Source organism: Chelatococcus sp. KU-N122 (assembly GCF_055391085.1).
This window is the reverse complement of record NZ_AP043981.1, coordinates 4,657,764-5,109,925: the sequence shown is the minus strand read 5'-3', so window position 1 is coordinate 5,109,925 and position 452,162 is coordinate 4,657,764. Positions and strand designations below refer to the sequence as shown.

Annotated in this window: 399 protein-coding genes, 2 tRNA genes, 10 pseudogenes and 1 riboswitch (1 of these 412 only partly in view); of the genes and pseudogenes, 210 read left to right on the top strand and 201 right to left on the bottom strand. The window is 67.8% G+C overall.

The annotated features are described in order from the left end of the window. Positions 1 to 1,882: 1,882 nt before the first annotated feature. The 4 genes from ACZ5PO_RS23040 to ACZ5PO_RS23025 all read left to right on the top strand — a co-directional run bounded on the left by ACZ5PO_RS23040 (position 1,883) and on the right by ACZ5PO_RS23025 (position 6,649). A complete protein-coding gene (locus ACZ5PO_RS23040) occupies positions 1,883 to 2,482 on the top strand; it encodes a DUF1643 domain-containing protein (RefSeq protein ID WP_464184182.1) in 600 nt (199 codons plus the stop codon). Positions 2,483 to 2,811: 329 nt separating this feature from the next. Further along, positions 2,812 to 3,819 (top strand): glycosyltransferase family 61 protein, encoded by a 1,008-nt coding sequence (locus ACZ5PO_RS23035; RefSeq protein ID WP_464184181.1) that lies wholly within the window; start codon positions 2,812 to 2,814, stop codon positions 3,817 to 3,819. 59 nt (positions 3,820 to 3,878) lie between these two features. Then, positions 3,879 to 4,712: a class I SAM-dependent methyltransferase gene (locus tag ACZ5PO_RS23030; protein WP_464184180.1), complete on the top strand. Its 834-nt coding sequence runs from the start codon at positions 3,879 to 3,881 to the stop codon at positions 4,710 to 4,712. 449 nt (positions 4,713 to 5,161) lie between these two features. Next, positions 5,162 to 6,649, top strand: a complete 1,488-nt coding sequence (locus tag ACZ5PO_RS23025) for a hypothetical protein (RefSeq protein ID WP_464184179.1) — start codon at positions 5,162 to 5,164, stop codon at positions 6,647 to 6,649. A gap of 97 nt (positions 6,650 to 6,746) precedes the next feature. On the opposite strand, the gene ACZ5PO_RS23020 is transcribed toward ACZ5PO_RS23025, so the two are convergent. From ACZ5PO_RS23020 to ACZ5PO_RS22980, 9 genes are all read right to left on the bottom strand, one after another. After that, positions 6,747 to 7,397, bottom strand: coding sequence for a class I SAM-dependent methyltransferase (locus tag ACZ5PO_RS23020; protein WP_464184178.1), 651 nt, complete (start codon positions 7,395 to 7,397; stop codon positions 6,747 to 6,749). 462 nt (positions 7,398 to 7,859) lie between these two features. Beyond that, positions 7,860 to 12,389: a glycosyltransferase family protein gene (locus ACZ5PO_RS23015; protein WP_464184177.1), complete on the bottom strand. Its 4,530-nt coding sequence runs from the start codon at positions 12,387 to 12,389 to the stop codon at positions 7,860 to 7,862. Between the two features lie 647 nt (positions 12,390 to 13,036). Continuing rightward, positions 13,037 to 13,774 carry a class I SAM-dependent methyltransferase gene (locus ACZ5PO_RS23010; protein ID WP_464184176.1) on the bottom strand — a complete coding sequence of 246 codons (738 nt, stop codon included), beginning with the start codon at positions 13,772 to 13,774 and terminating at the stop codon, positions 13,037 to 13,039. A gap of 130 nt (positions 13,775 to 13,904) precedes the next feature. After that, on the bottom strand, positions 13,905 to 14,837 hold the full coding sequence (gene rfbA, locus ACZ5PO_RS23005) for a glucose-1-phosphate thymidylyltransferase RfbA (RefSeq protein WP_464184175.1): 933 nt from the start codon (positions 14,835 to 14,837) through the stop codon (positions 13,905 to 13,907). 43 nt (positions 14,838 to 14,880) lie between these two features. Next, positions 14,881 to 15,774, bottom strand: coding sequence for a dTDP-4-dehydrorhamnose reductase (gene rfbD, locus ACZ5PO_RS23000; protein ID WP_464184174.1), 894 nt, complete (start codon positions 15,772 to 15,774; stop codon positions 14,881 to 14,883). A gap of 17 nt (positions 15,775 to 15,791) precedes the next feature. Then, on the bottom strand, positions 15,792 to 16,349 hold the full coding sequence (rfbC, locus tag ACZ5PO_RS22995) for a dTDP-4-dehydrorhamnose 3,5-epimerase (protein ID WP_464184172.1): 558 nt from the start codon (positions 16,347 to 16,349) through the stop codon (positions 15,792 to 15,794). A gap of 76 nt (positions 16,350 to 16,425) precedes the next feature. Continuing rightward, a complete protein-coding gene (gene rfbB / locus ACZ5PO_RS22990; protein ID WP_464184171.1) occupies positions 16,426 to 17,487 on the bottom strand; it encodes a dTDP-glucose 4,6-dehydratase in 1,062 nt (353 codons plus the stop codon). A gap of 549 nt (positions 17,488 to 18,036) precedes the next feature. Then, the gene (locus tag ACZ5PO_RS22985) at positions 18,037 to 18,399 is read right to left on the bottom strand and encodes a hypothetical protein (RefSeq protein WP_464184170.1); all 363 of its coding nucleotides are present in this window, start codon (positions 18,397 to 18,399) and stop codon (positions 18,037 to 18,039) included. Positions 18,400 to 18,871: 472 nt separating this feature from the next. After that, a complete protein-coding gene (locus tag ACZ5PO_RS22980; protein ID WP_464184168.1) occupies positions 18,872 to 19,831 on the bottom strand; it encodes a helix-turn-helix transcriptional regulator in 960 nt (319 codons plus the stop codon). Between the two features lie 249 nt (positions 19,832 to 20,080). Between ACZ5PO_RS22980 and ACZ5PO_RS22975 the strand changes: the two genes are divergently transcribed. From ACZ5PO_RS22975 to ACZ5PO_RS22965, 3 genes are read left to right on the top strand one after another with little or no spacing between them, the layout of a single operon-like run. Further along, positions 20,081 to 22,003, top strand: a complete 1,923-nt coding sequence (locus tag ACZ5PO_RS22975) for a TonB-dependent receptor (protein WP_464184167.1) — start codon at positions 20,081 to 20,083, stop codon at positions 22,001 to 22,003. After that, positions 22,003 to 23,250 (top strand): MFS transporter, encoded by a 1,248-nt coding sequence (locus ACZ5PO_RS22970; protein ID WP_464184166.1) that lies wholly within the window; start codon positions 22,003 to 22,005, stop codon positions 23,248 to 23,250. Before ACZ5PO_RS22975 ends, ACZ5PO_RS22970 begins: the two co-directional genes overlap by 1 nt. Next, positions 23,247 to 24,419 carry an FAD-dependent monooxygenase gene (locus ACZ5PO_RS22965; protein WP_464184163.1) on the top strand — a complete coding sequence of 391 codons (1,173 nt, stop codon included), beginning with the start codon at positions 23,247 to 23,249 and terminating at the stop codon, positions 24,417 to 24,419. The genes ACZ5PO_RS22970 and ACZ5PO_RS22965 overlap by 4 nt, the downstream gene beginning before the upstream one ends. Positions 24,420 to 24,438: 19 nt before the next feature. Here the strand turns inward: ACZ5PO_RS22965 and ACZ5PO_RS22960 are convergent, their stop codons facing one another. Further along, positions 24,439 to 25,530 carry a citrate synthase gene (locus ACZ5PO_RS22960; RefSeq protein WP_464184161.1) on the bottom strand — a complete coding sequence of 364 codons (1,092 nt, stop codon included), beginning with the start codon at positions 25,528 to 25,530 and terminating at the stop codon, positions 24,439 to 24,441. 82 nt (positions 25,531 to 25,612) lie between these two features. Here ACZ5PO_RS22960 and ACZ5PO_RS22955 point away from each other — a divergent pair, with 82 nt between their 5' ends. Both ACZ5PO_RS22955 and ACZ5PO_RS22950 read left to right on the top strand, forming a co-directional pair. Beyond that, positions 25,613 to 26,803: a citrate/2-methylcitrate synthase gene (locus tag ACZ5PO_RS22955; protein WP_464184160.1), complete on the top strand. Its 1,191-nt coding sequence runs from the start codon at positions 25,613 to 25,615 to the stop codon at positions 26,801 to 26,803. A gap of 672 nt (positions 26,804 to 27,475) precedes the next feature. Next, positions 27,476 to 28,903, top strand: coding sequence for a flavin-containing monooxygenase (locus ACZ5PO_RS22950; protein ID WP_464184159.1), 1,428 nt, complete (start codon positions 27,476 to 27,478; stop codon positions 28,901 to 28,903). On the opposite strand, the gene ACZ5PO_RS22945 is transcribed toward ACZ5PO_RS22950, so the two are convergent. Genes ACZ5PO_RS22945 through ACZ5PO_RS22935 form a run of 3 tightly spaced genes read right to left on the bottom strand, consistent with a single transcriptional unit; the run spans position 28,889 to position 32,024 of the window. Continuing rightward, positions 28,889 to 29,401 (bottom strand): hypothetical protein, encoded by a 513-nt coding sequence (locus tag ACZ5PO_RS22945; protein ID WP_464184157.1) that lies wholly within the window; start codon positions 29,399 to 29,401, stop codon positions 28,889 to 28,891. The two genes, ACZ5PO_RS22950 and ACZ5PO_RS22945, sit on opposite strands and share 15 nt — an antisense overlap. Next, on the bottom strand, positions 29,398 to 30,462 hold the full coding sequence (locus ACZ5PO_RS22940) for a phosphotransferase family protein (RefSeq protein WP_464184156.1): 1,065 nt from the start codon (positions 30,460 to 30,462) through the stop codon (positions 29,398 to 29,400). The genes ACZ5PO_RS22945 and ACZ5PO_RS22940 overlap by 4 nt, the downstream gene beginning before the upstream one ends. Before the next feature lie 8 nt (positions 30,463 to 30,470). Next, entirely contained in the window at positions 30,471 to 32,024 is a 1,554-nt protein-coding gene (locus ACZ5PO_RS22935; protein WP_464184155.1) for an acyl-CoA synthetase, read from the bottom strand. A gap of 204 nt (positions 32,025 to 32,228) precedes the next feature. Between ACZ5PO_RS22935 and ACZ5PO_RS22930 the strand changes: the two genes are divergently transcribed. Both ACZ5PO_RS22930 and ACZ5PO_RS22925 read left to right on the top strand, forming a co-directional pair. Continuing rightward, the gene (locus ACZ5PO_RS22930) at positions 32,229 to 33,437 is read left to right on the top strand and encodes an ABC transporter substrate-binding protein (RefSeq protein WP_464184154.1); all 1,209 of its coding nucleotides are present in this window, start codon (positions 32,229 to 32,231) and stop codon (positions 33,435 to 33,437) included. Between the two features lie 224 nt (positions 33,438 to 33,661). Further along, a complete protein-coding gene (locus tag ACZ5PO_RS22925) occupies positions 33,662 to 34,777 on the top strand; it encodes an Rv3169 family protein (RefSeq protein ID WP_464184153.1) in 1,116 nt (371 codons plus the stop codon). A gap of 49 nt (positions 34,778 to 34,826) precedes the next feature. Here ACZ5PO_RS22925 and ACZ5PO_RS22920 read toward each other — a convergent pair whose 3' ends face one another. Beyond that, complete coding sequence (locus ACZ5PO_RS22920) at positions 34,827 to 35,486, bottom strand: TetR/AcrR family transcriptional regulator (protein WP_464184152.1); 660 nt, start codon at positions 35,484 to 35,486, stop codon at positions 34,827 to 34,829. Between the two features lie 566 nt (positions 35,487 to 36,052). On the opposite strand from ACZ5PO_RS22920, the gene ACZ5PO_RS22915 reads away from it, so the two are divergent. The 15 genes from ACZ5PO_RS22915 to ACZ5PO_RS22845 all read left to right on the top strand — a co-directional run bounded on the left by ACZ5PO_RS22915 (position 36,053) and on the right by ACZ5PO_RS22845 (position 51,284). Continuing rightward, the gene (locus ACZ5PO_RS22915; protein WP_464184151.1) at positions 36,053 to 37,375 is read left to right on the top strand and encodes a phytoene desaturase family protein; all 1,323 of its coding nucleotides are present in this window, start codon (positions 36,053 to 36,055) and stop codon (positions 37,373 to 37,375) included. Between the two features lie 5 nt (positions 37,376 to 37,380). After that, positions 37,381 to 38,241, top strand: a complete 861-nt coding sequence (locus ACZ5PO_RS22910; protein WP_464184150.1) for an ABC transporter ATP-binding protein — start codon at positions 37,381 to 37,383, stop codon at positions 38,239 to 38,241. Then, positions 38,229 to 39,053 (top strand): ABC transporter ATP-binding protein, encoded by an 825-nt coding sequence (locus ACZ5PO_RS22905; protein WP_464184149.1) that lies wholly within the window; start codon positions 38,229 to 38,231, stop codon positions 39,051 to 39,053. Before ACZ5PO_RS22910 ends, ACZ5PO_RS22905 begins: the two co-directional genes overlap by 13 nt. Beyond that, positions 39,046 to 40,980 carry an AMP-dependent synthetase/ligase gene (locus ACZ5PO_RS22900; RefSeq protein ID WP_464184146.1) on the top strand — a complete coding sequence of 645 codons (1,935 nt, stop codon included), beginning with the start codon at positions 39,046 to 39,048 and terminating at the stop codon, positions 40,978 to 40,980. Before ACZ5PO_RS22905 ends, ACZ5PO_RS22900 begins: the two co-directional genes overlap by 8 nt. Next, on the top strand, positions 40,977 to 41,849 hold the full coding sequence (locus ACZ5PO_RS22895; RefSeq protein ID WP_464184145.1) for a branched-chain amino acid ABC transporter permease: 873 nt from the start codon (positions 40,977 to 40,979) through the stop codon (positions 41,847 to 41,849). The genes ACZ5PO_RS22900 and ACZ5PO_RS22895 overlap by 4 nt, the downstream gene beginning before the upstream one ends. After that, positions 41,849 to 42,895, top strand: a complete 1,047-nt coding sequence (locus ACZ5PO_RS22890) for a branched-chain amino acid ABC transporter permease (protein ID WP_464184143.1) — start codon at positions 41,849 to 41,851, stop codon at positions 42,893 to 42,895. The genes ACZ5PO_RS22895 and ACZ5PO_RS22890 overlap by 1 nt, the downstream gene beginning before the upstream one ends. Positions 42,896 to 43,165: 270 nt before the next feature. Further along, positions 43,166 to 44,323, top strand: coding sequence for an ABC transporter substrate-binding protein (locus ACZ5PO_RS22885; RefSeq protein ID WP_464184141.1), 1,158 nt, complete (start codon positions 43,166 to 43,168; stop codon positions 44,321 to 44,323). Positions 44,324 to 44,465: 142 nt separating this feature from the next. After that, positions 44,466 to 45,203, top strand: a complete 738-nt coding sequence (locus ACZ5PO_RS22880) for an NAD(P)H-dependent oxidoreductase (protein ID WP_464184140.1) — start codon at positions 44,466 to 44,468, stop codon at positions 45,201 to 45,203. A 157-nt stretch (positions 45,204 to 45,360) separates the two neighbouring features. Further along, entirely contained in the window at positions 45,361 to 46,620 is a 1,260-nt protein-coding gene (locus ACZ5PO_RS22875; protein ID WP_464184139.1) for an aromatic ring-hydroxylating oxygenase subunit alpha, read from the top strand. Beyond that, positions 46,620 to 47,111, top strand: coding sequence for an aromatic-ring-hydroxylating dioxygenase subunit beta (locus tag ACZ5PO_RS22870; protein WP_464184138.1), 492 nt, complete (start codon positions 46,620 to 46,622; stop codon positions 47,109 to 47,111). The genes ACZ5PO_RS22875 and ACZ5PO_RS22870 overlap by 1 nt, the downstream gene beginning before the upstream one ends. 28 nt (positions 47,112 to 47,139) lie before the next feature. Beyond that, positions 47,140 to 47,931, top strand: a complete 792-nt coding sequence (locus tag ACZ5PO_RS22865) for an enoyl-CoA hydratase/isomerase family protein (protein WP_464184137.1) — start codon at positions 47,140 to 47,142, stop codon at positions 47,929 to 47,931. A gap of 1 nt (position 47,932) precedes the next feature. Next, positions 47,933 to 48,667: an SDR family NAD(P)-dependent oxidoreductase gene (locus ACZ5PO_RS22860; RefSeq protein WP_464184136.1), complete on the top strand. Its 735-nt coding sequence runs from the start codon at positions 47,933 to 47,935 to the stop codon at positions 48,665 to 48,667. Positions 48,668 to 48,672: 5 nt separating this feature from the next. Further along, a complete protein-coding gene (locus ACZ5PO_RS22855) occupies positions 48,673 to 49,563 on the top strand; it encodes an alpha/beta hydrolase (protein ID WP_464184134.1) in 891 nt (296 codons plus the stop codon). A gap of 87 nt (positions 49,564 to 49,650) precedes the next feature. Continuing rightward, positions 49,651 to 50,847 (top strand): acyl-CoA dehydrogenase family protein, encoded by a 1,197-nt coding sequence (locus ACZ5PO_RS22850; protein WP_464184132.1) that lies wholly within the window; start codon positions 49,651 to 49,653, stop codon positions 50,845 to 50,847. 89 nt (positions 50,848 to 50,936) lie between these two features. Continuing rightward, the gene (locus ACZ5PO_RS22845) at positions 50,937 to 51,284 is read left to right on the top strand and encodes a DUF3088 domain-containing protein (protein ID WP_464184130.1); all 348 of its coding nucleotides are present in this window, start codon (positions 50,937 to 50,939) and stop codon (positions 51,282 to 51,284) included. Positions 51,285 to 51,521: 237 nt separating this feature from the next. Here the strand turns inward: ACZ5PO_RS22845 and ACZ5PO_RS22840 are convergent, their stop codons facing one another. Together ACZ5PO_RS22840 and ACZ5PO_RS22835 are read right to left on the bottom strand one after the other, a co-directional pair. Next, positions 51,522 to 52,388 carry a cupin domain-containing protein gene (locus tag ACZ5PO_RS22840; RefSeq protein ID WP_464184128.1) on the bottom strand — a complete coding sequence of 289 codons (867 nt, stop codon included), beginning with the start codon at positions 52,386 to 52,388 and terminating at the stop codon, positions 51,522 to 51,524. Between the two features lie 196 nt (positions 52,389 to 52,584). After that, positions 52,585 to 53,094, bottom strand: coding sequence for an antibiotic biosynthesis monooxygenase (locus ACZ5PO_RS22835; RefSeq protein ID WP_464184127.1), 510 nt, complete (start codon positions 53,092 to 53,094; stop codon positions 52,585 to 52,587). A 191-nt stretch (positions 53,095 to 53,285) separates the two neighbouring features. On the opposite strand from ACZ5PO_RS22835, the gene pdxR reads away from it, so the two are divergent. Further along, entirely contained in the window at positions 53,286 to 54,773 is a 1,488-nt protein-coding gene (gene pdxR / locus ACZ5PO_RS22830; RefSeq protein ID WP_464184126.1) for a MocR-like pyridoxine biosynthesis transcription factor PdxR, read from the top strand. Positions 54,774 to 55,024: 251 nt separating this feature from the next. Here the strand turns inward: pdxR and ACZ5PO_RS22825 are convergent, their stop codons facing one another. Then, positions 55,025 to 55,333, bottom strand: a complete 309-nt coding sequence (locus tag ACZ5PO_RS22825; protein ID WP_464184125.1) for a 2Fe-2S iron-sulfur cluster-binding protein — start codon at positions 55,331 to 55,333, stop codon at positions 55,025 to 55,027. Beyond that, positions 55,330 to 56,589: an NAD(P)/FAD-dependent oxidoreductase gene (locus tag ACZ5PO_RS22820; protein ID WP_464184124.1), complete on the bottom strand. Its 1,260-nt coding sequence runs from the start codon at positions 56,587 to 56,589 to the stop codon at positions 55,330 to 55,332. The genes ACZ5PO_RS22825 and ACZ5PO_RS22820 overlap by 4 nt, the downstream gene beginning before the upstream one ends. A 149-nt stretch (positions 56,590 to 56,738) precedes the next feature. Between ACZ5PO_RS22820 and ACZ5PO_RS22815 the strand changes: the two genes are divergently transcribed. Beyond that, positions 56,739 to 57,080: an ArsR/SmtB family transcription factor gene (locus ACZ5PO_RS22815; protein ID WP_464184123.1), complete on the top strand. Its 342-nt coding sequence runs from the start codon at positions 56,739 to 56,741 to the stop codon at positions 57,078 to 57,080. Continuing rightward, positions 57,067 to 57,540 carry an SRPBCC family protein gene (locus ACZ5PO_RS22810; protein ID WP_464184121.1) on the top strand — a complete coding sequence of 158 codons (474 nt, stop codon included), beginning with the start codon at positions 57,067 to 57,069 and terminating at the stop codon, positions 57,538 to 57,540. Before ACZ5PO_RS22815 ends, ACZ5PO_RS22810 begins: the two co-directional genes overlap by 14 nt. A 362-nt stretch (positions 57,541 to 57,902) precedes the next feature. On the opposite strand, the gene ACZ5PO_RS22805 is transcribed toward ACZ5PO_RS22810, so the two are convergent. After that, positions 57,903 to 58,673, bottom strand: coding sequence for a PspA/IM30 family protein (locus ACZ5PO_RS22805; protein ID WP_464184120.1), 771 nt, complete (start codon positions 58,671 to 58,673; stop codon positions 57,903 to 57,905). A 7-nt stretch (positions 58,674 to 58,680) separates the two neighbouring features. Beyond that, entirely contained in the window at positions 58,681 to 59,124 is a 444-nt protein-coding gene (locus ACZ5PO_RS22800; protein ID WP_464184118.1) for a YjfI family protein, read from the bottom strand. Between the two features lie 392 nt (positions 59,125 to 59,516). On the opposite strand from ACZ5PO_RS22800, the gene ACZ5PO_RS22795 reads away from it, so the two are divergent. Genes ACZ5PO_RS22795 through ACZ5PO_RS22780 form a run of 4 tightly spaced genes read left to right on the top strand, consistent with a single transcriptional unit; the run spans position 59,517 to position 62,412 of the window. Further along, positions 59,517 to 60,173 carry a DUF2491 family protein gene (locus tag ACZ5PO_RS22795; protein ID WP_464184117.1) on the top strand — a complete coding sequence of 219 codons (657 nt, stop codon included), beginning with the start codon at positions 59,517 to 59,519 and terminating at the stop codon, positions 60,171 to 60,173. 15 nt (positions 60,174 to 60,188) lie between these two features. Beyond that, positions 60,189 to 60,593, top strand: a complete 405-nt coding sequence (locus ACZ5PO_RS22790) for a DUF350 domain-containing protein (RefSeq protein ID WP_464184116.1) — start codon at positions 60,189 to 60,191, stop codon at positions 60,591 to 60,593. Positions 60,594 to 60,643: 50 nt separating this feature from the next. Beyond that, the gene (locus ACZ5PO_RS22785; protein ID WP_464184115.1) at positions 60,644 to 61,240 is read left to right on the top strand and encodes a DUF1190 domain-containing protein; all 597 of its coding nucleotides are present in this window, start codon (positions 60,644 to 60,646) and stop codon (positions 61,238 to 61,240) included. Then, positions 61,240 to 62,412 (top strand): glutathionylspermidine synthase family protein, encoded by a 1,173-nt coding sequence (locus tag ACZ5PO_RS22780; RefSeq protein ID WP_464184113.1) that lies wholly within the window; start codon positions 61,240 to 61,242, stop codon positions 62,410 to 62,412. The genes ACZ5PO_RS22785 and ACZ5PO_RS22780 overlap by 1 nt, the downstream gene beginning before the upstream one ends. A 23-nt stretch (positions 62,413 to 62,435) precedes the next feature. Here the strand turns inward: ACZ5PO_RS22780 and ACZ5PO_RS22775 are convergent, their stop codons facing one another. Further along, positions 62,436 to 62,816 (bottom strand): DUF930 domain-containing protein, encoded by a 381-nt coding sequence (locus ACZ5PO_RS22775; protein ID WP_464184112.1) that lies wholly within the window; start codon positions 62,814 to 62,816, stop codon positions 62,436 to 62,438. A gap of 317 nt (positions 62,817 to 63,133) precedes the next feature. On the opposite strand from ACZ5PO_RS22775, the gene ACZ5PO_RS22770 reads away from it, so the two are divergent. The 3 genes from ACZ5PO_RS22770 to ACZ5PO_RS22760 all read left to right on the top strand — a co-directional run bounded on the left by ACZ5PO_RS22770 (position 63,134) and on the right by ACZ5PO_RS22760 (position 64,846). After that, the gene (locus ACZ5PO_RS22770) at positions 63,134 to 63,364 is read left to right on the top strand and encodes a hypothetical protein (RefSeq protein WP_464184111.1); all 231 of its coding nucleotides are present in this window, start codon (positions 63,134 to 63,136) and stop codon (positions 63,362 to 63,364) included. A gap of 160 nt (positions 63,365 to 63,524) precedes the next feature. After that, positions 63,525 to 64,145, top strand: a complete 621-nt coding sequence (locus tag ACZ5PO_RS22765) for a helix-turn-helix domain-containing protein (protein WP_464184110.1) — start codon at positions 63,525 to 63,527, stop codon at positions 64,143 to 64,145. Positions 64,146 to 64,231: 86 nt separating this feature from the next. Further along, entirely contained in the window at positions 64,232 to 64,846 is a 615-nt protein-coding gene (locus tag ACZ5PO_RS22760) for a hypothetical protein (protein WP_464184109.1), read from the top strand. Here ACZ5PO_RS22760 and ACZ5PO_RS22755 read toward each other — a convergent pair. After that, on the bottom strand, positions 64,795 to 65,385 hold the full coding sequence (locus ACZ5PO_RS22755) for a TetR/AcrR family transcriptional regulator (RefSeq protein ID WP_464184107.1): 591 nt from the start codon (positions 65,383 to 65,385) through the stop codon (positions 64,795 to 64,797). The two genes, ACZ5PO_RS22760 and ACZ5PO_RS22755, sit on opposite strands and share 52 nt — an antisense overlap. A gap of 173 nt (positions 65,386 to 65,558) precedes the next feature. Between ACZ5PO_RS22755 and ACZ5PO_RS22750 the strand changes: the two genes are divergently transcribed. Next, positions 65,559 to 65,924, top strand: coding sequence for a nuclear transport factor 2 family protein (locus ACZ5PO_RS22750; protein WP_464184106.1), 366 nt, complete (start codon positions 65,559 to 65,561; stop codon positions 65,922 to 65,924). Positions 65,925 to 65,963: 39 nt separating this feature from the next. On the opposite strand, the gene ACZ5PO_RS22745 is transcribed toward ACZ5PO_RS22750, so the two are convergent. From ACZ5PO_RS22745 to ACZ5PO_RS22705, 9 genes are all read right to left on the bottom strand, one after another. Then, positions 65,964 to 66,305 carry a carboxymuconolactone decarboxylase family protein gene (locus ACZ5PO_RS22745; RefSeq protein WP_464184105.1) on the bottom strand — a complete coding sequence of 114 codons (342 nt, stop codon included), beginning with the start codon at positions 66,303 to 66,305 and terminating at the stop codon, positions 65,964 to 65,966. 114 nt (positions 66,306 to 66,419) lie between these two features. Next, positions 66,420 to 67,502: a 2,3-butanediol dehydrogenase gene (locus tag ACZ5PO_RS22740; RefSeq protein WP_464184104.1), complete on the bottom strand. Its 1,083-nt coding sequence runs from the start codon at positions 67,500 to 67,502 to the stop codon at positions 66,420 to 66,422. Positions 67,503 to 67,586: 84 nt separating this feature from the next. Continuing rightward, positions 67,587 to 68,648 (bottom strand): hypothetical protein, encoded by a 1,062-nt coding sequence (locus ACZ5PO_RS22735; RefSeq protein ID WP_464184102.1) that lies wholly within the window; start codon positions 68,646 to 68,648, stop codon positions 67,587 to 67,589. Positions 68,649 to 68,717: 69 nt separating this feature from the next. After that, complete coding sequence (locus ACZ5PO_RS22730) at positions 68,718 to 69,500, bottom strand: SDR family NAD(P)-dependent oxidoreductase (RefSeq protein WP_464184100.1); 783 nt, start codon at positions 69,498 to 69,500, stop codon at positions 68,718 to 68,720. A gap of 82 nt (positions 69,501 to 69,582) precedes the next feature. Beyond that, positions 69,583 to 70,698, bottom strand: a complete 1,116-nt coding sequence (locus ACZ5PO_RS22725; RefSeq protein WP_464184098.1) for an acetoin dehydrogenase dihydrolipoyllysine-residue acetyltransferase subunit — start codon at positions 70,696 to 70,698, stop codon at positions 69,583 to 69,585. A 14-nt stretch (positions 70,699 to 70,712) separates the two neighbouring features. Further along, positions 70,713 to 71,732 carry an alpha-ketoacid dehydrogenase subunit beta gene (locus tag ACZ5PO_RS22720; RefSeq protein WP_464184096.1) on the bottom strand — a complete coding sequence of 340 codons (1,020 nt, stop codon included), beginning with the start codon at positions 71,730 to 71,732 and terminating at the stop codon, positions 70,713 to 70,715. A 32-nt stretch (positions 71,733 to 71,764) separates the two neighbouring features. After that, the gene (locus ACZ5PO_RS22715; protein ID WP_464184095.1) at positions 71,765 to 72,748 is read right to left on the bottom strand and encodes a thiamine pyrophosphate-dependent dehydrogenase E1 component subunit alpha; all 984 of its coding nucleotides are present in this window, start codon (positions 72,746 to 72,748) and stop codon (positions 71,765 to 71,767) included. A 17-nt stretch (positions 72,749 to 72,765) separates the two neighbouring features. Beyond that, on the bottom strand, positions 72,766 to 73,809 hold the full coding sequence (locus ACZ5PO_RS22710) for an ATP-NAD kinase family protein (protein WP_464184093.1): 1,044 nt from the start codon (positions 73,807 to 73,809) through the stop codon (positions 72,766 to 72,768). A gap of 191 nt (positions 73,810 to 74,000) precedes the next feature. Further along, the gene (locus ACZ5PO_RS22705; protein WP_464184091.1) at positions 74,001 to 75,980 is read right to left on the bottom strand and encodes a sigma-54-dependent Fis family transcriptional regulator; all 1,980 of its coding nucleotides are present in this window, start codon (positions 75,978 to 75,980) and stop codon (positions 74,001 to 74,003) included. 116 nt (positions 75,981 to 76,096) lie between these two features. On the opposite strand from ACZ5PO_RS22705, the gene ACZ5PO_RS22700 reads away from it, so the two are divergent. From ACZ5PO_RS22700 to ACZ5PO_RS22690, 3 genes are all read left to right on the top strand, one after another. Beyond that, positions 76,097 to 77,770, top strand: a complete 1,674-nt coding sequence (locus ACZ5PO_RS22700; protein WP_464184089.1) for an FAD-dependent oxidoreductase — start codon at positions 76,097 to 76,099, stop codon at positions 77,768 to 77,770. A 7-nt stretch (positions 77,771 to 77,777) separates the two neighbouring features. Beyond that, positions 77,778 to 78,086 carry a UBP-type zinc finger domain-containing protein gene (locus ACZ5PO_RS22695; RefSeq protein ID WP_464184087.1) on the top strand — a complete coding sequence of 103 codons (309 nt, stop codon included), beginning with the start codon at positions 77,778 to 77,780 and terminating at the stop codon, positions 78,084 to 78,086. 147 nt (positions 78,087 to 78,233) lie between these two features. Next, positions 78,234 to 78,935: a hypothetical protein gene (locus ACZ5PO_RS22690; protein WP_464184086.1), complete on the top strand. Its 702-nt coding sequence runs from the start codon at positions 78,234 to 78,236 to the stop codon at positions 78,933 to 78,935. A gap of 78 nt (positions 78,936 to 79,013) precedes the next feature. Here the strand turns inward: ACZ5PO_RS22690 and ACZ5PO_RS22685 are convergent, their stop codons facing one another. After that, positions 79,014 to 79,472, bottom strand: coding sequence for a hypothetical protein (locus ACZ5PO_RS22685; RefSeq protein WP_464184084.1), 459 nt, complete (start codon positions 79,470 to 79,472; stop codon positions 79,014 to 79,016). Between the two features lie 300 nt (positions 79,473 to 79,772). Next, positions 79,773 to 80,357 (bottom strand): ester cyclase, encoded by a 585-nt coding sequence (locus tag ACZ5PO_RS22680; RefSeq protein ID WP_464184083.1) that lies wholly within the window; start codon positions 80,355 to 80,357, stop codon positions 79,773 to 79,775. 230 nt (positions 80,358 to 80,587) lie between these two features. Here ACZ5PO_RS22680 and ACZ5PO_RS22675 point away from each other — a divergent pair, with 230 nt between their 5' ends. From ACZ5PO_RS22675 to ACZ5PO_RS22660, 4 genes are all read left to right on the top strand, one after another. Next, positions 80,588 to 81,820, top strand: a complete 1,233-nt coding sequence (locus tag ACZ5PO_RS22675) for an acyl-CoA dehydrogenase family protein (RefSeq protein WP_464184081.1) — start codon at positions 80,588 to 80,590, stop codon at positions 81,818 to 81,820. 127 nt (positions 81,821 to 81,947) lie between these two features. Further along, positions 81,948 to 82,736 carry a GntR family transcriptional regulator gene (locus ACZ5PO_RS22670; RefSeq protein WP_464184079.1) on the top strand — a complete coding sequence of 263 codons (789 nt, stop codon included), beginning with the start codon at positions 81,948 to 81,950 and terminating at the stop codon, positions 82,734 to 82,736. Between the two features lie 54 nt (positions 82,737 to 82,790). Next, the gene (locus ACZ5PO_RS22665; protein WP_464196994.1) at positions 82,791 to 83,882 is read left to right on the top strand and encodes a phosphotransferase family protein; all 1,092 of its coding nucleotides are present in this window, start codon (positions 82,791 to 82,793) and stop codon (positions 83,880 to 83,882) included. A 188-nt stretch (positions 83,883 to 84,070) separates the two neighbouring features. After that, positions 84,071 to 84,673 carry a TetR/AcrR family transcriptional regulator gene (locus ACZ5PO_RS22660; RefSeq protein ID WP_464184078.1) on the top strand — a complete coding sequence of 201 codons (603 nt, stop codon included), beginning with the start codon at positions 84,071 to 84,073 and terminating at the stop codon, positions 84,671 to 84,673. Positions 84,674 to 84,706: 33 nt separating this feature from the next. On the opposite strand, the gene ACZ5PO_RS22655 is transcribed toward ACZ5PO_RS22660, so the two are convergent. Together ACZ5PO_RS22655 and ACZ5PO_RS22650 are read right to left on the bottom strand one after the other, a co-directional pair. Beyond that, the gene (locus tag ACZ5PO_RS22655) at positions 84,707 to 85,942 is read right to left on the bottom strand and encodes an MFS transporter (protein ID WP_464184077.1); all 1,236 of its coding nucleotides are present in this window, start codon (positions 85,940 to 85,942) and stop codon (positions 84,707 to 84,709) included. Positions 85,943 to 86,399: 457 nt separating this feature from the next. Further along, positions 86,400 to 87,092 (bottom strand): winged helix-turn-helix transcriptional regulator, encoded by a 693-nt coding sequence (locus ACZ5PO_RS22650; RefSeq protein WP_464184075.1) that lies wholly within the window; start codon positions 87,090 to 87,092, stop codon positions 86,400 to 86,402. A 421-nt stretch (positions 87,093 to 87,513) separates the two neighbouring features. On the opposite strand from ACZ5PO_RS22650, the gene ACZ5PO_RS22645 reads away from it, so the two are divergent. Continuing rightward, positions 87,514 to 88,680, top strand: coding sequence for an acyl-CoA dehydrogenase family protein (locus ACZ5PO_RS22645; RefSeq protein WP_464184073.1), 1,167 nt, complete (start codon positions 87,514 to 87,516; stop codon positions 88,678 to 88,680). Between the two features lie 62 nt (positions 88,681 to 88,742). Here ACZ5PO_RS22645 and ACZ5PO_RS22640 read toward each other — a convergent pair whose 3' ends face one another. After that, on the bottom strand, positions 88,743 to 90,356 hold the full coding sequence (locus tag ACZ5PO_RS22640; RefSeq protein ID WP_464184071.1) for an MDR family MFS transporter: 1,614 nt from the start codon (positions 90,354 to 90,356) through the stop codon (positions 88,743 to 88,745). 267 nt (positions 90,357 to 90,623) lie between these two features. Between ACZ5PO_RS22640 and ftsH the strand changes: the two genes are divergently transcribed. Continuing rightward, positions 90,624 to 92,447 (top strand): ATP-dependent zinc metalloprotease FtsH, encoded by a 1,824-nt coding sequence (gene ftsH, locus ACZ5PO_RS22635; RefSeq protein WP_464184070.1) that lies wholly within the window; start codon positions 90,624 to 90,626, stop codon positions 92,445 to 92,447. 30 nt (positions 92,448 to 92,477) lie between these two features. Here the strand turns inward: ftsH and ACZ5PO_RS22630 are convergent, their stop codons facing one another. Further along, positions 92,478 to 93,062: a 2'-5' RNA ligase family protein gene (locus ACZ5PO_RS22630; RefSeq protein ID WP_464184069.1), complete on the bottom strand. Its 585-nt coding sequence runs from the start codon at positions 93,060 to 93,062 to the stop codon at positions 92,478 to 92,480. 166 nt (positions 93,063 to 93,228) lie between these two features. Here ACZ5PO_RS22630 and ACZ5PO_RS22625 point away from each other — a divergent pair, with 166 nt between their 5' ends. Next, positions 93,229 to 93,729 carry a peptide deformylase gene (locus ACZ5PO_RS22625; RefSeq protein ID WP_464184067.1) on the top strand — a complete coding sequence of 167 codons (501 nt, stop codon included), beginning with the start codon at positions 93,229 to 93,231 and terminating at the stop codon, positions 93,727 to 93,729. Positions 93,730 to 94,302: 573 nt separating this feature from the next. Here the strand turns inward: ACZ5PO_RS22625 and ACZ5PO_RS22620 are convergent. Then, positions 94,303 to 95,079 (bottom strand): NYN domain-containing protein, encoded by a 777-nt coding sequence (locus ACZ5PO_RS22620; protein ID WP_464184065.1) that lies wholly within the window; start codon positions 95,077 to 95,079, stop codon positions 94,303 to 94,305. 272 nt (positions 95,080 to 95,351) lie between these two features. Between ACZ5PO_RS22620 and ACZ5PO_RS22615 the strand changes: the two genes are divergently transcribed. Beyond that, entirely contained in the window at positions 95,352 to 95,810 is a 459-nt protein-coding gene (locus ACZ5PO_RS22615; protein ID WP_464184064.1) for a PPC domain-containing DNA-binding protein, read from the top strand. A 30-nt stretch (positions 95,811 to 95,840) separates the two neighbouring features. Here the strand turns inward: ACZ5PO_RS22615 and ACZ5PO_RS22610 are convergent, their stop codons facing one another. Further along, positions 95,841 to 96,614: an SDR family oxidoreductase gene (locus tag ACZ5PO_RS22610; protein WP_464184062.1), complete on the bottom strand. Its 774-nt coding sequence runs from the start codon at positions 96,612 to 96,614 to the stop codon at positions 95,841 to 95,843. 253 nt (positions 96,615 to 96,867) lie between these two features. On the opposite strand from ACZ5PO_RS22610, the gene ACZ5PO_RS22605 reads away from it, so the two are divergent. From ACZ5PO_RS22605 to ACZ5PO_RS22595, 3 genes are all read left to right on the top strand, one after another. Next, positions 96,868 to 98,184, top strand: a complete 1,317-nt coding sequence (locus ACZ5PO_RS22605) for an AmpG family muropeptide MFS transporter (protein ID WP_464184060.1) — start codon at positions 96,868 to 96,870, stop codon at positions 98,182 to 98,184. A 110-nt stretch (positions 98,185 to 98,294) separates the two neighbouring features. Further along, on the top strand, positions 98,295 to 99,515 hold the full coding sequence (locus ACZ5PO_RS22600; protein ID WP_464184059.1) for an adenylate/guanylate cyclase domain-containing protein: 1,221 nt from the start codon (positions 98,295 to 98,297) through the stop codon (positions 99,513 to 99,515). 25 nt (positions 99,516 to 99,540) lie between these two features. Beyond that, positions 99,541 to 100,167, top strand: coding sequence for a uracil-DNA glycosylase family protein (locus ACZ5PO_RS22595; RefSeq protein WP_464184057.1), 627 nt, complete (start codon positions 99,541 to 99,543; stop codon positions 100,165 to 100,167). Between the two features lie 228 nt (positions 100,168 to 100,395). Here ACZ5PO_RS22595 and ACZ5PO_RS22590 read toward each other — a convergent pair whose 3' ends face one another. The 9 genes from ACZ5PO_RS22590 to ACZ5PO_RS22550 form a co-directional block, all read right to left on the bottom strand. Further along, positions 100,396 to 101,535, bottom strand: coding sequence for an aminomethyltransferase family protein (locus ACZ5PO_RS22590; RefSeq protein ID WP_464184056.1), 1,140 nt, complete (start codon positions 101,533 to 101,535; stop codon positions 100,396 to 100,398). Positions 101,536 to 101,726: 191 nt separating this feature from the next. Beyond that, a complete protein-coding gene (locus ACZ5PO_RS22585) occupies positions 101,727 to 102,137 on the bottom strand; it encodes a hypothetical protein (RefSeq protein ID WP_464184055.1) in 411 nt (136 codons plus the stop codon). A gap of 56 nt (positions 102,138 to 102,193) precedes the next feature. Continuing rightward, entirely contained in the window at positions 102,194 to 104,566 is a 2,373-nt protein-coding gene (locus tag ACZ5PO_RS22580; RefSeq protein WP_464184052.1) for a N,N-dimethylformamidase beta subunit family domain-containing protein, read from the bottom strand. Positions 104,567 to 104,605: 39 nt separating this feature from the next. Next, positions 104,606 to 105,022, bottom strand: coding sequence for a hypothetical protein (locus tag ACZ5PO_RS22575; protein WP_464184050.1), 417 nt, complete (start codon positions 105,020 to 105,022; stop codon positions 104,606 to 104,608). 45 nt (positions 105,023 to 105,067) lie between these two features. Next, positions 105,068 to 106,111, bottom strand: coding sequence for an ABC transporter ATP-binding protein (locus ACZ5PO_RS22570; protein ID WP_464184049.1), 1,044 nt, complete (start codon positions 106,109 to 106,111; stop codon positions 105,068 to 105,070). Further along, on the bottom strand, positions 106,108 to 107,208 hold the full coding sequence (locus tag ACZ5PO_RS22565; protein WP_464184048.1) for an ABC transporter ATP-binding protein: 1,101 nt from the start codon (positions 107,206 to 107,208) through the stop codon (positions 106,108 to 106,110). Before ACZ5PO_RS22565 ends, ACZ5PO_RS22570 begins: the two co-directional genes overlap by 4 nt. Before the next feature lie 5 nt (positions 107,209 to 107,213). Further along, a complete protein-coding gene (locus tag ACZ5PO_RS22560) occupies positions 107,214 to 108,221 on the bottom strand; it encodes an ABC transporter permease (protein ID WP_464184047.1) in 1,008 nt (335 codons plus the stop codon). Between the two features lie 11 nt (positions 108,222 to 108,232). Next, positions 108,233 to 109,270, bottom strand: a complete 1,038-nt coding sequence (locus ACZ5PO_RS22555; protein ID WP_464184046.1) for an ABC transporter permease — start codon at positions 109,268 to 109,270, stop codon at positions 108,233 to 108,235. Between the two features lie 39 nt (positions 109,271 to 109,309). Continuing rightward, positions 109,310 to 110,980, bottom strand: coding sequence for an ABC transporter substrate-binding protein (locus tag ACZ5PO_RS22550; protein ID WP_464184045.1), 1,671 nt, complete (start codon positions 110,978 to 110,980; stop codon positions 109,310 to 109,312). A 692-nt stretch (positions 110,981 to 111,672) separates the two neighbouring features. Here ACZ5PO_RS22550 and ACZ5PO_RS22545 point away from each other — a divergent pair. Genes ACZ5PO_RS22545 through ACZ5PO_RS22535 form a run of 3 tightly spaced genes read left to right on the top strand, consistent with a single transcriptional unit; the run spans position 111,673 to position 115,472 of the window. After that, positions 111,673 to 112,341 carry a response regulator gene (locus ACZ5PO_RS22545; RefSeq protein ID WP_464196992.1) on the top strand — a complete coding sequence of 223 codons (669 nt, stop codon included), beginning with the start codon at positions 111,673 to 111,675 and terminating at the stop codon, positions 112,339 to 112,341. Continuing rightward, complete coding sequence (locus tag ACZ5PO_RS22540; protein WP_464184044.1) at positions 112,338 to 114,239, top strand: PAS domain-containing hybrid sensor histidine kinase/response regulator; 1,902 nt, start codon at positions 112,338 to 112,340, stop codon at positions 114,237 to 114,239. Before ACZ5PO_RS22545 ends, ACZ5PO_RS22540 begins: the two co-directional genes overlap by 4 nt. A gap of 18 nt (positions 114,240 to 114,257) precedes the next feature. Next, entirely contained in the window at positions 114,258 to 115,472 is a 1,215-nt protein-coding gene (locus tag ACZ5PO_RS22535; protein ID WP_464184042.1) for an ABC transporter substrate-binding protein, read from the top strand. Between the two features lie 324 nt (positions 115,473 to 115,796). Here ACZ5PO_RS22535 and ACZ5PO_RS22530 read toward each other — a convergent pair whose 3' ends face one another. From ACZ5PO_RS22530 to ACZ5PO_RS22495, 8 genes are all read right to left on the bottom strand, one after another. Then, entirely contained in the window at positions 115,797 to 116,471 is a 675-nt protein-coding gene (locus ACZ5PO_RS22530) for a hypothetical protein (RefSeq protein WP_464184040.1), read from the bottom strand. A 95-nt stretch (positions 116,472 to 116,566) separates the two neighbouring features. Continuing rightward, positions 116,567 to 117,043, bottom strand: a complete 477-nt coding sequence (locus tag ACZ5PO_RS22525) for a hypothetical protein (protein WP_464184038.1) — start codon at positions 117,041 to 117,043, stop codon at positions 116,567 to 116,569. Between the two features lie 56 nt (positions 117,044 to 117,099). Beyond that, positions 117,100 to 117,597, bottom strand: coding sequence for a hypothetical protein (locus ACZ5PO_RS22520; RefSeq protein ID WP_464184036.1), 498 nt, complete (start codon positions 117,595 to 117,597; stop codon positions 117,100 to 117,102). Between the two features lie 140 nt (positions 117,598 to 117,737). After that, entirely contained in the window at positions 117,738 to 118,397 is a 660-nt protein-coding gene (locus tag ACZ5PO_RS22515; RefSeq protein ID WP_464184035.1) for a hypothetical protein, read from the bottom strand. A gap of 357 nt (positions 118,398 to 118,754) precedes the next feature. After that, complete coding sequence (locus ACZ5PO_RS22510; RefSeq protein WP_464184034.1) at positions 118,755 to 119,960, bottom strand: ABC transporter substrate-binding protein; 1,206 nt, start codon at positions 119,958 to 119,960, stop codon at positions 118,755 to 118,757. A 48-nt stretch (positions 119,961 to 120,008) separates the two neighbouring features. Continuing rightward, positions 120,009 to 121,679 (bottom strand): hydantoinase B/oxoprolinase family protein, encoded by a 1,671-nt coding sequence (locus ACZ5PO_RS22505; protein ID WP_464184033.1) that lies wholly within the window; start codon positions 121,677 to 121,679, stop codon positions 120,009 to 120,011. After that, entirely contained in the window at positions 121,676 to 123,700 is a 2,025-nt protein-coding gene (locus tag ACZ5PO_RS22500) for a hydantoinase/oxoprolinase family protein (RefSeq protein WP_464184032.1), read from the bottom strand. Before ACZ5PO_RS22500 ends, ACZ5PO_RS22505 begins: the two co-directional genes overlap by 4 nt. Next, positions 123,697 to 124,383, bottom strand: coding sequence for a TetR/AcrR family transcriptional regulator (locus ACZ5PO_RS22495; protein ID WP_464184031.1), 687 nt, complete (start codon positions 124,381 to 124,383; stop codon positions 123,697 to 123,699). Before ACZ5PO_RS22495 ends, ACZ5PO_RS22500 begins: the two co-directional genes overlap by 4 nt. Before the next feature lie 142 nt (positions 124,384 to 124,525). On the opposite strand from ACZ5PO_RS22495, the gene ACZ5PO_RS22490 reads away from it, so the two are divergent. Together ACZ5PO_RS22490 and ACZ5PO_RS22485 are read left to right on the top strand one after the other, a co-directional pair. Then, the gene (locus ACZ5PO_RS22490; RefSeq protein WP_464184030.1) at positions 124,526 to 126,001 is read left to right on the top strand and encodes an aldehyde dehydrogenase family protein; all 1,476 of its coding nucleotides are present in this window, start codon (positions 124,526 to 124,528) and stop codon (positions 125,999 to 126,001) included. A 36-nt stretch (positions 126,002 to 126,037) separates the two neighbouring features. Beyond that, positions 126,038 to 127,240, top strand: coding sequence for a saccharopine dehydrogenase family protein (locus ACZ5PO_RS22485; protein ID WP_464184029.1), 1,203 nt, complete (start codon positions 126,038 to 126,040; stop codon positions 127,238 to 127,240). A 32-nt stretch (positions 127,241 to 127,272) separates the two neighbouring features. Here the strand turns inward: ACZ5PO_RS22485 and ACZ5PO_RS22480 are convergent, their stop codons facing one another. Then, the gene (locus tag ACZ5PO_RS22480; protein ID WP_464184028.1) at positions 127,273 to 130,122 is read right to left on the bottom strand and encodes an ATP-binding protein; all 2,850 of its coding nucleotides are present in this window, start codon (positions 130,120 to 130,122) and stop codon (positions 127,273 to 127,275) included. A 284-nt stretch (positions 130,123 to 130,406) separates the two neighbouring features. Here ACZ5PO_RS22480 and ACZ5PO_RS22475 point away from each other — a divergent pair. The 3 genes and pseudogenes from ACZ5PO_RS22475 (at position 130,407) to ACZ5PO_RS22465 (ending at position 133,440) form a co-directional block, all read left to right on the top strand. Beyond that, positions 130,407 to 131,720 (top strand): annotated as a pseudogene (locus ACZ5PO_RS22475) (epoxide hydrolase family protein). Between the two features lie 30 nt (positions 131,721 to 131,750). Beyond that, entirely contained in the window at positions 131,751 to 132,170 is a 420-nt protein-coding gene (locus ACZ5PO_RS22470) for an Ohr family peroxiredoxin (RefSeq protein WP_464184027.1), read from the top strand. Positions 132,171 to 132,375: 205 nt separating this feature from the next. After that, the gene (locus ACZ5PO_RS22465) at positions 132,376 to 133,440 is read left to right on the top strand and encodes an alpha/beta fold hydrolase (protein ID WP_464184025.1); all 1,065 of its coding nucleotides are present in this window, start codon (positions 132,376 to 132,378) and stop codon (positions 133,438 to 133,440) included. Positions 133,441 to 133,707: 267 nt separating this feature from the next. On the opposite strand, the gene ACZ5PO_RS22460 is transcribed toward ACZ5PO_RS22465, so the two are convergent. Beyond that, entirely contained in the window at positions 133,708 to 134,532 is an 825-nt protein-coding gene (locus ACZ5PO_RS22460; RefSeq protein WP_464184024.1) for an NmrA family NAD(P)-binding protein, read from the bottom strand. Between the two features lie 97 nt (positions 134,533 to 134,629). On the opposite strand from ACZ5PO_RS22460, the gene ACZ5PO_RS22455 reads away from it, so the two are divergent. Continuing rightward, on the top strand, positions 134,630 to 135,280 hold the full coding sequence (locus tag ACZ5PO_RS22455; RefSeq protein ID WP_464184023.1) for a TetR/AcrR family transcriptional regulator: 651 nt from the start codon (positions 134,630 to 134,632) through the stop codon (positions 135,278 to 135,280). On the opposite strand, the gene ACZ5PO_RS22450 is transcribed toward ACZ5PO_RS22455, so the two are convergent. From ACZ5PO_RS22450 to selD, 5 genes are all read right to left on the bottom strand, one after another. Then, complete coding sequence (locus ACZ5PO_RS22450; protein ID WP_464184021.1) at positions 135,240 to 135,761, bottom strand: GFA family protein; 522 nt, start codon at positions 135,759 to 135,761, stop codon at positions 135,240 to 135,242. The two genes, ACZ5PO_RS22455 and ACZ5PO_RS22450, sit on opposite strands and share 41 nt — an antisense overlap. Positions 135,762 to 135,833: 72 nt before the next feature. Next, entirely contained in the window at positions 135,834 to 137,078 is a 1,245-nt protein-coding gene (locus ACZ5PO_RS22445) for an RNA polymerase sigma factor (protein WP_464184020.1), read from the bottom strand. Further along, the gene (locus ACZ5PO_RS22440) at positions 137,075 to 137,443 is read right to left on the bottom strand and encodes a YciI family protein (protein ID WP_464184019.1); all 369 of its coding nucleotides are present in this window, start codon (positions 137,441 to 137,443) and stop codon (positions 137,075 to 137,077) included. The genes ACZ5PO_RS22445 and ACZ5PO_RS22440 overlap by 4 nt, the downstream gene beginning before the upstream one ends. An 87-nt stretch (positions 137,444 to 137,530) precedes the next feature. After that, positions 137,531 to 139,048 carry an FAD-binding oxidoreductase gene (locus tag ACZ5PO_RS22435; protein WP_464184018.1) on the bottom strand — a complete coding sequence of 506 codons (1,518 nt, stop codon included), beginning with the start codon at positions 139,046 to 139,048 and terminating at the stop codon, positions 137,531 to 137,533. A gap of 294 nt (positions 139,049 to 139,342) precedes the next feature. Continuing rightward, positions 139,343 to 140,422, bottom strand: coding sequence for a selenide, water dikinase SelD (gene selD, locus ACZ5PO_RS22430; protein ID WP_464184017.1), 1,080 nt, complete (start codon positions 140,420 to 140,422; stop codon positions 139,343 to 139,345). Positions 140,423 to 140,689: 267 nt separating this feature from the next. Here selD and fdnG point away from each other — a divergent pair, with 267 nt between their 5' ends. The 8 genes and pseudogenes from fdnG (at position 140,690) to ACZ5PO_RS22390 (ending at position 150,706) form a co-directional block, all read left to right on the top strand. Beyond that, positions 140,690 to 143,779: a formate dehydrogenase-N subunit alpha gene (fdnG, locus tag ACZ5PO_RS22425; protein WP_464184015.1), complete on the top strand. Its 3,090-nt coding sequence runs from the start codon at positions 140,690 to 140,692 to the stop codon at positions 143,777 to 143,779. Positions 143,780 to 143,793: 14 nt separating this feature from the next. Further along, a complete protein-coding gene (fdxH, locus tag ACZ5PO_RS22420) occupies positions 143,794 to 144,735 on the top strand; it encodes a formate dehydrogenase subunit beta (protein ID WP_464184013.1) in 942 nt (313 codons plus the stop codon). After that, complete coding sequence (locus tag ACZ5PO_RS22415) at positions 144,732 to 145,439, top strand: formate dehydrogenase subunit gamma (protein ID WP_464184011.1); 708 nt, start codon at positions 144,732 to 144,734, stop codon at positions 145,437 to 145,439. The genes fdxH and ACZ5PO_RS22415 overlap by 4 nt, the downstream gene beginning before the upstream one ends. A 52-nt stretch (positions 145,440 to 145,491) precedes the next feature. Continuing rightward, positions 145,492 to 146,406: a formate dehydrogenase accessory protein FdhE gene (fdhE, locus tag ACZ5PO_RS22410; protein ID WP_464184010.1), complete on the top strand. Its 915-nt coding sequence runs from the start codon at positions 145,492 to 145,494 to the stop codon at positions 146,404 to 146,406. Between the two features lies 1 nt (position 146,407). Then, positions 146,408 to 147,847 (top strand): L-seryl-tRNA(Sec) selenium transferase, encoded by a 1,440-nt coding sequence (gene selA / locus ACZ5PO_RS22405; protein ID WP_464184008.1) that lies wholly within the window; start codon positions 146,408 to 146,410, stop codon positions 147,845 to 147,847. Beyond that, positions 147,834 to 148,661 carry a tetratricopeptide repeat protein gene (locus tag ACZ5PO_RS22400; protein ID WP_464184006.1) on the top strand — a complete coding sequence of 276 codons (828 nt, stop codon included), beginning with the start codon at positions 147,834 to 147,836 and terminating at the stop codon, positions 148,659 to 148,661. Before selA ends, ACZ5PO_RS22400 begins: the two co-directional genes overlap by 14 nt. Continuing rightward, positions 148,658 to 150,490 (top strand): annotated as a pseudogene (gene selB, locus ACZ5PO_RS22395) (selenocysteine-specific translation elongation factor); the annotation flags it as partial. The gene ACZ5PO_RS22400 and the pseudogene selB, both read left to right, overlap by 4 nt. A 120-nt stretch (positions 150,491 to 150,610) precedes the next feature. Then, positions 150,611 to 150,706: transfer RNA gene (locus ACZ5PO_RS22390), tRNA-Sec, on the top strand. A 173-nt stretch (positions 150,707 to 150,879) separates the two neighbouring features. Here ACZ5PO_RS22390 and ACZ5PO_RS22385 read toward each other — a convergent pair. Together ACZ5PO_RS22385 and ACZ5PO_RS22380 are read right to left on the bottom strand one after the other, a co-directional pair. Further along, a complete protein-coding gene (locus ACZ5PO_RS22385) occupies positions 150,880 to 152,238 on the bottom strand; it encodes a sensor histidine kinase (protein ID WP_464184005.1) in 1,359 nt (452 codons plus the stop codon). Then, positions 152,235 to 152,915: a response regulator transcription factor gene (locus tag ACZ5PO_RS22380; RefSeq protein ID WP_464184004.1), complete on the bottom strand. Its 681-nt coding sequence runs from the start codon at positions 152,913 to 152,915 to the stop codon at positions 152,235 to 152,237. Before ACZ5PO_RS22380 ends, ACZ5PO_RS22385 begins: the two co-directional genes overlap by 4 nt. A 313-nt stretch (positions 152,916 to 153,228) precedes the next feature. On the opposite strand from ACZ5PO_RS22380, the gene ACZ5PO_RS22375 reads away from it, so the two are divergent. Continuing rightward, positions 153,229 to 153,819, top strand: a complete 591-nt coding sequence (locus ACZ5PO_RS22375; protein ID WP_464184002.1) for a class I SAM-dependent methyltransferase — start codon at positions 153,229 to 153,231, stop codon at positions 153,817 to 153,819. A gap of 6 nt (positions 153,820 to 153,825) precedes the next feature. After that, positions 153,826 to 154,470, top strand: coding sequence for a DedA family protein (locus ACZ5PO_RS22370; RefSeq protein WP_464184001.1), 645 nt, complete (start codon positions 153,826 to 153,828; stop codon positions 154,468 to 154,470). A gap of 163 nt (positions 154,471 to 154,633) precedes the next feature. Here the strand turns inward: ACZ5PO_RS22370 and ACZ5PO_RS22365 are convergent, their stop codons facing one another. The 5 genes from ACZ5PO_RS22365 to ACZ5PO_RS22345 form a co-directional block, all read right to left on the bottom strand. Then, positions 154,634 to 155,260 (bottom strand): hypothetical protein, encoded by a 627-nt coding sequence (locus ACZ5PO_RS22365; protein WP_464183999.1) that lies wholly within the window; start codon positions 155,258 to 155,260, stop codon positions 154,634 to 154,636. A 77-nt stretch (positions 155,261 to 155,337) separates the two neighbouring features. Continuing rightward, a complete protein-coding gene (locus ACZ5PO_RS22360; RefSeq protein WP_464183997.1) occupies positions 155,338 to 155,985 on the bottom strand; it encodes a hypothetical protein in 648 nt (215 codons plus the stop codon). A 35-nt stretch (positions 155,986 to 156,020) separates the two neighbouring features. Next, positions 156,021 to 156,272 carry a hypothetical protein gene (locus tag ACZ5PO_RS22355; protein ID WP_464183996.1) on the bottom strand — a complete coding sequence of 84 codons (252 nt, stop codon included), beginning with the start codon at positions 156,270 to 156,272 and terminating at the stop codon, positions 156,021 to 156,023. Positions 156,273 to 156,570: 298 nt separating this feature from the next. Further along, positions 156,571 to 157,419, bottom strand: a complete 849-nt coding sequence (locus ACZ5PO_RS22350) for an SDR family NAD(P)-dependent oxidoreductase (RefSeq protein WP_464183995.1) — start codon at positions 157,417 to 157,419, stop codon at positions 156,571 to 156,573. Positions 157,420 to 157,520: 101 nt separating this feature from the next. Next, positions 157,521 to 157,937, bottom strand: coding sequence for an organic hydroperoxide resistance protein (locus tag ACZ5PO_RS22345; protein WP_464183994.1), 417 nt, complete (start codon positions 157,935 to 157,937; stop codon positions 157,521 to 157,523). Between the two features lie 140 nt (positions 157,938 to 158,077). On the opposite strand from ACZ5PO_RS22345, the gene ACZ5PO_RS22340 reads away from it, so the two are divergent. After that, complete coding sequence (locus tag ACZ5PO_RS22340) at positions 158,078 to 158,578, top strand: MarR family winged helix-turn-helix transcriptional regulator (protein ID WP_464183992.1); 501 nt, start codon at positions 158,078 to 158,080, stop codon at positions 158,576 to 158,578. 150 nt (positions 158,579 to 158,728) lie between these two features. Here the strand turns inward: ACZ5PO_RS22340 and ACZ5PO_RS22335 are convergent, their stop codons facing one another. From ACZ5PO_RS22335 to ACZ5PO_RS22325, 3 genes and pseudogenes are all read right to left on the bottom strand, one after another. Beyond that, a complete protein-coding gene (locus ACZ5PO_RS22335) occupies positions 158,729 to 159,622 on the bottom strand; it encodes a VOC family protein (RefSeq protein WP_464183991.1) in 894 nt (297 codons plus the stop codon). 149 nt (positions 159,623 to 159,771) lie between these two features. Next, positions 159,772 to 160,941, bottom strand: coding sequence for an acyl-CoA desaturase (locus ACZ5PO_RS22330; protein ID WP_464183989.1), 1,170 nt, complete (start codon positions 160,939 to 160,941; stop codon positions 159,772 to 159,774). Between the two features lie 9 nt (positions 160,942 to 160,950). Further along, positions 160,951 to 161,082: pseudogene (locus tag ACZ5PO_RS22325) on the bottom strand (cold-shock protein); the annotation flags it as partial. A gap of 679 nt (positions 161,083 to 161,761) precedes the next feature. Between ACZ5PO_RS22325 and ACZ5PO_RS22320 the strand changes: the two are divergent. Genes ACZ5PO_RS22320 through ACZ5PO_RS22300 form a run of 5 tightly spaced genes read left to right on the top strand, consistent with a single transcriptional unit; the run spans position 161,762 to position 166,767 of the window. Beyond that, positions 161,762 to 163,018, top strand: coding sequence for a branched-chain amino acid ABC transporter substrate-binding protein (locus tag ACZ5PO_RS22320; RefSeq protein WP_464183987.1), 1,257 nt, complete (start codon positions 161,762 to 161,764; stop codon positions 163,016 to 163,018). 35 nt (positions 163,019 to 163,053) lie between these two features. Then, positions 163,054 to 164,001, top strand: a complete 948-nt coding sequence (locus ACZ5PO_RS22315; protein WP_464183986.1) for a branched-chain amino acid ABC transporter permease — start codon at positions 163,054 to 163,056, stop codon at positions 163,999 to 164,001. Beyond that, complete coding sequence (locus tag ACZ5PO_RS22310; RefSeq protein WP_464183984.1) at positions 163,998 to 165,323, top strand: branched-chain amino acid ABC transporter permease; 1,326 nt, start codon at positions 163,998 to 164,000, stop codon at positions 165,321 to 165,323. The genes ACZ5PO_RS22315 and ACZ5PO_RS22310 overlap by 4 nt, the downstream gene beginning before the upstream one ends. Beyond that, positions 165,320 to 166,072, top strand: a complete 753-nt coding sequence (locus tag ACZ5PO_RS22305) for an ABC transporter ATP-binding protein (RefSeq protein ID WP_464183983.1) — start codon at positions 165,320 to 165,322, stop codon at positions 166,070 to 166,072. The genes ACZ5PO_RS22310 and ACZ5PO_RS22305 overlap by 4 nt, the downstream gene beginning before the upstream one ends. Continuing rightward, a complete protein-coding gene (locus tag ACZ5PO_RS22300) occupies positions 166,072 to 166,767 on the top strand; it encodes an ABC transporter ATP-binding protein (RefSeq protein ID WP_464183982.1) in 696 nt (231 codons plus the stop codon). Before ACZ5PO_RS22305 ends, ACZ5PO_RS22300 begins: the two co-directional genes overlap by 1 nt. Before the next feature lie 34 nt (positions 166,768 to 166,801). Here the strand turns inward: ACZ5PO_RS22300 and ACZ5PO_RS22295 are convergent, their stop codons facing one another. The 4 genes from ACZ5PO_RS22295 to ACZ5PO_RS22280 are packed head-to-tail and all read right to left on the bottom strand — an operon-like array spanning position 166,802 to position 173,604. After that, on the bottom strand, positions 166,802 to 168,007 hold the full coding sequence (locus ACZ5PO_RS22295) for a Wadjet anti-phage system protein JetD domain-containing protein (protein WP_464183981.1): 1,206 nt from the start codon (positions 168,005 to 168,007) through the stop codon (positions 166,802 to 166,804). Beyond that, positions 168,004 to 171,450: an SbcC/MukB-like Walker B domain-containing protein gene (locus tag ACZ5PO_RS22290; protein ID WP_464183980.1), complete on the bottom strand. Its 3,447-nt coding sequence runs from the start codon at positions 171,448 to 171,450 to the stop codon at positions 168,004 to 168,006. Before ACZ5PO_RS22290 ends, ACZ5PO_RS22295 begins: the two co-directional genes overlap by 4 nt. After that, positions 171,447 to 172,091, bottom strand: coding sequence for a DUF4194 domain-containing protein (locus tag ACZ5PO_RS22285; protein WP_464183978.1), 645 nt, complete (start codon positions 172,089 to 172,091; stop codon positions 171,447 to 171,449). Before ACZ5PO_RS22285 ends, ACZ5PO_RS22290 begins: the two co-directional genes overlap by 4 nt. After that, positions 172,081 to 173,604: a Wadjet anti-phage system protein JetA family protein gene (locus ACZ5PO_RS22280; RefSeq protein WP_464183977.1), complete on the bottom strand. Its 1,524-nt coding sequence runs from the start codon at positions 173,602 to 173,604 to the stop codon at positions 172,081 to 172,083. The genes ACZ5PO_RS22285 and ACZ5PO_RS22280 overlap by 11 nt, the downstream gene beginning before the upstream one ends. Before the next feature lie 396 nt (positions 173,605 to 174,000). On the opposite strand from ACZ5PO_RS22280, the gene ACZ5PO_RS22275 reads away from it, so the two are divergent. The 9 genes from ACZ5PO_RS22275 (at position 174,001) to ACZ5PO_RS22235 (ending at position 184,959) form a co-directional block, all read left to right on the top strand. Next, a complete protein-coding gene (locus ACZ5PO_RS22275) occupies positions 174,001 to 174,849 on the top strand; it encodes a nucleotidyltransferase domain-containing protein (protein ID WP_464183975.1) in 849 nt (282 codons plus the stop codon). Between the two features lie 217 nt (positions 174,850 to 175,066). After that, the gene (locus ACZ5PO_RS22270) at positions 175,067 to 175,447 is read left to right on the top strand and encodes a tautomerase family protein (RefSeq protein WP_464183973.1); all 381 of its coding nucleotides are present in this window, start codon (positions 175,067 to 175,069) and stop codon (positions 175,445 to 175,447) included. Positions 175,448 to 175,819: 372 nt separating this feature from the next. Beyond that, positions 175,820 to 177,175, top strand: a complete 1,356-nt coding sequence (locus ACZ5PO_RS22265) for an LLM class flavin-dependent oxidoreductase (protein WP_464183972.1) — start codon at positions 175,820 to 175,822, stop codon at positions 177,173 to 177,175. 50 nt (positions 177,176 to 177,225) lie between these two features. After that, positions 177,226 to 178,443 carry an acyl-CoA dehydrogenase family protein gene (locus tag ACZ5PO_RS22260; RefSeq protein WP_464183971.1) on the top strand — a complete coding sequence of 406 codons (1,218 nt, stop codon included), beginning with the start codon at positions 177,226 to 177,228 and terminating at the stop codon, positions 178,441 to 178,443. Positions 178,444 to 178,480: 37 nt separating this feature from the next. Next, a complete protein-coding gene (locus ACZ5PO_RS22255) occupies positions 178,481 to 180,130 on the top strand; it encodes an ABC transporter substrate-binding protein (protein WP_464183970.1) in 1,650 nt (549 codons plus the stop codon). Beyond that, positions 180,127 to 181,059 carry an ABC transporter permease gene (locus ACZ5PO_RS22250; RefSeq protein ID WP_464183969.1) on the top strand — a complete coding sequence of 311 codons (933 nt, stop codon included), beginning with the start codon at positions 180,127 to 180,129 and terminating at the stop codon, positions 181,057 to 181,059. Before ACZ5PO_RS22255 ends, ACZ5PO_RS22250 begins: the two co-directional genes overlap by 4 nt. Continuing rightward, the gene (locus ACZ5PO_RS22245; protein WP_464183968.1) at positions 181,056 to 181,931 is read left to right on the top strand and encodes an ABC transporter permease; all 876 of its coding nucleotides are present in this window, start codon (positions 181,056 to 181,058) and stop codon (positions 181,929 to 181,931) included. Before ACZ5PO_RS22250 ends, ACZ5PO_RS22245 begins: the two co-directional genes overlap by 4 nt. Further along, positions 181,928 to 183,628 carry an ATP-binding cassette domain-containing protein gene (locus ACZ5PO_RS22240; RefSeq protein WP_464183967.1) on the top strand — a complete coding sequence of 567 codons (1,701 nt, stop codon included), beginning with the start codon at positions 181,928 to 181,930 and terminating at the stop codon, positions 183,626 to 183,628. Before ACZ5PO_RS22245 ends, ACZ5PO_RS22240 begins: the two co-directional genes overlap by 4 nt. Next, positions 183,625 to 184,959 (top strand): LLM class flavin-dependent oxidoreductase, encoded by a 1,335-nt coding sequence (locus tag ACZ5PO_RS22235; RefSeq protein WP_464183966.1) that lies wholly within the window; start codon positions 183,625 to 183,627, stop codon positions 184,957 to 184,959. Before ACZ5PO_RS22240 ends, ACZ5PO_RS22235 begins: the two co-directional genes overlap by 4 nt. A 166-nt stretch (positions 184,960 to 185,125) precedes the next feature. On the opposite strand, the gene ACZ5PO_RS22230 is transcribed toward ACZ5PO_RS22235, so the two are convergent. Then, positions 185,126 to 186,199: an MFS transporter gene (locus ACZ5PO_RS22230; RefSeq protein WP_464183965.1), complete on the bottom strand. Its 1,074-nt coding sequence runs from the start codon at positions 186,197 to 186,199 to the stop codon at positions 185,126 to 185,128. 119 nt (positions 186,200 to 186,318) lie between these two features. Between ACZ5PO_RS22230 and ACZ5PO_RS22225 the strand changes: the two genes are divergently transcribed. Next, complete coding sequence (locus ACZ5PO_RS22225) at positions 186,319 to 186,834, top strand: winged helix-turn-helix transcriptional regulator (protein ID WP_464196990.1); 516 nt, start codon at positions 186,319 to 186,321, stop codon at positions 186,832 to 186,834. 10 nt (positions 186,835 to 186,844) lie between these two features. Here ACZ5PO_RS22225 and ACZ5PO_RS22220 read toward each other — a convergent pair whose 3' ends face one another. Continuing rightward, positions 186,845 to 187,966: a hypothetical protein gene (locus ACZ5PO_RS22220; RefSeq protein WP_464183964.1), complete on the bottom strand. Its 1,122-nt coding sequence runs from the start codon at positions 187,964 to 187,966 to the stop codon at positions 186,845 to 186,847. Between the two features lie 230 nt (positions 187,967 to 188,196). Then, entirely contained in the window at positions 188,197 to 188,988 is a 792-nt protein-coding gene (locus tag ACZ5PO_RS22215; protein ID WP_464183962.1) for an NAD(P)H-dependent oxidoreductase, read from the bottom strand. Between the two features lie 96 nt (positions 188,989 to 189,084). Here ACZ5PO_RS22215 and ACZ5PO_RS22210 point away from each other — a divergent pair, with 96 nt between their 5' ends. From ACZ5PO_RS22210 to ACZ5PO_RS22200, 3 genes are all read left to right on the top strand, one after another. Further along, positions 189,085 to 190,017, top strand: a complete 933-nt coding sequence (locus ACZ5PO_RS22210) for a LysR family transcriptional regulator (RefSeq protein WP_464183960.1) — start codon at positions 189,085 to 189,087, stop codon at positions 190,015 to 190,017. Between the two features lie 263 nt (positions 190,018 to 190,280). Then, the gene (locus tag ACZ5PO_RS22205) at positions 190,281 to 190,691 is read left to right on the top strand and encodes a PadR family transcriptional regulator (RefSeq protein WP_464183959.1); all 411 of its coding nucleotides are present in this window, start codon (positions 190,281 to 190,283) and stop codon (positions 190,689 to 190,691) included. Further along, positions 190,691 to 191,017 (top strand): DUF2218 domain-containing protein, encoded by a 327-nt coding sequence (locus tag ACZ5PO_RS22200; protein WP_464183958.1) that lies wholly within the window; start codon positions 190,691 to 190,693, stop codon positions 191,015 to 191,017. The genes ACZ5PO_RS22205 and ACZ5PO_RS22200 overlap by 1 nt, the downstream gene beginning before the upstream one ends. A 140-nt stretch (positions 191,018 to 191,157) precedes the next feature. Here ACZ5PO_RS22200 and ACZ5PO_RS22195 read toward each other — a convergent pair whose 3' ends face one another. Next, on the bottom strand, positions 191,158 to 192,216 hold the full coding sequence (locus ACZ5PO_RS22195; protein WP_464183956.1) for an adenylate/guanylate cyclase domain-containing protein: 1,059 nt from the start codon (positions 192,214 to 192,216) through the stop codon (positions 191,158 to 191,160). A 102-nt stretch (positions 192,217 to 192,318) separates the two neighbouring features. Continuing rightward, positions 192,319 to 192,774 carry an SRPBCC family protein gene (locus ACZ5PO_RS22190; protein WP_464183955.1) on the bottom strand — a complete coding sequence of 152 codons (456 nt, stop codon included), beginning with the start codon at positions 192,772 to 192,774 and terminating at the stop codon, positions 192,319 to 192,321. A 105-nt stretch (positions 192,775 to 192,879) separates the two neighbouring features. Here ACZ5PO_RS22190 and ACZ5PO_RS22185 point away from each other — a divergent pair, with 105 nt between their 5' ends. Then, positions 192,880 to 194,100, top strand: a complete 1,221-nt coding sequence (locus ACZ5PO_RS22185) for a helix-turn-helix domain-containing protein (protein ID WP_464183954.1) — start codon at positions 192,880 to 192,882, stop codon at positions 194,098 to 194,100. 9 nt (positions 194,101 to 194,109) lie between these two features. Next, a complete protein-coding gene (locus tag ACZ5PO_RS22180) occupies positions 194,110 to 194,760 on the top strand; it encodes a Vgb family protein (RefSeq protein WP_464183952.1) in 651 nt (216 codons plus the stop codon). A 48-nt stretch (positions 194,761 to 194,808) separates the two neighbouring features. Here ACZ5PO_RS22180 and ACZ5PO_RS22175 read toward each other — a convergent pair whose 3' ends face one another. Further along, positions 194,809 to 195,387 carry a TetR/AcrR family transcriptional regulator gene (locus ACZ5PO_RS22175; protein ID WP_464183951.1) on the bottom strand — a complete coding sequence of 193 codons (579 nt, stop codon included), beginning with the start codon at positions 195,385 to 195,387 and terminating at the stop codon, positions 194,809 to 194,811. A gap of 154 nt (positions 195,388 to 195,541) precedes the next feature. Here ACZ5PO_RS22175 and ACZ5PO_RS22170 point away from each other — a divergent pair, with 154 nt between their 5' ends. Both ACZ5PO_RS22170 and ACZ5PO_RS22165 read left to right on the top strand, forming a co-directional pair. After that, positions 195,542 to 196,558 (top strand): zinc-binding dehydrogenase, encoded by a 1,017-nt coding sequence (locus ACZ5PO_RS22170; protein WP_464183950.1) that lies wholly within the window; start codon positions 195,542 to 195,544, stop codon positions 196,556 to 196,558. A 54-nt stretch (positions 196,559 to 196,612) separates the two neighbouring features. Next, positions 196,613 to 196,999 carry a DUF4267 domain-containing protein gene (locus tag ACZ5PO_RS22165; protein WP_464183948.1) on the top strand — a complete coding sequence of 129 codons (387 nt, stop codon included), beginning with the start codon at positions 196,613 to 196,615 and terminating at the stop codon, positions 196,997 to 196,999. A gap of 109 nt (positions 197,000 to 197,108) precedes the next feature. Here the strand turns inward: ACZ5PO_RS22165 and ACZ5PO_RS22160 are convergent, their stop codons facing one another. Beyond that, the gene (locus tag ACZ5PO_RS22160) at positions 197,109 to 197,690 is read right to left on the bottom strand and encodes a TetR/AcrR family transcriptional regulator (RefSeq protein WP_464183946.1); all 582 of its coding nucleotides are present in this window, start codon (positions 197,688 to 197,690) and stop codon (positions 197,109 to 197,111) included. 87 nt (positions 197,691 to 197,777) lie between these two features. Between ACZ5PO_RS22160 and ACZ5PO_RS22155 the strand changes: the two genes are divergently transcribed. Both ACZ5PO_RS22155 and ACZ5PO_RS22150 read left to right on the top strand, forming a co-directional pair. Next, positions 197,778 to 198,023 (top strand): tautomerase family protein, encoded by a 246-nt coding sequence (locus tag ACZ5PO_RS22155; RefSeq protein WP_464183944.1) that lies wholly within the window; start codon positions 197,778 to 197,780, stop codon positions 198,021 to 198,023. Between the two features lie 63 nt (positions 198,024 to 198,086). After that, positions 198,087 to 198,530: a PaaI family thioesterase gene (locus tag ACZ5PO_RS22150; RefSeq protein ID WP_464183943.1), complete on the top strand. Its 444-nt coding sequence runs from the start codon at positions 198,087 to 198,089 to the stop codon at positions 198,528 to 198,530. 155 nt (positions 198,531 to 198,685) lie between these two features. Here ACZ5PO_RS22150 and ACZ5PO_RS22145 read toward each other — a convergent pair whose 3' ends face one another. Beyond that, a complete protein-coding gene (locus tag ACZ5PO_RS22145) occupies positions 198,686 to 199,144 on the bottom strand; it encodes a carboxymuconolactone decarboxylase family protein (RefSeq protein ID WP_464183942.1) in 459 nt (152 codons plus the stop codon). Between the two features lie 225 nt (positions 199,145 to 199,369). On the opposite strand from ACZ5PO_RS22145, the gene ACZ5PO_RS22140 reads away from it, so the two are divergent. From ACZ5PO_RS22140 to ACZ5PO_RS22115, 6 genes are all read left to right on the top strand, one after another. Continuing rightward, positions 199,370 to 199,810, top strand: a complete 441-nt coding sequence (locus ACZ5PO_RS22140) for a DoxX family protein (RefSeq protein WP_464183941.1) — start codon at positions 199,370 to 199,372, stop codon at positions 199,808 to 199,810. A 10-nt stretch (positions 199,811 to 199,820) separates the two neighbouring features. Beyond that, a complete protein-coding gene (locus ACZ5PO_RS22135; RefSeq protein ID WP_464183939.1) occupies positions 199,821 to 200,717 on the top strand; it encodes a VOC family protein in 897 nt (298 codons plus the stop codon). 2 nt (positions 200,718 to 200,719) lie between these two features. Next, entirely contained in the window at positions 200,720 to 201,685 is a 966-nt protein-coding gene (locus tag ACZ5PO_RS22130; RefSeq protein ID WP_464183936.1) for a glutathione S-transferase family protein, read from the top strand. A 166-nt stretch (positions 201,686 to 201,851) separates the two neighbouring features. Then, on the top strand, positions 201,852 to 202,766 hold the full coding sequence (locus ACZ5PO_RS22125; RefSeq protein ID WP_464183935.1) for a LysR family transcriptional regulator: 915 nt from the start codon (positions 201,852 to 201,854) through the stop codon (positions 202,764 to 202,766). Positions 202,767 to 203,077: 311 nt separating this feature from the next. After that, positions 203,078 to 203,935 carry a DUF4118 domain-containing protein gene (locus tag ACZ5PO_RS22120; protein ID WP_464183934.1) on the top strand — a complete coding sequence of 286 codons (858 nt, stop codon included), beginning with the start codon at positions 203,078 to 203,080 and terminating at the stop codon, positions 203,933 to 203,935. A 364-nt stretch (positions 203,936 to 204,299) separates the two neighbouring features. Beyond that, positions 204,300 to 205,067 carry an alpha/beta fold hydrolase gene (locus ACZ5PO_RS22115; protein ID WP_464183932.1) on the top strand — a complete coding sequence of 256 codons (768 nt, stop codon included), beginning with the start codon at positions 204,300 to 204,302 and terminating at the stop codon, positions 205,065 to 205,067. A gap of 14 nt (positions 205,068 to 205,081) precedes the next feature. Here ACZ5PO_RS22115 and ACZ5PO_RS22110 read toward each other — a convergent pair whose 3' ends face one another. Together ACZ5PO_RS22110 and ACZ5PO_RS22105 are read right to left on the bottom strand one after the other, a co-directional pair. Further along, positions 205,082 to 205,984 (bottom strand): SDR family oxidoreductase, encoded by a 903-nt coding sequence (locus ACZ5PO_RS22110; protein ID WP_464183930.1) that lies wholly within the window; start codon positions 205,982 to 205,984, stop codon positions 205,082 to 205,084. Between the two features lie 66 nt (positions 205,985 to 206,050). Then, entirely contained in the window at positions 206,051 to 206,791 is a 741-nt protein-coding gene (locus ACZ5PO_RS22105; RefSeq protein ID WP_464183929.1) for an SDR family oxidoreductase, read from the bottom strand. Between the two features lie 125 nt (positions 206,792 to 206,916). On the opposite strand from ACZ5PO_RS22105, the gene ACZ5PO_RS22100 reads away from it, so the two are divergent. The 5 genes from ACZ5PO_RS22100 to ACZ5PO_RS22080 all read left to right on the top strand — a co-directional run bounded on the left by ACZ5PO_RS22100 (position 206,917) and on the right by ACZ5PO_RS22080 (position 211,619). Continuing rightward, a complete protein-coding gene (locus ACZ5PO_RS22100; RefSeq protein WP_464183928.1) occupies positions 206,917 to 207,840 on the top strand; it encodes a LysR family transcriptional regulator in 924 nt (307 codons plus the stop codon). Between the two features lie 76 nt (positions 207,841 to 207,916). Further along, positions 207,917 to 208,906: a D-erythronate dehydrogenase gene (gene denD, locus ACZ5PO_RS22095; RefSeq protein ID WP_464183927.1), complete on the top strand. Its 990-nt coding sequence runs from the start codon at positions 207,917 to 207,919 to the stop codon at positions 208,904 to 208,906. A 3-nt stretch (positions 208,907 to 208,909) separates the two neighbouring features. Further along, the gene (gene otnK / locus ACZ5PO_RS22090; protein ID WP_464183926.1) at positions 208,910 to 210,184 is read left to right on the top strand and encodes a 3-oxo-tetronate kinase; all 1,275 of its coding nucleotides are present in this window, start codon (positions 208,910 to 208,912) and stop codon (positions 210,182 to 210,184) included. After that, on the top strand, positions 210,184 to 210,843 hold the full coding sequence (otnC, locus tag ACZ5PO_RS22085; protein ID WP_464183924.1) for a 3-oxo-tetronate 4-phosphate decarboxylase: 660 nt from the start codon (positions 210,184 to 210,186) through the stop codon (positions 210,841 to 210,843). Before otnK ends, otnC begins: the two co-directional genes overlap by 1 nt. Then, on the top strand, positions 210,840 to 211,619 hold the full coding sequence (locus ACZ5PO_RS22080) for a hydroxypyruvate isomerase family protein (RefSeq protein ID WP_464183922.1): 780 nt from the start codon (positions 210,840 to 210,842) through the stop codon (positions 211,617 to 211,619). The genes otnC and ACZ5PO_RS22080 overlap by 4 nt, the downstream gene beginning before the upstream one ends. Positions 211,620 to 211,680: 61 nt before the next feature. On the opposite strand, the gene ACZ5PO_RS22075 is transcribed toward ACZ5PO_RS22080, so the two are convergent. Beyond that, on the bottom strand, positions 211,681 to 212,088 hold the full coding sequence (locus tag ACZ5PO_RS22075) for a VOC family protein (protein ID WP_464183920.1): 408 nt from the start codon (positions 212,086 to 212,088) through the stop codon (positions 211,681 to 211,683). Positions 212,089 to 212,296: 208 nt separating this feature from the next. Here ACZ5PO_RS22075 and ACZ5PO_RS22070 point away from each other — a divergent pair, with 208 nt between their 5' ends. After that, positions 212,297 to 212,746: an ester cyclase gene (locus ACZ5PO_RS22070; protein WP_464183919.1), complete on the top strand. Its 450-nt coding sequence runs from the start codon at positions 212,297 to 212,299 to the stop codon at positions 212,744 to 212,746. A gap of 159 nt (positions 212,747 to 212,905) precedes the next feature. Then, entirely contained in the window at positions 212,906 to 213,424 is a 519-nt protein-coding gene (locus ACZ5PO_RS22065) for a methylated-DNA--[protein]-cysteine S-methyltransferase (protein ID WP_464183918.1), read from the top strand. A 99-nt stretch (positions 213,425 to 213,523) separates the two neighbouring features. Here the strand turns inward: ACZ5PO_RS22065 and ACZ5PO_RS22060 are convergent, their stop codons facing one another. Continuing rightward, entirely contained in the window at positions 213,524 to 214,315 is a 792-nt protein-coding gene (locus ACZ5PO_RS22060; protein ID WP_464183916.1) for a glutathione S-transferase family protein, read from the bottom strand. Here ACZ5PO_RS22060 and ACZ5PO_RS22055 point away from each other — a divergent pair. Both ACZ5PO_RS22055 and ACZ5PO_RS22050 read left to right on the top strand, forming a co-directional pair. Then, a complete protein-coding gene (locus tag ACZ5PO_RS22055; RefSeq protein ID WP_464183915.1) occupies positions 214,314 to 215,192 on the top strand; it encodes a sigma-70 family RNA polymerase sigma factor in 879 nt (292 codons plus the stop codon). The genes ACZ5PO_RS22060 and ACZ5PO_RS22055 overlap by 2 nt on opposite strands. A 236-nt stretch (positions 215,193 to 215,428) precedes the next feature. Continuing rightward, positions 215,429 to 216,811, top strand: coding sequence for an epoxide hydrolase family protein (locus ACZ5PO_RS22050; RefSeq protein ID WP_464183914.1), 1,383 nt, complete (start codon positions 215,429 to 215,431; stop codon positions 216,809 to 216,811). Between the two features lie 125 nt (positions 216,812 to 216,936). On the opposite strand, the gene ACZ5PO_RS22045 is transcribed toward ACZ5PO_RS22050, so the two are convergent. The 4 genes from ACZ5PO_RS22045 to ACZ5PO_RS22030 form a co-directional block, all read right to left on the bottom strand. Then, entirely contained in the window at positions 216,937 to 217,383 is a 447-nt protein-coding gene (locus ACZ5PO_RS22045) for a DUF1801 domain-containing protein (protein WP_464183912.1), read from the bottom strand. Positions 217,384 to 217,473: 90 nt separating this feature from the next. Beyond that, positions 217,474 to 217,890 (bottom strand): VOC family protein, encoded by a 417-nt coding sequence (locus tag ACZ5PO_RS22040; RefSeq protein WP_464183911.1) that lies wholly within the window; start codon positions 217,888 to 217,890, stop codon positions 217,474 to 217,476. Then, complete coding sequence (locus tag ACZ5PO_RS22035) at positions 217,887 to 218,414, bottom strand: helix-turn-helix transcriptional regulator (RefSeq protein ID WP_464183909.1); 528 nt, start codon at positions 218,412 to 218,414, stop codon at positions 217,887 to 217,889. Before ACZ5PO_RS22035 ends, ACZ5PO_RS22040 begins: the two co-directional genes overlap by 4 nt. A 53-nt stretch (positions 218,415 to 218,467) precedes the next feature. Beyond that, positions 218,468 to 219,001 (bottom strand): DUF1801 domain-containing protein, encoded by a 534-nt coding sequence (locus ACZ5PO_RS22030; protein ID WP_464183908.1) that lies wholly within the window; start codon positions 218,999 to 219,001, stop codon positions 218,468 to 218,470. 30 nt (positions 219,002 to 219,031) lie between these two features. Here ACZ5PO_RS22030 and ACZ5PO_RS22025 point away from each other — a divergent pair, with 30 nt between their 5' ends. Continuing rightward, positions 219,032 to 219,514, top strand: coding sequence for a hypothetical protein (locus ACZ5PO_RS22025; protein WP_464183906.1), 483 nt, complete (start codon positions 219,032 to 219,034; stop codon positions 219,512 to 219,514). Between the two features lie 62 nt (positions 219,515 to 219,576). On the opposite strand, the gene ACZ5PO_RS22020 is transcribed toward ACZ5PO_RS22025, so the two are convergent. Then, positions 219,577 to 220,005, bottom strand: a complete 429-nt coding sequence (locus ACZ5PO_RS22020) for a hypothetical protein (protein WP_464183905.1) — start codon at positions 220,003 to 220,005, stop codon at positions 219,577 to 219,579. Positions 220,006 to 220,414: 409 nt separating this feature from the next. On the opposite strand from ACZ5PO_RS22020, the gene ACZ5PO_RS22015 reads away from it, so the two are divergent. Beyond that, positions 220,415 to 220,954: a flavin reductase family protein gene (locus tag ACZ5PO_RS22015; RefSeq protein WP_464183904.1), complete on the top strand. Its 540-nt coding sequence runs from the start codon at positions 220,415 to 220,417 to the stop codon at positions 220,952 to 220,954. Positions 220,955 to 221,205: 251 nt separating this feature from the next. Next, positions 221,206 to 223,038, top strand: coding sequence for a sigma-54-dependent Fis family transcriptional regulator (locus ACZ5PO_RS22010; protein ID WP_464183903.1), 1,833 nt, complete (start codon positions 221,206 to 221,208; stop codon positions 223,036 to 223,038). An 84-nt stretch (positions 223,039 to 223,122) separates the two neighbouring features. On the opposite strand, the gene ACZ5PO_RS22005 is transcribed toward ACZ5PO_RS22010, so the two are convergent. Both ACZ5PO_RS22005 and ACZ5PO_RS22000 read right to left on the bottom strand, forming a co-directional pair. After that, positions 223,123 to 224,112 carry an ABC transporter permease gene (locus ACZ5PO_RS22005; protein ID WP_464183902.1) on the bottom strand — a complete coding sequence of 330 codons (990 nt, stop codon included), beginning with the start codon at positions 224,110 to 224,112 and terminating at the stop codon, positions 223,123 to 223,125. A gap of 295 nt (positions 224,113 to 224,407) precedes the next feature. After that, positions 224,408 to 225,619 (bottom strand): annotated as a pseudogene (locus tag ACZ5PO_RS22000) (sugar ABC transporter ATP-binding protein); the annotation flags it as partial. 390 nt (positions 225,620 to 226,009) lie between these two features. On the opposite strand from ACZ5PO_RS22000, the gene ACZ5PO_RS21995 reads away from it, so the two are divergent. The 20 genes from ACZ5PO_RS21995 (at position 226,010) to ACZ5PO_RS21900 (ending at position 247,608) form a co-directional block, all read left to right on the top strand. Further along, a complete protein-coding gene (locus ACZ5PO_RS21995; protein ID WP_464183900.1) occupies positions 226,010 to 227,101 on the top strand; it encodes an LLM class flavin-dependent oxidoreductase in 1,092 nt (363 codons plus the stop codon). Between the two features lie 38 nt (positions 227,102 to 227,139). Continuing rightward, the gene (locus tag ACZ5PO_RS21990) at positions 227,140 to 228,165 is read left to right on the top strand and encodes an aldo/keto reductase (protein WP_464183898.1); all 1,026 of its coding nucleotides are present in this window, start codon (positions 227,140 to 227,142) and stop codon (positions 228,163 to 228,165) included. A 126-nt stretch (positions 228,166 to 228,291) separates the two neighbouring features. Beyond that, positions 228,292 to 229,251: a substrate-binding domain-containing protein gene (locus tag ACZ5PO_RS21985; protein ID WP_464183896.1), complete on the top strand. Its 960-nt coding sequence runs from the start codon at positions 228,292 to 228,294 to the stop codon at positions 229,249 to 229,251. A gap of 251 nt (positions 229,252 to 229,502) precedes the next feature. Continuing rightward, a complete protein-coding gene (locus tag ACZ5PO_RS21980; RefSeq protein ID WP_464183895.1) occupies positions 229,503 to 230,417 on the top strand; it encodes an aldo/keto reductase in 915 nt (304 codons plus the stop codon). Continuing rightward, on the top strand, positions 230,418 to 231,140 hold the full coding sequence (locus tag ACZ5PO_RS21975) for a DUF6064 family protein (protein WP_464183893.1): 723 nt from the start codon (positions 230,418 to 230,420) through the stop codon (positions 231,138 to 231,140). A gap of 292 nt (positions 231,141 to 231,432) precedes the next feature. After that, positions 231,433 to 233,133: an Hsp70 family protein gene (locus ACZ5PO_RS21970; protein ID WP_464183892.1), complete on the top strand. Its 1,701-nt coding sequence runs from the start codon at positions 231,433 to 231,435 to the stop codon at positions 233,131 to 233,133. Positions 233,134 to 233,157: 24 nt separating this feature from the next. Beyond that, positions 233,158 to 234,138 (top strand): hypothetical protein, encoded by a 981-nt coding sequence (locus ACZ5PO_RS21965; RefSeq protein ID WP_464183889.1) that lies wholly within the window; start codon positions 233,158 to 233,160, stop codon positions 234,136 to 234,138. Positions 234,139 to 234,140: 2 nt separating this feature from the next. Beyond that, positions 234,141 to 234,551, top strand: coding sequence for a DUF805 domain-containing protein (locus tag ACZ5PO_RS21960; RefSeq protein WP_464183888.1), 411 nt, complete (start codon positions 234,141 to 234,143; stop codon positions 234,549 to 234,551). A 144-nt stretch (positions 234,552 to 234,695) separates the two neighbouring features. Continuing rightward, positions 234,696 to 235,367: a helix-turn-helix domain-containing protein gene (locus tag ACZ5PO_RS21955; RefSeq protein ID WP_464183887.1), complete on the top strand. Its 672-nt coding sequence runs from the start codon at positions 234,696 to 234,698 to the stop codon at positions 235,365 to 235,367. 47 nt (positions 235,368 to 235,414) lie between these two features. Beyond that, positions 235,415 to 237,481 (top strand): prolyl oligopeptidase family serine peptidase, encoded by a 2,067-nt coding sequence (locus ACZ5PO_RS21950; protein ID WP_464183885.1) that lies wholly within the window; start codon positions 235,415 to 235,417, stop codon positions 237,479 to 237,481. Positions 237,482 to 237,519: 38 nt separating this feature from the next. Further along, positions 237,520 to 237,951, top strand: coding sequence for a MarR family winged helix-turn-helix transcriptional regulator (locus ACZ5PO_RS21945; RefSeq protein WP_464183883.1), 432 nt, complete (start codon positions 237,520 to 237,522; stop codon positions 237,949 to 237,951). Between the two features lie 72 nt (positions 237,952 to 238,023). Further along, positions 238,024 to 238,530, top strand: coding sequence for a 2Fe-2S iron-sulfur cluster-binding protein (locus tag ACZ5PO_RS21940; protein WP_464183881.1), 507 nt, complete (start codon positions 238,024 to 238,026; stop codon positions 238,528 to 238,530). Continuing rightward, entirely contained in the window at positions 238,527 to 239,513 is a 987-nt protein-coding gene (locus ACZ5PO_RS21935) for an FAD binding domain-containing protein (protein WP_464183880.1), read from the top strand. The genes ACZ5PO_RS21940 and ACZ5PO_RS21935 overlap by 4 nt, the downstream gene beginning before the upstream one ends. Further along, positions 239,510 to 241,822: a xanthine dehydrogenase family protein molybdopterin-binding subunit gene (locus ACZ5PO_RS21930; protein ID WP_464183879.1), complete on the top strand. Its 2,313-nt coding sequence runs from the start codon at positions 239,510 to 239,512 to the stop codon at positions 241,820 to 241,822. Before ACZ5PO_RS21935 ends, ACZ5PO_RS21930 begins: the two co-directional genes overlap by 4 nt. 143 nt (positions 241,823 to 241,965) lie before the next feature. After that, positions 241,966 to 243,729: an MOSC domain-containing protein gene (locus ACZ5PO_RS21925; protein ID WP_464183878.1), complete on the top strand. Its 1,764-nt coding sequence runs from the start codon at positions 241,966 to 241,968 to the stop codon at positions 243,727 to 243,729. Positions 243,730 to 243,791: 62 nt separating this feature from the next. Next, the gene (locus tag ACZ5PO_RS21920) at positions 243,792 to 244,172 is read left to right on the top strand and encodes a nuclear transport factor 2 family protein (RefSeq protein ID WP_464183877.1); all 381 of its coding nucleotides are present in this window, start codon (positions 243,792 to 243,794) and stop codon (positions 244,170 to 244,172) included. Between the two features lie 18 nt (positions 244,173 to 244,190). Further along, the gene (locus ACZ5PO_RS21915) at positions 244,191 to 244,790 is read left to right on the top strand and encodes a DNA-3-methyladenine glycosylase (RefSeq protein ID WP_464183876.1); all 600 of its coding nucleotides are present in this window, start codon (positions 244,191 to 244,193) and stop codon (positions 244,788 to 244,790) included. 64 nt (positions 244,791 to 244,854) lie between these two features. Beyond that, positions 244,855 to 245,442, top strand: a complete 588-nt coding sequence (locus ACZ5PO_RS21910; protein WP_464183874.1) for a TetR/AcrR family transcriptional regulator — start codon at positions 244,855 to 244,857, stop codon at positions 245,440 to 245,442. Positions 245,443 to 245,556: 114 nt separating this feature from the next. Next, positions 245,557 to 246,150 carry a DUF308 domain-containing protein gene (locus tag ACZ5PO_RS21905; RefSeq protein WP_464183873.1) on the top strand — a complete coding sequence of 198 codons (594 nt, stop codon included), beginning with the start codon at positions 245,557 to 245,559 and terminating at the stop codon, positions 246,148 to 246,150. Between the two features lie 288 nt (positions 246,151 to 246,438). Next, positions 246,439 to 247,608, top strand: coding sequence for an MFS transporter (locus ACZ5PO_RS21900; RefSeq protein ID WP_464183872.1), 1,170 nt, complete (start codon positions 246,439 to 246,441; stop codon positions 247,606 to 247,608). A 22-nt stretch (positions 247,609 to 247,630) separates the two neighbouring features. On the opposite strand, the gene ACZ5PO_RS21895 is transcribed toward ACZ5PO_RS21900, so the two are convergent. After that, positions 247,631 to 248,320: a helix-turn-helix transcriptional regulator gene (locus ACZ5PO_RS21895; RefSeq protein WP_464183871.1), complete on the bottom strand. Its 690-nt coding sequence runs from the start codon at positions 248,318 to 248,320 to the stop codon at positions 247,631 to 247,633. A 94-nt stretch (positions 248,321 to 248,414) separates the two neighbouring features. Between ACZ5PO_RS21895 and ACZ5PO_RS21890 the strand changes: the two genes are divergently transcribed. After that, positions 248,415 to 249,026 carry a glutathione S-transferase family protein gene (locus ACZ5PO_RS21890; RefSeq protein ID WP_464183869.1) on the top strand — a complete coding sequence of 204 codons (612 nt, stop codon included), beginning with the start codon at positions 248,415 to 248,417 and terminating at the stop codon, positions 249,024 to 249,026. 174 nt (positions 249,027 to 249,200) lie between these two features. Here the strand turns inward: ACZ5PO_RS21890 and ACZ5PO_RS21885 are convergent, their stop codons facing one another. Further along, positions 249,201 to 249,974 carry an enoyl-CoA hydratase-related protein gene (locus ACZ5PO_RS21885; protein WP_464183867.1) on the bottom strand — a complete coding sequence of 258 codons (774 nt, stop codon included), beginning with the start codon at positions 249,972 to 249,974 and terminating at the stop codon, positions 249,201 to 249,203. Between the two features lie 654 nt (positions 249,975 to 250,628). Here ACZ5PO_RS21885 and ACZ5PO_RS21880 point away from each other — a divergent pair. Both ACZ5PO_RS21880 and ACZ5PO_RS21875 read left to right on the top strand, forming a co-directional pair. Next, positions 250,629 to 251,555, top strand: coding sequence for a methyltransferase, TIGR04325 family (locus tag ACZ5PO_RS21880; RefSeq protein WP_464183866.1), 927 nt, complete (start codon positions 250,629 to 250,631; stop codon positions 251,553 to 251,555). Positions 251,556 to 251,912: 357 nt separating this feature from the next. Next, positions 251,913 to 252,797 (top strand): methyltransferase, TIGR04325 family, encoded by an 885-nt coding sequence (locus ACZ5PO_RS21875; protein WP_464183865.1) that lies wholly within the window; start codon positions 251,913 to 251,915, stop codon positions 252,795 to 252,797. 105 nt (positions 252,798 to 252,902) lie between these two features. On the opposite strand, the gene ACZ5PO_RS21870 is transcribed toward ACZ5PO_RS21875, so the two are convergent. Both ACZ5PO_RS21870 and ACZ5PO_RS21865 read right to left on the bottom strand, forming a co-directional pair. After that, positions 252,903 to 253,841, bottom strand: coding sequence for a pirin family protein (locus tag ACZ5PO_RS21870; RefSeq protein ID WP_464196988.1), 939 nt, complete (start codon positions 253,839 to 253,841; stop codon positions 252,903 to 252,905). A gap of 93 nt (positions 253,842 to 253,934) precedes the next feature. Next, the gene (locus ACZ5PO_RS21865; protein ID WP_464183864.1) at positions 253,935 to 254,582 is read right to left on the bottom strand and encodes a hydrolase; all 648 of its coding nucleotides are present in this window, start codon (positions 254,580 to 254,582) and stop codon (positions 253,935 to 253,937) included. 269 nt (positions 254,583 to 254,851) lie between these two features. Between ACZ5PO_RS21865 and ACZ5PO_RS21860 the strand changes: the two genes are divergently transcribed. Further along, positions 254,852 to 255,748, top strand: coding sequence for a LysR family transcriptional regulator (locus ACZ5PO_RS21860; RefSeq protein ID WP_464196986.1), 897 nt, complete (start codon positions 254,852 to 254,854; stop codon positions 255,746 to 255,748). A gap of 136 nt (positions 255,749 to 255,884) precedes the next feature. Continuing rightward, positions 255,885 to 256,235, top strand: coding sequence for a DUF2200 domain-containing protein (locus ACZ5PO_RS21855; protein ID WP_464183862.1), 351 nt, complete (start codon positions 255,885 to 255,887; stop codon positions 256,233 to 256,235). Positions 256,236 to 256,281: 46 nt separating this feature from the next. On the opposite strand, the gene ACZ5PO_RS21850 is transcribed toward ACZ5PO_RS21855, so the two are convergent. Further along, positions 256,282 to 257,031, bottom strand: a complete 750-nt coding sequence (locus ACZ5PO_RS21850) for an SDR family oxidoreductase (protein ID WP_464183860.1) — start codon at positions 257,029 to 257,031, stop codon at positions 256,282 to 256,284. Between the two features lie 95 nt (positions 257,032 to 257,126). Here ACZ5PO_RS21850 and ACZ5PO_RS21845 point away from each other — a divergent pair, with 95 nt between their 5' ends. Beyond that, positions 257,127 to 258,041: an AraC family transcriptional regulator gene (locus ACZ5PO_RS21845; protein ID WP_464183859.1), complete on the top strand. Its 915-nt coding sequence runs from the start codon at positions 257,127 to 257,129 to the stop codon at positions 258,039 to 258,041. Positions 258,042 to 258,167: 126 nt separating this feature from the next. On the opposite strand, the gene ACZ5PO_RS21840 is transcribed toward ACZ5PO_RS21845, so the two are convergent. Further along, positions 258,168 to 258,902: an SDR family NAD(P)-dependent oxidoreductase gene (locus tag ACZ5PO_RS21840; RefSeq protein WP_464183857.1), complete on the bottom strand. Its 735-nt coding sequence runs from the start codon at positions 258,900 to 258,902 to the stop codon at positions 258,168 to 258,170. Between the two features lie 84 nt (positions 258,903 to 258,986). On the opposite strand from ACZ5PO_RS21840, the gene ACZ5PO_RS21835 reads away from it, so the two are divergent. Beyond that, positions 258,987 to 259,364, top strand: coding sequence for a winged helix-turn-helix transcriptional regulator (locus ACZ5PO_RS21835; RefSeq protein ID WP_464183856.1), 378 nt, complete (start codon positions 258,987 to 258,989; stop codon positions 259,362 to 259,364). Between the two features lie 644 nt (positions 259,365 to 260,008). Here the strand turns inward: ACZ5PO_RS21835 and ACZ5PO_RS21830 are convergent. After that, a complete protein-coding gene (locus tag ACZ5PO_RS21830) occupies positions 260,009 to 261,052 on the bottom strand; it encodes an IS110 family RNA-guided transposase (protein WP_464183855.1) in 1,044 nt (347 codons plus the stop codon). Here ACZ5PO_RS21830 and ACZ5PO_RS21825 point away from each other — a divergent pair. Next, positions 260,936 to 261,325: pseudogene (locus ACZ5PO_RS21825) on the top strand (hypothetical protein); the annotation flags it as partial. The gene ACZ5PO_RS21830 and the pseudogene ACZ5PO_RS21825 overlap by 117 nt on opposite strands. 15 nt (positions 261,326 to 261,340) lie before the next feature. On the opposite strand, the gene ACZ5PO_RS21820 reads toward ACZ5PO_RS21825, so the two are convergent. After that, on the bottom strand, positions 261,341 to 261,535 hold the full coding sequence (locus tag ACZ5PO_RS21820; RefSeq protein ID WP_464197252.1) for a hypothetical protein: 195 nt from the start codon (positions 261,533 to 261,535) through the stop codon (positions 261,341 to 261,343). Between the two features lie 193 nt (positions 261,536 to 261,728). On the opposite strand from ACZ5PO_RS21820, the gene ACZ5PO_RS21815 reads away from it, so the two are divergent. The 4 genes from ACZ5PO_RS21815 to ACZ5PO_RS21800 are packed head-to-tail and all read left to right on the top strand — an operon-like array spanning position 261,729 to position 267,074. Further along, positions 261,729 to 263,039, top strand: a complete 1,311-nt coding sequence (locus tag ACZ5PO_RS21815) for a hypothetical protein (protein ID WP_464183852.1) — start codon at positions 261,729 to 261,731, stop codon at positions 263,037 to 263,039. After that, positions 263,036 to 264,241 (top strand): metallophosphoesterase family protein, encoded by a 1,206-nt coding sequence (locus ACZ5PO_RS21810; RefSeq protein WP_464183851.1) that lies wholly within the window; start codon positions 263,036 to 263,038, stop codon positions 264,239 to 264,241. The genes ACZ5PO_RS21815 and ACZ5PO_RS21810 overlap by 4 nt, the downstream gene beginning before the upstream one ends. After that, on the top strand, positions 264,238 to 266,124 hold the full coding sequence (locus tag ACZ5PO_RS21805; RefSeq protein WP_464183850.1) for an ORC-CDC6 family AAA ATPase: 1,887 nt from the start codon (positions 264,238 to 264,240) through the stop codon (positions 266,122 to 266,124). Before ACZ5PO_RS21810 ends, ACZ5PO_RS21805 begins: the two co-directional genes overlap by 4 nt. Further along, the gene (locus ACZ5PO_RS21800; protein WP_464183849.1) at positions 266,121 to 267,074 is read left to right on the top strand and encodes a hypothetical protein; all 954 of its coding nucleotides are present in this window, start codon (positions 266,121 to 266,123) and stop codon (positions 267,072 to 267,074) included. The genes ACZ5PO_RS21805 and ACZ5PO_RS21800 overlap by 4 nt, the downstream gene beginning before the upstream one ends. 474 nt (positions 267,075 to 267,548) lie before the next feature. Here the strand turns inward: ACZ5PO_RS21800 and ACZ5PO_RS21795 are convergent. Continuing rightward, positions 267,549 to 268,006 (bottom strand): annotated as a pseudogene (locus ACZ5PO_RS21795) (IS630 transposase-related protein); the annotation flags it as partial. Positions 268,007 to 268,258: 252 nt separating this feature from the next. On the opposite strand from ACZ5PO_RS21795, the gene ACZ5PO_RS21790 reads away from it, so the two are divergent. Genes ACZ5PO_RS21790 through ACZ5PO_RS21780 form a run of 3 tightly spaced genes read left to right on the top strand, consistent with a single transcriptional unit; the run spans position 268,259 to position 270,386 of the window. Further along, positions 268,259 to 269,032 (top strand): dCTP deaminase domain-containing protein, encoded by a 774-nt coding sequence (locus ACZ5PO_RS21790; protein ID WP_464183847.1) that lies wholly within the window; start codon positions 268,259 to 268,261, stop codon positions 269,030 to 269,032. Positions 269,033 to 269,035: 3 nt separating this feature from the next. After that, on the top strand, positions 269,036 to 269,389 hold the full coding sequence (locus tag ACZ5PO_RS21785) for a hypothetical protein (RefSeq protein ID WP_464183845.1): 354 nt from the start codon (positions 269,036 to 269,038) through the stop codon (positions 269,387 to 269,389). Beyond that, positions 269,358 to 270,386, top strand: coding sequence for an oxidoreductase (locus ACZ5PO_RS21780; RefSeq protein WP_464183844.1), 1,029 nt, complete (start codon positions 269,358 to 269,360; stop codon positions 270,384 to 270,386). The genes ACZ5PO_RS21785 and ACZ5PO_RS21780 overlap by 32 nt, the downstream gene beginning before the upstream one ends. 38 nt (positions 270,387 to 270,424) lie before the next feature. On the opposite strand, the pseudogene ACZ5PO_RS21775 reads toward ACZ5PO_RS21780, so the two are convergent. The 6 genes and pseudogenes from ACZ5PO_RS21775 to guaB all read right to left on the bottom strand — a co-directional run. Then, a pseudogene (locus ACZ5PO_RS21775) lies at positions 270,425 to 270,534 on the bottom strand (GMP synthase (glutamine-hydrolyzing)); the annotation flags it as partial. 140 nt (positions 270,535 to 270,674) lie between these two features. Further along, positions 270,675 to 273,464, bottom strand: a complete 2,790-nt coding sequence (locus ACZ5PO_RS21770) for a bifunctional aconitate hydratase 2/2-methylisocitrate dehydratase (RefSeq protein ID WP_464183842.1) — start codon at positions 273,462 to 273,464, stop codon at positions 270,675 to 270,677. 211 nt (positions 273,465 to 273,675) lie between these two features. Next, on the bottom strand, positions 273,676 to 275,304 hold the full coding sequence (gene guaA / locus ACZ5PO_RS21765) for a glutamine-hydrolyzing GMP synthase (protein WP_464196984.1): 1,629 nt from the start codon (positions 275,302 to 275,304) through the stop codon (positions 273,676 to 273,678). Between the two features lie 89 nt (positions 275,305 to 275,393). Further along, entirely contained in the window at positions 275,394 to 276,683 is a 1,290-nt protein-coding gene (locus ACZ5PO_RS21760) for an RsmB/NOP family class I SAM-dependent RNA methyltransferase (RefSeq protein ID WP_464183840.1), read from the bottom strand. 120 nt (positions 276,684 to 276,803) lie between these two features. Beyond that, complete coding sequence (locus ACZ5PO_RS21755) at positions 276,804 to 277,232, bottom strand: MAPEG family protein (RefSeq protein WP_464183839.1); 429 nt, start codon at positions 277,230 to 277,232, stop codon at positions 276,804 to 276,806. A gap of 337 nt (positions 277,233 to 277,569) precedes the next feature. Then, complete coding sequence (guaB, locus tag ACZ5PO_RS21750) at positions 277,570 to 279,066, bottom strand: IMP dehydrogenase (protein ID WP_464183838.1); 1,497 nt, start codon at positions 279,064 to 279,066, stop codon at positions 277,570 to 277,572. Positions 279,067 to 279,344: 278 nt separating this feature from the next. Between guaB and ACZ5PO_RS21745 the strand changes: the two genes are divergently transcribed. Beyond that, positions 279,345 to 280,850 carry a DHA2 family efflux MFS transporter permease subunit gene (locus ACZ5PO_RS21745; RefSeq protein WP_464183835.1) on the top strand — a complete coding sequence of 502 codons (1,506 nt, stop codon included), beginning with the start codon at positions 279,345 to 279,347 and terminating at the stop codon, positions 280,848 to 280,850. Between the two features lie 112 nt (positions 280,851 to 280,962). On the opposite strand, the gene ACZ5PO_RS21740 is transcribed toward ACZ5PO_RS21745, so the two are convergent. The 6 genes from ACZ5PO_RS21740 to ACZ5PO_RS21715 all read right to left on the bottom strand — a co-directional run bounded on the left by ACZ5PO_RS21740 (position 280,963) and on the right by ACZ5PO_RS21715 (position 289,089). Beyond that, positions 280,963 to 281,670 (bottom strand): RlmE family RNA methyltransferase, encoded by a 708-nt coding sequence (locus ACZ5PO_RS21740; RefSeq protein ID WP_464183834.1) that lies wholly within the window; start codon positions 281,668 to 281,670, stop codon positions 280,963 to 280,965. Next, on the bottom strand, positions 281,667 to 282,650 hold the full coding sequence (locus ACZ5PO_RS21735) for a Ppx/GppA phosphatase family protein (protein WP_464196982.1): 984 nt from the start codon (positions 282,648 to 282,650) through the stop codon (positions 281,667 to 281,669). The genes ACZ5PO_RS21740 and ACZ5PO_RS21735 overlap by 4 nt, the downstream gene beginning before the upstream one ends. 309 nt (positions 282,651 to 282,959) lie before the next feature. Further along, positions 282,960 to 284,555: an adenylate/guanylate cyclase domain-containing protein gene (locus ACZ5PO_RS21730; RefSeq protein WP_464183832.1), complete on the bottom strand. Its 1,596-nt coding sequence runs from the start codon at positions 284,553 to 284,555 to the stop codon at positions 282,960 to 282,962. Continuing rightward, positions 284,552 to 284,929, bottom strand: coding sequence for a response regulator (locus ACZ5PO_RS21725; RefSeq protein WP_464183830.1), 378 nt, complete (start codon positions 284,927 to 284,929; stop codon positions 284,552 to 284,554). The genes ACZ5PO_RS21730 and ACZ5PO_RS21725 overlap by 4 nt, the downstream gene beginning before the upstream one ends. Before the next feature lie 150 nt (positions 284,930 to 285,079). Then, positions 285,080 to 287,902, bottom strand: a complete 2,823-nt coding sequence (locus ACZ5PO_RS21720) for a response regulator (protein WP_464183828.1) — start codon at positions 287,900 to 287,902, stop codon at positions 285,080 to 285,082. Further along, positions 287,899 to 289,089 carry an ABC transporter substrate-binding protein gene (locus ACZ5PO_RS21715; RefSeq protein ID WP_464183827.1) on the bottom strand — a complete coding sequence of 397 codons (1,191 nt, stop codon included), beginning with the start codon at positions 289,087 to 289,089 and terminating at the stop codon, positions 287,899 to 287,901. The genes ACZ5PO_RS21720 and ACZ5PO_RS21715 overlap by 4 nt, the downstream gene beginning before the upstream one ends. A gap of 199 nt (positions 289,090 to 289,288) precedes the next feature. On the opposite strand from ACZ5PO_RS21715, the gene ACZ5PO_RS21710 reads away from it, so the two are divergent. The 11 genes from ACZ5PO_RS21710 to ACZ5PO_RS21660 all read left to right on the top strand — a co-directional run bounded on the left by ACZ5PO_RS21710 (position 289,289) and on the right by ACZ5PO_RS21660 (position 300,963). After that, on the top strand, positions 289,289 to 290,056 hold the full coding sequence (locus ACZ5PO_RS21710) for an alpha/beta fold hydrolase (protein ID WP_464183826.1): 768 nt from the start codon (positions 289,289 to 289,291) through the stop codon (positions 290,054 to 290,056). A gap of 349 nt (positions 290,057 to 290,405) precedes the next feature. After that, on the top strand, positions 290,406 to 291,305 hold the full coding sequence (locus ACZ5PO_RS21705) for a LysR family transcriptional regulator (protein ID WP_464183825.1): 900 nt from the start codon (positions 290,406 to 290,408) through the stop codon (positions 291,303 to 291,305). Positions 291,306 to 291,407: 102 nt separating this feature from the next. Further along, complete coding sequence (locus tag ACZ5PO_RS21700; RefSeq protein WP_464183824.1) at positions 291,408 to 292,169, top strand: SDR family NAD(P)-dependent oxidoreductase; 762 nt, start codon at positions 291,408 to 291,410, stop codon at positions 292,167 to 292,169. Between the two features lie 175 nt (positions 292,170 to 292,344). Continuing rightward, positions 292,345 to 294,012, top strand: coding sequence for an alpha-amylase family protein (locus ACZ5PO_RS21695; RefSeq protein WP_464183823.1), 1,668 nt, complete (start codon positions 292,345 to 292,347; stop codon positions 294,010 to 294,012). A gap of 24 nt (positions 294,013 to 294,036) precedes the next feature. Beyond that, on the top strand, positions 294,037 to 295,617 hold the full coding sequence (locus tag ACZ5PO_RS21690; protein ID WP_464196980.1) for an alpha-amylase family glycosyl hydrolase: 1,581 nt from the start codon (positions 294,037 to 294,039) through the stop codon (positions 295,615 to 295,617). Positions 295,618 to 296,149: 532 nt separating this feature from the next. Next, on the top strand, positions 296,150 to 296,419 hold the full coding sequence (locus ACZ5PO_RS21685) for a hypothetical protein (RefSeq protein ID WP_464183821.1): 270 nt from the start codon (positions 296,150 to 296,152) through the stop codon (positions 296,417 to 296,419). Next, positions 296,416 to 296,982 (top strand): FMN reductase, encoded by a 567-nt coding sequence (gene msuE, locus ACZ5PO_RS21680; protein WP_464183819.1) that lies wholly within the window; start codon positions 296,416 to 296,418, stop codon positions 296,980 to 296,982. Before ACZ5PO_RS21685 ends, msuE begins: the two co-directional genes overlap by 4 nt. Positions 296,983 to 296,996: 14 nt before the next feature. Further along, on the top strand, positions 296,997 to 297,956 hold the full coding sequence (locus ACZ5PO_RS21675; protein ID WP_464183818.1) for an aliphatic sulfonate ABC transporter substrate-binding protein: 960 nt from the start codon (positions 296,997 to 296,999) through the stop codon (positions 297,954 to 297,956). A 65-nt stretch (positions 297,957 to 298,021) separates the two neighbouring features. Continuing rightward, positions 298,022 to 299,191 (top strand): FMNH2-dependent alkanesulfonate monooxygenase, encoded by a 1,170-nt coding sequence (ssuD, locus tag ACZ5PO_RS21670; RefSeq protein WP_464183817.1) that lies wholly within the window; start codon positions 298,022 to 298,024, stop codon positions 299,189 to 299,191. Then, entirely contained in the window at positions 299,188 to 300,018 is an 831-nt protein-coding gene (locus tag ACZ5PO_RS21665) for an ABC transporter permease subunit (RefSeq protein WP_464183816.1), read from the top strand. Before ssuD ends, ACZ5PO_RS21665 begins: the two co-directional genes overlap by 4 nt. A 126-nt stretch (positions 300,019 to 300,144) precedes the next feature. Next, positions 300,145 to 300,963 (top strand): ATP-binding cassette domain-containing protein, encoded by an 819-nt coding sequence (locus tag ACZ5PO_RS21660; protein ID WP_464183815.1) that lies wholly within the window; start codon positions 300,145 to 300,147, stop codon positions 300,961 to 300,963. A gap of 9 nt (positions 300,964 to 300,972) precedes the next feature. On the opposite strand, the gene ACZ5PO_RS21655 is transcribed toward ACZ5PO_RS21660, so the two are convergent. After that, positions 300,973 to 302,343: an aminotransferase-like domain-containing protein gene (locus ACZ5PO_RS21655; protein WP_464196978.1), complete on the bottom strand. Its 1,371-nt coding sequence runs from the start codon at positions 302,341 to 302,343 to the stop codon at positions 300,973 to 300,975. A 161-nt stretch (positions 302,344 to 302,504) separates the two neighbouring features. On the opposite strand from ACZ5PO_RS21655, the gene ACZ5PO_RS21650 reads away from it, so the two are divergent. Both ACZ5PO_RS21650 and ACZ5PO_RS21645 read left to right on the top strand, forming a co-directional pair. Further along, positions 302,505 to 303,365: a DMT family transporter gene (locus ACZ5PO_RS21650; RefSeq protein WP_464183814.1), complete on the top strand. Its 861-nt coding sequence runs from the start codon at positions 302,505 to 302,507 to the stop codon at positions 303,363 to 303,365. Between the two features lie 44 nt (positions 303,366 to 303,409). Next, complete coding sequence (locus tag ACZ5PO_RS21645) at positions 303,410 to 304,012, top strand: DUF1643 domain-containing protein (RefSeq protein WP_464183813.1); 603 nt, start codon at positions 303,410 to 303,412, stop codon at positions 304,010 to 304,012. Positions 304,013 to 304,057: 45 nt separating this feature from the next. On the opposite strand, the gene ACZ5PO_RS21640 is transcribed toward ACZ5PO_RS21645, so the two are convergent. From ACZ5PO_RS21640 to ACZ5PO_RS21625, 4 genes are all read right to left on the bottom strand, one after another. Next, positions 304,058 to 304,804 (bottom strand): FAD-binding oxidoreductase, encoded by a 747-nt coding sequence (locus ACZ5PO_RS21640; protein ID WP_464183812.1) that lies wholly within the window; start codon positions 304,802 to 304,804, stop codon positions 304,058 to 304,060. Then, positions 304,797 to 305,402, bottom strand: coding sequence for a sulfite oxidase-like oxidoreductase (locus tag ACZ5PO_RS21635; RefSeq protein WP_464183811.1), 606 nt, complete (start codon positions 305,400 to 305,402; stop codon positions 304,797 to 304,799). The genes ACZ5PO_RS21640 and ACZ5PO_RS21635 overlap by 8 nt, the downstream gene beginning before the upstream one ends. Before the next feature lie 96 nt (positions 305,403 to 305,498). Next, positions 305,499 to 306,038, bottom strand: coding sequence for a peptide-methionine (S)-S-oxide reductase MsrA (gene msrA / locus ACZ5PO_RS21630; protein WP_464183809.1), 540 nt, complete (start codon positions 306,036 to 306,038; stop codon positions 305,499 to 305,501). A gap of 582 nt (positions 306,039 to 306,620) precedes the next feature. Next, positions 306,621 to 307,715 carry a helix-turn-helix transcriptional regulator gene (locus ACZ5PO_RS21625; RefSeq protein WP_464183807.1) on the bottom strand — a complete coding sequence of 365 codons (1,095 nt, stop codon included), beginning with the start codon at positions 307,713 to 307,715 and terminating at the stop codon, positions 306,621 to 306,623. 372 nt (positions 307,716 to 308,087) lie between these two features. Between ACZ5PO_RS21625 and ACZ5PO_RS21620 the strand changes: the two genes are divergently transcribed. Both ACZ5PO_RS21620 and ACZ5PO_RS21615 read left to right on the top strand, forming a co-directional pair. Then, positions 308,088 to 308,513 (top strand): hypothetical protein, encoded by a 426-nt coding sequence (locus ACZ5PO_RS21620; protein ID WP_464183806.1) that lies wholly within the window; start codon positions 308,088 to 308,090, stop codon positions 308,511 to 308,513. A gap of 328 nt (positions 308,514 to 308,841) precedes the next feature. Then, positions 308,842 to 310,194, top strand: a complete 1,353-nt coding sequence (locus tag ACZ5PO_RS21615) for an HlyD family type I secretion periplasmic adaptor subunit (protein WP_464183805.1) — start codon at positions 308,842 to 308,844, stop codon at positions 310,192 to 310,194. Positions 310,195 to 311,238: 1,044 nt separating this feature from the next. Here ACZ5PO_RS21615 and ACZ5PO_RS21610 read toward each other — a convergent pair. Together ACZ5PO_RS21610 and ACZ5PO_RS21605 are read right to left on the bottom strand one after the other, a co-directional pair. Continuing rightward, positions 311,239 to 311,808 carry a DUF2147 domain-containing protein gene (locus ACZ5PO_RS21610; protein ID WP_464183803.1) on the bottom strand — a complete coding sequence of 190 codons (570 nt, stop codon included), beginning with the start codon at positions 311,806 to 311,808 and terminating at the stop codon, positions 311,239 to 311,241. Positions 311,809 to 312,472: 664 nt separating this feature from the next. Continuing rightward, positions 312,473 to 312,546, bottom strand: a tRNA-Gln gene (locus tag ACZ5PO_RS21605). 895 nt (positions 312,547 to 313,441) lie between these two features. Between ACZ5PO_RS21605 and ACZ5PO_RS21600 the strand changes: the two genes are divergently transcribed. Beyond that, positions 313,442 to 313,774 carry a hypothetical protein gene (locus ACZ5PO_RS21600; RefSeq protein ID WP_464183802.1) on the top strand — a complete coding sequence of 111 codons (333 nt, stop codon included), beginning with the start codon at positions 313,442 to 313,444 and terminating at the stop codon, positions 313,772 to 313,774. Between the two features lie 255 nt (positions 313,775 to 314,029). After that, complete coding sequence (locus ACZ5PO_RS21595) at positions 314,030 to 314,650, top strand: BRCT domain-containing protein (RefSeq protein ID WP_464183801.1); 621 nt, start codon at positions 314,030 to 314,032, stop codon at positions 314,648 to 314,650. Between the two features lie 135 nt (positions 314,651 to 314,785). Here the strand turns inward: ACZ5PO_RS21595 and ACZ5PO_RS21590 are convergent, their stop codons facing one another. The 5 genes from ACZ5PO_RS21590 to ACZ5PO_RS21570 form a co-directional block, all read right to left on the bottom strand. Further along, on the bottom strand, positions 314,786 to 315,991 hold the full coding sequence (locus ACZ5PO_RS21590) for an ABC transporter substrate-binding protein (protein WP_464183800.1): 1,206 nt from the start codon (positions 315,989 to 315,991) through the stop codon (positions 314,786 to 314,788). A 206-nt stretch (positions 315,992 to 316,197) separates the two neighbouring features. Further along, positions 316,198 to 317,109: an acyl-CoA dehydrogenase family protein gene (locus tag ACZ5PO_RS21585; protein ID WP_464183799.1), complete on the bottom strand. Its 912-nt coding sequence runs from the start codon at positions 317,107 to 317,109 to the stop codon at positions 316,198 to 316,200. 6 nt (positions 317,110 to 317,115) lie between these two features. Further along, complete coding sequence (locus ACZ5PO_RS21580) at positions 317,116 to 318,258, bottom strand: acyl-CoA dehydrogenase family protein (protein WP_464183798.1); 1,143 nt, start codon at positions 318,256 to 318,258, stop codon at positions 317,116 to 317,118. 8 nt (positions 318,259 to 318,266) lie between these two features. Continuing rightward, entirely contained in the window at positions 318,267 to 320,429 is a 2,163-nt protein-coding gene (locus ACZ5PO_RS21575) for an acetate--CoA ligase family protein (protein ID WP_464183797.1), read from the bottom strand. Next, positions 320,426 to 321,253: an SDR family NAD(P)-dependent oxidoreductase gene (locus ACZ5PO_RS21570; RefSeq protein ID WP_464183795.1), complete on the bottom strand. Its 828-nt coding sequence runs from the start codon at positions 321,251 to 321,253 to the stop codon at positions 320,426 to 320,428. Before ACZ5PO_RS21570 ends, ACZ5PO_RS21575 begins: the two co-directional genes overlap by 4 nt. Positions 321,254 to 321,438: 185 nt before the next feature. Here ACZ5PO_RS21570 and ACZ5PO_RS21565 point away from each other — a divergent pair, with 185 nt between their 5' ends. Continuing rightward, positions 321,439 to 322,146, top strand: coding sequence for a TetR/AcrR family transcriptional regulator (locus ACZ5PO_RS21565; protein ID WP_464183794.1), 708 nt, complete (start codon positions 321,439 to 321,441; stop codon positions 322,144 to 322,146). A 72-nt stretch (positions 322,147 to 322,218) separates the two neighbouring features. Here ACZ5PO_RS21565 and ACZ5PO_RS21560 read toward each other — a convergent pair whose 3' ends face one another. Next, on the bottom strand, positions 322,219 to 322,395 hold the full coding sequence (locus tag ACZ5PO_RS21560; RefSeq protein ID WP_464183793.1) for a hypothetical protein: 177 nt from the start codon (positions 322,393 to 322,395) through the stop codon (positions 322,219 to 322,221). A 190-nt stretch (positions 322,396 to 322,585) separates the two neighbouring features. On the opposite strand from ACZ5PO_RS21560, the gene ACZ5PO_RS21555 reads away from it, so the two are divergent. Beyond that, positions 322,586 to 323,185, top strand: coding sequence for a YceI family protein (locus ACZ5PO_RS21555; RefSeq protein WP_464196976.1), 600 nt, complete (start codon positions 322,586 to 322,588; stop codon positions 323,183 to 323,185). Positions 323,186 to 323,320: 135 nt separating this feature from the next. On the opposite strand, the gene ACZ5PO_RS21550 is transcribed toward ACZ5PO_RS21555, so the two are convergent. The 10 genes from ACZ5PO_RS21550 to ACZ5PO_RS21505 form a co-directional block, all read right to left on the bottom strand. Beyond that, a complete protein-coding gene (locus ACZ5PO_RS21550) occupies positions 323,321 to 324,241 on the bottom strand; it encodes a ribokinase (protein ID WP_464183792.1) in 921 nt (306 codons plus the stop codon). An 82-nt stretch (positions 324,242 to 324,323) separates the two neighbouring features. Further along, positions 324,324 to 325,751 carry an aldehyde dehydrogenase family protein gene (locus ACZ5PO_RS21545; RefSeq protein WP_464183791.1) on the bottom strand — a complete coding sequence of 476 codons (1,428 nt, stop codon included), beginning with the start codon at positions 325,749 to 325,751 and terminating at the stop codon, positions 324,324 to 324,326. A 240-nt stretch (positions 325,752 to 325,991) separates the two neighbouring features. Next, positions 325,992 to 326,798, bottom strand: coding sequence for a nuclear transport factor 2 family protein (locus tag ACZ5PO_RS21540; protein WP_464183789.1), 807 nt, complete (start codon positions 326,796 to 326,798; stop codon positions 325,992 to 325,994). 31 nt (positions 326,799 to 326,829) lie between these two features. Further along, the gene (locus tag ACZ5PO_RS21535) at positions 326,830 to 327,456 is read right to left on the bottom strand and encodes an HAD family hydrolase (protein WP_464183788.1); all 627 of its coding nucleotides are present in this window, start codon (positions 327,454 to 327,456) and stop codon (positions 326,830 to 326,832) included. An 85-nt stretch (positions 327,457 to 327,541) separates the two neighbouring features. Then, positions 327,542 to 328,612 (bottom strand): LacI family DNA-binding transcriptional regulator, encoded by a 1,071-nt coding sequence (locus ACZ5PO_RS21530; RefSeq protein WP_464183785.1) that lies wholly within the window; start codon positions 328,610 to 328,612, stop codon positions 327,542 to 327,544. Positions 328,613 to 328,747: 135 nt separating this feature from the next. Further along, positions 328,748 to 329,680 (bottom strand): ribose-phosphate pyrophosphokinase, encoded by a 933-nt coding sequence (locus ACZ5PO_RS21525; protein WP_464183784.1) that lies wholly within the window; start codon positions 329,678 to 329,680, stop codon positions 328,748 to 328,750. Between the two features lie 26 nt (positions 329,681 to 329,706). Beyond that, complete coding sequence (locus ACZ5PO_RS21520) at positions 329,707 to 330,477, bottom strand: glutamine amidotransferase (RefSeq protein WP_464183782.1); 771 nt, start codon at positions 330,475 to 330,477, stop codon at positions 329,707 to 329,709. Between the two features lie 32 nt (positions 330,478 to 330,509). Next, positions 330,510 to 331,046 carry a pyridoxamine 5'-phosphate oxidase family protein gene (locus ACZ5PO_RS21515; protein ID WP_464183781.1) on the bottom strand — a complete coding sequence of 179 codons (537 nt, stop codon included), beginning with the start codon at positions 331,044 to 331,046 and terminating at the stop codon, positions 330,510 to 330,512. Continuing rightward, positions 331,039 to 331,509: a hypothetical protein gene (locus ACZ5PO_RS21510; protein ID WP_464183780.1), complete on the bottom strand. Its 471-nt coding sequence runs from the start codon at positions 331,507 to 331,509 to the stop codon at positions 331,039 to 331,041. The genes ACZ5PO_RS21515 and ACZ5PO_RS21510 overlap by 8 nt, the downstream gene beginning before the upstream one ends. An 83-nt stretch (positions 331,510 to 331,592) precedes the next feature. Then, positions 331,593 to 333,032, bottom strand: coding sequence for a nicotinate phosphoribosyltransferase (locus ACZ5PO_RS21505; RefSeq protein ID WP_464196974.1), 1,440 nt, complete (start codon positions 333,030 to 333,032; stop codon positions 331,593 to 331,595). A 146-nt stretch (positions 333,033 to 333,178) separates the two neighbouring features. Here ACZ5PO_RS21505 and fgd point away from each other — a divergent pair, with 146 nt between their 5' ends. Then, on the top strand, positions 333,179 to 334,525 hold the full coding sequence (gene fgd, locus ACZ5PO_RS21500) for a glucose-6-phosphate dehydrogenase (coenzyme-F420) (protein WP_464183779.1): 1,347 nt from the start codon (positions 333,179 to 333,181) through the stop codon (positions 334,523 to 334,525). Positions 334,526 to 334,588: 63 nt separating this feature from the next. On the opposite strand, the gene ACZ5PO_RS21495 is transcribed toward fgd, so the two are convergent. From ACZ5PO_RS21495 to ACZ5PO_RS21465, 7 genes are all read right to left on the bottom strand, one after another. Beyond that, entirely contained in the window at positions 334,589 to 336,241 is a 1,653-nt protein-coding gene (locus tag ACZ5PO_RS21495; RefSeq protein WP_464196972.1) for an ABC transporter permease, read from the bottom strand. A 95-nt stretch (positions 336,242 to 336,336) separates the two neighbouring features. Then, positions 336,337 to 337,362, bottom strand: coding sequence for a Fe(3+) ABC transporter substrate-binding protein (locus tag ACZ5PO_RS21490; RefSeq protein ID WP_464183778.1), 1,026 nt, complete (start codon positions 337,360 to 337,362; stop codon positions 336,337 to 336,339). 40 nt (positions 337,363 to 337,402) lie between these two features. Then, on the bottom strand, positions 337,403 to 338,494 hold the full coding sequence (locus ACZ5PO_RS21485; protein ID WP_464183776.1) for an ABC transporter ATP-binding protein: 1,092 nt from the start codon (positions 338,492 to 338,494) through the stop codon (positions 337,403 to 337,405). Between the two features lie 134 nt (positions 338,495 to 338,628). Continuing rightward, a complete protein-coding gene (locus tag ACZ5PO_RS21480) occupies positions 338,629 to 339,405 on the bottom strand; it encodes a M15 family metallopeptidase (RefSeq protein ID WP_464183775.1) in 777 nt (258 codons plus the stop codon). A 111-nt stretch (positions 339,406 to 339,516) separates the two neighbouring features. Next, on the bottom strand, positions 339,517 to 339,939 hold the full coding sequence (locus ACZ5PO_RS21475) for a glutamine amidotransferase-related protein (protein WP_464183774.1): 423 nt from the start codon (positions 339,937 to 339,939) through the stop codon (positions 339,517 to 339,519). Next, a complete protein-coding gene (locus ACZ5PO_RS21470; protein WP_464183772.1) occupies positions 339,882 to 340,361 on the bottom strand; it encodes a gamma-glutamyl-gamma-aminobutyrate hydrolase family protein in 480 nt (159 codons plus the stop codon). The genes ACZ5PO_RS21475 and ACZ5PO_RS21470 overlap by 58 nt, the downstream gene beginning before the upstream one ends. A 104-nt stretch (positions 340,362 to 340,465) precedes the next feature. Further along, entirely contained in the window at positions 340,466 to 341,809 is a 1,344-nt protein-coding gene (locus ACZ5PO_RS21465) for an aspartate aminotransferase family protein (protein ID WP_464183771.1), read from the bottom strand. 357 nt (positions 341,810 to 342,166) lie between these two features. On the opposite strand from ACZ5PO_RS21465, the gene ACZ5PO_RS21460 reads away from it, so the two are divergent. From ACZ5PO_RS21460 to ACZ5PO_RS21450, 3 genes are all read left to right on the top strand, one after another. Then, positions 342,167 to 343,006 carry a DeoR/GlpR family DNA-binding transcription regulator gene (locus ACZ5PO_RS21460; RefSeq protein ID WP_464183770.1) on the top strand — a complete coding sequence of 280 codons (840 nt, stop codon included), beginning with the start codon at positions 342,167 to 342,169 and terminating at the stop codon, positions 343,004 to 343,006. A 14-nt stretch (positions 343,007 to 343,020) separates the two neighbouring features. Further along, complete coding sequence (locus tag ACZ5PO_RS21455; RefSeq protein ID WP_464183769.1) at positions 343,021 to 344,034, top strand: helix-turn-helix domain-containing protein; 1,014 nt, start codon at positions 343,021 to 343,023, stop codon at positions 344,032 to 344,034. A gap of 155 nt (positions 344,035 to 344,189) precedes the next feature. Continuing rightward, positions 344,190 to 344,978, top strand: coding sequence for an inositol monophosphatase family protein (locus ACZ5PO_RS21450; protein WP_464183768.1), 789 nt, complete (start codon positions 344,190 to 344,192; stop codon positions 344,976 to 344,978). Positions 344,979 to 345,409: 431 nt separating this feature from the next. On the opposite strand, the gene ACZ5PO_RS21445 is transcribed toward ACZ5PO_RS21450, so the two are convergent. The 3 genes from ACZ5PO_RS21445 to ACZ5PO_RS21435 form a co-directional block, all read right to left on the bottom strand. After that, entirely contained in the window at positions 345,410 to 346,633 is a 1,224-nt protein-coding gene (locus ACZ5PO_RS21445) for a D-amino acid dehydrogenase (RefSeq protein WP_464183767.1), read from the bottom strand. A gap of 122 nt (positions 346,634 to 346,755) precedes the next feature. Further along, positions 346,756 to 346,848: riboswitch (glycine riboswitch) on the bottom strand. 122 nt (positions 346,849 to 346,970) lie between these two features. Beyond that, positions 346,971 to 347,921, bottom strand: a complete 951-nt coding sequence (locus tag ACZ5PO_RS21440; RefSeq protein ID WP_464183766.1) for a phosphotransferase — start codon at positions 347,919 to 347,921, stop codon at positions 346,971 to 346,973. Beyond that, positions 347,918 to 348,874 (bottom strand): phosphotransferase, encoded by a 957-nt coding sequence (locus tag ACZ5PO_RS21435; RefSeq protein WP_464183765.1) that lies wholly within the window; start codon positions 348,872 to 348,874, stop codon positions 347,918 to 347,920. Before ACZ5PO_RS21435 ends, ACZ5PO_RS21440 begins: the two co-directional genes overlap by 4 nt. Before the next feature lie 210 nt (positions 348,875 to 349,084). Here ACZ5PO_RS21435 and ACZ5PO_RS21430 point away from each other — a divergent pair, with 210 nt between their 5' ends. Next, entirely contained in the window at positions 349,085 to 350,485 is a 1,401-nt protein-coding gene (locus ACZ5PO_RS21430) for an amidase (protein WP_464183764.1), read from the top strand. A gap of 22 nt (positions 350,486 to 350,507) precedes the next feature. Here the strand turns inward: ACZ5PO_RS21430 and ACZ5PO_RS21425 are convergent, their stop codons facing one another. From ACZ5PO_RS21425 to ACZ5PO_RS21385, 9 genes are all read right to left on the bottom strand, one after another. Next, positions 350,508 to 352,325 (bottom strand): ABC transporter ATP-binding protein, encoded by a 1,818-nt coding sequence (locus tag ACZ5PO_RS21425; protein ID WP_464183763.1) that lies wholly within the window; start codon positions 352,323 to 352,325, stop codon positions 350,508 to 350,510. A 495-nt stretch (positions 352,326 to 352,820) separates the two neighbouring features. Continuing rightward, a complete protein-coding gene (locus ACZ5PO_RS21420; protein WP_464183762.1) occupies positions 352,821 to 353,732 on the bottom strand; it encodes a phosphotransferase in 912 nt (303 codons plus the stop codon). A 29-nt stretch (positions 353,733 to 353,761) separates the two neighbouring features. Further along, a complete protein-coding gene (locus tag ACZ5PO_RS21415; RefSeq protein ID WP_464183761.1) occupies positions 353,762 to 354,745 on the bottom strand; it encodes a phosphotransferase family protein in 984 nt (327 codons plus the stop codon). Positions 354,746 to 354,830: 85 nt separating this feature from the next. Then, positions 354,831 to 356,201, bottom strand: a complete 1,371-nt coding sequence (locus ACZ5PO_RS21410; RefSeq protein WP_464183760.1) for an amidase — start codon at positions 356,199 to 356,201, stop codon at positions 354,831 to 354,833. A gap of 45 nt (positions 356,202 to 356,246) precedes the next feature. Beyond that, positions 356,247 to 357,527 carry an allantoate amidohydrolase gene (locus ACZ5PO_RS21405; protein WP_464183759.1) on the bottom strand — a complete coding sequence of 427 codons (1,281 nt, stop codon included), beginning with the start codon at positions 357,525 to 357,527 and terminating at the stop codon, positions 356,247 to 356,249. Positions 357,528 to 357,694: 167 nt separating this feature from the next. Further along, on the bottom strand, positions 357,695 to 359,518 hold the full coding sequence (locus tag ACZ5PO_RS21400) for a dipeptide ABC transporter ATP-binding protein (RefSeq protein ID WP_464183757.1): 1,824 nt from the start codon (positions 359,516 to 359,518) through the stop codon (positions 357,695 to 357,697). Beyond that, the gene (locus tag ACZ5PO_RS21395) at positions 359,518 to 360,444 is read right to left on the bottom strand and encodes an ABC transporter permease (RefSeq protein WP_464183755.1); all 927 of its coding nucleotides are present in this window, start codon (positions 360,442 to 360,444) and stop codon (positions 359,518 to 359,520) included. The genes ACZ5PO_RS21400 and ACZ5PO_RS21395 overlap by 1 nt, the downstream gene beginning before the upstream one ends. Further along, positions 360,444 to 361,424, bottom strand: coding sequence for an ABC transporter permease (locus tag ACZ5PO_RS21390; RefSeq protein WP_464183753.1), 981 nt, complete (start codon positions 361,422 to 361,424; stop codon positions 360,444 to 360,446). Before ACZ5PO_RS21390 ends, ACZ5PO_RS21395 begins: the two co-directional genes overlap by 1 nt. Before the next feature lie 144 nt (positions 361,425 to 361,568). Beyond that, a complete protein-coding gene (locus ACZ5PO_RS21385; protein ID WP_464183751.1) occupies positions 361,569 to 363,152 on the bottom strand; it encodes an ABC transporter substrate-binding protein in 1,584 nt (527 codons plus the stop codon). 336 nt (positions 363,153 to 363,488) lie between these two features. Between ACZ5PO_RS21385 and ACZ5PO_RS21380 the strand changes: the two genes are divergently transcribed. Further along, complete coding sequence (locus ACZ5PO_RS21380) at positions 363,489 to 364,277, top strand: HAD-IIA family hydrolase (RefSeq protein WP_464183750.1); 789 nt, start codon at positions 363,489 to 363,491, stop codon at positions 364,275 to 364,277. Positions 364,278 to 364,304: 27 nt separating this feature from the next. Here ACZ5PO_RS21380 and ACZ5PO_RS21375 read toward each other — a convergent pair whose 3' ends face one another. Then, positions 364,305 to 365,552 carry a M20 family metallo-hydrolase gene (locus tag ACZ5PO_RS21375; protein WP_464183749.1) on the bottom strand — a complete coding sequence of 416 codons (1,248 nt, stop codon included), beginning with the start codon at positions 365,550 to 365,552 and terminating at the stop codon, positions 364,305 to 364,307. 312 nt (positions 365,553 to 365,864) lie between these two features. Here ACZ5PO_RS21375 and ACZ5PO_RS21370 point away from each other — a divergent pair, with 312 nt between their 5' ends. Beyond that, the gene (locus tag ACZ5PO_RS21370) at positions 365,865 to 367,775 is read left to right on the top strand and encodes an acyl-CoA synthetase (protein WP_464196970.1); all 1,911 of its coding nucleotides are present in this window, start codon (positions 365,865 to 365,867) and stop codon (positions 367,773 to 367,775) included. A 138-nt stretch (positions 367,776 to 367,913) separates the two neighbouring features. Here ACZ5PO_RS21370 and ACZ5PO_RS21365 read toward each other — a convergent pair whose 3' ends face one another. The 10 genes from ACZ5PO_RS21365 to ACZ5PO_RS21320 all read right to left on the bottom strand — a co-directional run bounded on the left by ACZ5PO_RS21365 (position 367,914) and on the right by ACZ5PO_RS21320 (position 380,791). Then, entirely contained in the window at positions 367,914 to 368,819 is a 906-nt protein-coding gene (locus tag ACZ5PO_RS21365) for a LysR substrate-binding domain-containing protein (RefSeq protein WP_464183747.1), read from the bottom strand. Between the two features lie 34 nt (positions 368,820 to 368,853). After that, the gene (locus ACZ5PO_RS21360; RefSeq protein ID WP_464183745.1) at positions 368,854 to 370,311 is read right to left on the bottom strand and encodes an amidase; all 1,458 of its coding nucleotides are present in this window, start codon (positions 370,309 to 370,311) and stop codon (positions 368,854 to 368,856) included. Positions 370,312 to 370,433: 122 nt separating this feature from the next. Next, positions 370,434 to 371,246: an FAD binding domain-containing protein gene (locus tag ACZ5PO_RS21355; RefSeq protein WP_464183744.1), complete on the bottom strand. Its 813-nt coding sequence runs from the start codon at positions 371,244 to 371,246 to the stop codon at positions 370,434 to 370,436. A gap of 12 nt (positions 371,247 to 371,258) precedes the next feature. Continuing rightward, a complete protein-coding gene (locus tag ACZ5PO_RS21350; RefSeq protein WP_464183743.1) occupies positions 371,259 to 373,646 on the bottom strand; it encodes a xanthine dehydrogenase family protein molybdopterin-binding subunit in 2,388 nt (795 codons plus the stop codon). Between the two features lie 19 nt (positions 373,647 to 373,665). After that, a complete protein-coding gene (locus tag ACZ5PO_RS21345) occupies positions 373,666 to 374,148 on the bottom strand; it encodes a (2Fe-2S)-binding protein (protein ID WP_464183742.1) in 483 nt (160 codons plus the stop codon). Positions 374,149 to 374,272: 124 nt separating this feature from the next. Next, a complete protein-coding gene (locus ACZ5PO_RS21340) occupies positions 374,273 to 375,373 on the bottom strand; it encodes an ABC transporter ATP-binding protein (RefSeq protein ID WP_464183741.1) in 1,101 nt (366 codons plus the stop codon). Beyond that, complete coding sequence (locus ACZ5PO_RS21335; protein ID WP_464196968.1) at positions 375,373 to 376,233, bottom strand: ABC transporter permease; 861 nt, start codon at positions 376,231 to 376,233, stop codon at positions 375,373 to 375,375. The genes ACZ5PO_RS21340 and ACZ5PO_RS21335 overlap by 1 nt, the downstream gene beginning before the upstream one ends. 23 nt (positions 376,234 to 376,256) lie before the next feature. Continuing rightward, positions 376,257 to 377,132: an ABC transporter permease gene (locus ACZ5PO_RS21330; RefSeq protein ID WP_464183740.1), complete on the bottom strand. Its 876-nt coding sequence runs from the start codon at positions 377,130 to 377,132 to the stop codon at positions 376,257 to 376,259. Between the two features lie 267 nt (positions 377,133 to 377,399). Next, positions 377,400 to 378,746 carry an ABC transporter substrate-binding protein gene (locus tag ACZ5PO_RS21325; RefSeq protein WP_464183739.1) on the bottom strand — a complete coding sequence of 449 codons (1,347 nt, stop codon included), beginning with the start codon at positions 378,744 to 378,746 and terminating at the stop codon, positions 377,400 to 377,402. Positions 378,747 to 379,108: 362 nt separating this feature from the next. Further along, entirely contained in the window at positions 379,109 to 380,791 is a 1,683-nt protein-coding gene (locus tag ACZ5PO_RS21320) for a class I adenylate-forming enzyme family protein (RefSeq protein ID WP_464183738.1), read from the bottom strand. A 415-nt stretch (positions 380,792 to 381,206) separates the two neighbouring features. On the opposite strand from ACZ5PO_RS21320, the gene ACZ5PO_RS21315 reads away from it, so the two are divergent. Continuing rightward, on the top strand, positions 381,207 to 381,851 hold the full coding sequence (locus tag ACZ5PO_RS21315; RefSeq protein ID WP_464183737.1) for a hypothetical protein: 645 nt from the start codon (positions 381,207 to 381,209) through the stop codon (positions 381,849 to 381,851). 115 nt (positions 381,852 to 381,966) lie between these two features. On the opposite strand, the gene ACZ5PO_RS21310 is transcribed toward ACZ5PO_RS21315, so the two are convergent. Next, positions 381,967 to 382,590, bottom strand: coding sequence for an FMN-binding negative transcriptional regulator (locus ACZ5PO_RS21310; RefSeq protein ID WP_464183736.1), 624 nt, complete (start codon positions 382,588 to 382,590; stop codon positions 381,967 to 381,969). Between the two features lie 242 nt (positions 382,591 to 382,832). Here ACZ5PO_RS21310 and ACZ5PO_RS21305 point away from each other — a divergent pair, with 242 nt between their 5' ends. From ACZ5PO_RS21305 to ACZ5PO_RS21290, 4 genes are all read left to right on the top strand, one after another. Further along, on the top strand, positions 382,833 to 383,858 hold the full coding sequence (locus ACZ5PO_RS21305) for a DUF2855 family protein (RefSeq protein ID WP_464183735.1): 1,026 nt from the start codon (positions 382,833 to 382,835) through the stop codon (positions 383,856 to 383,858). Between the two features lie 52 nt (positions 383,859 to 383,910). After that, the gene (locus ACZ5PO_RS21300) at positions 383,911 to 384,648 is read left to right on the top strand and encodes a phosphatase PAP2 family protein (RefSeq protein ID WP_464183734.1); all 738 of its coding nucleotides are present in this window, start codon (positions 383,911 to 383,913) and stop codon (positions 384,646 to 384,648) included. 112 nt (positions 384,649 to 384,760) lie between these two features. Further along, entirely contained in the window at positions 384,761 to 385,009 is a 249-nt protein-coding gene (locus tag ACZ5PO_RS21295) for a zinc-finger domain-containing protein (RefSeq protein ID WP_464183733.1), read from the top strand. A 104-nt stretch (positions 385,010 to 385,113) separates the two neighbouring features. Beyond that, positions 385,114 to 386,352, top strand: a complete 1,239-nt coding sequence (locus ACZ5PO_RS21290; RefSeq protein ID WP_464183732.1) for an FAD-dependent monooxygenase — start codon at positions 385,114 to 385,116, stop codon at positions 386,350 to 386,352. A 410-nt stretch (positions 386,353 to 386,762) separates the two neighbouring features. Here the strand turns inward: ACZ5PO_RS21290 and ACZ5PO_RS21285 are convergent, their stop codons facing one another. Further along, positions 386,763 to 387,500 carry an SDR family oxidoreductase gene (locus ACZ5PO_RS21285; protein ID WP_464183731.1) on the bottom strand — a complete coding sequence of 246 codons (738 nt, stop codon included), beginning with the start codon at positions 387,498 to 387,500 and terminating at the stop codon, positions 386,763 to 386,765. 102 nt (positions 387,501 to 387,602) lie between these two features. Here ACZ5PO_RS21285 and ACZ5PO_RS21280 point away from each other — a divergent pair, with 102 nt between their 5' ends. The 3 genes from ACZ5PO_RS21280 (at position 387,603) to ACZ5PO_RS21270 (ending at position 390,699) form a co-directional block, all read left to right on the top strand. After that, complete coding sequence (locus ACZ5PO_RS21280; protein WP_464183729.1) at positions 387,603 to 388,550, top strand: AraC family transcriptional regulator; 948 nt, start codon at positions 387,603 to 387,605, stop codon at positions 388,548 to 388,550. 68 nt (positions 388,551 to 388,618) lie between these two features. Then, positions 388,619 to 389,338, top strand: a complete 720-nt coding sequence (locus ACZ5PO_RS21275; protein WP_464183728.1) for a glutathione S-transferase — start codon at positions 388,619 to 388,621, stop codon at positions 389,336 to 389,338. A gap of 143 nt (positions 389,339 to 389,481) precedes the next feature. Then, entirely contained in the window at positions 389,482 to 390,699 is a 1,218-nt protein-coding gene (locus ACZ5PO_RS21270) for a CaiB/BaiF CoA transferase family protein (protein WP_464183727.1), read from the top strand. Between the two features lie 34 nt (positions 390,700 to 390,733). Here ACZ5PO_RS21270 and ACZ5PO_RS21265 read toward each other — a convergent pair whose 3' ends face one another. Beyond that, positions 390,734 to 391,486 (bottom strand): competence/damage-inducible protein A, encoded by a 753-nt coding sequence (locus ACZ5PO_RS21265; protein WP_464183725.1) that lies wholly within the window; start codon positions 391,484 to 391,486, stop codon positions 390,734 to 390,736. Between the two features lie 87 nt (positions 391,487 to 391,573). On the opposite strand from ACZ5PO_RS21265, the gene sfsA reads away from it, so the two are divergent. Further along, positions 391,574 to 392,293 (top strand): DNA/RNA nuclease SfsA, encoded by a 720-nt coding sequence (sfsA, locus tag ACZ5PO_RS21260; protein ID WP_464183724.1) that lies wholly within the window; start codon positions 391,574 to 391,576, stop codon positions 392,291 to 392,293. Positions 392,294 to 392,446: 153 nt separating this feature from the next. Here the strand turns inward: sfsA and ACZ5PO_RS21255 are convergent, their stop codons facing one another. The 12 genes and pseudogenes from ACZ5PO_RS21255 to ACZ5PO_RS21200 all read right to left on the bottom strand — a co-directional run bounded on the left by ACZ5PO_RS21255 (position 392,447) and on the right by ACZ5PO_RS21200 (position 405,297). Continuing rightward, positions 392,447 to 393,085 carry a nucleotidyltransferase family protein gene (locus ACZ5PO_RS21255; RefSeq protein WP_464183723.1) on the bottom strand — a complete coding sequence of 213 codons (639 nt, stop codon included), beginning with the start codon at positions 393,083 to 393,085 and terminating at the stop codon, positions 392,447 to 392,449. Beyond that, positions 393,082 to 394,128, bottom strand: coding sequence for a molybdopterin-binding protein (locus ACZ5PO_RS21250; protein WP_464183722.1), 1,047 nt, complete (start codon positions 394,126 to 394,128; stop codon positions 393,082 to 393,084). Before ACZ5PO_RS21250 ends, ACZ5PO_RS21255 begins: the two co-directional genes overlap by 4 nt. Next, positions 394,125 to 394,826: an XdhC family protein gene (locus ACZ5PO_RS21245; RefSeq protein ID WP_464183721.1), complete on the bottom strand. Its 702-nt coding sequence runs from the start codon at positions 394,824 to 394,826 to the stop codon at positions 394,125 to 394,127. Before ACZ5PO_RS21245 ends, ACZ5PO_RS21250 begins: the two co-directional genes overlap by 4 nt. A gap of 22 nt (positions 394,827 to 394,848) precedes the next feature. After that, on the bottom strand, positions 394,849 to 395,172 hold the full coding sequence (locus ACZ5PO_RS21240) for an XdhC family protein (protein ID WP_464183720.1): 324 nt from the start codon (positions 395,170 to 395,172) through the stop codon (positions 394,849 to 394,851). A gap of 72 nt (positions 395,173 to 395,244) precedes the next feature. Continuing rightward, the gene (locus ACZ5PO_RS21235) at positions 395,245 to 396,450 is read right to left on the bottom strand and encodes a vWA domain-containing protein (RefSeq protein ID WP_464183719.1); all 1,206 of its coding nucleotides are present in this window, start codon (positions 396,448 to 396,450) and stop codon (positions 395,245 to 395,247) included. 139 nt (positions 396,451 to 396,589) lie between these two features. Then, the gene (locus tag ACZ5PO_RS21230) at positions 396,590 to 397,507 is read right to left on the bottom strand and encodes an AAA family ATPase (RefSeq protein ID WP_464183718.1); all 918 of its coding nucleotides are present in this window, start codon (positions 397,505 to 397,507) and stop codon (positions 396,590 to 396,592) included. A gap of 149 nt (positions 397,508 to 397,656) precedes the next feature. Next, entirely contained in the window at positions 397,657 to 398,457 is an 801-nt protein-coding gene (locus tag ACZ5PO_RS21225; protein ID WP_464183717.1) for an FAD binding domain-containing protein, read from the bottom strand. Between the two features lie 180 nt (positions 398,458 to 398,637). Continuing rightward, positions 398,638 to 401,000, bottom strand: a pseudogene (locus ACZ5PO_RS21220) (xanthine dehydrogenase family protein molybdopterin-binding subunit). Positions 401,001 to 401,104: 104 nt separating this feature from the next. Next, a complete protein-coding gene (locus ACZ5PO_RS21215) occupies positions 401,105 to 401,602 on the bottom strand; it encodes a (2Fe-2S)-binding protein (RefSeq protein WP_464183716.1) in 498 nt (165 codons plus the stop codon). A gap of 242 nt (positions 401,603 to 401,844) precedes the next feature. Then, the gene (locus tag ACZ5PO_RS21210; RefSeq protein ID WP_464183714.1) at positions 401,845 to 403,041 is read right to left on the bottom strand and encodes a diguanylate cyclase domain-containing protein; all 1,197 of its coding nucleotides are present in this window, start codon (positions 403,039 to 403,041) and stop codon (positions 401,845 to 401,847) included. 160 nt (positions 403,042 to 403,201) lie between these two features. After that, positions 403,202 to 404,221 (bottom strand): GGDEF domain-containing protein, encoded by a 1,020-nt coding sequence (locus ACZ5PO_RS21205; RefSeq protein WP_464183712.1) that lies wholly within the window; start codon positions 404,219 to 404,221, stop codon positions 403,202 to 403,204. Positions 404,222 to 404,841: 620 nt separating this feature from the next. Then, on the bottom strand, positions 404,842 to 405,297 hold the full coding sequence (locus ACZ5PO_RS21200) for a CoxG family protein (RefSeq protein WP_464183710.1): 456 nt from the start codon (positions 405,295 to 405,297) through the stop codon (positions 404,842 to 404,844). Between the two features lie 125 nt (positions 405,298 to 405,422). On the opposite strand from ACZ5PO_RS21200, the gene pcaD reads away from it, so the two are divergent. After that, a complete protein-coding gene (gene pcaD, locus ACZ5PO_RS21195; protein ID WP_464183709.1) occupies positions 405,423 to 406,217 on the top strand; it encodes a 3-oxoadipate enol-lactonase in 795 nt (264 codons plus the stop codon). 8 nt (positions 406,218 to 406,225) lie between these two features. Here the strand turns inward: pcaD and ACZ5PO_RS21190 are convergent, their stop codons facing one another. Further along, positions 406,226 to 406,969, bottom strand: a complete 744-nt coding sequence (locus ACZ5PO_RS21190) for an ATP-binding protein (RefSeq protein ID WP_464183708.1) — start codon at positions 406,967 to 406,969, stop codon at positions 406,226 to 406,228. After that, positions 406,948 to 408,231 carry a PAS domain-containing protein gene (locus ACZ5PO_RS21185; protein WP_464183706.1) on the bottom strand — a complete coding sequence of 428 codons (1,284 nt, stop codon included), beginning with the start codon at positions 408,229 to 408,231 and terminating at the stop codon, positions 406,948 to 406,950. Before ACZ5PO_RS21185 ends, ACZ5PO_RS21190 begins: the two co-directional genes overlap by 22 nt. A gap of 382 nt (positions 408,232 to 408,613) precedes the next feature. Here ACZ5PO_RS21185 and ACZ5PO_RS21180 point away from each other — a divergent pair, with 382 nt between their 5' ends. The 10 genes and pseudogenes from ACZ5PO_RS21180 to ACZ5PO_RS21135 all read left to right on the top strand — a co-directional run bounded on the left by ACZ5PO_RS21180 (position 408,614) and on the right by ACZ5PO_RS21135 (position 419,554). Then, positions 408,614 to 409,531: a branched-chain amino acid ABC transporter permease gene (locus ACZ5PO_RS21180; protein WP_464183705.1), complete on the top strand. Its 918-nt coding sequence runs from the start codon at positions 408,614 to 408,616 to the stop codon at positions 409,529 to 409,531. Positions 409,532 to 409,541: 10 nt separating this feature from the next. Next, positions 409,542 to 411,002, top strand: coding sequence for a high-affinity branched-chain amino acid ABC transporter permease LivM (livM, locus tag ACZ5PO_RS21175; RefSeq protein ID WP_464183704.1), 1,461 nt, complete (start codon positions 409,542 to 409,544; stop codon positions 411,000 to 411,002). Continuing rightward, positions 411,002 to 411,838, top strand: coding sequence for an ABC transporter ATP-binding protein (locus tag ACZ5PO_RS21170; RefSeq protein WP_464183701.1), 837 nt, complete (start codon positions 411,002 to 411,004; stop codon positions 411,836 to 411,838). Before livM ends, ACZ5PO_RS21170 begins: the two co-directional genes overlap by 1 nt. After that, positions 411,835 to 412,563, top strand: coding sequence for an ABC transporter ATP-binding protein (locus ACZ5PO_RS21165; protein WP_464183700.1), 729 nt, complete (start codon positions 411,835 to 411,837; stop codon positions 412,561 to 412,563). Before ACZ5PO_RS21170 ends, ACZ5PO_RS21165 begins: the two co-directional genes overlap by 4 nt. 157 nt (positions 412,564 to 412,720) lie before the next feature. Next, on the top strand, positions 412,721 to 413,851 hold the full coding sequence (locus ACZ5PO_RS21160; protein WP_464183699.1) for a branched-chain amino acid ABC transporter substrate-binding protein: 1,131 nt from the start codon (positions 412,721 to 412,723) through the stop codon (positions 413,849 to 413,851). 138 nt (positions 413,852 to 413,989) lie between these two features. Further along, on the top strand, positions 413,990 to 414,079 hold the full coding sequence (gene pqqA / locus ACZ5PO_RS21155; protein ID WP_464183698.1) for a pyrroloquinoline quinone precursor peptide PqqA: 90 nt from the start codon (positions 413,990 to 413,992) through the stop codon (positions 414,077 to 414,079). Between the two features lie 31 nt (positions 414,080 to 414,110). Next, the gene (gene pqqB, locus ACZ5PO_RS21150) at positions 414,111 to 415,007 is read left to right on the top strand and encodes a pyrroloquinoline quinone biosynthesis protein PqqB (RefSeq protein ID WP_464196966.1); all 897 of its coding nucleotides are present in this window, start codon (positions 414,111 to 414,113) and stop codon (positions 415,005 to 415,007) included. Next, positions 414,968 to 416,019: pseudogene (gene pqqC / locus ACZ5PO_RS21145) on the top strand (pyrroloquinoline-quinone synthase PqqC). The gene pqqB and the pseudogene pqqC overlap by 40 nt, the downstream one beginning before the upstream one ends. Further along, a complete protein-coding gene (pqqE, locus tag ACZ5PO_RS21140) occupies positions 416,016 to 417,128 on the top strand; it encodes a pyrroloquinoline quinone biosynthesis protein PqqE (RefSeq protein WP_464183697.1) in 1,113 nt (370 codons plus the stop codon). Before pqqC ends, pqqE begins: the two are co-directional and overlap by 4 nt. 224 nt (positions 417,129 to 417,352) lie before the next feature. Continuing rightward, a complete protein-coding gene (locus tag ACZ5PO_RS21135) occupies positions 417,353 to 419,554 on the top strand; it encodes a PQQ-dependent dehydrogenase, methanol/ethanol family (RefSeq protein ID WP_464183696.1) in 2,202 nt (733 codons plus the stop codon). Between the two features lie 158 nt (positions 419,555 to 419,712). Here the strand turns inward: ACZ5PO_RS21135 and ACZ5PO_RS21130 are convergent, their stop codons facing one another. The 4 genes from ACZ5PO_RS21130 to ACZ5PO_RS21115 form a co-directional block, all read right to left on the bottom strand. Further along, positions 419,713 to 420,360, bottom strand: coding sequence for a TetR/AcrR family transcriptional regulator (locus ACZ5PO_RS21130; RefSeq protein WP_464183695.1), 648 nt, complete (start codon positions 420,358 to 420,360; stop codon positions 419,713 to 419,715). Positions 420,361 to 420,422: 62 nt separating this feature from the next. Beyond that, the gene (locus ACZ5PO_RS21125; RefSeq protein ID WP_464183693.1) at positions 420,423 to 420,908 is read right to left on the bottom strand and encodes a MaoC/PaaZ C-terminal domain-containing protein; all 486 of its coding nucleotides are present in this window, start codon (positions 420,906 to 420,908) and stop codon (positions 420,423 to 420,425) included. Continuing rightward, a complete protein-coding gene (locus ACZ5PO_RS21120; protein WP_464183692.1) occupies positions 420,908 to 421,741 on the bottom strand; it encodes an enoyl-CoA hydratase/isomerase family protein in 834 nt (277 codons plus the stop codon). Before ACZ5PO_RS21120 ends, ACZ5PO_RS21125 begins: the two co-directional genes overlap by 1 nt. Next, on the bottom strand, positions 421,738 to 423,366 hold the full coding sequence (locus tag ACZ5PO_RS21115) for an acyl-CoA synthetase (RefSeq protein WP_464183689.1): 1,629 nt from the start codon (positions 423,364 to 423,366) through the stop codon (positions 421,738 to 421,740). Before ACZ5PO_RS21115 ends, ACZ5PO_RS21120 begins: the two co-directional genes overlap by 4 nt. A gap of 89 nt (positions 423,367 to 423,455) precedes the next feature. Between ACZ5PO_RS21115 and ACZ5PO_RS21110 the strand changes: the two genes are divergently transcribed. The 7 genes from ACZ5PO_RS21110 (at position 423,456) to ACZ5PO_RS21080 (ending at position 431,268) form a co-directional block, all read left to right on the top strand. Beyond that, entirely contained in the window at positions 423,456 to 424,676 is a 1,221-nt protein-coding gene (locus ACZ5PO_RS21110; RefSeq protein ID WP_464183687.1) for an ABC transporter substrate-binding protein, read from the top strand. Between the two features lie 156 nt (positions 424,677 to 424,832). After that, positions 424,833 to 426,431, top strand: a complete 1,599-nt coding sequence (locus tag ACZ5PO_RS21105; RefSeq protein WP_464183686.1) for an acyl-CoA carboxylase subunit beta — start codon at positions 424,833 to 424,835, stop codon at positions 426,429 to 426,431. A gap of 4 nt (positions 426,432 to 426,435) precedes the next feature. Next, positions 426,436 to 428,424 (top strand): acetyl/propionyl/methylcrotonyl-CoA carboxylase subunit alpha, encoded by a 1,989-nt coding sequence (locus ACZ5PO_RS21100; protein ID WP_464183684.1) that lies wholly within the window; start codon positions 426,436 to 426,438, stop codon positions 428,422 to 428,424. Beyond that, positions 428,421 to 429,182, top strand: coding sequence for an SDR family NAD(P)-dependent oxidoreductase (locus ACZ5PO_RS21095; RefSeq protein WP_464183683.1), 762 nt, complete (start codon positions 428,421 to 428,423; stop codon positions 429,180 to 429,182). The genes ACZ5PO_RS21100 and ACZ5PO_RS21095 overlap by 4 nt, the downstream gene beginning before the upstream one ends. A 71-nt stretch (positions 429,183 to 429,253) precedes the next feature. Beyond that, positions 429,254 to 430,438 (top strand): acyl-CoA dehydrogenase family protein, encoded by a 1,185-nt coding sequence (locus ACZ5PO_RS21090; protein ID WP_464183680.1) that lies wholly within the window; start codon positions 429,254 to 429,256, stop codon positions 430,436 to 430,438. Between the two features lie 48 nt (positions 430,439 to 430,486). Further along, positions 430,487 to 430,708, top strand: a complete 222-nt coding sequence (locus ACZ5PO_RS21085) for a hypothetical protein (protein ID WP_464183679.1) — start codon at positions 430,487 to 430,489, stop codon at positions 430,706 to 430,708. After that, on the top strand, positions 430,705 to 431,268 hold the full coding sequence (locus ACZ5PO_RS21080; protein ID WP_464183678.1) for a Fic/DOC family protein: 564 nt from the start codon (positions 430,705 to 430,707) through the stop codon (positions 431,266 to 431,268). Before ACZ5PO_RS21085 ends, ACZ5PO_RS21080 begins: the two co-directional genes overlap by 4 nt. A 41-nt stretch (positions 431,269 to 431,309) precedes the next feature. On the opposite strand, the gene ACZ5PO_RS21075 is transcribed toward ACZ5PO_RS21080, so the two are convergent. Continuing rightward, positions 431,310 to 432,038 (bottom strand): cytochrome c biogenesis CcdA family protein, encoded by a 729-nt coding sequence (locus ACZ5PO_RS21075; RefSeq protein ID WP_464183677.1) that lies wholly within the window; start codon positions 432,036 to 432,038, stop codon positions 431,310 to 431,312. Between the two features lie 276 nt (positions 432,039 to 432,314). Here ACZ5PO_RS21075 and ACZ5PO_RS21070 point away from each other — a divergent pair, with 276 nt between their 5' ends. Further along, positions 432,315 to 433,310 (top strand): P1 family peptidase, encoded by a 996-nt coding sequence (locus tag ACZ5PO_RS21070; RefSeq protein ID WP_464183675.1) that lies wholly within the window; start codon positions 432,315 to 432,317, stop codon positions 433,308 to 433,310. A gap of 4 nt (positions 433,311 to 433,314) precedes the next feature. On the opposite strand, the gene ACZ5PO_RS21065 is transcribed toward ACZ5PO_RS21070, so the two are convergent. Next, the gene (locus tag ACZ5PO_RS21065; protein ID WP_464196964.1) at positions 433,315 to 434,556 is read right to left on the bottom strand and encodes an NAD(P)/FAD-dependent oxidoreductase; all 1,242 of its coding nucleotides are present in this window, start codon (positions 434,554 to 434,556) and stop codon (positions 433,315 to 433,317) included. Positions 434,557 to 434,704: 148 nt separating this feature from the next. Between ACZ5PO_RS21065 and ACZ5PO_RS21060 the strand changes: the two genes are divergently transcribed. The 5 genes from ACZ5PO_RS21060 to ACZ5PO_RS21040 all read left to right on the top strand — a co-directional run bounded on the left by ACZ5PO_RS21060 (position 434,705) and on the right by ACZ5PO_RS21040 (position 439,843). Beyond that, positions 434,705 to 435,703, top strand: coding sequence for a hypothetical protein (locus ACZ5PO_RS21060; protein WP_464183673.1), 999 nt, complete (start codon positions 434,705 to 434,707; stop codon positions 435,701 to 435,703). 144 nt (positions 435,704 to 435,847) lie between these two features. Further along, positions 435,848 to 436,531, top strand: a complete 684-nt coding sequence (rpe, locus tag ACZ5PO_RS21055; protein ID WP_464183672.1) for a ribulose-phosphate 3-epimerase — start codon at positions 435,848 to 435,850, stop codon at positions 436,529 to 436,531. A 63-nt stretch (positions 436,532 to 436,594) separates the two neighbouring features. After that, positions 436,595 to 437,908, top strand: coding sequence for an adenylosuccinate lyase (gene purB / locus ACZ5PO_RS21050; RefSeq protein WP_464183671.1), 1,314 nt, complete (start codon positions 436,595 to 436,597; stop codon positions 437,906 to 437,908). 256 nt (positions 437,909 to 438,164) lie between these two features. Continuing rightward, positions 438,165 to 438,713: an RBBP9/YdeN family alpha/beta hydrolase gene (locus ACZ5PO_RS21045; protein WP_464183670.1), complete on the top strand. Its 549-nt coding sequence runs from the start codon at positions 438,165 to 438,167 to the stop codon at positions 438,711 to 438,713. 137 nt (positions 438,714 to 438,850) lie between these two features. Continuing rightward, positions 438,851 to 439,843: a bile acid:sodium symporter family protein gene (locus ACZ5PO_RS21040; protein ID WP_464183669.1), complete on the top strand. Its 993-nt coding sequence runs from the start codon at positions 438,851 to 438,853 to the stop codon at positions 439,841 to 439,843. A gap of 66 nt (positions 439,844 to 439,909) precedes the next feature. On the opposite strand, the gene rpsD is transcribed toward ACZ5PO_RS21040, so the two are convergent. The 7 genes and pseudogenes from rpsD to ACZ5PO_RS21005 form a co-directional block, all read right to left on the bottom strand. Further along, on the bottom strand, positions 439,910 to 440,527 hold the full coding sequence (rpsD, locus tag ACZ5PO_RS21035; RefSeq protein ID WP_464183667.1) for a 30S ribosomal protein S4: 618 nt from the start codon (positions 440,525 to 440,527) through the stop codon (positions 439,910 to 439,912). A gap of 271 nt (positions 440,528 to 440,798) precedes the next feature. After that, positions 440,799 to 441,649 (bottom strand): annotated as a pseudogene (gene murI / locus ACZ5PO_RS21030) (glutamate racemase). A gap of 48 nt (positions 441,650 to 441,697) precedes the next feature. Next, positions 441,698 to 443,017: a flavin monoamine oxidase family protein gene (locus ACZ5PO_RS21025; RefSeq protein ID WP_464183666.1), complete on the bottom strand. Its 1,320-nt coding sequence runs from the start codon at positions 443,015 to 443,017 to the stop codon at positions 441,698 to 441,700. A 215-nt stretch (positions 443,018 to 443,232) separates the two neighbouring features. Then, a complete protein-coding gene (locus ACZ5PO_RS21020) occupies positions 443,233 to 444,462 on the bottom strand; it encodes an alpha/beta hydrolase family protein (RefSeq protein WP_464183664.1) in 1,230 nt (409 codons plus the stop codon). 79 nt (positions 444,463 to 444,541) lie between these two features. Continuing rightward, on the bottom strand, positions 444,542 to 445,366 hold the full coding sequence (locus ACZ5PO_RS21015; protein ID WP_464183663.1) for an RNA methyltransferase: 825 nt from the start codon (positions 445,364 to 445,366) through the stop codon (positions 444,542 to 444,544). A 24-nt stretch (positions 445,367 to 445,390) separates the two neighbouring features. Beyond that, positions 445,391 to 446,407, bottom strand: coding sequence for a glucokinase (gene glk, locus ACZ5PO_RS21010; RefSeq protein WP_464183662.1), 1,017 nt, complete (start codon positions 446,405 to 446,407; stop codon positions 445,391 to 445,393). 90 nt (positions 446,408 to 446,497) lie between these two features. After that, positions 446,498 to 447,994, bottom strand: coding sequence for an amidase family protein (locus ACZ5PO_RS21005; protein ID WP_464196962.1), 1,497 nt, complete (start codon positions 447,992 to 447,994; stop codon positions 446,498 to 446,500). A gap of 131 nt (positions 447,995 to 448,125) precedes the next feature. On the opposite strand from ACZ5PO_RS21005, the gene ACZ5PO_RS21000 reads away from it, so the two are divergent. Both ACZ5PO_RS21000 and ACZ5PO_RS20995 read left to right on the top strand, forming a co-directional pair. Further along, complete coding sequence (locus ACZ5PO_RS21000) at positions 448,126 to 449,337, top strand: NADP-dependent isocitrate dehydrogenase (protein ID WP_464183660.1); 1,212 nt, start codon at positions 448,126 to 448,128, stop codon at positions 449,335 to 449,337. Between the two features lie 389 nt (positions 449,338 to 449,726). Further along, entirely contained in the window at positions 449,727 to 450,116 is a 390-nt protein-coding gene (locus ACZ5PO_RS20995) for a response regulator (protein ID WP_464183659.1), read from the top strand. Between the two features lie 33 nt (positions 450,117 to 450,149). Here ACZ5PO_RS20995 and alaS read toward each other — a convergent pair whose 3' ends face one another. Next, positions 450,150 to 452,162: the 3' portion of an alanine--tRNA ligase gene (gene alaS, locus ACZ5PO_RS20990; protein WP_464183657.1), read on the bottom strand. Its footprint extends 636 nt past the window's final position; 2,013 of the gene's 2,649 nt are visible here — the last part of the coding sequence; its start codon lies off the right edge, out of view; the stop codon is at positions 450,150 to 450,152.

Genomic DNA, 452,162 nt, shown 5'->3' with positions numbered 1-452,162 from the left:
CTATAATTATTCAGATATCCATGGAAAATCGCCCATGGATTTGGATCGAACGGCGATACGAAGGGACGTTTCCCACCTCAAGGGCCACCCCTCAATCACGAAAATGTGAATGACAATCCGTCGATTTGCCAGCGTTATACAACCCCAGCCTGTAGCCAGATCCACCCAACTTGACCAAGTGTTGCGCCTGAAGGGGAACACAGGCCAACGACGCTAGGCACCCGACCGAGCAACAATATTTGTAGCTTGAGCAACAAATATTGTTGCTGTTCTTAAACTACGTGATCGGATAAGGCTAACGCGAAGGTGCCGCCGAAAAAACAACCAGCGCTGTTCCGTTATCTAGGAGGAACGATGCGAAAACTTGGTCTCTCCCCGCATCAAATGAAGCTGATCGAGCGGTTTATCGCCAAGCCCAATTCCAGTTCGAGCTTGGAAGCGCTTCGCCCCATCGTGCGAGAGTGGTTCTTTTCTCGGGGAATGATCGACCCCCGATCGGCCTCCGAAACATCCCAGCAACGCCCATCCTGCAAGCCCGCTGCTAGGCCGCCGTCCGACACCTCGCTTCCTCAGCGCCGGGCGAAGCACCTCCCCGCGGCACCGGTCTCAAGACGGGCTACGGCCCTCGCCGGCCATGACCGGTCGTCGAACGGCTTGGTGACGAACGGCTTGGCGACCAACGGCTTGGCGACGGCATCCGACGGTGCCCCGACCGCCGTGACGACGCGCGGCGGAACCGGAGCAGCGGACCGGCAGCGCGGCCGGGACAGTTTGCCCGGACAAGCATTTGGCACCGTGGGATGCGGAGGCCCCGCAACCGAAACGACGGCGGCCTCCCGTGCCCCCGAACCCGATACCGGCCACCTCGCTGCGGACGCCGCCGCAACACAGGCGCTGCGCCCCCGCCACGGCCGCATCCGGCTTTCGCGCTAGTGTGGTGGATTGAAAGTCCTGCCGCCTCACGGCAATGCAGCTTTCGGGACCTTCAAATCCATCCGGCACCACGAGAACGACGGCGTAGGTCGCATCAATCGAAAACCCGGCGCTCACTGCCCCGGGGCGATATAGGTCGCGGATTCGTCGCACGCCCCCCCTGCAACGCAACGAGCTGCCTCGGGCACCTCGACCTGCCCTGACCCGCCTCGGGACGGGGCCGCCTGTCGCCCCGGCCCGACGACGATTGCTACCTCGGCATGGATATCCTGGATTCCATGCACCAGGCCGCACGGGGCTCCAGCCGCTCGACGAGCCGACAGGAGAGATCCGGCAGCCCATGCCTCACCCCGCTTCCGATGCCGTTGACGCCCGAGGTTCACTATGTCAGCACGACGACATATTGCGTCGCCAGGATGACAAGAAGGACCGCTGATCGAGGGGCAAGAAGCAGCAGGAAGGAGCAATCGACGATGCGGATGTGAGCAATAGATCCATGCCAACCGCTCATGCTTTTTCTGAACCTTCCGCAGCTTCCCGATGAACCACAAACTATTCGTCGTGAAGAAACTAGATCTTCCCACCGGTTCTGATGTGGAACGTTGGGCATCAACTCTGCTTTTGGCGCGGCTTACGCTGCGGCCCGTGCCAGCCCATCGACGTCGCGATTGACGGGCACTCGACGCAAGAGCGTCGCCAACCCGATCGTCCGGCGCCGGCTCGCCCTCTCGCAAGTGCGAACTGCGTTGACGGCTCTGGCCTCATATGTCAATAAGAGGACATATAGAGGCGTTGCACGCTGTCACCAATCGACAGCGCGGAAGGGCTAGGGGGATCCGGAGTGGCGCTCTGCTATCAACATGGATCGACGTCGTGCACGAAACGGCCCGCTCGAGGCGGTCGGCGCCCGCTGAACAAGGCGGCAAGCGGCCTCCAGGAGTAACCGGCGATGATGCAGAGGGCCAGGAGCGCGGCGACCGCAGCTCCGCACATCTCTCGATCCGGGCAGCGTGCTTGGCGCGCCGATTGCTCGCCATGCGGCAACTATCGCTGGACGCTGACCCGCATGTGGGACATCGGCGACCATGTTTGCTTTTGTGGCCTCCACCCCTCCTTTGCCGACGGCGACGACGACCGCTTGATCTCGCAGTTCGCCCGCCTGGCTCGGGCATGGGGCTATTCCGGTTTCACCGCCGTAAACCTCTACCCGCTCCGCTCCCTCACCAGCGCGCAATGCCGCGCCTGGGTGGCCCGGCAGGCGCGCGCGCCAATGGCGTTCGGGCGCGATCCAATCCAGGCCAACCTCGCCGTCATCACCCGCGAAGCACGAGCTGCCGCGCTGTTCGTCGCGTGCTGGGGTGAGCAAGCCTGGCACGACGCTTGGATGAACCAAGTCCTCGACCAGGTCCAAGCGACCGGCCCAACGGCCCAGGACGTATACTGCTTCGGACTAACCACGAGCAATGCCCCCGCTGACCTTCCGAGCACAGGCTTGCCGGTGGACGGCGACGACACCAAGCCACTGCTGTGGCGCGCGGCCTATCGTTAGCGACACCGCGCGGCCGCTTGCCGCAAGCCCCTCGCCGCACGGTGCAAATAGCCATCATCGCGAGCGACGGAGGAAGCTGAGGAGCTCCAGGGTGACACAGACCGACATAGCGGCAGCATCGAACTCCGGCCGGCTGTCGCCGTCGGCCCGGTGCGCCATCAGCGTCCGTCGCCGCCGCAACGGCGGCTCGGCCGTGCTCCATATGGGGGACACGGACCAACTTGTGAGACGTGGCTGATCATGCCTGCTTTCGACAGCGTGATGAGCCTCCGTTCGGGCCGCCCGCACCAGCTCAAGCAGGGACTATTCTGATTTCCCGGAGGGCAATCTTGAGCAGTCCGACATACGAGCCCAGCATCACCGTGCTCAAGGATGCGTTCTATCCCGGCTTCACCTTATTCAAGCCAGGCGACGTATGCTCGCTGGAACATCCCCGCCGCCAAGAGGAGCACGTGCGCCTCTTCACTGGCGCCATCTACGACTCGGCTGGAGTGCTGTGCGCGGCGTCTGATCGGGTCGGCGGCGTGTCGGGCGATCGGCTCCTCTCGATCAGCCCGCAGTTCGAGTTTCCGGCGCCGAACGCAGCGAGGATGAGCGGCAGAACCGCCTTCCTCGGCCATTTCATGGCCCACTACGGCCACTTCATCACAGAAAACCTCTCGCGGTGCTGGGCGCTCGAGGAAATCGGCGCCTGCCGCAACTTTGTCGCGTTTCCGTCCGTATTTTCAGATCGACTGCTTGAAACACATCTGTATCTCTACCGCGCGGTCCTGGGTTTTACTCCGGACGTTCAGGTACTCCGCAGCCCGACCGTCTTCGACGAAATACTCGTTCCGTCGCAGGCTTGGCGCATCAACCAGGCGGCGATGGGCTCGACCCAAAAGGTCTACGAGCGCGTGCGCAACAGCATGACCGCCGGCCGCCCTCACCGCCGGATCTTTCTGTCGCGGTCGGGCGGCTTGCAGCAAAGATTTCAGGATCCGTCCGTCGTCGAAGCGGCGTTTCGAGCGGAGGGCTTCGACATCGTATACCCCGAATCCTTGCCGATCGAGGTCCAGCTGCGCATGTACAAGGAAACCTGCTTCATGGCCGGCTTTTCTGGATCGGCGCTGCACAATATCGTTTTTTGCGAACCGGGCACGCGTTTGCTCGAGGTGGGCGATGAGCGGACCCCCGTCAACTTCCCGCCGATGCAAGCTGCCGCGAATGCGCTCGCGTCCGCCGTGTGCGCGCGAGTCACACTCGCACAAGTCGCCTCGTCAAGCCTTTCTAGGGAGGACATCTTCAGAAATATATCGATCGCAATAAAGGCGCTGGCCTCAGACACCACCCAATAGGGCCGCGTGGCGGCAGAACGTGTTCGGCGGGCAAAACGTCCTCGAGCAAGGAGAAGCACATGCCTGTGAATTCGAAGCCGACCTTCCCCGAATACAAGAAGCTCCGAGAGCATGCGGGGGAGCCCTACGAAGGGGTGCTGAAACGAATCCATGCGCTCGTCGCACCGCAACGATACCTTGAAGTCGGCGTGAACGAGGGGCGGTCGCTGGCATTAGCCACGTGCGCGTCGGTCGGCGTGGATCCGGCGTTTCGTCTGACGACAGACGTCGTCGGCAACAAGCCGATGCTCGCCCTCGTTCAAGCAACAAGCGATGATTTCTTTCTGAACTCCGACGTCCAAGCGCTGTTAAAAGGCCCGCCCGACCTCATCTTTCTGGATGGGCTGCACCACGCCGAAGTCCTGCTACGCGACTTCGTCAACTCCGAGGCGGTCGCTGCCGCCGGCAGTCTGATCGTCATGCACGATTGCCTGCCGACGGACGTCTTCATGGCCCGCCGGGATCAGTTCGACGCTGATTTGAGAAGCAAAACGCCCACGCCCGCCGCTTGGAGCGGCGACGTCTGGAAGACCGCGGAGGCCATACGGCGGTACAGGCCCGACCTGACAATGATAAGCCTGGATGCTCCACCCACCGGCTTGCTCATCATTACCAACCTGAATCCGGTATCCGATGTGCTCTCCAGCCGTTATGACGAAATCATCCGCTCGTTCGAGAGCCGCAAGACGACGAACGATTCCCTGATCGAATTTCTGAACACAATGAACATCGCCTCCACCGATCAGCTGGACTCCCTGGTGTCGCGGGCTAAGAAAGTCGGGGAGCGCAGCCACAGCCGGGTGAAACTCGATCCGGCCAGTTCATCCGCGAGCGCCTTGCGTTCCCACATGTAGCCGTCGTCATGCCGGGGGCGCCACTCTGGCCCGCCGCGTGTTGCTGGCCATATGAAAGGCCTCCGGGCCGTCGATGCCGACGTCACAGCCGGCACGACGCAGGAACCGACGCCGCAAGCCCGGGCCGCCGGGCTTGCGGCTGATGCCCGATATCGAGACCGCGGCCGAACGCTTGCTTCGGCCGGGGGCGGTTCATGGCTCGGGCCTCGATCTTCCGTCTGGCGCAATGGCACCGGGCCGCGAGCGGGCCAGACGGATGAAGCCATCGGTGTGCATGGACGAGCAGACCAGGCCTCCGCGGGTAGCACAAAGCGCGGACCGCCGCGCCGCATCGGTGTCGTCAGCGCGGGACCGGCTCACGGATGTGCCGCAAGTCGAACGCCAAACGCCTTACCTGGCGTGTCGGAGATCGGGCAGCTGAATGGCGCCGGCGGACGGGAGCGGTATGAATGTCAAGACAAGCGAAGCGCTTCATTGGGCCTCCATTCGCCGCCGCGCTGGCGCTCATGCTGGCCGTGACCGTCTCTCTCTCAGGCAAGTCTGCTGCCCTGGCCAAGCCCTCCGGGCAAGGCCTGAATGGTTCCTATACGACGAGCCCGACGAGCCCGCGGGTCCTTTTCGCTGAAGCGGATCTATCCGACATAGCAAGTCGAACACGCAATGCAGGCAGCTTCTCCGGCCTTCAATTTGCGCGCCTTTCAGATCAAGTGAAAAGGGACCTCGCTGCGTCCCCGCGCTGGCTCAGCACCTACGCAGGATGCGATATCAGGGTCTATCTGCTCGCATTCTCATACGAGGCGAACACCGACGTTATGACGCCGCTGCAACTCAACGCGGCGGTCGGCCTCAAGGACAACGATGCACCACCGCGCGGCGCGGCCCACGTCGCGGCGAGAGCTGCATTGTATGCGGCGTTGACGAAGGCGGGCGCGCCGCTCCCGCCCGGGGCACCCGACCCCCGTGCCGCGGCTGAACTTGCAAGACGTATTCTCCTGGCCTGGGCGAAGAACGGCTTCAAGGATACATCCGGGCGCCGGCTCACTCATGCGTCCCAGTTCTGCATAGACGGGCAGGTTTCCGCCGTCAGCAAGAGCCAGGTTGGACTTCAGATTTCGCGGGGCGTCGTCTATTCCGCCATGGCGCAAGACCTGATTTCGTACTTTGGCGGGTTGAGCGACGCAGACGCAAACGAGCTTAATACCTTCCATCGCGCAATGTACGAACTAATTCGAAACGCGATGAACTACCGATTCACCACACATAGAGACTATGACTGCAACTACTACAGCAATCACGTCGCCAGTCAGTTGGCCGGCCTTCTAGCCGTCGCGCGCCTTCTCGACGACAAGGCTCTGTTCGATGGAGCTCTTTTCGGCGGCCCCGGTTCAAATGTCACCCTTCCCTGGATGCGATACTTTGATCGCGCCATATATGGCGCGCAGGAACAGCTCAACAGTTGCTATCCGAACACAGGTCAGGACGGATCGAGCAGCCGGCCCTTCTTCCAATTGAATTCAGTCATTCCAGGGGAAATCGACGACCGCTATCGAAATTCGACGCCAGCACAAGCCATTGGCTATGCGATGGAAACGCTGATCTGGCTTTACAGGATGGCGGAAATCATGCGACTTTCCGGCTATGACGCCTATCGGTATCAAGGCCACTTTGGCCAGTCCATCGCGTTGGCGACCAATTTCTACCTTTGCTTCGCAAGAACGGCTGGCTTTGGCGCCGACGTGACCGCCGCATTATCGGGAAGCTGCCCAGGCTTTGCGCAGTATGACGGCAAAATAGTGAACGGCGTCGAGGACGTGGTGCCGATCTGGCTCTACAGAGTTGCAGACGATAACGTCCGAGACGAGCTCGAGGTGCGAGCCAAGGCGGTTTTGGCCAAACGCACACCTGATCCTCTGCTTTTCGGCCGCTGGCTCGACTAGAGTGGGATGGTTTATCTGCGAACCATCATCCCGCTCCAAGTCTTTGTGTTGAGCATGATCTTGCCCAAAGCCGGCGGTCACTTTCTTGGATCACCCGCTAATGACCGCTGCGGACATGGCGCGTAAACTCGCGCTCCGCGGCCTCAGAGAACTCGCCATTGGGACGAGATGTCGCGCTCTTCGTGCCCTCGACGATCCAGGTGGAGGGAATTCCTTTTGTCACCTTGTACCCGCCGTGCTCCTCGAGCCCACGGAACACCTGCGTCTCGCTCTGACCGTAGTCAAAAAAGGTGACATCGTCGAACCCGGCCGACGACAAGGCCCACTCGAGCGTCGGCGCTGACCAGATAAACTTATGGCCCCAGCCATGGAAGGCGCGGTTGACCGCGAAACTCTGCGCGATCATGCTTATCTTATCTTTCTCTGATGGGTTAAAATGCGTCGCCATCACCCATTCGAGCGCGGGCGTTGAAAGACGTATCTTTCCGCCCGTGACAAGCGCCGAATGCGCATGCGTTAGAAATGCAACCGCCTGTTGAGCATCGAGATGTTCTATGAAATGCTCACCATAAACATACCGGACATCTGAAAGATCTGTCCATGGCTCCGTTATATCGCAAACATGGTCAACCCCGGGAAAGGGCCTTATATCAACATTATACCAATCCGGCTTTAATGTATGCGGGCCGCAGCCCACGTGGACCCTCTTCTTTAGCTCGGCCACCGGCGGCCTGACGAGACTGCTCATCACCCCATCCTTCCCTCGTGCCGCTCCCATCGTCCTGGGGGCAGCGACGCTGCTTTAGCCTCAGCCGCAGACGATGCTTCGGCGGTAGACCTCATCGACCCGCCGCAGGCCTCAACCGGCCCTGAGCCGCCCGCCAACCGATGGTCTCATCTGATTGGCGGAGGCGTTTCAAGCCTTTGGATCGAGACCGCCCCCCGCCGATCGGATCGTTCCACCCGATCGGCCTGCGCTCCGGGTCCGCTCGCTCATCACGAGCGATCGAAGCCGCGCGCCAGCAATCGTGGCAGTTGTTCCCCTCGCACCGGAATACGCGGTCCGGGCCGTGCAGGAGTTCGCCGCCCCGCCCACGACGCGTTGCTCACTCCGGCTTTGCCAATCCCCCCTCGGCCACCGAGCGCCCTCCCCCCGACGGTCACTGGCACGCGTCGCGCAGCGGAAGGACGCTCGTACCTGCCGCTCGCCTTAAGCCGCGGCCCTTGCCTTGCGGCTTTCCCACTCCTTGAACCAGCCGACGATGACCTGTGCGCGTCGATCGAACGTGTGCTCCCTGAGCACATTTTCGGCGGCATCTCTCAAAACACCGCGCCTCGCCCGCACATCCGCAGCCTTCTGCGCCGCCGCGGAGAACGAGCCGAAATCGTCGAACGTCACGACAGCCTCCCCAAACAGCTCGTCCATCCCATCGACGCGATCCGACAGCAGCGGTGTCCCACACGCCACGACGTCGAACGCTCGGTTGGATATGAACCCCCACGACCTCATACTTGCCCAATGATCGTTAACGACGAACTCAGCCGCGCGATAATAGTCGCCGACCTCGGCGTTATCGATGTAGTCTGTGAGAACATATGACGCCGGTATAAAGTCTCTCCAGCCGGCACCAACCACGTTGAGGTCGACGCCGGCGCGGATTGAAAATTTGACGCCGCTGCGATAGATGTTTCGCGTGTTGCCGACGAACAAAGGCTTGGTCGGACGGTTCTTCAGATCCCGCTCGGCTATATTGAACCTCGACGAGTCCGTACACTGCAGCAGCGTTCGAGCAGGAATGCCCAATAGGTTGAGGTGCTCCCTGTGCTTCTCGGATGCCGTCGCAACGACGTCGTAGGTTTCGCACTCCGCCCCCGACACCATATCCGGATGGCTAATGATCCAGAGGATGTTGAAATGGTAGGGTTTGGTCTTATAGGCAGACAGCCCTCGCAGCACGATCACGCAGTCGTCGCCGTAGGCATCATCCGAGTCCCATTTGTCGAGGCAGTCGATGCGCACCGTATGACCGAGCCGAGCAAGCGACTTCTTGAGTGACAGCGCAAAGTGAAAGTCGCCCCACTCATGGGCGACGGACTGGTTAGGGGCGCCTATCTTGATGGCAAAGCGCCGCTGAGCGCCCACCTCGTCCCTGATAACGTCCATCAACTGCCGCGCTCGCACGTCGTACGTATGGTGCGATAAAATCTCCCGCCGGAGCTCGGCCGTCTTCCGCCTCAGAACGTCCGCGTTGCCGAGGTATGTATTCAGGAGGTCGTGGAGCTCGTGAGAACTGCGGTAGACCGGCAGCCGGCCTCCGAACTCGTCCTCAGAGCCCTTCTCTCCATTCGTCAGCACCAGACACCCGGCCGCCAATGCATCGTATACACGGCTGTTAACCGATCCCCATGCCTTGGTCACCGCATTGGCATCGTCCAATACGATTTTACTGCTGTTGTAGACACTGGGCATTTCCGCATAGGAACGTAGACCCTGCGTATAGCCCTTCCAGTTTTCGACCTGCTCCCAACCAGCACCGAATACGCGAAAGCTCCCAGAAAAAGCATCCGGGTGAAACATGTAAGATATATCTCGCGGATGTCCCCAGAAATTCCCGGTGAACACGACATCATATAACTTTCCAGCGTTGTCGCGAGGAAAAAATCTGTGTGGGTTGGTCGCTATATTCAACTTGAAGACGGGCTTATCGAGCTTCTCGCGGAGATAGTTCACCGCTTCGGACCCTGACGCGACGAGCAGGCTATAGTCTTTAGTACAATCTCCCTCGGCCCATTTGTCGAACCAGTTTCTCGCCCAGCCGATCGTGATGAGCGACGCCTTCCTATTCGTAAGCTTGTCGAGATTATACTCGTGCCGCATAGCGATAAGAACGTCTACGTTGAGCACGTCATACCAATTCTTCTTCTCTTCGAGAAATATGACCTTCGCGCCCCAGAGCCGCTGGATGGCATCGCCGAGCTCCGCAGCTGTAAAGAAATCGCCAGCGGCGGTATTGTTGCTGGCCTCGGTCACAGCGAACGCGACCACGATGGGCCGGCCCATCCAGAACTTTCCGCGCTCCAGAACATCAGTCAATAAATCGCGCCGGACCCGATAGGCAAAATTGGTCTCCAGCCGCGCCCGGTTCCGGCGCATATTGGAGCCGGCCCATTTTCCCGATTTCTTGCGGCTATAGCCACGATAGTGAAAAGCGCGCGACCCATTGGCGCAGACCACGCGCTTCTTCAAATCGAGGATAACCTTCAGGCAAAGGTCGACGTCCTCGTAGCCGTAGTTATACTCCTCATCAAACCCGTCTACAGCTTTAAAGTCACCGCGCCTCATCGCCAGGAATGCGCCTGTTACGCTTGGGACATCCGCATCGCCAAAGTATGAGCGCAGCACGGAGGAGTCGAATCGTGTCTCGACTGGATGAATCGCGCGGTCCTTCAGGGAGAAATTGAAGTGGATCCCCAACGTTTGCACGGTCGGTGGAATCAACTCGCAGTCGTCGGCGGGACTATCCAGGAGCTGGATTCCGACACATCCGACGGCTTCGTCGCCGAGCGCCCTCTCGACGGAATCCAGGACCGGCTGGCACCAGAAGATATCATTGTTGAGGAAAACCAGTATGCGTCCCTTAGCTTGCAGGGCTGCATAGTTATTCGATTCAGAGAACGAAAAATTCCGCTTCCTGTCGATAAATCGAACGTTTAGAAATTCGTACTTTTGGCAGATTTCATAGCTATCGTCCGACGATCCGTGATCGACAATAATAATCTCGAACTTCCTGTTCTGCTCGTGCGCGTGCAGCGTCTCAAAGAATTGGACGAGGACCTTCGCGCCGTTGAGATTTAGCACGATGAGCGAGAAGATGACATCCTCTGCCATCTTGACGGCCGGCACACGGCCCGAGCTCACCAACCCACGATCAAGGCCCAGAGCAACGTGCTCGGGGAGCATTTGGATCGCCTTGGCTCCTCCGCTCAGAATGTCGCCGCGTCGAACCGCTACGCAGATCTTGCGCCAGGCCGTCAATCCAAACTGCGGAAGAACTTCAAAGCTGAAGGCGTGGTAACCTGTCGTTCCAAATTTCTTGGCGAGGTCGGCGCGGAACCGATCCGTCCTGGCGGTCGCTACGAGCTGGTTGTCGATCAGAAGGTCCAGAATGACCGGTTCCTCGGGATTATCGGGGTCATAAGCCCAGCCACGAACCTCCGAAGAGGTTATCATGTCGATATGTCCGTGCGCCCGGGAGACCGCGCCAGCGAGGATTTCGAAGGCGTCGGGCGCAGAGGCCTCGCTCGGACGTATTTCGCCTTCCGCGGGGAGCAGGATACATGCGGACGGCGCGAACATCGATAGTTTCGATCGGTCGAGCGGGATTATTGTCCCCGCGATGCGAATCTCCAGCTTTTCAATTCCGAAGCCGCCGCGAACCGGGCTTGGAAGGACGGTGTCAAAGCTGTGGTTTCCCATGCCGACGCGGGCCTGCTTCAGGTCGGGCCTGCTCTTGTTCGCCAGCACGCTCGACGTCAGCATCCCGTCATAGAAGATATCGATCTTGACAGGCGTGAACTCACGCATCCGGTCGTGAACCCACCCTGCCACACGCAGCTTGTCTTCAGCGAACTCATATCTCTCAAACAGTCCACGGAAGCGCGCGCGATAGTCGACCACGACCTGGCACGTTGCGGCGCCGCATTTAAGCTGAAGCTTTCGCGTAAAGGAATCCCCTGGCGGTTCAGGCAACTGAAAGAAAAATCCGGACTGGATTCGCCCCGACTTCTTCAGCTCGGCGGGCACGGGCTTGTCCACGGCTGTCCGCGAGGCAATCGATCCGTCCACCAGCAGCGTCACGTTCTTTCTGTCACTGTCGCTGCAGCCCTCGATGGCGCCGACGAGGGTAAATTGCGGCGTTATCATAAGCTGAATCTCTCCGCCAGATGCATTGCTGCTGACCTGGAGAGGATAATACGTACCGGGCTCGCCGCGCTGGACGCGATCCATCTTCTTCTTCTCACCGACAATGCTTGCGGGTTGCTCGGGAACAACGTACTCACGACGACCGACGGTGGCCGCGGGGGGCAGGACGTCGGCGGCGCTGGCTTCGCCGGACATGCCATTTGAGGTATCGACCGGCGCGGCGAGGTCCCCCAGGGTCGCGGCGAGACCATTGCTCTCACCGTTCGGGCGACGGGCCGGGTCCTTCGCGCTTCCGTCCCGCTTGGCCACGAGTATGGACGTTGCGTCGTCTCGCTGGGACGAGGAGAGCTCACGACCGCCTGGCAAGCCCTCCGACGTGAGCCGTGGGCCGCGCTCCTTTGCGGCCAAGGTTGAAACATACTCCTCACGGGCCGCCATGAATTGAGTGAAATTGCGGTGACTAGCGCCGCGCGCCTGAAGTAACGATATAAATTCGTCGTCCTGGATGAGATTTGTCAGAAGTGCACGCCATGAGGTCAAGCTTCCGGTATCGGACGAGAATCCATTAGATACCGGAGAGCTGATCCTGATCCAGTTGGCTATGTCATCTGTTATCTTCAGCGACTGCGTTTCGTGGGGGAGAGGCGTTCGCTCCTTCAGGGGCCCCAACACCTTCTTGATAAACTCGTCCGCGAGCACGATCCCCACCAGGGCGTCCTCGGTCGTTTTCAGGGAGAGATCGGAAGACGCCTTGGCGGATGGCTGCCGGCCAAGCAGTACGTTAACGAGAATGCGCGCTTCATCAGATTTAAGCATGCCTAAGAGGCCCCACTCTCAGTTGCTAGGAGCATAGGTTGCGCTTTGGCAGTCTCTCTATTAGATCTGCGGCCGTCGAGCAGGGCGGATGTTGCGAAGTCTCGAGTTGTGCCTGCTCGTGAGACCGGTCGATCGTTATGCCCGTGCCAACCTCACAGTCCCTGCGGCGACAGCGCGTGCGATGACCGATTTGACCGGCCTCGTCGCTTAACCGTCCTTATGTCCTCCTATTGACATATCTGGTATCGACGGTCAATCGGCGAGTCACGATCGACGCAACCAATAAGTGCCGGCGGCTGCGCTTACAACGCCACAGTCCACGGGCTGCCGACAGGAGAGCGGCGACGTCCGGCACAGGCGACGCGGAACCGCGCGCCATGGGCGCGTGAGGGGCGCGAAGCTGAGCTCGCGCAGGATGTTACAGGTTGCTGGCTTGCGATTGGCGCGGGCCGGGCGCTCGCGGCCGCTGGCCAAGTCATGGGCAACTGGAGGCGGCGCATGGAGGCGCTGGTCAGGGCGTCGGTGCGGGTCAGCGAGAGACGTAGCCCGACGCAGGTCGTCCGGGCGTGCGTCCGCGCAGCTCGCGCGACGGCCCGGCGCTGCGAGCTCCTTACTGTTGCGGGCGCCGGCGGCCTAGACACGTAAACTCAAGCAAATTTCTTGATGAAGAGCGTGTCCTGGTACGATCGTCCGGAGCGTCCGCACCACACGCCGTAGTTGATTTCGGCAGTGAACAGGCCGAGCTGTGCGAGTTGGTCGGCCAGCCACGGCTCATCGTAGGAAATTGCATGCAGGGGTTGATTGGCGTCGTACGTGCTGCAATGATCGGACAGCTTGACGCCCATCGGATATTTCGAAACCCCGCGACGCTCGCACTCGCTCTGTGCGGAATTCAGCAGGAAGAACGTCGCGTACAACAAGGACTGCCCGTCCATCACCCTTGCGATCTCGCGCAGGTATGCGAGCAGATCGGCCTCGTACATGTGCGTAAAGACGCTCAAGACGAGGATCAGGCTTGGCGGCCGGTCGATGTCGAGCTTGAAGGCGCTGGCATCTCCCGATGCCGATGCGTTGTACCGATCGTTCTTGATGTCCAGGCTTTTAAAGTTGAAACGTTGCGCTCGAGGCGTGAAGTTATCGGATAACCAACGTATGTGCGCCGGCAGAATATCCAGACCGAGGTAGTGACCGGTGAAGCCGCGGCTCAGGAGCGCATATGCAAGCCGCCCATAGCCGCAGCCGATATCAAGGACGGCGCCCGATTTATCCCATTTTCCGTCGGCGATCTTGAGGAGAGATTCTCCATTCTGGATGGCGCTGGCCTGGTCTTCACCCATGAAGTTCGAGAGATTGGACGGTGGCCACGGGGGCAATTGTGCGTTCATGATCGGGCCTTTCGCGGAGCAGGCGACGGCTGGAGCGCGATGATTTATCTTCGGATCATCATCCCGCTCTAAATCTTTGCTTCGAGTATGATCTTACCCAGAAGCCGGTGTCCGCTTTTGGGATCATGCTCTAGAGGGCGGCGAGCCTCGCTTCAAGCATCGGGGACGTCGGTCTGTCGCCTCTCAGGGACGTGTTCGCCGGTGGGGCTGCGATGCCGAGCAGATACTGGCCGTAGGTGCTCTTGCCGAGGGCGGTGCCGAGGGCGATGAGCTCCTCGCGCGAGATCCAGCCGGCATCGTAGGCCACCTCCTCGGGACAGGCGACGCGGAAGCCCTGGCGCTTCTCCAGCGCCCGCACGAACTCGCCGGCCTCCAGCAGGCTGTCGGGCGTGCCGGTGTCGAGCCAGGCGAAGCCCCGGCCGAGCAGCTCGACGTCGACCGCGCCGCGCTCCAGATAGACGCGGTTGACGTCGGTGATCTCCAGCTCGCCGCGCGCCGACGGCTTCAGCCGGGCGGCGATGTCCACCACCTGCGCGTCGTAGAAGTACAGCCCCGTCACCGCCCAGCTCGAGCGCGGCTTGGCCGGCTTCTCCTCCAGCGAGATCGCCTTGCCGTCGGCGAACTCCACCACCCCGTAGCGCTCGGGGTCGTTGACCCGGTAGGCGAACAGCGTCGCCCCGCCGCTGCGCGTCGCCGCGCTCTTGAGCACGTCCGTCAGGCCGTGGCCGTAGAACAGGTTGTCGCCCAGGATCAGCGCCGAGGGCTCGCCGTTCACGAAGTCGGCGCCGATGAGGTAGGCCTGGGCCAGCCCCTCCGGCCGCGGCTGCTCGGCATAGCTCAGCTTGATCCCCCAGCGCGCGCCGTCGCCGAGCAGCTCGCGGAAGCGCGGCAGGTCGTGCGGCGTCGAGATGATCAGGATGTCGCGGATGCCCGCCAGCATCAGCGTCGACAGCGGATAATAGATCATCGGTTTGTCGTAGACCGGCAGCAGCTGCTTGGAGATGACGCTGGTCATCGGATGCAGCCGGGTGCCGCTGCCACCCGCGAGAATGATCCCCTTCATGTGCTCCTCATCTATGCGCGCGGGCTTCGCGGCCTGCTGCGTCTCAGCCGGCCTCGGCCATCAGACGCACGACGACCGCGGGCACGGGGGCGTGCCAGTCGGGCAGCGCCACGCCGTGGGCCGCCGCCAGCTTGGCGCCATCCAGGCGTGAATAGGCCGGCCGCCGGGCCGGCGTCGGGAACTCGGCCGTGGTGATGCGCTTGACCTGGGCGGTGGGACCGCCCACCGCCCGCGACGCGGCGAAGATGGCCTCGGCGAAGTCGGCCCACGAGGCGCGGCCGCCGGCGCTCATGTGGAAGACGCCGCGCAACGCGTCCTCGGCCGGCCGCGTCACCAGCTGCCCGGCCACCGCCAGGATGCCGTCGGCGATGTCGAGTGCGGAGGTCGGTGCGCCGATCTGGTCGTCCACCACCGACACCTCGTCCCGCGTCGCCGCCAGGCGCAGCATGGTCTTGACGAAGTTCTTGCCGAACGGGCTATACACCCAGGCGGTGCGCAGCACGACGCTGTTCGGGTTCGCCGTCCGAACCGCCCGCTCGCCGGCGAGCTTGGAGCGGCCGTAGGCCGACACCGGCCCGGTCGCATCGTCCTCGCCATAGGGGCGCTCGGACGTGCCATCGAAGACGTAGTCGGTGGAGATCTGGATCACCGGCAGGCCGCGCCGCGCCGCGACCGCCGCCACGGCGCCAGCACCGGCACCGTTGACCGCCTCCGCCAGCTCCGGCTCGCTCTCCGCCTGGTCGACGGCGGTGTAGGCCGCCGCATTGACGATCACGTCCGCCGCCACGCCATCGAGCGCCGCCGCGACCGTCGCGGGCTGCGCCAGGTCGAGCCTCGGCCGGCCGACGGTGATGATCTCCACGTCGGCCAGGGGCCTAGCCCGCTCGACGAGCGAGCGCACCACCTGACCCTCGGTGCCGGTGACGAGAATACGCATGCCGCCTGCCCCGCCGCTCAGGCGAAGTAGGGCGGCAGCTCGGCAAAGCGCGGCTGCGCCGCGTCCTTGGCCGAGAGCAGCGCCGCCTCGCCGGCCACCGGCCGGGCGATGCCCAGCTCCGGATCGTCCCAGCGCACGCCGTGGTCGTGCTCGCCCGAATAGTAGCCGGTCACCTTGTAGACCACCTCGGTGTCCGGCTCGAGCGTGCAGAAGCCGTGGGCGAACCCCACCGGCACCCACAGCTGCCGCCAGTTCGCCGCCGACAGCTCCACCGCCACATGCCGGCCATAGGTCGGCGACGAGCGCCGGAGGTCGACGGCCACGTCGAGCACGGCGCCACGCACCACCCGCACCAGCTTGTCCTGCGCGAACGGCGCCGACTGGAAATGCAGCCCCCGCACCGTTCCCACCGGCCCCGACAGCGAATGGTTGTCCTGCACGAAGCTGCCGGCAATCCCGCCCTCGGCGAAGTCGCGCAGGTTGAAGGTCTCGCTGAAGAAGCCGCGATGGTCGCCGTGGCGCTTCGGGGTCACGATCTTGACGTCCGCGATGGCCGTCGCCTCAATGCTTACCATCAGCTCCTCTCCATACGGCGCTATCGCAGTTGCCGGGGGCCGCTCAGCCCGATGCGGGGCCGGCGCCGGCGTTCGCTCAGACGGCGATGCCCAGGCGCTCGCCCCGGTAGGTGCCGGAGCGCACCCGCTCCCACCAGGTGCGGTTGTCGAGATACCACTGCACCGTCTTGCGCAGGCCCGTCTCGAAGGTCTCGGCCGGCCGCCAGCCGAGCTCGCGCTCGATCTTGCCGGCGTCGATGGCATAGCGCAGGTCGTGGCCGGGCCGATCGGTCACGTAGGTGATCAGCCCCGCCCGGCTCTCGTTGCTGCGGTCCGGCGCCAGCTCATCCAGCAGCCCGCAGATCGCCGTCACCACGTCGATGTTGCGGCGCTCGTTGCAGCCGCCGATGTTGTAGCTCTCGCCCAGCCGCCCGCGCTCGGCCACCAGGATCAGCGCATCGGCGTGGTCGTCGACGAACAGCCAGTCGCGCACGTTCTCGCCCTTGCCGTAGACCGGCAGCGGCTTGCCCTCGATGCCGTTGAGGATCATCAGCGGGATCAGCTTCTCGGGGAAGTGATACGGCCCGTAGTTGTTGGAGCAGTTGGTGACCACCGTCGGCAGGCCGTAGGTGTGGTGCCAGGCCCGCACGAAGTGGTCGGAGGCCGCCTTCGACGCCGAATAGGGCGAGTTGGGCTGGTAGGGCCAGTCCTCGTGGAACAGCCCGTCGGCCCCCAGCGTGCCGTAGACCTCGTCGGTCGACACGTGGTGGAAGCGGAAGCCGTCGCGCTTGGCCCCGACCAGCGTGCGCCAGTAGTCCAGCGCCGCCTGCAAGAGGGTGAAGGTGCCGACGACGTTGGTCTCGACGAAGGCCGCCGGGCCGTCGATGGAGCGGTCGACGTGGCTCTCCGCCGCCAGGTGTATGACCACGTCGGGCTTGAAGCGCTCCAGCGCCGCCCGCATGGCGGCCGCATCACAGATGTCGGCCTTGAGGAACTCGTAGCGCGGCTGGTCCGCCACCGGCTTCAGCGAATCCAGGTTGCCGGCGTAGGTCAGCTTGTCGACGACGAGAACATGGTGAGCGGTGGCGCCAAGCAGCCGCCGCACCACCGCCGACCCGATGAAGCCGGCCCCGCCCGTCACCAGAAATCGCTTCGACATCATGCGCGCACCCAACTAGCCGAACGGTCAACACCCCACAGCACAGTCGTCTCTTTGCTTGGCTAACCAAAACAGAATAGCTCTATCTGAGTCAGTCAACGTATCGCTCGAATCCACTTAGAATTCGGTTGGTCATCTTACGAATACATCGCGTTATGCTTCTCGAGATTCTCTTATTCGTTGACGGCGACCACGGCTTTCCAACCTTCTTCCGCTACCGCATGTGGCCGAGCCAGATACCGCCGATTTGGCGCCGGGCGCCATCCTCAGGCGGCATCTCGCATCTGCGAGATCTCTCATCGATCATAAGATGGTGTATGTCAATAGGCGGACATATGCGTCGGGAAGCGAAATCTGCGAATGCCGCGGCTTGACGATGCGGCCGGGCCGGCCGATGTCGGTCTAAAGCTGATATCGGTCTAAAGCTGTTGTCCGAGAATGGGTTTACCGACCCGAATTCATGAAAGAACTATGACAACGCTGGCGTACGGCTCACCTGGCGGAATCTTGGGGGATTTGAAACCGCAGCAGAGGTTCGTTCCGTATGATTCAATCTGCTAGAGCAGAGTGCGGCCTCGCCGGCAGGGTGTCGACGATCGTGGCCGCGATGGCCTCAGCCGCATCGGCATCAACCTTGACCGCAATCTCTGCCTCGCCCTCGAGGCCGAAGGTCAGCATCACGCGGCCGTCGCTGACGGCGCCGATCTCACAGGACATGACCGGCAAGCTCGGATCGGCGCCTGTCCGCTGTGCCATCGCAGACCACAGGCGGAGCGACAGATTGATCAGACATCTGATTTCGGCAGCGGGCAGCGAAATCTGTGTTGTACCATTAGACCCAAAGAAGTCGACTATCATTCTCGACCCGTCGGGCGAGATTGAACCCGCTTCGACCTCATCGAACACATTCATCGCTCGTCTCGGACTAGAATCGCTTCACTGTTCCTGACGGCCACCGACCTTCAGGCTGCGCATGAGCACGGCAATACCGACGTGTTGACACCGACACGCTGCCGCCGACGTAGGCGCCGCGCCACATAACGCACAAGCAGGAAGAAAATCGCATTCGGTCGATCTCGTCAATTCGCTCAGCAACGGCGGCATCCCGGCGGAAATTTTATCGGTATTTGGCAAATCAGCGCCACCGCCAATCATCAACCTGCTGCTGCTCTACATTGCGACGAGCCGCGGCGCGTCTGCACGGCAGAGCAGCGACATCGGGTGCGATAGCCATGGTTGGGTGCTCGCCGTACCGCGCCTGGGTGGATACCCAAGAGCATATGCCTGTCATTTGACATACGGCCAGCCGTCGGTCAACGAGACTTTAGAGCTGCGAAACTGCTTCGGTGACGATCGGAGCCTGGGCTCGTGAGCCCCACCTAGTTCACCCCCGCCCGCTGTAGCGGCTGGGGGCCACGCCCTTGGCGGCGGTGAAGACCTTGCTGAAGTGGCTGAGGCTGTCGAAGCCGACGGCGAGCGCAGCCTCGGTCACCGTCGCGCCGGCCTCCAGCATCATCGCGGCGGCGTCGAGGCGGACCTGGCGCAGATAGGCGTGGACCGAGTTGCCGACGACGGCGCGGAACCCCTCCTTGAGCTTGCGCTCGTTCAGCCCCACCTCGCGCGCCAGCTTGGCGATCGACCAGTCGAGGCCGAACTGCCCCTCGATGATCTCCCTGGCGCGCTCGACGCGCTCGCGATCGCCGCGCCGAATGACCGCGCGCTTGGCCGCCGTCTGGCCGAGCGTCTGCACGAGGATGCTCAGGCAGTGGATCGCCTTGCTGTAGAGGAACAGGTTGCGTGACAGGCCGTCCGGCAGCGCGCAGCCGGCGATGTCGCGGGCGGCCTGAAGCAACGAGACGGGCGCCGCGAAGCCCACGAGAAACACCTCCTGGTCGGGGCGGCTGTGCTCGCTCAGCAGGTCGCCGCCCAGACGCGCCAGCGGTGCGCCGCCGGCCTTGAGCAGAAAGCGCCGCTCGAAGCGCAGGTCCATCATGTGGATGCGCTGGCCGCCGGGAATGGTATTGAGGCCCCCGGCCTCCCGCCCGCTGGTGAACAGCACGCCCATGGCGGGCACGATCGCGAGAGGCGCCGCACCATCCACGGAGAGCGTGCCGCGCCCGTCGAAGAAAACGCTGAGCGAAAACGTCGCCGGGCCGCGCGGCCGAAACGTCAGGTCGCAGGGCGTCACCGTGTCGACGACGAAGATGGTGACATCCTCCTCGGGGCGATCGATACGCGTGTGCTCGGCCCAGCCCAGAGCGGCGATCTCATGGTCGACCGCCTCCCGCCAGGTGGCCGCCCGGAATCCCGATCCGCCATCGCCGGGTTGTTGAGCGCGAAGCACACCAGTCTCCAAATCGGGCATCCCCCGCAGCAAGTGTCCCGCTTGCGTCAATAGCAGTCCCGAAAACGTTAGACAACGTTGACGAACCGCCAGAGGACATAGGCAAGATTCCAGTTGAGGTTTGAAAGTTTAGAAATGTTCTCAAGAGCCGCCCGACTTGGTCCGACCACATTCCTATTGCTGATCAGCTCGACACTAGTCGGCCGAGCGCAGGACGGCGGTCGCAACGTTACCCTGGACGAGATCACAGTGACGGCCAACAAGCGTGAGCAGCCGCTCGACAAGGTCGACGGCGGGGTCTCGGTCGTCACCGGCGACGAGTTGCGCCAGCGCGATGTCCGCACCGTGACCGACCTGCAGAAGGTGTTCCCGGGGCTCGTCATCGACAGCCGCGGCAACCGCGCCTACGCCAATTTCACGGTGCGCGGCATGTCCTCGCCCGACTATTACAATCCGGCGGTGCAGGTCTACGTCGACGGCGTGCCGCAGGCCGCCTCCGCCATGGTGCAGGAGCTGCTGGACGTGGAGCGGGTCGAGTTCCTGCGCGGCCCGCAGGGCACGCTCTACGGCCGCAACGCCTACGCCGGCGTCATCAACATCATCACCCGCAAGCCGCGCGAGCAGACGGCCGCGGTGTTCGGCACCGCCGCCAGCGGCCTGTTCCAGGCCGGCGCCACGGCCACCGCCGCGCTGGTGCCCGACGCGCTGTTCCTCGATCTGGCGGTGAAGGAGAGCTACACCCCCGGCCAGATCCGCGACATCGACCGCGGCAAGGACGACATCAACTGGTGGAACGCGTTCAACGGCCGGGTGGGCCTGCGCTATGCGCCGGCCGGCGGCGCCTTCGACGCCAGTGCCTGGGTGTCGCGCGAAGTGCTGCGCTCGCGGGAGGAAATCTCCATCCTCGACCAGGACGTGCGGCATCGCTGGTACCGCAGCGCCCAGATCGGCCCCTACAACTTCCTCGACCGCGACATCACCACCGCCGGGCTCACCTGGAACTACCGCTTCAACGCCTTCACGCTGACGAGCACCACCGCCTACCAGGACGTGAACCTCAAGCGCACGCTGTTCGGCGGCAATTATCCCGAGACCGACCGCAGCTTCACCCAGGAGCTCAAGCTCACCTACGACGACGGCGGGCCGCTCAAGGGCGTCGCCGGCCTGTCGTACTGGTCGGACTGGTTCACACGCGACGCGACCGGCTACCCGGGGGTCTACGCGGCCTCCCGCAACAAGGTCGACAGCCAGAGCGCCGGCATCTTCGGCGAGCTGACCTACAACCTGACCGACCGCCTGACGCTGACCGGCGGCCTGCGCGGCTCCTACGACTGGGCGTCGGTCGATTTCATGCGGCCCGACATCTATGGCAACGGCCAGGGGTTCAGCTTCGACCGCTCGGCCAGCTTCCGCAGCCTGCAGCCGAAGCTCTCGCTCGGCTACCAGGTCACCGACACCACCCGCGTCTACGCGCTGGTGTCGGAGGGCTACAAGCCGGGCGGCTTCAACCATGCGGTCTCGTTCATCGAGGACGCCGAGCCGTACAAGGCGGAGACCGCCTGGAACTTCGAGGTCGGGGCGCGCACGTCGCTGTGGGACGGCTGGCTCACGCTGTCGACGGCGCTCTACTACATTAGGTCCCAGAACAAGCAGATCTACGTGGGGCCGATCGGCCTCCAGGTGATCCGCAACGCCGGTGACGCCGAAAGCCTCGGGGTGGAGGTGGAGGCCGCGCTGCGTGCGACCGAGCGGCTGACCCTCACGGCCACCGGAAGCTTCGGACAGTCCAAGTTCTCGGACATGGTCGACCCGTTGAGCCGCGCCACGTACGACAACAAGCGCGTGCCCTACGCACCCGACGTCACCGCCAACCTGGCGGCGCGCTACGTGCTGGCGCAATCGTTCTTCCCGGGCCAGGTCGTCGCCACCGGCGCCGCCCACCTGACCAGCCGCACCTACTTCAACGAGTCGAACACGCTGTATCAGCCGGCCTACGCCACCTTCGATGCGGGCCTGGAATTCGCCTTTGACAAAGGGCCGACGCTCAAGCTCTTTGCCGACAACCTGACTGACAAGGTCTACCGCACCTCGAGCTATTCCTTCCGCGGCGCCGTGCTGAGCACCATCGGCCAGGGGCGGATCGTCGGCGTGCAGATGCGGACGCAGTTCTGATGGATGCGTTCGTGACCGCAGCGGCGAAGGCGGACGAGCGGCTGCCGTTCCGGCGCGTGCTCGTCGCCATTGTCGGCATCTACCTGGCGCAGAGCCTCGTCGGCAGCCTGACCTTCCAGGGCGTGCCAGCGGTGCTGCGCAGCCAGGGCGCGGCGCTCGATACGATCGGGCTCGTGGCCCTGGTCATGCTGCCATGGGCGCTGAAGTTCCTGTGGGCGCCCTATGTGGAGCGCTACCGGCTGCCCGTCGGACGGGCGCGCCGCTCACGCCAGATCGTGGTGGCCGGCGAAGCGCTCGCTGCGCTGGCGCTGATCGGCCTGGCGTTCACCGAACCGGCCGGTCGGGCGCCCCTGTTCATCCTGCTCGGCACGGTCGCCCTGGCGTCGGCCACGGTCGACATCGCCTGCGATGCCTTCGCCATCGAGCAGCTCGCGCCTGCGGCGCGCGGCTGGGGCAACACCGCCCAGGTCGGCGGCGGCTATCTCGGCATCCTGCTCGGATCGGGCCTCTTTCTCATTCTGGTGTCATACGCGGGGTGGACCGTGGCGGTGCTCGCGCTTGCGGCCTCGGTCTGCACCCTCGCGCTGCCGTTCGCCCTCGCCGGCGAGCCCGGGCCGCCGCTGCCGGCGGGGACGGCGCGGCCGAGCCTGCGGGCGGCGTGGGCGCGGCCCGCCATACGCTGGGGCCTGCTGCTGACCATCACCTTCGAGATCGGCGTGCGCCTGGTGCAGGGCATGACCGGCCCGCTCCTCATCGACCGGGGGGTTGACCTCGCCACGCTGGGGGCGATCAACGGCCTGGGCGGCGTGATCGCCGGTGTCGGCGGCACCTTGGCCGGCGGCGCCCTGGTGCGCACCGCCGGGGCCCTGCGCGCCGTGCTGATCGCCGCGATGCTGCAGGCGCTCGCCCTGGCCTCGCTCGCCGCTGCCGTCACGAGCGGGCCGGCCGACGCGAGCCTTCTCGTCGGGCTCGTCGTGGCCCAGGCGGCGATGATGGCGATCGGCTTCGTGGCGCTCTATTCGCAGCTGATGGGCCTCGCCTCGCCGACCCAGGCGGGCGTCGATTTCACCCTGTTCCAGTGCGCCGATGCCTTCGTCGCCGGCCTGTGCGGCTTCGGCGGCGGCGTGCTGGCCAAGTCGCTGGGGTACGGCCCCTTCTTCGTCCTAGCCGCGACGCTCGCCATCGCCGGCCTCCTCGCCATGCCGTTCATCCTAAGGCGCTGCCTCGCACAGGAGGACAAACGATGACGCAACCCGTGGCTCTGATCGCGGGGGCGGGCGTGGCCGGCCTGGCCGCCGCCTGGTGGCTCGGGCAGGCCGGCTGGCGCTCGGTCATCGTGGAGCGCGCGCCGCACCTGCGAGGCGGCGCCTACATGCTCGGCCTCTCCGGCCCGGGCTACGAGACGGCCGGACGCATGGGCCTGCACCCCGCGCTGGCCGCGGCCGCCTATCGCGTCGACGAGAACGTCTACCGCGACCGCCACGGTCGTGAATTGCTGCGGCTACGCTATCGCGACTTCATCCGCGGCCTGCCCTACGTGGCCCTGCGCCGCACGGACCTGGTCGGCGCCTTGTATCAGGCCTTGCCGGCGAACGCCGAGCTGCGCCTCGCCACCACGATCACCGCCATCGACCAGGACGAGCGCAAGGCGGGCGCTACGCTGAGCGACGGCACACACTTGGACGTGGATCTCGTCATCGCCGCCGACGGCTTCCGCTCCACCCTGCGGCCGCTGGTGTTCGGCGCGGACGGCGCAAACCTGAAGCCGCTCGGCTATCGCTTCGCCGTCTACGACATCGACGATCCGGGCGGGCTGGGGGCGGACTTTCTCTCCTATGCCGAGCCCGGCCATCTGGCCGAGTACTACGCCCTCCGGGGCGATCGTCTGGCCGCCCTGCACGTGTGGCGCGACGAACGGACCGGGCCCGTTCCGGCCGACGTGCGCTGGCCGATGCTGGAGCAGGTGGCGACGCGCAGCTTCGGGCGCGTGCGGGAGCTCATGCAAAAGGCGCGGACGGACGGCGCGGTTCCGATCATCGACGACCTGACATTGGTCGACGTCCCCGCCTGGTCGAAGGAGCGCGTCGTTCTGCTCGGCGACGCGGCCCACTGCCTGACGCTGATCTCCGGACAGGGCGCCGGCATGGCGATGACCTCGGCGGAGATGCTGGGGCGCGAGCTGGCGCGGACAGACACGGTGCGGGCGGCGCTGGATGCCCACGAAGCCAGATTGCGCCCGGCCATCCAGCGGCTGCAGCAGCGCAGCCGGCGGATGGCGTCGATGTTCATTCCGGAAAGCCAGCTCGCCTTCCATGTCAGGAACGTCGTCCTGCGCCACATGCCGCGCGCCTGGCTCGGCCGCTATTTCCTCAACGCGGTCAAATCGGAGATCGGGCTGATGCAGGACGCGGCGTGAGCCGCGTCCTGGCCACCTCTTACGCCGCCTTGGCCGGCATCGGCCCGACGTAGCGCGACTGCGGCCGGATGATGCGCCCCGCCGCCTCCTGTTCGCGCACGTGCGCGATCCAGCCGGCGACGCGGCCGGCAGCGAACAAAGGCGTGAAGCCGGCGCGCGGCACGCCCAGAGCCTCGAGCAGCAGCGCCGTGTAGAACTCGACGTTGGTGTCGAGCGGGCGGCCACTCCTGTGGGCGGCCAGTTGACGGAGCGCCGCGGCCTCGACGGCCTCGGCCAGCGCGATGCGGCCGGGGCGATCGGTCAGGCCGCGAATCGCAGCCTTGAGCACGTCGGCGCGCGGGTCGCGCACGCGATAGACCCGGTGGCCGAAGCCCATCAGCCGGTCGCCGCGGGCGAGCGCGGCGGCAAGCCAGGCGTCGGCGCGGTCGGCTGTGCCGATGGCATCGAGCATGTCGAGCACCGGCCCCGGCGCGCCGCCGTGCAGGGGGCCCTTCAGCGCCATCAGCGCCGCCACCACGGCGGACGGCAGGCCCGCCGCGGTCGAGGCAACCACACGCGCCGTGAAGGTCGACGCATTGAGCCCGTGATCGAGGATCGTCACCAGATAGGTGTCGAGCGCCGCCACATGGGCCGGCGACGGCATCCGGCCGGAGAGCATGCGCAGCACGTCCGCGGCATGGGAGAGGCTTGGGTCGGGCGCCAGCGGCGCACGGCCCTCGCGGAGACGGACGGCCATGGCCGCCGCGACGCCGACGGCCCCCACCAGCGCCGCCGGATGGGCGAGCGGATCGTCGTCGCCGATGGCCGACAGGAACAGGCGCAGCCCCTCGACCGGGCTCAGCGCCGCCGCGGTGTCCTGCAACGGCGCGAAGCGGCGGTAGGCGTGCTCGCGGCCGACGGCGATGTCGCGCCCCAGCGCCGCGGCGCTGTCGCCGGGCGGCACGATCCCGTTCCAGAACAGGGCGACGGCGGCTTCGTAGGGCACTTGTCCGGCCAGGTCCTCCACGTCATGGCCACGCAGGATGAGGCGGCCGGCCTCGCCGTCCACGTCGCTCAGGACGGTCTCGGCGGCGACGACGTCGTCGAGGCCGATGGCTCTGGGCTTGGTCATGCCCGGTCTCCCTGATCACGCATTCACCGCCTCATGACGACCCGACTTGCTCAAGTCGTCAATCTTGAATCAATATATCAATATGATGGCTCAACCGGATCCCCCGCCCGCCCTCCTCTCCGCCAATGAAGCAGCCGCGCGCCTCAAGGTCAGCCGCGCCACGCTCTACGCCTACGTCAGCCGCGGCCTCATCGGCTCGGCGCCCCACCCCACCACGCCGCGGGCGCGGCTCTACGTCCAGGCCGATGTCGACCGGCTGATCGACCGCAAGGCGCGGTTGCGCCGGCCGTCGACGGCGGCGGCCTCGGCGCTCGATTGGGGGCTGCCGGTTCTCGAAACGCGCATCACCGCCTTCGACGGCGGCCGCCTGCTCTATCGCGGCCGCGACGCCGTCGAGCTCGCCGAGACGTCCACGCTGGAGCAGGCAGCCCGGCTGCTGTGGGGCGAGACGGATCGGGATCCGTTCGCGCACTCCGGCTTCGACCCGGCGACCGTGGCGGGATGGAGCGAGACGGCCCAGCGGCTCCGGGCAGCAGCGGCCACGGACAAAGCGATCGCGTTGCTCGCCCTGCTCCTCGACGAGGAGTTGCCGGGCCTGCCCGAGACGCAGTTTCCGCGCCGCGGCGCACGGCTGATGCAGGCCTTGGCAGCGGCCTTCGCCGGCGCCGCGCTCGCACCCGGTGTGCCGTTGCACGAGGCGCTGGCCCAGGCCTGGAACCGGCCATCGGCGGCCGACGCCATCCGCCGCGCCCTGGTGCTCTCGGCCGACCACGAGCTCAACCCGTCGACCTTCGCGGTGCGCGTCGTCGCGGCGACGGCGGCCAGCCTGACCGCGAGCCTGATCGCCGGCCTGGCCGCGCTCGGCGGAGCCCGCCACGGCCGCATGACCGACCAGGTGACGGCGCTGCTCGACGAGATCGAGCGGGCCGGCGGGGCGGCACGTGGACTCAGCGCCCGCATCGCCCGCGGCGAGACCATACCCGGCTTCGGCCACGCGCTCTATCCCGACGGCGACCCCCGCGCCCGCGCATTGCTCCCCCACGTCGGCGCGGCCGCTGATATCCTTGATCTCATCGACCACGCCGAGCGCCTCACCGGCCGCAAGGCGACCATCGACGTCGCCCTCGCGGCGATCGCCCGCAGCCATGATCTGCCGCCGGGAACGCCGCTCGCCCTGTTCGCGCTCGGCCGCACGGCGGGCTGGATCGCCCACGCCCAGGAACAACGTGCCGGGGGCCAGCTCATCCGGCCGCGCGCCAAGTTCGTGGGCTGAAGCGGCGGCAACGTCGCTGCGCGGGTGCGATCGAACACCGACATTCATCCACAACAAATGGTGGGAGTGACACCCAGATCACGACGATGTGGGCTTCTGTCGGTGAAGAATCATGGGTGTAATCGCGCGTAAGTCCTCAGGTCGGGTCGCCGGCCGACCGGCTGCCTCGCGCAGCGAATACGGCCGTACATTCGTGCGCCGGGGCTGCCGCTTCCCCGGCTCCGCGCCTGTTTGCGGGGGCACGCGCTACCTCTTGCTGCGGATGCAGTTGCGCCTGCGGACGGAGCCCAGGAGCCGACTATTTACTCACTATCGAAGAGATTTCGTGGCCGCTATTCTAGGGTATCCGGTTAGAACATCGGACCCAAAGGCCGACATCAGATTTGGGGGTAAATCCGATGCGAAGACAGGGAGATTGGGCGGTAGCTCCGATTCCGTCGGAGCGTCCGCTCCAGCGGGTGGGTTCAGGCCCTCGGCCACGCGCGGGAGGGCCGGCGCGTTCGACAGACCAGGGAGAGGGGGTCGTCATGAGCCGCATTCTCGTTGCCGAATCAGGGAGGCGTCCCGGATCACTCGCCCGTGGACTGACCGAGACTGGCCCGCTCGGCCGCGACGGCAGCGGCCGGCCGGTCACACGTGATGCGCGCTGCGCGATCGGCGGAGACCGCTGACATGGCGTGCCGGAGCGCCTGGTCCGATCTCGACGACGCGGCCGCGGCGAGGCGGCCGTCGCGGTCTCCCGACATCTGCATCATCGGCGCCGGCGCCTCGGGCATCACCGTCGCCAAGGCCTTGTGCGAGCGAGGGCTCGCCTTCGATTGCTTCGAGAAGGGCTCGAACCTCGGCGGCCTGTGGCGCTATCAGAACGACAACGGCCTGTCGTCCGCCTACGCGAGCCTGCATATCAACACGAGCCGCCGCCGTCTCGGCTACTCGGATTTCCCGGTCCCGGATTCGCTGCCGGACTTTCTGTCCCACCGGCAAGTCCTCTCCTACCTCGAGAGTTATGCGGACGCGTTCGGTATCCGCCCCATGGTCACCTTCCGCACCACGGTCGATGCGGTGACGAAGGGCCCGGGCGGCCAGTGGCGCGTATATCTGGCGGGTGGCGAGGTGCGCCACTACCGCGCCGTGATCGTGGCCAGCGGCCACCTGTGGGACCCGCGTCTCCCCGCCTTTCCCGGTCGCTTCTTCGGCACGGCGACGCATTCGCACCACTATCGCACCGCCCAGCCGTTCGAGGGCAAGACCGTGCTGGTGGTCGGCATGGGCAATTCGGCCGTCGACATCGCCGTCGATCTCTGCCGGCATGCGGCCGGTGTCACCCTCTCGACGCGCCGCGGTGCCTGGATCACGCCCAAGTACCTGATGGGGCGGCCGACCGACCATTGGTGCGATATTCTCTCCGGGCGCCTGCGACTGCCGGCCCAGGTGACGCGTGCGGTCATGGCACCGCTGATTCGGCTGGCTGCCGGCGATCAGCGGCGCTTCGGCCTCAAGCGGCCTGAGCATCCCATCCGGCGCGAGCAGCCGACGATGAGCGAGGAGTTGCTGCCCTGCCTCGGCCACGGGCTGATCTCGATCAAGCCGAATGTCCGCCTGCTCGACGGCATGGAGGTGGAATTCGACGACGGCAGCCGTCAGGCCTTCGACGCGATCATCTACGCCACCGGCTACCGCACCACGTTTCCGTTCCTCGCCAGATCGCTGTTCGATCCGGAAACCGACGCGGGCTCGCTCTACCGAGGCATGATATCGCCGAAGCATCGCGGGCTGATCTTCGCTGGTCTGGTCGAGCCGGTCGGGCCGGCGATTCCGCTGGTCGAGGTCCAGGGCCGTTGGCTCGCGGCGGCGCTCGCCGGCGATATGGCGCTGCCGGACGCCGAGTCCCAGGTCCGCGAGGCAGCTTCACGCCGCAAGCATCAGCGCGCGGCCTATGCGGATTCGGACCGCCACGCGCCCGAGGTCGACGACCAGGCCTACGCGCGGCAGCTGCACGACGACATGCGGCACGGCCAGGGCCGCCGTCATCGCAGCTTCCGCGAGCTCGCCGCAACCACCGCCAACGCGTGGCGCCTGCGCAGCCTATCCGCGCGCTGACGTCCCCGCCGGACTGTCCTCCCCGGTGGCGAGCTCGTGGAACATGGATTTCGCCATGGTGCCGATCTCGAGCGTCATCTGCTCGCGCATGAAGCGGCGCAGCGTGTCCTGGATCTCGGCAGCGGCCGCCTGATCCGCGCCGACAGCGTCGGTCGAGGCCCACATCAGCAGCGCGCCGAGCTGGCGGTCGCCCTCATCGCGCAGCGCCTCGAGGGCGGCGCCGTCAACGATGCCTCCGGCGGTCCGCGGCAGCGCCGGGATCGGTGGGTGCGGCAGGCCAGCGGCCAGGCAGGACACCGCCTCGAAGGCCCGGTCCTGCAGCGTGACCTGGGCCAGGAGCGGTCCGGCCGCCCAATCGGCACCGAGTTTCAGGCCGTTGAGGGCGAAGATCACGCCGTACGCCTGCCCCCTGACGAAGCTGTCGCTCAGGTGCGGCAGGATGCTGGTGCGGAGGGCCTCGATCGCACCGTCGAGGACGAGGTCGAAGGATTTGCTCATGCGGCGGCCTCGATGGCGCGATCCAGGGCGCGGATGATGGGAGCCATGCGGGTCGCCATGGCGGCCATGCGCATGTCGTTGCAGCGATCGACCTCGAAGGCGTAGGCGCCGCAGAGCTGGATGCCGGCCGCCTGGTAGAGGGCGAAGGCCTCGTAGAAGGCGAGGCTCCTGGCGGAGACGGGGATGCCCGAGCGTTTCGCGTAGCGCTCCAGCACGCGCTCGCGCTCCATGACGCCGTAGAGCTTGCGGCTGCCGGCGTTGAACGTCGGCATCAGGGCCCAGCCCAGATCCTCGTGCGGATCGCCGACATGGGTGAGCTCCCAGTCCAGGATGGCGGTGATCCGGCCCTGGTCCTCCAGGAAATTGCCAACGCGGTAGTCGCCGTGGACGACGGTGAGCCGCGGCGGCTTGGGGCAGTTGTCGGAAAGCCAGTGTCCCGCCCAATCGAGCAGCGGATAGTAGCGCTGCATGGGCCGCGCGATCAGCCGGCGCCAGCCCTCGATCGGCCGCAATTCGACAGGGCCGTCTCCGGCCGGCGACGGCAGCTTCGCCAGCGGCGAGGCGGCCCAGTCGAGGCCGTGCAGGTCGGCCAGGATGTCGACGAACTGCTCGGCAATCGCCAGCCGCTGCTCTTCGCCGGCCGAGCTGCCGGTCCACGGTGCGGTCACGTGGCCCGGCACGTGCTCACACACGAAGAACGGGAAGCCCACCGCGCCGCCATGCTCGGCATGGGCGACGAGGCCGGGAACGGGAATGGTCGTCCCGTGCAACGCCTGAAGCGCGTAGACCTGCGGCAGCACGGAATAGGGCGCGAACAGCCCGCTCGGCGGCCCGATCCGCAAGATCAGATGACGGATCTCGCCGGACGGATAGCGCGCCTTGAAGCTGTAGGTAAGCCAGGAGAAGCCGGGCGAAAGTCGGTCGAAGGCGATAATCGCCACGGGCCCGCCCGCGCTTTGGCTCAGGTGCTCGCTCAGGCCCGCGCGCACCCGTCCGTCGTCGACTTCGGTTGCGGGGATCGCCGCCTGCGGCGCGGCTTGCCGTGTTTGCATCGTCGACATGGCGGCGGTCAATTCACACCCCTGCCGTGGCCGCGCCACTTCTCTTCCCGCAATTGCGCCTTCATGATCTTGCCGCTGCCGGTCAGGGGCAGCGGCTCCGCCCGGACCTCGACGGAACGCGGACACTTATAACCGGCGATGAGCGTGCGGCAGTGCGCGATGACCTCCGCCGGCCCCAGCTCGCGGCCGTCCTTCGGCACGACGATGGCATGCACTGCCTCCCCCCATGTGTCGTCGGGCACGGCGATGACCGCGCACTCGCGCACGTCGATGTGCTGGTAGATCGCATTCTCGACCTCGCCGGAATAGACGTTCTCGCCGCCCGAGACGATCATGTCCTTCACGCGGTCGACGATGTAGATGAAGCCATCCTCGTCCATCCAGGCGCCGTCGCCCGTATGCAGCCAGCCGCTGCGGAGCGCCCGCGCGGTCTCCTCCGGCTTGCGCCAGTAGCCGAGCATGACGCCGGCACCACGGATGGCGATCTCGCCAACGCTGCCGCGCGGCAGCTCCCGGCCGTCCGCATCGACGATGCGGATCTCGACGCCGGCGGCGGCCCGCCCGGCGGACTTGCGCTTCTCCGCCAGCGGCCCTTCGAGGGCGTGCCAGCGCCAGGGCAGCAGGGAGGCCAGCGCCGCGCATTCGGTGAGGCCGTAGCCCTGATGGAAGCGCCAGTGCGGCAGCTCTCTCATGATCCGCACCAGCAAGGCGTCCGGCATGGGCGAGGCACCGTATTCGCAATCCTTGACGCTGCCCAGGTCGTAGGTGCCGAACGCCGGATGATTGAGCATCATGTTCAGCATCGTCGGCACGAACAGGCAGTAGTTCACCTTGTTCTCGGCGATCGCCTTCATCGCCGCCTCGGCCTCGAACTTCGGCAGCGTGACGTGGGTGCCGCCGACAAGCGTCAACGCCACCATCGGCGACGCGCCGGCCAGGTGAAACAGCGCCGCGGAATGGAGGTAGACGGTCTCTTCGGTGAAGCCGAGCGAATAGATCCAGACCACCGATTCATAGACGACGTTCTTGTGCGACAGCATCACGCCTTTGGGGAACCCGGTCGTCCCGCCGGTATAGAAGATGCCGACGAGATCGTCGTAGGCGCCGGACAGGTCGGCGATCGGCTCGCCCGCGGCCAGCGTCTCGAAATGGATGGCGCCATCCGGCGCCGCGCCGTCGTCCATGTAGACGACGGTCAGATCCGGCACCGCACCCCGCAAGGACACCGCTTGATCGGCGAAGTGCCCGTCGACGAGAAGCACCTTCGCGTCCGAGTCCTTCAGCGCGTACTCGTTTTCCGCAAGCGCCCAACGCGTGTTCAGCGGCACGACCACCGCGCCCGCCCAGGCGACGGCGAAGAAGGCCTCGACATAGCGGTCGCTGTTCATCGCCAGCACGGCGACCCGATCGCCGTCGGTGACGCCGAGGCCCCTCAGCCCGCCGGCGACGCGAGCCACCCGCTCGCCGGTCTCGCCCCAGGTGCGGGTGCGGCCGAAGTGGACCGTGGATGCGCGATTGCGATGCTGTTGCACGGCAGAGCTCAGCGCCTGCGTAAACTTCATTGAACGTCTCGCTCCCGAAAGTCGCCGTCTTTGCCGGTCAGCCGGAGGCGCACCGATGCCATCGTCCCGGCACGCCTTCCCGTCCAGCCGAAATCGTAGATAGACCGACTGGACGGATTATGTTTATCATCGCGCCGAGCGCTTGTGAACAGGCCGAATGGGGCCGGCCGGCCGTTCAACCGGCGCCAAGAATGGGAGGGGAACATGCGTACGGGTTCGATACTTGCTGCAGCCGCCATGGGCTGCGTGCTAGCCAGCGGCAGCGCCGTGGCCCAGAAGCGCTACGACAGCGGCGCCAGCGACACCGAGATCAAGATCGGCCAGAACGCGCCGTTCAGCGGACCGGCATCTGCCTATTCCAGCTTTTCCCGCACGATGCTGGCCTACTTCAAGATGCTGAACGAGAAGGGCGGCATCAACGGTCGCAAGGTCACGCTGGTGGCGCTGGACGACGGCTACAGCCCGCCCAAGACCGTCGAGGTCGTCCGCAAGCTGGTCGAGGACGACCAGGTGCTGGCCATCGTCGGCCCGTTCGGCACTCCGACCAACGCGGCGATCCAGAAATACCTCAACCTCAAGCAGGTCCCGCAACTCCTGGTGCAGAGCGGCGTCTCACGCTGGAACGAGCCCAAGGAGTTCCCGTGGACGACGCCCTATTCGCCGTCCTACCTGAACGAGGGCAAGAACATCGCCAAGTTCATCCTCAAGGAAAAGCCCGACGCCAAGATCGGCCTGTTCATGCAGTCCGACGACATCGGCAAGGAGTACGCCAAGGGCATACGCGAAGCGTTGGGCGACAAGGCCGGCACCATGATCGTCAAGGAGACGAGCTACCAGGTCACCGACACGACGGTGGACTCGCAGATGCTGGCGCTGAAGAACGCCGGTGCCGACGTCGTCCTGATCGGCGCCCAGAACAAGTTCGCGGCCCAGGCCGTCCGCAAGATCCACGAGTTGGGCTGGAAGCCGCTGGTCATCCTGCCCTCCATCTCCAACTCCGTCGCGGGCGTGCTCGTCCCGGCCGGGCTCGATGCAGCGGTCGGGGTGGTGACCACGAGCCCCTACAAGACACCGAGCGATCCGACCTGGGCCAACGACACCGGCATGAAGGACTACCTGGCCTTCATGAAGAGCTACATGCCGAGCGACAATCCCGACGACATCATCGCCGTCACCGGCTACTCGACGGCGCAGGCCGCGGCCGAGATCCTGCGGCGCAGCGGCGACAACCTCACCCGGGCGAACCTGCTCGAGCAGGCGACGCACCTGCAGGGCCTCTCCCTGCCGATGCTGCTGCCCGGCATCGTCTTCCAGGCCTCCGGCGGCGGCTATCCGACGCTCGAGGAGACCCGCTTCGCCCGCTTCGACGGCAAGACCTGGGTCCTGTTCGGATCCGGAGCGGCGGAGCGCTGAGGCTTCATCGACGCTGGCGGTCCCAGGCCCTGCGCCCCGGGATCGCCTCATTGCGTCGCGGCCGGGAGCCCCGGCCGGACCGAGACGCCCGACCTCGAAGACGCCCGACCTCGAAGACGCCCGACCTCGAAGACGCCCGACCTCGAAGACCTGGGCACGCCCCGCCGGACCGCTCGTCGACGTCCGGCGCAGGCACAGAGATTGACACAGGCGAAGGACCCGCGATGCTCACTCCCCAAGACGATCTCATCGGCCACCAGGCCGCCGCGCCGTTTGCGTGCGCCGGCAATGGCGATCCTCGCTTCACGGAACGCTATTGGTACACGGGGCACCCGATCGACGGCACCGATCTGCTGCTCGACGTCGGCCTCGGCTACTATCCCAACCGCGGCGTCATGGACGCCTTCGCCGGCGTCACCGTCGGGCGCAAGCAGCACAACTTCCGGGTCTCGCGCCAGCTCGGCGACACCCCCCTCGAGACCACGGTCGGCCCCCTGCGCTTCGAAGTCGTCGAGGGCATGAAGCGCCACCGGCTGGTCCTGGCCGACAACGGCTCGGGGATCAGCTTCGACCTCACGTTCGAGGCCACCTTCCCGGCCGCCCAGGAGAAGCAGAGCTTCCGCGAGCGCAACGGCCAGGTCGAGGAAGATATGACGCGCATCGCCCAGTTCGGCCGCTGGCGCGGCTGGCTCGTCGTCGACGGCCGCCGCCACGCGGTCGAGCCGTCGCTGTGGTGGGGCCAGCGCGACCATTCATGGGGGGTGCGCTCGGAGATGAAGACCGACGAGACCCGCCCGCCGGCCGCCACCCACAAGAACTTCTTCTGGACCTGGTCCATGTTCCAGTTCGAGGATTCGAGCCTGTCGATCTTCCTCAAGGAGCGGAAGCCGGGCCTGCCGATGTATCTGTCAGGCACGGAGTTCCGCCGCGGCCCCGACGGAACCGTCAGCCGCCGCGAGATCCTGGCGGCCAGCCACGACATCGAATGGGCGAGCGATCCGCACGGCCAGACCATCGCCACGGCCGAATTCCGCCTGGAGTTCGACGAAGGCCCGGCGCGACAGGTGCGCATGGAGGGCCTGCCGACGCGGTTCTACCTGAAGGGCGGGCTCTATGGCGGCTTCCAGGGCTGGAACCACGGTGACGACCGCGGCGCCCTCTACAGCGGCCACGACGTCTGGGACCTGGACGATCACGCGGTGCGCGCCGCCGCGCGCACGCTCTCCGACCACGTGGTGCGGCTCACCAGCGACGGCGCGACCGGCTGGGGCATCAGCGAATATGGCGTCGCCGCGGGCTATCCGCTCTATCCGGATCCGCAGCGCTTCCCGGCGCTCTAATTTGGGATAGGCGGCCGGGCCTGCCCGGCCCCATCAACGTGGACAGGCCTCAGCTCTCCGCCCGCGTCCGCTTGCGAGGCGCGGGCGGCGGATCGGCCGGGACGGTCCGCAGCGCGCCGGCAGCGGCAAAACCGTCGAGGAAGGTCGCGGTGATGATCTCGGCGAGCTCCCTCGGCTCGACGGAACCATGCGGATCGAACCAGGTGTAGGAATAATTGATCATCCCGAGCAGGCTCATCGTGTAGACTTTCTTGGTCTTGCGGTCGATTCGGCCGTTCGTGTCGGCCCGGACCAGCGCGTCGGCGAAGAGGTCGACGATGTGCCGCTCGAGGCCCTTGATGACCTCCTGTTCCTTCTTGTCCAGGAAGGTCAGGTCGTTGAGCAGAACGACCTGCTCGCCGGGCGAGTCGGCATTGTATTCGACGATCGCCTCGATCATCCGATGAAGCTGCGCGCGGGGCCCCTCGCGCTCGCCGGCCGCGCTCTCGATGATGGTCAGCAGCTTGCTGACGTGGTTGTGCAGGATCGCGAAAAGGATCGCCTCTTTGGAATCGAAGTAATGATAAAGTGCACCTCGCGATACCTCGCAGGCATCCGCCAGATCCGCAATCGTGCTCCTCATGTAGCCTTGGCTGGCGAAGAGATCGACCGCGTGCTTCAGGATCGATTGCTGGATCGCTTCGAAATTATCTGATCGGGTGCGTGCCATCTCAACCTTCTTCTCCGCGCCGGCCGGCAGCTCAATTCAACCATATCACCTCAAGACGCAATAACCCATCCGGACAGCTGTTTGGAACCCGATTGCGCAGAAGCGGCGCGCAAGGGGTGCCCTCTCCGGCGCTGCCGCGGCGCGCCCGTCCTCCCGGTTGCCGCGCTCCGCGCGGCGGGCCGTCTTATTAATTGAACAGCTAGCCGGTATATATTAGCCTCGATGCCGCCGCCGCTCCAGATGCGGCAGCTCAGAAAGCCGCAGGAGGAGGCCGCCGCCGACGCAAGCCGTCCGAATGTGCGGGATCCGCGGATCGGTGGCTGCCCGCACGCCCCCCCCCAAACCCGGCCGGTGGCGGTCATGCCTCGATCCCCCGCAGCCAATCACCGAGCCGGGCCGCGCAACAGCCCACGAGACATGCCGCATCGGCCGGCGATCCAGCAGCTCGATGTATCTTCACAAATTTGTTGAACGTCTGTCCGAATTATTATAATTTGATCCAGATCAACGACAGCCGGGCGGCGCGTCCGTGGCCGGCTCAAATCAACTCGAAGGGAACGTGCCGCATGCAGGAGGTTCATGCCGATGCCGTGGTGATCGGCGCGGGCGCCGGTGGCTTGAGTGCAGCCGCCCGGCTCGCCCACGCCGGCTTCAATCCGATCCTCGTGGAGTCCCTCGACCACGTCGGTGGCCGCGCCGCGACGGAGGAAATCGACGGCTTCAAGGTCAACATCGGCGCCATCGCCCTGGAACTGGGCGGCGTCTTCGAGGAGACCTTCCGACTGGTCGATGCGCCGCTCGACATCCGCGTGCCGGAGCCGGCCTCCGCCTTCTATCTCGACGGCAAGGTGGTGGACATCAGCCGGGGCGGCTGGGGGCTGCTGCTGGGCCAGATCACCAAGCAGGCCTCGCGCGTTCTCGAGAAGATCGCCGATGCGCGCGCCGGCAATCTCCCAGACGGCCGTCAGTCCACGGCTGACTGGCTGGCCGGCTACACCAGCAACAAGACCGTGCACGCCATCTTCCGCAACCTGTGCGCGGCGATCTTCGCGTGCAACGCCGACGAGCTGCCGGCCCGCGCCTTCCTCACCTATTTCACCAGCAAGGGCGCCTTCAAGCGCTTCGGCTTCTCGCCGACCGGCACCATGGGCGCCTGGAACGCGCTGGCCCGCGCCACCGAGGCCCATGGCGGCCAAGTCTGGCTGTCGAGCCCGGTGACCGGCATCTCCGTCGCCGATGGCGCGGTCAAGGGCGTCACCGTCACGCGCAACGGCGAGCCGACGCGCATCGTCAGCGGCCTCGTCGTCAGCGATGCCGGCCCGCAGACGACCGTCGCCCTCGCGGGCGAAGCCCACTTCCCGGCCGCCTACGTGGACCAGGTCCGCACCGTGCTGCGGCCGGCCGCCAACATCGTCGTCAACTTCGCCACGCGCGAGCCGCTGTTCCCGGCCCCGGGCATCATCACCTTCGGCAAGACGCGACGCCTCTGCAACATGGCCAACATGACCGCGACGTGCCCGGAGCTGGCGCCGCCGGGCTGGCATCTCTACGTCGCCTACGCCGTCCCCGTGCCGGCGCTGGGCGACTTCGACGAGAAGGCGGAGATCGAGGAAGCACTGGCCGACCTGCGCGAGATCTTTCCCGGCTTCGCCGGCGCCAAGATGCTGTCGGTGCGGGTCATGCGCGACGGCTGGCCGGCCCAGCGCAGTTGCGCCGGCTACGACCTGCCGCGCGAGACCGGGATCGACGGCCTCTGGTGCGTCGGCGACGCGGTCAAGGTATACGGCAACGGCGGCACCCAGGCCTGCGCCGAAACGGCGAAGCTGGTGGTCGACGCGATCGTGGCCGAGCGCGGCAGCAACCCGTCGCCGGCCCGCCGGACGGCGTGACCGCCATGCTCGCCTCGCCCCGCCCACAGGATGGGCCGGCCGGATCTGCGGCGCCGGCTACGGCCGCCCAAACGGCGCTGCTCGAGTTCCGCAACGTCCAGATCGTCTACGACAACGCCATCGAGGCCGTGCGCGACGTGAGCATCGAAGTGCCGAGGGGGCAGATCGTCGCCCTCCTCGGCTCCAACGGCGCCGGCAAGTCGACGCTGCTCAAGGCCATGTCCGGCATCCTCCATACCGAGGACGGCTCGCTCGACAACGGCAGCATCCATTTCGGCGGCGAGGACATCAGCCATCTGGCGCCCGACACCATCGTGCGCCGCGGCCTGGTGCACGTGCCCGAAGGCCGGCGCATCTTTCCGGCGCTGACCGTCGAGGAGAACCTCGTCATCGGCGGCTACACGACCTCGGCAGCCGTCGTCCGGGAGCGGCGCGATCAGGCCTTCGCCCTGTTTCCGCGCCTGGCCGAACGGCGCCACCAGATCGCCGGCTACATGTCCGGCGGCGAGCAGCAGATGCTGGCCATCGGCCGCGCGCTGATGGCCAAGCCGACGCTGCTCGCGCTCGACGAGCCCTCGCTGGGCCTCGCGCCGCTGATCATCGACCGCATCTACGAGGTGATCGCCACGCTGCGGCGCGATTTCGCCATGACGGTGCTGCTGGTCGAGCAGAACGCCCAGCGGGCGCTGGAAATCGCCGATGCCGGCTACATCCTCGAGAACGGCCGCGTCGTCCTGGATGGGCCGGCCGAGAAGCTCGCCCGCAATCAGGATGTGCAGGAATTCTACCTGGGGCTGTCGAACGCCGGCCACAAATCCATGCGCGACGTGAAGCACTACAAGCGGCGCAAACGGTGGCTGTCGTGACGGCGCTGCTCACTCTGCAATCCGTGTCCAAGCAGTTCCGCGGCCTGACGGCGGTCTCGGAGGTCAGCTTCGACGTCAACGCCGGGGAAATCTGCAGCGTCATCGGCCCCAACGGCGCCGGCAAGACGACGTTGTTCAACATGATCAGCGGCGTGCTGCGGCCGACCGCCGGGCGGATCACGTTCGACGGACAGGACCTCGGCCGCGTGGCGCCCTCGCGCTTCGCCGCCATCGGCATCGGCCGCACTTTCCAGAACCTGGCGCTGTTCAAGCACGGCACCGTGGTCGAGAACATCCTCGTCGGCCGGCACGTGCACCTGCGCTCCAGCGTGCTGGAGGCCGCCTGGTTCTTCGGGCGCACGCGCCGCGAGGAGATCGCGGCGCGCCAGCGGGTCGAGGAGATCATCGACTTCCTCGAGATCGAGCACATCCGCGACGCCGTGGTGGGCACCCTCTCCTATGGCCAGCAGAAGCGGGTCGAGCTCGGCCGGGCGCTGGCCTGCGAGCCCAAGCTGCTGCTGCTCGACGAGATGGTCTCGGGCATGAACCTGGAGGAGACCGAGGATATCGCCCGCTTCATCCTCGATATCCGCGACGAGCTCGGCATCACCGTGCTGATGATCGAGCACGACATGCGCATCGTCATGGACATCTCCGACCGGGTGCAGGTGCTGAACTTCGGCCGGCGCATCGCCGGCGGCACGCCTGCCGAAATCCGCAACGATCCGGCGGTGCTCGACGCCTACCTCGGCCGCAGCGCCGCGCCGGAGGCGTCGCCGGCCGAACAGCAAGGTGTCGGTGTCCATGCTTGACGTCGCCCGCACAGCCCCAACACCAGGCGCCCGCGGCGCCGCGATCACGCGCATCGCGGCCGAGGCGCCCGGCGCCGTCGAGGCCATGCTGCCGGACGGCAACATCACCCTGCCCCGGCTGCTGCGCCACCGGGCGCGGACCATGGGCACCGCGCTCGCCCTGCGCGAGAAGGATTGCGGCGTCTGGCACAGGTACACGTGGGCGCACTACTACCAGCGCGCCCGGCTCTTTGCGTTCGGGCTGTGGTCCCTGGGGCTCAAGGCCGGAGACCGCATCGCCATCGCCGGCGAGAACGCGCCCGAATGGTACTACGCCGACCTCGGCGCCCAGATGATCGGCGCCCAGGTCGTCGGCATCTATCCCACCAATCCGTGGCCCGAGCTCCAGTATATCGTGCGCCACTGCGGCGCCCGCCTGGTGGTCACCGGCGACCAGGAGCAGACCGACAAGGTCATCGATGCGCTGGCGCGCGACGGCGGCCTGCCCGCCGTTACAGCGATCGTCTGCGTCGATACCAAGGGCATGCGCGCCTACGGCAGGGCCGACCTCATGTCCTTCGACGCCCTGTGCGAGCTCGGCGCCGCCTATGCGGCAGCTCATCCCGAGGCGGAGGAGGAGCTCGACCGGACGATCGAGAACGCCGCGCCCGACGATATCTGCATCCTGGTCTACACGTCGGGCACCACGGGGCCGCCGAAGGGCGCGATGCTCTCCCATCGCAACCTGGTCTATTCCGCCTACCATTATGCGCAGGCCACCGGCACGCTCGGCCGCCGCTTCGAGAGCGTCTGCTACCTGCCGCTCTGCCACGTGGCGGAGCGCAGCTACTCCATGGTGATGCAGCTCGTGCTGGGCGGCGTGGTGAATTTCGCCGAGTCGATCGACACGGTCGCCACCAACATCCGCGAGATCGGGCCGACCTTCTTCATCGGCGTGCCGCGTATCTACGAGAAGCTGCAGCAAAACTTCTTCTTCAAGCTCGGTGACAGCCATCCGGCGCAGCGCGCCGTTGCCAACTGGTGCCTCAGCCGCGGCCGGGTGCTCTCGGATCGGCGCCAGGCAGGCCAGGAGGGGCTCAGGGACCGCCTCGAGCGCCGGCTGCTCGACGGCCTGCTGTTCGCCAATCTGCGTCGCCACCTCGGGCTCGACCGCTCCCGCCACCGGCTGTGCGCGGGCGCCTCCATCTCGCCGGAGATGCTGCGCTTCTTCGACATCATTGGCCTGCCGGTGGCCCAGGGCTACGGCATGACCGAGTCGGGCGGCGTCAGCTTCATCCAGGGCGGCAAGCACATGCGGATCGGCGGCTGCGGCCTGGCCATCGGCGGCACCGAGTGGCGGCTGGACGACGACGGCGAGATCCTGCTGCGCAGCCGGGGCATATTCCAGGGCTACTTCCAGGACGAGGCGGCCACCGCCGCGACGCTCGGCCCGGACCGCTGGCTACGCACCGGCGACATCGTCGAGGTGCTCGACAACGGCGAGATCACCGTGGTCGACCGCAAGAAGGCGATCATCATCACCTCGGGCGGCAAGAATATCGCCCCGTCCGAGATGGAGAACGCGCTCAAGGACAGCCCCTTCATCCGCGAGGCCATCGTCGTCGGCGAGGCCCGCAAGTTCCTGGGCGCCCTGATCCAGATCGACTACGACGAGGTCGGCCGCTGGGCGCGCGACCGCAACCTCGCCTACACCAACTACAAGTCGCTCTCGCAGCTGCCCGAGGTCGTCGAGCTGATCGACGGCATCGTGCGCGAGACCAACAAGAAGTTCGCCCGCGTCGAGAACGTCCGCAAGTTCGTCATCCTGGAGAAGGAGCTCGACCACGACGACGGCGAGCTCACGGCCACACAGAAGGTGCGGCGCGGCGCCATCAACAAGAAGTTCGCGCGCGAGCTCGAGCTGATCTACGGCAAGGACGCCAGATGAGCTTCCTCATCGATCTCACCGTGTCCGGGCTCGCCGTCGGCGCGCTCTACGGCCTCATCGCCATGGGCTTCGCCGTCATCTACAAGGCGACGGGCCTGGTCAACTTCGCCCAGGGCGAGATGACCATGATCGTGGCCTATCTCGCCTGGACGATCGCCACGACGGTCACCGGCAACGTCTTCGTCGTCGTGGCCGGCGCCATCATCGGCGCCGTCGTGCTGGGCCTTCTCGTCGAGCGCATCGTCATGCGCCCGATGCTGGGCGAGCCGCTGTTCGCCGGCGTGATGGTCACGGTGGCGCTGGCCGTCATCCTGCGCTCGTGCATCACCTTCATCTGGGACGCCTACCCGCATGCGCTGGATCTCGGCGTCGGCCGCGACGTGCTGCGCGCCGGCGGCCTGAGCCTGCGCGGCGCGCAGGTGGCGGCGATCGTGACCCTGCTCGGCCTGCTCGCCGGCTTCTACGCCTTCTTCCGCTTCAGCAAGTTCGGCATCGCCATGCGCGCGGTCGCGGCCGACGACCGGGCCGCGTTGCTCATGGGCGTCTCGGCGGCGCGCATCCATGCGCTCGCCTGGGCCGCCTCCTCGGTCATCGCCGGCATCGGCGGCGTGCTGTTCGCCATGGTCTACGACCTGTCGCCGGCGATGTTCCAGCTGGGGCTGAAGGGCTTTCCGGCGACCATCCTCGGCGGCCTCGACTCGGTGCTCGGCTCCGGCGTCGCCGGCCTCATCATCGGCGTCACCGAGAACCTGGCCGGCGGCTACCTCTCGCCCGGCATGAAGGACATCGCGGGCTTCCTGATGATCATCGTCGTGCTGATGGTGCGACCGTTCGGGCTGTTCGGTGAACGCGAGATCGTGAGGGTCTGATGCGCAGCGGCAATTTCAAGGAGACCTATGCCGGGCTGATCGTCCTCAGCGATTCCGCCTGGGTGTGGATCTGGTCGGCCGTGCTGGCGGCGGCGCTGGTCGCCGCCCCCTTCGTGCTGAACGCCTACGCCCTGTCGCTGCTGACGCTGGTGCTGATCACGCTCATCGGGGCGCTCGGGCTCAACATGCTCACCGGCCTCACCGGGCTGATCTCGCTCGGCCACGTGGGTTTCCTCGTCGTCGGCGCCTACGCCTACGCCATCATTGTCACCAAGCACGGCCTGCCGCCGCTCGCGGGCTTCGGCGCCGCCGGCGTCGTCGCGGCGCTCGCCAGCGTCATCGTCGGCGTACCGTCGCTCAGGCTGCGGGGCCTCTATCTCGCCATCACCACGCTGGCGTTCTCGTTCATCATCAACAACGTCATCCTGGAGGCGAGCACCATCACCGACGGGGCGCGCGGCATATCCGTGCTGCGACCGACCATGTTCGGCATCGATTTCGACAGCGACCAGGCCTTCGCCCTGCTGTGCCTCGGCGTGACGATCCTGACGCTCTTCGCCTGCCTGAACATCCGCCGCAGCCGCATCGGACGGGCCTTCGTCGCCATCCGCGACAACGATACGGCGGCGCGCACCATGGGCGTCAACCTGGCGACGTACAAGCTCTACGCCTTCGTCACCAGCGCCTTCATCACCGGCATCGCCGGTGCCCTCCTCGGCATCTACCTGAGCTTCGTCAGCGTCGAGGGGTTTCCCTTCCTGCTCAGCATCGAGGCGCTCGCCATCCTCATCGTCGGCGGCCTCGGCTCGGTGCTCGGCGTGGTGCTCGGCACGGTCTTCATCATCCTGCTGCCGGAAGCGGTGCAGACAGTCCTGCACCTTGCCGGCTCCGGCGTGGGGGCGCTGTTCGCCAACGGCGTGCACGAGCTCAAGGCCATCCTGTACGGCGTCGTGATCATCCTGTTCCTGCGCTTCGAGCCCCGCGGCCTCGTGGGCATCTGGCACGACGTCAAGCGGCTGTGGGTGCACTGGCCGCTGCGGTTCTGATGGGCTCGCGCGGCGATGTCCCTGGTTGGCCGATCGCAGAATGAACCGCCGGCGGCGCAACGGCATAACTCTCCCCGCATGCGGGGAGAGGTCGACTTGCGCGAAGCGCTGCGCAGGGCGGGTGAGGGGGTGTGCAGGAGAAAGTGGGCGGCGCGTCGTGCGACACGGGCAAGCCCCCTCACCTGCCCTCTCCCCGCATGCGGGGAGAGGGGTGCCCCGCGGCCCTGCCCGCGCCCCTTCAAAATCACGGATAGAAAGGGAGGACATCACATGCTGCAATCTTTGAAAGCCGCCGGTTTCGCCGCGGTCGCCGGCCTGGCGCTCGCCCAGCCGGTGGCCGCCGCCGAGCAGGGCTTTACCGACAGCGACATCACCGTCGGCGAGATCAACCCCTATACCGGCCCCCCCGCCCTGCTCGGCGTCGCCCACGCCCAGGGCGTCAAGCTGGCCTTCGCCGAGGCCAACGCCGAAGGCGGCATCAACGGGCGCAAGATCAAGCTGATCACCGAGGACGACGGCTACGTCCCCTCCCGCACCTTGCAGGCGGTGCGCAAGCTCGCCGACGTCGACAAGGTGTTCGCCCTGATGGGCGTGTCCGGCGCCGCCCAGTCCACGGCCGCGCTGCCGCTCATCGAGAAGGCCGGCCTGCCCACGATCATCAGCGTCGCGCCGATGCCGATCCAGTGGAACCCGCCGCGCAAGAACATCTTCATCCTCGGCCAAGCCTATGAGGAGGGCGTGCGGCAGCTGATCAACTACCTGGCCGACAAGAACCCCGGCAAGAAATGGGCGCTGGTGACCCAGGACGACGACTACGGCCTTGCCGTCCGCGACGGCTTCCAGGCCGCCGCCAAGGAGAAGAAGCTCAACGTGGTCTTCACCTCCACCTACAAGAAGGGGCAGACCGACTTCTCCTCGGAGATGCTGCGCCTGAAGGATTCGGGCGCCGAGATGTTCATGGCCGGCGGCATCATCTCCGAGAACGTCGCCATGATGAAGGAGCTCGAGAAGCTCAACATCAAGCCGGTGACCGGCATCTTCTGGCCGGGCCGCGTCGAGGCGCTGCTCAAGCTGATCGGGCCGGCCAGTGACGGCCTCTATGCGGTGGACTACGTCGAGCCGCTGGCCAGCCCCGCCGGCAAGGCCTTCGTCGACAAGGCCAAGACGCTGCTCGGCGACGAGGCCAAGGGCATCAACCGCTATACCGAGGTCGGCTATGCCGCCGGCAAACTGCTCGTCGATGCGATCAAGCGCTGCGGCAAGGACCTGACCCGCGCCTGCACCATCGCGGAGCTCGATAAGACCAAGGACCTGGCGACCGGCGTCATGGCGCCGATCAGCTTCGGCCCGGGCAACCGTTTCTCGTCCCAGGCCGTAAAGATCATGCGCGCCAATTACGGCGACCTGAGCTTCGTGCCGGTGGACTGATACGGTTCGTCGTCATGGCCGGGCTTGACCCGGCCATCCATCTACACAGCAAAACCGGCGGTCGGCTGGTCACGTCATTTTCCTGCTCTGATGGATGGCCGGGTCAAGCCCGGCCATGACGGAGCTTTGACTGGGAAGCCCCATGAAAGTCCTGATCGTCTACGCCCATCAGGAGGAGAAGTCCTTCAACCGGGCGCTGCTGCAACGCGCGCTGGACGAACTGGCGGCCGGCGGCCACGAGGTGCAGGTCTCCGACCTTTACGCCATGGGCTTCGACCCGGTGGCGACCGAAGCGGACTTCCGCGAGCGCCGCTTCCCCGACCGGCTGCAATACGACCGGGAGCAGAAGCACAACTATCAGCGCCAGTCGCTGAGGACCGACATCACCGGCGAGCTGGACAAGCTGATCTGGTGCGACACCCTCATCCTGCAGTTTCCGCTCTGGTGGTTCTCGGTGCCCGCCATCATGAAGGGCTGGATCGACCGGGTGTTCATCAACGGCCCGGTGTACGGCGGCGGCAAGCGCTACGACACGGGCGGCATGCGCGGTCGACGCGCCATGGTCGCCATCAGCACCGCCGCCTACGACACGATGTGCGCCCCCGACGGCCTCGTCGGGGGCCTCGACGTGGTCCTGTGGCCGATCCAGAACGGCATGCTGGCCTATGCCGGCTTCGACGTGCTGCCGCCGTTCGTCGCCTATTCGGTCAACTTCGTCGATGACGCCACGAGACAGGGCTATCTCGACGGTTACGCCGAGCGCATCCGTCGGCTCGGCGACACCAAGCCGCTGTTCTTCCATGCGCTGAGCGACTTCGGCCCGGACTGGCGGCTGAAGCCGGACGTCGAGGCCGCCACCGTCGGTCAACGGCGGCCCTGAGCGGCTGCCGGCAGGCGGCGCCCCTTGAACAGCCCGGGGCCGCGTGCTAAATACGAACGACCAGTCGGATTATTTAATGTCACGTCGAGTCGTCGACCGCGCCGGGTTCTGGCGACGGGCCGCGTCGACGATGAACGATGCAGAACGGAGAGCGGCGATGAACGTCATGACCCGAGCTTCGCAATGGGGCGAGCTGATCCGGCCGGATCGCGTTCACGGCTCGATCTATAGCGATCCGGCCATCTTCGAGGCCGAGCTTCAGCAGATCTGGTACAAGACCTGGGTCTACGTCGGCCACGAGAGCGAAATTCCCGAGCGCGACGACTTCGTCGTGAAGTCGATCGGGCCGCAGCCGGTGATCATGACCCGCGACAAGGACGGGCAGGTGCACCTGCTGCTCAACCGCTGTTCGCATCGCGGCAATCAGGTCTGCCTCTCCGAGAAGGGCAACCAGCGGACCTTTACCTGCCCGTTCCACTCCTGGACCTTCGCCAACGACGGCAGCCTGATCGGCTATGCCTTCCCGGACGGCTACCAGGGCCAGGACAAGTCGCAGCTCGGCCTCGGACGGGTGGCGCGGGTCGCCTCCTACCGCGGCTTCGTCTTCGGCTCCTTCGCCGCGGACGGGCCGTCGCTCGAGGAGCACCTCGGCGGTGCGGCGGAGACCATCGACCGCCTGCTCGCCACCTCCCCCACCGGCGAGATCGAGATCACCGCGGGCTTCCTCAAGCATCGCGTCAAGGCGAACTGGAAGTTCATCCTCGAGAACGAATGCGACGGCTATCACCCGGCCTTCGTACACGCCTCGATCTTCAGCGTCGCCGACAGCGGCATCGGCTCGCTCTACGGCGCCAAGTCCACGGCGGTGACGCGCGACTACGGCAACGGCCACACGGAGGTCGACCTCAGGCCGGAGTTCCGCCGCATCGGCAAGCCGCTCGGCTGGTTCGGCACCACGACCGAGAGGCTCTCTGACTACGCCGCCAAGATGCGGGCCGCCTACGGCGAGCAGCGCGCCAACGAGATCATGATCGACGGCACGCCGCACGTCATGATCTTCCCCAACCTGTTCATCGCCGAGATCCAGATGTTCGTGCTGCAGCCGCTGGCCGTGGACGATACGGTGCAGCACGTCACCGCCCTGCAGTTCAAGGGCGCACCGGATATGAACCGCCGCATGCGGCAACAGACGATGGGCTCGGTCGGGCCCGCGGGCCTGCTGCTCGCCGATGATTCCGAGATGTACGAGCGCTCGCACCGTGGGGTCCTGATGCGAGAGCCGGAGTGGATCTATCTCGGCCGCGGCATGCACCGCGAGCGGCGGGACGAGAACGGCTACATCATTGGTCACGCCACCGATGAGGTTCCCTCGCGCGGCATCTGGAATCACTACCGCGGCGTGATGGAGGCACGGTGATGAGTGACCGCGTCAGCCTCGAGCTGCTGAACGACGTGCAGCAGTTCGTCTACCGCGAGGCACGCCTGCAGGACGATCACCAGTATCAGGCCTGGGAATCCCTGTGGACCGACGACGGCGTGTACTGGATTCCGGCCAACGGCGACAGCATCGACCCCGAGAAGGAGATGTCGATCGTCTACGACAACCGCTCCCGCATCTCGCTCAGGGTGAAGCAGTTGCTGACCGGCAAGCGCCATACCCAGGCGCCGCCGTCGCGCCTGCGCCGCCTGGTGTCGAACATCGAGATCCTCGGCAAGACGGACAGCGGCGACATCAAGGTCGGCGCCAACACCATGATCTTCGAATCCAACCTGCGCGACGACACCATCTGGGCGACACGCAACGAATACGCGCTCAGGGAGCAGGACGGCGAGATCCGCATGGCCTTCAAGAAGGTGCTGCTGGTGAACAACGAGAAGGCGCTCTACACGCTGTCCTTCCTCGTTTGAACGAAGATACTCTGGGGAGAGAACGGATATGGCCGCAGAACCTGTCCTGCTCACTGTCGACGACGGGCTTGCCCATATCCGGCTTAACCGGCCGGATGCCTCGAACGGCATGAACATCGCGCTGCTCAAGGCGCTCTACGACGCCATCATGACCTGCCATGGCGATCCGGACGTGCGCGCCGTGCTGCTGACCGGCGAAGGCCCCAACTTCTGCGCCGGCGGCGACGTCAAGGACTTCGCCTCCAAGGGCGAAGCCCTGCCGGACTATCTGCGCCAGACCTGCACATATCTTCAGATCTCGGTCGGCGCGCTGCTTCACTTGCAGCCGCCGGTCGTCGTCGCCGTGCAGGGGTTTGCCGCCGGCGGCGGCGGCTTCGGCCTCGTCTGCGCCGCCGACCTCGTCATCGCCGGGCAGTCGGCCAAGTTTCTCGCCGGCGCCACCCGCGTCGGCATGGCGCCGGACGCGGGCGTTTCGGTGACGCTGCCGCGCCTCGTCGGCTTCCGCAAGGCGGCCGAGATCATCCTCACCAATCCCGTGCTGAGCGCCGAGGAGGCCAAGGCGCTCGGCATCGTCAACCGCATCGTGCCGGACGACGAGGTGGTCACGGCCGGGCTAGCTCTGGCCCGCGAGCTCGCATCCGGTGCCCCGCGAGCGCTCGCCGCCGCCAAGCGGCTGCTCTGGAACGGCATCGGGCTCAGCGTCGACACCTGCCTGCCGGAAGAGGCGCGCACGGTGGCCGAGCTGTCGGGCACCGCCGACGCCCGCGAGGGCCTTGCCGCCGTGATCGAGCGGCGCAAGCCCAAGTTCATCGGACGCTGACATGACCAGCCCTGCTGGCCGCCGCGCCTTCGTCACCGGAGCCGCCAAGGGGATCGGCGCCGCCATCGCGCGCGCCTTCGCCGAGGCCGGCGCCGCCGTGGTGATCGCCGACCTCGACGCAGATGCCGGCACCGCCCTCGCCCGCGCGATCGGCGCCACCGCCGTGCGCCTCGACGTCACCGACGTGGCGGCGGTCGCCCAGGTGATCGGCGACACGGGTCCGTTCGACATCCTGGTGAACAACGCCGGTGTCGACCAGCACTCCTTCTTCACCAGGACCGCCGAGGCCGATTGGCGCCGCCTCATCGACATCAACCTGATCTCGGTGCTGGCGACGACGCACGCGGTGCTGCCCGCCATGCAGGCGGCCGGGTTCGGCCGCATCGTCAACATCGCCTCCGAGGCCGGCCGCATCGGCTCGAAGGGCGGCTCGGTCTATTCCGCGGCCAAGGGCGGCGTCATCGCCTTCACCAAGTCGATCGCCCGCGAGAACGCCCGCTTCGGCATCACCGTCAATGCCATCGCGCCCGGCCCGATCCGCACCCCGATGCTCGACGAAGCGGTCAGCCAAGGCGGCGACAAGATCCTGAAGGCGATGACCGACGCCACGCTCGTGGGGCGCCTGGGCGAGACTGCAGAGGTGGCGGCGGCGGCGATATTTCTGGCCTCGGACCAAGCCTCCTTCATCACCGGGGAAACCCTGAGCGTCTCCGGCGGCATGGGGCTGGGCGGCTAGCAACGATGACGACATCGATCGATCAGGTCACCGACCGCATCCTGGGCATCTACCGCAGTTGGAACCGGCACACGCCGGTCGAGCAGATGCGGCGCGACTGGGACGCCATGTACCCCTTCGCTGCCGTCGAGCACACGGCGACGCCCGTCGACGCCGGTGGCGTACCGGCCCTGTGGATCGACGCATCCGGCGCAGCGCCCGATCGGGTGATCTTCTTCTGCCACGGCGGCGGCTTCCGCATGGGCTCGACCACCTCGCACCGGGACCTGATGGCGCGCCTGTCGGCGGCCAGCGGCTGCCGCGTGCTCGGCATCGGCTACCGGCTGGCACCGGAGCACCGCTTCCCGGCCCCTGTCGAGGACGCCGTCGCCGCCTACCGCTGGCTCATCGGCTCCGGCATCCAGCCTGAGCGCGTTGCCTTCGCGGGTGACTCGGCCGGCGGCGGGCTCGCGCTCTCGACCTGCCTCGACCTGCGCGCCAAGGGGCTGCCGCTGCCGGCGGCGGCGGTGCTGATGTCGCCGTGGACGGACCTGGCCGCCACCGGGGCGAGCTACGCCACCCGCGCCGACGCCGATCCGATCCATCAGCGGCCGATGATCCTCGCCCTCGCCAAGGGCTATCTGGGCGACGTCGACCCGCACGAGCCACTGGCCTCGCCCCTCTACGGCGACCTCCAGGGGCTGCCGCCGCTGCTGATCCAGGTCGGTGACCGGGAGACCGTGCTCGACGACGCGGTGATGCTGGCGGAGAAGGCACGCGCCGCGGGCGTCCGCGTCGAGCTCGACGTCGCTCCCGGCATGATCCACGTTTTCCAGATGTTTGCAGCCGATCTCGGCGAGGCCCGCAAGGCCATCGCCGCCGCCGGACGCTTCGTCGCGGCACATACGGCAGCTTGAGCGGCGGCCTCGCGGCCAAAAGGCTCCAGCCTTGACCGGTGTCGCGCTTGAATTTTAGGTAATCCGGACGATTAGTCGGAGAACACGATGAACATGCAAACCCGTGAGGCCCGGCCGGCAGCCCCCGCTGCGCCGTTCCGGCTGGCCGATCCGCCTTGCCTGACCGAGGAGCTGCGGCTGATGCGCGAGCAGGTCCGCCGCTTCGTCGAGCAGGAGGTGTTGCCCCATGCCGATGGCTGGGAGCGGGAGGGCAAGATCCCGCGCGAGATCTTCCGCCGCATGGGCGAGCTCGGCTTCCTCGGCATGCGCCATTCGCCGGACTATGGCGGCACCGACATGGGCCCGCTGGCGTCCATGGTCTTCGCGGAGGAGCTGGCGCGCTCGGGCTACGGCGGCTTCACGTCCTCGGTCCTCGTCCACACCGACATGTCGGCCTGCCACATCACGCTGCGCGGCACGCCCGAGCAGAAGGCCAAGTACCTGCCCGCCATCATTCGCGGCGAGACCATCTGCTGCATCGCCGTGACCGAGGCGTTCGCCGGCTCGGACGTGGCGGGCCTGCGCACCCGCGCCGTCCGCGACGGCGACGACTGGGTGATCAACGGCTCCAAGATGTTCATCACCAACGCCTACTACGGCGACGTGCTGATCCTTGCCGCGCGCACCGACCCGAACGCCAAGGGCAGCCGCGGCATCTCGCTGTTCATCGTCGAGCGCGACCTGCCGGGCATCACCGCCACCAAGCTCGACAAGCACGGCTGGCTGTGCTCCGACACGGCCGAGCTCAGCTTCGACAACGTGCGCGTGCCCGCCGACGCCCTCCTCGGCGAGGAGAACCGTGGCTTCTACGGCATCATGGAGACGTTCCAGAACGAGCGCATCTGCATCGGCGGCATCTGCGCCGGCGAGAGCTCCAAGGCCATCGAGCTCACGCTCGACTACGTCAAGACCCGCGAGGCCTTCGGCGGTCCGTTGTGGAACCAGCAAGGCGTGCGGCTGAAGCTGGCGCAGCTGGCCTCCAAGGCCGCCGCCGCCCGACAGCTCGCCTATCACGCCGCCGAGCTGGCGAGCCTCGGTCAGGACTGCATCCGGGAGGTCTCCATGGTGAAGGCCTTGGCGCCGGAGGTGCTGCAGGAGGTGGTGCACGGCTGCCTGCAGCTGCACGGTGGCACCGGCTACATGCGCGGCACGCCGATCGAGCGCATGGTGCGCGACGCTCGCATCCTGACCATCGGCGGCGGCGCCACCGAAGTGCTGCTCGAGGAGGTGGCGAAGCGGATGTAGCCAGGCGGTTATGCGTCCGTCGTTGCGACGATCCTGATTCTGCTAAGGCTTCATGGTATCTACTGATATGAGCCCGTCAGGATTCGAGGATGAGCCGCGATAAACTTTTTCTGCTGCGCCCGGATTTCGAAGACCTAACCTATCCGGGGCAGCGGTTCTATTGCTGGCATTGCGCCCTCATCGAAGGGGTGTTGGTCTCGTTCCCGGAACTGGCTCGGCAGATCCATGTCGAGCGGATCGCGTGGCCTCGGCCGAGGTTGCCGGTCATTGCTCTTGTCGGAGAAGAAAACCAGTCACTCCCATTGCTTGCGCTAGCGGAAGGAGAAACGTCGCTCCATCAGACAGGCCTCCATCGAGGACGAGCTTTCGTCTCCGAAAAAGACAAGATTCTAGCTGCGCTGTCTGAGCGATACGGCTTTCCTAACCCGCACCCCTAAGCTCACCGCAGAAGTCCTCCTTCGGCGCATCGTTCTCCGCCTCCGCCGGGTTCGCGCCGTTCGAAGCGGGGAACAGCGCGGCCCGACGTATCTGCGGCTCGCCGACGCCATGACCGGAGGCCCAGCTCCTCAAGAGGGTGACCCACCCGGATCTGGCCACTACAGGCGCGAGAAAGCCACGCGATGGCGGCGGTCCGGGCGAACCGCGGACCGCCCCCATCACGACGGACGCCGCGGCTATTCCGGTAGCGCGTCGCGGGTGATGACCCACAGCTTCTTCGAGAACGGGCCCTTGGACGTCCAGGTGATGTGCATCCCTGACGACAGGCCGATCACATCGCCCGCCCGGAACGTGTGCTTGGCGCCGCTCTCCGTCTCGACGACCTCCACCTCGCCTTCGAGCAGCAGGATGGTTTCGTCGCCCAAAGTGCCCGTATAGGGCGTCACCAGCGCGCCCTTGGCGTCGACCGATGAACCGGCGATGCCTTTGCCGGACCGCCAGACGCCGCTCATCATGGTGCCCGTGGAGCCCCCGGTGCGGATGAAGTAGAGCTCGCCGGCGACGAGGGGCCCCTCCTTCGGCTCGGTGAAGTGGTACTCCTGCCAGTCGTCGGGATTGTCGCTGGCATGGCTGACCGTCAGCTCCTTAGGGGGAGCGGCGGTCGGCCGGGTGCCGTTCCAGATGCACCAGTATTTCTTGAAGGACGGTGCCCGGATCTCCCAATGCACCTCCAGTCCCTTGGGGGAACTGATGATCGAGCCCGGCCCCACCTGATATTGGTGGCCGGTCGACGGCACGGTCAGAATCGCCGTCCCATCGATGACGCAGGCCGTCTCGTCACCGAGAGGGGCGGAGTAGACGATCCTGTGCGATCCGTCGGCCGCCGCGCCCGGCGCGGTCGGCCCGGTCCTCCAGAAGCCGGCGGACAGCGAGCCGGAGACGCCTTCGGGACGGATGACCGTGACCTCGCCGTGAATCTGTCGGCCGAGACGGGGCTCGATCCAGTCGAACGGCACCCAGCGGTCCGCCGGCGGGTTCTGAACGCCACCGTAAACCATGGGGCGAGGCGTGACCTCTGCTGTCAGGGCTGAAGCGCTCTTCATGTCTTGTCCTCTCCTAAGCTGTTCCGAGCGTTCGTTCTTGGCGCGAGCTGCAGGCGTGACCACGCACTGAGCCCGCAATTCAGCCTGGGCCGTGTGGACGCGGCGACCTAGATCCTGTTCCGGTCTTTCGGATGGTGCCAGGCCATGGCCAAGCCAGGGGTCGGACAGGGTACCAATTCGCCCAGGCCCTCTCCCGTCAGGCGGGCGCGTCGGCCATCTCGGAGGAGGCCGCGTCGACGGCGACCATCGGAATGTCCTTGAAGACCGCGAAGCTGCTCGGCGTCGCCGGCATCACGGGAAAGTTGAAGCCGCACTTGGGACAGGGCTCCTTCAGTACTTTCTGCTCCTCCTGAAGCTCATAGGGCTTGTCTTCCAGGTGACCGCAGCAGGGGCACACACGCAGAAGCCTCGTGTTCTTCAATTCGAAGTTGGTGATGATGTCTTCCATGATGGCGCCGTGAGAGGCCCATTCCTTGGCATGTTTATGATAGATATCCATGTGCCAATCCTTCAGGGATTCGCGATTGATCCAGAAGCTGACCTCGTTGAACCAGGTCGGATCCTCGGGGTGCACCCACCACGTCAGGTGGAGGAACCCGGGCATCTTCATCAGATGATTGCGGGTATCTGCGAATATGACTTTGAACTTCTCGTATCCATCCTGGCTGGAGAAGCGCACCCGCTGCATGCTGAGATAAATCGACATCCTGATCTCCCGGCTTCCTTGTGGTAAGCTGATCGGCGATCGAAGCAGGATGAAAACAGACTTGGCCGCCAGGTAGGGCCACGATCAAGAAACTTTCTGGTGCCAGATCGAATCTCCCTACCCGGCGTGCGAACGGCGTTTAGAATTCCAAACGCGCCGCGTCTCGAACGTCGAGCTGGCAGGAGAGCCAAGTGCAGTTGCTGATCAATATCGACCGAACCGATCAGCGATCGCTGCAAGTGCAGCTCTACGAATCAATCCGCACGTTGATCCTCAATGGAACGCTAAAGGCCGGGAAGCGGTTACCTTCCACGCGAAGCTTATCCGAACAATTGAGCATCGCGCGCAATACCGTCGTGCTGGCCTACGAGCGTCTTGCCGCTGAAGACTACATTACCTCCCGCGCCAAGGCGGGGATCTTCGTGAACGACAAGCTTCCCGATGCCGCCGTGCTGCTGCGCGAAGGTCATCCGACGGCCATGCAGGAGGGGCGGCGCATACGTCTCGGCAAGAACCCCGGCTTCTCGGGGCGCGCCCCCATGCTCTGGCGCGAGAGGCGCACACGCCCGCAGATCGATTTCTTTGTCGGACGTCCGCACCCCAAGAGCTTCCCGACGAGCTTCTGGCAGCGGTCCATAGCCCGTCACCTGGCCTATTCCGGCGGCGTGCAGACCGAGTACGGCGACCCTCGCGGGCTTCTCGCGCTGCGCGAGGCCGTGGCCGACCACCTGAGGGCGACCAGGGGCATCGATGCACGTGCCGATCAGATCATGATTACCGCGGGAATTCAGGGCGCGCTCAACGTGCTGGCCCGCATCTTCCTGAACGGATCCACCAGATCCAGCGCGGCGGTGGAGAACCCCTGCTATCAGGGAGCGGCCTTCCTGTTCAGCAGCTATGGCGCCGGCATTCATCCGGTCGAGGTGGACGAGCAGGGACTGATCGTGTCGCAGCTCGAGGGCTTCCTCGGCAGCCTGGTCTACGTGACCCCGTCCCACCAGTTTCCAACCGGTTGTACGCTGAGCCTCGACCGCAGGCTTCATCTCCTGGATTGGGCGTATCGGACGGGGAGCTATATTATCGAAGACGATTACGACAGCGATTTCCGCTACGATGGACCTCCCCTGGCGGCTCTGGCGGGCCTCGATCGCAAGGGACACGTGATCTATCTCGGCACGTTCTCCAAATCCATCGGGGCCGGGATCCGGATCGGCTACGCCGTTCTTCCACGCTATCTGCTCGATCAGGGCCGCATCGTTAAGGCGTTGCTCGATCATGGCGCCCCCTGGCTTGAACAGGCCGTGATTGCAGACTTCCTGAAGGAGGGGGCATTCCTGCGGCACCTTCGGCGCATTCGGCGGTCGTACATGGCCGCCAGAGATGCGCTGGTCGAAGCGATCGAGCATCACTTTCCGGGCGGCGCTCTGACGGGCCGAGAAGGCGGGATGCACATGATGTGGACCGTGCCGCCCGACCTTCCGGCGGCCGACGACATGCATCGCCTGGCGCTGACGTGCGGGGTGGGCCTCTACCCCTTCGCGGGCGCAGCGGCGCATGAATATGGCCGTCATAGGCGCCTGGGCGATCGCTCGCTGGTGCTCGGCTATACCGCTTTGTCCGAAGCCGAGATTCGCGAGGGGATCGCACGCGTTGCCAACGTGCTCGCGAAAGTCGGCTAGTCGCTCTGCACAGTGATTTGAGGCTTTGCTCGCTGGTCGAAGGGTGGATGGCGGTCCAACCGCGAACCTCGCCCCGCTTGCGGGGAGAGGTCGGCTTGCGCGAAGGCGCAAGCCGGGTGAGGGGCGGTGCCGGAGAGGGCTCCCGTCGGTCACGCCACGCGGCGAAGCCCCCTCACCCCTACCCTCTCGCCGCAAGCGCGGGGCGAGGGTGCGCGGCGGCTACGTCAATGCCCAAACCGTCCGAGCCGCGACTACGGCACGCTGAGCTCCAGCCCGTCGAGGTCGTCGCTCACCTGGATCTGGCACGACAGTCGCGAGGATGGCCCGGTGTTCTCGGCGAAATCCAGGAGCGCCGCCTCGTGCTCCTCGGGCGCGCCCACCCTGTCCAGCCACTGCGCGTCCACGTGGACGTGACAGGTGGCGCAGGAACAGGCGCCGCCGCAATCGGCCGTGATGCCGGGGACGCCGGCGCGCACGGCCGCTTCCATGACGGACAAACCGGCTTCGGCCTCGACCTCGTGCCGTCCGCCGTCGGCGGTGACGAAGACGATCCTGGTCATACGGCGAGGGCCGTGCTCGATGCCACGACCTCCTTCATCGGCACGGCGGTGTCGACGAGCCTGGCCACGTCGATCGGCTTCCGCGAGGCGATGAGCAGCTTGCCGGCCATGAACTCCTGCGGAGCGTTGACGGCTTCCACGGCGACGACGCCTCCCGCGCGCAGGTGAAAGGCCGCGAACCGCCCTGCCGCCGCGTCGCCGCGGATCAGCACCCGGTCCGCATCGAACGGCAGCCCGGCGATCTGCAGCTTGAACTCGTACTGATCCGACCAGAACCACGGCACCTCCGGCGCCGGCGCCGGGCGCCCGGCGATGGCGGCGGCCGCCTGCTTGCCCTGCTCCAGCGCGTTGGGCACGCTCTCCAGCCGCCCGGCGCGCGCATAGAGCGGCAACGGGCGCCGGGTCACGTCGCCGATGGCGAAGATCGCCGGATCCGACGTCCGCGCCTCCAGATCGACCACCACCCCGCCGTCGCAGGCGAGGCCGGCCGCTTGCGCAAGCTCGTCGTTGGGCTGGGCACCGACACCGACGACCACCGCATCGCATGCGACCACGCTCCCGTCCGACAAGACGACGCCGCTCACCTGCCCTGCCTCGCCGAGCAGCGCGTCCACCCCGGCGCCGAGCACGAACCGCACGCCGCGCGCCTGGTGCATGTCGGCATAGAACGCCGAGAGCTCCGGGCAGGCGACGCGCGCCAGCAGGCGGCTCTCCCGCTCGATGACGGTGGCCTCGGCGCCCAGATGGCGCGCGGATGCGGCCACCTCCAGGCCGATATAGCCGCCGCCGACGATCGCCAGCCGCAGGCCGGGCCGCAGCGTGGCCTTGAGCTGGTCGGCATCGGCAATGGAGCGCAGCGACAGGACCCCGGCGAGGTCAGCGCCGGGCAAGCTGAGGGCGCGAGGCCGGGCTCCGGTGGCGAGGATCAGGCTGTCGTAGGCGATGGCGGAGCCGTCGGACAGCCGCACCGTTCTCTCCTGCCGGTCGATGGCCGTGGCGGTCACACCGAGCCGCAGATCGATGGCGGCGCCGGCATAGAAATCGAGCGGCCTGAGCAGCAGGGACTCGGCGCCGGCCTCGCCCTTGAGCCAGGCCTTCGACAGCGGCGGCCGCTGATAGGGCGGATGGGCTTCCTCGCCGACCAGCGTGATCGGCCCGGCGAACCCGAACTGGCGCAGCTGGGCGGCCGCGGCACCGCCCGCGTGCCCGGCGCCGACGATCACGATGCGATGATCAGAGCTGCTGCCGCCGTTCACTGGTGGTCCTCCCTCCCGATTAATAGACCGGACGTTTAATATATAATTTGAGGCGAGGCAAACTGCGCGCTCGGCTGCGCCTCACGAGAACACTTAGCCAAAGGGATTATTAACTTGACAAGGAATGGAAGCTGCGATCAGTTAGCCACATGGCTCACCTTGATCGTGTCTTTCATTCCCTATCGGATGGCACCCGTCGCGCGGTGATCGCGCAGCTCGCGACTGGGCCGGCAAGCATTGGCGACCTTGCGCAGGGCCATCGCATGGCGCTGCCGAGCTTCATGAAGCACATTCGCGTTCTTGAAGAGAGCGAGATAGTCATCTCGCGCAAAATGGGGCGTGTCCGCATGTGCGAATTGCGTCCCGACGCGCTCACGGTGGCACAAGGTTGGCTCGAGCAGGAGCGTCGAGTCTGGGAAAAACGTCTGGATCAATTGGATTCATTCGTCGAAACACTGGCTGAAAAGGAAAATGCACGTGGACGTAAATGAGCAACTTGATCTCGTCCTTGAGCGCACGGTCAAGGCCAGTCCGGCCCAACTCTGGCGCGCCTGGACCGAGCCTGATCTTCTGAAGCAATGGTTCGCGCCCAAGCCGTATGGCGTGGTCAAGGCAGCGATCGAACTTGTACCGGGCGGCGAGTTCAATATCGTCATGTGCTCGCCAGAGGGGCAGGCCTTTCCGGAAAAGCCGGGGTGCATTCTGGTCGTGGATCCGGAGCGGAGCTTAGTCTGGACTGATGGCCTCGGTCCACGGTTCCGGCCGAACGCCGAATCCTTCATGACGGCCGAAATCACGATGGAGCCGGTGCCCGAGGGCACGCGTTATCGCGCCCTCGTGCGCCATAAGAGCGCGGAAGATCGGGCAAAACATGAAGAAATGGGATTCTTCCAGGGATGGGGTACGTGTCTGACCCAATTGGAGGAATTTGCCGTGCAGCTCCCGACCTGAGGCGTTGGAGCCCAGGTCACCGGTTCATAGAGCGCACCGGATGCGCATTATGAGTCGGCCACCTGGCACCGGGCTCGACGGAGCGGCCGGAGAGGATGCGCCGCGGCCCCCGCCGGTGCTCCGGAGAGGATCGTCGGCAAGCGTCTCAGCAAAGCCGACGTCGACGGTCCGGCCACGACCGAGCCCGCCGGGCTCGACACGAAATCGGAAGGCCCACGCCGCCTGAACGCGGCCCCACCGCGGGCCGCCGCCAAAATCCTTACATGGCCACGGCTGCCGGCCTATTCCCGCTAAATCCCACCTGATCCCGTCGAGTCCGCGATCAAGTGTCCCTTTGCGACCTGCCCGGAACGGGCGGTGCCTCAGGTCGACGGATCCTGCTCGGGCACCCGTGCCGTGGGCATCGGCAGCGCGGCCGTCGCGGTCGGCGCACCAAGAGCAGGGTTGGCGGACCGCGCCTTCAGCCGCGCCAGCACCGACGCGCCCGAGCCCGGCCCTTGCAGCAGGCCAGCATCGGCCAGCCGGCGATCGAGGTCACCGCCGCTCTGGATGTCCTCCAGCTGGTTGGCCGCGTCGAACTGGGCGGCGCGGGCCGCCTGCTTCTCCTTCAGGCGTTGCAAGGAGGCGGCCGCGTTGTTCAGGGTCGACACGGCGCCTGCGCCGTGGCTGACGATGGCCTGCTGCGCCTTCTGCACCGACTCCGTCACCTTGACGGTATCGATCTCGCGCTTCATCGCCTGGATCTTCTGGCGGATGCGGGTCACCGCCTCGCGCAGCTCCGTCTCCTTCCTGGACAGCGCCTCGAGTACGCCGCCCTCGCGATCGATCTCCCCCTCCAGGAGGGCGACCCGGTCGGCAAGCTCTTGGGCGAGCTGGTCGTGCCCCTGCTCCACCGCCCGCTCCAGCACGGCCATGTCGCGGGCGTGCTTCTGCTCGAGGTCGCCGACCTTGTCGCGCGCCAGCTTGCCCTTGCCCATGAGGCCGGCAAGGTCGGTCTGCGCCTTCAGCAACGCCGTCTCCGCGTCGCGAAGCTGCTGATCGAGAATGCGCATGGTCTGCGAATCGGCGATGGCCTCGGCCGTCTCGTTGACGCCGCCGCGAACCGCCGTGAACAATCGTCCCCAAACGCTCATGTCGCCCTCACCCCGTCTGTCCGGCTTTCCAGGCCTCGATCATCTCGGCCGCGTCGATGGTGTTGCGGCCAAGGGTATCGAGCTCCTCGACGATCTCCTCGAGCGCGGAACCGGCGCTGAGCTGGCCGAAGATCTCGTAGTACTCGCGGCCGTCGATGTCGGTGATGCCGAAGGTCGACAGCGGCAGCAGCTTGTTGGCGCGCAGCAGCCGGTGCTCAAAGACGGCCGCATCGGCGATCTCGTCGACCGGCACCAGGGCCACGCTCGCCTGCACTTCGAGGCCGGCGACGCCAAGGACCACCGCCAGGTCGCCATGCTCGTGCAGGGTGATCTCGATCACCCCGGCGCCCCCGGGCGCGACGGCGATGCTCATCTTGCCGCCCAGGACCTCCTCGCAGACGGCGAGTGCGCTTGCGAGCGCCGCGGTATCCCAATATTGGCCTTTGTCCATCGCCCCCACCTTGTCTAACCTGAGCCTATGGTCCTCAGAGCGAACCCGGCCTGACACCCGTTGCGGCGCCCTATCGTCCCCTCCGCCGCCCGCCCGCTGGGCGAGCACGACGCCGCCGCGGCCGGCACCGTCGCCTGTTGCTCCCTTTGTGCCTCAACTCGGCGCCCTCTGCCAACGGCACGTGCCAGGGCATTTCGCCATTGGATGAGATCGTCCAATGGCCGGGACATGCTCCAAGCTTTTGAATCTGGAGCGCTTCTCCAACGATTGGGTGATTCCACCCGATCGCGAAGCGCTCCAGCGTCCACTCGGCCGCAGGCGAAGACGCGCGGCCGCCGTCCCCGGCATCGGCCGCCGATGCCGGTGAGCGCCGCCCCGACAAGGAATGCAGCATGGTGTTCAAGCGCCTGACCGGCCTGTTCGGCGACAAGCCCGGCCCGACGCCGGCCAGGACCGGCCCGTTCGGGCTGGGGCTGGGCCGCGCCGTCAGCTTCGATCTGCTGCGGCTCAAGCTGGAGCTCGACAAGCTGGCCATGCGGCCGCCGGCCGAGACGCTGGTGATCTCCGGCCACGGCATCGCCGCGCTCGACGCCTCCGCCGTGATCCATCGCTACTACGACGACGACAACACCATCCTCCAGGTGCTGTGCAGCGACGGCACCGGCGACGAGAGTATCCGCGAGATCACCCTGTTCCATCCGTGGGACGAGCTCGTTCCGTCCTCGCCGGCGGAATGGGCGGCGTGGGACGGCCCGAACGGCCGGATCGGCGCGGCGGTCTTCGAGGCGGATGGCTTCCGCTTCGGGCGGGTGTGGGGTGAGCCGACGACCGCCTGGGCGCAGCCCGCCGAGTTCACCGAGGAGGTGACGGTCGGCGACGGCGACACACGGCTGATCCACCAGAAGATCATGCCCTACCGTCGGCAGGTCGGCACGCTGGTCGAGAACCTGCTCATCACGGTGGAGCGCGACCTCGCCTCGCACGATCGGGGCAGCATCAGCTTCATGATCGGCTATGGTCTAGCCAAGGCCGACGTCACACCGGTCTGAGCACGAGGGGCATCGATGCTGGCGGGATATCTCAGCGGCCTTCCGGCCTTTCTCATCTATTTCGTCGCGGCGAGCGCTCTCGTCATCATCTTTGCCACGGCCTACGTGCAGGTCACGGCCCACCATGAGTTCGCCCTCATCCGTCAGGGCAACCTCGCCGCGGTCCTCGCCTTCCTGGGCGCGCTCGTGGGCTTCGTGCTGCCGCTCACCACCGCCATGCGGTTCAGCGTCAATATGGTGGACTTCGTCGTCTGGGGGATCATCGCGGCGATCGTGCAGATCGCCGCCTATTTCGTCGCACGCCTGCTGATGCCTGACGTCGTCGAGCGGATCACCGCCGCCGACGCGGTCGGCGGCGCCTGGCTCGGCGGCATCGCCGTCGTCTTCGGCATGATCAACGCCGCCAGCATGACCCCCTGAGACCCTCCGGGAGCACGGCCGACATCGACCAAGGAGGCAAACGAGGCCCGATGAAGCGTTCATCATCCGTCCGTCTGACCCTGATGGGAGCGGCCGCGGCCACCAGCCTCGCCGCCTGCGACTCGTCGCCGACGGGCAGTAGCGTCGCCTTCACCTCGATCGCCGAATGCGTTGCCGCCAACTACAGCGAGAGCCAGTGCCGCGGCGCCTATGACGCGGCGCTCAAGGCGCACACGGACAAGGCGCCGCGGTTCAAGAGCCGTGACGAATGCCTGCGCGGCGTCGACGTGGACAATTGCACCGAGACCACCGTGCGCAACCCGGACGGATCGTTCAGCCAGGTCTTCCTGCCGCTGATGGCCGGCTACATGCTCGGCAACGCGCTGGCGCCGCGCCAAGATCAGTACCAATCCGGCGGCTCATCCTCGGGCGGCTATTACGGCGGCGGCAGTTGGGGCCGCTACTCCAGCAGCACGCCGCTGTACCGATCGCGCGACTATCCGTCGAACTACCGCGATTCCGGCAATCTGACGTCCAGCCGTCCGGCGGGGGCCATCGTCGCGCGGCCGCCGAACGTCAACACCACCACCATCGCCCGCTCGGGCTTCGGCTCCACCAGCCACTTCTTCGGCGGAGGCTCGAGCTGATGCGGCGCCTCGCCATCGCGGAGCGGCCGGACTGGCAGGCGACCGCCGAGGCCTGCGGCTTCAACTTCCACCACATGTACGGCGAGAGATACTGGGACGAGACGGCCTGCTTCGCCTTCACGCTCGAGGAGATCGAGCGCGACGTCGAGGAACCGTCGCGCGAGCTGCACGCCATGTGCCTCGACCTTGCCGACCGGGCCTCGTCCGACGAGCAACTGCTCGAGCGGCTGGGCGTGCCCGAGCCGTTCCGCGACTATGTGGCGGGCTCCTGGCGCGCCAGGGAGCCGACCGTCTTCGGCCGCTTCGACCTCGCCTACCGCGGAGACGGCCCGGCCAAGCTCCTGGAGTACAACGCCGATACGCCGACCGGCCTCTACGAGGCGGCCTACTTTCAGTGGGTGTGGCTGGAGGAGGCGAAATCGCTCGGCATCATCGCCGACACCGCCGACCAGTTCAACTCGATCCAGGAGAAGCTGATCGCAGCCTACGAGGCGCTGCCGAAGCGCTCGATCCTGCATTTCACCACCGACGGCGGCAGCGTCGAGGATTTCGGCACCATCACCTACATGATGGATTGCGCGCTCCAGGCCGGCCAGCGCCCCAAGTTCATCGACATCGCCGCCATCGGCCACGATCTGGCGGACCGCTTCACCGACACGGACGACCTCGTCATCGACGTGCTGGCCAACATCTATCCGTGGGAGTGGCTGTTCGCGGAGGAGTTCGGGCCGAAGATCCCGCGCTCCGGCACGCAGTTCGTCGAGCCGGCGTGGAAGGCGATGCTGTCCACCAAGGCCATCCTGCCGCTGCTATGGGAGCGCCATCCCGGCCATCCCAACCTGCTGCCGGCCTATTTCGAGGGCGACCCGCGGGCCGAGGGCCTGGCGGACTACGTGCGCAAGCCCCTGTTCTCGCGCGAGGGCGCCAACATCACGCTGCACCGGGGCGGCCGCACGGTGGAGCATATCGACGGCCCCTACGGCGGCCAGGACCGCTGGGTGCGGCAGCAGGCGACGGATCTCTTCTCCAGCCCGCACGGCCACGCGGTGCTCGGCGCCTGGATCGTCGGCGACGAGCCTTGCGGGCTGGGCATGCGCGAGGATGCCTCGCCCATCACCATGAACCTGTCGCGCTTCGTGCCCCACATCATCGCTGAGGACGGCCCGGTGTGAGGGGGTCTTGTTGGCGGCCGCGCTCAACGCCAGAGGCCCAGCTCCTCCCATTTCGACCGCGGAATCTCGCCGAGCAGCTTGTAGTCGAAGGCGCGAACCCTCATCCGGTCAGGCGTGGCCTCGCAGACGAATGAAAAGCCGTACCAGTGGCCCTTGCTCCGGATCACCGCCCCCGCGCCGGTCGCCGTGTCGCCGACGCGCTTGACCGGTCCGGCCGCGTCCAGCATGGCCCGATCGGGCCGCAAGCCCGGCTCGGCCTTCCCGATCGCCGACATGGCCGCCATGTCGCAAACCTGATTGAAGCGGGAATCCGGCTCGAGCCGCTTCAGGACGTGATCCAGGTGGCTGTCCGCCGCTGCAACGGGCAGCCCGCCGAGTGGGACGCTGACGGCAAGGACGGCCATTCGCAGCATCCAGATGTTCCTCATCGTGCAGTGCATGGGCCACGCCTTAGAGAAATCGTCGGCGAAAAGCGAGAGCCCGACGTCACGCCGGCCGGCGCCGCGTCGACAGCCCCACCGAGCGAACATGGGCCCAATCACCCGTGCGATGGCGGCCGCGCGTACCGTTTTGCTCGCGCGATCCTCCCTTCGACATAACCTTCCCTTTTTAGCGGCCGATCAGGATCAACGTTCTCTGTCGCCCGGCAAGATTGACATTCAATTCCATTGTCGGATGCGTCGCTCTTTCCAATAATCCTGGCTCCGGTTCGGAGGGCCACGTGAGCGACGCAGCCATTTCTTCACGCAGCAACGTCATCGACCTTGCGGCGCATCGGCAGGCGCGTGCCGAGGCGGCGGCGCGCCCTGCCGAGACTATGCCCTTCAGCTTTCCGATGCAGGCTGCCGCCCAACACGGCATTGTCTGGGTGCCGGTGATGATGATGGCGCCGTTCGGCCTCGCGATGGGGATGCCGTTCGCCGCGCCGATGATGATGCCGCGCGGCGGCTGAGCAGCACGTCGTACCGTCTCGCCGGCGCCCGATCCGGCTGGACGTGACCGTCCGATAGGAACGGCCTGCAATCAGCCGAGGCTGGGTCCCGGCTCACCGGTAGGGCGAGCCTGCCCGATCGGGCCGCACGTCGCATGGCCAACCAGAACTCACGGATCAGATGTCGCTGCAGGACGGGGATACGGACGCGGGTCAGGAGATCGACGAAGCCCTTGGCGATCTCGCCGGCACCGTCGGCGCCAACCTCAGGCGGATCCGGACCCGTCGTGGGCTCTCTCTCGAGCGCCTTGCCAAGCTGTCCGGCGTCAGCCGCGCCATGCTCGGTCAGATCGAGACCGGCAAGAGCGTGCCGACCATCAAGGTCCTCTGGAAGATCGCCCACGCGCTGGCGGTGCCGTTCGCGACCTTGATCGCCACCAACAATCTGGCCAGCCTCGTGGTGTTGCGCCAGGACGAAGCGAAGGTGCTGACGTCGTCGGGCGGCAAGTTCACCTCGCGGGCCCTGTTCCCCTTCGATGCCGACCGGCGGGTCGAGTTCTACGAGCTCCGCGTGGCGCCCCGCCACGCCGAATGGGCCGATGCCCACTCGCCGGGAACGCGCGAGAATCTCATCGTCGTCAAGGGCACAGTCGAGATCGTCGTCGACAAGGAGCCGGCGGTCGTGCTGAGCGAGGGCGACGCGGTGCTGTTCGCCGCGGACGTGCGCCATCGCTACCGCAACCTCGGCTCGACCGAGGCCGTGCTCTATCTCGTCATGACCTACGTCGAGGAGCTGCGCTGAGAGCTCGCCGTCACCGCGGCCGGCGAAGAGGGCCGCGTGGCGGCCCTCTCCATCGCGTCATCCGCGCAGATCAGGCCGCAGCCGGCATGCAGCACATCATCATCGTGCCGCAGCAGCACATCATCGGCATGCCCGATGCCATCATCTTGGCCATGCTGTTGCAGCACTCCATGAACATCTCGCTCGACATGCCGGCCATCGGCTTCATCTCGCAGACCATGCCGGTGTCGGTCATCTTGCAGGTCATGGTACACATCATCATGGGCATCATGCCGCCCATCATCATGGGGTTCATCATGGGGTTCATGCCCATCATCGGCCCCATGCCGCTCATCATCGGGCTCATGCCGCCCATCATCGGCATCATGTTAGGCATGGGCATGGGCATCATGGTCATGGCAGGGGTCATCAAAAGCTCTCCGCTCGGTCGCGTCAGTCAGCCCGGCGCCTCGCGCGCAGGCCATGACCTCCCTCTACGCGCAATCGCGACCGCCACAACGCCGATCGCCCGCCCCCCAGACGTTTCCTCCGCTGGCGGCAGAAAGCCCACGATCAAAACGGCGGCCGCAGCGGTCAAAGCGGAGAGGCATCTGCTATTGCAGACGTCCTCGTCCGCCCCTCGCCGCTGCGCCGCCAGCACGAGAACGGGTCAAGAGGCGCGCCGTAGCCCGGCCAGCAACCGCTCCAGGGCGTCCGTGTAACGCCGCGCCGTCTGCGCGGGCGCGTCGCTCGTCGCGCAGGCGACGGCAGCCTCCGTCACGGCCCCGAGCAGCAGGCGCGCCATGGGCTCGACGGGCTGATCGTCGATCAGCTTCGTCTCGATGGCGCGGCGCAGCGCCGCCGGCAGCATGGCGCCGAAATGCCGGCCGTCGACCTCGCGCCAGCGCTGCCAGCCCAGCACGACGGGCCCATCGCCGAGGATGATGCGACCCGTGGCACCCTCGGAGCAGAGCTTGAAATAGGCCTTGGTGCCCACCGCGATGCCGGCCAGCGCATCCCCGGCGCGCTGCGCGGCCGTGGCGACCTTGGCGACGACCTCGGCCGTCGTCGCTTCGAACACCGCCTCGAAGATGGCCTCCTTGGTCGGATAGTGGTGGTAGACGGCGCCCTTCGCCACGCCGGCGAGGCCGGCGATCTGATCGACGGTGGTCGCCGCGAAGCCCTGCCGGCCAAACAGCTCCGTCGCCGCGCCGATGATCGCGCCGCGCGTCGCCCCGCTCCGCTCCGCCTGCCGTGCCATGGCGCCTCCATAGCATCGGTCGGCGCGCAACGCCATTGACTTACAGACCAGCAGTCGGTTATTTACAGACTGTCAGTCGGTTTACTCGGCCCGATCGGAGCGACGTCGGTCGCGGCGCGCGACCGTGCCGCCTCTGCGCCTTCAGACCTTGTTCAACCCGGGAGATGGTCACCATGCCCGCACAAGATACTGTCGAAGCCTTCATGGCCGTCGTCGAAAGCGGCGATTATGTCGGGGCCATCGAGCGCTTCTACGATCCGGCCGCATCGATGCAGGAAAACGACGACCCGCCCCGGGTCGGCCGCGACGTGCTCGTCCAGGGCGAGCGAAAGGTGATGGGCGCCTTCAAGTCCATCGGCGCTCGGCGCCTGGCACCGCCGCTCATCAACGGCGATCAGGTGGCAATCCGCTGGGCGTTCGAGTTCACGCCTTTCGACGGCGCGTCCTTCAAGCTCGACGAGATCGCCTATCAGACCTGGCGCGGCGAGCGGATCGCCGAGGAGAAATTCTTCTATGATCCCAAGCAGATGGGCCGCTGAGCGCTCCCAGCGGAGGCGGCCGGACCGCGGACCGCGTGCTCAGCCGAGCTCGTCATAGGCGGCCAGGGCCTGTCCGGCATAGACCGCGCTCGGCCCGCCGCCCATCTCGATGGCCACGGCCAGCGCCTCGGCAAGCTCCGCACGGCTGGCGCCGTGGGTCTTGGCGCTGGCGACATGGAACAGGATGCAATCGGCGCAGCCCTGGTGGACGGCGATGCCCACCGCCAGGAGCTCCTTGAACCGCGCCGGCAACACCCCGTCCTTGGACGCCTCCGTCATCAGATTGCGGAAGGCGCCCATCGGCTGAGGCACCGCCTTGGCCAGCGCCGCAAAGCGTGTGTTCATGGCCTTCAGTCGGCCCTGCGCCGTCGTATCCGTCATCGTGCTGCTCCTTCGCGGCGGCCGCCGGCGCTGATCGCACCGATGCCGCCGCCATCTTCGCAAGGTGATACGTCAAGACCCCGCACCCGTTGCTCGACGGGCGCAACGGGCCGCCTATGACGACTTCGTCAGGTCGATCAGGATCTTCAGCTGCTCGCCGCCCGGATCGAGCAAGGCGTCGAAGCCCTGGTCGACGGCCCGCTCGAGCGTGATCCGCTTGGTGACGATGCTCTTGGCCGGCAGCAGCCCGGAGCTGATCAGGCGGATGACGCGCGGCCAGTACTGGGTTGGGTAGGCCCAGGAGCCGCGGATGTCCACGTCCTTGAAGGTCACCTGGAACCAGTCGAGCGGGTTCTCGTGCGGATGCAGCCCGGTCTGCACGACCACGCCCTGCTTGCGCACGGCGTCGAGGCAGGCCTTGAGGGCGTGCTCGTTGCCGACGCATTCGATCGCCACGTCGCAGCCGACCCCGCCGTCGGTCAATGACCGCACGGTATCGCCGACCTTGTCGCGCTGCGGATTGATGGTGACGACATCAGCCAGGATCTTGCGGGCGAAGGCCAGCCGCGCGTCGTTGATGTCGGACAGAAAGAGCTGGGTTGCGCCGGCCGCCCGCGCGGCCAGCAACGTCAGCAGGCCGATCGGCCCGGCGCCGGTGATCAGCACGCTGCTGCCGGCGGTGACGCCGCCGCGATCGCAGGCGTAGACGGCGACCGCGGCCGGCTCCACCAGGGCCGCCTCCTCGTCGCTCATCTCGTCGGGAATGCGCTGCACGTTGTAGTCGTTGAGCACGGCATACTCCGCCATGCCGCCCCAGGCCCAGCTGAGACCGGCGAGCGCGAGCTCGGTGCTCAGATGGTAAAGCCCACGATCGGCAAAGTAATCGCCGGACCGCGGCATGATGAGCGGCTGCACCGAGACCCGGTCCCCCACCTTCACCGAGGTCACGCCGTCGCCCACGGCTTCGACCACGCCGCCGAACTCGTGCCCGAGGATCTGCGGGCCGCTGCTCTTGGTGAACGGGTGCGGCTCGACCGGAATGAAGATCGGGCCGTAGGCGTATTCGTGCAGATCGGTACCGCAGATGCCGACGAAGCGGTTCCTGATCAGCACCTGGCCGGCTGCGGGCCGGTCCGTCGGTCCGGGCACGTCCTCGACCCGCAGGTCCTTGGCCGCGTGAAATCGTAGAGCTTTCATGAGCGCTTCTCCGTTTTTTGCATCGTTCGGACAGACACCGGGCCGTCATGCGTCAGCAGCGGCCGGCACTCCGACAGGTCCTTATCAATCCACGTCGTCCCAGGATCCGGGCGTCTTCTGCCCCTTCCAAAGATATGGCTGGTCGAGACCGAAGCCGAACAGCATCGGTATCATGAACGACCAGTTCGTCCCCATGTAACCGTAGGTGAATGCCTCGCCGAGGCTGCCGAAGACCGGGCCGACGAGGCTGTAGAGAAGCTTGGTCACCAAGTACGCCAGCCCCAGGCAGAAGAAGGACGCGGCAAGACCGCCCCACGGCATCGAAATGTGGGAGAAAGGCCAATTCTGGAGCGGAACGAGAACGCCGTAGACCACCGAACAGGCGACCATGAACCACAGCAGCCAGCGCTGATCGTCGGTGAAGTAGCCGATCGACCAGAAGCTGCCGACGCCGGGCTTGGTCATGTCCCACATGCCGAGGTTCTGGCTGATCCACAGGCAGACCAGCACCGTCAGGAACAGGATGGCGATCTGAACGAAGCCGCGTGCGGGCTGCTTCATGCCGCGCGTCCAGTAGGCCAGCAAGCCGGTGGCGGCGCCCATCTGCACGAAGGGAAACCACCACGCGGGGATCCAGCGAACCGCCGACGTCGTCACCGCATAGGTGCAGAAGCCGATCAGAATGAGCAGGATGAAGAACTGGCGCTCGGGCCGCATGCCGGCCACGATCCAGTTCTCGCCGGCGAAAGAGAAGAACGCCAGGAAGAAGAAGATGCATCCGACGATCGGGAAAATCCAGTCAGAGCCGAGCCCGCTCCAGTAGATGGCTTTCGCCGACAGCCATCCCATGATCCAGGAGGAGACCAGGATCATGATGCCGCGCCTGAAGCCGTCGCTAATGCCGTTGAAGGGCCATCCGCCGCTGACGATCGACAGCAGCGCCCACCACAGCGCCAGCAGTTGCCAGGTGACGTTGTCGAGCCAGAACATCTGATCGATCTGGCTGCCGGTCCAGGGCCCGATCGGCATGGCCCTGACGATGAGATTGATGACGAAGCACGAGGCGATGGTGAGCCCGTAGACGAGCGCCAGTCCCTTGAGCGACGCGTTCAGCCGCAACGGCGCAACAGCAATGGCCTGCTGCATGACATTCCCCTTTCTTGTCCGGGAGCGGGGCGCCGCTTGCCTGCAAGCGGCGCGCACAACGCTGCAACGTCAGACGAACACCATGCCGCCATCCACCAGAAGCGACTGGCCGGTCATGAAGTCGGAGGCGGACGACGCCAGGAAGCAGGCGACGCCGACGAGATCCTGCGGCGCCGAGGCCCGCCCCAGCACAGCCGCCGCGGCGAACGTCTCGAAGGCTTCGTCCGGCTTCTGCGTGAGGCCGTGCTCGCGGAAGCCCTCGTCGATCACGTGCCACATGTCGGTCGCGACGACGCCGGGGCAGATCGCGTTGACGTTGATCTTGTCCTTGCCGAAGGCGCGCGCGGCCGCCTGGGTCAGCGCGACGACGGCGAACTTCGTGGCGCTGTAGTGGGCGAGCGGCTCATAGCCCTGCTTGCCGGCGATGGAGGCGGTGTTGACGATCTTGCCGCCGCCGCCCTGCGCCAGCATGGTCCGGATGGCCTCCTGCATGCAGATGAGGACGCCCAGGGCATTGACGTCGTTGACGAAATGCCAGTCCGCCTCGGTGATCTCCAGGAACGGCTTGGTCTGGGCGACGCCGGCATTGTTGAAGATCACGTCGAGCCGGCCATGGGCGCCGACGGTCTCGTCGATCATGCGGCGCACGCTCGCGCGCTCGCGGACGTCCACCGGAACCGCGATGGCCGAACCGCCGGCCGCGCGGATCTCGTCTGCGGTCGCCCGGGCCGTCTCGGCCGAAAGGTCGGCGATGGCGACGCGGGCTCCCTCGCGGGCGAGGCCGTGCGCCATGGCGGCGCCGATGCCGCGCGCGCCGCCGGTGATGATGATGCTCTTGTCCTTGAGGCTCATGGTCATAGGTCTCCCTCTGCCGGTCCGCTGCGCGGCCGGTCTGTTGTGATTCCGTGCTGTGAAGGGCGCCCCGGAGGGGGCGTCAGGATCGGGCGAGGTGCGCCAGGATCAGCTCGTTGACGCGGCCCGCCTTTTCCATCTGCACCATGTGGCCCGCACCGGGCACGACCTCCGCCTGCGCATGGCCGTTCAGCGCCGCGGCGTGGGCGGGCGGAATGATGCGATCCGCCTCGCCCCAGATGATAAGCACCGGCCGGCCCTGCCCGGCGAGCGCCTGCGTCAGCACCGTGCTCTGCCGGCCGCCCGCGAACAGGTTCGTCGCGAGCGCGCGCAGCGCGTCCTCGACGCCGTCGAGCCGCTTGTACTTGAGCAGGTCGTCGACGAGCTGGCGGCTGACGAGGCCGGGGTCGGCAAACAGCTGCTCGAGCACGGGCTTGAGCTCGCGCCGCGATGAGGCCGCCGCGAAGCCGGCGATGTAGTCCCCGTTGATCTCCGGGCCGAGCCCGGCGGAGCTGATCAGCACGAGCGATTGCACCCGCTGCGGGGCATCGGCGGCCGCCTTGATGGCGACGGCGCCCCCCATCGAATGGCCGACGAGGTGCGCCCTGTCGATGCCCAGCGCATCCATGAACCCGAGCAGCGCCCGCGCGAGCCCGGCGATCGACGCATCGGCGATGGCCTTGGTGGACTGGCCGTGCCCCGGCAGGTCGAGCGCGTAGACGGTCGCCTGTTCAGCCAGCGCGTCGATGTTGAACAGCCAGTTGTCGAGATCGCCGCCGAAGCCGTGGATCAGCACCACGGTCTCCGCGCCCTCGCCGCGCTTGGCGTAGCGCAGCTCGCCGGCGGGCGTCTCGACCCGTTCGTAGCGCGGGCCGCTCTCCGCCTCGTCGTCGTCCGCCGCCGGCGTGACATAGCTGGCGACGAACGCATCGATGTCCGCGTCCGGCACCTCCTCGTCGGCCAGCACGCCGAGCAAGGCCTTCACGGGATAGACCGTGTCGGGCTCGCCCAGAACGCGGCGGAGGATGCCGGCGTCGCCGGCCTCGACGACGCCGGCGATCTTGTCGGTCTCGACCTCGACGATCTCGTCCCCGACGGCGATCCGGGTGCCGGGCGGCTTGAGCCATCCGGTCACCTTGCCCTCCGACATCGACAAGCCCCACTTGGGCATGACGATCGGCTTGATCCGTTCACTCATGGCGGGAGGCCTCCTCAGGCTGCCAGGGCGCGCGAGGTGGTCTTCGCCGCGGCCGCGGCGATGGCCTCGGCGGACGGGATGTAAAGGTCCTCCAGCGCGGGCGAGAACGGCACCGGCGTATGGGGGGCCGTCACCATCTGCGGCGGCGCCTTCAGTGCCGCGAACGCCTGTTGGGTCACGTGGGCGACCACGTCGGTGGCGATCGAGCAGCGCGGGTTGGCCTCGTCGACGACCACCAGCCGGCCGGTCTGCTCGACGCTCTCGATCACCGTGTCCCAATCGATGGGCGAGAGCGTGCGCAGGTCGATCACCTCGGCCTGGATGCCCTCCTTGGCCAGCCGGTCCGCGGCCTGCAGGGCGCGGTGCACGGTCAGGCCATAGCCGACCAGCGTGACGTCCTTGCCTTCGCGCAGCACGTTCGCCTCGCCGAAGGGGATGGCATACGCCTCCGCCGGCACGTCGGCCTCCTCGCCGTACAGGTTCTTGTGCTCACAGAAGATCACCGGATCGTCGTCGCGGATCGCCTGGATCAGCAGCCCCTTGGCGTCATAGGCGTTGGAGGGGCATACGACCTTCAGCCCGGGCACGTGGGTGAAGATCGGCGTCAGCATCTGGGAGTGCTGGGCGGCGGCCCGGAAGCCGGCACCGACCATGGCGCGGATGACCACCGGCGTCCTGGCCTTGCCGCCGAACATATACTTGAACTTTGCTGCCTGGTTCAGGATCTGGTCGAAACAGACGCCCATGAAATCGAGGAACATCAGTTCGGCGACCGGGCGCATGCCGCACGCCGCCGCGCCGATCGCGGCGCCGATGTAGGCGCTTTCCGAGAGCGGCGTGTCGAGCAGGCGGCCATTGTGCTTGGCGTGCAGCCCCTTGGTGACGCCGAGCACGCCGCCCCAGGCATCCTCTTCGCCGGGCGCGCCGGCGCCACCGACGATGTCCTCGCCGAGCACGATGACGGTGGGATCGCGGCGCATCTCGAGATCGAGCGCCTCGTTGATCGCCTGTTTGTAGCTGATCTTGCGAGCCATGGTGATTTCCTCCGGAACCTGTTCTGTCCTGATCAGTAGCTGACGTAGACGTCGGTCAGCAGATCCTGCGCCGTCGGCAGGGGCGCGCCCTTGGCAGACGCGACGGCGTCATCGATGAGGGTGGCGACCTCCCGGTCGATCACGGCGAGATCGGCATCCGAGACCACGCCCGCCTGGATGATGCGCTCGGCGAACAGCTTGATGCAGTCGCGATGCTGCCGGTTGTAGTCGTTCTCGCCCTTGGCCTTGTAGGTCTGGGCGTCGCCCTCGAAGTGGCCGAAGAAACGGACCATCCGGCACTCGAGCAGCGCCGGGCCGCCGCCGGTGCGCGCCCGCTTGATCATCTCGCCCGCCGCCTCGTGCACGGCGAAGAAGTCTGTGCCGTCCACCGAGACGCCGGGCAGGCCGAAGCCAGAGGCCCGATCGACGTAGGAATCGACCGCGGTCGCATAGTCGACGGAGGTGGACTCGGCGTAGCCGTTGTTCTCCACCACGAAGAGCACCGGCAGGTTCCAGACCGCGGCCAGGTTCATGCTCTCCAGCACCGTGCCCTGGTTGGAGGCGCCATCGCCGAAGAAGGTGACGCCGACCCCGCCGTCGCCGCGGAACTTCGCCGCCAGCCCGGCGCCGCAGATCAGCGGCGCGCCGGCGCCGAGGATGCCGTTGGCGCCCATCATGCCCTTGGACAGGTCGGCGATGTGCATGGAGCCGCCCTTGCCGCGGCAGGCCCCGGTCACCTTGCCGTAGATCTCGGCCATCATCTCGTGCACGTCGACGCCCTTGGCGATGCAATGGCCGTGGCCCCGGTGGGTCGAGGCGATGCGGTCGACATCGGTGAGATGGCTCATGATGCCGGCGGCACAGGCCTCCTCGCCGGCGTAGAGGTGGACGAAGCCCGGAATGTCGCCCTTGGCGAACTCCACATGCAGCCGCTCCTCGAACTCGCGGATCGTGCGCATGGTGCGATAGGCGGCGAGCAGCTCCGCCTGGGTCAGGGGCAAGGGGTTGTTGGACATGACGTTTCCTCCTGGGGCTAGACTTCTGACGGCAGCACGCTCGGCTCGGCGGTGCGCATGAGGCCGCCGGTCGCGGCGAAGCGCATCACCGCCGCGGTGTCGACGGTGCGGAAGGCGTTCTCGACCAGCGCGACGGTCACGGTCTGATGCGCGTCGAAGAACAGCTCCCGCTCGCCGTCGAGCGCGATGGCGCCGGCGTTCTGGCTCACGACGAACGGCACACCGGACGGCATCCGGCGCCAGTCCTCGATGCCGATGGCCTCGACCAGGCCCGGGCCGATGGGGGCATGGACGACGCCCGGCGCGCGATCGGCCGGGCAGAGGCGGGCCATCAGCCCGCCGGGCTCGTCGCGGGCGATCGGCTCGAGCAGTCCGGCGATCGCGGACATGCCGATGGCCTGCGGGTCGGCGAAGGTGACGAACAGCTCGCGAAAGGTGTCCGACCGCCACAAGGCCCGGGCGCCGACAAAGCGGTCCGTGACCACGGCCACATCCACCAGCGCGAGCTCCGGTGGCGCCCCGTCGACGCTGACGCGGATCAGCTTGTTCGGTGCAAAGGCGATGCGATCCGGGATGGCCCCGGAGACGGCAAGCCCCGTGGCCAGGCCCGTCACGGTCGGCTCGCATGCCTGGGGAAAGGCATTGTTGGTCCCGGTCGAGATGCCGGCGATCGGCACCGGCCCGCAGCCGGCGACGACGGCGCGGTGCGTGCCGTCTCCCCCCAGCACGACGATGGCCTCGGCACCGACGTCGTGCAGCAGGCCGGCCGCGCGGTGGGTGTCCGCCACCGTTCCGATGGGCTTCATGTCGAGGAAGGACAGCTTCGGAAAGCGCTTCTCGCCTTGCGCATGGGCGCGTTCGAGACCGCGCACGACGGCGGCGCCGATGCCGCCGCGATCCGGCATCATCAAGGCGTGATCGACGCCCGCGGCGGCCAGCCCGGCGAGCGCCCGCAGCACGATGTTGGCGCGGTCGCTGATCTGCAGCCCGCACGCGCTGGCGACGACGCGCCTGATGTCGCGCGCCGAAACCGGATTGGCGATGATACCGACCAGCGGCATCTGTTTCCTTCCCTCGCACTTTTGCTGCGGGAAAGATGGCAAGCCCTATGCCAGCCACATACTATGTCGTAAATTATTGTTATTAAAAGATATTTTTAAATACAGCCGGATCCGCAAGTGTGGCGCGGCCGCAGCACCTGCGGCGCATGGCGCAACAGGTGTGGCGCCGTCCCCGGCCGCGCCCGCCGCGGCTACGGCACCCCATTGTCGCGCCGATGCGGCGGCACGATGCCGAACCGCCGCATCTGCCGATGCACCGTGGTGCGATCGAGCCCGAGCTCGCGCGCGGTTGCCGACACATTCCAGCGATGGGCGGCGAGCGCCCTCGCCAGCCGCGCGGCGGTGTCCAGCGGTGCGGACACCGATCCCGGCGCGGCGGATGCGAGCGCCGGCGCGAGCCAGCCGTCGTCGGGCGCCGTGCGCCGGATGCCGTCGGGCAGATCGTCCAGGTGGATCAGTCCGCCGCTCGCGACCGCGCTGGCGTAGTCGAGCGCATTGGCGAGCTCGCGGATGTTGCCCGGCCACGGATAGGCCCGCAGGGCGTCGAGGGCGGCGGACGTCAAGCCGATGGCGCCGTCCCGCGCTCCCGGCCTGGCTGTCCGTTCCGTCAGCAGACGGGCGACGAGCCATTCGAAGTCGCCCCGCTGGCGCAGGGCCGGCAGCGCCAGCACGGCACCGTTCAGGCGGAAATAGAGATCGTCGCGGAAGCGACCCGCCTTGACCTCCGCCACGAGGTCGCGGTGGGTGGCGGCGATGACGCGGATATTGACCGGGACCGGCTTGGTGCGGCCGATGGGCGTGACCTCGCGCTCGGCGAGCACGCGCAGGAGCCGCGTCTGGGCGGCGGTGGGCATGTCGCCGATCTCGTCGAGAAACAGCGTACCGCCGTCGGCCTCGACGACGAGCCCCTTCTTGCCCCGGGCGGTCGCGCCGGTGAAGGAGCCGGGCTCGTAGCCGAACAGCTCGGCTTCGATCAGGTTTTCGGGCAGCGCCGCACAATTGACCGCGATGAACGGCTTGCCCGCCCGTGCGCTCGACGCGTGCAAGGCCTTGGCCAGATACTCCTTGCCCGTCCCCGTCTCGCCCTGGACGAGCAGGCTCATCTGCGCGTTGACCAGCTTGGCGGCCCGCACCACCACGGCCTCCATCGCCGGGTCATCGTCGAAGAGCGCCCGGAGCGGCAGCGGCACCGGCACCGCGGCCTTGGCAGCCGTGCGGGCCGGGGTCTGCGGCGGTGGCGGCAGGCTCAATGCGAACAGGGGCGTCCCGCTGCTGCGCAGCCTGACGACGCGTTGCGACATCGGCCGCGAGTGGGCAAAGCGCGGCAGGTCGTCGACGTCGATATCGAAGATCTCGCCGATCGTGCGGCCGAAGAGGGCCACTGCACGCGGATCGGCGCGCACCTCCCGGACCAGCAGCGTCCGCGCCCGATTGTTGAAGCCGATGATGCGCCCGGCCGCATCGATCGCCAGCACCACGTCGGGATCGATGTCGGCGAACTCCAGCGACGCGGACAGCTTCAGGATCCACTCGTGCCGGAAGCGGTTGAGCAGGTTCGCGACCTCGATCTTGTGCGCATACGACTTCACGAGCTCCAGGGCGAGAAACTGGCTCTCCTTCGGCTCCGGCGAGCGCAGGGCCGAGATGTCGAGAACCGCGGCGAGATCGCCGCGCGGGTCGAACACCGGCGCCGCGGTGCAGGTCAGCGGGATATGCGTGGCGTCGAAATGGTCGCTCTGGTGCACGACCAGCGCCTCGCGCGCGGCGATGCAGGTGCCCACGGCGCAGGTGCCGGCATGAGGCTCGTTCCAATCGGCGCCGAGATAGAGCCCGGCCCGCATCAGGCTGCTGTTGAACGTGGGATCTCCGATGAAGTCGACGGTGATGCCTTTGGCGTCGGTCAGCAGCAGGACATAGCCGAGCCCGGCCACCTGCCGGTAGAGCGTCTCCACACCGAAGCGCGCGGTGTGCAGGAACTCGTCCATGGCATCCTGGTGCTCGCGCAGGCGCTCGTGCGTGACGATGCAGGCGTCCCGCAGCGTTGCCGGATCGAGCTTGTGCTCGGCGACGCAGCGTTGCCACGACGCCTGGATGATGGGGTCGCGGCTGGTCGTGTGCCCGCTCGCGACACGAACGAGCTCGTCGATATGCGCGGATTGCTCGGTCCGCATCGCTTCCTCCCATTTTGGGCGGGAGCTTCAGCCCTTCGACGATGAATGGCAAGCACCCGTGCGATCTGACAAGCCCGCCCCTCGCCATTGCACCGCAGCGGACATAAAATCGCACCATGGCAGATACGACGACCAGCGGCCTCAAGCTCGATCCCGACGACCCCTACGCGCGTGAAGCGCAGACGTTCCCACACCTGAGCGCGGACATGATGCGGCGGGTCGCGGGCTACGGCGCGGAGGAGACGCTGACGGAGGGCGCGCTGGTCTTCGAGCGAGGCCAGCGCAGCGTCGACTTCTTCGTCGTGCTCGACGGCATGATCGAGATCTTCGACCGCGACGAGCACGACACGCCCCACGTCTTCGCGACACACGACGCCGGGCAGTTCACCGGCGAGATGGACCTGTTCAACGACCGCCAGATCCTCGTCTCCGGCCGGGCCAGGGGCTTGACCCGGGTGATCCGGATCAAGCGCGCCGATTTCCGCCGCCTGATCTCGGCCGAGCCCGATATCGGCGAGGTCATCATGCGCGCCTTCATCCTGCGGCGCGTCGGCTTCATCCGCCACGTGCACGGCGGCGTGGTGCTGATCGGACGGGGGCACGCCAGCGACACGCTGCGCCTGCAGCGCTTCATGACGCGCAACGGCTATCCCTTCCGGCTGCTCGACACGGAGGAGGATCCGGAGGCCGGGGGCTTCCTCGATTGCTTCGAGCTGACGCCGGCCTGCCTGCCGGTGCTGGTGCTGCCCGGCCACCATTTGCTGCGCAACCCGAGCACGGCGTCGCTGGCCGACGCGCTGGGGCTGACCGAGGCCATCGACCCCGCCACCGTCTACGACGTGGCGGTGGTCGGCGCCGGGCCGGCGGGGCTGGCGGCGGCCGTCTATGCCGCTTCCGAAGGACTGTCGACGATCGTGCTGGAGAGCATCGCCCCGGGCGGCCAGGCGGGGACCTCGTCGAAGATCGAGAACTATCTCGGCTTTCCCACCGGCATATCCGGCCAGGCGCTGGCCGGGCGCGCCCAAGCGCAGGCCCAGAAGTTCGGCGCGCGGCTGGCGCTCGCCCGGGTGGTGACGAGCCTCGACTGTGCGGAGCGCCCCTACCGGCTGGCCCTCGACAATGGGCAGCAGGTCAAGGCCTGCGCGGTCGTGGTTGCCACCGGCGCACGGTATCGCAAGCTCGATCTCGACAATTTCGCCAAGTACGAAGGCCAGGGCATCCACTATGCCGCCACCGCCATGGAGGCGCGGCTCTGCGAGGGCGAAGAGGTTGCCGTGATCGGCGGCGGCAACTCGGCGGGCCAGGCGGCGGTCTTCCTGTCGCGCACAGTGCGCCACGTCCACATCGTCGTGCGTGGCGCCCGGCTGGCCGAGACCATGTCGGACTACCTAGTCCAGCGCATTATGACGTCGCCCGAGATCACCGTCCATCCGTTCACCGAAGTGACGGAGCTCGAAGGCGACACCTACCTGCGCCGCGTCACCTTCACCGACCGCAGCACGGGCGCGAGCACGAGCCGGGCGATCGCCAACCTCTTCCTGATGATCGGCGCCGAGCCGAACACCGACTGGCTCAACGGCTGCCTGCGGCTCGACGGCAAGGGCTTCGTGCAGACCGGCCGGGACGACCAGGGCCAGGCGCTGGCGTCGCCCTACGCCACGACCATGGCCGGCGTCTTCGCCGTCGGCGACGTCCGCTCCGGCTCGGTGAAGCGGGTCGCCTCCGGCGTCGGCGAAGGCTCGGTCGTCGTTCAGGCGATCCACCGCTTCCTCAACCCCGGCGTCGCGTGAGGACCCCATGGCCGATACCTGCTCGCATCTGCGCACCATCGCCGTCGTCAAGCCCAGCGCCAGGGGCTGCGAGGACTGCCTGAAGACGGACGGCCACTGGGTGCACCTGCGTATCTGCCGCACCTGCGGCCACGTGGGCTGCTGCGACCAGTCGCCCGGCCGCCACGCCACCGCGCACTTCCGGGCCACCGGCCACCCGATCATCGAAGGCTACGATCCGCCCGAGGGCTGGGGCTGGTGCTATGTGGACGAGGTGTTCATCGACCTCGACGGCAACGTGACGCCGCAAGACGGACCCATTCCCCGCTACGTCTGACGTCCGTCCGGGACGCCCGGCACCAATTTCGCTTCTTTGTGGCCCGCCGCGGTCGACCGCGGCGGGCTTGATCGACGCGGCAAACGCCCGTAGCCAAGCCCACGCGGAGGCGGCATCCGGCCGCCGCAGGAAGCAGAGGAACCCGCCATGGCGACGGTCCGCATCGACGCGCGTTTTCGGGGCCCGCCGCAGAGCGGCAACGGCGGCTACGTCGCGGGCGTGGTAGCGCAGGCCTTCGGCGGCAGCGGCTGCGAAGTCACCCTGCACCGGCCTCCGCCGCTCGACCGCGACCTGAATCTCGACGTCAGCGGCGACAGGGCGGCTCTGACGGACGACGGCATCCTGCTCGCGTCCGCCTTTGCGACCTCGGCGGAGCTACAGCCGCCGCGCGCGCCGACCGTGGAGACCGCCCTCGCCGCCGAGAAGGGCTACAAGGGCTTCAGCGACCATGTGTTTCCGACGTGCTTCGTGTGCGGGCCGCAGCGGGCGCACGGCGACGGGCTACGCATCTTCGCGGCGACCATTCCGGGCGAGAGCGCCCAAGTCGGCGCCCATTGGCGCCCGGCCGACAACCTCGGCGACGCCGACGGCCTGGTGCGCAGCGAGTTCCTCTGGGCGGCGCTCGATTGCCCCGGCTACTTCGCCGTCGAGCACCGGTCGGGACCGGCCGTCCTCGGCCGGCTGGCGGCCGACATCGTGCGCCGCCCGCCGGTCGACGAGCCGATCGTCGTCACCGGCTGGGCCATTGGCCACGACGGCCGCAAGCATGTCGCCGGCACCGCCCTGCACGACCGCGACGGCGCGCTCATCGCCGTCGCCCGGGCCGTCTGGGTCTCGCTCCAGCGGTAGTAAGCCCGAGCCCGCGTGTGACAAGCGCCGTGGCCGAGCCGACGCTGCGCGAGTTCCGCACCATCTCGCCGGACGCGGTCACCGCCCACATCTTCCGGTTCTGTCGCGATGGGGGAAATCGATGATCTCAGCGGCTTCCCCGACACGGGCTGCTCGCCGTTCGCTCGAGCTGTCCTGGCGCCGCGACGCGCTTGGGAGCGGCGGATCCGTGTTCGCGATTTCAATCGCGATGACCTGATCGGCGGCGCCGCTTTCCGGGAGTTGCTCGGTATAGGGCTGCAACGCCAAGGCGGGATGGTCTGGATCGGCTCTTGCGATGCTGGCGAGCTTCTTCAGCGGCCCACGGAGATAGCCTGAGTGCTTGACTATCGACGACCAGTCGCCGTCGTCCTTCAGCACGCCCCTAAGAAGACCGCTCGACAAGAGGTCGTGCGGCGCAAATACAGCCAGACTGTTTGCGATGTCGATGACATATGGTCCTCTGTGCAGAAGCGTAAGAAGACCGATTCGTCCGTCCTTCATCCTGACAAGCTGCATGCGTCGTTCTCCACGCGACAGGCGGCCTGCACCGTCCCGACAGGGACCACCGCGCTGGTATCTCCGGCTCCGACAACAGGCTGCCGCGTCGCGGTTGGCGCCCCTCAGGAGCTGGTGATGGGTGGAGGCTCGAGCGCTTTGCGATTGGGTGGAATCACCCAATCGCGGAAAAGCACTCCGGATTCAAAAATTTATGAGCATTTCTCTGCAATTGGATGATCTCATCCAATTGCAGAGAAATGCTCTAGAAGCGCAGAAACTCTCAACGGTGAGACAGCCCAAGTGACTCGGTGTCACCCCTTATTTGATGGGAACGTTGCTCATCCAACCATCCCTGCGCGCCGAGATATTGCTCGTCGGACGCCTGGTCATGAATTCTTTGCTCGTCCACCCATGCGGCAACTCGCCAAAAGGTCGTGCCGGGGCGTCTGATACTTGCAACTCGGGCAGCCGGATCAATCCGAGCTGCAGCATCGCTGTCAGACCATCCGCCTGGCAAATTTCCTCGGCGATATAACCGTCATCGAGCCGGTAGATCGTCGTTCCCGCGACATTAAACGCCTTCCGGGTGGCCGCCGGCAGGGACCCCATTCTGAAGCCGCTATATGCGGGCCCCGTATGCGTACCGCCGCCCTTCCATCGCTGAACGGCGTAATGACCATCAACGAGAAGTCCGCCCACGGGCGAGAAGCTCAGATCGGGAAAGGCCGTGCGCAGGTCTCCCATAAAGCCGATGAGGCACGCGCGTCCCTCAATTGGCTCGAACAGAGGATTTCGCAGCACAACGTCCGGAGCGCCGAGCTCGTCTATGACGTCCGGGTTCCAAGCCGCCCCCCATACTTCCGCGAACCATCTCGAGACGGCGTTCCTGTTGTACAGCGACATTGGGCTCTCCACCGATTCTACGGGTGGTATCCTTCGAACGGCTACGGGACACGCGCACTCCGGATCTTGCCGTCAAATCGACGGTGGAAGCCTGCCGACCTGGAGGCACGCGCCAGCATCAGCGCTCATCCCATGGCTTCCTGCTGAGTGAGGCGTCGCTTCCACACTTGACCTGTGAACAAAATCGTCGGACGATCTCGCCCGACGAATAAGACCTATGGGAGGGCAAGGTGGACTTTTCGATGTCCGAGCGGCAGCGCTATTGGCGCGACCGCGTGCGCGCGTTCATGGATGCTCACATCTATCCGATGAGCGAGACCTACGACCGGCAGGTCGATGCCTTCGGCGACGACCGCTGGCAGGTCATTCCCATCGTCGAGGACATCAAGGCGAAGGCCCGCGCCGAAGGGCTGTGGAACATGTTCCTGCCGCCCTCGCCCGAGCATGACGACGAGACGTTCCACGGCGCCGGGCTCACCAACCTCGACTATGCCCTGTGCGCCGAGGAGATGGGCCGCCTGCACTTCGCGTCGGAGTGCTTCAACTGCTCGGCGCCGGACACCGGCAACATGGAGGTGCTGCACCGCTACGGCTCGAAGGCGCAGAAGGAGCAATGGCTGCGCCCGCTGCTCAACGGCGAGATCCGCTCCGCCTTCCTGATGACGGAGCCGGCCGTCGCCTCCTCCGATGCCGCCAACATCGAGACCTCGATCCGCCGCGACGGCGACGAGTACGTCATCAACGGACGCAAGTGGTTCTCGTCCGGCATGGGTGATCCGCGCTGCAAGATCACCGTAGTGATGGGCAAGACCGACCCGTCCGCGCCGCGCCACCAACAGCAATCGATGATCCTGGTGCCGGTCGGCACGCCGGGCATGACCATCGTGCGCATGCTGCCGGTGTTCGGCTTCGACGAGGTGCCCTACGGCCACGCCGAGGTGCTGCTGGAGAACGTGCGGGTGCCGGCGGGCAACCTGCTGCTGGGCGAGGGCCGCGGCTTCGAGATCGCGCAAGGGCGCCTGGGGCCGGGCCGCATCCACCACTGCATGCGCACCATCGGGCTGGCCGAGTTCGCGCTGGAGCAGATGGTGCGGCGGCTCAACGCCCGAGTCGCCTTCGGCAAGCGCGTGGTGGAGCAGTCGGTCTGGGAGCAGCGCATCGCCGAAGCCCGCATCGACATCAGCCGCACCCGCCTGCTCGTCCTGCAGGCCGCCGACATGATGGACAAGGTCGGCAACAAGGAGGCACGCACCGAGATCGCCATGATCAAGGTCGCCGCCCCGCGCATGGCGCTGAAGATCATCGACGATGCCATCCAGGCCCACGGCGGCGGTGGCGTATCCATGGATTTCGGCCTGACCAAGGCGTTTGCGCTGGCACGCACGCTGCGCCTCGGCGACGGGCCCGATGAAGTGCACAACCGGACGGTGGCCCGGAGCGAGCTGCGGCGCTACTTCGGCTGAGGCGCGGCCGCCGGCCACGAAGCACGGCGGGCAAAGAGATCGCGCCGCGCGGCCGATCTGCTACGGTCGCGCGTGCAGGACGATCGGTCCGAGTCCGGGTGCGGGTCGGCCCATCGCAGATGGCGGGATGAGGGCGTTGATTGGGAGAGCGCGCAGGAAGGAGCCGGCGGCGGTCGAGGCATCGCCGGCCGATGGAGCCGGCGACGGTGCCCCGGCGCAACGTCTGAGCTCACCTGATCATGTGGTCGACTGCATCACGCGCGGGCTGATCTCGGGCAAGTATGTCCCCGGCCAGCGGCTGGTGGAACCGGACCTGATGCGCGAGCACAAGGTCAGCCGCGGCTCGGTGCGCGAAGCACTGCGGCGCCTGTCGGCGGAGGGCCTGGTCACCCTCACCCTGCACCGCGGTGCCTATGTGCGGGCGCTGAGCCGCCGGCAGGTGAACGACGTGCTCGACATCGTCGAACTGCTCACCGGGCTCGCTGCTCGCAAGGCGGCGCTGGCCGTCAAGGCCGGCGCGGCGGCAGCGCCCATCGGCAAGGCGCTCGACCGTCTGGTCAAGGCGAGCCGGGGCGACGATCCCTTCGCCGTCATGCAGGCCCGCAACGACTTTCACCGGGCCGTCGTGCGGCTGGGTGACAACCATGAGCTGGAGCGGCTGCTCAAGGTGCTCAACCTGCACCTGCTGCGGGTCCAGTTCCGCGGCCTGCTCGGGCGCGCCGAGGTGCGCAAGCTGGACGACTACGAGCGCATCGCCCGCGCCATCGGCGGCGGCCTTACGGCCGAAGCCGAGCTCGCCGGCCGGCGGCACGTCCGCGGCGCCGTCCGTATCTTCAAGGAGCTGCCGGACGAGGCCTTCGCCGACGACAATGCAGCGCAGGAGCTGACAAGGCCCGACCACGCCCTCACCATCTAGGCAGTGGCCCGGCGCGCCGGCGGCGCCAAAGGCATGGAGGATAGCCCCGTGAGAATGGCCGACGAGGCTGCCGCCTTCAGCAGGTCCGAGCGGCTGGCCGCGCACGAGCGGTTCGATACGCAGCGCCTTGCCGCCTGGCTCGCCGACCACGTCGGCGGCTTTCGCGGACCAGTCCAAGTGGAGCGCTTCAAGGGCGGCCAGTCCAATCCGACCTACAGCGTCCGCACCCCAGAGGCCCGCTATGTCCTGCGGCGCAAGCCGCCCGGCCGGCTGCTGCCCGGTGCGCACGCAGTGGACCGGGAGTTTGCGGTGCTGACGGCCCTGAGCGACACGCCCGTGCCCGTCGCCCGCGCGCGAGCGCTTTGTCTCGACGAGACGATCATCGGCACCGCCTTCTACGTGATGGATCACGTGGATGGGCGCATCTTCTGGGATCCGGAAATGCCGGATCTGGCGCCTGGCGAACGCGCATCGATCTACGCCTCGATCAACCGCACCCTCGCCACGCTGCACGGCATCGACCCGGCGCGCATCGGCCTGGGCGACTTCGGCCGCAGCGGCAATTACCTTGAGCGGCAGATCACGAGGTGGACCAAACAATACCGCAGCGCCGACACCTGCCTGATCCCGGCGCTCGACCGATTGGCCGATTGGCTGCCGGGCCGCGTCCCGCCCCAGCAGTCCGCCGGCCTGGTGCACGGCGACTACAACATCAACAACATCATGATCGCGCCGGACAGGCCGGAGGTGGCCGCCGTGCTCGACTGGGAACTCGCCACGCTCGGCGATCCGCTCGCCGACTTCGCCTATCATCTGCTGCCGTGGCGCATGCCCAGGGGACTGCTGCTGGGCATGGCGGGCATCGATTTCGCGCGGGCCGGCATTCCCACCGAGGACGAATATGTCGCCGCCTATTGCCGGACGAGCGGCCGCGAGGGCATCGAGCACCTCGACTATTACGTGATCTTCTGCGTGTTCCGCATCGCCGCGATCCTCCAGGGCATTCTGCGACGGGCGATGGACGGCACGGCGGCGAGCGACAAGGCCCGGGAGGTCGGCTCCGAGGCCACCCGCGTCGCGGACTACGGCTGGACGCTGGTCCAGGCGCTGGAAACGTCCGGCACGGCGCGCCCGGGACTGGATTGATCCCGAACGTCCGTCGCGCACGCGAGCCGTCCGATCGGAGCAGCGGGTCGAGACGTCCCCCCTGCCCGGCCAAGCCCTTTCGCGCCGACCGCATCGCCCCGCGACGCTCGACTTGGTAAACCGGTCTGTGCAAACATATCGGCGCCTTCGGGCGTCCTATGCGAACATGCACGGATCGGCACGGGCAAATGAAGCCGCGCGATACCTCGGGAACGAGACGGCGGATCCTGGACACGGCAGACCGGCTCTTCTACGGCCAGGGCATCCGCGCCATCGGCGTCGACACGATCGCGGCCGAGGCCGGCATCAGCAAACGCACCCTCTATAACCACTTCCCCTCCAAGGACGACCTCGTCGTCGCCTACCTGCGGGAGCGGCTGCAGCCGCCGCGCCCGGCCACGGGTGACCCGGCCGAGCAGATTCTCCGGCTGTTCAAGGCGGTAGGCCGGGGCTTCGCACACGCGGAGTTCCGCGGCTGCGCCTTCGTCAACGCGGTGGCCGAGGTGGGAGATGACAATCCCCCGGCCCGCGCCGTCGCCGTCGCATTCAAGGAGCAGCGACGGCTCTGGTTTCGCGAGTTGCTCGTCGAGGCTCAGGCCCGCGACGCGGACTCGCTTGCCTCCCAGCTCATGCTGCTCCTGGACGGTGCCATAGCGACGGCTCTGGTGCGCCGTGATCCCGCCGTGGCGGAGGCTGCGCTCGCGGCCGTCCGCACGCTGCTCGCCGGGTCAGGGATTGCCGCCCACCGCCTGCGCGACCCCATGGTCCCCGCCCCTCGCAGCGAAGCGTGAAGGCCTGAGCGAAGCGGCCGGAGATCCGGCCCCTCATGCCGGCACCAGCCGCGGCGGCGGCGCCGTCGGGCGGGCCAGGGCGAAGGCAATCTGCACCACGCCCGCCGTCAGGCCGACTGCCGCACCGATCTGCCAGGCCAGCCCGTACGAGCCGAGGCTGTCATAGATGACGCCGCCGCCATAGGCGCCGACGAAGCTGCCGATCTGGTGGCTCATGAAGGCGACGCCGCTGATCATGGCCTGCCACTTCAGGCCGAACATCTCGACGACGGCGCCGGCGACCAGCGGCCCGACGCCGAGCCAGAGGAAGCCCATCAGCGCGCCGAACACCAGCGTCGACGTCGGCGACGGGGGCGCCACGAAGTACCAGCCGAGCACCAGCGAGCGGCAGACATAGATCAGGCCGAGCAGCGCAAGCTTGTTCCAGCGCTCGCCGGCCCAGCCGAAGAACAGGCTGCCCAGTACGTTGAAGCCGCCGATGACGCCCAGCGTCTCCGCGCTCAGCATGGGGTCCATGCCGCAGATCGCGAGGTAGGAAGGCAGGTGCGTGGTGATGAACACCAGCTGCATGCCGCAGACGAAGTAGGCGCAGGCCATCACCACGAACGACGCATTGCCGAAGGCCGCCCCGAGCGCCGCCGACATCGACTGGTCGTCCCCCTGCCCCGGCGACGGTGCCGGCAACGGGATCCGGTCGACCCGGCCCGCGTACCAGGCGGCCGGCAGCATGATCAGCGACAGCACGACGAAGCTCGCCAGGCCGATCCGCCAGCCGAAGCCCTGGTTCAGGATCTGCCCCAGCGGCGCGGCCATCAGCGCGCCGAGCGATCCGACGGCGGAGACGACGCCGAGCATGGTGCTGCGGATCGCCGGCGGCACCGCGCGCGCCGTGACGGCGAGCGCGATCGCAGCGGCCGTGGACGCCAGCGATACGCCGATCAGCACGCCGGCGCCCATCATGACGGCGAGCAGCCCCTGTGCGGTGGCCAGCAGCACCAGCCCGAGCACATAGAGCAGCGCACCGGCCAGCATCAGCGGCCGATAGCCGAACCGCACGGCGCAGGCGCCGGCCACAGGCTGAAGAAAGCCCCAGGCCAGGTTCTGGACGGCGATGGCGAGGGTGAAATCGGCGACCGATATGGCCACGTCGCGCGTCAGCGGCTGCAGGAAGATGCCGAGGCTCTGCCGCAAGCCCATGCTGAGGCTGAGCATCACCGCCGTGCCGACCAGTATGGGCAGCATCGGGCGAACGGCTTGCAGTGTGCGCATGAGGGTGCTCGCTCCCGCCCGTGGCCCGAGCTTGATCTGCCATGCTCGGTTACACGGATCGGCCCGATAGAGCGGGCCGAAGCCAGACGGTGTCAAGCTAAAATACACAGCTCTGTGTAACTCTTGGCGATGCGCCGGGAGCCGCACATGCGGGGCTCAGTCTGTCTGACTGCCGGAGCCGGATGGCGCGGACCCGTGGCGACGTGCGGTTCAGGCGGTCGGCAGGTCGCCCCGGGCGGGGACGGCCAGGGGGCCGCGGCCGAGCGATCTCCGACTGGCAGCTATGCGCTGCAGGAGGAGGTAGCTGCCCCCGCCGACGAGCAGTCCTGCGAGCCAGGACATGTCGATACCGCCGAGGGCCGGCGATCACCGATGAGATCGCCATCCTTCCACCCGACATGCCGGGACCTGTCGCAGGTCGCGCGAGCCCGCGATGCACGCAAGCCCGGCCCTCCAGCTACGCCACGCGGCGCGGCTCCGGGGCGAACGGGCTCAGGCCGAGCCAATGCTGCATCGCGCTGGCGATCTTGGGATCGCCGTCGAGCTCGAGCCGGCCGGCGTCGATCTCCTTGCGCACGACGCTCAAGCCCATCCAGACCGCCGTCATGCTTCTGAGCGAGCTGGTGACCAGCAGGTCGATCTCGAAGCCGGGATCGAAGGAGCACAGATCAACCGTCCCGGCGTCGACGATCAGCCACCAGTTCTGCTTCGACGATGGCAATTCCGGGTACAGAAACTGAATCGTGCAGCGCTTGGGCGGCAGCGGCTCGGGGTTGAGGTTGCGCCGCATGTCCCACATGAGCAGGGACGGGTCCAGGTTGCGCAGCGACAGCTCGGATTCCACCCAGCGCTGGCCCCACGCGCCGATGCCCATGATGATCGGCCGCAGCTCGTTGCCCGCCTCCGTCAGGTGATACTCGGTGGCTCCGCCATCTCCGCGCACGGCTCGGATGATCTCGGCTCGCTCGAGGTCCTTCAGGCGCTTCGACAGCAGCGCGGGCGACATGCGCGGCAGACCGCGGCGCAGGTCGTTGAAGCGTGTGGTGCCGCACAGCATTTCGCGAACGACCAATGTGGTCCAGCGTGAGCAGAGGATCTCCGATGCCATCGAGACGGGGCAGAACTGTCCATAACCTCCACGTTCTTCCATCGACAGGTCACTCCCTAGTGTGGTGGATCTGAAGTTCCTGGTCCCCACATGGCATCAATGTTCAGGAACTTCAGATCCATTAAACCACGCTAGAATCATAGAGTTGCTAGTGTGGCTTAGGAATCCGAAATTCGCTCCCAGCGCTGCCCCGAGGTGGTGCGAATTTCGGATCCGCCACACTAGAGCATTTCGCCATCGGATGAGATCATCCAACGGCAGAAAAATGCTCATAGCCTTTTGAATCTGGAACGCTTCTCTTGCGATTGGGTGAGTCCGCCCAATCCAGAAGCGCTCTAGGGCTCACAAGTTGTACGGCGAAAGCAGCCCGGCGGGAACGGCCGGCAGTACAGTTTGTGAACTCGACTGAACGGATGTTGGCGCCGATCTTACGTCCCACCTTGAGTACAAGGAGGGGAAGAACATGGTCAGCGCACTGAATATCTCAACCCATCCCGCCATGGCTCCGGCATCCACGCTCCGGCGCAGCGCGATCGACATCGCGGGCGAGCTCGTGTCCGAGCTGGCCGAGCGCGCCCCGGCGCACGACGAAGGCGATACCTTCGTTGCCGACAACTACGCCCTGCTGAAGCAGGCCGGCCTGATGGAGGCCGGCGTCCCGGTGGAGCTTGGCGGCGGCGGCGCTGACGTGGAGGAACTCGCGGGCATGCTGCGCATCCTGGCGCACGGCTGCGGCTCCACGGCACTCGCCTTCGCCATGCACACCCACCAAGTCGCCGTTCCGGCTTGGCGCTGGCGTCACCGGCAGGTCGCTGCCGTCGAGCCGCTGCTCAAGCGGATCGCGGCCGACCGGATCGTCCTGCTCTCCAGCGGCGGGTCCGATTGGATCGGCGGCTCCGGCACCGCGACCAAGGTGGACGGCGGCTATCGCATCTCGGCCCGCAAGGTGTTCACGTCGGGCTCGCCTGCGGGAGACCTGTTGATGACGACGGCGCTGACTGAGGACGGCGCCTCGGTCATCCACTTCGCCGCGCCGATGAGCGCCCCGGAAATCACCGTCACCGACACCTGGCGCACGCTCGGCATGCGCGGCACCGGCTCCCATGATGTGCTCATCGAGGGGCTGATGGTGCCCGACGCCGCGGTGGCCCTCACTCGCAAGGCCGGCGAGTGGCACCCGCTGTTCCAGATCATCGCGACGGTCGCCTTCCCGCTCATCTATGCCGCCTATCTGGGCGTCGCGGAGAGCGCCCGCGACATCGCCATCGGCTTGGCGAAGGGCAAGCGTGGCGCATCCTATGCGGTGGATGTCGCCGGGCGGATGGATACGGAGCTTCGGGCGGCCCAGCTCGCGCATCGCTGGATGCTCGAGACGGTCGCGCGCAACGCGCCCGACGCGGATACGGTCAACGAGGTGATGATCGGCCGGTCACTCGTGGCACGGCATGCGATCCAAGCCGTGGAGCTGGCGCTGGAGCTGGCGGGCGGAGCGGGTTTCTACCGCCGACACGGGCTCGAGCGCCGCTTCAGGGACATCCAGGGCGCCCGGTATCATCCGCTGCAGGCAGGCCCGCAGGCGCACTATGCCGGCGCCATGGCGCTGGGACTGCCGGTCGCCAACATCTATTGACGGCCGCGACAGGCTGCGCGCGATCGGCGAGGCATGACGCCTGCGCCAATCGCACGCGCTGTTCAATGGGCGCCGCCGCCCCCGGCGGCGTCGGCCTTCTTCAGCAGCAGCACGGCCACCAGGGCGACGACGAGGGCGGCGCCGAGCAGATAGAAGGTGTCGCTGAAGGCCATGACGTTGGCCTGCTGGCGCACCGTCGCGCCGATGGCGACGATGGCCTTGTGGGTCGCCAGCGCAGGATCGGCGACGCCATGACTCTGGAAGTAGGCGGTCAGCCCGGCGATCCGCTGGCGCGTGGCCTCGTCGAACAGCGACACCGCGTTGGTCAGGATGTTGGAGTGGAACTGCTCGCGCTTGTTGAGGAAGGTCTGCAACGCCGCAATGCCGATGGCCCCGCCGAGGTTGCGCATCATGTTGAACAGCGCCGAGGCGGAGCCCGCGTTCTCCTTCTCGATGCCGGCCGTCGCCACGGCGGCGAGCGGCGCCAGCACCAGCGCCTGCCCCACGGCCCGGACCACGTTGGGCCAGAACAGCTGGTCGCTGGCATAGTCGGCGGTCATGTGGATGTTCATGAAGTTGCTGGCGGCGAACAAGGTGAAGCCCACGGCGATCACCCAGCGCGCGTCGAAGCGCTGCATCAGGCGCGGTACCAGCGGGATGAGCAGCAGTTGCGGCAGGCCGGTCCAGGCCAGCACCATGCCGATCTGCTCGGAATTGTAGCCCTGGATCCGGGACAAATAGAGCGGCAGGATGAACACCGAGCCGTAGAGGGCGAAGCCCAGCAGAGCGTTTGCCACGATGCCGAAGCCGAAGTTGCGGCGCAGCAGCAGCCGGAGGTTCAGCAGCGGACGCTTGCTCGTGAGCTCGATCCAGATGAACAGCGTCAGCGCCACGGCAGCGATCACCGACAGGCGGACGATGAAGGGCGATCCGAACCAATCGTCCTTGTTGCCCTCCTCCAGCACCGTCTGCAGCGCGGCCAGCCCGACCGCCATGGTGGCGATGCCGGCCCAATCGCCCTGGGCCAGCAGCCCCAGCCGCATGGGCGAGCGCTCCAGCGAGATCCAGAGCATCACGATCATCACCGCACCCGGCACCAGATTGACATAGAAGATGTACTGCCAGCCCCAGTTCTCGGTGAGATAGCCGCCGATCGTCGGCCCGATGGCCGGCGCGAACGTCGCCGACAGCGCAAACAGGGCCAGGCCGATGGGCTGCTTGGCCTTGGGCAGGAAGGTGATGGTGATGGTGAACGCCAGCGGGATCAGCACGCCGCCGGCAAACCCCTGCACGGCCCGGAGCACGATCATCTGCTCCAGATTGGTGGCGAAGGCGCAGGCCATCGAGAAGATCAGGAACAGGATGGCATTGACCAGCAGGTAGAGCCGCAGCGAGAACACCTGCACCAGCCAGCCGCTCAGCGGGATAACGACGATCTCGGCAATCAGATAGGACGTCGAGATCCAGCCGCCGTCGTCGACGCCGGCGCCGATGGCGCCCTGGATGTCGGCCAGCGAGGCGTTGACGATCTGGATGTTCAGGACAGCCATGAAGGCGCCGAGCGTCGAGCCGACCACGGCGATCCACATGATCAGCCCGCTTGCCGGAGCGGCAGCGGTCGGCGGGGTTGCAGGCGAAGCGGGCACGGTGCCTGCGGCGACGCTCTGGCTGGTCATGGCTGCTCCTCCGGCCGGCTCCGATCCGGCACGCGGGTAAGATGGGCCGCCGTGTCCACGGCGATAATCGAGCAGAAGCGGGAAGGATTATCCGGCGAGACTTGAAGGTCGGCGGTCGTCGCGCCGACGGGCGACGGTTTCTGCCGTCACCTCGGCCGCACCCGCTGACGCGCTGTTGATGCGCCGCAACGCGCAGCCACCGCGAAGATGTCCCTATATTCTCTTCGGCATCCACGCGCGCCGCTGCCGATCAGGGGACACTGCTGCATGGACATCAACAGGAAGACGACGTTCAACATCTGGTACTGGGTGGCGGCCTTCATCGGCCTGCTGGCGTTCCAATACCTCATGACGACGACGACCCAGGTCGCGCAGATCCCTTACAGTCGCTTCGAGAGCTATGTGTCGGAAGGCAAGATCGCCGAGGTGGCCGTCTCGGACCGCTTCATCCAGGGCCGCTTCAAGGAGCCGGTCGACGGCAAGTCGGCGTTCATCACCACGCGGGTCGAGCCGGATCTGGCGCGGCAGCTCCAGGAGCGCGGCGTGGTCGTGACGGGGCAGATCGAAAGCACCCTGCTGCGGGACCTGCTCTCCTGGATCGTCCCGGTCGCGCTGTTCGCCGGCATCTGGATCTTCGTGCTCCGCCGCATGGGCGGCTCGTTCGGCGGCGGGCTGATGCAGATCGGCAAGTCCAAGGCGAAGGTCTACGTGGAGGCCGACACGGGCGTGACCTTCGCCGATGTCGCCGGCGTCGACGAGGCGAAGGACGAGCTCAAGGAGATCGTCGATTTCCTGAAGGATCCCGTGGGCTACGGCCGGCTCGGCGGGCGCATGCCCAAGGGCGTTCTGCTGGTCGGCCCGCCCGGCACCGGCAAGACGCTGCTCGCCAAGGCGGTCGCCGGCGAGGCGCGTGTGCCGTTCTTCTCGATCTCGGGCTCGGAGTTCGTCGAAATGTTCGTCGGCGTCGGCGCAGCGCGGGTGCGCGACCTCTTCGAGCAGGCCCGCGCCAGGGCTCCCGCCATCATCTTCATCGACGAGCTCGATGCCCTCGGCCGCGCCCGCGGCATCGGCCCCATGGCCGGCGGCCACGACGAGAAGGAGCAGACGCTGAACCAGCTGCTCGTCGAGCTCGATGGCTTCGATTCCTCCGCCGGGCTGGTGCTGCTGGCGGCGACCAACCGGCCGGAGATCCTCGATCCGGCCCTGCTGCGGGCCGGGCGCTTCGACCGTCAGGTGCTGGTCGACCGGCCGGACAAGCTCGGCCGCGTGCAGATCCTCGAGGTGCACCTGAAGAAGGCGAAACTGGCGCGCGACGTGTCAGCCGAGCAGATCGCCGCCCTGACACCGGGCTTCACCGGCGCGGATCTCGCCAACCTGGTCAACGAGGCGACGCTGCTCGCCACGCGCCGCAAGGCCGACGCGGTGACGATGGAGGACTTCAATAACGCCGTCGAGCGGATCGTCGCCGGCCTGGAGAAGCGCAACCGCCTGCTCAACCCCAAGGAGCGCGAGATCGTCGCCTACCATGAGATGGGCCATGCGCTGGTCGCCATGGCGCTGCCCGGTGTCGATCCCGTCCACAAGGTCTCGATCATCCCGCGCGGAGTCGGCGCGCTCGGCTACACCATCCAGCGCCCCATCGAGGACCGCTTCCTGATGACGCGGGAGGAGCTGGAGAACAAGATGGCGGTGCTGCTCGGCGGGCGGGCCGCGGAATGGATCGTGTTCCGCCACCTCTCCACCGGCGCGGCCGACGATCTCGTCAAGGTGACCGACATCGCCCGGGCGATCGTGACCCGCTACGGCATGACCGAGAAGCTCGGACACGTGGCGCTGGAGAAGGACCGCCGCTCCTTCATCGCCGGGGACCAGCCCTACTACGGGCCGCAGGAGCGCACCTATTCCGACGAAACCGCCGCCACCGTGGACGAGGAGGTGCGCCGCATCGTGGAGGAAGCCTTTACACGCGCCGTGGCGTTGCTGACGTCGCGCCGCGACGCTCTGGAGCGCTCGGCGCGACAATTGCTGGAGACCGAGACGCTCGACGAAAAGGAGATCCGTGCCCTCGCGGGCGCGCCGGCAGCCGCCTGACCTGGACGGCCGCTCCGGCGCCGGGCGGGCTCACCCGAGTAACGGCCAGCGGCCGAGGACGTCGTGGCGCCCCCGGCCACGGAGGCTATGGAGCAGCACGAACTCGCGCACCTCCCAGCTCACGGGCGACACCCACTGGGGCCGGAGCTCCGCCCTGTCGCGCAGCAGCGTCAGGTGCGGCTCGAACTCCCGCACCGTGCGCGCGGCGAGCCCCACGTCCGCCAGGGCGGCGTGAATCGTGCGATGGAGACGGCGCACGCCGACCACACCCTCGTCGCCGGTCAGGACCAGCGGCCGCGGCGAGCCCTTCCAGCTGATCAGCCGGTCCAACTTCACGACGAAGCGTGAGGCCGTCACACGACCGGCCGCCTCCCGCGCCCTGGCGATGATCTGCTCGTCCGGACGGCGAAAGGCGCCGAGCCCGTTCAGCGAGATATGCAGCAGCGCCGGCGGCGTGGGCGTGCCCGTCAGCCGCAGATGCGACCGATAGCGCTCGATGCGCCGCGAAAGGTCATGCGCGATGAGCGGGGGCGCGATCAAGGCGAAGAAGAGAGCATGGAGCCAACCGCCATGGGCGCCACAGCCGGCTGTATCCGAGGTCCACGCCGCCATCATTCCCGCCTTTCCTCAAGCTCCCCTCCCCGATTCGGGGCCGGCGCACCGGAAAGTCAAGAACATATCGTGAACACAGCTAAAACTATCGGCCAGGCGCGGGCTGACAAGCGGCATGGTCGTGCATACTGAGACACCGCCCGACGGTTTCGCGACGAAGAGAGGCTCCGTGACGGTCCGACCGATCGTAAGATTTCCCGACCCCCGCCTGCGCCAAGTCGCCGAGCCCGTAGCCGTCTTCGACGAGGCGCTTCGCAGCCTTGCAGCCGATCTCCTGGACACGCTCCGCGCGGCGCCCGGCATCGGCATCACCGCCCCACACATCGGCATTCCCGCCCGGCTCGTGGTGCTCGAGCTGACGACGGGCAACGCGCGAACCTACGTCAATCCACGGATCGCCTGGGGCTCGGACGAGCGGATCCGGCACAAGGAGGGCAGCATCTCGATGCCTGGCGCGACGGACGAGGTCGAGCGGTGCGCGCGGGTGCGCGTGCATTATCAGGACCTGGACGGCACCGCGCAGGTCGAGGAGGCCGACGGCCTGCTCGCCGTGTGCCACCAGCATGAGATCGATCAGCTGGACGGCGTCTTCTGGGTCGATCGGCTGTCGCGCCTCAAGCGCGAGCGCCTGATCAAGCGATACGAGAAGCAGCAGCGGCGGCCGTCCTAGAGCATGACCCCAAGAAGTGGACACCGCTCCTTGGGCAAGATCGCGCTCAAGGCAGAGACTTAGACCGCTTCGCGACGGGGTGGACGCAACCCGGCTTCACGGGCACCTGGAGTCTCCAGGGCGCGGCAAGCGGCGACCTTGACTCGTCCGAGCGTCTGGCGGACCATTTCGGGGCTGCTCCTGTGGAAGCCGCGAGTCGGCCTCAGGCTTTGCAGGACATGGCTCCTGATCATGTGGTCGGCGCAGCCAGCAGTGGATGCGGACGCACCGTCCGCCGGCTCACTGATGGTGAGGAGAAGTCCCCCAAGCACAACTCCATGACCTTGCCGAGGAGCAAGGTCGCGGCGCAGGTCACGGCCAGCCGCAGTTGTTAGCCGCCATTTGTGCCGTCCGACAATCGAACCGAGTTGCGAGGCTGACACGCTGACCCCAGCGCCGTCACGTCTCGATACAGCTGGCGCATACCAGAACGCTTCGCAAGACGAAGCTCAGGGCCCCGCGATGCAGTCATGCGGCGGGGCCCACGCGCGTTCGGCTCGACATCGCCGATAGGAACGGGCTCCGGCAAGACCTTCAGGTCGATTTGCGCATGCGTTTGCGGAGCGCGCCCGGCGCCGCCTTCGGAGACGGTTGCGCCGGCCGCGGCCTGATCCGCATGGCCCGGCCCTCCTGATCGACATCGAACGCTTCGGTGCTTCGCACCAGATCGCTCAGCTTGCGATGGCCATAGGTGCGAGGATCGAAATCGGAGGCGATGTTGGCGAGCCGCTGCCCGACCGCGCGCAGGCTCACCCAACCATCCTCGGTCTCCATCTCGGCGATGGCCCTGTTCAATATGGCAGCGGCCGCGCTCGACGGCTGCAGCGGCTTGAGCGCCGTCGCTTCGTCGCTGGCCGATCCCTGGCTCTCCGGCAGCAGGTTCTCGGTGTAGATGAACCTGCGGCAGGCCTGCCGGAAGCTCTCCGGGGTCTTGCGCTCGCCGAATCCGTAGACATCGGCCCCCTGTTCGCGGAGACGGGACGCGAGGCGCGTGAAATCGCTGTCGGACGACACCAGGCAGAAGCCGTCGAACCGGCCGCTGTGCATGAGGTCCATGGCATCGATCACGAGCGCGATGTCGGATGCGTTCTTGCCGGTGGTGTAGGCGAACTGCTGGTGCGCATCGATGGCATATCGCTGCAGGATGTCCGCCCACGACTTGAGGCGCTGGCCCGAGAAATCGCCATAAATGCGCCGGACGCTCGCCTCGCCGAATTTGGCCACCTCCTCGAACAGGCCCGCGGCGATGCGCGGCGACGTGTTGTCGGCATCGATGAGGATGGCAAATCTGGGGGGACGGTCGTCGGCCATGGTCTGCACCTCCATTGTCGTCGGCGCGGCGCTCGCCTCCCGAAGGCAGGCATCGCCGGCGCGCGACCGGGACCGGCCGCCGCCTTGCCTTAGCACGAACCAGCTCCTGTCCGGCTGAATGCGGCCGCGCTGTGGAGGGCCGCCGACGACCTGCCGGGTCTGCTATGATGCGGCACGAGGCGATCGCCTCGTGCCCAATCGCCGGCGCCCCGCCCCGGCATCGTGCGGGGTGGACGACGGCGTCGCGCCGACGACCGTCCGAGGACGCGCCCATGACCGCAACCACCGACATCGTTCGCGTCGTAGCGACCCCGACCGGCTTCCTCCTGGTGTTACGGCAAGGAGACGACGCCTTCGCCGTGCTGGAGCAGCTCGCCGTCGACAAGGCCGTTCCGGCGGCCAGCTTCGTGGGCTTCGGCTTTGCGGGAGAGGTGACCTTCGGCTTCTTCGACTTCGATAGCCGGCAGTATCTGCCCCGGACCTTCCACGACGTGGAGCTGGCCAGCATGACCGGCAGCCTCGCCTGGGCGGACGGGCGGCCGTCGATTCATGCCCACGGCGTGGCCGGGCGCAAGGATTTCGCCGCCGTGGGCGGGCATCTGCTCGGCCTCAAGGTCGGCACCGGATCGCTGGAGATCACGGTCACCGTGCATGATCGGCGCCTCGAGCGGGCCGTCGATCCGGCCGTCGGCACCAACGTGCTGCAACTGCCGGCGGATAGCCCGCGCTGACGTCCCGGCGCGAGCCGCTGCCGCCCCCGGTCAGCCGCCGGCGCACAGGCCGCCGTCGATGGTGACGACGACGCCGCTGGTGTAGCCGGACCGGTCCGAGGCCAGGAACGCCATCATGTCGGCGATCTCGCGCGGCTTGGCGGGGCGCCCGCCCGGGAAGCCGGCCATGAGCTCTGGGTAGCGGCTCTCGTCGCCGAAGCGGTTCTGCGCCTGGGTCTTCATCAGCGTGACGATGCGGTCGGTCTCCACCGGCCCGGGGTTGATGCCGACGACGCGGATCCGGTCGGCGAGGCTGCGGCCGCCGAGCGCCCGGGTGAACGCCATCAGGGCCGCGTTGCCGGCGCTGCCGGCGATGTAATTGGCATCGAAGCGCTCGCCGGCCGCCCCGATGTCGTTGATGATGACGCCGCCGCCGCGCGGCTTCATCTGCGCATACACGAGGCGCGTGAGGTTGATGTAGCCGAAGACCTTGAGCTCCCAGGCGTGGCGCCAGGTCGCCTCGTCGATCTTGTCGAGCGAGCCGCCGGGGATGTCGCCGGCATTGTTCACCAGGATATCGCAATCGGTCGCCGCCGCGGCCAGGCGTGCCACATCGGCCTGCTCCCTGAGGTCGGTCGCATGTACGTCGACCTCCACGCCGTGCGCCGCCCTGAGGCGTCCCGCCACCGCCGCGAGCGCATCGGCGCTGCGCGCGGCCAGCCGCAGATGACAGCCCTCCTCGGCAAAAGCCTCGGCAGCAGCCGCTCCGATCCCTTTCGATGCGCCCGTGATCAAGACACGCTTGCCGCGCAAATGCAGATCCATTGACCGCCCTCCCTCTCGAGCGACTGGCTTCGTCGCGCAGATCCTGCCCCCGCCGGAGGCCCGCGGTCATCCACAGGCTGGCGCAGCGGTGACCTGCTTCCGCCGCAGGGCAGCCCGCCGCCAACCCGAGGGCCCTGCCCGCCCGGCAAGGGCCGCGCCGGTGCCCAAGACGACATCAAATCTCAATGCTAAGGGAGCAAAGCTGTAGGTCGGCCATCCGACATCCACACCTCCGGGACGAGGCGAGAACCGCATGCAGGATCATGCCGTGCCGGCAGGGGCGGACAAGAGCCCGTCCCTGCGCCACCTGGTCTCCGATCGGCGGGTCGGCGCCATGCTGGGCCTCGGCTTCAGCTCCGGCATCCCGTTTCTGCTCGTCTACGTCACGCAGTCGGCGTGGCTGTCGGAAGCCAAGGTGCCGATCGCCATCCTGGGCCTGATGAGCGAGCTGACGCTCGCCTACAAGCTCAAGTTCGTCTGGGCGCCGTTTCTCGACCGCTACGACGCGCCGATCCTGAGCCGCCTGCTGGGGCGGCGGCGGGGCTGGATCGTGCTCTCGCAGATCGGCGTGGTGCTGGCGCTGGCCGGCGTCGCCTTCGGCGATCCGGCCAACTGGCTTGCCTGGACCATCGTGTTCTCGCTGGCGCTCGGCTTCGCCGGCGCCACCCAGGACGTGGTGATCGACGGCTGGCGCATCACCGTGGCCCCGCCCGAGCGCCAGGCGCTGATGTCGTCGTGGGCGGAGATCGGCTGGCGCATCGGCAACCTCGTCGCCGGCGCCGGCGCGCTCTACCTCGCCGATGCCTTCGGCTGGCGCGCCGCCTATCTCTGCATGGCGGCGTTCATGGCGCCCGGCATGATCGCGGCGCTGCTGGCGCCGGAACCCGTGTCGGACCTCGCGCCTCCGCCCCCACCACGCAGCATGGTCGAGACGATCTGGACGCCGATCAAGGAGCTGATCACCCGGCTCGGGCCGCTCGCCATCCCCATCCTGCTCATGGTCGCCGGCTTCCGCATGCCCGGCTACATCTCCAGCGCCATGGCCATGCCGCTGTTCAAGAGCCTGCACTACTCCGATTCCGACATCGCCACGGTGACCAAGCTGTTCGGCTTCGGCGTCGGCATCGCCGGCACCTTCCTCGCCAGCTACATCGTGCCGCGCATCGGCATCATGGCGAGCCTGCTGGTCGGCACCGTCTTCGGCTCGGCCTCGCACTTGAGCCTCGCCTACCTGGCGGCCCACGGCGACCACGGCGGCAGCGAGTTCTGGTTGTTCGCCGCCTCCGTCAGCATCGACAGCTTCGCCTACGCCTTCGCCTCCATCGTCCTCATCACCTACATGTCGTCGCTCACGGCCACCGAGCACGCCGCCAGCCAGTACGCGCTGCTCACCTCGCTCTGCGCCCTACCCGGCAGCCTCATCGCCGGCACCTCGGGCTTCATCATCGAGCGGCTGAGCTTCGTGTGGTTCTTCGTGGGCACATCGCTGATCGGCATACCCGTGGCTTTGCTGTGCTGGTACGTCTGGCACCTGCACGAGAAGCAGGCCGCGCTGCAGCCGGTGACCTGACGGCGCCATCGGGCGTGAGCAACTGGCTGATTCCCGTGGCTTTCGTGGATTTGAAGTTCTGCGACGTTGATGCCATGTGAGGGGGCAGCAACGCCTCATCCGACCTCACGATGTCCCATACCAACAGACCGGCGCTCGACCTCGGCGGCCTTGCCAACCAGATGATGCGGCAAGGCCTGATCGCCGTTGACGGCGATTCGCTGCTCGGCGACCTCGGCCGGGCCCTGAACGCCGCCGGCATGCCGATCCTGCGGCTGAGCATCAGCATGCCGACCCTGCACCCGTCGCTGACGGGCATGAGCCTCAGCTGGCGACGCGATGGCGAGGTCCAGGTCGTGAAGGTCGGCCATGACGGGGATGGCGAAGCCGAGTTCAATCGCAGCCCGATCCACGCACTGCTCGCGGCGGACCAACAGACCGGCCGCTGGCGCGTCGGCGACGGCGAGGGCTGCAACGAGTTCTCGTTGCTGGCCGACATGCGCCGCGAGGGAGCCACCGACTACCTGCTCAGGATCGTCGCGTTCGCACCCGATATCGCCATCCTCGGTGCTGCCATGAGCTTCGCGACCGATCGCCCGGGAGGCTTCACCGACCACGATCTGGCCACGGTCGAGGCCCTGCTCCCCTCCGTGGCGCTGGTGTCGTACCGCTTCTGCCTGAGCTCGACCATCAGGGAGGTCCTCGGCGCCTATGTCGGGCCGCGGACGGCCGACCGCATCCTCGCCGGCAGTATCCGCCGCGGCCAGGGCGAGGTCATCTCGGCGGCCATTCTCGTCGCCGACCTCAGGGCCTTCACGCTGCTGACCGATCACGAGGATCCGCTCCGGGTCGTCGGCTGGCTCGACCAGCACCTGGAGGCGCTCGGCGAGCCGGTGCAACAGGCCGGCGGCGAGATCCTCAAGTTCACGGGCGACGGCTTCATGGCCGTGTTCCCGGTCGAGGATCCGACGGCGCGTCCGTGCGCCGTCTGCGACCGCGCCCTGGCGGCGGCACAGGCCGGGCTGGCGCGCAACCGGGCGCTGGCGCTCACGCGCACCGCGGCCACCGAGCCTGCCCTGGCGGCCGATGTCGTCCTGCACTACGGCGACGTGGTCTATGGCAACGTCGGCATCACCGACCGGCTCGACTTCACCGCCATCGGCCGTGCCGTCAACGAGGCCAGCCGGATGGAGAAGCTATGCGACGAGATCGGCCGCAACCTCCTTCTCTCCGACAGCTTCGCCCAACGCTGCGCGGGACCGCTCATCGACCTCGGAGTCTTCCCCCTGCGCGGCGTCGACGGCCCACAGCGGCTCTGGAGCGTGGCCGATCCCGCCGATGACCCCACCTAGCAGGGCACGCCCCCAGGGCGTGGACTTGAACGAGCCCCTCCCTGCGCTGCTCGATGAGATCCGCCGCTGCCGCATCTGCCGCGACGCGCCCCGCTATGGCGCGCGATTGCCACATGAGCCGCGGCCGATCATCCAGGCGTCGGGCGAGGCGCGAATCTGCATCGCCAGCCAGGCGCCGGGCACCCGCGCCCATGCGTCCGGCCGCCCCTATACCGACCCGTCCGGCGTGCGCCTGCGCGACTGGCTGCGGCTCGACGAGGCGACGTTCTACGATCCGGGCAAGGTCGCGATCGTGGCCATGGGCTTCTGCTTTCCAGGCCACGACGCCCTCGGCGGCGACCTGCCGCCACGCCGCGAGTGCGCGGAGGCCTGGCGCGCCCGCGTCATGGCGCGTCTGCCCGAGGTCGAGCTGATGCTGCTCATCGGCCAATACGCGCAGCGCTGGCATCTGGGACCAGCGGGAACGGTGGGCGGCGTGACCGGGACCGTCCGGAGGTGGCGCGAGATCTATGATGCGAGCGCCCGGCCGCGGCTGCTGGCACTGCCACACCCGTCGTGGCGCAACAGCGGCTGGCTGAAACGTAATCCGTGGTTCGAGACGGAGTTGCTGCCGGTGATGCGCGCCGACGTGGCGCGGCTGGTGGGGCCATAGGGACTCAACTGGCGCGCGCCACCCCTTCGGGTGCGCGCAGCACGTCTTGTCCTTGGCGGTCGCACCCACATGGCCCTCGCGGCCCGGCAGCAGATCTCTGATCCGGTGCCATTGCTTCATCGCGCAAGCCATAGCGTCGCATCGGTCAGCTCCGAATCAACTGACTGCCTCGTGAATCATCAACATTCCTCTGGGGGAATCGCCCGATAGAGGAAACGCCTAGGCCTTTTACGGCGCGCTGCGCTTCTTCTTCTCCGGGTCGTCGAAATTGATCGGGCTCGCCGTCGCCGAGCAGGAGACGCCCTTGCCCTTGATCTCCAGCCTGGTGCCGGGTTTGGCTGCTGAGACGTCGAAGCGGCCGATGGCCAGCGAGCGCCTGGTCGCCCGCGAATGCATGGCGCAGGTGACGACGCCCGCCCTCTTACCGCCCACATAGATCTCATCGCCGCCGTCCAGGACCTGATCGGTGTCGGCGACGAGGCCGTAGATCTTGAAGCGCTCCTTGCCTTTCAGCTTGTAGTGCTCCTCGGCGCCGCGGAACAGCGTCTTGCCGGGCGAGACGGTGAAGTCTAGCCCCAGCTCCCACAAGGTGTCGCCGGGCGGCTCGTCCTCGAAGGGATACATCTGCGAATTGTCGTAGGGGTAGAAGATCAGATAGCTCTCGACGCGCAGCCAGTCGAGTGCGGTGAAGGAAGCCGGGATGATGCCCATCGGCTTGCCTTCAGCCAAGATCGTGTCCCAGATCTCGACCGCATCCTCGGCCCGGCAGAAGATCTCGTAGCCGCGCTCCCCGGTGTAGCCGGTGCGCGAGATCATCACCGGCTTGCCGAAGAGTCTCGTCTGGACGTGGTGGAAATATTTGAGGTCCTTGATCCCCGGCACCTGCTTGGCGAGAAAATCGACCGAAAGCGGGCCCTGCAGCGAGAGATCCTGCAAATCGTCGTCAAACAGAATCGAGACGTTCTTGCCGACCGTGTCGGCGGCGACGTCCTCATAACCGGTGCCGGAGCCGAACACCGTCATCCAGGAGTTCGGGCCGGTGCGGAAAAGCAGGCAGTCGTCCGTGAATTTTCCCGCCTCGCTCAGCATCGTGGCGTAGACCGACTTGCCCGGATAGACCTTCCGCACGTCGCGCGAGGTCATGTGCTGCAGCACATGATGCGAATGCGGGCCGACGAGATGAGCCTTCCTCAGGCCCGAGACATCCATCAGCGCCGCCTTGGTGCGCACCGCCTCGTGCTCGTCGGGCAGGTTGGACCCCGCGTAGGTCCAGGCCGTCTCCATGCCATTCCAATCCTCGAGATTGGATCCAAGCGCCCTGTGCCTCGCCGCCAGCGGCGACCTGCGCCACGACATCACGCCTGTCATTTCTCGCTCCTTCGACCCGCCTTTGCAGCGGGCGTAGAACCGGCCCGTCTGCCGCACTAACGAAAACTTTGGGGCGTTGGCGTCCTCAGATCATGACATCGCCTCCGTTCGGGTTCATCGTCGCACCGATGCAGTAGGTGCCCTCATCAGAGGCGAGCAGCACCGCTGTCGGTGCGATCTCTTCAGGATGGTCAGTTCATCCGGGGCGGCCTGTTGCCCCATTCGTCGAGGCGCATCCGCTCGGCTGCGCGGCGCGCCTCGTCCTCGCTATCGTAAAGCTTATCGGCGAAGACGCGGAGGGGTGTGACGGAATCGGCGTGGAGCTGTCCGACGCACCATGCTTCGCCGCGCTTGGCCTGGACGACGACGTAGAAGCCTTTGACCGGTCCCGGGCGATGGCCGTTGATCATGAACAGCATGGCTCCGAGCGCCGAGAACTCGCCATGCTCAATGAGCACCGGCTCGGGAGGCTCGGCTTCATTCCGGTCGACCAGCTTCACGCTACCGAGCGGGAACTCCATGATCCCGTCGAGATCGACGACCTTGTCCCTGAACTGCCGACTGACCCACCACATCGGGTCCTTGCCCACGCGCTTGTCCATCTTCATCTCCTCAAAGGCTGGGAAGGGGCTGCGAGGCCGCCTCGCCGCCCACGCGGTCAGGGAAGCGCCCCGTCTACCAGAAATCCGCGAAGGACGTTTTCGGTAATACGCGAGACGTTATTATTATAGTTGTTGTGGGAAAGACTTCCACACCAGGTCAGAGATCCCGGACACCAAGTACCACCGTTGTTTGCTGTCTTATAGTATATCATGTCGGCGCGAACCATCGGATTCTCGTCACCTCCACCCCAATAGCCTCTCGCGTAGTGCAATATCTCTTCATTGACCTGCTGCATCAGGTCCGTGTGCCCCTCCGATCGGGCGAGGACATAGGTCTGGTGCGGCGTGCCGACGTCCTCGGCATAGCGGTCGATCTCGAGACCGGCGGCGCCACCGCCGACAAGGCCGAAGTCGCCGATCACCTCGCCCTCGCCGACCCCTTCGAACATCCACGCCGTCTCCGGCAGCATGCTTTCCTCCATGCGGCGGTAGTAGGACGACACGTCGAAGCCATATGCTGCAAAGGTCAGACCGCACACCTTGCTGGGCGCGCGGCCACGCGCCCGCCACATGCCGCCGAAGCCGCCGTCGAAGGCTTGGGAATACTCGCCCGGATCGGTGGTGTAGGCACGGTTGCCGGCCTCCCCCTTGCGAACCTCGATGATGTTCTCGTTGTCCGGGTGGATCGACGTGCACCAGTAGAAGCCATCTCCGCCGAGATACATGAAGCGACCGCCCGAGTGCTGGTAGGCCATGAACGCTTCAATATGCTTCTCGGAGCTGTATTCTGGGTGGGTCCCGGTCAGCACCACCTTGTAGCGGTTGAGAAGTCCGGCGCCCTCCTTCTCTAATTCGAAATCGCTGTAGACATCGTAGTCGATGCTTTTGGCTTCTAGCCAGTCCGTCAGGTGCAAGTCCGCGTTGAACTGCCAGAGCGAGGGCGACAGCCAATGGCGATACTTCGGACGCAGGTTGATGATCGGCCGCAGGCGCGACGAATAGAACACACCCGAGCCGTCGGAGTGAACGGAGTAGCAGGACAGGCCCATCTCGCGATGCGCGTTCAGCGTCAGATCCGCCGCGGCGATCATCGGCACCGAACCCTTGAGAAGCTGAGCGATGACGGAGTCGGTGGCCAGATTGTCGTTCGAATAGGCGAGATAGCTACAGATCGGTACGATCAGCGCCACGTCGGCCGTGGTCTTGCCTTTCGGCGGGCGCACGATGAAGGGGATATAGTCCTCCGTCTCCGCGGTGGAGACGCCGCCGATCCGCACGCGCGCCGCGTAGATGCCGCTCTTCATTCCCTCGGGGATCGTGTAGCTGAAGCTCTCCTCCCAGCGGGAATCATCGAGATCATCGTCGTGGAAATGGATCGCACCGTACTCTTCCGGAGCGTGGCGGTAGGAGATTTCGTTGCCGGTCCAGTTGTAGCCGGTCATTCCGCGCGCGGGCATGTTGATGATGAAGCCGTCGAGCCCGTTCCAGCCCGCATCGATGATGAGGGTCGAGGCGATATTCTTGCCAAGATTGGCGTGGAAATCCCAGGCCGCGACGATATCGTTGCGAATGGCAGGCTCGACCGCCTTGACGCCCCGGACGAGCGCGTCGATCTGGCCCTCGCTCAGTACGGCCGAGGACAGGCGAGGCCCGTCGATCTTGCCGTTGTAGCAGGCGAACTGCACTGGCAGCGCGATGGGTGACTTCGCCTCCGCGAAATGGCCGCCGAAGGCGGAGCGACCCGACACCGCCTCCTTGCAGAGGGATCCGATGAGAAAGGGCGCATCGTTGCGCTTCGGCGCCCCGACCTTTTTCTGGAAGCGCACCACGGCGGTGCTCTCTTCGATCGGATGCACGATGGCCATGCCGATGCCGCCGTTCGTGGCGGTCGGCAACGGTGTCTGGCGAAGGCAGATCTCGCCGGAGCCCGCGTCATAGGTGGCCGAGACCTTGTACCAGACACGCTTCAGCATTGGCGTGGCGGTCGAGACCTTGGCCACGCCGTCGGCGCCCCCAATCCAGAGGCCGAGGCTGCCGTCTTCCGCCACGACCAGGGCATAGCCGGACTGGTCCGCGTCGCACCATTTTCCGGCGATGCCCTGGATACCCTTGTCCGGCGTCGTCGGAAACACCATGGCCTGCAGAGTGAAGCTTCCGACCGAGAGCCGGTCATCGGACGGTACGATGACATAGCTGCCGATATGGATGTCCTGCGGCTTTCCCTCGTAGTCGTCGCCAAGATCGGTCTCGATCAGTTCTTCCTTGTAGCCGGGTCCCTCAGGGGTCGTGTCGCCGTGGATCAGCCGCACGATATCCGCGCCGTAGCTCTCGCCCTCATACGAGCTGATATAGAATTTTAGCGTCTCTCCCGGCTCAACGCAGAACTTCTCGTTGTATCCGACAATTCGCAACATATTCGATCCGGTCATTTTTCACCTTTGAAGCTGATCTGCGAAATTCTGTCGTCGTCACGGCTTCGGATATTGTTCCATAAGCTTTGCGACACGACGCAGAAAGATCGCATGCTCTATCTCATCTTCGCTTCCATAATATTCGTTATCGAGAATGACAATCGGGTCGCCGCGCACACCGGACAGGATGCCGATCGCGTATTGTTCGAACGGCTTCAGGGCGATCATCACTTCCTTGCCCTTCGTCGGGTGCCGGCGCAGCTTGTCCAGGAGGTGCCCGAGCTCCTCGCTGTGCTGGACGCCCGGCACGCCCGCCTTGCCGGGCCTGCCGATCGGATTGGCGCGATGCTCGGCGATGACCCTTTCGCGGACTTCGTCGTTCCACAGGATCGGCATGACATGCGTACGGGTGATGAAGTCGTCCGTCTCGGCGTACGAGCCGTTTTTGGACATAGTGGTGTGTTTCCTGCCCATGGGCCGGACTCCTTTCTCCATTTCGACTGCTGCACTCTGCGGTTTCTAGGTGTCTTTGAGGGCCATTTCGAGCCTCAACGTCCGCTCTATATTTTCCTGAAACACTGCAAAATTGTCTACTTCGCGCTTACGGGCAGCAATCTGCTCATGCTTGAAGCAGCGAACACTGTGGTTCTTGCCGACCATGCTGATCGGCGGCATATGTGTTTGCGTATGACTGTCGGCATAGGGACAGCGCGAGGCGAGGAAGCACCCCTTGGGCAGGTCGATCGGGCTCGGGATCTCTCCCTCCAGCGCCACGCCCGGTTCGATCTTCAGGGTCGGGTCCGGCAAGAGCACGGATGACAGGAGCCCGATGCTGTAGGGATGGCGCGGCTCGGAGAACAGCGCGGCGGTGTTCGCCTCCTCCACGATCATGCCTAGATACAGCACCGCCACACGGTGGCTCAGATAGCGCACCGTGCTGAGATCGTGGGAGATGAACAGGTAGGCGGTCTCCAGTTCGCCCTGCAGGCGAATGAGCAGGTCGATGATCTCCGCGCGCGCCGTCGGGTCGAGCGCGGAGGTCGGCTCGTCGAGTACGATCAGCTCCGGTCGGGTCACGATAGCACGGCCGATTCCAACGCGCTGCTGCTGACCGGCGCTGAGCTCGCCGGGATAGGCGTTGAGCATGGCTTCGGGCAGGCCGACCCGCCTGGCGACCTCGCGGAGGCGCTTGTCACGGTCGCTGCGGTTGAGCTTGAGGATCCTCAGCGGCTCGGCAATGGAGTCTCCGACCCGAATGCGAGGGTCGAGCGATTCCGCCGGCTCCTGGAAGACGAGTTGCATGCGCCCGCGCAAGGACGGGGAGCGGATCGTCCGGCTGCCGCCCATGCGCTCGCCGGCGAACGTGACGGTGCCGCCGCTCGGCTCCAGAAGCCCCAGGACGCAGCGCCCGATCGTCGTCTTTCCGGAACCGGATTCGCCAACGAGGGAGAGCGTCGTACCCTTTTCCAGAGTGAGGCTCACCCCGTTGACCGCCTGCACCACCTTGCGGGAGCCGGCGAGCGGAAAGCGCATCTCGAGATCGTTGACTTCCAGGAGACTCATGCCGCCGTCTCCGCAACCGGATAGTGACACCGCACCGACTGACCACCGCGCAGCGGCGTGAGGGCTGGACGTTCGACAACGCATTTCGGCTGCGCCTTGACGCAGCGGTAGCGGAACGGACATCCCGTGGCGGCGGGCGGCGCCTCGCCGGCCGCCGCGCGCGTCCACCGGGCGCGCAGCGCCGGATTATGGGAGAACGCCGCCAGCAGCATCATGCTGTAGGGATGCGCCGGGCGGGCGAAAAAGGTCGCGATATCCGCGAGCTCCACGATCTCGCCGTCGAACAGGACGGAGATACGGTTGCAAAAGTGCGCGGTGATGCCGATGTCGCGCGTGATGAAGAGCATGGACGCGCCCTGGTCGCGAACCATGACCTTCATGAGGTCGAGCACCTGGGCCTGGACGGTCACGTCGAGGCCGCTGGTCGCATCATCGGAAATGATGAACTTCGGAGAGCAGATCAGCGCGATCGCGATGATCACGCGCTGCGCCATGCCGCCGCTCAGCTCATGCGGATAGGCGTTGAAGCGGCGCTCGGCGTCGGGGATGCGGACGGCGCGCAGCATCTGCAGCGCCTTGCCGGCGGCCTCGCGGCGAGACAGCTTGAGATGCTCTCGGACGACCGTGGAAATCTGCTCGCCGACCGTCTGCAGCGGGTTCAGCTCGCTGCGCGGATTGGGCACCATCATGCTGATGTGCCGACCACGGATTGACCGCAACGTCCCGTCGTCGAGCTTCGTCATGTTCGAGCCGTCGAACATGACGTCGCCTCCTTCGACCACCCCCGGCTGCGGGACCATGCCCATGATCGCGCGGGCCAGCGTGGTCTTGCCCGAGCCGGATTCGCCGACGAGGCCAACGATCTCCCCGCGACCGATCTTGAGATCGATGCCCTTGAGGGCGCGCTTGCCGGCACGGCCGTAGGACGGAAAGGTGACCTTGAGGTCTTTGACATCGAGCGCGGTCGGCTCGGCGATGCGTCTCTCGGCCACTGCAGTGGCGCCTGTGACGCTCTCACGCCCGACCTCGCGGTCTGTCATCGTGGAGGACTTCATCGTACCGACACGTCGTGCATGACTGCTCTCAAAGGCCACCATTTCGCTCACCTCATCCGTGGGTCGAGGGCGAAGTAGATGAGGTCGACCACCAGGTAGATCGCCAGCGAGATGACCGCGGCGAAGAGCACGAAGCCCAGGACCGGGTTGATGTCGTTGTTCAACACGCCCTGCACCGCGTATTGACCGGCTCCGCCCCAGCTGAAGACGATCTCCACCAGAACCGCTCCGCCGATCAGAAAGCCGTAGAGCACACTTATGATTGTTACGACCGAGGGGAGCGAGTTGCGCACCGCCTGCCGGGTGATGGTCGAAGGGGACAGGCCCGACATCTCGGCGTAGCGGATGAAATCCGAATCGAGGACCCGCTCCATGGTGGACTGGGTCACCTTCAGGATCGGGCCGGCATTGATGAAACCGAGTGTCGCGACGGGAAGGATGAGATGCCCCGCGGCCGACATGAAGGCCTGGCGATCGCCCGCGAGAAGGCTGTCGATCAGCATTGAGCCGGTGATCGTGGCAGGCGGCACCAGCTCCATATCGATGCGGCCGAGCGGAGCCGGGACCACCTGCAGGAGGGTGTAGAAGACGAAGACCAGCACCAGGGCAAGCCAGAAATCCGGAATCGCGCCGGCGATCAGGCCGTAGTAGTCGGCCACCTTCCGCACCGCCCCCCGCTTGTAGCGGGCGGAGAACACGCCGAGCGGCACGCCGACCGCCATGGCGAGGGCGAGCCCGAGCGTCACGAGTTCGAGCGTCGCAGGAAAGCGGTTGAAAAGATCCTCCGTTACCGGCCGCGTCGTCTGCCAGGAGCTTCCGAGATCGCCCTGTAGAACGTGCGAGACATAGACAAGGAACTGCTCGATCACCGGCTTGTTCACGCCGAGGCTCTCGCGCAGCGCCTCGACGCTCTCCGGGCTCGCGACGGGGCCGAGCATTAGCACGGCAGGATCACCGGGGATGAGCTTCACCAGGAAGAAGCTCACCACGATGATGCCGAAGAGTTGCGGAACGACGAAAATCAGGCGGCGGGCGACATAGAAGGTGAAGTGCATGGGGCCGCCTCCTACTTGATGGTTCCGGCGAGGATCCGTCGCCGTGCTGGATCGGCTAGCACTTCGATGCTCGCGCCCACCAAGGAGAAGCCGAACACGGTGAAGCCGAGCGCGAGACCGGGGAAGATCGACGGCCACCACTGTCCTGTGACGATGTTTTGGTAGCCCATGGCGATCATGCTTCCCCACTCGGGCGTCGGGGCGACGACACCGGCGCCGATGAAGCTGAGCCCGGCCGTGAGCAGGACAGACCATCCGATATTGATGGAAAGTTGGGCCAGCACCGGTGGCATCGCGTTAGGCATCACATGGCGTACGATAATCGACAGATCGGGCGCGCCGGCGACGTAGGCCGCCTCGACATAGCGCATGCGTCGCACGGACAAGACTTGGCTGCGCATGAGGCGCAGGTAGATCGGTATGTTGACGAAGGCGATGGCGACGACCACGCTCGAGACGCCTTGGCCGAAGACAGCGACAAGGGCGATGGCGAAGACGAAGACCGGAAAGGCCTGCAGCACATCCGCCGAGCGCATGACGAAGGCGCTGAGCATTTTCCTCCAGGCCCGCCCGCTTTCGTAGTAGCCGGTGATGGCCCCGACGAGCGAGCCGACAGCGGCCGAGATCAGCGTGCCTAGAACGGCGATGGTCAGATCGATGCGCGGGGCATGGATGACGCGACTGAAGATATCCATGCCGGTCGCATCCGTGCCCATGGGATGGGCAAAGCTCGGCGGCAGCAGGTAGTCGACCGGGTTGGCGAGAACTGGATCGTAGGGGGTGAGCACCGGCGCCAGGGCCGCCACGACCACCACGACGCAGACGATGCCGTAACCGAGCGCGAAGGACGGCCTGTTCTTCAGAATTGCGAGGAAAAACCGGATCGACCCGGCATTCTTGTTGGGCGAGACCGCGCCGCTACTCCCGGCGCCGTCCCCCATCCACTCCTCGGCAGCATCCGGCCCACGCTCCGCCTGACGCACGACAAGCTCAGGCGTCGACGTTGCCTGCAATGCTGCCCCGTGATCACCGGTAGCGGCGGCTGACATGGCCGGTCTCATGGCTTCACCGTTCCTGGAGCGAGGACATCAACCGCGGGATAGGTCCTGAAAGCGGATATTGTTCGAGGTGTAGTAGGTGAAGCCCTTGACGCTGCTCTTTCGCGCCCAGTGGTAGTTCGGATAGGCAATGAACACCCATGGCGCTTCGCGCATGACAATCTCCTGCGCCTTCCTGGACATCTCGGCGCGCGCAGGCTCGTCTGCACTACGGGCAATGCCCTCGAGCAGCTTATCGACCTCGCCGTTCTTGTAATTGCTGTAATCGACAAAGGATTTCGACAGGAAGTACAGGATCATCGCGTACCCGGGATCGGGCGTCCATGGATTATCCTGATAGAAGATCATCGGCTCCTTGCGTTCCGACACCGCATTGTAGAAAGTGCCGGCTGGGATCTTCTTCAGCTGGAGCTCGATGCCGATCTGCCGCAGTGCGCTTTGGTAGAGGATCGCGATCGGCTCGTGGACGGGATCGCCGGCATTGTAGGCGAGACTCGTCTTGAAGCCGTTCGGAAGGCCGGCTTCCTTCAACAGGGCCTTCGCCTGCTCCACATCGTACGAATATTGCCAGAACTTGTCGGTGAAGGTCGGATAGAACCATGGCATCGCGCCGATCAGCGGCGCACCGAGGTTCTGGAATACCGACTCGATCACCTGCTTCTGCGGGAAGGCGAAGTTCATCGCCCGACGAACTGCGATTTTGTCGAAGGGCTCGACCTTGGCGTTGAGCCCGATCCAAAGCATCGACGTGGCATCGATCGTGTCGATCGAAACGTTCGGCACCCCCTTCAACTGCTTGACTTCGAGAGGTTGCAGGAACTGAGCGACATCAACGGCGCCGCCGCGGAGCAGCGAGACGCGGGCGGCCGAGGTCGGAACCTCCTTGTAGATCACCGTGTCGAAGAATGGCTTGCCGCGGTAGTAGTCCTTGCGGGCCTTGAAGACCGCCTGCTGGCCGCGCTCCAGTCGCTCGATCACATAAGGCCCGAAACCCGCCGTATTGCTGCGCATGAACTCCTTGGCCCAGGGATCGTTCTCGCCGCCGACTTCCTTCAGCTTCTTGGAGTCGAACACATGGCAGAACAGATTGGGCATGATCCGGACCAGGATCGGGTTGGGATTGTCGATGGCGAACTTGACGGTGTACTTGTCGACGGCCTGGATCATATCTGGCCGGGTCAGGCTCAGCGTGGAGTTGTAGAACCCGCCGACGCCACCCATCTCGAACTTGCGGCGCCAGCTCCACACCACGTCCTCGGCGGTCAGCTCGTTGCCCCAATTGCTCAAGACGCCTTCGCGAAGCTTGAATGTGGCCCAGCGCGCGCCGGGGTCCATCTCCCACTTTTCCGCAAGCTTGCCGACCGCGTTCACACCGCCCGGCTTTTCGCCATAGAAGGCGGTGTCTTCGCGCATGACACCCTCGACCTTCTTGTCAGGGATCTTGGCGTATTCGATGAGGTTTTCCTGCAGTACGCCGTTGGCGTCGATGCTGCCGAGGCTGATGTCGAACTCGCTGTCGAGGCTCTGGGGCGTCTGAGGAGAGGCGATGGTCAGCGTCCGGCTCGTCGTCTGCGCCTCGGCCTCCTGCGGCGCCAGCGCCGGAAGGCCGCCGACACCCGCGAGCGCAGCCGCCCCGGTCGTCTTCAGAAAATGCCGGCGATCGATCCCATCCCCGCCACGCTTCGTTGGATTCTCGGCCACCTACCACTCCATCCGGTTGCGTGCTTCGGCTGCGGCCCGGATCGTTGCGATCCGGGCTCCCCCCGCCCAGCACATTTGAAGTCCCGCACGTCGCGAACGGCCCGACGTAATCGACCGTTTAGATCGAACTCTTCCAGTTCGAGGCTGACTAACCGTATTGACTAAACGTCGTTTAGTGCAAGAACAAAAGTTGAGCAAGCAACGGGCAAATCGTGAGCGCCCGTAATTTGCGCCATTTCTTTCTTTTGCGCCCGACCCGTAGGCCCCCCAGGCCCCAGCGTGGACGACATAAACAGGGCTTAGGCCGCATATTGCTGGGAGCATCGATCTATGCCTGCACGACCGTTGCACGATGTGTAGGCACGAAGACTTCCGCGCGGTGACCAGCGATCAGCCCTGCCCGGTTCGCAGGCACTTTCAGCAACTGCCTTGACGTGGAAGCGAACCGCTCTTCGCCAGGGACCACTACGAGAAGCCCGCGAGCGTCAGAAAGTGACGGCGGTTCAACCTCAGCTTGCCCTGACAATCCTGTTGGCTATGCCGCAATTTGCGTGTACCTATGCCAAAGCAGCGTTTAGATGGCTGTGCGACTGTCGTACGAGTGGCGCGACCTCAAGGTGCAACGGCCTCCTGCCCTGCGCGCTGGGGCCGCTCCGTGAAATGCAACGAATTGCCAAGACTTGGTTGTCCTGATGAAAGTGCTAATAGCCGACGATCATTGGATGATCCGCACCTCCCTAAAGCAAGCCATATCGAGCATCGACAATACACTACAAATCGTAGACGCATCCACCTTCGACGAAGCCACACGAATGCTCGCAGAACATCACGACATTGACTTGATGCTGATTGATTTGGTCATGCCAGGATTTTCGGATCTGGATGGGTTACGACGCCTGAGGGCGAGTCATCCTGATATCCCGGTGGCAGTCATTTCGGTCCACGAAGACCGGGATCATGTTCTACGTGCGATCTCCGAAGGTGTCATCGGCTATATCCCGAAGAGCGCCGAAGGGGCGGAGCTGCTGCGTGCGCTTAGTCTCATTCTAAACGGTGGCGTCTACTTCCCAAGAGATATTCTGCACGGCAACAGCTTCCGATCCCAGTTGCCGGATTCCAAACCAGCCTCGAGCGAGGCCGCGGAGCCCAGCGTCGCGCTCACCTCGCGCGAGGAACAGATCTTCCGGCTGCTCGGCGACGGCTGGTCCACCAGTGCCGTCGCGCAGGAGCTTGGATTGAGCCCCAACACCGTTCGTGTGCATCTGCGCAACATGAATCTGAAGCTCAATATCAAGACCCGGGACGAGCTACGATCGTTCCTCGCCGCCCGTCGACGGTCGTCGAAGCAAACCATCGGGTGAGCGCGATCTCCCTTCCGTCTGATTCTCCCCACGGTTCCGATGCCGCGCTTCTCAGCGAGGCGCTGGATTGTGTGGCCTATGCGATCAACGTGCCGGACAAGGGGCCGCCCCTGCTCGAATGGGCGACCGGATCGATCCATGGGGACCGGCCCGTGCCGCTGCGCAGCCTGATCGAAGCCCCCGGGGACACGCATCCCCACGAGTTGCGGGCGCATCTCTCGGCCCTGCTGAGCGGCAATCGGTCCGAGGTCGAAGTGAAGTGGCGCAGTGGTTTCGCGCAGCACATCCTGCGCGATGTCGCGCAGCCGGCGTTTGACCGGCGTGGACGTGTCGTCCGTATCGTCGGCGCGGTGCGCCATGTCGGAGAGGCGGCGTGGGAGCGCCAGCGTGAGACCGACGCGATCTGGAAGGTGCATGTCTTCGACCAGATCGATGTCGGGCTGGCCTGCTGGGATGCGGGTGGCCGGCTCGTGCTTGCCAATCGCCAGTTCCGCCAGTTGCATCGCCTGATCGGCCATGTCGCCCGCCCTGGGGTCGGCCTGCGGGACATGGTGATCAGCATCGCCCGGTCGCGTCAGGTGGTGATCGCCGGCCGACGGCGCGATTGGGTTGCGAAGGTCCTTCGCGATCTCGCCAGCGGCAACCCCGATGAGCATCTGCTCGTCGATGGTCGCTGGCTCGAACTGACGACGCTGCGAATACAGGAAGGAATGATCCTGAGGGTCCGCGACATCACAACGCTCAAGGGCAGCGAACTGTCGCTTCGGCGCGCCAAGCAGGCGGCCGAGACCGCGAACCTGAAGAAGAGCCGCTTTCTCCGCGCAGCGAACCACGACCTTCGCCAGCCCCTCGCGACACTCAAGATCCTGATCTACAGCAGCTTCGGCGTGAGCGACGAGGACAGGCGGCACGACCTCCTGCATTCGATGGATGTGACCGTCGGCATCATGGACGAGATCCTCGGATCTCTATTGCAGATCGGTCAGCTTGACGCTGGCCGTATTGCCGCCCGGGTCACCCACTTTCAGGTGCGGCAGGTTTTGGAACCGCTCGCAATCGAGTTTAGCCCGCAGGCGGAAGCGAAGGGGCTGCGTCTTCGCGTCGTGTCGAGCCGTGAGACGATTCGGTCGGATCGCGCGCTGCTCGGTCGCATCCTCAGCAATTTCATCGCCAACGCCATTCGCTTCACGGAAACCGGCTCCATCGTCATCGGTGTGCGCAAACGTGGCCCGATGCTTGCGATCGAGGTCTGGGACACCGGCTGTGGTATCGACGAAAGCCAGCTCGACCTGATCTTCGAGGAGTTTCACCAGGTCACCGACCAGTGGCGCGATCGCCAGCGGGGGCTCGGGCTCGGGCTCAATATCGCCCAGCGCTTGGCGGTGCTTCTCGGCCATGAGATCAGCGTCCGCTCGGTCCCGGGCAAGGGATCGGTCTTCTCCGTTCTCGTCCCGCTGGGGGACGTCTGGCAGAGCACCCTCGACGAGCCGGAGATCTCGGAGCGGATCGGTGGCGAATTTCTGGGCATCAAGGTGCTCGTCGTCGAGGACAACGAACTTTTGCGGCGCACGGTTTGCGAGATGCTCGATCGCTGGGGGGTGCAGGTGACCGAGGCCGGCGATGGTGACGGGGCGCTCAAGCTCGTCGACAAGCGTGATTGCGATTTTGACCTGGCCCTGGTGGACTACCGGCTGCCGAATGGCCGCGCCGGGACCGACATCCTCAAGGACATCCGGGCGAGGTCGGGCCGCGAGATCCCCGGCATCGTGACGACCGCCGACAACGACCCGGTACTGATCGCGCAGATAAGAGCCGAGGGGCTGCCGATCTTGATCAAGCCGCTCAACCCCGCGCGCCTCAGGTCGGCCATGCATCACCTTCTCTTCGAGCACGAATGAACCGCGAGGCCCCGACGCATGATCGCCGACAGTCGCATGATCCCGATCGGGAGCATGGTACCGCTCTCCGGTGCCTCCGCGGCCGATGGCCGCGAGTTCCGCAATGGGCTGACGCTGGCGATCGAGGAGATCAACGCGCTTGGCGGTATCCACGGCCGTCCGCTCGAGCCGATCTTCGTCGACTCGCACGACCAAAGCGCAGAGGAGGTCGTCGCGGCAGCTCGCGAGCTGATCTACGCGCATGGCGTCCATGCCATCGTCAACGGCTACAATATCGGGGCTCAGAACGCAGAATATGAGCCGATCGCCGACGCCGGCATCGTCTACATCCACCACAACACGCTCATCCAGCATCACGACACTGTCGCAGGCGATCCGAATCGATATTTCGGCTGCTTCATGAGCGATCCGGCCGATTACTGGTATGGCCAGGGCTTCATCAAGTTCATCTCATGGCTGCGCGACAGCGGATCGTGGCGGCCCGATTCCAACCGCCTCGCCATCATCTCGGGCTCTCGCCCCTACAGTATCGTCACCGCCAATGCGATGCGCGCCACCGCCGTCGACTTTGGCTGGAACGTCTGCTTCGGGCCGGAAATCGTGAAAACGCCGACCACTGACTGGCAACTCGTCATCGATCGGGCGATCGAGACACGGCCGGCGATCATCGCCAACACCCATTTCTACGCCGTCGACATCGCTCACTTCCAGAAGCAGTTTCGCAGGAGGCCGATGAACTGCCTGATCTATCTGCAATGGGGAGCGATGCACCGCACATTCCTCGACACGGCCGGCGCCGACGCGGAAGGCATCATCGTCGGCACGGTTGTCGGGTTGATCAAGGATGCCGAGGGCGAGCGCTACCGAAAGCGCTATCTGGCCCGGTTCGGCTCCGGTTCGACCCCGGAAGTGGGCGCGCTGTCCTACAGCTCGATGCAGCACTATGCGCTGGCGGCGTTGCTTGCCGGGGGAACGGGCGCACCGTTCGAATTCGAACAGAACCGAAAGGTGGCGCAACGGCTTAAGAATCTCACCTATCGCAGCCTGCTCGGCACGATCCACTACCATCCGGAATGGCAGGCGGCCGTGCCCTACCCCGACGCGACAAATGATCCGTCGCGGGGGATGCCGCATCTGTTTTACCAGGTCCAGAACAGTCCAGATGAGCTCATTGTGATTGCACCAGAGCCGTACAACACGGGAAAATTTCAGATACCGCCCTGGTACAGATGAGATATCGGGGCCTCTTTCGGCCTGCACACAGTCGTCTGGATCGACGATCCGCCACGGCGCGACACACTGCACACTCGCCTCGGCGAAGACGTCGATCGACCCTGGCTTAACGATAAATCCGATCCGGTCCCCGATGCGATGCCCTTCGCTTTCCGGAGGGTCCAATCAACTCGATCGGGGGAGCGCCGTAAGAGTCCGCCTTGGAGTTCAGCGCAATCCTTGGTTCGAGACGGAGCTGCGGCCGGTGCTGCGGGCCGACGTGGCGCGGCTGGTGGGGCCATAGGCACGCAGTCGGCATGGCCGCATCGGCGTGCAACGCCTCGCTCAGCCCCCCTTCAGAAGGCGCGCCACAAGGCCGAAGCCTAAGGCTACGATCAAGCCGTATATGAGGTACATCAGGATGAGGTTGGGTGGACGCGCCGGCGGAACGAAGCTGTCGCCGACGAGCCGGCCCGGCGTCTCGCCCACAGGCTTCAGGCCCCGAAAGGGCAGTTCGTCCTGGTCGAGGCGGTAGTCGCAGACCGGGCGCGCGAGAATGGCCGGGATCCGCTCGAGCACTCCGCACCAGTTCGCCTCCTCGTCATCGCCGGGCTCAGCCTCGGCCATCGCGCATGCGGCGGCCCAGCCGATCGGCGGCTCGCCGCTCACCTCGATCAGGCTGGTGCCGTCGGTTCGATCGTCCCGCGCATGGCGGACCTGCCAGAGGTCGCGGCCCGCCTCGGCTGCGCAGGAGGAGACGACGCCACAGCCGGACTTGTCGTCGTACTGGCTGCCGACGGCCGCGCCGAAACGCGACAGCTCCCGCACCCGCTCGCGATCACTCCAGAAGTAGTCTTCGCTGTAGATGATCACCCAGCCGTCGGGCCGCACACCGTACGACATGGGCGCCGCAAGGCCCCACGGGTGGTCCGTCTCACCGGTCTCGACGACCTCGAGGGCCGCGAGCAGCTCTCCTGCGGCGACTCCTTTGACGGCGATCCACGAACATGTCACGCCCATGGTCCAGTGGCTCCGAGCGGAGGGGGGGTGGTGCGTCGAGCGGCGCCAGCGGCCCCCCCGCAGGCCACACCCTCTAATGGGCAGCGAGATCCAATTCACCGGTCCGACTTCGTGTCACGCGACGCGCTGTCCAGCGCGGCCTGCAGTTCAGCGCATTGAATGGTGTAGAGGCGGCCCGCGGCCGAGCGCAGCGTCGCGCTGTCAGCGCTCGGATCCACTCCCGAGCGCTCGACCGTAGCCCACGCCAGACCAAAGGCTTGTTCCAACAGCAGGTCCTGCGCGGCGCCATCCGTCGGAGCAGACAGCAGCCCGTGGGCGATGGAGCCTGGTTGGAGGCCACTTGCGTCCAACCCGCCCTGCCTTAGTCGGCTCAACCTGCCGCTGGCGAAGGCGCCGAGCCCCGCCGCTCGTCTCCTGATCAGGTCGACGTTCGGTGCCGACCAGCGCGCGAACGTCGCACACATCTGTGCTGCCAGCGCCTCGTCGACAGCCCGCCCTGCGGTCAACTCCTTCGCCGCCAGGTCGCCCGCCAGCCCGAGCGCCGCGATGGTCGCCAACAGCCTCAGTCTCATGCCACGCCCCCCAATCCACGACACCGCGGAAGTGCTGTGCCAGCCTCCGATGGACCTCACGCCTGTGGCGCCGCGCCGCTATCAGCGCGGTAGCCGCAAACGAACATCGCGAGCTCGACGGGAATCTGGAGCATGGTGGCGGACCAGGGTCGATCGCCGCTCCGTTCAAGCAGCCCGGCGCAGGCGACCGCCGGAGTGGCCGGCGGCTCGCCGCTGATCCGGAGCCGCCGCGGCTCCCGGCCCTCGACGGACACGCGCCACAGCTCCCGCCGCATCGTGGCAGCGCAGGCGACGGCGGTGGCGTCGGCCTGATCGCGGAACTGGCAGCCGAGCGCGAAGCCGAAGCGGGACAGCTGCCGCACCCGCTTCCCATCGGCCCAGGCGAAATCCTCGCTGAACACGATCGTCCAGCCGCCGGGCCGCTCCGCGCAGGAGATCCGCGCCGCCCCGCTTCCCGGCTTCACGATCGCACCCGTCTCGGCCAACCCAAGCGATTTCAGAATCGCGCCCTTGGCTGCCCCCCGCACCGCGATCCACGAATAGCTCGCTGTCATCGCCCGCCCCCAAGCCCTAGCTGTTTCATACCGCCAACAACCTGGGCGAGCAAGAACAAATATCGAACGAGCCTGTTGGCGGCGGCGCGGCGGTCGCGCAGCCCGTTCTCACGCCACAGTGCGAGGCTTTCAGATCGGAGCTAGCGCAGCACGCGCATGAGCGCCGTGGCGAGAAAGGCCAACATCATCAGAACGATAAGGAGAGGAGCGAACAAGGACCCCAACAGGCTCTCGCGCCACGCGAAGCTCGCGCCCGTGAGCGCGTGGGGCACGTCGCCCGCCGGCCGCAGCCCGGTGAAGCGCTGCCGCGCGTCGTCGGGACGAAAGCCGCACACCGACTGGGCCAGCACGTCCGGGAGCTCGCAGATGGCGCCGTGCCAGGGCTCACCTTCGCCGCCGAGCCGCTGGTCCGCTTGCCGGAAGCCGGCGGCCAGGCCGGCCGGCGGATCGCCCCCCACTTCGAGCAAGCTTCTCTCGGAGCGGAGGAGGGCAGCACGAACCTGCCAGAGATCGCCGCCGGCTCCCGCCGCAAAGAGCGTCGTCTCGCCGCGCCTCCCGTCGTCCCGCTGCCCGCCCACAGCGAAGCCGAACCGCGACAGGGCGCGCACCCGCTCACGGTTGGACCAGGCGATGTCCTTGCTGTAGAGGATGATCCAGCCGTCCGGCCTGACGGCCACGGACATCGGCTCCGCCGCATTCCAGGGGCGGCCGACCTCGTCGGTCTCGACGACATCGAGGGCCGCCAGCAGGTCGCCCTTGGCGATCCCGTGCACCGCCGCCCACGAACACGTCGCCCCCATGCGTCGCCCTCTTTTCGCCTGCCGGCAACCCGTAGCCATCAATAGGGTCGACAGCCCGGATAGGCAAGAACGAAAAGAGAACGAACGCCGGGCTCAGCCATCGGTTTGTGGCGCTCCGATGGATAGCCCCAGTCGCTTGCTGCGGCTCATTTGCTAGGAGCTCTGCACTGAGGTCTTGAGTCTTTGAGCGGATGAATAGCCTGGCCAAGTCCGACCAAGACGTTGATAATAAATACTTTTCCGTCCCAACGGGTCATGGTCGGGCTTGACCCGACCATCCATCGACTTGAAAACTCACGCCGCCGCCATCGGGCACATTCATTGCAAATGAGCTGAAGCGGGCGCCCTCATGCGACCCTACTTCACCAGGCTGCAGCCGCCCTCCGCCAGTGGCCGGAACGCCTGGTCGGGCGCAATCTCGCGGACCGCCTTGTAGTAGTCCCAGGGCGCCTTGCTCTCCTCCGGGCTCTTCACCTGGTAGAGCGTCATCGGGTAGAGCACGCGGCCGTCGATGCGGATCGAACCCGGATGGCCGAAGTAGTCGACGGGCAGCGCCCGCATCTCGGCGGCCACGCGGTCGGCCTCCAGCGTATCCGCCGCCTTCACCGCCTTCAGGTAGTGGATCACCGAGGCGTAGACGGAGGCCTGTTCCTTGGTCGGCATGCGCTGCGTCTTGTCGAAGTAGCGCTTGGACCAGGCGCGCGCCGGCTCGTTCTGGTCCCAGTAGAAGCCTTCCGACAGCAGCAGCCCCTTGGTCACCGGCAGGCCGAGGCTGTGCACGTCCGTGAGATAAAGCAGGAAGGCGACGAGCTTCTGCCCACCGGCGACGATGCCGAACTCGTTGGCCTGCTTGATCGAGTTGATCAGGTCCGCGCCCCCATTGAGGAAGCCGACCACCTCGGCCTTGGAATTCTGCGCCTGCAAGAGGTAGGAGCTCATGTCGCCCGCATTGATCGGGTGGCGGACGGTGCCGACGACCGAGCCGCCCGCCTGCCGGATGAAGGCGGAGGCATCCCGCTCCAGCGCCTGGCCGAAGGCATAGTCGGCCGCGATGAAGAACCAGCTCTTGCCGCCGCCGGCGACGACGCTCTGGGAGGTGGCGCGGGAGTAGGCGTAGGTGTCGTCCTGCCAGGCCGTGCTGTAGGGCGAGCAGGCCTTGCCGCTGAGGTCGGAGGTGCTGCCCTGCATCAGCGTGATGCGCTTGGCCTGGCGGCCGATCTCCTGCACCGCGAGGGCCACGGACGAGACGGGCACGTCGGCGATGACGTCGACGTTGTCCTGCTCGAACCAGCGCCGCGCGATGGCCGAGCCGATGTCGGGCTTGTTCTGGTGGTCGGCTGAGAGCACCTCGACGGGGACGCCGTTCACGGTGCCGCCCATGTCCTCCACCGCCAGGCGGGCGGCGACCACGGAGCCCGGGCCGCCGAGGTCGGCGTAAGGCCCGTTCATGTCGTTCAGGATGCCGATGCGGATCGCGGTCTTCTCGATCTTGGCGGCCGCCGGCGCGATGGCGGTGCCGATCGCGATGGAGAGGGAGGCGGTGAGGATGAGAAGTCGTCGCATGAGGTCATCCGCTCCATGTCGCAGCCGGCAGCTGTCGGGTTGAGAAAGCTAGGTCGGTGGAGGCCCGCGCCCGGTATCGGTGCCGGCGAGGCCGGCTTCGGCGTCCGCGGCGGCAAGGGCCGGGTCGCGCCTGGACGGCGGGCCGAAGCCGCCGCCGCCGGCGGTCTCGATGATCAGCCTGTCGCCGCGCTGTAGCGGCACGTTGCCCTTCGAGACGAGCGGCAGGGCTTCTCCATCGCGCTCCACGGTGAAGCGCGACGGCGCGCCGGGCTCGCCGCCGTGCAGGCCCCAGGGCCGGATTCGGAAGCGGTCGGAGTAGCTGTTGAAGGTGACGCCGTCGTCGAGGATGCGGTAGACGCGCCGCGCGCCCAGGCCGCCGCGGTGGGCGCCCGCCCCGGCCGAGCCGCGGCGCAGCGCATATTCCTCAACCCGCATGAACGGGTAGTCGGCCTCCAGCGACTCGACCGGCACGTTGGAGCAATTGCCCACGTAGCCGTCGACCACGTCGGCCCCATCCGCTTGCGCCGAGGCGCCCCAGCCGCCGCCCACCACCTCCATGTAGACGCGGTAGCGGTCGCGACCCATGTGCCCCATGCCGACGGCGTTGGTGGTGTCGTGGCCGGAGGCGAGCACCCGCTCGGGCACGACGTCGGCCATGGCCAGCATGATGGCGTTGTAGACGCGGTGGCAGGCGTTGTTGCGGGCACGCACCGCGACCGGCTGGCTCGGGTTGAGGAACGAGCCGTGCGGCACGTGGACATGCCGGATCGGCCGATAGAGGCCGTCGTTCACCGGGATGCGGCCGCCGCCGAGCAGGATGGCGAAGGCGCCGTAGGCGGCCGACACCGTCGAGGCCAGCGGCGAGTTGATCATGCCCTTGGTCTGCGGCGCGCTGCCGGCGAAGTCGATCTCGGCGGTGTCGCCGCTGATGGTGATCCTCACCGCGACGCGCAGCGGCTCGTCGGTGAAGCCGTTGTCGTCGACGAAATCCTCGGCCTCGTAGACGCCGTCCGGGATCTCCTTGAGCGCCTCTCGCGCCAGCCGCTCGGAATAGTCCTGCAGCTCGGCTGCGGCCGCGAGCACCGTCTCCTCGCCGAAGCGGTCCAGCATTTCGATGAAGCGGCGCTCGCCGGTGCGGTTGGCCGCGAGCTGGGCGTAGATGTCGCCCATCACCTGATCCGGCGGCCGCACGTTGATGCGGATGAACTGCTCCAAGAGGCCGTCGCCCAGGTCCCGCTCGACGTCGAAGCGGACCGGCGGGATGCGCAGGCCCTCGGAGAAGACGTCGGTGGCGCCCGCATTCGGCCCGGCGGCCCCGCCGCCGACGTCGATGTGGTGGCCGAGCGAGGCGCTGAAGGCGACGAGGCGGCCCTGGTAGAACACCGGCGTGAACAGCACGATGTCGTTGAGGTGCTGGGCACCGCTATAGGGGTCGTTGGTGATCAGGCCCTCGTTGGGGCGGATCGTCGTGAGGTCGTAGCGCCTGGCAAAGGCCTCGAAGACCTTGCCGAACGAGTTCATGTGGATCGGGCAGAACTGCGCCTGGGCGATGATGCGGCCGTCGCGGTCGAGGAACGAGGTCGAGCAGTCGCGCGCCTCGCGGATGATGGTCGAATAGGCCGAGCGGACGAGCTTCTCGCCCATCTCCTGAGCCATGCCGTGCAGGCCATGGCTGATGATGTTGAAGGTCGCGGGATTGAGGCCTCTGGTGCTGCTCATGGCCGTGTCTCCGGCGACAGGATGAGGGCGCCGGTGCGGTCTACCGTGGCCGTCCAGCCCGGCGGCACCAGCGTCGTCGCCGTCGGCTCCTCGACGATGGCGGCGCCGCGCAGCACGTAGCCGGGCAGCAGCGAGGCCCGCCAGGCAAACCGGCACGGCAGGGCCGCGCCGCGGAAGGTGATGGTGCCCTCCTCGATCTCGGGCTCCACGTCGGCGGCCGGTCCACGCGTCAGCTCGTCGAGGGTGGCACGGTCGGCGGGTATCTGTGCGACCAGCCGCAGGGTCACGATCTCCACCGGATCGCGCGAGACCGCCCCGTAGCGGGCGCGGTGCGTCTCCTGGAACAACGCCTCCAGATAGGGCCTCCCCTCCCCGGCAAGCCGTCCCGCGTCCACGTCGGCCAGCAGCTCGAAGCCCTGGCCCTGGTAGCGCATCTCGACGGCGTGCTCGAAGACGATGGCGGCGGCCGGGCGGCCGAAGGCGCTGAACTCGGCCGCCGCGCGCTCGCGCAGCCGCTGGAACGCCGCCAGCACGCGCGGCCCGACCTCGTCGTCCACGGGCAAGAAGCTGGTCTCGCGGTAGATGCGCTTCAGGTCGGCGACCAGGAGGCCCAACGCCGAGAACAGGCCGGGGTTGGGCGGGATGACGACACGCTCGATCTTGAGGTCCTCGGCCGCCAGCGCGCTGATCATCGGCCCCATGCCGCCGTAGCCGTAGAGTGCGTAGTCCTTGGGGTCGTGCCCGCGCTGCACCGACACCAGCCGGATGCCCTGACCGATATGCGCGGCAGCGATCTCGACCATCGCCTGTGCCGACGCGGCCGCCGCCGAGCCGAGTGTGGCCAGGGCCGCGCGCGCCAGCTCGGGCTGCAAGGTCATGCGCCCGCCGAGGAAGCGGTGCGGCCGGATCCAGCCGAGCTCGACGAGCGCGTCGGTCAGCGCCGGCACGGTGCCGCCGTGGCCGTAGCAGGAGGGCCCCGGCCGGGCGCCGGCGGAGCGCGGCCCCACCTGCAGCATGCCACCCGCGTCGATCCAGCCGAGGCTGCCGCCGCCGGCGCCGATGTTGGCGATGTCGATGCTCGGCAGGCCGACGGGTAGGCCGTCGACCTCGGTCTCCGAGGTCACGCCGGGCGCGCCGTCGCGGATCAGGCAGATGTCGGAACTGGTGCCGCCCACGTCGAGCGTGATCACGTCACGGTCGCCGATGATGCCGGCGACACGCACCGCGCCGATGACGCCGGCCGCCGGCCCCGAGTTGAGCATGTCGACGCCGCGGTCGTGCGCGCCGGCGCTGGGCAACACGCCACCGGACGATTGCATGACGAACAGGTCACTGCCCGGCGCCCGCTCGCTCAGATAGGTCTCGAGATGCCCGAGGTAGCGGCCGACGAGCGGGACCAGATAGGCCGCCATGGCCGTCGTCGAGGCACGCTCGTACTCGCGGAACGTCGGCAGCACCTCCGACGACAGCACCACCGGCAGGTCGGGGTAGCGCTCCGCCACGAGCGCGCGGATGCGCCGCTCGTGCGTGCCATCGCGATAGGAATGGAGCAGGCACACGGCCAACGCCTCCGGCTGCTCGCGGGCCATCAGCGTGTCGAGCGTCGCCAGGAAGCCGGGCTCGTCGAGCGGCGCGACCACCTGACCGTCGGCGTCGAGCCGCTCGGCGGCCTCGATGGCGCGCGCCAGCGGCACCAGCGGCTCGGGCTTGCGACAGGCGATGGCGTAGACGTTCGGCCGCAGCTGGCGCTGGAGCGCGAGCAGATCGCGGAAACCGCGGGTGGTCACCAGCCCGGCCCGGCAGCCCTTGCGCTCGATCACGGCGTTGGTTGCCACCGTCGAGCCGTGGAACAGCTCGGTCATGCCGGCCAGGCCATCGCCGAGGGCGGACTGCAGGCCGTCGATCACGCCAATCGAGGCATCGTGCGGCGTCGACGGGACCTTGTGGCTCCTGACCTTGCCATCCTGGACCCAGATCAGGTCAGTGAAGGTGCCGCCGACCTCGACGGCCATCTTGATCATGGTGCGGCTCCGTCCGGAACGGCCCAACCGGCCACGAGCAGACGCGTCTGCTGGCGCGTCATCACGAGGAAATCATCCGGCGTCATCGAGTCCGAGCTACAGTAGATGCGGAAGTCATACATCAGCAGCGCGTAGACCATGTCGGCCGCCACGCGCAGATCGACAGGGCCGCCCAGCCGCCCGCGGGCCTCGAACTGCTTCAACAGCCGCTGCACGAAATCCTTAAATACGTTTCTGTTCTGCTCGAATCCATCATCCGGACTGGCGTGGGAGCGTGTCTCGGCAGCCAGCAACTCCCGCCACAGGGCCTTGTCCTGCGCGGTGATGACGTCGCCGATGTCGGCGTGCATCAGGCGCGCCAGCGCCTCGGCCAGATCGCCCGGCGGGTCGGCCACCACGGCCTCGTAGGCATCGACGAGGCGTTGCCTGTCCGCCCGCAGCAGCTCGATCAGGATCGCCTGCTTGGAGGGGAAGTAGTTGTAGATGGTCTTCAGCGACACGTCGGCGACGCGCGCCACATCCTCGAGCCGCGTCTGCTCGTAGCCGCGCTCGCGCAGCAGCAGCAGCGCCGCGTCGAGCATCTGTGAGCGCTGCTGGGCCTTCTTGCGCTGGCGCAGTCCGTCGTACGGCCCCGCGTGGCTGTTGCCCGGCGCGGGCGCGGTTGACAGGGCGGCTCGTCTCACCAACCGATCGTCTCCAATTTTTACACGTCACTAGACTATTTCAGTCGAAGGTAATATGCAACTGGCCGGAATAAATTTTCACCTGCGGCCGGCGTTGACGCGGCCGCAAGCGCCCCGCGGGGGCCGAGAGAGGTGCAGGGCCATGCGGGCGAAGCTCTTCATCGACGGCGCCTGGATCGATGCCCGGGCGGGCGGGCACATCGCGGTCGTCAATCCGGCCACGGAGGAGGTTCTCCACCATGTCGCGGCCGGTGAGGCGGCGGATATCGATCGGGCCGTCGCCGCGGCCGCGGGCGCCTTCGCGGCGTGGCGCGCGGTGCCCGGTCGCGAGCGGGCGGCGTTTCTCCGGCTGATCGCCCGGCGCATCGCCGAGCGGCGCGACGACCTCGCCCGGCTGGAGGTGCTCGACAACGGCAAGCCGCTGCCGGAGGCGCTCTGGGATATCGACGATGCGGCCGGCTGCTTCGACTTCTATGCCGGCCTCGCCGACGAGCTGGACGGGCGGCAGGACGAAGAGATCGCCCTGCCGGACGAGCGCTTCGTCAGCCGGGTGCGCCACGAGGCGTGCGGCGTGGCCGCCCTGATCATCCCCTGGAACTATCCGCTGCTGATGGCCGCCTGGAAGGTGGCGCCCGCGCTGGCGGCGGGCGCGACCGTGGTGCTGAAGCCCTCCGAGCTCACGCCGCTCACCGCGCTGGAGCTGGCGGCGATCGCCGAGGAGGTGGGCTTGCCGGCCGGCGTGCTGAACGTGGTGACCGGCACTGGCTCTGCGGCGGGCGCGCCGCTCGCAGCGCACCGCTCCGTGCGCAAGATCGCCTTCACCGGCAGCGTGCCGACAGGCCGAACGATCATGTCCGCCGCCGCCCAGGACATCAAGAACGTCAGCCTCGAGCTGGGCGGCAAATCGCCGATCGTAGTGTTTGCTGACGCCGACATCGACGCAGCGGTGGAATGGATCCTGTTCGGCATCTTCTGGAACCAGGGGCAGGTCTGCAGCGCCACCTCACGGCTCATCGTCGAGGAGAGCCTGGCGCCGCGCCTGCTGGCGCGCCTGGTCGAGGAGGCCGGCCGCATCCGCATCGGCGACGGGCTCGCGCCCGGCACCCTGCTCGGGCCGCTCGTCAGCGAAGGGCAGCACCAAAAGGTATCCGGCTTCGTGGCGGCCGCCGTTGCCGAAGGCGCCGAGCTCATCTGCGGCGGCGGCCGTCCGGCGGCCCTGCCCCGCGGCTATTTCTACGCCCCGACCATCCTGGCGGAACCGCCCGGCCGCTCGACCGTCGCCTGGCGCGAGGAGATCTTCGGACCGGTGCTGAGCGTGCGCACGTTCCGCACCGAAGCGGAGGCGCTCGCGCTGGCCAACGACACCGCGTTCGGCCTCGCCGCCGCGGTCATGTCCGCCGATCCGGCGCGATGCGAACGGGCGGCGCGCGGCTTCGACGCCGGCATCGTCTGGGTGAACTGCTCGCAGCCCACCTTTACGCAGGCGCCGTGGGGCGGCGTGAAGAGCAGCGGCATCGGCCGCGAGCTCGGCGAATGGGGCCTGCGCAACTACCTCGAGGTCAAGCAGGTGACGACCTACCGCTCGACCGAGCCCTGGGGCTGGTACCTTAAGCCCTGATTGCGGACCACGGGTCCCAGTTTTACCGGAGGAATGATGCGTATCATCGTGCTCGGCGGTGCGGGAGCCATGGCGTCAGGCACCGTCCGCGACCTCACGGCCTCGGCGTTGCCTGAGATGACCGAGCTCGTCGTGGCCGACACCTCGCTCGAGCGGGCCGGCCAGCTCGTTGCCGAAGTCGCCGATCGGCGCGTGCGCGCCCTCGACTTCGATGTGGCGGATGCGCGCGCGCTGCACGCGCTGCTGGCCGACGCCGACATCTGCATCAATGCCGTGCCGACCTTCGCCGGCCACCAGATGGCGATCTTCCACGCCTGCTTCGCGACGCGGACCACCTATGTCGACTACGGCGGCATGGGCGTCTACACGGTCCAGCAGAAGCGCGAGGCGGAGGCCTGGAAGGCCGCAGGCCTGACCGCGATCCTGGGATTGGGCGCCGACCCCGGCATCTCCAACATGGTCTGCAAGGCCGTCGCCGAGCGGCTCGACCGCGTGGAGCGGATCAACCTGTACTGGGCGGCGGCCCGGTTCGGGCCGGAGAGCCCGGTGCTGGTGCCGCCCTACAACGTCTCCACGCTGCTCGCCGAATACGGCCGCAGCTCCATGCAGTTCCTCGACGGTGAGCTGCGCGAGGTGCCGCCCCGCACCGGCCAGGAGCGGCTGCGCCTGCCGGAGCCCTGGGGCCTCACCGAGTTCATGTACACGCAGCACTCCGAGCCGCTGACCGTGCCGTTCGCCGCCGGCATCCGCGACAAGGGGATCCGCGAGTTCACCTGGAAGCTGCACCTGCCGCGCGCCGAGCACGAGGCCTGGGTCGGCCTGGTGAAGGCGGGCTTCGGCGATTTCGACGACGCCGTCACCGTCGACGGCGTCGCGGTGCGGCCCGGCGCCTTCCTGGAAGCGCTGATCCGCCGCCACGTGGAACGCAACAAGGGCAGCATCCCGGAGCAGGAGGGCCACGAGGTCCGCTTCGCCATCGGCCACGGCGAGCGCGACGGCCTGCGCTGCACCGTCAACCAGGGCATCGCCGTCGCGCCCCACCCGAGCTACGCCGGCTACGTCGACCCCGCGACGTCCATGGGCCTGTCCGTCGGCGTGCAGTTGCTCATGCGGCAGCCCCCCGTGCCCGGCGTATGGGGGCCCGAGGAATACTTCGCGGTGGAGCCCTTCTTCGCCGAGCTCGAGGCGCGCCACTTCAAGGTGCTGACCGACATCGCCGTGGAGCCGGCCGACGGATAGAGGAGCGGAGACGCGGTGCCGGTCGGGCTCGCTCAGCCGAGCCGCGCCAGCAGACGCCTGGCAGCGGCGACATCGACCGTGGCGGCGCCCTCGCACGACCCTGCGACCAGCGGCCGGAGCAGGGTCTGCGCCCGCTCGCCTTCGCCACGGCCGGCCAGCAGGGCGGCCAGGTTGGTCGCGGCCCGCAGCTCCCAGGCCCGGGCGCCCTGCCGGCGGCTGAGCTCCAGCGCGCGCATGAAGCACGCCTCCGCCTCGCCGGTCGTCGGGTGCGGTCCGGTCAACGCGAGCGCGCCCTCGAGGCGCAGCAACTCGGGCAGGTAGCAGAGGTCGCCACCCGCCTCGATCGACTGGATCGTCTCGGCGCTCAGGGCCGCGGCCGCGTCGAAGCGCCCGGTCGCCACGAGCGCCTGAAGCAGGGCGATGCGCAACGGCGTGGTGAGCAGTTCGTAGGGGGCTGCGTGCAGCTCCGCGAGGCTCGCCTGCAAGTCCTCCACGCCGCGCGCTGCAGCCCCGCGGCGGATCGCGAGCTCGCCCCTGAAGCCGCGCCCCACCGCCAGATAGGGCCCGAGCGAGTGCAGCTCCGCCCGCGCGAACAGGCGATCGATAAAGGCCTGCGCCCGATCGAGATCGCCGACCCAGAGCAGCACCGACACGGCCCAGACCAGCGCGATGGACTGGGTCAGCGGATGGCCGAGGGCCTGCGCCTCCTCGGTGGTCAGCAGCGCACGCGCCACCGCCTGATCCGGATAGCCGCGCAGCCAGAGCGTACGGGCCAGGATGGCACCGGCCAATATCCGGCCGTCGAAGCCGAGGTAGTTCGACGTGCTGCGGTCGGACCGCGGCTCGGACCGAACCGCCGCCTCCAGCGCCGTCTGCGCGCGGGCGAGCTCTCCGCCGAGATGGAGCGACATCCCCATCAACGCATGCGCCAATGCCGTGGACACCGGGTCCTCGAGGCTCGCAGCGATCACGGCGCAGCGCTCGGCGTAGCGCAGCGCTATCCTGAACTCGCCGACGCGCAAATGGAACATCTGCAGCGGGCCGAGAACCTGAAGCTGATCGCGCGCGTCGCCACGCGCTTCGGCAATGCCGAAGCCTCTCTGCAATGCTGCGCCCGCGGCGTCCTTCCCGCCGCGCGTGAACATCAACGCGACACCGAGCGCTGCCTGCAGGTGCATCTCCTCGCGACCGCCCCGGGTCTCCGCACCCAGCGCCTCGAGCGCCTGGCCGGCCCAGCGATGGCATTCCGTCAGCAGGGACATGGACAGAAAGACCGGAGCTGCTGCGGCCGCGACCCGGATGCCGAGCCCAATGTCGCCGGGGGGCCCGAAGCACCACTGCAGCGCCGCGCGCACGTTGGCGAGATTGGCAAGATGCAGCGCGCGCTGCGTCGCGCTCGACAGGCTCGGCCATTCGGCGCCGACCTCGTCGAGCCAGCCGAGATAGTAGCCGGCGTGGCGCGCGGCGATGCGCGGGAGCTCGGCGTCGTCCACGTTGAGCTGATGGGCATAAGCCCGCGTCGTATCGAGCAGCCGGTAGCGCATCATTGCGCCGGCCGGGCTCGTCGCCACCATCGACTTGGCGACCAGGCTGTCGATGGCGCCGAACACCATCGTCTCGTCAACCGTGGCGCTCGTCACGACGGCCAGCACCGCGTCGATCGGAAAGGGCCCGACGAACACGGCGAGCCGGCGCAGCAACAGCCGCTCGAAGGGTGACAGCAGCCCGTAGCTCCAGTCGAGGGTGGCCTGCAGCGTCTTCTGGCGCGGCGGCGCGGTCCGCTGCCCGGGCCATAACAAGGTCAGCCGTTCGTCCAGCAGCGCCGCCGTCTGCCGCAGGCCGTAGCTCACCACCCGCCCCGCCGCCAGCTCGATCGCCAGCGGCACGCCGTCGAGCTTGCGGCAGATGCCGGTCACCACCGCTGCGTCCGCGTCGTCGAGCGCGAGCGCGACACCGGCGGCGGCCGCCCGCTCCACGAACAACTGCGTTGCCGGAAACGCTTGCGCCGCAGCCGCGCCGAGGTCCGGGTCGTCCGGCGGGCACCGCAGCGGCGCCAGCTTGTGGACGTGCTCGCCTTCCACATGCAGCGCCTCGCGGCTCGTCGCCAGGATGTGGGCCTGCGGCGCGGTGGCGAAGATGCGGGACGCCACCTCCGCTGCGGCATCGATGACATGCTCGCAGGTGTCGAGGATGAGCAGGGTACGCCGCTGGGCCAGATGGGCGAGCAGCGCAGGCAAGGCGTGGTCGGGCTGCGCGGACAACCCCAGCGTCGAGGCCACGGTCGTGGCGACGAGATGAGGATCGCTCAGCGCTCCGAGATCGACGAAGTTGACGGCGCCGCCGAACGCCTCGACCAGCCCATGCCCCACAGCGACCGCGACGGTGGTCTTGCCCACGCCGCCGGTGCCGACGAGGGTGACGAAACGCGTCGCCATCAGTTGCGCGGAGAGTCCCGCCACGTCATCGGCGCGTCCCACCATTCGCGCCAGTCGGCTCGGCAGATTGGCCTGCGGATAGCGGGCTCCGACCTCCCTCTGCGCCTCGTCTCCGCCGCCGGGCCGTGAGACCGGCGCGACCAGGCAATAGCCCCGCCCGGTCAGGGTGGCGATGTAGCGTGCGCCATCCTTGCCGTCGCCCAGCGCCTTGCGCAGACGGGTCATGTGAAAGCGCAGGCTGCCCTCTTCGACGGCGACGTCCGGCCAGACCTGCGCCAGCAGCTCCTTCTTGCTGACGATCTCGTTCGGGCGGGCGGCCAAGGCGGCGAGAATATCGAAGGCGCGGGCCCCCAGCTCGACAGCCGCACCGTCTCTCAGGAGGAGCCGCGCGTTCGCCACGAAGGTGAACGGGCCGAAGGAAATGTCCGTGCCGGTGCGGTGGATCATCGGGCTCGTCGCGGTATCGCTTTGCCGGCCCCCGACCAGAGCAAGGCGCTCCCCTGCAGGCTCGCCGTTGCCGGCAAGCGCTAACACCTTCTCATAACGCATAACGGGTGCTGCGGGCGACCGCCCTCTATGTCTCGAGCCGCAGGATCCTTCGCTGCCTGGACGGGAATCGAGACCATGCGCGGACTGTCGCCTCCGCTCGCGCGACACCGCCTGCCTGCGGGAGCCGCTGCGGCAGGGTTGGCAGCCGCCATTTTCGCTTCGACCACATTCGGGAGTCGACCATGAAGACCGAAGAACGTCCATGCAGCGGTTTCGACCGCCGTGAAGTCCTGGGCGCCGCGGCAGGCGCGCTCGTTGTCGGCGCCGCGACCATGCTGCCGCCACAATCCGCGATCGCGGCAACGTCGACCGATGCCGTCCGTCCGTTCCAGGTCCACATCCCGGATGGAGAGCTGGCCGACCTCCGTCGGCGCGTTGCCGCCACCCGCTGGCCCGAGCCGGAGACCGTCAGGGACGACTCTCAGGGCGTTCGCCTCGCCACCATACAAAAACTCGCGCAATACTGGCTGGCAAGCCACGATTAGCGGCAGGTCGAGGCGCGGCTCAACGCCCTGCCGCAGTTTGTCACCGATATCGACGGCCTCACCATCCACTTCATCCATGTGCGTTCCAAGCACGACCACGCGCTGCCGATGATCGTCACGCACGGCTGGCCGGGCTCGATCATCGAGCAGATGAAGATCATCGAACCGCTGACGAACCCCACGGCCCATGGCGGCACCGAGGCGGATGCCTTCCACCTCGTCATCCCGTCGCTGCCGGGATACGGCTTTTCCGCCAAGCCGACCGAGCCGGGATGGACGCCCGTTTGGATCGCCCGCGCCTGGGCAACGCTGATGCAGCGCCTCGGCTATGCCACCTATGTCGCCCAGGGCGGCGACTGGGGGAACGCCATCTCCGAGACCATGGCCCTGCAACAGCCACCGGGGCTGCTCGCCATCCATACCAACATGGCCGCAACGGTTCCGGCCCCTGTCGCCAAGGCGCTCGCCGAGGGCGGCCCTGCGCCCGCCGGCCTCAATGCCGAGGAGCAACGCGCCTGGGATCAGCTGGACGACTTCTACAGGAAGGGCCTGGGCTATGCGATCGAGATGAACAATCGTCCGCAGACCCTCTACGGGCTGGTCGACTCCCCCGTCGGCCTCGCGGCGTGGATGCTCGACCACGACATCCGCAGCTACCGGATGATCGCCCGCGCCTTCGACGGCCAGCCGGAAGGGCTCACCCGCGACGACGTGCTCGATAACGTCACGCTCTATTGGCTGACGAACACGGCCATCTCTTCGGCGCGCCTGTATTGGGACACGGCGCAGGTCGCAAAGGGCGGCTTCTTCGACGTCCGCGGCCTCAAGATCCCGGTCGCCGTCAGCGCCTTTCCCGACGAGATCTATCAGGCGCCGCAGAGCTGGGCCGAGCAGGCCTATCCCAAGCTCATCCACTACAACCGGCCCGACAAGGGCGGCCATTTCGCCGCCTGGGAGCAGCCGGCGCTGTTTACCGCCGAGATGAGGGCCTCGTTCAGGTCCCTGCGCTGATCCGGGATGGCAGCCGAGGGAGGCCTGGCCATGAAGGAGCACCCGAAGCTGCTCTACACGGCGCGCGTCCGCACCACCGGCGGCCGCGACAAGGGGGTGTCGCGCAGCTCCGACGGACGGCTGGATCTGAGGCTCTCGCTCCCTGGCGGCCCGGGCGCCGGCGCCAATCCGGAGCAGCTCTTCGCCGCCGCCTGGTCGGCCTGCTTCGAAGACGCCATGGCGCGCGCCGCCGGGGCGATGGGCGTTCGGCTGCCGGCGGGGGTCACCGTCGATGCCGAGGTGGATCTCGCCTTGGCCGACGACGGCTGCACGCTGCGTGCCCGCCTCATCATCGCCGTGCCGGGGCTCGCGCGCGAGGTCGCGCAGGCCGTCGTCGACGCCGCCCACGCGGCCTGCCCCTACTCGAACGCCGTACGCGGCAACATTGCCGTCGCCATCACGTTGGCCTGAGGCCACGATGCGCGCCGCGGGCGTCGGCCAGGGGCAACGGATCGGGACGCAACGGCCAGGGTTCGAAGCCTGGAACATCTCCCGATCGGGCGGACTGATCGGAGCGGAGTGCTCTGGGAGCGTGCCCATCCATTCATCTGAATCAGTCGGGCGGCCCCCTTGCGCCGGCCCACGTTCGACACCCTCGCAGCACGGAGCATCACCCATGGCTCAGAACGCAACGTCCCAGCCGGTCGACGGCGCTCGACGCCGCTTCTTCGGCGCCGTCATGGCCACCGTCGCTGCCGCGCAGCTCGGCATCGCCCGGGCGCAGGCGCAAGCCGCGGATTCGGCTCCGGCGAAGCTGCCGCCCGTCACGCCAGGGAGCCATACGTCCTTCGGCGCGCTGAAGCAGATCGACGCGGGCGCTCTGAACGTCGGCTACGCCGAGGACGGCCCGGCCGACGGCCCACCGGTGCTGTTGCTGCACGGCTGGCCCTACGACATCTACGCTTATGTCGACGTCGCGCCGCTGCTGGCGTCGGCGGGGTACCGGGTCATCGTTCCGTACCTGCGCGGCTACGGCGCGACGCGCTTCCTCTCGGACGCGACGCCGCGAAACGCGCAGCAATCGGTGATCGCCATGGACATCGTCGCCCTGATGGATGCGCTGAAGATCGACAGGGCGATCATCGGCGGCTTCGACTGGGGCGCGCGGACGGCCAACATCATCGCGGCGCTGTGGCCCGAGCGCTGCCGGGCCATGGTGTCCGTGAGCGGCTATCTGATCGGCAGCCAGGAGGCTGGCCGCATGCCGCTGCCGCCCCAGGCCGAATTGCAGTGGTGGTACCAATACTACTTCGCCACCGAGCGGGGCCGCGCCGGCTATACGCAATACCGGGCCGATTTTTCGCGGCTCATCTGGCGGCTCGCATCGCCGCAGTGGCGCTTCGACGACGCCACCTTCGCCCGCACCGCGGCATCCTTCGACAATCCCGATCACGTGGCCATCGTGATCCATAACTACCGGTGGCGCCTCGGCCTGGCGGAGGGCGAGCCCAAGTACGACGCCCTGGAGGCGCGGCTGGCCGCATTCCCGGTCATCACCGTGCCCTCCATCACGCTGGAAGGCGACGCCAACGGGGCGCCGCACCCCGACCCAAGCACTTATGCCAAGAAGTTCTCGGGCCAATACGCCCACCGCCTGGTCGCGGGCGGCATCGGCCACAACCTGCCCCAGGAAGCGCCGCACGCCTTCGCCGAAGCGATCGTCGACGTCGCCACCCTCTGACCGCCGCCGAGACGGACGGAGCTTCCCGATGCGCTGTGGCGCGCCTTCGCCAGGCGCAGCGGACCTTTCTACGCTACGGTCCTGCAGCGTGCCGCGCGGCAGCCCGTCGCCGTCCCGACCCCGGCCGACCTGGCGAGGGCCTTCGACGCGTGCGTCGCCAGCATCGCCTGTCTCGGCGAGCGAGCGTTGGGCAGGCCGGACGGCGGCGCCGTTGCGGCAACCCGCTCGCTGGATGAGGGCCCTCGCCCACGGCGGCTGACGCCTGTCTCAGGCGCTCCAGACACCGGTCGCCGCAGTGGCACGGGCATAGTCGGAAAAGTCGCGAGCCGGACGTCCCAGCGCGTCCTCGACACCGTGCATGACCTGCGCATTGCGTCCGTCGAGAACGACGGTGAAGAGCTCGTCCAGCAGTGCCACCACATCCTCCGGAACGCCGGCCTGACGCAGGCCGGCAGTGAAGTCCTTGGACGTGACCTGCTCATAGCGGATCGGACGGCCGACGGCGGCGGCGATCTCCGCCGTCGCCTCGGCAAACGTGAGCGCACGCGGGCCTGTCACCTCATACAGCTTGTCCGCGTGGCGCGCGTCGGTCAGCGCCGCAACGGCCACATCGGCGATGTCGTCCGCATCGATGAAGGGCTCGGGCACGGCCCCGGCCGGCAGGACGACCGCGCCGGCCCGCACACCGTCGACCAGGTAGCCCTCGGAAAAATTCTGGTCGAACCAGCTCGCACGCACAATGGTCCAGGCGACGCCCGCGGCCTGCAATGCCGCTTCCGCACGCTGCGCCCCCGGCTCGCCGCGACCGGACAGCAGCACGACGCGTTCGAGGCCGCGCTCCCGGGCAAGACGGCCGAGCTCGGCCACGGCGTCGGCCGCGCCTTCGACGGCGAGGTCGGGCTGATAGGTGACATAGGCCTTGGACACGCCGTCCAGTGCACCGGCCCAGGTCTCGGACCTGGTCCAGTCGAACGGGATCGGCGTGGAGCGCGACACCAGCCGGGTGGCGATGCCGCGCGCGCCGAGCCGGCTGTTGACGCGCGCGCCGGTCTTACCGCTGCCACCGATGATCAGAACGGGACGCTCGGACATGGGACGGCTCCTCTCCATTAAATGCGAGATAATCTCGCATTTGTGAAAAGCGATAAACTCTCGTATTAGCGACGTCAATATCTGTTTGGAGAGGCCCATGGCGGGAAAGACGGGGAAGCGGATAGCTGCCGAGCCGAGCCCGCAGGGGCTGGCACGCCTCGTGCCGACGCAGGCGCGCAGCCGCGAGCGCTTCGAACGCATCCTCGCCTGCGCGGCGCAGGTGATGGCCGAGAAGGGCAGCGACGCCTTCCGCATGAGCGACATCGTCGAGCGCGCGGGCGTCGCCTTCGGTTCGCTCTACCAGTATTTTCCGGACAAGACGGCGCTCATCGGCACGCTGGCCGAGCGCTACAACGCCATCGGCCGCGCCTGCGTGCAGCGCGACCTGGCCGCGGTCAAAGAACCGGCGGACCTGCATCCGGCGCTCTGCCGCATCACCGACAGCTACTACCGGATGTTCCTCGACGAGCCCGTCATGCGCGACATCTGGACAGCGACCCAGGCCGACCGGGCGCTGCAGAAGCTCGACGAGGACGACGGCGCCTACCTGTCCGGTCTGCTGGCCGAGGCGCTGCGCCCGATGGCGCCGGACGCGCCCGCTCCCGTCCTTGCGACCTTTTCGCAGCTGACGATGACGCTGATCGCCGCCGCCGTCCGCCAGGCCATCACGCTGCCGCCTGCGGACGCCGAGCGCCTGCTCACGCTGTTCAAGCGCCTGCTGCCCCGCGATCTCTCGGCGCTCGGCTGAGCAGCATCGCCACCTTGGCCGCGACGAGCCTGGCGACGAAGCGCAGCGGGAACGTCGGGTAGCTCGGCACGTCGGCAGGAATGACGCTGTCCGCCGGCTTGAACTTCGTGCCGACGCGCATCTGCAGCGGCGGCACGGCGCCGCGCAGCCGCGCCCGATACACCGACAGCCAGTGGCCCCAGCCGTCCACCCTCACGAACATGCCGGTGTTGCAGCAGGTGGCGACGACCCGGCTGGTGGCGGATGCGGCGCGGATCTTGTCGTCCCGCAGGAGCTCGGCGCCCCTGGTGCAGGCGACACGGTCCTTCCGGTAGAGCACGTAGGCGGTGCCGCCGTCCGGATCGCGTAGCGGCACCGCGTTCGGCAGCGCTTCGATCCGGCGGGCGCCCTCCTGGCAATCGTCGCAGTAGCACGCCGCACACGTGATCGGCGCACCCACGACTGCGAGCTCGACGCCTCCACAGGCACATCGGGCGATCATGGCATTCCTCCGCACGTCATGAGGCCACCGTGGCCGGTCCATCCCAGTTCGTCAGTCCACGGCCGGCGGCGCTCAACGGCGCGGGCCGAGCGCCGTGAGGCGCTTTTCGAGGAAGCGGCGCTCGGCCGGCTGCCGCGCCAGGGCCAGCGCATGTGTGTAGGCCGTTCTGGCCTCGTCCGCCCGGTCGAGCCGGCGGAGCATGTCGGCGCGCGCAGCGTGGGCCAGATGGTAGGCATCCAGCCCACCCTGCGCCATGACGGCCTCGATGGCGGCGAGACCTGCTTCCGGCCCGTCGCGCATGCCGACTGCGACCGCCCGATTGAGCGCCACGACCGGCGAGGGATCGGCGCGCAGCAGAACGGCATAGAGCGCCACGATCTGCGCCCAGTCGGTGGCGGATGCGCTCGGCGCTTCGGCGTGGACAGCCACGATGGCGGCCTGCAAGGTGTAGGGCCCGAAGCGGCGCGACGTCAGTGCCCGCTCGATCAGCCCCTGCGCCTCGGCGACGGCGGCTCGGTCCCACAACGTGCGGTCCTGGTCTTCGATCAGCACCAGGTCGCCGGCCGCATCGGTGCGGGCGGCGCGGCGCGCCTCGTGCAGCAGCATCAGCGCCAACAGGCCCTGGGCCTCGGGCTCGTCCAGCAGGTGGAGCGCCAGCCGCGCCAGGCGGACGGCCTCCCGGCACAGGTCGGCGCGCACCAGCTCGGGACCGTCGGTCGCCGTGTAGCCCTCGTTGAAGATCAGGTAGATCACCCGCAGCACGCTCTCGAGCCGCCCCGGCAGGTCGGCCGCGGCGGGCACCTCGTAGGGGATGGCCTCGTCGCGGATCCGCGCCTTGGCCCGGACGATGCGCTGGGCGATGGTCGGCGCCGAGACGAGGTAGGCGCGGGCGATCTCCTCGGTGGTGAGGCCCGCGACCTCACGCAGGGTCAGCGCCGCACGCGCATCCGGCGCCAGCGCCGGGTGGCAGCAGATGAAGATCAGCCGCAACTCGTCGTCCTGCACTGTCTCTGCCATTGCTGGCTCCGTGGGCTGGTCGGCCAGGGCGGCCAGATCCGGCAGGACGCTGGCGACCCGGGCCTGCCGGCGCCAGCGGTCGATGACGCGGAAGCGGCCGGCCGACACCAGCCACGCAAAGGGGTTGGCGGGCATGCCGTGGCGCGGCCATTGTTCGGCGGCGGCCGTGAAGGCCTCGTGCAGGGCCTCCTCGGCCGCGTCGAAGCCGCCGAGCAGGCGGATCAATGTCGCCAGCACGCGCCGCGCCTGGGCGCGGTACACCGCCTCCAGGGCGTCATGCGCAGCCGCTGCGCTGCTCATAGCCGCGGACGCGGCTCGCTGAAATCCACCACCGGGCGCACTTCGATCGAGCCCATCTTGGCCAGCGGAATGCCGGCGCCGATGCGTGCGGCTTCGTTGAGGTCGCGGGCCTCGATCAGGACGAAGCCGCCGAGGACCTCCTTGGTCTCGGCGAACGGCCCGTCGGTCATCGACATCTTGCCGTCGCGCATCTTCACCGTCACCGCCTCCGACGGGAGCTTCAAGGCATGGGCCACCACCAGATGGCCGGCCGCCTTGAGCTCGTCGTCGTAGGCGCCGGAGTCGCAGCCCAATGCGGCGAACTCCTCGTCGGTCTGGCTAAAGACTTTCTGCGGATCGAAATAGACGAGGCAGACATAACGCATGGGAGGCTCCTTCCTTGGCGTATGGATGCCCCTTGTCGTCGCCCGTTGCCAGGATTCGACATGCCGCCGCAATTTTTTTGCGCCCCGTCACCCAGGCTCGACGCAATGGTGACCGCGAAAGACGTTGTCAGGGTCGTAACGTTGCTTGGCCGCCGCGAGCCGCGGATAATGGCTGCCCCAGTGGGCGCGCTGCCAGTCAGGCTCGTAGAAGTCGCTCTCCGACACGTAGGCGCCCGCCTGCGGCGCTAATTGCCGGAGCGGCGCCATCGCTCGGGCAACCGCGGCGGCATTGCGCCGCCCGGCCGCCAGGTCGGGCTCATGGCCGGGAATGCCGGGCCACGCCGGCGGCGCCACCGCCGCCGCGATGGCGAGCGCGAAGGCGTCGTTGACCGCGGGATTGGTCGCCGTCTCGCGCGTGGCGGCGAGCGCCTCGGGCGCGCCGCCCGCCAGCCCCTTGTTGGTGTGCAGCGTGACCCTCCAGTGGCCGGAGGCGGCGACGAGCGCATCGACCAGTGCGCCGCGGCTCTCCTCCTCGAGCAGACGCGCCGGCAGCCAGGCGGACTGGTAAGCCTGCAGCACCTGTCCGGCCTCGCCCAGGTTGGACGCCCAGAAGATGTCGTTCGGCGACGCACCCGGCCGATCGTCGGCCAGCACCACGCCGGGAACGGACTTGAGCAGGGCGGGATCCCAGAAGCGCTGCGCCGGGATGGCCGCGATGAACGGCTCGCCCACGATCTCATAATCCGCATGGGCGGCAAGCGCAGCGAGGAACGGCTGCCACAGCGCCCGTGCCGCGCCCTGATCGAGCCCGCGGAACACCATCGCCACGGTGAGCCGCCGGCCGGGACCGAAGCCCAGCTGCTCGCCCCAGTCCGGGTTGAACAGCGCCGCCGCATAGAATTCGACGGTGCGCGCCACCAGCGCCGCCCAGGCGGCGTCGCTCCGCGCCGTGATGACGACCTGCACGGCACCGATGGTGGCCGGCAGCGGATGGGTCGCCAGCGTGAGCCGGGTGACGATGCCGAACGTGCCGCCGCCACCGCCCCGGAGCGCAAAGAACAACTCGGGCTCGCGCCACGGGTTGACAATGCGGACCTGCCCGTCGGCGGTCACCACCTCCGCCTCCAGCAGGCTGGCCGCGCCGGTGCCGTAGGCCTTGGACAGGCTGCCGAAGCCGCCGCCGAGGACGAGGCCGGCAACGCCGACGGTGAGGCAGCCGCCGCCCTGGACGTAGCGGCCGCCCTCCACCGACACCGCGCGGTAGACGTTACCCCACAGGGCACCGGAACCGACCGAGACGGCCGGCCGTGCCGTGCCGGCCGGCGCACCGTCCGCCACGAACGCGTCGTGCCGCTCGATGGCATTCATCGCCCGCGTCCACAGCAGCAGCGCCCTTTCGGCGTTGGAGTTGCCGAAGTAGCTGTGGCCGCCGCCCTTCACCACCAGGCGCAGGCCCGCGCGACGGGCGAAGACGACCGCGGCGGCGACGTCCGCCGCCGATCGGGCCTGGACGGCGTAGGGGCTGGCCCGCGAGGTCCAGGCGTCGGTCCATCCCAGCGTCTGAGTGAGCGCCGGCTCGTCGCCCAGGTAGAACGGGTTCTTCAATCGGGCAAACAGAGCCTCCGCCCCTGCCCCGCCGTGGGCCATACACTCGGCCAGGGGCGACCCTGATCAGCCGCTCTCCCACCGCCGCGCGCAGCGGCGCCCAATCGGGCTCGCCCGCGGGCGCGGCGGCAGCGCCCTGCAACGGCGCAGCCGCGGCCAGCGCCGCGCCCGTGGCCGAATGGAGGAAGCCGCGGCGGTCGACCTCGGTCATGGTCCCTCCCGCTTGCCGGCTCATCGTAGCCGCCACGCGATCATCGCTGGATCGGGCGGCGCCTTCAACAGCGCCGGCAGGGATCAGCTTTCGTCGATGCGGACCCGAGGAACACCCGGCTCGACGACGCCGATGCGGCGGGCCGCCGGATAGCCTGCGGCGACGATACGGGTGAGCAGTGCATCGGCCTCAGTGGCGGCGCAGGCGACCAGCAGGCCACCGGAGGTCTGCGGGTCAGTCAACAGATGGCGCCGCCACACCGGCAGGTCGGGCGGCAGCGTCACCTCCGCGCCGTAGCTGTCCCAGTTGCGATGCGAGGCGCCGGTGACGAAGCCATCCTGGGCCAACCGCTCGGCCTCGGCGAACAGCGCCGGCGCACCGTCGCGGATGGCGAGCGTGACGCCCGAGCCGCGCGCCATCTCGAGGGCATGGCCGAGGAGACCGAAGCCGGTCACGTCGGTGACCGCATGCACTGCCTCCTCGCGGCCAAGCTCGGCGCCGATGCGGTTGAGCAGGGTAGTGCTGGCGATCAGCTCCGCGTAAGCCGCGGCCGACAGCGTCTCCTTCTTGAACGCGGCGGAATAGACGCCGACGCCGAGCGCCTTGGTCAAGATGAGGACGTCCCCCGGACGCGCGCCCGCGTTGCGGCGCACCTCGCCGGGCCGGCAGGTGCCGATGACGGCCAGGCCGTAGATCGGCTCGGGCGCATCGATGGAATGGCCACCGGCCACCGGGATGCCGGCCTCGGCGCAGGCCGCCGCGCCGCCCGCCAGGATCTCGCGCACCACACCCGTCGACAGCCGGCCGAGCGGCATGCCGAGAATGGCCAGCGCGAAGATCGGCCGCCCGCCCATGGCATAGACGTCGGAGATGGCGTTGGTGGCGGCGATCCGTCCGAAGTCGCGCGGGTCGTCGACCACCGGCATGAAGAAATCCGTGGTGGCGATGACACAATGCTCGTCGTCGAGCTGCCAGACGGCCGCATCATCGCTCGTTTCGGTGCCGACGAGCAGCTGGCGGAACGGCGCGGCTGCGGGCTGCCCGGCGAGCAGCTCCTGCAGAACGGCCGGCGCCAGCTTGCAGCCGCAGCCGCCGCCGTGGGCGAGGCTCGTCAGCCGGATTGGGGTATCATCGACCGCGTCGGCAGGGGATGGCAGAGCCATGGAGCGATACCTCCTTTTTCGGCGCCGGCAGCCGCGCGTCGAGGCTACCGCAGGTTGCCAGTCTGGAGCCTCGGGGGGCGACCGACAAGAGCCGCCGCGGGCCCGGACGCAAGCTCGATATTCCCGATAAGTTATTTTCAAAACACACGTATTTATACTTTTGGCGATCCCCCGCCTGTTTGACATCAGAACGGTTCAAAAATAGCATCGCCGCATGCGGTACCCCCATGCCTTGCACGGTCGGGGTGGCTATCTGGGAGACGCCAGATGAATATGGAGCTCTCGCGCCGCGCGTTCTTGCGTACGGCAGGCGCGGGTGTCGCCGGCACAGCGCTTGGGGCGTTCGGCTTCGGCGACGTCGAGGCCGCCTACGCGGCGGCCATCAGGCCCTTCAAGCTCGTCAACACCACGGAGACCCGCAACACCTGCACCTATTGCTCGGTGGCCTGCGGCATCATCCTGTACTCGAAGGGCGACCTCAAGAAGGGCGAGACGGCCGAGATCACCGCCATCGAGGGCGACTCGGACCACCCCACCAATCGCGGCACGCTCTGCCCCAAGGGCGCGGCGCTGCTCAGCATCGTGAAATCCGAGACGCGCCTGAAATACCCGATGCGCCGCAAGCCGGGCTCCGACCGCTTCGAGCGCATCACGTGGGACGAGGCGCTCGACAAGGTGGCTCGGGTCCTGAAGGACGACCGGGACAAGAACTTCATCGCCAAGAACGACGCCGGCGTGACCGTCAATCGGTGGATCACGAGCGGCATCCTCGCAGCTTCGGCCACCACCAACGAGACCGCCTTCGCCACCTACAAAGTGATGCGAAGTACCGGGATGTTGGCCTTCGACAACCAGGCGAGGGTCTGACACGGCCCAACGGTGGCGAGTCTCGCCCCAACTTTCGGCCGCGGCGCAATGACCAATTCGTGGACCGACATTCGGAACACGGATCTCGTCGTGATCATGGGCGGCAATGCCGCCGAGGCGCATCCGTGCGGCTTCAAGTGGGTTACCGAAGCCAAGGCCAACCGCGGCGCCAAGCTCATCGTCGTCGACCCGCGCTTCAACCGCTCGGCGTCGGTCGCGGACCTTTATGCGCCGATCCGGCAAGGCACCGACATCGCTTTCCTGCTCGGCCTCATCAACTACTGCATGCAGAACGGCAAGGTGCAGTGGGAGTATGTGAAGACCTTCACCAACGCGAGCTTCATCGTGAAGGAGGGCTTCACCTATCAGGACGGGCTGTTCACCGGCTACGACGCGCAGAAGCGCGACTACGACCGCTCCAGCTGGGACTACGAGATCGGCCCAGACGGCTACGCGGTGGTCGACGACACGCTCCAGCATCCCCGCTGCGTGTGGAACCTGCTGAAGCAGCACGTCGCCGTCTATACGCCCGAGCTGGTGGAGCGCATCTGCGGCACGCCCAAGGACAAGTACCTGACGGTGGCGCAGATGATCGGCGCGTGCTCATCGCCCTCCAAGGCGATGACCTCGATGTATGCGCTGGGCTGGACCCAGCATTCCAAGGGCTCGCAGAACATCCGCACCATGGCGATGCTGCAGCTCATCCTGGGCAACATCGGCGTGCGCGGGGGCGGCATGAATGCGCTCCGCGGCCACTCCAACATCCAGGGATTGACCGACGTCGGGCTGCTGTCGAACTCGCTGCCCGGCTACATGAACCTGGCCACCGATCGGGAGCCTGACCTCGCCGCCTACATGTCGACCCGCGGCTTCAAGCCGCTCAGGCCGAACCAGACCAGCTATTGGCAGAACTACCGCAAGTTCCTGGTGAGCTTCCTCAAGTCCATGTGGGGGCCGGCCGCGACGCCAGAGAACGATTTCGCCTTCGACTGGCTGCCGAAGCTCGACGTCCCCAACTACGACATCCTGCGGGCGTTCGAGCTCATGAAGCAGGGCAAGATGACCGCCTATCTCTGCCAGGGCTTCAACCCGCTGCAAGCCTTCCCCAACAAGGCCAAGCTGGTCGAAGGGCTGTCGAAGCTCAAGCTGCTCGTGGTCATGGACCCGCTGGAGACGGAGACGGCGCGCTTCTGGGAGAACCACGGCGTTTACAACGACGTCGACACCGCCTCGATCCAGACCGAGGTGATCCAGCTGCCCACCACCTGCTTCGCGGAGGACGAGGGAGCGCTGGTGAACTCGGGCCGCTGGCTCCAGTGGCACTGGGCCGGCGGCACGCCGCCGGGCGAAGCCAAGCCCGATACGTGGATCATGGCGCAGATCCACCTGCGCCTGAAGGCGCTCTACCGCAAGGAAGGCGGCGCCTTCCCCGACCCGATCCTCAACCTGCACTGGCCCTACAAGGACCCGAGCCTGCCGACGCCGGAGGAGCTGACCAAGGAGATGAACGGCTACGTGGTGGCGGACGTGCCTGACCCGGCCGATCCGGCCAAGAAGCTGCTCGAGGCCGGCAAGCAGATCTCGAGCTTCGCCCAGCTGCGCGACGACGGCACCACCGCCGGCGGCTGCTGGATCTTCGCCGGCTCCTTCACCGAGGCCGGCAACATGATGGCGCGGCGCGACAATTCCGACCCCGGCGATACCGGTGCCTACCCCAACTGGACCTTCGCCTGGCCGGCCAACCGCCGCATCCTCTACAACCGCGCCTCCGCCGACATCGACGGCAAGCCGTGGGATCCCTCGCGCAAGCTGCTCGAGTGGGACGGCCAGAAGTGGACGGGCTACGACGTGCCCGACATCGCCCCGAACGCCAAGCCGCAGGATGTCGGCCCCTTCATCATGAACGCGGAGGGCGTGGGGCGCCTGTTCGCCCGCGGCATGATGCGGGACGGGCCGTTCCCGGTGCATTACGAGCCGTTCGAGAGCCCGGTCGCCAACGTCGTCGCGCCCAAGGTGCGCGGCAATCCGGTGGCAAGGGTGTTCGCCGACGACTTCGCGCAGTTCGCCGACATCGCCTCGCCGGAATTCCCCTACGCGGCGACCACCTACCGGCTGACCGAGCACTTCCACTACTGGACCAAGAACAATCACGTGAACGCGGTGCTGCAACCGGAGTTCTTCGTCGAGATCTCGGAGGAGCTGGCGCAGGAGAAGGGTGTCACCAAGGGCGGCTGGGTGCGCGTGTGGTCGAAGCGCGGCTCGGTGTTCGCCAAGGCGGTGGTCACCAAGCGGATCAAGCCGCTGATCTGCGACGGCAAGACCGTCCACATCGTCGGCATTCCGATCCACTGGGGCTTCGTCGGCGCGGCCAAGAAGGGCTTTCCCGCCAACGTGCTGACCCCCTTCGTGGGCGACGCCAACATCGAGACACCCGAGTTCAAGGCCTTCGTCGTCAATCTCGAAGCCTCGACCGGGCCGGCGTCGGTGTAGGGAGGGCCAGGCCGATGTTTCCCCCGATCCCGAACCCGCCCGTCGCCTCCACCCCGCCGAAGTTCGGCGACAAGGACCTGATCCGTCGCTCCGCCTCGACAGTGACGCCGCCCGCCACACGGCAGACGGAGGTCGCCAAGCTCATCGACGTCTCCAAGTGCATCGGCTGCAAGGCCTGCCAGGCCGCCTGCATCGAGTGGAACGACACGCACCAGGCCATCGGCGTGAACGTCGGCGTCTACGACAACCCGGCGGACCTGACGCCGGACATGTTCACACTGATGCGCTTCACCGAGTGGGAGAACCCGCAGACCAAGAACCTCGAATGGCTGATCCGCAAGGACGGCTGCATGCATTGCGAAGATCCGGGCTGCCTCAAGGCCTGCCCGGCACCGGGCGCCATCGTGCAGTATTCGAACGGTATCGTCGACTTCGTGCACGAGAACTGCATCGGCTGCGGTTATTGCGTGAAGGGCTGCCCGTTCGACATCCCGCGCATTTCGAACGTCGATCACAAAGCCTACAAGTGCACACTGTGCTCCGACCGCGTCGCCGTGGGCCAGGGGCCGGCCTGCCAGAAGGCCTGCCCCACCCAGGCCATCGTGTTCGGTACCAAGGACGAGATGAAGCAGTGGGCCGACTTCCGCATCAAGGACCTGAAGTCCCGCGGCTTCGACAACGCCGGCCTCTATGATCCGCCCGGCGTCGGCGGCACGCACGTCATGTACGTGCTGCACCATGCGGACAAGCCGGAGATCTACGCCGGGCTGCCCCGGAACCCGACCATCAGCCCGCTCGTTGAGCTGTGGAAGGGCGTGAGCAAGTATGTGGGCCTCGGCGTCATGGGCCTGGCCGCTGCGGCCGCGGTGGTGCACCACCTCGTCGCCGGCGCCAATCGCGTCTCGCCGGAGGATGAGGCCAACGCCGAGAAACTGACGGAGGGCAGACGGTCATGACCCCCGACGGCGGCGACCCGGCCTACGACGTCGAGCCCGGCGACGACGTCCACCCCGGCAAGCCGGTGACGGTCGACCGCTACACCGTCGGGGCGCGGATCAACCACTGGATCACCGCCGTTTCGCTGGTGCTGCTCGCCCTGTCCGGCCTGTCGTTGTTCCATCCAAGCCTGTTCTTCCTCACCGCGCTGTTCGGCGGCGGCCAGTGGACGCGCGCCATCCACCCGTGGATCGGCGTCGTCCTGTTCGTCTCCTTCGCCGGCTTGTTCATCCGCTTCTGGAAGGCCAATCTCTGGAAGAGCGAGGACAATACGTGGCTGCGCCGTATCCGGGACGTATTGGCGGGGGACGAAGAGAAGCTGCCCGAGCTCGGCAAGTACAATGCCGGCCAGAAATTTGTCTTCTGGGGCATGTCGGCGCTGATCATCACCCTGATCGGCAGCGGCATCGTCGTCTGGGACGAGTATTTCTTCGCTTTCACCAGCATCGAGCAGAAGCGGGTCGCCATCCTCGTCCATGCCCTGGCGGCGGTGGTGATCATCTGCGTGTGGATCATCCACGTCTATGCGGCGATCTGGGTCCGCGGCACCATCGGCGCCATGACCAAGGGCCGGGTGACCGGCGGCTGGGCCTGGCGGCACCACCGCAAGTGGCTGCGCGAGCTGGTCAGCAAGAGGCTGGTCGGCAAGACCTCCGCTTCCTAGGTTGTGCAAGGCGTGTGCATCACGTGGCCCGGCGGGTTCGTGAGGGTTCGAGATGAGCGAGCATGAGGTCCGGCCGGATCCGACGGTGATCGGCGACGTCTCGTCCCCTCCGTTCGTGCGCCTCCCCGATCCGGCCCGGCTGTTCATCGACCGCACCCTGCGCCTCAGGGCGCTCGCCGCGCGGAGCGAGATCGGCCCCTATCTGCGCTTCCTCGCCGATCTCACCGAGGTCCAGTACCGCATCCAGGACGGCCTGCCCGAGCCGGAGATGCCCGACGACGCCGTGCGAGCGCGCGCCCGCGCCCACGGAATGCCGCCGCTCGACCGGGCCCGCTCCATGGCTGATGCCGCGCTGACGGCGACGCTCACGGCGCTCTTCGATGCGGCGGCGGAGATTCCAAAGCCGCCGGCGGCGCGCGAGGCGCTGGCGCGCGTCAGCGCCGCGGACGGACCGGCGCGTGAGGCCATGCTGCAAGCAGTGCTCGCCAGTTCCATTCCGGCCGAGACGCTGGCCGAGCATGTCTACGTGGCGGCGGCTTTGCAGGTCCACTTCGCCCGCTGCGCGGCCCGGCTCGACGGCGAGGCGCTCGTGCCGATCGGCGACGGCGCCTGCCCGAGCTGCGGGGGCCCGCCGGCAAGCTCCCTGGTGGTCGGCTGGCGAGGCGCACACGGCACGCGCTTCTGCGCCTGCGCGCTCTGCGGCACGCTCTGGCACACCGTGCGCATCAAATGCGTGCTCTGCGGCTCCACCAAGGGCATCGGCTACCAGGAGGTCGACGGCGGCAACGGCACGATCAAGGCCGAGACCTGCGACGCCTGCCACTCCTATGTGAAGGTGCTCTACCAGGTGAAGGAGGCGGATCTGGAGCCCGTGGCCGACGATGTGGCGAGCCTCGGCCTTGACGTGCTGATGAAGACGGGCGCGTATCGTCGCGGTGGCTTCAATCCGTTCCTGCTGGGCTACTGACATGGCTGGCGATCCGGCCCGGTCCCGCTCGCCCGCCGACCGCCTGCGCGATCTGCCCTCCGTCGACCGGGTGCTGAACGCCCCGGCCGCGCGGGCAGCGCTTGCCGCGCACGGCCACGTCCAGACCACCGCCGCCGTCAGGGTGGCCCTCGATGCGGCGCGCCAGACGGTGCGCGCCGGCGGCCCCGCACCGGATGCCGCCGCCGTAGCAGCATTGGCGGCCGCCGCGCTCGCGGCGGACACGCGCTCCACCCAACGGCCGGTGTTCAATCTGACGGGGACGGTGCTGCACACAAACCTCGGCCGCGCCTTGCTCGCCGAGGCCGCAATCGAGGCGGCCGTCGAGGCGATGCGCAACGCCGTATCGCTCGAGTTCGACCTCGCCTCCGGCAAGCGCGGCGAGCGCGACGACCATCTGCGGAGGCTGCTGTGCGAGCTCACCGGCGCGGAGGACGCCACCGTCGTCAACAACAATGCCGCGGCGGTGCTGCTGGTGCTCAACAGCCTCGGCCAGGGGCGCCGGTCCATCGTGTCGCGCGGCGAGCTGATCGAGATCGGCGGCGCCTTCCGCATGCCCGACATCATGGCCCGCGCCGGGACGGTGCTCGACGAGGTCGGCACCACCAACCGCACGCATCTCAGGGACTACGCGGCGGCGCTGGGGCCGGAGAGCGGGCTGATCCTCAAGGTCCACACCTCCAACTACCGCATCACCGGCTTCACGGCCGCGGTTTCGGCGCGCGACCTCGCCGCGCTCGCACGCGAGCACCGGGTGCCGCTCGTCCATGATCTCGGCTCCGGCACGCTTGTCGACCTTGCCGACGTCGGCCTCGCCCACGAGCCAACCGTGCGCGAGGCGGTGGCCGACGGCGCCGACCTCGTCACCTTCTCCGGCGACAAGCTGCTCGGCGGCCCACAGGCCGGGTTCATCGTCGGCCGCCGCGACCTTCTCGGCGTGATCAACCGCAACCCGATAAAGCGGGCGCTCAGGGTCGACAAGATCCGGCTGGCAGCGCTGGCGGCGACGCTGCGGCTCTACCGCGATCCCGCACGGCTGGCCGAGCGCCTGCCGACCCTGCGCCTGCTGGCGCGTAGGGCGGACGCCATCGAGGCGCAGGCCCGCCGGCTGGCGCCCACGGTGGCCGCTGTCTGCGGCAGCGCCATCGCCGTCGAGGTCCGCGCCTGCGCCAGCGAGATCGGCTCCGGCGCGCTGCCGCTCGAGACCCTGCCGAGCGCCGCTCTTGCCCTGAAGCCCGTCGGCAACGGGGGCGGCGGCGCGCTGGCGGACCTCGCCGGCGCGCTGCGGCGCCTACCCGTGCCGGTGATCGGACGCATCGCCGACGGCGCGCTGCTGCTCGACTTGCGCTGCCTGGAAGATGAGGCGGGCTTCGTTGGTGTGCTCGGCGCGCTTGATCTGGAGGCGGGCAATGCGATGGCTTGACCGCCTCATCCGCTCGAACCGCCCAGCGGCGCCACATCCGGCGGAACCGGCTTCCCAACCGGCGCCACCCGTCGCCGAGCAGATGGCGGCCGCGTTGACCGCGGCGGAGCACGGCGATCATGCCGCCGCCCTGGCGATCTGGGGCCCGCTCGCGCAGGCCGGCGTGGCCCGGGCGCAAAGCAACGTCGGCGCCTGCTTTGCCGAGGGCCTGGGCGTCGACCGCGACCCGGCGCTCGCGGCGCGCTGGCTCGGCCTTGCGGCGGATGCCGGCGATGCCGTCGGCCAGCGCAACCTCGCGGCCCTTTACTTCCGCGGCGACGGCGTCGCGCAGGACGACGGCCGGGCGGCCGCCCTCTACCGCGCCGCGGCCGAACAGGGGGACGCCGCCGCGCAGGACATGCTGAGCTGGATGCTCGTCGAGGAGGGCGGCATCACGTTCGATCCCGTCGAGGCGCTGCACTGGGCGCATCTCGCGGCCGAGCAGGGCGTCGCCCAGGCCATGACGCGGCTCGGCATGCTCTATCACGACGCGCTCGGTGCGGCTCGCGACCCGGTGGAAGCCGCGCGCTGGTGGCACAAGGCGGCCGAGCGCGGCGAGCCCGACGCGCAATCCATGCTCGGCGCGGCCTATCACCTGGGCGCCGGCGTCCCGCGCGATCCCCTGGCGGCCTTGGCGTGGTTGACGCGAGGCGCGGCCGGCGGCAGCGCGCTGGCGAGCGGTTTCCTCGGCCCGGCCCGCGCCGCGCTCGATCCCGCGGGCATCGCCGAAGCCGAGCGGCTCGCCCGCCTCCCCTTGCCGGAGGCGCCGCCATGATCGTCGGCACCGCCGGCCACATCGACCACGGCAAGACGGCGCTGGTGCGCGCGCTGACGGGCGTCGACACCGACCGGCTGAAGGAGGAGAAGGCCCGCGGCATCTCCATCGAGCTCGGGTTCGCCTACCGACCGACGCCGGATGGCGAGGTGCTTGGCTTCGTCGACGTGCCCGGCCACGAGCGCTTCGTGCGCACCATGCTCGCCGGCGCCACCGGCATCGACTACGTGCTGCTCGTGGTGGCCGCCGATGACGGAGTCATGCCGCAGACGCGCGAGCACCTCGCCATCGTCGAGCTCCTCGGCGTCACGCGCGGCGTGGTGGCGTTGACCAAGGCCGATCTCGCCGCGCCCGAACGGCGCGAGGCGGTCGTGGCGGAGATCCGCGCGGCGCTCGCCGACGGCGCCCTCGCCGCCGCCGACATCGTGCCCGTCTCGACCGTCACCGGCGAGGGCATCGCGGCGCTCGGCGACAGGCTCGCCCGGGAGGCGGCCACCTTCGCCGGACGGGACGCGGCCGGGCGCTTCCGCCTCGCGATCGACCGCTCGTTCACCCTGCACGGCACCGGCACCATCGTCACCGGCACCGTGCTCTCGGGCTCGGTGTCGGTCGGCGACCAACTGGTCGTCAGCCCGGCCGGCCTGCCGGTGCGGGTGCGCTCCATCCATGCGCAGAACCGGCCGGCCGAGCACGGCCGCGCCGGCGAGCGCTGCGCCCTCAACCTCGCCGGCGAGCGCGTCACCCGCGATGCCTTTGCCCGCGGCGACGTGGTGCTCGATCCTGCCCTGCACGCGCCCGCGGCCCGCATCGACGCCTCGCTTAGGGTGCTGGCGAGCGAGCCCAAGCCGATCGGCCAGTGGTTCCCTGCCCGCCTGCACACGGCCGCCGTCGAGGTCGGCGCCCGCGTCGTGCCGCTCGGCGACGGGCCGATCCCGCCCGGTGGCGAAGCCTTCGTCCAGCTGGTGCTGGAGCGGCCGATCGCCACCGCCGTCGGCGACCGCTACGTCCTGCGCGACACCTCGGCGCAACGAACCATCGGCGGCGGCCGGCTGCTGGACCTGCGGGCGCCGGCGCGCAAGCGCCGCACGCCGCAGCGCCTCGCCCAGCTCGCCGCCCTGGCGATCGGCGCACCCGACGCCTCGCTCGCCGCTCTGCTCGCAGTGGCGCCACGGGTGGTCGAGCTCGACGGCTTCGGCCGCGACCGGGCGCTGAGCGAAGCGCAGGTCGACGGCGCCGTGGCGCGGCCCGGGATCATCCGCATCGCCACCGGCGGCCGCCACTTCGCCCTCGCCGGTAGCGACTGGGAGGCGCTGACCGGCGGGCTGCGCGGCACGCTCGCGGCCTTCCATCGCGACAACCCGGACCTTCCCGGTATCGGGCTGGAACGGCTGCGCCTGCAATCGGAGCCGCTGCTGCCGGCGCCCGCCTTCGCCGCGGTGCTGCGCGGCCTGGCGCGGACGGGCGACGTCGCGCTCGACGGCGCCTGGGTGCGCCTCGCCGGCCACGAGGTGCACCTGACGCCGGCGGACGCGGCGGCGTGGGACGCGATCCGCCCGCACCTCGCCGGCGCCGCCCGCTTCCGGCCGCCACGGGTGCGCGACATCGCCGGGCTCATCGGCATGGGCGAGCCGGACGTGCGCCGGCTGCTGAAGCGCGTGGGCCGCATGGGGCAGATCGACGAGGTGGCGCACGACCACTTCTTCCTGCGCGAGACCGTGGCCGAGATGGTCGACATCCTGTGCCGGCTGGGCGCAGCCGCACCGCCGGGCGGCTTCACCGCGGCGCAGTTCCGCGACCAGGTCGACAGCGGCCGCAAGGTGGCGATCCAGATCCTGGAGTTCTTCGACCGCCACGGGGTGACCCTGCGGCGGGGCGACCTGCGCCGCGTCAACGTGCACCGGCTGGACCTCTTCCGCCCCGTGGGCGACGATGAGGCGCCGGCCACGGCTGGAGGAGAAGCGTCCCTGGTGGGGCGTCCGGACTTCAAATCCGGGAGGGGCCGCGCGCCGGTCTCTGGTGGGTTCGACTCCCATTCTCCTTCGCCAGCTCATTCGGACGGCCCACGATGATCGGATTGGCGCGACGAGATTTACGCGCTTGGGGCAACCCGCCTTCACCACGTCGGCATGCCAGATCAGCATCCACGACAGCCGCGAGATCGTCGAAGGCGCGGCATGCCAACACCTGTCGTTTCCGATTGCCCCCGGGAAACCGGTGTTCAGCCCGCGAGCTGCATCTGCGGGAAGGCCAGCCTCAGGCGCGCTCCACCCGAGGGCGCATCAAGCGCGGCGACCTGGCCGCCGTGCAGGCGCATGATCTCCTGCACGAGATTGAGGCCAAGGCCTACGCCTTGGCTCTGCAGGTGAAGCCTGTGAAATGGCTCGAAGATCCGGTCCCGCTCCTCAGGCGGAATACCGTGTCCCTGATCCGTGACCTCGATAAAGGACGCCTGGGCAACACGGACGGCAATCGTTCCTGTCCGGCCGCCATGTTCGATCGCATTCTGGACCAGATTGGTCAAAGCCCTCTCGATCGACATGCGGTCGCCAAGTACCGTGATCACCTCCCCCTCCGGATCGAAAGACATTTGATAGCCGGCCGCGAAAGCCAGAGCGGCGAGATCGATCACCACCCGCCGGCCGATCGCAACAAGATCGACAGGCATGAATTGGACGGTCCGTTGCTCAAATCGCTCGAGATCGAGAAGTTGTTCCGTCAGGGTTGACAGGCGGGCGGCGTCCTCGAGGAGATGGGCCTTTTCCGGCCCCGGCTGGAGCGATGCGACCCGCGTGCCGAGAATGGCGATGGGCGTCCGCAGTTCATGGGCGGCGGCGGCCAGGAAGCGCTTGTGGCGCTCATAGCCCATGTCGAGGCGGCCCAGGGCAGCGTTGACGGCTTTGACCAGGGGCGCGACCTCGATCGGCACGTCGTCGAGCGGCAGCCGGACGCCACGCTGGTCGATCTCAATGCATTCAGCCTGCGTTGCAGCACGGTCCAGGCCTGCCAGTGCCCCGCGCACCACCAGTGGGGTTACGACAAGTGCCGCCACCGCCATCACGACGAGGACGGGGAGAACCTCCTTCAAGAGGACCAGGGCGATCCCCAGCATCACCAGATAAGGCGATGTGCGGGATTCCGGACCTGTGAGAATCTGCACGTCTCCGGCGGCACTGCCGACCCACCTCATGCGGGCGGTAGGGCGAGGCGGGTCCCAGATGTTCCAGCCGAGCCTCGCCTGCCCGATATGATCGAGCGCGTCACCGAGCCGGAGATATTCAGGCGGGACGGCGCCTTCGGACAGCCGGTGTCCAGACCTGTCCTTGATGACGAACCAGAGATCGGGGACATCCGCCCGCATCCGCGCGACAGCGGGCGTTGGCCGCAACGACAGCTCGCCATCGGCGTCACGCGCCACCGCTTCGCGCAGAATTTCGATGGTGCTCTCGACCGACCTGAAGTCGAACAGCACGCCCGAGGCGAAGAGCGCCGCGACGATCAGTATCACCGCCGCTGCCTGGAAAGCCATGAGCCGCCCGACGAGTCGGCGCCTCAACGAGTGCGGACGGCGCGCCCTCAAAGTGTCTCGCGGATGAGGTAACCGACGCCGCGGATGCCGTCGATCGTCGCACCTGCTGTAGCGTCCGCCAGTTTGCGACGCAGCCGAGAGACATGGGTGTCCAAGGCGTTGGACTGGATCTCGTCATCCAGGCCGAAGACGGCCTCCATGAGCGAGGTACGCAGCACCATGCGTCCCATCCGGCGGACCAGAGCTTCGAGCACGAGCAGTTCGCGGCGCGGCATCAGGAGGATCTGCCCGGCAACACGCGCCTCGCGATGCGCAAAATCGAACGAGAGACAACCGATGCGCACGATATCGGATTGCACGCCGGGAGACCGCCGCAGCAGGGCGCGGAGGCGAGCCAGGAGCTCCTCGAACGCAAACGGCTTGCAGAGATAATCATCGGCCCCGCGATCCAGGCCAATGACGCGATCGACCATATCGCCGAGCGCCGTCAACACCAGCACCGGCACGGCATTGCCGCCGGAGCGCAGCTTCGGGAGGAGCGTCAGACCGTCGCCATCCGGCAACTGGCGATCGAGCAGCACCGCGTCATACACGCCGTTGCATGCGGTCAGCACCGCCTCGGCCTCGGATCGGCTCGACAGATGATCGACCACCATGTCCTGGCGTGTCAGCGCAGCGCGCAGAGCCGAAGCCATGGCCGGCTCATCCTCCACCAACAGTATCCGCAAGACGGAGCCTCCCGCTTCGCCAACTCAGCCTGTCTATCGGCTTTCCATTGCAACAGCCTTGCAAGGAATACCATGCAGCGAACCAGAACACCGGCGCCGATGCGGCCCCGACACCGCAAAACGTCGGCATGACAGGCAGGCTCAATCCGGCTGTGAGATCAAAGCGAAGGGCTTCGAATCAAAGTGGCCCCTTCGGCGACGAATTCGATCTGTTTGTCGTCGAAGACCGGGTCCCAGCAGGAATCTCTTTCAATGCTCTTACCAAGATGTGGCCTCGACACACCTGAACACGTCAAAACCTCGGACGGTCGACATGCAGGCGTCTGATGCTTTTTCCTTCTTTCGTGCCTGGGTCAACAACCCATTGCGCGTCGCTTCGATCACGCCGTCCGGAGCCGCCCTTGCCGACCTGATCACACGGGAGATTTCGACGGAAACCGGTCCCGTCATCGAGCTCGGTCCCGGCACGGGTGTCTTCACCTACGCGCTCCTCGAACGGGGTGTAGCGGAACGGGATTTGACGCTCGTCGAGTCCGGTTCCGATTTCGCGCGGCTGCTTGAGCTGCGATTTCCGGACGCGCGCGTGCGCTGGATGGATGCGGCGCGCTTGCGCGAAGCCTCGCTGTTTCAGACAGCGATCGTCGGCGCGGTCGTCAGTGGCCTTCCGGTGCTTTCGATGCCGCCGCGAAAGGTCATCGCCATTCTCACCGGCGCTTTCGGCTATCTGCGCCCTGCTGGCGGGTTCTATCAGATCACCTACGGTCCGCGTTGTCCCATTGCTAAAGCGATCCTCGATCGCCTCGGCCTCAAAGCCACATGCGTCGGCTCGACGCTGCGCAATATCCCGCCGGCGACGGTCTACCGCATCGCCAGGCGCAAAACACCCAAGCTCGCGCGGGCTTGACGGCACATGGAGGTATCGAGCCCGATTGCAACACTGCTGAGCCTCGGTCTTGTCGGCATCGGCTGCCTTGCGCTGGTCGAGAAGCTCGTTCCGATCCTGCCATCCTACGTCCTGCTCCTGTTTCTCGGCATGACGGCCGTCTCGGACATAGAAGCGCTTGCCGCGACGGCGGGGGCAACCACAGCCGGATCGGCCTCCGGTGCTCTGCTTTGGTATGGCTTCGGTCGGATCGTCGGCCCCCAACGGGTTGAGAGCTGGATCGCCCGCTACGGCGGCTACATGCTGGTCAGTCCGGCCCTCTATGGGCGGTTGGCGCATGCCTATCGGCGCAACCATTTCTGGGTGACGCTGATCGGTCAGATCATTCCGACCGTCCGGATCTACCTCGCGCTTCCTGCCGGCGTGCTCAGGCTTCGGCTGCCGGCGTTTCTGATCGCGACGTCACTCGGCTGCCTAGCGTGGAACCTTCCCTTGCTCAGTCTTGGATACGGTCTGCGCCACAGCGGCTACGATCCAGCCGTGGTCGGCTTCTCGGTTGTCGCAGGCCTGGTCGCCACTGAGTGCGCGATCTTCCTCGCCGTGCGCTTCCGACCAAGACGGACATCGCTACACAGACGGGGTTTGCCTTTTCAAGGTGGGGGCAAGCTGTGACCAACGCCCTTGACGATCCGATGCGTGCTCTTGCTTCGTCGCATAGGCCGCCCATCGGCCGGGCAACGCAGCTGAAGACGCAAATTGAAATAATCGGCGAGCGCAAAGTCGAAACAAATACCCCGTTCGGAGAGGCGCGTCTCAAACCACGGCTGAAAACGCCCTACAGGCGTGACCAAGGCTCGAGGAAGCGTACGAAAAGCCTTCGAAGCCAACCGATGCTGTCTTCGTCTTTCGGCAAATCGTCATCGCTGTAGACCTTCTCCCCCACGCGCCTCAACGCTTGAAAAAGCGTGTCAGCCTCATCCTCATCGGCACGGTAGCCGCAAACCGCTCTGGCGAGCTCGAGGGGAAGCTCGTACATGCAGTCGGCGCCGGAATCGCCGGCCGCGTCCTGCTCCCTGACGAGCCGATCGCGGATCGCCTGGAATTCGGGAGGAGGATCACCGGTCACCTCCAGCCGGCAGGCCTTTGGCTCGTTGATGTGATACACGCGCCAGAGCTCTCGGCCATGCTCGGCCGCGCAGGCCACGCTCATCATCGCGACCTTGTCCTCGAACTGGCAGCCAAGGGTGAAGCCGAACCGGGATAGATCGAGCACGCGCTGGCGGTCGGCCCATTCGAGGTCGTTGGCGAACACGATGACCCAGCCTGCACGCTCCATGCACGACATCCGCGAAACGCCGCTCCAGGGCTCGACCTGCTCACCGGTCTCGACCAGCGCCAGCGCCTCGAGCAGTTCGCTCTTGGCGGCGCCGCGCACCGCGATCCAGGAGCACATCAATCCCATGGCCACGCCTCCCACAGCAGCGCGCATACCGACCAGTTCGTCGGCTAGACGATACGCCAAGATCAGCGACGTGAGAACTAAGCGAATATCTTCGCCAGCAGACGTTTGACCCAGCTAACCTTGTCCTGCATCCTTGATTCGCCGATCTCGTCCAGAGCTTGGAACAAGGCCTCGTTCTGCTCGACGTCGAAGCCACACACGGATGCGGCCAGTTCGATCGGAATGCTGTGAATATAATCCGTACTCCATCCGTCCCTGTCGGCGTCGCCCTGCTCCTTGAAACAGCGATCACGAATGGCCTCGAACTCGGAAGGCGGTTCACCGCTGACGTCCAGACGATATGTTCTCGGCCGACCCTCCGACCGACGGGGTCTTGGCTCGTTGAGATGGAACACACACCACAACTCCTCGCCATCCTGGGCGGCATAGGCAGTGCTCAGCATCTCCACCTTGTCTTCGAACCGGCAGCCGACGCTGAGACCAAAACGCGACAGATCGCGCACCAGTTGACGACTGGCCCAGTCAAGATAGTGGCTGAATACGATCACCCAACCACCGATCTCGGAGCACGAGAACGCTGAATCTCGAGCCGCCGGATCGACTATGGCGCCTGACTCGATGAACCTGAGCTCATCGAGAAGCACCCGCTTATCTGCGCCCTTCACGGCGACCCACGAGCAAGCCATTCCCATGATAAGTACCACCAGATAAATTTGCGAATACAACTTGGTGATTTCGATTCACTGTAGGCGATCAATAACTACTTGCGCCTGTCGCTGTCGTCTTTAAGAGCGAATTGATAGCCGGTTACGCTGCTGGGAAAGCCGACGATTGCCCCAACATCCTGTGGCAAAGTGTGATCGACGCGGTAGTTTGGCAGCTCGCTATAGGCCGCCGTCTGCCTCTTACTGAGCTGCGCGTCAGGGCCGAACTTGGCCTCGACGATGTCACGTTCCTGCGAGCCACGAAAGCTGCGATGGTCCGGGCGTGTCTCTCCCCCGCGCACCTTCACCCGCCCACCAGGCCCGACGTGGTCTCCACGCGCCCAGGTTCGGACTCGTGCAAAGCCTTCACCGAGACCCTGCTTCGTTCCATCCCGAAATCCCTGAGTCGTCCATCCACCAGGACCAGACGGCAGGCGGCTGGACAAGTGCCGCCCGGCAGCGCCACCGGCAGCCCCGAGATGACTGCCAGCACTGGCGGCATCACTTGCGCGATTGAGAGCCTCGAGCACTCCGCTGTACGTAAGAGGCTAGAACAAAACAAGAACATTCAACAGGCAAATCTAGACCGACGAGACAATCAGCCCGCTACCCCCTCAGCCCCAGCCGCCGCGCGAAAATACCGTCCGCCATGCGCTTCGGCAGCGCGGTGATCAGCCAGTTCTGGAACGGCGTCGGGGTGATGGCGTAGCGTGTGCGCGGCTTGGCGGCGGTGAGCGCGGTCTTCACCGCCTCGCCGATGCGCTCCGGCGGCAGCCCGTGCCGGCCTTGCGCGATCATGTAGCCGCGCATCTTGGCGATGGCGGGGGCGTAGGGCGTGCCGTCGAAGGGCGACGCGTCGGCCGCCGCATCGGCCTTGTCCCAGATCGGCGTCGCCACGGCGCCCGGCCCGATGATCACCACGTCGATGCCGAACAGCATCAGCTCCCGGCGCAAGGCCTCGGACAGACCCTCGATCGCGAACTTGGAGGCACTGTAGGCGCCGACGAAGGGTGCTGCGTTCTTGCCCCCGACGGACGAGATCATGACGATCCGCCCGGGCGCCCCTCGCCGTGTCCGGTCGGCCCCGAGCAGCGGCGTGAAGCGCTGCGTCACGATCAGCTGCCCGGTGACGTTGACCGCCAGCTGCTGCCGGAAATCATCGATGGGGAGGTAGAGCAGCGGCCCGGGCACGGCGATGCCGGCGTTGTTGACGAGCCCCGCCAAGGTCTCGCCGCCGAGGGCGGCGTCCACCTGCGCGGCGCCGGCCGCTACGGCCGCCTCGTCCGTGACGTCGAAGACGAGCGGCGTAAAACTCGCGCCGAACTCGCTGGCCAGCCGCTCGGCGTCCGCGGCCTTACGCACGCTGCCGAAGACGTGAAAGCCGCTTGCGGTGAGGACCTTCACGCACCCCCAGCCGATGCCGGTGGAGGCGCCGGTGACGACGACGGATCTCATGGGCCTGCTCCCGGCGCGGCGGCGCGGATAGGACCCGCGCCGTCGCGAACTGGAGCATTCCGGCGGAGCGGCGGCAAGCCCCGGCCGTTCCGCGATGCGACTCACACCAGGTTGATGGCCACCGGGATGTTGCCGCGCGTCGCGTTGGAGTACGGGCACACCTGGTCGGCGGCATCGACCACCGCCCGCGCGGTGTCGCGGTCGAGACCCGGCAGGCTGACGTTGAGGCGCGCCTGAATCCCGAACGCCTCACCGGCGGGCCCCAGATCCACCTCCGTGTCGACCGCGAGATCCGCCGGCAGCGCCACCTTCATCTTGCCGGCCACGTGCCGCATGGCGCCGATGAAGCAGGCGGACCAGCCGGCCGCGAAGAGCTGCTCGGGGTTGGTGCCGTTGCCGGGCGCGCCAGGCGGGGTCAGCCTCACCTCCAGCCGGCCGTCGGAGCTGCGGGACGCACCGTCCCGGCCGCCGGTCGTATGGGTCTGGGCGGTGTACAGCACTTTGTCGAGTTGGGTCATGGGTCCGCTCCAATTTCGTATCCGATTTAATCGGATACGATTTATATCGCTGGGGCGCGATGGAATGTCAACCTTCCGATTTCATCGCATACGATCTATATCCATCACGAGATCTCGATCACCCGCTCCGGAGGCCACGGATGAGCCACGCCGAACCGTCGAACGCCAAACTTGCGAACGCCAAGCTTGCGAACCCCAAGCTCGCCGACTTCCTCTGCTTTGCGATCTATTCCGCCAACCTGGCCTATGGCAGGGCGTACAAGCCGATCCTGGACGAGTTCGGGCTCACCTACACGCAGTATATCACCCTCGTCGCGCTGTGGGAGGCGGACGATCAGACCGTCGGCAGCCTCGGCGCCAAGCTGTTCCTGGAATCGAACACGCTGACGCCGATGCTCAAGAAGCTGGAGGCCGCGGGCTATCTGCGCCGGCGTCGCGATCCGGCGGACGAACGGCAGGTCCTCGTCAGCCTGACCGAGGCCGGCCGACGCCTGCGTGAACGGCGCCTGGAGATGAACCTGGTCGAGGCAACCGGCCTGACGCTCGAGGAATTCCCCAAGATCCAGCAGGCCGTGGCCACGCTGCGCGACAACCTCGCCAAGGCCGCCCAGGCCCAGGGATCGGTGGCGCCTAGAGCATGATCCCAAAAAGTGGAGGCCGGTTTTTGGACAAGATCATGCTTAGAGAACGACATAGAACGGGATGATGTTGCTTCACATCATCCCGCTCGACGTTTTTACCTCGAGCATCATCTTCGCCAAGAGCCGATATCCACGTCTTGGCACCGTCCTCTATGGCTCGGCGGGGGCGTGGATTTCCGCCATGTAGCCGCCGGGAAACTGCAGCATGGCGGCCTCGCGCCGGTCCGACCGAAAGGGGCCGGCGAGCACGGTGGCGCCGGCCGCTTTCGCCTTGGCGATGGTCTCCGCCACATCGCCGACCTCGTAGCCGGTCAGCTCCCGCCCGTAGGGAAAAGGAAGCTGGCCGTCGGTGACCAGCGCCGTCACCTTTCCGAAGGCGGAGTCGATGCGGATCCGCCGATAGCTCGTTCCCGGCTTGCCGATCTCGATCCCCGGCGCATCGGCACGGTCGGACGTGACCTCGCCATGGGAGAAGCGCAGGAAGCTCGCCACGAAGGCATCGGCGCGATCGGGCGACACGTAGACCCTGTTCTCAGGGACCGTCCGGAGCGCCGCAGAGGACGGCTTGGCCGTGTGCCAGTAGAGCTGCATGGCGACGCCGCCCGGCCAGCGGACGATGGCGTCACGCCCGATCGGATCCGAAAACGGGGCGACCACGATTTCGGCGCCGGCCGCCCGTGCCGCGTCGACGGCGGCATCCAGGTCCGTCACGAGATACCCCGTCCGTTCGGCTCCGAACGGATACGGGATCGGCGTCGTGAAGCCGAACAGCGAGACGGTGCCCACCGGGGTCCGCAGCAGTTGCGTGGTCGTGCTGCTGGGTGTCGGCGTGACGGTGGCCACAGCCTGCTTGGTGCTTTGCCCGCCGAAGGTCGCGAGAAAGCTCGCCGCGAACCGATCGACGTCGGCGGGCGCAACATAGACGTGCGTCGCACTGTACTGCGGAGCGACGCCGACCGCGGGCGCCTCGCCGCGCGCCAGCGCCGACGACGCCGGCCACGCCGCGACGATCAGAATGCCGGCGATCAGAAGACGGCGCACCATGACAGCGTCCTTCTCGGTTGTACGGCGAGCCGGCCGGCTTGGCGGCGGGTCGGCCGGCTTGGCGGCGAGCCGCGTGTCAGTTGCCATGAGACGCGGCGCCTGGGCGAATGGGACGGCGGAATACAGCGCTGAGCGCCGGGCGCCCGGCTTCAGCTGGACGGCAGCGGGTTGCCCTTGTGCGCGAGATGCATGCCGACGGACGCGAGCAGGAGCTCGTGAGCGCGCTCGACGATGTCGTCCAACGACCTGGTCCGCACGAACATCGCCCTCGCCTCAGCCAGCAGTTCCTCCCGGCTCGGCAGTTGCGGCAGATGCGACGCCGCCAGCACTTCGCCGGCGCGGTGCCGGGCGTGGGCAAGCGTCTCGCGCAGGGCGGAGAGTTCCGGCGCGTGCAGGGCCGACGTGATGGCGAGCGCGATCCGCTCGGAATTGAAGCTCGCCGCGAGCTGCTCGGCAGCACGGTTGACGACCCGCGAGCCAAGCCGCTGCTCGTTGCGGAGCACCTGCTGGGGCGGCGTCTTGAGGTCCCAGACGATACCGACCCACGACAGCGCCCGCAGGATGTAATACGTCGGGTCGATCTCCCACCACCTGAAGCCCTGGCGCACGCTGCTCTGGTAGGCGTGGTGATTGTTGTGCCAGCCCTCGCCCATGGTGATGAGCGCCAAGAACCAGTTGTTGCGGGAATCGTCTCCCGTCACGTAGCGCTTGCGCCCGTGCACGTGGGCGAGCGAGTTGATGCAGAACGTCGCGTGATAGACGAGCACCGTGCTCCAGAAGAAGCCGACGACGAGCCCGGACCACCCGGCGACGACGAACGACAGGGCGGCCAGGACGGCGGCCGGTGCCAGCTCGAACCGGTGGAGCCATCTGAGCTCGGGATAGCGGGCGAGGTCCGCCACCTTCGCAAGATCCGTCTCGCCGTGCTTGCGGGAGAAGATCCAGCCGAGGTGGCTGTAGAGAAAGCCCGTGTGCCGCGGCGAATGCACATCCTCGCCGGTGTCGGAATGCAGATGGTGATGCCGGTGCTTGGCCGCCCACCAGAGGACGCTCTTCTGGGCGCTGCTCTGGGCGAGGACGGCGAGGAGAAACTGAAACACCCGGCCGGTGGCATAGGCCCGGTGCGAGAAATAGCGGTGGTATCCCGCCCCGATCGCGAAAATGCGCAGCCAATAGAGTGATATGCCGAGCGCGGCCGCCTGCCACGTGACGCCCGACCAGAGCGCGCCGAAGCAGGCCAGATGGACCAGCACGAAGGGAATGGCCGAGGGGTAGATGATGTCGTCGTGCTCGTCGTCGTGGTCGGCAGGGAAAGGCATTCAGTGATCCTGATTGGCTGGTCGTAGGCCCGTGCGCTCGACCGGGCTGACGTGAACGAAAACGTCCTTGCCGCCACGCTCAGGCCGGACGAAGCCGAAGCCTTTTTGGCTATCGAACCATTCCACGGTTCCCGTGTGCATGGACATCCTTCCTACGGGCGGCCAGCTCACGCGAAATTGCTGGGAGGTCGTCAGTCACGCACGCTGCTGGCGGCGAGGCCAAGTCGCTCGGCCGCAACTCGCGTGCCTATGTGGCGATCTCATCCCCCATCGGCAAGAGATCCTTCGCGCGCCGGCCCCGGCCTGGGCACGACCCCTCCGGTTCATCGGTCTGATGTTTCGGCCTCGCGGTGCTCAGCCCCGCCGCTCGCCGGCGAGCATGTCGGCGCGGTCCGCCGCCACCAGCGCCTCGCGGCAGCCTGCGATCGGCTGCCAGCTGATCGAGACGCACGCCTGAGGCGAGCTGGACGCGCCGCGGCGCCGAGGTATCGCTCGGGCGTCTCCGTCACCTTCGTGCAGGCGGACCTCGGCGGCGAGCCGGCAACGCGCTTGGGGCGCACGTCGCTTTGCGGGGACACCATCGCAAGAGAAGCGCTCCAGCTTCAGGCGTCGAAATCCGTCTTTGCAACGGGATGTTCTGATCCAATCGTAAATGGCCAAGACCAAGCTCGGCGTCGGTGAGGACACATTGCATTCGTGGTCTGCGCCGGAAAGTAACTAGGCGCCGCCAAAGTCGTCTGTTACTCTTTGCTCAGACTAAGAAAGCTGTGACCTCGCGCAGCGGAATGCTGCGCGAGAACGTCGGAGCTGGGAGGAAAATATGGCCCGATTCATGAGGCGTGGCGCGGCCGCGGCCCTGCTGGCATGCGCAGGCTTGATCGGCGTCGGCTCCGCCGAAGCGCAGGACACCATCAAGATCGCCTATACGGACCCCCTGTCGGGTCCGTTCGCACAAGTGGGCGATGCCAACCTCAAGCAAATGCAGTACATCCTCGACTTCATCAATACCTCGAAGGGCGGAGCGCTCGGCAAGAAGTTCGAGCTGGTGCCGTTCGACAACAAATCCCAGCCGTCCGACGCGTTGCTCGCGCTCAAGAGCGCGACCGACCAGAACATGCCCTTCATCATGCAGTGCAGCGGCTCCAACATCGCCGCCGCGCTCATCGAAGCCGTCGACAAGCACAACAGTCGCAACCCCGACAACCGCATTATCTACATCAACTGCGGTGCGGTGGCGACCGAGCTCACCAACGACAAGTGCAGCTTCTGGCACTTCCGCTTCGACGCCAATGCGGCGATGAAAGCCGAGGCGATGGTGCGGGCGTTGCCCAAGGAGATCACCAAGGTCTATCTGCTGAACCAGGACTACCTCTTCGGCCAGTCGCTGCAGCGCGACGTCAAGACCTATCTGACCAAGCTGCGGCCAGACGTGCAGGTGGTGGGCGACGAGTTGATCCCGCTCGGCAAGGTCAAGGACTTCGCGCCTTACATTACCAAGATCAAAGCCTCCGGCGCACAGGCGCTGATCACCGGTAACTGGGGGCCGGACATGAACCTTCTGATCAAGGCCGGCATCGATTCGGGCATCGACCTGCGCTACTACACGCTGTACGCCCATCTCGCGGGCGGCGCCGTGGCCATCGGGCCGGGCGGCGACGGCAAGGTGCGCGCGGTGATGCCGTTCAACGAGAACATCGCGCCCGAGATCGGCAACAAGGACGCCGAAGCGTGGACCGCTGCGTTCCGCGAGAAATTCCCCTTCGACTTCTACGCCGCGGGCTTCCGGACCATCTTCGAGTACTTGCAGGAGGCCACCAACAAGGCGGGCTCGGCCGATCCGACCAAGATCGCCTTTGCGCTGGAGGGCCTCCCGCACAAGGATTTCCTCGGCTTCGACACCGTGATGCGCAAGGATGACCATCAGATCGCCAGCGCGTACTTCGTCGGCGTCTTCAAAAAGGGCGTGAAGTACGATTCGGAGAAGACCGGGCTGGGCTGGGCCACCGAGGCCACCATGCTCGCCAAGGATCTGGAGCAGCCGACCTCCTGCAAGATGAAGCGGCCGGCAGAAAAGTAACTCCGCCATCCCTCCTGCCGACGGGTGGCCGAGCCATGGAACTCTTTCTCGTCTCGCTGTTGAACGGGCTCGTCTACGGCATGCTGCTGTTCATGCTGGCGAGCGGGCTCACGCTGATCCTCAGCATGATGGGCGTGCTCAACTTCGCGCATGCCAGCGCCTACATGCTGGGCGCCTATTTCGCCTTCACCATCAGCCAGCACATCGGCTTCTGGCCGGCGTTGATCCTGGCGCCGCTGCTGTGCGGGCTGATCGGCGCGGCGATCGAGATGTATGGGCTGCGCCGCGTGCACCGCAACGGCCACATCGCCGAGCTGCTGTTCACCTTCGGCCTGGCGCTCATCATCGAGAAGGTCGTGCAGATGACCTGGGGCCTGATCCCGGTGCCCTATCGCATTCCCGAGAGCCTCGACTTCCCGCTGTTCACGATCTACGGCACACAATTCCCCGCCTACCGCGCGTTCATGCTGCTGATCTCGGCGCTGATGTTCGGCGCGATCTGGCTCGGGCTGACCCGCACCCGCATCGGCATGGTCATCCAGGCGGCGCTCACCCATCCCGAGATGGTGGGCGCGCTCGGCCACAACGTGCCTCGCGTGTTCACCATCGTGTTCGCTTCGGGCACGGCACTCGCCGGCCTGGCGGGCGTGATCGGCGGCAATTACCACGTCACCGAGCCGGCGATGGCGTTCACCATGGGACCCATCGTCTTCGTCGTCGTGGTGTTCGGCGGCCTCGGCTCGCTCACCGGCTGCTTCATCGCCTCGTTGCTGATGGGCTTGATCCAGACCTTCGCCGTGGTGCTCGACTACTCGCTCGCCGATCTGCTGAAGCAGTTCGGGCTGACAGTGTCGCGCGCGACGCCGTTCCACGAGGTGCTGACCGTGCCGCTGCCGCGCATCGGCGCGCTTCTACCCTACCTTCTGCTGGTCCTGGTCCTGGTCTTCAGGCCGCGTGGGTTGATGGGGACGCGGGACACATGAGCGCCGAGGCTACCCAACACGCGGTCGTCGCTCCCGCCGGCTCCCTCGCCTTCGCGCGGCGTCACTGGCTGTGGCCGGCCGCCGTCGCGGTGGCGTTGCTGCTGCCATGGGCGTTCTTCAACTGGTCGACCCAACGCCACTCGGGCTTCGCGCTCACGATGCTGAGCGAGATCGGCCTGATGGCGGTCTTCGCCCTCTCCTACAACATGCTGATGGGCCAGGCGGGGCTCTTGTCCTTCGGCCATGCCATTCTGTTCGGCCTGGGTGGCTACGTGACCGCCCACACGCTGAACGCCGTCAGGGACGGCGTTTTCTGGCTGCCGACGGAGCTGGTGCCACTGGCGGGCGGATTGGGCGGGCTCGTCTTCGGCGCGCTGTTCGGCTACGTCGCCACCCGGCAGCGCGCCACCGCCTTCGCCATGATCACCTTGGGGCTGGGCGAGCTTGTGGCGGCGTGCGCGCTCATGTTCATGGGCTTCTTCGGCGGCGAAAGCGGCATCAGCACCGACCGCGTCATCGGCACCAGCCTGTTCGGCATTCCCTACAGCTCGTCCTGGCAGGTCTATTGCCTGGTCGTGGCCTGGACGGCCATCGCCACGATGCTGATGCGCCTGCAGACGGAGACGCCGCTGGGCCGCATGGCCAATGCCGCGCGCGACAATTTCGAGCGTACCCAGTTCGTGGGCTACGACCCGCGCATGGTGCGCTTCTACCAGTTCACGCTGGCGGGTTTCTTCGCGGGCATCGGGGGCGCCCTCTATGTGCTGGTCTACGAGATCGTGACCTTCGACACGGTGGCCGCGGCCAAGTCGGCAACCGCGCTGCTTGCGACCTATATCGGCGGCACCGGCGCCTTCTTCGGGCCGTTCCTCGGCGCGATCGTCGTCGTGCTGCTGCAAAGCGGCGTCAGCCTCCTGAGCAATGCCTGGCTGCTCTATGTGGGCGTGCTGTTCATCATCATGGTCATGTATGCGCCGGGCGGCCTGATGGGCATCGCGGCGCTGCATGTGCCGATCGCGCGCACCGGGCGATTGCGCGAGCTCGCGGTTCCCTACATCCGCATCCTGGTGCCCGGCGTGCTGATGGTGCTGGGCTTCGTCCTGCTGGTCGAGCTTGCATCCTTCACCACCATCGGCGCCGCGCAGGGCAAGGCCTTCAAGATCGGGCCGCACACCGTCGATCCACGCACGGCGCTGCCGTGGGTGCTGGGCGCGGTGGCGCTGATCGGCGGCGGGCTCTGGCTGCGCATCGAGAGCCGCACGTTCCGCGCCCGCTGGGATGCGCTGATGGCCGACGCGAAGGCGCAGGGAGCAATACAATGAGCGAGCCCGCCATCTCGCTGCGCAGCGTCCACAAGAGCTTCGGCCGCACCGAGATCATCCGCGGCGTCGATCTCGACATTCCGCGCGGCCAGCGCCACGCCCTGATCGGGCCGAACGGCGCGGGCAAGACGACCCTGTTCAACCTGATCAGCGGCCGCTTCGCCGTCACCTCCGGCACGATCGCGCTCAACGGCCGCTCGATCGGCGGGCTGGCGGCGCACGAGATCAACCGCCTGGGGCTGTCGCGCAGCTTCCAGATCACCTCGATCTTCCCACGGCTCACGGTGTTCGAGAACATCCGGTGCGGCCTCCTGTGGGCACGCAACTATCGGTACTCGTTCTGGAATCTTCTCGGCCACCAGCGTGCCCTGAACGAGGAAGCGGACCGGGTGATCGAGCGGCTGAACCTGCAAGGCCGGCGGAACGTGCCGGCAGGGCTCCTCTCCTATGCCGAGCAGCGCGCGCTGGAGATCGGCATCACCGTGGCGGGCGGCGCCGAGATCATCCTGCTCGACGAGCCGACCGCCGGCATGAGCCACAGCGAGACCGAGCACGCCGTGGCCCTGGTGCGGCAGGTGTCGGAGGGCAAGACGCTGCTGGTGGTCGAGCACGACATGAGCGTGGTCTTCGGGCTTGCCGACGTCATCACCGTTCTCGTGTACGGCCAGGTGATCGCCAGCGACGTGCCGGCCAGGATCCGCGGCAACAGGGCGGTGCAGGAAGCCTATCTCGGCGCGGAGGCGGCGTGATGCTGGAAGTGCGCGATCTGCACGCCTTCTACGGCAAGAGCCACATCCTGCAAGGCGTCGACCTCGCCATCGGCGAAGGCGAGATCGTGAGTCTGCTGGGCCGCAACGGCGTCGGCCGGTCGACCACCTGCAAGGCGATCATGGGGCTGGTGCCGCCGGAAGGCGAGGTGTGCTTCAAGGGCCGTCCGATCGCCGGCTTGCGGCCCGACAAGATCGCCCATGCGGGGCTGGGCTATGTGCCCGAGGATCGCCAGATCTTCCCCGGGCTCACCGTCAAGCAGAACCTCGAGATGGGGCTGAAGCGCGCCGGGAAGTGCGGGCGCTGGAGCTTCGAGGACATGTTCCGCCTGTTTCCCAACCTCGGCGAACGCCAGGCCAACGAGGCCGGCGTGCTGTCCGGCGGCGAGCAGCAGATGCTCACCATGTGCCGGACGCTGATGGGCGACCCCGACCTCATCATCATCGACGAGCCCACCGAGGGCCTGGCGCCCAAGCTGGTCGAGCAGGTCGCGCGCCTTCTGGACGAGATCGCCCGGCGCGGCATCTCGATCCTGCTGGTCGAGCAGAAGCTGACGATCGCGCTGAGGATCTCCCGGCGTCTCTACGTCATGGGCCACGGCCGCATCGTGTTCGAGGGCACGCCCGCCGATCTCGGCGCCGATGCGAGCATCCGGAAGGAATGGCTTGAAGTGTGACCTCCGGCCGGCTGCGGAACACGTCGGCGCGGAATTAGCGGTCGAAGCCTATCGGGCGCTGCGGTGCCAGGGCTTCCTGCTCGAGCCGGTAGCCGCGCAGGTCGCCGTTCATCGCGTGCCACAGAGGCGCGATGGGGCTGGCCTCGGGGACGTTGACGGCGGGAGATGAACTATGGCGCGACGGGGCACCATACGTGCCGAGAACGAGCGGATCCATCAGGTGTGGCAGCAGTCGCACGCCCTGGCCGCCGAGTTCCTGCTCCAGATGCAGGAAGATGCGGACGCCTCCGGGGTCGATGTCTCCCCAATGGAACACCGGCGCCTCCGCCAACCCGGCCAATGTCACGATAGCTTTCAGGCCCTGGCGCGACGGAAAGCCGCCACTGTAGATCACCAGGCCGTCGCCGCCGTCGCTCACCTCTCGCACGTGCCGCACGAACGAGGTGAAGTTCTCGACGGCCAGCACGTAGGCAGGTCGCTGCCAAAGACCGATGCGCGCCACCTCCTCCGGAGGCAGCCCGAAGTAGGGCATCGGCGGCAGTTTCAGCCCGTCCAGCGTCAGCGGGCCGCCGAGCATCAGCGGCTGCGGAAGCGGCACGACGCCGAACCCGGCGATGACCTCCGCCGGCGTCATCGCCTCTGGCTTCACAGCCGTGGGCGCCAGCCGGCGCAGCAACTGGGCAACCGGCGCCTTGAGCCCTCTGAGGGCCTTGCTGTCGCCGGCACCAGCCTGCGAAAAGCTGCGATAGTCGATCTGCGGCGCCTCCGGGTCGGCGGCCCATTTCAGGAGCGCTAGCGACAGGTCGAGAGCCGCGCCAAGCGCATCCGTGCGCCCGGGCGGCAAACCAGACCACGCGACGTTTCGGGCCCAGGCCCGGCCGACATCATCAAACACCTCGCCCAGTTGCTCTGACGCCTGGAAGCGCGGCCTCAGCGCCGCCAGGGCATCGGCGGCCCGCCGCGGCGCCGGCGTGCGGCCGAGGTAAGCGCAGACGGGCGCAGGGTCGACGAGGCGAATGCTCCGCACCTGCTCGACGCCGTCCACGCGCCGGCGCTCGATGCGCACGCCGCCGTCCCGTTCGACGGCCGCAAGCCGTTCGAGGCACGCGTCCTGCTCGCTCACCGACGCAAAGCCTTCGTCATCGAGATAGGCCAGAAGGCGCGCGGCGTGCGGGCGTGCTTCATAGCGGTCCACCAGATCGTGGAGAAGAGCCCTGGGGTCGGTGAAGCGGCGGGTCACTCGGCCGCGGCCTCGGTGATGTCGTCGGCAAGCCGTCCGCGCAGAACCTCGTCACTGAGATACTGGGGGTTTGCCTCCCGCATGGCCGCGCGAGCACGCCGCTTGATGTGGATCGTCTCGGCCGAGACCTCATCGCCAAACCGATGCACGTCGATGATGCTGTCGAGATTCTCGTAGACGACGGCCCGTTTCTCCGTCGGCGCCGCGATGACGACCTGCAGGCCGATGTCGCCGTAGAACTCGAGCAGCGTGCGCTGATTGGGGCCGTCCATCTTGCTGAACGCCTCGTCGAACACGGCCAGCCCGAGGCCCAGATCATCGGATGAGCCCGAGCGTCGAGCGCCATGGTAGAGGCTGGCCAGAGCCGCGCCGATAATGACGTAGAAAGGCACCTGCCGCTCCGCGCCACTCGCCACGCCCCGCCGGCGCTCGAAGCTCGTCTCGCGCTTGCTGGCGATGTCGCGCATGCGCAAATCGAAGCCATAGTAGTTTCGGTAGTCTTGATAGTCCTCGAACGCGAGTGTCTCGTCCTCGAGCAGGCGTTCCACCTGGGCCAACGCCGCCGCCTGCCACTCTTCGCGCGGCGTGCCACGACCGAACAGCGTGCCCAGCGTGGCCTCGTCCGTCTCGCTCTCGCGGGCGAGGCGATGAAGCGCCTCGAACTCCGGCTTCACATGCGCCTTCAGCGAATAGATCTCGCCATGCAGCGGCCGCGTCCGCAAGGCGCGATTGAGCTCGTCGAGATCGCTCTCGAGCGCGCTGAAGCGGCTGTTCAGCTCGTGCACGAACCCGGTCCGGAACAACCGTCCGATCTGATCCGCCGCCGCGTCGGCCTGGCGCCGGTAGCGAATGAGCTCGTTGCCCTCGAGCGCCGCGACGTTCTCCTCCACCCACGGCTTGACGTCCGTCGCGATACGCGTCTCGCCGCCCGATGGCGCCGTCGCGCCGAACTGGAGCCGGTACGTCGTCAGGCGCTCGCGAATATCCCCGTCGCACTCCCTGTATTGCGTGACCAGTTCCTCGGCCTCGCGCTGCATGTCCTGGGCGAGCCGGGCCGGTGAGCGTGAGCCGCGCGCGTGGGCATACCTGGCGCGAACCGGCATCCACATGGCGAGATTGCGGACCCGCTTGCGAAAGCCGCGGCGACGGTCGACAAGAGAAAGCCGCGAGCCGGGCTGTCCCGCGCCGGCGCTCAGACGGCGCCCGATCTCCTCGATCTGGACGCGGAAGCCGGCGCGCTTCTCCCGCAGCTCGTCCTTGTCGGCCTTTGCCGAAGTCACGCGCCGGCGCGCCTCCTCCAGCGCGGTGCGCAGGGCAGGATCGATCAGCCCGGCAACCCGTGCCAGCCGCTCCTGCACATCGGCGAGACGCTCGTCCTCACTGACGAGGCCGAAAACCAGATTGTCGAGGCGATCGTCCTCCGAGACGGGGACGCCCAGCTGCTCGAGCCGCCGCAGGACGTCGTCCAGCATCGTCACGTTGTCGCTATGGCGCCCGTGGATCGCCCGCTGATCGGCGAGCTCCCGCTCCAGCTCGTCCAGCATGAGGCCAGCGGCGGCGCGGCCGATCTTCCAATCGCGCGTGCGCCGCACTTCGACGACAATGCCGTCATTGTAGGCGCCATCGCGCATGATCGCCCGGCCGCCGCTCAGCAGTTCCTGCTGGTTGGCCGCGAGGCGCACGTTGCCCAGGCGAAAGACGACGAAGGCGGTGGCAAGCGCGTCGTCGCTATGCACAACGGAGGCGAGGCTGTTCGGGGGCGCCGACATGTCCTCGCTCGCGAGACGACGCGTATTGGCGACGCGGCAGCCGCGGAATGCATCGCGGCTGCGACGGAGAATCTCGACGGCGCGGGCGGCGTGCTCGGGATCGACGAGGATCGCCTCACGGTCGCGGCCGAGCAGGGCTTCGGCCGCATCGCGCCACGCCTCATCGCGCACATCGAGCACTTCGCACAGCGCACGCGGCCTCATTCCCTCGCGCCGCAGGGTCTCCATCAGCGCCAGCGTTTGCGCATCGAGCATCACGCGGCCCTGACGCGCCTGGCCGATGCGGAGCTCGAGGTCGCCCATGGCCTGGCCGCACTGCCGACGCAAGGCGATGGCTTCGTCGCGTCGCTCAGTCACGAGGGCGAGACGTTCACCGGCCGCCGCGGCCGCGCGGCCGAACAGCGCCTCCATCCCCTTCGGGTCGCGCGGCCAGTCCGGCGGTTGCAGGCCCGCGCTCTGGGCTTGGACCTGCTCCAGCGCGTTCCAGAGATCCCCGAGCCGCAGCGGCTGCAACCGCTCGCGCCAGCGCAACAGCTCGACGGCGCGCGCGGCAGCCGTGAACCGCGTCGTCAGCCGGCGCACGAGATCGCCCCGTGCCCGCTCGATGTTGCGCGCCTCGTGCGCCAATACGGTCCTCTGGCTCGCGACGTCGGAAGCCGCGATCTGGGTCTCCAGGCTCTGCGCAAGACTTTCCGCCTGCTCGATCTCGGCGTCGCAAGCCTCGATGTCGGCCTCCGTCGTCCGCAGCGCCTCGCCCTTGCGGCGGAGCTCGGCCACATTCGCGAAGAGCGCACCGCCCGCTTCCAGCAGCAGGGCGAGCCGCTCCACCCCGCGGGCCACCTCTTCGCGCTCCAGCAGCGTCTCGAAACGCCCGACCAGGGCCTGGATCGCCTTCAGCGCCTCGAGGCGGCGCTCCAGGTCCTGGATGTCCTTCTGGATCTGACGATAGCGCTGAATCGACTCCCGCAGTTCGCCGATATCGATGTCTTTCCGTTCGAGCAGATAGGTCCGGACGAACTGCTCGACCGAGCGGATGTCCTCGAACGAGAGCGCCAGCACGAAGGCCCGGGCAAAGCGGTCGGGATCCGGGGACCGCCGGCCGGTGAACAGCAGGCGCATATATTCGCGGATATGGTTGCGTGCCGTTTCCGCGCGCAGGAAGCGTGTGCCGGCGGCGGCGCAATCGCGCTCCAGCCGGTCGCGCACGACGCTCCAGGGCGCGGAGCGCACCTGCCCGTCGGCCGTCTCCTCGATGAAATAGCGCGTGTCGACCTTTACCCCTTCCACCACGTAGCGGCCGGCCGAGACGACGTCGTCCCGCAGCGGTGCCTCCAGACAAAGGCCGATGGTGACCACCGGGCGCACGCCGGCCGGATCCTCGAAGCAGAGCGCGACATGGGTGATCGATTCCTGGCGCAGAGCATCGTGCTCGTTCAGTTGGCCCAGGCAATAGCCGCGCAGTGTTCGCGCCGATCGCCCGCCACTCTCGCCCGCCGACCGATTGAAACGGAAGAGGCTGCCCGAGGCACCGGTCATTACCGTCTGGATCAGATCGATCAGGGTGGACTTCCCCGATCGGTTGCGGCCGAGGATGGCGGTATCGCCGATGACATCGAGATCGGCGCGCTCGAAGAGATGCCATTGCACCAGAGCGATGCGGCTGAGCTGCATCATGCGTCGGCGTCCGCGTCGTCCTCGCCGGCATCCTTACTGATGTCGACGCGCTGCAGCAGCAGCTCGAGATGGGCAAGGAATTCGTCGCCCGCGACCGCCGCTACGATCGGCCGGATGGTGAGCTCCATGTCCTGGGCCTCGTCATCGAACACGCCCAGGCTGACGATCGCGCGTCGCTCGAACTGCTGGACGACGTCGCGAAAAGCGGCGATCGGCAGCGCCGGCCGGCGGCCGCGCGCCACGACCTCCTCGTAGGCGGCATACGCTTCGTTCAAGGTCAACAGGATCGCGCCCCTCGCCAGGATATCCCCATCCTGAACGCCTTCTTCCCACAGGCGCCGCAGCACCAGCAGCACCAATGTTTCGTCGATGCGCATGCGCGGCGCCGTGATCCGCTCCAGGTCGGGGAGGATGCCCGCCCACCCTTCGCTTTCCCGAATGACCAGCCGATAGCCGGCGACATCGAAATAGTCGGAGATCAGGTCGACGGCGCCAGGTCGCCGCAGCGTCTCGAGCAGCGCCGGCGAGCCGCGGTCGTCCACGTGGATGAACTGGTAGCGCAGGAGATGCCCGATGGCCTGGGTCACGCGTTCGGCCAGGCGTGCATCGCGCTCCTCCAGCAGTTGGAATTCATGCAGCACGCCCGTCCTCCAGGGTGATTTGATCGCCCTTTCGCACGATGGCAAAGCCGCGGCAGCTCAGCCACTCGTTGTCGACCGGATGGGCCGGCGCCGGAACGAACTCGAAGTGTTGCAGCAGCCGGCGGGCGAGCATGTCGTCCTCCGCGGCCCCCGCCAGGATCTGACGAACCGCAAGGCGCAGGGCCTCGAAGGCGAGAAAGTCGTCCACACCGTCGATCCAGAATCGGGCGGCGCTGCCTTCGCTGCCGGGCGCCACGCGCCGTTCGAGAAAGCGTGCCACCTGGGCGGGCGTCACCGTCAGGCGGTCCAGATAGGCACGCTCCAGCTGCCGGCGCAGCTCCCAAAGCGGATCGGGCGAACGCAGCAGCAGCGGCCCGCCGCCGATCGGCACGCGTGCTCCGCGGGGCCGCGCCAGCAGATGCGGCGACAGAGGCCCGCGGAGCGCCTCGAGCTGGCCCTCGATGGCAGCCGCGGCGCCGCTTTGCAACAGGCGGTCGAGCTTCACGGCAATCTGCTCGCTGCGCTGCAGGAAGGCGCCCGTGCGCCGCCCCGCGTAGCGCACCGTGTTGCGCAAGCGCGCTTCCAGGCGTCCCCGGTGCTGCTGAATCCGCTTGAACGCATCCTCGATGCGGTCGAAGACTTGGCGTACCTTCAGCAAGTCATCGAAGACGAGGTCGCGGGCACCAGCCAAGTCCGACGCCAGTTGCGCCTCCAGATAAGCCTCCGCGAGAACTTGGATGTCGACGGTCGAATCCTCGAGGGCACGGAGGGCCTCGAAGATCCGGTGACGGAACCGATAGGGATGGGACGTGGTCGATATCGTCGCATAGTCCTTGAGCAGCACGCGCTCGATGAAATCCTCGAAGTAGTGTTTGAGCCGATCCTCGAGGTTGTCGCTTGCCAGCACCTGGCGGTCGATGTCGCGGAGCGCCGACAGCACGCTGCGGAGATAGCGGCCGAACGCGCCGGCATCGCGAGCGGCCTTGTGCAAGCCCAGGGCGTTGTCGCGCGGCGCCGTGCGGGCGGCCTCGATCGCGGTCTTCATCTCGACCACCAGACCACCCAACTCCTCCGAAACGCCTTCGCGCAGGAGGCACAGGAATTCGGCCAGCCGCATGGCGCCGGCCGGCATATCGACGGTGACCCGCAGCCCGAAACGGCTCTCGTCCAGCCATCCGGTCTCAAGCAGACGGGCATAGATATGCCGTGCGCGCGCCATCGCCTCGGAGGTCGCCGTCTCGTCGGCCACGGCTGCCCCGCGCCGCCGCAGCCGCCGGCCGCCGCGACGGGCCAGCACCTGGTCCAGCGAAACCGATGCCTCGTCTTCCCGCCAGAGCTCCGGCCGTTCCGCCAGCACGTCGTAGATCAGGCTCACCACGTCCATCCGCGTGGGGAACAAGAGGTCCGACCGAATCCAGGTGTCGTAGATTTTCACCAGAACTTCTTCATAGAGGCGTCGATTCGCGCCCGCGAAAAGCATGAAGATGTCTTGGTTCAGCACGCCAAAAAGCATGGCCCCACCTAATGCCTCACTGTGGCGGCACCGTGGACGCAGACATTGCGGAGGCGCCCGAGCCCCGTCAGGCCGGAGCCGGCACGTACGTCCCTACGCGCCGAAGGCGAATCGGTTGGCCGACCAAGCGTGACACGCGAGTGCGGGCATGGGAAGGCAACGGGATCTCGCGGCCGGCTTGCATTCCCGAGTGGATGGATGGCCGGGTCAAGCCCGGCCATGACGTTGGAGGTAAAGACATTTGCGTCCCAACTGCGTCATGGCCGGGCTTGACCCGGCCATCCATCCCACTCAAAGAGCAGAGCGGCTGGCCCCGCGTTTGTAGATCGTGGACGTTCCTTTTGGTGCCCATGATTAGGTCATTGGTACCTCCTTGTCGTTTCGAGCTTCGCAACCATGCCCCTCCGCAGCCTACCGGATAGCTTTTCCCCGAGCGCTGTCGCCGCCATCGACGCGCGGCTCGATGAAATCTGCCGTGCGGACGGTGTCTCGATTCCCCTTGCCGTTGAAAGCGGCAGCCGCGCGTGGGGCTTTCCATCCCCGGACAGCGATTATGATTGCCGCTTCATCTTCGTGCGGCCGGTGGAACAGCACCTGACGCCTTGGCCGCGGCGCGACGTCATCGAGACGCCGCTCGCCGATGAGCTGGATGTGAACGGCTGGGACCTGGGCAAAGCGATCAAGCTGCTGCTCAGGGGTAACGCCGTGATCATTGAATGGCTGCGCTCGCCGATCGTTTATCGCGGCATCCCCTGGTTCCGCGAGGCCTTCCTGGAGTTCGCCGGCAGCTTCGCTACGCGCGACCTCGTCGCCCGCCACTACCTGCATCTGGGCGAGCGCCAGCGTCGCGTCCATTTCGGCGACGGCGCGATCGTGCCAGCCAAGAAGATCTTCTACGCTTTGCGGCCGGCGGCGACGCTGCGCTGGCTGCGCCTGCATCCGCACGAGGCCGTCGCGCCGATGCATTTCCCGACGCTGATGGCCGAATGCGACCCGCCCCACGAGGTCGCGGCGCTGACGGCCGACCTGATCGCCCGGAAGGCCGTGACGCACGAGATGGGCTCAACATCGTTACCGCCACCAATCGCCGCCTTCGTCGATGGAGAGTTCGCGATCGCCAGATCCGAGAGCGACCCGGCAGCTCGGACTCTTTCGGCGGCCGCGCGGATCGAGGCGGAGCGGTTCTACCGGGATGTCGTAGAGCGTTGCGGCTCGCTCACCGGGGCGCCGCCATGGCCCGCTTGACCGCGCTGACGAAGCCCTCCGACGTCAGCAGTCCGAGGGCCGCGTCGAAGCCGCGCTACGCCTCGGCCCGCAGCGCCTCGGATTCGGCGAGCGCTCCGTCCGCGCGATCCGCCGGTCGTCCGGGTCGACCACTACGGCGAAGCCGGCGCGTTGAGTGGCGTCGGATTGTGCGCGAGCCCGCCCGCGTCCATCAGCCTGTGACCGAGGAGACAACGCCATGCCACTCGTCCGTATCGATCTCCGCAAGGGCAAGGACGTCCGTTACCGCGGCGAGGTGAGCCGCATCGTCCACGCGGCAATGGTGAGCGTGGGCGTGCCCGCCGACGACCGCTTCCAGATCATCGCCGAGCACGAGCCCGACAATTTCGTGTTCGATGCCGACTACCTCGGCATCCACCGCAGCGACGACCTGGTCATCGTCCAGATCACCTGGAACGAAGGCCGCACGCTCGCCCAGAAGCAGGCGCTCTACAAGGCCATCGCCGACGGCTTGGCCGCATCGCTCGGCCTGGGGCGCGAGGACGTGCTCGTCAACCTCGTCGAGGTGAAGAAGGAGAACTGGTCGTTCGGCAACGGCGTGGCGCAATATGCCTCGTGAGGGTCCGGCAGCGGGCCCGGAGCGACCAATGGGACCGTGGCGGAAATGGCCTCACGTTCGGCGGTAGAACGCCCGGCCCCCGGAAGCGCGGTCGGGCGAACTCGGCCGCCGGGACGCCGTCGCCATTCCCCTCGCCGCTTCCACACCGCGACGTAACGAGGTCCGCACGCCAAGCCGACATGCGGAAAATATACTAAAACGATAACTCATCAAAGAATTTATATTCACAACCCAGATTATAAATAGAAGCAAATTCTGATAAACTCCCGATATATAATAAATTAAGGATCAACGCTCATCGCCGATCAAGGCGATGTCTTCCACCTGGCGGGCGATGCAGCCACGGCTGCCGTCAGCCGAGGATCAGCACGTATGGCTCAACGCCAAGGCCAGCTCAAACTGGGGGCCTTCCACTATATCTCGGGCCATCACGTCGCCGCATGGCGACACCCGTCGGCGTCCACCGATACCGCGCTTGCAGACTACGTCCAATTCGCCAGAACCGCCGAGGCGGCCAAGTTCGATGCCGTCTTCCTGGCCGACAGCGTCGACGTCCGCCTGCTGCATCCGGAGGGGGCGGCCCGCAAGGCCCATACCGGCATCACGCTGTTCGAGCCGCTGACGCTGCTCGCCGCGCTGGCGACTGCCACGAACCGCATCGGCCTGATCGGCACCGCTTCGACGAGCTTCAACGAGCCGTTCAACCTCGCCCGCCAGTTCGCCTCGCTCGACCACATCAGCGGCGGCCGGGCCGGCTGGAACCTGGTGACGACGAACGACCCGGAGGCGGCCCTCAACTTCAGCCACGCGGCGCCCATTCCGCCCACCCAGCGCTACGAGCGCGCCGAGGAGTTCGTCGACGTCGTGCGTGGGCTGTGGGACAGCTTCGAGGACGACGCCTTTCTGCGCGACCGCGACAGCGGCCACTATGTCGATCTCGCCAAGCTGCACGTGCTCGACCACCAGGGCCGCCACTTCCGGGTCAAGGGGCCGCTGAACACGCCGCGGTCGCCGCAAGGACACCCGGTCGTGGTGCAGGCGGGCTCGTCCGAGCCGGGCAAGGAGCTCGCCGCGCGCACGGCCGAGGTCATCTTCACCGCCCAGCAGACCCTGGCCGAGGCGACGGGCTTCTACGCCGACGTCAAGGGCCGCATGGCGAAGTACGGACGCTCGCCGGACGAGCTGAAGATCATGCCCGGCGCCTTCGTCGTGGTGGGAAGGAGCGAAGCGGAGGCCCAGGACAAGTTCGGGGCGTTGCAGGAGCTGATCCAGCCCGAGGTCGGGCTCGAGCTGCTGCGCGTGATGCTCGGCATCGACCTGCGCGGCTACGACCTCGATCAACCGATCCCGCCCCTGGCCGACACCTTGAGCAGCAAGAGCCGGCAGACGCTCGTCGCCGATCTGGCGCGTCGGGAAGGCCTCTCCATCCGCCAGCTCTACCAGCGCATCGCCGGCGCCCGCGGCCACTGGCAGCTCGTCGGCACCGGCGAGCAGATCGCCGATCAGCTCGAGGAGCGCTTCGTCCACTACGGCGCCGACGGCTTCAACCTGATGTCGCCGCTGCTGCCCAGCGGCCTCACCGATTTCATCGAGCTGGTGCTGCCGGAGCTGCGCCGGCGTGGCCTGTTCCGCACCGAATACGAGGGACAGACGTTGCGCGAGCACTTGGGGCTCCAGCGCCCGGCCCATCGCAGCGCCCGCGCCGGCGCGTCCGTCGCGGCGGAGTGAAACGGGGCAGCCCCCGCACCCGCCGCACCCCGTCTCCCGCCAAGGCTTGAATGATGTCCAGCACCGCATCCGGCGCCCGCAACCTCAGCGAGGCTCCCCCCGACTTCCAGGATCTGTTCGATGCGATCGCGGCCGGCGCCGCCGAGCGCGACCGCGAGCGCATCCTGCCCTACGACGTCATGGACCGGCTGCGCGAGAGCCGGATCGGCGCGCTGCGCCTGCCCAAGGCTGACGGCGGCGCCGGGCTGAGCCACCGCGAACAGTTCCGCGTCGTCATCGCCTTGGCGGCGGCCGATCCGAACGTCGCCCATGCGCTGCGTAATCACTTCAGCTTCGTCGAACGCTTCGCCCGGCCCAGGAACGTGCCGCACCGGGAGAAATGGGCGAAGCTCATCGCCAGCGGCGCCATCGTCGGCCTCGCCAACACGGAGCTCACCAGTCCCAAGGTCGGCGCCGTTACGTTCGAGACGAGATTGACGCCCGACGGCGACGGCTATCGCCTGGACGGCGTCAAATACTACAGCACCGGCACGCTGTTCTCCGACGTCGTGCAGGTACGTGCGACGGGCCCCGGCGACCATCAGGTCTCGGTGATCATCCCCACCACGCGCGAGGGCGTCGAGCTCGTCGACGACTGGGACGGCGCCGGTCAGCGGCTGACGGGATCGGGGACGACGCGCTTCCACAATGTGCGCGTGGAAGCGGACGAGGTCATCGTCGACGCGCCCGGTCTCACCTACAGCCTGGCCTACAACAACACGCTGGCGCAGCTCCTGGTCACGGCCATCATCGCCGGCATCCTGCGCAGCGTGCTCAAGGACGCCAAGGCTCTGGTCATCTCCCGCAAGGACCGCAACTTCTACTACGCCAACGCGGCCCGCGCCGCCGACGACCCGCTGCTCCAGCAGGTCATCGGCGAGATCTCCAGCAACGCCTTCGCGGCGGAAGCCTTGGTGCTCTCGGCCGCCGATGCACAGGACGAGCTGGCGCTGGTGCGCGACCGCGGCCTGCCCGACGAGACGCTGGCGCACACGGCGGCCGAGATCGCGGCCAAGACCAAGCTGATCGTCGACGATCTGACCTTGCGCAGCGCCACCCGGCTGTTCGACGTGGGCGGCGCCTCGGCCCTGCAGCGCTCCAAGAACCTCGATCGGCATTGGCGCAACGCCCGCACGCTCGCCAACCACAACCCGTCCGTCCTCAAGGCGCAGGCCATCGGCGCCTACGAGCTGAACGGCGAGCCGCTCCCCGGCCAAGGCTTCTTCTAAGTCTCCTCCTCCCCCCTCCATGCGCACGAGCCTTCCGATGACCGCAGCGGCCCTCCGCTCCCCCCACCGACGCCTCGCTCTCTCCTGGCCGCTGCTGACGGCTGCGGCCTTGTGCGCCGGCACCGTGGTGGCCGCGCCGGCCGAGCCTCAGCCGACGGCGGGCGGGTCGATCACCTTCGGGGTGACGACGGAGCCGGTGTGCTTCAACCCGCAGCGCTCGACCCAACAGAACTCGTTCATCGTCATCCGCAACTTCGTCGACTCGCTCATCGCCAAAGGGCCGGGCGGACGCTTTCTGCCGTGGCTCGCCACCAGCTGGACGATCTCGCCCGATGGCAAGGTCTATGACCTCAAGCTGCGGCCGGACGTGACCTTTCATGACGGCGAGAAGCTCGATGCGGCGGCCGTCAAGTTCAACTTCGACTTCATCAAGGATCTGAAGAACGCCAACGCGGCCAGCGAGCTGCTGCGGTCGCTGGCGCAGGTCGACGTCGTCAGCCCCTCCGAGGTGCGGCTCACGCTGTCCCAGTCCGATTCGACCTTCCTGGAGTCGCTGTCGAGCATCCGCCTCGGCATCCTCTCGCCCAAGGCCCTGCAATCCGGCGATCAGCTCTGCTCCGGCGGCCCGGCCCTCGCCGCGACGGGGCCGTTCCTGTTCGAGTCCTACACGCGCGGCCAATCCGTCTCGCTGGTGCGCAACAAGGCCTACAATTGGGCGCCGGGCTACGCCGCCCACACCGGCCCGGCCTATCTCGACGGCGCCACCATCCGCTTCTTGCCCGAATACTCCGTGCGTGCCGGCGCGCTCTCCTCCGGGCAGGTGGACGTGATCGAGGGCGTGCAGCCGACCGACGCCGCCCTGTTCAAGGACGAGCCCGGCTTCCAGTTCCTCACCGGCCCGTCCGGTGCCCAGACGGCCTTCACGCTGAACATCAACTACACCATTCCGCCCGCCACCGACGTCCGCGTGCGCCAGGCGCTGCGCGACGGGGCCGACATCGGCGCACTCGTCAAGAGCGTCTACCTCGGCACCGTGCGCCGCGCCTGGTCCAACATCGGACCTGAGAACCCGTTCTACGACAAGACGTTGGAGGGCACCTGGGGCAACGACCCGGCCAAGGCCAACAAGCTGCTCGACGAAGCGGGCTGGACGGGCCGCGATGCGGAGGGCTTCCGCACCAAGGACGGCCAGCGCCTCACCATCGAGGTCGGCTATCCGCAGCCCTACGTGCGCGACAACCGCGACGTGCTCATTCAGGGGGTGCAGGCGCAGCTGCGCAAGAACCTGGGCTTCGACCTGAAACTGCGCATCACCACGGGCGGCGAGTGGGCGCAGCAGCTCGCCAAGGGCACCTGGACCATCTATCCCAACACCTACCTGCCGGCCGACGCCGCACGCGAGCTCGACGCCAACATCGGCCGCAATGGCTTCATCAGCGCGGTGGCCGACAAGGCCGATCAGCCGCTGTTCGACCTCATCGAGAAGGCGCAGCGGGCAACCGACATCGAGGCGAAGCGGGAGCTCACCGCCGCGGCCCAGAAGCGGGCCGTGGAGCAGGCGTTCATCGTGCCCCTGTTCGCGGCGAACTACCAGTTGGCGGCCAAGGAGGGCATCCGCGGCCTGTCGTTCGAGACGCAGCTCGACTCGCCCGCGAGCCTCTACGACGTCTGGGTCGCCCAGCCGTGACGGCGAGCCCCGTCGCGCGTCGCATCCTGGCCCGGCTGGCGACCAGCCTCGTCGTCGTCTGGGGCAGCATCACGGCCGCGTTCCTGGCGCTGCATGCCCTGCCGGGACGGATCGAGGACATCCTCGCGGGTGATCTCATCTACCCCGGCCTCAGGGAAGCCATCATCCAGGAGTGGGGGCTCGACCGCAGCCTCTTCGCCCAATACGTCGATTTCGTCGGGCGCATCGGCACCGGCGATTTCGGCCTCTCCTACGTGCTGCGCCAGCCCGTGGCGCAGATCGTCGGCTCGCAGATCTGGCCGACGGTCCACCTTGCCACGGCCGCAGGCACGCTGGCGCTGGTCCTCGCGGTCGTGGCCGCCACGCTCACGGCGGGACGCGGACGGCTGGCGCGCGGCGTTGCCGCTGCCATCGAGCTCACCTGCGCTTCGGCCCCAGTGTTCTGGATCGGCATCCTGCTGCTGATGGCCTTCTCGTTCACGCTGCGCTGGTTCCCGGTCTCCGGCGCCCAGAGCTGGCAGGCGCTGGTGCTGCCGGCGGTGGCGCTGGCGCTGCCCACCGCCGGCCTGCTCGCCCAGGTACTGCGGGAGGCGATGGAGCGGGCGCTGGAGCAGCCGTTCGTCGTCACGGTGCGGGCACGCGGTCTGGGCGAGGGCCTCATCCGCCTGCGCCACGTGCTGCGCCATGCGGCGCTGCCGGCGGTGACGCTGGGCGGCTGGCTGATCGGCGGCCTGCTCGGCGGCGCCGTCATCACCGAAAAGGTTTTCGGCCGCCCCGGCCTCGGCACCGTCACGCTGAACGCCGTGCTGTCGCACGACGTGCCGGTGGTCCTGGCGGTGGTGCTGCTGGCGGCCTTCATCCATGTGGCCGCCTCGACGCTGCTCGACATCGTCTACGTCATCATCGACCCGAGGCTCAGGCAGCAATGACCGACTCCTCCCTCGCCGACGCGAGCCCGGTCGACGATATCGCCGTCCGATCGCGGTCCTTGCCGCGGCTGCCGCACGCCGGCGTGATCGCGGCCGCGGCCTTCGTCCTCCTGCTCGCCGTGGCGGCGATCGCGCCGCAACTGTTCACGCATTTCGATCCGCTCGAAGGGGACGCGCTCGCCTCGCTCCAGCCCCCCGGCGCCGAGCACCTGTTCGGCACCGACAGGCTCGGCCGCGACATCTTCGCCCGCACGCTCTACGGCGCCCGGCATTCCCTGGCGATCGGCCTCGGCGCGGCGGCCCTCAGCGCCATCTTCGGCATTGCGCTCGGGCTGCTCGCCGGGCAGCGCAGCCGCATCCTGGACGAGGCGGTCTCGCGCCTGTTCGACGTCATCTCGTCGTTCCCCGGCGTGCTGCTGGCCCTGCTGGTGGTCACCTTCCTCGGCGCGGGGCTGACCAACATCGCCATCGCCGTGGGCATCTCCGGCATCCCGAAATTCGGCCGGGTGGTGCGGGCCCAGACCCAGCTGGTGCGCGACGCTGACTATGTCACCCATGCCTACATCTACGGCCGTGGCCGTCTCGGCGTGTTCTTCGGCCACCTCCTCCCCAACGTGCTGACGGCGGTGCCGGTGGTCGCGACGGTCTCGATCGGCACCACCATCCTCGCCGTTTCGGGCCTGAGCTTCCTCGGCCTCGGCCCGCAGCCGCCGACGCCCGAATGGGGCGTGATGCTGGCGGAAAGCCGCGACGTGCTGCGGGTCGCCTGGTGGCCCGGCGTCTTCCCGGGGGCGGCGATCACACTCACGGTGATCGCCTTCACGGTGCTGGGCAATGCCTTGCAGCGCCGCTTCGAGGGCCGCGTCCCATGACCGGCGAGGCTCCTCTCGTCGACATCGAAGGCCTGTCCGTGCGCTTCGGCGTGGACGGACGGGCGGTCGTGCACGACGTCGATCTTGTCGTGCGTCCGGGCGAATGCGTGGCGCTGGTGGGTGAATCCGGCTCCGGCAAGAGCGTCACGGCGCGCAGCCTGATCAACCTCGCCGGCTCCGGGGCGCGCACCACGAGCCGGCGCTTTCTGCTCGGCGGCGAAGAGGCCAGCCGCTTCGACGAGGCACGCTGGCGACGCCTGCGCGGCACCTTCGCCGGCCTGGTGATGCAGGATGCGCTGACCTCGCTGGATCCGCTGCGGACCATCGGCCAGGAGGTGGCGGAGGTGGTGCTCCACCACCGCTTGCCGTTCGGCGGCCAGCGGATCGACGGGTTCGTCGTGGACACTCTGGCGCGGGTCGGCGTCCCCGAGCCCGAGGTGCGAGCCCGGCAATACGCCCACCAACTTTCCGGCGGCCTGCGCCAGCGCGCGCTCATCGCCTCGGCCATCGCCGGCCATCCTCGCCTGATCATCGCCGACGAGCCGACGACGGCGCTCGACGCCACCGTGCAGGCGCAGGTGATCGCCGTGCTGAAGGACCGCGTGCGCGAGGGGGCGGGCCTGCTGCTCATCAGCCACGACCTCGCGGTGGTCGCCGGCATCGCCGATCGCGTCCACGTGATGCGGGCCGGGCGGGTGGTCGATGCCGGCCCCACGGCCGACGTGCTGGCTCGTCCCCGCCATCCCTATACGCGCCAGCTCATCGCCGCCGTGCCATCGACGGACTCGCGCGGCTGCCGCCTGTCGTCGGCGCGCATTGCACCGGACGATGGCAGCCCCATCCGCATCGTGCGCGATCCCCTGCCGGCGCGGCCCGAGGTCACCGACGACGTGGTGCTCGAGGCGCGCGGCCTCACCAAGACCTATCGCCAGCGCGGCAAGCGGAACACGATGTTCACGGCCGTCGACGACGTGTCCTTCTCCATCCGCGCCGGCGAGGTGGTCGGCCTCGTCGGCGAGTCGGGATCGGGCAAGTCGACCTGCGCCAAGATCGTACTCGGCCTGCTGGAGCCGGACCATGGCGGGGTGCAGTTGCTGGGCGAGCCCTGGTCGGGCCTGCCCGAGCGGGCGCGGCGGCCGCGGCGGGCCAGGCTGCAGTACATCCCCCAGGACGCACTGAGCAGCTTCGATCCGCGCTACCGGGTCAAGGACATCATCGGCGAGAACCTGCCCGGGATCGACGCCACCGCCCGCGGCCGTCGCATCGGCACGCTGCTCGAGCAGGTCGGCCTCGCCCCGACCCTCGCCGACCGCCATCCGCGCTCGCTCTCGGGCGGCCAGCGCCAGCGCATCGCCATCGCGCGGGCCCTTGCGGCCGAGCCTGCGCTGATCGTGTGTGACGAGCCCGTCTCGGCGCTCGACGTCAGCATCCAGGCGCAGGTGGTCGATCTGATCGCGGAGCTGCAGGCGCGCTTCGGCACCGCGCTGCTGTTCATCTCCCACGACCTGGGCCTCGTGAGGCACATGGCCGACCGCCTGATCGTGCTGAAGGACGGCCGTGTCGTCGAGGCGGGCGATGCCGTCAGCATCTTCGACGCCCCCGCCCATGCCTACACGCGCAGCCTCATCGCCTCCCTGCCCGCTCCGCTCGTTGCGCGGGCGGCGGCTCCCTTTCCCCCGATCGAGGCCCGGCCATGACCGACCGCCAGCTGCATCTCAACGTCAACATGCTCAGCGCCGGCTTCTACGGCTCGGCGTGGCGCGCCTCGGCCAACGACCCGGCCGCGTTCACCGACATCAACCATTACGTCAGGCTGGCCCAGATCGCCGAGCGCGGCACCTTCGATGCAGTGTTCCTGGCCGACTCGCCGGCGCTCGTCGACCGGCCGGAATTCCGGCCCTTCTACACGCTGGAGCCGACGATCATCCTCACCGCGATCGCCGCAGCGACCGAGTTCATCGGCCTGATCGCCACCGCCTCCACCACCTACAACGAGCCGTACAACATCGCCCGGCGCTTCGCGAGCGTGGACCTGGCGAGCGGCGGCCGCGCCGGCTGGAACGTGGTGACCACGGCCGATGCGGTGGCCTCGCGCAACTTCGGCTTCGACAACGCGGTCGCTCACACCACCCGCTACGAGCGGGCCGCCGAGTTCACCGAGGTGGTGCTGGGCCTGTGGGACAGCTGGGAGGACGATGCGCTCGTCGGCGACAAAGCGACAGGCCGGTTCATCGACACCTCGCGCCTGCACGCCCTCAACCACATCGGCCGGTTCTTCTCGGTCAGAGGGCCGCTCAACGTGCCCCGCTCGCCGCAGGGCCATCCGGTCGTCGTGCAGGCCGGCGGCTCCGACGACGGCCGGGCGCTCGCCGCCCGCCACGCCGAGGCGATCTTCTCGGTCGCCAATTCGATCGAGGAAGGCAAGGCCTTCGCCGACGACATCCGCCGCCGGGCGGCCGCCTACGGCCGGCCCGGCCATGCCATCGTCATGCTGCCGGGCCTGGCGACGGTGATCGGCTCGACCGAGGAAGAGGCGCGGCGGCGCGACGATTACCTGTGGTCCCTGATCCCCGGCGACTACAGCCTTGTCCGCGTGGCCGGCATCCTGAATGTCGACCCGGCCAAGCTCGACCTCGACAAGCCGCTGCCGGAAACGATCAAGATGCCGGTCGACGGCTCGCAGACGTTCTTCCGCGCGCTCGTCGAGGTGGCTCGCCGCGACCGGCTGACCGTGCGCCAGCTGCTGCGGCGCCTGGGCGGCGGCACCGGCCATCGCGTCATCGTCGGCACCCCCGAGCAGATCGCCGACGACATCGAAGCCTGGTTCCGCGCCGGAGCGGCCGACGGCTTCAACCTGATGCCCGATCTGTTGCCGGAAGGGCTGGAACTCTTCGTGGACCACGTCGTGCCGCTGCTGCGCAAGCGCGGCATCTTCCGCTCGGCCTACGCGGGCAAGACGCTGCGCAGCCACTTCGGGCTGGAGCGGCCCGCCAACCGCTACACCGAGCAGACCCGGCTCGTCGGGTAGATCCGGCCGGTGCTGCATCAGGCCGCTTTCCGCGCTGCTTCGGTGACGCCAGCGCGCCCGCCTTCCGCGCGCCCGGTCTCGGCCGGCGCAAGCGAAGGATGCCGAGCAATGCGCCTCGCGGCGAGCTGCGCCATCACGAAGGCGACGGCGATGAAACAGGCGCCGATCAGGCCCAGCTGGTGGGGGCGATAAGGCTTATTCCCGCAGCGCCGATGACGCCTGACGCCGCCACGCCGATATAGACGGCGGCGGAGTTGAGGCCCATCAGCAGCGGCGCCATGCTCGGCGCGATACCGATCAACCGGTGCTGCTGCGGCACCAGCAGGCCCCAGCCGCAGAGCCCCCATACCAGGATGGCGACGATCGCGCTGGGAAGCGCGGCGCTCGTCCAGGGCATGAGCGCAAAGTCGGCGGCGACGATGATGATCGCCGTGTTGATGATGCGCCGGCTGCCGAACCGATCCGTCAGCATCCCCGCGGCCAGGTTGCCGGCCGTCGCGGCGACACCCCACAGGAAGAGCAGCCCCGCGAGGATCGTCCCATCGCCGCCCGTCGCTCGGCCGAACGCCACGGCGACATAGGTGTAGACGACGAAGAGGCCGCCGTAGGCCGCGAGCGTGGTGAGCAGCGTCAGCGCCACCCTGCTGTCCCCCAACGGCTGCAAGCGCTGGCGCAAGCCGACCGCCGGCGGCGACGGCACGGTGGGCAGCAGTGCCCAGATCCCGAGGCCGGAGGCGAGGCCCAGTGCCGCGACGAACCACATGGTGATGCGCCAGTCGGCAAGGCCGCCCAGCGCCGTGCCGATGGGTGCCCCGAGCGCCGTCGCGCTCGACAGGCCGGCGATGACCACGGCGAGCGCCCGCCCGCGCTGCTCGGCCGGCACCAGCGATGCGCCCGTGGCGGTCGCCGTAGGGCTGAACATGGCGGCGCCGAGCCCCGCCAGCACGCGGCTGGCCAGCACGAGCTCGAAGCTCGGGGCGACGGCCGTCAACCCATTGGCCACGACGAAGACCACGAGCGCGCTCAGCAGCAGTTCCTTGCGCGGCCAGTTCGCCGCCACCGTCGCCACCACCGGCGACAGGAGCGCGTAGGACAGCGCGAACAGGGTGACCATCTGTCCGCTCGCGGCAATGGTGACGCCCAATGAGCTGGAGACCGCCGGCAGGATGCCCGCGACGACGAAGCTGTCGGTGCCGATGGCGAACATCCCGAGAGCCAGAACAATCAGACGACGATCCATGCTTCGCGGCCCTCCCGGCAGCGGCGACGGCGGCTTGGCCGCGATCGCTTTCGAGGTTTCGTCACAAAACTATACTCATCGAAGTTGCGTCACGCAACTTCGATGAGATATGATTGCGCATGTACCGGAAGACCTTCGACGGCATGAACTGCTCGATCGCGCGCGCCCTCGATCAGATCGGGGAGTGGTGGAGCCTGCTGATCATCCGTGAATGCACGCTCGGAACGGCACGCTTCGACGACTTCCAGCGCCGGCTCGGCATTGCCCGCAACGTTCTCGCCGCCAGGCTCAGCCATCTCGTCGAGCAGGGCATCCTCGAGAAGACTCCGGTCGGCGACAGCGCGCGCTTCTTCCAGTACCGACTGACGCCCAAGGGTGAGGCGCTCTACCCTATTCTCGTCGCGCTCATGCAGTGGGGCGACCACTGGATCGAGGCGGAGGATGGCCCGCCGCTCGAGCTCGTGGACGACCGCACGGGACGGCCGGTCGAGCCCGTCTGTCTACGCAGCCAGGACGGCCGCAGGCTGGGGATCCGCGACATTCGGCTGGAAGCAGGCCCTGGCGCAACCGACAGCACGCGCGCCACCGTCGCCCGGCGCAACAGCGTCATCCTGGGCGACGACCCGGCTCAGTGACGCGGTCGTCTCATCCGAGCTCCGCGAGCCGCTCGATGAACTTCCGCTTTGCTCCGTGGCGGACGCGGATCACCTCGAGACGACGCACGAATTCGTCCTGGCTTCCTTCTTCCGCCGCCAGCGCCTTGAGATCGGCCAGCAGACCGGCCGCTCTGACATAGCCGGACGGATTGCGGCGCTCGATTTCGTCCTCGACCTCGCGCCACGCGCCCTTGCCGCGCTGCCTGAGAACGGCGAGCCGCGCGCGGCGTGCCCGCTCGTCCTCCGCCGCTTGCCGGCGAAGCTCGGCTTCGTGGCGTTGAGCCTCCGCGCGCTCGCGCGCCTCGGCGATGTCCTCCGCCCGCGCCCGCAATTGAGCAACCGTGCGACGTGGCGCTGCTTGCAGCGGGCGCTGCTTGCGGATCCGGCTCCTGAGCTCGGCGGCCACATGGCCATCGCCCTCGACCACGCGCAGCAGCAGCGCCGTCTTCTCATCCTCGGGGAGAGCGGCCAGCGAAGCGCGCAGCTCCGTCCGCGACGGTGCCTCCTCGCCGGCGCCGCACTCTGCCGCGACCTGCAGCAGATCCGGGTCGAGGTGGAAAAACTCCGCCAAGCCTTCGAGCGCGCCCGTCAACGGGCCAATGCCCGGCAGCGGCTCGACATCGTCCTCGGAGACCAGTTCCTCCTGCACCGCAGTGAGCCACAGGACGTAGAACAGCCTGAGATCGCCGGACAGCACGTCCGCCCGGAGCGGAGCCAGCGTGGCGAGCCAGCCCGTGCCGTCATCATCCCAGTCCTCGGCGGGCTCCTCTTCGTTGCGACAGATGTCGATGATCAGGTTGTCACCGGAAGTCCGCACCTTGACCCAGTCGATCTCGCGCAGAAAGGGCTCGATGTCCTCCAGGCTCAGAAAGCCCTTGGGCACCCGCATCATCAACTGTCGCGTGCCCCAGTTCGCCAGATAGAGGTGCAGGTCGAACCATTGCTCCAAGAAGGCGCGCGGATCGCCCTTGAAGTTGCCCCACTCGTAATGGTTGCTGAAGCTCGTCGCAGAGATCTGCGCCCGAGTGGATATCGACCGCAGCTCATCCTGCGCTGCCCGGTCGAGAGGCCGATCGATCGCGAGAAACTCGTAGTACTGATACTCGCTCATGCGTGACGTCGATCCGTCGGAAATGGATTGCGGTTGCCTGTAAGCAGCGTTCGATTCGCGGCGAGGCACGACGATACATGCCGCAGGACGAGGGCTAAACCGTTCGGCAACGTCGGTGCCCGGGCCTATTGGGCCGCGACGTCCATGTTTGCGAGACCTGGGCAGCGCGCTCGATATGGCCCGGACGACCGTCGCCGGCCGTGCGCCGACTTGGCCAGTCAGTTGGCCCGTCAGCCGGCTGGACCGTCCTGGTGCAGCGCGAAGCCGGTCGCCTCCGGCTCGCCCAGACCGGGGCGGAGCTGCATGCTCGGGATCAGGTAGTCGCCGCCGTTCTGCCGGCGGTAGGGAATGGGCGGAGTCGCCGCGAGCGTCCGCATCCTGTCGCGCAAGCGCTCGGCGATGGGCGCGAGCCCGGCCTCATCGAGATGGTCCGCGCTGTAGACGACGAAGGGCGGCAGCACATCGTAGCCCGGATAATAGAGGATCCCATGGTGGATCGGGAATAACAGGTCGTCGATCGGCCCATTGATGCCGCGGGCCGCATAGTGTTCCGGCCAGCCGCCGGCGGTGACGATCACCATGGCGCGCCTGCCGGCCAAGGTCCCCTCGCCGTAGCGGTCGCCCCAACGCCGGTCGCTGTGCTCGCCGACGCCATAGGCGAAGCCGTAGGCGAACACCCGGTCGACCCAGCCCTTGAGGATGGCCGGCATGGAGAACCACCAGAGCGGAAACTGAAGGATCAGAACGTCGGCCCACAGGAGCTTGTCGATCTCGGCCCTGACGTCTTCGGTCAGCCCGCTGGCCTCGAACGCCTTTTTGGAGGCCGCCGCCGGGATGAGGCGCTCATCCGGCCTCAGCAGGGGGAAATCGGCACGGTCGACCTCGGACGTCCAACCGTCGGCATAGAGGTCCGACAGCCGCACATGGTGGCCTTGGGCTTGGAGTTCCTGAATAGCGACGTCGCGGAGAGCGCCGTTGAGCGAGCGCGGCTCGGGATGAGCGAAGACGAGCAGGATGTTCATGGGTCGAGCGATCCGATGATGGGAAACCGGTCCTCCAGCTAGGCAATGCCCGCGCGCTCCGCTAGATGAGGTCAATGCATAGAATTATGCCGAATAATGGATAAGTCGGACATCACGCTCGAGCGCATGCGCACTTTCGTTCGCGTCGCCGAGCGCGGCAGCCTGTCGGCGGTGGCGCGGGAGCTGGGCGCCGGACAGTCGACGGTTACGCGCCATCTGCGCGAACTCGAGGAGGCCGTCGGCGTGCCGCTGCTCAGCAGGACCACGCGGCGCGTCACCCTGACCGACGAAGGCGGCCGCTACTACGCCCATTGCGTCCAGATCCTGCGGCAAGTGGAGCAGGCGGGAGACGAGGCGCGGGCCACGCGCGGCGCGCCGGCCGGCACCATCCGGATGTCCTGCACGGCAGCCATCGGCGTCCTGCACATCAGCCGGCTGATCTTCGCCTTCCAGGATCGCTACCCCGATATCGGGATCGATCTCAGCCTCACCGACGAGCGCGTCGACCTCGTGCGCGAGGGCGTCGACCTGGCGCTTCGGCTGGGCCCGCTCGGCGACAGCTCCATGAAGCTCAGGGCCCTCGGCCGCTCCCGGCGCCGGCTCGTGGCCGCACCGGATTATCTGGCGGCGCGAGGCCGGCCGGCCGTTCCGACGGACCTCACGGACCACGAGGGCATCCGGATGTCGAACGTGGCGGGCAGCGACATGCTCGCCCTCGTCGGGCCGAACGGCCAGCATCATGCGGTGCCGTTCAGCGGACGCCTCCGCGTCGACCATGGGCTTGCCGCGCGCCAAGCCCTGGCGGCCGGGCGCGGCATCGCGCCCGCCCATGAATGGCTCGTCGACGATCTCCTGGCGGCCGGACAGCTCGAGGTGATCCTGCCGGACTATGCGCTTCCCGCCGTGCCCCTGAGCCTGCTGATCGTACCGGAGCGCGCGGGCATCGCCCGGGTCCGCCTGCTGGCCGACTTCCTCGCCGAACGAATCGGCAGCATCCCCGGCATCGAGACGTCGCGAGCAGCGCGTTAGGCGGGCGTAGCGATCCGCCGACGTCATCCGGAGCTTGATCCCATGATCGGAAAAATTCCCGATATATCTTGAATGTCGATATATCGAGATCCATATCGGCATCCATGAAGCACAGATACAGTGACGGCCCGGGCCGTCATGTCACGTCGCCCGAAGACGCTTCGGGCCCTCTCCACGGCGGCCGACATCACCGGCATCATCACGGTGGCCGCCACGGTGGCCGGCTCTTCGATTACGGCGAGCTCCGGCTCCTGCTCCTGGCGATGATCGCGGAGCGCGAGCGCCACGGCTACGAGCTGATCAAGGCGATCGAGGAGCGGTTCGGCGGCAGCTACTCCCCGAGCCCCGGCGTGATCTATCCCACGCTCTCCTGGCTCGACGACATGGGCTACGCCGCCATCGAAGCCGAACAAGGCGGTCGCAAACGCTACCGCATCACGCCGGAGGGAGAGGCCTTCCTCGTTGCCAACCGCGCCGCCGCGGACGACTTGCTGTCACGCATCGGCGCGGCCGGCGGCGGACAGGATCCCGTGCCGGCGCCGGTGGTGCGCGCCATGGAAAACCTCAAGCTGGCGCTACGCCTGCGGCTGAAGCGAGGCCCCCTCGATCAACCCACCGCCGAAAGCATTGCCGCCGCCCTCGACGCGGCGGCACAAACCGTGGAGCGCAGCTGATGACTGAACCTTCGCCGGCCGTATCTTCACCGACCGTCCCTGGCATTCGAAGCATCGCCACCGTCGCGACCCCGCATGCGTCACGTTATCTCCAGCAACTCTGCAAGCATTTTCAGCACAAATGCCCGGTCACCTTTGACCCACATGCGGGACAGATCGAATTCGCCTTCGGCGAATGTCGTCTGGACGCCGACGAGAGCGTACTGAGACTGTCGCTCGCGGCGCCGGAACCCGGCCAGCTCGAACGGCTCCAGGACGTGGTCGCAAGCCACCTGCTTCGCTTCGCCTTCCGCGAGGAGATGCAGGTCGATTGGCGCCCGGCGTGATCTCGGCCACTCCCTCAATTCGCTGCGGGAGAATCCCTATGGTCGAAGACATCGCGGCGGTGCTCGACGCCAATCACGAGCTGATCCGGTAGGTGCTGTGGGGAAGACGCCATGGACCGGCGGCCGGTCGAGCAAACCGCTCATGCGTCCGGCAGGGTGAAGACGGCGCAAGGCGCGGCAATGCCGCGCAGCCTGTGCTCCCCCAGTGGCACCAGCGGCATGGCGGTCTCGGCGGCGAGCGCGCCGGAGATCAGCACCGACCGGCCGAGCGGCCGGCACAGCCCCTCCAGCCGGCTGACCAGGTTGACCGCGGGGCCGATGGCGGTGAAGTCGAGCCGGTCGACCGCGCCGATATTGCCCCACAGCATCTCGCCGAGATGCAGCGCTGCGCCGAAGGGCAGCGGCCAGAGGCCTTGCGCCTCTCGGGCCGCATCGAGGTGGGCCATGCCGGCACGGGCGGCGACTGCGGCGCGCAACGCCGCCTCGCAGGCCTCCGCCGGCGCGCCGGTCACCGGGAAGATCGCCAGCAGGCCGTCGCCTATGAATTTCAGCACCTCGCCGCCGAAGGCGTGCACCGCCCCGGCGACGCGGTCGAACCAGGCGTCGAGGGCGGCGATCACGGCGATGGGCTCCCTCGCCTCGGACATGGCGGTGAAGTCGCGCAGATCGGCATAGAGCAGCGCAGCGCGGATGGTCTCCCCGGTGCCGCGGCGGAGCGCGCCGGCCTGCACCCGCGCAGCGCTGCGCCGACCGAGATAAGCCTCGAGCAGAGCCGCAAGCGCCGCCCGCGCAGCGAGGGCAGCGAGGGGCGCGGCGGCGAAGCGCGCGACCTGGCGCAGCCGGTCGGCCTCGACCGGGCCGAACGGACGGGTGCCGGCCCAGCCCAGCAGCGGCCCGTCCGGCGAGGCGCCGACCATCTCCTCCTGCGCCGGGCCGAGCGCCGCCAGCCAATCGCGCCCGGCCTGGTCGGGCGGAGCGCCGACGAAGCCCAAGGCCTCGATCACCGTGCCGGTCTCGGCCCGCCACAGCCAGGTGCGACGGGCGATGATCGGATGCGGCAGCGCGAGCGTCAAGGCGCCCCCGGCCAGCGGCAGCCCATCCGCCGCCAGCCGGCGGCCGAGCTCGGCCAGGAGCCGGTCCGGACCGGGTGAGGCGACGGCCTCGTCGAGCAGCCAGGCGAGAGACGCAGGCACATCCATGCGGCAGATCATGCCGCCACGACCGCCGTCCTGTCACCGGCGGCGCCGCGCGAGACGATGCCCGGTCGGGCCACCGCTCCTAAGACTAGCAGCGCAGCCCGGTCATTCGCTGCCGCCGTGGCCGCGCCGAGGGTCCGGGCCCGGCTCACGCCCGGCCGCGACCTCGGCCAGCCGGCCGAGGTAGTGAGCCCAGCCTTCGGCGTGGCCGGCGCATTGCTCGGCATTGGGCAGGCCCGTGTGGGTCAGCCGCAGCAGCGTCCCGTCCGGCTGCTCGATCAGGTCGATCTCGACCAGGCTCGACCCCGGCGGGACCACCTCGCTGCCGTCCCAACCGAAGCTGTAGGCGAGGCGGTGCACCGGCACCACCTCGCGGAAGGAGCCACGGGCAATGCGGGCCCCGGTGACGTTGACGAGATAGAGCCCGCCGGGGTGCGGCTCGACCTGCGCCTCGGTTCCCATCCAGCGCAGGATCCTCTCCGGATCGGTAAGGAGGGCGAAGACGGCGGCGGGCGGCGCCGGGAGGCGCGTCTCGCGGTGGACGACGAGGGGCTCCTGCATCGGTATCTCTCCTTCGGCTGTCCTGCTTCGTGTCGACGGGTGCTCGTCAGATAGACTTAGTGCGGGATATCGAAGGGTAAGAGTGACAAGTGTGACGGGCTTCCGTTGGATTCGCTGATCACCGCCGCAGCGCGCGCGCTCGCCGCCGGCGACCCGCTCGGCGCGCTGAACCGGGTTGCCTTGCGCGACGACGCCCCTGCGCTGGCGCTGCGCGGCATCGCCATGGCGCAGCTCGGCGATCTCGATCGCGCCAGGGCTCTGGTGCGGCGCGCGGCGCGCGCCTTCGGCCCGAAGGAGGCCGTGGCCCGCGCGCGCTGCATCGTCGCCGAGGCCGAGATCGCGTTCGTCTCGCGCGACCTGGGCTGGCCTGCGAAGGCGCTCGAGGCGGCGCGGGCGACGCTGGAAGCACACGGCGACCGGGTGAACGCCGCGCATGCGCGGTATCTCGCTGTGCGCCGTCTGCTGCTGATCGGGCGCCTCGACGAGGCCGAGCGTGGGCTCGCCGGGCTCGACCCCACGCCCCTGCCACCCGCCTCGCGGGCCGCCCACGAGTTGGTGGTCGCGGGGATCGCGATGCGGCGTCTGCAAACAGAGGCGGCGCACGCGGCGCTGGCGCGGGCGGAGCGCGCCGCGCGCGAGGCCCGCATCGCGGCGCTGACGGCCGAGGTCGAAAGCGCGTTCCGCATCCTGCGCACGCCCGCGGCACGCCTGATCGCGCATGGGGGCGAGCGCCCTCTCCTGCTCGGCGAGGTCGAGGCACTGCAGGCGTCGCCGGCGCTCGTCGTGGATGCGTGCCGTCATGCCGTGCGCGACGCGCACACCGCGGTCTCGCTCGCACGACGGCCGGTGCTGTTCGCGCTCGCCCGCGCACTGGCCGAGGCGTGGCCCGCCGACGCGCCGCGGGACCTGCTGGTGGCGCAGGCTTTCCGGGCGAAGCGCGCCGATGAATCGCATCGCGCCCGGCTGCGGGTCGAGGTCGGGCGGCTTCGTGCCGCGCTGCGGACGCTCGCCGGCATCAGCGCAACGCCGCGAGGCTTCGCGCTGATGCCGCGCGGCGCCCGCGAAGTTGTGGTGCTGGCGCGGCCCGTCGAAGAGCAGCATGCGGCCGTGCTCGCCTTCCTCGCCGACGGCGAGGCATGGTCGAGCTCGGCCCTGGCGCTAGCGCTCGGCGCCAGCCAACGCACCGTGCAGCGGGCCCTCGATCAGCTTGCGGGCGCCGGCAAGGTGCAACCGTTCGGTCGCGGCCGCGCCCGCCGTTGGCTGACACCGCCCGTGCCGGGATTCGCGACGACCTTGTTACTCCCCGCGCCGCTGCCGGGCGATTAGGGTGGCCCCATGATTGAAGCAGCCGCCGAAATTCTTCGCGAATATGGGCCCTTTCCGGGCGTCGACAGCGTGCACGGGCTCACGTTCGACGGCCGCCACGTCTGGTTTGCGTCCGGCGACCGGCTGAACGCGCTCGATCCCGCGATGGGGACGATCGTGCGCACCATCGACGTCGCCGCCCATGCGGGAACGGCCTTCGACGGGCAGCATCTGTTTCAGCTCGCTGAAGACCGCATCCAGAAGATCGATCCGCAGACAGGCCGCGTGCTCGCCACCATCCCGGCGCCCGGCGGCGGTGCTGACTCGGGCCTCGCCTGGGCCGAGGGGACGCTCTGGGTCGGGCAGTACCGCGAGCGGAAGATCCATCAGATCGATCCGGGGACGGGGGCGATCCTGCGTACCATCGAATCGAACCGCTTCGTCACCGGGGTCACCTGGGTCGACGGCGAGCTCTGGCACGGCACCTGGGAAGGTGACGACAGCGATCTGAGGCGTATCGATCCACAAACGGGAGAGGTCCTGGAGAGGCTCGAGCTGCCGCGGGGGACGGCCGTGTCGGGGCTCGAGTCCGATGGCGGCGACCGGCTGTTCTGCGGCGGCAGCAGCAGCGGCAAGGTGAGAGCCGTCCGCCGGCCCAGGCGAGGCTCGGCGGCGGGCTAGAGCCGCCGCCAGCCACGGGACAGGCGTGCCGCGCCCGGTCTTGCGATGTCATTGTCGTCCGCCGACTTGCCGCGGACGAGACGCCGTTGAGCCGAGGGACGGCCACGCCATCATCGCGGTCTCCGCCATGCGCGACAGCCGTTCGCGGGAGGCGCCGTCGCAAGCCAACACGGACATCCCCTCGACGACCGCGGTATAGAAATCGGTCAGCGTCTGCGTCGAGGCGTCATCGCCAAGCTCCCCCTCAGTGCGGGCGCGCTCGATCCGCCGATACAGCGCCTGGGCCGCGAACCGGCGAAGCTCCGCCGTAGCCTCCTCCACGATCTTGTTCGCTTCGGCGCAGCGCAGCGTACCGATCCCCACCATGCAGCCAGGCGGCATGTTCGGACGAGTAAACGCCGTGGCCGCCGTCAGCAGCAGCGCGCGGACCCCTTCCTTCGCGCTCGCCGCCACCTCCAGGCCCTCGACGCCAAGGCCGAGGGTCGAGAGGTAGAGCCGCAGCGCCTCGCGATAGAGCTCCTCCTTGGAGCCGAAAGCGACGTAGAGGCTTGCCGGCGCGATCCCCATGGCGGCAGCGAGCCGCGCGATGGGCACCCCATCGTAGCCATGCCGCCAGAACAGCAGCATCGCCGTCTTCAGGGCCTCGTCGCGGTCGAACGTGCGCGGCCGCCCACGCGTTGTCGGTCCATGATTCATTTTTTAGCGACTCGAAAAAAATTCTTGTGAAGGTGGCACGGAGGTGTTTTTTTAGCGCTTCATAAATAATTGAAGAGCCCCTCTGATGGAAGCCTATGAGATGCACGTACGGACGGCCGGGGACGCAGGCGTCCTCGCACCGCGACAAGTCAATTTGCCTCCGCCGGCGCCTGACCAGGTACGGGTGAAGATCGAGGCGACCGGTGTCGCCTATGCCGACATTGTCGTCCGCCGCGGCCTCTATTCGGGCGCCAAGCCGCCGGTAACACCAGGCTACGACTTCGTCGGTCGGGTTGAGGCGACCGGAGCGCAGGAATCCGGCCTTCAGATCGGCCAGCGCGTCGCCGGCGTCACTGTCACGGGCTCCTATGCGGACCGGCGCAACGTCGAAGCGCGGTGTCTGGTCCCTGCTCCGGAAGGGGCGGATGCCGCCGCCTTGGTGGCCGCTGTGCTCAACGGCGTCACCGCCTGGCAAATGTTGCACCGCGTCGCGCAGGTCGGCGCCGGCGAGTGGATTCTCGTCCACGGCGCCGCGGGCGGCGTCGGCAGTCTGCTGCTCGATTTTGCTCGCCTCGCCGAGGTGCGGGCGATCGGCGTGGCTTCAGGCGGGAAGCTCGATGCAGTCCGGCGCCGCGGCGGCGAAGCGGTCGACTACCAGGCCGAAGACGTGGTGGCCCGTGCCCGGGCGATCAGCGGGGGTGGGGTCGTGGCCGCCTTCGATCACATAGGTGGACGGCATTTCAGGAAGATGTCGCTGTCGGCCCTGAAGCCTACCGGCATCGGCGTGCTTTATGGTGGTTATGACACCACGCGCGGCGGCAAGGTCCATCCGCTCGCCATCGCCGACCTGATGCTGAACAGCCGCTTTTCGGCCTTTGCGCTGTTCGGCAGGAGCCAGGGAATCGTCGGCTACGCCATTCCGGCCTGGCGCGACCTGCGCACGCAAGCCTACCGCGAGGATCTCGCCACGGTGCTCAAGCTCGTCGGCGACGGCGTTGTGACCCCGCTCATCGGCGAAACCTTTTCGTTGCGGGATGCAGCCAAAGCGCACCGCGCGATGGAGAGCCGCTCGGTGAGCGGCAAGATCGTACTGCTGCCGTGAGGCCACGGCCGGCCACCCCTCCGCGACCATCCCGCAAACAAAGGAAATCCGCGCATGCGCACCCTCAATGCCGTGACCTTTCCGCTCGCCTTGTTGTTGATCGTGGTCCAGGGCGGCCTCGCGCTCCGCGGGATTGTGGCCCCGGCCGCCGGAGCGTCGGGCTTCGGCTTGCCCACGGACGGCGCGGCGGCGGAATTTTATCACGCGGTCTATCGCGATCGGAATCTCGTGATCGCGGTGATCGGGCTCCTGCTACTGCTCATGCGCATGTGGCGGGCGCTCGCCATCGTCTTTCTGGTGAGCATCACGCTGCCACTCTACGATATCGTCGCCCTGAAGCTGGCCGGCGTGCCCGTGCTGCCGTTGCACTACGTCACGCTCGCGCTCCTCGTCGCTCTCTCCGGACTGGTCGTCGCCCGCGCCGTGCGGACGCCATCGTGACAGGCGCTGTGGCGGCAGCTTCCAGACTTAAAGTAGAGCGATAGAGGAGGACGGCATTTCGAATAGAAGTCGCCCCCCTTCACGGCGAAAATGAATACCGTCGAGCCGGTCACGCTCTTCGATCTGCAACGGCTTCGGTGCGAAACTGGGAAACGACCGCATCGAACGGAGCGGCCGATCGCTGGACCCGCGCCAACGTCCTTGCGCCTTCGAGACCCGCGACGAGGGCTGTGGCGCGGCGGAGCGCGGCTCTGGAGGGCTTGGGCGAGCTGATCGCGGCCGCGATGACGCTCACCCACTCGTCGAACAACGCGGCGAGCGCATCCGCGATCTCCGCGTCGCTCGGCGCAAGCTCCTGGGCGAGCGTCTGCGCAACACATCCCTTGGTCCACCCCGACGCCGACATGTCGTCCGCGACAGCCTTGGCCAGCGCGCGCACGAACGTCTCGGGATCGCCGCCCGCCCGGGCAGCCAGCGCGCGGAACCCCGCCGTCGTCTCGGCGCGGTAGGCGGCGATTACCTCGGCCGCCAGCTCACGCTTCCCGCCGGGAAAGTGGAAGTAGAACGAGCCTTTGGGCGATCCGCTCTCCTCGATGATCTGGGTGAGGCCGGTGGCGGCATATCCCTGAACGCGAAAGAGACGCTCGGCGGTCCGGATCGCCTTTTCACGCGCGTCCGTCGTCCTGGGCATGAATCGATTCTCCTTGCCGAAAGCCGGCGTCGGCGTTATAGGGTGACTGCCATACTATGGCAATCGCCATAGAACAGGAGAGCGAAGATGCCCGTTGTGACCGTTCAAGTGCCTGCCGGCGCCCTCAGCGACACGCAGAAGGCGGCGCTGATCAGCAAGGTGACCGACGTCGTGGTGGAGGTCGAAGGCTTCCCGGCGCTGCGGCCGAGCGTGCACGTCCTGATCGAGGAGGTGCCGGCCGGAGGCTACGGCGTCGGCGGCCGTGCGCTGGATATCGAGAAGGCAAAGGCCGCTCTGGCGGCGAAGGCAGCGGCTCCGACCGCGCGGGAGTAGCCATCATGCGCCAGCTCTGGTTCCTGGGTCCGATGAAAGCCGTTCTCGTTAGCCGGCTGATCCATGCCTAGGGCAGCGCCCGCCACGACGGGCATCACGAGGGAGTTCCTCGAGCGCATTCTCGAGGTGTCGTTCTTCCGGAGCGTCTTGAACGGGACGGTCGATCAGTTCGGTCACGGCCGCTGCCAGATCAGCATCCCGATCAGGCCGGAACATCGGCAGTTTCTCGGCGCCATCCATGGCGGCGTCGTCGGCGCATTGGCCGACGACGCCTGTGCCTGGGCCTGTGCCTCCGCGGCAGGCGAGCTGGTCACGGCGAGCTACACGATCAATCTGCTGGCGGCGGCCACGGGAACCACGCTGACCGCCCGGGGATATGTGTTGAAAGCAGGCCGACGCATCGTCGTCGGGCGGGCCGACGTCTATTCCGTGCAGGACGCGCACGAGAAGCTCGTCGCGGCCTTTCAGGCGACGCTCTCGCCCGTCGTGCCGTCGGCGGCGAGATAGCCGGGCACGCCCCCGAGACGGGCGGCGGCGTCAGGTGCGGGCGGGCGACGCGAAACAAGATCGTACCGCTGCCGTCTGGTCGGCGTCCGGCGCGCGACGGCGAAGCAAGCGGTGCGCGCCCGCTCGCCGCCGCGCCCCGAAGCCCGGGCTTCGGTTCAGGCCGCCGCCCTCGCCGCCGCCGGATCCAGCCACAGGCCGAAGCCCACGGCGATGCGGTTCCAGCCGTTGATGACGTTGATCATCAGCGTGAGCTTGACCTGCTCCTCCTCGGTGAACTCGGCTTCGAGCAGTGCACGAGCCGCCGCGTGCGGGTGGCGTTCCGACAGGCACGTCAGCTCCTCCGTCCAGCCGAGCGCGGCGCGCTCCCGCGCGCCGTAGCAGGGCGCCTCCCGCCAGGCCGACAGCAGATAGATGCGCTGCTCAGTCTCGCCCTTGGCACGCGCCTCGGCGGTGTGCATGTTGATGCAGTTGGCGCAGCCGTTGATCTGCGAGGCGCGGATCTTCACCAGCTCGATGAGGCTGGGCTCGAGGCTGGCCACGACGGCAAGCGAGGTCCCCATCCAGCTCTTCATGAGCTCAGGGGCAGCAGTGAAGGGATCGAGCTTGGCGGTCATGGTTCCGGCTCCTTTCGTGGGTTCCGGTGACATGACGAGACAGGGCCCGCGTCTGTGACATGCAGGCCAAGAAAGCGCGAGAGAGGAGCGACATCGCCACGCGAGCGGAACGCGGCGATCATTCCTTCCTAATTGGAAGCAATCATCTGCTCGATGTCCGGATAATCACGGCCGTGGTCGCAGGGCATATGCGCGGTGGAGATCAATGCACAACGGGACGCTTCCATGATCGACAACCGCACCGCGCCTTACGCCGCCTTCGTCCTTCGCATCGCGTTGGGCATCCTGTTCCTGGCCCATGCCGGGCTGAAGATCTTCGTCTTCACGCCCGCCGGCACCGCAGGCTTCTTCGGCTCGCTCGGCCTGCCGGGCTGGCTGGCCTACGTGACCATCGCCTGGGAACTGGTCGGCGCCGTGGCGCTGATCCTCGGCATCTGGCCCCGGATCGCGGCGCTCGCGCTGATCCCGATCCTGCTCGGCGCCATCTTTACGGTCCATGGACCGGCCGGCTTCTTCTTCACCAATCCCAAGGGCGGCTGGGAATACCTCGCGCTCTGGATCGTCGCGCTTCTCGCTCTGGCGCTCGCGGGTGACGGCGCCTATGCCCTGAAGCCGACGCCGGTTGCTGCCGACGGGCCCGAAGGGGATCGGTATCGCCATGTCTGAGGCGACCCTCATGTCTGAGACGACCCTGAAGGCGGCCGATCGTACGGCCGCCCCCTACCCGGCGCGGCGCCTGTCCATGGGCCGCGTGGCGCTGACCGTGAACGATCTCGACCAGGTCAGGGCTTTCTACGAGCAGACCGTGGGCCTCCATTGCCTGCGGCAGGATGGCGAGAGCGCCGAACTGGGCGCCGGCGACACGGTGCTGCTGGAGCTGCGCCGGGATGCCGCGGCACGGCGGCGTTCGCCGCGGGAGGCCGGCCTGTTCCACACCGCCTTCCTTCTGCCGGCGCGCGCCGATCTCGCTCGCTGGACACGGCACGCCCTCCAGGCACGAGCCGCCGTGGTCGGCGCCTCGGACCATCTGGTCAGCGAGGCGATCTATCTCTCCGATCCGGAAGGCAACGGCGTCGAGATCTATGCCGACCGGCCCGCGTCGACCTGGAGGTGGACTGATCGGCAGGTCGCGATGTCGACCGAGCCGCTCGACGTCGAGGGCCTGCTCGCCAGCGCCGGTGATGGGCCGTGGCGCGGCTTCCCCGGAGGCTCCGCCGTCGGCCACGTGCACCTGCAGGTCGGCGCGCTCGCGCCGGCCGAGGCATTCTACGCCGGCGTTCTCGGTCTCGACATCACCGCCCGCTACCCCGGCGGCACTTTCTACGCCGCCGACGGCTATCATCATCATATCGCGACCAATATCTGGAACAGCCGGGGGGCCGGGCCGCGCAGCTATCCGTCGACAGGCCTGGCCGAACTCGCCATCCGGGTGGATGCGGCCCGGGCCGAGGCCATCAGGGAGCATGCGCGCGGTACGGACGATGCGGGTGCGCCGTCCTTCTCCCTGCACGATCCCTGGGGAACGGCCATCGCGATTACGACGCTCGCCGGCTCCGACCGCACGAAGGCCTGATCATGCTCGTGAACGGACGATGGACCGAGGACTGGCAGCCGGTGCAGGCGACCGACGCCACCGGCGGCTTCGTGCGCCAGACCTCCAGCTTCCGCAACTGGGTGACGGCGGACGGCGAGCCGGGACCGACCGGATCGGGCGGCTTCAAGGCCGAGGCGGGGCGCTACCATCTCTATGTCGCGCTGATCTGTCCCTGGGCCTCGCGCACGCTCATCGCCCGCAAGCTGAAGGGGCTGGAGGCGGCCGTCTCCGTCTCCGTCGTCGATCCGGTGCTCACCGATCAGGGCTGGCGCTTCGGCGACCAGCCCGGGTCGGACCGCGACAGCGTCAACGGCTCCACCTACGTGCACGAGCTCTATACGCGCGCCGATCCGCTCTACACCGGCCGCGCCACGGTACCGGTGCTGTGGGACCGGGCGCGCGGCACGATCGTCAACAACGAGTCCGCCGACATCGTGCGGATGTTCAACTCCGGCTTCGGAGCCCTCGCACGCCATGGCATCGACCTCTACCCCCAGGCGCTGCGCCACGACATCGACGAACTGAACGCGGCCATCTATCCGCGCCTCAACAACGGGGTCTACCGCGCCGGCTTCGCCACCACGCAGGCTGCCTATGAGGCGGCCTTCGCCGACGTCTTCGCCATGCTGGGCGAGCTGGAGGAGCGGCTCGCCGCCGGCGGCCCGTTCCTGCTCGGCGCGGCGCCGACAGAGGCCGACATCCGCCTGTTCGTGACGCTGGTGCGCTTCGATGCGGCGTATCACGGCCTGTTCAAGTGCAACCTGCGCCGGCTCGCCGACTATCCCGCCCTCTCCGCCTACCTCGTGCGCGTCCTCGCGGTGCCCGGCGTGCGCGAGACCGTGAACATCGACCACATCAAGCGCGGCTACTATTCGATCCGGGCGCTGAACCCCAACGGCATCGTGCCCGTCGGGCCGGAACTGCCCTGGCTCGCGCCCGCGGCCTGACCGTCTCTCCGCCCGGCGTGAGCGCAAGGAGGGCATTTCGTGAGCTCACGGGTGAACCGTCCGGCACGGCGGCCCGGCGTGAGGCACGCCGCGGCGCATATGGGATAATCCCCCAGGTGGGCTAGTTTGACGGGAGGATGCACGCAACAGATCCCGAACGGACGCCATGGACCGCCTGGACTGCGACCGCATGTTCGTCGCCGTGCTCGATGCCGGCAGTTTTGCCGTCGCGGCCCAGCGCCTGGGCACCAGCAGCGGCCAGGCGTCGAAGCTCGTCTCGCGGCTGGAGGCCGATCTGGGCGTCCAGCTCATCAAGCGCACCACACGGGCGCTCTCCCCCACCGAGGTCGGCCAGGCGTACTACGAGCGCGTGAAGGCGCTGCTCGATGAATTCGACGTGCTGGATGCGTCCGTTCGCAACGCGTCCGGCGCACCGACGGGCCGCCTGCGGCTGACGGCTCCGATGTCCTTCGGCACGATCCAGCTCGCGCCCGCGCTTCTGGATTTCGCGCGCGCCTTTCCGGACATCCAGCTCGACGTGAGCTTTTCCGACCGCATCGTGAACCTGGTGGACGAGGGCTTCGACGTCGCCGTCAGGATCGGCAAGCCGTCCGACAGCAGCCTGATCGCTCGCAAGCTGTGTGATGCGCGGGTCGTCGTCGTGGCCGCGCCATCCTACGTCGCACGAAAGGGCGTGCCGAAGCGCCCGGAAGATCTCGCGGCGCACGATTGCATCATCGACACCAATTTCCGCGATCCCCTCAATTGGCGCTTCGCTTCGGCGCGGTCGGGAGAAGCGCTCACCGTCGCCGTGGCGGGGCGGCTGCACTTTTCGAACGGCGAGGCCTGTCTGGCCGCCGCGGAAGCAGGGCTCGGCATCGCCCGCGTCCCCAGCTTCATCGCCGGTCGCCATATCCGCGACGGCCGGGTCCGGCTGTTGCTGGCCGATAGGGAGGAAGGCCGGTTCGGCATCCACGTGGTCTACCCTCCCGCAAGGCACCTCGCCCTCAAGGTGCGGGCGCTCGTCGACTTCCTTGTCAACTGCTTCCGTGGTCAGCCGGAATGGGATCGCGGCTGGTGATCCATCGCGGCGGACGTGCCTCGCCCTGGTCCGGCCCGTCCACCTGCGCGTCGACCGGAACCAGGTCGCGGCGGGCCGGTGATAGGGCGGCCCTAACAGTGCCCTTATGTTTTCGTGCCGGCGCGTGAATGGACTTCTTATGGGCGTCGCTCCATCTACGAACGGAGGGCGAGCGCGCAGAGCTGACGCGGCTGCCGGTAGTTAACGTGCGGTGCCCGGTTCTCGGATGCCGCGGCAGGCGACGGCCGGCCCTCGTGCAGGGCCGACGGCAGGCCGGCCAGGCTCGCCCCTTGCCATGAGAGGGCATCGCCATGACCACTCGGAGAGCCATGTCGCCGGGCGGGATTACGGGACTCGACGAGCCTGATCCATCGCTGGCGTTGCAGCTGTCGAGCGCGCCGATCGCGGTGCGCTACCTCGCAGCGGTCGTCATGACCGCCCTGGCGACGGCCCTCGCGGTCGGCTTCGACAAGGCGGTGACGATCCCCAACCTGTCGCTGGTCTATGTCATCCCGGTCATCATCGCCGCGGTCACGTTCGGCTTGGGACCATCCCTCTGCGCGGCGATCCTCGGCGCCCTCGCCTACAATTTCTTTCTCACCGAGCCGCGCTACACGCTCGCCGTCGATGACCCCGCCAACATTTGGGCCATCGCGCTGCTGTTCGTCGTCGGATGCATTGCAAGCGCCGTGGCCTCCACGGCCCGGCGCAGGGCCGACGCGGCGGCCAACCTGAGGCGGCAGGCGGCGCTGTTGCAGGCCTATGGCCGCGACGTCGTCGCGGCCGACCATGCACGGGCGCTCACGGCCGTCACCGCCGACATCCTCGAGGCGCTTTTCCACGTGCCGGTTGCCGTGATGCTCATCTCGGAAACGGCAGTGGACGACATGGAGACGCGCGGCAGGATCGAGCCGCTCGAGGCCGAGGTGGAGGCGGCGCAATCGGCGCTGACGGCCGGCCGGCGCGTCCCGGCGGGCGTGTATCCGTTCGACACCTCGCGCTTCGACTTCTGGCCTGTCGCGACGGCCGCCGGACCGCAGGCCGTCATCGGGCTGGCGTTCGACCCAGCGGAGCGCCCATCCAGGCCCGGCACGCTGGTGGAGACCATGGGGAGCCTGCTCACGCTGGCTCTCGAGCGCCAGCACCTCGAAGCCGGCAGTCATCGTTGAGCTACCGGTTGATCAGCTCCGGTGACCATTGTTGCCTAGTGTGGTGGATCTGAAGTTCCTGCTCCCCACATGGCATCGATGTTCAGGACCTTCAGATCCATTAAACCACACTAGAATCATAGAGTTGCTAGTGTGGCTTAGGAATCCGAAATTCGCTCCCAGCGCTGCCCCGAGGTGGTGCGAATTTCGGACTCGCCACACCAGAGCGAAAATAGATCTCACCGAATATTCAGCCGAGCACGTCCACATGAACGGCTAACACCTTCGTACAGGCAGTCGAAGGACACGGCGGAGCGCATGTTCCCGATCGAGAGCGGGAGGTGATCGACGCCCCTGCTCGAGCCATTGATCTCGGAGACTTGCCATGATGAACCGCCGCACCTTTTCGACTGCCCTCGTCGCGGGGGTAACTGCGTCCCTCGTCGTGCCCCGCGCCTTCGCCGCGCCGGCCGCACCCACGCGGGCCCGCAACATCGTTCTCGTCCACGGCCTGTTCGCCGACGGTTCGTGCTGGACCGAGGTGATCGCCCGCCTCCAGGCGCGCGGGCTGAACGTCACCTCGGTGCAGAACCCGCTCACCACGCTGCCCGACGCAGTGGCGGAGGCCGAGCGCGTGCTCGCCCGCCAGGACGGCCCGACGGTGCTGGTCGGCCATTCCTTCAGCGGCATGATCGTGACGCAAGCCGGCGTGCATCCCAACGTGTCGGCCGTCGTCTACGTGGCGGCGCGCGCGCCGGATGCGGACGAGGATTACACGGCGCTCGCCAAGGGCTACCCGACACCGCCGGCGACGGCGGGCATCGTCTTCGACGGCGACGAGGGCCGCCTCAGCGAAGCAGCCTTCCTGCGCGATTTTGCCGGCGACGTGCCGGAGGCGAAGGCCAGGGTGCTCTACGCCGTGCAGCAGCCCTTCCACAAGGCGCTGCTGGCCGGCAAGACGAGCCAGGCGGCCTGGCGCTCCAAGCCGAGCTTCTATGCGGTCTCGACCGAGGACCGCACGATCAACCCTGACCTCCAGCGCTTCATGGCCAAGCGTATGGGCGCCAAGACGATCGAGCTCGCTTCGAGCCACCTGTCGCTGATCTCCCACCCCGACGCGGTCGCCCAGCTCATCCTCGAGGCGGCGGCGTAGGAAAAGCACCGCCCTCAGACCAGCCTGGCGGGCTTCAGCAGGTCGGCGAGGCCGACGCGGTGGAGCATCTCGGCGCGCAGACGGTCGAGCACGGTGAAGCCGACATCGGCGCCGTCCTCCGTCGGGTCGTAGTGGACGCGGAACGGGCGCTTGCCGAACGGCGTGTCCACCACCGCGACAATGGCGTCGGCGACGCCGGCCACATCCGCATCGTCGGGCACGATGGCAGCGAACGCCTGCTGCACCTGCTCGCCGAAGCCGTGGTAGGGCCCCGCCTCGTACGCCGCCAGGCGCGCTTCGTCGGCCGGGCGGCCCGAATGGGCGAAGTGGTTGGTGCCCTTGGTGAAGGCGCCGGGCACGATGATCGTGGTCTCGATGCCCCAGCGGGAGAGCTCGCGGGCATACTGCACCGCCAGCGCATCCATGGCCGCCTTGGCGGCGAAATAGGGCGCCAGGTACGGCGGCGTGCCGCCGGCCGAGCTCGAGCTCGACACCCACACCAGCAGGCCCTGCCTGGCGGCGCGCATGTGGGGCAGGACGGCGCGGTTGACCCGCTGCGTGCCGAGCACGTTGACGTCGTACTGCTGGGCGTACTGCTCCGGCGTGAAGGCCTCGGCCGGGCCGAACATCATGTGGCCGGCGTTGTGGACCAGGACGTCGATGCGCCCATCCCTGGCCATGATCGCTTCGACCGCCGCGGCGACCGAAGGCTCGGACTGCACGTCGAGCTCAAGGGGGCGTAGGTCGACGCCGTCGCGCGCCGAGGTCGCGGCCATCTCCGCCGCAGTCCCGGCATTGCGCCCGGCGACGTCGCGCATGGAGGCGTAGACGGTGTGGCCGGCCTTGGCGAGCGCCTCGGCGGTGAGCCGGCCGAAGCCGCTCGACGCGCCGGTAATGAGGATGATCTTGTTGGACATGACGAACTCCTGTCGATCGCCGGTCCGCGCCAGGGCAGCCGCCGGCTCGGGATGGTTTGGGGATGCTCAGATGATCCCGCCGTTGGCGCGCAGCACCTGGCCGTTGACCCAGGCGCCGTCGGGGCCTGCGAGGAAGGCGACCGCGCTGGCGATGTCCTCGGGCTGGCCGAGCCGCTCGAGCGGGGCGAGCTTGGTGAGGGTGTCGATCACCTGCTGCGGCTTGCCGTCGAGGAACAGCGCGGTGGCGGTCGGCCCGGGCGCGACGGCGTTGACGGTGATGTGGCGGCCGCGCAGCTCCTTGGTGAGCACGTGGGTCATCGCCTCGACGCCTGCCTTGGTGGCGGCATAGGCGGCGTAGCCCGGCTGGTAGAGGCCGACCACGCTCGACGACAGATTGATGATCCGCCCGCCGCTGCGCAGGCGCTTGGCCGCCTCGCGCAGCGTGTTGAAGCTACCCTTCAGATTGACGGCGACCTGGCTGTCGAACAGCGCGTCGTCGCTGTCGGCGATGCTCGCCAGCTTCATGATGCCGGCGTTGTTGACCAGCACGTCGATGCCGCCGAAGGCCGCCTGCGCCGCGTCGAACATGCGCGCCACCGCGGCGGCATCGCTGACATCGGCCTGGGCGGGGATGGCGCGGCCGCCGGCCGCCTCGATCTTCGCCACCAGCACCTCGGCCTCGGCCGCCCGGCCCGCATAGTTGACGACGACGGTGAAGCCGTCCCTGGCCAGCCGCTCGGCGATCGCCGCACCGATGCCGCGCGAGGCACCGGTGACAATCGCCACCTTGTTCGAGTCGTTGCTCATGATTTGCTCCTGTTCGCTGTCGCCCTGGTCGAGCCGATGCGAGTGAGATGCCCCCTGGGAGCGCCGGGATAATCTGGTTACGGTCGGCAACACTGTTCGCCGTGATCGAACAAAGGAGGCAGGCGGTGGACCGGCTGGATGCGATGCGGCTGTTCACGCGGGTGGTCGACCGGCGCAGCTTCACCCAGGCAGCGCACGACCTCGACATGCCGCGCTCGACGGCGACCGAGGCGATCCGGCAGATGGAGGAGCGGCTGGGCGTGCGCCTGCTCCAGCGCACCACACGCACGGTGCGGCCGACGCTGGACGGCGAGGCCTACTACCGCCGCTGCCTGGCCATCCTCGACGATATCGAGGATGCCGAGGGCGCCTTCCGCGGCGCCACACCCAGGGGCCTGCTGCGCATCGAGGTGCAGGGCACGCTGGCGCGCCATTTCCTGCTGCCGGGCCTGCCGGACTTTTTCGCGAGCTATCCCGACATCGAGATCGCCCTGAGCGAGAGCGAGCGCTGGGTGGACGTGGTGCGTGAGGGCGTGGACTGCGTGCTGCGCTGGGGCACGCTGCCGGACAGCGACCTGGTGGCGCGCAGCGTCGCCCAGCTCGCCCGCATCACCTGCGCCGCCCCCGCCTACCTCGACCGCTACGGCACGCCGCAGACGATCGCCGACCTGGCGCACCATCGCACCGTCGGCCTGCGCTCGCTCACCACGGGCGCGGTCAGGCCCTTCGAGTTCCAGGCGCCGGGCGGGCTCATGCGGGTGGATGTCGCCGCCCCCTTCTCCGTCACCGGCACCGAGACCTTCCTCGCCGGCGTGCGCCTGGGCCTCGGCCTCGCCCAGATGCCGGTGTTCCACGTCGAGCACGATCTCGCCGCCGGCCGGCTGCTGCGCCTGCTCCCCGACCACCTGGTGCCGCCCGGCCCTGTCTCGGTGCTCTACCCCCGCAACCGCCAGCTCTCGCCGCGCGTGCGGTTGTTCATCGACTGGATCGTGCAGCGGTTTGCGATGGCGGGTGGAGACGGCGCGCGAGGCGGGCCGGTCGAGGCATGATTTCTGATGATGACCTCCATCGGCGCCCCTATCGCTGTAAGATGACCCGCTGACTCATAAGAAGCACGAGGGTCACATGAAGGTTCTGATCGTTGGCGCGGCCGGAATGCTCGGGCGCAAGCTTGCGGAACGCCTGTCATCGGCCGGCCGCATCGCAGATCAGGAGCTGGCAAGCATGACGCTTGCCGACGTCGTCGCGCCCCAACGGCCGACGGGCTTCGCAGGCGACATCGAGCTGCGGGCGGTGGACGTTTCGAACGCAGACGATGCGCGCGATCTGATCGCCGGCCGGCCGGACCTCATCTATCATCTCGCCGCCATCGTCTCCGGCGAGGCCGAGGCCGACTTCGACAAGGGCTACCGCATCAATCTCGACGGCACGCGCCATCTGTTCGAGGCGATCCGCCGCGAGGGACTGCGTGCGCCCTACACGCCGCGCGTCGTCTTCACCTCCTCTATCGCCGTCTTCGGCGCGCCCTTTCCGGAGGCGATTCCGGACGAGTTCGCCACCATGCCGCTCACCAGCTACGGCACGCAGAAGGCCATCGGCGAGCTGCTGCTCGCCGACTACACCCGCCGCGGCATCTTCGACGGCATCGGCATCCGCCTGCCGACCATCTGCATCCGGCCCGGCAAGCCCAACAAGGCGGCGTCCGGCTTCTTCTCCAACATCCTGCGGGAACCGCTCGTCGGCCAGGAGGCGGTCCTGCCGGTCTCGCCGCACGTGCGCCACTGGTTCGCCAGCCCGCGCGCGGCGGTGGACTTCCTGATCCACGCCGGATCGCTCGATCTCGGCCAGGTCGGGCCGCGGCGCAACCTCAGCATGCCCGGCCTCTCGGCCACGGTCGGCGAGGAGATCGAGGCGCTGCGGCGGGTCGCCGGCGCATCCGCGGTGAAGCTCATCCGCCACGAGCCGGACGAGACCATCATGCGCATCGTGGAGGGCTGGGCGCCGCGCTTCGACCCGCAGCGCGCAAGCGCGCTCGGCTTCAAGGCCGAGACCAGCTTCGACGACATCATCCGCATCCATGTCGAGGACGAGCTCGGCGGGCGCATCGGGGGCTAGGCCATGCTGCTCGGCGCCATCGCCGACGATTTCACCGGCGCCAGCGACCTTGCCAACACGCTCGCCAGGAACGGCATGGCGACGACGCTCCTCGTCGGCGTGCCCCATGGTGGGGCGCCCGCGGCCGACGCCGGCGTGGTCGCGCTGAAGACGCGCTCCGTCCCGGCCGCCGAGGCGGTGCGGCAATCGCTCGAGGCGCTCGACTGGCTGCAGCGCCAGGGGGCCGAGCAGATCCTGTTCAAGTATTGCTCGACCTTCGATTCCACGCCCGAGGGCAACATCGGGCCGGTCGCGGAGGCCTTGAGCGAGGCGCTCGGCGCGGGGATTGCGGTGGTGTGCCCGGTGTTTCCGGCGACGGGCCGCACGCTCTACCAGGGCCACCTCTTCGTCGGCGGCCGGCTCCTCAGCGAATCCGGCATGGAGCACCACCCGCTGACGCCGATGACCGATCCGGACATCCGGCGCTGGCTGCGCCGCCAGACCAGGGGCGAGGTGGCGCTCGTGCCCTATGCCAGCGTCCGGCAGGGGGCGGAGGCCATTGCCGCCGCCCTCGCCGGCGCCGAGGAGGAGGGCGCGCGCCTTGCCGTGGTCGACGCCGTGGCCGACGACGATCTGAGGGCCATCGGCACCGCGATCGCCGGAGCGAAGCTGGTCACGGGCGGCTCAGGCATCGCGCTCGGGCTTCCCGACAATTTTCGGCGGGCGGGCAAGCTGGGTAGCAAGGGCGCGGCCTTTACCGGCGTGGACGGCGCGAGCGCCGTCCTGTCGGGCTCCTGCTCGCGCGCCTCCCAGGCGCAGCTTGCGCAGCATCTGGCGCGCCATCCCGGCCTGGCCGTGGCGCCGGAGGCCGTGCTGGACGGCACCCTCTCGGTCGCCGCGGCACGGGATTTCGTCCTGGCCCATGCCGGCGAGGCCCCGGCCGTCTATTCGACCGCCGCGCCGGAGGCGGTGGCCGCGGCCCAGCAGCGCTTCGGGCGGGAACGGACGGCCGCGGCCCTGGAGCGCTTCTTCGGCGACCTCTCCGCCGCGCTGGTGGCGGGCGGCGTCACCCGGCTCGCGATCGGTGGCGGTGAGACCGCGGGCGCCGTCGTCGCCGCGCTCGGCCTCGACCGGCTGACGATCAGCCCGGAAATCGACCCCGGCGTGCCCGCGCTGGCCGGCTCGGCCGGCGGCCGGCCGATCCGCATCGCCCTGAAGAGCGGCAACTTCGGTGCTGTCGACTTTTATGACAAGGCGCTCGCCATCATGGGGCGCCGCGCCACCACGGAGAGGGCGTGATGGCCGTGCCGCCGCACGGAGAGCGCGACGAGGCGGCCCTGCGCCAGGGCATCGTCACCTGGGGCCGCTCGCTGTTCGAGCGCGGCTTCACCGTGGGCTCGTCAGGTAACATCTCGGTGCGCGCCGGCGACGGCTTCCTGGTGACGCCGACCAATTCCTGCCTGGGCTTTCTCGACGCGGCCCGGATCACCGCGCTCGACGCGGACTGGAACCCCGTCTCGGGCGATGCGCCGACCAAGGAGCTGCCGCTGCACCGGGCCTTCTACGAGGGCCGGCCGCAGACCGGCGCCGTGGTGCACCTGCACTCCACCTTCGCCACGGCCCTCTCGTGCCTCGCCGACGTCGATCCGGACGACGCGATCGCGCCGATCACGCCCTACGTGGTGATGCGGGTAGGGCGCGTGCCGGTGCTGCCCTACACCATGCCGGGCTCGGCCGAGGTCGTCCCGCTGGTCCGCGCGCGAGCGGCCGACCACGCCGCCCTGCTGCTCGCCAACCACGGGCCGGTGGTGGCGGGGCTGTCGCTCGACAGCGCCGTATTCGCCGCCGAGGAGCTGGAGGAGACCGCGAAGCTCCTCGTGCTCACGGGCGGGCTCAACGTGCGCCACCTCGACACAGCCCAGATCGAGGCCCTCAACGCGAGGTTCAGACTGACGTGACGCCACGCTTTTCCGCCAACCTGGGCTTTCTCTGGCCGGACCGGCCGCTGCTGGAGCGCATCGATGCGGCCGCTCAGGCCGGCTTCAAGGCGATCGAGCTGCACTGGCCCTACGACACGCCGGCAGCCGCGGTGCGGGCGCGCTGCGAGCGCCATGGGCTCAGGCTCCTCGGCATCAACACGGTGCGCGGCCAGCCGGGCGAGAACGGGCTGGGGGCGCTTGCGGGACGGGAGGCGGAGTTCCAGGCCGCCGTCGACCAATCGATTGCCTATTGCGTGGAGGCGGGCGGCACCGCGATCCACTGCATGGCCGGGCTCGTGGCCGCCGAGGCCCGCGAGGAGGCGGCGCGCGTCTTCATCGGCAATCTGCGCCAGGCGTCGGACAAGGCGACCCCGCATGGCCTCACCCTGCTGCTCGAAGCGCTGAACCCCTATGACGCGCCAGGCTATTTCTATGCGACGCAGGCCGAGGCGGAGCGCATCCGCGACGAGGCCGGCCGGCCGAACATCAAGCTGATGTTCGATGTCTACCACGTCGGCGCGACCGAGGGCGACGTGCTGCGCCGGCTTACCCGCCACCTGCCTGTCATCGGCCATGTGCAGATCGCCGCCGTGCCCAGCCGCGCCGAGCCGGACGAGGGCGAGATCGACTACCGCGCCGTTTTCGCCGAGCTCGGCAGGCTCGGTTATGGGGGATGGATCGGCACCGAATACCGGCCGCGCGGCGACACTGACGCGGGCCTCGTCTGGAGGCGGCACCTCGGCGTGGAGCTCTGAGGCGCGGCAGCGACGGCGCGTTTCACGGGATCGGTACCGATGTTGATCCGGCCGTCGTCTCTCACTCTTGCTTTTGGCACACGGCCTCGACGTTGACCCCGTCCGGGTCGATCACGAACGCCGCATAATAGGCCGGATGATAATGAGGCCTGATGCCTGGCGGGCCGTTGTCACGTGCGCCTTGCGCCATCGCCGCTGCGTAAAAAGCGTCGACCACCGCTCTGCTTTCGGCCTCGAACGCGATGTGGATGCCCGCTCCACATGGACCATCCGGGGCGGCACGGCGACTGTCACTGGACAGCCAGAAGAATGGCTTTCCGCCACTTCCATAGCCTATGCCGTGATAGCCGCCGGCTTCTTCTGGCCTGACCTCCATCACGTTCGTGATGCCGAGCGGATGGAGGGCAGCATCGTAAAACCGTCGCGCGCTTTCGATGGCTCGTGGCCTGATGCCCATATGATCGATCACGGCTGTACCCTTTTGTGGCGGCATCCTTCCGACTTTGTAGCCGGCTCGGACGAAGAACTGATTTGCGTCATCTCTCTAAATCTGCAGCGCTTTGCCGATTGCAAGACAACAACCGGAGTTCGGCAAGGCGGTCCGGAGCGTAATCCTTTGCTCAGGTCATCGAGCAGTGTCGATGATCCCTCGAACCAGATCGATAGGACCCGTTCCCATGAGCAAGGAAGAAGATAACAAGGCTGTCGTCGTCCGCTGGTTTACCGAATTCTGGGGCAAGGACGTCAATCTTGCGGTCGTCGACGAGATCGCGGCGCCGGACATGCTGCTCAAGTACTCGCTGCACGAGCCGCGCCGCGGTCGCGACGACATCAAGGCGTTCATGACCGATTTCCGGGCCGCGTTCCCCGATCTCAACTTCTGGGGGACGGCGGATCTGATCGCCGAGGGCGACTACGTCGTCGGTCAGTGGGAAGGCGGCGGCACCCATACGGGGCCGGCCTTCAACGACTTTCTGACCGGCGGGCTCCCCGCTGCGACCGGCCGCAGGATGCACTTCACCGGCACCACGGTGCTGAAGGTGCTCGACGGCGAGATCGCGCAGGAGATCGGCCTCGACGACGGCGTAACCGCGCTGACCCAGCTCGGACTGCTGAAGGCCGCCTGATCGACGGCCGCCGGCGGTTCGCCCCCGACGGGGCGGCTCACCTGCGCCGCCCCGATCAGGCCCACCCCCGTGTGGGCTCCTCGATCTTACGGCGAGGACCGAAAAGGCCATGGCATCGCGGCCTTGCATCGTCTCGGTGCAAGCTCAACGGAGGCAGAGATGAGCGACATCATCCGCGTCGCATGGGCGACCAGCTCGCTCGGCGATGTCATGGTGGCCATGTCCGACAAGGGGCTCGTCGCCCTGGAGTTCGGCTCGAACCATCGCGCGATGGAGGACGCGCTGCGCGTCCGCTTCCCCGAGGCCGACATCATCGACGGACAGGAGGGGTTGAGCGACATCCTCGACCGGGTGACGCGCGCGATCGAAGAGCCCGGCTACGATCCCGCCGTTCCCCTCGATCTACGTGGGACGCCGTATGAGGTCCAGGTCTGGTCGATGCTGCGCACCTTGCCCATGGGCGAAACGACGAGCTACGGCGCATTGGCGGCCGAACTGGGCACCCGCGACGCTCGCGAGGTGACCACGGCGATCGCCTGCAATCCCATCGCCGTCCTCGTGCCGTGCCACCGCGTCATCAAGAAGGACGGCTCGATCTCCGGCTACCGTTGGGGCTTCAAGCGCAAGCGCGAGCTGCTGGCCCGCGAACAGCGGTCCGCGGGCTCGCGGCGCGTCTGAGAGCCGACAGCTTCGCAACGGCGCTCGGTGCGAAACGCGTCCGGCCGGAGCCCTCGCGCTCCGGCCGAAGCCGCAAAGGCAATCCTTCGCGGCCCGCGATCAGGCAGCCTTCGCCGGCCCCGCATCGGTGACGGGCGGCACCGCCCTCACCCACGCGTCATCCTCGCGCATGGCATCGAAGTAGCGGTTGACGTTGGCGAAAGGTGTCCAGTCGAACGGGGCGGCCGCGCGGTATTTCTCAAGGCCGATCATCGCGTAGTCGGCGAGCGTGACGCCGCTGCCGACGAGATGGTCGCGGCTGGCAAGATGTCCGTCGAGAACCGGCGCGAAGCGCGCCACCTGCGCCAGGCAGAACGCGACGAGATCCGGGCTCGCCTCCCCCATGCCGAACTGCGGCTTGATCAGGCTCTCGAAGACCAGCGTGCCGAACCATTTGTTGAAGTGCGCCTGCTCCCAGAACAGCCAGCGACTGACCTCGGCGCGCTGCCTGGGATCCTCGGGCAGCAGCGGGGAGCCCCCGGCTTTCCCGACGAGATACTCCATGATGGCGTTCGACTCCCAGAGCCGGAAGTCGCCGTCGACGAGGACGGGCACCATGCCGTTAGGGTTGAGCGCGAGGAACGCGGGCTCACGCGTATCTCCCTTGGAAAAATCGAGATAGGCGATGTCGACGGGCAGACGAAGCCGGTTGATCACCGCGACAACCTTGCGGCCGTTGGGAGATCCCGGAAGAGTATAGAGCTTCATGGCTGCACTCCTGGTGTGTTGCACCGCCAAGACGACCGGAAGACCGCAAAGGATTCGCGCGAAGTTTATTTTTTTCGGCTGATTGTGCCTGATCATCCGCACGGACATCCTGCGCCGCGACCCGTCGGCTGCGAGGAACGCCATGCCCGAGGCACGAGACAGACAGGAGGCCTTCGCCCCTCTCGCGGAGGCGCTGCGGCCGAAGCTCTACCGGTTCTGCGCGCGCATGGTCGGCTCCGCGGTCGAGGGCGAGGACGTGGTGCAGGACACCCTGATCAAGGCGATGCAGGCGTTCCCAGGCGTCGACGCGCTCGACAATGCCGAAGCGTGGCTGTTCCGCATCGCGCGCAACGCGGCTCTCGATCACCTGCGCCGCAGGGCGCGCGCGGCGCTCGTGCTGGTCGAGCCCATCGACGAGGCCGCCGCGGAGCCCATCGCCGCCATCGATCAGCACGAGGCTGCGGCGGCCGGGCTGCGTGGCTTCATGGAGCTCTCGCCCGCCGAACGCGGCAGCGTCATCCTGATGGATGTGCTCGGCTATTCGCTGAACGAGATCGCCGACATCCTCACGACGACGGTGCCGGCGGTGAAGGCCGCGCTGCACCGCGGACGGCGGCGGCTCCGGTCGGTCGCACGCTCGATCGACGCTCCCGTGGCGCCACCGCTGTCGCTCGACGAGCGCGAGAAGCTTACGCGCTATATCGACCTGTTCAACGCCCGCGACTTCGACGCCATGCGCGATCTGCTGGCCGAGGACGTGCGCCTCGACCTCGTCGGCCATTCGGTGCACGAGGGAAAGCGCTCGATCACGCGCTATTTCACCAATTATGCGCGGTTCACCGATGCCCGCTTCAGCCTCGCCGCGATCGACGGCGTACCGGGCATCCTCGTGCAGCGCGGCGACGGCAGCCACTACTTCATCCTGCTGACCTGGCGCGGCGACCGGGTATCACGGATCCGCGACTTCTTCCACTTCCCGCCCGCGGCGGAGGTGGCGGAGATCATTGAGGTCTCAGCTTGAGCCGCGGGGCAGTACCGGCCCGCCGCGCACCGTCCGGCGGTCGCCACCGGAGAAAGGCCGAAGCAGAAGGGCATCAGCCACGTCACCCGGTGTCCGCGTCGCGACCGCCGCGTCTCCCATGATATGATGCGCGCTGCGCACGAGCTGAGTGGCTCCCCGTTCGCCCCCGCCATCCTGGCGACGGCGGAGCCGATCGCAGTCTTGCCCTAGGCGCCTGATCCGAAAGGGAGAAGGCCATGACCACGCTCATGCAGGTGCTCGCTGCTGTCGCCAGCCGCCCGGGTCCAGCGCCCGCGGGCACTCCGGTCGGCCCGGAGGGAATCGACCACGGCCGGCGCAAGCTCCTGGCCACCGCCGCGACGGGGATCGCCGCCGCGGGTGCGTCCAGCCTGTTGCCCGCGGATCCGGGAGCCGCGGCCACGGGGAACGCCGTCCGCCCGTTCCGCATCGCCATCCCCGCGGGCGACCTCGCCGACCTGCGCCGACGCCTGCAGGCGACGCGCTGGCCCGATCGGGAGACGGCCCACGACCAGTCACAGGGCATCCCGCTCGCCAAGATCCAGCCGCTCGTCGCGTATTGGAGCAGCGGCTACGACTGGCGGAAGGCGGAAGCCAGGCTGAACGCCCTTCCGCAGTTCATGACCGAGGTCGGCGGCCTCGACATCCACTTCATCCACGTGCGCTCCAGCCACGCCAATGCCCTGCCCGTCATCATCACCCACGGCTGGCCGGGATCGGTGTTCGAGAACCTCAAGGTGATCGGCCCGCTGACGGATCCCACCGCCCATGGAGGCCGCGCCGAGGACGCCTTCGACGTGGTCATTCCCGCGATGCCGGGCTACGGCTTTTCCGGCAAGCCCACGGACACCGGCTGGAACGCCGACCGCATCGCGCGAACCTGGGCGGAGCTGATGCAGCGCCTCGGCTACACACGTTATGTGGCCCAGGGCGGCGACTGGGGCTCGCCGGTGTCCAGCGCTATGGCGCGCCAGGCGCCGGCGGGGCTGCTCGGCATCCATATCAACCTGCCGGCAACGGTGCCAGCCGAGATCGCCAAGGCGCTCAACGACGGCGGCCCCGCGCCGGTCGGGCTCTCCGAGACGGAGCGCGCGGCGTACGAGGCTCTCGATGCAGCCGCCAGGATGGGCGACAGGTCCTACGCGACGATCATGGGCACCCGGCCGCAGACGATCGGCTACGGCCTGGCGGATTCCCCGGCCGGGCTTGCCGCGTGGATGCTCGGCCATCCCGGCTTCGCACACTGGACATACAGCGCGAGCGACCCGGAAAAGTCGCCGGACGAGGTGCTGGACGACATTACGCTGTACTGGCTGACGAACAGCGCGACCTCGGCGGCGCGGCTGTACTGGGAGCACGCCGGACAGAGCGTCGTTGTTGCGGCGGCACAGAAGACGGCCGAGATCGCGCTGCCGGTGGCCATCACGGTCTTCCCGGGAGAGAATTATCGGGCCCCCGAGACCTGGGCACGGCGGGCCTACCGCAACCTGATCTACTTTCACGAGGCGGACAGGGGCGGCCACTTCGCCGCCTGGGAGGAGCCGGCGCTCTTCGCCGCCGAGCTCAGAGAGGCGTTCCGGCCGCTGCGGCAGCCGACGTGACCTGGGCAGGGCGGCTCGCCCTCGCCGAGGCGCAGATCGGGCGTGGTGCCCGGACCGCATCGGGACGGCCCCACCGCCACCCAATCGCCAGGCGCTCTCGCAGCTGAGCGCCGTGGCCACGCCGCTCAGGCGCCCTTGAGCTCCTTGCGAGAGCGAGACGGGCGGGCCGCACCCACCGACGTGTTCCGTGCCACGGCGGCACGGACGAGGGCCTTCAACGCCTCTTCGTCGATGCTGTCGCCCTCGCGGACGTCGATGGCCCGCCGGGTGTTGCCGTCGAGGCTGGAGTTGAAGAGGCCCGACGGATCCTCGAGCGAGGCCCCCTTGGCGAAGGTCAGCTTGACCACGCTCTTGTAGGTCTCGCCGGTGCAGATGATGCCGCCGAGCGACCACACCGGGACCCCGCGCCATTTCCATTCCTCGACGACCTCGGGAGCGGCCTCCTGGATGAGCGCGCGGACGCGCGCGAGGGTCGCGCCCCGCCAGTCGCCCAGCTCCGCGATGCGCGCATCGATCAGTTGCGCGGCAGATGCCCCTCCCGCGCCGTCCTCCGAACTGCTTGACGTCGTCATCGTGGTGTTCGCTCGCATAGGTCAGGCCCTGGGGCCGCCACCGTGGGCATCAAGCCCGGCGACGCCGCCTTCGGCAAGGGCGGCCGGCCCTCAACCCGGCGCTCGCCGCGCCTCGATCAGCTTCCACCCGTTGCCTGAGGGATCGCGGAAGCTGGCGTCGACGCTGCCGTAGCGCTCCACCGGCTCCTGCGTGAACTCCACGCCGCGGGCCTGCATGTGCTCATGGGCGCCACGGCAATCGTCGACGACGAGCACCAGCGGCGGCATGGCCCCCTTCGCTACGATCTCGCGCAGGGTCTGGGCGGTGGCCGCATCGTGCATCGGCGCCTGCGGCGTGAACAGGCCGAGTTGGAACGACGGCTGCTCCGGATGCTGCACCGTCAGCCAGCGGTAATCGCCGTTGCGCGCATCGGTGTGCACGCGGAAGCCGAGCTTCTCGACATAGAATTGAAGGGCTTCGTCCTGATCGCGAACGTACAGACCGACCACCCCGACACCCTGGCTCATGGGACCTCCCTCTCTTCAGGTCCGCCGACCCTAGCGTCCGCCTCCTGCCGCCGCTTCTCCGAAACTGCGATGATGAGGTGAGGCCGATGGGCGGCGGTGAGGAAGCAGGGCGGCACCGGCCCGCGCTGGTGGGACGCCGCTTGCTCACGCGCCCTGAGCTCGCCCGGGCTCTCGCCGGTGATGTCGCGGAACGTGCGCCCGAAGGTGCCCAGGCTGTTCCAACCGGCCTGGAAGGCGATCTCGGTGATCGACAGTTCGGTGTCGCGCAGCAGCGCCGCTGCCCGCTCGATCCGGCGCGTGAGCAGGTAGCGGTGTGGCGGCACGCCGAAGGCCTCCTTGAAGGAGCGCGCGAAATGGGCCTCGGAGACGCCGCTGACGCGCGCCAGCCGCGGCACCGGCCACGCCTCGTGCGAGGCGGCGTCCATGCGGTCCTTGGCGCGCAGCAGGCGGCGCAGCAGCGCAGGGTCCTGGCCGGTACGTCCCCGCCCCGCATTGCTCCCAGGGGGGACCGATCGGGTGTCCATCTCAAGGTTCGCAGCCCTGCAGCCGGTCGCGCCGTGCGCGCTCCCTGTGCCGTTCACATCCGTTCGCCCGGCAATTGGCTGGCCTGCGTCACCCAGGCGGCGAACTGGGCTTCGTCGAGCCCATCGTCCTCGCGGATGTCGAGGTAGCGCGTGTCCTTGGTCTTGGACGCGCCGGGGGGCACGGGACTGAGCGAAGCGCCCTGGAAGAAAGCCACCTTGACGTACTTGGCGAGGCAATGCACGCCGAGGAACCAGCCCTGGCCCTCGACGCCATAGAGCGGCGAGTTCCACTTCACGGCCTTGCACACCCCGGGAACGGTGCGCACGATGAGCGCGTCGAGGCGGCGCCCCACGTCGCTCTTCCAGCCCGGCATGGCCGCGATGTAGGCCTGCACGGGGGCGTCGCCGTAGCCCTTCGCGATCTGAGGGTTGCCGCCGGCGAGAAGGGTGGGCTTGGCGTCCGCCGCCGGGCCCTTCGCCGCGCTCAGTTTGGCGGCTGCGGGCTTGGTGGCCGCCGGCTTGGCGGCGCGCGCCGGCGGGATGGACGCCTTGTCGGCCACTGGACTCCCCCATAGATCGGCGAGCATCGGCTCGCTCGGGCATCGCAACATTCCTTTATGCACGCCTGTCGGCAATGCCAAAATGCCGGCAGCGGATTCTGGTTCTCCCCGCCCGAATTGGCAATTCTGCGGCGATACGGCCGTCACTTTGCGCGTGCCAGCGCGGCCGCACGCACCCTCGCCGATGCAGCGGCTGCGGTCGATCAGCCGCACGCCGAGGTCCTGTTCGCGCTGCACGATCTGCCGCAGCGGCGGCTGGGCGATCCCCGACCGCGATGCGGCTATCGAGCCGGGCGGCTTCCCGAACCCTGCGACCGCACCGCAGCCATCATCGCGAACATCCTTCTGGCCACGCTCGCCTTCGGGTGCGGCGCTGGCTGGATCAGGCTGTCATCCCTCGACGCGCTGCTGATCGTCACGTCATTCATCCTGGTCGCCGTCCCGAGCGAAACGCTGCCGCACTGCCCTCAAGCGTCATTCTGCATCTTGATCTACGAAGCCATCACCGGACACCCGCCCGACCACGGCATCGGCGGCTGAGCGGCCCTCGCGGACGGGAGCGCCGAAGCCATGGTGACAGGCGCGACGGCGATCCCCGTGATCTAGTCCGGATCACAGGACACCGCCCAGGCGCCCTGCCCCATCAAACGCAACGTGCCGCGATAGATGGTCCCATTGCCCTTCTTCGCGCGGCGCAGGCGCAGCTCGCCAACCAGTCTTTCGCCGGTTGCTTCGACGAAACCGATCCCGAGGCTGGAGCGATCTGCGGACAGCTGGCGCAGCCTCAAGCCTCGGCCCTCTCCGTAAATGGGATTGGTGGTGTATGTCGACGACCGGGACCGAAGCGTCGCGGCGACCGCAGACAGCGTCTCGGCTTGCCCGAGAAGCAGCCTTACCTCGACGGCGGAGCCCTTGTCGCCGCAGACCGTCCACTCGGTGGCGCCAGCCGGACCGGCGAACGCGAAGCCGGTGGCGGACGCGGCGAGAACAATTCTACGCACGTTGGACCGGAACTGAGAAAGCTGATGCATGCCCATACCCCCGCGCAATCGGCACGATGTCGATTGCCCCGGACCCGCGAAACGCTGTTTTCGTTGCGGTCTGAGGTTTGCCGTCTTGCAGCCACGTTTCCAGCTACCGGCATCCGGCGGGGGAGGCAACGTCCTGATTTGACCGCTCATGCTTCGCCTCATGACGAGATCGACCGGACCCGCCCCGCGAAGGCTCGCGTGGGCCTCAGGTCATGTGGTGTCGATCACGATCCGGGCGTGCGGCCGGACCTGCAGCTCGTTGGCGTCGTCCGATCCGCGTTGTCGCGCTGAGACCGGTGTGGCCCGTCACGGTGACGCAAATGAGCCACTCCCCGGGCAAAGCGACAACGTACAGAATTTGTCGCCCCAGACCGCCACTCTGTCGCCATCTCCAGCAAGGGAACGGAGCATGCAATCCCTCGAGTCCGATGCCTGCCAGGATTTTGCGGAGAAGCTGCGGCAAAGCATGCGGGCGTCCGCCATCAGCGTGTCCCTGATCACCACGCGTGACCTCGACGGCAGCTTTCACGGCATGGCGGTCACGAGCGCGACGTCGCTGTCCATGCAACCGCCATCGATGATGGTCGCGATCAACCACGCGGCCAGTTCGCATCCCATCCTGAAGAGGTCCGGCATCTTCTGCCTCAACATGATACACGCGGGGCAGATGGAGATGCTCGACCTGTTTTGCCGGAGCGACAAACGCTCACTGCGGTTCAGTCCGCGGGAATGGAGAGTCGGCACGCGCGGCCTGCCCTATCTGGAAACGGCGACAGCCAGTCTGTTCTGCAGCGTTGACGAAAGCCACGACTACGGAACGCACACCGTCTTCTTTGGACGGATCGAGAACATCCTTACATCCAATACAATAGAGCTGCTGGCCCCCTTGATATGGGTTAACGGCGGGCCCGCTCGCCTGGCCAGCGAGCGCAAGCCAAGCGTCGGATGAGCCGTCGGGCGGAATGTTGTGGATGGGCCGCAGTCCTGGCCGGTGAAGGGGGGCGCGGATGGGGTCTCGGCCCGGCATGGCGGCGCGCCCGTCACGCGCCGCTCACGGCCCGAGGCGACCGGCAACGAACGGACATCCGGCAACAACCGATGACCGGGCACGCCCGCCGCTCCGTTGCCTTGGGCGGGCGGACGCTCCATACTGTTTGAAAGCTTGAAAGCGGCTGTCCATCAATCAGGGAGGTGCGATGGATGATGTCCGAAGTTGAAAAGCTGCGTCGGCGCGCGGTCGACGCAGGCAATCTACAACCGTTCCCGGCGCTGGTGGAAGAGTCGTGGAGGCGATGCCTCGAGACGTACAACCTGCTTCCCGACGTCATTCGCCGGTCGGAAATGCTCAGCTACCATGAATTGCAGAGCAAATTGGCCTATCATGAAGAGCTGATCCAAGTCGCTATGCCGGAAGTGGATAGGCTGTTCCAGCAGCTTGTCGACAACGAGTACATGGTTTCCGTCGCCTCGGCCGAAGGCGTCAATCTCGCCTTCCGCTGCGACCACCATTTCCTTGCCGACATGACAGCCTTCGGCGTGCTGCCAGGGTCGAACTGGAGCGAGGAGATGCAGGGTACAAACGGCATCGGCACCTGTATCAAGACCGGGCGGGCCCTGTCGATCATCGGCGAACAGCACTTCAATTCTCATGCACAGACACTGACGTGCACGGTCGCGCCAATATTCGGGACGGAAGGACACGTCGAGTTCGTTCTCAACGTCACCTCGTCCAGGCCGGTCAGCGAGCGCACGGCCAACGTCGTTTGCGGCGTCGTGAAGCGCGCCGCGCTGCGCATCGAGAACCGCCACTTTGTGCGACGCAACAAGCGCCTGCGCACGATATGCCTTTCGCCCGACAGTGATTTCGCGGATATCGCGGCGGAAGCCAGAGTGGCCATCGACGAGCGTGGAACGATCGTCGATTTCTCGTCATCGGCTCCAGGCTTGCTCAGGAGCAGCCGCGAGGAGCTGGCCGGGTCCCGCCTGTCCTCCCTATTGAGTTTTGCGCAGCCACTCGAGGCGCACGACGTTACGCGCGCCGAAACGGCGACCGGCCATACCGAGTTGTATGCACGCTACTGGCCCGAGGCCAGAAGCGTCCGGTCGGAACGATCACATGCTGTTGCTGTCGGCTTGCCTCCGCCGTGGAGCATCCCGGCGGGCCCCGTTCCGCCGCAAGGAGCGCCGATCCTCCTCGTCGACAAGCGGCTGCAGGAGAATGTACATCTGGCCGTCAAGATGCTGACGGCCCAGATTCCCGTGCTGGTTCATGGCGAGACCGGAACCGGGAAGACGAGCTTTGTGCAGCTTCTGAACCAGAGTCGCTATGGGGCCGACAAGGCGGCCATCACGATCGACTGCGGCATGCCCGGCGTGCCGTGGTACGAGTTGTCCGAGCGGCTGTCGAAAGCGCACGACGCGACCCTCGTGCTCGATCGCGTCGATGAGATGCCCGTCAGCGAACAGGGCCACCTCCTGCGCCTTCTGTCCGATGACCGCTGGCTCAGGGACCGGACGATCGGCCTCATCAGCCTCGCCTCCGGCAACCCTGAAGAGCTGCTGAGGACCGGCGCCATCCGGCCCGAGCTTTACCATCGCTTGAGCGGCGCCATTGTCGAGTTGCCCCCGCTGAGGTCATTGCCCTCGGTCGAGGCGTTGATCCGGGACGCGTTCTCGAACGAGGCGGTTGCGCTGGGCAAGCAGAACCTGACGGTCGACGATGACGCCCGGCTCATCCTGCTCAACTACCATTGGCCGGGGAACCTGCGGGAATTGCGCCAGGCAGCCCGTCACGCGGCCGTGCTGGCAGCGGGAAGCCTGGTTCACATCGATCATCTGCCGCAGCAGATCGTCAAACAGATTGCATGCAAGAACCTGAGCGCACGCTCGCAACGCGAGGCTTCGCGGATCGAGGCGGCGTTGCGGCACAACGCCGGCAACGTCTCCGAGACGGCGCGGTATCTCGGCGTGTCCCGCGCCACGCTCTACCGCAAGATACAGATCAAGAAGGTCCGGGTTCCCGACCCGCAATAACTTGCAGATCCGACGACAACGGAGGCGATGTTGCCGTCATGCCTCGGGAGATGGGCGCCGGCTCTCCCCTGCCCCCGCACGGTTTCACCGATTGCGTGAAACGTCGAGCGACACCGCGGCGATGATGATCAGGCCCTTGACGATCTGCTGGTAGTAGGAGCTCACGCCGAGCAGATCGAGGCCATTGTTGATCGTCCCGATGATCAGGGCGCCGATCAGCGTGCCGACGAGCGTACCTCTGCCGCCGGACAGGGACGTGCCGCCGATCACGACCGCGGCGATCGCATCGAGCTCATATGCGACGGCCGCCTGCGGCAAGGCGGCCGTGGTTCTGGCCGTCAGGATGATGCCGCCGACGGCCGCGAGAAGGCCCGACACCATATAGGTCGAAACGATGACGCGGTTCACCCTTATGCCGCCCGTCTCGGCGGCATGGGGGCTGCCGCCGACGGCGTAAACGTGCCGCCCGTAGACCGTGTATTGCAGAACGAACCAGCACGCCGCGAACACGAGCGCAAGAACCACGATGGGCACCGGGATTCCAAACAGATATCCACTGCCGAGCCAGAGGAATTCCGGCGCCAGGTTCGAGATCGGACGCCCGTCGGTGAAGACGTAGACCATGCCCCTAGCGATCGACAACATGCCGAGCGTCACGACGAAGGCCGGCAGCCTGATGAAGGCCACGCAGGCTCCGTTGAAAAGCCCCAGCACGACGCCGACCGCGACGCCGGCGAGGATGCCGCCCCCCGTGCCGACCGGCTCGGGCGTGGCGACGAAACTCGCGGCAACCGCGCCCGCAAGAGCAGCGATCGACCCCACGGACAGATCGATCCCCCGGGCGAGGATGACGAAGGTTACGCCGATGGCGAGCGTTCCATTGATGGCGGTCTGGCGAATGATGTTGGCCCAGTTGTTCCACGTCATGAAGAAGGGATTCAGGAAGGCGAGGACCACAACCATCAGAATGAACGCCGCGACGATGCCGTGATGGCGAAACAGTTGCTGCGCGGTGAGGAAAGTCTCGCTGGTCGTGGTTCGGACGGCGGATTCGATCCGGCCCTGGTTGTTCATGGCGCCCTCCCCAGGCAACGATGCTTTTAGGAAATGTCGTGTAGAAGCGTTTGCTGGTTGGCGCCCTCGCGCGGCACGATGCGGACCAGTCTGCCCTTCTTGAAGAGCGCGATGCGGTCGCACACCTGGAGCAGCTCCAGCGCTTCCGACGAGGCCATGAGCACCGCCCCGCCCCGGCGGCGAAGTCGTCGATGATCTGGTAGATGTCCTGCTTGGCGCCCTCGTCGACGCCGCGGGTGGGCTCGTCGAAGATCAGGAGCTTCGGCTCCGACGAGAGGCAGCGTGCGATCACCACCTTCTGCTGGTTGCCTCCGGACAGGGCCGAAACCGCCAACGTGTCGGCGCCAGCCCTGATTCCCAGCTTGGCGGAGAGCCGGCTCGAGAGGGACCGCTCTTTCCCGGACAGGACGAACCCCAGCCGGCTCAGCCGATCGAGAATGGACAGGGAGACGTTGTGGCGGATGCTGGCGGGGAGCACGAGGCCGGACAGCTTCCGATCCTCCGTCACCATCGCGATCCGGTTTCGTATCGATAAGTCAGGGCGTCGCGGCGGAATCGCGACGTCGGCCATTCTGACCTGACCCCCGTCTCGAGCCCCGATCCCGTAGATTGCATTGAGGAACTCGCTTCGCCCGGCCCCCATCAATCCATAGAGGCCGACCACCTCCCCGGCGCCGACCGCAAGGCTGACATCCCTGACGCGGCCATGGACGCTCAGCTTGTCGACCTCGAGCAGCGTCTGGCCTGACGAGGCCCGCCTGCCCTGCGTTCGCTCATGCAGCTCACGCCCGACGATCAGCTCGATCAGGCGCGGCCGATCGAGCGACGACATCGGGCCCGTCTCCACGAACTGGCCGTCGCGGAAGACGGTGTAGGTATCGGCAATCTCGAAGAGTTCCTCGAGCCTGTGGCTGACGTAGATCACGCCGACGCCCTTCGCCTGCAGCCGGCGTATGGCGTCGAACAGGATGTGAGCCTCATGCTCGCCGATCGCGGATGTCGGCTCGTCCATGATGACTATTCTGGCGTCGAGAGACAGGGCCCGGCTGATTTCGACCAGTTGCACCTGCGCCAGACCGAGCTCCGACATCCGCTTCGTCGGGTCGATGTCGAAGCCGATGTCGGCGAGTATCTTGCGGGTGTCGTTCACCATCTTTCGACGGTTGACCATGACGCCGGCATGCCGCGGCTCGCGCCCCAGAAAAATGTTCTCCGCGACCGTCATCTCGGGGACGGGCGCCAGCTCCTGCGTGATGATCGCGATGCGCGCCGCGAGGGCCTCGCTCGGACTCGCGAACTGGGTGTCGCGTCCGTCGATCCTGATCGTGCCGCCGTCGCGCTGCAGCAGCCCCATGAGAATGCTCAGGAACGTCGACTTGCCGGCGCCGTTGCCGCCGCAGAGCGCGTGAACCGATCCCGCGCGAAGCTGCAACGCGCCGTTCCGCAGGGCCGGAACACCATCGAACGACTTGGTGACGGCCGAAGCGTCCACCAGTAAGGGCGTCATCACTCCCGTTCACCCACGTTTTACGTGTTCTGGGCTCCCGCACGCAGGTCTTCGCTGCATGGCGGCTTGACGGTCGATGCTACGTGGTTTCCCCACACGTCGGGCCTGCCCAAAGTGCAACATGGGCACCCGGTTCATCCGTCTCATTTGACGCACACGGACCGGAAGGAATCGGCGCTGCCGCATGGCACCCCGCCACGCTCGGGGAAAACCGGGCAGCACGCCTGTCTCGCGTGAGACAGGCGTGCTGCCCGTCGTGCCGCATTTGGTCCAGTTCCGATCGGCGCCGCCCCGGGGCTACGACAAGCGTGGGAGAGAACTTTCGCTCCGACCGAAGCGGATGGCGCGCCGCTCGCGGCCCGCGCGGACACGGGTTCCTCAGGAGGAAACATGGACATCGGATTGTTTCAGATGCCGCTGCATCCGGCCACCCGGCCGCTTGGAGACGTGCTCAAGGAAAATGCGGACAAGATCGTCTATGCCGACGAACTCGGGTTCCACGAGGCCTGGGTCGGCGAACACATGTCGGCCTCCACCGAGCCTGTCACGTCCCCTCTCATCTTCCTGGCGTCGCTCCTGCCCCGGACGCGGAAGATCAAGTTCGGCACAGGCGTCATCTCCCTTCCGAACCACCACCCGGTGATCGTCGCCGGCGAGGTTGCCCTGTTCGATCACCTTTCGGAGGGCCGCCTCCTGTTCGGGATCGGCCCCGGAGGCCTGGCCTCCGACATGGAGCTGTTCGGCAATCTGGATGCCGACGTGCGCAACGCGCGGCTGGCTGAATCGATCTCGACCATTCTCAAGATCTGGGCTCAGGACCCGCCCTATGACATTCCGGGCAAGTATTGGCCGATCAAGTTGACCGACAATATCGTTCCCGAGCTCGGCATCGGCTATTTGTCGAAGCCGCTGCAGCGTCCCCACCCGCCCATCGCCCTGTCGTCGATGTCGCCCGGCAGCGGGTCGGTCGCTCACGCGGCCAAGATGGGCTGGCGCCCGATCACCGCGAATTTCGCCCCCGAAAGCACGGTCATCAGCCATTGGGAGAAATATGTCGAAGGCTGCAAGGCGGCCAACCGCGAGCCGACGGGCAAAGACTGGGCCGTCGCCCGCAATGTGCTGATCGCCGAGAGTGATGCGCAGGCGGAAGACTGGCTGCTCGATCCGAAAGGCTCCAACTTCTATTACTTCAACTATCTGTGGGAGGTGCTGAAGCGGGCCGACTACACCGCCGTGATGAAGCCCGTCGACATGAAGGACGACGACGTCACCGTCGAGGCCCTCATCAAGGCCGCGGTGCTCTACGGTTCGTCACGGACCGTCACCGAGAAGCTCCTGAGCCTGCGTGAACGGTCGGGTCCTTTCGGGACGCTGCTGATGGCCTCCATGGACGGATCGGGCAGCAACCGGGAACGCGAGTGGATTTCCATGAAGCGGCTGGCGGACGACGTCGCGCCGGCGGTCCGCAAGGCCCAGGGCTGACCTTACCGAGGCTGGCTGCCCATCCAGGGAGGACAATGATGGAATCGAAGGAAATTCGCGCGACGGGAGTCAGACTGTCGCAGCTGGGGCTCGGCACCGTGCCCATCGCCGGCTTCGGTCATGGCACCGACTACGAGACCTTCGAAGCCGTGGTTCTGGCCGCTTATGCAGCCGGCATCCGCTACTTCGACACCGCCCCGATGTACGGCATGGGGCGCGCCGAGCATTTCCTGGGACACGTCCTGCGGACCAAGGATCTGCGCGACAAAGTCGCTCTGTCCACGAAGGTCGGGCGCCTGCTGAAGCCCGCCTCCAGGACGAACGACGACAGCGGCAAGCTGTTCGGGATCACCTGGGTCGGCGCATTGCCCTTCGAGGAGCACTACGACTATTCCTACGATGGCATCATGCGATCCTTCGAGGACAGCCAGCAGCGTTTCGGCCTGGACTGGTTCGACATCCTGCATGTCCACGACATCGGCAGCCTGACGCACGCAGACAACGCCGAATTCCATTGGCGGCAGCTGGCAGACGGCGGGTACCGCGCGCTGGACGAACTGCGGGCTGCGGGCGGAGCCAAGGCCATCAGCATCGGGGTCAACGAAATCGAAGCGGTGATGCGCATGGCCGCCGAGTTCGACATCGACTGCTGCCTTCCCGCGGGCCGCTATTCGCTGCTCAACCACATGGCGCTCGACGCGTTCTTCCCCTTCCTGCAGCAGCGCGGGATCGCGATCATCGCCGCCGGCGTCTTCAATTCCGGCATTCTCGGTGGAGGTTCCAAGGGAACGACGAAAACCTTCGACTATATGGCGGCGCCGCCGGAGATCGTCTCTCGCGTCGAGAAGATCGAGGCCGTGTGCCAGCGCCATGGCGTCGCCCTGCCGCACGCCGCCATTCAGTTCGTCGCGGCTCACCCCGCCGTCGCCTGCATCCTGCAAGGATGCAAGAGCGTCGAGGAGGTGAAGCAGAACACCACGGCCATGACGCAGCCGATCCCCGCCGCTTTCTGGGAGGAGCTGCGGTCGCAGAAGCTCCTTCCGGAGAACGCCCCCGTACCGTGAGATCCGGGCGCGCCGACGCGTCGTCCGCGCGCCGGTGCGCATCGCCCGCGGCTGCACCGCGCCCGTTCGCCAAAGAGCGAAACGGACCGTTTCACCACGTCCAAAAATGCTTCAAGGGAGGAAATCATGAGACGAATGCTGATTGCTGCCTTTGCAACGCTCGCGACAGCCGGCGCAGCGCTTGCGGCCGACAAGTACAACATCGCCGTCATGCCGTTCGGGCTGCCGGAGTACATGTCGTCCTGGACGAAGGAAATGAAGAAGCACCCGTCCGTCGCCGACGGAACCGTCAAGATGACGATCCTCGACGGGCGGTTCGACGCCGCGGTCCAGAGCAACCAGATGGATACCGTGATCACCCAGAAGTTCGACGCGGTGATCTTCGCGCCGATGGATTTCGACGCCGCCCGCGCGCCGGTCGAGCGGGCCGCGGCAGCCGGAATTCCCGTCGTGACATCGGTCACCGGCGCGGCGGGAGACAAATACTTTGCCCATATTGCCACCAACGACGTCGAAGGTGGCAGCATGATCACCGAGGAGTTGGCGAAGCGGCTGGGCGGCAAGGGCAACGTGGTCATCATCGAAGGCCCGATCGGCAACTCGCCGCAGCTCCTGCGCCGGAAGGGCATCGACGGGGCCCTGGCCAAGCATCCCGGCATCAAGGTTCTGGCCTCGAAGTCCGCCAACTGGTCTCGCGCCGAGGGCCTGTCGGTCATGGAGAACTGGCTCTCGCTCTACGGCGACGCCATCAACGGGGTGATCGCCGAGAATGACGAGATGGCGCTCGGCGCGATGGAGGCGGTCAGGGCGAAAGGACTGGATTTCGAGAAGGTGAAGGTGGTGTCGATCGACGGCATTCCGGACGCGCTTCGAGCCGTCGAAGACCGCAATCTCTACACGCTTTACAAGTCCGCGCACTTCGAAGGACAGGGCGCCATGGACCTCGCCTTGCGCGCGATCGTCGGCGAGGCCTACGAGCCGAAGTCCGACATCTGGAAGAAGATGGACTGGGCGAAGGGAACCGCTCACCGCTACGACGTCCCATGGTTCCCGGTGAATCGGGATACGGTCAAGGACTTCAAATAGCCGGACGGTCATTGCCCTGCGGGCGCGAGGAGAGGCTGACAAGCACGCCTGACACCATCTCCGGTCGACGGCGGCGCAGGGCACGCCCGGTTCCCTCGGCCGGACCGGGCGTCGTCAGCCTCGCCCTCGACCCCTGCGCCTCGAAATCGCACAATCCGCAGCTAGGATGGCGATCCGCCGGCGGCGCGCCCGACAGGGACCGCTCGTCGGGCCCCCACGGCGGGAGCCGGCGCGCAAGGGATGACCGACCCATGATCACCCGCAGGACGTTCATGCAGGCGGCCGCAGCCTGCGGCGCGGCCTTCGCCGTGCCGGCCAAGGCCTCGGCTGCGACGCCCGCGCCGATGACCCGCACGATCCCATCCTCGGGCGAGCGGATCCCGGCCGTCGGGCTCGGCACCTGGATCACCTTCAACGTCGGCGACGATGCCGCCCTGCGCGACGAATGCGCGGGCGTGATGGCAGGCTTCTTCCAGGCCGGCGGACGCCTGATCGATTCCTCGCCCATGTACGGCTCCTCGCAGCCGGTGATCGGCTACGGGCTCGCCAAGCTTGGCCGGCCGGACGCCCTGTTCTCGGCCGAGAAGGTGTGGACGGCCTCGGCCGCCGACGGACCGCGGCAGATCGAGCGCTCACGGCGCTTCTGGGGCGTCGACCGCTTCGACCTCGTGCAGGTCCACAACCTGCTCGCCTGGGAGGCGCATCTGCCGATGCTGTTCGCCATGAAGGCGGAGGGGCGGCTGCGCTACGTGGGCATCACCACATCGGAGGGGCGGCGGCACGACCTGGTCGAGGAGATCATGCGCCGCCAGCCGCTGGACTTCGTGCAATTCACCTACAACGTCATCGACCGCGAGGCGGAGCAGCGGTTGTTGCCGCTGGCGGCCGAGCGCGGCATCGCCGTCATCGTCAACCGCCCCTTCCGCCAGGGCGCGCTCACCCGCAGGCTCGCCGGCCAGCCGCTGCCGGGCTGGGCGGCGGACATCGGCGCCGCCACCTGGGCGCAAGCCCTGCTGAAGTTCATCCTCGCCCATCCGGCGGTCACCGTCGCCATCCCGGCGACCAGCCGCGTCGAGCACGTGCGCGAGAACCTGGCGGCCGCAGCCGATCCCCTGCCGGATGCCGCCCTGCGCGAACGGATGGCGGCGCAGGTGCGGGCCCTCTGAATGTCGGAGTGGTGGACCTATCGGCTGGAGAGCTTTTTGCTGTTCTCGCCGCGCGTCTACTGGCGCATGGTCGAGCTGCACAACGCCGCACTCTGGCCGCTGCAGCTCGCGGCTCTCGCCGCCGGCCTGGCCATCGCCGTCCTCGTGCTCCGCCGGCCGCCGGGCCATGGGGCTTGGATCGGGGGCGGTCTCGCCGCGCTCTGGGCCTTCATCGGCTGGTCGTTCCTGTGGCACCGCTATGCGGGGATCAACTGGGCGATCGCCTACGTCGCGCCCGCCTTCGGCCTCGAGGCGCTGCTGCTGGCCGCCGCCGGCGCCGCAGGCGGCCTCGCCGTCGACCGGCGCGACGTCGCCGGCCGGCTCGGCCTGCTGCTGGCAGCGGCCGGCCTCGTCGTCTACCCGCTGCTGCCGCCGCTCGTCGGACGGCCCTGGGCCAGCGCGGACGTCTTCGGCATTGCCCCCGACCCCACCGCCGTCGCTACGCTCGGCCTCCTCATCGCGGCCGGCGGTCGGTGGATACCGCTGCTGGTTCCGATCCCCCTGCTGTGGCTGCTGGCGAGCGGCCTCACCCTGCGCACCATGGGCGAGGCACAGGCGCTTGTGCCATTCGCGGCGGCGGGAACGGCCGTGGTGCTCCTGGTGCTGCGGCGGATCATCCGGCGAAGCAGTTCGGCGCCGACAATCGGCGGACCGGTGTCGCAGGAGCCACGAACACGCCGCTGACGCCCCGGCCCTACGACGGCGCGTGCGCCACGGGAATGCCCCGAACTTCCCCTGCGCGCCCCCGCCCCGGCAGAGCCCGAGATGCGGGGCGATCCGCGCGAGGCAGCGGGCTGCGTCACGCTCCGCCTGCTCAGACGGATGGCATCGCGCCTTGCGTGAGCATCGGGTGGGCTCATCCGGTCGGATCGGCTAGAGATGCATCTAGGTCATTTGGTCTGGCGCGCGTCGCCGCGATCGGCTGCGCCCGCCTGTTCGCGAGGCGCTCCAGGCTCGCGGCTGCCAGGGAGAGATCATGATCGTCGGCATCGACTTAGGCACGACCAACAGCGCCGTGGCCGTCTGGCGGGATGGACAGGCGGTTCTCATCCCCAACAGCATCGGCGATGTTCTGACCCCATCCGCCGTCGGCCTCTCCGATAGCGGCTCCATTCTGGTCGGCATGGCGGCGCGCGAGCGGCGCGCCACACATCCGGAGCTCACGGCGACCGCCTTCAAGCGCCTGATGGGCACGCAGCAGAAGCTCTCGCTCGGCCGCGACGGCTATTCTGCGGAAGACCTGTCGGCGCTGGTGCTGCGAGCGCTCAAGGCGGATGCGGAGGCCTGGCTCGGAGAGGCGGTGGACTCCGCCGTGATCACCGTGCCGGCCTATTTCAACGACCGCCAGCGCAAGGCGACGCGGCGCGCCGGCGAGATCGCGGGCCTCAAGGTGGAACGGCTGCTCAACGAGCCGACGGCGGCAGCTCTCGCTCACGGCATCCACGACAAGGAGGACAAGAACCCCTTTCTCGTCTTCGATCTCGGCGGCGGCACCTTCGACGTCTCCATCGTCGAGATCTTCGAGGGCATCATCGAGGTGCGCGCCTCGGCGGGCGACAACCGGCTGGGCGGCGAGGATTTCAACGACGTGCTGGCCGACCTGGCGCTGGCACGCTTCCCCGCGCTGGCCGGCGTGGTCCACGACAGCCGTCTGCGCGAGCTGGCGCGGGCGGCGGCCGAGCGCTGCCGCCGCGCCCTGACCGCGGCCGACCCGGCGCCCTTCGCCTTCGTCTGGGAGGGACAACCCTACGAGACCGCCGTCACTGCCGCCGACTTCGAGGCCGCGGCAGCGCCGCTGATCGCGCGTTTGCGGGATCCGGTGCTGCGCTCGCTGCGCGACAGCGGCATCGTCTCCGAGACGTTGAGCGAGATCGTTCTGGTCGGCGGTGCCACCCGCATGCCGCTGGTGCGCCGTGCCGTCACCCGCATGTTCGGCCGCTTTCCCGACACCTCCGTGCATCCGGATCATGCGGTGGCGCTGGGGGCCGCCGTGCAGGCCGGACTGCGCGCCCGCGACGCGGCGCTGAACGAGATCCGGCTCACCGACGTCTGCCCCTTCACCCTGGGCGTCGACACCATCGAGCTCGACCGCGGCGGCCGCATGCACCACGGCGTCTTCGCCCCGATCATCGAGCGCAACACGGTGATCCCGGCAAGCCGTATCCACGCCTTCTCGACCGTGCACGACAACCAGAGAGAGGTGCAGTTCGGCATCTACCAGGGCGAGGCGCGCAACGTGGCCGCCAACGTCAAGCTCGGCACCGTCTCCGTGCCGGTGCCGCCGCGCCCGGCCGGCGCCATCCGCGTCGACTGCCGCTTCAGCTACGACACCAGCGGCCTGCTCGAGGTCGACGTCACCGTGCCGGAGACCGGCATGACCAGGCAGCTCGTCATCCATGACGATGCGGATGCGCCTGACAGCGCCGAGCTCGCCGCCCGGCGCGCGGCGCTGGCCGCGCTCAAGGTGCACCCGCGCGACGATGCGGCCAATGCCGCGGTGCTGGCCCGGGCCGCGCGCTGCTACGAGTTCTTCCTCGGCGAGCGGCGCGACCATATCGGCCAGCTGATCCTCGCCTTCGAGGCGGTGCTGGAACGCCAGGACCCGCGCGAGATCGCGCATGTGCGCCGCGAGGTGGAAGAACGGCTGAACGCGCTGGAAGGCGAGCGCTTCCTGTGAGCTGCCTCCTATGAGCCGCTTCCTATGAACACTTGGGCCGTCCTCGGCCTGGAGCCGACGGGCGACACGACGGCGATCCGCCGCGCCTACGCACGCAAGCTGAAGGCGCTGGACGTCGACGCCGATCCCCAGGGCTTCATGGCCCTGCGTAACGCCCTGAATCAGGCGCTGCGCCACGCAAGCGCGCAGCCGGAACCGTTCGAGCCGACGCTCGATCCGGGGCCGCCGGCCACGGACGAGATCGCCGAGCGCTGGCTGAACCAGGCCGCAGAGCCGGTCCCGCCGGCGGTGCAGCCCTCGCCGCCGGCGGCCGAGGCCATTCCTCGGGCGCCGGCCCCCGCCCCACGGCCCGCTCCGATCGCGGTGCCGACGCCGGTCGAGGATCACGAGGCGCGCTTCGCCAGGCTCGCGCGGCTGCTGTTCCGCGAGGAGCCGGCGCCCCATGACGACGCCGCGCTGTCGGAGGCGCTACGCGCCCTGCTCGATCATCCCGGCATGGACGCCATCGATCTCAGCGCCAGGACCGAGGCGCGGCTGGCCGAAGCCATCTTTCACTCGGCCCCGCGATCGGACGCCATCCTGCCCCTGGTGGCCGACCGCTTCCATTGGGCCGCCGAGAGCCAGGCGATCCATGCGCGGCCGCTGATCATGCGCCTGGCGCGGCGTGCCGAGGATCTCGCCGTCATCCACCAGTTGAGCGAGCCGGAGCACCGCTGGCACGCGGCCTTCCGCCTGCTGCAAGCCGCCGCTCCCGAGCGGATCGGCCTGCGCGCCTGGCTCGGGGATGCGCCGCAGGTTGCCCAGCTGCTCGCCAACCTCAGGGCGCGCCATCCGGATGTCCTCGCCACGCTCGACGCGCGCCACGTGGCGCTATGGGACGCCAAGCTCGGCACGCGGGCCGAGCAGGTGGCGAAGCGGTCGACCTCCATCAGCTGGCACGGCTATCTCGTCGCCGGCTGGATCGCCCTCTGTGCGATCCACCTGGCGCTCGGCCTGGCGAGGTGAGCATGGCGGACCCGACGACGCCCTCCGATCGCCAGCTCCGCAACAGCGTGCCCGTTCTGCTGCTGCGGGCGCTCCTGGCGCACAAGCCCGATTTCGCCGGCCGGGCGACGCGCCGCGAGTTGCTCGCCAGCCTCGCCGCCTGCGCCCTCGCAACCGCCGTGCTCATCCCCCTGGTCATGGCCGTCAAGTCGCCGCTCCTGCCGGTGCTGCTCACGGCGCTCATCGTGCTGATCGTCGCGCAGGTGATCTCAGTCTGCCTGCGGCGCCTGCATGACACCGGCCGCGGCTGGACCGCCTTCTGCGTCGTCGCCATCCCCTATGTCGGGCTGCTCGTTCTGGCGGTTCTCCTGGCGCTGAACGGGGACGAGCACGACAATATATTCGGGCCTAATCCGCGGCCACGGACCGAGTGATGGCGCGGGGGCGATAAGCTCGCTCCGTCGGCTCTTGAGCGAGCCCCGCGCGGCGCCGCGGCCACACTCGCATTTGCGGGCTAGTAGGCTGTCACTTAGTGACATATATTATGTCTCTAAGTGACAGATCATGCCTGGAGTATCATGGACCGAGACGAAGCGCGCCTCAGCATGTCCCGGCATGCGGCGAAGCTGTTCATCGAACGCGGCCTGGCCGGGACGAGCGGCGACGACATCGCCGCCGCCGCCGGCGTCTCGACGCGGACGGTCTGGCGCTACTTCCGTTCCAAGGAGAGCTGCGTCGAGCCGCTGTTCTCGCGCTCGGCGCTGCGGTTCAGCGAACAGCTACGCGAATGGACCCGCGACACGTCGATCGAGGCCCATCTCGGCGTGTGCTTCGCGCTCGACCGGCAGACGCCGCAGGACATCGCCGACGGCCTTCTCATCGTGCAGTTGCTGGCGCTCCTCCCGCAGGAGCCGGCCCTGCGCACGGCCTGGCTGATGGCCTGCCACCAGGGCGAGCAGGACCTGATCGGCATCATCGGCGACCGCCTCGACCGCTCGGCCAACGACTTCGAGGTCCGGCTCTGCGCCGCCACGGTCGCCGCCGCCATCCGGGTGATCGACGAGACCATCAGCATGGCCGCCATCCGGCATGGCCAGACCTTCACCACGGCGGAGGTCGTGGAGCGGCTGGCGCGGGCGATCCGGGCGGCGAGCCCGTTGCCGTTCTGCGATCCCGTGGTGCCGACGGTCTTCGGCGCCAAGCTCCGCAGCGCCAAGCCCCGCAGTGCCGACGGCGCGCCCGGCGAATGACCGTTCCGCCCCCGCTTCGCTTGCCCCCGACCGACTCCGGAGAGACCATGCCCGACCAGATCACCTACCCGGACACCCGCCGCGACGCCGTGGTGGAGGCGCATTTCGGCGAGGCGATCGCCGACCCTTATCGGTGGCTCGAGGCCGACGCGGGCCGGGACGCGGACGTCGCCGGCTGGGTCGATACGCAAGCCGCCGCCACCGAGAACTACCTCGCCACCCTGCCCGGACGGGAGGTCTTTCGCACGCGCCTGACCGCGCTCTTCGACCACGCGCAGGTCACCTCTCCGCACAAGCGGGGCAGGCGCTACTTCCACACCCGTAACCCCGGCCTGAAGAACCAGCCGATCCTCTATGTGCGCGAGGGGGTGGACGGGGAGGATCGCGTGCTGATCGATCCCAACACGTGGTCGGCGGACGGCGCCACGGCACTCGCCGAATGGTCGGCCTCCGAGGATGGCACCCACGTCGCCTATGCGGTGCAGGAAGGCGGCAGCGACTGGCGCATGATCCGCGTTCTCGACGTCGACACCGGCCGGGTGCGCGAGGACCGGGTGGACTGGGCGCGGTTCACCGGCCTGGCCTGGGCCAAGGACGGCTCCGGCTTCTTCTATTCACGCTTTCCCGCGCGCGAGACGGGCGCCGCAGCGAGCGTCGGCATTTCCGGCCACGCGGTCTATTTCCACGCGCTGGGCACGGCGCAGGCGCAGGACCGCCTCGTCCATGCCACGCCGGAGCAGCCCGGACTGCTGCACGTCGTCGAGATCACCGACGATGGGCGCTACGCGGTGATCTACTCGACCTCGGGCTCGCCGCAGAATGCGCTGACCCTCGTGGATCTCGCCAGCCAGGACTGGGCGCCGCGCACCGTCGTCGACAATCTCGACAATCAATGGGGCCTGTTGGGCCGCGCCAACGACACCTTCTTCCTGTCCACCAACCGTGACGCCGGCCGCGGCAAGATCGTGGCGCTCGATCTGGCCGGCGACACGCCGGCCTTCACCGACGTGGTCGGGGAGCAGGCGGGCGTCCTCCACGGCGGCAAGCTCCTCGGCGGAGAGCTGGTCGTGGCCTATCTCATCGACGCCAGGACCGAGCTGCGCCGCTTCCGGCTCGACGGCACGCCGGCCGGCGCGATGGAGCTGCCCGGCATCGGCACCGCCGGCGGCCTGTGCGGCGCCGCGGACGATCGGGAGATGTTCTACGTCTTCACCAGCTTCAACGCGCCGACCACCGTCTATCGCTACGACCTGGCCGCCGGCGAGACGACCGTTTGGGCCGCGCCGCGCGTCGATGCCGACCTGGACAATCTCGTCGTCGAGCAGCGCTTCTATGCCTCCAAGGACGGAACCCAGGTGCCGATGTTCATCGTCCGGCGGCGGGACGTGACCGGCCCCGCGCCGACGGTGCTCTACGGCTACGGCGGCTTCTCCATCAGCATCTACCCCGCCTATTCGCCCGCGCAGGTCGCCTGGATCGAGCAGGGCGGCGTGCTCGCCGTCGCCAACATCCGCGGCGGCGGCGAATACGGGCGGGCGTGGCACGAAGCCGGCAACCTGCTCAACAAACAGACCGTCTTCGGCGACTTCATCGCCGCGAGCGAATTCCTCAAGGCCGAAGGCATCACCACAGCCGACGGGCTGGCGATCCAGGGCGAGTCCAACGGCGGGCTCCTGGTCGGCGCCGTGGTCAACCAGCGGCCCGATCTCTTCGCCGCGGCGCTCCCCGGCGTCGGCGTGATGGACATGCTGCGCTTCGACCGCTTCACCGGCGGGAGCTTCTGGACGGCCGAATTCGGCGACCCGGCCCGGGAAGCCGACTTCCGCAACCTGCTCGCCTATTCGCCTTATCACACCATCAAGCCGGGCCAGGACTACCCCGCCATCCTGGCCACGACCGCCGACACGGACGACCGCGTCGTTCCGGCGCACACGTTCAAGTACATCGCCGCCATCCAGGCCGCAGAGCTCGGGCCCAGGCCGCACCTCGTCCGCATCGACACCCGCGCCGGCCACGGTGCGGGCAAGCCCACCGACAAGGTGATCGCCGAGGTGACGGACCTGTGGACCTTCGCCGCCCACTGGACGGGCCTGGAGGTCAATGCGGTCGGCTGACTGGCCTCGACCGCCGCGGCGGAGTATGCGGATCGGTCATGACCGAGCCGACCGATGACCAGCTTGCCAAGCTTGGCGCCGCGTTCGAGACCTTCGCGCGCCGCTACAAGCTGGCGGAAGCGGAGGGCTCCGAACGGCCGCTCAACGAGCTCGACCGGCAGACGCTGCTGTTCGTAGCCGATCATCCGGGGTGCGGGCCGACCGACGTGGCGCGCTTCCTCGGCGTGGCGACGACGACGGTCTCCTCGGCGACGGACCGTCTGGCCAGGCGCGGGCTTCTGGAGCGGGACCGCGTCGAAGGCGACCGCCGTGCCGTGGCGCTGCGCCTCTCCGGCGACGGCGAAGCGCTGGTCGGCGAGCTGGTGGCGGCGCACCGCGCCATGTACCGGATGATGCTGAGCCGGCTGTCGCCGGCCGAACGCGACGCCTTCGTCGGCATGATCACGAAAATCGTTTATCACGAAGATTGAATAGTACGAATTTCGGCATATCTCGGGGTGAACTTGGCCGGCACGTTCGGCGTTTGCACCGGAGGGACTGCCATGGCGATACGCATCAACGGCACGGACGTCGCGGCCCCGGACGACGCGCGCGTCTCCCTGCTCGACCTCTTGCGCGAGCGCCTGCATCTCACCGGCACCAAGGTGGGCTGCAACCAGGGCGCCTGTGGCGCCTGCACGGTGCTCGTCGACGGAGAGCGGGTGCTGTCCTGCCTGACCCTGGCGGTGCAGGCGGACGGCCGGTCGGTCACGACGATCGAAGGGTTGGGCAGCGCCGACAGCCCCAACCCTCTGCAGGCGGCCTTCATCAAGCATGACGGCTTCCAGTGCGGCTACTGCACGCCCGGGCAGATCTGCGCGGCCACGGCCATGCTGCGCGAGGCCAAGGCGGGCATGCCGAGCTATCTCACCGCCGATCTGACCGCCGCGCCGGTTCTGCTGTCGCGCGACGAGGTGCGCGAGCGCATGAGCGGCAACCTGTGCCGCTGCGGCGCCCACAACGGCATCGTCGATGCCATCCTCGAGGTCGCGGCGGAGCACGCAGCATGAACCCGCTCAGCTATGTCCGCGCGGCGTCCGTCCGCGACATTCCCCCGATCGTGGCCGGGGATGGGCGCCGCCTCCTCGGCGGCGGCACCAACCTCGTCGATCTCATGCGCAAGGGCGTCGAGCGGCCGTCGCTGCTGGTCGACGTGACGGCGCTCCCCGCGACGATCCAGGAAGCGGAAGATGGCGGACTCGTCATCGGCGCGGCCGCCCGCAACACGGCCGTCGCGGCACACCCCCTGGTACGGGCGCGCTATCCGATGCTGTCCCGGGCGATCCTGTCGGGCGCGTCGGCGCAGGTGCGCAACATGGCGACCATCGCCGGCAACCTGATGCAGCGGACGCGGTGCGTGTATTTCACCGATGTCGCCGGCTCGCGCTGCAACAAGCGCGCACCGGGGAGCGGCTGCGACGCCATCGGCGGCTTCAACCGCTACCATGCGATCCTCGGCGCCTCCTCGGCCTGCATCGCAACGCACCCGTCGGACATGTGCGTGGCGCTGGCGGCCCTCGACGCGCGCATCCATGTGGACGGGGCCGCCGGCCCGCGGACCATTCCCATGGTCGAGTTCCATCGCCTGCCGGGCGATACGCCGGACCGGGACACGGCGCTGGAGCCCGGCGACGTGATCGTGGCCGTCGAGATCCCGGCCTCGCCCTTCGCCGCCCGATCGGCCTATCGCAAGGTCCGCGACCGCGCGAGCTTCGCCTTCGCGCTCGTCTCGGTGGCGGCGGGGCTGACCCTGCACGAGGAGCGGATCGCCGACATCCGCATCGCCTTCGGCGGCATCGCCCCCAAGCCGTGGCGGGCCTTCCATGCCGAGGCGATGCTGCGCGGCGCACCTGCCACGATGGCCGGCTTCGAGGCCGCGGCTGCGGCCGAGCTGGCGGACGCCGAGCCGCTGCCCGGAAACGCCTTCAAGCTCGAGCTGGCGAAGCGCAGCCTGAGCGCCGTTCTTGCCGAGCTGGCGGGAGTTGACCGATGAGCAGGGTCCAGAATGTCGTCGTCGGCTCGGTCAGGACCGCGCTCGGCTGGGTGCCGGCGCAATGGCTGCCCGGCGGCACGCCCGATCCGCTGATCGAGCGGCGGGTGGCGATCGGACGGCAGGCCTCCCGCCTGGACGGCCCGCTGAAGGTGGCCGGCGAGGCGCGCTTCGCCGCCGAGGTCGCCATGGATCGGCTCACCTACGCGGCCCTGGTGCACAGCCCGGTGACACGGGGGCGGATCACGCGGCTCGACACCCAGGCCGCCGAGGCGGCGCCGGGCGTCGTCCTGGTGGTGACCCATCGCAACATGCTGCGCCTGGGCACCCTGCCCCTCATCAGCCTCAGCGACATGTCCGCCGTCGGCAACAGCAACCTGCCGATCCTGCAGGACGGCGAGATCCGCTATAACGGGCAGGTCGTCGCGCTCGTCATCGCCGAAACCCAGGAGCAGGCGGACCATGCCGCGGCGCTGATCGAACTCGACTATGCGGTCGAGGCCGCCAAGACGCGCTTCGAGGACGCCAAGGCCGAGGCGCGTGTGCCGGCGTCGATCCTCATCGAGAAGAACCACGTCGCCATCGGCAACGCCGAGCGCGAGCTGGCGAGGGCCCCCTACCGAGTCGACAACCTCTATCGGACGCCGGGCCAGAACCACAACGCCATCGAGCTCCACGCCCTCACCGTCGCCTGGCAGGGCGAGCAGTTGCTGGTGCACGACGCGACGCAGATGGTCGCCGCCAGCGCCGGCGCCATTGCCAAGCTGTTCGGCATCAAGAAGGAGCAGGTGCGGGTGCTGTCGCCCTTCGTCGGTGGCGGCTTCGGCGGCAAGGGGCTGTGGGATCACCAGATCCTCGCCATCGCGGCGGCCAAGCTCACCGGCCGGCCGGTGCGCCTGGCGCTGAGCCGCGAGGGCGTTTACCGCATCATCGGCGGGCGCAGCCCGTCCGAGCAGCGCGTCGCCATCGGCGCCGATGCGCAGGGCCGATTCACGGCGCTGGTGCACACCGGCTACTCGGTCATGCCGCCCTATGGGGCGTGCCCCGAGCAATACACCATGGGCACGCGCTCGCTCTACGGCGCCAAGAGCTTCGAGATCCTCCAGCGCCATATCGACCTCGACATCGTGCCCAACACCTTCATGCGCGCCCCGGGCGAAGCCATCGGCACCTTCGCGGTCGAGAGCGCGGTCGACGAGCTGGCGCACGCCATGGGCCTCGACCCGATCGAGCTGCGCCTGCGCAACGTACCCGAGCGCCATCCGATCTCCGGCGCCCCTTTCTCGCAGCACGGCTTGCGACAAGCCTATACCGACGGCGTCCAGCGCTTCGGGTGGGAGCGGCGCAAGGCCGAGCCCGGCACCTGGCGCGAGGGCGAGTGGCGCATCGGCCTGGGCTGCGCCACCGGCAGCTTCCCCTATGCGCGCATGCCGGGCGCCAACGTCCGCCTCACCCTCCATGGCGACGGATCGGCGACCGTCTCCTGCTCGGCGCAGGAGATGGGCATGGGCACGGCGACCGTCCAGGTGCAGCACGCCGCCGACCGGCTCGGCCTGCCGCTCGAGGCGATCACCTTCGAAATGGGCGATTCCGCCCTGCCCGCCGCGCCCATGGCCGGTGGGTCGTGCCAGACCGTGTCGGTCGCCGGCGCCATCGTGGCGGCGGCGGACAAGCTCGCCGGCGAGCTGTTGCGGCTGGCCGGCAACGACAGCCCGGTTGCCGGCCTGCGCGCCGGCGAGGTGCGCTTCGCCGACGCGGGCATCGCCGGCATCGAGGAGCCCGCGCGGCACGAGACCTTTCGCTCGATCCTGGCGCGCGCCGGACGCGACGCCGTCACCGTCACCGCGGCGGGCAGCGCCCCGCTGGAATTTTTGAAGTTCGCCATGCACAGCTCGTCGGCGATCTTCTGCGCGCTGCGGGTCAGCGACGTCACCGGGGAAGTGCGCCTCGACCGGCTGCTCGGGTCGTTCGACTGCGGCACGATCCTCAACCCGATGACCGCCGCCAGCCAGTTCCGGGGCGGCATGATCATGGGGATCGGCCTGGCGCTGACCGAGGAGACGCTGTTCGACGAGCGCAGCGGCCGGATCATGAACGCCTCGCTCGCCGATTATCACCTGCCCGCCCATCTCGACGTGCCGGAGATCGACGTGATGTGGACCGGCATCCCCGATCCGCGCTCGCCGCTCGGCGCCCGCGGCATCGGCGAGATCGGCATCACTGGCGTCGCGGCGGCCATCGCCAACGCGGTGTTCAACGCGACGGGCAAGCGAGTGCGCGACCTGCCGATCACGCTGGATAAGCTGCTGTGATCGTGGTGCGAGGCGCGACGAGCGTTCTTGAGCGATGGTGGCACGCGCAAGCCGCTCGACCGTGGTCCCCGGAGCGAGCTAGCATGTCGCGGTGATCGGCGCCCACGACGGATCCATGGCGCCCTTCATCGCGAGGTGGCGTGATGGCGCGCCTGCTGTCCTTGAATGTGGGGCTCCCCCGCGACGTTGCCTGGCAGAGCCGGACGGTCCGCACCGCGGTCTGGAAAGAGCCGGTTCAGGGCCGGCGCATGGCGCGGCGGCTCAACGTCGACGGCGATGGTCAAGGCGATCTCGCCGGGCACGGCGGCGAGCACCGCGCCGTCTTCGTGTATCAGATCGAATCCTATCGCTACTGGGAACGCCACCTCGACCGGAGCGATTTCACCTGCGGCCAATTCGGCGAGAACTTTACCGTCGAAAGCCTGGCTGACGATCAGGTGTGCATCGGCGATCGTTACCGTATCGGAAACGCCTTGTTCGAGGTCACTCAGCCGCGCGTGACCTGCTACCGCCTCGGCATGCGCATGAACGAGCCGCAGATGCCGGCGCTGCTCGTCGCGCATGACCGGCCCGGTTTCTATTTTCGCGTCATCGAGGAGGGAGAGGTCGAGGCCGGCGACGAGATCGTGCGCGTCATGCAAGGCCCCGAGGGCATGACCATCGCCGAGGTGAATGCGCTCCTCTACAAGCCCGGTCATTCCGCCGACCAGCTGGAAAGGGCGTTGCGCATATCGGCGTTGAGCCCCGGCTGGCGCCGCTCGTTCAGGGCGCTGCTGGACCAGGCGCGCAGCCCGGGCGCCACGACGGGCAATGCCGGGCTCGCCGGAACCACGGGCCAACGGCCGGCATGGGCGGGGTTTCACCCGATGCGGGTGACCGGCAAGATCCGCGAGAGCAAGACCGTCACCTCGCTGCGGCTCGAGCCTGCCGATGGCCGGCCCCTCGCGGCCGGGCTGCCGGGACAATTTGCCGTGCTCCGCCTGCGGCCGGCGCCCGACGCACCACCGCTCCTGCGCAGCTATTCACTTTCGGGCGGGCCGAGCGAGGGGAGCTACCGCATCAGCGTCAAACGCAACACCGGCGGTGTGGCTGGGACCTACATCGCCGACGGCATCCAGGCCGGCGACATCGTCGAGATGGCGGCTCCGCGCGGCTGCTTCACATTGCAAGCTGGGGACGGACCGGTCGTCTTGCTGAGTGCCGGCATCGGCGCGACCCCCGTGCTCGCCATGCTGTTGTCGCTGGCCGCCACAAAGTCACGACGAGAGGTCTGGTGGCTGCACGGCGCGCGCGACCGCGAGGAGCATGTGTTTGCCGAAGAGGTGCGGGCTGCATTGAAGGCGTTGCCGCGTGCTCACAGCCGCATCCGCTATAGCGCGCCGGCCGCCGGCGACCGGCTTGGCGTCGATTTCGACGCGCCCGGTCGCGTCGGCGCCGCCGATCTCGCGGAGCTGGACGTGCCCCGCGAGGCCGATTTCTACCTGTGCGGGCCGGCCGCCTTCATGAGCGATGTGTCGGGCGGCCTCGCCGGTTGGGGGGTGGCCGCCGGCCGCATCCACACCGAGAACTTCGGGAGCGGACCATCGCTGACGCCCGGCATTGCCGGCATGTCTCGCAGGAGCCCGCACCTGCCGGCGGGGCCTGCCGGCTCGGGGCCACTCGTGTCTTTCGCGCGCAGCGGCCTCAACGTGCGCTGGGGGGCGCCGTACCAAAGCCTGCTGGAGCTTGCCGAGGCATGCGACGTCCCGGTGCGGTGGTCGTGCCGCAGCGGGGTCTGCCACAACTGCGAAACCGCGCTCGTCGCCGGTGCGGTCAGCTATCAACCGGAGCCGGTCGACCCGCCGGCGGCCGACAACGTGCTGATCTGCTGCTCTCGCCCCAAGGCCGATATCGTGATCGACCTTTGAACTGTTGCGCGCCCCTCGCGAAGGTCAAGATCGGCCATCGGCGACGGCCGAGGAGGTTCGAGATGGAAGACGAGCAGATTCGACGGGCTCTCGATCGCCACTGGGCCGCCTCCGATGCCAGCGACTTCGAAGCGGAGCACGACATCTATCGGGACGACGCGGTGCTCGAATATCCGCAGTCGGGCGAGCGCATCCGCGGCCGCCGCAACATCCAGTCGTCGCGCGCCGCGCAGCCGAACCGCAAGCACTTCACCGTGCGGCGGATGACCGGCACGGGCGACCTCTGGGTCACCGAATTCGTCCTCACCTATGATGGGCGGCCGTCCTACACCGTCAGCATCATGGAGTTCCTGGAGGGCAAGGTGGCCCGCGAGACCCAGTACTTCGGCGACCCGTTCGAGCCGGGCCCGTCACGCGCGCAATGGGTCGAGCGAATAGTCTGAAGCTGGCCCGCCGCAGGGATGGCCATCGCACCCCTCTCTCGCGCGGAACTGCCCATCGAGACGGTCGCGCTCGCCCGCCACCTCATCGGCAAGCTCATCGTGCGTGAGCTGCCCGGGGGCGTGGTCAGCGGCCGGATCGTCGAGACCGAGGCGTATATCGTCGGCGACGCCGCAGGGCACGCCTACCGCGGCATGACCCCGCGCAATCGCTCGCTGTTTCTGGAGCGGGGCCACGCTTACGTCTATCTGGCCTACGGCATCTCCTACATGCTGAATGTCTCCAGCGAGACGCCCGGGATCGGAGCCGGCGTGCTCGTGCGGGCGCTCGAGCCGGTCGACGGCATCGAGATCATGCAGCGCAATCGCCGCACCGAGCGCCTGCGCGACCTGACGCGCGGACCTGGACGGCTGGCCCAAGCCTTGGCGATCGACCGTCGGCTCGACGGGCTCGACCTGTGCCGCCGCGGGCCGCTCTGGCTGCGCCGTGCCGACCGCGAGCCCGGCGACATCGGCCAGAGCGTGCGCATCGGCATCACGCGCGACGCGGAGCGTCCGCTGCGATTTTTCCTGTTGGACAGCCCGTTCGTCAGCGGTCCCCGCTCTCTGAACGGCCGCTGAGGGCGAGGAAGGGGCCAGATCCCCCGTGCTTGACAACCTTCCTACTAGAAGGTAGACAAGCGTCATGAGCAACCTGTCCAGCACGTCGGATGACATTCTCCGGTGCGCGCGCGCCTTGATCATTGCCGGAGGCTATAACGGCTTCAGCTATGCCGACATCTCTGAAGTCGTCGGCATTCGCAAGGCCAGCATCCACCATCATTTTCCCAGCAAGGCCGATCTGGTCCGCATCCTCGTGGCGAAATACCGCGAGGAAGCCGAGGCGGGACTGGCTGAACTTGAACGTTATCATCCGGAGCCGTCGGATCAGCTGCGCGCCTACACGGGTTACTGGGCCGCCTGCATCGGCGATCCGACCACCAGCTTCTGCGTGTGCGCCCTGCTGGCAAGCGAAATACCCGCGCTGCCGCCGGATATCGTGCTGGAGGTGAGGGCTCATTTCCGGGCGCTGTCGGCGTGGCTGACCTCCGTTCTGGAGCGGGGCGCGCAACGCGGCACCCTTGCTCTCTCCGGCTCCGCGCGCGGCGAGGCGGAGGCGTTCATGGCCACCGTGCACGGCGCCATGCTCTCGGCCCGAGCCTATGGCGATCCGAAGATCTTCGGCGTCATCACCCAGCCCTTGATGGACAGGCTCGTCGCCGTCCGAACGTGACGGCGGCGGCCGGAGCCGCAATTTGCCCACCGGCCCTACCATCTAATCGGTAGCCGCCCAACCGACTGCGGCCAATCACCCTACCTTCTAGTTGGATGGACAAAGGAGAGATCCATGAGCGACATGACCATCGACCAGCCGAGCGCAGCCCAGGGCAACAGCTGGCTGACGTCCTATTACTTCACGCGCGCCGCCGTTTCAGCCGGCTGGGTGGCGGCCGCGGTCACGCTGGGAAAGAGCACGCCCGCGGTGGCGGCCGTGCTGCTGCTCGCCTATCCGGCCTGGGACGCCGCCGCCAATCTCGTCGACGCCCAGCGCAACGGGGGCCTGAAGCGGAACGCGACCCAGGCGCTCAACGTCGTCGTCAGCGGTGCGGCGACCGTGGCGGTCGCGATCGCGCTCGGGATCAGCATGAATGCGGTGCTCGGCGTGTTCGGGGCCTGGGCCGTTCTCGCAGGTGTGACCCAGCTTGCGACGGGCATCCGCCGCTGGAAAAGCTACGGCGCGCAATGGGCGATGATCCTCAGCGGCGCCCAGTCGGCGCTCGCCGGCGCCTTCTTCCTCAAGCAGGCCGGCGCGCCCGAGATACCGGGCATCACCACCGTCGCTCCCTACGCCGCCTTCGGCGCCTTCTATTTCCTCGTCTCGGCCCTCTGGCTGACCGTCGCGGCGGCGCGGCGCCGGAAAGTGGCATCCGGCGGCGCCTGACCCGACGCCGATTGACTGTTCGCGCCTCCCCCGACCCTGTCGCCGGACGCGGAACGCGCCTAACAGACGCCGAGATCCAGCAACTGAAAGCCGGGAAGGAAGGACGAAGAACACGATCACGCATCGGCTTTTGCATGGAGCGTCCTCGCTACACGCGGTCGCCAACCGAGGCTCGCGGCCCTATGAGGGGGCGATGTCTTCTCCGCCGCCACCGCACGCGCTCATACAGGCCCGCACAGCCGCACCGCCCGGTTGCGGTCGCCCCGAGGCCTCCGAGGCGATCGATCCATGACCACTGCGCTGGCGCGCTTCGGCCTGATGGCCGGCAACTTCGTCGTCGGGGTCACCATCCTCGCCCCCGCCGGCATGCTGGGCGAGCTTGCGCGGGGCCTCGAGGTCAGCGTGCGCGACGCGGGCCTGCTGGTGACCTACGGCGCCGTGGTGCTGTGCCTGGGCTCGCCACTGATGGCCTGGCTCACCGCGCGCCTCGACCGCAAGGTGCTGCTGGCGGGGACGCTGGCTGCCATGGTGGCCGGCAACCTCGCCTCGGCGCTGGCGCCCGACTATGCCACCCTCCTGATCATCCGCCTGCTCACCCTGGTGTTCGCGGCGCTTTACACGCCGCAGGCGGCGAGCACGGTGGCGCTCATGATGTCGGAGCGGGAGCGGGCGAGCGCCATCGCCCTGGTGTTCCTGGGCTGGGCGTTGGCCTTTGCCATCGGGCTGCCGCTGCTCACCATGCTGGCCGAGCCGCTCGGCTGGCGCGGCGCCTACGGCGCCATCGCCGCCGCCGCCCTGCTCAGCACCGCCCTGCTGATGCGGGCGCTGCCGCGCCGCCTGCGCGGGCAGCCGCTGTCGCTGGCCAGCTTCGGCACCATCGCCCGCGACAGACAGATCCTGCTCATCCTCCTGGTGTCGCTCCTCTCCACCGCTGGCCAACTCGCCATCTTCATCTACATGGCGCCGCTGCTCAGTGCGCTCGCCGGCGCCGGCAAGGAGGTGGCCGGCAGCTTCTTCGCTTTGTTCGGCGGTGCGAGCCTGATCGGCAACATCGCCGCCAGCCGCATCGTGCAGCCGCTCGGCGCGCGGCGCACGCTCGCCATCTGCCTCGGCCTGGTCATTGCCGGCATCGCGGCGTGGACGCTGGCAGCCGGCTCCCTTGCCGCCATGGGCGTGGGCCTGGCGCTGTGGGGCCTGGGCTTCGCCGCCACCAACTCCATGCAACAGGCCCGCCTGAACGCCGCCGCGCCGGCGCTGGCCAGCGTCTCCATCGCCCTCAACACCTCCCTGGCCTACGTCGGCCAGGCGGTGGGCACGGGCCTCGGCGGCTGGCTCATCGCGCAGGGCCGCCCCGAGGCGGTGGGTTATGCGGCGCTGGCGCTGGCCGCCGCGTCGGGGATTGTGCTGGCGCTGGAAGGCGACCGACGCCGCGAGGGCGTGCGATCGCAGGCGGCGTGAGCCGCCGCTGCGCCGGCGCCGGTCAGGCCCCCGCCTTGCGCTGCTTCAGCCATTGCGACCAGAGCGCGGCGACCCGCGCGCCATGCCGCTCCTCCAGGAAATCGGCGGCGACCACGCGGTCGGTGCGGAAGCTGCGGAAATCGCGTCGCAGCTCGCACCAGGCGATCAGCATGCGGATCGTCTCCATATAGCCGAGCTTGATCGGCCATATCGTCCGTGACGTCTCCGCGCCGCGCTCATCCCGGTATGCGATGAGAATCTTGCGGCCGGCGTGGATCCACTGTCGCGTGCGAACGATATCGAGCCGATCCTCGTATTTGTCTTTCGGACCCGGCGGCGTGGCGACCGCGGGCTCCATCACGACCGGCCGCAGATGGTCGGGCACGACGGACGCGATCTTGGCGACAAGGTCGCGCGCCGCGTTGGCGAGCACGGCATCGCCGCGCCCTGCCACCCACTGCGCGCCCAGCACCGCCGCCTCGATCTCATCGCGCGTCAGCATCAGGGGCGGCATGTCGAAGTCGCTGTCGAGGACGTAGCCCAGGCCCGCTTCGCCCCGGATCGGCACCCGCTGGGCCATGAGGTCGGCGATGTCGCGATAGACGGTGCGCTTCGATACCTCCAGCTCGGCGCCGATGGCGTCCGCCGTCAGGGGCCTGCGAGCACCGCGCAGGATCTGGATGATCTGAAAAAGACGATCGGCGCGCCGCACTCGCTGCTTCCTGCTGCCATGATGCTGTCAACAGGGTTCGCCTAGGAGGCGGTTCAGCGCAAGCGGCAACGCGCGCCAAGAAAGGGATATCCCGATGATCACGCTCTACCACGCCCCGCAAAGCCGCTCGAGCCGGATGATCTGGCTGCTCGAGGAGCTGGGTGCGCCCTACGTTATTCGCCCCGTCTCCATCTTCCGCTGGATGACCGGGCTCGGCGAGCCCGATCCCGCCAATCCGCACCCCGACAAGCTCGTGCCCGCGATCGTCGACGGCGATACCCTGGTCGCGGAATCCGTGGCGATCGTTCTCTATCTGACCGATGCCGTCCCCGCCGCCGGGCTTGGTCCGCAAGTGGGCGACCCGCGCCGCGGCGACTACCTGACCTGGCTTGCCTGGTACGCAGCGGCGCTCGAGCCCGCCATGTTCGCGCAGTTCGGCAATGAGCTCGATGCCAATGCAATGAAGAAGCGCAGCTATGACAAGGCGGTCCAGCGTCTGGAAAGCACGCTTGCCAAGTCGCCGTTTCTGCTCGGCGATCGCTTCACCGGCGTCGACCTGCTCGTCGGCAGTGCGCTGGCGTTCGGGCGACGCGCCTTTCCCGACAGCGCCGTGCTCGACGCCTTCATTGCACGCTGCCAGGCGCGCCCGGCCTATCAGCGCGCCGTCGGCCTCGACGGAGCCGAGGGCGTGCAGAAGGCCGCTTGAGACGGCCCGACCGGGTCAATTCTGCGGGGCATGGTGCGGCCATCGCACCGCGTCATGCTCAGCGATCTCTCCGGCGCTCCTTCAGACGGAGCGCCCAATCTCCGGCGGCACCGCTATTGCCTGCGACGCCGCACGCTGCCGCAGATTACACTGCCACCGCAGTGAGTTCGAACATCAGCGCCCGGTGAAGCGCGCCTTGCGCTTCTCGACGAACGCGTTCCGCCCCTCGAGCGCGTCGGCGCTCGTCCGGATCTCGGACTGCGCCTCCAGCTCGTGGCGAAACTGCTCCTCGAAGCTCGCATGCTCGCTGACATCGAGCAGTTGTCGCGTGGCGACGAGCGCGCGCGTCGGGCCATCGGCCAGACGCCGCGCCAAGGTCAGCGCCTCCTCCTGAAGCTGCCCATCGTCGACGACGCTGCGCACCAGGCCCATGCCGTGGGCCGCCTCGGCGGAGAGCGGCTCGTTCAGCAGCATCAGCTCGAGCGCCCGCTGCCGGCCGATCACCCGCGGCAGCATCCATGTGGAGCCGAGATCGGGCACGAGCCCGATCCGGCTGAACACCTGGATGAAGCTCGCCGACCGCGCCGCCACGATGATGTCGCCGGCCATCGCCAGGCTGAAGCCCCCGCCGGCCGCCACGCCGTTGACCGCCACCACCACCGGCACGCGGCACTCGCGCAACGCTCTGAAGGCCGGCCAATAGTGGCGCATGACGCCGGCCAGGAGATCCGGCCCGAGCGCTTCCGAAGCCTTGAGGTTCTGCCCGGAGCAAAAGGCCCTGCCGGCGCCGGTCAGGACCAGGGCCCGAATGCCCTCGTCGCCTGTCATCTCGGCGATGCCGGAGGCCAAGCCGCCCAACAGGTCCGGCGTCATTGCATTCAAAGAGGCCGGCTCGTCGAGGGTGAGAATCCCGACCCCACCGTCCCGCTCCTGTTTCACCCCAGCCATGGTCGTCTCTCCCGATGGATATTGTCGATCGCCCGCACTGTGCCATGGTTTGCTGGTTGCGCCAGCGCCAAGCGCGGGCGCAGCGAGGCAAGACGGCAGCGCCTCGTCGGTTCGGATGATCTCATCCAAGGGCGAAATGCTCCGGACCAATGAACGGTCGCGGCAGCCTCAGTTCCGGAGCTAGCAAAGTCGACGCGGCAGCGCGAGCAGCAAGGTGGCCTTGCCTTCTGCCTGCAGGCCACCCTGTTCTAAATGAATTCGCGCAGCTGCGAAGCTCGGCGCGCAAAAAAGCTTTCCGTCTAACCCGGCGCTGCCACTTTCGAAGGAGGGTTGCGCCGATTGGATGAGGTGCCATGCGCGCCCCTCCATCTTACCATAATGCGCCGCGGCCGGCTACCAATCGAAGGAGCCGCGCTCAGCCGTCAGCTGGCAAACGACCTTAGATCATCATTCGCGCCTTGCAGCTTCATCGCCGTCTTGTCGCGAGCTCTCACGTGGTCTGCGCCGCTGACGTTGCAAGCATCCCCCAGTAAAAGCTCCGGCTTCGGGGAGCCGGCCAAGACGATACCTGAAGTCGATCATGACCGCCGCCGTCCCACCTGAGCCACGGTGACCTCGACGCGCTCCAGTCTCCACGAACAATGGACGCTTCGCATGGAACGATCTCTCGCGACCGAGGGCGGGCAGCAGACCCTGGACGCAGGGTCGTGGGCTCGCCGCAGACTGCGGGACGCCCGCCTCGTTCAGATCCATATCGCCAATGCACTGATGACGAGGGCGCCCCTCGTCCCCGGCGTGTCGACATTGCTCAAGGCCGCCGGGGACTTTGATCCGTCCCGTCGAGCTCTCGAGCTTGCCGCCGGCTTTCGCCGCCCCTTCGGCTCCCTCGCAGAAGCACGGGCGGCCATCCATCACTATGCCAATGAGGGCCACAGCAATCCTGCCAACGCCTCGCTTCACGAGATGCTCGGCCTCCGGCCTCGGCCGAGCGACTACGCCGCGATGTTTCACCTGCAGCCGATCATTGGTGAAGCCCGACATATCCTGGATCTGGGGGGCAACATCGGAAACCTGTACTATTGCTACCGGTCTCGTTTAAGACTCCCCGCCGCGTTGACTTGGGAAGTCTTCGACTTGCCCGCCATGACCGAGATCGGTCGCTCTCTGGCCAAAGAGAGGAAAGCCGATCAGCTCATGTTCGTCGATTCACTCGAGCATGCGCAACCATGCGACATCTTGATCATTTCGGGCTCCCTGCACTACTTTGAGAAACCGCTGTCCGAGATCATTGCCAGCCTACGTGCAGCTCCAATGCACGTCATCATCAACCGCACGCCGCTCACAAACGGCAAGCCTTTCGCGACCGTGCAGGAGGCGGACGGCTTTCGCGTGGCGTGCATCGTCCGCAACAAGTCCGAGCTCATCGCCGATCTGACGGGAGCCGGATACCGGCTGAACGACGAATGGACCGCGCTCGAGAACTCCATTCGATTGCCGGCATTTCCGACCCGGGAGATACCGGCGTACTCCGGCCTCGCCTTCACCCTTGACGAGCGCCCGAAGCATGTCCCGAGCGGATGAGGTGCCGGGGCAAGGGACCGAAATACCTCTAATCCCGAGCGCCACACCGTTTCGCTATCGCCAATCTCCAATCAGGGGAGCTCCAGTGGGGCCGGCAAAGCCAGTTGCCTGCCTAGAGCATTTCGCCATTGGATGGACCCATCCAATGGCAGAGAAATGCTCATAGTCTTTTGAATCTGGAGCGCTTTCTCGCGATTGGGTGTTCCCACCCAATCGCAAAGCGCTCTAGGAGCCTGACACCCTCGGAGCGGCTTCTCGACGTCATTGCAGGGAGCGATACAGGGCCGGATGTCGGACCTTGGCCAGCTGCCAGAGAACAGCCCACATCGATGCTGAGCCTTCGCCAAGAGGTGCCCCATGAAGGGTCGCATTTGGACATTGCCAGGTCTCAAGCAACTTCGTCGTTCGGGGCGCCTGAACGCCATGCTGCACCGATGCTACGGCGATTTTTGGGGCACGTTCCCCACGCGCTACGCAGCATTGGGCTATCTGAGGCCTTCGGACCGCGTCGTCTACGACGATGACCGCATGGTCGACATCAACGTCGACCTCTTCGGCCGTATCCACCCCTTCGACTGGCCGATCATCTTCTATCTGCAGCGGCTCATCGCCGAAGGCAAGCTGCGGCGTGTCATCGACCTCGGCGGCCATATCGGCGTCAAATACTTCGCCTATCGTACCGTCATCGACTTTCCGGCCGACATGGTGTGGCAGGTGGTCGAGGTGCCGGCGATGTGTCGCGAAGGCCGAAAGCGCGCGACTGGTCTCCCACAGTTGGCATTTTACGACCGCATCGGCGACGCCGAGCCTTCTGATGTATTGATCTGCTCTGGAGCGATACAATACTTCGACACGCCTTTCGAAAATATCTTGTCTGACCTCTCGACGCCGCCACCGATGATCTTGCTGAACAAGATTTCATGCACCGACGAGCCGAGCTTCTATACGCTGGAAAGCTTCGGTATCGGGCGCATGCCGCATCGCGTGATGGCGCTCTCGGAGCTGAATGCCGCCCGCGAACACTGCGGCTATTCGCTTGCGACGCGGTGGGACATCCCCCATCGCACGTTTGTGGTACGAGCCGCAGACGGCGAACATGCGGTCCATATGATTGGTGAAGCGTGGAATAGCAGGCGAAGCGCTGCCGCGAGCAGCAGCCAGACGGCCACCTCCAGCGAGCGGCGCGCAGTGGCGTCGGCCGATGGGAGCATGCCTCGCGAGGCGCCCCGGGCCGCGGCTTGATGCGCGCGGACCGTCACCCGTCGTCCGTTTTCCTCCGGATCGGGCTCCGGCGATCTCCGCCGGAGCCGCTCTCCCCACGTGCCTGTCCACTGTCAGATGGCTGTCCTACGACATGGCCGGTGCGGGCGGCGCCGGCTCGTCCGGCAGCGGGATGAACTCCGCATCGTCGGCATCCGGCAGCTTCATCCGTCCCGCCTTCCAGTCCGATGCCGCCTGCGCGAGCCGCTCCCTCGAGGAGGACACGAAGTTCCAGTAGATGAACCGCTCGCCGACGGGCTCGCCGCCAAGGACCATCACGGCAGAGCGTTCCGCGGCCCGCACGCGCGAGGCGGCCGAGCCGAGCACCAGCATGCGGCCGCCCTCGTAGCGCGTACCATCCAGCTCCACCGCACCGGTCGCGATGTAGAGCGCGCGCTCCTTGTGGCCGCCCGGAATCTCGGCGGTCGCGCCCGGCGCCATGTCGAGATGCGCGTAGAACAGCGGCGAATGCGTTTCGGCGCCGGCCGTCAGGCCATAGGCGCTGCCGGCGATGAGCTGCCCGTTGACGCCGGCGTCGCTCCATTGCGGCAACCCGTGTCCGGCATGATGGGAGAAGGATGGGGCGATCTCCTCCTGCCCGGCCGGTAGCGCGACCCAAGCCTGGATGCCGTGCAGGTGGTCGCCCTGCGCCCGCGCGCGCTCGAAGCGCTCGCTATGGGTGATGCCGCGTCCCGCGGTCATCCAGTTGACCTCCTGCGGCCGGATCGCCTGCTCGTAGCCGAGGCTGTCGCGATGCATCACCTCGCCGGCAAACAGGTAGGTCACGGTCGACAGACCGATGTGCGGATGCGGGCGAACGTCGACGCTGCGATCAACGCCCGGCGCGAGATCGAGTGGCCCCATATGGTCGAAGAAGATGAAGGGGCCAACCATGCGCCGTTTTGCGAACGGCAGCACGCGGCCGACTTCGAAGCTGCCGCCAAGGTTATGCCGCCGCTGTTCGATGACCATTTCAATCATGTCGTCTCTCCTGATCGGTCCTCGCCACCGACAATATCGGAGCATCCGGGATGGCGTGCATTGCCCATTCGTTTCGTCGGCCTGCAAGAATGGCGGCGACCTCGTTCGTGGCCGCCGCCGTCATCAGGTTTCAGCCGCTCACAGGCCCCTTGCCGCTTCCTCGGCCGCCTTTTCGGCGTTGAAGCCGCCGAAGTTGTCGAAGACACCCATGAAGCCGGGGACGGTCGACTCGCGCGACCAGTCGCGCTGGAGCTCGCAGTACATCTGCACACGGCTGATGAGCTTCGCGCCCGCCTGCTCCATTCGGCGCAGCGCCGCCTCGTGCGCGGCGAGGGACGTGCCGCCGACCGCATCGACCGGCACATACACCTCATAGCCTTCCTGCATCGCGTCGAGCGCCGGGAAGGTCAGGCACGCTTCGGTCCAGAGCGCGGTCATGATGAGCTTCCGGCGGCCGATGGCCTTGACCGCCTGCTTGAACTCGGTGTCCTCCCAGCTGTTGATCGAGGTGCGGTCATAGGTCGGCAGGTGGCCGAGCACGTCCTGCAGCTCCTGGATCGGCGGCTTGTTACGGCCGGTCGCGATGTTGACCGTCGAGTGGACGACCGGGAGGTTGTAGTTGACCGCCGCCTTGGCGACGCTCGTGATATTGAAGACGAGCTCGTCGCGCGCCATCGAGCGGATCGAGGAGACCTGGATCGGCTGGTAGTCGATGATGATGAACGCTGAATTCTCGGGCGACAGGAGCTGGTCGGTGTGGGGGTTGCGGATGATCTCGCTTGCCATTGGCAGGTCCTTTCTTTGGTGATGATGCGCGCTTGCGGGAAGGCCGGAGGCCGTTCGGGTCGATGGGTCGCGCACGCCCCCTTCACAGGACCGATCGAATGCACACATCCCGTAAGCGGCCGGCTCTGCTATCGTCGCCCGGGAAGACATGCGCCCGGGGAGACATGCGCCGACGGGCGACGTTGTCTCGAAGGAATATTGCCGTTCCCACGAGTGATGCGGTAGCACCCTCTCGTGGCAAGCTGTGTCGCGAAATGGGGAACGCCGAATTGGACATCGAAGAGCTGCAGACCTTCGTGGAAGTGGCTGACGCCGGGGGCGTTTCGCCTGCGGCGCTCCGGCTCGGCGTCTCCAAATCGATCGTCAGCCGGCGGCTCGCCCGGCTCGAAGCGGAGCTCGGCGTCCAGCTTCTTGCCCGCACCACCCGGGGCGCCGCTCTCACGGAAGCGGGGGCCACGTTCCGGGACTATGCCGCCAGAGTCTGCGCCGAGATCGACGTGGCCAGGGAAACGATCCTGCCCGCCGGTGACCTACGCGGCCGCTTGCGCGTTGCCGTGCCGCTTTCGTTCGGCCAGACTCACTTCGCGCCCGTCCTCGCGGAAATGGCGCGACGCCACCCCAAGCTCCAAGTCCACACCTGCTACAGTGATCGCTTCGTCGATCTCATCACGGAGGGTTATGATTGCGCGATACGGGTTGGCTACCTTCAGGACTCCAACCTGATCGCAAGACGCGTCGGACCCATCTATGGGAAGTTCGTCGCGAGCCCGGACTACATCAAGGCGCATGGGTCGCCCGAGACGCCGGAGGAGCTCGTCGCTCATGAGGCGCTCATGCAGGGCACCGAAAGCTGGCAGCTCATGGACGGCGACGAGATCATCACGGTTCGTCCGCAGGGGCGCTTCAAGGCGGACAACGGCATAGCTCTCGTTGCCGCCGCAACGGCAGGGCTCGGGATCGCCTACCTGCCCGATTGCCTCACCCATGACCATGTGGCCTCCGGCGCGCTTGTGCCGGTCATGACACGCCATCCGCCGCCTCCGGCCGGTGCCTATGTCATCCGCCCGCCAGGTCAGAATCCCGCACGGAAGATCCGGGTCCTCACCGAATTGCTGATCGAGCACTGCGAACCGGCCCCGCACCTCGCAAGACCTGCCTTTGCCTGAGTGGCACGCCGCCTACGATGGGTCCGCATCATGAATGGGACGGCCGACGCCGAGCAAGACGCATGAGCCGGCGGCAGGCCTGGTCGGTCGGGAAGAGCGCGGCGTCATGCGGCGAACCGAGCATCGAGGACGAGGCATGACAAAGCACCGCATCTATTCGGTCAGCTTCGCGAGCGTTTATCCCCACTACGTCGCCAAGGCGGAGAAAAAGGGGCGGACGAAATCCGAGGTCGACGAGATCATCCGTTGGCTGACCGGCCACAGCCAGGCGACGCTGGACGAAGAGCTGGCGAACAACACGCCCTTCGAGGACTTCTTCGCGACGGCACCGGCGATGAACCCCTCGCGGTCGCTCATCACCGGCGTCGTCTGCGGCGTCCGCGTCGAGACCATCGAAGAGCCGACGATGCGGGACATCCGTTATCTCGACAAGCTGATCGACGAGCTCGCCAAGGGCAAGGCGATCGGCAAGATCCTGCGCACATAAGATCGGCCCCGGGCCGGCGGACGAAGCGCCTGCACGGGGCCGTCCGTCAGCGCGCCTGGGCGAGCGCGACGGCATCGGCGCCCGCCGGGAAGCGCAGTTGCCCCGCGGTGTCATGAACGGCGGCCCAGACCGCCTCTGCGACATCGCCTTCGCGGGTGGTCAACGCCGGCTGTCCGAACGCTTCCAGAATCGGTCGCGCGAACGCGGCATAGTCCCCGGGCAGCAGCTCCTCGACCGGCACGATGGCGTTGGCGGCAAACCGGGTCGTCGGCGCATAGCCCGGCTCGACGAGCTTCACCTGCACGCCGAAGTGGCCGAGCTCGTGCGCCAGCGAGCCGGAGAACCCTTCGACCGCCTGCTTGGACGCCGTGTACGCCGCGGCGAGCGGGAATGCAGCGAGCGTGGCGCTCGACGTCACGTTGACGATCGTGCCCGACCGACGCTCGCGCATCTGCGGGATGACCGCCTGGCACATGGCCATGACGCCGATCGTGTTGGTCTCCACCAGCTGGCGGATCAGCGACATCGGCATCGCCTCGAAGGCGCCGACGCCGCCGACGCCGGCGTTGTTGACCAGCACGTCGACCGGGCCTGCAGCGTCGATCGCGGCCGCGATGCTCCGCTCGTCCGTGACATCCAGCGGCAGCACGCGCAGCCGATCGGACCCGTCACCGAAAATAGCCGGGTCGGGACGCCGCATCGCGGCCATCACGGTCCACTCCCGCTGAAGGAAATGCTCCGCAATCGCCTTGCCATAGCCGGACGACGTGCCGGTGATGAGGATGGTCTTGCTCATTGCCTGTCTCCTTGCGCTCGATGCCGAGGAGATAGACAGGCAAGCCAGGACGATCCATAATTCAAAATCCATAATCAATTACGGATCGTCCAGACGTGGATCCTCTGAGCGATATCATCGGCTTGCTTCGGCCGACGGCTGCGGTCTCGAAGCCGATCTCGGCGCGCGGGCGCTGGGGCGTGCGCTATCGAGCACACGATGCGCCCGGATTCACGATCGTCCTGGAGGGGCAGGCCTGGCTCACCTTGGACGGCCAGGAGCCTCTGCGGCTGGCCCAGGGCGATTTCGTGCTCCTGCCCACGACGCCGGCCTTCTCTCTCGCCAGCGAACCGGATGCCGCATGCATCCCGGTCGAACCGCGCAACGAAGCGGTCCGGCACGGGGAACCGGACGGCGACCCCGACTTTGTGGCGCTCGGCGGCAGCTTCGCGTTCGAGCGGGTCAATGCCCCCCTCCTGCTCGCGCTGCTGCCCGGCCTCATCCACATCCCGGCGTCTGAAGGGCGAGCCACACGGTTCGGCCGCCTCGTCGATCTGCTCGCTGAAGAGTGCACCGTCGACGATCCGGGCCAGGAGCTGATGATCCGGCGCATGCTCGAGGTGCTGCTGATCGAGGCGTTGCGCCGGCGCGGTATCGGACGTCAGGCGACGCCGACAGGCCTCCTCAGCGGCCTGCAGGACCCGGCGCTCGCGCGGGCGCTGCAAGCGATGCACGCCGATGTGCGGGCGAACTGGACCGTTGCCGATCTGGCCAAGGTCGCCGGCATGTCCCGATCAGGCTTCTCCGCCCGGTTTGGCGACGTCCTGGGCTGTGCGCCCATCGAATATCTGGCGCGCTGGCGCATGGCGATCGCCAAGGACGCCCTCACGCGCGGGATGAAGTCCCTCGATCGCATCGCGGACGAGATCGGCTATGAATCCGCCAGCGCCTTCAGCACAGCGTTTCGCAAGCGCCTCGGCTGCCCCCCGGGCCAATTTGCGCGCGACCTGAGGGGGCCGAACCACATCTGAGACCAGCCTTGGCCCGCGCCTTAGTGCGTGCGCGCCGTCATCCATCGTCCCGTTTTCATCCGGACCGGGCTCCGGCGGTCTCGGCCGGAGCCCCTTTGTCCATGCGGCCGGCGATGCGTGCGCCGGTCAGATCTGGGCGACGCCGCCGTCCGCGAACACCTCGCTGCCGGTCATGAAGCTGCTGTCGGCGGAGGCGAGAAAGGCCGCGACCGCAGCGATCTCGGCCGGATCGCCCAGCCGTCCGATCGGCGTGCCGACGCCCATGGCGTCCATCGCTTCCGCGCCGACGACCTCCAGCGCCAGCTCGGTCCGCGTCGGCCCCGGCGAGAGCACGTTCACGCGGATGCCGGTGCCGCGCAGGTCCTGCGCCCAGCTGCGCGCAAAATTGCGGATCGCCGCCTTGGTGGCGCTGTAGACGCTGAAGCTCGGCGTGCCCATCACCCCCGTGCTCGACCCGGTGAGGATGATCGAGGCCCCCTTCCCCATCAGCGGCAAGCCCTTCTGGACGGTGAACAGCAGCCCCTTGACGTTGACATCGAAGGTGCGGTCGTAGTGCTCGGGCGTGATCTCGCCCAGCGGCACCAGCTCGCCCGTCCCCGCATTGGCGAACAGGATGTCGAGATGGCCGCGCTCCGCCTTCACCGCCTCATAGAGCCGGTCGAGATCGGCCATGTCGGCCACCGAGCCGCGCACCGCGCGCGCCGTCGGCCCAAGCTGCGCCAGCGCGGCGTCGAGCGCCTCCTGCCGCCGGCCGAAGATGAACACGAATGCCCCCTCGTCGACGAAGCGCTTCGCCGCAGCGAGCCCGATGCCGCTGCCGCCGCCGGTCACCACCGCCGTCTTGCCCTCAAGCCTCATCATGTCGTGCCTCCATCGTTCAGGTGGCACGTAGCTGATGGATCACACACCTATTGACAAGTATGCACCTTTTGGTAAGTGCCAATTATGACATCAACGCCTCCGCAGCTCCCCGGTTTCACCTGCGGGCTCGACGCCACGCTTCGCGTGATCGCCGGCAAGTGGAAGCCGCTGATCCTGTACTTTCTCCTCCAGGGCCCGAACCGCTACGGAGAACTGAAACGAGCGGTTCGCGGCGTCAGCGACAAGGTGCTGATCCAGCAGCTGAAGGAGCTGGAGGCCGACGGCGTCGTGCGGCGGACCGACTACAAGGAGGTGCCGCCGCGGGTCGATTACGCGCTCACCCCGCTCGGCCGCGGCCTCGCCGAAGCGCTCGTTCCGCTCTGCACCTGGGGCACGGAGAACATGGCGGAGGTCGCGCGCATCTTTGCTGAGCGCGGGGGCTGGCGCGGCGGAGGGGGGTGAGCGCGCTTGGGTGGGTTTCGGGATTACGTCCTGGCGTCGCTTGGCAGCCGCCAGAACCGCGATGGCCCCATTCACGGCGACGGCTTCCCACAGCGTCGCGCCCTCCTCACAATCTGGCGAAGATTAGCAGACTACTGTCTAATGGCTCGGTAGTTTGTCAAGTTTTTTTGAGTAAATTGATGTATATTTCAGATATCATGGCGATATAAAGCGTTCACGTTCACAGATTTACCTGCGAACGGCGAACAACTTCTATCGGATGCCGAATGCCAGGCGGACGGGTCTGGTGTCACCGAAGGCCGCAGCGCAGCGAAGGACCGTGCAGCGGTTGACACCGGACCCGGCCGCGTGGCCGTGACGGGAGGGGTCTGTCTTCTCATTCGCTTGCGGCAGGCGCCGCCCGAGGCTGCTGGGTTGTCTACGCGGTCAGCACCGAGCGGCCAGCAATGTGGGAGGCGATAACCCGATCTTCCAAAGTCACCGGCGCGAACGGAGCTGCAAAGTTTACCGCGGAATGATCGGGCCTTCGCCCTCGGGCGAAGCCTCTGCCGGCGCCCTGCCCGCAGGGGGCGGTTGCCGGCGAAGCGGCATATCCTCCTTGTCAGGATCTGCGGAACGGGTGAGAAGCGGCCGCTCGCGTCGGCTCAGGCCACGGCCGCCGGCTGGGCCGGCCGCCCCTTCGGGTCGAAGGCCAGGCCGTACTCCCACATCTCGTGCAGGATCACCGCCATCTTGCGCGCCAGCGCCACCCGAACCTTCTTCACGCCCTTGGCTGGGATCATTCGCGCCGCCCAGTCCTTCAGGACGCAGCTCCCGCGCCAGCGAAACAGCATCACCCCGGCCGCCTCGTAGAGATACGAGCGCAGGAGCGGATCGCCGCAATGCGAGATCTTCCCGCGAATGTCGACCTCGCCCGACTGGCTGCGTCGCGACGTCAGCCCCAGATGCGCCCCGACATTGCGCGACTTGCCGAAGCGGCCCGGCTCGCACACCGTGCACAGATAGGCCACCGCCACCAGGGGCCCCACGCCCGGCATGCTCATCAGCAGCCGGCAGGTCTTGTCGTCGCGCGCAAACGTCAGCAGGGCCCGGGTGGCGGTGGCCAGCTCCTTGCGCACCGCCGCCATCGCCGCCAGCAACGGCTCGACCACCGCGCTCAGCGCCGCTTCGCCCGCCAGCTTCTCGCGCACCAGGCCGACGAATACCTGGCCCGATCCCTTGCCCAGGATCAGCCCGAACGGCTTCAGGAGCCCGCGGATCGTGGTCTTCAGCGTCGCCGCCGCCTCCACCAGTTGCTGGCGTGCCGCCAGCGCCGCCCGCAGTTCCTGCGCCTGGCGCCGCTTCACATAGACCTGCCGGAACAACAGCGTCCGCGCCAGGTCCGCCAGAACCCGCGCATCGTTGCGGTCGGTCTTGTTGCGCAGCTGCGCCAGCACCGGCTTGGCGTGGCGCGCATCCACGCACACCGCCGGCACGCCTAGCTCGCGCAACCCGCTCGTTAGCCACGGGCTGGTCGAGCCCGTCTCCAGCGCACAGCGCACCAGATCCGGCACAAAGCGCTCCAGCGCCGCATGGATCGACGCCGGATCGCTGGCGCTCACCCTGCGCCACACGATCCGCGCCTCTTCGTCCACCACGCAGATCTGCGTGGTCTTGAGCGAAACATCCAGACCAGCATAAACTCGCATCGCCTCCTCGGCTTCCTCGGGGGCATCGCCGTAGCGCCGCTAACGCTCCGGCTCGGCAGGCGCCTAACACGCGCCTGCCATCACCCCCAAAGTCTCCGGAATCCCACCGATGAGCAATTGGCTGAGAGCCTGTCGACGGAACTCGCGGTTCTGGCCTTCAGGGTGCGCTACATGGCCTTCATCAACGAAAGGCGATTGGGCGGATGGGATCGCCTGCTTGCGGTGATGGCCGTGCGGCACCCGGATCTAGCACGCCGCTTCTTCGACCTTGGCCCGGGCCGCGGACAATCACATCTGACGACGATCATCGAGCCACGGCATCGCCAAGGGACGCATCAACCCGGAAAGCGCCGCCGACGCAGCGGGCAACCTGGTCGGGCTTTGGCCCGGCTTTACCGCCGTCGAGATCAATCTGCTGGCCTGCGCACCCATGTCGGCTTCCGAGCTCAAGAAGCGCGTGAAGCGTGGCGTCGCGCTCTTCATGCGTTCGCATGCGCCGACTGGAGCGCGCGCCCGATGCCCCTCGCGCTGTGCGCGGCTGATAGCGAACGGGTGGACAGCCGCCTCAAACACCGTAATACTGTCAGCCGGGGGTCGGATTTTGCCGCAAGGGTTGCTACACGCGCGTGGGGCACTTGCTCAGGCGGTGGGGGCAAGTGCCGAGCGGCAAGATACCATGGCAGACTTCACCTACATGGGCTCAAAGAAGCTCCTCGCGCCGCGCATCGCCGAGCTCGTCGCCGGCATGGCTGACGGGCCGTTTCTCGACCTTTTTTCTGGGATCGCAGCCGTGGGATCGCAAATCGGCACGCAGCGCCCGGTCTGGTGCAACGATGTCCAACATTTCTCCACGCTGCTGACCGGACAGAGATTTCACGCGGCGAGCGCATTTAGGACCGGATCGAAGATCGCTGATGACGCCCAACCGCTTTTTGCCTCAAACCGATCCGCGCTGGAGGTCGCTTTTGCCGAAGAACTAGAAATCGAGGCGCGCTCGCTTTCGGAATCGAACGCAAAGGCGTCGCGTGAACTCATCGCAACAATGGCCGAAGTAGGTCACGCCCGATGTAAGGCGCTCCGCGACCAGGGGCAACACTGCCTGTTCACTGCGACGCATGGCGCGACCTATCTTGGAATTCGCCAGTCAATCGACCTCGACTCGGTACGCCATGCCGCGGATCAATTGCTAGCCGCCGGCACGATTAGTGGAGAGGAACACCGTTGGATGGTCCTCGCGCTATGCCAAGTCATTTCTACTATAAGTAATTCAACAGGGCATTTTGCCCAATATCTATCCCCGAGCGACTTAAACTTTCGCCGGATATTGCGCAAGCGCCGGATGGATGCCTGGTCACTTTGGATAAGTTCGCTTCGCGAAAGCCGTCCACTTGGCACAGTTGCGTGGCGACGGCGCAATCAGGTCTTCAGAGCGGAAGCCGTGAGCTTGCTAGTAAGGCTCTCGAGCAAAGCGCGACAGCCGGCTGTTATCTATGCTGATCCGCCATACACTAGCGATCAATATTCTCGCTATTATCACATTCTGGAGAATGCAGTCCTATATGATTACCCCGAGACGTCGAGCAAAGGGCAATATCGGCTGGATCGGTTCACCTCAGGCTTCTCGCTTAAATCAGGGGTCAGCCGCTCGTTTGATGAGCTGATTGCGGCCGCCGCGCAACTCCGCTCGGTCTTCGTCCTGAGCTACCCGACGAACGGATTGCTTAAGGATTCGACGCAGCGCATTCTTGAAATCCTGACGGAGCATTTCGAATACGTCGAACGCCCCATCGTCGTCCCGCATATGCATTCAACCATGGGCGGCTCAAAGGGCGCACAGAAGCAAGCGGTCGAAGAAAATATCTTCATTGCCTACCAGAATCAGATCGCGCGTTATCGAGCCGGCAAGCCTTGCGATCGGGCCGCCGCAGTTGTCGCGCGACGCCCGGCCGCATCGACGGCGGCAGGCATTGAGGACATCGTCGCTTGACCGCACGCACGCTCAAGATCGCGGTGATAAGCGATCTCCACGTCTTCAATGGCTCGTCGAATAACGGCGACAGCCCGTCGACGATCGGAACCGCTGATCCGCAGGACGCGCCGGAACGACACCCGTTCCGCGGGCTCGCGCAGATGATCGAGCGCGACAAGATCACCGCTGACCTATTGATTTGTCCCGGCGACTTGTCAGACAAGGCTGACCCGGCCGCTCTTATATACGCTTGGGGCAAACTCCATGAGTTGAAAGATCAACTCGGCGCCAAGCATCTGATGGCGACAACGGGCAATCACGATGTTGATTCACGCAATCAACACAATGATCATGATCCCAAAGGAAATCTTCAATCGCTGGTGCCCATGTTTCCAGGTATCCAGGAGCCGCTATGCGATCACTACTGGTCGCGAAATTTCGCGATCGTCGAAGAGGGGGACGTTCGTATCGTCCTACTGAATTCCGCAGCGTTTCACGGATACGGCGCTCACGCCAAACCCGAATACCAACACGGCCGAATAAGCTCGAAGACAATCTCGGCCCTCCGCCAGGCGCTCGACGGCGGGGAGCGACGCGTCAACATCCTCGTGTGCCATCATCATCCGGCGACGCACAACCCGGTTGACGAGGAGGACTATAGCGAGATGGCCGGAGGCGATCGCCTGATCGAACTCCTGGATTCAGGTGATTTCGGCTCGTGGTTTTTGATCCATGGCCACAAGCATTACCCGCGCTTGACCTATGCATCTGGCGGCGCTTCGTCACCGGTCATTTTCTCGGCCGGTTCGTTCAGCGCCTTCCTTTACCAGAAGATTGCCAGCCGCGCGCGGAACCAGTTCTACATTCTCGAAATCCCGCTCGACGACCTTGACGCTCTCGAGCTGGATCTGGCTGGGACGTTGACCGCTTGGGATTGGATCAACATGTTTGGATGGCAGCCAGCCAGCGCAACGTCGGGGCTCCCGCACAAGGTCGGTTTCGGCTGGCGCGAGTCGGCGCGAACAATCGCAACGATGATTGCGACCCACATCGAGGGCAAACCAGAAGTCGTAACTGGCGAGGAAATTCTCGCTGCGATTCCCAAACTCCGCTTCCTGCGCCCCGAAGAACTTGAGACCGTCGTCCGACGGCTCGCAATAGGCCACCAGATCGTCGTACAGCTGAAGGATGGTGTGATCTGCGAGGTGGGCCGGTCATGAATGTCTTGATGTCGGCCCCGAGCGTTTTCGAATCGTTCAACGCGCGCAATCTCGACCCTACTCAGGTTGCACAGCGTTTCATTCCACCACGGCAATTCGATGAACTTATCCTGCGCAATCACAGCATCGTCGTCGGCCCGCGGGGCAGCGGCAAGACGACGCTGCTCAAAATGCTCCAGCTCCCCGCACTGGCGTCCTGGAGGCACCCGGATGCGGACAGCTTCCGGTCGAAGATTGACTTCACTGGCGTATTCGTCGCCGCAGATATCAGCTGGGGCGCGCAGCTGACCGCTTTGGGCGAGGCGCGGCTGTCGGATGACCTGCGCACGCTGCTCGGGTTCTCGGCATTCACAACCCATATGTTATCCGCGTTGGTGCGGGCCGTGAAGGAGGCGATGAGTCCTGCAATTGCCGAAGTGCCATCTCTGGCTAGACTTCATGTCGATCTCAGCCGGGAGACAATCGCGGCGCTTGTCCGGACCCTCTCCAAAGGATGGGAGCTGACGCCCGAGCTCCCCACGTTATTGGCGTTGCAGTCGGCGCTCCAGGGTCGATTGTCGCGTATTGCGCAGATCGCCAATCAGCTGGCGCTCGCGGGCGTCCGCGAGCTTGATTCGAACAACGCTGAAACGCGATTCCTATATCTTGACGCGCTCGCGGCAGTCTCATTTGGCGTCGAGCAGTTTAACAACTACGCTGAACAGCCTTATCGCAAGTGGGCATTGCTATTCGACGAGCTCGAGATCGCGCCGCAAGCGATCCGTCAGGCGCTTCTCAAAGCGCTGCGCAGCACAAATTCGAACCTGCTCTTCAAGCTTTCGCTCAGCCCCTACCATCAGGACGCGGGGCTATTGAACAACGCTATCGCCGCCATGCCCGCCCAGGATTACCAGCCCATCGAGCTTTGGTATGCCCGAAAGGAACAGGGCTTTCAGTTTTCGCGCGCACTTCTCGAGGCGATGATCGCGGATGCGGGCTGCGAGGGCGTGAAGCCTGAAGACATTTTCGGCACAGCATCGATCGGCACGCGCGACGAAGGCACGGGTGCGCAGCCTTCCACCTATCGGCCGGGGACCGAGGTGCATGCGCGTTACAAGCGACTCGCAATGAAGGATCCAGGCTTTGCTGCCTATGTGAGCGAAAATCGCGTCGACCTTGACGCAATGCACGAGATGTCATCGGCCGAACGTGCCGGTATCGTGCGCAAAATCACCTCGATCGTTATGGTACGCGAAGCATATCGCTCAGAGCCACAGACGATCGGTGGCGGCCAGCGCTTGGGGCGTAGCCGTAAGAATGCCAACATCTACTTTGGAGTTGATGCACTACTTGCGATCGTCGAAGGCAACCCTCGCTGGCTGATCGGATTGATGGGGCCTCTAATCAGGCGATATAAGGACGATAAGCAGAGAATCCCGCGGTCGGTTCAGGCCAGCTCGATCTCGACCGCAGCGGACCGCTTCCGGGCGCTCTTGCGCACCATCCCTTATGTACCGGATGGGATGGCTCCGTTCCGCCACAAGAAGATGGCTTCGCGTGGGTTGCTTTCGCTCCTCGATGCTCTCGGTGAACGCTTTCGGCGTCATGTCATCGTCGATGAGTTCTCCCCTGATCCCGTCCTTTCGTTCACAGTCGACGCGAATACGTCGGAATCTCTTCTCTTGGCACTGGGTCGTGCGCTCAACGCGGGCGCCATCATTCTCGTCCCCGACTCGGGTGCCGAGGCGATCGCGAGCTCAATCCGGGGAAAGCGCTTCCGGCTTTCCTATATGCTCGCGACCAGCTACGATTTACCGTTGCTTCTCGGCCGCGAAGGGTCGCTGCAACGATTGCTCACCGACGAACGTGATAATTCTGCACCGTTGTTCCGGGGGGATCTATGAACCCGCTCGGCATTGAGGTCATTGGCGATGGGTCGATAGCCGATCGGTTCGACTTGTTCATAGGAACGCTCGGCTACGAAAGTCGGTCAAGCTACCTCGCAAGGCAAGGACTGATCAACGCCGCCCGCAAGATTGCCCTGGCATTTCCCGAGGAGGATTACGCCGCCTACTTCAGCAACCGCAGCTTCCTACTAGCAGCGCAATTCGAGATAGTGCCTAAGGACGCCGGCACACTCTCTCAGTTGGTTGCGACCGCACTTAGCGCGCACCCGCGTGATCAGGACAGCAGCTTTTCAATCTTGGTCGATATCTCGTCAATGTCACGCCCGATGCTTGCAGACCTTGTCTACTTGCTCAGCACGAGCGAAGAAGTTGACAACATCTTCGTGACGTTCGCCTATCTTCCCGCTGCATTCGTTAAAGAAAATGCGGAGCATACACCGGTCGCCGTGACGGAACCCGTAACCCCGGAATATGCCGGATGGACATCAACGCCAGAACGCCCCGTCACCGCTGTGGTCGGACTAGGCTATGAGCGCGACTTGGCGCTGGGCACACTTGAGTATCTTGAGCCGACCGCAGCATGGATGTTCATACCAACCGGTGAAGATCGGCGTTACGACGATGCGGTGAACCAAGCCAATCGCGACCTCAAAGATATTATCAGCGAAGAGCGCTCGATGAGCTATCATGTCGACAGTCCGGCACGGGTTTATTCCATTCTTGAGAGTTTAATTTACGGACTAGTTCAGACCTCGCGCCCGATTTTAATTCCCTTTGGGCCGAAGATATTCAGCTTGTGCTGTCTTCTTATCGCGCGTACTTACGCGCCGCAGCTTACGGTGTGGCGCGTGAGCGGCGAGACGCATGCAAGACCGGGCGACAGAAAAGCTAGCGGAAAAATCGTAGCGCTCAAGACACGTTTCGCGAGGATCGCGCCTGTCATGTGAGCTTGACCAACATGCCTTGCTAGTCGGTTAAGACGGTGCGCTCATTTCGATCGCAGCCATGTTTGGGACGCCAACAGCGACCATTGACCGGCATCGAACTGCTAGGCGTCGTCCCATCTGTCACATCCGCAAACGGTGGCTCTTAGAATCTGGCAATATCGATCGGCATGAGCAGGTCAGGGCGCGTAGTAGACCCGCCTTTCTGCGAGCCGTTCCGCACCAGAGCGCTTCCGTCTTATGAAATGACTTTCCTCCGCCGCTGAAGTGGACGGAGATCGTGACAGTTTACCAATCCTGGCAACCTTGTGACGGAGTTGAGAGCCGCTGAGGAATCCGCACCGTGTATATGGGCATCGCGGCGTTGGCGGCTGCCAAGCCACACCTGGGTGACGCTCGGACGCAAGAACGAACTAGCGGCGCCGTGCGCCGCGAATTTCGTAAACTGTTGTCGCCGTAATTCCTGTCACCGTAATTCCAGGTCTCATTGATGAAGACCAGCCGCTCGGGGTCGAGATCGAGTTGGCCGTGAACCAGGCCTGTCGCCGCCTCACGAGGTCGGGGCGCTCCTGCTCCACTGCATGGGCGGTCTTTTTTCGCGTGATGGCGTGCCGTTTGAAGAAGAACTGGATCGAGGTCGAAGCTGAAAATCAGCCCCTGCTCGTTCAGCACCTGCCGCACCTCTTCGATTGAGCGGTCCGCGTCCGGACCAAGCGTTTCCAGGATAGCGCCCTTGTGGGCGTCGATCCGGCCTGACTTGCGGTCACCGCCAGGTGCTTTGGGCCGTGCGTCCCCTGTTCCCTCTCGCGCCTGCGCCAGCGGCTTACGCTCGCCGCGCTCACCTCGAAACGATCCGCGGCTTCGCGGTGCATCGCCCCCGCCATAACCGCCGCCAGAACTCTCTCCCGAAGATCTACCGGCAAAGCCTTCGACATGCCCGCCGGCCTCCTTCCGGCAGACAGTTTGAATCAGCTTCCCATCCAATTGGGAATCCCGATTCAGCCAGATCGAGTCACGCTCTAGCAGTCCCGGTCCGACCAACGGCTCCACGCACTCTAACGTCAGCCAATTCACGATGCCGACGGTCCGGTCCGCCGATCTTATCCATTTCAAACACGCTTGATGCAAATTGATCCTGACGATGTAATTAACATGCTTGGCGCCTTATGCGCCGCACAGGGGAATCGATGACCACATTAAACGACGCCGATATTGCGAAGGAAATTAGTCAGCAGCGGCTGATCCTCAACGCCAATACCAACGGTTTGGCCGGCGCCTGCTACGAGCTTCGGATGGGCAATGTCTACTATGACCTGACGGAAGATGGCCGGCGCTTCGCGCTTGCTCCGGGCGAGGCGGCGCTGCTCAAGCCGGGGCACCGCATCGTGCTCATAGCCGCCGAAGAATTCGACGTTCCCGCTGACGTTCTTGTTCGCATCGTCTCGAAGGGATCGCTGTTCAGTGTCGGCCTCAGCCCGGTTGCGACTTATGCCGATCCAGGTTTCAAGGGCAATCTCGGCATCGTCACCGAAAATATCAGCGCCAAATATATCGAACTCCCGCAAGGTGAGCCGATCGCCAAGGCCGACTTCACCCGGCTTTCGGGGCCAGCGGCAAAGCCCTACCACGGTCAGCACGGCTTCCAGGCGGGTGTCTGGCCGATCAAGACGCACCTTCAGAAAAGCCATGCCGAGCTCGCGCATGACCCGCGCGTGCAATCCGAGCGAGCCGAAGCCCTGGCACTCCTCCCAGCGGCCACGCGGACGATCATCAAGAAGATTGAGCGATCGCAGGCCTGGATCAATGGCGCGCTTGCGCTGGCCATGATCGTCAATGCCTTGGCGCTCTTCGCCATGGGCAGGGGGTGGATCGACGCATTTCATGCTATCCTCACCAATCTGGTGAGCAGCGCGATCGTCGGTCTTCTCACCTTCTGCGTCACTTATTTTCGGAAGCCATGAGCTATGGAATTATCGGCCCTAATTGAGCAGCAGATCGATCGAGATCGTCGGCGGGGGTTCAGGGTTGATTTCAAGGACGTTGCCGCACGCGAACAGCAGATCACGCACGATCTTGTCGGCCTGTTCGGCGAGATTGGCGAGTTTTCGAACGCCTTGAAAAAGGTGACGCTCGCCCGCACGACGCAAGGTTATGAGGGGCAGACGCTCGCGGAGGCGACCCCGCATCTGCGCGAGGAGCTTGCCGACGCTGCGATCTACATCTTCCGGCTCGCGACGCTGCTCGGCGCAGATCTTGAGATGGATATTCTGGAGAAGATCAGTCGTAATGACGAACGCTATCGCCAGCTCGAGCGATAAGCGAGTATTCTTCCTGGGGGTGAACACGGGCTATGTCACGAATGGCTTGCCCGACAGCCGCTATGTCGAATTCTACCGGCAACGATCTTCCCGCGCCCTGCATTGCGCCATTATCGGAAATGTAGTTGTGCCTGGGGGCCATGGGAGCAATGACGCGACGCCGACGCTCACGGGCGATCCTGTGTGGAGCAGGGTTGCTGCGGCCATCGCCGAGGCCGGGAGCATGGCCGGCATCCAACTCGCCACGAGTTGGGCGGGCTATGTCGGCACCCGCAAGTTCGTCGGGAGCGACCCTGGCAGCGTGATCGCGGATGCCCGCACGCTCGTCGAGGAGCTCGGCCCCGGCGGCAGCTCAACCATAATCAAGGCCTTCCACGAGGCTTCGAACATGGCAATAGATCATGGCTATCGGCATGTGCAACTCCATGGCGCGCACGGCTATCTCCTGAGCCTGCTCATCGACTATCGCATCAATTCCCGGAGCGAGGAGGTCCTTGACCGCCTGTCCCGGCTTGCCGAGCGCCTGGCGGCAGCCGGGATCGAGACGTCTCTTCGCATTTCGCTGTTGACGGGGGATGCCGCCTTCGACGCGGCAGGCGCCACGCGCTTCCACGACAGCGTTGCGGCACTGCCCTTCGATTTCATCGATCTGTCGTCCGGCTTCTACAATATCGACAAGCGGCTAATCTATCCGAGCCGTCCGGATGTGATCGCTACGCGCCGCTCGATGACCGTGAATGTTGCCAGCCGACATCCGGGCCAAAGATTCATTTTGTCGGGACGAGCGATGAACGCCGCCCGCGCGGCGCTGCCAGATAATCTTCACATCGGACTCTGCCGCGACCTGATAGCGAACCCGCTTTTTTTCGCCCAGCCCGATCGAGGATGCGAGAATCGAAGCAAGTGCCACTATTTCTCGAAGGGTGAAGGGTCGCTGCGTTGCGCGCGGTGGGATGAAAGAACGTCAACTCTTCCGCAAGGCACACCCCGTGACTAGTCGGCCACCAAGGCGCTGTCGCGAGCGCCACTATCCCCTCACTCCCATTCGATCGTCACCGGCGGCTTCGACGTAATATCATACGTCACCCTATTAATACCTGCACCTCGTTGACGGTGCGCGTCGCCACGGCGGCCAGGAGGGCCAGTCAGGACCGACGGCGTCCCGTCGATCCTTCGCCCATGCCCACCCGGCGCTGCTTTCAGCGTCTGCTGGCAGACCAGCCCCCACGGCGGAGCCCGTGTTCGCCCGCCAGCACCGATCTTCGAACAGCCTTTGCCCGCGCCCTTAGTAATGGACGGACGCGGAACCGAGCGGCATCGTCTTGGGTGGTGCGAACTTGGTCAGGTCGACGCCTTCGACCGCGGCCCGGTATTCCTCGGCATTCGGCGTGCGGCCGAGGATGGCGGCCAGCACCACGACCGGGGTCGAGGCCAGGAGCGATTCGCCCCTCTTCTCGGCGCTGTCCTCCACGACGCGGCCCTGGAACAGACGGGTCGAGGTGGCCAGGACGGTGTCGCCCTTCTCCGCCTTTTCCTGGTTGCCCATGCACAGGTTGCAGCCCGGGCGCTCGAGATAGAGGATGTTCTCGTATTCGGTCCGGGCCTGGCCCTTCGGCTTCGCGTCATCGAACTCGAAGCCCGAGTACTTCTGGAGGATTTCCCAATCCCCCTCGGCCTTCAGTTCGTCGATGATGTTGTAGGTCGGCGCGGCGACGACCAGGGGGGCCTTGAACTCCACCTTGCCCTGGGCCTTTTCGACGTTCTTGAGCATCTGCGCGACGATCTTCATGTCGCCCTTGTGCACCATGCACGAGCCCACGAAGCCGAGGTCCACCTTCTTGGTGCCGCCGTAGTAGGAGATCGGGCGGATGGTGTCGTGGGTGTAGCGCTTGGAGACATCGGCGTTGTTCACGTCGGGGTCGGCGATCATCGGCTCATCGATCAGGTCCAGATCCACGACGACCTCGGCGAAGTACTTGGCATTGTCGTCGGGGGCCAACGCCGGCTTCTCGCCCGAGCGGATCTCGGCGATGCGCGCATCCGCCTTGGCGACCAGGCCCTTCAGCGTGCCCGCGGCATTCTCCATGCCCTTGTCGATCATGATCTGGATGCGCGACTTGGCGATCTCCAGCGACTCGATCAGCGTCTCGTCCTGCGAGATGCAGATCGAGGCCTTGGCCTTCATCTCGGCCGTCCAGTCGGTGAAGGTGAAGGCCTGGTCGGCGAGCAGCGTGCCGAGGTGGACTTCGATGATGCGGCCCTGGAAGACGTTGTCGCCGCATTGCTTGAGCATCTGCGCCTGGGTGGCGTGCACCACGTCGCGGAAGTCCATGTAGGGCTGCATCGTGCCCTTGAAGGTCACCTTGACCGATTGCGGGATCGGCATGGTCGCCTCGCCGGTGGCCAGCGCCAGCGCCACGGTGCCCGAGTCGGCGCCGAAGGCCACGCCCTTGGACATGCGGGTGTGGCTGTCGCCGCCGATGATGATCGCCCAGTCGTCCACGGTGATGTCGTTCAGCACCTTGTGGATCACGTCCGTCATCGCATGATAGACGCCCTTCGGGTCGCGCGCGGTGATCAGGCCGAAGTTGTTCATGAAGGCCATGAGCTTCGGAATGTTCGCCTGCGCCTTCTTGTCCCAGACGGAGGCCGTGTGGCAGCCCGACTGATAGGCGCCGTCCACCAGCGGCGAGATGACGGTGGCCGCCATCGCCTCGAGCTCCTGGGCGGTCATCAGGCCGGTGGTGTCCTGCGAGCCGACGATGTTCACCTTGACCCGCACGTCCGAGCCCGCGTGCAGCACCTTGCCCGGCGTCACGCCGACGGCGTTGCGGTTGAAAATCTTCTCGACCGCGGTCAGGCCCTGGCCCGCAATGGCGATCTCCTTGTTCGGGGCGAACACCGGGGTCGGCTCGATGCCGAGGGTCTGGGCCGCAAACGTCTGGAGCTTCTTGCCGAAGACGATGGCATAGGAGCTGCCGGCCTTCATGAACTCCATCTTCTGGGGCGTGAAGGCGGCGGCGACATCGACCAGCTCCTTGCCGTTGTCGTCGCGCAGCTTCTTGGCCTTGACGTCGATCGACAGGATGGTCCCGGTCTCGACCGAATAGGTCTGCTCGAGAACCGGATTGCCGTCGTTGTTGAGGATCGGCTTGCCGTCCGCGCCGGTCTTCCTGACCCAGTTCTTCAGGTTGATGCCGATGCCGCCGGTCACGTCCACCGTGGTCGCGAAGATCGGCGAGATGCCGTTGGTGCCGGCCACCACGGGCGCGTAATTGACGAAGGGCACATAGGGGCTGGCCTGCTTGCCGGTCCAGAGCGCCACGTTGTTGACGCCGGACATGCGCGACGAGCCGACGCCCATCGTGCCCTTTTCGGCGATCATCATCACGCGCTTGTCCGGGTGCTGCTTTTGCAGCGCCACGATCTCCTGCTGCGCTTCGGGCGTGATCATGCACTGGCCGTGCAGCTCGCGGTCCGAGCGCGAATGCGCCTGGTTGCCCGGGGACAGGAGGTCGGTCGAGATATCGCCTTCGGCAGCGACGAAGGTCACGACCTTGATCTCGTCCTCGACGTCCGGGAGCTTGGTGAAGAACTCGGCCTTGGCGTAGCTCTCGAGAACGCCCTTGGCGACGGCATTGCCCGCCTTGAAGGCATCGCGCAGCCGGAACATGTCGGCGTCGTAGAGGAAGACCTGGGTCTTCAGCACCTCACCGGCCCTCTCGGCCAGGGCGGGGTCGTCGCCCAGCGCGATGTCGAGCAGCACCTCGACCGAGGGCCCGCCCTTCATGTGCGACAGCAGCTCGAGGGCGAAGGCGGGGGTGATCTCCGGGACGAGCGCTTCGCCGACGATGATCCTCTTCAGGAACGCAGCCTTGACGCCCGCCGCACTGGTCGTGCCCGGCAGCGTATTGTAGATGAAGAACTTGAGGGCGTCCGTGCGCTGCGCGTTGCCGGCATCCTCAATGATGGCAATGACTTCGGCGGTCAGTCCGCCGTCATCGATCGGCTTGGGGGCGAGCCCTTGGCTTTTCCTGCTCTCGATCTCGGTCAGATAATCCAGGTAAAGGCTCATCGGGATCCCAACCTCATGAGTTGCATGGCGCTGAAGCGCAACGCCACCAGCGCGCATCATCAATCTATCGTAAGCGATTATGGGCTTCGCGCACGTCAATCAAGACCGGATGACAAGACACCGCATTTGCGCAAAAAGCGGCCATCAAATGCCCGTCGGACGGGCACGATGACATTCATCAACTTCATCCAGGCGGGTCTTCCGGACGTGATCACTCCCACTCGATCGTCCCCGGCGGCTTCGACGTGATGTCGTAGGTCACCCGGTTGATCCCCTGCACTTCGTTGACGATGCGCGTCGCCACGGCGCCCAGGAAGCCCATGTCGAACGGATAGAAATCCGCCGTCATGCCGTCCACCGAGGTCACGGCGCGCAGGGCGCAGACGTGGTCGTAGGTGCGGCCGTCGCCCATCACGCCCACGGTGCGCACGGGGAGCAGCACGGCGAAGGCCTGCCAGATGTCGTCGTAGAGGCCGGCGCGGCGGATCTCTTCCAGGAAGATCATGTCGGCCCGGCGCAGGATCTCCACCTTCTCCCGGGTGACGGCGCCGGGGCAGCGGATGGCGAGGCCGGGGCCCGGGAAGGGGTGGCGGCCCACGAACACCTCGGGCAGGCCGAGCTCGCGGCCGAGCGCGCGCACCTCGTCCTTGAACAGCTCGCGCAGCGGCTCCACCAGCTTCATGTTCATGCGTGCCGGCAGGCCGCCGACGTTGTGGTGGCTCTTGATGGTCACCGACGGGCCGCCGGTGAAGGAGACGCTCTCGATCACGTCCGGATAGAGGGTGCCCTGGGCCAAAAAGTCGGCCGGGCCGCCGCCGGCGTCGGCGAGGTTCTTGGCCTCGGCCTCGAACACGTCGATGAACAGCTTGCCGATGATCTTGCGCTTCTGCTCCGGGTCGGTCACGCCGTCGAGCGCGCCGAGGAACAGCTCCTCCGCCTCCACGTGCACGAGGGGGATGTTGTAGCTCTCGCGGAACATGGTGACGACGCGGTCGGCCTCGGCCGCGCGCATCAGCCCGTGGTCGACGAGCACGCAGGTGAGCTGGTCGCCGATCGCCTCGTGGATCAGCACCGCGGCCACGGCGGAATCGACGCCGCCGGAGAGGCCGCAGATGACGCGGCCCTGGCCCACCGTCTCGCGGATGCGGGCCACCGCCTCCTCGCGAAACGCCTTCATCGACCAGTCGCCGGCGCAGCCGGCGATGTTGCGCACGAAGTTGCGGATCAGCGCCGCGCCATGGGGGGTGTGGATCACCTCCAGGTGGAACTGCACGGCGTAGTAGCGCCGCGCCTCGTCGGCGATGGCGGCGATCGGCGCGTTGTCGCTGGTGGCGACGACGGAAAAGCCTTCGGGCAGGCGGGTGACGCGGTCGCCGTGGCTCATCCAGACCGGGTAGCGCTCGCCCTTGCGCCAGACGCCCTCGAACAGGGGTGAGTCGGCGGTCACCTCCACCTCGGCGCGGCCGAACTCGCGGTGATGGCCGCCCTCGACCTCGCCGCCGAGCTGCACGGCCATGGTCTGCTCGCCGTAGCAGATGCCGAGCACCGGCACGCCCGCCGCGAAGATTTCTACGGGCGCGGATGGCGCATCAGCATCAAGAACAGAGCACGGGCCGCCGGAGAGGATGACGGCCTTGGGCCGCATCTCGGCGAAGGCGGCGGCCGCCTTCTGGTAGGGCACGATCTCGGAATAGACCTTCTCCTCGCGCACGCGCCGGGCGATGAGCTGGGTCACCTGGCTGCCGAAGTCGACGATCAGGATCTTGTCGTGCTGGCCGCCCTCGCCGATGGCGAGCGCGGTGTCGGAGGCGGTGGAAGGAAGGTCCGTCATCGCGGTCAGCTAAGCCATGCTCGAGGGGTTCGCAACCGGGATCAGCATAACGCGCCCGCGCGTGCGATGCGCGCTGATCCTGGTCAAAGGACCGACCATCACCGCCGCGCCACCGCGGCGACGAAGAAGCCGTCGGTGCCGGTGGCGCGCGGCGTGAGCTGCACGGCGCCGCCCGGGCGCTCCCGGTGGGGGGCGCCGCCGGGCAGCGGCGGCAGCGGCGCCGGCGCAAAATCCGGGTGGCGGGCGAGGAAGCTTGCGATCTGCTCCTCGTTCTCCTGTGGCAGCACCGAGCAGGTGATGTAGGCGATGCGGCCGCCGGGCTTCACCAGGCCGGCCGCCCGGTCGAGCACCACCTCCTGGTCGCGCAGGCGCTCGGTGAGGCTGCCGGGCCGCAGGCGCCACTTGGCGTCCGGGTTGCGGCGCCAGGTGCCGGTGCCGGTGCAGGGGGCGTCGACCACCACGAGGTCGATGTGGCCGGCCAGATCGGCGAGCGGATCGGGCCCGTCCGGCCGCCAGCGGCCCTTGGGCGCGCGCACCTGCACGTTGCGGGCGCCGGCGCGCTCCAGGCGGGCGTAGAGGGGAGCGAGCCTGCGGCCGTCGATGTCGGTGGCGTAGATCTGGCCGCGGTTGTCCATCAGGGCGGCGAGCGCCAGGGTCTTGCCGCCGGCGCCGGCGCAGAGGTCGACCACCTGCAGGCCCGGCGCTGCTCCGGTGAGCAGGGTGGCGAGCTGCGAGCCCTCGTCCTGCACCTCGAAGCGCCCTTTGATAAAGCCCTCCTCGCCTTGCAGCGAGGGGCCGCGGCCGTCGCGCGGCGCGGCGATGCGCAGGCCCTCGGGGGCGTAGGGGGCAGCGGTGGCGCCGAGGTGGGCGAGGTCGGCCAGCGTCTCGGCCTGGGTCGCCTTCAAGGCGTTGGCGCGCAGGTCGATGGGCGCGCGGGCGGCGAGCGCGGCGAGCTCGGCCACCGCCTCGTCGCCGAAGGCCTGGACGAGCGCCGGCGTCAGCCAGTCCGGATAGTCGCCGGCCACATCAGGCGGAGCGCCGTCGAGCGTGACGTGGGCGAAGCGCTCCCGCTCCTCGCCCGTGAGCGGCGGCGGCGCGTGGCCCTCGCCGGAGAACAGGGCTTCGGCGGCGGTCAGGTCGAGACCGCGGTCGAGCCGGAGCATGCCGAGCACGGCGGCGCGCGGCGTCTCCGCCCCCATCAGCCACTGGGCCGAGGCCTTGCGGCGCAGGGTGTCGTAGACCAGCGAGGCGATGGCGGCGCGGTCCTTGGCCCCGGCAAAGCGGCGCTTGAGGCCCCAGTCCTTGAGCGCATCCGGCGCGGGCCGGCGCCGCTCGGCGATGTCGTCGAGCACCTCGATGGCGGCAGCGATGCGGGCCCCGGGGGTCATGGGCAGTTTCCCAAGTGGATGGATGGCCGGGTCAAGCCCGGCCATGACGCCATAAGGCGTGCCGCGACCTTCCCAGTGTCATGGCCGGGCTTGACCCGGCCATCCATCACGCGGAATGACTCACGGGCCATAGGACACCAGGATGCGCACGGCGAAGATGATCCACATGATGCCGAGCACCACGGTGCTGACGGCGAAGGCCGCGCCGCGCAGGGGCACGGTGTTCGAGGTGACGTGGATGCCCATCTGCACGGCGCGGGCGGCGACGTAGATCCACTCCAGGACGACGAACAGGAAGTCGGCCTTGCGCGTTACCAGCGCCAGGATCACCAGCGCGTAGAACAGCACCGGCATGGTCAGCGCGTTGTCGTAGGCGTTGTTGAGCTTGCGCGACGCCTCGGGCCAGCGGTCGGCATCGAGGGCGATGTCGCCCACGCGAAAATCCTGGCCCTTCATGGCGCGCTGGCGCACCACCATGAGCCCGATCAGCAGCGCGAAGGTGAGCGCCACGAGGACGAAGACGGGAAGCAGGATGGCCTGGACGGTCATGGCGCGGGGAGCCTTCCGGTGGGCGGGGTCGCCTTGAAGAACAGCGTCGGCGAGGCCGTGTTCCAGCCGCCTGCTGCCGCCATGGCCGGGCTATCGGGATGCACACATCTCGTTGCGGCCGGTCCTGCTGGCGTCGCGGCGGTTGGACCCGCCCCCCACCAGTCCCTCCGCTTCGCTCGGGCCAGCCTCCCCACAAGGGGGGAGGCCGTTCGGCTGGCCGCCTCGCCAATTCTTCAAGGGCTGCAAACAAACGCTCCTCCCTCCCCCTTGTGGGGAGGGATTAAGGGTGGGGGTCGTCCAGCTTGCGCTACGCTTGCAGAACAAGAGCTCGGCGGGCTCAGATCGACGACGGGTAGTTGGGGCTCTCGCGGGTGATGGTCACGTCGTGCACGTGGCTCTCGCGCAGGCCGGCGCCGGTGATGCGCACGAAGGTCGACTTCTCGCGCAGCTCGGCCAGGTTGGCGGCGCCCACATAGCCCATGGCGGCGCGCAGGCCGCCGGCCAGCTGGTGCAGCACGTTGGCGACCGGGCCTTTGTAGGGCACCTGGCCCTCGACGCCCTCGGGCACCAGCTTCAGGGTGTCCTTGATATCCTGCTGGAAGTAGCGGTCGGCCGAGCCGCGCGCCATGGCGCCTACCGAGCCCATGCCGCGGTAGGCCTTGTAGGAGCGGCCCTGGTAGAGGAACACCTCGCCCGGGCTCTCCTCGGTGCCGGCGAGCAGCGAGCCGACCATGGCGCACTCCGCCCCCGCCGCCAGCGCCTTGGCCACGTCGCCCGAGTACTTGATGCCGCCGTCGGCGATCACCGGGATGCCGTGCACCGATGCCGCCTCGACCGCGTCGAGGATGGCGGTGAGCTGGGGCACGCCGACGCCGGCGACGACGCGGGTGGTGCAGATCGAGCCCGGGCCGATGCCGATCTTGATGGCGTCGGCGCCGGCGTCGATCAGCGCCTGGGCGCCGCTCTTCGTGGCCACGTTGCCGGCGATCACCTGCACCGCGTTGGAGAGCTTTTTCACGCGCGTCACCGATTCGAGCACGCGGCGGGAGTGGCCGTGGGCGGTGTCGACGACGACCACGTCGACGCCCGCATCGATCAGCCGCTCGGAGCGGATGAAGCCGTCCTCGCCGGTGGTGGTGGCGGCGGCGACCCGCAGGCGCCCGCGCTCGTCCTTGGCGGCGTTGGGATAGGCGACCTGCTTCTCGATGTCCTTGACCGTGATCAGGCCGGTGCAGCGGTAGTGGTCGTCGACGACGAGCAGCTTCTCGATGCGGAACTGGTGCAGCAGGCGCTTGGCCTCGTCCTGGCCGACGCCGTCGCGCACGGTGATCAGCCGGTCCTTGGTCATCAGCTCGGAGACCGGCTGGCCCAGGTTGGTGGCGAAGCGCACGTCGCGGTTGGTGAGGATGCCGACGAGCTTGCCGTTGTGGCCCTCCGGCCCGCGCTCCACCACCGGGATGCCGGAGATGCCGTGGCGCTTCATCAGGGCGAAGGCATCGGCCAGCGTCTCGTCCGGGTAGATGGTCACCGGGTTGACCACCATGCCGGATTCGAACTTCTTCACCCGGCGCACCTCGTCGGCCTGCTGCTCGGGCTCGAGGTTGCGATGGATGACGCCGATGCCGCCGTGCTGGGCCATGGCGATGGCCATCGGCGCCTCGGTCACCGTATCCATGGCCGACGAGATGATCGGCAGGTAGAGCTTGATCGTCTTGGTGAGACGGGTGGCGACATCGACCTCGCCGGGCATCACGTCCGAGGGGCCGGGTTGCAGCAGCACGTCGTCGAAGGTGAGGCCTTCGCGAATACGTCCGGTGGTGTCGAATTCTGCCATGGTCAACTTCCGATCCGGCATCGCCGATGGTGACCGCCCTGGTCCGCCGCCCCCCGAAACAGAGGATCGATGCGCGGGCGAAGTTGACGGCGGCCCATAGCACGTCGTTTTGCATCGCGCAAAAGTCAACGCGGTCGCAGCCGATGTGCGCGCAGCGCATGAAAGCCCTGTGACGTGGCCCCGTGCATCGCCTGCCCCGGTCCCTATGTTGCGGCTATCCACAGGGGCGGCCCTTCAGGGAGGGCCCAAGAACTCGGGGCGAGGATCGGACCCAAGGGATGCTGCAGGCGCTCTCCAACAGGCTGGCCGGGGTGAAGCTCGACCGGCAGATGCTCATTCCGCTGATCGTCGCCTGCGCGCTGTTCATGGAGAACACGGATTCGACGGTCATCGCCACGTCGCTGCCGGCCATTGCCGCCGACATCGGCGAGGATCCGATCGCGCTCAAGCTCGCCCTCACCTCCTACCTGGTGAGCCTGGCCATCTTCATCCCGATCAGCGGCTGGATGGCGGACCGCTTCGGCGCGCGCACGGTGTTCCGCCTCGCCATCGTCGTGTTCATGGGCGGCTCGCTCGCCTGCGCGCTGTCCAATTCGCTCGGCAGCTTCGTCGCCGCCCGCTTTCTGCAGGGCATGGGCGGCTCGATGATGGTGCCGGTCGGCCGCCTCGTGCTGCTGCGGTCGATCCCCAAGGCGCAGCTCGTCTCGGCCCTGGCCTACCTCACCGTGCCGGCCCTGGTCGGGCCGGTGATCGGGCCGCCGCTCGGCGGCTTCATCACCACCTATTTCAACTGGCGCTGGATCTTCTTCATCAACATCCCCATCGGGCTCTTAGGGATCGTGCTAGCCAGCGTGTTCATCGAGAACATCCGCGAGGAGGACGTGGCGCCGCTCGACATCGGCGGCTTCGTCCTGGCGGGCTTCGGCTTCGCGGCGCTGATGCTGGGCTTCGCCAGCGGCGGCCGCCACCTGATCCCGGCGGGCATCTCGGTGGCGCTGGCGGTGTCCGGCGCGGTGTCGCTGGCGCTCTATTATGTCCATTCCCGGCGCGTCGCGGCGCCGCTGCTGAAGCTCGACCTGCTCAAGATCTCCACCTTCCGCACCAACGTGGTGGCGGGCTCGCTCTTCCGCATCGGCGTCGGCGCCATCCCATTCCTGCTGCCGCTGATGCTCCAGCTCGGCTTCGGGCTCAGCCCGGTGCAGTCAGGCCTCATCACCTTCATCTCGGCGGTGGGGGCGCTGTTCATGAAGACGCTCGCCACCCGCGTGCTGCGCCGCTACGGCTTCCGCACCGTGCTGACGGCGAACGCGGTGCTGGCTTCAGCCATGCTCGGGGTCTACGGCTTCTTCACCCCCACCACGTCGATGACGGTGATGCTCGCCGTGCTGTTCGTCGGCGGCTGCCTGCGCTCGCTCCAGTTCACCGCCATCAACGCTATCGGCTACGCCGACGTGGAGGCGCGCGACATGAGCTACGCCACCAGCCTGTCGAGCGTGGCCCAGCAGCTGTCGCTGTCGTTCGGCGTCGCGCTCGGCGCCCTGGTGCTGCAATTGGCCTCCGACCTCAACGGCCACGCCGAGATCCGCGCCGAGGACTTTTGGCCGGCCTTCCTGGTGGTGGCGGCGGTGTCGGCCAGCTCCGTGCTGGTCACCATGGGCCTCGCCCGCGACGCCGGCGCCGAGGTTTCGGGCCACGTGCCGCGCGAGCGCGTCGAGACGCCCGGCGGCGCCCGCCGGCTCACCGCCGAGGCGGTGCAGCAGCACCCGACCGCCGGCGAGACGTGAGGGGGATTCGTCCGTTGGATGGATGGCCGGGTCAAGCCCGGCCATGACGGCCTGTAGCCGACGCGCATCCCTTCCAGCGTCACGGCCGGGCTTGACCCGGCCATCCATCGCCTCAGGAACTCGGCGCAGCCTCGCTGCGTCCCCGGAACCCCGTGGCCAGCACGTAGAGCTCGGCCGAATCGGCGCGGCTGGCAGCCGGCTTGACGTGGCGGACCGTCGCGAAATCGCGCTTCAGGTCGGCCAGCAGGGTGTGCTCGGTGCCGCCCTGCAGCACCTTGGCGAGGAAGGCGCCGCCCGGCGCCAGCACCTGGCGGGCGAAGTCGATGGCCACCTCGGCCAAGCCGACGATGCGCAGGTGGTCGGTCTTCTTGTGGCCGGTGGCGTTGGCGGCCATGTCCGACAGCACCACGTCGGCGGGACCGCCGAGCATGGCGATCAGCCTGTCGGGCGCCTCCGGCGCCAAAAAGTCCAGTTGCACCGTGTCGACCCCGGGCAGCGGGTCCATGGCCAAGAGGTCGATGGCGACGATATGGCCCTTGCCGTCGGCCGCGCCGATGCGCTTGGCCGCCACCTGCGACCAGCCGCCGGGCGCGGCGCCCAGGTCGGCGATGCGCTGGCCGGGCTTGAGCAGCTTGTACTTGTCGTCGATCTCGATCAGCTTGAACGCCGCGCGCGAGCGCCAGCCCTCGCGCTTGGCGCGCTCCACGTAGGGGTCGTTGAGCTGGCGCTCGAGCCATTTCTGCGAGGCGAGCGAGCGTTTCTTGGCGGTCTTCAGCCTGACCTTCAGGCTGCGCTGGCCGCCGCGCGGCGGCTCGCTCACGACGGCCGTCCCTGGCGCCAGACGCCGTCGGCGCGCATCAGCGACATGAGGATCCCCTCGCGCAGGCCACGGTCGGCGATGCGCAGGCGCGGCGACGGGAACGAGCGGCGCAGGCCATCGAGGATGGCGCAGCCGGCCAGCACCAGATCCGCCCGGTCGCGGCCGATGCAGGCGTTGGCCGCCCGCTCCGCATAGCTCGCCCGCCGCAGGCGCCAGACGATGCGGTCCACCTGCCGGTCGGACATCCACAGGCCGTCGACCCGCCGCCGGTCGTAGCGCGGCAGGCGCAGGTGCACCCCGGCGATGGTGGTGACGGTGCCGGAGGTGCCGAGCAGGTGAAAGCCGCGGCGACGGGCGGCCCAGCCGACGCGCGCCCGGAACGGCGCCAGGAGATCCATCACCTCGTCCACCATGTCCTCATAGACCGCCGGCGTCACGTCGTAGCCGCCGTGGCGCTCGGCCAGGGTCACCACGCCCACCGGCAGCGACACCCAGTCCTCGATGCGCTCGCACGGGTCGGCGGCGGACGCGATGCGCGGGCCCAGCAGGCAGGCCACCTCCGTCGAGCCGCCGCCGATATCGAAGACCAGCACCGCGTGGGCGCCGGGGTCGGCCAGGCTGGCGCAGCCGGAGACGGCCAGGAACGCCTCGGTCTTGCGGTCCACCACCTCGAGCGCCAAGCCGGTCTCGGCCTGGACGCGGGCGACGAAGGCCTCGCCGTTGGTCGCCGCCCGGCAGGCCTCGGTGGCGATCAGGCGGGCGCGGGAGACGCCGCGCAGGTCCATCTTGGCGCGGCAGACCTTGAGCGCCTCGATGGCGCGCTCGATGGCGCCGTCGCCGAGGCGGCCGGCGGCGCCGAGCCCCTCACCCAGGCGCACGATGCGGGAGAACGCGTCGACGACGCGAAAATGCGGCTCGGCCGGCTCGGCGATCAACAGCCGGCAGTTGTTGGTGCCGAGGTCGAGCGCCCCATAGGCCACGCCGCGCGCTGCCGACGGCCAGCGCTCGTGCGCCGTGTAGACCCGGCCGGTGGACGGAATCAGCGCCGCTGCAGGCGCGATCGGGCCGTCAAAGGCAAGCGACGCATCGGGCGATGCCGCCGCGACAGCACTCTCGGCCCGAGCCTCCGCGGCGCCTGCTTCGTCACTCGCCGACACTGACACACCCTTCGGCGCAACCGCCCCGCGTTGCGCAAGTTGGCGCCAGCCTATCAGCGGTGCAGCCCGCAGGCCAGCCCGTCGCCCGGCAGAGGCAACACACGGGAGAAGGAGCGGCAGCCGACGGCGGCCTCAGGCGGCGTGCTCCGGCCCGAGAAAGAAGGTGCTCATCATCCCGGCGCCCTTGATCGGCATGGGCCCGCGCGGCTCCACGGCGAAGCCTCCGACGAGCAGCCCGCGCGTCGTCTCGGAGATGTGGATGCGCCCTGCAACCCCATGGGATTCCATGCGGCTGGCGATGTTCACGGTGTCGCCCCAGACGTCGTAGGCCCATTTGCGCTCGCCGATGATGCCGGCCACCACCGGCCCCGAATGCAGCCCGACACGGATGCCGAGCGGCTCGCCGCAGGCGGCGCTCAGGCCCGGCAGCTCGTCCAGCATGGCCTGGGCGAGGCGCGCCGCCACCGGCGCATGGTCGGCCCGCGCCTCCGGCAGGCCCACGGCGACCATGTAGGCGTCGCCGATGGTCTTGATCTTTTCGGCGCCGAATCGGTCGACGAGCCGGTCGAAGGCAGAGAACACGGTGTTGAGCAGCTGCACCAGCGCGCTCGGCTCCAGCCGGCCGGCCATGGGCGTGAAGTTGTCGATGTCGGCGAACAGGATCGTCGCCTCGGGCACCAGGTCGGCGATCAGCGAGGTGCCCTGCTTGATGCGCTCCACCACCGCCGCCGGCAGCACGCTGAGCAGCAGCCGCTCGCTGCGGTCGCGCTCGCGCGCCAGCTCGCTCAGCATCAGCTGCTCGCGGTCGCGCAGGAACTTGGTGTCGAGCGCCGCCGCGATCCGCGCCAGCAGCAGCGTCGTGTCGACCGGCTTGGGCAAATAGTCGAGCGCCCCCGCTTCCACACAGCGGATGACGCTGTCGATGGTGTCGAGGGCCGACATCATGATGACCGGGATGTGCCGGGTCGGCTCGTCCGCCTTGAGCCGGGTGAGCACGTCGTAGCCGGTGATGTCCGGCATCATCAGGTCGAGCAGCACCAGGTCGAACGGCTTGGCCGCGATCGCCGCCAGGGCGGCGGTGCCGTTCTCGGCCAGATCCACCTCGTGGCCCTCGCGGCGCAGCCGGCGGCCGATCACGTCGCGGTTGAGGCCGTTGTCGTCGACGACGAGGATCTTGCCGGCCAGAACGGCGCCCGGCGCGTGGACGCGGGGCGACAGCATGTCCTGGAGCGGCGCCAGGGTCGACGCGTGGCCGAGCCCCAGGGCGCCGGCCGCCAACCCTCCCCCGGGGGCCGCGCCGCCGCCCTGCCCGCCGCTCGCGAAGCTCACCAGCTCGTCGATGCGGCGCAGCATGTCGTCGGCGGCCGCGAGCACGCCGGTCAGGTCGTCGACGAGCTCGGCGTAGCCGCCGTCGTCGGCATCCTCCAGCAACATCTCGCCGTAGCCTTTGATGGCATTGATCGGGGTGCGCAGGTCGTGGCGCACCTTGCCGACGTCGAGGCCGGCGCCGTCGCCGGTGAGCAGATCGGCCAGCAGCCCCTGCAGCGAGCCCGCGGCGCTGAGGATGCGCAGCAGGTCGGCCTTGGGCTCGGCGTAGCCGGCGCGGTCGGCATCCTCGACCATCATCTCGGCATAGCCGGCGATGGCGTTGGCCGGCGCGCTGAACTCCTGGCGGATGTGGGCGAGCAGGGCCCGGTGCGCGGCGTCCGATGCGGCCGTGGCGCTCACGCCGGCCCCGTGGCGCCCACCAGGGCGCGGATCTTCTCGAGCAGCCGCGGCAGCTCCACCGGCTTGGTGTCGAAGTCGTCGCAGCCGATCTCCAGGGCCTTCTCGCGGTCCTGGGCCATGGCATGGGCGGTGAGCGCGATAATGGGGATGGCGCTGGTGGCGGCGTCCCCTTTGAGCAGGCGCGTCGCCTCCCAGCCGTCGAGCACCGGCAGGCTGATGTCCATCAGGATCAGGTCGGGCCGGTCGGCCCGCGCCATGTCGACGCCCTGCTGCCCGTCGACCGCGATGGCGACCTCGAAGCCCTGGCGCGCCAGGCGGCGGGACAGCATGTCCCGGTTCATCTCGTTGTCCTCGACCAACAGAATCCGTGTCATCGTCTCCTCGAGGGCTCCGTCGCCCGGGCTGCGCTCACGCGGTCCTTCACGAGAGCAGGATGATCTATCCTCGAACCATCATCCTGCTCTAAGTCATTCTTTGAGCATGATCTTTTCCAAAAACCGGCAGCCACTTTTTGGGATCATGCTCTAGGCGGCCTGCCCCGGCTTGCGCGCGACAATAGCGGCGAGGGCCGCGGCGAGGCTCTGGCCTGACTGCATGCCCTTGGTGAACACGTGCATGGTTCGCTCGGCCAGGAAGGTCCGCTCTTCGTCCGTCAGGTCCTTGGCGGTCAGCACCACCACCGGCACGTCGAGGCGGGCCGGCGTCGCGCGCATGGCCTCCAGGAAGGCGAAGCCGTCCATCACCGGCATCATCAGGTCGAGCAGGATCAGCGCCGGATTGCCGTTAGCTTCGAGCCACGCCAGCGCCTCCTGGCCGTTGGCCGCCTCCGCCACCTTGAGCCCGGCGCTCTCCACCACCTGCCGGATGAAGCCGCGCACGTCGGCCGCATCCTCGACGATGAGCACGAGCCCGCCGCGCGGCTTGTCGACGACGGCGCGCAGCACCGTGAGCAGGCGCTGGCGGTCGACCGGCTTGGTCATGAACTCCGAGGCGCCCAACGAGTAGCCGAGCGCCCGGTCGTCGACGATGCTGATCATGATCACCGGGATCGGCGCCAGCACCGGGTCCGACTTGAGCATGCCGAGCACCGACCAGCCGTCGACGTGCGGCATCACCACGTCGAGCGTGATCACGTCCGGCGGCGTGGCGCGGGCGATGCGCATAGCCTCCTCGCCGTTGCGCGCGTGCAGGATGCGATAGTTGTCGCGCACCAGCGTGGCGGTCAGCACGTCGTGCACGACGGGATCGTCGTCGACCACCAGCACGGTCGGCCCCGTGGCCGCCGCCGTGCGGCCGGCCAGCGGCGAGCGGCCCGGAGCGGCCGTAGCCGCGCCGGCGTCGGGCAGCACGATGGTGAAGGTCGAGCCCGTGCCGGGCTTGCTGGTCACGTCGATCGAGCCGCCCAGCATGATGCAGAAATGCTTGGTGATGGTGAGGCCGAGACCGGTGCCGCCGTAGTTGCGGGTGGTCGACGAATCGGCCTGGGTGAAAGCCTGGAACAGCCGGCCGATCTGCTCCTCGCTCATGCCGATGCCGCTGTCGGTCACGCTGAAGCGGATACGGCGGACGCCGTCGGCCCCGGGCTCCGCCGCCACGTCGAGCTTCACCTCGCCGGACTTGGTGAACTTGGCGGCGTTGGAGAGCAGGTTGAGCAGGCTCTGGCGGACCTTGGTCAGGTCGGTCGACATGGCGCCGATATCCGGCGGGCAGTGGATCACCAGCCGGTTCTGGTTGGCGTGCATGAGCGGCTGCACCAGGGTCGAGACGTCGCCGACCAGCTTCTGGACGTCGACGTCCTCCAGGAAGATGTCGAGCCGTCCCGCCTCGATCTTGGACAGGTCGAGGATGTCGTTGATCAGCCCGAGCAGGTGCTTGCCGGCCGTCTGGATCTTGCGCAGGTCCGGCTGGCTGTCCTCGTCGCCGCGGTCGACCGCATCCTCCAGCAGGATCTCGCTGTAGCCGATGATGGCGTTGAGCGGCGTGCGCAGCTCGTGGCTCATGTTGGCGAGGAAGGACGATTTGGTACGCGAGGCCTCCTCGGCGGCGGCGCGCGCCCGCTCCGCCTCGTCGCGGGCCGTGTGGATCTCGCGGGCGTTGTCGCGGAACACCGCCAGCGCCCGGCTCATGTCACCGAGCTCGTCCGGCCGCGCCGACGGGATCGGCGCGGCAAGGTCGCCGCGCGCGATGGCCAGCATGCTGCCGGCCAGCTCGACCAGCCGATGCACCATGTAGCGGATCACGAACAGCCAGACGACGAGGATCGCGAGCGCCAGGCTCAGCCCGGCGATGATCAGCAGCCACAGGCGGCTCGCGGCAATCCCCTGCACGGTCGCCGCCGACGCCAGGTCCGCATCGGTCTCGGCGGTGCCGACGAGGTTGCTGACCTCATCGCTCAGCCGGCGGCCGATCGCCTGAAACGCCGCCTGCCGCACCCCCGCGGTCGCCTGCGCGGCAAGCTCGGCCCGACGCAGGTCGAACAGGCCGGCCTGTCCCTCGCCGAGATGGAGCAGGTTGTCGACGGCGCCCCTCACCTGCTGGAAGCGCTCCGATGCGATCTTCGACTTGGAGGCCACCACGTCGAGGCTGCGGCGCAGCCGATCCCCCGCCGCCCGGAACTGGTCCTGCAACGGCACCAGCAGCTCCGGCTCGTCGATCGTCGCAACCTGCTTGAGCAGGGTGGCGATGGTGGCGATGGTGGTGCGCGCCTCGTAGATCGCCTGCAGCAACGGCAGTTGCTGGGTGCTGATGCCCTCGACCGCCTGGCTGCGGCCCTGGGCGACGTCCTCCAGCGTCAGCGTCACATCGAAGATGATCTCGTCGGCGAGCGGCGCCAGCAGACGCGACAGCGCGTCGGTGGCGGGCGTCACCGCCGCCGTCGCCGCGGCGCGCCGCGCGCCGATCGCCACCTTCTCCTGCACGGTCTGGTTGAGCCGGGTCGTCTCGCCGTCGATGTCCTCGACCAGCGGCTTGAGCCGGCCGACCTGCGGGGTCATGCCGGCGCTCTGCTGCAACTGATCGAGCAGCCGCCTGACTTCGGCGGTCTGGGCCTTGAGCGTCGCCAGTCGCGCCGTGCGCTGGCTGTCGCCTCCCGCCCGGGCGAGCTCGGCCGCGCTGGCCGCGGCCTGCGCGGTCGCGGTCTCGAGCTCCAGCGAGATCGAGACCGCCGGCAGGCTGCGGCCCGTCAGCCGGTCGATGACGCGGCCGAGGTCGGCGAGCCGCACCCAGGCGACGATGGTCGCCACCACCGTCAGCGCCGAGATCAGCGCAAAGGCCAGCAGCAGGCGGCCGGCGATGCTTTCATACCAGCGGCGGCGCGGCGCGGGCCCGCCCTCGGCGACAGCTGTCATTTCCGCAATCCGCTGAGATCCGCCACGGGCACCACCTGCCCGCCCTTGAGCATGGTCAGGTAGACCTCGTCCATGCCCTGGTTGTCGGTGGGGCCGAACGTGAGGCGAAGCCCGTCGAGGTCGAACTGCGGCTTGGCGTAGATGGTGTCGAGGAAGCGCTGGCGGGTGACGTCGAGCCCGGTGCGGTCGAGAATATCGATGACCATGCGGCCGACGACGTAGCCCTCGAGCGAGACATAGCCCGGCTGGGTGTCCGGCGCCGAGCGCTTGAGCGCGTCGAGATAGCTGGCGACGATCTTGACGGAGCGGTCGCGCGGGAACGGCATCACCTGGGTCACCACGACGTTGTCGCCCTCGGGCCCGAGCTCCTGGGCCAGGCTATCGGCGCCGACGAAGCTCACCGTCAGCATCGCCGCGCCGAGCTTGAGGCGCTTGGCCACGCGCACGATCTCCGCCACCGGCTGATAGGGGCCGATCAGGATCACCGCCTGCGGGTCGGCGCTGCGCACCTGGAGCAGGCCGGCACGCACGGCCGTGGTGTTGCGCTCGAAGGTGCCCTCGGCCACCAGCTTCATGTCGCGCCGGGCGAGCGCCCGCACGGTGCCTTCGTACCCGGCGCGGCCGAAGGCGTCGTCCTGGTAGAGGATGGCGATGCGCGTCAGGCCGAGGTCGCCGGTGAGCCGCTTCACCATCTCCTCGGTCTCCTGGAAGTAGGAACCGCGCAGGTTGACCACGGTGCGCTGGAACGGCGTGCGCAGCAGCTCGGCGCCGGTGAAGGCGCCGATGAACGGCACGCCCGCCTGCTCGGCGATCGGCTTCGTCGCCGCCGAGGTCGGCGTGCCCACCGCGCCGATCAGCGCGAACACCTGGTCGGCGCCGATCAACTGCTTGGCCGCGGCGATCGCCCGGTCCGGCTCGTAGCCGTCGTCCACCGATTTCAGCTCGAGCTGGCGGCCGCCGACGCCGCCGGCCGCGTTGACCTCGGCGAACGCCGCGAGAAGCCCCGCGCGCATGCCCTGGCCCAGGCCGCGCGCCGGCCCGTCCAGGGCGGCCACCTGGCCGAACAGGATGCGGTCGGCGCTGACGCCGTCCTCGGCGTGCGCCGCCGCCGGCGCCATGGCGAGCACCATCGCAAGCGTGGCGACGCGTGCCCACGATGACCGCAACGACGCCATGATCGCCGCCATGTTCGTCCCCCCGATTCGGCCGCGCCCCGCGCTCACCATGTTCCGAGTGTGGAACGTGTGTCCACCGGTGAGCACCTGGGTCCCCCATCGGCCCAAAGCCCGCGCCCCGCTCAAATTATGCTCTTGGCCGCGACAACGGCGCAAGCGGCGCTTGCAACAGCCCGCTTGCCCTCCGGTCCGGGCCGCCTTAGCTGAGCGCATGCTGCACTTCAGCTCCCTCGGCATCGACATCGCCTTCGTCGACCTGCCCGCGCCGGATGGCGCCCACGGCGACCCGATCCTGCTCGTGCACGGCTTCGCCTCCAACCATTCGGTCAACTGGGTCTATCCGGGCTGGACCACGACCTTGCGCCGGGCGGGCTTCCGGGTGATCGCGCTCGACAACCGCGGGCACGGCCAGAGCCAGAAGCTCTACGATCCGGCCGCGTACGCCTCCGAGCTGATGGCCGACGACTGCCGCAACCTGCTCGATCACCTCGGCGTCGAGCGGGCCGACGTGATGGGCTATTCCATGGGCGCGCGCATCACCGCCCATCTCGCCCTGCACCACCCGGACCGGGTGCGTTCGGCCATCCTCGGCGGCCTGGGCATCCGCCTCGTCGACGGGGTCGGCCTGCCGGTCGGCATCGCCGATGCGCTCGAGGCGCCTTCGGCCGAAGGCCTGACCGATCCGCAGCAGCGCATGTTCCGCAACTTCGCCGAGCAGACCCGCAGCGACCTCAGGGCGCTGGCCGCCTGCATGCGCGGCACCCGCCAGACGCTGACCCGCGACGAGGTCTACCAGATCGGCGTGCCGACGCTCATCGCCGTCGGCACCACCGACAACATCGCCGGCTCGCCCCACGAGCTCGCCGCGCTGATGCCGAACGCCCGCGCCTTCGACATCGTCGGCCGCGACCACAACCTCGCCGTCGGCGACAAGACCCACAAGGCGGCGGTGCTGGAGTTTTTGGCCGAACGGCCGTGACGGAGGCCTCGGAGGGTGGGGCCACGCGTTCGAAATCGCGCCAGCTGCGCCAGCTTCCGCCGAATCTACGATTTCAGGCGCAGGACGATCCCAGGCCACGACGGCAGAGCTTCGTTGTCGTAGGAGAGGCGGTATTGGGGGCACGACGTTCGTATCGGCGCATTGCCCAGGATAGGGTGTTGGCTGCAAGCCAGCACCCTAACGCAATCATTCGTCCTATCTCGGGCACGGCGAGGGCAGGCTGCGGCGCTACGGGCCGATCTTGCCGTTGCCCCATTGCCGCTGCCTTTGGCTCAGGGTGAACTTGTCGAGGTGCCGAAGACCATCGACTTGCCAGATATGATGCGTCATGACCAGCGGTAACTACTCCGACCTTTTTGCCCTTCGTTGCATCATCGACCATGGCAGCTTTGTTGCGGCAGCCAGAGAGCTCCGCGTGTCTCGCTCCACGTTGAGCGAGACGATCCGACGGCTGGAGCGGGACATCGGCGTTCAGCTTCTGAACCGGACGACGCGCAGCGTCAGCCCAACGCCGGCGGGCGAACGTCTGGCTGCAAGATTTGGGGTGGCGTTCCAGGAAATCGAGGCAGCCATCGGCGAAGCCAGCGCTATGGGCGCTGAAGTTGTCGGGCCGGTGCGCGTTCACGCCCAGCGTCTGGGCTACAAACTCTTCCTGCGGCCGCTGCTGCCAGAATTCATCCGCCGCTTCCCCCGGATCAGCGTCGAGGTCCAGATCGACGATGCCGGCATCGATATCGTCTCGAACCGCTTTGATGTGGCGATACGCTTGGGCGAGATGTTGGATCAGGATGTGATCGCCTTCCCGCTTCAGCCCGCTATACGGCAGATCGCCGTCGCTGCGCCGACCTATCTCGATCGGTATGGCCTGCCGCAACATCCTCAAGCGCTTCGCGATCATCTCTGCATCTGTTTCCGTTGGCCGGGCCATGACGCCCTATACAACTGGGAGTTCTTCGAGAACGGCGTTTGGTTCTCCGTCCCGGTATCCGGCCCCTTGATCTTCAACGATCAGCGGGCGGCGCTAGATGCCGCCATTGCGGGCGCGGGCATCGCGTTCTGGGTCGAGAGCGAAGTTCAGCCGTATGTGGAGGACGGCAAGCTCGTGCCGCTTCTGACGGACTATTGTGCAGCCTTCCCCGGCTTTGCGCTCTATTACCCTCCCCACCGTCATCGATCGGCTGCGGTCTTGGCGTTCATTTCCGCGGTGCGAGAAGCGGCAAAGACATGAGTGATTATACCGCCATCCCCGAACAATCTATGCGAAATCCGGGGTATTCACCGAACGATTCGAAAGGCCCAAATGCCAGCCTGCACATCGCAGGAGGCTGTCATGGATACGGAACTCGCAGTAAGAGATTTCGAGGGTAAGGTCGCAATCGTAACCGGCGCGGCAAGCGGGATTGGCCGCGCCACGGTGGAGTTGCTTCACGCGCGCGGCGCATCGATCATCGCGGAAGATCGTGATCCGCATGTCAATACTCTCGCCCAGCCCCGGGTCGTCCCGTTGCTCGCCGACGTCACGGAAGAGAGCGCCGCCTCGCAAGCCGTGGCAACGGCCATGGAGCAGTTCGGCAGACTGGATGTCCTGGTCAACAACGCTGGTATCATCATCAACAAGCTGGTGGTGGACATGACCCTTGAAGATTGGGACAGCATCTTTGCCGTCAATATTCGAGGAGTGTTCCTGCATTCGCGCGAAGCGATGCGCGCGATGATGCCGGCCCGGAGCGGTGCGATCGTCAACGTGGGTTCCTATGCATGCTTTCAGACATTTCCTTCGATCGCAGCCTACGCCGCATCGAAGGGCGCACTGGCGCAGTTCACCCGGACGTTAGCGGTGGAAGCGATCGAGCACGGCATTCATGTGAACGCCGTGGGCTCGGGAGACACTGTGACCAATATCCTCAATCATATCCACGAGGATGGCGCATCGGCGCTCGCCGACTACGGCAGGCATGCCCCGATCGGACGCGCGGCTCAGCCCGAGGAGATCGCCAAGGTGATCGCCTTCCTCGCTTCTGATCAGGCCAGCTTCATGGTCGGATCGATCACAATGGCTGATGGCGGTAAGAGCGTGGTCCTTCCGGCCTGAGGGCAAATGGGTGCGCTTCCGGCATCCGGCCGCGCACCCTTTAGGCGAGATCGCCATGCACGTCCGATGCCATTCCGCGCTCGCAGGCAGCGGCAATAGCTGCGTCGAGGCTCGGGGGAACAGGTCGCTACAGACTGCGTTCGCAGAGAGGATATGCGCGGGCCAGGAGCGCCGATTGATCACCGACCTCTGGTACAAGAACGCCGTCGTCTACTGCCTCTCGGTCGAGAGCTTCATGGATTCCGACGGCGACGGCGTCGGCGATTTCCGCGGCCTGATGCGGCGGCTCGATTATCTGCACGGTCTCGGCGTCACCGCGGTGTGGCTGATGCCCTTCCAGACCTCGCCGCGGCGCGACGACGGCTACGACGTGTCCGACTATTACAGCGTCGACCCGCGCTACGGCACGCTCGGCGACTTCGTCGAGTTCACCCACGGGGCCAAGCAGCGCGGCATGCGGGTGCTGATCGACCTCGTCGTCAACCACACCTCCAACGAGCATCCCTGGTTCGAGGCGGCGCGGTCGGACCCGCATTCGCCCTACCGCGACTGGTACGTCTGGTCGAAGACGAAACCGCCCAACGCCGACCAGGGCATGGTCTTCCCCGGCGTGCAGACCACCACGTGGACCTGGGACGACGCCGCCAAGGCGTATTACTTCCATCGCTTCTACGCGTTCCAGCCCGATCTCAACACCGCCAACCCGCGCGTGCAGGCCGAGATCCTGAAGATCATGGGGTTCTGGATCCAGCTCGGCGTGTCCGGCTTCCGCATGGACGCGGTGCCGTTCGTCATTTCCGAGAAGGGGCCGCGGGCCGGCAACAGGCCGGTCGAGCACTTCGACATGCTGCGCTCGTTCCGCGAGTTCCTGCAATGGCGCAAGGGCGACAGCGTCATCCTGGCGGAGGCGAACATCCTGCCCAGGGACGACATGCAGTACTTCGGCGCCGACGGCGACCGCATGCAGATGATGTTCAACTTCCAGGTCAACCAGCACCTGTTCTACGCACTCGCCGCGGCCGACACCCGGCCGCTGAGGACGGCGCTCCGGCAGACCAGGCCGGAGTACGATACCGCCCAATGGGGCCTGTTCCTGCGCAACCACGACGAGCTCGATCTCGGCCGGCTGAGCCCCAGGCAGCGGCAGACCGTGTTCGACGCCTTCGGCCCCGACCCATCGATGCAGCTCTATGACCGCGGCATCCGCCGGCGCCTGGCGCCCATGCTGATGGGCGACCGCCGGCGGCTGGAGCTCGCCTACAGCGTGATGTTCACCCTGCCCGGCACGCCGGTGATCCGTTACGGCGACGAGATCGCCATGGGCGATGATCTGGAGCTGCCCGAGCGCAACTGCGCGCGCACCCCGATGCAATGGTCGGACGAGCCGCAGGCCGGCTTCAGCACCGCAAAGAAGACCTTCCTGCCGGTGATCTCCAGCGGCGGCTACGGCTACGCCCAGGTCAACGTCGCCCAGCAGCGGCGCGACCCCAACTCGTTCCTGAACTGGCTGGAACGGATCATCCGCATGCGCCAGGAGGTGCCCGAAGTCGGCTGGGGCGGGTTCCGGTTCGTCGCCATCCGCGACGCGGGGGTGCTGGGCCTGCGCTACGACTGGCGCGACAACGCCGCGCTGTTCCTCCACAACTTCCACGCCGACGGCTGCAGCGTCAGCTTTCGCAGCGGCGCGCGCCGGGGCGAGCCCGACAAGCTCGTCAACCTGCTCTCCAACGATCACAGCGAGGCGGACAGGCACGGTCGCCACCACGTCACCTTGGAGCCCTACGGCTACCGCTGGTATCGGGTCGGCGGGCTCGACGATGTCATCCACCGCACCGAGATGTGAATGCCGGCTTCTAGATTCGCGGGGATGCCCGACATGGCGCGATGGTGGCAGAGCGGAACGATCTACCAGGTCTATCCGCGCTCGTTTCAGGACACCGACGGCGACGGCATCGGCGATCTCGAGGGCATCCGGCAGCGGCTCGATCATCTCGTCGGGCTCGGCGTCGACGCCGTCTGGATCTCGCCGTTCTACCCCTCGCCGATGGCGGACTTCGGCTACGACGTCGCCGACTACTGCGGCGTCGATCCGATGTTCGGCACGCTCGACGACTTCGACCGGCTGGTCGCCGACGCGCACGGGCGCGGGCTGAAGGTCATCCTGGATTTCGTGCCCAACCACACCTCCGAGCGGCATCCGTGGTTCAAGGAGAGCCGCGGCGGGCGCGACAGCGCCAGGCGCGACTGGTACATCTGGCGCGACCCCGCCCCGGACGGCGGTCCGCCCAACAATTGGATCAGCACCTTCGGCGGCAGCGCCTGGGAATACGACGCCGCCTCGGGCCAGTACTATTACCATGCCTTCCTGAAGGAGCAGCCCGACCTGAACTGGCGCAATCCGCACGTGCGCGCCGCCATGAACGACGTGCTGCGCTTCTGGCTGGACCGCGGCGTCGACGGCTTTCGCGTCGACGTCATCTGGCACCTGATCAAGGACGCCACCTTCCGTGACAATCCGGACAACCCGGCCTTCGCCGAGGGCCAGACGGACAGCGCCCGCTTCCTGCCGGTCCATTCCGCCGACCAGCCCGAGGTCTTCGACGTCATCAGCGAGATACGGGCGACGGTCGAAGCCTATGGCGACCGTGTCCTGATCGGCGAGATCTACCTGCCGCTGGAACGGCTGATGGCCTACTACGGCCACGACCTCTCGGGCGTGCACCTGCCGTTCAACTTCCAGCTCATCCTGACGGCCTGGAACGCCCGCGGCCTGGCCGAGCTGATCGACACCTACGAGCGCTCGCTGCCGGACGGTGGCTGGCCCAACTGGGTGCTGGGCAACCACGACCAGCACCGCGTGGCAAGCCGCATCGGCGCCGCCCAGGCGCGCGTCGCCGCCATGCTGCTGCTCACGCTACGCGGCACGCCGACGATCTATTACGGCGACGAGATCGGCATGGTCGACGGCGCAATCCCGCCCGAGGCCGTGCAGGATCCGTGGGAAAAGAACGAGCCTGGCCTCGGCCTCGGCCGTGATCCGGAGCGGACGCCGATGCGCTGGACCACGGCCGCGAACGCCGGCTTCACCTCAGGAACGCCCTGGCTTCCCATCGGGCCGATCGAGGCAGCCAACGTGGAGGACGAGGCAGGGGCTTCCACCTCCATGCTCGCGCTGCACCGCCGGCTGCTGGCGCTGCGCCGGGCCCACGAGGCCCTGTCGCTCGGCAGCTTCGAGAGCGTCGCCGCCACCGGCGACGTGCTGGCCTATCGGCGGCGCCTCGGCGGCGAGATGCTGCTGATCGTGCTGAACCTCGGCCACGAGCCGGTCGCCGTGGACGGCCTCGGCCGGCACCGGGCGATTCTGTCCACCCACCTCGACCGCGAGGAGACGACGGCGAGCGACACCATCGCGCTGCGCCCCGACGAAGGCCTGATCCTGGTGCCCTGACGGGCGGAACGCCGGCGCGTCGTGCGCATCGCGCGCCCGGCATTGATCGGCCCGCGAAAAATTTTTCTCCCCACGCCACCTTGAAGAAAAAATTCTCTAATTTCACTCCGACATAGCAAGATTATCTTTCAAATTGGTTCGCCGAGCCGGCTCATACCGCAACTTTTATTGACGGTAGGGGTGTCCTGTACTCATATGAGCGCGGTCGCACCGGCCCGCGGGCGAGCGGCGACACGCCCGAGCGTATTCGTGAACTGGCGTATTCGTGAACTGGCCCGCATCTGGTCGAAAGCCGGAGTCGCATCAATGCAGCATTTGCCCCGGCCCGCGTCTTCGCCGCTCCCGCCCCGGCGGGCTCGTACGTCGCGCGATCGCTGTCGGTCGTAAGGTCCTCACACGACGAACCCGAGACCTTAACCGTATAGCGCCGCCACCAAACCGCGCCCGCAGGCCGACATCGCCTGCCCGTTCAGGCCATGCCCGCCATGGCGCTGGACGCGAGAACCCGTGCGTGCCGGCGGCAGGAGAGACCATGTCGACCGCAGTTTCCGAGGCCCCCATCACCGCCGAGGCGGGCGGGGCTAGTGCCTACATCATCGAGATCGCCGGCACGGCCGCCGGCATCGTCGCCGCCGACCGGCGCGGCTTTCGGTTCCATTCGGCGGCCGGCCGCTTCAACGCCATCGACGGGCACAGCTTCCGCACCCCGGCCGAGGCGGAGCGGGCCGCCCGCCGCCTGTTCCACCGGCGCGCCGACATCCGGCACGCGGGGCTCAACCAGGCCGCAGGAGGCCTGCGATGAGCGCACTCAGGCTCGTCGCCTTGAGCGGCAATACCCGCCGTCCCTCCAAGACACGCGAGCTGGCCGCCACCGCCGCACGAGCGGTGGCGCGCCGGCGCAGCGTACGGCTGGAGCTGTACGACCTGGTCGACATCGGCCCCGGGCTCGGCGCCTTCAGCCGCGACCGGCTGCCGATCGCGGCCACGGCGATCCTGGCGGCCATCGAGAACGCCGACGCGCTGATCGTGACCACGCCGGTCTACAAGGGCTCCTACGCCGGCCTGCTGAAGCACCTGATCGACTTCATCGATCCGCCGGCGCTCATCGGCAAGCCGGTGCTGCTCGGCGCCACCGGCGGCGGACACCGCCACAGCCTCGTGGTCGAGCACCAGCTGCGGCCACTGTTCGGCTTCTTCAGCGCGCTGTCCGTGCCCACCGCCGTCTACGCCGGCGACCCGGACTTCATCGACGGCAAGCTGACCGATGCCACCATCCTCGACCGGCTCGACCAGGCCGCAGCCGAGCTCGCGGCGCTCGCATCCGCCGTCTCCCCCTCTTCCGCGCCGACCCGCGACGTCGCCTGATCCCGGATAGACCCATGTGGACCAAACGCACCCTCCTTGCCTCGGCCACCGCCGCGGCGTTCGCCCTGGCGCTTCCGGCCGCGTCCGGCCGGGCGGCGGAACCGGCTCCGGCCGAGTTCCGCATCGGCTTCCAGAAGGCCGGCGTCTCCATCATCGCTCGCCAGCAGCAGGTCATCGAGAAGCGCCTGAAGGAGCTCGGCGTCGAGAACGTCAAATGGGTCGAATTCCAGTTCGGCCCACCGATGCTGGAGGCCTTGGGCGTCGGCTCGATCGACATCGGCACCGTCGGCGACACGCCGCCGATCTTCGCCCAGGCCGCCGGCGCCAACGTCACCTACGCCGCCTCCAGCCCGGGGGCCCAGCACGCGATCCTGGTGCCGAACGACTCGCCCCTCAAGACCGTCGCCGACCTCAAGGGCAAGAAGGTCGCCATCCCGCGCGGCTCCAGCGCCCACAACGTCATCGTCCAGGCGCTGGCGGCCAACGGCCTGTCGTTCGCCGACATCACGCCGGTGTACCTGACGCCCGCCGACGCGATCGCCGCCTTCTCGCGGAGCGCGGTCGACGCCTTCGTGATCTGGGATCCGTTCTACGCCCTGGTCGAGCTCAAGCAGAACGGCCGCCCGCTCGCGGGCACCGACAAGATCCCGGCGACCAACTCGTTCTACCTCGCCAACAAGGATTTCGCGAAGCAGCACCCCACCGTGCTCAAGGCTGCACTCGAGGAGTTCGGCAAGGTCACCGACTGGGTGGCCCAGCATCGCGACGAGACGGCGGCGGCAACGTCGGCCGCCACCGGCCTCGATCCGCAGGCCAACAAGCGGGCCATCGAGCGGGCGACGATTTCGCTCGGGCCGATCACGCCGAAGATCGTCGAGCAGCAGCAGAAGATCGCCGACACCTTCTTCGAGCTGGGGCTGATCCCCAAGAAGATCGTCGTCAAGGACGCCATCTGGGTGGCGCCGCAGAGCTGACCGTCAACCACCGTCGAGGTGCGGCGCACCGAGCGCCGCACCACCACTTCGGTATGGAGAACCTCGTGTCCGTTGTCCCCATCGCCGCCCGGCCGGCCGATCCGCTGAACTTCTTCTGGTTCATTCCGACCCACGGCGACGGCTCCTACCTGGGCTCGGAGACCCAGCAGCGCCCGTCCGATTTCGGCTACTTCAAGGAGGTGGCCAGCGCCGTCGATCGCCTCGGCTTCCAGGGCGTGCTGCTGCCGACCGGTCAGAACTGCGTCGATTCCTGGATCACCGCGGCGGGCCTGGCGACGGCGACGGAGCGGCTGAAGTTCCTGGTGGCGCTGCGCCCCGGCGTCGTCTCGCCGTCGTTCGCGGCGCGGCAGACCGCGGCGCTCGACCGGCAGACCAACGGCCGCCTGCTGCTCAACGTGGTCGTCGGCGGCAACCCGACCGAGCTCGCCGGTGACGGCGTCTTCCTCGACCACGACGAGCGCTATGTTCAGGCGGCCGAGTTCCTCACCATCTGGCGGCGGCTGCTCGAGGGCGACACCGTCGACTTCGACGGCAAGCACTACAAGGTCGCCGGCAGCCGCCTGGACTTCCCGGCCGCCCAGCAGCCGCATCCGCCGCTCTATATCGGCGGCTCATCCGATGCCGGCATCGAGCTCGCGGCCGAGCACACCGAGCTCTACCTCACCTGGGGCGAGCCGGTCGACGCCGTCGCCGACAAGATCGAGCGCGTGCGCGCCGCGGCCGCCCGGCGTGGCCGCCGCATGCGCTTCGGCATCCGCCTGCACTTCATTGTGCGCGAGACCAACGAGGAGGCGTGGGCAGCCGCCGACCGGCTGATCAGCCGCATCTCCGACGATCAGATCGCCCATGCCCAGAGCCGCCTGCGGGCGCTCTCCGACTCGGTCGGCCAGCGGCGCATGCTGGAGCTGCACGGCGGGCGTCGGGACAAGCTCGAGGTGGCGCCCAACCTGTGGGCCGGCGTCGGCCTGGTGCGTGGCGGGGCGGGCACGGCGCTCGTCGGCGACCCGGCAACGGTGGCCGAGCGCCTGCGTGAATACCAGGCGGCCGGCATCGATACGGTGATCGGCTCGGGCTACCCGCATCTGGAGGAATCCTACCGCGTCGCCGAGCTGCTGTTCCCGCAGCTCGGCATCCAACGCCACCACGCGAGCTACCGGCCCAGCGTCCACAACGAGTTCGCGGTCGGCGCCGCCAGACTGACGGCTGCATCATGAGCGACACCACCCTGCAGACGGCCGCCGAAGAGGCGGTGGAGAAACCCCGCAGCCGTCCGCTGTCGAGCTGGATTCCGAGCAGCGCCATCGGCTGGCTGGTGCCGGCGCTGCTGATTGCCGTCTGGGAGCTGCTGTCGCGGCTGGGCCAGATCCCCGCCAACGTGCTGCCGGCGCCGAGCGCTGTGGCCGCCGCGGCGGTGCGCCTGACCGCCACCGGCGAGCTGCAGCACAACATCGGCGTCAGCGCGCTCAGGGCGCTGAGCGGCTTCCTCATCGGCGGCGGCGTCGGGCTGGCCTTCGGGCTGGCCAACGGGCTGTCGGCGCTCAGCGAGAAGCTCACCGACACGACCCTGCAGATGGTGCGCAACGTGCCGCATCTGGCCCTCATCCCGCTCGTCATCCTGTGGTTCGGCATCGACGAGGAAGCCAAGCTGTTCCTGGTGGCGCTCGGCGTGTTCTTCCCGATCTACATCAACACCCTGCACGGCATCCGCAGCGTCGATCCGCAGCTGATCGAGATGGGCCGCATCTACGGCATGGGCTCGTGGGAGCTGTTCTGGCGGGTGATCCTGCCCGGCGCCCTGCCCTCCATGTTCGTCGGCCTGCGCTACGCCCTCGGCATCATGTGGCTGACGCTGATCGTCGCCGAGACCATCGCCGCGTCCTCGGGCATCGGCTACATGGCCATGCAGGCGCGCGAGTTCCTGCTCGTCGACGTGGTCGTGCTGTCGATCCTGATCTACGCCTTGCTCGGCAAGCTGGCCGACAGCATCGCGCGGTTCCTGGAGCGGCTCTCCCTGCAATGGCACCCGGCCTACCGCCGGTAGGTAGAGCCCGATCGCAAGGCGTGAGCAGCGGCCTTGGGCCGGATCGCGCCAAACAAAACCGAGAGTGGAGCGATGCCGCCAAGCGACGTCGCTCCGCACCGACCATCAACCGATAGGGACAACACCATGAATGCGGTCGCAGCGGCGATCAGCCGGCGCGAGGGGCGCTTCCCCATCGCGGCACCCACCCGCGCCAACGGGAGCGCCCGCGGCGTGCCGGTGACGCTGCGAGGCCTCGCCAAGTCGTTCGGCCCCAAGCAGGTCCTCACGGCGGTGGACCTGCACATCCCGGCCGGCCAGTTCGTCGCCGTGGTCGGCAAGAGCGGCTGCGGCAAGAGCACGTTGCTCCGCCTCATCGTCGGCCTGGAGCAGGCGACGGCCGGGCGCGTGCTCATCGATGCCGACGAGGGCCGCTCGTCGGGCGCGCGCATCATGTTCCAGGAACCGCGGCTGCTGCCCTGGGCGCGGGTGCGCGGCAACGTCGAGGTCGGCCTCGACCGCAGCCTGTCGGCGGCGGAGCGCCGACTCAAGGCCCAGGACACCCTGGCCGAGGTCGGCCTGGCCGACCGCGGCGACGAGTGGCCGGCGGTGCTCTCCGGCGGCCAGAAGCAGCGCGTCGCGCTGGCGCGGGCCCTCGCCAGCCACCCGCGGCTGCTCGCCCTCGACGAGCCGCTCGGCGCGCTGGACGCGCTGACCCGCATCGACATGCAGCGTCTGATCGAGCGGGTCTGGCAGCAGCAGGGCTTCACCGCCGTATTGGTGACCCACGACGTCGCCGAGGCCATCGCGCTGGCGGACCGCATCCTGGTGATCGACCAGGGCAAGATCTCGGCCGATCTGGCCATCGAGGCTCCCCGCCCCCGCCATCGCGGCGACCCGGCACTGGCGGCCCTGGAAGGCCGCATCCTCGACAGCCTGTTCAACGATCAGGGCAGCGGGATCTGAAGCGCCGCGCTATTGAGCGGGCTCGCCCGATCGCGAAAGAAGCGATTGTCCGAGAATGCGGAGCGCTTGGGCATTCGTCTGCGCCACGTTGAAGCGCATGAGATCGGTGGCCGACTGCGTGACGCTGAAGACGTTGCCCGGGGCGAGAACGACCCGTTCGCGCAGCGCGGCTTTCGCGACCTCGGCCGCATCCCGACCGTCGGGCAGGCGACACCAGAGATAGAAGCCGCCGCGCGGCAGTGTCCACGGCCGGACGCCAACCCCTTCGAGCTGCACGACGATCTCCCGGCGGCGCTTCGCCAGGCGGTTGCGCAGGCCGGCCAGGTGCTTGCGGTAGCTGCCATCGCTCAGCGTCCTGAGCACGATCTCGGCCGCGACAGGGCTCGGCCCCCCGAAGCTCGTCGCCACCTGGAGATCGACGAGGCCGTCAATGCAGTCCGGCGGAGCGACGATGTAACCGCAGCGTATGGAGGCCGACAGGGTCTTGGAGAAGCTGCCGATCCGGATCACGCGCGAGAGTCCGTCGAGCGAGGCGAGCCGCGGGGACGGCTCCGGCTCGAAGTCGGCGAAGATCTCGTCCTCGACGATGGTGAGGCCGTGAGCCGCCGCGGCAGTCAGGATCCGGTGGGCGGTCTGGGGTGAGAGCGAGGCACCGGTCGGGTTGTGGATGGCTGCGTTGGTCACGTAGAGCCGCGGCCGATGGGTCGCGAGCGCTTCGTTGAAGAGCGCGACGTCCGGCCCGGTCGGCGTGTAAGGGACACTCACGATCCTGGCCCGGTGGGCGCGCAGCAGCGCCTGGAAATTGAAGTAGCAGGGATCGTCGACCAGGACGGTGTCGCCGGGATTCAGCAGGAAACGGCAGAGCAGATCGATCGCCTGCGTGCCGGACGCCGTCAGGAGGATCTGGTCGGGCGCCACCTCGATCCCCTCGGCGGCGAACTGGCGGACGAGGAGCCGACGCAGCGCGAGGGATCCGTGCGTGGCACCATAGTCCGCAAGCATTGCGTCGTCGGCTCTGGCCAGCGCGCGGAGCGCCCGCCGGATCGTGGCGTTGGGCATCCAGTCGGGCGGAAGCCAGCCGCATCCGGGACGCAGCATCTCGGGCCCGGCATCGAGCGACTGCCGCGACACCCACAGGGGATCGATGGCGCGGTCGAGCCGCGGCGCCACGTCTGCCAGCGCCACGGGCGGCCAGGCGCCGGCCACGAAGAAGCCGGAGCCCGGACGGGACCGGATCAGCCCTTCCGCCGCGAGGCGGTCGTAAGCCTCCACGACGGTCGACGGCGAGACCTGCATGTCGCGGGCGAACTTCCGGATCGACGGGAGCTTCTCGCCGGCCGTCAGGGCCCTGTTGGCCAGACGCCGGCGGATGACGGCCATGACCCGCTCCGTGCGCGGGGCGGTCACCTGCTCCTCGGTCTCGCGGGGCACCAACTGTATGGCTCCTGTCATCCATACTGTTTGGTCCCACCGTATGGGTGTGTCGCTGTCGTCGCAAGCCCTCGCACGCTATCGCCGCGCGACAGGCGACGGAGACCGGCATGCAGCGTACGACGGCAGGATGGGGCAGCGGCCTCCTCGGCGTCATCATCTTCAGCGGCTCGCTCCCGGCGACGCGGGTCGCGGTGGGCGGGTTCACGCCGCTGTTCCTCACCTCGGCCCGCGCCGTCATCGCGGCGCTGCTCGGCGCGGCTCTGCTCCTCGTGCTCCGTCAGCCGCGCCCGGAGAAGGGAGCGCTCCTGCCGCTCGCGGTGGTGGCGCTCGGGGTGGTGATCGGCTTCCCGCTGCTGACGGCCTTGGCGCTCCAGCACATCACCTCTGCCCGTTCGATCGTGTTCATCGGGCTCCTGCCGCTCGCGACGGCGATCTTCGGCGTCATCCGGGGCGGCGAGCGGCCGAAGCCGGCCTTCTGGCTCTTCTCGGTCGCCGGTGCCGCGTCGGTCGCGGGCTTCGCCCTGGCGAACAGCAGCGCGGCCTCGCTCGCCGGCGATCTCCTGATGGTCGCCGCCATCCTGCTCTGTGGCCTCGGCTATGCGGAGGGGGGCCGCCTCGCACGCCGCCTCGGCGGGTGGCAGGTGATCTCCTGGGCGCTCGTAGCGGCGCTCCCGGTCATGGCCGTGATCGCCGCCGCGACCCTGCCGGATGTCTGGACCGGGATCGGCGGGCCGGCCTGGCTCGGCCTCGCCTACGTCTCGGTGTTCAGCATGCTCGTCGGCTTCGTCTTCTGGTACAGAGGGCTGGCACTCGGCGGCATTGCCGGGGTCGGCCAGCTCCAGTTGCTCCAGCCCTTCTTGGGGCTGGCGCTTGCGGGCCTGCTCCTCGGCGAACCGGTCGCCTGGACGATGATCGCGGTGACCGGACTGATCGTCCTCTGCGTCGCCGGTGCGAAGCGCTTCGCCTGAGCGGCACGTCGAACGCGGGCCAGCGAGATGTCGTGGAGGCGGCCATGGGCGGAGATCGGCCCAGCTCCTTGCCCGAGATCCACGGCACCGCCGTCCTGTCGGCCTGCAGCGCATATCGCTGGTCGCTGACGCGCCGATGGGGCACGGGCGATCACGTCTGTTTCTGCGGCCTCAATCCGTCGACCGCCGACCACGAACGGGACGATCCCACCGTCCGCCGCTGGATGCGCTTCGCGAGCGCCTGGGGCTACGCCGGATTCGTTGCGGTCAACCTCTATCCGAAGCGCACGCCGATCGTCGCCGACTGCCGCGCCTGGATGCGTCGGCATGAGGAGGGGCCGCAGCGCCGATCCGCCCGGCGCGCCATGCGCACGAACCTGGACGTCATCGTCCGGGAGGCCGAGGCCGCCGCCCTCGTCGTCGCCTGCTGGGGCAGCGGGGCCTGGGACGCGCAATGGGTCGAGCACGTCGTCGGCCGGATTCGACGATGCCGGGCGTCCTCGTCTCGCCTGCACTGCCTCGGGCTCAATGCCTCCGGCGCCCCGGTGCACCCGATGGCGCGCGGCAGGTATCGCGTTCCCGACGATGCGCAGCCCGTGGTGTGGCGGATGTCGCCCATCCGGCGACCGGCTCGGGCCCACCCATAGGGGGAAGCCGATCGCCTCAGCTGCGGAGCGCGTGAGCGATTTGCGTCAAGCGCCGTAGCGCTCGGTGCGCACGAGGGATGCCGCCAGGCCGGCAGCGATGGCCCCATCCGCCGCCGCGTTCACGAACGCATTGGAGCCGCAGACGAACACGTGCTTCGCCGTCGCCGGCAGCCGGGCCGCGACCTCGGCCATCATGGCCGCGTCCACCCGCCGGCCGTAGTCGCCCGGGCGCCGCGGCGCGTCGCGGGTCAGCGTCATGACCAAGGTGAAGCCGGCGGAGGCGCGCTCCATGGCGAGCAACTCGTCGCGGTACAGGACGTCGTTCCAGCTGCGGGCCGACAGCAGCAGCAGCGCCGGGATGGCAGACGCCATCGCCTGCCGGTGGCGCAGCATCGCCATGAGCGGCACCACGCCCGAGCCGCCGCCGGCCAGCAGCAGCGGGCCGCCATCTGCCACGGACCAGACGAAGTGGCCGCCCAGCGGTCCCCGCAGCTCGATCTCGTCGCCGAGCGCCACCACGTCGTGGAAGAAGGGTGAGACCTCGCCGTCGTCGAACCGTTCGATCGCCACCTCGATGACGCCCGACGGATCGGGGGCGGATGCGATCGAATAGCTGCGCATCGCCCGATAGCCGTCGGGCGCCGTCAACCGCAGGTCGACGTGCTGGCCGGCCCGGTGGCGGAAGGGCCGAGCCGGTGCGAGCATGAAGCTGGTGATGCGCGGTGTACGCCCGACGATCTCGACCACCCGCGCCGACTGCCAGCCGCCTTCGGGGCCGGGGCGGTCAATCATCCTTGTAGCGCTGCTCGCGCCAGGGATCTCCGTAGCTGTGGTAACCGCGCAGCTCCCAGAATCCGTCCTCGTTCCGCGCCGTGAACTGAAGCCCGTTCACCCATTTGGCGGACTTCCAGAAGTAGAGGTGCGGGACGAGCAGCCGCGCCGGACCGCCGTGGTCGGGCTCCAGCGGCTGCCCCTCGTAGCGCAGAGCGACCATCGCCCTGCCCCCGGTGACGTCGGCAGCGGGCAGGTTGGTCGAGTAGCCGTCGTACGAATGGGCCAGCAAAAAGCCGGACGGCGGCTCGATCCCGGCCGCCGCCAGGATGTCATCGACCAGCACGCCTTCCCATGCGGTGTTCAGCTTGGACCACGTCGTCACGCAATGAATGTCCCGCGTCATCCTGGTGAGCGGCAGCGCGTTGAACTCGGCCCAGCTCCAGGTCCTGACAGGCTTGACGCCGTTCTTCAGGGAGAACGTCCAGCCATCGAGCGCGACCCGCGGCGTCGGGCCGGCCGAGAGCACGGGGAAATCCTCGACCAGATGCTGGCCCGGAGGGACGCGCCCCGCCAGCTCCGGGGCGGCCTGCCGGCCGGTAAAGCCGCGGGTGACCATGTCCAATGCTCCTGCTCGACCGGTCGACGGCGCGCCTCTCGATGGCGCCGCCGCTGTGGCGCGGACGGTCCCCGCCCTTTGTCGGGATCGATGCCGCTATCCCGCCGCGCTCGACTGCGCCGGGCTCCGCTCCGTCCGCACCGGCAGCTTCCAGCCCGGGCGGACGAAATGGCAGGTATAGCCGTGCGGGTAATGCTCCAGATAATCCTGGTGCTCGGGCTCGGCCTCCCAGAAGGGGCCGACGGCAGCGACTTCGGTCACCACCTTGCCCGGCCACAGGCCCGACGCGTCAACGTCGGCGATCGTGTCCTCGGCGATCCGCCTCTGCTCGTCGGTCGTATAGTAGATGGCCGAGCGGTAGCTCATGCCGATATCGTTGCCCTGGCGGTTGCGCGTGGTCGGATCGTGAATCTGGAAGAAGAACTCCAGCAGCGTGCGATACGACAGCTTCGCTGGATCGAAGATGATCTCGATGGCTTCCGCATGCGTGCCGTGATGGCGGTAGGTCGCGTCGGGTACATCACCCCCGGTATAGCCGACCCGGGTGGACACGACGCCCGGGTAGCGGCGGATCAGATCCTGCATGCCCCAGAAGCAGCCACCGGCCAGAACCGCGCGCTCGGTCGTTGTGGTCATGTCGTCACTCCCGTCTCGAACAGTCTGTGATTGCACCATGGCGCTCGCCGGAGCCCACGCCAACCCATGGAACACGGCCAGACAAAGGGGAGGCAAGGCGCAAGCCCGCCTCTCGATCGACCGGTCGCCCGGCCGTTGAGCCGCTCCCATATGTGGGTTTCACGCAGGCCGCATGCCAGAGCGCCCGGTGGTGCGCCCCGGCCGGACATCCGGCCGCGCCCGACCCGGCAGCTCTCCGCATCGTGAAGTCCGACCACCAATAGGTGATTGGCGCCGGGAAGAATAGCCAAGGTAGCATTCCGTAGGTCAAGGTGTAGCCGCTGCGCTCGCTGGGAGGACAGCATGGAGAAAAGTCAGCCGGCTCGACGGCTGGACGCACGGGGTCGTTGTTGTGGGCGGGTGCCGATTCCTTACGCCCGGCCGCTCCGGTTGTTCTGCGTGCGGTGCTGCGCCGAGTTTGACGCGAACGGCGTGCAGCGATCGAACTGGGCATGGTCGCAGACGGACGGCGGCCTGTTCACACGGAGCGAATCGCTCCGCGCCTGAGCACCCAGGTCGATGGGCGAGCTCATCGGCGTTTGGTCACTCGGACGGCAGCCCGAGCCGCAGCAGCAGAGCGACCAGCTCGGCCTGCCTGTTGGTTCCGGTCTTCAAGAACACCGACTTGAGCAGCGACCGCGTCGTCTCGCGCCTGACGCCGAGCTTTGCCGCCAGCGTCTCGAGACTGTCTCCCGAGGACAGCATCGCCGCCAGTCTGGCCTCCGAAGGGGTCAACCGAAACAACTTCCGCAGATGGGTAGCCGAGGTGCGGCCGCTCTGCTCCGGGTCGGTGAGCACGACGACGGCGCGGCACGCGGCGAAGGGATTGCGGCTGAGGCTGGCCAGTCGCACACCGTGGGCGATGAGCGGACGCTTGGCTTCCCGGCGCAGCGTCACCGGCAAGGCAAGCGCATGCCCGCCCCGAACCAGGCCGTGCAGGGCCCTGTCGAGAGCTGCGGTGTCGTCGCGATGGGCGCCCGTCAGCCGATTCTGCCGCACCTGAGCCACCCCTTGCGCCAGGTACCGCTCTGCCGTTCGGTTCGCGCGAACCACTTCCCCTTGCCAGCCGATCAGGACCATGGCGTGGCCGCTCGTATCGAAGGCTTGCTCCACCGCCTCCGCCTGCGCCAGCCCCAGGGCGCGTGCCAGCACCGCCGAGCTCGACAATCGCGGCGACAGCTCGCCGAGCGCCGCCAGCTGCTCGCGCGAATAGGGCCCCTCGGCCGCCGCACGATTGATCCGCAGGCACCACAGCTCGCCGCCGCTCGCGACTTTCAACCCCGCAAACCAGCGCAGATCATAGCGCGCCAGAAACTCCTGGTAGTAGGGATGCCTCGCCATCAGCTCGGTCGACATGAAGTCGAGATCCGTCGCGACGCCGCGCCGGGCGATGAGCGGACCTGCCCGGTAGCGCTCGTCCCGCTCCGCCCATCCCTCCTTGACGTAGGCGTCCGTGGCCTCATGCAGCGACGGGCTGCTGAAGATCTGGGGGAGCGGGCTGTTCAGGCCGAGGAGCGATGCGCCGCGCGATCCGACTGCCTCGCCTGCGACTTGCAGGGCCGAGCTCCAGCGATTCGCGTTCAGCGCCGCTTCGGCGAACGCCGCTGCGATACGCTCAAGATCCCACTTTGATGTCACGTTGCGGCTTCAGAATGATGTAGCAGGCCCTTCGCCCTATTGACGTGGTCTCCGTTTTGGAGGTCGTGTGAATGTCGGAGCTCCTCTGCCTACGCGACGCGATCCAAAAATAATCGGAACGAGGCCCCGCGCACCCCCCAAACGGGTGATGCGTCGGACTTCTATCATCTGCGATTGTACCGTTAGAGCAACCGTTCCAAGGCAGCACCCCGCGTGGCCACGGCGAAGCGGGTGTTGCTGGATGGGAACGCGCATGCGGAAGCCGCCTGAGACGATCACCGCGTGGCCAAGGCGCATCGCGGAAACGTGAGCAACCGTGGCACGGCGACGGGCGATGGCGGACGCCATACGGTCCTGATCGAGGACAGACCGTTGCTCCGTGCACGGGCGACGGCATCGCTCCAAGCCATGGCGCCGCATCGCAGCTTTCGCGCCTTCGCAAGCATAGCTGCCTGGGTCAGGGCGCTCGCGGCCGAGGAGACCGCCGTGCTGATCCTGTCGGTCAGGTCGACGCCCGACGCCGTGTCGAGCAGCTTGAGGCTGGCGCTGGATCGTCCGCAGCCGCCGCCGGTCGCCATCATGGCGGACTACGATGGGGCCGCGCTGGTCAGCCACGCGATGAGCTGCGGCGCACGGGCCTTCCTGTCGCCGGGCATGGCCACCGAGACGATCGTCAAAGTGCTGGATATCGTGGCCGCGGGAGGAACGTTCGTCCCGGTCGAGACCGCCGGCGCCGAGGCCGCCGCAGCCGGGCCGCGCTCGGAGATCGATGGCGCTCCCGCTGGTCCGCGGCAGTAGCGACATCCACGGCCCAGAAGCCGGGTCTCGCCCTCTTGCCTGGGGCCAGCCCTTGCTCCGGGGCCAGCTCGTGGTCCACGTGTGGCCATGATCGCCCGCTAGCCCATCCCTGCATGCCAGAGCTCTGCCGCTGCGCTCTCCACGGATCGCGGGCCGTGCTAGGAATGCGTGCAGCGCGTCCGGCGATGTTCGCCGGCTCGTCTGGACCTTTGGGGGCTGAACCCATGACGAACGGCTGGCCACGCAGGGCATTCGGGAGGCATCCCGGGCCAGCGGCATGGCCAGCTCTCACGGTGGGGACGACGCTGCAAACAGCGGAGAGGGCGCCATGCCGCGCAAACTGAAGACGGACGACATCATCCGCAACTTTCAGTCGGAGACTGACCGGATCATCAACCGGGGCGCGCCGCGGATGTCCGGCTACGTCGTCTGGGCGGTCTCCCTCCTGCTCGTGGGTGGGGTCGCCATATCGACGGTGGTCAACTTCGACCGCGACATCGAGAGCAACAACGGCAAGATCGTCCCGACGGAAAGCGTCAAGACCGTCCAGGCGCTCGACGCGTCGATCATTAAGACCGTGGCCGTTCACGAGGGGGACCGGGTCGCCAAGGGCCAGTTGCTGGCCACCCTCGATCCCACGTTCGCCGCCGCGGACGCTGGCCAGCTCGAGCTGCAGATCGCCTCGCTCGATGCCCAAATCGTCCGGGCCGAAGCCGAACGCTACGGCGAAGCGCCGAAATTTCCTGCCAAGCCTTCGACGGCGATGGCCCCTTACGTCGTCCTCCAAGCCGGCCTCAACAAGCAGCGCGCAGCCCAATACGACGCCCAGCTGAGGAGCTATAATGAGAAGATCAACCAGTCTCAGATGACCGTGCAGCGCTTGGAGGGCGACCAGGTTCGCTACAAGGAACGCGACAAGGTGCTGAAGCAGATCGAGGACATGCGGGCAACGCTCGTCGAGAAGCAGGCGGGCAGCCTGCTCAATCTGCTCTCCGCCTCGGACCAGCGGGTCGAGCTGCTGCGCACGATGGAAAACGATCAGCAGCAGCTGGCCGAAGAGCGCCATTCCCTGGCGGCCACGACGGCCGACCGCGATGCCTTCGTCCAGCAGTGGCAGGCCCAGCTCAGCCAGGAGATCGTCACGGCGCGCAACTCGCGTGACACGGCGCTGGCGCAGCTGTCCAAGGCCAACCGCATGAAGGAGCTCGTCGAAATCCGCGCGCCCGAAGATGCGGTGGTGCTGAGCGAATCCCAGCTCTCGGTCGGGTCGGTGCTGAAGGAAGGCGACATGCTGATGACGCTGGCGCCGCTCGGCGGCCCCGTCGAGGTCGAGATGGAAATCGGTTCATCCGACGTCGGCTATATCAGGCCCGGCGACCCCTGCACGATCAAGATCGACAGTTACGATTCCGTCTCCCATGGCCAGGCCGAAGGAGAGCTGGAGTGGATCAGTGAGGGCTCGTTCACGAAGGAAGACGACGGCAAGGATGTCGCTCCCTTCTACAAGGCGCGCGCCAAGATCACAAAGATGGATTTCCACGATACGCCCGACGCGTTCCGCCTCATACCGGGCATGACCATCGCCGCCGATGTCCACATCGGCACCCGTACGCTGTTCCGCTACCTCGTCGACGGCTTGAGCCGCGGCTCGACCAACGGGCCGATGCGCGACAACTCATAGGTCATTCATGGGCCATGGGCCGCCGCGGCGCGCGCCCCTCCGCGGCGAGCGGGCGCCTGACCGCCTCTGCGCCGCCGTCACGGGAGCGTTGGAACAATCCGCCATGATATAAGTCTGATTCGATGTGGATCCGAACGGCCACAGCCGATGGGTGTGGCCAGTGTCAAAACGATGGGGATATTATGCTGCGCTTGTGTTCCGCTTTTGCCCTAGCCCTTACGTTGGGCGTGAGTTTTGCACCTGAAGAGGCCTGGGCCGGGCGTCGCACGGGCACGTGGAAATATGCTCCTGGACCTTACTATGGACCGCGGCCTCACTATGGTCCGCGGCCGGGCTATGGCTACGGCTACGGCCAGCGTCCCCGCCCTTACGGCTATGGCTACGGACGCCCCTACGGCCGCCCGCCCGGCGCGCCCCGACCGCGCCCTGGCTGGGGCTACTGAGCCGCGCGCGCTGGATGCGCGTCGTCGCTAAGCTGATCGAAGGCGGCGGCATCAGCCGCCGCCGGGGCGTCGGCACGATGACACATGATGGTCTTGAGCCGCTTCGCTCTCCCGCGCCCGACTGGGGCTCGAACGCCTGAAGGCGGCGCGGCTGCGCTCGCCGTACAGACATGTCGGAGCTGGACGATGGCGTCGGGCTGAGGCGGAGCGGGGCGCCGGCCTATCCCAGCAGCCGGTAGCAGATGGTGATGTACAGCGCCGTCGTGCCGCCCGCGAGTCCGATGATCAGCGCCAAGTTCTTGAGACGGTCGATCATTGTCGATGCCCCCATAACTTCCGTTACGATAGCGGGGTGTGGCGAGGGCCTCAACTGACCATAGGTCGTGGGACGGAGATCATCCGCCTGAGACCATCGAATTGACCAGGAATACGCAGACCGTACACGTCAGCAGCGCGGCGGCTGCCGTCAACAACACCCAAACTGTCCTGTCCGACACACACTCGCCCCTGCACACTCCACTCGGCGGCCATGGTGCCGACGCGCGGCGCGACGTTCAATATGACCGAATGAGGTAGGTCGTTCAGGGTTGCGGGCACCACACTAGCGTGCTGGCCGCGCCAGCGTCTCGTCGGCGAGCGCGGGCTTGCCGGTTGCCACGGCGGCGGCTTTGCAAACGTCCTTCGCACTTCCAAATGGCGCGGCCTTCGGCCTGCTGCCTGCCGTCGCGTCTGGCTTGGCCATCATTGGAACGCGTGTCCAGGTCTCGCCGCCGCACAGAAGTCCGAGCACGCACCCCTCCACCCGCAGATGATCCGCTGCCGCCAAGCTGATGTTCGCGGCGTACGTCTTGCCATTCATCGCGTTGTAGATGTCGCCCTCCCACCGGTTTGATGCCGCCTGCTTCATCCCGAGCAGGACCGGCATGCCCAGCGTCGGCCGCGACCGACGCGCCGGATCCGGATTGCGCTTGTCCGACGTACCCGGCTCCTTCTCCCAAGAAATCAGGCCCCATATTTCGCCAGCGCACTTCTCGATGCGGACTTTGGCCTCGCCGCCCTCAACCATCCATTCGCCGGTGGGCTCGGCCGCGCCCGCTGGACCGGCACGCGCCAACAATCCCACCAAGGCGGCGAGGACGATGGTCGGGGGCGCAGGTCGAATGCCGAGCATGAGATCACCTCAAGCGCGATCAGCCGCTGTTCGCCGTGGCCACGCCAGACGGAGGCCACCGCGCCGAGCGCGCCAGGGCCTAATTCACCGCGTCACGGCGGCTTCGGCAAGTGGATGCCTCGGCCGGAGCCGACAACAATGTGCCGGCCAGCGCTGTCCGCGGATTGGCGCCGGCCCGTCGCGGTCGGGAGCATTGCCCGACCAGACGAGCTCGCCCGAGCTGACAAGAGCGCTCCAACTCATTGAATTCGCATCGATTCCTGCCGGTGAACCCGCTGGTCATGGCACATATGCCGGCGCAACCCAGGGCAAGGACGATAAGCCCCGCGGCGCCGGCAACCAGCCAAGCGATCGAGGGCCGGACCTTGCTTCCGGGCAAGAGCACCGCCTGAGGCGGACGGCAAATCACCGGCAGCACAGCAGGTCGCGCGGCACGGGGTGCGGCAGCACCGGAATGATAACGAGCTGCTTCGTGGCCCAAAGGATCGCCTGCGTGCAGCCGTGCCACAAGCCGCCTGGAATCATGTCAAGGCGAACGGAGGCGCCGACAGCTGTAACCCATTGAAATCACGGAAAACGCGTTGCAGCCGCCTGCAACACGAAAACGCCCCCGATTGCGATCGGAGGCGTTGCGTAACCATATGAAATCATTGGAATTTCAGGCTGGCTGGGGGACCTGGATTCGAACCAAGACTAACGGAGTCAGAGTCCGCTGTTCTACCGTTAAACTATCCCCCACCGAAGCCCCTGAAAACATTAGCCTTTTTTTGGAGATATCCTCCAGTTTCGGGCCAGTGCTTTCCAAATCGCCGCGGCGAAGGCGGCTCTATAGCGCCATCCGTGTTCCCGGTCTACCCCTGTGACGCGATAATCTCGAACCGTCGGCCGCCGGCCTCGATCTGGTCGCGGAACCGCATGCAGCGCTCGACCGTGGCGCGCGACATCCCGACATCGCCGGCGATGCTGCTCGACCTCAAAGCCTTCGCAGCCGGACGCCGGCACCCGCAGCCCGCGGATCGTCGGACCGGCGGCTTCCTCGGCGTCGACCTCCCACTCGAACGGCCTCGCCTGGTGCGTCAGACAGGCTCGCCCCGCCGCGCAGAACGAAGCCCATGCTTGGGCGATGGCAATCAGCCTATAGGCCCGGCGCCTTGACACGTACCGCCGGCTGCGGGCATTTAGTCGGACACGCTGGCTCCCAATTTTCCGGATAAAACCGCCGAGACGGGAGGGTATAGTTGCTCAAGATCTACTATATGGCCGCGGCCCTGGGCGTAGCGGCCTTTCTCTATATCTTTTTTGTCTACGTGATGGGACAGACCAACATTCAAGACGAAGACGATTGATAACAGCGCCTCGACGATCGCGGCCACGAACAGACCGAGCGCACCGGCTCTCTTGTGTTCGCGGTCAAGGATCGTTGGCAGTCCCCGGTCGGCCGTGGCGACTGGCAGCCCAAACCCGGCCCGGCGAGCCGCAGCGGGCCGTGCACAAGGGCGGGCGCGGCGCCTCCTGATGAGGCCGCCCTCCCCGCTGGCTGATCGAGAGCCCGCCGTCTAGTGCTTGCTCCGGCTTCGCCGCGCACTCACGTCAAATGCTCCCGCGGTGTCGCGGGCGTCGCCGGGGACGCATGATGAAGTGGATCGCCGTCGCCATCCTGATCCTCGCCGGACCAGCGACGGCAGCTTCGCAAAGCGACGACGAGTCGATGCCTCGGACCGACGTGGAACGAAACTGCAGCCACAGGACCGAGTGCATTCTTGCCGAGCAGCGGGCGTACAATCGCGTCAAGGAGATCTGGGGCCGCGTCAACGGCTACTCGCAGTTTGTATGCCGTATGAGCCATATCGGCTTCGGGGCTTCGCCAACGTTCTATCGCGGCATGGTGCCCTGTCTGGAGAACGCGCTGTTCAACCAGGAAGGGTTTGAAGGCCGCAAAGCAAAGGCGCAGGGCTTTCGTGAGTAGCGCCAGCCCGAGGATGCGGACAACGCGGCTATCGCTCATGTCGGCTTACGGGACGCTCGCCGCGGAGGCCAACGGACGGCTCGACGGCGCCGGATCGGATGGGTCCATCCAATGGCGAAATGCTCTAGCGGCCTTGGCCGCCGTCCCTGACGGGCCCAGCCAACCGGGCCACCTGATCGCCGGCGGCCACAACCTGTCGGCCGCGCTCGACTAACCCCGCTCCTCGTGATTGGATTATGCAGGGAGGATCAGGAGATGTCCGAAACAACGATACGCAACCTGTACAATAGGGCCAGGCTCCGGGACCGGCAGATCAACGAGCTGGTCGGGCTGGCCCATGGGCTCACGGCCGACGGCACGGTCAACCAGGCTGAAGCCGAATACCTGTTGAAGTGGCTGGCGGCCAACGCCGGCACCGCCGAGAACCCCGTCATTCGACTGCTGTACGAACGCGTCGGGCAGATCCTCGCCGACGATGTGCTCGACGAGGACGAAGCGGCGGAGCTGCTCGATACGCTGACCCGCTTTTGCGCCGGGGATTTCGAGCTCGGCGAAGCACGGACGGCATCGACGCTGTCGCTCTGCGACCCAGCTCCCGCCATCCGCTTCGCCGGGATGACCTATTGCCTGACGGGCACGTTCGCCTTCGGCAGCCGCCGCGAGTGCGAGGAGGCCGTGATCGAAGCCGGCGGCTTCTGCGGCGGCCTCACCCAGCAGACCAACTATCTGGTGATCGGCACATACGCCACCGGCAGCTGGGCACACTCGTCCTACGGCCGCAGGATCGAGAAGGCCGTCGCGATGCGCAGCGCCGGCGTTCCCATATCGATCGTCCATGAGCCGCATTGGGCAGCCCACGTGCGCGCTCATCCCTAGAGCATGTCTACCCGATCAGATGGACGCATCTGATCGGGTAGACATGCTCCGAGTCTTTCTCCAAGTCCTTTCATCTGGAGCGCTTCTCTCTGGTCGGGTGGTTCCACCCGATCAGAGAGCGCTCTAGCGGCCGGCCTATTCGGTGATCACGTCACCGAAGACCACCCAGCTCTTGCCCTCGAAGCGCTGCAGCCGCAGCGCGTGATAGGCATTAGCGTCGTCCGGCGTCGTCTTGAGGCTGATGCCGGGCAGCAGCATGGGAAACGTCGTCTCGTCGATGCTGGTCACCATCTTCATGAGGTTTTCCCGCGTGAGATTGTCCCCGGCGCGTTCGAGTATCTTGTGCATCAGCATGGCCGTGGTGTAGCCGACGACCGCGCCGTATTGGGAAATCTTACTCTCAAGACCGGATTCCTCCATGAACCGGATGAAATCCTTCATGGCCGGATCATCCTTCCAGAGCGGATCGGCCGGCGTCTTCATCACCACTGCAGTGATCAGCCCCTGGGACGCCTCGAGCCCAGCCGGCTCCAGCACGGCGCCGATGGAGCTGGCGCCGCTGCCGATCAGGAAAAGCGGCTTCCAGCCGAGCTCATGGGCCCGTCTGATGGCCTGGGCGGCGAACTTGGGCGTGGCGGCCAGGAAGAACGTATCCGCGCCGGCTCCCTTCAGCTTGAGCATCTGCGAGTCGACGGTCGCATCGGCCGTTTCATAGCTCGCCTCGGCGACGAGCTGGGTCTTCGCCCGGTCGCCGAGCCCCTCCTTGAAGCCCTTGACGTAATCACGCCCGTAGTCGTCGTTCTGCGACAGGACGGCAATCTTCGCATCTGGCTTGGTGGCCAGTGCGTATTTCGCCAGGGCGCGGCCCTCCATCGCATAAGGAGGGTAGAACGCCATCGTCCAGGGATAAGTCTTGATGTCGTTCCACCGGGCAGCCCCCGTGTTGAGCAGGATCTGCGGCACCTTCTTGCTGTTCAAATATTTGTGGATCGCCGTATTCGTTGCGGTGCCATTCGAGGAGAATATGGCGAGAACCTCGTCGTCTTCGACGAGCTTGCGGGTCTGCTCGACGGTCTTGGGCGGGCTGTAGCCATCGTCGAGCGAAATCAGATTGACCTTGCGCCCGTTGACGCCGCCCCGCTCGTTCAGCCGCTTGAAATAGGCGAGCTCGGTGATGCCCTGGAGGCTATAGGCGGAGGCCGGCCCGCTATAGGGCATCGTCTGGCCGAGCTTGATCTCGGTGTCGGTGACGCCGGGGCCGTACTGCTTCTCCGAAGCCGAGCCGTCGACAGTCGACAACGCAAGGATCGAGGCCACGATCGCGGCAGAGCGAGTGGTCATATCTGTATCCCTCCTGGTAGCGGGGCACTCAAGTCGCGACCCGCATCTGGTTCTTTTCGGTCTTGCATCCACGAGATGCGCGAGGCGGACGACAACGTCCTCGCGGCCTTTCGCGATCCATGCTCAGCGCTCCGACAGGGGGCCTATCGCTTCAGATGCGGCCCGGACTGCGCCCGCTGCGACCAGGCGCTGCGGCGCTCGTCCCCTCACGTCCACGCTGCATCTGCCAGGTCGCGATAGTGGCGCGCCGCGCCGCCCAGGTCGGACTTCAGCAGCTTGGCGCGGTAGGTCCAGCGATGGAGCGGGTGCTCCAGGGTCAGGCCCATCGCGCCCATGAACTGGTGCAGGTCATAGGTGACGGTCTCCACGGCATCCTGCGCATAGGCCGCGGCCATCCGCGCGTCCGCGTCGGTTCCGCTGCCGGCCTTCAGCGCCAGCCATGTGGCGGCGGTGATCCGGGCGGAGCAGGCTGCGAGCCGGTGCTGCACGGCCTGGAATGCGCCGAGGGGGCGGCCGAACTGGCGACGGTCGCTCACATGCGCGACGACGCTGTCGACTCCCCCTTGCAGCAGACCGGTGATTTCCGCCGCCACCGCCAGCGAAGCCAGGCGCCGGGCGAGCGCCGGATCGGCACAGGGCGTCGCCCGGGCCACGCAGTCTTCGGGCGCCCGCAGGCGGCCGGAGGGATAGGCGAAGTAGCCCTCGACGATCTCCACGTCGTCTGCGGCGATGGCGCACCACGAGGCGCCGGTCTCGGACAGGAACAGCACGGCGCGCGCCACCGGCAGGAACCGCACGGCCCTGGTCGCATCGCCGTGCAGCACGGCGAGCGGCCGCGGCGCGTCGGGGCAGACGAGCGGACGGATGACCGCGGAGGCCGCCACTTCGACGATCGAGGACTTGCGGCAGACATCCTGGACGACGAGGACGCCCGTCGCCGGGCCGAACTCGTCGAAGCCGGCCGCGTCGAGCACGCCGCTCGCCTCCAGCTCCGCATCCAGCTTCGCGTCGAACGACGACCTGGCGCCATCCGGCAGCCACTGGCCGGCGGCCCGGGAGAGAACGGCCGACACGGTCGAGAGCAGCGCAGCCTGATCGTCCGTCTGGTCAAGCAACATGGCGGCTCAGCTCCTCGGAAGGTCGAGATGATCACTGGCGACGATGCCAAGCTGGATCTCGGTCGCGCCGGACGCGATCCCGGCGGCGATCGCCCGTTCGTGGTGGGGCTTCAGCAGGGGAATACTGTCGTCGGCGAAGGCGTCCGGCAGGAAATCGACGGCGAAATTCGCGACCGCATGGTCGGCCGCCGCGACCGCGACGCGCGCCAGGCTCGAATCGGCGTTCGGCGGCAGGCCCCGGGCGCGCTGGTCGACCACGCGGTAGACGAGCATGCGGGCCGCCTCGCAGGCTGCCAACGCCTGGCCCGCCCGATGCCGGACGATGTCGTCACGCCAGGAGCCGTCGGCCTTGAGCCGCTCGACCATGGACGCGAGGGCGCGCGCCGACAGCTCGTAGCGCGCGATGCCGACCCGTTCGTTGGCGAGGGCGTAGGTGATCAGCGACCAGGCCTTGCCCTCCTCGCCCAGCATGGCGGAAGCGGGGATGCGGACGTCCTGGAAGAACACCTCGTGCAGGTCGCCATTGCCCACCAGGCTTGGAATGGGCCGCACCGTGATGCCCGGTGTGGCCATGGAGATCAGGAAGATGCAGATGCCGTCCTTGCGGTGTCCGCTCGTCCTCGCCAGCAGGAAGCAGTGGTCGGCGAGGCCCGCGTAGGAGGTCCAGACCTTCGAGCCGTTGATGATGTAGTCGTCGCCGTCGCGCTCGGCACGCGTGCGCAGCGAGGCGAGATCGGAGCCGGCGGACGGCTCCGAGAAGCCCTGGCACCAGATGGCGCGCCCCGACGTGATGTCGGGGATGTAGCGCTCCTGCTGCTCCGGTGTGCCGAAGCGGAGGATGGTCGGGCCGATCCAGTTGACGTTCATGTACTGCGGGCCGCGCGGCTCGCCCGCCGCCCACATCTCCTCGCCGAGGATGAAATGCTCCCATACGGAGCCGCCGCGGCCCCCGTGCTCCTGCGGCCAATGCGGCACGAGCAGCCCGGCCGCGGCCAGCTTGGCGCAAAACCCGAACGAGAACTCCGTCTGCGCCTTCGATCCGGGGCCGTGGCGGGCGATCGCCGCCCAGTCGGGCGGCAGCTCGCGCGCGAGGAAATCGACGACCTCGGCCCGGAAGGCCTTGTCGCGCGCTGTCCACTCAAAGTTCATCTTGCCACTCAAAGTTCATCTTCGTCATCCGCTGGGCGTGATGGGAGCTGGGGCCTGAGCACGGCTAGGCCGTCGACCGCGGTGATCGTGTCACCGCGGCAGATCAGCGGGTTGACGTCGAGCTCGAGCAGGCGATGGCGGTGGTCGAAGGCCAGCCGGGAGATGCGGCTCACGGCCCTGGCGAGGGCCAGGCGATCCACCGGCGGTGATCCGCGAAAGCCGTCGAGGACGGCGGCGCCGCGCAGCCGCCCCAGGAGGGCGAGCGCCTCGGCCTCGTCGACGGGGGCCATGGCGGTCACCGTGTCGCGCAGCAGCTCTGCAAAGATGCCGCCCAGCCCCACCACCATGATCGGCCCGAACGCGGCGTCGTTGGTAATGCCGACGATGATCTCCACGCCGGGCGGCACCATCTCCTGCACGATGGCGCCGTTGAGCGCTGCGCCCGGCACGGCGCGGGCGCAGGCGGCCATGACCGTCCGATAGGCCTCGCGCGCCGCCGCTCCTCCCGCGACGCCGAGCACCACCCCGCCCGCCTCGGTCTTGTGCGGGATGTCGGGGCTGTCGATCTTGACGACCACCTGGCCGCCGATCGCCTCGGCCGCGCGCGCCGCCGCCTCCGGATCCGCCACCCGGATGTCGCGGGAGGTGGCGATGCCGTAGGCCGCCAGCAGCTCCTTGGTCTCCGTCTCGCCGAGCGGGCCGCCCGCGGCCGGCAGCCGTGCGGCCGCCCGGCCGTCGTTCTCCGCGCTTGGCGGCGCCGGCAGCCGCGGGCGTGCGGCGCGCGCGTTCCAGGCGGCCAGCGTCGCGAAGCACCGGTCCATCGAGCGGAACATGGCGATGTGCGGATCCGCCTCGATCTCCGCGGAGCCGGGGCCTTCGAGGTATTGCGTCAGCCATACGGCGCAGATCGGCTTGCCGTGGCGCCGGGCAATCTCGCTGAGGTGCGGCAGGCGCTCCGTCGCGGGCGCATAGGCATAGGTGCAGCCGTAGACGAGTGCGCCGTAGCCGGGATCGGACAGCAGGGCGTCGGCGCAGTCCATCAGCGAGGCCGAGTCCGAAATGACCTGAGCGGTGACGTCACAGGGATTGCGCGCCGCCCCGAAGGCCGGGATGCGCGCCTCGAGCACCGCCCGGACCCTGGCCTCGGGCTGCGGCAGCGGCACGCCGTGCTGCTCGGCGCAGTCCGCGCCCATGATCGCGGCGCCGCCGGAGCCGGCGAGGACGGCGGCGCCCGGCGCCTGCGGCTGGCCCGCCTTGGCGAAGAAGGCGGCCGTCTCGACGAGATCCTCGAAGCGGTCCACGACGATCGCTCCACCCCGCTCGAACAGGGCGCGCCACGACGCGTTCGCGCCGGCGAGCGACCCGGTGTGCGACATGGCGGCGGCAGCCCCGGTCTCGCCGGTGGCGAGCTTGAAGACGATGAGCGGCTTGCCGCGCTCCCAGGCCAGGTGCGCCGCCGCCAGCATGCGCAGCGGCGCCGATCCGCCTTCGAAGACGCAGGCGATGACGGCGCAGGCCGGATCCTCCGCCAGGGCCGCGACCCAGTCGGCCACGTCCACGTCGCCGGAGTTGCCGCTGGTGAGCACATGGCTCACCGCCACGCCGCGCTCGAGCGCCTGTACCAGGGCGAAGCCGAGGGCGCCGGACTGGCTGACCAGCCCGACGGCGCGCGGCCCCGGCGAGCTGCCCTTCGGCACCGCCGCAAAGGTGATGCGGGCCCCGCTCGTATAGTTCAGCAGGCCGACGCAGTTGGGGCCGAGCAGGCGGATGCCGGCATCGGTCGCGCGCTGTGCCAGGCGCTGCTGGCGCGCCACCGCCTCCGCGGTGCCGAGCTCGGCGAAGCCCGAGGCATAGAGGATGACGCTCGGCACGCCGGCTGCGATGCAGGCCTCGATGATCGGCTCGACGCTCGCCGCCGGAGTGGTGACGACGGCCACGTCCGGAACCTGCGGCAAGGCGCCCAGGCCGGCGTAGCAGGGCGTATCGCCGATGCGGTCGTATTTGTCGTTCACCAGGAACACCTGGCCGCGGTAGCCCGCCAGGTTGGCGGCCGTTCGCGCCCCGAACGAATCCGGCCGCGGCGAGGCCCCGACGATGGCGATGCTGGCGGGATCGTAGAGCCGCCGCAGGTCCGCCCGGCGATAGGGGCGCAGGCGCTCGGCGGCGCTCATCGCGGCAGCGCCGCGCCGCCCGCGGCCTCGCGGCGGGCCTTGGCGACCTTGTGCAGGTAGGCCATGTAGCCGATCGGGATGCGGCTGCCGCCGTGCACCTGGATCACCGTCCCGGAGACCCACGCCGACTCGTCCGCGGCCAGATAGACGCAGAGCGGCCCCACATCCGCCGGCGTGCCCAGCCGGCCGAGGGGCACCGTGTCGATCTGCTTCTGGGCCCGCTCGCCGGACATGAGGTCGGCGAACTCCTCGGTCATCACCACGCCGGGCGCGATCGCATTCACGCGGATGCCCATGTGGCCCCACTCGACCGCCATGGTCGTGGTGAGGTTTTCTACGCCCGCTTTGGCCGCCCCGTACTGGCCGGTCATCGGGTTGGGGTGCGAGCCGGATCGCGACGAGATGTTGATGATCGAGCCGCCATCGGTCATGGCGCGCGCCGCGGCCTGGGCGGCGAAAAAAGTCCACTTCAGATTGAGGTCGACGACGTTGTCCCACTGAGACTCCGTCAGCTCGAGCAGCGGCCCCACATCGTCCGACGAGGCGCTGCCGGCGTTGTTGACCCACGTGTCCAGGCGGCCGAACGCGGCGAGCGCGCGATCGGCGACAGCCTGCGCGGCACCCGGCTCGGTGATGTCCGAGGCAAGGGCGAGCGCGCGGCCGCCCCGGGCGCCGATGGCGGCGGCCGTCGCCTCCAGCGGAGCCAGGGTCCGCCCGGCGCAGATCACGGCGGCCCCGGCCTCGGCCAGGGCCAGGCTGATGCCCTTGCCGATGCCACGCCCCCCGCCGGTCACGACCGCGACCTTCCCCGCCAAAGAGAACATGCTTCCTCCCCGCCCGACGCCACTCCATTTCGGTGGCTAGCTGACCAGCTACCAAAAATAATCGGTATCGACAAGCGCTTGATCCGCTGCAGGCGATGGCATCGAATGGGGCCTCGTCCGATGTGCGGCCGGCGAGCCGACCACCGCGGCACGGCGCGGCGACGGCGAGGGAGGATCGTGATCTGGTGAGCGCAACGAAGGTGGCGGAGACGGGACCGGCGATCCTCGGCTCCAAGCTGCGACGCCGTAAGAAATCGGACAGGAGGATGCTGCAGGCGGCCATCACGCTGATCGGCCGGCACGGCACGGTGGGCGCGAGCCTCGCCCAGATCGGCATCGACGCCGGCTACAGCCGCTCGCTTCCCGTGCAGCGATTCGGGACCAAGCAGACCCTGCTGGAAGCGGTGATCGACGCCATGCAGGCGCGGTTCGAGCGTCAGGTGGAACGACGAACAGCCGGCAAGAGGGGCTGTGCGGCTCTCGTCGAGCGCATCCGCGCTCAGATGGAGGCGGTTCGCGACATGCCCGAATCGGCCATCGCGCTCTACTATCTCATCGTCGATTCCACGGGCGCCGTTCCCGAGCTCAGGCCGCGGATTGCCGCGCTGCACGCCGCCTATTGGGACAACCTTCGCAGCTACCTGGTGGACGCCCGCGAAATCGGCGAGCTGCGGAGCGACGTCGACATCGACCAGAGCGTGCGCGCCATTTCCGGCGCCATCAGCGGCATCTGCATCCAGGCCCTGGTCAACGGCGACACGACGCGGCTTGGGGAGGACGCGGAATTCATCGCCGACCTGTTCGTCAGGCGTGTCTCCAACCGCCCGATCGCTGCCCCGGCCTCCACGGACGTGGCCGCGGCATCGGTCGCAACCGCGGCGGAATCAGCCTGACGACGCGTTTTGGCACCGTTGGCCACGACAGCGCGGCAAATGCCGTCCACCGCCCCCGCCGGCACGCGGTGGTCAGAGACCGCCCGCCAGGTAGGTCAGATACAACGACGCCAGCGTGAGCCCCAGCGACAAGGTGAGCAGCACAACGGTCGTCGCGTACTCGGCGGTGCTGACAGTCACCGTGAGTTCGGCTTCCGGTGGTTCAGGCATCGCACCGGCCTCTCCAGATAGCGGCTTCATGCGCGACATCGTCGAGCATCGCCCCGATGTGCGCTGTGATCCAGCGCACATCGGGGTCGCGGACCGTAGCCTTCTGTCGGGTTCGTACTCCTTTTGGAGGACGCGTGGTCAAGCAGCTTCCCTCGCCTGCGGACCACAAAACGGCCCAGCTCCAGTCCTACCGGCTGCGCCCCACCCTCAACGGGAGACAATCGTGAAGCTGGTTTCGATACTGCCCTTCTGTGCCGCCCTCTGCCTTGCCGTTCCCGCCGTCGCGCAAACGGAGGCCACACGCGATCCGGCGAAGATCCAGGCGGGCACCTATGCCGTCGACCCGGATCATACGCAGGTGTTCTTCGCCGTGTCGCACCTGGGCTATTCCATCTACCGGGGCAGCTTCGCCGACGTGTCGGGCACGCTGGTGCTCGATCCGCAGAAGCCGGCCGCGAGCACCCTCAAGGTATCGATTCCGGTGGGCTCGGTCGCGACCACCAGCGCCAAGCTGACGGATGAGCTCAAGGGCGTCGACTGGCTCGATGCGGGCAAGTACCCGGCCATGACCTTCGTCTCGACCAAGGTGACGATGGAGGGCCCGGACAAAGCCACGGTCACGGGCGATTTCACCCTGCATGGCGTGACCAAGCCGGTCTCGCTCCAGGTGACGCTGGTGGGAGCCGCGCCGAACCCGATCAGCAAGAAGTTTTCCGTGGGCTTCGAGGCCAGGGGCAAGATCAAGCGCTCGGACTTCGGCGTGAAGACCTACGTGCCCATGGTCGGCGACGAGGTCGACCTCACCATCGCCGGCGCCTTCGACCGCTGAGGAGCGACGGAGCGGCGGCTCAGGCCGCCGCCCGTCCGATCCGCGCGACGCGGCCGGGCCGGGCCGGGAAAGCTCCGGCCCTGCCGCATGGGCGGGCCCGTGCGGCGCGGCCATGCCCATCGCGCCGAGGCGCAGCTACGCCTCCGGCGCCCTCGCCATCATGGCGCGCGCCACCTCGGCCGCCGTCGGGATGGCGGCCTGGGCCCCGTGCCGGAGGCAGGCAAGCGAGCCGGCGGCCGCAGCCCGCGCGAGCGCGTCGGGAAAGCTCAGTCCCTGATCGAGGCCGGCTGCGAAATAGCCGCAGAAGGTATCGCCCGCGCCGACCGTATCGAGAGGCGCGATGGCCAGCCCGTCGGCGGTGAACGCCTGCCCGTCCCGAACCGCCAGCGCACCGTGCTCGCCGAGCGTTGCGACAAGGCTCCGGCCCTTCTCGCGGCCGAGGCGCAGCAGCGCCTCGCAGAGCTCGTCGATGCCCGAAGCGGGGCTGCCGGCGAGCTCCGCGCATTCGAGGCGATTGCCGATCACGATATCCGCCAGGTGCGTCAGCGGAACGGCCTCCCGGGTGAACGGCGCGATGCTGAGGATGCTCGTCACGCCCCGGCGGGCGGCTTCGGTCAGCGCCAGCCCGACGAGGGCGATCGGCGTTTCCAGCTGCAGCATCAGCAGGTCGCCCGGGGCCATGGGGGCGAGCGCCGCATGCACGTCCGCGGGCCCGAGCGCACCGTTGGCGCCCGGCACGACCGTGATCATGTTGTCGCCGTTGCCGTCCACGAGGATCACCGCGGTCCCGGTCGGCTTGTCGGTCGCACGCACCAGGGCGAGGTCGATGCCCGCTTCGCGCATCGGGACCGTGGCGAGCCGGGCGAAATCGTCGCACCCTACCGCGCCGACCATGCGCACCGCCGCGCCGGCCCGCCGCGCGGCAACGGCCTGGTTGGCGCCCTTGCCCCCGGCGGCGGTCAAGAAGGCGCTGCCCAGCACCGTCTCCCCGAGCGTCGGCAGACGCGGGGCGCGGGCGACGAGGTCCAGGTTGATGGAGCCCAAGACCGTGATCATCCGGCGTCCTCCAGCTCGCGCGACCGCAACCGCGGCAGCCCCCCTTGGGGCCCGCGCGTCTCCCTTCGGCGAACGGCCGCTCCTAAGCCCGGAAGCCGACCATACCCTTTATCTCGACGAATTCGTCGAGGCCGAAGACGCCCCACTCGCGGCCGTTCCCGGATCGCTTGTAGCCACCGAAGGGGGCGGCGATGTCGAAGTCGGGATAATTGATATAGACCGTGCCTGCCCGCATGCGGCGCGCTACCGCTTCGGCCCTGTCCTGGTCCGTCGACTGCACGTAGGCCGCAAGCCCGTACTCGGTCGCATTGGCCATGGCGACGGCACTTTCCTCGCTGTCATAGGGCAAGATCGACAGCACCGGCCCGAAGATCTCCTCGCGGGCGATGCGCATCTCCGGTCGGACATCGGCGAAGACGGTCGGGCGGACGTAGTAGCCACGGTCGAGCCCGCTCGGACGGCCGGGACCACCGGCCACCAGGCGAGCCCCCTCCTCGATGCCGGCCTCGATCAGCCCCTGGATCTTCTCGAACTGCACCCTGTTCGAGATCGGCCCCAGGTTGGAGTTCTCGCTGCGCGGGTCGCCTGGAACAAAGCTCGCAGCCGCCCTCTGCGCATAGCCGATCACCTCTTCCTGCCGCTCGCGCGGCACGAACATGCGGGTCGGCGCGTTGCAGGTCTGGCCGCTGTTGCCGAAGCAAACCGCAACCCCTTGCGTAACCGCGCTTTCGAAGTCGGCATCGCCGAGCAGGACGTTGGCCGACTTGCCGCCGAGCTCCTGATGGACCCGCTTCACCGTGTCCGCTGCGGCCTTGGCGACCAGCACGCCGGCGCGCGTCGAACCGGTGAACGACATCATGTCGACGTCGGGGTGAGCCGACAGGGGCGCGCCGGTCGAGGCCCCGTCACCGTTGACGAGATTGAAGACACCGTTCGGCACGCCGGCCGCATCCATCACCTCGGCGAAGATGATGGCGTTGATCGGCGCGATCTCGCTGGGCTTCAGCACCATGGTGCAGCCCGCAGCTATGGCCGGCGCCACCTTGCAGGCGATCTGGTTCAGCGGCCAATTCCAGGGCGTGATCATGCCGACCACGCCGACGGGCTCCTTCGCCACGCGCATGCGGCCGGCCTGATATTCGAACGCGTACGTCTCGAGCACCCGCAGCATCTCTTCGAAATGGGCCTGGCCGATCCAGGTTTGCGCGGTCCTTGCGAGCTCCATGGGGGCGCCCATCTCGCGCGAGAGGGCCTCGGCCAGATCATTGTAGCGCCGCTGGTATTCGGCGAGGATCGCTCTCAGGAGCTCGACGCGCTCCCGTACCGGGCTCTGCGAGAAGCTCTCGAAGGCACGTCTGGCGGCCGCCACCGCCTTGTCGATGTCGGCCCGGCTGCCGGCCGCGATCCTCGTGAACGGCTCCTCCGTCGACGGATCGACGACGTCGATGAAGGCAGGCACGACCGGGTCGACCCAGGCGCCGTCGATGTAGAACTTGGTCTCGTGCGTCATGATATGGCTCTCGTTGCAGATTGCTCGGCGGAACGAGCCCCGGTGCGGGCTTGACCGCAGCGTCGGCCGGGGCTGTCGGGCTGAACCGTTTCACTGAAGGGTTCAGCGGCACTTGGAGCTCTTCGCAGACGGATGGACTCATCCGCCGCGAAAGCGGCGCTCCAGCCTCAAAAGGGTTGGAGCATCGGATTCACCTCGAAGCCGCTGCTCGCTCGCGGAGCCGGCGCTGTGGATCCGGGGTCACGCGAGCTTGCGGTACGCGTCCTTCAGCAGGATCCGCCCGCCCGCGTCGTAGGTGATCACGTCCACGCCCCGCACATCCGCCGTCCCGCCCGCAGCGGCAGGCAGCAAAAGCGTCCAGTAGGTGAGACTTCGCTGGCCGAAGAAGTGCGTCTCCTCCGGCGCCTGCGGCTCCGTTGCAGCAGGGGACGGCTTGCACATCGCCGTCAGGCCGGCGCGGACCGCATCGCCCCCGTCGTAGCGAGCCCCGGACGACGTCCGATACGTCGGGTTCTCTCCCATGCACTGCATCAGACCGTCGATATCGACGCGGCGCCAGGCGTCGGCGAAGCTGGCGAGCGTCGCGCTCATGATCGACGTGGGCGGCGCAGGGGCGCGGGCCTCGTACCATTCCGCAAGATACGCAGACGACATGGTGTCGCTCTCGGCGAAGGCGAACGCGGATGCGAAGGCCGATGTCTCGTGCGCCCTGATGAGAGCGGCCTCCAGCGGCAGAGTGTCGCCCGCCGCGGACGAGCCGGGCCCACTCTCCTCGTAGAACTCCCTGAGTTCCGCGGGGCTCGACGAAGCCCACAGCCCAAACAACACGCGCAACCGCCCGTCTGCGCCGAAGGCGATCGCAAATCCAAGCTCCGCCCGGGGGCCTGCATTTCCGGCAACCGTGCTGGCGGCGGCGTTCAACACGACCTCGTCCAGTACATTGCTGACGAGACTGTAGACCTTGATTCCACCACGCACGCCGAGCGGCCGTGCCGTTGCCTGGACCGCCGCGCTGCCGGCGCGCTCGACTGTGGGGACACCGGTCATGTCTTTCCTCGGAGACGGATAGATCGCGTTATCAGATGCGGGCGAGGGAACGTCCAAGCTGATAGGCCTGCCAGATGTCGTCGCCCTCGTAGTGCGCCGCGGCCAGCTTCTGCAGTTTCTCGGAACCGTTGACGGACACCGTGTGCGGGAGCTTGTGAAACAGCGGGATGTCCGACGCTGAATCGCCGTAGGCGATACAGTCGTGCTCGCCGATGCCATACCGGGCCATCAGATCGGCGGCGATATGGACCTTATGCTCCGGCGTCAGCACGAGCTCGGGATCAAGCACCCGCCCTGCCCCGATATCGGCACCATGCGTAGTCGTCGCGCCCCAGCTCAGAAGCAACTCCGCAAAAAACAAAGGAGACAGCGTAATAACTGCGCTATATTCACCGCGCTCGGCGATATCTGAAAAGACTTTTGCGACGTTCTGCCGCCATGGCGAGCCGTCGAAGACGTGCGCGATGGCGTCCGCGTCGAGCTCCTGCCAGAGCGGCAGGCAGAGCTCGTAGAACTCGACGTGCCCGACCTCGCCGCGCCCCCAAGCTTCCTCGATCACGTTGATCTCCGCAAGGCAGCCGAGGTGCCGGGACAGGTGAACGCACGCCGATCCTTCAAGTATCGTTCCGTCCATGTCGAATATATGCAGCTTGCTCATATCGTCTCCAACGCGCCGCGGCCGGCGAATCGCGGTATCTAGCCAGGCTTCAACCCGTTCACGTCGCAGAGCTTCAGCCTTGAGATTATCCCTTTGCTAGTGACTTCGGAGGAGCAACCGATTTTCTGACGACGACCTCCGTCGAAAAGGTCAGCGTCGACGGAGCCTCCATCGAGCCGATGTTGTGAAGCAGAAGTTGCGCCGCGGCCTGGCCCATCTCGTAGCCCGGCTGCGCCACCGTCGTGAGGGGCGGAGCCAGATACCGCGACGACACGATGTCGTCGAAGCCGACCACCGAGATATCCCGGGGGATCGACAGCTTCCGCTGTCTGAGGAAGTTGATGCCGCCGATCGCCATCAGGTCGTTGGCGTAGATGATGCCGGTCAGTCCCTCGGTCTCCCGTCTCTCGAAGAGGGCCGCCGTGGCGCGATAGCCGGAGTCCTCGGTGTACTCGCCGGTGACGATGGGGATTTCGTCCGGGTCACGCCCCGCGCCGGCGAACGCCTCGCGGTAGCCGGCCAGGCGCTGCTGGCTGGTCCAGAGCCACGCCGGCCCGGCGACGATCGCGATCTTGCGATGGCCGTGACGGATCATCTCCTGCGCCACCTGGCGCGCGCCCTTGCGGTTCGCCGCGCTGATAAAGGGCGCCTCCAGGCCGGGGACACATTCATCGACGAAGATGACGGAGCCCGCCTCCACCAGCTTCACCAGGCCGATGTTGGGCCGCCCGGACCCCGACAGCAGGATCATTCCGTCGAGCCGCCGCGCTCTGAGCGACTGTGCGTAGTACTCCTCCCAGCGGCTCTCCGAGCCGGTCGTGCCGAGGACCATGAACACGTCGTTCCGGCGGGCCACCGTGTGCGCCCCTTCGGCGATCGAAGCGAAGAACGGGTTCTGCAGATCGGGCACGACCAGTCCGATGGACGAACTGCGCTGCCGCTTCAGGCTCCGCGCGGCCGTGTTCGGCTCGAAGCCCAGCTCGGCAATGAAGCGCTGGACATGCTGGCGCGTCTTCTCGGTCACCGTCCCCGAGCCATTGATGACGGCGCTGACGGTGCCGATCGAAACCTCGGCCGCCAGGGCGACCTCGCGGATGGTCAGCCGGCGCTTGCCTCTAGTCTTGATTGCCTGGCTTGCGTTTGCCCCGTCTACCATGACTTCGCTCCCGGGGCGCTGCGCGCACATCCGCCGCCCGCTGCACGCCCGCCCCGTGCCGGTCCCGCCCGGCCTGCGTCGTGCCACTTCGACGCGGCGCCTCTTACCTGTTCTCGAGCCAACGATCCGACCCCGCTACTGGAAGAGCGACGAGACTGAGCTCTCGTTGGCGATAGCGTATATCGCCCTTGAGAACAGATTAGCTGATGAAATTTGCCTTACACATCCCGCTTCCTCCGTAGCTTTCCTGGCCGATAAGCTATTTGTGATTGTCAGCATGCTCAGCTGTGAACGTTCAATGCGGCCCACGGCGTCGCCACTCAACACGCCATGCGTGGCGTAGGCCTCGACCGAGCGCGCCCCGTGCGCCATCAGCGCCGCCGCGGCATTGCAGAGCGAGCCGCCGCTATCAACGATGTCGTCGATGAGGATGCAATCCCTGTCGGACACGTTGCCGACGATGTTCATCACCTCCGAGACGCCGGCGCGCTCGCGCCGCTTGTCGACGATCGCCAGGTCGGTGTTCAGGCGCTGGGCGAGCTCCCGCGCGCGGACGACGCCGCCCACGTCCGGCGATACCACCATCACCGACCGCCCAGCCCCCCTGTCCGCAATGTCGCGCCTGAAAAGCGGGGCTGCGTAAAGATTGTCGACGGGCACGTCGAAGAAGCCCTGGATCTGCATGGCGTGCAAATCCAGGGTCAGGACGCGGCTCGCTCCTGCTTCCTCGAGCAGATTGGCCACCAGCTTGGCACTGATCGGCGTGCGCGGCCCGGACTTCCGATCCTGTCGCGCATAGCCGAAATAAGGAATAACGGCCGTGATGCGCCTCGCCGAGCCCCGTCTCACCGCGTCCAGCATGATCAGCAACTCCATCAGATTGTCGTTTGCCGGAAAGCCGGTGCTCTGGATGATGAAGACATCCTGCCCGCGCATGTTGTCGTGTATCTCGATGAATATCTCCATGTCCGAAAAGCGCTTCACGCTCACGCAACAGAGCGTCTCGCCCAGATCGGCCGCGATGGCCTGTGCGAGCGGACGATTGCTATTGCATGAGATGATTTTCATCAGATGCATATCTCGCTTGTCGCGATCTACCTCGGCTCCGCCGCCCAGCCGATCATGGCGGCCCACAGTTCGCCGTAGTACGGCCATTGCATGAACTCCGGAGGGGCCCAATGGGGCGCCACGTCGGACGTGAATGCCACGGCGCGACCTCGCCCGGCCCGGCCGACCACGAGCAACGGGTCGCCCGCCACTTCGGCGATGACCGTCGCCTCCGGCTTGGCTATCGTCCGATTGTAGCCCAGCAGCTTCGGCCACTCGGCTGGCGTGGCGCCGGCCGCCGGGTGGCCGGGGCTCGACACCGTCGGCCTGATCCCCTCCGGCCGCTCCGAGCGATCGTCGTAGGGCAGCATCTCGACCGGCAGGATGTCGGCCAGCGGGCTCATCCCGTATCGCGCCCGCGCGTCGATGCCGGTGAAGGACATATATCCGCCGATCATGACGAGGCCGCCCCCGGCCCGGACGAAATCGGCGACCAGCCCCAGCCGGTTGACGCTGACCTTGGAGCGTAAGAACGTCTCGTCCGTCAACAAGAAGCTGTTCGAACCGATATCGCTCAATATGATCACATCGTACGTCTGCATCTCCGCGGCGGAGGTCGGAAACTTCGCCGAAACCTCGTGCGCGCGGACATAGGTCACGTCGAAGCCCGCGGCTCCGAGACAGTCAATGAATACGCCCGCCCCCTCCTCGTACTCGACGGAAACGAAATGGTCGAAGCCCTTCATATGAGTCGTTTGCTTGATCCACGACTCGCCGACGAGGAGCACACGCGCTCCTGCCCTTGCGGTGACGGCCATGATGTGAACTCCTATCGCTGCGGCCGCGAGGCTTAGGGAAGGCGCCGGTCGCTGACGAAATCGGGCAGCACCCGGGCTTCCGGCACCGTCGGCAGCGACGTCTCCCGCATATCCCAACCGACCACCTTTCTCACGGCGAGCTCCAGCACGCGCCGGCCCGCGGCGCGGCCGAACTGGAAGTAGCTCTCGGCGTAGGGATGGCCTTCGTAGAAATACTTCTCGAACACGAGCTCCATGACCTGCTCGACGAGCTCCGGCTGCTCGACCGCGGTGAGCGAGCCAGAGAACCTGACGCCGTGCACCGTGGCGTATTCGTCGCCGCTGTCGATCACCGCCGACAGCGAGCGGCCGGCCTCGCTGTTCGTCGCATGGCGGCTGCCGGCATCCAGCGGCAGGAAGATGCGGTTGTCGATGACGACGAACCAGAGCGGCGACAGGTAGATGCCGCCGTCGGCGTTGACCGTGGCGACACGGATCGTCCGCTGCCGGCGGATATAGGCCCACCGCTTCGCGCCGTGCATGCCGTGGATGGGGAGAAGCGGGTTGGGGGTCTCGACGGCGTCAGTCATGGATAAGCTCGCCCCGCAGGCTCGAGAGGGTCTTGCTGTATTCGGGAAGCTCGACCAGGCCATACCTGGGCGAGGGCCCGCTCGTCCAGAAGAAGGCGGTCTCCACACCGGTCGGCTCGAGCGTGTAGTCGTAGCCCGCCGGCAGGTAGATGTGCTCGCCGACGGCGGCCTCCAGCACGACCTCCCGGCCGGCGGCGTCCTTGACGCGCAGGCGGATCTTGCCTTTCAGGCAGTAATGGGTCTCGTCGAAGTTCGTCTGGTTCCAGTTGTAGGGCGTGTGATCCGGCGTCTGCCAACAGATGCCCTGTCGGAAATGGCGGGCGTCGTCCCGCTCCTGCGACAGGAAGATCGCCGTATCGATGCCTTTTTCGAAGATAAGGCGTGGCATTGTCTCGATTTCATCGAGCGTGATGACACGCGGATAGCGTGTCTCGCTGCCTTTGTAGGCATCTATCTTGGCCAATTTCTTGTCTCCTTGGGATCGGGAGCGACGAGTCCGCGGCGATACCCATCGGGTATCGCCGCCGACCTGACCTCGGTGCCAGCCTATGCTGCGGACGAACGGGCTGCGGCAGCGATCATGGGCTCGGTGATTGACCGGTAATAGGCCTCCGGCACGGGCCGCTCGCTCCGCTCGATCAGCTCGGAGAAGTCCCACTTCTTCAGCAGCTTGCCGTTCCGGAAGACCGGCTGAAGGAGATTGTCCTCCGGCGGGATCGAGTCGCGGGGGACGGTCCTGTACTCGCCGTCCTTGTACTGCAGCGCCAGGCGGCCGCGTTTGGACGCCTTGAACGCGGCGCCGGTCGGCTGCTTGAACACGTCGACCCAATTGCCGTTGATGCAGACCGCATTGGCCTTCTGGCCGAAATTGAGCGTGTCGCGATTGCACTGCTGAAGCAGCCCGCTGCCCATGCCGAAGACCGCGTTGTCGGCCGCCAGGCCGCGGCGCTCCATCTCGATGTAGATCTCGCGCAAGCTCGACAGCACCACACCGTCGCCCTGCACCACGCGAATGTAGTCGGGGAGAACCCTGTAGCCCTTGCTGTTGATCGCGAAGCCGAAGCTCTCCATGAGCCACTCCGTCGTGTCGGCGGTGACCTGCACCGGGTCGCCGGAGTCCGGACGCACGCCGATCAAGCCGGGCCCGGCCTGGATCGTGTCCTTCAACTCCTTGCCGATGATGTTTCTGACGGCGTTCTCGTGATCGTAGGAGTCGGTGAGCAGGATGACCACGCCGTAGTGCCGGTAGAGGTCGATCATGTGCCGCATGACGTCGACCTCGCGCTCGAGCCCCCATGCGGTGAAGGAGGCGTGCTCCGAGTTGGGGCCCGACACGGCCGGCGCAACATGGTTGTAGTATTTCTTGGATGCGAGGACGCCCGGAACGGTGTCGCTCTGGTTGAAGTTGACCAGGTGCGCCAGGCCGCCCAGCGCCGCCGACTCCTGCGAGCTGACCCCTCGCGCACCATAGTCGTGCAGAATATGGCGGATCATCTTCGGGCTGCCGTTGTCCGACGTCTGCCGGAACGCCTGCTTGATCACCTCCTTCGCCATCCAGCTGAGCGTTCCGATCGTCGTCGGATACCAGACGGCACGCAGCAGGGCGGTCTCGAAGAAGCTCGTCGCCCAATAGTACTTGGGGTCGGTATTGATCAGCTGTACGAGGACATTGCCGGTCGGCAGCACCGTTCCTTCGGGAACCGCCTCGATCTCGACTGGCAGGTAGCCACCATAGTCGTTGAGCACGCCCAACCAGTTGTTGCGGTTGAAGGGCATGCCGATCTCGCGGCAGTGGAACTCCGCGTCGTCGATATGCTCCAGCGTGATCGGCTTCATGAGGTATTCCCTCAGATAGGCTTGGAGCCCGACGAACAGCGTCGCGGGGAATACGCCGCCTCGCGATTCGATATAACTGGATACGTACTCAGTTTTATCTGGGTATATCGCATAATGGCAGTGCTTATAGTTATCCGTATTCAAGATCACATTGTGAAACCAGGATGCTGCGGTCACGGGAATCCTCCCATCCAAAGGCACTGACGGTTCCGGCGGCGCGCTCCCTCTTCAGGCAGCGCCGGAGCGGAGATCGATCCGCGAGGCCTCATCGTCACGATCTTCGGATCAAAATCTACGTGAACCGTTTCAAGAGTCAAAGTTATATTTTTTGCACGACAGCCTATTTTCATTGCGGCCTGGCGACTACGCATCTCCGAGCGGCAGACGGCAGTCAACTCGCGCTCAAAAAGGTATTGACGATAAATATTTATCTCATTTTTTCCAGCAGGGTCGGCATGGGGCGGTTCGCGCCGTGGTTGGGTGGAAAAATCAACGAGAATGCCGCGCTTTTGTGCGCGAGACGGCGTGAAAATAACTCCGCATCGCCCCCAATGACGACGACTGAACACACGTCAATTGAAACGGTTCGATTATGGAGATATGGACGATCGCCGGCCCCCCGGGGGGCCCCTCGGACGGTCGACGTCAGCGGAGGATCCGATATGCCGAGAATTGGTTACAAGGCGTCCGCAGAGCAATTTTCATCCCGAGCGCTTCTGGACCTGGCCGTTCTGGCCGAGCGCCTCGATTTCGAGTCGGTGTTCGTCAGCGATCATTTCCAGCCCTGGCGCCACGACGGCGGCCAGGCGCCCAACTCGCTGGTCTGGCTCGGCGCGGCGGGCGCGGCCACGTCGCGCGTTACCCTCGGCACGAGCGTGCTCACGCCCACGTTCCGCTATCACCCTTCGGTCGTGGCGCAAGCCTTCGCGACGCTGGGCGTCTTGTTTCCCGGCCGCATTGTTCTCGGCGTCGGGACGGGGGAGTCGCTCAACGAGGTGCCGGCCACGCGTATGGAATGGCCGGAGCAGAAGGAACGCACGGCGAGGTTCCGCGAAGCGATCGAGCTTATCCGCCGCCTCTGGCGGGAGGAGCGTCTCTCGTTCGATGGCCAGTTCTACAGGACGGAGCGCGCGACGATCTACGAGCGACCGGAGCAGCCCGTTCCGATCTATGTCGCCGCGGCGGGACCGCTGATGGCGAAGCTGGCGGGCCGGAACGACGGGTTCATCTGCACGAGCGGCAAGAAGCCGGAGCTCTACACCGAGACGCTCCTGCCCAATGTGGCGGCGGGGCGCAGCGGCCTGGACGGCCCATTCGAGCGGATGATCGAAATCAAGCTCTCCTTCGACACGGATGCCGGCCGGGCGCTCGATGACACCCGCTACTGGGGCATGCTGGCGCTCACGCCCGAGGAGAAGATGAACACCGAGGATCCTCTCGAGTTTCAGCGGCTTGCGGATGGCCTCCCGGTGGAGCGGGCCGCGTCACGCTGGATCGTCTCCGCCGATCCTGAGGAGGCCGCGCGCCGCATCGGCGACTATGTCGAACTCGGCTTCGATCATCTGGTGTTCCACTTCCCCGGTCCCGACCAGGAGCATTCGATGAAGCTCTTCGCCAGACACGTCATGCCGCGCCTGCGGTAGCAGGAGCCCAAGCCCCTGCGCTGGGCGGGTTGCTCGGCGTGCGAGAGCCTCCGTCCGCTTGCTCTACCGCCCGTCCCTGCCGAGCCTGGCCAGAACGGCGACGGGCAGGAGGCTCGCCAGCACGATCAACAACGCGGCGATCGAGGCGTCCTCGTAGGTGCCGCGGGCGGCTTCGCCGTAGAGGCGTGTCGCCAGGGTCTCGAAGTTCAGCGGGCGCAGCAGCAGCGTCGCCGGCAGCTCCTTCATGCAGTCGACGAAGATCAGAATGGCGCCGGCGGCGAGCGCCGGCTTCGCCAGCGGCAGGTGCACCGCCAGCAGCGTGCGCAGCGAGCCCGCGCCCATCGTGCGCGACGCACCGTCGAGGGACAGCGGGATGCGGCTGAGGCCGCCCTCCACCGAGCCGGCGGCAATGGCCAGGAAGCGCACGGCGTAGGCGAGCACCACCGCCGAGCCGGAGCCGAGCAGGACGAGGCCGACCGATGCGCCGGTCAGCTGCGACGCGGCCCAGGCCACGGCACGATCCGTCGCCCCGACGCAGAACAGGACACCGATGGCCAGCACCGTGCCCGGCACCGCATAGCCCGCCAGCGACAGCCGCGCGGCAAGACTGGCGGCGCGCCCGGGCGCGACACGGCCGGCGTAGGCGACGATCAGGCCGAGGCCGAGCGCCGCCAGCGTCCCCGCGGCAGAGACGCTCACCGTGTTCCAGGTCGCGGAGAGCAGGCCCTGCGACAGGCCGGCAAACGCGATCCGTGCCCAGGCCGACCAAGCCAGGTAGGCGCCGGGCACGACGAAGCCGATCAGCACCGGAAGGCTGCCGAGCGTCAGCGCCAGCGCGCCTGCGGCGCGGCCCAGCGGGCGAGGCTCGAGGCGCCGCGGGCGCTGGGCCGAGGCGGCAAAGCTGCGCCGGCGGCGGCCGAAACGCTCGGCGGCCACGAGGGCCGCCACCGGCACGAGCAGCACGAGCGCGATCTGCGCCGCCCCGGCCAGGTCCGACCGGTTGACCCAGGTCGCGTAGATCGAGACCGTGAGCGTCTGCACCCCGAGAAACTCCGAGGCGCCGATATCGTTGAGGGTCTCCATCAGCACCAGGCTCACGCCGACGGCGATCGCCGGCCGCGCCAGCGGCAGCGCCACACGCACGAAGGCGGCGCCATAGCTCGCCCCGAGCGTGCGCGAGGCATCGATCAAGGTCGCGGCTTGGGTCAGGAACATGGCCCGGGTTGTGAGGTAGACGTAGGGGTAGAGCACGAAGGACAGCAGCAGGATGCAGCCGACCATCGAGCGGATGTCCGGCAACCGGAAGTCTCGCGCGCTCTGGTACCCCAGCAGCCAGCGGAGCCAGCCCTGCACCGGGCCGACCGGGTGGAGCACGTCGAGATAGGCATAAGCGGCGATGTAAGTCGGGACCGCGAGCGGCAGGATCAGCGCCCACTCGAGGACGCCGCGGCCGGGGAAGCGATAGGCGGTGACCAGCCAGGCCGTGCCGCAGCCGATCACGGCGGCGAGGCAGCCGACGCCGGCCAGCAGCACCACCGTATTCGCTGCCGCCCGCGGCAGCACGTGGGCCATGAGATGCGGCCACAGGCCGGCGGAGCCGCCCAGGGCGAGGCTCACCAGCGTGAGGATGGGCGCCAGGGCCAGCACCGCGACGGCGCAGGCCGCGACCGACCAGCCGAGTCCCGGGCGGACGGCGTGACGGGACGCGACGCCGATGGCGCCCGGGCGCCGCGGGCCCGCCGCGACCTGCTCGCCAAGCCGGGCCCCCCGGCCGCGCCGCGGGGCCCGCCACCGTCGCGGCTGCTCCGGGCTCAATTGTCGAAGCCGACCTGCTCCGCCAGCCGGCTCGCCTCCGTGCGGAACCGAGCGATCTTGGTCAACGGCGTGGGGTCGACCTTGAGCTCGCCGAAGGCGGCGATGATCGGGTCGGGGGCGACATCGGCCCGCACCGGATACTCGAAGTTGGCTTCGGCGTAGGTCTTCTGGGCGTCCTTCGACACCAGATACTCGAGGAAGGCGACAGCCTGGGCCCGGTTCGGGGCGCTCTTGGCGATCGCCGCGCCGGTGACGTTGACCTGGGTTCCCCCGTTCTCGAAGGTGGGCAGCACCACCTTGATCGCCTTGGCCCACGCCTCCTGCTCGGGGCCGCCCTTGCCGCTCGCCATCAGGCCGACGTAGTAGGAGTTGGCGACGCCGATATCGCAGATGCCTCCCATGATGTCGCGCGCCACCTCGCGGTCGCCGCCCGACGCCTTGCGCGCCAGGTTGGCCTTGAGCCCCTCCAGCCACGCCTTCGTCTTGTCCATGCCGTGGTGGGCGATCGAGGAAGCGATGAGGGCGGTGTTGTAGGGGTGCTGGCCCGACCGGATGCACACCTTGCCCTTCCATTGCGGTGAGGCCAGGTCCTCGTAGGTGAAGCGGGTGAGTCCGAGATCCTTGGCCGCATAGAGCACCCGCGCGCGGAGCGACAGGGCGAACCAGTGGCCCTCTGGGTCGCGCAGTTGCGGCGGCACGGCGCCGTCCAGCACCTCGGACTTCAGCGGCTGGGTCAGCCCCTTGTCGACGAGCTCCACCAGCCGGCCGACGTCGACGGTCATCAGCACGTCGGCGGGCGAATTGCCGCCTTCCGAGGCGACGCGCTCGGCGAGCCCGTCCTTCAGGAAGATCGTGTTCACCTTGGTGCCCGTGGAGGCCTGGAACGCGTCGATCAGCGGCTGCACCAGGCCGGGCTCCCGCGTCGTATACAGGTTGAGCTCGGCGGCGAAGCCGCCCGCGCCAGAGCCCGCCAGCAGCGCCGCCGCCCAGACCAACTTTCGAGCCGTTCTAAAGAATAACATGGCTCACCTCCGGTATTTTTGTGCCACAGCCGCAGAGACGTCAGGCTCCGGCCGCTGTCAACCGCGGCTCGTCGCGACTGTCGCAGATGTTATCGGAGGCTTTGAATACAATGGCGCGGGCAACGTCGATGGCCAGCGTGCAATGGTCGCCCGACGCCAAGTCGATCGGGCCCGGAACTCTGACGACGACGAGCTCCGGGCTGCCTTCGACTTGGATGCCGAACTGCTCCACCTCGCCGCGGAACCAGCGCTCGACGACACGGCCGGCGATCCCGCCGCCTGGCTCCGACAGGCCGATGGCGCCCGGGCGGACGAAGACGTGGACCGCCTCGCCGTCGGCAATGCCGACGCCGGCCGGCACCGCGCCAAGCGGCGTCGCCACCGTTCCGGCCCGGCAGGTGCCGGCGAATTCGTTGCAATCGCCGAAGAAACGCGCCGCGTAGGGTGTCTGCGGCCGCGCATAAAGGTCCCGGCCGCCGCCCGTCTGCATGATTCGGCCCGCGCGCATCAGCGCGACGCGGTCGGCGGCCATCACCGCCTCCTCCGGGTCGTGCGTCACCAGGATGCCGGTGATACCGAACCGCCGCAGGATCGACAGCGTCTCGAACCGGACCGCATCGCGCAGGCGGCCATCCAGATTGGAGAACGGCTCGTCCATCAGCAGCACACGCGGCCGTGGCGCCAAGGCGCGCGCCAGCGCGACCCGCTGCTGCTCGCCGCCGGACAGCACGTGGGGGTAGCGCGGCGCGAAGTGGGCGATCCCCAATTGCTCGAGCGTCTCGCCCGCCCGCTCCCGCGCCTCGGCCTTGGTCAGCCTGGCGAGGCCGAAGGCCAGGTTCTCCGCCACGGTCAGATGCGGAAACAGGGCATAGTCCTGGAACATCAGGCCGATGCCGCGGTGCTCCGGCTCGACGAAGGCCTGCGGCCCGGCGAACAGCGCCCCATCGAGGCTGATCTCGCCGGCCGTCGGCCGCTCGATGCCGGCGATGAGACGGAGCAAGGTGGACTTGCCGCAACCCGATTCGCCGACCAGGCAAATGATCTCGCCCGGCCTCACGTCGAGATCGATGCCCGCGAGGATCGATCGCCCCGCGATGTCCTTGGCAAGTCCGCGAACGGAGAGAGATGCCATCGAGCCTCCCGGCTGAAACGAAACTGACGTTGCGTCGCCGCTGGTGCGGCAGCGAGGTCGTCTCATCCCTCCTCGGCCGCCGATGCTCAAGCCCCGTGGCACGTCCGAGATCGCAAAGCCGCAGCCGTCGCGGACTATTTCTCCTGCACAGCCGCGTCCTGGGGCTCGGGTGGCCGCCGGACGCCCGCGTAGGTGAAATGCCACCACTCACGCCGATAGGCCCTGAAGCCCCGCGCGGCCATGGCGGCGCCGAGGCGCTGCCGGTTGCGCCGCTGGTCCGGCGTGATCTCCCGGCTGTCGGTGGCGCTCATGGCGTCGAAGCAGTCGAAGCTGGTGCCCATGTCGAGACTGCCGTCGTGGCGGCGAACACTCGACGGACCGTTGCAGGGACCGCCGGTCCCGCTCGGGACTGGCGCCGTGGTATCCAATCCGACGAGCGTCAGGTCCACGGCAACGCCCCTCGCGTGATTCGAATCGGATGATATGTAGCCGGCGGCCACCAGCGCGCCTCTCGTCGTCCTCGGCCAGTACGGGCCCTCCGTCGGCCCGGCGCGGCGCTTGACCCAATCCACGAAGGCCTTCACGGCCCGCACCGGCCGGTAGCAATCGTAGACCTTGAGGCCGAGGCCACGAGAGCGCAGATCCGCCTGCACTTGCGCCAGCGCACGGGCCGCCTCGCCCAGCAGGACGCACGCGCCGGCGCCGTAGCCCGGGACGACCGAGCCGGTGAAATTGTCGGTCGAAGCGTAGCGGATGTCCTGGATGATCGAGGCGTCCACGTCGCGCAGATAGACGAAGCCCGGCGGCAGGCGCGGCGACGCTCCGGCCATGGCAGCACCCGCGGCAAGACAGAGGGCAACGCCAAGACCGGCCGCGGCAAGCTTGGAGACCTCGTATCCGGTGCCGGCCATCTCTCCATCCCGCAGGTCCCGCGCGGCTTTTGCCGGGCCAGCTGTCGCCGGTGGGGAGGACAGCCATCGGCCCGGGCCGCCCTCGCCGGTATATGGCAGCGGTGGCCGCGGTCAGCCGGCGCGCGCCGCCGGGCGCACCAGATGCGCGATCCAGTTCGCCAACTCGCACCAGCGTAGCCGCTCGTCGATGATGTCGTCGGCAAGGTTCAGCCGCCAGGCGATGTCGCGCCGGCCGCGGCTGGCCTCCAGCGTGTCGAGCTCGGCGGCGTAACGCTCGAGGTCGGGCAGATCGGCGAAGAAGCCCTCGCTGACCAGGGTCGCGCCGTAGCGGCGCACGACGGCGGCGACGTCGAGGAGACGAAACTCGGGGTGATACTGGACGCCCCAGAAGACGCTGGCGCCGACGCGGATCTCGGCGGCCTGGACGTCGCTCAGGGCATTGCAGGCGGTGACGACGGCACCCGGCGGCAGCCGCGTCACCACATCGCTGTGGATCGCCGGCGCATCGAAGACAGACGCGCGGCCGGCGTGCATGGCATGGCCGCCCCCGGCTCGGTGAGCACGATGCGCCGGGCGAAGGCGACCTCGCGGCCGCGTGGATTGAGCGCGACCTCGCCGCCTGCGGCGACAGTGGCCAGCTGCAGCCCCCAGCAGGAGCCGAACATGGGACGCCCCTGCGCGTACACCGCCCGCACGAAATCGATCTGACGCAGCGATTCCGGCTCGCGCTTGTAGATGTTCAGCGCCGAGCCGGTAAGGGCGACGCCATCGTAGCTGTCGAGCGCCGCCGGAAGCGCCGCCGCCTCGTCGGCAGGCGTGCAGATATCGACGACCGCGTCGGGCGCGATCGCCCGCAGCACATCGGCATAGCTCTCCGCCGCCGTCGCCCCGACCATCTCCACCATGCGGCGCCGCCCTTCAGCGGAGCCGCCGTCGGCCACGAGCAGCCGTAACATGTCATGCCCTTCCAACTCGCCGCGAATTGCCACCCGGTGTAGGCATGCCGCGGCCCGCGCGCAATGTCAGCCGGCTCCCGGCGGCAATTCTGCGTCGATCCTGTTCAGCTCGCGGCGAGCTCGCTGAGCGCGTCGTCACAGGCGGCGATGAACAGGTCGGCGTTCTCGCGGCTGAAGCACAGCGGCGGCCGGATCTTCAGCGTGCTGCCATGGGGCCCTGCCACTCCGACGAGGATGCCGCGCTCGCGCAGCCGGTTGATCAGGCGGGTGGCGAGGTCGGGCGCCGGGTCTTTCGCCTCCCGGCCCCCGACCAGCTCCAGGCCGATGAAGAGCCCGGCGCCGCGCACGTCGCCGATGGCGATGTGGCGATTGCCGATCTCACGCAGGCCGTCCATGAGATAGCTGCCCACGGCGCGGGCATTGTCGATCAGCCCCTCGTCGCGGATCGTGTCGAGGACAGCCAGGCCCGCCGCCGCGGCCACCGGATTGCCGCCGAACGTATTGAAGTACCTCACCTCGGCCGTGAACCGGTCGAGCAGCGGGGCGCGCACGACGACGCCGCCCATGGGGAAGCCGTTGCCCATCGGCTTGCCCATGGTGACGACGTCCGGCACCACGCCGTGGCGGGCAAAGCCCCACAGGCCTTCGCCGAGACGGCCGAAGCCCGGCTGGACCTCGTCGGCGATGAAGAGGCCGCCGCGAGCGCGCGCCACCTCGACCGCCGGGGCGAGAAACCCGGGCGGATCGGCGAAGACGCCGTCGCTCGAGAAGACGGTATCGACGAGCAGGGCCGCGAAGCGGATGCCGTTTCGCTCCAGGTCGGCGACGGCGGCCGCGACGGCGGCGGCAAAGCGCGCGCCGACGTCGCCGTCCGCCGCGCGAAAACTGTCCGGCGGCGGCACGGCGCGGACGTGCGGCGCCAACGCGCGGCCGGGCCGGGACGACGGCGACACCTCCGTCACCGCCGCCGTGTTGCCGTGATAGGCTGTCCGGGTGACCACGATGCCGGTGCCACCGGTCGCCGCCTGCGCGATGCGCAGGGCGAGATCGTTCGCCTCGCTGCCGGTGCAGGTGAGGACGATGCGGTCGATCTGCGCCGGATATGTCGCCAGCAGCCGCTCGGCATAGGCGTCGACCACGTCGACGAGATAGCGCGTATGGATGTTCAGCTGGCCGACCTGCCGACGGATTGCCTCGACGACGCGGGGATGCGCGTGCCCGACCGACGGAACGTTATTGTAGAGATCCAGGTAGGCACGGCCGGCCGTGTCGTGGATCCAGACGCCCTCCGCCCGGTCGATGTGCAGCGGCTCCTGATAGAACAGCACGGCGGCCGGGCCGAAGGAGGTCAGCCGCCGCTGCACGGCCAAGCGCACGCCATCGGCCATGGCCGACGCCTTCGCGCCGTCGAAGGCATTCAGCGCGAGAATGTCCTTGTCCTGCCTCATCCCGTCCCTCCTCGCCGGCGCCGCGCCGCGAGGCAGCCGGGGACCGACGCCCAAGCAATCTGTGCAAGCAATCTGTGGCAGTGTGGGCACTTCCACAACACGGGCAAACTCTCAGAAACAACTTATCGGAATCTCGATCGATGAGCGCTCTGCGTTCACTCAACCGGATTTCGATCCCTGAAAACACAAAGCGTTAGCAGTACGTCAAGCACATGATGCGCACATTGTGGGCAGAGTGCCGCCCATAAAATGGGGAAGATGCCACAAAGTTAGTGTAGACATCCAACATGAGCCGGAGAAGGATCAGGTGCAGGATGGCTTGCGGCGTTGCACGCAGGCCGGCTCCAGGAACCTTCGATGGACAGCCACCGGTCATCAGCAGCCGACACGGCCGCAGCCGAGAAGAGGCCGCCGCGCAAGCTTGACGGCGATCGCTTCTCCAAGCTGGCGCGCCACAGGCACATCATCTCGCAGCTGACGGCGGCCCCCACGCTGCGGGCGTCGGAGTTGGCAGCGGCCCTGGGCGTCTCGGGAGAGACGATCCGGCGCGACCTGATGGAGCTGCAAGAGCAGAAGCTGATCAACCGCACCTACGGCGGCGCCTCGCGGCCGTTCGCGCTGGAACCCTCGCTCACCGATCGCAAAGGGATCATGATCGCCGAGCGCGAGGCGATTGCCGCCGCGGTGGCCGACCTCGTGCTGCCGAACGAGGTGCTGATGCTCGCGGCGGGAGCTACCACCTTTCACGTGGCGCGGCGCCTTGCGGCGCGCGCCAGGGATCTGACCGTGATCACCCATGACTTCGCCATCGCGGCTGCGCTGGCGGTCAATCCGTCGATCCGCGTGCTGTGCTGCCCGGGGCGCTATCACCCGACCGAAGGCTACGTGTTCGGCACGCAGACGATCGCCAGCATCGACGGCTACGAGGCGAACCGCGCCATCGTCGGCGCCACCGGGATCGGCGGGCGCGGGATCAACGATGCGGACGATGAGGCCGGCGCCATCTACGGCGCCATGGTGCGGCGTGCCGCCGAAGCCATCGTCGTCGCCGATCACACCAAGTTCGACCAGCGCGCCCTGACCGTTTTCGCCCAATGGACCGAGATCGACCGGCTCGTCACCGATCGGCCGCCGGAGGGCGCCTTGGCGATGGCCCTCCGCCAGGCGGGGACCGAGGTCATCGTTGCACAGCCTTGAGAAAGATCGAAGCCATGGCAGTTCTATCTCAACTTGTTCCGCTGGACGCAGTCGCGCCGTGCGACGGCCATATCACGGCACCGTCGCAGGTGATTCACATCGGCCGGATCCAGCTTCACGTCGTTGCGGGCCGCAAGACCTTTGTCCGCAACTGGGAGCGGGCCGAGAACATCGCCGAAGCGTTCTATGTCCTGGCGTTTCCGCTGAGCGGCAGCCTGCAGTTCAGGCAGGACGGCCGCAGCGGGACCGCCCTGCCCGACGAATATGTGCTGCTGAGCGAACTGGCGTTCTACGAGCTGTCGTCGACCGAGCGAGCCCACGTGCTGATCATGCGCATTCCCGTCGGCGAGCTGCGAAGCCGGCTGGTGGCGGTCGAGGATCATGTGAGCCGTCGCTTCAAGATGAACGAGCACATGAGCAGACTGCTCGTCGGCCTCCTCAGGAGCGTGGCGGAGCTGTTTGCCGATCGGCCGCCGCCGAACCCGCAGGCCTTGGCGACCGAGATCATCAGCTTCGTCGCCCTGGCCATCGGCGCGGAAGACCGCGGAGCGGCCACCGACGTGCGCAATGCGCGCTACCACCTGCGCCGCCGTATCGCTGACTTCATCGAGAAGCACCTGAGCGACCACGACCTGTCGCCGAAGCGCATCGCCGCCAGCAGCCGCATTTCGCTGAGCTACCTCTACAGCCTGTTCAATGACGACGAGACCACCGTCGGCCAGTTCGTCCAGGTCAAGCGTTTGCAACGCGCCTACGAGCTCCTGGTGGCAGATCCGGGGGGACGGCGCACCGTGTCCGAGGTTGCCTACGACGTCGGCTTCAAGAACGTCTCGCACTTCTCGCGCAGCTTCAGCCGGCATTTCGGCATCACGCCGCGCGATGTGCGCCAGCTGAGCCAGGAGCCAGGCGCCGCGGCCCCGGCCAAGGGCGCCCGCCCGGCGCTCCAGCCGCCCGCACCGGCGCGCAACAGCTTCCCGCAGCCGTTCTGGGCCGAGAGCAGCCGGCGCGCGGTGCACGAGCGCGTCTGAGCCACCGCCCGGCCCCGGTTCGGGCGCTCGGCCCTCCCTCCCCCACGGTCCCGCCGGGGACCCCGACCGAGAGCGGGTCGACGCCGCGCCGGCGCCTCGTCCCCGCGAGCTCTCGCAACCGCTGCCGATGCAGCGACCAAGCTCCGGAGCCCTCCTTGTCCGACCCGCAGTACAAGCCGTCCGCCGACGCGCTGGCCACCTTCTTCAACGATCTGGCCGATGCGGCGCGGCCCGTGGCGCTCGCGCACTTCCGCTCAGCCCTCGATGTCGAGCGCAAGCAGGACCTGACGCCGGTCACCATCGCCGATCAGACCATTGAGCAGGAGCTGCGGCGTATGATCGGCGCGCGCTTTCCGCGCCATGGCATCTGCGGCGAGGAGAGCGGGCTGACGCCCGGCGAGCGCTTCACCTGGTATCTCGACCCCATCGACGGCACCAAGAGCTTCATCTCGGGCATGCCGCTGTTCGGCACGCTGATCGCCCTGGCCGACGAGGAACAGGGCGGGGTCGCGGCCGGCATGATCGACATGCCCGCCCTGGGCGAACGCTGGTACGGCACGCCTGACGGCGCGACTCTGAACGGCAGGCCCGCGAAGGTGAGCCGCACGACAAAGCTCGAGCAGGCGCAGATCTACACCTCGTCGCCGGACTTCTTCTCGCCCGACGACTGGGCGCGCTACGATGTGCTGAGCCGCAGGGCCATGTTCCGGCGATTCGGTGGCGACTGCTATCTGTATGGCCTTTTGGCCTCGGGCTATTGCGACCTGGTCGTCGAAGCGTCCCTCAAGAGCTACGATTTCATGGCCCTCGTGCCGGTGATCGAGGGCGCCGGCGGGGTGATCCGGGACTGGGACGGCAAGCCGCTGACGCGCGACTCGGACGGGCGCGTCGTCGCCGCCGCAAACCAGGCGCTGCTTGACCAAGCGCTGGCGTTTCTGAGGTAACGGCCGCCTCTAGAGCATTTCGCAATTGGATGAGCATCATCCAATTGCGGAGAAATGCTCCAACTCTTTGAATCTGGAGCGCCCCTTTTGCGATTGGGCGATTCCACCCAATCGCAAAAGAGGCGCTCTAGTGTGGTGGATCTGAAGTTCCTGCTCCCCACATGGCATCAATGTTCAGGACCTTCAGATCCATTAAACCACACTAGAATCATAGAGTTGCTAGTGTGGCTTGAGAATCCGAAATTCGCTCCCAGCGCTGCCCCGAGGTGGTGCGAATTTCGGATTCGCCACACTAGCGGAGCGCCGAAGCCGGATCGCGCGCAACGCAATCCGGCCGGGAACGCTCGGCAGGGGCTCGAAGACGCTCACACCACACGGTTGTCCGATCGCTGCCCCCTCCCCGGTGCGTTGGGAAGGGGGCCCCTTCTCGTCTACGCGGCGAGCTCGGAGGCGATTAACTGCGCGGTCGCACAGGACAGGGTCCAGCCGAGATGCCCGTGTCCGGTGTTGAAGAAGATCCGACTGGAGCGAACGCTCCGCCCGACGCGCGGCAGCATGCTCGGCGTCATCGGGCGCAGGCCGGCCCAGACGCTCACGTCGCTCACATCCAGTTGCGGAAAATGCCTGCGCGTCCACCTGATGAGCGGCGCGATCCGATCTGCCCGAACGTCGCGGTTGTACCCGTTCAGCTCCGCCGTCCCGGCGATGCGGAATCGCCGGTCGCCCAGGCGACTGGTGACGATCTTCGCAGCGTCATCGAGAAGCGCCACGTTTGGCGCTCGATCGATCTCGTTGGGCCTGACCGCAACAGTGATCGAATACCCTTTCACCGGATAGATGTTGACCTTGTCGCCGACCATCGCGGCCAGACGCCGGCTGCCGACGCCGGCACAGATCACGACTCGGTCCGCCGTGAGCGAGGTGGTGGGCGGGGACGCTTCGCCGGCGGGACGCAGCTCGACGGCTGCACCTCCTCCGGTGTCGCGAATTTTACACACCTCCATCTCAAACAGGAAACGCGCGCCCATGCGCTGGCACGCGCTGGCAAGCCCGCGTGTAAACCGGCAGATGTCGCCCGAGGCGTCCGCCGGCGTGAAGAATCCCCCATGAAAGGCACCTTGGAGGCTGGGCTCGATGTCCTTGATCTCGTGCGGTCCGACAGGCGTCCGTTCGAGCCCGCCTCTCTTCAGGAGCTCGTTCACGCGCGCGGCACGCTCGAAGCTGGCCTTGTCGCGGTAGACATGCAGGAGCCCGCGCTTGAGGAGATCGAAATCGATGCGCTCCCGCTCGGCGATCTCGAAGAGGTGCCTTCTGGCCTCGATGGCAAGCCGCACCGTCTCGATAGTGTTCCCCTCGTAGTTCCGGATTGCTGCCAAGAACTCGCCCAACCACGATATCTTGTGCCAGGTAGGCTTGGGGTTGAGGAGAAGAGGGGCCGATCGCGAAAATATCCAGCGCACGGCATGGGCCACGGTCGACCAATGGTTCCAGACTTCCGCATTGCTCGCCGATAGCTGCCCGCCATTGGCGAAGGACGTCTCGAGCGCCGCGTAGGGATGCCGCTCCACGACCGTGACGTCGTGCCCATCACGCAAGAGCGCATAGGCCGTCGTGATCCCGGTAATTCCGGCGCCGATGACTAGGATAGTCGACATGGTTGCTCAGGTCTCCGTCGAGTATGGGTCGGTGCCCCCTCTGTCACGGAACCTGAGAGCTTCTCCGCTGGCGCGGATATCCCCTTCGGTGGATCAGATGACTCTGATCACTCTCCAGAGTGCCTGATCAGCTAGTCCTTTTGCCTGAGAGTTTCCGGGGCGGTTGCTCCTTCGGCGGCGCACGGCAAGCGAACGCTCTCTCCCAGCCGATCACGACGGCGCTTATGTCCTACCCCGGATAGGTCAGAACGCAAGGCCGAAATGCATCGCGAAGCGGTGCGCCGCGGGCCCGGCGATCAAGCACATGCGGCGCTGGGCTTCTTGGGCTGTTGCCACGTCACACCAGCCGCAGCCAGCTCTCCCATTGCGGGTCGTACATCACATCCCGCGCCCGCATGTATTTCCAGATGCCGTATTTCTGATAATCGAAATCCCAGTCCTTCAGCTTGCGGCTGACGACGGCCCAGGACGCCCATTTGATGTCGGCGAGCGCACGGTTGATCTTGACGCGCGCCACGATCTGCGGGCTGACGCTGCCCATATATTGCTCGATGAGGCTGTTCGATACCTCGTCGTCGAAGAACATCTCGGCGAACAGCACGCCGAACTCGTAGCTGCGCTCGTTGTTGGAGGCGAACTCGTAGTCGATCAGCCGCATGGGCTTGGCCGCGCCGTTGGCGCTGACGAGGAAGTTGCCAGGCATGGGGTCGTTGAAGCAGGGCACCAGATCGAGGCCCGACGCCAGGAAGGCCGCCTTGGCCTGCCGGTAGCGGTGCATGATCCACGGCATGTCGGCGGGGAAATGCGAGCCGAGCTCGCGGCCCTGCTCCACATGCTCCTCGATCATGTCGAAGATCGTCTTGGTCAGGCCGAGCCTGGGGCCGGCGTGGAGCTGGCGATAGAGCCCCAGCACGTCCGCCTGGATCGCGGCGTCGCCGAAATCCGCGTTGGTGCAGGCCCGGTAGCCGTCGAGAAACTCGCTCACCTCGACGCCGTCGGTGGGGTCGAAGAAGATGACCTCGGGGCCGATGCCGGCCGCGTGGGCGTTGCGCGCCGCCTCGTTGGCCGAGACGCGGTCGATGAACATCTCCGAGCCTTCGCCCGGCACCTTGACGAAGTAGCGGCGCGCATCGCCCTCCACATCGACGAGCCAGTTCTGGTTGGTCAGCCCGCCGACCAATGGGGTGTAGGCGACGGCCCTGCCGCTCCACTGGGGCACGCGCCCCACCGCCGCCTCCAGATTGCGCTCGTGCATGTCGGCCGCATCGCCCAGACGCTTGACGGTCATGCCAGCCTCCGGAGGGTCTCGCCGAAGCGCGGCTCGCGCACGGCCATGCCGCAGCGCAGGAAGCGCCAGCTGGCGAACTTGTAGAACTCCAGCGTGCTGCGCGCCGACCTAGCGGCGAGCAACGCACCGATCAGCCCCCACCTGAGGTCGTCGGCGATGCCGTAGAGGCGGGCGCGGTTGAAGGCCGCCTCGTCGAAGGCGCCGGTGTGGCGCACGAAAGCGTCGCGGGCCTCCGGCTCCTGGGCGAAGGCCTCGACCAGGAAGCTGCCGATGTCCTCCAGCGGATCGGCGGTGGTGGCCCGATCCCAATCGATCAGCCTGACCTCGCCCATGTCGCTGATCAGGATATTCGACACGTTGCCGTCGCCATGAATGGGCACGGGCGCGATGGCGAGGCCGCGGATGGCGTCCGCTGCGAGGCGCAGCTCGCTGACCAGCCAAGGCGTCGCGCTCGGCAGCTGGGCCCGCGCCTCCACCGCGGCCCCATAAAAATGCTCGATCTCCTCGAAGACGCCGCGCCGCTTGGGCAGCGGCGGCCCCTCGTGGAAGCGCCGGCGCGCCGCCATGACCGCATCGACGATCGCCGGATCGAGAAGCCGCTCGAGCGTACCGACCCGCCAGCCGCGGTCCAGATCCTCCATGACCAGTACGCCGTCGTCGACGTCGGCGGCGATGACGCGCGGGCCGATGCCGAGGTCGGAGGCGCGGCGGGCCGCCTCGAACGCGCAGGGCACGTCGATGTAGAGCGCTGCATCCTCGTCCATCGCCTTGACGAACAGGCTCTCGCCGCTCGCCGCTTTCCTCGCCCGCCAGGGCGTTCCGTCGACGCCGCGCCAGCTCGGCGACGCCAGCACCGGCATCGCCGGCTCGATCGACACGGCCTCGCCATCCCACCCCGGCAGGCGGGCGACGCTGCGCCGGACCCTGCCCTGCTCCGCTTGCAATGAACCCATGGAACTCATGCCGCTTCCCGATTGCCGGCGGACCGACGGCCATGCCGCACGCCCTCAGCCGCAAGTTTGGGCAATCGGGAAGCAAAAGGGATGCCTCGTCCTCCACCAAATCGTGCCGTTGCCACCAGCCGGCTACCCGCGGGCGGGATATGCTCGCTATTGCCGTCGGACGGCCCCGGCGCGGAGCCGGGCGGCAAGGCGGGAGAGGCGATGTCGGCGCAGGAGCTGGTGAACATGTCGCTGGCGGAGCTCGGCGACGCTTATGCGGCCCGACGGCTCTCGCCGGTCGAGGTGCTCGGCGCGACGCTCGCCCATGCGGACGCGGTCAATGGTGCCATCAACGCGCTGTTCTCGGTCCGTCCGGAAGAGGCGACGGCGGCGGCGCGGCGCTCCGAGGCACGGTGGCGGGCGGGCGCACCGCTCGGGCCGCTCGACGGCGTGCCGATGACGGTCAAGGACAGCGTCGCCATGGTCGGCTGGCCCTACCTGCATGGCATCCGCGCCAACCGCGCGCTGCCGCCGTCGACCTACGATTCGCCGCCGGCCATTGCGCTGCGCGAGGCCGGCGCACCGATCTTCGCCAAGACGACGATGCCCGACTGCGGCCTGATGGCCTCCGGCATCAGCTCGCTCCATGGCGTGACGCGCAATCCCTGGGGCCTCGCCTGGAACACCGGGGGCTCGTCGGCGGGCGCCGGCGCCTCGCTCGCCGCCGGCATCGGCTTCGTCTCGGTCGGTACCGACATCGCCGGCTCGGTGCGGCTGCCGGCGTCTCACTGCGGCCTGGCCTCGCTGAAGCCCACGCACGGGCGCGTGCCGCACCTGCCACCCGATACCATGCGCATGGCCGGCCCCATGGGGCGTCGCGTCGCCGACATCGCCCGCCTCCTGACCGTCCTCAGCCGCCAGGACGAGCGCGACACCTGGAGCCTGCCGGCCGACGGGGTGGCCTACCACGAGCATCTCGGCCGCGACGTCGCAGGCCTGCGCGTCGGCGTGCTGACCGACATGGGCTTCGGCCCGAAGCCCGACGCGGCGGTGCGCGAAGCGGTGGAGACGGCCGGCCGGCTCCTTGGCGGCGCCGGCGCCCACGTCGAGCCCTTCGCGCCGCCGCTCGACTTCGACGCCTATGCCCCCATCGACCTGTTCCTGCAGGTGCGCGGCTTCGTCGAGTACAGCGGCTTGCCGTCGCACGAGGACGGCGACATCGACCCCTACGTCAAGCAATGGTGCCTCGGCGGCGCCGATCATTCGGGCGCCGACGTCTATCGCGCCCTCGCCCAGATCGGCCGCGCCAAGGCGGCCCTGCTCGCCGCCTTCGAGGGCTGGGACTACGTGATCGCCCCGACCCTGCCGATGGTGAATTTCCCGGCCGAGGAGCCGGGCCCGTCGCGTGACACTCCGCTCGCGCACACGGTCTTCACCGCCCTGTTCAACCAGACGGGCCAGCCGGCCGCCACGGTGTGCACGGCCTTCGACGAGCGCCACCTGCCGATCGGCATCCAGATCATCGGCCACCGCTTCGACGACCTCGGAGTGCTCCAGATCGCACAAGCGCTGGAGGACCTGCGGACCGTCACCATGGACTGGCCGGTGACGCCGCGCGCCTGAATGGGCGCGCGGCCAAGCGCACTTATTCGGCGGGTAGCGTAGCCCCCACCTCCCCGCCTTCGATCGGCGCCATGCCGCCGGACTGGCGCTCGAACAGCCGGCGGTAGCGGCCGCCCGGCCGGCCCAGCAGTGCCTCGTGCCGGCCATCCTCGACGATGCGGCCCCGCTCGAAGACGAGGATGCGATCCATCGCCCTGACCGTGGAGAGGCGGTGGGCGATGACGATCGCCGTGCGTCCCTCCATGAGCCGCTCCATCGCCTCCTGGATCGCCGCCTCGGATTCCGAATCGAGGCTGGATGTCGCCTCGTCGAGGATGAGGATCGGCGCATCGGCGAGGAAGGCGCGCGCGATGGCCACCCGCTGACGCTCGCCGCCGGAGAGCTTCACGCCGCGCTCGCCGACCAGCGTGGCGTAGCCCTTCGGCAGGCGCGTGATGAAGTCGTGCGCGTTGGCGAGCCGGGCCGCCCGCACGATCTCTGCCTCGCCGGCGCCCGGGCGGGCATAGGCGATGTTCTCCGCCAGCGTGCGGTGGAACAGGATGGGCTCCTGCTGCACGATGGCAACCTGCCGGCGCAGCGACGCCTGTGCGACCTCCCGCACATCGTGCCCGTCGATCAGCACGCGGCCGCCGCTGACGTCGTAGAGCCGCTGCACCAGCTTCACGAAGGTGGTCTTGCCCGAGCCGGACGGGCCGACCAGGCCGACCCGCTGCCCCGCCGGGATGCGCACGTCGAGATCGTCGAACAACGGCGTGACGTGCCCGCCGTAGTGGAACACGACATGCTCGAAGCGGATCTCACCGCCCTTGACCGACAGCTCGCCGGCTTCCGGCCCGTCCGCGACGCTGGTGGTGAGCGCATGCAGCTCGACCAGCTCCTCCATGTCGTTCACCGCGCGCTGCAAATTGTGCACGTGCTGGCCGACCTCGCGCAGATAGCCGTGCACGACGAAATAGGTCGTCAGCACGTAGGTGACGTCACCGGGCGTTGCGCGTCCCTGCCACCACAGCCAGAGCGCCGCGCCGGTGACGGTCGTGCGCACCACCCATAGCAGCGCGAACTCGCCGCTGGTGCTCCATGTCGCCAGCATCCAGGTCCGCCGCACCCGCCGGCGCCAGCGCGCCACCACGTTCGCAAGCCGCACATCCTCCCGCGCCTCGGCACCGAACGCCTTCACCACCTGGTTGGCGCCCAGCGTGTCGGACAGCATCCCGCCGATGCGGGTGTCCCAGGTGTTGGAGAGCCGCGCCGCCGGCGCCACCAGGCGCGTGGCGAGGGTGACGGTCAGCGCCCCGTAGGCGAGCGTGCCCGCCGCCATGACGAGGCCCATGATCGGCCAGTGCAGCATCAGCAGCACCACCGTGCCGGCCAGCACCACGACCGAGGGCAGCAGCGCCAGCAGCATCACGTCGTTGATGACGTCGAGCGCCCACATGCCGCGCGTGATCTTGCGCACGGTCGATCCGGCGAAGCTGTTGGCGTGCCAGTCGGACGAGAAGCGCTGCACGCGATGAAAGGCTTCGCGCACCACGTCGGCCATGATGTCGAGCGTCAGCGGCACCACGCCCCACCAGGCGAGATGGCGCAAGACGACCATGGCGAGGCCGAGCCCGGCCATGGCGAGGAAGGCCGCCATCGCGGCGCTCGCCTCGTGATGGCCGGCGGTCAGCGCGTCCACCAGCCGGCCGGCGAACAGCGGTACGAAGATCTCCGTCACCGTGGCGACGGTGATCGTCAGCGCGACGACGGCGGCCAGCGGCCAGCGGCGGACCCAGTGACGGAACGTGAAGACGAGAACGGAACGCAGCGCATCGGCGCCACGTGCAGAAACGGTCGACATGAAGCTCAAGGCGCGAAAGGCGCGCCTCTCCTGCGAAGGGGAATGGTTCAGCGCGGAGGATGAGGCGTCAGGCGGGCCTCGGTTGCGAGGCGGGCCGAACTAGCGGCGAGGAACCCCGGCCGGGTCGGGCAGACGGAACAGAATGGTCATCGCGCCCCTCCCCGGTTCGCAGCGTCAAGAGGGCTGGCTCATAGCACAGGCTGACCACGAATACAACTCCGAGGCGCGCATGAGCGCCCTCGATAGCTTTTCGAAGACAATATCGACACATACAAGAATTTATATTAGTATTTATCCGATTTAACTCGCGCGATGCGCACCTGATGAGAACAACTTGAGCGCGGTCCCGCCTATAATTTGTTGAATAACGATGATGACCGGGTCAAATCCGGCCATGACGAGGGTGAGATGGAGGCGCTTATACCTTCATCGTCATGGCCGGGCTTGACCCGGCCATCCATCCCTACTGATGCTTGGGCGCCGCCGTGCGTCGCGCTAGACGGCCACGAGCGCCCTCTCCCACTCCGGCACCGCCATCGCCATGCGGCCGCGCGCGAAGATCAGGTCGGCGTATTTCCCGAAGTCGAAGGGAATAGACGACGTCATGCTCTGATACGTGGCCCACAGCCCCCAGACGATGCTGGCGACACCGACGTAGAGATGGACGCGGGCGGCGATGTCCTCACGATAGCTACCGTCGTAGATCTCGATCAGCTCGCGGCGGCTTTGCGGGTCCGTATAAAAATTCTCCCACGAGAACATCGTCAGGTCCCAATAGGGATCGTTGTTCGCGGCATACTCCCAATCGATGATCTTCACCTCCAGGCCGTCATTGTACATGTAGTTGGAGACGTAGCCGTCGTTGAAGCAGGCCACCAGATCCATGCCCGAAGCGCGGATGGCCTGCTCGGCGCGGCGCCGCTGCCACAGCATCTCCTCGAAGTCGCGCGGCAGCTCGGCGCCCATCTGCCGGAGCCGGTTCAGGTGCTGGTCCAGCTGCGCAAAGCCGTCCTTGGCGACAGACAGGCTCTGCGTCGAATGCACGGCCTTGTAGGCGCGCACGATGTTCTCGCGGATCGTCGGGTGCTGTGTCTCCAGCACCCCGCAGCTGCGGAAGCCGTGCAGATACTCGTAGACCTCGACGCCGTCGACGGCATCGTAGAAGAGCAGCCGCGGCGCGATGCCGGCATCGCCCGCCTTGATCGCGGCCTCGTGCGCCACCGCGCGGTCGATGAAGCTCTCGGTGCCCGGGCCGTGGATCTTGAGAAAGTAGATCTCCTCGGGATTGGACACCGTGATGCGCCAGTTGAGATTGGTGATGCCCGCGGCGATGCGCTCGAAGCGCAGCGGGCGCCCGGCCCATAGGCCGACCTTGGCAATGGCGTCCTCGATGGCAATCGTTGACATGATGCGGGCCTCTGCCTGACGAATGCGAATTAGATCTTGCCGATGAGCAGCGCCGCATCGAAGGCGCCGAGGTTATGGGAGGCCCGCAGGAAGCGGTTGCTCGCGTACTTGAAGAACTCCGGCCCGCTCATCGCCGGATTGAGCTCCGCCAGCAGGGCCCAGCAGCCCCACAAGAAGTCGTCGACGACGGCGTAAAGCTTCAGCCGCGCCAGCAACGTCGCGTCCGGCCGCCCCGCGTACATCTCGATCAGCTCGATGCGCTCCTCCTCGGTGCGACAGAGGTCGAGACTGAGGGCGCCGAGGTCGTAGAGCGGATCGGCATTCACGGCCCGGTCGAAGTCGACGAGCAGGACGGCGCCGTCGGCGCCGATCAGGACGTTCGACACCGTGTTCTCGCCCTGGATGGGCGCCTTGTCGACGCCGGAGGCCGCGACGGCCGCGCCGATGCGCTCGATCCATGCCGTCAGTCCGGCGAACGGCACGGTGCCCTTGTAGGGGACCGGCGTCTCGTTGCCCGACGCCAGGTGAGGCGCAAGGCGTTCGACATAGTCCCGCGCCAGCTCGAAGGGCGAGAGATCTCGGCCGAGCAATGGCTGGCCATGCCATCGCTTCTTGGCCGCGACGATCGCCGCCTTCACCGCCGGCGTCTGCGCATCGCGAGCGAGCGCCATGCGGAAGCCGTCGGGGGCCGGCTCGAACAGCAAGACCTGCTGCGCCGCATCGGCCTCCAGCAGCCGCGGCGCGATGCCGGCCTCGCCCGCCCGCGCCGCCGCCTCGGCGGCGCCCGCGAAGGTGAAGGGGTCGAGGGCCCCGGCATGAAACGCCTTGGCGAAGGCGACAGTCGTGGAGCCCGGCGCGGTGACGACGCAGGAGAGCGCGTCGAGGCCCATGTGCATGGGCATGGAAATGGCCGGCACGGCCGCGCCGACGGCTGGCTCCCGGCCCGCAAAATGCCGGGCTGCGGAGAGGGCGCGGGACAGGCGCTCGGGCGCAGGGGCGGAATGTGGCGTCACGACGCGCTCCTCAGTCAGCAACCGATGCAATTCCAGCAAGTCCCAGGCCAGACGGCCATTGCAACCTGCTCCCCGGCGCCCGCACTCAGATCTCGGGGATGCCGGGGGTGAACCCGCGCAGCCCCTCGTAGGCCGCGGCGAGCGCCAGGATCTCCACGTCCCGGTGCTTCGCCGCGATGATCTGCAGGCCGATCGGCAGACCCGCCGCAGTGAAGCCGCAGCAGATGGATGCGGCCGGCCAGCCGATCTGATTGATCAGGCTGGTGAAATTGACGTGCCACGTGGGATGCTCGGGATCGGCGCCGGCGACGTCCGCCGCAAACCCCGCCATCGGCAGCACCGGCGCGAGCACGAAGTCGAACGGCGACAGCGCCTCGACGAACGAGGCCTTCGCCTTCTCCAGCGTTTCACCGGCCCTGAGATAGGCCTTGGCGCTCAGCCGCTCGCCGGCGTCACAGCTGCGGTTGATGACGTCGAGCGCCTCACGGCTGCGGTCGGGCGGCAACTCGTCCCGCTCCATCGCCGCGCGCACCGAGAAGATCTGATCGAAGACCGGGTTGAGATCGACATCGACCGGCGCCGGCATGGCGGTCAGCGATGCGCCCTCGGCCTCGAGCAGCTTGGCCGCCCGCTCGATCAGCTGCGCGACCTCCGGCTCCACGTCCGGGCCGTAGCCCATGTCGAGGAGCAGCCCGAGCTTCAGCCCGCCCGCGGCGAGCGGCTCGATGCGCGCCGGCGTGGGGCCGGCGGGCTCGCCGGTGCGCGCGTCGGGCCGGCTGATGACCGACAGCAGCAGCGCGCCATCCGCGACCGTCCGGGTCAGCGGGCCGGCGACCCGCGCAGTGCTGACCGGCAGGTGTGGCACCAGGCCGACGGTCGGCTTGTGGCCGAACAGGCCGCACTGCGCCGCCGGCAGGCGGACGGAGCCGCCGAGGTCCGAGCCGATCGACAGCGCGCCGGCGCCCGCCGCCACCGAGGACGCCGCCCCGCTCGACGAGCCGCCGGTGTTCATCTGCAAGTCCCACGGATTGCGCGTGACGCCGTGGGCGGAGCTGATGCCGGACGCCAGGAGCCCGTAGTCCGGCATCGTCGTCTTGGCGAAGATGATGGCACCGGCCTCCTTGAGGCGGGCTGTGGGGGGCGCATCGTAGCTCGACACCGTTCCGACCCGCGCCTTGGTGCCGCGCCAGTAGGGCCAGCCGGTCGCGGCGACGCTGTCCTTGATGGACACCGGCACGCCGTCGAGCGGACCTGCCGGCGCCTGCCTGGCCCAGCGCGCCTCGGCCGCCCGCGCCTCATCCATCGCCTCGTCGCCGCGGATCTCGAAGAAGGCGTTGAGCTTGGGATTGACGGCGGCCGCCCGCTCAAGCGTCGAGCGCATCGCCTCGACCGGTGACAGGGAGCCGTTGGCATAGCCGGTCAGCAGCTCGGTTGCGGACAAGGTCCAGGCGTTCATCTCACTCTCGCAGGTGGGTTTCGGATCGTCAGGGACCGCGCCCGCTCAGGCCTTGAGCAGGTTGCCGTCCCGGCAGAAGCGCCAGAGCATGCCGGCCAGGATCTCGACGCCCAGCAGACGGTCTTCCGGCGTGGTGAACTCGTCCGGGTGGTGGATGACGCCGTTGACGCTGGGCACGCCGATGACCAGAGCCGGCGTCACCGCCGCCATGCTGATCGAGTCGTGGCCGCCGACCGACGTCAGCCGCATCGTCTCGTGACCGAGGGCGGCGGCGGCCTCCTCGGCCAGGGCGTAGAGGCGGCTGTCGAAGGCGCCGGCCCGGCGGCGGTCGATGGAGCGCACCTCGTAGCCGACGCCGGCGCGCTCGGCAGCGGCCGCCATGCGCGCCTTCAGCTTCTCTTCGGCCGTCGCCAGGACGACCGGATCGGCGGAGCGGAGCTCGATGAAAAGCACCGCTTCCGCCGGCACGATGTTCGGCGAATTGGGCGACACCTCCAAGCGGCCGACCGAGGTGTGCAGGCCGATGCCGCCCTCGTCGGCGATCGTGCGCAGGTCGGCGATCAGATAGGCGGCCGCCAGCAGCGCGTCCTTGCGCTCGGCCATCGGCGTCGGCGCGGTGTGGGCCTGGCGGCCGAGGAAGGCCAGCCGATACTTGGTGGCGCCCCAGAAGCGGTCGAAGGCGGCGAAGCGCTGGCCGGCCTTCTCCAGGTGATCGGCGCCTTCGATATGCAGCTCGATCAGGGCGTCGGGGACCACGCGCTCGGCCGTGCCGGCGTAGCCGATCGCCTGCAACGCCTCGCCGACCGAGACGCCGTCGCCGTCCTTGCGGGCCAGCGCGAACTCCAGCGTGTGCTCGCCGGCGTTGACGCCGCTGCCGAGCAGGCTCGGCTGGAAGCGCGCGCCCTCCTCGTTGGTCCAGTTGACGACGATGAAGTTGGCCTTGGGTTCGATGCCTGTCTGCGCCACCTGGCGCTGGATCGTCTCGATGGCGCTCATGGCGGCGACCACGCCATAGGCGCCGTCGAAGCGGCCGCCGTTCGGCTGGCTGTCGATGTGCGACCCGGTCATGATCACAGGCGCGTCGGGGCCGGCCCATTCGAGGAAGCCGAACATGTTGCCGATCGGATCGACCTCGAGGCGCAAGCCGCTGCGCTTCATCCAGGCCGCCAGCCAGTCGCGGGCCGCACCGTCGGTCGCCGACAGCGTGAGCCGGTTCATCGAGCCGTCGGCACCGCCGCCGAGGGCGGAGAGCTCGTCCATCAACCGGTGATGCGCCTCGCCATCGACGGGGGGGAACGACGACGCTTCGCTTCTAGCCTCTGACATGACTTACCTTTACTTGAGCCTGATCGCGTGCCCACGTGGAGCACGCCCGGATGCGGGCGACGGTGATCGGCCTGCCGACGCCCCAGAATTCGCGCGCGCCAATCGCGTCTTCGCGCTGTCGTGACGAGCGCGGCTCGACTGCGCATCGGCGCGCAGCAGCCGCGCCCTCAGGCCGCGATGCGGCCGCCGGCGCTCTCCAGCAGGAAGCATGCCGCCATGCCCTCCTTGCCGTCGACGGTGAGCACCGGGCTCTCCGCGTGGCAGCGGCTGAAGGCCTTGGGACAGCGGCTGGCGAAGCTGCAGCCCGGCGGCAGGTCGATGGGGCTCGGCGGCTCGCCCTCCAGCAGGCAGTCTTCCGGGCGGTAGCGGCGCTCCTCCAGCGTCGGGATCGCGCTGAGCAGGGCCTTGGTATAGGGATGGCCGGGATCGAAGAAGAGCTTGCCGTTGTGGGCGATCTCCACCACCTCGCCGAGATACATCACGGCGATGCGATTGCAGACGCGGCGCACCATGGCCATGTCGTGCGAGATGAAGATGTAGGTCAGGCCGTGCTTGGCCTGGAGTTCTGAGAACAGCTTCAGCAGCTTGAACTGCTCGGTCTGGTCGAGCGCCGACAGCGTCTCGTCCATGATCAGCACCTTGGGCTCCAGCACCATCGCCCGGGCCACGTTGACGCGCTGGCGCTGGCCGGCGCTCAGGCCCAGCGGCAACTCGTCGTAGAGCGCCGCCGAAAGCCCGACCTCGCTCATGACGGCGAGCGCGCGCTCGCGCCGTTTGTCGGCGCTGTTGACGCCATGCACCTTGAGCGGCCCCTCGATGATGGCGCCGATCGAGGTGCGCGGCGGCAGCGAATTGAAGGGGTCCTGCAAGACGAGCTGGAAGTCGCGCCGGAACTTCAGCAGCTCTGCGCTCGACAGCTTGGCGATATCCTTGCCGTCGCAGACGACGCGGCCGGTATCGGGCGACTCCAGCCGGCTCAGCAGCCGCATCAAGGTCGACTTGCCGCAGCCGGATTCGCCGACGATGCCGAAGTTCTCGCCGGGATAGACGTCGAAGGTCACGTTGCGCACGGCGCGCACGTTGTTGTAGCTGGCGAAGGAGCTGCGCTTGCGCACCCGGTAGGTGCGCGTCGCATCCTCGATGCTGATCAGCGGCGCGCCGTGGCGCTCCGGGCTCTCGACCACCGGGGCCGCCGCCGTCCAGATCTGCGGGATCTCCGAGATCAGCTGCACGGTGTAGGGATGCTGCGGCTCCTGGACGAGCTTCTTCGGCGTCTGCCGTTCGACGATCCGGCCCTCGGCGAGCACCAGCACCTGGTCGGCCGCCTCGCTCACCGTCGGCAGCGAGGACGAGACGAAGACGACGGCGGTGTCGAAGCGCTCGGTCAGCTCGCGCATCAGGCGCATCACCTGCGCCGCCACCGTGACGTCGAGCGGCTGGGTGACGTTGTCCGCCACCAGGAACGCCGGATTGGTCGCCAGGGCGTCGACGATCAGCGCGCGCTGCATCATGCCGCCGCTGAACTGCGACGGGTATTCGTGGAAGCGCTGGGCCGGCGACGGAATGCGCACCGCACCGAGCAGCTCGACCACGCGCCGCTGCGCCTCGGCCTTGTCCATGCCGGGCACGACGGCGCGGATCTTCTCGACGATCTGCGCGCCGACCGGCAAGGTTGGGTCGAGCGCCCCCATGGGGTTGGCGCCGACGTAGGCGATCTCCTTGCGCAGCGGCCTGAGCCGGCTCGGCGGCAGGTCGAGGATATTCTGCGACTTGTAGGTCACCGAGCCGGAGGCGATCGCCAGCGGCGGATCGATCCAGTTGACCAGCGCCCGCGACAGCACCGTCTTGCCCGAGCCGCTGGCGCCGATGATGCCCATGATCTGGCGTGGCTCCAGGTCGAAGCTGATGTCCGACAGGATGCCGCGCGTGCCGCCCTCCGTGCGCAGCTCGACGGCGAGATCGCGGACGGACAGAACCGGGGTGCCGGCCATCAGGCGCCTCCGTGGATGCGGTTGCGGGCGCGCTCCAGGGCTGCCCCCATCAGGTTGACGCTGGTCAGCGTCAGGCACAGGAAGATGCCCGGCATCGTCGCGATCCACCATGCATTGAGCAGGTATTTGCGGCCGTCGGCGATGATGCTGCCGAAGGTCGGCGTCGGCGGCTGCACGCCGAGCCCCATGAAGCCCAGGATCGACTCGAAGATCATCATGCGGGCGACATCGAGCACCGAGATGAAGACGATCGGCGGCAGGATCAGCGGCGCCAGCAAGAGCGCCATGATGCGCAGGTTCGAGGCCCCGCTGACCTGCGCCGCGCGCACGTACTCCTGCTTGCGCTCGGTCATGACGACGCTGCGCATCACCCGGGCATAGACGGGCCAGCTCGACAGCCCCAGCACCAGGATGATGGCCGGGATCGTCGGCCGCGAGACGCCGAGCACGGTGATGGCCAGGATGATCATGGGGATCGACAGCTGGGCGTCGGTGATGCGCATCAGCACCAGGTCGACCTTGCCGCCGTAGTAGCCCGCCAGCATGCCGATGGTGCAGCCGACGGCGAGCATCAGCACTACGGTCGAAAAGCCGATGAGCAGCGAATAGCGCAGGCCGACGAGGCTGCGCACCAGCATGTCGCGGCCGATCTGGTCCGTCCCCAGCGGCGCAGACCAGCTCCACTTGTCGCCGAGGAACCACGGCGCCTGGAGGCGGCCCGCGACATTCATCTTGGTGGGGTCGATGCCGCTCAGGGAGGGATAAAGGAGCGCGGCCGCCACCAGGATGACGAACACCACGAGGCCGACGCGGAACTCGTAGGAGGCGAAGGCGGCGCGCCAGATGCGGCGCGACACCGATACGCCTTTGCGGTTCGACGATTTCTCCGGCACGGCGATCGGAACGTCTGTCTCTGCCAAGCTCATCAGTATTCGAGCCTCGGATCGATAAGAGTGGCGATCAGATCGACGCCGATGTTGATCAGGACGAAGATCGCGCTGCTGACGATGGCGATGCCCTGGATCAGCGGGAAATCCCGCTGCATGACGGCGTTGACGGTGAGCAGCCCGAGCCCCGGATAGTCGAAGATGAACTCCACGATGAGCACGCCACCGAGCAGGCCGCTGATCTGGATGCCGAGCAGGTTGAGCAGGGGCACCGAGGCGTTGCGCAGCGCATGCCCGTAGACGATGCGCTGGCGCCCCAGGCCGCGCACCCGCGCCACGGCGATGAACGGGCTCTGCATCACAGCCGCCAGCGAGCCGGTCAGGTTGCGGATCAGCACCGGCGCCAGCTCGATGGCGAGCACGATGGCGGGCAGGATGGTGTAGGCGAAGCCCTTGTAGCCGATCGCCGGCAGCCAGCCGAGCTTCACCGAGAACAGGAGCGCCAATACGATGCCGAGCCAGAAGTTCGGCAGGGAGACGAAGATCGACGATATGTAGAAGGCGAGCCTGTCCGGCCATCGGTTCGGTGCCAGCCCGCCCGGTACGCCCACGAGGAAGGAGAAAGCCAGCGCGAAGGCGATGGACAGGGCGGCGAGCTGCAAGGTCATCGGCAGCGCATCGGCGATGAGCGTCAGCACTTCGGCGCGGTCGCCACGCGAGGAGTCGGAAAAGCCCGAGCCGCCGGTGGCCGCGCCGCTCGCCGGCCGCACGAAGGACTGGCCGAGATCGCCCTGCACGACGCCCGTCATATAGCGCCCGAACTGCACGAGGATGGGGTCGCGCAAGCCCATCTGCTTGGCGATCTGCTCGATCAGCGCCTCGGGCGCCATGCCACCGGCCATCAGCCGCACCGGGTCGCCCGGCACGATGCGCAGCAGCGTGAAGATCAGCAGCGTGACGAGAAAGATGATCAGCGCGCCCTGCAGCAGGCGGCGGACGAGAAAGCTGAGAATGAACACGTCATCTGGCTCCTGCCGAACAGGCGGCGAGGCGGTCTGGACCGCGCGCGCTCATCCGCCTGTCGGGGTCGCACGGCGTTACGGCGCGCCGGCGTAATGAGAGGCGGGCGGCGCCGCAATCGGGACCCTGGCGCCGCCCGCGCATCAGGCGAAAACGCCCTTCGAGCCGTCCATGGAGCCGTCCGGGTAGATGAACATGCCGGTGAGCGACTTATCCATGGCGTGGATCATCACCGAGGTGAACAGCGACAGCGCCGGCACCTTCTCGGCGAGCAGCGGCATGGTCTCGGTCTGCAGGATCTTCTTGCGCTCCTCGAGCGAGGGCGCGCTGCGCTCCTTGTCGAGGCTCGCATCGACCTGGGGATCGACGAGGCCCGTGATGCGCTTCGACGACGAGTGGAAGTGGGTGCGCAGGACGAGGTCGGGCTCGGGCGAGCCCGTCGACCAGCCGCAATCCACCATGTGGCCCGGGCCGCCGCCGGGCCGATCGTAGAGGCGCTCGTTCCAGGCCGCGATTTCCAGGACGGAGAGCGTCACCGGGAAACCCTGCTCTTGCAGCATGGCGGTGATGACCTCGCCATACTCCTTGGTCTTCGGATAGAAGCCCGTCGAGGTGAGATATTCGAGCGGCGGCAGGCCCTTGCCTCCCGGGAAGCCGGCCTTGGCCAGCAGCTCCTGGCACTTCTTCGGGTCGTAGGCCGGGTAGTTCGGCAGATCGATGTAGGCGAACTTCACCGGCGACACGAAGTTGGACGAGGGGTAGCCGGCGTCGCCCAGCACCGCCAGGATCTGCTGGCGATCGATGGCGTGGCAGGCGGCCTGACGCACCAGCGGGTTGTCGAACGGCGGCTTGGAGCAGCGGAACCAGAGATACTTGTTCTCGACCGAGACCACCTTGTTGATCGCGATCTTGTTGTTGCCCGCCAGCGTGGCGACCTGCTCCGGCTCAAGACGCTCGACGATGGTGGCCTGGCCGTTCATCAGCGACAGCATGCGGGTCGTGGAGTCGCCGACGAAGTTGAAGCTGATGCCGGCGATCTTCGGCGGACCAAGGAAATAGTTCGGGTTGGCCACCATGATGGTGTCGTTGCCGCGCTGCTCGACGAACTTGAACGGGCCGGTGCCGTTGAGACGCTGCGACAGCGGCCCCTTCGGGCCGCCGGCGATGTCGGTCGCCGACATCATCGGCAGGTAGGCCGCCAGGAACATGAAGAGGTGGGCCGGATAGCCGCCCTTCGACGTATCGACGATCACCGTGTAGTCATCGGGCGTGGTGATGGTGAGCGTCTCGGTCGGGCCCGGATACCACTGCGCCGGGCGATCCGGCCGCGAGCCGTATTCCATGGTCGCCTTGACGTCCTCGGCCTTGAACTCCTTGCCGTCGTGGAACTTGACGCCTGGGCGGAGCTTGATCTCGAGCTTGGTCGGCTCGAGCAGCTTCAGGCTCGTCGCCAGCTCGTAGATGACCTCGTCCGGCTTCTCGACGCGCATCGGCGTGCGCGTGAGGTAGCCCATGGTGAAGCCCTGGATATTGCCCTGCGACAGGGTCGTATGGGCGGTCGGATCCCAGTTGCCGGTGATGTTCTCCGCAGACAGGAAGACCAGGGTCTTGCCGGCCTGGGCGGCGGCCGGCGAGACGAAGAACTCCGGGTTGATCCTCAAGAGGCCGGCGCCCGCGCCCAAGGCAGCCGCCCCCGTCAAGAAACCGCGTCGCGTAGCGTCGTTCATGAGGTTCCCCATATTCGCGAACAGGCGAGTGGCCATTGCGCGTCGTGTCCAGCAAACGGTAAACCAATCGCCGCGGCGGCTGAGCCCTGATGCTCCACGATTCCGTTGCTGACGTTCTCGCCCCCGGCGGCGACTGCTCTGCCGGCGTCTTGCTGGTCTATCGAAGCCTTGCCGGGCGCGGCCGAAAGCCATGCGCGACCTTGCGGTCACGTTTCGGCGCAGCACAGGAAAAGTGGACGGGCGGCAACAACGCGAGCCGGGGGAGCCGCTAGATCATCTCCAGTCGGATGGCCTGGCGGGCACCTCTGACGCACAGACAGGCACGAAAGGCGTTCATTGTCCCAATTCGACGTCACCCGGAGCGCGGGCATCCGCGCGGTCGTCTCCGATCTCGACGGCGTCGCCTATCGCGGCGATTTGCCGATCCCCGACTCGGTGGAGGCTTTCCGCACGTGGCACAGGCGCGGCATCCCCTATGCGTTCGTGACCAACAACTCGTCCAAATCGGCCGAGCAGTTTGCAGCCAAGCTCGACCGCATGGGCATTCCGGCGACGCCGGCGCAAGTGTTCAACACGGTCTCCTCGACCGCCGCCCTGATGCAACGGCGCTGGCCGCCGGGAACGCGGGTGTTCGCCATCGGCGAGGCGCCGCTCTTCGACGCGCTGCTGGAGGCGGGCTACCAGCTCGGCGCCACCGACGCCGAGGTGGTCGTGCTCGGTTTCGATGAGGAGTTCACCTATGCGAAGCTGCGCACGGCCGTGCGTGCGGCCTTGGGCGGCGCTGCCGTCATCGTCACCAATCCCGACGTGCTGGCGCCCAGCGAGGACGGCTACGACCCTTGCGTGGGCGCGTTCGCCGCGGCCGTGACCGCCGCGGTCCCGGGCGCCGCACCGATCGTCGTCGGCAAGCCGGAGCCCCTCATGATCGAGCAGGCGCTCGCCTTTCTCGGCAGCGCTGCGGCCGACACGGTGATGATCGGCGACCAGATCGGCACCGATATCGTCGCCGGCCAGCGCGCCGGTCTGCGCTCGATCCTCATCACCAGCGACATCCCGCGCGACCCGGCGGCCGTCGCCGTGCCCGACCGCGTCGTCGCCAGCCTGCTGGAGCTGATCGATCCATGATGAGGCCGGCGGCGGACCGCGGCTGCCTCACCCCTCGGCCGTCACGAGGCGCCACAGGGCTTCCACCAGCACCGCGTAGCCCTTGTCGAGCGCCTCCGGCGCAGTGAATTCGCGCGGCGTGTGGCTCAGGCCCTCGCGGCTCGGCACGAAGATCAGGGTGGCGGGGACACGCTTCTGCAGCGCCAGGGCATCGTGCCCGGCGATGGTTTGCATGGTCAGCGCCGCGAGGCCCAGCTCCCCGGCCACGGCACGCACCAGCGCCACGCCGGCCGGGTCGAGCAAGGCCGTGCCGCGTAGCTCGTCCGCCGCGATCGAGCAGCGGATGCCGAGCGGCGCCGTCTCCCGCTCGATCCGCGCCAGGAAGCGGTTGCTGATGGCGAGGGCCACCGCCTCGTGCTCGTGGCGGATCTCGAACCAGACGCGCACGCGGGCCGCGACCACGTTGGGCGAATTGGGATGGACGCTGATGCGGGCGGCGGAGGCATGCGCGCCGGCCTGCGCCCGCTCGACCTCGTCGTACAAGGCCTCAATGGCGCGGGCCACCGCCCGTAGGGCGTCGCGCCGCCGGCCCATCGGCGTCGGGCCGGTATGCGACGGCTCGCCCTCGAACACGATCGACAGCTTGCGCGCCGTCCAGGCGCCGGCGACCGCGCCGATGTCGGCGCCGGCCGCCTCGAGCCGGTCGCCCTGCTCCACGTGCAGCTCGACATAGCGGACCGGCCGCAGATCCAGCGGCGCGGCGCCGCGATAGCCGATCGCGTCGAGGGCCGCGCCGAGCGCCACGCCGTCGCCGTCCACCAGCGCGGCGGCGTCATCGAGCGACAGGCTGCCCGCGAACACGGAGCTGCCGGTCAGGCTGGGCTGGAAGCGCGCGCCCTCCTCGTTGGTCCAGTTGGCGACGACCAGATTGCGCTTCGCCCTGCCCGGCTCGGCCGCGGCGCGGTCCCGCACCGCCTGGGTGGCAAGCAGCCCCGCCAGCACACCGTAGGCGCCATCGAAGCGCCCACCGGTCGGCTGCGAATCGAGATGGGAGCCGACGATCACGGCATCGGGCGCGTCCGGCGCCAGCATCGCGACGCCGAACATGTTGCCGATCGCGTCGACGCGCAGGGCGAGCCCCCGCGCGGCGATCTCGCGGGCAAACAGGTCACGCGCGGCCTTGTCGGCGGGGCTCGCCGTGAGGCGGCATACGCCGCCGTCGTCCGTCGCGCCGATGGCCGCGAACGCGGCGATCAGATCGTGCAGCTCGGTCGTAGGGCGCTCGCTTGCTCGCATGTCTGATCGGATGTGGTCCGCCCCATGTCTCGAATTGCAGCCGGCACGACGCGGCGAGCGTGGGTGTATGGCACGCGCCCGCGCGGCGGTAGGCATGTGCCTTCACCGCAATGGAAAGCTGGAGAGGGAGGCATCGGCGGCTGCCGACACGGGAGGCGCGCGGCGAACGCCCGTCGCGACGCTTCAAGGGAGCTCCCCGGCCAAGCCGTCACAACGCCGGCGTGTGTCGCTTTCGCCACCTTGCGCAACAGCCCAAAGATGGCTCAACTGGTGGCTCGTCACACGAACGAACAAAAATTGGGGAGGCAGGTCATGGCGGGCATCCACTTGCTCGATCGTCTTATCGGCAACGCGTTTCCCAGCTTTGCCACGGAGGCCGAGGTTCGCGCCTTCGAGCAGACGCCATACAGGGAGCGGATCGCGGCGCAGAGCACCTACGAAGCGATCCAGTTGGGCGCGGCACACGATCCCGACGCGCCGGCCCTTCAGTTTCTGCCCAATGCCGACCCGGCCGAGGCGCCGGTCGTCATCAGCCACCGCGATTTCGTGGCCCGCATCACCCAGGCCGCCAACATGTTCCATGGGCTGGGCGTCGGCAGCGATGACGTCGTCAGCTTTCTGCTGCCGCTCGTCCCCGAGGCCTTCATCACGCTGTTCGGTGCCGAGGCCGCCGGCATCGCCAATCCGGTCAACCCGCTGCTCGAGCCCCATCAGATCGCGGAAATCCTGGATGCGGCCGAGACCCGCGTCCTCGTGGCGCTGGGACCGATGCCGGGCACGGACATTTGGCAGAAGGTCGAGGCGCTGCGGCCCCACCTGAAGCACCTCAAGGCCATCGTGCAGGTGTATGGCCCGGGCGATCCGGCGAACGGAGTCTATTCCTTCGCCGATCTCATCAAGCAGCAACCGTCCGATCGTCTTGTCAGCGGCAGAACGATCGCGAGCGATGAGATCGCTGCCTATTTCCACACGGGCGGCACCACCGGCACGCCAAAGCTCGTCCGTCATACGCACGGCAATCAGGTCTACCAGGCCTGGGGCTGCAACCTGATGCTCAAATCCGCCCCCGGACGAAATCTGCTGTTCGGCATGCCGTTGTTTCACGTGGGCGGCTCGCTGACGCAGGCGCTGGCGGCACTGACCGGCGGCAACTGCCTCGTCGTGCTGTCCCCGGCCGGATGGCGCAATCCCGCCAGCGTCGCCAACATCTGGCGCCTGGTCGAACGCTTCAAGCCCGAAGCGTTCGCGAGCGTTCCGACGGTTCTCGCGGCCTCGCTCGGTATTCCGCCCGGCGATGCCGACCTGTCGAGCCTTCGCTACGCGGCCGGGGGCGGATCCGCGATTCCGGTCGCCGTCGGCAAGGCCATCGAGGAGAAGCTCAAGCTGCCCGTGGTCGAGGTCTACGGCATGACGGAGACGTCCAGCGTCCACACCTTGGCCTATGGGGATCGCCCCATCCGTCTGGGCTCCGTCGGTCTCCCCCTGCCCTACAGCCGTGTGCGCATCGTCGAGCTTGATGCCGATGGCAAGGTCGCGCGCGACTGCGCGGTGGGCGAGATCGGCGTCGTGGTCATGGCCGGGCCCGGCGTCTTCGGCGGCTATCTCAACGACGCGCACAACCGAGGCGCGTTCGTCGACGGCGCGTGGGTCAACTCCGGCGATCTCGGCCGCGTCGACGACGACGGCTTCCTATGGATCACGGGCCGCGCCAAGGATCTGGTGATCCGTGGCGGCCACAATATCGACCCCGGCCCCATCGAAGACATCATGTTCCAGCATCCCGCCGTCGGCTTCGCCGCCGTGGTCGGTCAACCCGATGCCTATGCTGGCGAATTGCCCGTGGGCTACGTGCAGCTGAAACCCGGCGCCAGCGTTGCGCCCGGTGAGCTGGAGGCCTGGGTGCGTGAACGGACGCCCGAACGTGCCGCCGTGCCCGTCCAGATCCACCCCATCGATCCGATGCCGCTCACCGGGGTGGGCAAGGTATTCAAGCCCAAGCTGCGTTGGGATGCGGCAACCCGCGTGTTCTCCGGCATTCTCGCTCCGCTCCGCGAGAAGGGCATCGAGTACAAGGTCGACGTCGGCGCTCACGGCAGCCACGGCAGCATCGCCACGGTGACGCTGACCGGTGTCGCCGAAGACGAGCGCAAGACGATCGCAGAAGAGGTCGATGCGTTGCTCGCCCCCTTCGTGATCCGGCACGAGGTTGTTTGGGCTTCCTAGCGCGACAAGGTGATTTGGCTGTCCGCAGCTCTGGGAACGGCGTGGATTTCTTCACGTCGATGGATGGCCGGGTCAAGCCCGGCCATCCATCCGTTCAAAAAAGCAAACTAGCTCTGTGCAGCAACCAGGAGAGGCGCCCTACTGCGCCGCGATCGCGGGAAGCTCGCCGGCCGGACCCAGCCCTTCGCCGAGGCTGAGGTAATGGGCCAGATAATCGTGCAGCGCCTGCGCCGCCTTCGAGGTCGCGGTGTTCGACTTGTAGAGCAGCAGGTCGACCTTCGGCAGCGGCGGAAAGCCCTCCTGCGCGCCGATCTCGCGCATGGACGGCACCAGCGCGCTGCGGCCGAGGACGGTCACCGCCATGCCGGCGAAGGCTGCGGCCTGGAGGCCCGCGACGCTGGCGCTGACGCAGGCCACGCGCCAGCGGCGGTGCACCGCCTCGAGGCGCTCGATGGCGTGGTCGCGGTAGATGTTGCCGGGCGGCAGCAGGGCCAGCGGCACCTGGTCCTCCAGATGCGCCGTCGAGCGCTCGCCGGCCATCCAGATCAGTTGCTCCTGGCGCACCACCTGGCCGCCGGTGAAATCGTTCATGCGCGTCACCAGCGCCACGTCGACCTCGCCGCGCCGGACCAGGCCGACGAGCGGCGTCGACAGCGCACAGTTGAGCTCGACCTGGATGCGTGGAAAGGCGCGGCGGAAGATCGCCAGGATCGACGGCAGCATGAAAGCTGCATAGAGGTCCGGCGTGCCGAGGACGACGTGGCCTTCGATGGTCGGCGCCGCCAGCTGCGACAGCAGTTCGTCATGCAGGCGCAGGATCGAGCGGGCATAGGCCAGGACGGTCTCGCCGTCGGGTGTCAGCACGATGCGGCGGTTCTCCGGGTCGAACAGGGCGCGGCCCGCCAGCTCCTCCAGCCGCTGCAATTGCAGGGTGATGGCCGGCTGGGTCCGGCCCAGGCGCCGCGCGGTCTCGGTGATGCTCCCGGTCTCGACGACCGAGATCAGCGACCGCAGCATGCGGATGTCGAGGCTGACGAGGTTCATCGCCTCACCGCCAAGCAAGATTCGTGCGAGCGCCTCAGTCCAGGGCCGGCCACCGCCCCTGCCACGGCCGGGCCTGCTCGAGCGCGGCGGCGACGCGGAAGATGACCGCCTCGCCGAGCCAGGGCGCGATGATTTGCAGGCCGATCGGCAGGCCGTCGCCGTCGAAGCCGATCGGCACCGTCGCGGCCGGCAGGCCGGCGAGGTTGATCGGCCAGGAGAACGGCGACCAGCCGAGATGGGGATCGACGGAGCGGCCGTCGACGACGGGGGCGCCGAGCGTGCCGGCGGCGAAGGCGGTCACAGCGACCGTGGGCGTGACGAGCACATCGGCACGCTTGAACTGCTCGAGGAAGGCAGTCCGGAGCTCGCCGCGACGATACCCGGCCTCGACGTAGTCGATGCCGGAATAGGCCCGGCCGCGCTCCACGGCGGCCCGATAATCGGCATCGGACCCGCCGAGATCGCCCGGCGGGCGGCGGTTGACGGCGGCCGCCTGCTCGGTGAGCGCGATCGGCTTCAGCGTCCGCTCCAGCGCGTCCGGGTCGAGGCCGGGATGGTCCGAGGTGACGGCGGCGCCCAGGTCGGCGAGGACATCGACGGCGGCACCGAAGGCCCGCCGGACGTGGGGCGCCACGGCCGCATAGCCCAGGTCGACGCTGGCGGCGACGCGCAGGCCGTCGAGCTTGCCCGGCGCCGCCACGTAGGAGCCGCCCTCGACCGGGAGGCTCGCCCCGTCGCGGCCGTCATAGCCCGCCATAATGCCCAACATCAGGGCCGCGTCGCCGACGGTGCGGGCGATCGGCCCGGTGTGGGCAAGCGAGCCCCACGACGGCGGCGAGAAGCCGGGCGAGCGCGGCACCAGGCCGAAGGTGGGCTTGATGCCGAACACGCCGCAGAACGACGACGGCACGCGGATCGACCCCACCCCGTCCGTTCCAACGGCGATCGGGCCGCAGCCGGCCGCTACCGCCGCGGCCGCCCCGCCGCTCGAGCCGCCGCTGGTCCGCGCCGGATTCCACGGGTTGCGGGTGATGCCCGAGACCGGGCTGTCGGCGGTGAGCTTGTAGCCCGCCTCACATGTGGTCGTCTTGCAGGTGACGATGGCGCCGGCGGCCCTGAGGCGCGCCACAACCGCCGCGTCCTGCTGAGGCACGAAGCCTTCGTTGCCGGGCGCCCCGCCGCGGGCCGGCACCCCGGCGACGAAGACCAGATCCTTGATGGTGACGGGAACACCGGCCAGGACGCCGCCGGGCTCGCCGCTCCGCCAGGCTGCCGTCGCCGCGTCCGCCTCGCTCCGCGCCGCGTCGAACCGCGGCTCGACCATCACCTTGCAGATGCGGTCGGTGCGCTCCAGCGCGGCGATCACCTCGTCGACGACATCCCGGGGCGTGAACGTGCGGGATCGATAGCCGGCCACGAGCTCGGCGGCGGACAGGCGCGCGAGATCGGCGGGCGCCGGTCGGGCATCGTCGATTTGGCTCGTCAGGGACATCATACGCCTCGCGTGCTCATGAAAAAGGCAAGCCCATGGACGGCGCGCGGGCGCGCCGCCTCATCGTTCATCCGCTCTGTCGAAGGGGTGCGCCGCGTCTCCGGGACAGCGCGGCGCCCGCGTTACGCCGGGCCGCGCAGCTCCAGGGCGTTCTGCACGGCGCGGCGGGCCATGACGCCGACCAGATGCGCCTTGTAGGCGGCCTCCGCGTGGATATCCGAGCTGAAGGCGTCCGCATCGACGTGGATGCCGGCCACCACGGAGGGCTCGAACCGGTCGGTCAGCGCGCTCTCGAAATCGGGCAGGCGCGCCACGCCCAGGGCACGGCCGTTGACGGCGACGCGCACGCCGACGCTGGTGTCGGCCACGAACACCCCGACGGTGGGGAAGCGCGAGGCCGGGCTGCGCAGCTTGGCGTAGCCCGCGGCCTTCGGCACCGGGACGCGCACGGCGAGGATGATCTCGTCCGCCTCCAGCTCCGTCTCGAACAGGCCGACGAAATAGTCGTCGGCCGCGATCTCGCGCTTGCTGGTCACGACGACAGCGCCCAGCGCCAGCACCGCGGCCGGGTAGTCGGCCGACGGATCGTTGTTGGCGAGCGAGCCGCCGATGGTGCCGCGGTTGCGCACCGCCGGATCGCCGATCGATCCCGCCAGTTGGGCGAGCCCCGGAATCAGCGCGTTGACGAGGGACGAGGCGGCGACCTCGGCATGGCGGCTCATGGCGCCGATGACGAGCGCATCGCCGTCCTGCCGGATGCCGCGCGCCTCGGCGAGGCGCGACAGGTCGACCAGCGCCGGCACGGCGGACAGCCTCAGCTTCAATGTCGGCAGCAGGGTCATGCCGCCGGCGAGCGGCCGGCTGTCGGCGACGGCGGCGAGGATGGCGGCGGCTTCGGCCACCGCACCTGGCTGGTGATAGTCGAACGCCTTCATGGCTCCCCCCCACTACTCGGCCGCGCGCGGCAGCGCGGCGTTCTGGATCACGCGCCAGATCCGGTTGGACGTCGCCGGCATGTCGACGTGGGTCACCCCCAGGTGCGCGAGCGCGTCGACGACGGCGTTGATGACGGCGGCCGGCGAGCCGATGGTGCCGACCTCCCCACATCCCTTCACGCCCATGGGCGTGTGGGTGCACAGGGTCGAATGGGTGGCGACGTTCATGTGCGGGCTCGTGTCCGCCCGTGGCATGCAGTAGTCCATGAACGAGCCGCTGAGCAGCTGGCCCGAGCTCTCGTCGTAGACCGCCGTCTCGCAGAGCGCCTGGCCGATGCCCTGCACGATGCCGCCGTGCAACTGCCCCTCGACGATCATCGGGTTGATCACGGTGCCGACATCGTCGACGCCGGTGTAGCCGACGATCACCACGGTTCCCGTCTCCGGATCGACCTCGACCTCGCAGATGTGGGCGCCGCCCGGATAGGTGAAGTTGACGGGGTCGTAGTAGGCCTGCTCCTCCAGCCCCGGCTCGAGGATCTCGAGGGGATAATTGTGCGGCACGTAGGCGGCGCCCGCGATCTCGGCGAAGGTCTTGCTGCGGTCGGTGCCTGCCACCTTGAAGACGCCGGCCTCGAACACGACGTCGTGCTCGCCTGCTTCCAGCAGGTGGGCGGCGATCTTCTTGCCTTTGGTCACCACCTTGTCGCTCGCCTTGGAGAGCGCGGCGCCGCCGACCACCAGCGAGCGCGAGCCATAGGTGCCCATGCCGAACTGCACCTTGTCGGTGTCGCCGAAGACGATGTCGACGTCATCGAAGGCGACGCCGAGCTTTTCCGAGACGATCTGGGCGAAGGTGGTCTCGTGGCCCTGGCCGTGGTTGTGGGTGCCGATCAGCACCGTCACCTGCCCCGTCGGGTGGACACGGACGGTGGCGCTTTCGTAGAGGCCGCCGCGGGCGCCCAGCCGCCCGGCGAAGCGCGACGGCGCCAGCCCGCACGCCTCGATGTAGGTCGAGAAGCCGAGCCCCCTGAACTTGCCGTTGCGCGCCGATGCGGCCTTGCGGGCGCCGAAGCCGACCACATCCGCGGCGGCCAGCGCCTGCTCCAGGCAGCCGGCCGGATCGCCGGAATCGTACTGCAGCAGCACCGGCGTCTGGTACGGGAAGGCTTCTTTGGGGATCATGTTGCGGCGGCGGATCTCGACCCGGTCGATGCCCATCTCGGCCGCCGCCACGTCGACGATCCGCTCGACCAGGAAGGTGGCCTCGGGCCGCCCGGCGCCGCGGTAGGCGTCCACCGGCACGGTGTTGGTGAACACGACCTTCACGTTGCAGTAGATCTGCGGCATCACGTAGACGCCGCTCAGCAACGGAGCGTAGAGGTTGGTCGGAATATTGGGGCCGAAGGTGGATAGGTAGCCGCCCATGTTGGCGAGCGTCACCACTCGGAAGCCCAGGAACTTGCCGGTCTCGTCCAAGGCGAGCTCGGCCTCGGTGACGTGGTCGCGGCCATGCCGGTCCGAGACGAAGCCCTCCGAGCGGTCGGCCACCCACTTGATCGGCTGGCCCACCTTGCGGGCAGCCCAGGTGATCACCGCCTCCTCACCGTAATGGAACTGCTTGACGCCGAAGCCGCCGCCCACGTCGGGCGCCACCACCCTCACCTTCTGCTCCGGCACCTTGAGCACCAGGGCGCTCATCAGGAAGCGCACCACGTGCGGGAACTGGCTCGTCGAATAAAGCGTGTAATGCCCGGTGCCGGCGTTGTATTCGGCGACCGCCGCACGCGGCTCCATCGGGTTGCCGATCAGCCGGTTGTTGACCAGGCTCAGGCGCGCGATGTGCGCCGACTTGCCGAAGGCCAGGTCGGTCGCGGCCTTGTCACCGAGCTCCCAGTCGGCGCACAGATTGCCGGGCACGTCGTCGAACAGCAGCGGCGCGCCGTCGCGCACCGCGTCGAGCACGCCCACCACCGCGGGCAGCGTGGCGTAATCGACGGCGACCAGCTCGGCTGCCTCGCGCGCCTGCTCCAGCGTCTCGGCCACGACGAAGGCCACCATGTCGCCGACGAAGCGGACCTTGCCCTGGGCCAGGAGCGGGAACGGCGGCTCCTTCATGGGCTCGCCCGACTTGTCCATGATGCCCCAGCCGCACGGCAGGCCGCCGAGCTCGTCGGCCGCCGCGTCGTCGCCGGTGAGCACGGCGAGCACGCCGGGCGCCGCCAGCGCGCCGCCCGCATCGATGCCCTTGACGATCGCGTGGGCATGCGGCGAGCGGATGAACACACCGTAGCTCATATCCGGCCGCTTGATGTCGGACACGTAGTTGCCGCGTCCGGTGAGGAAGCGGAAATCCTCCTTGCGCAGGGGTGCTGCACCGATGCCGATCGCCTTGCCCATGGCTCGAGGTCCTCCCTGCCTAAGCCGCGACGTCCGACGAGCCGCGCATGGCGGCGGCGCCGGCGAGGATCGAGGCGACGATGTTCTGGTAGCCGGTGCAGCGGCAGATGTTGCCTTCCAGGCCGGCGCGGACCTCGTCCTCGGTGGGCTCCGGATTGTCCGTGACCAGGGCGACCGCCGTCATCACCATGCCCGCCGTGCAGAAGCCGCACTGCAGGCCGTGGTTGAGGTGAAAGGCCTGCTGCATGGGGTGCAGCACCTCACCTTTGGCCAGCCCCTCGATGGTGGTCAGCGAAGCGCCGTCCAGGGCCGGCGCCAGCAGCGTGCAGCTCTTCACCGCCTTGCCGTCGAGCAGCACGACGCAGGCGCCGCACTGGCTGGTGTCGCAGCCGACGTGCGTGCCGGTGAGCCCCAGGTGATCGCGCAGCAGCTCGCTGACCAGGGTCGACGGCGCAACCTCGACCTGACGGGGCTTGCCGTTGAGCGTGAAGCTTAAGGCCATGATTGTCCCTCGTGTTGCTTGGAGTGAGATGATTTCCTTCGACATCAGCTCACTTTAAGTCTTTTGTCCTTGTTCTGAGCGTGATCTTGTCCAAGAATCGGTGTCCATTTTTTGGGATCACGCTCTAGGCGAGCAGGCGCGCCCGGTCGGCCTGCCAGGCGGCGACGGCGATGTCGCCGATCTCGAGCGGGTCGCGAAAGAAGTCGCGCTCGGGCACGTAGGCGACGAACTCCGACGGCCCGAGCGCATCGAGCATCACCTTGACGAAGTTGCCCTGGTACTCGACCCCGAGCACGCGGGTGGAGATCGACGACATGCCGTCGGCGACAGGCTTGCCCGGACGCAGCAGGACGATGTCGTCGCGGCGCACCGCCACGTCGATCGTGTCGCCCGTGTCGGGGCGGGACGCGCCGAGCGGCACGGCGACGCCGCGCAGCTCTGGCGCCGCGAGCGTCACGCTGACGCCGTTGACCCGCTGCACCTTGCCGGAGAAGACGTTCTGGCCGCCGAGGAACTCGGCGACGTAGCGGTCCTTGGGCGTCGCGTAGATGTCGCGCGCCGGGCCCGCCTGGCGGATCACGCCCTTGTCCATCACCACCACCATGTCGGCGAGCGCGATGGCCTCCAGCTGCGTATGCGTCACGTGCACGAAGGTGATGCCGAGCTCGCGCTGCATGCGCCGGAGCTCCTGGCGCATCTGGATGCGCAATTGCTCGTCGAGGGCGGACAGCGGCTCGTCGAGCAGCAGCACGCGCGGCTCGGTGATGGCGGCGCGGGCCAGCGCTACGCGCTGCTGCTGGCCGCCCGAGAGCTGCGCTGGCAGGCGGTCGGCAAGCTCGCCCAGCCGCACCTTCTCGATCATCGCGTCGGCGGCGGCGTAGCGCTCGGCCTTCGACCGGCCGCGCACGCGCAGCGGAAAGGCGATGTTGTCGCGCACGGAGAGGTGCGGGAACAGCGCATAGGACTGGAACATCATGGCGGTGCGCCGGGCCACCGGCGGCAGGCCGACGACATCCTCGCCGCCGATGAGGATCTCGCCCGTGGTCGGCTCCTCGTGGCCGGCGATCATGCGCAGGATGGTGGTCTTGCCACAGCCGGAGGGGCCTAGCAGGCAGCAATAGGCACCGTCCGGGATCTTCAGGTTGATGCCGTCGACAGCCATCACCTGGCCGTCATAGCTCTTGCAGACGCCGGCAAGCTCGATATGGCCTGGCCCGAGGCTCATCACGCATGTCCTCCTGGGCGCGCGCCGTTGGCACGCCGCCGCTGAATAAGCGCGATCGTCGCAAGACTCGCGCCGATGATGGCGAAGGAGATGATCGTGGTGACCGTGCCGAGCGCGTAGAGCGACGGCGAGGTGACGTTGAGCGTCATGCTCCAGATCTCCAGGGGCAGGGTGTTGAGGGACCCGGCCGTCTGGAGCGTGCGGGCGAACTCATCGTAGGAGAGGGTGAAGCCGAACAGGCCGACGGCGATCAGGCCCGGCGCGATGATCGGCACGATGACGAGCCAGATCGTCTGCCAGCGCGAGGCGCCCAGATCCCACGCCGCTTCTTCCCAGGCGCGGTTGAAGCGGGACATAACCGCGAACATCACCAGCACGCCGAACGGCAGCGTCCAGGACAGCTGCGCGCCGAGCGCCGAGGTGTACCAGTTGGCCTCGATGCCGAGCGCGTTGAACATGAGCCCGGTGCCGATGCCGAGCACGAGGCCGGGCGCCACCAGGCTGCCGATCATCAAGTAGAACACCGCGGTGTCGCCCGGGAAGCGGCGGCGGAAGGCGAGCCCCGCCATGAACGACACCACGACGGTGATCAGCGTCACCATGACGGCCAGCTTGATGGAGCGGTCGAACGAACCCTTCACGTCGCCGGTGCGGACCTGGGTGAACAGATCGACGAACCAGTGCAGGGACAGGCCCTTCATGGGAAAGACCAGGCCGCCGCGCACATCCTGGAACGACAGGATGTAGATGCAGATCATCGGTCCGTAGAGCGCGACCACGTAGAGGACGAAGAGCGTCGCCAGCGCGTAGAAGGTCCACGGCCGCCCGTCGCGGCGCGCGGCCGCCCGAGCCCGCGCCATGGACGCTGCCGTCGCGAGCGCGGTCATTGGGCGATCTCCCGGCGGATGTCGACGGAGCGCAGGATGAGCAGCACCACCGCTGTCAGCAGCAGCGTCAGCAGCACGGCGCTCGCCGCGGCCGCCGGATATTGCAGCACGCCGATGTCCTCGTAGAAGGCGCCCACCACCGAGGCGGTGCCGCCGCCCGACATCACCTTCACCACGAAGAAGTCGCCCATGACGATGGAGATGACGAAGATCGAGCCGAGCGCGATGCCGCTCTTGGTCAGCGGCACGACGATGAGGCGCAGCACGTCGAAGCGGCTGGTGCCCGCGTCGACGGCCGCCTCCAGCAGGCGTTTGTCGATGCGCGCCATGGAATTGAAGATCGGCACGATCATGAAGATGGTGAGCTGGTGCACGTAGGCCACCACCACCGCGAAGCTGGAAAACAGCAGGAACTCGAGCGGCTGGCCGATCAGGCCCGTCTTGATCAGCGCCGTGTTGATCAGCCCCTCCTTCCCGAGCAGCGGGATCCACGAGATCATGCGGATGATGTTGGAGGTCCAGAACGGCACCGTGCACAGCAGGAAGAGGCCGATGGCGAGCAACTGGTTCCTGACGTGGAAGGCCAGGAAATAGGCCACGAAGAAGCCGATGATCAGCGAGAAGAACCAGGTCAGCACCGCGAACTTCACCGTCTCCATGTAGAGCGCGAGGGTGAGCTTCGACGTGAGCAGCCCGCCGTAGTTGGCGAGCGTGAAGGTGCGGATCAGGCCACCGAAGCCGTCGCTCTCCAAAAAGCTCGCCACCAGCACGATGACGATCGGCAGCACGAAGAACGGCATCAGCACCAGCACCAGCGGCGAGACCAGCAGCCAGCCGGACCACTTGCCGCGAGAGGGAGACGACGGGGTCATCGCGGTTCCATTGCGGATGAACGGGACGTCATTCGAGCGAGTGCAGCAAGAGCCGTCGGCGGCCCAGCTGCGTACCTCGCCCCGCTTGCGGGGAGAGGTCGGATCGCGTGCAAAGGCGATCCGGGTGAAGGGGCTCTCCGGAGAGAGCACGACGCCGGTCGTCGCCACACGGCAAGCCCCCTCACCCTACCCTCTCCCCGCACGCGGGGAGAGGGGCGCCCAGCAGCTCAGCGGACGCGATAACTTGAGGCTTACGCATGGCCACCGTCAAGCAACCTTGAAGTCGTTCCAGCGCTTGTTCATGTAAGCGCTCTCGTCCATCAGCGTGTTCCAGCAGGAGATGTTGGTCACGCGCTCCAGGAACGATCCGCCGTCGCGCTTGGCGCCCGGCTGCTCCATGGGCACCCCGTACGGGTCGTTGATGACGGCCGGGGCGGGCTTGCCCTCGTACCAGAAGTCCCATTCCGCCGGAGTCAGGAACTTCTTGGCCGTCGACGGTACCGGGCTGTAGTAGCCGTAGCGGGCGACGAAGCCACCCTGCCAGCCGGACAGGTACCAGTTCAGGTATTCGTAGGCAGCCTCGAGCTTCTTGCCGGATAGATGCTTCATCAGCGCCATGCCGTTGCACCAGCCGCGATAGCCTTCCTTGCCGTTCTTCAGGTTGACCGGCGCGTAGACGCAGGGAATGCCCTTGACGCGGACGGCGGCGACGGCGGGCGACCACATCGACTGGATGATGACCTCACCGGCGGCCATGAGCTGCACCGACTGGTCGAAGGTGGTCCAGGTGGCGCGGAAGTGCCCGGATTTCTTCAGCTCGATCAGCTTGTCGATGGTGAAGTCGATCTCGGGCTTGGTCATGTTGCCCTTGTTGCCGTACTTGATCAGCCCAGCGCTTTCGAAGCACAGCGCCGCATCCATGATGCCGATCGCCGGTACGTCGAGAATGGCCGCCTTGCCCTTGAACTTAGGGTCGATCAGCTCCTTCCACTCGGTCACCTCATGGCCGACGAGGTCGGGACGGTAGCCGATGGAGTCGGCGTTGTAGACCTGGGGCAGGAAAGTCATCCAGTCGCTGACGCCGTCGTGCAGATCGGTGGCGTCCGGCTTGGCGATGTACATGGCTTCGTAGGGCGAGATGCCCTGGCGCGGAATCTTGTGGCCGTTGATCTCACCTTTTGTGAAGATCGGCAGGATATTGTCGAACTCCTTGATCTTCTTGACCTCGATGCCCTGAATGACGCCGCGCTTGGTGGCGACCTTCGACTGCCAGCCCTCGACGTCGGCGATGTCGACTGAATTGGGCTGGGTGACGAAGCGGTTGATGGCGGCCGAGGTATCGAGGTTCTGCATCGTCACCTTGAAGCCCAGGTCCTTGGACGCCTGGTCGCCGATGGCCTTGACGACCGAGTACGAGACGCCGACGTGGCGCAGCTCGATGTCCTTGATCTCCTGGGCCCAGATGGTCGGGAAGCCGGTGATCGCCCCGGAGCCCGCGGCGGCGCCGGCGGCCGCGGCGCCGGCCTTGAGGAACGTCCTGCGGCTGAGCCCCTCGCCCGTCGTCTCGACTTGAGGCGTGGCGGGCGCAGACGAATCGGTCGTGTCTTTGCTCATGACAGCAGCTCTCCCAGCTTGATGATTACTTTCAGCTGAACGCGACTGCTTGCGCAGATGGCTGAACTGGGAGTGAGGCTATGGAAGAGATCTGGCGATGCAAAATTAGAAGTTATGCGAACGGCTATAAACGAAACTCATGTGCTCGCAGAATGCGCAGATCTCCAGACCGGGGCGCTGCGAATTGGGCACGTCCGCCACGCGGACCGCATGGCCGCGAGGCGCGCCAAGGCCCGATCTTGGCGATTATCGCTTTACATTCAGCGATGAGCTCGACGCAGCGCCCTGACCGGAGTGCAGCGGTCGACGTGGCGAATGCCTCTGAAATCTTCGGCCACGCCGATTGGCCGAAGGAAAGGTCATCACCTCTCGAACAGCGCCCTCAGCTCGCGCTTGAGGATTTTGCCGGTCGCCGTGCGCGGCAGCTCCTCGGTGGTCAGCCGGACGGTGGTCGGCACCTTGAAGCGGGCGAGCCTGCCGGCGACATGCGCCAGGATCACCGGCGTCGGATCGCCCTCCCCGTCTGCGGCCACTTGCGCCGTCACCTGCACCACGGCGGCGACCTCCTCGCCCCACTCCCGGTGCGGCACGCCGATCACGGCGACGTCGAGCACCAGCGGGTGCTCGATCATGGCGCTCTCCACCTCGGCGCAATAGACGTTCTCGCCGCCGCGGATCACCACGTCCTTCTTGCGGTCGACGACGTAATAAAGGCCGTCCCGGTCGCGGTAGCCGAGATCGCCGGTACGGAACCAGCCGCCGCCGAACGCGGCGTCGGTCGCATCGGGGTTGCCCCAATAGCCCGGGATGATGTTGGGTCCGTGCGCCCACAGCTCGCCGACCGCGCCGTCCGGCACGTCGCGGCCGGCGTCATCGACGACGCGGATATCGGCGGTGGGCATGGGCCGCCCGACGCTGTCGGGATGGGCCAGGTACTCAGCGCCGGAGTTGGAGATGACGGCGCTCGTCGTCTCGGTCAGGCCATAGCCGTTGCCGGGCGCCACCTTGGCATCGAAGTCGCTGCCGATGCGGCGGATCAGGTCCGGCGGCACCGACGCGCCACCCGACGTGAGGCCTTGCAGCGTCGACAGGTCGCCACCCATGTCCGCTGCCGCTTCGAGCAGTTGGCGCACCACCATCGGCACGCCGCCGGCGCTGGTGAGCTTGTGCCGCTCGATCAGCCTGACCGCCTCCGACGCGCTCCAGCGGTACATGACCACGAGCTGGGCCCCCAGCGCCGTGTTCACGTAGAGCCCGGTCATGCCGCCGATGTGGAAGAACGGGAAGGTCTGCAGCGCGCGGGGCTGCGGCACCTCTGCGCCGGGCGCCAGCCCGGCGAGCCGGCGGCCGGCCTCCACGCCGAGCAGCGAGTTCCAGAGGTTGGTGACGTGGTTGGCGTGTGTCGCGACGGCGCCCTTCGGCCGGCCGGTGGTGCCGGACGTGTAGAGGATCGTGGCAAAGTCCTCCGGGCCGATCTCGGCGTCCGGCAGCACCTCCCCGTCGCCCGCCGTTGCGGCCACGAAGCTCAGCCCATGCGCCGGGCTGTCGCCGGCGCGGGCCACCACCAGGGTCTTCGGCGCCAGGCGCGCCAGATCGGGCGCCAGCCGCTCGAGCCGCTCGCCGTCGAGCAGCAGTGCGCTCGCTCCGCTGTCCTCCAGCGCGTAGGCGAGCTCCGGCCCCGTCCACCAGGCGTTGAGCGCGACGGTGACCGCGCCGATGGCCTGGCAGGCCCAGAAGCTGACCACCCATTCCGGGTAGTTGCGCATGCCGATGGCGACGCGATCGCCCTTGGCGATGCCGCTGGCGCGCAGGTGATGGGCCAGCGCCGCCACACGACGCCAGTGCTCGCGGAACGTCAGCGTCTCGTCGTCGTAGGTGAGGAATGGCCGCGCGTCGTAGGCCCGCGTCGCCTCCAGCACCGCCCGGAGCGAGCGCGGCGCATGGGCGTAGACGCGCGCCCGCAGCCCATGGGCGTCGGTGGTCTCGACGATCTCGAAACGCCCCTCCCGCGCGAGCTCGGCGACCAGCTCAGCGCGCGTCGGCATGGACGGGACCTAGCGTGCAATGGTCGGAGGGGATGGGATTCAGGCGAAGCCGCAGCTGGGCATCGGTTCGGAGAAACTCGGTCATGCAGGTCATGGAACGGGGCGCGCTTCCTCTCCGTCCGACTGGAGGCGGACGTTGGCTGCACCATAAGCTTGGTTATGCATGGCAGCAATGGGCCGGCACTCCTGCGAGGGGTGCGCGAGGACGTGCGGAACCGCACGCGGCTTGCCGCTGCACCGAAAAATCCACCAAGCTTGGCCTTGAACGCCAAACGCTCGCACATCACGTTGGTTGCACCGAGGAGGCCATACGCGCATGCTAGCCACGTCGACGCCGGTGCTTCACGCGAGGGAGGCGCCAGTCGCGCCGCGCTGGAGGAAGCCCGACTTCTTAGTTGGCATACATGTCGGCGGCATGATCGATGTGTTTACCGAGGCGGGCGCCGGCTTCGGCGCGCCGGCCGCCACCAGGTCGCTGGCTTCCATCGTAAGACGTATTGCACCGTTGAAGCCGAGCCATGTCGTCATCGGCGGCTCGGGGGAGCTGACCGATCTCATTGCACGAGCGCTCGTCGACGCCGGCATTTCGGTTACCATGCGCGGCGAGTTGCCACCGCATTGCATCGCCAAGCCGTGGGTCCAGACCAGGCCGGGCGACCGGGCCGCGCTGGTCCTTGGCGACTACCTCACCGCCAGTGCAGCGAGCTGCGGCGCGCGGTCGGCCGACACCGATGGGCCGGTCCGGAGCGCCGCACCCGAGCCGACGTCGTCCCCAGGAGAGATCTCCACCAAGTCCAATAGCCGCGCCTTCGACGTCGGCTGGTTCTTGGCAATCACGGCGATCCAGTTTGTGCCGTTCTTTCTGATCGCCTGGTGGATGTCCGCATCGGCCGGCAGCGCTTTCTGGTGGGCTAGCGCTCTGGCACCGCTGTCATCAATCAACTTGGAGTTCATCGGGAGGGGCTGGCCCTCGCTCTTCGAAATCGTGAAGGCGGTCGTCGACGTGGGGGAAATGGTCTTCCAGGCCGTTGTGGCAATCGTCGGTGTCTTCTCCTCGTAACGCGCCGGTCGCCACATCGCACGCCCACCTCGTTGCTCGCCGTCTGGCAGCCGGTCACGCCCGCACCAGGTAGAGCCGCCGCCACCATCGACATGAACTCCGCCCCGCGCCCCCCTCAAAGTGGGATCAGCCCCGCGACGCGGCGCTCATCGGCCTCCGCGCTGGCCGCAAGCCCGGCGGCGACGCCGGCCCGATCCTCCGCGCTGCGGTTCTGGCTCATCTTGCGCTTGCCCTCCAGCCGCGCGATCGGCATGCGCAGGCCGACGATGCCGCGCAGCTGTGCCTTGACAAACTCCGGCGGCGCATCGCTCACCGCCCAGGGCTCCGCCCGCGCGTGCTCATGGAGGTCCGTCAGCCGCGTCACCACCGCGAGCAGGCGGTCGGCCTCCTCGAAGAACTCGACCGGCCCGTAGGCGTGCACGGCGATGTAGTTCCAGGTCGGCACCACCTTCCCGGTCTCCTGCTTGGTCGCGTACCAGGAGGGGGAGACGTAGGCGTCCGGTCCGTTGAATAGGGCCATGGCCTCGCCGACCACCGGCTCGGTCCACTGGCTGTTGGCGCGGGCGAGGTGGCCGTAAAGCACGCCGTGCTCGCCCTCGCCCGGGTCCAGGATCAGCGGCAGCGGCGTGCAGATCAGGCCGGACGGCGTGGCGGTGACGAAGCTCGCAAGCCGCGCCGCTCGCATCATCTCATGCAGCACGGGCAGCCCGCTCTCGCGGAACGCGGGTGGGACGTACATCGGGGTCTCCTGATCGAGCCCGAAGCTTCGTCCGAGACCGGCCCGCCGTAAACGTCCAGTTTTCACACGATCGATGGAGCCAATCGGAGCTCAACAATCGGCAAAACCACGGCGCGGGCGTGCGTGCCGCGCAACGGGCGTTGCGGCCTTCGCGTTCGTCCGTCTCCATCCGCTCGGCTATCCCGGCTCGCATGACAGGCATTATTCGAGACGGATCCGGCGCGACGAGCTGGACGCTAGAGGTGTCGCGCACCGACTTTCACCGGACGCGCGTCGTCGCCGAGGTCGACGGCCGGCCGCCCCAGCCGGGTGAAGTGGTGCTGGCGGTGGAGCGCTTTGCCCTCAGCGCCAACAACCTCACCTATGCCGCGACCGGCGACACGCTCGGCTACTGGCAGCTCTTTCCCGCCGCCGACGGCTGGGGGCGGATCCCGGCTTGGGGGCACGCCGTCGTCGTCGCCTCGGGCCACGACGATGTCCGCCCGGGCGAGCGCTTCTTCGGCCTGGTGCCCATGGGCAACCGCCTCACCATGCGGGCGAGCCGCAGCCGGCTCGGCCTGCGCGACGACAGCCCGCACCGGGCCGGGCTCAACCCGGTCTACAACCAATACGCCGCCACGCGCGAGACCGATGCCGTCCGGCTCGAGAACGACGTCCTGTTCCGGCCGCTGCTGATCGCTTCGTTCGTGCTCGACGCCTTTTTGCGCGAGAACGACGTCTTCGGCGCTCGCACCGTCGCGGTGATCAGCGCGTCGAGCAAGGTGGCGCTGGGCCTCGCCATGCTGCTCAAAGAGGCCGTCGCGGTCGCCGGCGTGACCTCGCGGCGCAACGTCGGCTTCGTCGAGGGCACCGGGCTCTACGACCCGGTGCTGGCCTACGATGATCTCGATCGTCTGCGCGGCCTCGGCCCCTGCGTTGTCATCGACCTGGCCGGCGATTCAGCGCTCGCCGGTCGCGTCACCGCAGAGCTCGGCGAGGGCGCGGTGCGCGCCATCCGGGTCGGCGGCACGCACTGGGACGCCGGCCTGGCGCAGGACGCCGAAGCCTTCTTTGCCCCGACGCACATCCAGCGCCTGGTGAAGACGTGGGGACCGGCCGGGTTCGAAGAGCGCCTCTCGGCGATGCTCGGCCGCTTTGCCGAGCTGTCGGCCCCCTGGCTCACACGGACCTACGCCGACGGGCCGGAGGCCGTCGCCGGCGCCTATGAATCGCTGGCCGACGGCCGCATCGATCCCGCGCAGCTTCTGATCGCCCGGCCCGCGCGCTGATCTGGAACAAGCTAATCTGGAACACGGGGGCCCGGCGTGGCACACCGGGCCGATGAGCCTGATCCCATCCGTCCGCAGCCTCGCCAGCCGCATCGGCCGCCAGGAGGTCGGGGCGCTGGTCGCCCTCCTCGTCTCGGCCGCGCTGCTGCTCGCCTTCGTCAACATCGCCAACGAGGTTGCCGAGGGCGAGACCCTCGGCTTCGACAAGGCCATCCTGCTGGCGCTGCGCACGCCGGGCGATGTCAGCGAGCCCATCGGCCCACACTGGGTCGCCCTGGCCGTCAAGGACCTCACCAGCCTCGGCGGCACCGCCGTGCTGACGCTCGTCACGCTGGCGGCCATGGGCTATCTCGCCATGGCCGGCAAGCGTCATGCGGCGCTGCTGGTGCTCGTCTCGGTCGGCGGCGGCACGATTCTCAACTGGGCGCTGAAGCATATCTTCAGCCGGCCCCGGCCGGATTTCGTCGCGCACGTGGTCGATGCGAGCTCGTGGAGCTTTCCCAGTGGCCACGCCATGCTGTCGGCCATCACCTATCTGACGATCGGCGCCCTGCTCGCCCGCGTCGAGCCCAAGCGGCGGCTGAAGGCCTACCTGCTCGGCCTCGCCATCACGCTGACCCTGCTCGTCGGCGCCAGCCGCATCTACCTCGGCGTACACTACCCGAGCGACGTCCTGGCCGGCTGGACCGTGGGCGCCGCCTGGGCGATCCTGTGCTGGGAGGTGGCGCAATGGCTGCAGCGGCGTGGCGAGATCGAAGGCGACGACGCGGATCCGCCGGAGACGAGCTGAAGCCCCACCCGAGCAGCCGCCATCCACTTTTTGCAGCCATTCGAGACTAGCGGCGCCAGGCGCAAGTGCCTATGGTGCGGCGCAGTTCGATCCGAGCCCCGAGAAACGCGACATGGCCGACCACGGCGTCCCGCATTTCCAGAACGACCTCGGTGTCGCGACGATTCACGTCGGCGCGCGCGAGTTCATGTGCATCGGCGCGCGGCCGCCGTTCGACCATCCACACATCTTCATCGACATGGGCGATTCGGACGAAGCCATCTGCAGCTATTGCTCGACGCTCTACAAATTCGACCCGAGCCTGGCGGCAGGGGCCTGCGAGCCGCCCGAGTGTCGCTGGGCGGATGACGTCACCGCCTAGCAGCTCCGCAACGGTGGCTGTAAAGCCCCCCGCATAGCGGCATGGGTTCATCGGCGCGCGTTGCTGGCGGCGGTGCAGAGCTAAGGCCGACGGACAATCTTTCCATGAGCGACGCCGGACGCGTCATCATCGCCGGAGCCGGCATCGGCGGCCTGACCGCCGCATTGGTCCTGGCCAAGGCCGGGATTGCGGCAACCATCCTGGAGCGTCGCACGGTGCTCGACGAGACGGGCGCCGGCATCCAGCTGTCGCCCAACGCCAGCGGTATCCTCTTTGGCTTGGGCTTCGGCCCGGCGCTGATGCGGCACGCGGTCGAGCCGGCGCGGCTGGCCGTACGCGATCTGGCCCGCGGCCGCCCCCTCGCCGAGGCGCCGCTCGGCGCCGGCATGCGCGATCGCTTCGGCGCGCCCTACCTGGTGATCGCCCGCTCGGATCTGCACACGATCCTGCTCGACGCCGTCCGCAGCCGCACGGACACCCGCCTGCTCGTCGGCCGCACCGCCCTCGGCGCGGTCTCGCACGAGGACAGCGTCCAGGTGGCGGTCGAAACGGCCGGAGGCCAGCGCGACACGCTGAGCGGCGCGCTCCTCATCGCCGCCGACGGCGTCTGGTCGCGCCTGCGCGGCACCGTGGAGCCCGGCGCACGGCCGCGGCCGTACGGCTACCATGCCTGGCGCACCACGCTCCCGGCCGCCGCCGTGCCGGACGGTCTGCCGCGCAAGGAAACCGGGCTGTGGCTCGGCTCGGGCTGCCACCTCGTGCACTATCCCATTGCGGCCGGCCGCCAGGTGAACGTCGTCGCCGTCCAGCGTGCAGCCGGGGCGGTATCGGGCTGGGCCGCGGCCGGCGACGGCAGCCAGTTGAACCGCGCGTTCCTGCGCGCCGCCGCGCCGGTGCGGGCGCTCCTGGCGCAGGCCGCCGAGTGGCGCGTCTGGTCGCTGCAGGATCTGCCGCCGCTGCGCCGCTGGCACGCCGGCCGCATCGTGCTGCTGGGCGACGCCGCCCACCCGGTGCTGCCGTTCCTGGCGCAGGGCGGTGCGCTCGCCATCGAGGATGCGGCGGTGCTTGGCCGTTGCCTGGCCGCCACCGCTCTCTCCGATGCGGCGGCGCTCGATGCCGCGCTGGCCTTCTACACCGAAGCGCGCCGCGAACGGGCGGCGCGCGTGCAGCGGGCAGCGCAGCTGAACGGGCGCATCTATCACCTGCCGGCCCCGCTCAGCCTCGGTCGCGACCTGGTGATGGGCCGGCTCGGCGACCGCCTGATCGACCGCTACGATTGGCTCTACGGTTGGACGCCGGCGGAGTCCGGCGGTCCGGCGGGGCACCCCATCGCCGCGGCGTGACCTGCCTGTCGCGGCGCACTGGTGCCGTGCGGCCAAGCGCCCGGCGCTCGAGTGCCGAGCGCTTGGCCGCACGGCGCGGCGCAGCTATAGAGGTCGCGTCACGCGGGCGTGGCGAAATGGTAGACGCATCGGACTTGAGCGATTGAGTGCTCCCGCGGAAACGCGGGATGCAGAACTGCCCAAACTCGGGGAAACCTTCACTGGCAATCCCGAGCCAAGCCCCGACCGGGGAAGGTGTAGAGACTAGACGGGCAGCACCTAAGGCTTCCGCTAAGGTGAAGGGATAGTCCAGACCACAAACGCCCCTCCCGGGCGGCGGCGAAAGCCGTAGCTGGTACGAAAATCCGTAGGGCCTCGGCCCGTGGGGGTTCGAGTCCCCCCGCCCGCACCATGACGAGGCTGCCCCGGCCTTACGCCTGCGCCGTCGGGCGGATCACGATCTCGCCAACGTCCACATCGTCCGGCTGTTCGATCGCGAAGGCGATCGCTCTCGCGACCGCCGTCGGCGCAATCGCCATCTGCTCCATCGCGGTCGCGGTCCGGGACCGGAGCTCCGGGTTGGTCATGGAGGACGCGAGCTCCGTGCTGACGAAGCCCGGCGAGATGGTCGTCACGCGCAGCTTGTCGCCGGCCTCCTGGCGCAGCCCCTCCGAAATGGCGCGGACGGCATTCTTGGAGCCGGCGTAGACCGCCATGGTCGGCACGATCTTGAGCCCTGCGGTGGACAGCGTGTGGACGAAATGGCCGAAGCCCTGGCGGCGGAAGATCGGCAGCGCGGCCGCGATGCGGTAAAGCACGCCCTTGATATTGACGTCGATCATGGCCTCCCAGTCGTCCACCCGGAGCTCGTCCAGGAGCGAGATGGGCGCCACGCCCGCATTGCTGATCAGCACATCCAGCTTGCCGAAGCGATCGCAGGCGAGGCCCATGAGCCCGGCGAGATCCGCGCGGCGCCTCACGTCGGTCGACGCATGGACGGCCTCGCCGCCCGCCGCGGCGATGTCGTCGCACAGCGCCTGCACGCGATCGGCTCTGCGGGCGCCGAGCACGAGCTTCGCCCCGCGCGCGGCGAGCACCCGGGCCGCCGCCTCCCCGATGCCGCTGCTGGCACCCGTTATCGCGATGACCTTGCCCTCTATCCCCGCCATGCCGCTCCTCCCACGCGTGTTGCGTCCGGCTGATGCTGACGGCAGACTGTCGGATGATCTATGCTGAACGCTCCGTAGAATCGGTTCGATCGTCCACAATCCATGGATCCTCTTTCGGACGTTTTCTCCCTGCTCGATATCCGCACGTCGCGCTGCACGCGTCTGGAGGCGGGCGGCGCCTGGGCCTTGCGCTTTCCCGCCAAGCCCGCCCTCAAGTTCGTTGCCGTGCTGCGGGGGCAGTGTTGGATCATGCTTCCGGACGCGGAGCCGAGCCGGCTCGTCGGCGGTGACACCTTCCTGCTGGCCAACGCGCCGGCCTACGTGCTCGCCAACGACCGGCGGAAGCCCCCCGAAGACGGCATCGCGCTGTTCGACTGGGAGCATTCCGACACGGCCCACCATGGCGGAGACGACACCGTGCTGCTCGCCGGCAGCTTTGCGTTCGAACCGTCAGATGCCCAGTTGGTGCTCGAGCCGCTGCCTCCATTCATGCGCCTGGCAGCGGACGGCCCGGCAGCGGCGATCCTGCGCGGCACGCTGGAGATCCTCGACCGGGAGATCAGGAGCGATCGCATGGGCGCGTCGCTCGTGACGCGCCGGCTCGCGGACGTGCTGCTCGTCCAGGCGCTCCGCGCTCATGTCGCCATGGCCGGTCCGGAAGGCACCGGCTGGATCGGGGCGCTCGCCGACCCGAAGATCGGCGCCGCGCTGCGGCTCCTGCACGGCGACGCCGCGCGTCACTGGACGGTGGCCGAGCTTGCGCGAGCCGTCGGCATGTCCAGGTCCAGTTTCGCCCTCCGCTTCAAGACGCTGGTGGGCGTCCCGCCGCTCGACTACCTGCTGCGGTGGCGCATGCGGCTCGCCCGCAATTTCCTGCGCCGGAACGACACCGTCGCCAGCGTCGCCTCCCGCCTCGGTTACGCGTCCGAGAGCGCATTCGGCAACGCGTTCAAGCGCATCCATGGGCGGGCGCCCAAGCGATACTGGGCGGCGTGCCGGGAGCAGACATCCGACGCGGCTCAGGCCGCGGCAACGACATCCATTCCCTGAGTTGAAGCGTTGGATCAGCGCTGCGCATCATCTCACCGCCTGCGGCAGCGAAGATGGGAGACCGCTCGATGACCTACGAGCTCTACTACTGGCCCAACATCCAGGGGCGAGGCGAATTCGTCCGGCTGGCGCTCGAAGCCGCCGGCGCCGCCTACGTCGATGTCGCGCGCACGCACAAGCGCGGGATGGACGAGATGTTCAAGCTCATGGAGGGGACCGACCTGGCGACGCCGCCCTTCGCCCCACCGTTCCTGCGCGACGGCGACCTGATCGTCGGCCAGACGGCCGCCATCCTGCTCCATCTCGGCGGCAAGCTCGGCCTGGCGCCCCAGGACGAGGCCGGACGGCTATGGACGCACCAGATCCAGCTCACGGTGACCGACCTCGTCGCCGAAGCGCACGATACGCATCACCCGATCGCCGTGAGCCTCTATTACGAGGACCAGCGCGAGGAGGCGAAGCGCCGGGCGCAGGATTTCTGCAGCGAGCGCATGCCTAAGTTCCTCGGCTGGCTGGAGAGCGTGCTGCGGCAGAACCCCGCCGGCGACCGCCACCTGGTCGGCGGTGGCCTCACCTACGCCGACCTGTCGCTGTTCCAGATCGTTCAGGGCCTGAGCTACGCCTTCCCGAAGGCCGCGAAAGGCGCTCTGGCGAAGACGCCCCGCGTCGCCGCCCTGGCCAAGCGCGTGAGTGAGGTGCCGGCGATCGCCGCCTACCTGGCCAGCCCACGCCGCATCCCGTTCAACGAGCAGGGCATCTTCCGGCGCTACCCGGAGCTCGACGGCTGACCGGAAGCCCCCCTGGATCGCATGTTGCGCCGTCGGCGCATGGCGCGCCCGGCGTCGGCGTACGTTGCCGGAGGCGTCCTCGCATGACAGGTTCCCCCATGGTCCCGCGCCACGATGGGACGTGACAAATGGGGAGAATGCCCGTGGTCGATGCCAGCCTGGAACACAGCCCGCAGCCGAGCCTGTTCGCGGGTCTGCGCGTCATCGATGCGGGATCGTTCGTCGCCGTGCCGGCCGCGGCGACGATTCTCGCCGACTACGGCGCCGACGTGATCAAGGTGGAGCCGCCCGGTTCCGGCGATCCGACACGCACCTTCCACCTCACGCCGGGCCTGCCGCCGAGCGAGGAGGCCTACTATTGGACGCTGCTGGCGCGGAGCAAGCGCAGCCTCGCCCTGGACCTCAAGGCGGCGTCCGACCGCGCGGCGCTCCATCGCCTGGTGGCAACCGCCGACGTGTTCATCACCAATATGCCCCTCAAGGCACGCGAGCGGCTCGGCATCGCGCACGCCGATCTCGCGCCCCTGAACGATCGGCTGATCTACGCCTCCTTCACCGGTTTCGGCGAGCAGGGCCCGGAGAAGGATATGGCCGGCTTCGACGTGACCGCCTGGTGGGCGCGTTCGGGCCTCATGGACCAGGTGCGCCCCGACGACAGCAGCCCGCCGGGACGCTCGACGCCGGGCATGGGCGATCACATGGCGGCGCTCGCCCTGTTCGGCGCCATTGCCGCCGCCCTCTATCGCCGCGCCGTCACCGGCAAGGGCGCCCACGTGGGCTCGTCGCTACTCGCCAACGGCGCCTGGTCGAACGCGGTGAGCATCCAGCAGACCGCGGCCGGCGTTCCGATCGCCTATCCCTCGCCCAGGCACGCGGCGACCAGCCCGCTCGGCAACTACTACCTCTGCGCGGACGGCCGCTGGCTCTCCATCGCCCTGACGCCGCCGCAGCAGCTCAAGATCTGGCCGCTGCTGGCCGACGCCATCGGCCTCGGCCACCTGATCGACGATCCCCGCTATCGGACCTCGGAGGCGCGGAGCGAGAACGCCGTGGCCCTCATCGCCCTCATGGACGACGCCTTCGCGGCGCGCACCACGACAGACTGGCGGGCCATCCTGATCCCACGGGGCGTCCCGATCGGCATCGTCGCAAGAGCCGCCGACGCCACGAGCGACGAGCAGATGCGCGCAGCCGGCGTCATCGTGCCGATGGCGTCGGCGAAGGGCGGCGTGACGGTCTCGAGCCCGTTCTGGTTTGCCGACGAGGTCAAACGACCGCCCGGGCGGCCGCCCGGCCTCGGCGAGCACAACCGAGAGATCCTGGCCGAGCTCGCATCGCCAGAGGCCACGAAGACGACCTGAGAACCTGTCGCAGGCGAACGCTCGTCGACGGGCCTTAAGGGATCTTGCCGGCCCGCCCGGGCAACGCCGCGAGCATGGCCTCGACCTCCGCCTTGGCGGCGGCGAGCCGATCGGCGTCGCGGCTGCGCAGGACGAGGTTGGTGTTGTAGCCGTGCTCGTCGTTGAAGGGATAGCTGCCCATCATCACGTCGGGATACGCCTTGGCCAGCACGCCGAACGGCTCGGCCACATCGCCCTCGCGGGCGTCGGCGCGAACACTGACCGACAGCATGCGCCGGCCGGTACGGAGCGTGGGCGTGACGTAGTCCATCATCGACTGCATGATGGAGGGCACGCCGGCCATGACGATGACGTTGTCGAGCCGGAAGCCGGGGGCGCTGGAGACGGCGTTGCGCACGAGGTCGGCGCCGTCGGGGATGCGTGCCATGCGCCGCCGCGCCGGCGTCAGGTCGGCACGGCTCACCCGCTTCAGCATCTCCTCGATGGCCCGCTCGTCCTCCGAGATGCCGACGCCGAAGGCCTTGGCGATGCTGTCGGCGGTGATGTCGTCATGGGTGGGGCCGATGCCGCCGGTGGTGAACAGGTAGGTGTAGCGCACCCTGAGCGCATTCACCGCCGCGACGATCTCGTCCTCCTCGTCCGGCACGACCCGGACCTCCTTGAGATCGATGCCGATGCCGGTCAGGTATTCGGCGATGAAGCCGATGTTCTTGTCCTTGGTACGCCCGGAGAGGATTTCGTCCCCGATCACGAGCACGGCAGCGGTCACCGCTTCTTCCTGGTCCATGGGATCCTCCTGTCCGCCCCGCTCTATCCCTCTGCTGCCGGCGGCTCAAGCTTGAGAAGTGGGTCGCGGCCCTTTATGGGCGGGCCCATGCTGTTTCCTTCGCCGCTGATCGAGGCGCGTCTGCTGCGCCGCTACAAGCGCTTCCTGGCCGACGTCGAGCTGGCGGACGGCACGGTCACCACCGTCCACTGCGCCAACCCCGGCGCCATGCTCGGCCTCACGGCAGCCGGCAGCCGGGTGCTGCTGTCGCGCTCCGCCAATCCCGCCCGCGCCCTGCCGCTGTCGTGGGAACTGGTGGAGATCGACCTGGGGGGCGAGCCGCAATGGGTCGGCATCAACACCGGCCGCCCGAATGCATTGGCCGAAGAGGCGATCCGCAACGACGTCCTGCCCGATCTGACGGGCTACGCCGGGCTGCGACGCGAAGTGAAGTACGGCAAGTCGAGCCGCGTCGACATACTGCTCGACAGCCCCGACCGGCCGCTCTGCTACGTCGAGGTCAAGAACGTCCACCTGATGCGCGAGCCGGGGCTCGCCGAGTTCCCGGACTGCGTCACGCTGCGCGGCGCCAAGCACCTGGAGGAACTGGGCGACATGGTCGAGGACGGCTATCGCGCCGTGATGCTGTTCGTGGTGCAGATGCGCGCCGCCGCCTTCAGTCTCGCCGCCGATCTCGACCCCGGCTACGCTGCCGCCTTCGCCCGCGCCACGGCGCGCGGTGTGGAGACCCTCGTCGCCACCTGCCGGATCGACACGCAGGAAGCCCGCATCACGCAGACGATCCCGCTGCTCCATGCAGGCGCCTGAAGGCTCCTCCCCGCTCGTTGCACGCACAGCCCGGAGCGCTTCGAGATTGGGCGGGCTCACCCAATCGCCGGAGCAGCGCCCCAGATTCAAAAGGCTATGAGCATTCTGCCGTTGGATGGTTCCATCCAACGGCAGAATGCTCCTGGCTCGTGGTCACCGGTCGCCTCGCGTGGGCTCGGTCCCGATCAGCTCGCGCAGGGCCTCCGGCGTATCGACGTCGAGGGCGGCGCCCGGGTCGGCGATCTCCACCTCGACCACGTCCGTCCGGCCCGCCAGCAGCCGCCGCGCGCCTTCGTCACCCGCGAGGGCGGCGAGCCCGGGAAAGAGCCGTCGCGTCAGCAGCACCGGATTGCCGCGCCGCCCGCCGATGAGCGGGACGACCGCAGCAGCGTCGGGATGGGCCGCCTGTGCCTCCAGCAGCCGCGCGATGAGCGCCGGGGTGACCAGGGGCATGTCGCCGAGCAGCACCAGGCAGCCGTCGCTTTCGTGCGGCAAGGCCGCGAGCCCGGCCTGCAGCGACGTGGCGAGGCCATCCGCGAAGCGCGGATTGTGCACCACCCGTAGCCGGCCGGCCGCCCCAGGCAAATCGCCGGCCCCCGCGGCCGCGGCAATGGCGGCCGCGACGGCCGCCGCCTGATGGCCGGTCACGGCCACGACCGGCGTGAGCGGGCTCGCCAGCGCCGCCGCCAGGGCATGCAACACCAGCGGCCGGTCGCGATAGGCAGCGAGCAGCTTGTTGCTGCCCATGCGCGTCGAGCGCCCCGCCGCCAGGACGACGCCGGCGATGCTCATTCCATATCGTCCTCGTCGGCGCTCTCGCCGCCCGCCCGCGGCTGTGGCCGGGAACCGATCTCCATCAAGAGCCCGCCAACGCCGAGCCGGCCGATGTCCGCAGCGGTCACCGGCAGCCCCGCCAGCAGCCGGTGCAGCACCCAGTCGAACCCGTTCTCCTTGGGGCTGCGGGCGCAGCCTGGAGCGCCGATCACCGGGCGGCGGCCCACGCCGGCCGGCAGGCTGCCGACCAGCAGCAGGTTGCCGGGGTCGACGGGCATGCCGAGCCGCTCCACCCGGCCCCCGACCGCCTCGATGCCCGCCGGGATCACGTCACGCCGGTCGGCGATGGCCGAGGCGCCGAAGACGATGATCAGCTCCGCCTCGGCGAACACCGGATCCGCCAGCGCCGCAGCCAGGGCGTCGTCCGCATGGGCGACGCGCCGCTCGGCGATGATGCGCGCGCCGGTGCCTTCCAGGCGGCGTTTGAGCACCCGCAGGGTCTTGGCGACGACGCTCTCCTTGAGGCCGGCGAGTGTGGTCGACACCACGCCGAGGCGCCTGATCACGTAAGGGGCCACGCGGACGACCGGCTGCGCGGCGTACGCCACCTCCTCGGCGCGCGCCAGCAGGTGGCCCGGCGCCGCATAGGGAATGATCTTGACGGTCGCCACCATCTCGCCCGCGACGACCGGCTTGAAGGCCGGCAGCGTGGCGATGGTGATCCGCTCGTCGATGGCATTCACCGCATCGACCGCAGCCACGTCCACCTCGAGCACGCCGGGCGTCGTGGCGAACAGGTTCGAGCGGCCGGTGAACGGGGCCTCGATGCGCACGCCCTCGCCCGTCACGGCGGCGGCGAGCCGTGCCGCCGCCTCGTCCTCGGCAATGTCGTCGGCATCGAGCCGCGCCGCGATCAGGGCCGTCAGGCCCAGCGCCTCGAGCCTGCGCAGGTGGTCCGCGGTCAGCCGCGTCCCCTTCTTGATGTGCACATCGCCCGCATTGATCGCATGGGCGGAAATGGCGCCTTCCGCCTCGGCAACGGGGATGGAGCCGAATCTCATGCGGCCCGCTTCCGCTCGGCGTGCTCGCGCCGCAGCGTCGCAATGATTTCGCCCAGGATGGCAACGGCGATCTCAGCCGGGCTGACCGCACCGATATTGAGGCCGATGGGCGCGTGGATGCGGGCGACGTCGGCTTCGCCGAAACCCGCCTCCCTCAGGCGGTCGAGCCGCTTGGCGTGGGTTTTCCGGGAGCCCAGCGCACCGATATAGAAGCACTCCGAGCGCAGCGCGGCCGTGAGCGCCGGATCATCGATCTTGGGGTCGTGCGTCAGCGCGACGAAGGCGGTGTAGCGGTCGAGCGGGGCAGCGGCCAGCGCTTCGTCGGGCCACTCCGGCAACAGCCGCACGTCCGGAAAGCGCTCCGGCGTCGCGAAGGCGGTGCGCGGGTCGATGATCGTCACGTCGATGTCGACGAGACGTGCCATCGGCGCCAGGGCCTGCGAGATATGGACGGCCCCGGTCGCCACCAGCCGCACCGGCGGCACATGGACCGACAGGAAGTAGCTGCGCCCGTCCGCCTCGACCAGGCCGCTCCGGCCCTGCGTCAGCCGCTCGGCGAGCTCGACGGCCAGCGGGTCCGCCGCGATCGCCTCCGGCGCCACCAGCCGTTGCGCGCCCGAGCCCATGTCGGTCACCAGGATCACTGCCGTACGCTCCCGGCGCGACCTGTTGAGGGCGGCGAGACTATCGAGCTTCATCGGACCGCTCCCCGGATGTGGTTCAGTTCACGGGCTCGACGTAGACCTTGATGCGGCCGCCGCAGGAGAGGCCCACCTGCCAGGCCGTCTCGTCGGCGACGCCGAACTCCAGCATCTTGGGCTTGGCCTCGCCGATCACGTCCATCGCCTCGGTCACGACCGCGCCTTCGACGCAGCCGCCGGACACCGAGCCCAGGAAATTCCCGTCCTCGTGGATGACGAGGTGGCTGCCGACCGGCCGCGGCGCCGAGCCCCAGGTCTCCACCACCGTGGCCAGCGCCACGCCCTTGCCGGCGCGGCGCCAGTTCTCCGCTTCCCTCAGGATGTCGTCGTCGCTTGCCAGCATCTTGCTCGTCTCCACGCGACCTCAAAGTAAGCCCTGCCCGGCAGCGCACAAGGCCGCCGGCTGCGGAGCTGGTCAACGCAACCAGTGCCTCGGATTTTCGCCGGGGCGGGCCGCGCCGAGCGCGGCCACGAGATCCTGCATCGATGCGACCGAGTGGATGGAGCGGAACTCGTCGACGTGGGGCAACATGGCGCGGATGCCCGCGGCGCGCGCTTCGAAACCGTCATAGCGGAGCAGCGGGTTGAGCCAGACCAGCTTCCGGGAGGAGCGGCGCAGCCGGTCGAGCTCGAACGTCAGCTCGTCGGTCACGTCGCGCTCCAGCCCATCGGTGAACAGCAGCACGACGGCGCCCTGCGACAGCACCCGCCGCGACCACAGCCGGTTGAAGCGATGCAGCGCTGCGGCGATGCGCGTGCCCCCCTCCCAGTCAGGCACGGCCTTGGACGCCCGCGCCAGGGCCTCGTCCGGGTCGCGCCCCGCGAGCTCGCGCGTGACGTTGGTCAGCCGCGTGGCGAACAGGAACGTGTGCACCCGCTGGCCACGCTCCGCCAGCGTGTGCATGAAATGAAGGAGAAGGCGCGTGTACTCCGCCATCGAGCCGGAAATGTCGACCAGCGCCACCACCGGCGGGTGGCGCGTGGCCGGTTCGCGCAGCGCCAGCTCGATCATGGCCCCGCCCGATCGCAGGGACCGGCGGAAGGAGCGGCGCGCGTCGATGCGGGCGCCACGCGGGTCCGGCACGAAACGGCGCGTGACGACGCGGTCGACCGGTAGCCGCAGTTCGGAGATCAGCCGCTTGGCCTGGGCGATCTCGGCCGCACTCATCTGGGCGAAGTCCTTCGCACGCAGGATGTCGCGGTCGGAGACGCTGAGGCGCGCCGACAGTTCGACCTCCTGCTGCTTGGGCTCGGCATCGCGGCGCCTGGGCGCAAACGCCTCGGCGACGCGGGCCGAACCCGGCTTGGGCGGCTTGTGCTCCGCGGCGGCCGGCGCCACCGGGCTCATCATGGCAATCAGCTTCTCGATCAGGCCGCGGCGGCGGAAGAACAGCCGGAACGCCTGCTCGAAGATGACGCTCTGCTCGCGACGGGTGACGAACACGGCGTGCAGCGTCCAGTAGAAGTCGGCGCGGTTGCCGATCCCCGCGACCTCCAGAGCCGTGATCGCGTCCAGGACGGTGCCAGGCCCCACCGGCAGCCCCGCCACGCGGAGCGCCCGCCCGAAGTGGGCGATGTTGTCCGCCAGCCGCCCCTGGTCCGCTTGCTCCGCGCCGGTCATGTCCGCTGCTATCCGAGGCTAAGTAGAGATTCGCGGGTCGGAACCGTGTTCCGACCCGCGAATCTCTGCCAAGACTTTGAGATCATGCAGACTTTCCGAACCCGCGCCGCGGGCGGAGTTCGGACATCCTGCTTAGCCGTCACTCCGCCGCCTTGAGATCACGCTCGAGGCTGTCGAGCATCTCCTTGATGCGCGAGCCCTTCATCTTCTCGATGTCGTCCTGATACTTGAGCAGCACGCCCAGGGTATCCGCCACGACGGTCGGATCGAGAGCCACGGCATCGAGCTCGACCAGCGCCGAGGCCCAATCGAGCGTCTCGGCCACGCCCGGGAGCTTGAACAAGTCTTCCTTCCGCATCGCCTGCACCAGCCCGACGATGGCCTTCGACAGCTCGGCCGGGGCCTGCGGCAGCCGCGCCTTCAGGATCGCCAGTTCCCGCTCGCTGTCCGGATAATCGACCCAATGGTAAAGGCAACGCCGCTTCAGGGCGTCATGGATCTCCCGCGTGCGATTGGAGGTGATGATGACGATGGGCGACCGCTCGGTGCGGATCGTCCCGAGCTCGGGCACCGTCACTTGGAAATCCGAGAGCACCTCGAGCAGATAGGCCTCGAACGCCTCGTCCGTACGGTCCAGCTCGTCGATGAGCAGCACGGGCGGGCCGGCCGGATCGGGCTCCAGCGCCAGCAGCAGCGGGCGCTTGATCAGGTAGCGTTCCGAGAAGATGTCGCTCTGCAACGTGTCGCGGTCGATGTCTCCGGCCGCCTCGGCGAGCCTGATCGCCATCATCTGGCCGGCATAGTTCCATTCGTAGACGGCGGCGGCGACGTCGAGGCCTTCGTAGCACTGCAAGCGGATCAGGCGGCGGCCCAGCGTCCGCGCCAGCACCTTGGCGATCTCCGTCTTGCCGACGCCGGCCTCGCCTTCGAGGAAGAGCGGCCGCCCCATGCGCAGCGACAGGAACAGAACGGTCGCGAGAGACCGATCGGCGACGTAGCCCCCGGCCTCCAGCAGCTTGAGTGTCTGGTCGATGCTGGTGGGCGGCGAATGAACCATGACGATCCGATCGGGCGACGGCAACCGTCACTGGTCTTAAAGCGCTTTCCGCCGGAATGAAATCGCCGCGACGTCGCGCCCCGGCGCCCGCCCGCCGACCGGAGCTCTCGGATTCGAGCCCCGCCCCGGCAAAGTGCAGCCGCCCTCGATCAGGCGGACGCTTGCTGCACCGCCCGCCTGGCCATGACGCCGATCAGATGCGCCCGATATTCGGCATCGGCGTGGATGTCGCTGTTGAGCCCCTCCGTGGGCGGGACCAGTCCGTCCAGCGACTTGGCCGTGAACCGCCCCTTCAGGGCCTCCTCGGCCTCCAGCCAGCGAAAGACGCCGTTGGCGCCGGCGCCCGTCACCGCGACTCGGATGTCCGAGCTGCGCTTGGCGACGAACACGCCGACCAGGGCGAAGCGCGACGCGGGGTTGGGGAACTTGGCATAGCCCGCCTTGGCCGGCACCGGGAAGCTCACCTTGACGACGAGCTCGCCCTCCTCCAGCGCCGTCTCGAACAGGCCCTTGAAGAAGTCGTCCGCCTCGATCTTGCGTTTGTTGGTGATGATGGTGGCGCCGAGCGCCAGGCACGCAGCCGGATAGTCGGCGGCCGGATCGTTGTTGGCGATGGAGCCGCCGAGGGTGCCCATATGGCGCACGGCCGGGTCGCCGATCGTCGAGGCCAGCTCGGCCAGCGCGGGAATCGCCTCGGCGACGTCGGGCGACTCGGCGACCTCGGCGTGGCGCGTCATGGCGCCGATGGTGAGCGTGCGCGGGCTGCGATCGATCCCTCTCAGCTCTTCGACGGCATTGAGGTCGACGAGATGGCCCGTCTGCACCAGCCGAAGCTTCATCATCGGCAGCAGTGATTGCCCGCCGGCGAGCAGACGGGTGTCCTCGTCCTTCCCGAGCAGGCCGGCGGCCTGCCGCGCGGTCGTCGGGCGATGGTAATCGAAAGCGTACATCGTGGCTCTCCGCTCTCCCGCAGCGATGCGGGCTCGTCAGATGCGCTTTAGAGCAGCGGACGCTCCGACAGGATCGGAGCCGTCGCTCAATCTCATCGATCTAGCATCGGCTTCGCTTCACGACCGGCGCCTTGTTTGGGCTCCGATGCGCGAGACGACGGGCCGACGCCTCATTCAGCCCTATTCGGCCGCAAGGCGCGGCGGCGTCCGGCAGGCCCGCCAGATCGCCTGGGGCGTCGCCGGCATCTCGATGTTCTCGTGGCCGAGCGCATCGGTCAGCGCATTGACCACGGCGGGGGGAGCCGCAATGGCGCCGGCCTCGCCGCAGCCTTTGATGCCCAACGGGTTGGACGGGCACGGCGTGACCGTCATGTCGACGGTGAACGACGGCAGGTCGGCCGCCCGCGGCATGCGGTAGTCCATAAAGCTCGCGGTCACCAGCTGGCCGGAGCCGTCGTAGACGGCGCCTTCGAACAGGGCCTGGCCGACGCCCTGGGCGATGCCCCCGTGGACCTGCCCCTCGACGATCATCGGATTGATGACGTTGCCGAAATCGTCGACGGCAACCCATTTGTCGATGGTCGCGACGCCGGTCTCCGGGTCGATCTCCAGCTCGCAGACGTGGACGCCGGCCGGGAAGGTGAAATTGGTCGGGTCGTAGAACGCCCCCTCCTTGAGCCCCGGCTCCAGCTCCTGTCCGGAGAACTTGTGGGCGATATAGGCCTGCAGCGCGACCTCGCCGAAGGCGAGCCCGCGGTCCGTGCCGGCAACGGAGAAGCGCCCGTCCTTGAACTCGATATCGCCCTCGGACGCTTCGAGCACGTAGGCCGCCACCTTCTTGGCCTTGGCGATCACCTTGTCCATGGCCTTGACGATGGCCGACATGCCGACGGCGCCCGAGCGCGAGCCGTAGGTGCCCATGCCGAACTGCACCTTGTCGGTATCGCCGTGAACGATCGACACCTGCTCGATGGGGATGCCGAGCCGGTCCGACACCAACTGGGCGAACGTCGTCTCGTGTCCCTGGCCGTGACTGTGGGAGCCGGTGAGCACCTCCACGGAGCCGGTCGGATTGACCCGGACCTCGGCCGATTCCCACAGGCCGACGCCGGCGCCGAGCGAGCCCACCGCCTGCGACGGGGCGATGCCGCAGGCCTCGATGTAGGCGGAGAAGCCGATGCCCCGCCGCATGCCTTTGCGGGCGCTCTCGCGCTTGCGCTTGGCGAGGCCCGTGTAGTCGATCAGCTCCAGGGCCCGCGCCAGCGAGGCGTTATAGTCGCCGGTATCGTAGGCCATGATCACCGGCGTCTGGTGGGGGAAGCTCTTCACGAAGTTGCGGCGGCGCAACTGCACCGGATCGATGCCGAGCTCGCGGGCCGCGACCTCCATCAGACGCTCGATCACGAAGGTGGCCTCGGGCCGTCCCGCCCCCGGTAGGCGTCGACGGGCGCCGTGTTGGTGTAGACGCCGTCGACCTCGCAGTTGATGGCGGGAATGTCGTACTGGCCGGACAGCAGCGGCGCATAGAGATAGGTCGGCACCGACGACGAGAAGGTCGACAGATAGGCGCCCAGATTGGCGATCGTCTTGACCCGGAGGCCGAGGACCTTGCCGCGCTCGTCGAGCGCGAGCTCGGCGTGGGTGACATGGTCGCGTCCATGCGCGTCGCACAGGAACGCCTCGGTACGGTCGCTAGTCCATTTGACCGGGCGCCCGACCCGCCTCGCCGCCCACACGCAGACGGTTTCCTCGGCATAGATGAAGATCTTGGAGCCGAAGCCACCGCCCACGTCGGGGGCGATGACACGCAGCTTGTGCTCGGGGGCGATGCCGATGAAGGCGGCCAGCACGAGCCTCGCCACATGCGGGTTCTGGCTGGTGGTATGGAGCGTGAAAACCTCGGTCCCCGGCTCGTATTCGCCGATCGCCACCCGCGGCTCGAGCGGATTGGGCACCAGCCGGTTGTTGACCAGGTCGAGCTTGGTGACGTGAGCTGCCCGTTCAAAGGCTGCGTCGGTCGCCGTCTTGTCGCCCAGCTGCCATTCGTAGACGGTGTTGCGGGGGGCCACCTCGTGCACCTGCGGCGCCTCCGGCGCCTGGGTCTTGGCAGTGTCGACCGCCGCCGGCAGGACGTCGTAGTCGACGACGACGGCCTCGGCGCCGTCACGGGCGGCCGTCAGCGTCTCGGCGATCACCACCGCGACATGGTCCCCCACGTAGCGGACCTTGCCCTGGGCCAGCGCCGGATGCGCGCCCGCCTTCATGGGGCTGCCGTCCTTGGAGTGGATCATCCAGCCGCAGATGAGGCCGCCGACGTTGTCCGCGGCGACGTCATCTCCCGTCAGAACCGCCAGGACACCCGGCAAGGCGCGGGCGGCGGCCGAATCGATGCTGCGGATGTGGGCGTGGGCGTGGGGCGACCGCACGAACACGGCATGGGCCTGGCCCGGTCGGTTGAGATCGTCGGTGTACTGGCCACGGCCGGTGATGAAGCGTTGATCTTCCTTTCGGCGCACCGCGGTGCCGATCTTCGTCACGCCCATGATGGTCCTCCCTGGACGAGAGCATGCTCAGCATTCGCGCATGCCGCGATGACCGCATGCTCCTCGATTGTGATCCGCCGGCGCGGGCCGGGCCCGCCGTCCGTCTACTCGGCCGCCTGCTGCGCCGGCCCCTCAGCTGCCATGGCCCGGGCGCCGGCCGCGATCGCCTTGACGATGTTGTGGTAGCCGGTGCAGCGGCAGAGGTTGCCCTCCAGCTCCTCGCGGATCGTGGTCTCATCGAGCGCCGAGCCTTTGCGCCGGACCATGTCGACCGCAGTCATGATCATGCCGGGTGTGCAGAAGCCGCACTGGAGGCCGTGGTTGTCGCGAAAGGCTTCCTGCATCGGATGCAGCCCGGCGGGGCTCGCCAGGCCTTCGATGGTGGTGATCTGCGATCCGGCGCAAGTGGCCGCCAGCACGGTGCAGCTCTTCACGGCATGCCCGTCCATGTGAACGACACAGGCGCCGCATTGGCTGGTATCGCAGCCCACGTGCGTGCCGGTCAGGCGCAGGTGATCGCGTAAAAACTGAACGAGCAGAGTGCGCGGATCGAGCTCCGCAGACGCCGGCTTTCCGTTCACCGTCATGTTCACGGCGACCATGCAGCCCTCCTCCTTGGCAAAACCCGCTCCGCCGTTGCGGGTGGGAATGCCCGCGGAAAATGGGTGAACCGCGGGCGACGGCGGCAACTCAAGCACCTGTTTGGAACTTGTCGAAATCAAATCTGAACCCCCGCCTTTTGAGGGTCAAGTAGACGATCGGTGGGGCCGAAGCAGGAAAACGCCGCGAAAACGAAAAAAGTCGTGCCGGCGGCGTCGAGGCAGCGGGAGCCCGCCCGCCCCCGCTAATGTCCAGGCTGCCTGCGCACGAAGGGCACAACGCGACGATCGCCGCCTTCGCCGTCGAAAGGCGCCGGCTGGTGCATGGCCGGATCAAACAGCACGACACCGGAGGCGGCCTGCGCGCGGGACCGGTCGAGCGCGGCGCAGGCGGCAGCAGCGAGCGCCGTGAGATCATGGCCGCCCTCGGACGTGGAGGCGATGCCGATGTCGAGACGCCAGCCGCGCTCGTCGCAGAAGTCTCTCAGAGCGCGGAACATCCGTTCGCCGGACGCCGTCGCGTGTCCAGCTGCCGCGCCCGTCAGCAGACAGGCGAAATCGGCGTGTCCGGTGCGGCCGACGACGTCGGTCGACTGGAGCTGCTGACCGATGACGCGCGCGAATCGATTGAGTGGCTCAGCCTCGATCACGCCGGCCGAAACATTCGGCCGGATCTCCGCAAACAGGAGCGAGACCTCTCGCTGCTCGGCCCTGTACCGTCGAATGGCACGCTCCGCCTGAATCACGAAGCTGCCGCGGGCGAGCACACCGGTGACCGGATCGATCACGGCGTCGCGCGGCGACGCGAGCGTCGCCCGCTCCTTGCTGAGGGCGACGGCCAGGAAGGAGAATGTCGTCGTCGTCAGGAAGGTGAACAGGAATGCGATACTGTTCCAGAGCGCTGGCACCTCGATCGGCCACGATACGAAGGCGAAGGACGCCGCGCGGGCCGCGCTGACGAAAGCCATGATGCCGGCAAGGGCCATCATGGCGTCGCGCGACATCAGACGCTCGCCGCGGCCGCGCCAGCACTCGACGGCGATCGCCACCGACAGGGCCGCTATCCCCGCCGCGGGCAGGAATGATCTTGCCCAGGCAAATCCGCCGACGATGGCGGGTAGATTGACCACCAGCCAGATCATCGGCAGCAGTATGGCGATCGGCCATAGCGATGTTCGGCCCTCGAAGACCCGGACGCCCTGCCATGCGAGGGCAAATGCGGAAAGCCTGGCGATGTCGGCAAGCATCGCCGCAGCGCCGTCGTGCGGCAGGTCGAGCCATGCGGGAAGCGCCCGGCTCACGCCGGCCACGAGATAGGCGGCGGCCCACCACAGCAATGGTGTGAAGCGCCGGTCGCGCACCCAGAAATAAGACAGGAGCACGCTCTGGATGGTGGTCGTCACACCACCGACGACGAAAAGCGTGGCCGCATCGAACAGCATGTTTTTTCCGGGGCCATGCAGGGAACTGCCGTCCGAGGCGCGTTCCTGTTGCCGCTATCACTACCGTATCGGAAGGGCGAAAGCTGTGTCGGGAGGGAAACGGGCGCGGGCGTTGAAACGCTGACGAGGGGCGAGGCAAGAGCAGCAGAGCCAGCCGACGCTACCGATGCCAGACCCGGTCCCGGCTCGTGAAGGGAATGACGCGGCCGGCGGCACCGGCGACCGGCTCGTCGGCGACGCGCTCGAGCGAGGGGTGATAGAGCACGACGCCTTCGCCGCGCTGCCTGCCGTGCTCCATCGCGGCATCCGCCGCTTCGACGAGCGCCCGCAGGTCATGGCCAACCTGGGTGGAGCTCGCGACGCCGATATGCACCCGCGCCTTGGACGCGAGCACCCGATCGACGCCGGCCATCGCGTGAATGCTTTCGCCGATCGAGACGGCGTCGTTGTGCGTTATGTTTGCCAGCACGCACGCAAATTCCGTACGTCCCATGCGGGACATCAGGTCGTTCGGCTTGAGAAAGCCGAGCGTCTGCTCGGCAAATCGATGCAACGCCGTATCGTCAGCCGAGCCGTCCGACGGAATACCGAGATCGATGAGCAACAGGCAGACCGGACGCCGCTCGGTCGCATAGCGCGCCACCAAGCGGGCCCCCTGCAACATGAAGGCGCCCCGACGCAGCACGCCGGTCACCGGATCGACCGCCGCGTTGTGGCGCTGACTGACTTCGATCCGCTCCTTCGACAGCGCCACGAACAGGAACGCCATCACCGAGATCGATATGAAGATGAAAAATGCAAACGCGGCATACCAGGCGGTGCCGGCCGGCGGCTCAGCTCCGATCGGATAAGGCAACAGGCTGCCGTAGGCGCTGCGGACGGCGAAGATGACCGAACATGCCGAAAACAGCGCGATGAGCGGGCGGCGCGACGACAGCCGCTCGCCCCGGCCGCGCCAGAATTCCACGGCCGACGCCCCGGTCAGCACGGCAATCAGCACGGACATGATCGCCGTGCGCGCCGGCTGCGAACCGAGGATGCGCTCGTCCAGGCAGGACAACACCCAAATGACCGGCGACGCCAAGACTGCCAGGATGCTCGTGCGCAGCCCTTCGAACAGTCGGACGCCCGCCCAGCAGCAACCGTAGGCCACCAGGATCAGCGCATTGGCGACGATCATCGAGAGCGCGTCGGGGATGACGCCACGGCCGGCGAACAGCGCGATGCCGATGCTGCCGACGATGAACGCCAGCCCCCAGACGCCCAACGCCTTGACCTTCCGATCCTGCCACCAGAAGAAAATCAGCAGCAGGCCCTGCACCAAGGTCGTAAAGAAACTCGCGATCAACAGGGTGGCCGAGTCGAGATGCATGACTGTCAACGCCCCCCCTTGCGTGCCTCTGCAACACTACCGGATACCCCGGGGACCGGATAGCCGAGACGATACCGTTGTCGAATCATTCAGTTAACGTTTCGCGGAGCCAATTTTCCCGCAGAGCGGAATACGACCGCCCAGCCGTCGCCCATGCCGTGGGGCGCACGCCCGGCTTTCCCCCCAGCCGCACGGCTCCATAGCCCGAAATGTCCGCTCAATGTACTTGGTTCCGCCGAATCCCTGCGCGCTGAGCGGGTCTGTCATGTTGTACTCGCCTATCTGGCGAAACACAAAACGTCGGAGGCGGCACAGATCCGCGGCCTAGCCCCATGAGAGGCGATCGCCCGATCGGCAAGAATGGTTCAAGCCATTGAATCCGGAGCGCCCTTCTCGGCCGGGAGCACCCGCTCGATGGGGAGATCGCTCTACGCGGCGGGGGCCGATACGGCTTTGGCGAGGTTTTCGAAGAAGCCGTCGGCGTAGTTCTTGGCGACCCCGTTCACCAGCCGGCCGCCGAGCTGCGCCAGCTTGCCGCCGATCTGCGTTTCCACCTCGTAGGCGAGGCGCGTTCCCGCCTCCACTTCCGTGAGGGTCACGAGCGCGCCGCCCTTCGCGAAACCGGCGACGCCGCCTTCTCCCTCGCCGGTGATGCGGTAGCTCTCGGGGGGCTTGATGTCGCTCAGCTCAACCCTGCCCTTGAACGTCGCTTTGACCGGGCCAACCTTGACCTTCGCGGTCGCCCTGAACTCGGTATCGCTCACCTTCTCGAGCGCCTCGCATCCGGGGATACATGATTTCAGCACCTCGGCGTCGTTCAGCTTGGCCCAAACGGTGTCCCGATCGGCGGACAACACCACCTCGCCCGTCATCGTCATCGCCATTGCTTCGCTCCTTGAGGTCCGCCGGTCTAAGAACAGACGCTCACCGCAAACGGTGAGCTTTACGCAAGCCTAGCATGGCGGCGGAGCGGGCATCCATATCGTCGACGTGACAACAGGAGGTACCCATGCCGATGTTCGAGACCGCCGCAGGCCGCTTCCATGCGGTGATCGACGGTCCTGCGACCGCGCCCGCCCTGGTCATGGCCCACTCGCTGGCGGCCGACCTGTCCATGTGGGAGCCTCAGCTCGGCGCGTTGGCGCAGCGCTTCCGGGTGATCCGGTACGACGCGCGCGGCCACGGCGGCTCGGACGGGCCGGCCAGCCCCTTCAGCATCGATCGGCTCGGCCGCGATGCGCTGGATCTTCTCGATGCGCTGCACATCGAACGTGCCCATTGGTGCGGCCTGTCCATGGGCGGCATGGTCGGACAATGGCTGCTGGCGCACGCGCAACACCGGCTCGGGCGCGTGGTGCTCGCCAATACCGCGGCCGTGGCCGGCCCCCCGGACAGCCTGAACGATCGCATCCGCCTCGTACGCCAGGCGGGCATGGAGTCGGTCGTCGAGGCGACCATGGCGCGCTGGTTTACACCAGGGTTCCGTGCAGCTCGCCCCGACGTGGTCGATGGTATTCGGGCCCTGGTCCTGGCGACGCGTCCCGCGGGCTTTGCCGCCTGCTCGGCGGCGCTGCGCGACATGGACCTGCGCGCCGTCATCGGCGGAGCCCGCAACCCGGTGCTGGTCATCGTCGGCGCCCACGACCCGGGCACGCCGCCGGCGGCCGGCCGCTTCATCGCTCAGCAGATCACCGGTGCCCGCGTCATCGAGCTCGATGCGGCGCACCTGTCCAACGTCGAGCAGGCGGAGGCCTTTACCCGCGCCGTCCTGGACTTTCTGCTCGACGAGGCCGACGCGACGTAGGCCGATGCTCAGGGCGGGCCGGCATCGGCCCGGCCGCCATCGCCGTTGCGGCCAAAGCGCGGCAGGAACAGCTTGACCGTGGTGCCGCTGCCGCCCTCGCTGTCGATGCTGACGTGACCGCCCGACTGCTTCACGAAGCCGTAGACCATCGACAGACCGAGTCCGGTCCCCTGCCCAAAGGGCTTGGTCGTGAAGAAGGGCTCGAACACGCGGTTGAGCACCTGGGCGTCCATGCCCATGCCCGTATCGGACAGGGCGATGAGGACATACGGACCGGGCGCACAATCCCCGTCGGTGCCCACGCTGCACGTCGCCTCGACATTGGCCGTCTCGATCCGCAGCATGCCGCCGGCGGGCATGGCGTCACGGGCGTTGAGCGCGATGTTGAGGATCGCCGCCTCGAGCTGATTGGCGTCGGTGTAAGCCCTCCACACGTCGCGACCGAGCAGGGGCCTGACCTCGATCGATTCGCCGAGCGTGCGGCCCAGCAAGTCGCTCATCGAACGAACCAGCTGGTTGACGTCGATCGGCTGCGGATTGAGCGCCTGGCGCCGCGAGAACGCGAGCAGCCGTTGGGTCAATGCCGCCGCGCGCTCGGCCGAAGCGGTGGCCGTGGCGATATAGCGGCCGACCTCGTAGACCCGGCCGCTCTCGAGCTTGCGCCGCATCAGGTCGAGCGAGCCGATCATCGCGGTCAGCATGTTGTTGAAGTCGTGCGCGATGCCGCCGGTCAGCTGGCCGATCGCCTCCATCTTCTGCGCTTCGCGCAGTTGGGCTTGCGCTGCTTCGAGCTCCGCCGCAGCCTGCTTCTGGGCGGAGACGTCGCGGCCGATACAATAGAGGACGTCGCCATCCTGAACCGCCGACCAGGAAATCCAGAGGCAGCCCCCCCGCGCGTGACGAGCCGGTTCTCGTAGGTGCCGTGGCTCTCGCCCGACAGATGCAAGAGCAGCTCGGCCCGCGACTGCGCCCGGTCCTCCGCCGGCTCCAGCCATTCCGACGTGCGGCCGATCAGTTCCTTGCGGCTCCACCCTAGGGAGCGCTCGGCGGCCGGGTTGACATCGAGCCAGCGGCCGTCGCGGTCGGCCACGACGAGGATGTCCTTCGACGTTCGCCACAGGCGGTCGCGCTCGCGCGTCCGCTCCTGGATCCGCTCCTCGAGCTGTGCGTTGGCGCGCCGAAGGTCGGTTTCCGCCTGCTTGGCCTCCGTCAGGTCGTGGGCGGCGGCGATGTAGCCTTCCAGCTCGCCGGTGGGGCCGAACACCGGCTGCATGGCGGCGCGCAGCCAACGCCATTGCCCATCGCAGCGCATGACCCGTGCTTCCATCTCGCACAGCCTCAGCGAGGCGCGGCCGGCCTCGATCGCCGCGAGCACGCCGGGCAGGTCGTCGCGGTGGACGCCGCTGCGCCAGTTGGTCTGGAGCACCTGTTCGTGGGTCAGTCCGACAAAGTCGACATAGGCCTGGTTGATGAAGCCGAGCCGCCCGTCGACGCGCTCCATCCAGATCGGCATCGGGATGTGCCGGGCAAGGCTTCTGAAGCGCTCCTCGCTCTGGCGCAGCGCGTCCTCCGCCAGCCGCCGCTTGGTGCTCTCGACCACGAACAGGAAGAAGCCGTCCACCTCGCCGGCCTCGGTGCGCCGCGGCGTCAGCCGGCATTCACCCCAGCGCGACCGCCCGTCGGCATGGGGAATGTAGAGCTCGACCGTCGTCGGCTCGCCCTCGAGCGCACGCCGCATCGCCGGCAGCCGCTCGGCGAAGCCGATCGGCCCGACCAGATCCGTCACCGGCTTGCCGACGATCTCCTGCGGCGGACGGTGGAACCAGTCCCGGTAAGCCGCATTGGCGAAGCGATAGACGAAATCCCGGTCGATGAAGGCGATCAGCACCGGCAGCGAATCGATAATCTCGGCCAGGGACGCCGCATCGACGGGGCCCTCGGCCCAAACGCCGTCGGCGCCAGCCGGAGGCGCCGTGCGAAAGAAATCCGGAATGGAGGGCTCGGCACTCGACATGGACCGCTTCAACCTCCTGACCACCGGCGCCCCGACACCGTTGGCAGCATTGCCTTATAGCACGCTGCGCCCGGAATGGCTCGGACCTCGCGTTCGTCCAGCCGAGCTTCGGCCGCTCGGGTGTGCCGCAGCCCCCCATCCCGGCCTCGCCGGATGTGCGGCCCGCAGCGGAGCCTGGATCATCTCTTCCCGGCAAAAATCGGGCCGATCGCTTGGCATCGCGCGCGCAGGCAGGATAAGACAAACGGGGAGCGGTACTTGGTCTGAGGCTTGCTACACTTGGTCTGAGGTTTGCTGCGGAAGTGCAACCGGCAGGGCTCACGGTGGGGCGCATTGACCTCCGCCCCCTGCTAGCGGGTTTTGTCAGAGGGACGGCTGGAGAATGGCAGATTTCGTTCAGCAATTGGTGAACGGGCTTACCTTGGGCTCCATCTACGGCCTCATCGCCATCGGTTATACTCTCGTCTTCGGCATTATCGGCATGGTGAACTTCGCCCACGGCGATGTGTTCATGGTCTCGTGCTTCATCGCGCTGCTGCTCTTTCTGTTCGTGAACGCCGTGCTGGGCGCCGGCGCGGTCATCCTCTCCCTGCTGATCGTCATGGTCATGTCCATGGGCCTGACCGGGCTTTGGGGCTGGACCATCGAGCGGCTGGCCTACCGCCCCCTGCGCGGCTCGTTCCGCCTCGCCCCGCTGATCTCGGCGATCGGCATCTCGATCTTCCTGCCCAACCTGATCCAGGTCACGCAGGGCGCCCGGCCCAAGCCGACGCCGCCGATGGTCGGCGACGTCATCGTGCTGTTCACCGACGGGCACTACGATGCGACCATTTCCTACAAGCAGCTGATCATCATGGCGGTGACCGCCGTCCTGCTGGCGATCTTCTGGTACGTGGTGCAGAAGACGCCGCTCGGCCGGGCGCAGCGCGCCTGCGAGCAGGACCGGCGCATGGCCGCCCTGCTCGGCATCAACGTCGACCGCACCATCTCGCTCACCTTCGTGATGGGCGCAGCGCTCGCCGCCGTCGCCGGCACGCTCTACCTCCTCTACTATGGCGTCGTGTCCTTTTCCGATGGCTTCGTTCCCGGCATCAAGGCCTTCACCGCGGCCGTTCTCGGCGGCATCGGCTCGCTGCCGGGCGCCGTCGTCGGGGGGCTCATCATCGGCCTCGTGGAGACCATGTGGTCGTCCTACTTCTCGATCGAGTACAAGGACGTCGCCGCCTTCGCCATTCTCATTGTCGTGCTGATCTTCATGCCCACCGGACTGCTCGGACGCCCGGAAGTCGAGAAGGTGTGAGCGTTCCGCGATGACCAATCTCGCCCGTGCGACGACAGCCGCAGACCGTCCGGACCGGCCGGCGCCCGCTCGTGATGGCGCGCACGCCGTTCCCCACGCGGGAAAGCCCGAGGGCGGCATGATCGCCGCGGCCAAGGATGCCGCCCTGGCCGCGCTGGTGATGCTCGGCCTCTCCTTCCCGATCCTGCTGCTCCGCTCGGACGTCGGCTCCAACAACGAGCTGGTCCTGACCCCGCGGGTGCCGCTCGTGGTGGCCGCCTGTGCCATCGTCTTCTTCGGTCGCCTGGCGCTCGCCTTCGTCCGCCTGGCATGGCGCCGAAGCCGTCCGCGACCCGCCGCGATCGAGGCGCCCCCCGTCCGCACGACCGCCGACAGGACGGCGTTCGGCCGGGTCGCCGGTCTCCTCGGCATTGCGCTCGTTGGCGCGGCGGTCGCCTTCCCGTTTCTGGCGGCCTACGCGTTCGGCGGCCTGAGCGCCGCGCGCTACTGGATCGATCTCGGCATTCTCGTGCTGACCTACCTGATGCTCGGCTGGGGCCTGAACATCGTCGTCGGCCTCGCCGGCCTGCTCGACCTCGGCTATGTCGCCTTCTACGCCGTCGGTGCCTATTCCTACGCCCTGCTGTCGACGACCTTCGGCGTGTCGTTCTGGATCTGCCTGCCGGTGGCCGGCATCATGGCTGCTTTCTTCGGCATCCTGCTCGGCTTTCCGGTGCTGCGGCTGCGCGGCGACTACCTCGCCATCGTGACGCTGGCCTTCGGCGAGATCATCCGCCTCGTGGCCATCAACTGGGTGAGCCTCACCAACGGCAGCGCAGGCATCTCCTCGATTCCGCGGGTATCGTTCTTCGGCATCCCCTTCACCAGCGGCGACAACGGCTTCGCCGCCACCTTCGGGCTCACCTTCGATCCGATGCAGCGGATCGTCTTCCTCTACTACCTCATCCTCGTGCTGGCGCTGGTCACCAACGCGGTCACGCTCCGGCTGCGGCGGCTGCCGATCGGCCGTGCCTGGGAGGCCTTGCGCGAGGACGAGATCGCCTGCCGCGCGCTCGGCATCAACACCCGCAACACCAAGCTGACGGCCTTCGCCATCGGTGCCATGTTCGGCGGCTTCGCCGGCTCCTTCTTTGCCGTCCGCCAGGGCTTCGTCAGCCCCGAGAGCTTCAATTTCATGGAATCGGCGATCATCCTGTCGATCGTGGTGCTCGGCGGCATGGGCTCGCAGGTGGGCGTCGCCATCGCGGCGGTCGCCATGGTGGCGGGCCCCGAGCTGCTGCGGCGGCTCGAGGTCCTGCAGGTCGTGTTCGGCGAGCACTTCGACCCCAACCAGTACCGCCTGCTGCTCTTCGGCCTCGCCATGGCGGCGATGATGGTATGGCGGCCGCGCGGATTGATCTCGCAGCGCACGCCGAGCGTCCTGCTGCACCGGGCGGGCGCGCCGGCCGCAGCCCCTGCGGAGGCGCGTTGATGCGGTGGCAGAACGACCCGCTGCTCGCGGTCGAGCACCTCGTGATGCGGTTCGGCGGGCTGGTCGCCGTCGATGACCTGTCGTTCAGCGTCGGCCGCTCCGACATCACCGCCGTCATCGGCCCGAACGGCGCCGGCAAGACCACCGTCTTCAACTGCATCACCGGCTTCTACCGGCCGAGCGGCGGGGCGCTCACGGTGCGCAGCGGCGAGCGGAGCTTCTCTCTGGAGACCATGCCCGGCCACGCCATCGCGGCCAAAGCCAAGGTGACGCGGACGTTCCAGAACATCCGCCTGTTCGCCGGCATGACCGTGCTGGAAAACCTGCTGGTCGCCCAGCACAACCCGCTGATGCGGGCCTCCGGCATGAGCTTCCTCGGTCTCCTCGGCATCGGCTATCCGGCCGCCGAGCGCGCCGCCATCGACAAGGCGCGGCACTGGCTGGACCAGGTCAACCTGACGAGCCGGGCCGATGTCGCGGCCGGCGAGCTGGCCTACGGCGACCAGCGGCGGCTGGAGATCGCGCGGGCCATGTGCGCCGATCCGGTCCTGCTGTGCCTGGACGAGCCGGCGGCGGGCCTCAATCCGCGCGAGAGCGCGGCGCTGACCGACCTTCTGCTCGACATCCGCAGCACCACGCCGACCTCGATCCTGCTCATCGAGCACGACATGTCGGTGGTGATGGAGATCTCCGACCACGTGATCGTCCTCGACTACGGCCGCAAGATCGCCGACGGAACGCCCGAGGAGGTGCGCCGCGACGAGCGGGTGATCGCGGCCTACCTCGGCGTCGCGGACGAGGAGTTGCCCGCGGTGGCTGCGGAGGTCGGCTCATGAGCCCGGTGCCGCTGCTGTCGATCAGGGGCGTCAAGGCCTTCTACGGGCGCATCATGGCGCTCAAGGGCATCGACCTGGAGGTCAACGAGGGCGAGATCGTCACGCTGATCGGTGCCAACGGCGCCGGCAAGTCGACCCTGATGATGACCATCTTCGGCAATCCCCGTGCCCAGGACGGCGCGATCGTCTATGGCGGCCGCGATATCTCGCAGCTGCCGACCCACGAGATCGCCCGCCTCTCGATCGCGCAGTCGCCGGAAGGACGGCGCATCTTCCCGCGCATGACGGTGCGCGAGAATCTGCAAATGGGCGCGGCCGTCCTGGGCGGCGCCCACTACGACGAGGATCTGGACCGCGTCTGCGGGCTGTTCCCGCGCCTGCGCGAGCGCCTCGACCAGCGCGGCGGCACGCTCTCCGGCGGCGAGCAGCAGATGCTGGCCATCGCCCGCGCGCTGATGAGCCGCCCCAGGCTGCTGCTGCTCGACGAACCCTCGCTGGGCCTGGCACCGCTCATCGTCAAACAGATCTTCAACGTCATCCGCGAGCTCAACCAGCGGGAGGGCATGACCGTGCTGCTGGTCGAGCAGAACGCCTTCCATGCCCTTCGCCTCGCCGACCGCGGCTACATCATGGTCAACGGCGAGATCACCATGACCGGCAGTGGCGCTGAATTGCTGCGCAGCCCCGAAGTTCAGGCGGCCTACCTGGAGGGCGGCCGGCACTGAACGGCCGGGCCCGGCGACCGACGCCGGGCGGGCCCAAGCCGGACGGAAGCCGGCAGCCGGAAGCTGCAAAAATAGTCATGCCGCCGCGCCCGGATCATCTATTGTCGGGGCGGCGGCGAACTGACCGACATTCGATAAATCGAAGCGGAGGGAGACGATGACGACAAGATCAGTACTGGCCGCGCTCGCGCTCGGCGTGGGTTTTCTCGGCGCCTCGACGGCGCACGCCGAGGTCAAGCTCGCGGTCGGCGGGCCGCTGACGGGCTCCATCGCGGCCTTCGGCGCCCAGCTGCGCAAGGGCACGGAGCAGGCGGTCCAGGACATCAACGACCAGGGCGGCATTCTCGGCCAGAAGCTGGAGCTGTCGATCGGCGACGATTCCGGTGACCCCAAGCAGGGCGTCTCGGTCGCCAACAAGTTCGCCAGCGAAGGCGTCAAGATGGTGGTCGGCCACTTCAACTCCGGCATCTCGATCCCGGCGTCGGAGGTGTACGAGGAGTCCGGCATCATCCAGATCACGCCGGCGTCGACCAATCCCAAGTTCACCGAGCGCGGCATGTGGAACACGTTCCGCACCTGCGGACGCGATGACCAGCAGGGCGCGATCGCCGGCACCTACATCGCGGACAAGTTCAAGGGCAAGAACGTCGCCATCGTCCATGACCGCACCCCCTACGGCCAGGGCCTGGCGACCGAAACCAAGAAGACCCTGAACGCCAAGGGCGTGAAGGAGGTGCTCTACGAGGGCATCAACCCGAGCGAGAAGGACTATTCGGCCCTCGTCTCCAAGCTCAAGTCCGCCAACGTCGATCTGGTCTATTTCGGCGGCCTGCATCCCGAAGCCGGCCTCATCATCCGCCAGATGAACGATCAGGGCCTCAAGGCGCCGCTGATGTCGGGCGACGGCATCGCCGACAAGGAGTTCGCCCAGATCGCGGGCCCCGGCGCCGCGGGCACCCTGATGACGTTCGCGCCGGATCCGCGCCGCAACCCGCAGGCCAAGGACGTGGTCGAACGCTTCAAGGCGAAGGGCTTCGATCCGGAGGCCTACACCCTCTACAGCTACGCCGCCGTCGAGATCCTCAAGCAGGCGGCGGAAGAAGCCAAGTCGCTCGACCCCAAGAAGATGGCCGACGTGATGCACTCGGGGAAGGTGTTCAAGACCGTGATCGGCGACATCGCCTACGACAAGAAGGGCGACATCACCCGGCCGGACTACGTGGTCTACGAGTGGAAGCGCACCGGCGACGGCTCGATCAACTACGCCGGCAACCAGCTGACCAACTGACGCGGCGCCGATCGGCGCAACGGGTCGGCCGCCCGCGCAACGGGCGGCCGCCTCGTCTCTTGCGGGAACGCATTTGGGTTGTATGCTGAAGCCGACGTCGCCCGAAACGATACCAACCGCGACGCACGGAGGATAGACATGGCCTGGGAGAAGCCACTCGCCGTCGAGATCTGTGTCGGCATGGAAGTGACGAGCTACGAATCCGCCGACCTGCCGCCGGAGTTCTGAGCGGGGCGAACATCGCCGTCGCCCGCGCGTGCTGGAGGCCATTCTCCTCGGCTCGGCCGCTGGCGGCGGCGTGCCGCAGTGGAACTGCCGGTGTGCCGTATGCCGACTGGCCTGGGCAGGCGACCCGCGCGTGCGCTGGCGGACGCAGTCGAGCCTGGCCCTCTCGGCCGACGGCGAGCGCTGGATCGTCGTCAATGCCTCCCCCGATCTCCGTCAGCAGATCGCCGCAACGCCGGAGCTGGCGCCGCGCGCGGGCGTCCGGCACTCGCCCATTACAGGCGTGATCCTCAGCAACGGCGATGTCGATCACATCGCCGGGTTGCTGACCCTGCGCGAGCGGCAGCCCTTCGCGCTCTACGCCAGCGAGGCCGTGCTGGGGCTCGTCGAGGCGAACCCGATCTTCCGGGTGCTGGACCCCGCGCTGGTGACGCGCCGCGTGGTCCGCCTGGGCGAGCCGTTCACGCCCGCCGACGGCATCTCGGCAACGTTGTTCACCGTGCCCGGCAAGGTGCCGCTGTGGCAGGAGGGCGGCGACGCGGACGGGGGCGCCGACGGGTGGACCGTGGGCATCGACATCGCCGCCCATGGCCGCCGCATCGTCTCGATTCCCGGTTGCGCTGTCGTCGATCCAGCGGTCCGGATGCGTGTCGCCGACGCCGACGTGCTATTCTTCGACGGCACCGTCTGGCGTGACGATGAGCTGCTGGCCGAAGGCGTCGGCAGCAAGACGGGAGCGCGCATGGGTCATGTGGCCATGGCTGGCGAAACCGGCTCGATCGCGGCCCTGAGGGACGTGGCCGTGGGCCGGCGGGTGTTCGTCCACATCAACAACACCAACCCGGTGCTGATCGAGGGCTCGCCCGAACGCCGGGAAGCCGAGCGGGCCGGTTGGGAGATCGGCTACGACGGCTGGCGGGTTTCGCTGTGAGCGCCCTGCTCGCCCCCGACGCATTGGAGGAGCGGCTGCGGGCGATCGGCCGGCAGCGCTACCACGACCTGCATCCGTTCCATGGCCTGCTGCATGGCGGCAGCCTGTCGAAGGATCAGATCCGGGCCTGGGCGCTCAACCGCTACGTCTATCAGGCGGCGATTCCCATCAAGGATGCGTCGATCGTCGCGCGCATGGACGATCCGGCGTTGCGGCGCATCTGGCGCCAGCGCATCATCGACCACGATGGCGCCGCCGCCGGCGAGGGCGGCATCGAGCGCTGGCTCAGACTGACCGACGGGCTGGGCTTGCCGCGCGACTACGTCATGTCAAGGCGAGGCGCGCTGCCCGCCACCCGCTTTGCCGTCGAGGCGTACGTGCATTTCGTGCGGGAGCGGTCACTGCTGGAGGCGATCGCCTCGTCGCTGACGGAGCTGTTCAGTCCCTCGATCATCTCGCAACGGGTGGCCGGCATGCTGGCGAACTACGACTTCATTTCGCGCGAGACCCTGGCCTATTTCGACGACCGCCTGACGCAGGCGCCGCGCGACGCGGATTTTGCGCTCGACTACGTCAAACGCCACGCGACGACGGCGGAGGCCCAGGACGCAGTGGCCGACGCCCTGCGGTTCAAGTGCGACGTCCTGTGGGCTCAGCTCGATGCGCTCCACTTCGCCTATGTCGAGCCGGGCCTCATTCCGCCCGGCGCCTGGCAGCCAGCGGAGGACGGCGCATGACCCCGTTCGCGGGCACGGATGTACCGCGCCTGCCCGCCGGCGTGCGGCTGAAGACCGACGCGGTCCGCGGCTCTGTGCTGCTGCTGGCGCCGGAACGCGCATTCGCGCTGAATCTCATCGCCGTCAAGGTGCTGGGGCTGGTCGACGGGCAGCGCTCGGTCGATGCCATCGTCGCCATGCTGGCCGAGGAGTTCAACGCGCCGCCCGAGGCCATCCTCGCCGACGTGACCGAGCTCCTCGACGAACTGGCACGCAAGCGCGTCGTCGAGCGATGAGCGCCGAGCACCCGCCGCTGTCGCCGCCGATCGGCCTGCTGGCCGAGCTCACCCATCGCTGCCCGCTGCGTTGCCCCTATTGCTCCAATCCGATCGACCTGGCGCGGCGCGGCACCGAGCTCGACACGGCGAGTTGGCGACGGGTCTTTGACGAGGCGGCGCAGCTCGGCGTGCTGCACGTGCATCTGTCCGGCGGCGAGCCCACCGCCCGGGTCGACATCGCCGCCCTGACCGGTCATTGCGCGGCGGCCGGGCTCTACACCAACCTGATCACCTCTGGCGTCGGGCCGGCCGGCGAGCGGCTGCCGGCGCTCGCCGGCGCGGGGCTCGATCACGTGCAGCTGTCGGTGCAGGCGGCCGACGCAGCTTGTGCCGATCGTATCGCCGGCCGCGCGGGCGCCCATGCCGAGAAGCTCGCCTTCGCCGCTGCGGTGGCCCGGCTGGGGCTGCCGCTGACGCTGAACGCGGTGATCCACCGGGGCAACATCGGCGAGGTCGAGGCGCTCATCGCGCTGGCTGTCGCCGTGGGGGCGCGGCGGCTGGAGATCGCGCACACGCAGTACTACGGCTGGGCCCTCACCAACCGGGCCGCGCTCATGCCGACCCGGGAGGATGTCGCCCGATCCGTCGCGGCGGTCGAGGCGGCGCGCACCCGGCTCGCCGGCGCGCTCGTCATCGATTTCATCGTGCCCGACTACTTCGCTCGCTATCCCAAGGCCTGCATGGGGGGCTGGGGGCGACGTCTGCTCAACGTGACGCCGTCCGGCGAGGTCATGCCGTGCCACGCGGCGGCGACCATTCCGGGGCTGGTCTTCTGGTCGGTCCGCGACCATAGCCTGGGCGATATCTGGCAGCGCTCGCCGGCCTTCGAGGCGTTCCGTGGCACCGACTGGATGCGCGAGCCGTGCCGGAGCTGCGAGCGCAAGGAGCTGGACTGGGGCGGCTGCCGCTGCCAGGCCCTGGCGCTCGCCGGCGATCCGGCCGCGGTCGACCCGGCCTGCATCAGGAGCCGCGACCACGACCGCGTCGTTGCGCTCGCCGCAGCGGAAGCCGCGGCGGATGCGCCGCCCTACCGATACCGCTCGTTCGAACGCCTCCATCACAGCTGACGCGGAGCGTGCCGTCCGCATGCGCCGCGGGCGCTCTTCGGCGCGCCGACGAGATTGCACGTGACAGCCCCGCGCAACCACGCTTAGAATTACTCCAGCCTAAGCATGGTCCTGCAGTCGTCCTGCAGGTGCAGGGCCGTACCCGGGTGCAAACAAGCTGCCGGCGGACGAATCGATCCTATCGTGCAGCAATCCGGTCTCGCTGAAGACCGTGGGAGGAAACGATGGACCGTGTTGTCCCCGCGCTGCTTGCGCGCGCCCAAAGCGTTGGCTTCTGGCCAATGTTGCCGATCTCGCAGCCTGCTTCGGCAGGCCTGCTGCGATTAGGGCTCGCGGCCGCCGCCTGCGTCCTGCTGGCCACGGCCCCCTCCCGCGTCGAGGCGGAAGATGCCAAGCCCGCGGCGCCGCGAACCACCGCGGTCACGGGCCTCGACGGCGCTTCGATCACCGCCAACGCGGCGACCGGCAAGGACTGGCCGAGCTACGGGCTCGACTACGCCGAGACGCGTTTCAGCAAGCTCGACCAGATCAACGACACCAACGTCAAAGAGCTGGGCCTGGCCTGGACCTATGACCTCGAATCGACGCGCGGTGTCGAAGCGACGCCGCTGGTCGTCGACGGCGTGATGTACGTGACGGCGTCGTGGAGCGTGGTGCACGCCATCGACGTGCGCACGGGCAAGCGGCTCTGGAGCTACGACCCCGAGGTGGACAAGGCGCTCGGCTACCGGGGCTGCTGCGACGTCGTCAACCGGGGCGTCGCACTCTATCGCGGCAAGGTCTATGTCGGCGCCTACGACGGCCGGCTGATCGCCATCGACGCGGCGACCGGCAAGAAAGTGTGGGAGAAGGACACGATCATCGACCGGTCGTTCTCCTACACGATCACCGGCGCGCCGCGCGTCGTGAAGGGCAACGTGGTGATCGGCAACGGCGGTGCCGAGTTCGGCGTGCGCGGCTATGTCACCGCCTACGACGCCGAGACCGGAGCCCAGAAGTGGCGCTGGTTCACCGTCCCCGGCGATCCGTCCAAGCCGTTCGAGGACGAATCGATGGCCATGGCGGCCAAGACCTGGGATCCGGCCAACAAGTACTGGCTCAACGGCGGCGGCGGCACGCCGTGGGACAGCATGGTGTACGATCCGGAGCTGAACCTGCTCTACGTCGGCACAGGCAACGGCTCCCCGTGGAGCCGCCACCTGCGCAGCCCGTCGGGCGGCGACAACCTGTTCCTCGCCTCGATCGTGGCCCTGAATCCGGATACCGGAAAATACGTCTGGCATTACCAGGAAACGCCGGGCGACAACTGGGACTATACATCGACGCAATCGCTGATCCTGGCGGACATCCCGATCAACGGCACAACCCGCAAGGTGGTCATGCATGCGCCCAAGAACGGCTTCTTCTTCGTCGTCGATCGCACCAACGGCCAGTTCATCTCGGCGAAGAACTTCGTCGATGTGAACTGGGCGACGGGCTACGACGACAAGGGGCGTCCGATCGAGGTGGCCGAGGCCCGTAGCGGCGACAAGTCGTTCGAGGCAATCCCCGGCCCCTACGGCGCCCACAACTGGCACCCGATGTCGTTCAACCCGCAGACCGGCTATGCCTACATCCCCGCCCAGCACGTCCCGATCACGCTGATGGACGACAAGAACTGGGTCCGCAACGCCAACACGCCCGGGCAGCCGGCCTCCGGCGTCGGCTGGAACCTGGCGATGTTCGTCAACGCCACGCCACCGATGAGCAAGCCCTTCGGACGCTTGGTCGCCTGGGATCCGGTGCAGCAGAAGGAGGCGTGGCGGGTCGAGCAGGTGTCGCCCTGGAACGGCGGCACGCTGACCACGGCGGGCAACCTCGTCTTCCAAGGCACGGCGGATGGGCGCTTCGTCGCCTACAACGCCAAGACCGGCGACAAGCTGTGGGAGTCGCCGACCGGCACCGGCGTCGTGGCAGGGCCGGCGACCTACATGGTGGACGGCAAACAGTACGTGTCGGTCGCCGTCGGCTGGGGCGGTGTCTACGGCCAGGCGGCGCGCGCCACCAACAAGGTCGGCCCGGGAACGGTGTTCACCTTCGCCGCCGGCGGCAAGGCGCCTCTGCCCAAGTTCGCCGAGTATCAGATGGAGAGTCTGCTCTCCGGCGTGAAGTACGACCCGGCGGACGTGGCGCACGGAACGCTGCTCTACATCAGCAACTGCGCCTTCTGCCATGGCGTGCCCGGCGTCGACCGCGGCGGCAACATCCGCAACCTCGGCTATGTGCCGCGGGAGGAGATCGAGAACCTCGATAACATCGTCTTCAAGGGCCCGTTCACGGAGCGGGGCATGCCCGATTTCACCGGCAAGCTGACAGCGGCGGACGTGGTGAAGATCAAGGCGTTCATCCAGGGCACGGCCGACGCGATCCGGCCCAAGAACAATTAGGCATCGGACCCAAAAGTGGACGCCGGTTTTGGGATAAATCCGATGCTAAAACAAAGGGCTAGAGCGGCAGCTCCGATTCCATCGGAGCGTCCGCCGCTCTAGGCGATGCCGGGATGACTTGGCGGCCGGGTCGCAGCCCGGCCGCCGCCGGACGCGCCTTACTTGAGGACGGTCAGGGCGAAGTCGTCGGCGATCTGCTCGATGGTGAGACGGTCGGGCCGGTACCATTCGCCGGCCCAGTTCATGGCGCCGAGCAGCAGCAGGCGGACGGAATCGGCGGAGACATCGTCGCGTAATGCTCCCGCGGCGCGCAGCTCGGCCACCAGCTCGCGCCAGACGTCCTCGTAGCGGCGGCGCCGCTCACTGTTCTTCTGGCGGATCTTTTCGGGAACGAACGAGAAGGAGCGGATGCAGGCCGAGGTGTAGTCGCTGTACTCCAGCGACGAGCGCAGGTGGGCCGCGATCGCCGCGGCGAGGCGCCGGCGCGGATCGTCCTTGGGTGCGCTCGCCAGGGCCTCCACGACAGCCTCGTGCACGATGTCGACGCCGCGATCGATGACCACCTGGACGATGTCGTCCTTGGAGCCGAAGTAATGATAGATGGTGCCGGCCTTGATGCCGGCGGCACGGGCGATGGCGCGAGTCGTCGTCGCTTCGTAGCCCCGGCGGCTCAGGATGTGCGCCGCGGCATCGAAGATCTCTTCGCGCGAGCCGCTGGTCGGCGCGGCCGCAGCCGAGGCATCGTCGGCGTCGGCACTCGCGTGCATGCCGGATGACAGACGGCCGGATGCGGTTGAGGGGCTCATGCCGACCACATCTCACAATCGAGGGAGAAGTCCAGCCCTCCGCCGCCGTCCCGTGTGGATCATCAGCCCGGCGCAGGGGGCGGGACGGTGCCCCATTCGGCGGTCGCCGGCCGCTCGCGCCGCATGAGCAGGCGCGCGCTGCCCTGCTGCACCGCCTTGCCGTGCTGGTTCTCGATGGTGAAGGCGAGGCCGACCAGCCCACGATCCGGGCGGGACACGGGGCGGGCCTCGACGACCTCGATAACGGCGCGGACCGTGTCCCCGGGCCGCACCGGCGCCTTGAAGTCCCAGGCCACGCCGAGCAGCGCCACCACGGTGCCATCGATCAGATCGAGGCGCGAGGCGAGGCCGAAGGCCATGCCGATGCCCATCGGGCCGTGCGCGATGCGGCCCTCGAATTCGCTCGCCGCGGCGAAGACCTCGTCCGTATGCACCGGGTTGAAGTCGCCGGTCAGGGTGGCGAAGGCGACGATGTCGGCCTCGGTGATCGTGCGCCGCGGCGTCCGCCAGACGGTGCCGACGACGAACTGGTCGAAGACGAGGCCCATCAGCCGCCTCCACCGGTGCGGGGCGCGAAGTCGGGCGGCCGCTTCTCGACGAAGGCCGACATGCCCTCCAGCCAATCCGGGCTGCCGACCAGCGCCGACAGCGCCTCGACGCCGAAGCGGCGGGCACTGCGCAGGTCGACGTCGCCGCTGACGTGGATCGACGACTTGCATTGGGTCAGCGCCGCGGGGCTCAGGCGCATGAGGTCTGCTGCCAGGGCCAGCGCCGCCGCCTCCAGGTCCCCCGGTGCGACGACCTTGTAGGCGATGCCGTAGCGCTCCGCCTCGGCCGCCGGGACATGGCGCGCCAGCATGATCCATTCGATCGCCTTGCCGCGCCCGATGTGCCGGGCAAGCTTCTGGACGCCGCCGGCGCCGGGCGTCGCGCCGAGCACCGCTTCGGGCAGGCCGACGACGCTGTCCTCGGCCAGGATGCGGAAGTCGCAGGCGAGCGCCAGCTCGAAGCCGCCGCCCAGGGCATAGCCGTTCACCGCGGCAATGACCGGAATGCCGATGGCCTCGATCTTGTCGAACAGCCGCGCGATCCGGCTGAAATAGGCGTCGCGCGCCGTGAATACGTCGGTGAAGCGCGCGGCCGGACCGGCGAAATACTTGAGATGGGCGCCGCAGCAGAAGGCGCGCTCCGTGCCGGTGACGACGAGCACCCGCGCCCCGCCGGCGATCGCCGCATCGATCCCCGAGTCGAGCTCGTCGAGGAAAGCGAGCGTCAGCGTGTTCATCTCCTTCGGCCGGACGAAGGTGAGCCGCGCCACAGCGCGATCCGGCCAGTCCAGCACCATGGCGGTCGAGGCCGCCCGTTCCGATTCGCCGCTCACGGCTTCACCTCCAAGCGCGCTTCATCGCGCAGGTCCTTGCGACGGATCTTGCCGGTCACCGTCATCGGCAGATCGGCGCGGAACTCGATGGCCCGCGGATATTCGTGGGCCGACAGGCGCTGCTTGACGAAGGCCTGCACCTCCGCCGTCAGCTGCGCATCGGTGGTGACGCCGGCCTTGGGCACGATGAACGCCTTGACCACCTCGCCGCGCACCGCATCGGGCACCCCCACGGCAGCCACCATGGCGACGGCCGGATGCTGCATCAGGCATTCCTCGATCTCGCTCGGCCCGATGCGGTAGCCGCCGCTGATGATCACGTCGTCGTCGCGGGCGTGGAACCAGAAGTAGCCGTCTTCGTCGCGGTGGCCGACGTCGCCGGTCAGCAGCCAGCCGTTGCGGAACTTCTCCGCCGTCGCCTTGGGATTGTTCCAGTACTTCAGGAAGAACACGGGATCGGGAGCGCGCACGGCAATCGAGCCGGCCTCCCCCGGCGGCTTCGGATGCCCCTCCTCGTCGACGATCTCGACCTCGTGGCCGGGCATGGCGCGGCCCATCGAGCCGTCCTTGAGTGGCATGAGCGCGGCGCAATTGCCGACGGTGAGGTTGGCTTCCGTCTGGCCGTAGAACTCGTTGATGGTGACGCCGAAGGTCTCGCGCCCCCAGGCCAGCATCTCCTCGCCCAGCCGCTCGCCGCCGCTGGCGATGCTGCGCATGGTCACCCGCGTGCGCGGCGCCGCGCCGGCCTGGCGCATGATCTTGAGCGCCGTGGGCGGCATGAAGGCATTGCGGATGCGGTGCCGGGCGATGAGATCGAAGGCCTCGTCCGCATCGAACTTGGCGAAGCGCCGCGCCAGCACCGGCACGCCGTGGAACAGGCTCGGCAGCAGCACGTCGAGCAGGCCGCCCGCCCAGGCCCAGTCGGCCGGCGTCCACATGCGGTCCCCCGGCTGCGGAAAGAAATCGTGCGGCAGCTCGACGCCGGGCATGTGGCCGAGCAGCACCCGGTGCGCGTAGAGAACGCCCTTGGGATTGCCCGTGGTGCCGGACGTATAGACCATGATGGCCGGATCCTCGGCCGCCGTGTCCACCATGGCGTGGTCCGACGACGCCCGCTCCAGCAGGCGGCCGAACGCATGCACGCCCGCCGGGCAGTCGCCGTCGACGGTGATGACCGCGACCGGCGCCGCCAGCCTGTCCTTGAGCGCCAGGAGCTTTTCCAGCCCGATCTGGTTGGTGACGATGGCTTTGGCGCCGCTGTCGTTGAGCCGGTACTCGACCGCGTCGGGCCCGAACAGCGTGAAGAGCGGCAGCGCCACCGCGCCGATGCGGTAGGCCGCCAGATGGCTGACCAGCGTCTCCGGACACTGCGGCAGCAGGATGCCGACGCGGTCGCCGCGGGCGACGCCCAGGGCGGTGAAGGCGTTGGCCAGACGGCGCGACTGCTCCTGCAGGTGCTCGAACGAGAGCTCGACGGCGTCGCCGGCCGTCGTCTCGTAGATCAGCGCCGTCCGGCTCGCGCCGGTGTGCCGGTCGCAGATCGCCTGGGCGATGTTGAAGCGCTCCGGGATCTCCCAGCGGAACGCCTGCCTGATGTCGTCGTAGGTCGCGCCCGTCAGCGGCATATTTGCTCCTTGCCTCCCTCCCTAACGGTTGGTAGGGATAGCACATAAGAGATCGGCGCGGCAAGCGAGCGCCCGAATGGGAGGGTCGGATGAGGCGGTTACGGTGGAAGGGGCTGCTGGCCTCGACGGTCGTCAGCGCGGCGCTGCTAACAGCAAGCGCGCAGGCTCAGGTCTCCGACGGCGTGGTGAAGATCGGCGTGCTCAACGACCAGTCCGGCATCTATGCGGACCTGTCGGGCCAGGGCTCGGTCACGGCGGCGAAGATGGCGGTCGAGGACTTCGGCGGCGCCGTCCTCGGCCAGAAGATCGAGGTCGTGTTCGCCGACCACCAGAACAAGCCGGACATCGGCGCCGGCATCGCCGCGCAATGGTACGACGCCGAGCATGTGGACGCGATCGTCGACGTGCCCGTCTCCTCGGTCGCGCTGGCGGTGCAGGAGGTGGCGCGCCAGCGCGGCCGCATCGTCATGTTCTCGTCGGCCGGAAGCTCGGACATCAGCGGCAAGGCGTGCTCGCCGTTCGGCACGCAATGGACCTTCGACAGCATCGCGCTGGCCAAGGGCACGGCCACCGCCGTGACGAAGAGCGGCGGCGACACCTGGTTCTTCATCACGGCGGACTACGCCTTCGGCAAGGCGATGGAGGCCGATGCCGCCCGCTACATCCGTGAGGCCGGCGGCAAGGTGATCGGCTCGGTCGCCCACCCGATGAACAGCACCGACTTTTCGTCGTTCCTGCTGCAGGCCCAGGCCTCCAAGGCCAAGGTGATCGGGCTCGCCAACGCCGGCGGCGACACCATCCGCACCATCAAGGGCGCGGCCGAGTTCGGCATCGTGCAGGGCGGCCAGACGCTGGCGGCGATGCTGCTCTTCATCACCGACGTGCACAGCCTCGGCCTGAAGACGGCGCAGGGCATCCAGCTCACGGAATCGTTCTACTGGGACCTCGACGACGCGACGCGCGCCTGGTCGCAGCGCTTCGGCAAGCTCAGCGGCGGCAAGATGCCGACCATGGTGCATGCCGGCGTCTACAGCGCCGTGACCCACTATCTCCAGGCTATCAAGGCGGCCGGCACCGATGAGGCCAAGGCGGTCGCGGCCAAGATGGCCGAGCTGCCGGTGGACGACGCGATCCTCAAGGGCGGCAAGGTCAGGCCGGACGGCCGGGTGCTGCGCCCGTTCTACCTCTTCGAGGTCAAGGCGCCGTCGGAATCGAAGGGGCCGTGGGACTACTACAAGCTGGTGCGCGAGATCCCCGCCGAGGAGGCCGTGCGGCCGCTCGCCGAGGGCGGCTGCCCGCTGGTCAAATAGGCGAAGCAATCCAGAGCATTTCGCCATTGGATGGACCCATCCAATGGCAGGGAAATGCTCATAGTCTTTCGAATCTGGAGCGCTTTCTCGCGATTGGGTGGGTCCACCCAATCGCAAGGCGCTCTAGGGCGCGACATCATTCATGCGAGGCACTTCATGGCGGTGATCAAGGCACGGGCGGTGAACGACGAGACCAGCGCGGTGCGGCAGGCGTCCTATGCAGCGCTGCTCGACGACCTGCGCGCCCGCCACGCCCGGGTGGTCGAGGGCGGCGGCGAGGCGTTGCGCAAGCGGCATCGGGAGCGCGGCAAGATCCCGGTGCGCGAGCGCATCGACCTGCTGCTCGATCCGCTGGCGCCGTTTCTGGAGCTCTCTCCCCTCGCCGCCTGGGGCCTCTACGGCAACGAGGTGCCGTCCGCCGGCATCGTCACCGGGGTCGGCGTCGTCTCGGGCGTGCCCTGCATGATCATCGCCAACGACGCCACGGTGAAGGGCGGCTCGTTCTTCCACGAGACCGTCAAGAAGCACCTGCGCGCCCAGGAGATCGCCCGCGAGAACCACCTGCCCTGCATCTACCTGGTGGATTGCGGCGGCGCCTTCCTGCCCGAGCAGGATCGCGTCTTCCCCGACAAGGATCATTTCGGCGGCACCTTCTTCCAGCAGTGCCGCATGTCGGCCGATGGACTGCCGCAGATCTCCGCCGTCTTCGGCGGCTGCACCGCCGGCGGCGCCTACATCCCGGCGCTCTCCGACGAGGTCGTCATGGTGCGCGGCACCGGCCGCATCCACCTCGGAGGCCCCCCCATCGTCAAGGCGGCGATCAACGAGATCGTCGACGGCGAGACCCTCGGCGGCGCCGAGATGCACGCCACCGTCTCCGGCGTCGCCGACTACCTCGTCGACAGCGAGATCGAGGCGCTGGCCAAGGTCCGCGAGATCGTCGCCGCCCTGAACTGGCCGGCGCAGGAGCCGGCGAGCCGCCGGCCCTCGCGGCCGCCGCTGGTCGACGGCGGCGATCTCGGGGCCATCGTCGGCCTGGACCTGAAGCAGCCCTACGACGTGCGCGAGGTCATCGCCCGCCTCGTCGACGGCAGCGAGTTCCAGGAGTTCAAGCCCGCCTACGGCGCCTCGCTGGTGTGCGGCTTCGCCTGGATCCACGGCGAGCCGGTCGGCATCGTCGCCAACAACGGCGTGCTGTTCGCGGAATCGTCGGTGAAGGGCGCCCATTTCATCGAGCTCTGCGATCAACGCCGGATCCCGCTGCTGTTCCTCCAGAACATCACAGGCTTCATGGTCGGCACCGCGGCCGAGCGCGGCGGCATCGCCAAGCACTCCGCCAAGCTGGTCTATGCGGTCTCCAACGCCCGCGTGCCGCGCTACACGGTGATCATCGGCGGCTCCTACGGCGCCGGCAATTACGGCATGTGCGGGCGTGGCTTCCAGCCGCGCTTCCTGTTTGCCTGGCCCAACGCCCGCATCGCCACCATGAGCGCCGACGTGGCCTCCACCGTGGTGACCGACCTGCGCCGGCAGAGCCTCACCCGGGGCGCTGCGGCCGAGGACGAGATCGCCGCTCTCGACGCCCGCACCCGCGCCCAGTTCGAGGCGCAGAGCGACCCCTATTACGCCACCGCGCGGCTCTGGGACGACGGCATCATCGAGCCGACACAGACCCGCGACGTGATCGGCCTCTGCCTGGCGCTCGCCTCGTCGGCCGCCGAGCTTCCGGGCAATCGGCCCGTGTACAGGATGTGACGGCATGTTCGGCTCGCTTCTGATCGCCAACCGCGGCGAGATCGCCGTCCGCATCATCCGCACCTGCCGACGCCTCGGCATCCGCACCGTCGCCGTCTATTCCGACGCCGACGCCGACGCCCTGCACGTGGCGCTCGCCGACGAGGCGGTGCGCATCGGCTCGCCCCCGGCCCGCGACAGCTACCTGCGCCCCGACGCCATCGTCGAGGCGGCGCTGCGCACCGGCGCCGAAGCGGTGCACCCGGGCTACGGCTTCCTGTCGGAGAAGCCGGAGCTGCCCGAGGCCTGCACCGCAGCCGGCCTCGTCTTCGTCGGGCCTTCCGCCCGCTGCATCGCTGCCATGGGCTCCAAGATCGGCGCCAAGAAGATCGCCGCCGAGGCCGGTGTCGCCAGCGTGCCCGGCTATGCCGGGGCGGAGCAGTCGACCGCCCGGCTGGTGGAGGAGGCGCGCCTGATCGGCTTCCCGCTCATGGTCAAGGCCTCGGCCGGCGGCGGCGGCAAGGGCATGCGCCGCGTCATGGCGGAGGACGAGCTGGTGCCGGCTCTCGATCTCGCCCGGCGCGAGGCCGAAGCGGCGTTCGGCGATCCGTCCCTGCTCATCGAACGGCTGGTGCTGCGGCCGCGTCATCTGGAGGTGCAGATCGCCGGCGACACGCACGGCAACGTCGTGCACCTCTACGAGCGCGACTGCTCGGTGCAGCGCAACCACCAGAAGGTGCTCGAAGAGGCACCGGCGCCCAACCTGCCGGAGACGGTCCGGCAGGCGCTGCTCGAACGCAGCGTCGCGCTCGGCCGCACCATCGCCTACGACAATTTGGGCACCGTAGAGTTCATCCTCGACGAGGGCGCCAGGGAGCCCTGGTTCCTGGAGATGAACACCCGCCTGCAGGTGGAGCACCCGGTGACGGAAGCGGTGACCGGCTTCGACCTGGTGGAGTGGCAGTTGCGCATCGCTGCCGGCGAGCCTCTGCCGGCCCGCCAGGACGAGATCGCCTGCCGTGGCCACGCCATCGAGGCGCGGGTCACGGCGGAGCGCGCCGACGCGCAGTTCCGCCCCGATGCCGGCCCGATCCGGCTCGCCGTGGAGCCCGACGGAATCCGCGTCGACGCCGGAGTGCGCACCGGCTCGGAGGTGACGCTGTTCTACGATTCGCTGCTCGCCAAGGTGATCGCCGCCGGCCGCGACCGGCCGGAGGCCCTGCGGCGGCTCGAGGCAGGGCTCAGGCGTTACGTCGTGCTGGGCCCGGCCACCACCTTGCCGTTCCTGGCCGACGCCGTGGCCCACCCCATCTTCGCCGAGGGGCGCGCCACCACGCGCTTCATCGACGAGGCGTTCCCCGCCGGATGGCCGCCGGCCGTGCGGCGGCTCGCGCTGGCGCGGGCCGTCGCCGCGGCGCTGCGGACCGAGGCGGCGCGTCCTCCCGGCCAATCGCCATGGAGCGCGCTGACCGGCTTCCGCGTGCTCGCGCCATCCGGTGCCGCAGCGCGCGTCGCCATGCGGGTGGAGGACGACAGCGGGGCGGAGAGCCTGAGCCTCGGCCGCACCGGCAGCGTCTGGAGCGTGGCGGCGGGCGAGGAGAGCCTCTCATTCGCGCTGACCCGGGCAGCAGCTCGCATCGAGGTCACGGTCGACGGCGTCACCGTGCCCGGCTGGGCGGCTGTCACCGGCGACCGCATCGATCTGTGGCTCGGAGGCGAGACCTACGCATTCAAGGTCCAGCCGGACGTGGCCGGAGCCGCATCCGCCCGGCAGGGCGCCGGCCAAGGTGTCGTGCGCGCGCCGATGCCCGGGCTGCTGGCCGAGTTGCGGGTCGGTCCCGGCGAGACCGTCGAGGTCGGCCAGACCGTGGCGGTGCTCGAATCCATGAAGCTGCTCATCTCGCTGTCGGCGGATGTAGCGGGCGTGGTGCAGGAGACCAGCGGGCGTCCGGGTGAAACGGTCGAGGCTGGGCAGGCGCTGGTCGTCATCGCCGCCGCAAAGGATGTCGCATGACGCCCGCGACCGCGCTCATCACCGGCGGCACCTCGGGCATCGGCCTCGAGACAGCCGCACAGCTTGCTGAGTCTGGCGTCGCGACGATCGTGATCAATGGCCGCGACGCCCGGCGGGGTGCCGAGGCCTGCGAGGTCGTGCAGCGCCGGGCGCCGGGCGCCCAGGTGCATTTCGTCGCCGGCGACGTGACGTCGACGACGGGCGTGGAAGCGCTGTTCGCCGCTGTCGCGGACGTCACGGGCGGGCGCCTCGACGTGTTCGTGCACAGCGCCGGCGGCGACTTCGCGCCGACGCTGTTCAAGGACACGGCAGCCGACGACGTGGAGGCGATCGTCCGTCACTGGCTGGTTGCGACCATCCTGTGCGTGCGCGCCGCGCTGCCGCTGATGCCGCGCGGCGGCGCCATCGTCGCCGTGGCGTCCGACGCCGCCAAGGTGCCCACACCAGGCGAGGCCGTGATCGGCGCAGCCATGGCGGGCATCGCCATGTTCGCCCGCACCCTCGCCATGGAGGCGAAGCGCGACGGCATCCGGGTGAACGTGCTGACGCCGTCGCTGGTCGCGGGAACGCGCACGTTCGAGCGCGTGACCGAGGGCGGCTTCAGCGCCAAGCTGTTCGCCAAGGCGATCGACGCCGCCCACCTCGGCCTGCCGGATGCGGCCGACGTCGCGGCTTGCGCCGCGTTTCTGGCAAGCCCGGCCGCCGCGCGCATCACCGGCCAGTTGGTGAGCGTCAACGGCGGCATTTCCGCGGGCTGAGCCCGCACCGGCCTGCGATGACAAGTCGGCGGCACCGGGGCAAGAAAGATGATGAATCGAGGGAGGATCGCGTGAACGTTGCACCATCCCAAGCCGCCGGCGGCACCGGCCAGCTTCGCTCGCCGTTCCTCGGCGAGGAGCACGAAGCGTTGCGCGACCAGGTGCGCCGCTTCGTCGAGACCGAGGTCAAGCCCCACGCCGCATCCTGGGAGGAGCAGGGCCACGTGCCGCGCGAGGTGCTGCGCAAGATGGGCGAGCTCGGCTTCTTCGGCATCCGCTACCCCGAGGCCTTCGGCGGCGCCGACATGGATACGGTGGCGAGCGCCGTGTTCGCCGAGGAGCTCGGCCGCTCCACCTTCTCCGGCGTCGCCATCACGGCCCTCGTCCACACCGACATGGCCTCGGTGCACGTGTTCAACGCGGGCTCGGAGGAGCAGAAGGCCCGCTTCATGCCTGGCATCGTGCGCGGCGAGCTGATCACCGCCGTCGCCGTCACCGAGCCAGACGCCGGCTCCGACGTGAAGGGCATCCGCACCACCGCCCGCCACGTCGACGGCGGCTACGTGCTGAACGGCGCCAAGATGTTCATCACCAACGGCGTGCTCGCCGACATCTACTGCGTGGCGGCCAAGACCGACACGACGGGCGCGCCCAGCCGCAGCGTCACCATGTTCCTGATCGAGCGCGGCACGCCGGGCTTGCGCGTGGCCCGCCGGCTGAACAAGCACGGCTGGCGCTCGTCCGATACGGCCGAGCTGGTGTTCGAGGACTGCTTCGTCGCCGACACCCAGGTCCTGGGCGAGGAAGGCAAAGGCTTCTACGCCATCATGCGCAACTTCCAGAACGAGCGCACGGTGATCGGGGCCATGGCCATGGGCGAGGCCCAGGCCGCGCTCGAGCTCACGCTCGACTACGTCAAGACCCGCCGCGCCTTCGGGGCGCCGCTCTGGGAGAAGCAGGCGATCCGCCAGCGCCTGGCGATGCTGTCGGCCAAGGTGGAAGCCGGCCGCCAGCTCGTCTACCACGCGGCCTGGCTCGACAGCCGCGGCGCCGACGCGACCAAGGAGGTCTCCATGGTCAAGGCCTACTGCGGCGAGCTGGTCAACGAGGTCATGTACGACTGCCTCCAGTTCCACGGCGGCACCGGCTTCATGTGGGAGACCACCATCGAGCGCATGGCCCGCGACGCACGCGTGCAGTCGATCGGCGGCGGCGCCACCGAGGTGATGCTGGAAGAGATCGCCAAGCGATTGTAAGAGAGTTAAGCTTTTGTAAAAATGAAAGAAATATGCTACGATACAAGAATGGCCGCCGATACCGAGAGCTTGAGCCCCGCTGAATCGAAGGCCGCGAGAGAGCGACGGCTCGAGGCCATGCGCCTGCATGAGATCGAGGGCAATCCCTTAGACGCCGAACAGGTTGCTCTCTTCGAGATGTTCGAACGGGAGAGCTGGAGCCACGAGCGGCGATTGGCTCACCTTCTCGAACGTGCGCGCCGTCGGGGGTTGTCGCCTGCCGCGGAATGAGCGATCCCTATGTCTATCCGGGAACCATCGTTCTTCGGAACAAGCTGGGCCTGCGGGACGCTGCCATTCTGGCGTTGCATGAGCGCGAGATCGTTACACAGCGTATCGCCGAAGGCGCGCCCGAAGGGCATTTTGACCTTGTCCACCTGAAGGCAATTCACCGGCATCTGTTTCAGGACGTATACGACTGGGCCGGCGAGTTGCGCACCGTCGAAATCGCCAAAGGCGGGCATCAGTTTCAGCTCCGGCGCTTTCTCGAAACCGGGATGGCCGACGTGCATCGGCGCCTGCGCGAACACCGTGTCCTTCGACGCGCGACATCACAGGCGTTTGCAGAAGCGGCCGGCCGGATCATCGGCGATATCAACTACATTCATCCCTTTCGTGACGGCAACGGTCGCACTCAACTGCAATACCTGAAGCAGCTGGCCGAGCGCGCTGGACACCCTCTCGACCTGTCGAAGCTCGATCCGGAGGCCTGGATCTCGGCATCGCGTGAAGCGCACCATGCCCGCTATGACGCCATGGTGGCCGTCATCAGAGGTGCACTCGACCCTTGATCTTGAGCCATGTGGCGGGGCGACGCTTTGGTAAGCCGCTATCACCCCAGCCGCTGCAGCGCCGGGAAGGCGTCGAGCGCCCACAGCGACCAGCGCGCGATGGTGCCGGTCAGGAACAATATCCCGGTCAGCACGAGGAACAGGCCGAGCCAGCGCTCCACCTTCGAGAAGCGCGCCTGCGCCCGCCGCACCACGGCGATGAACGGCTTGGCCAGGAAGGCCAGGACCAGGAACGGAATGCCGAGGCTGATCGAATAGGCGGCGAGCAGCACGGCGCCGGGGAAGGCGCCGTCGCGGGAGCCGGCGATCGACAGGATGCCCGCGAGCTTGGGGCCGACCACCGGCGTCCAGCCGAAGGCGAAGGCGAGGCCCATGACGTAGGGGCCCCAGAGGCCCGGCGGCTTCGGCACCCGCGATCGCGTGCCTTTGGCCGCGAACGGCACGTTGAAGGCGCCGCAAAAATGCAGGCCCATGAGCAGGACGGCGATGCCGCCCAGGACGCGGAACGTCTCGACGTAGCGCCGGAGCTCGAGGCCGGCCGGCGGCGAGCCGGCGCCGGTCAGAATGACCACCGTGGCAAAGCCGACCACGAACGCCGCCGCGGCGGCCAAGGCCCGGCGATTGATGTCCTGGTCGCGCCGGTCGAGGATCTCGTCGAGCGCTTCGGCGCCGAGGTAGGCGAGGAAGGATGGCACGAGCAGCAGGACGGCTGGTGTCAAAAAGCTCTGCAGCCCGGCAACCACCGCTGCCGGAAAGGACACGTCGGGCATGCCTGTTTCCTAGAGCAACGGCGCCGGGAGGGGGATTCGATTCTGGTTCATGCCGACGGCAACTCACTCTGCATGTTCAAGCTGCGGCTCGACCGCACCTGGGGCCCTCTCCGGCTCCGGCGTCGCCTCGACCGACCGCGTCCGCATGGCACCGTCGGGATGACGGAGTAGCGACACCGTGTGCCTCGCTATAGGCTACCGGGCCATGCGCCGCGTCGCTTGTCTACCCCAAACGGGGGCATCGCCGCTCCGCGGCCGGCGACGGCAGGAGACCCCATGAGCCGAAATCTCATCACCGATGTGAACGGCGTGCGCGTCGGCCACGCCCACGATGCCCGTGTCGCATCCGGGGTGACGGCGGTGGTGTTCGCCGAGCCGGCGGTCGCCTCGGCCGCGGTGCTCGGCGGCGCGCCGGGTGCGCGGGAGACGGCTCTGCTCGAAGCCGAGATGACGGTCGAGCGCGTGGATGCCATCGTGCTGTCGGGCGGCTCGGCCTTCGGCCTCGCGGCGGCGGATGGGGCGATGATGGCGCTGGCCGCCCAGGGCCGCGGCTTCTCGGTCGGCACCGCGACGATCCCGATCGTGCCGCAGGCGATCTGCTTCGACCTAACCAACGGCGGCGACAAGGCCTGGGGCGGCGAGCCGCCCTACCGCCGTCTCGGGGCCGAGGCGATCGCCGCCGCCGACACGGTCTTCGCCCTCGGCACGGCCGGCGGCGGCTACGGCGCCACTACCGCCAATCTCAAGGGAGGTCTCGGCTCGGCGAGCGCCGTCACCAGCGGCGGGCACACGCTCGGAGCGCTCGTCGTGGTCAATGCCGTCGGCGCGGTGACGGTGGGCGACGGCCCGCACTTCTGGGCCGCCCCCTTCGAACGCCACGGCGAGTACGGCAGCCGCGGCTGGCCCGCGACCATCTCGGGCGCGACCCTGACGACGCCGCTCAAGGGGGTGCGGATCGAGAACACCGTCATCGGCATCGTGGCCACCGACGCGCATCTCACCAAGGGCCAGGCGAAGCGGCTGGCACTCTCCGCCCACGACGGCTTCGCCCGCGCCATCAGGCCGGCCCACACGCCGCTCGACGGGGACATCATCTTCGCCGCGGCGACCGGCGCCCGTCCGCTCGGCGATCCGCTGCGCGAGCTGACCGAGCTCTGCATCGCCGCCGCCGACACCATGGCGCGGGCGGTGGCACGGGGCGTCTACGAGGCGACGGCGCTGCCGTTCGCCGGCGCCCTGCCCGCGTGGCGCGACCGATTCGGCGCGGCCTGAGGGCTCAGAACCGGTCGGCCTTGAACGGCGTCGGATCGACGAAGGGCGATTCGCCGCACATCATCTCCGCCACCAGGCGTCCGGTCACCGGCCCCAGGGTGAGCCCGTGATGGGCATGGCCGAAAGCAAACCAGAGGTTCCGGTGCCTCGGCGCGGCGCCGATGATCGGCATCATGTCCGGCGTGCACGGCCGTGCTCCGACCCATGGCTCCGGCTCGAGCCGCTCGGCGAGGGGAAAGAAGTCGCGAGCGATGGGCTCGGCCCGCGCGAGCTGGATCGGCGTCTTGCGCGCATCGCGGAGCGCGAATTCCGCCCCGGTGGTCAGGCGGATGCCGCGGCGCATCGGCGCCAGGAAGTAGCCGCGCTCCACGTCGAGCACCGGGTGGTTGAGCTTGGCCGCACCGGCCGCCCGGTAGTGCATGTGGTAGCCGCGCTTGACCGCGAGCGGCAGGTCGTAGCCGAGCGCCGTGGTCAGCGTGTCGGCCCACGGCCCCAGCGCGACGACGGCGCTTCTCGCGTTGATCCGGCCCGCCGCCGTCCTGAGCGTCCAGCCCTGGCCGTCAGCCGTGAGCGAAGCGGCATTGCCCTGCACGAAGCGGCCGCCGAGGCGCTCGAACAGGGCGACATAGGCCAGCGTCAGGGCCTGCGGATCGACGACGCTCCAGGGGTCGGTCCAATGTAGCCCGCCCACCAGCCCGGGCGTCAGGTAAGGCTCGGCCGTCTGCATCGCCGCCGCGTCCAGCGCCCGATAGTTGAGGCCGAACTCGCGACGCCAGCTTTCGGCCTCGGCGAATCGCGCGTCCCGCTCGCGCTCGGTGCGGAAGGCCTTGATCCAGCCGTCCGGCTTCATCAGCGCCTCGGCGCCGGCCTCCGCCGCCAGCGCCCGGTGTTCCTCGACGCAGTGCTCGATCAGCGTCGCGTATTGCCGCGCAATCGCGGCATGGCGCGACGGCCGCGAGTGCCGCCAGTAGCGGAACAGGAATGGCGCCAGCCGCGGCAGCGCCGACGGATGGTAGTGCGCATCGATCGTGTGGTTCAGGCCGTAGCGCAGCAGCGCCCCGAAATCATGGGGAAAGCCATATGGGTAGACGCCCTCGCGCTGGATCAGGCCGGCGTTGCCGTACGACGTCTCCTCGCCGGCGCCGCGGCGGTCGACCAGCACCACCGAACGGCCGCGCTTGGCCAGGTGGACGGCGACCGATACGCCCACGATGCCGGCTCCCAGGACCGCCACATCGGCCGAGATGTCTCCGTCGACGTCCACTTGCATGGCTGGTGCGCCCTCTCTTAGATTGCCGCGCGTCGCGGGCCATCTCTAGAGTGACCAGGCTTGGCCGTCATCCCGAACTCGCCTGCCGATCCCGCCTGATCCGTCGGGCAACTCGCTGAAACTGGTGCTTTTGTCCGTCCTGCGTGTCCTCGAGACTGCTCTTGCGACGATCGGTCGGCTCGGCACGCAGGGCTTCGTCGCCGCCGTCGCGCTCGGCCTGCTGCTGCCGGGCCTGGCATCGGCCTTTCGGCCCCTGCTCCCGGTCGTGCTCTTCTGCTTCCTCGCGCTGGTGTTCGCCCGCTCCGAGCTCGATCCCATCCTGCGGACGATCCGGCGACCGCTCCCGCTCGTCGCAGCGTGCCTGTGGCTGATCGCGGCTCCGCTCGCCCTGGTGGCGGCGACCATCGCCCTGATCGGCCACGATGGCGTCGACCCGGGCCTGATCCTCGGGCTCGCGGTGATGGCGGCGGCGCCGCCGATCATCTCGTCGCCGGCCATCGCCATTCTCTACGGTTTCGAACCGGCGCTGATCATCGCCGCGGTGGTGGTCACCACCGCCCTCGCCCCGTTCATCGCGCCGCACGCGGCCGCCTGGCTTGCGGGCACCGCCGTGCCGCTCGACGCCATGGTGCTCACCGTGCGGCTCGTCGGCCTCATCGGCGGCGGCATCGTGACCGGCCTGGTGGTGCGGGCCGTGGCCGGCCACCGGCGCATCGTGGCGGTTCGCACGACCCTGGATGGCGTCGTCGTGCTGCTGTTCGCCGTCTTCGCCACGGCCGCCATGGACGGTGTGAGCCGTGCCGCGCTGGAGCGGCCGGTGACGGTCATGGCCTATCTGGCGCTCGCCTTCGTGCTGTCGCTGGTCGGCTTCATCATGGCCATTCCGGCGCTACGCTTCCTGAAGCCGTCCGACCGCTTCATGCTGGGCTACGGCACCGGCCAGCGAAACATGGGCCTGCTGATCGCCGCCATGGGCGCCGGCACGCCCGGCGACACCTACCTCTTCTTTGCGCTGGCGCAGATCCCCATTTTCGTTCTGCCACAGATGCTCCTGCCGATCGCGCGCCGTATCCGGCGCGATGCGGAGGCCGCGCGGATTGTCTCACCGCCCCCCCGGTGCTAGAGCCCGCGGCATATGACCCTCCGGAGCGTTCCGTCCGACCGGATGGACATGCTCGAAGCTCCGGCCTCGGAAGCGCTTCGCTCCCATCGGGCGAGGCCCGCCCGACCGGGACGCGCTCCGGGCGCACCACGGCTGGAGATGCTCATGCGAAACCCGATCGTGATCGCACCGTCGATCCTGTCCGCCGATTTCGCTCGTCTGGGCGAGGAGGTGCGCGCCATCGATGCGGCCGGCGCCGATTGGATCCACGTGGACATCATGGACGGCCATTTCGTGCCCAACATCTCGTTCGGCCCGGACGTCATGCGCCACATCCGTCCCTGCACGAACAAGCTGTTCGACGTCCACCTGATGATTGCCCCGGTCGACCCCTATCTGGAGGCCTTCGCCAAGGCGGGTGCCGACCGCATCACGGTGCAGGCCGAGGCCGGGCCGCACCTGCACCGGTCGTTGCAGACGGTCCGCCAGCTGGGCAAGAAGGCTGGCGTCGTGATCAACCCCGCGACCCCGGTCGACGCCGTCGAGTTTGTGCTCGACGACGTCGACCTGATCTTGATCATGTCGGTCAATCCGGGCTTCGGCGGCCAGGAGTTCATCCCGGCGGCAGCCGACAAGATCGCCCGCGTCAAGGCACTCATCGGCGGACGGCCGATCCACGTGGAGGTCGACGGCGGCATCACGCCCGAGACCGCCGTGATCGCCGGGCGGGCTGGCGCGGACGCCTTCGTCGCCGGCTCCTACGCGTTCCTGGGCGGACCGCAGAACTACGCGGCCAACATCGAGGCCCTGCGCAAGGCGGCCGAGAGCGCCCGCGGCGAGTGGGTGTAGGCCCATAGGCAGGCAGCCAGTATCAATCCGTTCGGCAGCGCCGACGACGCACAAAGGCAGCAGATGATTCCCCGCTACAGCCGGCCCGACATGGTCGCCATCTGGTCGCCCGAGACCCGCTTCCGCATCTGGTTCGAGATCGAGGCCCATGCCACGACGGCCCTCGCCCAGCTCGGCGTGGTGCCGCAGGAGGCCGCCGACAAGGTCTGGGAGCTCGGCGCGCCGGCGACCTTCGACATCGACCGCATCGACGAGATCGAGCGAGAGACCAAGCACGACGTCATCGCCTTCCTCACGCACCTGGCCGAGATCGTCGGCCCGCAGGCACGTTTCGTCCACCAGGGCATGACCTCGTCGGACGTGCTCGACACCTGCCTCAACGTGCAGCTCGTGCGGGCCGCCGACATCCTGCTCGCCGATATCGACGCGGTGCTCGCAGCGCTGAAGCGCCGCGCCTTCGAGCACAAGATGACGCCGACCATCGGCCGCTCGCACGGCATCCATGCCGAGCCGGTCACCTTCGGGCTCAAGCTGGCGCAGGCCTATGCCGAGTTCGCGCGCAACCGCGAGCGGCTGGTCGCCGCGCGCCGGGAGGTGGCCACCTGCGCCATCTCGGGCGCCGTCGGCACCTTCGCCAATATCGACCCGCGGGTCGAAGCCTATGTGGCGGAGAAGATGGGGCTCGCGGTCGAGCCGATCTCGACGCAGGTCATCCCGCGCGACCGGCACGCCATGTTCTTCGCCACACTCGGCGTCATCGCCTCGTCGATGGAGCGGCTGGCCATCGAGATCCGGCACCTGCAACGCTCGGAGGTGCTGGAGGCGGAGGAGTTCTTCTCGGAGGGCCAGAAGGGGTCCTCGGCCATGCCGCACAAGCGCAACCCGGTGCTGACCGAGAACCTCACCGGGCTGGCGCGCATGGTGCGCTCCTACGCCCTGCCGGCGATGGAGAACGTGGCGCTCTGGCACGAGCGCGACATCTCCCACTCGTCGGTCGAGCGCATGATCGGGCCGGACGCCACGGTGACGCTCGACTTCGCGCTGGCACGCCTCGCCGGCGTCGTCGACAAGCTGCTCGTCTATCCCGAGACCATGCAGAAGAACCTCGACCGGCTGGGCGGCCTGGTGCATTCGCAGCGCGTTCTGCTGGCGCTGACCCAGAAGGGAGCGAGCCGCGAGGACGCCTACCGGCTGGTGCAGCGCAACGCCATGCCGGTCTGGCGCGGCGAGGGCGACTTCCTCACCCTGCTCAAGGCCGACCCGGAGGTGACGCGCTATCTCAGCGACGCCGAGATCGAGGAGCAGTTCGATCTGGGCTATCACCTGAAGCACGTCGACACGATCTTCGACCGGGTCTTCGGCGCCCCGCATTCGTAGGCTGGCCGTCAGGCGCGCCCCGTGTGCGCTGGCGCATCGTGGCCGGCCATTCGATCGGCGATCTTCCCTCCATAGACGGAGGGCTGACCCCATGATCGAGTTCCTGATCGCGCTGTTCGAAGGTTTCGGTCCGGCCGCGGGAGCAGTCGCCGGGCACGTCGAGGCCGAGTGACAACCGCCTGTCCTGCAATCGCCGACGCCCTGTCTCGCGACGACGGCGGTTGATCCGAACCGGCGCACAGGCTATCGGCGGGTGATGCGCACCGCCGACTGCGATATCCTGATGGTTCCGGGCTGGTCGGGCTCGGGGCCGGACCATTGGCAGAACCGCTGGGAGGCCAAGCTCACCACGGCGCGGTACGTGATGCAGGCCGACTGGTACAGCCCGAACCTGGAGCGCTGGAGCGAGCGATTGGTCGATGCCTGCATGGCGTCGGTCCGCCCGGTCATCCTCGTCGGTCATTCCCTGGGCAACATCCTCATCGCCCACGCGGCTCCGCTGCTCTCCGACGAGGTCGTCGGCGCCTTCCTGGCGGCGCCGCCGAGCGAGCGCGCCGTCAAGGCGATCCCCGGCATGGACCCAGCCTTCACCCCGTTTCCGCGCGATCCGCTGCCGTTCCCCTCGGTGCTCGTCGCCAGCCGCAACGACCCCTATTGTCCGTCGGCAGAAGCCGAGGATCTGTCCTACGCCTGGGGCTCGGCCTTCGTCGACGCGGGCGAGGCGGGGCACATCAACGTCGCCAGCGGCCATGGGCCATGGCCCGAAGGGCTGATGCGCTTCGCCGGGTTTCTCAAGATCCTGTAGCGGCAGGGTCCTGGAGCCGGCGAATTTCCGCGTGCTCCCGGCGCTTGCGGGTATCCAGCTGCGCCCAACATGCTCTACAGGAACCTCCCGGGCGCGGCTGGCCGCGCCCACCGCAATCCTGGCGAGGGCGCGCGCGTATGCTTTCCCTGCTTCGTCCCGATCCGTTCACCCTGCTGCTGGTGGCAACCGTCGCACTGGCCTCGTTCGTGCCGGTGCGCGGCGCGGGCATCCCGGTCTTTTCGGTCATCACGACGGCGGCGATCGCCCTGCTGTTCTTCCTGCACGGCGCCCGCCTGTCGCGCGAGGCCGTGATTGCCGGGCTGGTGCATTGGCGCCTGCACCTGACGGTGCTGGCCGCAACCTTCATCCTGTTTCCGCTGCTGGGGCTCGGCATCGACGGGGCGCTTTCCGGCATCATCAACCCGATGCTGGCGGCCGGCCTGCTCTACCTCTGCCTGCTGCCGTCCACCGTGCAGTCCTCCATCGCCTTCACGTCCATCGCCGGCGGCAACGTGGCCGCCGCCGTGTGCAGCGCCTCGGCGTCGAACCTGCTGGGCGTGTTCCTGACTCCGCTTCTCGTCGCGCTGTTCATGAACCTGAAGGGCGGCGTCTCCTGGGGCGCAGTCGGCGGCATCGTCGGCCAGATCCTGGTGCCGTTCGTGCTAGGCCAGCTGCTGCGGCCGTGGGTGGGCGCCTTCGTCGGCCGCCACAAGCAGCTGGTCAACGTCGTCGACCGCGGCTCCATCCTGCTGGTCGTCTTCCTGGCGTTCAGCGAGGCGGTCGATCACGGCCTGTGGACCAGCCTGAGCCTCGACGATTTCGTCGTGCTGTTCCTGATCGACGCAGCACTTCTGGCGCTGGTGCTGGTCATCACCACCTACGGCAGCCGGCTGCTCGGCTTCAACCGCGCGGACGAGATCGCCATCGTGTTCTGCGGATCGAAGAAGACGCTGGCGAGCGGCCTACCGATGGCCAGCGTGCTGTTCCCGGCCCAGACGGTCGGCATCATCGTCCTGCCGCTGATGCTGTTCCACCAGATCCAGCTGATGGTCTGCGCCGTGCTGGCGCGGCGCTACGCCCAGCGCGCGCCCAGTGAAGACGAGCTGGAGGCGGCCGCCAGCCCTCAGTAGAGCGACCACCACGCAAAAGGGCCGCCCGAAGGCGGCCCTGGATGCTTCGTAACCGGCTGGAGATGGTCAGCGCGAGTAGAACTCGACCACCAGGTTGGGCTCCATCTGCACCGGATAGGGCACGTCCGACAGGGTCGGCACGCGCACATAGGTCGCGCTCATCTTGCCGTGATCGACCTCGATGTAGTCCGGCACGTCGCGCTCGGCCAGCTGGCTCGCCACCAGCACCAGCTCGAGCTGCTTGGAGGCGTCCTTCACCTCGATGACGTCGCCCGGGCGAACCTTGTAGCTCGGGATGTTCACCCGCCGGCCGTTCACACGGACATGGCCGTGGTTGACGAACTGGCGCGCGGCGAAGACCGTCGGCACGAACTTGGCGCGGTAGACCACCGCGTCGAGGCGCCGCTCCAGGAGACCGATCAGGTTGGCGGCCGAGTCGCCCTTGAGGCGAATGGCCTCCTGATAGATCTTGTTGAACTGCTTCTCGGTGATGTTGCCGTAGTAGCCCTTGAGCTTCTGCTTGGCGCGCAGCTGCGTGCCGAAGTCGGAGATCTTGCCCTTGCGGCGCTGGCCGTGCTGGCCGGGGCCGTACTCACGGCGATTGACGGGGCTCTTCGGGCGGCCCCAGATGTTCTGCCCCATACGGCGGTCGATCTTGTGCTTCGCCGCAATTCTCTTCGACATACGCGTGTCCTCTCGTCATGCGAGTTGGCTTTCGAGGAACGCGCCCTCCTCTGCCTCCTTGGGGGGAGGCCGACAGATCCGGTACGGGATGAGGTCCGATGGGATCACGGGTGCGTTGGAGCGAGCGGCACCCTTTCGGTCGCCATCCGCGTCCTTGTCGTCTCGCTGCATCCGCCGACGGCGGCCGCCGTTCAGCTGAGGCTCGAAACGGCCACGCGGGCCCAAAAGGCCCGCGTGGAAGCGCGCCTCATAGCTCGCCGTGCCCGGCCTGTCAAACCGAGATGGGCACCGCTCGCGGCAAGGAGGCATCCGTGGCAGCGTGCACAGGTGCGCGTACGATATGCGGCAGGCCATAGGCGGCCAAGGTCGCTTCCAGCTCCGGCGTGATCGCCGCGCCGCCGGTGAAGATGGCCGTGCCTTCCGCCGCCCCGGTCGCCGTCACCGGGTTTGCGCCGATGAGCTGAAGAACGCGGCGCGCGATGGCCGGCGCTGGATCGATCCAGGACACCGGCCAGGGGGCCAGATCTTCGAGCCGGTCGAGCAGCAGCGGATAATGCGTGCAGGCGAGCACGATCGTATCCGTCCGGCCCTCCGCGTCGTCACGGAAGCACGGCGCAATCTCGGCTGCGATCGCCTCGTCGCTGATGATACCGCCAGCCATGATCGCCTCGGTGTAGCTCGCGAGCCTGGTCGAGCCGACCAGGGCCACATCGCAATCGCCGGCGTAGGCGCGCACCAGCTCATGGGTGTAGTCGCGCGCCACCGTGCCTGGCGTGGCGAGCACGCTGACGCGCTTGGAGCGGGAGGCAGCCGCCGCCGGCTTGATCGCCGGAACCGTGCCGACGAACGGCATCGTAAACCGCGCCCGCAGGTGCGGCAGCACCAGCGTCGACGCGGTATGGCAGGCGATGACGACGAGCTCGGGCCGGTAGGCGGCGATCCGCTCTTCGAGCACCGCCATGACGCGCGCCACGAGCACGTCCGGCGTCAGCCGGCCGTAGGGGAACACCGCGTCGTCCGCCGCATAGACGAAGCGCGCGTCCGGCCGCGCCTTGGCCACTTCGCGATAGACCGTAAGGCCCCCAGGCCCGAATCGAACACGAGGATTGCGGGATGCGTCATGGCCACCGGCGATACTATGTTCGAGATCGGTCGTCGACGTCCACGCGATCAGCCCGATTTGGCCTGGGCGATGATCTGCGCGGCGCGCGTGCCGGCGAGCGTCGCGCCGCCGACGGTCATGGCGCCGGTACCGGCGGTCGCCTCACCGGCGAAGATGAGCCGGCCGGCGATCGGCCGGGCCAGCACGGCGCGCGCCGCCGCATGCCCCGGCTTGGCGACCGAATAGCTGCCGCGCGCCAGGGGATCCGTCCACCACCCGGCCAGACGGCCCTGCACGAAGGCGCGCCTGGCGTCGGCACCGACGATGGCCGCGAGCTTGTCGAGCGCAAACGTCACGGCTGCGGCTTCGCCGGCCTCGCACACGGCGCGGGCGCCATCTCCTCCCAGATGCGCGACCACGAGGTCGCGCCTGAACGACCAAAGCTCCAGGTCGACCGGGTTCTCCGCCTCGCCGATATCGAACAGGTCCATGCCGTCGGCGAAACCGAAGCGATTGCCGTCGAGACGCAGCGCGATCTTGGTCAACGCGCCCATGGCGAGGCCGTCGATGGCGGCCAGGGTGGGGGCCGGCAGATCGGGCTTGAAGGCGAGGCCACCGCCCTGGAGCACGCCGATGGGCACCGTCACCACCGCCGCATCCGCGCGGATGCCGCCGCCTGGGGTATCGACGACGACCCCGGCGCCGTCCCAGTGGACCGCGGTCGCCGGCGTGCCGAGCCGCACCGGCACATCGGCGTTGTAGCGGGCGACGAGGTGACCGTAGCCCTCCTCCACCAGATAATCCGTGCCGGACGCCAGCTGAACGTAATCGGCGACGGATACGCGCTCGGGATCCTGGCCCAGCGCCAGGCGGGTCAGGCCGCCGGCGGCGAGACGCAGCTCCGCGTCGCCGGCGGTCAGCTCGGCGAAGGAGATGTCCTTGCCTGTCGCGGCGCGATCCTCGGTCAGCCGGTTCAGCGTCCCGAACGACGACCGGCGCTTCGCCGCGCGCTCGGCCGGCACGGCGGCGCCGCGGTCGAAGACGCGCACGGCCCCCGGGGTCCAACGGTCGACCATGAGATTGGCGCCGACCTCCCGCGCGTAGCGAAGCCAGGGGTTGTCTTCGGCCCAATGGATATAGGCCGCCCCCGCATCGAACGGCGAGCCGAGACTGGTGTCGGTGTAGGCTCGACCGCCGATGCGGTCGCGGGCCTCCAGAACCGTTACCTGCCGGCCGAGGCGGAGCAGCTGGCGCGCCGCGGCAAGCCCGGCCGCTCCCGCGCCGATCACCACGACGTGGTGAGGCGGCTCGTCGGCGCGAACGACGGCCGGCCCGGCGACGGCACCGGCCGAGGCAGCGGCAACGAACGTGCGACGTGTCATGGGCATGGCAAGCTCGAGGGCGGCAGACGGCAGCCGCCCTTATGTAGGACCGGCTGGCGGCGGCACCAGAGGATGTCGCAGCAGTTCGAGTCCCCCTGCATCGCGACCGCTTCCGGTTGCTGCGCGCAGTCTGCCGCGGCCCGATCACACGATTGCGACAACGCCACTGCGGCGATGAGCCCGTCGCAGCGCAGCCCTCGTCGGCGGCCGATGCGGCCGAATCAGGTGCGATCGCGCTTGGTCTTGGCCGGAGCAGGCGGCGGCGGTGGAGGCGCCTCGCTGGTCGGCGCATCGGTCTTGAGCGCCTCCGGCTTCGGCGTTTCCGTGGTCAGCCGCTTCAGGGGCCAGCCATCGCTCCACTGGCCGAGATCGTAGAGCCGGCCATCGCGCTTGATCGCGAGAGCATCGCCGCCAGCCAGGACCGCCGCTGCCGCAATTTCGAAGGTGCGCCAGAACAGCAGATAGTCGGTCGCATCGACGCTCTGGGCGTCGTAGGACGGCAGCTCCTTGCGCTCCTCGAAGCCGACGCGCCAGAGTTCCTGCGCGTCCTTCGCCGGCTTGCGTGCAGCCTTCGGCGCAGGCTTGTCCTTCTTCGCATCGGCGGCCGCCGGTGCCGGCGGGTTGGCGCCGGGGATGGCGGCAAGGTCGTAAGCCGCGTTGGGCGATACGGGCGAGTAGTGGCCGACGAAAAGTGGCGGCTGGCCGTGGTTGTCCGAACCGGCGCGAATCAAGAGCTTCTGCTCCTGAGGGAGGTTGACCGCCGCACGCAGGATCGCGCGGGCGCCGTACTCGCCACCGACGGTGTCCCGGTCTCCGGTCATCATCACGACAACGGTCTTGGGATCCAGGGTGGCAAGATCGGCGAGCGGAACGCCCCTCACCTTTTCTCCCGCGGGTTTGGCCGGCGTCACCCCGAAGACCAGCCTGACCGGCGGCAGGTCATTCCGCGCCGCTTGGCTGGCCATGTCGGCGGCGATGATGGCCCCGCCGGAGTGGCCGATCGCCAGCACCTTGTCGAGATCGGGGTTGGCGTCGGGATCGGCCTTGAGGCCGACGAGCGCGGACTGGACGCCCTTGGCCGCTTCCTCGGCCATCTTCTCGAACGGCGTCTTCCCGATATCTTCCTGATATCGCGGATAGATTACGATAAAGCCCTTGCGCGCCAGATGCTCGATCCAGGCGCCGTAGTACTTGGGCGAGAAGGCGCCCGGCGCATGCACGAAGATCACCACCGGGCGCGGCTCATTGGCGCGGCCCGCCGGACGGAAGACCAGCCCCTGGCTGCTGCCGGCGCCGAAGGCCTGCTTGAGCACGTCAGCGGTGACGTAGTCGGTACCGCCCGGGCCTTTGGCCGCTTGCGGCGGCGGCGCTGCGGCTTCGGCGCGCAGGCCCATCGCCGACACGGCGAAGGCCACGACGACGGTCAGGAACGCGCGACGAAAAACCAACATGGAACGCTCTCCGGTGGATCAGACGCTCGCAGAGCGGCCGGAACGGTACAAGGGCCCCGAGGCCACAGCAACGCTCAAATCAGGGGTTGTCCAAGGGTCCCGCCGTTCCGGGCCCCTCATCGGAGGGATCGGACGTCATCGACCGCTTCCCCCGGCGCCCCTGGACCAACGCCACGACCGCTCCGCGCAGCGTGCGAACGTCCTGGTCGGTCATCGAGATACGGTGGAAGATGTTGAGAAGGTTGCGCGTCATGATCGGCCGTTTTTCGGGCGGCACGAAGAAGCCGGCGTTGTCGAGCTCCCGCTTCAGGAAATCGAAGAACGAGAACAGAGCTTCGCGCGTCGCCGGCGGCGACCGGATGACGAAGGGGGCAGGCTCGGCGATACGGGCGGCCTTGAACCACTCGTAGCCGACCAGCAGGACGGCTTGCGCCAGATTGAGCGAGGCGAAGGCGGGATTGACGGGAAAGCTGATCACCCGATCGGCCAGGCCCACCTCGTCGTTGTCGAGACCGCTGCGCTCCGGCCCGAAGACGATCGCGACCCGCTCGCCGGCGGCGAAGTGCGCCGCCATCTCGGCGGCTGCCTTGTCCGCCCCGATGACCGGCTTGGCCTGGCCTCGCTCGCGGGCCGTGGCGGCCAACACCAGGTGACAGTCGCCGATGGCCGAGCGCAGGTCATCGTAGAGCGCAACGCCGTCGAGAATATGAACGGCCCCGGAGGACGCCTCGCGGACGCCCTTCTTGGGCCAGCCGCCGCGGGGCGCGACGAGCCGCATCTGATCGAGCCCGAAGTTGGCCATGGCGCGGGCCGCCATGCCGATGTTCTCGGCGAGCTGCGGGCGCACCAGGATAACGATCGGTCCGCCCGCGATCGGCTGTTTGGTGTGGTCGGTTCCTGCCATCGGTCTACCGGCGTCCGCCCTCGTTCAAGACGCCGCGCCGCCGGCGAGGACAGCCGACGAGGCCGCCGCCGGGTGCAGATCCACGATCGCCTTGAGCCCCAGGAACGTGGCGTCGGCGTGGGTGATGAGAAAGGTCGGTATCGCTTCCAGATACGTTTCGAACCGGCCTTTGGCGACGAAGCGGGCGTGAAACGCGGAGGCCTTCAGCTGCGGCACGATCCGCGGGCCAATGCCGCCGGCAATATAGACGCCGCCCTTGGCGCCGTAGGACAGGGCAAAATTGCCGGCGACTTCGCCGAGCATGGCGCAGAACAGCTCCACTACCTCGACGCTGGTGGGGCAGGTGCCGGCCACCGCGCTTTTGGTGATGTCGACGGCGCTCTTCAACGGCTCATCGCGACGATCAACCGCCACGATCGCGCGAAACAGGTTCTCGAGCCCTTGGCCCGAGACCAGCCTTTCGGCCGAGACATGGCCGTGGATGCCGCGCAGATAGCCGATGAGGGCATCGGTGCGCGCCGACCAGCTGGGCGCGGTGACGTGCCCCCCCTCCGAATCGAGCACGGCGAAGCCCGCGCCGGTCGGCACCAGGCAGGCGACGCCCAGGCCCGTTCCCGGCCCGACGATGGCGACCGGCTCGTCGAGGCGGCCGACCGTGGCGCCGCCGCCACCGCCGAGGGGCTCGAGATCCGCCGCCACCATCGCCGGAACGGCGCGGGCCAGGGCCTCGAAGTCGTTGACGACACTGATCGCCGGTATGCCGAAGCGCGTCTCGAGCTCACGCCGGTCGACGACCCAGGCGCTGTTGGTGAGCTCCACGCGGCCGTCGCGGACCGGCCCCGCCACCGCAATGGCCGCCCGGTCCACCTTGCGACCGTCGAGGAAGGCGGCCATGGCCTCGTCGAAACGGGAGAAATCGGCCACGGCGAAATGGGCGACCGGGCCCTGGGTGCCGCCCGCGAGCAACGCGAAACGGGCGTTGGTCCCTCCGATATCGGCGAGAAGGGCAGCTCCGGCGCCGTGGCCGGCAGTCGTCGTCATGGCTGGTCATCCACCTTCAAGGTCCGCGGCCGGCCTGCTTGGGGCCCGCGAATGCGCATTCGTATAGGTCGGCCCGGGCGGCGCTACCGGCTATGCCGCCGCAGCCCGCTTCCAGAGCTTCTGCACGACGGTGCCCGCCTTGCTCTCGATGGCGGCGGCCGCGGCCAGGCAGATATCCTCGCGGTAGCGCGAGGCGATGAGCTGGACGCCAATGGGCTTGCCCTCGAGCAGCCCCACCGGCACCACCGCCGCCGGCAGCCCGAGCACGTTGATCGCCGACATGAAACGAACGTCGTTCCAGAACAGATCCTTCACGCTCTGCGCTCCGCCGAGATCAGCGTTGACCTGCGGCGTCGGCTTGACGGAGAGCGGCGTCAGGACCACCGGATAGGTCTCCAGGAACTGAAGCCAGTTGCGCAGCACCCGTGAGCGCTGGGCGACGGCCTTCATGTAGCCCTCGCCATCGAGCAGGTTGGCGACGCCGAGGAAGGCGTCGAGGGTCTGCTGGAAGTCGGCGCTGGCGACCTCGCGCATCTGCTTTTCCTGCAGCACGTGCAGCTCGGTCATGATCAGGTCGGCCCAGAGCTGCCAGGTGCCGGTGAGATCGGGCACCTCCACCTCGGTGACGTCGTAGCCCGCTTCGGCGAGGTGGTCGGCCGCCGTCCGCACCAGGCTGATCACGTCGCGATCGACGTCCATGTCGGACGGCGTCTTCGCCACCGCGACGCGAATCGGGCCGGGGAGCTTCGGGCCGTCGAGCGGTGCCGGCACCCACCAGGGATCGCGCGGATCGCGGGCGGCCATGACCTCGAGCCCCAGGGCGACATCGGCGACCGAGCGTGCCAGCGGTCCTTGGCACGACATGAGCTGCGCGATCAGGGGCCGCTCGGCTGCGGCGCTGGGGTTGAAGGCCGGGATGCGCCCCTGGGTCGGCTTGATGGTGGCGATGCCGTTGCAGAAGGCGGGCCAGCGTAGCGAGCCGCCGATGTCGTTGCCGTGGGCGATGCAGCCGATGCCGGCCGCAATCGACGCGCCGGCACCGCCCGAGGAGCCACCGCAGGTGATGGCCGGGTCCCAGGGATTGCGCGTCAGGCCGTGCAGCGGATTGTCGGTGAAGGCCCGCATGGAGAACTCGGGCGTGTTGGTCATGCCGACGATGATTGCGCCGGCCTTCTTCAGGTTGGCGACGACGGGCGAATCGGCGGGAGCGATCGTCTGCTTGAAGGCCGCGACGCCGTTCGAATTGGCCTGGCCCTCCACGTCGACGTTGATCTTGACGGTGACCGGCACGCCGTGCAGCGGCCCGATGGGCTTGCGCTTGGCCAACGCCTTGTCGGCGGCCCTGGCCGCCTTTGCCGCCGGCTCGGACAGATCGACGACCACGGCGTTGATGGCGGGGTTGGCTTTCTGCATGCGGCGGATGTGCGCATCGACGACCTCTTCGGCGCTCGTCTTGCCGGTCCTGATCGCCTTGGCCGTATCGACCGCGGACCACTGCCAGATCGGTTTCTTCGCCACCCGTTCACCTCCGTTCGCACCCGTCCTTGAGCGCGTCGCAGTCAATACGAAAAGCGCCCTCCCGACCAGAGCGGCGGACGCTTGTCCCCTCCCTGCTTTCGCAAGTGCGATCGGCGCGCTAGAAGCAGGCCAGAGGCGCGCTGCCGCTCAGTCCGCGCCGAAACCAAGCCGTGCAGGCGCTCCCGCGAGGATTGTTGACGATGGCGAAGATCAAGGTGGCGAACCCGGTCGTCGAGCTCGATGGCGACGAGATGACCCGGATCATCTGGCAGTACATCAAGGACAAGCTGATCCACCCCTACCTCGAGGTCGACCTGCTGTACTACGACCTCGGCGTCGAGCATCGCGACGCGACCAACGACAAGGTCACCGTCGAGGCCGCCGAGGCGATCAAGAAGCACGGCGTCGGCGTCAAGTGCGCGACCATCACGCCGGACGAGGCGCGGGTGAAGGAGTTCAACCTCAAGGAGATGTGGAAGTCGCCCAACGGCACCATCCGCAACATCCTGGGCGGCGTCATCTTCCGCGAGCCGATCATCTGCAAGAACGTGCCGCGCCTGGTCCCCGGCTGGACGCAGCCGATCGTCGTCGGCCGTCACGCCTTCGGCGACCAGTACCGCGCGACCGACTTCCGCTTCCCGGGCAAGGGCACGCTCACCATCAAGTTCGTCGGCGAGGACGGCCAGGTGATCGAGAAGGAGGTGTACAAGGCGCCGGGCTCCGGCGTCGCGCTGGCCATGTACAACCTGGACGACTCGATCCGCGACTTCGCCCGGGCCTCGCTGAACTACGGGCTCAATCGCAAGTACCCGGTGTACCTGTCCACCAAGAACACCATCCTCAAGGCCTACGACGGCCGCTTCAAGGACATCTTCCAGGAGGTCTACGACACCGAGTTCAAGGCCAAGTTCGAGCCGCTCGGCCTGCACTACGAGCATCGACTGATCGACGACATGGTGGCTTCGGCGCTCAAGTGGTCCGGCGGCTATGTGTGGGCCTGCAAGAACTACGACGGCGACGTGCAGTCGGACATCGTCGCCCAGGGCTTCGGCTCGCTCGGGCTGATGACCTCGGTCCTGATGACGCCCGACGGCAAGATCGTCGAATCGGAGGCGGCCCACGGCACGGTGACGCGCCACTACCGCGAGCACCAGAAGGGCAAGGAGACGTCGACCAATTCGATCGCGTCCATCTTCGCCTGGACCCGGGGTCTCGCCCACCGCGCCAAGCTCGACGACAACGCCGAGCTCGCCCGCTTCGCCCAGACGCTGGAGACGGTCTGCGTCGACACCGTCGAGGCCGGGTTCATGACCAAGGACCTGGCCCTGCTCGTGGGCGCCGACCAGAAGTGGCTGTCGACCACCGGCTTCCTCGACAAGATCGACGAGAACCTGAAGCGGGCGATGGCCTGATCGCCGCAGCCCCTCCCGCGCGGAGGGGCTCGCGCGACCGCGGAGCGGCCGCGCCGGCTCCGAGGAGCCGAAGCATCGATCCGGTCTGAAGATCGGGGCGTGTCAGTCCCCGCCACGAGCGGCGGGGGCTGAGGCGGCATCAAAGCGATAGCCAGGGGTGGGCGAGCTGCACTAAAATCACGGCCTAGCCGGAGCCGGGGCTGGCTTCGCTAGACCATGGACGCTTCCTGATCGCGGAACCACCCGATCGGAGAGAAACGCTCCAGATTCAATGGCTTGGAGCATGTCTACCCGATCGGATGAGTCCGTCTGATCGGGACATGATTTACCGGTCCACGCCGAGCCGCGCTCCGCTCTACGACAGCGTGGCCACGATCGCGAGGTGAGCATTGACCGAGGGGGCGACACCGCTCTGCGTGCTCGTGGTCGAGGACGAAATGTTCGTCCGCATGACGACCGTCGACATGCTCGAGGACCTCGGCCACACCGTCGTGGAGGCCGACTGCGCCCGGGTGGCGCTCGATCTCCTGAAGCAGAATGCCGGCATCAACCTGCTGCTCACGGATGTGGGCCTGCCGGACATGCGCGGTCCGGCGCTGGCCAAGGCCTGCCTGGAGCTGAGGCCCGGCCTGCCGGTCATCTTCGCGACGGGTTACGACTCGCGCAGCGTCGTCGACGAGTTCGAGGCCCCTGGCCTCGTCGGCGTGCTCAACAAGCCCTTTCAGCTGCGCGACCTGGAGACGGTCCTGCGGACGACGCTGGAACAGCAGTCGATGTAGCGAGGCGGCCCTGCCTGGCTGCCCGGCGCGGCGTCAGGCCGCGAGGGCCCGCTCGATGACCTCGAGCGCGCTGTCCGCTCTGCTGCCGTCCGGGCCGCCGGCCTGCGCCAGGTCGCGGCGGCCGCCGCCGCCCTTGCCACCAAGCTCGGCGGCGCCCAGCTTGACCAGGTGAACGGCGTCGAAGGTCTCGGTGAGATCCCCGGTGACGCCGACGACGATCGCCGCCTTGCCGTCGTCAGCAACGCTGACGATGGCCACCACGCCCGAGCCGATGCGCTTCTTGGCGTCGTCGGCAAGGCTCTTCAAGTCCTTCATCTCGACCCCGGCGACCGCGCGCGCGAACAGCTTGACGCCGCCGACATCACGGATCCCCGTCTCGCCGTCGCCGCCGCCCATGGCGAGCTTCTTGCGGGCCTCGGCGAGCTCCCGCTCCAGCTTGCGGCGCTCCTCGAGCACCGCCTCCAGGCGCGCCGACGCCTCGTCGACGGTGGTGCGCAGCTGGCCCGCCAGCCCCTGCAGGCGGTGACTGTCGTCCTTGAGCTGCCGGCGTGCATGGCGGCCGGTGAGCGCCTCGATGCGCCGCACGCCGGCGGCCACGGCGCCCTCGGACACGATGGTGACGAGGCCGATATCGCCGGTGCGCGCCACATGGGTGCCGCCGCAGAGCTCGATCGAGAAGGCCCGGTTCGACGGCTCGTTCGTCCGGCCCATGCTGACGACGCGGACTTCGTCGCCGTATTTCTCGCCGAACAGCGCCCGGGCGCCCGATTCGACCGCTTCGTCGACGGCCATGAGCCGCGTCACCACGGCATCGTTCTGCAGCACCACCTCGTTGGCGATGTCCTCGATGCGGGTCAGTTCGTCATCGTCGATCGGCTTGGGATGGCTGAAATCGAACCGCAGCCGGTCGGGCGCCACGAGCGAGCCCTTCTGAGCGATGTGGTCGCCCAGGACGAGGCGCAGCGCCTCGTGCAGCAGATGGGTCGCCGAGTGATTGGCGCGGATGGAACGGCGCCGGTCATGGTCGACGGCGAGCTCCACCGCCTGTCCGACCGCGAGCTCGCCCGCGTCGACCACCACGTCGTGCACGAAGACGTCGCCCAGCCGCTTGGCCGTCGCCGTGATGCGAGCCTTGATGCCCGGCGCCGAAATGGTGCCCTCATCGCCCACCTGTCCACCGGACTCGCCGTAGAACGGCGTCTGGTTGAAGAGCACCTGCGCCCGCTCGCCGGCGCCGAGTGACGTCAGCTCCAGCCCGTCGCGGACGATCGCCGTCACCACCGCTTCCGATTGCTCGGTGTCATAGCCCAGGAACTCGGTGGCGCCGACGCGATCCTTCAGCTTGAACCAGACCGTTTCGGTGGCCGCCTCCCCGGAGCCGGCCCAAGCGGCACGCGCCATCTCGCGCTGGCGCGCCATGGCCCGCTCGAACGCCTCCGTGTCGACGCCGATGCCGCGCGCCCTGAGCGCATCCTGCGTGAGGTCGAGCGGAAAGCCGTAAGTATCGTAGAGCGTGAAGGCCGTGTCTCCGGAGAGGTGATCGCCGTTGACCAGCCCGCGGCTCTCGTCCTCGAGGATGGCCAGCCCGCGCTCCAGCGTACGGCGGAACCTGATCTCCTCGAGCCGCAACGTCTCGGTGATCAGCGCGTCGGCGCGCGTCAGCTCGGGGTAGGCGTGGCCCATTTCCCGCTCCAGCGCGGGCACCAGCCGGTACATCAGCGGCTCCTTGGCGCCGAGCAGCTGGGCGTGGCGCATGGCGCGCCGCATGATGCGCCGGAGCACGTAGCCGCGCCCCTCGTTCGAGGGCAGCACGCCGTCGGCAATCAGGAAGGCCGAGGCGCGCAGATGGTCGGCGATGACCCGGTGGCTGACCCGTTGCGGCCCGTCGGCGTCGACGCCGGTGAGGTTGGCCACCGTCATGATCAGCGAGCGCATCAGATCGGTGGCGTAATTGTCGTGCGTGCCCTGCAGCAGGGCCGAGATGCGCTCCAGCCCCATGCCGGTATCGATCGACGGGTGCGGCAGCGCCAGCCGCTCCCGCGGGCT

Coding starts and splice junctions, on each gene's coding strand:
- ACZ5PO_RS21585 (WP_464183799.1), bottom strand. CDS start 317,109: ATGTTGCTTGACCAGACGGACGATCAGGCTGCGCTGCTCTCGACCGTG.
- ACZ5PO_RS21790 (WP_464183847.1), top strand. CDS start 268,259: ATGACCACATTAAACGACGCCGATATTGCGAAGGAAATTAGTCAGCAG.
- ACZ5PO_RS22290 (WP_464183980.1), bottom strand. CDS start 171,450: ATGATGCAGCTCAGCCGCATCGCTCTGGTGCAATGGCATCTCTTCGAG.
- ACZ5PO_RS21700 (WP_464183824.1), top strand. CDS start 291,408: ATGGATACGGAACTCGCAGTAAGAGATTTCGAGGGTAAGGTCGCAATC.
- ACZ5PO_RS21095 (WP_464183683.1), top strand. CDS start 428,421: ATGACGCCCGCGACCGCGCTCATCACCGGCGGCACCTCGGGCATCGGC.
- ACZ5PO_RS21245 (WP_464183721.1), bottom strand. CDS start 394,826: ATGAAGCTCGATAGTCTCGCCGCCCTCAACAGGTCGCGCCGGGAGCGT.
- ACZ5PO_RS21515 (WP_464183781.1), bottom strand. CDS start 331,046: ATGACTGACGCCGTCGAGACCCCCAACCCGCTTCTCCCCATCCACGGC.
- ACZ5PO_RS22610 (WP_464184062.1), bottom strand. CDS start 96,614: ATGGATCTGCATTTGCGCGGCAAGCGTGTCTTGATCACGGGCGCATCG.
- ACZ5PO_RS22485 (WP_464184029.1), top strand. CDS start 126,038: ATGCGTATCATCGTGCTCGGCGGTGCGGGAGCCATGGCGTCAGGCACC.
- ACZ5PO_RS22530 (WP_464184040.1), bottom strand. CDS start 116,471: ATGGGCGTGACATGTTCGTGGATCGCCGTCAAAGGAGTCGCCGCAGGA.
- ACZ5PO_RS22880 (WP_464184140.1), top strand. CDS start 44,466: ATGAAAGTCCTGATCGTCTACGCCCATCAGGAGGAGAAGTCCTTCAAC.
- ACZ5PO_RS21850 (WP_464183860.1), bottom strand. CDS start 257,031: ATGAGCAAGACCATCCTCATCACCGGCACGTCGTCCGGCTATGGCAAG.
- ACZ5PO_RS22440 (WP_464184019.1), bottom strand. CDS start 137,443: ATGCGTTATGTCTGCCTCGTCTATTTCGATCCGCAGAAAGTCTTTAGC.
- ACZ5PO_RS22190 (WP_464183955.1), bottom strand. CDS start 192,774: ATGCAGGAGCCCCTCGTCGTCCACCGCGAGACGCGCCTCCCGGCGCCG.
- ACZ5PO_RS22225 (WP_464196990.1), top strand. CDS start 186,319: ATGTACCGGAAGACCTTCGACGGCATGAACTGCTCGATCGCGCGCGCC.
- ACZ5PO_RS22515 (WP_464184035.1), bottom strand. CDS start 118,397: ATGGGGGCGACGTGTTCGTGGGCGGCGGTGCACGGGATCGCCAAGGGC.
- ACZ5PO_RS22055 (WP_464183915.1), top strand. CDS start 214,314: ATGCCCGAGGCACGAGACAGACAGGAGGCCTTCGCCCCTCTCGCGGAG.
- ftsH (WP_464184070.1), top strand. CDS start 90,624: ATGGACATCAACAGGAAGACGACGTTCAACATCTGGTACTGGGTGGCG.
- ACZ5PO_RS21290 (WP_464183732.1), top strand. CDS start 385,114: ATGAGCGACGCCGGACGCGTCATCATCGCCGGAGCCGGCATCGGCGGC.
- ACZ5PO_RS21345 (WP_464183742.1), bottom strand. CDS start 374,148: ATGGCCTTAAGCTTCACGCTCAACGGCAAGCCCCGTCAGGTCGAGGTT.
- ACZ5PO_RS21085 (WP_464183679.1), top strand. CDS start 430,487: ATGGCCGCCGATACCGAGAGCTTGAGCCCCGCTGAATCGAAGGCCGCG.
- ACZ5PO_RS23020 (WP_464184178.1), bottom strand. CDS start 7,397: ATGAGCAGTCTCGTCAGGCCGCCGGTGGCCGAGCTAAAGAAGAGGGTC.
- ACZ5PO_RS22045 (WP_464183912.1), bottom strand. CDS start 217,383: ATGACGACGTCAAGCAGTTCGGAGGACGGCGCGGGAGGGGCATCTGCC.
- ACZ5PO_RS21420 (WP_464183762.1), bottom strand. CDS start 353,732: ATGTCAACGATTGCCATCGAGGACGCCATTGCCAAGGTCGGCCTATGG.
- ACZ5PO_RS21660 (WP_464183815.1), top strand. CDS start 300,145: ATGAATGCGGTCGCAGCGGCGATCAGCCGGCGCGAGGGGCGCTTCCCC.
- ACZ5PO_RS21210 (WP_464183714.1), bottom strand. CDS start 403,041: ATGCTGTTCGATGCGGCCACGCTTTTCGTCGTCGGTGGTGTGACGACC.
- ACZ5PO_RS21780 (WP_464183844.1), top strand. CDS start 269,358: ATGACGAACGCTATCGCCAGCTCGAGCGATAAGCGAGTATTCTTCCTG.
- ACZ5PO_RS21945 (WP_464183883.1), top strand. CDS start 237,520: ATGACCGAGCCGACCGATGACCAGCTTGCCAAGCTTGGCGCCGCGTTC.
- ACZ5PO_RS21525 (WP_464183784.1), bottom strand. CDS start 329,680: ATGAAAATCATCTCATGCAATAGCAATCGTCCGCTCGCACAGGCCATC.
- ACZ5PO_RS22585 (WP_464184055.1), bottom strand. CDS start 102,137: ATGGACAAGCGCGTGGGCAAGGACCCGATGTGGTGGGTCAGTCGGCAG.
- purB (WP_464183671.1), top strand. CDS start 436,595: ATGATTCCCCGCTACAGCCGGCCCGACATGGTCGCCATCTGGTCGCCC.
- ACZ5PO_RS22060 (WP_464183916.1), bottom strand. CDS start 214,315: ATGGCGTTCCTCGCAGCCGACGGGTCGCGGCGCAGGATGTCCGTGCGG.
- ACZ5PO_RS22570 (WP_464184049.1), bottom strand. CDS start 106,111: ATGAGTCTCCTGGAAGTCAACGATCTCGAGATGCGCTTTCCGCTCGCC.
- ACZ5PO_RS21410 (WP_464183760.1), bottom strand. CDS start 356,201: ATGAACGCCTGGACCTTGTCCGCAACCGAGCTGCTGACCGGCTATGCC.
- ACZ5PO_RS22035 (WP_464183909.1), bottom strand. CDS start 218,414: ATGGACACCCGATCGGTCCCCCCTGGGAGCAATGCGGGGCGGGGACGT.
- ACZ5PO_RS21975 (WP_464183893.1), top strand. CDS start 230,418: ATGTCGGAGTGGTGGACCTATCGGCTGGAGAGCTTTTTGCTGTTCTCG.
- ACZ5PO_RS21905 (WP_464183873.1), top strand. CDS start 245,557: ATGAGCGACATGACCATCGACCAGCCGAGCGCAGCCCAGGGCAACAGC.
- ACZ5PO_RS21330 (WP_464183740.1), bottom strand. CDS start 377,132: ATGACCCCGTCGTCTCCCTCTCGCGGCAAGTGGTCCGGCTGGCTGCTG.
- ACZ5PO_RS22020 (WP_464183905.1), bottom strand. CDS start 220,005: ATGCATCAGCTTTCTCAGTTCCGGTCCAACGTGCGTAGAATTGTTCTC.
- ACZ5PO_RS22335 (WP_464183991.1), bottom strand. CDS start 159,622: ATGGTGCGCCGTCTTCTGATCGCCGGCATTCTGATCGTCGCGGCGTGG.
- ACZ5PO_RS22605 (WP_464184060.1), top strand. CDS start 96,868: ATGCAGGATCATGCCGTGCCGGCAGGGGCGGACAAGAGCCCGTCCCTG.
- ACZ5PO_RS21965 (WP_464183889.1), top strand. CDS start 233,158: ATGAACACTTGGGCCGTCCTCGGCCTGGAGCCGACGGGCGACACGACG.
- ACZ5PO_RS21310 (WP_464183736.1), bottom strand. CDS start 382,590: ATGTACGTCCCACCCGCGTTCCGCGAGAGCGGGCTGCCCGTGCTGCAT.
- ACZ5PO_RS22840 (WP_464184128.1), bottom strand. CDS start 52,388: ATGAAGAGCGCTTCAGCCCTGACAGCAGAGGTCACGCCTCGCCCCATG.
- ACZ5PO_RS21370 (WP_464196970.1), top strand. CDS start 365,865: ATGGCGGGCATCCACTTGCTCGATCGTCTTATCGGCAACGCGTTTCCC.
- ACZ5PO_RS21490 (WP_464183778.1), bottom strand. CDS start 337,362: ATGTTATTCTTTAGAACGGCTCGAAAGTTGGTCTGGGCGGCGGCGCTG.
- ACZ5PO_RS21610 (WP_464183803.1), bottom strand. CDS start 311,808: ATGCTCGGCATTCGACCTGCGCCCCCGACCATCGTCCTCGCCGCCTTG.
- ACZ5PO_RS21455 (WP_464183769.1), top strand. CDS start 343,021: ATGGCAGTTCTATCTCAACTTGTTCCGCTGGACGCAGTCGCGCCGTGC.
- ACZ5PO_RS22200 (WP_464183958.1), top strand. CDS start 190,691: ATGACTGAACCTTCGCCGGCCGTATCTTCACCGACCGTCCCTGGCATT.
- ACZ5PO_RS22815 (WP_464184123.1), top strand. CDS start 56,739: ATGGCTCACCTTGATCGTGTCTTTCATTCCCTATCGGATGGCACCCGT.
- ACZ5PO_RS22490 (WP_464184030.1), top strand. CDS start 124,526: ATGCGGGCGAAGCTCTTCATCGACGGCGCCTGGATCGATGCCCGGGCG.
- ACZ5PO_RS21180 (WP_464183705.1), top strand. CDS start 408,614: ATGGCAGATTTCGTTCAGCAATTGGTGAACGGGCTTACCTTGGGCTCC.
- ACZ5PO_RS21880 (WP_464183866.1), top strand. CDS start 250,629: ATGGAACGATCTCTCGCGACCGAGGGCGGGCAGCAGACCCTGGACGCA.
- ACZ5PO_RS22465 (WP_464184025.1), top strand. CDS start 132,376: ATGGCTCAGAACGCAACGTCCCAGCCGGTCGACGGCGCTCGACGCCGC.
- ACZ5PO_RS21865 (WP_464183864.1), bottom strand. CDS start 254,582: ATGGCAAGCGAGATCATCCGCAACCCCCACACCGACCAGCTCCTGTCG.
- ACZ5PO_RS21640 (WP_464183812.1), bottom strand. CDS start 304,804: ATGATTGACCGCCCCGGCCCCGAAGGCGGCTGGCAGTCGGCGCGGGTG.
- ACZ5PO_RS22760 (WP_464184109.1), top strand. CDS start 64,232: ATGCAGCACATCATCATCGTGCCGCAGCAGCACATCATCGGCATGCCC.
- ACZ5PO_RS22145 (WP_464183942.1), bottom strand. CDS start 199,144: ATGACCGCCAAGCTCGATCCCTTCACTGCTGCCCCTGAGCTCATGAAG.
- ACZ5PO_RS22265 (WP_464183972.1), top strand. CDS start 175,820: ATGGCTCAACGCCAAGGCCAGCTCAAACTGGGGGCCTTCCACTATATC.
- ACZ5PO_RS22805 (WP_464184120.1), bottom strand. CDS start 58,673: ATGAGCGTTTGGGGACGATTGTTCACGGCGGTTCGCGGCGGCGTCAAC.
- ACZ5PO_RS22755 (WP_464184107.1), bottom strand. CDS start 65,385: ATGGCACGGCAGGCGGAGCGGAGCGGGGCGACGCGCGGCGCGATCATC.
- ACZ5PO_RS22555 (WP_464184046.1), bottom strand. CDS start 109,270: ATGTCAGCCGCCGCTACCGGTGATCACGGGGCAGCATTGCAGGCAACG.
- ACZ5PO_RS21815 (WP_464183852.1), top strand. CDS start 261,729: ATGGCAGACTTCACCTACATGGGCTCAAAGAAGCTCCTCGCGCCGCGC.
- ACZ5PO_RS22240 (WP_464183967.1), top strand. CDS start 181,928: ATGACCGGCGAGGCTCCTCTCGTCGACATCGAAGGCCTGTCCGTGCGC.
- ACZ5PO_RS21205 (WP_464183712.1), bottom strand. CDS start 404,221: ATGATCGTCGCCAATGCGCTGATCCTGGTGGCCTACGGTTGCTGCTGG.
- ACZ5PO_RS22775 (WP_464184112.1), bottom strand. CDS start 62,816: ATGGCCGTCCTTGCCGTCAGCGTCCCACTCGGCGGGCTGCCCGTTGCA.
- ACZ5PO_RS22210 (WP_464183960.1), top strand. CDS start 189,085: ATGGATAAGTCGGACATCACGCTCGAGCGCATGCGCACTTTCGTTCGC.
- ACZ5PO_RS22330 (WP_464183989.1), bottom strand. CDS start 160,941: ATGCCTTTCCCTGCCGACCACGACGACGAGCACGACGACATCATCTAC.
- guaB (WP_464183838.1), bottom strand. CDS start 279,066: ATGGCAGAATTCGACACCACCGGACGTATTCGCGAAGGCCTCACCTTC.
- ACZ5PO_RS21340 (WP_464183741.1), bottom strand. CDS start 375,373: ATGAGCCTCGGGCCAGGCCATATCGAGCTTGCCGGCGTCTGCAAGAGC.
- ACZ5PO_RS21070 (WP_464183675.1), top strand. CDS start 432,315: ATGAGCCGAAATCTCATCACCGATGTGAACGGCGTGCGCGTCGGCCAC.
- ACZ5PO_RS22025 (WP_464183906.1), top strand. CDS start 219,032: ATGCACGCCTGTCGGCAATGCCAAAATGCCGGCAGCGGATTCTGGTTC.
- selD (WP_464184017.1), bottom strand. CDS start 140,422: ATGGCTCTGCCATCCCCTGCCGACGCGGTCGATGATACCCCAATCCGG.
- ACZ5PO_RS22590 (WP_464184056.1), bottom strand. CDS start 101,535: ATGACAGGCGTGATGTCGTGGCGCAGGTCGCCGCTGGCGGCGAGGCAC.
- ACZ5PO_RS22015 (WP_464183904.1), top strand. CDS start 220,415: ATGCAATCCCTCGAGTCCGATGCCTGCCAGGATTTTGCGGAGAAGCTG.
- ACZ5PO_RS21200 (WP_464183710.1), bottom strand. CDS start 405,297: ATGGCGATGACGATGACGGGCGAGGTGGTGTTGTCCGCCGATCGGGAC.
- ACZ5PO_RS21025 (WP_464183666.1), bottom strand. CDS start 443,017: ATGCCCATGACACGTCGCACGTTCGTTGCCGCTGCCTCGGCCGGTGCC.
- ACZ5PO_RS21190 (WP_464183708.1), bottom strand. CDS start 406,969: ATGGAGGCGATCGGCCAGCTGACCGGCGGCATCGCGCACGACTTCAAC.
- ACZ5PO_RS22525 (WP_464184038.1), bottom strand. CDS start 117,043: ATGAGACTGAGGCTGTTGGCGACCATCGCGGCGCTCGGGCTGGCGGGC.
- ACZ5PO_RS21350 (WP_464183743.1), bottom strand. CDS start 373,646: ATGGGCAAGGCGATCGGCATCGGTGCAGCACCCCTGCGCAAGGAGGAT.
- ACZ5PO_RS22365 (WP_464183999.1), bottom strand. CDS start 155,260: ATGGGATTGATGTGCTCCTGGATCGCGGTGCGCGGCGCCGCCAAGAGC.
- ACZ5PO_RS21015 (WP_464183663.1), bottom strand. CDS start 445,366: ATGGCAGGAACCGACCACACCAAACAGCCGATCGCGGGCGGACCGATC.
- ACZ5PO_RS22220 (WP_464183964.1), bottom strand. CDS start 187,966: ATGAGCGAGTATCAGTACTACGAGTTTCTCGCGATCGATCGGCCTCTC.
- ACZ5PO_RS21115 (WP_464183689.1), bottom strand. CDS start 423,366: ATGCCGCTGACGGGCGCGACCTACGACGACATCAGGCAGGCGTTCCGC.
- ACZ5PO_RS21275 (WP_464183728.1), top strand. CDS start 388,619: ATGACCTACGAGCTCTACTACTGGCCCAACATCCAGGGGCGAGGCGAA.
- rpe (WP_464183672.1), top strand. CDS start 435,848: ATGCGAAACCCGATCGTGATCGCACCGTCGATCCTGTCCGCCGATTTC.
- ACZ5PO_RS22645 (WP_464184073.1), top strand. CDS start 87,514: ATGGTCAGCGCACTGAATATCTCAACCCATCCCGCCATGGCTCCGGCA.
- ACZ5PO_RS21540 (WP_464183789.1), bottom strand. CDS start 326,798: ATGACCGGTGTCCCCACAGTCGAGCGCGCCGGCAGCGCGGCGGTCCAG.
- ACZ5PO_RS21960 (WP_464183888.1), top strand. CDS start 234,141: ATGGCGGACCCGACGACGCCCTCCGATCGCCAGCTCCGCAACAGCGTG.
- ACZ5PO_RS22875 (WP_464184139.1), top strand. CDS start 45,361: ATGAACGTCATGACCCGAGCTTCGCAATGGGGCGAGCTGATCCGGCCG.
- ACZ5PO_RS22180 (WP_464183952.1), top strand. CDS start 194,110: ATGATTGAAGCAGCCGCCGAAATTCTTCGCGAATATGGGCCCTTTCCG.
- ACZ5PO_RS21395 (WP_464183755.1), bottom strand. CDS start 360,444: ATGAGCTTGGCAGAGACAGACGTTCCGATCGCCGTGCCGGAGAAATCG.
- ACZ5PO_RS22925 (WP_464184153.1), top strand. CDS start 33,662: ATGCTCACTCCCCAAGACGATCTCATCGGCCACCAGGCCGCCGCGCCG.
- ACZ5PO_RS22370 (WP_464184001.1), top strand. CDS start 153,826: ATGGAGGTATCGAGCCCGATTGCAACACTGCTGAGCCTCGGTCTTGTC.
- ACZ5PO_RS21215 (WP_464183716.1), bottom strand. CDS start 401,602: ATGGTCGCCGTGAACATGACGGTGAACGGAAAGCCGGCGTCTGCGGAG.
- ACZ5PO_RS22105 (WP_464183929.1), bottom strand. CDS start 206,791: ATGAGCAACGACTCGAACAAGGTGGCGATTGTCACCGGTGCCTCGCGC.
- ACZ5PO_RS22960 (WP_464184161.1), bottom strand. CDS start 25,530: ATGACCAAGCCCAGAGCCATCGGCCTCGACGACGTCGTCGCCGCCGAG.
- ACZ5PO_RS21135 (WP_464183696.1), top strand. CDS start 417,353: ATGGACCGTGTTGTCCCCGCGCTGCTTGCGCGCGCCCAAAGCGTTGGC.
- ACZ5PO_RS21655 (WP_464196978.1), bottom strand. CDS start 302,343: ATGGCCGTCATCCGCCGGCGTCTGGCCAACAGGGCCCTGACGGCCGGC.
- ACZ5PO_RS22985 (WP_464184170.1), bottom strand. CDS start 18,399: ATGAATGTGTTCGATGAGGTCGAAGCGGGTTCAATCTCGCCCGACGGG.
- ACZ5PO_RS21575 (WP_464183797.1), bottom strand. CDS start 320,429: ATGAGCGCCGCCGAGCGCCTGCGCCCCTATCGCCGGGCGGACCTGCGG.
- ACZ5PO_RS21360 (WP_464183745.1), bottom strand. CDS start 370,311: ATGTCCCTGACGAGCCAAATCGACGATGCCCGACCGGCGCCCGCCGAT.
- fdhE (WP_464184010.1), top strand. CDS start 145,492: ATGAGCGAGCATGAGGTCCGGCCGGATCCGACGGTGATCGGCGACGTC.
- ACZ5PO_RS22655 (WP_464184077.1), bottom strand. CDS start 85,942: ATGCGCACACTGCAAGCCGTTCGCCCGATGCTGCCCATACTGGTCGGC.
- ACZ5PO_RS22785 (WP_464184115.1), top strand. CDS start 60,644: ATGAAGCGTTCATCATCCGTCCGTCTGACCCTGATGGGAGCGGCCGCG.
- ACZ5PO_RS22110 (WP_464183930.1), bottom strand. CDS start 205,984: ATGTCCAACAAGATCATCCTCATTACCGGCGCGTCGAGCGGCTTCGGC.
- ACZ5PO_RS22215 (WP_464183962.1), bottom strand. CDS start 188,988: ATGAACATCCTGCTCGTCTTCGCTCATCCCGAGCCGCGCTCGCTCAAC.
- ACZ5PO_RS21715 (WP_464183827.1), bottom strand. CDS start 289,089: ATGGCGGCGATCATGGCGTCGTTGCGGTCATCGTGGGCACGCGTCGCC.
- ACZ5PO_RS21445 (WP_464183767.1), bottom strand. CDS start 346,633: ATGTCGACTATCCTAGTCATCGGCGCCGGAATTACCGGGATCACGACG.
- ACZ5PO_RS21885 (WP_464183867.1), bottom strand. CDS start 249,974: ATGGCTGGGGTGAAACAGGAGCGGGACGGTGGGGTCGGGATTCTCACC.
- ACZ5PO_RS21280 (WP_464183729.1), top strand. CDS start 387,603: ATGGATCCTCTTTCGGACGTTTTCTCCCTGCTCGATATCCGCACGTCG.
- ACZ5PO_RS22010 (WP_464183903.1), top strand. CDS start 221,206: ATGATGTCCGAAGTTGAAAAGCTGCGTCGGCGCGCGGTCGACGCAGGC.
- ACZ5PO_RS23040 (WP_464184182.1), top strand. CDS start 1,883: ATGATGCAGAGGGCCAGGAGCGCGGCGACCGCAGCTCCGCACATCTCT.
- ACZ5PO_RS21675 (WP_464183818.1), top strand. CDS start 296,997: ATGTGGACCAAACGCACCCTCCTTGCCTCGGCCACCGCCGCGGCGTTC.
- ACZ5PO_RS21970 (WP_464183892.1), top strand. CDS start 231,433: ATGATCGTCGGCATCGACTTAGGCACGACCAACAGCGCCGTGGCCGTC.
- ACZ5PO_RS22280 (WP_464183977.1), bottom strand. CDS start 173,604: ATGCTTTTTGGCGTGCTGAACCAAGACATCTTCATGCTTTTCGCGGGC.
- ACZ5PO_RS21580 (WP_464183798.1), bottom strand. CDS start 318,258: ATGAACTTTGAGTGGACAGCGCGCGACAAGGCCTTCCGGGCCGAGGTC.
- ACZ5PO_RS21855 (WP_464183862.1), top strand. CDS start 255,885: ATGACAAAGCACCGCATCTATTCGGTCAGCTTCGCGAGCGTTTATCCC.
- ACZ5PO_RS21925 (WP_464183878.1), top strand. CDS start 241,966: ATGGCGCGCCTGCTGTCCTTGAATGTGGGGCTCCCCCGCGACGTTGCC.
- ACZ5PO_RS22920 (WP_464184152.1), bottom strand. CDS start 35,486: ATGGCACGCACCCGATCAGATAATTTCGAAGCGATCCAGCAATCGATC.
- ACZ5PO_RS22725 (WP_464184098.1), bottom strand. CDS start 70,698: ATGAGTGAACGGATCAAGCCGATCGTCATGCCCAAGTGGGGCTTGTCG.
- ACZ5PO_RS21985 (WP_464183896.1), top strand. CDS start 228,292: ATGAGACGAATGCTGATTGCTGCCTTTGCAACGCTCGCGACAGCCGGC.
- ACZ5PO_RS22790 (WP_464184116.1), top strand. CDS start 60,189: ATGCTGGCGGGATATCTCAGCGGCCTTCCGGCCTTTCTCATCTATTTC.
- ACZ5PO_RS22890 (WP_464184143.1), top strand. CDS start 41,849: ATGCGCAGCGGCAATTTCAAGGAGACCTATGCCGGGCTGATCGTCCTC.
- ACZ5PO_RS21185 (WP_464183706.1), bottom strand. CDS start 408,231: ATGTCGAGTGCCGAGCCCTCCATTCCGGATTTCTTTCGCACGGCGCCT.
- ACZ5PO_RS22305 (WP_464183983.1), top strand. CDS start 165,320: ATGAGCGAGCCCGCCATCTCGCTGCGCAGCGTCCACAAGAGCTTCGGC.
- ACZ5PO_RS22350 (WP_464183995.1), bottom strand. CDS start 157,419: ATGAGATCCGTCGTCGTCACCGGCGCCTCCACCGGCATCGGCTGGGGG.
- ACZ5PO_RS21295 (WP_464183733.1), top strand. CDS start 384,761: ATGGCCGACCACGGCGTCCCGCATTTCCAGAACGACCTCGGTGTCGCG.
- ACZ5PO_RS22460 (WP_464184024.1), bottom strand. CDS start 134,532: ATGTCCGAGCGTCCCGTTCTGATCATCGGTGGCAGCGGTAAGACCGGC.
- ACZ5PO_RS21080 (WP_464183678.1), top strand. CDS start 430,705: ATGAGCGATCCCTATGTCTATCCGGGAACCATCGTTCTTCGGAACAAG.
- ACZ5PO_RS21355 (WP_464183744.1), bottom strand. CDS start 371,246: ATGAAGGCGTTCGACTATCACCAGCCAGGTGCGGTGGCCGAAGCCGCC.
- ACZ5PO_RS21365 (WP_464183747.1), bottom strand. CDS start 368,819: ATGAACCTCGTCAGCCTCGACATCCGCATGCTGCGGTCGCTGATCTCG.
- ACZ5PO_RS22340 (WP_464183992.1), top strand. CDS start 158,078: ATGAGCCACGCCGAACCGTCGAACGCCAAACTTGCGAACGCCAAGCTT.
- ACZ5PO_RS21600 (WP_464183802.1), top strand. CDS start 313,442: ATGAAGTGGATCGCCGTCGCCATCCTGATCCTCGCCGGACCAGCGACG.
- ACZ5PO_RS22670 (WP_464184079.1), top strand. CDS start 81,948: ATGAGGGCGTTGATTGGGAGAGCGCGCAGGAAGGAGCCGGCGGCGGTC.
- msuE (WP_464183819.1), top strand. CDS start 296,416: ATGAGCGCACTCAGGCTCGTCGCCTTGAGCGGCAATACCCGCCGTCCC.
- ACZ5PO_RS22735 (WP_464184102.1), bottom strand. CDS start 68,648: ATGCAGCAGGCCATTGCTGTTGCGCCGTTGCGGCTGAACGCGTCGCTC.
- ACZ5PO_RS22885 (WP_464184141.1), top strand. CDS start 43,166: ATGCTGCAATCTTTGAAAGCCGCCGGTTTCGCCGCGGTCGCCGGCCTG.
- ACZ5PO_RS22125 (WP_464183935.1), top strand. CDS start 201,852: ATGGACCGCCTGGACTGCGACCGCATGTTCGTCGCCGTGCTCGATGCC.
- pcaD (WP_464183709.1), top strand. CDS start 405,423: ATGCCGATGTTCGAGACCGCCGCAGGCCGCTTCCATGCGGTGATCGAC.
- ACZ5PO_RS22835 (WP_464184127.1), bottom strand. CDS start 53,094: ATGTCGATTTATCTCAGCATGCAGCGGGTGCGCTTCTCCAGCCAGGAT.
- ACZ5PO_RS22235 (WP_464183966.1), top strand. CDS start 183,625: ATGACCGACCGCCAGCTGCATCTCAACGTCAACATGCTCAGCGCCGGC.
- ACZ5PO_RS21235 (WP_464183719.1), bottom strand. CDS start 396,450: ATGACCGGCGCGGAGCAAGCGGACCAGGGGCGGCTGGCGGACAACATC.
- ACZ5PO_RS22005 (WP_464183902.1), bottom strand. CDS start 224,112: ATGAACAACCAGGGCCGGATCGAATCCGCCGTCCGAACCACGACCAGC.
- pqqA (WP_464183698.1), top strand. CDS start 413,990: ATGGCCTGGGAGAAGCCACTCGCCGTCGAGATCTGTGTCGGCATGGAA.
- ACZ5PO_RS22765 (WP_464184110.1), top strand. CDS start 63,525: ATGTCGCTGCAGGACGGGGATACGGACGCGGGTCAGGAGATCGACGAA.
- ACZ5PO_RS21950 (WP_464183885.1), top strand. CDS start 235,415: ATGCCCGACCAGATCACCTACCCGGACACCCGCCGCGACGCCGTGGTG.
- ACZ5PO_RS22730 (WP_464184100.1), bottom strand. CDS start 69,500: ATGAGCCTCAAGGACAAGAGCATCATCATCACCGGCGGCGCGCGCGGC.
- ACZ5PO_RS22545 (WP_464196992.1), top strand. CDS start 111,673: ATGAAAGTGCTAATAGCCGACGATCATTGGATGATCCGCACCTCCCTA.
- ACZ5PO_RS21590 (WP_464183800.1), bottom strand. CDS start 315,991: ATGACCACTCGCTCTGCCGCGATCGTGGCCTCGATCCTTGCGTTGTCG.
- ACZ5PO_RS21265 (WP_464183725.1), bottom strand. CDS start 391,486: ATGGACCAGGAAGAAGCGGTGACCGCTGCCGTGCTCGTGATCGGGGAC.
- ACZ5PO_RS21570 (WP_464183795.1), bottom strand. CDS start 321,253: ATGTTCTCTTTGGCGGGGAAGGTCGCGGTCGTGACCGGCGGGGGGCGT.
- ACZ5PO_RS22500 (WP_464184032.1), bottom strand. CDS start 123,700: ATGATCAAGATGGCCGTCGAGGTCGGCGGCACCTTCACTGACCTGATC.
- ACZ5PO_RS21650 (WP_464183814.1), top strand. CDS start 302,505: ATGCAGCGTACGACGGCAGGATGGGGCAGCGGCCTCCTCGGCGTCATC.
- ACZ5PO_RS21760 (WP_464183840.1), bottom strand. CDS start 276,683: ATGACCCCCGGGGCCCGCATCGCTGCCGCCATCGAGGTGCTCGACGAC.
- ACZ5PO_RS22630 (WP_464184069.1), bottom strand. CDS start 93,062: ATGATGGCGGCGTGGACCTCGGATACAGCCGGCTGTGGCGCCCATGGC.
- ACZ5PO_RS22245 (WP_464183968.1), top strand. CDS start 181,056: ATGACCGACTCCTCCCTCGCCGACGCGAGCCCGGTCGACGATATCGCC.
- ACZ5PO_RS22535 (WP_464184042.1), top strand. CDS start 114,258: ATGATCGCCGACAGTCGCATGATCCCGATCGGGAGCATGGTACCGCTC.
- ACZ5PO_RS22850 (WP_464184132.1), top strand. CDS start 49,651: ATGAACATGCAAACCCGTGAGGCCCGGCCGGCAGCCCCCGCTGCGCCG.
- ACZ5PO_RS21470 (WP_464183772.1), bottom strand. CDS start 340,361: ATGTTACGGCTGCTCGTGGCCGACGGCGGCTCCGCTGAAGGGCGGCGC.
- ACZ5PO_RS21990 (WP_464183898.1), top strand. CDS start 227,140: ATGGAATCGAAGGAAATTCGCGCGACGGGAGTCAGACTGTCGCAGCTG.
- ACZ5PO_RS21400 (WP_464183757.1), bottom strand. CDS start 359,518: ATGGCCGGCACCCCGGTTCTGTCCGTCCGCGATCTCGCCGTCGAGCTG.
- ACZ5PO_RS22260 (WP_464183971.1), top strand. CDS start 177,226: ATGATGTCCAGCACCGCATCCGGCGCCCGCAACCTCAGCGAGGCTCCC.
- otnC (WP_464183924.1), top strand. CDS start 210,184: ATGGCCGTGCCGCCGCACGGAGAGCGCGACGAGGCGGCCCTGCGCCAG.
- ACZ5PO_RS22950 (WP_464184159.1), top strand. CDS start 27,476: ATGGCGTGCCGGAGCGCCTGGTCCGATCTCGACGACGCGGCCGCGGCG.
- ACZ5PO_RS21385 (WP_464183751.1), bottom strand. CDS start 363,152: ATGAACGACGCTACGCGACGCGGTTTCTTGACGGGGGCGGCTGCCTTG.
- ACZ5PO_RS22160 (WP_464183946.1), bottom strand. CDS start 197,690: ATGCCCAGGACGACGGACGCGCGTGAAAAGGCGATCCGGACCGCCGAG.
- ACZ5PO_RS22955 (WP_464184160.1), top strand. CDS start 25,613: ATGATGGCTCAACCGGATCCCCCGCCCGCCCTCCTCTCCGCCAATGAA.
- ACZ5PO_RS22155 (WP_464183944.1), top strand. CDS start 197,778: ATGCCCGTTGTGACCGTTCAAGTGCCTGCCGGCGCCCTCAGCGACACG.
- ACZ5PO_RS22710 (WP_464184093.1), bottom strand. CDS start 73,809: ATGCCGCTGGTCGGTATCATCGCCAATCCGGTTTCGGCGCGCGACATC.
- ACZ5PO_RS21615 (WP_464183805.1), top strand. CDS start 308,842: ATGCCGCGCAAACTGAAGACGGACGACATCATCCGCAACTTTCAGTCG.
- rfbB (WP_464184171.1), bottom strand. CDS start 17,487: ATGTCGAAGCGATTTCTGGTGACGGGCGGGGCCGGCTTCATCGGGTCG.
- ACZ5PO_RS21225 (WP_464183717.1), bottom strand. CDS start 398,457: ATGTACGCTTTCGATTACCATCGCCCGACGACCGCGCGGCAGGCCGCC.
- ACZ5PO_RS21405 (WP_464183759.1), bottom strand. CDS start 357,527: ATGTCAGAGGCTAGAAGCGAAGCGTCGTCGTTCCCCCCCGTCGATGGC.
- fdxH (WP_464184013.1), top strand. CDS start 143,794: ATGTTTCCCCCGATCCCGAACCCGCCCGTCGCCTCCACCCCGCCGAAG.
- ACZ5PO_RS21160 (WP_464183699.1), top strand. CDS start 412,721: ATGACGACAAGATCAGTACTGGCCGCGCTCGCGCTCGGCGTGGGTTTT.
- ACZ5PO_RS21805 (WP_464183850.1), top strand. CDS start 264,238: ATGAATGTCTTGATGTCGGCCCCGAGCGTTTTCGAATCGTTCAACGCG.
- ACZ5PO_RS21165 (WP_464183700.1), top strand. CDS start 411,835: ATGAGCCCGGTGCCGCTGCTGTCGATCAGGGGCGTCAAGGCCTTCTAC.
- ACZ5PO_RS22910 (WP_464184150.1), top strand. CDS start 37,381: ATGCTCGCCTCGCCCCGCCCACAGGATGGGCCGGCCGGATCTGCGGCG.
- ACZ5PO_RS22865 (WP_464184137.1), top strand. CDS start 47,140: ATGGCCGCAGAACCTGTCCTGCTCACTGTCGACGACGGGCTTGCCCAT.
- ACZ5PO_RS22860 (WP_464184136.1), top strand. CDS start 47,933: ATGACCAGCCCTGCTGGCCGCCGCGCCTTCGTCACCGGAGCCGCCAAG.
- ACZ5PO_RS22320 (WP_464183987.1), top strand. CDS start 161,762: ATGGCCCGATTCATGAGGCGTGGCGCGGCCGCGGCCCTGCTGGCATGC.
- ACZ5PO_RS21335 (WP_464196968.1), bottom strand. CDS start 376,233: ATGGCGCGGGCTCGGGCGGCCGCGCGCCGCGACGGGCGGCCGTGGACC.
- ACZ5PO_RS22965 (WP_464184163.1), top strand. CDS start 23,247: ATGACGCAACCCGTGGCTCTGATCGCGGGGGCGGGCGTGGCCGGCCTG.
- glk (WP_464183662.1), bottom strand. CDS start 446,407: ATGACGACGACTGCCGGCCACGGCGCCGGAGCTGCCCTTCTCGCCGAT.
- ACZ5PO_RS21375 (WP_464183749.1), bottom strand. CDS start 365,552: ATGCGAGCAAGCGAGCGCCCTACGACCGAGCTGCACGATCTGATCGCC.
- ACZ5PO_RS21920 (WP_464183877.1), top strand. CDS start 243,792: ATGGAAGACGAGCAGATTCGACGGGCTCTCGATCGCCACTGGGCCGCC.
- sfsA (WP_464183724.1), top strand. CDS start 391,574: ATGCTGTTTCCTTCGCCGCTGATCGAGGCGCGTCTGCTGCGCCGCTAC.
- ACZ5PO_RS22270 (WP_464183973.1), top strand. CDS start 175,067: ATGCCACTCGTCCGTATCGATCTCCGCAAGGGCAAGGACGTCCGTTAC.
- ACZ5PO_RS21725 (WP_464183830.1), bottom strand. CDS start 284,929: ATGACACGGATTCTGTTGGTCGAGGACAACGAGATGAACCGGGACATG.
- ACZ5PO_RS21075 (WP_464183677.1), bottom strand. CDS start 432,038: ATGCCCGACGTGTCCTTTCCGGCAGCGGTGGTTGCCGGGCTGCAGAGC.
- ACZ5PO_RS21685 (WP_464183821.1), top strand. CDS start 296,150: ATGTCGACCGCAGTTTCCGAGGCCCCCATCACCGCCGAGGCGGGCGGG.
- ACZ5PO_RS22450 (WP_464184021.1), bottom strand. CDS start 135,761: ATGATCGCCCGATGTGCCTGTGGAGGCGTCGAGCTCGCAGTCGTGGGT.
- ACZ5PO_RS21595 (WP_464183801.1), top strand. CDS start 314,030: ATGTCCGAAACAACGATACGCAACCTGTACAATAGGGCCAGGCTCCGG.
- ACZ5PO_RS21535 (WP_464183788.1), bottom strand. CDS start 327,456: ATGAGCAAGCTGCATATATTCGACATGGACGGAACGATACTTGAAGGA.
- ACZ5PO_RS21995 (WP_464183900.1), top strand. CDS start 226,010: ATGGACATCGGATTGTTTCAGATGCCGCTGCATCCGGCCACCCGGCCG.
- ACZ5PO_RS22795 (WP_464184117.1), top strand. CDS start 59,517: ATGGTGTTCAAGCGCCTGACCGGCCTGTTCGGCGACAAGCCCGGCCCG.
- ACZ5PO_RS22070 (WP_464183919.1), top strand. CDS start 212,297: ATGAGCAAGGAAGAAGATAACAAGGCTGTCGTCGTCCGCTGGTTTACC.
- ACZ5PO_RS21705 (WP_464183825.1), top strand. CDS start 290,406: ATGACCAGCGGTAACTACTCCGACCTTTTTGCCCTTCGTTGCATCATC.
- ACZ5PO_RS22510 (WP_464184034.1), bottom strand. CDS start 119,960: ATGCGACGACTTCTCATCCTCACCGCCTCCCTCTCCATCGCGATCGGC.
- ACZ5PO_RS21770 (WP_464183842.1), bottom strand. CDS start 273,464: ATGAGCCTTTACCTGGATTATCTGACCGAGATCGAGAGCAGGAAAAGC.
- ACZ5PO_RS22895 (WP_464184145.1), top strand. CDS start 40,977: ATGAGCTTCCTCATCGATCTCACCGTGTCCGGGCTCGCCGTCGGCGCG.
- ACZ5PO_RS23010 (WP_464184176.1), bottom strand. CDS start 13,774: ATGAACGCACAATTGCCCCCGTGGCCACCGTCCAATCTCTCGAACTTC.
- ACZ5PO_RS21255 (WP_464183723.1), bottom strand. CDS start 393,085: ATGAGCATCGCCGGCGTCGTCCTGGCGGCGGGGCGCTCGACGCGCATG.
- ACZ5PO_RS21835 (WP_464183856.1), top strand. CDS start 258,987: ATGACATCAACGCCTCCGCAGCTCCCCGGTTTCACCTGCGGGCTCGAC.
- ACZ5PO_RS22715 (WP_464184095.1), bottom strand. CDS start 72,748: ATGTCCAACAACCCCTTGCCCCTGACCCAGGCGGAGCTGCTCGCCGCC.
- ACZ5PO_RS22780 (WP_464184113.1), top strand. CDS start 61,240: ATGCGGCGCCTCGCCATCGCGGAGCGGCCGGACTGGCAGGCGACCGCC.
- ACZ5PO_RS21320 (WP_464183738.1), bottom strand. CDS start 380,791: ATGCCGACGCGCGCTGAGCTGGTCGCCGAGCTCGCGCGGGAGGGGCGT.
- ACZ5PO_RS21465 (WP_464183771.1), bottom strand. CDS start 341,809: ATGAGGCAGGACAAGGACATTCTCGCGCTGAATGCCTTCGACGGCGCG.
- ACZ5PO_RS21545 (WP_464183791.1), bottom strand. CDS start 325,751: ATGACGCACGAGACCAAGTTCTACATCGACGGCGCCTGGGTCGACCCG.
- ACZ5PO_RS22580 (WP_464184052.1), bottom strand. CDS start 104,566: ATGACCGGATCGAATATGTTGCGAATTGTCGGATACAACGAGAAGTTC.
- ACZ5PO_RS21480 (WP_464183775.1), bottom strand. CDS start 339,405: ATGGCCGGCACCGGATACGAGGTCTCCAAGCTTGCCGCGGCCGGTCTT.
- ACZ5PO_RS22505 (WP_464184033.1), bottom strand. CDS start 121,679: ATGAGCAGCACCAGAGGCCTCAATCCCGCGACCTTCAACATCATCAGC.
- ACZ5PO_RS22970 (WP_464184166.1), top strand. CDS start 22,003: ATGGATGCGTTCGTGACCGCAGCGGCGAAGGCGGACGAGCGGCTGCCG.
- otnK (WP_464183926.1), top strand. CDS start 208,910: ATGCTGCTCGGCGCCATCGCCGACGATTTCACCGGCGCCAGCGACCTT.
- ACZ5PO_RS22565 (WP_464184048.1), bottom strand. CDS start 107,208: ATGGTGGCCTTTGAGAGCAGTCATGCACGACGTGTCGGTACGATGAAG.
- ACZ5PO_RS21425 (WP_464183763.1), bottom strand. CDS start 352,325: ATGTCGACCGTTTCTGCACGTGGCGCCGATGCGCTGCGTTCCGTTCTC.
- ACZ5PO_RS22050 (WP_464183914.1), top strand. CDS start 215,429: ATGACCACGCTCATGCAGGTGCTCGCTGCTGTCGCCAGCCGCCCGGGT.
- ACZ5PO_RS21250 (WP_464183722.1), bottom strand. CDS start 394,128: ATGAGATTCGGCTCCATCCCCGTTGCCGAGGCGGAAGGCGCCATTTCC.
- ACZ5PO_RS22480 (WP_464184028.1), bottom strand. CDS start 130,122: ATGATCCACCGCACCGGCACGGACATTTCCTTCGGCCCGTTCACCTTC.
- ACZ5PO_RS22695 (WP_464184087.1), top strand. CDS start 77,778: ATGGCCGATACCTGCTCGCATCTGCGCACCATCGCCGTCGTCAAGCCC.
- livM (WP_464183704.1), top strand. CDS start 409,542: ATGACCAATCTCGCCCGTGCGACGACAGCCGCAGACCGTCCGGACCGG.
- ACZ5PO_RS21955 (WP_464183887.1), top strand. CDS start 234,696: ATGGACCGAGACGAAGCGCGCCTCAGCATGTCCCGGCATGCGGCGAAG.
- ACZ5PO_RS21440 (WP_464183766.1), bottom strand. CDS start 347,921: ATGACCGTCAAGCGTCTGGGCGATGCGGCCGACATGCACGAGCGCAAT.
- ACZ5PO_RS21690 (WP_464196980.1), top strand. CDS start 294,037: ATGCCCGACATGGCGCGATGGTGGCAGAGCGGAACGATCTACCAGGTC.
- ACZ5PO_RS22720 (WP_464184096.1), bottom strand. CDS start 71,732: ATGGCTCGCAAGATCAGCTACAAACAGGCGATCAACGAGGCGCTCGAT.
- ACZ5PO_RS22845 (WP_464184130.1), top strand. CDS start 50,937: ATGAGCCGCGATAAACTTTTTCTGCTGCGCCCGGATTTCGAAGACCTA.
- ACZ5PO_RS21520 (WP_464183782.1), bottom strand. CDS start 330,477: ATGGCCGTCACCGCAAGGGCAGGAGCGCGTGTGCTCCTCGTCGGCGAG.
- ACZ5PO_RS21315 (WP_464183737.1), top strand. CDS start 381,207: ATGATCGATGTGTTTACCGAGGCGGGCGCCGGCTTCGGCGCGCCGGCC.
- ACZ5PO_RS22030 (WP_464183908.1), bottom strand. CDS start 219,001: ATGCTCGCCGATCTATGGGGGAGTCCAGTGGCCGACAAGGCGTCCATC.
- ACZ5PO_RS21020 (WP_464183664.1), bottom strand. CDS start 444,462: ATGTTGGTTTTTCGTCGCGCGTTCCTGACCGTCGTCGTGGCCTTCGCC.
- ACZ5PO_RS21130 (WP_464183695.1), bottom strand. CDS start 420,360: ATGAGCCCCTCAACCGCATCCGGCCGTCTGTCATCCGGCATGCACGCG.
- ACZ5PO_RS22935 (WP_464184155.1), bottom strand. CDS start 32,024: ATGAAGTTTACGCAGGCGCTGAGCTCTGCCGTGCAACAGCATCGCAAT.
- ACZ5PO_RS22375 (WP_464184002.1), top strand. CDS start 153,229: ATGCAGGCGTCTGATGCTTTTTCCTTCTTTCGTGCCTGGGTCAACAAC.
- ACZ5PO_RS21785 (WP_464183845.1), top strand. CDS start 269,036: ATGGAATTATCGGCCCTAATTGAGCAGCAGATCGATCGAGATCGTCGG.
- ACZ5PO_RS21720 (WP_464183828.1), bottom strand. CDS start 287,902: ATGACAGCTGTCGCCGAGGGCGGGCCCGCGCCGCGCCGCCGCTGGTAT.
- ACZ5PO_RS22275 (WP_464183975.1), top strand. CDS start 174,001: ATGCCCCTCCGCAGCCTACCGGATAGCTTTTCCCCGAGCGCTGTCGCC.
- ACZ5PO_RS22520 (WP_464184036.1), bottom strand. CDS start 117,597: ATGACAGCGAGCTATTCGTGGATCGCGGTGCGGGGGGCAGCCAAGGGC.
- rpsD (WP_464183667.1), bottom strand. CDS start 440,527: ATGTCGAAGAGAATTGCGGCGAAGCACAAGATCGACCGCCGTATGGGG.
- rfbC (WP_464184172.1), bottom strand. CDS start 16,349: ATGGTAAGCATTGAGGCGACGGCCATCGCGGACGTCAAGATCGTGACC.
- ACZ5PO_RS21560 (WP_464183793.1), bottom strand. CDS start 322,395: ATGTCGCGCATGAAGCCGCTATCTGGAGAGGCCGGTGCGATGCCTGAA.
- ACZ5PO_RS21830 (WP_464183855.1), bottom strand. CDS start 261,052: ATGCGAGTTTATGCTGGTCTGGATGTTTCGCTCAAGACCACGCAGATC.
- ACZ5PO_RS22945 (WP_464184157.1), bottom strand. CDS start 29,401: ATGAGCAAATCCTTCGACCTCGTCCTCGACGGTGCGATCGAGGCCCTC.
- ACZ5PO_RS22855 (WP_464184134.1), top strand. CDS start 48,673: ATGACGACATCGATCGATCAGGTCACCGACCGCATCCTGGGCATCTAC.
- ACZ5PO_RS21915 (WP_464183876.1), top strand. CDS start 244,191: ATGGCCATCGCACCCCTCTCTCGCGCGGAACTGCCCATCGAGACGGTC.
- ACZ5PO_RS22065 (WP_464183918.1), top strand. CDS start 212,906: ATGAGCGACATCATCCGCGTCGCATGGGCGACCAGCTCGCTCGGCGAT.
- ACZ5PO_RS22315 (WP_464183986.1), top strand. CDS start 163,054: ATGGAACTCTTTCTCGTCTCGCTGTTGAACGGGCTCGTCTACGGCATG.
- ACZ5PO_RS21485 (WP_464183776.1), bottom strand. CDS start 338,494: ATGGCATCTCTCTCCGTTCGCGGACTTGCCAAGGACATCGCGGGGCGA.
- ACZ5PO_RS21890 (WP_464183869.1), top strand. CDS start 248,415: ATGATCACGCTCTACCACGCCCCGCAAAGCCGCTCGAGCCGGATGATC.
- ACZ5PO_RS22940 (WP_464184156.1), bottom strand. CDS start 30,462: ATGTCGACGATGCAAACACGGCAAGCCGCGCCGCAGGCGGCGATCCCC.
- ACZ5PO_RS21300 (WP_464183734.1), top strand. CDS start 383,911: ATGAGCCTGATCCCATCCGTCCGCAGCCTCGCCAGCCGCATCGGCCGC.
- ACZ5PO_RS22230 (WP_464183965.1), bottom strand. CDS start 186,199: ATGGATCGTCGTCTGATTGTTCTGGCTCTCGGGATGTTCGCCATCGGC.
- ACZ5PO_RS22560 (WP_464184047.1), bottom strand. CDS start 108,221: ATGCACTTCACCTTCTATGTCGCCCGCCGCCTGATTTTCGTCGTTCCG.
- ACZ5PO_RS21820 (WP_464197252.1), bottom strand. CDS start 261,535: ATGAAGAGCGCGACGCCACGCTTCACGCGCTTCTTGAGCTCGGAAGCC.
- ACZ5PO_RS21930 (WP_464183879.1), top strand. CDS start 239,510: ATGAGCAGGGTCCAGAATGTCGTCGTCGGCTCGGTCAGGACCGCGCTC.
- ACZ5PO_RS21875 (WP_464183865.1), top strand. CDS start 251,913: ATGAAGGGTCGCATTTGGACATTGCCAGGTCTCAAGCAACTTCGTCGT.
- ACZ5PO_RS22600 (WP_464184059.1), top strand. CDS start 98,295: ATGTCCCATACCAACAGACCGGCGCTCGACCTCGGCGGCCTTGCCAAC.
- ACZ5PO_RS21240 (WP_464183720.1), bottom strand. CDS start 395,172: ATGCTGGCAAGCGACGACGACATCCTGAGGGAAGCGGAGAACTGGCGC.
- ACZ5PO_RS21045 (WP_464183670.1), top strand. CDS start 438,165: ATGCGCACCGCCGACTGCGATATCCTGATGGTTCCGGGCTGGTCGGGC.
- ACZ5PO_RS22740 (WP_464184104.1), bottom strand. CDS start 67,502: ATGAAAGCTCTACGATTTCACGCGGCCAAGGACCTGCGGGTCGAGGAC.
- ACZ5PO_RS22455 (WP_464184023.1), top strand. CDS start 134,630: ATGGCGGGAAAGACGGGGAAGCGGATAGCTGCCGAGCCGAGCCCGCAG.
- ACZ5PO_RS21170 (WP_464183701.1), top strand. CDS start 411,002: ATGCGGTGGCAGAACGACCCGCTGCTCGCGGTCGAGCACCTCGTGATG.
- ACZ5PO_RS23025 (WP_464184179.1), top strand. CDS start 5,162: ATGTCAAGACAAGCGAAGCGCTTCATTGGGCCTCCATTCGCCGCCGCG.
- ACZ5PO_RS22665 (WP_464196994.1), top strand. CDS start 82,791: ATGGCCGACGAGGCTGCCGCCTTCAGCAGGTCCGAGCGGCTGGCCGCG.
- msrA (WP_464183809.1), bottom strand. CDS start 306,038: ATGACCACAACGACCGAGCGCGCGGTTCTGGCCGGTGGCTGCTTCTGG.
- ACZ5PO_RS22415 (WP_464184011.1), top strand. CDS start 144,732: ATGACCCCCGACGGCGGCGACCCGGCCTACGACGTCGAGCCCGGCGAC.
- ACZ5PO_RS23030 (WP_464184180.1), top strand. CDS start 3,879: ATGCCTGTGAATTCGAAGCCGACCTTCCCCGAATACAAGAAGCTCCGA.
- ACZ5PO_RS22575 (WP_464184050.1), bottom strand. CDS start 105,022: ATGGGCAGGAAACACACCACTATGTCCAAAAACGGCTCGTACGCCGAG.
- ACZ5PO_RS23015 (WP_464184177.1), bottom strand. CDS start 12,389: ATGCTTAAATCTGATGAAGCGCGCATTCTCGTTAACGTACTGCTTGGC.
- ACZ5PO_RS21100 (WP_464183684.1), top strand. CDS start 426,436: ATGTTCGGCTCGCTTCTGATCGCCAACCGCGGCGAGATCGCCGTCCGC.
- ACZ5PO_RS21530 (WP_464183785.1), bottom strand. CDS start 328,612: ATGGTAGACGGGGCAAACGCAAGCCAGGCAATCAAGACTAGAGGCAAG.
- ACZ5PO_RS22930 (WP_464184154.1), top strand. CDS start 32,229: ATGCGTACGGGTTCGATACTTGCTGCAGCCGCCATGGGCTGCGTGCTA.
- ACZ5PO_RS21325 (WP_464183739.1), bottom strand. CDS start 378,746: ATGAGCAAAGACACGACCGATTCGTCTGCGCCCGCCACGCCTCAAGTC.
- ACZ5PO_RS22700 (WP_464184089.1), top strand. CDS start 76,097: ATGGCAGATACGACGACCAGCGGCCTCAAGCTCGATCCCGACGACCCC.
- ACZ5PO_RS22900 (WP_464184146.1), top strand. CDS start 39,046: ATGCTTGACGTCGCCCGCACAGCCCCAACACCAGGCGCCCGCGGCGCC.
- ACZ5PO_RS22705 (WP_464184091.1), bottom strand. CDS start 75,980: ATGCGGACCGAGCAATCCGCGCATATCGACGAGCTCGTTCGTGTCGCG.
- ACZ5PO_RS21745 (WP_464183835.1), top strand. CDS start 279,345: ATGCTGCAGGCGCTCTCCAACAGGCTGGCCGGGGTGAAGCTCGACCGG.
- ACZ5PO_RS22150 (WP_464183943.1), top strand. CDS start 198,087: ATGCCTAGGGCAGCGCCCGCCACGACGGGCATCACGAGGGAGTTCCTC.
- ACZ5PO_RS22140 (WP_464183941.1), top strand. CDS start 199,370: ATGATCGACAACCGCACCGCGCCTTACGCCGCCTTCGTCCTTCGCATC.
- ACZ5PO_RS21435 (WP_464183765.1), bottom strand. CDS start 348,874: ATGGGTTCATTGCAAGCGGAGCAGGGCAGGGTCCGGCGCAGCGTCGCC.
- ACZ5PO_RS22750 (WP_464184106.1), top strand. CDS start 65,559: ATGCCCGCACAAGATACTGTCGAAGCCTTCATGGCCGTCGTCGAAAGC.
- rfbA (WP_464184175.1), bottom strand. CDS start 14,837: ATGAAGGGGATCATTCTCGCGGGTGGCAGCGGCACCCGGCTGCATCCG.
- ACZ5PO_RS22690 (WP_464184086.1), top strand. CDS start 78,234: ATGGCGACGGTCCGCATCGACGCGCGTTTTCGGGGCCCGCCGCAGAGC.
- pqqE (WP_464183697.1), top strand. CDS start 416,016: ATGAGCGCCGAGCACCCGCCGCTGTCGCCGCCGATCGGCCTGCTGGCC.
- ACZ5PO_RS21040 (WP_464183669.1), top strand. CDS start 438,851: ATGCTTTCCCTGCTTCGTCCCGATCCGTTCACCCTGCTGCTGGTGGCA.
- ACZ5PO_RS22745 (WP_464184105.1), bottom strand. CDS start 66,305: ATGACGGATACGACGGCGCAGGGCCGACTGAAGGCCATGAACACACGC.
- ACZ5PO_RS22135 (WP_464183939.1), top strand. CDS start 199,821: ATGTCTGAGACGACCCTGAAGGCGGCCGATCGTACGGCCGCCCCCTAC.
- ACZ5PO_RS21460 (WP_464183770.1), top strand. CDS start 342,167: ATGGACAGCCACCGGTCATCAGCAGCCGACACGGCCGCAGCCGAGAAG.
- ACZ5PO_RS21870 (WP_464196988.1), bottom strand. CDS start 253,841: ATGCTCCGATATTGTCGGTGGCGAGGACCGATCAGGAGAGACGACATG.
- ACZ5PO_RS21105 (WP_464183686.1), top strand. CDS start 424,833: ATGGCGGTGATCAAGGCACGGGCGGTGAACGACGAGACCAGCGCGGTG.
- ACZ5PO_RS21910 (WP_464183874.1), top strand. CDS start 244,855: ATGAGCAACCTGTCCAGCACGTCGGATGACATTCTCCGGTGCGCGCGC.
- ACZ5PO_RS21800 (WP_464183849.1), top strand. CDS start 266,121: ATGAACCCGCTCGGCATTGAGGTCATTGGCGATGGGTCGATAGCCGAT.
- ACZ5PO_RS22040 (WP_464183911.1), bottom strand. CDS start 217,890: ATGAGCCAGGGTGTCGGGGTGGTCGGTCTGTACGTTCGCGATCAGGAC.
- ACZ5PO_RS22660 (WP_464184078.1), top strand. CDS start 84,071: ATGAAGCCGCGCGATACCTCGGGAACGAGACGGCGGATCCTGGACACG.
- ACZ5PO_RS22915 (WP_464184151.1), top strand. CDS start 36,053: ATGCAGGAGGTTCATGCCGATGCCGTGGTGATCGGCGCGGGCGCCGGT.
- ACZ5PO_RS21645 (WP_464183813.1), top strand. CDS start 303,410: ATGGGCGGAGATCGGCCCAGCTCCTTGCCCGAGATCCACGGCACCGCC.
- ACZ5PO_RS21430 (WP_464183764.1), top strand. CDS start 349,085: ATGTCGGCGCAGGAGCTGGTGAACATGTCGCTGGCGGAGCTCGGCGAC.
- ACZ5PO_RS22445 (WP_464184020.1), bottom strand. CDS start 137,078: ATGAGCAGCGCAGCGGCTGCGCATGACGCCCTGGAGGCGGTGTACCGC.
- ACZ5PO_RS22310 (WP_464183984.1), top strand. CDS start 163,998: ATGAGCGCCGAGGCTACCCAACACGCGGTCGTCGCTCCCGCCGGCTCC.
- ACZ5PO_RS21110 (WP_464183687.1), top strand. CDS start 423,456: ATGAGGCGGTTACGGTGGAAGGGGCTGCTGGCCTCGACGGTCGTCAGC.
- selA (WP_464184008.1), top strand. CDS start 146,408: ATGGCTGGCGATCCGGCCCGGTCCCGCTCGCCCGCCGACCGCCTGCGC.
- ACZ5PO_RS21980 (WP_464183895.1), top strand. CDS start 229,503: ATGATCACCCGCAGGACGTTCATGCAGGCGGCCGCAGCCTGCGGCGCG.
- ACZ5PO_RS21900 (WP_464183872.1), top strand. CDS start 246,439: ATGACCACTGCGCTGGCGCGCTTCGGCCTGATGGCCGGCAACTTCGTC.
- ACZ5PO_RS22195 (WP_464183956.1), bottom strand. CDS start 192,216: ATGGATGTGCCTGCGTCTCTCGCCTGGCTGCTCGACGAGGCCGTCGCC.
- ACZ5PO_RS21475 (WP_464183774.1), bottom strand. CDS start 339,939: ATGCACGCCGGCCGCGCGTCTGTCTTCGATGCGCCGGCGATCCACAGC.
- ACZ5PO_RS21230 (WP_464183718.1), bottom strand. CDS start 397,507: ATGGTTCATTCGCCGCCCACCAGCATCGACCAGACACTCAAGCTGCTG.
- ACZ5PO_RS22825 (WP_464184125.1), bottom strand. CDS start 55,333: ATGACCAGGATCGTCTTCGTCACCGCCGACGGCGGACGGCACGAGGTC.
- ACZ5PO_RS22470 (WP_464184027.1), top strand. CDS start 131,751: ATGAAGGAGCACCCGAAGCTGCTCTACACGGCGCGCGTCCGCACCACC.
- ACZ5PO_RS21665 (WP_464183816.1), top strand. CDS start 299,188: ATGAGCGACACCACCCTGCAGACGGCCGCCGAAGAGGCGGTGGAGAAA.
- ACZ5PO_RS21550 (WP_464183792.1), bottom strand. CDS start 324,241: ATGATCACGGTCTTGGGCTCCATCAACCTGGACCTCGTCGCCCGCGCC.
- ACZ5PO_RS22620 (WP_464184065.1), bottom strand. CDS start 95,079: ATGGCCGACGACCGTCCCCCCAGATTTGCCATCCTCATCGATGCCGAC.
- ACZ5PO_RS21285 (WP_464183731.1), bottom strand. CDS start 387,500: ATGGCGGGGATAGAGGGCAAGGTCATCGCGATAACGGGTGCCAGCAGC.
- ACZ5PO_RS22650 (WP_464184075.1), bottom strand. CDS start 87,092: ATGGAAGAACGTGGAGGTTATGGACAGTTCTGCCCCGTCTCGATGGCA.
- ACZ5PO_RS21840 (WP_464183857.1), bottom strand. CDS start 258,902: ATGATGAGGCTTGAGGGCAAGACGGCGGTGGTGACCGGCGGCGGCAGC.
- ACZ5PO_RS22800 (WP_464184118.1), bottom strand. CDS start 59,124: ATGGACAAAGGCCAATATTGGGATACCGCGGCGCTCGCAAGCGCACTC.
- ACZ5PO_RS22300 (WP_464183982.1), top strand. CDS start 166,072: ATGCTGGAAGTGCGCGATCTGCACGCCTTCTACGGCAAGAGCCACATC.
- ACZ5PO_RS21755 (WP_464183839.1), bottom strand. CDS start 277,232: ATGACCGTCCAGGCCATCCTGCTTCCCGTCTTCGTCCTCGTGGCGCTC.
- ACZ5PO_RS22870 (WP_464184138.1), top strand. CDS start 46,620: ATGAGTGACCGCGTCAGCCTCGAGCTGCTGAACGACGTGCAGCAGTTC.
- ACZ5PO_RS21940 (WP_464183881.1), top strand. CDS start 238,024: ATGGCGATACGCATCAACGGCACGGACGTCGCGGCCCCGGACGACGCG.
- ACZ5PO_RS22255 (WP_464183970.1), top strand. CDS start 178,481: ATGACCGCAGCGGCCCTCCGCTCCCCCCACCGACGCCTCGCTCTCTCC.
- ACZ5PO_RS21935 (WP_464183880.1), top strand. CDS start 238,527: ATGAACCCGCTCAGCTATGTCCGCGCGGCGTCCGTCCGCGACATTCCC.
- rfbD (WP_464184174.1), bottom strand. CDS start 15,774: ATGCGTATTCTCGTCACCGGCACCGAGGGTCAGGTGGTGCGCTCGCTC.
- ACZ5PO_RS22170 (WP_464183950.1), top strand. CDS start 195,542: ATGGAAGCCTATGAGATGCACGTACGGACGGCCGGGGACGCAGGCGTC.
- ACZ5PO_RS22640 (WP_464184071.1), bottom strand. CDS start 90,356: ATGACCAGCCAGAGCGTCGCCGCAGGCACCGTGCCCGCTTCGCCTGCA.
- ACZ5PO_RS21125 (WP_464183693.1), bottom strand. CDS start 420,908: ATGGGCCTCGTCTTCGACCAGTTCGTCGTCGGCACCGTCTGGCGGACG.
- ACZ5PO_RS22120 (WP_464183934.1), top strand. CDS start 203,078: ATGACCACTCGGAGAGCCATGTCGCCGGGCGGGATTACGGGACTCGAC.
- ACZ5PO_RS21000 (WP_464183660.1), top strand. CDS start 448,126: ATGGCGAAGATCAAGGTGGCGAACCCGGTCGTCGAGCTCGATGGCGAC.
- ACZ5PO_RS21710 (WP_464183826.1), top strand. CDS start 289,289: ATGCTGCACTTCAGCTCCCTCGGCATCGACATCGCCTTCGTCGACCTG.
- ACZ5PO_RS22130 (WP_464183936.1), top strand. CDS start 200,720: ATGCTCGTGAACGGACGATGGACCGAGGACTGGCAGCCGGTGCAGGCG.
- ACZ5PO_RS22205 (WP_464183959.1), top strand. CDS start 190,281: ATGATCGCGGAGCGCGAGCGCCACGGCTACGAGCTGATCAAGGCGATC.
- ACZ5PO_RS22175 (WP_464183951.1), bottom strand. CDS start 195,387: ATGCTGCTGTTCTGGCGGCATGGCTACGATGGGGTGCCCATCGCGCGG.
- ACZ5PO_RS22345 (WP_464183994.1), bottom strand. CDS start 157,937: ATGACCCAACTCGACAAAGTGCTGTACACCGCCCAGACCCATACGACC.
- ACZ5PO_RS22615 (WP_464184064.1), top strand. CDS start 95,352: ATGACCGCAACCACCGACATCGTTCGCGTCGTAGCGACCCCGACCGGC.
- ACZ5PO_RS22685 (WP_464184084.1), bottom strand. CDS start 79,472: ATGCAGCTTGTCAGGATGAAGGACGGACGAATCGGTCTTCTTACGCTT.
- ACZ5PO_RS22680 (WP_464184083.1), bottom strand. CDS start 80,357: ATGTCGCTGTACAACAGGAACGCCGTCTCGAGATGGTTCGCGGAAGTA.
- ACZ5PO_RS22165 (WP_464183948.1), top strand. CDS start 196,613: ATGCGCACCCTCAATGCCGTGACCTTTCCGCTCGCCTTGTTGTTGATC.
- ACZ5PO_RS21635 (WP_464183811.1), bottom strand. CDS start 305,402: ATGGTCACCCGCGGCTTTACCGGCCGGCAGGCCGCCCCGGAGCTGGCG.
- denD (WP_464183927.1), top strand. CDS start 207,917: ATGAAGGTTCTGATCGTTGGCGCGGCCGGAATGCTCGGGCGCAAGCTT.
- ACZ5PO_RS22115 (WP_464183932.1), top strand. CDS start 204,300: ATGATGAACCGCCGCACCTTTTCGACTGCCCTCGTCGCGGGGGTAACT.
- ACZ5PO_RS22400 (WP_464184006.1), top strand. CDS start 147,834: ATGCGATGGCTTGACCGCCTCATCCGCTCGAACCGCCCAGCGGCGCCA.